Source organism: Ancylobacter pratisalsi, assembly GCF_010669125.1.
In the GTDB taxonomy this organism is placed as follows: domain Bacteria; phylum Pseudomonadota; class Alphaproteobacteria; order Rhizobiales; family Xanthobacteraceae; genus Ancylobacter; species Ancylobacter pratisalsi.
On sequence record NZ_CP048630.1, the window covers coordinates 1,123,367 to 1,578,976 of the forward strand.

The following is a 455,610-nucleotide window of genomic DNA, read 5'->3' on the forward strand; positions in this document are numbered from 1 at the left end:
GCACCTGTTGGGGAACTCGTCAGAGCAGTGGGCGAGCGAGTGCTAAAGGCTGGCGCCGATGCTGGCAAGCGGGACGCTCGCCAGCGCTCACAAAACAACGCCGCCGGCGCTCGGACGCCGGCGGCGACGCACGCGTGGGCGTGGGGGCTCAGATCGTCTTCTTCGACATCTCGCTGGCGATGAAGTCGGCCTGCCGGAGCGCCAGCGCCACGATGGTCAGCGTCGGGTTTTCCGCGCCGCCGGTGGTGAACTGGCTGCCGTCGGCGATGAACAGGTTGGGAATGTCGTGGGTCTGCCCGTGCTTGTTGACGACGCCGTCCCGCGGCTTCTCGCTCATCCGGTTGGTGCCCAGATTATGCGTCGAGGGATAGGGCGGCGTCGGCATGGTGCGCACCGCGCCGACCGATTGATACATCGCCGAACCCTGCTGATAGGCGTGGTTGCGCATGGCGATATCATTGGGATGGTCGTCGAAATGCACGTCAGCGACCGGCAGCCCGTTCTTGTCCTTGATGTCGGTATTGAGGGTGACGCGGTTGGTCTCCTGCGGCATGTCCTCGCCCACGATCCAGAGGCCGGCCATGTTCACATAGCCATCCATGGCGGAGGTGAAGGATCGTCCCCAGGCGCCGGGATCGAGGAAGGCGGCCATGAAGGGCAGGCCGAGCGAGAGCGTCTCCATCTCGTAGCCGCCGACAAAGCCGCGCTTGGTGTCGAACCCGGCCTCGTCGCGCACGATGCCGGCCATGGTGGTGCCGCGATACATGTGCACCGGCTGCTCGAAGATGCCGTAGACCGAGCCGGTCATGTGACGCATGTAGTTACGCCCCACCTGCCCCGAGGAGTTGGCCAACCCGTCCGGGAACATGCTGCTCGCCGAATTGAGAAGCAGGCGCGGGCTCTCGATCGAGTTGCCGGCCACCGCGACGATGCGGGCCTTCTGGCGCTGCTGCTTGCCGTCCTTGTCGACATAGACGACGGCGGTGGCCTTGCCGGTCTTGTCGTGCTCGATCTTGAGCACCATGGATTGCGGGCGCACCTCGAGATTTCCGGTCTCCTCGCCGCGCGGAATCTCGGCGATCAGCGTCGACCATTTCGCCCCCGACTTGCAGCCCTGGAAGCAGAACCCGATCTGCTGGCAGGCACCGCGGTCATGGCGCGGTTCGCTGTTGATCGCCATGCGGCCGGTCGAGACTTCCTTGTAGCCGATCTTCTTGGCGCCGGCCTCGAACACCTTGAAGTTGTTGTTGCCCGGCAGGCCGGGAATGCCGTTGGTGCGCGTCACGCCCATCCGGTCCTCGGCCTTGGCGTACCAGGGCTCCAGCTCCTTGAGCGTGATCGGCCAGTCCAGCAGATTGGCGCCTTCGAGGCCGCCATAGGTCGTGTGGGTCTTGAACTCGTGCTCCTGCAGGCGCAGCGAGGCGCCGGCCCAGTGCACGGACGAGCCGCCCACCGCCTTGACGATCCAGGCCGGCAGATTCGGGAAGTTCTTGTGCACCCGCCATGAGCCGGAGGTGGTGCGCATATCGGTCCAGGCGAGCTGGGCGAAGCTGTCCCACTCGTTGTTGATGAAGTCTTCCATCTCGTGGCGCTGGCCGGCCTCGAGAATCACGACCTTGACGCCCTTGAGGGCGAGCTCGGTACCCAGCGTGCCGCCACCGGCGCCGGAGCCGACGATGACGACCACGGAATCGTCGTTGAGATCGAAGGGTGCTGACATGGGTGCGTCCTCCGCTCAGAGCCAGGTGATGTCGTTGAAGCCGCGGTCGATGTAACCGCCCTTGTCGGCCGAGGAGCCCTCATAGCCAAAGATCGGCCAGATCTCCTCCTGGTTGTAGAGCCCCACAACCAGCCCACCGCGCACCTTCTGGAAGAAGGCACTGTCCTCGATCTCGCGCAGCAGCGCGGTGCGCTGCTCCTCCCAGCCGATATCGGCATAGGGCACGCCGTGCCGGGCCTTCGCCAGGGTGTCGAGGGTGATCACGCCCTCCTCCACCAGCGTCTTCATCGCCGGATCAGTGCCCGCGCCGGTCTCATAGGGCTTCATCGCGATGGCGTAGAAACGGTCTGAGACCTTGTCGTGGGGATAGACGTCGCGGGCCATGACGATGAGCGTGCGCATCGTCTCCGGCTTCAGATTGGTAACTTCCAGTCCCCAGGCCTCACGCGGATTGATGACCGCAAGCCCCGAAATCATGAGTGCGCCGGTGGCACCCACCATCCCCAGCAGGGTCCGGCGCGAGGGTCCGCGCCGGTCTATCAGTGTCGTCATAGCTTCCTCCTGCTTGTTCTTCGTCTTGTTGATCTGTTGGCGCAGATCTTCATGTTGGCGTTATTTGTACCGCCCGTGCTTCTGCAAGACTTCGATTTTGTATCCGTCCGGATCTGTGACGAAGAAGAACTTCGCGAGCAGCGTTCCCTCGCGGAAGAACTCCTTCACCGGTGTCGGATTGAGCCCGAGTTGCTCGAAGCGGGCATGCTCGGCGCCGAGATCATCCACCACGAAAGCCATGTGCCCATAGCCGTCTCCGAGCTGGTAGGGCTCGGTACGGTCGTGGTTGATGGTGAGCTCGAGCTCGAAATCAGCGTCAGGACTGCGCAGATAGACGAGCGTGAAACCGTCGAACGGAAAGCGGTCCGCGATCGCGAGCCCGAACGCCTTCACGTAGAAGTCGGTCGAGCGCGCCTCGTCGAGAACGCGGATCATCGAATGTATGGCCTTCGCCACCTGTTCCTCCGGACCAGGACCCCAGACAGGGCGGGAATCCGCCACTGGTCAGGGATGCTAGGCCGCGTGGAAGGCGGGTGGTGGTAGGCTGCTAGCACATCACCACGATGTGCTTTGCGCCGGGGCCGGCGCGGCGCGGCGGCGTTATTCGGCCGCCTCCAGCCGAAGCCGCGCGCCCTCGCACAGATAGCGCTCATGCACCGTCGCCGCGCTCATCGGCATCGGGCCCGCCGCGGCGGGGCGCACTTCGGTAAGAAAGATCAGACAGGAGCAACGCAGCAGCGAGGCGAAATTGCGCACCTCGCCGTGCAGTTCCAGCACCTCGTCATGCAGCTTGGTGACGAACTTGCCCAGGCTCATGCCCTGATGGGCGGCGACCTCTTCCAGCACGGTCCAGAACGCGGCTTCGAGGCGAATCGAGGTGGAATGACCGCCGATGCGCACGGAGCGCGTCTGGCCCTCATAGGTATCAGGCGCCTGACCGGCGAAGATGTGGCACATTGGGCGTCTCCCGGAACGTCCTTTATATTTTGAACGATTCCACTCCCGGAATGGCGCGCTGTAAAGGCCGAAATTGATCGCGCCCGCCGCGCGCCGACCGTGCCCCTAGGTGCGGCGCCTCGCCGTCACCTCGATCTCGATCTTCATTTCCGGCACGAGAAGGCCGGCGACGATAAGCGTCGCGGCCGGCCGGGCCTTGGCGAAGTACTGTCCGAAGATGGGAAACAGGACATCGGCATAGTCCGCCCGGGTCACGATGTAGTGGACCCGCACCACGTCATCGAGGCTGGCCCCCGCTTCCGCCAGCGCCGCGGCGATGTTGCGGAAACAGGCATGGGCCTGCGCGCCGACATCCTCGGGCAGGGTCATCGTCGCGTAGTCATAGCCCGTGGTGCCGGAGACGAAGATATCGGCCCCGTCGACCACCGCGCGCGAATAGCCGCCCTCCGCCTCGAACCGCGAGCCGGAGGAGATGAGGCGACGGGTCATGTCCGCTCCCTTTCTCTCACAAGAGGCGCGGCCGATTGACGACGCCACACCCCACGCCCGCACGGCTCACGCCCAGGGGCGTTCCTCGGCGAGCTGGCTCTCGAAGGACTTGATCTTGTCAGCCTTCGCCTGGGTGAGGCCGATATCGTCGAGCCCGTTCAGCAGGCAGTGCTTGCGGAAGGCGTCGACCTCAAAGCTGATCTGGCCACCGTCCGGCCCGGTGATGGTCTGGTTCTCAAGATCCACCGTGACAACGGCATTGGCGCCGCGCGAGGCGTCGTCGAACAGAGCTTCCAGCTGCTCGGGCGTTACCTTGATCGGCAGGATGCCGTTCTTGAAGCAGTTATTGTAGAAGATGTCGGCGAAGGACGTCGAGATCACGCAGCGAATGCCGTAGTCCAGCAGGGCCCAAGGCGCATGCTCGCGCGACGAGCCGCAGCCGAAATTGTCGCCGGCGATCAGGATCGAGGCGCCCTTGTAGGCGGGCTTGTTCAGCACGAACTCGGGATTGTCCGAGCCGTCTTCCTTGTAGCGCAGTTCGGAGAACAGGCCTCGTCCGAGGCCGGTGCGCTTGATCGTCTTCAGGTACTGCTTGGGAATGATCATGTCGGTGTCGACATTGACCATGTGCAGCGGCGCCGCGACGCCGCTCAGGGTGGTGAACTTATCCACGGTACGCTCCTCCGGTCCGGTGGCCGTGCGGCATGCGCCGGCATGCGGGAAATCCCGCCCTCAATAGCATGTGCCGCGCGAATGCCCAGACAACCGGAGTGTCTCACCGGCCGGGAAGCATGCGGCGCAGGACGTCGTCCTTGAGAACGACATGATGTGCCACGGCCGCGGCCGCATGAAGCAGCGCCAGGATCACCAGCGCATTCGCCAGCAGTTCGTGCAGTTCCTTCACCTGCCCCGCCAGGTCCCGATCCACCGCTATGGGCGAGGGAATCGTGAACAGGCTGAAGAACGACACCTCGTTGCCGCGCAGGAAGGCGAGATAGATGCCCACGGCGGGGGTGGCGACCAGAAGCACGTAAAGCAGCACGTGAACCAGCGTCGCGGCCAGATGAACCGGTCGCGACAGGGCCGCCGAAGGCGGCGGCACCGGCCCGCCGACGCGAAGGACAAGCCGCGCCGCCACGAAGCCGAGAAGGGCGAGCCCGACCGAGATATGGGTCCACCAGATCAAAGTTCGTCCCGCCGTACCGCGCTCGAAGAAACCTTCGAGGTAGGACACCCCATAGACCACGATGATCGCAATCACCGTCGACCAGTGAAGAACCCGCAACGGCAGGCTGTAGGTATGGGTAGGCGCGGCTCCGGGAACGGCTTGGGACATGCTTTGACACTCCTAATTTGGAGCGTTTCTAAACTTGTTCCGAGCGATCTCCAATCGGATACCTACGTATCCCCCGCCGCCTCGACCCGTTCCATATCCTCGTCCGAGAGACCGAAATGGTGGCCGATCTCGTGCACCAGTACATGGGTCACGACATCGCCCAGCGTTTCCTCATGCTCGGCCCAGTAGTCGAGAATGGGTCGGCGGTAGAGAAAGATCATGTTCGGCAAGGCGCCCGCCGCCATCTCGTAGCCCTGCGCCAGCCCGATGCCCTGAAACAGGCCGAGAAGGTCGAACGGGCTCTCCGTCTCCATCTCTTCCTGCACCTCGTCGGTCGGGAAATCCTCGACATGGATGACGAGATTTCCGCACATGGCACGGAACGCCTCCGGCAGGCGCGCATAGGCGTCTGCCGCCATGATCTCCATCTCGGCAAGGGTCGGGGCGCCGCGCGCCAGCCAGGCCAGTGCGTCGCTCATCGCCTCGTCACTTCAGATAGGTGGTGAAGAGGTAATAGGCGAGCGCCAGCCCGGCCGCGATCGCCAGCCCACGGCCGATCCGACGACCCCATACTTCCATGGGGTCGTCGTCGGGCGGTTCGGCATAGGGCGGGCGGTCCATGCGCGCGGTCCGGGCCTGTCGTCAGATCGCCGCCGGCCAGCGACGCACGTCGACGAAGTGACCCGCGATCGCCGCCGCCGCCGCCATGGCCGGGGACACCAGATGGGTGCGCCCCCTGTGGCCCTGCCGGCCCTCGAAATTGCGGTTCGAGGTGGAGGCGCAACGCTCCTCCGGGCCCAGCTTGTCCGCGTTCATGGCCAGACACATGGAGCAGCCCGGCTCGCGCCAGTCGAAGCCGGCCGCCTTGAAGATCGCGTCCAGCCCCTCGGCCTCGGCCTGCAGCTTCACCAGTCCCGAGCCCGGCACGATCATGCCGGAAACGCCCTCGCGCACCTTGTGGCCGGCAACGATCTTCGCCGCGGCGCGCAGGTCCTCGATACGGGCATTGGTGCACGAGCCGATGAACACCTTGTCGATGGCGATGTCGGTGATCTTCGTGCCGGCCGTCAGGCCCATATAGGCCAGCGCGCGGCGCTTGGCCTCGCGCTTGCCCTCGTCCTCGATCCTGTCCGGATCCGGCACCAGGCCCTCCACCGAGATCACATCCTCCGGGCTGGTGCCCCAGGACACGATCGGCGGCAGCGAGGCGCCGTCGAGCCGCACTTCCTTGTCGAAGAAAGCGCCCTCGTCGGTCCGCAGCGTGTCCCAATAGCGCAGCGCGGCGTCCCAGTCGGCGCCCTTCGGCGCGCGCGGGCGGTCCTTCACATAGGCAAAGGTGGTCTCGTCCGGCGCCACCATGCCGGCACGGGCGCCGCCCTCGATCGACATGTTGCAGACCGTCATGCGGCCTTCCATCGTGAGGTTGCGGAACACCTCGCCGGCATATTCGATGACATAGCCGGTGCCGCCGGCGGTGCCGGTGGCGCCGATGATGGCGAGCGTCACATCCTTGGCGGTCACCCCGTCCGGCAGCTTGCCGTCGACGGAGACGCGCATGTTCTTGGCCTTGCGCTGGATCAGCGTCTGGGTGGCGAGCACGTGCTCCACCTCCGAGGTGCCGATGCCATGGGCGAGCGCGCCGAAGGCGCCATGGGTCGAGGTGTGGCTGTCGCCGCACACGATGGTCGTGCCCGGCAGGGTGAAGCCCTGCTCCGGACCGATGACGTGGACGATGCCCTGGCGCTTGTCGAGCTCGTTGAAATACTCGACGCCGAACTCGCGGGCGTTCTCCGCCAGCGTCTCGACCTGCATACGGCTCTCGGGATCGACGATGCCGAAGCTGCGATCGGTGGTCTGCACGTTGTGGTCGACCACGGCCAGCGTCTTCGAGGGCGCATGCACCTTGCGGCCCGCGAGACGCAGGCCCTCGAACGCCTGCGGGCTCGTCACCTCGTGAACGAGGTGACGGTCGATGTAGAGCAGGCAGGTTCCATCGTCCTGGCGGTCGATGACATGGTCGTCAAAAATCTTGTCGTACAGGGTACGGGGAGCGGACGTACTCATCTCGGCGTCTCACGTGTCGGTAACGGGGAAATGGGGCTCAAGCAGCGCGGCCGGGAGCACATCGGCTCCGGGCGGCGCTCAGCTAAGCCCCGCCACCGCGCAGGCGGTGAAACGACCGAAGAAACGGCTGGGCATGCGCACATGGTCGGGCACCGCGGCGAAGCCGATCGTGGTCGGCAGGCGGCGGCGGACCTCAGGACGCGCGCAGTCGAGAGCGAGGGGAATACCCGCGCCCCGGCACATGTCCATTTTGCAACCAGCGTTCATCATCGTGGAACCCTTCTAGCAAGTCTCGGCGCCGCGAACAATCCGCCGCGCCCTGCCCGCCAGCGCGGGAGGCGTGCAGGAAAAGTCACGGGAGCGAGAACAATGAACGGGTCATCACTCATTGCTGGAATAATGTATTACGAATGAAATATTGTTCTCTTACAGTATTCCTGAACATCCACCTCTCAAAATCAGCCATTTTCCGCAACGTCATTCTCTATAGAACTTCCCCAATCTCTGCGGTACGCTGATCGGGCGAAGACTGGAGTTCACGATGCGCATCACGGACATCGCCCTGATCATCGCCACCGTCGGCGCCTTTGTTGCCGCGGTGGAAGCGAAGAACCGTGTCGATATCGGCCCGGAGGTTCACGAAAACGTGCGCCGGCACAGCGAGCTGATCACCTGCCCGCTGCGAAAGCCGGACTTCGCCACCGTGATGCAGGCCGCCATGATCGGCGACGGAACCATCATCCTGGAGCAGCAGACGAACACCAAGGTGCGCCACATCAAGGACTGCTGAACCCGGCAGGACGGCATCAGGGCACGGCCGCCGGACCACGCATCAAAACAAAAAAGCCGGGGCGAGCCCCGGCTTTTGTTATTTCGCGTCGAAGAACGCGGTCAGAACGACGCCCTCACTCGGCGGCGACGACCGGCGCGGTCTTCTTCTTGCCGGCGTTCTTGTCCTGGCGCTCGGCGATACGGGCCGACTTGCCGCGGCGGTCGCGCAGGTAATACAGCTTGGCGCGACGCACCTTGCCGCGACGCACCACCTTCAGGCTGTCGATGTTCGGCGAGTAGATCGGGAACACGCGCTCCACGCCCTCGCCGTACGAAATCTTGCGGACGGTGAAGTTCTCGTTGATGCCGCCGCCGGAACGGGCGATCACAACACCTTCATAGGCCTGCACGCGCGAGCGCTCGCCTTCCTTCACCTTCACGTTGACGATAACGGTATCGCCGGGCTGGAAGTCGGGAATAGCGCGCTTCTCGGCCAGCTTGGCGGCCTGCTCGTCATCGAGCTCTTTAATAATATCGACCATAACATCACCTCTGGCGATCCGGCATGCACCGTTCGCATCTTGCTGTTGTCAGTTCATAGTGACGGGCGGCGCTATACGCGAAATCGCCCCGCTTGTCATTCCCTATTCGTCGCAGAACCGTCACGCGCCCGCACATAAGCGTCCCACAGGTCCGGCCGGCGTGCGCGCGTGGCGGCTTCCGCCTGCTCGTGACGCCAGCGCGCCACCTTGGCGTGGTCGCCGCTGGTCAGCACGGCCGGGATGTCGCGCCCCTCGAAACTCTGCGGGCGGGTGAATTGCGGGTACTCCAGCAGCCCGGCGGAGAAACTCTCCTCGGTGCCGGATTGAGGGTGCCCCATCACCCCGTCGAGCAGACGCACGCAGGCGTCGAGCAGCACCAGGGCGCCGATCTCACCGCCGGACAGCACGACATCGCCGACCGAGACCTCCTCCAGCCCGCGCACGGCGACGAGGCGGTCGTCCACACCTTCGAAACGCCCGCACACGATCACCACGCCCTCCCCCGCCGCGAGGTCGCGCACCCGCGCCTGCGTCAGCGGCGCGCCGCGCGGGGTCATCAGCAGGCGCGGCCGGGTGTCGCCTTCGGGCGCGGCCGCATCCACCGCGCGCGCCAGCACGTCGACGCGCATCACCATGCCCGGCCCACCCCCGGCCGGGGTGTCATCGACCGAGCGATGCCGATCGGTGGCATGGGTGCGCGGATCGACCGTCTCCAGCGCCCAGGCGCCCGCCGCGTCCGGTGCCCCCGCGCGGGCCAGCGCCCGCCCGGCCAGCGACTGGCCAAGCGGGCCCGGAAACATGTCGGGAAAGATGGTGATGATCGAGGCACGCCACATGGCAGGGTTTCCGATCCCGAAGGGCTCATTGCGGACGGAGCAGGCGAGCCCGCCACGTTGAAACAGGTGAGAACGATGCCGCCCGCAGCCCCCCGGACGGATCGGCGCCGCTCACCGATGCTAGCCGGACGACGAAGGGCGGCTGCCTTGATGAAACACCAGTTCCCACATCCCGCCCCGCTTTCGCCAGAGCGAACTCCTGAGCGTTCCGGTTTCGGCGATCGTGTAGATCGCAAGAACCACGCCCTCCTGCACGTCTCTTGCCTCGAAGTCGAGGATGGTGCGGGTGCCCTCGAACCCCGGAGCGAGGGCAAGCTCGCGGACGACGGTCGGCTTGTCGTATCTACGTCCCGACTGCCCGATCTCCTGAAAATCGTCCGCGAGAATCCGCTCCAGGAATGCCGCGTCCGCCCGCCTCGCCGGATCAAGCAACTGCTGTTCCAGCGCCCTCAGTTCGTCGGCGAGTGCCTTCGCGGTTCTGGTCATCGTCGGTCACGCCAACAACGCTGCGGCTACCCCCGGTCCGCCTCGGGGGGCGGGGCCTCTTCGCGCGCCCACTCGCCGGGATCGACAACGAGACGCCCGGCGGCGATGTCCACGCCCGGCACCACGGCGCGGGTGAAGGGCAGCATCACGGTCTTGCCGCCGGCCTCGGGGGCGATTTCGAGAATGTCGCCGGCGCCGAAATCATGCACCGCGAGCACCCGCCCGAAGGGCTCGCCCTCGGTCGTGACGGCGGCCAGCCCGATCAGGTCGGCCTGATAGAAATCGTCCTCGTCATCGATCTCGGGCAGAAGATCGCGGGAAACGTGCAGACCTTCATTCGTCAGGGCTTCGGCCGCCTCGCGGCTGTCGATCCCCTTGAAGCGGGCGACGAAGTGGTCCTTCGCCGGCCGCAGCGCCGCCAGCTCGAAGTGCCTCTTTCCCGCCTCGTCGGTCAGCGGGCCGTAGGCGAGCAGGGACTCGGGCGACTCGGCAAACACGAACAGCCGCACCTCGCCCCTCACGCCGTGAGGAGCGCCGATGCGGGCGATCAGAATGCGGTCAGTCATCTTGCGCGGCTCCCGATACGGGTCACGACGGCGAGGCGCCCCGCGCCGTCCGTACAGACGAGGCAGGGCCGGAAAGGCGCCGCGCGAAGCTGCGTCGTCCGACCCCGCGGATCACTCTTCTGCCGTCGCCAACAGGCGGGAGAGGCGGACGCGCGGCGCCCGCCTTCCATCTCACTCGGCCGGAGCGGCTTCCTCGGCGGGGGCAGCCGCCGCAGCAGCGGCAGCAGCAGCCGCTGCCTCGGCAGCCGCGGTACGCTCCTGCGCCTTCTTGCCGGGGACGGCCTTCTTCGGGTTGCTGCGCGCGTCGCGCTTCTTCACATCGAGGCTGTCGAGGAAACGGGCGACGCGGTCGGTGGGCTGGGCGCCCTTGGCGAGCCAGGCCTTGGCCTTCTCGACGTCGAGGATGAAGCGGTCCTCGGCATCCTTGGGCTTCAGCGGATCGAAGGTGCCGATCTTCTCGATGAAGCGGCCATCGCGCGGGGAGCGCGAGTCGGCGACGACGATGCGGTAGTAGGGACGCTTCTTGGCGCCACCACGGGCGAGACGGATCTTGAGGGACATGGGTCTTTCCTTTCAGGTACGTATGTTCGAATTCGTTGTGTCCGCCATCTCCGCGCCGGCGTGTCCCGTGGGAACGTTGGCGCGGGCGACCGGGACGGCCCCGGTCATGACGGCGTGTTCATGGTCGGATGGTCATTTCTTCTTCCCGAACCCCGGCAGGCCCGGAAGCCCGCCCGGCTTGCCGAGACCGGGAAATCCGCCCGGCATGTTGCCGGGAAAGTTCGGTGGCAGGCTTGGCAGCCCACCGGGCGCGCCCTTGCCGCCACCCGGCATCTTCTCGGCCATCTGCTTGATCTGCTCCGGCGAGGGCATGCCACCGCCGAGGCCGAACATGTTGGCAAGGCCCGCCATGGGCCCGCGCTTGGCACCGGGGCCGCCCATCGCCTTCATCATATCCGCCATCTGGCGGTGCATCTTCATCAGGCGGTTGACGTCCTCGACCTTGGTACCGGAACCGCTCGCGATACGCTTGCGGCGCGAGCCGTCGAGCAGCTTGGGATTGCGCCGCTCCTTCTTCGTCATCGAATCGATGATCGCCTTCTGGCGCTTGATGGCGCGATCATCCATTCCGGAATTGGCGAGCTGGTTCTTCATCTTGCCAACGCCGGGCAGCATGCCCATCAGCCCGCCGAGACCGCCGAGCTTTTCCATCTGGTCGAGCTGCATGCGCAGGTCTTCAAGGTCGAACTGCCCCTTGCGCATGCGCTCGGCGGCGGCCATCGCCTTTTCGGCGTCGATGTTCTCGACCGCCTTCTCGACCAGCGAGACGACGTCGCCCATGCCGAGGATGCGGCCGGCGACGCGGCGGGGATCGAAATCCTCCAGCGCGTCCATCTTTTCGCCGGTACCGAGCAGCTTGATCGGCTTGCCGGTGACGGCGCGCATGGACAGCGCGGCGCCGCCACGCCCGTCGCCATCGGCGCGGGTCAGCACGATGCCGGTGAGACCGACGCGCTCGTCGAAGGCGCGGGCGGTGTTCACCGCGTCCTGGCCGGTCAGGCTGTCGGCGACCAGCAGCACTTCATGAGGGCCGGTCGCGGCCTTCACCTCGGCCACTTCCGCCATCAGCGCCTCGTCGAGCGTGACGCGGCCGGCAGTGTCGAGCATCACCACGTCGTAGCCGCCGAGGCGGGCGGCCTCCATGGCGCGACGGGCGATCTGCACCGCGCTCTGGCCGACGACGATCGGCAGCGTGGCGACGTTGACCTGGGTGCCGAGCGTTGCCAATTGCTCCATCGCCGCCGGGCGGCGGGTGTCGAGCGAGGCCATCAGAACCTTGCGGTTGCCCCGCTCGGTCAGGCGCTTGGCGATCTTGGCCGTGGAGGTCGTCTTGCCCGAGCCCTGCAGACCGACCATGAGCACGGGCACCGGCGGTGCCGCGTCGAGGTCGATCGGCTTGGCGTCCGAGCCGAGCATGGCGATGAGTTCGTCATGGACGATCTTCACCACCATCTGGCCGGGCGTGACCGACTTGATGACTTCCGCGCCGACTGCACGGGTGCGTACCCGGTCGGTGAAGGAACGCACGATGTCGAGCGCGACATCGGCCTCGATCAGGGCCCGGCGCACCTCGCGCATGGCTTCGTTGACGTCGGCCTCGGAGAGGGCGCCGCGCTTCTTAAGCCGGTCGAGTATGCCGCCAAGGCGGTCGCTCAGTGAATCGAACATACGTCCGCAGCTCCATTCCCGCCGGGATACCGCGCAAAGCCAAATGGCCCCCGAGGGCGCTACGCGCTGTCGGAGGTTGACCTCCGGGCGCAGGGCCCGGTCGGTGGTTCGGCTCGCGAGATGTGCGAGGATCGGCAGGTCAGTACTTTGGGAAGGTGGCGAAGTCAAGGAAACCGGCGCTTTGGTCCGGCACTGACGGCGCTTTGCGGCCGCGGCCGGGCCGTCACAAACGCCCCGGCGTGTTATCATCGCCTGATGAATCGTGGAAGGCGCCCATGAATCTGGAAGATCGCACCCTGAATCTGGAAGATCACATCCTGTCCATCGTCAGCCGCAGCCGTGGCGGCCTCACCGCCGAGAGCGTGGCGATGGCCTATGCGAAAGACATGGAGAACGAGATCAGGTCGATCCTGGACCGGCTTTCACGCGACGGTGCCATCAACAAGAACCGTGGCACCGGCGCGGACAACGCCACCTATCACAAGCTCGTCGCCACGCGCAGACCCTGATGCGCGCCCGCGCATCGAGGGGCAAGGCGGCCGTGCGCCGCTCACGGCGCGACGAGATAGTGCTTCGACCATTCGGAAGTGGGGATCGCCGCGCCCAGCTTGAAACTGAACGACTTCACATCCAGCCCGTCATGCTCGGTCACGCAGTCATAGGACAGGTGATACCAGGTCCGCCCGCTGCGGATCGCCGCGCCGGGCGCCTTGATGCGTGCGCCCTTGATCACCGTGTCGCCATAGGCATAGGCCACGAGTTCGTCGGGCTTCATGCCCCTGTTGTCGCGCCCGACATCGCCCATCGCGCGCGCATTGCAGCGCTGCTCGATGCGCTCGGACGGCTCGATCATCATCATTTCCTGTTCCCGCGACTTGGCCTCCACCGCAGAGAGGGTGGCCAGCAGCAGAAACCCGCCAAGGGCAAGGCGAACTGCGGTCGCAGTGGTCGAAAAGGTCATGAGCACCCGAATCCCCTGTTGTTGGCAGGGAACTTCAACCGGCCGCTTGTGTCCATCCTATGGCTTCACATCCGCGTTGTGCCGCAGGTCCAGCGTGTTGCCGCCGTTCGCGTGGCAGATTAGAACCGCGCCATGGCGCTGATGGATCTCGCGAACCCGACCCGTTTCCTTGCCCTGTCCGGGCGCGTGCTGCCGTGGCTTTCCATTGCGGCGGTGCTGGTGCTCGCCGTCGGGCTTTTCCTCGCCTTCCGTGCCCCCGCCGACTACCAGCAGGGCGAGACGGTGCGGATCATGTACATCCACGTCCCCTTCGCCTGGCTGGCCATGCTCGGCTATTCGCTGCTGGCGCTGTCTTCGCTCGGCATCCTGGTCTGGCGTCATCCGCTGGCCGATGTCGCGCACAAGGCGCTGGCGCCGATCGGGGCGTGTTTCGCGTTCCTGTGCCTTGTCACCGGCTCGCTCTGGGGGCGGCCGATGTGGGGCACCTACTGGGTCTGGGACGCGCGCCTCACCTCGATGCTGGTGCTGCTGCTGCTCTATCTCGGCCTGCTGGCGCTGCGCTCGGCGATCGAGGACCCCAACCAGGCCGGCCGCGCCGCCGCGGTGCTGTCTCTGGTCGGCTTCGTCAACGTGCCGATCGTCAAGTTTTCCGTGGATTGGTGGAACACGCTGCACCAGCCGGCCTCTGTGTTCCGCATGGGTGGCTCGACCATCGATCCCTCCATGCTGTGGCCGCTGCTGACCTGCGCCACCGGGTTCACCCTGCTGATGCTGGCGCTGCACATGGCGGCGATGCGCAACGAGATCTTCCGCCGGCGCCTGCGGGCGCTGGAAGCACGCGCCGCCGCCGAGGCCGCCTATGTGTGAGAACCGCTGATGTTTGGCCCGCATGGTGAATTCATCATCGCCTGCTACGGCGTCAGCGCCCTGGTGCTGGCGATGCTCACGGCGTGGATCGTCATAGACGGGCGCGCGGTGCGCCGGCAGCTCGACACGCTGGAATCGCGCGGCGTACGCCGCCGCTCGGCCGGACGGGAGCCCTCGTGAACACACCCCTTTCGCCCGACACCGGCTCCACCCCCACCACGAAACCCGGCCGCCGGCGTCTGCTGGTGCTGCTCCCGCTCATCGCCTTCCTGGCGCTGGCGGCGCTGTTCTATGGCCGCCTGTTCTCGGGCGACCCCTCGCGCCTGCCCTCGGCGCTGATCGGACACGAGGTCCCCACCTTCAGCCTCGCACCGCTGGAAGGGCTGACGCGCGAGGGCGCGCCCGTGCCGGGCTTCTCCTCGCAGGAACTGAAAGGCGGCGTGACGGTGCTCAACGTCTTCGCTTCGTGGTGCGCGCCGTGCCGCGACGAGCACCCGTTTCTGGTCGAGCTGTCCAAGCTGCCCGGCTTCCGCCTCGTCGGCCTGAACTACAAGGACGACAGCGAGAACGCCCGCCGCTTCCTCGGCCGGTTCGGCAATCCCTATGCCGCCGTCGGCGTCGACCCGAAGGGGCGCGCCGCCATCGACTGGGGGGTCTATGGCGTGCCCGAGACCTTCGTCATCGGCAAGGATGGCCGTATCGCCTACAAATATGTCGGCCCGATCGACGAACAGGGCCTGCGCGAACGGCTTCTGCCGGCCATCGAAAAGGCCGAAGCCGGCTCCTGAAGCCTCAGTTCCGCTCGTCCGGCAGCACGGGCAGCGGCAGCACCTCGATCTCGTCCTCGATCAGCGCCCGCACCTCGTCCGGGCTGGCCTCGCCGTGGATCAGGCGCTTCTCCTCGTCGCCCTCATGCATGCGCCGGGCAAGCTGGGCGAACTCGCCGCCGACATAGTCGGAGTGGGTGAGCACATGCTCGCGCACCGCCTTCAGCATGGCGCGCAGCTCCTGCTCTTTCTGCGACATCAGCGCGACCGGCTGGGCGCGGTTTTCCTCGGGCGCGGGCTCGCGCGCGGGTTCGGCCACCGGCTCGGCCTCGATCGGACCCGCGCTTCGCCCCAGCGCGGGCGCCATGATCGCCTTCTCGACCTCGGTCGAGCCACAGGCCGGGCAGGAGACCAGTCCTCGCGAGCGCTGCTCGTCATAGCCGCTCGAATCGCGGAACCAGCTCTCGAAATGGTGGTCGTGCGCGCAGCGCAGCCGATAGAGGATCATGCCACGTCACCGGAAGCGGCCAGGTGCAGGCGCCCCGCTTCCGCCGGGCCGACCAGCTCGAAGCGGCGGCCGTGCTGCAGCGAGGGAATGCGCGTGCGCACCGAGGCGACCTTGCCCGGGTCGATCTCGGCGCTGATCACGCCCGGCTCGGTACCGCCCTCGGCGAGGACCGTGCCCCACGGGTCGATGATCAGGCTGTGACCGAAGGTCTTGCGCCCGTTCTCATGGGTGCCGCCCTGCGCCGCCGCCAGCACATAGGCGCCGTTCTCGATCGCCCGCGCCCGGAGCAGGATATGCCAGTGCGCCTCGCCGGTGGACTGGGTGAAGGCCGCCGGCGCCGCGATCATTCCCGCACCGCCATCGGCGAGCGCGCGGAACAGCGCGGGAAAGCGCAGATCGTAGCAGATGGTCATCCCCAGACGAATCTGCGGCAGGTCCGTCACCACCGCGAGTTCGCCCGGCCGATAGGCGGCGGATTCGCGGTAGACGTCGCCATTGGGCAGGTCGACGTCGAACATGTGGATCTTGTCGTAGCGCGCCAGGATCGCCCCGTCCGGCCCGAGAAGGTAGGAGCGGTTGGCGGCGCGGTGCTCGCTCGCCTTCACGGCCAGAGAGCCGATATGCAGGTGCACCTTCAGATCGGCCGCCAGCGCGCGGAACGCGGCCAGCGCGGGGTCGCTCTCCTCGTCATGCAGCACCGCGAACAGCGCCTGCCGGTTCTCCTCCATCGTGCCGGTCATCTCCGGCGTCTGGATATAGCTGGCACCCCCGGCCGCCGCCTCGCGAATCAGCGCGGACGCGGTCTCGACATTCGCCGCCACGCTCTTGGCGGCGCGCATCTGTATCAACGCGGCACGGAACGGGGCGCCGAGATGGGAAGCGCGGGCAGCGTCGGCGTCGTCGGTCATCGGATCACTCTCGGCAAAAGGCGGAATCAGGTCGCGAGCAGGGGATCCAGCTCGCCGGCCTCTTCGAGCGCATAGATATCGTCGCACCCGCCGATGTGACGGCCGTCGATGAAGATCTGCGGCACGCTGGTGCGCCCATTGGCGCGCTGCGACATGGTCGAGCGCGCCACCGGATCACCCGCCACGTTGATCTCGGAATATTCGACACCCTTGCGCTTCAGCAGCTCCTTGGCCGCGAGGCAGTAAGGGCAGGTGTAGGTGGTGTAGATCTCGACCTGGGACATGGGGGCACCTCGTCGGGTCCGGTCTCTGCCGGTGAGCCCCTATGATATGGGCGATGGCTGCCCGTCAACAACCCGGGCAAACACCAGCACGTCGACCCGGCCCGCGCCCGCCCGGCTCAGTGCCTTGGCGCAGGCATCCAGCGTGGCGCCGGTGGTGAGCACGTCGTCGACCAGCACCACCCGCCGCCCGGCAAGCTCCCCACGCGCCATGTCCGGCACCTCGAAGGCGCCGGCGACATTGGCCGCGCGCGCCGCCCGGTCGAGCCCGACCTGCGGCGGGGTGGCCCGGGCGCGCAGCAGCCATGAGGTCTCGACGCGCACGCCGCTCGCACGCCGCACCGCCAGCGCCAGCGCGGCGGACTGGTTGAAGCGCCGCCGCCAGAGCCTGAGGTTATGCAGCGGCACCGGCACCAGGGCCTGCGCATCGCCCAGCAGATCCGCCCCGGCGCGCACCATCATCCGCGCCATGGGCGTGGCGACATCGAGCCGGTCGGCATATTTCAGCGCATGCACCAGATCGCGCGCGACCTCGCCGAACTGCGCGGCGGCGCGGGCGCGGTGATAGGCCGGCGGGGCATCCAGCGCGGCGCTGGAAAGGCGCGGGCCGCCGCTGCCGGGCTCGCAATCATAGGGCAAGGGAATGCCGAGCCGGTCGCAATAGGGCCGCTCGATCAGGTTCAGCCGCCCCCAGCACTGCGCGCACAGGCAACCCGGCTCGCTCACGGCCGCACGGCAGGCCATGCAGTTCGGGGGCAGCGCAAGGTCGATGATGCCGCGCGCGGCCCGACGCGCCGCCTGGCCGGCGGCCCTGCCCAATCGCAGGGCAAACGGCGCCGCGCGCATCGCCCCCCGCATGGCCCCCTCGGCGGGTGCCGGTTCCGCCCCATTGTCCATGGCGCCGAGCATACCATCTGCACAACGCGCGTCACCGGCATTCGCGGCCGGACCTTTGACCCGGCGGCGCCCGCGCCCTATGGCTTTGCCCGACGAAACCCGTGGGAGTCCCCATGTCCGGACCCATCGCGATCTTCGATTCCCACGCGCTCGCCGCGCGGCGCCGCCGTGCGCAGGCGCTGGGGGCCGAGACCTTTCTGCTCGAACGCGTGAGCGAAGACCTTGTCGACCGGCTCGGTGCGGTGAAGCGGCACTTCGGGACCGCGGTCGATCTCGGCACGCCGGCCCCGAACCTGTCTGCCGCGCTGGCGACCACCGGCATGATCGGCCGCACGCGCGCCTTCGGCCCGGCCGAACGGGGCGACGTCGACGTCGTGATCGATCCCGAGGCCCTGCCCTTCGCTCCGGAGTCGCTCGACCTCATCGTCTCCGCGCTGGCGCTTCAGACCGTCAACGACCTGCCCGGCGTTCTGGCGCAGATCCGCCGCGCGCTGCGCCCGGACGGCCTGCTGCTGGCCGCGCTGTTCGGCTCGGGCACGCTGAACGAACTGCGCGAGGCTTTCACCGTCGCCGAGAGCGAGACAGCGGGCGGCATTTCCCCGCGCGTGGCGCCCTTCGCGGATCTGCGCGATCTCGGCGCCCTGCTCCAGCGCGCCGGGCTCGCCCTGCCCGTCACCGATGTCGACCGCGTCGTGGTGCGCTACGCTCATCCGCTGGCGCTGATGCAGGACCTTCGGCGCATGGGGGCCGCCAATCCGCTGGCCGACCGCCGCCGCGCGCCGCTGCGCCGCGACACGCTGACGCGCCTGTTCGAGATCTATGCCGAGCGTTTCTCCGACCCGGACGGACGCGTGCGCGCGACGTTCGAAATCGTGTGGATTTCCGGCTGGGCGCCCCATGAGAGCCAGCAGAAGCCGCTCCGCCCCGGCTCGGCCAAGGTGCGGCTGGCCGATGCGCTCAAGGTGCCGGAGGAGCGGCTGCGGGGCGACAGCTGAGGCCCGAGAACATTCTGGTCACGTGAACCGGCCCCCTCCTCGCTCCGGGGCGCCCTACCGCCCCGGCCCGAGCAGATCGAGCAGCACCGGGATCAACGGCTCATCGGCGGGGGGCATGGGATAGTCGCGCAGCGCGCCAGGCTTCACCCAGGCCAGGCGCTGGCCTTCGCGGCCCTGCGGCTGGCCTTCCCAACGCCGGCAGATCCACAGCGGCATCAGCAGCTGGAAGCTCTCATAGGTGTGGCTCGCGAAACTGAGCGGCGCGAGGCACGGCTCCTTCACCGTGATGCCGAGTTCCTCGGCCAATTCGCGGATAAGGCATTCCTCCGGCCGCTCGCCGGGCTCCACCTTGCCGCCGGGAAACTCCCACAGCCCCGCGAGCTGCTTGCCCGCCGGGCGCTCGGTCAGCAGCACGCGCCCGTCGGCATCGACAAGCGCGCAGGCGGCGACGAGAACCAGCTTCATCGCGCTTCCCCTACCCGGCTCAGGACCGGTAGTCGCCATTGATGGCGATGTATTCCTTGGTCAGGTCGCAGGTCATCACCCGGTCGGACCCACGCCCCAGCCCGATGTCGACGGTGATGTCGATCACGTCGTTCTTCATGTAGGCGGAGGTCTCGGCCTCGTCATAGGCGGGATCGCGCGCGCCCTGATAGGCCACGCGGATGTCGCCGAAGGAGATCGTCAGCAGGTCGCGCTCGGCCGGTTCGCCCGCCTTGCCGACCGCCATGACGATACGGCCCCAATTGGCGTCCTCGCCGGCAACGGCGGTCTTCACCAGCGGCGAATTGGCGATCGACATCGCGATGCGGCGCGCCGAGCGCTTGGAAACCGCCCCGGTGACGAGAATGCGCACCAGCTTGCGCGCGCCCTCCCCGTCCCGCGCCACCTGCTCGGCAAGGTCCGCCAGAACGCCCTTCAGCGCGCGGCGAAAGCTCGCCAGCCGGGTGTCCTTGGCGTCGGTGATCGCCGGCGCACCGGCAGCGCCGGTCGCGAACATCATGAGCGTGTCCGAGGTCGAGGTGTCGCCGTCGATGGTCACGGCATTGAAGCTGTCGACCACTCCCTTGGAGAGCAGCGCCTGGAGCGCCGGCGCCGCGATGGCCGCGTCGGTGAAGACGAAGGAGAGCATGGTCGCCATATCGGGCGCGATCATCCCGGCGCCCTTGGCGATGCCGGCGATGCGCACCTTCACCCCGTCGATGGTCGCGGTGGCGGTGGCGAGCTTGGGGAAGGTGTCGGTGGTCATGATCGCCCGTGCCGGATCGATCCAGGGCAACGGGGCGAGGCGCGTGGCGGTTTCCGCCAGCACGCCGTTATATTTGGTGGCGTCGAGCGGCTCGCCGATCACCCCGGTCGACGCCAGGAAAATCTCCGATTCCGCGCAGCCCAGCGCCTCGGCGGCGATCTTGGCGGTGAGCGCGGTCGACTCGCGCCCCTTCTGGCCGGTGAAGGCGTTGGCATTGCCCGAATTCACCACGAGCGCGCGCGCCGTGCCGCCCGGCAGGTTGGCCCGGCACCATTCCACCGGGGCCGAAGGGCACTTCGACTTGGTGAACACGCCCGCGACGCTCGTGCCCTTGTCCATCTCGACCAGCAGGACGTCGGTGCGCCCCTTGTAGCGGATGCCCGCCTCGGCGGTGGCAAAGCGAACGCCCGCCACCGGGCCGACATCGGGCGTGGTCTTGGGAGCGAGCGGGGAGACCGGAGAAGCGTGGGCCATGGGAGTCTCGGCGAGAGAGAGAAAAGGGCCGCACGGGTGTGCCCGAGAAGCAGGACATCTGCAAGACAGGGGTTCTGCAAGACAGGGGTCAAGACCGCGCGCGAGAGGGCGTGCCAGTGCGCGGGGCCGGGAGCGGGCGCGCCGGCTCCGACGCGTGCCCCCGTTTCGCGGCGTCGCCCGTTCTGCACACGCCGTCGGGCCAGCAGACAAAAGGCCCCGCACCTTGCGGTCCGGGGCCTTCGCCGTTTTCAGAACACCCGCGCCAGATGGCGCGGGTGAGATCACTGCGCCGATAAGGTCACTGCGCGGGCTTGGGCGCGTCGGTCGCGGGAGCCGCCGGCGTGGCGGGCGCCGCCGCCTTGGGGGCGGCGTCGGTCTTCACCACCTTGGCGGACTCGCGCATCTTCTGCACCGTATCGGCCTGCGCCTTCTGGGCCAGGAACTGCTCGATCTGCGGCTTCACTTCCTCGAAGGTCGGCACCGGCTTCTCGCGGGTGCCCTCGACCTTGATGATGTGCCAGCCGAACGGCGTCTTCACCGGCTCGGAAACCTCGCCCGGCTTCAGCTTGAAGGCGACCTCGGCGAATTCCGGCACCATCTGCTCCTTGGTGAAGAAGCCGAGATCGCCGCCATCTTCCTTGCCCGAGGGGTCCTCGGTCAGTTCCTTGGCGATGGTCGCGAAATCCTCGCCCTTCTTCAGCCGGGCCTCGACCGCTTCGGCCTTCTTCTTGGCGGCTTCCGAGGACTTGGGGTCGTTGGCATCGGCGCGGAACAGGATGTGGCGCGCATGCACCTCTTCTTCCGGCTTCTGCTGGCCCACGGCCTCCTGATAGGTCTTCTGCATCGCCTCTTCGGTCATCGCCGCCTTGGCGGCCTTGTCGAGCGCGGCCTGCATCAGCATGCGCTGGCGGATGAACGCCATCTGGCGCTTGAACTCGTCGGTCTGGTCCAGCTTCTCGGCCTCGGCGGCCTGGGCCACTGCGGTCAGGTCGATGAGGAAGCCGAGCACATATTCATCGCGCGCCGGCCCCTGAATCTGCGGCGGCAGGTTCGGCGCCAGCTCCTGGGCGGCGGCATCGACGTCGCTGCGGCGGATTTCGGTGCCGTTGACGGTGGCGAGCACCGGGTCGGCATCGGTCGCGGCGGCGGCGGGGGCAGCAGGCGTGGTTGCGGGCGTCTGCGCCAACGCCGGCAGCGACGGCAGGGCGGCAACGCCGAGCAGCGCGGCCAGGGCGGCGGCGCGCAGCAGCCCGGTGGAACGGGGGCGCGACATGTGCTCGGCATGCGGGCGATGGCGGGTCATGAAATCTTTTCCTTGGGTTGCGGTTATCCGCGGTGAGGCGGCGAAAGCTGGCCCAGTCGCGCTCATGTTGCAAGCGGGACGACACGGCCGGTTAACAAACAGGTCGGCACGGTGCGGCGACAGCGTCATGACGAATGGGAAGCCGCAGCGCCCTCGGCGGCGGCACGGGAAAACTCCGCGCGCCAACGTCGGGCCCACGATTGACAACCCCCAAACCCGTTCATAAGTGTGGCACGCGACGCGGGGCCTGCCCCGTGCTCGCGCTTATGTGACGCAAGAACCCGCAAGCCCGTCGCGGCGGCCCGGCCCGACAGACCCATTTCGGCCGTAAATGGCGTCTCGATGAGCAAAGCCCCGCGCGCTCGCGCCGGCCGATTGCGTAACAGGGCCCGGCGGCCCGTCCCGCCGAGCTCCGAATCTGCCATGGCGGGAACGGATTGGAAGCCTCATGCTCGGCGCTATCGCGCGAAAGCTCTTCGGATCGGCCAATGACCGCCGCGTGCGCGGCTACCAGCCGAAAGTCGCGGCCATCAACGCGCTCGAACCGGACCTGTTGAAGCTCTCCGACGAGGAGTTGCGGGCCCGCACCGTGGAATTCCGCGAGCAGCTTGCCAATGGCGTGGCCCTTGACGACCTGCTCGTGCCCGCCTTTGCCACCGTGCGCGAGGCCGCCCGGCGCGCCCTCGGGCAGCGCCACTTCGATGTCCAGCTGATCGGCGGCATGGTGCTGCACGAGCGCGGCATCGCCGAAATGCGTACCGGTGAAGGCAAGACGCTGGTCGCCACCGCCCCGGTCTATCTCAACGCGCTCACCGGCAAGGGCGTGCACGTCGTCACCGTGAACGATTACCTCGCCAAGCGTGATGCCGAATGGATGAGCCGCGTTTACAATTTCCTCGGCCTCACCACCGGCATCATCGTCCACGGCATGGACGACAATGAACGCCGCGCGGCCTATGCCTGCGACGTCACCTACGCCACCAATAACGAGCTCGGCTTCGACTATCTGCGCGACAACATGAAGTACGAGCTGAGCCAGATGGTTCAGCGGCCGCATCATTACGCCGTGGTCGACGAGGTCGATTCGATCCTGGTCGACGAGGCGCGCACGCCGCTCATCATCTCCGGCCCGCTCGACGACCGCTCGGACTTCTACAACATCATCGACACCTTCATTCCGCGGATGTCGAAGGAAGATTACGAGCTCGACGAGAAGCAGCGCTCCGTCTCCATGACCGAAGCCGGCATGGAAAAGATGGAGCAGATGCTGCGCGAGGGCGGCCAGCTCAAGGGCGAGACGCTCTACGACATTGAGAACGTCACCGTTGTCCATCACGTGAACCAGGCGCTGCGCGCCCACACGCTGTTCCAGCGCGACAAGGACTACATCGTGCGCAATGGCGAGGTCGTCATCATCGACGAGTTCACCGGCCGCATGATGCAGGGCCGGCGCTATTCCGAAGGCCTCCACCAGGCGCTCGAGGCCAAGGAGCGGGTGCAGGTCCAGCCGGAAAACCAGACCTTCGCCTCGATCACCTTCCAGAACTATTTCCGCATGTACGAGAAGCTCGCCGGCATGACCGGCACGGCGAACACGGAAGCGGCCGAGTTCCAGGATATCTACGAGCTTGAGGTGATCGAAATCCCGACCAACCTCCCGGTCCAGCGCATCGACGACGATGACGAGGTCTACCGGAGCTCGGCCGAGAAATACAACGCGATCATCGACCTCATCGAGGAGTGCAAGAAGGGCGGCCAGCCGGTCCTCGTCGGCACCACCTCGATCGAGAAGTCCGAACTGCTCGCCGAGCTGCTCAAGAAGCGCGGCTTCCGCCAGAAGGACTTTTCCGATCCCGACGCCTTCCGCCCGCTCTATGACGGCGACCAGGGCAAGGCGGACGACAAGGTGTTCGCGGTGCTCAACGCCCGCCACCACGAGCAGGAATCCTACATCGTCGCGCAGGCCGGCGTTCCCGGCGCCATCACCATCGCCACCAACATGGCCGGTCGCGGCACCGACATCCAGCTCGGCGGCAACGCCGACATGCGGATCTCGCACGAGCTGACCCACCTGCCGGAAGGCGAGGAGCGCGCCGCCGCCGAGGCCCGCATCCGCGCGGAAATCAGCGTGCTCAAGCAGAAGGCGCTCGACGCCGGCGGCCTCTACGTGATCGGCACCGAGCGCCACGAGAGCCGGCGCATCGACAACCAGCTGCGCGGCCGCTCCGGCCGCCAGGGCGACCCCGGCCACTCGCGCTTCTTCCTCTCGCTCGACGACGACCTGATGCGCATCTTCGGGTCGGACCGGCTTGACGGCATGCTGCAGAAGCTCGGCCTGAAGGAAGGCGAGGCCATTATCCACCCTTGGATCAACAAGGCGTTGGAGAAGGCCCAGCAGAAGGTCGAGGCGCGCAACTACGACATCCGCAAGAACCTTCTCAAATACGACGACGTGATGAACGACCAGCGCAAGGTGGTGTTCGAGCAGCGCGTCGAGCTGATGCGCGACGACGACGTCGCCGAGACGGTGGCCGAGATGCGCCACGGCGTGATCGAGGATCTCGTCGTCAAGTTCGTGCCGCCCAACGCCTATCCCGAGCAGTGGGACACCGATGGCCTCGCCGAGGCGCTGCGCCACGTTCTCGGGCTTGATCTCCCGGTCAAGGAATGGGCGGCCGAGGAAGGCATCGCCGATGAGGAGATGCGCGAGCGCGTGCAGGCCCGCGCCGATGAGGCGATGGCCGCCAAGGCCGCCCAGTACGGCCCCGAGATCATGCGCTATGTCGAGAAGTCGATCCTGCTGCAAACGCTCGACCATCTCTGGCGCGAGCATCTGGTCACGCTGGACCATCTGCGTCAGGTCATCGGCCTGCGCGGCTATGCCCAGCGCGATCCGCTGAACGAGTACAAGTCGGAAGCCTTCCAGCTTTTCGAGGCCATGCTCTCGAACCTGCGCGAGGCGGTCACCGCCCAGCTCATGCGCGTCGAGATCATGACCACGCCGCAGGCGGAGCCCGAGCTGCCGATGAGCGCGCATCACATCGATGCGGATACCGGCGAAGACGAGTTCGCCCTGGCCGACGCCGAATTCGCCAGCGCCGCCACACTGGCACCGGACGCCGAGGCCGCGCGCCGCGATCCGAACGATCCGACCACCTGGGGCCGTGTCGGGCGCAACGAGGCCTGTCCCTGCGGTTCAGGCCTCAAATACAAGCACTGCCACGGCAAGTTCGTCTGAACGGCACGTTGGTCAGCTCGACACGTCCGCGTCTTCAACAAACCACCCGTCCCGCGTGAGCCCTGCGCCCGCGCGGGACGGGTGCGTTGAAGCGTCCTCAGATCCGCGTGACGTGAGACCGGCCTCCGGCGCGGCGCGTGTCTCGCCGCACGGCCCACGCCCCTTGGCCCGAGCGCCCTGGCGGCAGGCGCCCCCTCACAGTGCTCCCGCTCGCCTTCCCTGAACTCCAGCTTCCCTGAACTCCAGCTGCGCAGCCTCTTTCGACACGCGAGCACGCGTTGCCGGCGTTCGACGACAACGCTGCCGACGCCGTGACGGCGCGGGAGAGGTCTTGTCGGGTTTGGGCGTCGCCCTACTGCACGGCCGAGGAGAATGTTCCGGGCGTGAGGATCGCCGCGCCGGGCAGGCCGGACCCGCTGGAACTGCCGTAGAGCGGCTCCTGGCCATTGGCCGCGACCGAGGGCCGAAGCGCCGGGGTCGTCGAGGCCGATACCGATGTGGCAACCGCAGCGGCCGGCGCGCCCTGTGCGCCCGGCTGGGCCGGCAGAGACTGGTAATAGGCGGCCGCAGCGGCCTGTCCGGGGCTCGGCACACGCTGCATGCTCGGCGTCGCCGCAGGGCGCGGCTGGCTGGCCGCGGAAGTAGCGGAGGCGGTGGCGGAAGCGGTCGTCGCGGGTGCAACCGCCGTGGTGGACGTCGCGGCCGGGCGCGCGGCGTTCTGATGCGGCGCGCTCTGGCGCGAAGCCACGTCACGAATGGCGGCCTCGCGGGCGGCGCTCTGTGCCGGCGCGGCGGGCTTCTCGGGCGGAACCGGGGCCTGCACGGGCAGCGCGGCCGCATTCGGCTCCGCATCCGGCGAGGGCTCGGAGGCCCCGCCCCCGAACAGCCGCCCGAAGGAGAAGCCGGACGACGTCTCGGCGGCAGCGGGTTCGCTCGGCGCCGGCTCGCTGCTGCGGCTGAACAGGCTGCGAACCCCGTCGAAGAACCCACCGCCCGATTCGAGCGCGGCAACCTGCGTCGGCTCGGACGGCGGAGCCGCGGGTGTCCCGTTGGCCGCCGGAGCGTCCGGCGTCTCGGCCGGCGTGAGCGAGGGGATCAGGCGACCCAGGAACGAGGGGGCGGACTGCGCCGCGACCTGCGAGCCGCCGCCCGGGGCGTCGGTCGGACGGGGCAGTGGCAGCGGCACGTTGGCGCTGGTCGGCACCATGTCGGCGGTGGCGAGCGCGATACTCTCCGCCGGCGCGGGCTCATTGGTGGCGACGCCATACTCGCTGCCGGGCGGCTTCACCACCGGCGGGAGCGAACCGGGCGCGGAAAGCTCGGGGTTTTCCAGCTTGGCGAGGAACACCTTGTGCATGCCGCCGTCCTTGCCGGTCTTCACCGGCGCCAGCGGCGCGAGCGAACCGGCGCTGGCGATGCGGGTATTCACGTCCTGCTGCCGGGAGGCGAGCGCCTGCTGGAGCCCCTCGGGCTGGGTGTATTCCGGGCAGGGCTGGGAGGCCTGGAACTTCTGGCTCGGGTCGACCGGCGTGGCGTCGAACACGTAGCGCTTGCCGCAATAGTCGACCTTGGGCTGCGCCTTGGTGATCTCGAAGGTGTCGCTGCCCTCCTTCAGCATCTTCCAGAAGGCCAGGTTCGGATTGTTGCGGTGGCGGACCAAATTCTCCGCGGTCATGCGGAAGGGGTAGGCCTGCACCTGAAAGGCGCGCTGCCCGCCACGGAAGCTCTCGCGGCCGAGCGCGAAGATCTCCTGCACCTGTTCATCGGTCATGGCGTAGCAGCCGCGCGAGGAACAGTCGCCATGGACCATCAGATTGGAGCCGGAGCGGCCCCAGGCGCGGTCATAGGCGTTGGGAAAGCCGAGATCGAAGGAGAGGTAGTAGCTGGAGTTGGGATTCATCTGCCCGGGGGTGATGGTGTAGAAGCCTTCCGGCGCCTGCCGGTCGCCTTCCCTCACCTTGGGCCCCAGCTCACCGGACCAGCGGCAGATCGGGTAGGTCTTGAGCAGCGCGTAGTCGCCGTCGCTGTTCTGTTTCCAGACCTCCAGCTCCGACTCTTCCTTGTAGATGCGCACCACCAGCGGGCTGGTCTTGGACATGCCCTTCTGGTTGAGCAGCGCCAGCGTCTGCGGCGAGAGCGACTTCATCGCCTTGGCATTGATGGACGGCGAATCATCGCCCGTGCAGCCGGCGAGGGCCAGCGCGGCGCACCCGCCAAGAAGGGCCATGCGCCAGCGCGCGCCTGTTCCTGCACGGAAGAGCCGAGACAACACCGGAAGGCTCACCCTCAATACTCCCCGTCCGCCCGCGAAAAAGACGAACCCGAATACTAGAGCGTTACCCTTGACCGGCGATTATCGCAATCCGGCCGGGCTTCCCTCTAGAGATTGCGCCCAATGGCGAGGAATTTCTCCCGCCGCGCCTTGCGCAGGCTCTTCGGGTCCAGCCCATCGAGCTCGCGCAACGCTGATTCGATGGCGTCACCCGCCGCCGTCATCGCCGCCTGCGGATCGCGATGCGCGCCACCCGGCGGCTCGGCGATCACGGTGTCGACGATGTGGAAGCGCGCCAGGTCCTGGGCGGTGATCTTCATGTTCATCGCCGCTTCCTGGGCCTTGGCAGTGTCACGCCACAAGATCGAGGCCGCGCCCTCCGGCGAGATCACGCTGTAGATCGCATGTTCAAGCATCAGGACACGGTTCGCCGTGGCGATGGCAATCGCCCCACCGGACCCACCTTCACCGATGATCACGGCGACATTGGGGACGCCGAGTGACAGACAGGCGTCGGTGGAGCGCGCAATCGCCTCGGCCTGGCCGCGCTCTTCCGCGTCGAGACCGGGGAAGGCGCCGGCGGTGTCCACGAGCGAAATCACCGGCAGCGAGAAGCGCTCGGCCAGCTCCATCAGCCGCACCGCCTTGCGGTAGCCCTCAGGCCGCGCCATGCCGAAATTGTGCTTGATGCGGGTTTCGGTGGTGGAGCCCTTCTCCTGCCCGATCAGGCACACCGCCTGCCCGCGAAAACGCGCCAGCCCGCCCATGATCGCCGCGTCGTCGCCGAACTTGCGGTCGCCGGCCAGCGGGGTGAATTCCTCGAACAGCGCGGCGGCATAATCGGAGAAGTGCGGGCGCATCGGATGGCGCGCCACCTGCGTCTTCTGCCAGGGCGTCAGGTTCGCGTAGAGCTGGATCAGCGCTTCGTTGGCCTTGCCTTCGAGGCGGAGGATGTCGTCGCCGATAGCGACGGCGTCGCCCTGCGTCGCCATGGCGCGCAGTTCTTCCAGCTTGGCCTCGAGCTCGGCCACGGGCTTCTCAAAATCGAGGTAGCTGCGCATTAGATCGTCGATGACCCGGGAAAGATGGGGAGGGGCGCCTTATCCGGCGGCCGGCGAAAGTGCGCGGAAGCTGCCCCGAGAGGTGGGCGACGTCAAGGCAAGGAATGGTTTTCACCCCCGGCGACCGCGCTTTGGGCGGTTTCCCGCCCCGCGGGCGGCATCGGGGTGGCTCTCCTTGCCCCCTCCCCGCCACCTCGCGGGAAGCCGAGGAGCGGTGAAGGAGGGCCGCAACACGCAGGCCCCGCCGGGCCGTTCTCTTGCCGGCGAAACGCGCGTCCCGCCTATTCGCCGCCGCCCTCGGCCAGCGGATGAAGGTCGCGCACCAACCCCTTCAGCCGCTCGTCGAGAACGTGGGTGTAGATCTGGGTGGTCGAAATGTCGCTGTGCCCGAGCAGCGTCTGCACGATGCGCAGCTCCGCGCCATGGGCCAGTAAATGGCTGGCGAAGGCGTGGCGCAGCACATGCGGCGAGATCCGCGCCGGGTCGATGCCCGCCGCCAGGGCGAGGTCCTTCAGGTCCAGCGCCACCTGCTGGCGGGTAATGTGCCCGCTCGCGGCGCCGGAGGGAAACAGCCAGCGCGCGCCCTCGCCCGGCCGGGCCGCGCCCTTGCGGCCCTCGGCGGCGTGGGCCGCCGCCCGGTCCATGGCGTCGCGATAGGCGCGCATGGAGTTCTTGGCGGCGTCGCCCAGCGGCACCAGCCGCTCCTTGTCGCCCTTGCCGCGCACGATGATCGCCTCGCCCTTCAGCGTGGCGGCGGAGGCCGGCAGCGCGGCGAGTTCGGACACGCGCAGCCCGGTGGCGTAGAGCAGCTCGACAAAGCACGCCACGCGCGCGCGCCGCGCCGCCTCCGCCAGCGACGGAGCGTCCTGCTGGGCGCGGGCATGCGCGGTCTCGATCAGGCCCGTCACTTCCGCCTCGCCCAGCACCTTGGGCAGCGGACGCACCCGGCGCGGGCCTTCCAGCACCGCCGCCGGATCGCCGTCGCGATGGCCGTCGACATAAAGGAAGCGATGGAACTGGCGGATCGCCGAGAGCTTGCGCGCCACGCTGGCGCTGGCGAGCCCGCGCCGGTCGAGATCGGCGAGGAAGGCGCGGATGTCTTCCGTCGTCGCCTCCCGCGCCTGCGTGCCCCGGTCCTGCAGAAACGCCTCGTAATCGTCGAGGTCGCGGCCATAGCCGGCGAGCGTGTTGGCGCTGGCCCCGCGTTCGGCCGCGAGCATGTCGAGAAACAGCCCGGCGGTCCCGCGCGCCTTCGCCATCATCGGGCCCGTGCCTGAGCGTTCATTTCGCGAACCTGTCCTGGGGGACGTTCACACTCATCTCCCGCTGCTGCGGCTTGACCAGATTGGCGAAGGCCCAGAGCGTGCCGTAGCCAAGACCTCCAAGCAGGGCGAGAATGACGAGAAGACGGATCAGGCTCGGCATGGGCGATGAACGACCTGTTCGAATCGACGGGTGAGGAATGTCCCATGCTAGAGCGTTTCGCCCGTCACAGGTAAGCAACGTGCCTGCATTGCGTCCTCCGGTCACGGATGATAGGTCGCCTGAGAGCAACGGACATGGGCGATGACGGCCGAAATCGACGATGTTAGGGCGGCCGCGCTACGCGAACGGCTGGGCACGCGATCCATCGTGCTGATCGGCATGATGGGCGCGGGCAAGTCGTCGGTGGGCAAGCGCCTCGCCCGCCGGCTCGCCATGCGCTTCGCCGACGCCGATACCGAGATCGAGGAGGCCGCCGGGATGTCGATCCCGGAGATCTTCGCCCATCACGGCGAGCCGGCCTTTCGCGATGGCGAGAAGCGGGTGATCGCCCGCCTGCTTGAGAACGGCCCCATGGTGCTGGCCACGGGCGGGGGCGCCTTCACCAGCGCGCAGACGCGCGAGGCCATCGCCGCCTCCGGCATTTCGGTCTGGCTGAAGGCCGATCTTGACCTGCTGCTGCGCCGGGTGCGCCGGCGTGACGACCGCCCGCTGCTGCGCACCGACGACCCCGCCGCGACGCTGGCGCGCCTGATCGACGAGCGCTACCCGATCTATGCCGACGCCGCGATCACCGTCACCTCGCGCGACGTGCCGCAGGAGGTGATGGTGGACGAAGTGATCGACGCGCTGGACCGCCATCTCGGCGGCGGCGAAACAGGAGCAGACGCGTGAGCGAAGCCGCCAGCCTTTCGAACGATGTCACCACCCTTCCGGTGCACCTGGGCGAACGAAGCTATGACATCGCTATCGGCCCGCATCTGCTCCACGAGGCCGGTGCGCGCATCGCCGCGCTGCGGCCGGGCGCGCGCGTGGGCATCGTCACCGACCGCAACGTCGCCGAGCGCCATCTGGCGACCGTCGAGGCGTCGCTGAAGGCCGCCGGTCTCGCCCCGACCGCGATCATCATCGAGCCGGGCGAAAAGTCGAAGAGCTATGCCGGCTTCGCGGAGGTGGTCGACAGCCTCCTTGCCGCCCGTATCGAGCGGCGCGACCTCGTGCTGGCGCTCGGCGGCGGCGTGGTGGGCGATCTCGCCGGCTTCGCGGCGGCGGCGCTGCGGCGCGGCATCGACTTCGTGCAGGCCCCCACCAGCCTGCTGGCACAGGTCGATTCGTCCGTGGGCGGCAAGACCGGCATCAATTCGCGCCACGGCAAGAACCTTGTCGGCGCCTTCCACCAGCCCCTTCTCGTGCTGGCCGATACCGACGCTCTGAGCACCCTGCCGCTGCGCGAGTTTCGCTCGGGCTATGCCGAGGTGGCCAAATACGGCCTCATAGACAACGCTCCGTTCTTCGCCTGGCTGGAACGCAAATGGCAGGATGTGTTCGACGACGGGCCAGCGCGTATCGAGGCCATCGCCACCAGCTGCGCCGCCAAGGCCGCCGTCGTCGCCCGCGACGAGAAGGAAACCGGCGACCGCGCCCTGCTCAATCTCGGCCACACCTTCGGCCACGCGCTGGAGGCGGGGGCCGGCTTCTCCCAGCGCCTGCTCCATGGCGAGGCGGTGGCGATCGGCATGGCGCAGGCATTCCGCTTTTCCGCCGCGCAGGGCCTGTGCTCGCCGGAAGATGCCGCGCGCGTCGCCAAGCACCTCACCACGGTCGGGCTGCCGACCCGGATCAAGGACATTCCCGGCGACCTGCCCGACACGGACGGGCTGATGGATCTCATCGCGCAGGACAAGAAGGTCTCGCGCAACGCGCTCACCTTCATCCTGGCGCGCGGCATCGGCCAGAGCTTCATCGCCCGCGACGTCGACCCGGCCGCCCTGCGTACCTTCCTTGAGGGCGAGCGCGCCCGGAGCTAGGGCCTTTTCGCGTAACGAGGGAGCCGGAGGGCCTCTTCGGAGGACGGATGTTTGGGTGACAGGTGTGGGCGTGAGAGGCCCGTGTCCTCGCGCAGATTTGTCATTGTCCCCCTCCAGGGTCATTTAAGACCGTGCCCCGCATTGCACCCCGGCTCCGGGACGTGCATGCGATGGCGGGGGGTGAACGCCCCGCGTCCCGATCAAGCCACGCAATGTCCAAGGAGGGCCCATTGACCACCTATGACTGGCTCGCTCTCGGCTCCGTGGTCGTGTGCCTCATGCTGTCCTTCTTCTTCTCGGGCAGCGAGACCGCGCTCACCGCCTCCTCCAAGGCGCGCATGCATGCGCTGGAGAAGAACGGTGACAAGCGCGCCTCGCTGGTGAACCGCATGATGGAGCGGCAGGAGCGTCTGATCGGCGGCATCCTGCTCGGCAACAATCTCGTCAACATCGCCGCCTCCTCGCTCACCACCGGGCTGCTGCTGGCCTGGTTCGGCAATGCCGGCATCGCCTATGCGACGCTGGGCATGACGATTGTCGTCGTCATCTTTTCCGAGGTGCTGCCCAAGACCATTGCGCTGAACAATCCGGACACGGTCTCGCTTCTGGTCGCGCGGCCGATCCGCGCCATTGTCAGCCTGTTCGGCCCGCTCACCATGGCCATCGAGGCGCTGGTGCGCGCGATGCTGCGCATTCTTGGCGTTCCGCTCGGCAAGACCAAGAGCGTGCTCACCGCCGCCGAGGAGCTGCGCGGCGCGGTCGACCTGCTCCATCGCGAGGGCAGCGTGGTCAAGGACGAGCGCGACATGCTCGGCGGGCTGCTTGATCTGGGCGAGCTTGAGGTCTCCGACATCATGGTCCACCGCACCAAGATGGCGAGCCTGAACGCCGACGAGCCGCCGGAAAAGATCGTCAACGAGGTGCTGGCCTCGCCCTTTACCCGGCTGCCGCTGTGGCGCGAGCGGCCGGACAACATCATCGGCATGCTCCACGCCAAGGACCTGCTGCGCGAGCTGCGCGCGATCGGCAACGATACCTCGAAGCTCGACATCGAGAAGATCGCCCTGCCGGCCTGGTTCGTCCCGGACGTGACCTCGCTGGTCGACCAGCTCAAGGAATTCCGCCGCCGCAAACAGCACTTCGCGCTCGTCGTCGACGAGTATGGCGAGGTGATGGGGCTGGTGACTCTGGAGGACATTCTGGAGGAGATCGTCGGCGAGATATCCGACGAGCACGACAAGGCCTTCACCGGCGCGCGCCGCAACCCGGACGGTTCGGTGAGCGTGGAGGGCTCGACCGCGATCCGCGATCTCAACCGCGCCATGGGCTGGGAACTGCCGGACGAGGAAGCCACCACGGTCGCCGGCCTCGTCATTCACGAGGCGCGCATCATCCCCGAGCCGGGCCAGACCTTCATTTTCCACGGTTTCCGCTTCCAGGTGATGCGCAAGCAGCGCAACCGCATCACCCTGCTGCGGCTGACACCGCTCACCCGCCCCGCCTGATCCCGCGATCGGTCGTGCGCGACAATCTGGAATTGGCTTGGCGACGCCCCATATAGGGCGAGCCACTCTCCCGGCATCCGGCCGATCGTGATGCGAAACCGGGCTACTCGCCCGGCGCCTTCGCCTCGATCGCCAGCGCGTGCAGGCCACGGGCGATCTCGTCCGCCAGCAGGCCGTTCACCAGGCGGTGCCGGGCGAGACGGTTCTGCCCGCGGAACGCCTCCGCCACGATACGCACGCGAAGATGCGTGAGATACCCGGCCCGGTGCCCGCCATGGCCCTCATGACGATGACTTTCGTCCTCAAGCTCCAGCGTGAGCGGGGACAATTCCGCCAGCGCGGTCCGCACGCGGACCAGCGCTTCAGCAACGGCATCGATGCCGGAACCAGGTTCTTCGGGAGTGGCATTCATGGTGGATGCGGTATCTGTCCCACGCTCAGGCGTCAATATCGCCGGAAGAGGCGATGACGGCGTAGCGGTTTCTTGTATACCTGACCCGGCAGCAGCATAATCGATCGATCATGAAGTTCGACTCTCCCATATTCGACCGCATCCGCGTCAAACCGAACCGCGATCGCACCGTCAAGGCGGAAGGCCCGGTTTGCGAATGGCACGGGTGCACCCACCCCGCGACGCATCGGGCCCCCAAGGGGCGCGACCGCGAGGGGCAGTTCTGGCGTTACTGCTTCGATCACGTGCGGGCCTACAACCAGTCCTACAACTATTTCTCCGGCATGCCGGACGAAGATGTCATGGCCTATCAGAAGGACGCCATGACCGGCCATCGGCCGACCTGGAAGATGGGCTCGCGCGGCGCGGGAGCCGCGCGCGAGGCCCATGCCCGCCAGCATCAGCCGGAAGGCTTCGCCGATCCGTTCGGCATGTTCGGCGAGATGGGCGGCACGGCACGCCCCGAGCCCGAGCCGCCGCGCGAGAACCGGATGATCCGCAACGCCGAGCGGCGGGCGTTCGAGTCCCTCGGCGTCGAAATCTCGGCCACGCCTCAGGAAATCAAGGCGCGGTTCAAGATTCTGGTCAAAAAGTACCACCCCGACGCCAATGGCGGCGACATATCGACCGAGGACCGTCTGCGCGACGTCATCCAGGCCTATAATCACCTCAAGAACGCGGGCTATTGCTAGCCGCCCGCGTCTCGCCAGACCAAGGCCGCGGCATGAGCGCGGCAACGGAGGAAGAATGACTGCCTCGCACACGCAACCCGCGCTGCCGGACATGAAGGTTTCGGTCAGCCAGGTGTTCGGCATCGACGTGGATCTCGACGTGCCGGCCTATGCCGAGCCCGACGAGTATGTGCCGGAGGTCGACCCCGACTATCTGTTCGACCGCCCGACCACCCTCGCGATCCTGGCCGGCTTTGCCCATAACCGCCGCGTCATGGTCAGCGGCTATCACGGCACCGGCAAGTCGAGCCATATCGAGCAGGTTGCGGCGCGTCTCAACTGGCCCTGCGTGCGCGTCAACCTCGACAGCCACATCAGCCGTATCGACCTGATCGGCAAGGACGCCATCGTGGTGAAGGACGGCCTGCAGGTCACCGAGTTCCGCGACGGTATCCTGCCCTGGGCCTACCAGAACAACGTCGCGCTGGTGTTCGACGAATACGACGCCGGCCGCCCGGACGTGATGTTCGTGATCCAGCGCGTGCTGGAATCGTCGGGCCGCCTGACGCTGCTGGACCAGAACCGCGTCATCCGCCCGCACGGCGCCTTCCGCCTGTTCGCCACCGCCAACACCATCGGCCTCGGCGACACCACGGGCCTCTATCATGGCACCCAGCAGATCAACCAGGCGCAGATGGACCGCTGGTCCATCGTCACCTCGCTGAACTATCTGGCCCATGACAAGGAAGTCGACATCGTCGCCGCCAAGGCCAAGAATTTCCAGAACACCGAGGGCCGCGACACCATCGCGCGCATGGTGCGGCTGGCCGATCTCACCCGTCAGGCCTTCATCAATGGCGACCTGTCGACGGTCATGAGCCCGCGCACGGTGATCACCTGGGCCGAGAATGCCGAGATCTTCCTCGATCTCGCCTTCTCGTTCCGGCTCACCTTCCTCAACAAGTGCGACGAGCTGGAGCGTCCGCTGGTGGCCGAGTTCTACCAGCGCTGCTTCGGCAAGGAACTCTCCGAGTCCGCCGTCAACGTCGTGCTGTCCTGAGCCGCCTGCCGGCGTAAGTCGGCATAATCCCTCGTCCCGCCGCGCCCGGTTCGTGCCGTGGCCGGCGGGTCGCCCGAACCCGGCCATGGCCGGGTTCGGGCGCAGAGGTTCGGGAGGGGGCGGCACCGGCTTTCCCCTCTGTCCCGGCGGCACGCCGCCATCCTCTCCCCGCCGGGGAGGGGCAGTGCCAATGACAAGGCCATCGCCATGACCACCTCGAACCGCCCGATACGCACGCCGCCCAAGGAAGCCCCGGCCGAGCCGCTGAAGCGCGCCGTCACCGGCTGCCTGCGCGCCATTGCCGGCGACCGGGAGATCGAGGTCTCCTTCGGCTCCGAGCGTCCGGGCTTCGCGGACGGGCGCGCGCGTCTTCCCGAACCGGGCCGGCGCATGTCGAAGCAGGACGCCGCGGTCATGCGCGGCCATGCCGATTCCATGGCGCTGCGCCTGGCCTGCCACGATCCCAAGGTCCACAAGCGGCTGGTCCCGCAGGGCCAGACCGCCCGCGCCGCCTTCGAGGCGGCCGAGCAGACCCGCTGCGAGTCGCTGGGCGCGCTGCGCATGGACGGGGTCGCGCTCAACCTTTCGGCGATGCTGGAAGACCGCTACCAGAAAGCCAATTTCTCCAATCTCGCCGACCGTTCCGATGCCCCCATCGAGCACGCGCTCTCGCTCATCCTGCGCGAGCGCATGACCGGCATGGCCCCGCCGGCCGCTGCGCGCGAACTGGTGACGCTGTGGCGCGCCTTCATCGAGGAGCGCGGCAGCGAGGCGCTGGACGAACTCGCCGGTTCCGCCGGCGACCAGTCGCGCTTTGCCGAGGCGATGCGCGACCTGCTGTCCTCGCTCGGCATGGGCGAGGACATCGCCCCCTTCGACGAGAACAACGATCCCTCCACCGATGCCGACGACCGCCAGGACGAGGATTCCGGGCAGGGCAGCGACGCCGACCAGGAAGACAATTCCGAAGGCTCCACCGAGGTCGACACCGACCTGTCCTCCGACCAGACCCCGGAGGAGACCGAGGAGCAGCAGGAACAGCCCAATTCCGAGCTGGCGGACGATGCCGAGCTGGGCGATTCCGACGACTCCTCCGAGCCCTGGCGGCCACAGAATGCCGTGCCCTCCGAGCCGCGTCCGCCTGAATACCATCCCTTCACCCCGCGCTTCGACGAGACGGTGAACGCGGACGAGCTGTGCGACGGCGAGGAGCTGGCGCGCCTGAGGGCCTATCTCGACAAGCAGCTGGTGCATCTGCAGGGCATCGTCGCGCGCCTCGCCAACCGGCTGCAGCGCAAGCTGATGGCGCAGCAGAGCCGGGGCTGGGAGTTTGATCTCGAGGAAGGCATGCTCGATCCCGCGCGCCTGCACCGCGTGATCCTCGATCCGATGCAGCCGCTGTCGTTCAAGCGCGAGCGCGACACCGACTTCCGCGACACCGTGGTCACGCTTCTGCTCGACAATTCCGGCTCGATGCGCGGACGCCCGATCACGGTCGCCGCCGCCTGCGCGGACATTCTCGCGCGCACGCTGGAGCGCTGCGGCGTGAAGGTCGAGATTCTCGGCTTCACCACCAAGGCGTGGAAGGGCGGGCAGGCGCGCGAGGCGTGGCTCACCTCCGGCAAGCCCGGCGCACCGGGCCGGCTGAACGACCTGCGCCACATCATCTACAAGTCGGCCGACGCCCCCTGGCGCCGCGCCCGTCGCAATCTCGGCCTGATGATGCGCGAGGGGCTGCTCAAGGAGAACATCGACGGCGAGGCGCTGGACTGGGCGCATAACCGCCTGCTGGCGCGCAATGAATCGCGCCGGATCCTGATGATGATCTCCGACGGCGCGCCGGTCGACGATTCCACCCTGTCGGTGAACCCGGGCAATTATCTGGAGCGTCACCTGCGCTGGGTGATTCAGCAGATCGAGGACAAGTCGCCGGTGGAGTTGATCGCCATCGGCATCGGGCATGACGTGACGCGCTACTACAAGCGCGCCGTGACCATTGTCGACGCCGAGGAACTGGGCGGTGCCATGACCGACAAGCTGGCCGAACTGTTCGACGAGGGCCCCGGGCGCGATGCCGGCAGGGCGGAAGCCGGCCGCAAATATGCGGGTGGCCAGCAAGGCGCCAAAGCGGGCGGCCGGCACAGCGGCCCGACGCCCATTCCCACGCGCCGCGTGCACTGACGGGGGCGTTGCCGGGCACATGGCCCGGCGCGCCACGACGGGCACGAACTTTCCGCGAAGCGGCGCTCCCCATTGCGGGCCCCCTCACCCGCAGCGTGAGGCGGCACCGGCCAGCGGGCGGCGCGCGCAGGCGGGATTGCCATCGGCCCCTTGAAACCGGAACGAGCCGCCCCATATAGGTTCTATCCCGCCAGAATGGGACTTCCGGCATGTTGGCACGTCGTCAGTGTCTCGCCGGATGGATCGCGGCTAGGACGGATGTACTCCGGCCACGATCTTTTCCTCCGGTCGACTGACGAACGGCCGGGTTCTGGCGGTACCTCTTTCTTTTTAAGAACGAGCAGGGCGCGCTGAAAGGCGCGCCCTTTTTCGTGTGCGCGCCTTCCGACAGCAAAACCGGGCGCCATCACCCGACCCAAATTACCCGGCCCATCCCCACCGCCGGCTGAAGTCCCCTTCGCGGCGATGGGGTCGGGCGTCGCGCCGAAGCGCTCTAGACGCCGTAGGGCGGACGGGCCTCGCGCGGGTCTTCGTCCGGGAACGGGTCCGGACCGGGATCGTCCGGCACGGGAGGCATCGCCACCACCGTGCGCACCGCCGCCGCCGGCTCGGCCGGCCGAGCGCCGGCTACGGGCCGCGCCGCATCCGCGGGCTTGACGGGCGGTTCCACCGGGGCCGGCTCTGGCACCGCCACCGGTGCGGTCGCCGCCGGGGGATCGAGTTCCGGCTCCGGCGCCGTCACCGGCGCCAGCGGGGCCTCGTCATGATTGGCGCGGCTCTCCAGCGCGGCGGCGATCGCCGCCTTCACCCGGTCGGCCTCGTTCTCCAGCATCGGCGTCGAGGCAACGCCGGGCGGCAGCTTCCATTCGAAGGCATCGAGCTTGCCGGTCACCGGCGAGACCGGCCCCCAGTGCTCGGCGACCACGCCGTCCGCGACCCAGGCTGGATCGCGCCGTGCGCGCACCGCCCGCGCGGTCCATTCGCGGGCCTTGCCGACATCACTGTTCTCGGAGGCTTCCAGCTCGGCCATCAGCAGGCACACGCGCTGCGTCGGCTCGACCAGAAGCGGGCTGAGCGAGGTACGGGCGACGTCGAATTCCTGCGCGTCGAGGGCGGCGCGGGCCAGCGCCATCGCGCTTTCGGAGTGGGCGGGCATGCGCGAGGTGAGCGTGCGCATCCGCTTCAGCCGCTCGCGCGAGGAATCGCCGGGCCGAAGATGCAGATAGGCGTCGGCGAGATCGGGATGGGGCGTGCTCGCATAGGCGGTTTCCAGCACCTTGGCCGCCTTGCGGGTATCCCCAGAGGCGCCGAGCAGGCGCCCCGCCACCTCGGCGGCGGGAACCAGCGAGGGCGCGAGGCGGGTCGCCTCCACGGCCTTCTCGCGCGCCACGGCGGGGTCGCCGAGTTCCAGCGCCTGCGCCTGCGCGGCCAGCAGCACCGCCCGGCGGCGGCGATGCGCGGCCCGGTCGAGCCCGCCATGGGCCGCCTCGCGCTCCAGCACCGCGAGCGCCCCGGCGAAGTCGCCGGCATGGCAACGCGCCTCGATCACCGCGTCCGCCGCCCAGGCGAGACCCGGCTCGTAGCGCGCGGCCTCTTCCGCCGCCATCAGCGCGGCATTGGAATCACCGCGCCGGCGCGCCTCGACGTGGAGGCCGCGCAGGCCGAGCATCCGCGTGGCGGGCGTCTCAGTCATGGCGCGGAACGTCGCCTCCGCGCCGGAGGCATCGCCCGAGAGCTGCGCGGCCTGCGCGCTGAGCAGCTGCGTCAGCGGCTCCTGGCCCAGCAGGCGCTGGGCGTCGTTCGCGGCCCGGCGGGCACCGAGCGTATCGCCCGAGCCGACCGCGACCAGCCCGCGCGAAATCGCGGCCCAGCCCTTGTTGCGGCGGCGGTGGCGGTAGGAGCCGGCGATGAGATCGGGCGAGCGCACGATCAGCCGCAGCAGCGACCACAGCAGGATCGCGCCCGCGACCAGCACCAAGAGGCCGCTGGCGGCAACCAGCACGCTGGTCTCGACATGCCAGCCCTGCCATTCCATGGCGATGGTGCCCGGACGGTCAGCGAGCCAGGACACGCCGAAAGCGATCGAGGCGAGGATCAGCAGATAGACAACGAGCCGGATCACTTTGCGCCTCCCCCGAGCGTGCCGAGAATTCGGGACTTCAGCCCCGCGAGAAGGCCGAGCGCGGTCTGGCGGGTCTCGACGGTGGCGATCACCGTCTGAACGCGCGTACGGGTCGCTTCGGGCAGGGCCTGAAGCGCGACCAGCGCCGCCTCGAAGTCCCCGCGTTTCAGCGCGGCTTCCGCTTCGTCCAGCGAGGCCGGGGCCTCGCCATTGTGACTCACGGAAACCAGGCCCTGCGCACTTTTCATCAGCCGGTCGAACACCCCGTCATCGGGCGAAGCGGCGGGGGCGGTCGGCTCGCTCGGCGGCGGGCTCGCCTCCGCCTTCAGCTGGGCGGCAAGCTCGGTGCCGGAGGCGAATCCGTTCGCCGCCATCGGGGCGAGATCCTCAAGCGCGGTGCTGTCGGGGCCGAGCAGCGCCTGCGCCACCTTCAGCTCGGTGGCGAACGGGCGACCGTCGAGCACGGCCTCGCGCAGCGCGTCGAGCGCGATGATCTGCGAAGGCCCCTGCCCGCGCGCCTGCTGCGTGGCGGCGACGGTGGACAGCTTCTGCTCCAGCGCGTCGACCCGCGCCGTGGTGGCGGCGAGAGCTTCCGGCGACACCGTCTCGGCGGGCGGGGGAATCGCGTTCACACGCTGCTGCAGCGCATCGACTCGGTTGCCAAGGGCGGTCACGGCGCCCGGCGTGGCGGCGGGGGAACCGGCCTGCGCGTCGACCTTCTTGCCCAACGCGTCGAGGCCGGATTCCAGCGCCGCGAGCCGTGCGGCAAGGTCGGCGGGCGCGGCGGCGGAACTGGCGGACGCCCGCTTCTCGCGCGCCTCGATCGCCTCAACCCGCTGGCGCAGGTCCAGGGCGCGGACCTCGAGGTCGGTCAGGGAATCAAGGCTCTGCTCGGCGCCATAAAAAGTGGAGGCGACGGTGAAGGCCACGGCACCGCCAACAACGCCGGAGATCAGCGCGGCGACGGCCACGCCGAACATGCCGAGCTGGCGGCGCGGCGCGGGAGAGACGGGCGCCTCCGCTTCGGGCGCATCGCTTCTGGCCGCGTCACTGTCGGGCGCGCCCGCCTCATCGGAGCCGGCGGATGCACCTTCCGGGCGGCCGGCTTCGGAAGCGGCGGCCTCAGGGGGCGGCGTCTCGCTCGTCGAATCCGCGTCCTGCGGGGGCACACCGGCATTTTCGCCGGGCATCGCATCCATGTCGCTGGTCACAGGCGCCGAGGTGGTGGCGGACGGCCCGGCCGGCACGGTGGATTCGTCCCCGGCGGCCTTCACCTCGGTGGCAGCGAGATCGAGAGTCGGCGGCGGCCGGCGGCGCGATTTGCCCGCGCCTTTCTTTCCGGCCTCATCCTTCGGCTCGAATGTCGGATCGTCAGTCGCCACGTGCATACCTCTGGAACATAAAGCGCGGGCCCGGTCAGTTGTTCCCGGGGATAGACCGGAGGGTCCACCGCCGCAACCTCGGGGCACCCATGCTTTACCGCTTGAGCAGCGCGAACAACCCCTCTTCGGTCGGAGTTTCGGCAATAAGCGTACGCCACCCCGCATCGTGAAGCGGTGCCGCGACCCCGGCGGAAAAGCACAGATGCTGAACTTTAGTCATAAGCGGACCGGCTCCCGCCTCGCGAATGCGCGCGGCCAGCGTCGCGGCGGTACGTGGGGAAAAGTGGAACGCCGCGTCGATCTGCCCCTGTTCCAGCGCCGCGAGCGTGGCCGGCGCCAGCACCTGGGCGGCGACGGCACGGTAGATCACGAAAAGATCAACGCCGATCCCCGCCTCCGCCAGCGCAGCGCCCAGATCCACCGCCCGGTCCTCGCCCGTCACATGCAGCACCCGCGCCCCGCGCGGCAGGAGGGCTCTCAGCTGCGCCACCAGCGCGGCCCCGTCGCCCCCGGCGATGTGCGTGTGCGCAAAGCCTTCCGGCGCCGCCGCCGCGGTCCGGCGGCCCACCGTATGAAGAGGAAGGTGAAGGAGCCCCGGCAGTTCGCCCCGCGTGGCCAGCACCCGGGCGCCGTTGACGCTGGTCAGCACCACGGCGTCGAAGCGGCCCGGCGGCAATTCGGCGTCGGGCAGCGGCTCGACGCTCAGCATCGGGTCGACCAGCGCGGAAAAGCCCGCCGCCCGCAGCCGGCCGGCCGTGGCGCTGGCGTCCGGCTCCGGGCGGGTGACCAGCACGCGCATGGCGTCAGCCACCGATAAGGCCGGGCGGCACCATCGCGCGCATCTCGCGCCCGGTCGCGATCCCGAGTTCCAGCGCCCGGTTCACCGGGCCATGGCGGACGATCTCGTAATATTGTTCGCCATCCGGCGACAGAACCGCGCCGCGAAAGTGGATTTCCCCGCCATCGACCTGCGCCAGCCCGCCGATCGGGGTGCGGCAGGAGCCGTCCAACTCGTTCAGGAACGCGCGCTCGACCCGCAGTGCCAGCCCTGTCGCCGGGCACACCGCCTTCACCAGAAGCGAATCCACCGCGAGATCGCCGAAGCGCGATTCGATCGCGACCGCGCCCTGTCCGACGGCGGGCAGGAAGTCGTCCGTGCTCAGAATCGCGCTCGCCTTGTCGGCGAGGCCGAGCCGGGTAAGCCCGGCAAGCGCCAGCAGCGTGGCGTCGAATTCCCCGCTCGCGACCTTGGAAAGCCGCGTCTGCACATTGCCGCGCAGCAGCGAGACCTTCAGATCCGGTCGCAGGCGGCGCAGCTGGGCCTCGCGGCGCAGCGAGGCGGTGCCCACCTTTGCGCCCTCGGCCAGGTCTTCCAGCTTCCAGCCCTCGCGCATGATCAGGCAGTCGCGCACATCCGCCCGTGGCAGGTAGCCGACAATGTGCAGGCCGCCCGGCAGGCGGGTCGCCATGTCCTTGGCCGAATGCACGGCGAGATCGATGCGCCGGTCGAGCAGCGCTTCCTCGAGTTCTTTCGTGAACAGGCCCTTGCCGCCGGCGTCCGCCAGCGCGCGGTCGGTGATGGCGTCGCCCGTGGTACGGATGATCACGATCTCCACCGCGCCCGGCTCCCAGCCATGGGCCTTGAGCAGCGCCTCGCGCACCGCCTCGGCCTGCCAGAGAGCCAGCGGGCTGCCGCGCGTGCCAAGACGGAGTTTGGGAAGCGATTGCGTCATTGGGTCCTGCAATGATAGCGGTCTACCGGGGTCAAAACACCGTCCGGCAGCCCAAAGTCAATGCGCGATCTTCTTCTTCTCGGTATCGAGACCACTTGCGACGAAACCGCCGCCGCTATCGTGCGCCGCCGCGCCGACGGCAGCGGCACCATATTGTCCAACGTGGTTCTGTCGCAAACCGAGGACCACGCGGCCTATGGCGGCGTGGTGCCGGAAATCGCCGCGCGCGCCCATGTGGAAATTCTCGATCACGTCATCGAGAGCGCCCTGCGCTCCTCCGGGGTGAAGCTGGTCGAGCTCGACGCCATCGCCGCGTCCGGCGGGCCGGGGCTCATCGGCGGCGTCATCGTCGGCCTCACCACGGCGAAGGCGATCGCGCTCGCGGTACGCAAGCCGCTGGTCGCGGTGAACCATCTGGAAGCTCACGCCCTCACGGCCCGCCTTACCGACGCGGTGCCCTTCCCCTTCCTGCTGCTGCTGGTCTCGGGCGGGCACACCCAGCTCGTCGCGGTAACCGGGGTCGGCGAGTATCACAAGCTCGGCGGCACCATGGACGACGCCATCGGCGAGGCCTTCGACAAGACCGCCAAGATGCTCGGCCTGCCCTATCCCGGCGGCCCCCAGGTGGAGCGCGCCGCGCTCAAGGGCGATGCCTCCCGCTTTGCCCTGCCTCGTCCGCTGGTTGGCAAGCCCACCCCCGACTTCTCCCTCTCCGGCCTCAAGACCGCCGTTCGGCTGGAAGCCCTCAGGATCGCCCCGCTGAGCGATCAGGACGTCAATGATCTGTGCGCCTCGTTCCAGGCCGCCGTGATAGACGTGCTGGCCGACCGGGTGCGCTGCGCGCTGCGCAAGATGCGCGAGCACGGGCTCAAGCCGAACGCGCTGGTGCTGGCCGGCGGCGTCGGGGCGAATCAGAGCGTGCGGCGCGTGCTGCACAAGGTGGCGGCCGACGGCGGCACCCGTCTCGCCGTGCCCCCGCCGGAGCTGTGCACCGACAACGGCGCCATGATCGCCTGGGCCGGGGCCGAGCGGCTGGCCCTTGGCCTTACCGACGAGCTTTCCTTCGCCCCCCGCCCGCGCTGGCCGCTCGACGAGGTCGAAGGGGCGGAAAGCCGCGGCTGATGCCCTCCCGCTTTCAGCGCATCGGGATTGCCGGCGCCGGCGCCTGGGGCACCGCGCTCGCCAACGCCGCCGCGCGTGCCGGCCGCGACGTGGTGATCTGGGGCCGCGATGCCGGCGCGATGGAGACGATGCGCCGCGCCCGCGAGAACCGCGTCCATCTGCGCGGCGTCACACTGGCCCCATCGGTCTCACCGTCCTCCTCACTGCACTCACTGTCCGGTTGCGACGCGGTGCTGCTCGTGGTGCCCGCGCAGGCCACCCGCACCGTCGCGGCCGAGCTACGCTCGCACCTCCCGCCCGGGACGCCGCTGGTCGCCTGCGCCAAGGGCATTGAACGCGGCACCACGCTGTTCATGACGCAGGTTCTGGCCGACGCCTGCCCCTCCGCCGTTCCCGCCATCCTGTCCGGTCCGAGCTTCGCGGCCGATGTCGCCGCCGGCCTGCCGACGGCGGTAACCCTTGCATCTCAAGAACTTGACCTTGCCGAGGCGCTCGCGACCGCGCTTGGATCCGCCTCGTTTCGGCTCTATCACAGCGATGATGTGCGCGGCGTCGAGATCGGCGGCGCGACGAAGAACGTGCTCGCCATCGCCGCCGGCATCGTTGCCGGGCGGGGGTTGGGCGCCAGCGCAGGGGCGGCCCTCATCGCGCGCGGCTTCGCCGAACTCACCCGCTTCGGCCGGGCCTTCGGCGCCCGTCCCGAAACGCTTACCGGCCTGTCGGGCCTGGGCGACCTTATTCTCACCTGTTCGAGCCCGCAGTCGCGCAACTACGCGCTCGGCCTAAGCATCGGTAAAGACGGCGGTTTTCATCCATCCGGCAAGCTGGCCGAAGGCGCCCTCACCGCCAATGTGCTGGTCGCCATGGCCGAGGCAAAGGCCGTTGAAATGCCCCTCGCTCAGGCCGTGGAAGCGGTGCTTTCCGGGCGGTGCACTGTCGAAGAGGCGATCGGGTCCCTCCTGGCCCGACCGCAGAAAGCGGAACTGTGAAAATGGCGCACTGGCTCTACAAGTCCGAACCTTTCAAATGGTCGTGGAATCAACAGGTTGCCGCTGGCGCGACGGGCACGCACTGGGACGGCGTGCGCAATCACCTCGCCAAGCAGCAGCTCATCGCGATGCGGATCGGCGATCGCGGTTTCTTCTACCACTCCAATGAGGGCAAGGAGATCGTCGGCATCGTCGAGGTCATCAAGGAGGCCTATCCGGACCCCTCCGACCCGTCGGGAAAATTCGTCATGGTCGACATCAAAGCGATAGAACCATTGAAGAATCCAGTCTCTCTCGCGGCAGTCAAGAACGAGCCGCGCCTGTCCGAGATGGCACTGATGAAGTTCTCCCGCCTTTCGGTACAGCCCGTCACCGACGAGGAATGGGCCATCGTTCTGGAGATGGCGGGCGGGACACGGTGACGCGGCGCGGCGGCGCGGATCCACAGGCCTTCATTCGCGCCGAGACGCGCGCCCTCCCAGTGCCGCTGGCGCCGGAAATCACGCTCCATCTGGCCGTCGAATCGGTTCCCATCTGGCAGCGAACCGAGGAAGAACTCGGCGAAATGGGCCTTCCGCCACCGTTCTGGGCCTTTGCCTGGGCAGGTGGGCAGGCGCTCGCCCGGCACGTGCTCGACCATCCCGAAATCGTGCGCGGGCGCCGCGTTCTGGACTTCGCAGCGGGCTCCGGTCTCGTCGCCATCGCGGCATGGATCGCCGGGGCGGCGGTAGTAGAGGCGGCGGACATCGACCCTTTCGCGCAGGCCGCAATCACCCTCAATGCGTCGCTGAACGGGATCGAGGGTCTCCACGTGGTGACCGACGACATCGTCGGCACGGATGCCGGCTGGGATGTCGTGCTCGCCGGAGACATCGCCTATGAGCGCGACACCGCGACCCGTGTCTTCGCGTGGCTGGAAAGCCTTGGCGCACGCGGTGCGCAGGTCTGGATCGGCGACCCCGGCCGCTCCTATCTGCCGCGCGAACGGCTGCAATGGATCGCGGAATACGGCGTGCCGGTCACCCGTGAACTGGAAGATTCCGAGATCAAGCGCACCGCCATCTGGCGGCCCCGGGACACCGGGAACTGACCGGGTGAGGTCGGCGTCGGCACCGCTGGACAACGGGAGTGGCCCGGCTTTTGGCGGCGCCTAAGGACGAATACATACCAACCAAAGTTGCGCGCCCTCTATCCTTGTCGGGGGTAGAGTGCGTGCCCATAATCGCACGGAACCAAAAAGGGCGCCTCGCGCCTGCCGTAAGGGAAGAAACGCCATGTCGGAAAAAATCTATGACGTTCCCCCCGAGTGGGCGACGCGCGCCTACCTGGACGACCACGGCTACAAGACCAAATACGAGGCGTCCGTGCGCGACCCCGAGACCTTCTGGGGTGAGGAAGGAAAGCGGATCGACTGGTTCGAGCCCTACACCAAGGTGAAGAACACGTCGTTCGCGCCGGGCGCGGTGTCGATCAAATGGTTCGAGGACGGCGTCACCAACGTCGCCTGGAACTGCATCGACCGCCACCTCGACACCCGTGGCGACCAGGTGGCGATTATCTGGGAGGGTGACGACCCGTCGGAATCCCGGCACATCACCTACAAGGAGCTTCACGACGAGGTCTGCCGCTTCGCCAATGTGCTGCGCAACCGCAATGTGGAGAAGGGCGACCGCGTCACCATCTACATGCCGATGATTCCCGAGGCTGCCTACGCCATGCTTGCCTGCGCGCGGCTTGGCGCCATCCATTCGGTGGTGTTCGGCGGTTTCTCACCCGACAGCATTGCCGGCCGTATCGTGGATTGCGGCTCGCGGGTCATCATCACCGCCGACGAGGGGCTGCGCGGCGGGCGTAAGGTGCCCCTGAAAGCCAATGTCGACGCCGCCATCGCCAAGGTGCCCGCGGACACCGTCGACCACGTGATCGTGGTGCGGCGCACCGGCGGGGCGGTCGACATGACGCCGGGCCGCGACGTCTGGTACGACGAGGCGGCCGCTCTTGTCACCCATGAGTGCCCGGCCACGCCGATGAACGCGGAAGACCCGCTGTTCATCCTCTACACGTCCGGATCGACCGGCAGCCCCAAGGGCGTGCTGCACACCACGGGCGGCTATCTCGTCTTCGCCTCGATGACCCATCAGTATGTCTTCGACTACCACGAGGGCGACGTCTACTGGTGCACCGCCGACATCGGCTGGGTCACGGGTCACAGCTACATTGTCTACGGTCCGCTCGCCAATGGCGCGACGACGGTGATGTTCGAGGGCGTGCCCAGCTATCCCTCGAACGGTCGTTTCTGGGAAGTGATAGACAAGCACAAGGTCAATATCTTCTACACCGCGCCCACGGCCATCCGCGCCCTCATGCAGAGCGGCGACGAGCCGGTGAAGAAGACCAGCCGCGCCTCGCTGCGCCTGCTCGGATCGGTCGGCGAACCGATCAATCCCGAGGCGTGGGAATGGTACCATCGCGTGGTCGGGGAGGAGCGCTGCCCGGTGGTCGACACCTGGTGGCAGACCGAGACCGGCGGCATCCTGATCACCCCGCTCCCCGGCGCCACACGGCTCAAGCCGGGCTCGGCGACGCGACCCTTCTTCGGCGTGATCCCGCAGGTGGTGGATGCCGAGGGCAACATCCAGGAAGGCGCCTGCGAGGGTAATCTCGTGATCGCGGATTCCTGGCCGGGGCAGATGCGCACGGTCTATGGCGACCATGAACGCTTCATGCAGACCTATTTCTCGACCTATCCGAACAAGTACTTCACCGGCGACGGCTGCCGGCGCGATGCTGATGGCTATTACTGGATCACCGGCCGCGTCGACGACGTGATCAACGTGTCCGGCCATCGCATGGGAACGGCCGAGGTGGAGAGCGCCCTGGTGGCTCACCCGAAGGTTTCGGAAGCCGCTGTCGTCGGCTATCCGCACGACATCAAGGGCCAGGGCATCTACGCCTATGTGACGCTGATGTCGGGCGTGGAACCCACCGAGGAACTGCGCAAGGAACTGGTGACCTGGGTGCGTCGCGAGATCGGCCCGATCGCCTCGCCCGACCTTCTCCAGTTCGCGCCCAGCCTGCCGAAAACGCGCTCGGGCAAGATCATGCGCCGCATCCTGCGCAAGATCGCCGAGGACGAGTTCGGCAATCTCGGCGACACCTCGACACTGGCGGACCCCACCGTGGTGGACGATCTGATCTCGCATCGCCAGAACAAGAAGCACGCGGCCGCCTGAACGCGCCGCAGCCTCGTGAAGATCAGGAGGGCGGGCCCGTGGGCCCGCCCTCTTCTCGTTTCAGCCCCGCACCAGATCGCCCAGCAGGCTGGCGGCGACGGAGAGCTTCGACACCGAAAGGCCGGATCCGGCGATCTCGTGCACACCGTTGCGGGCGCGCTCCACCGCTTCGCCGCGCACCTTGGCCCATGCCGCGACGCCTTCGGCACCCGCGCCATGTTCGGCCACCACTTCCGCCGTCAGCCGGCGGACCGCCACTTCGAACGCGGCCAGCGCCCGCTCCAGCGCCAGCCGGTCGTAATAGTCGCTCACCGGCACCCCATGCGCAGCATCGAGGATGCGGTCGAGCCGGAAATGCAGCGCCAGCGCAAAGAAGGTCGCCGCCACATCCGTAATCGGTGCATGGGTGCGATCGGCGATCATCACGATGTCGGTGGCACTCGCCACCGCCGTCAGCCGCGCGACGCTGCGCGCTAGCTTTTCGGGAACCCCGGCATGAGTCCAGCGGGCGATACGGTCGTCGCGCTGGGCACGCGCCTCCTCGGTCAGAAGCTCGCGCACCACTCCGCCTAGCACCTCCTCCACCGGCGCGATGCCGGCGGCATAGTGTGCCACCAGATCATCAAGACCCTGCCGCAAGTCGACATTGCGCAGGAACCAGACGGTGCGATCAAGCAGCACGTCCTGTACCGCCGCGTACAGGTCGGTCTGCACACCTCCCGGCACCGTGCCGTCGAGGGCATCGATCGCCGCATTGAGCCCATCGAGATCGAAACTCTCGCGCGTGGCCGCGAAAGCCTTGGCAATGGATCCCGCATCCGCTCCGGTCTCGTCCGTAAGCCGGGCCAGGAAGGCGGGGCCGCCATGGTTGATCATGGCATTGGACAGCCGCGTCGCGATGATGTCGCGCCGCAGCCGGTGCCCCTCGACGCCCTCGGGAAAGCGCGCGACGAGTTCGTCCGGGAAATAGGCCGTCAGTTCGCGGGCGAGATAGGGGTCGTCCGGCACGTCGGTATCAAGCAGATCGGCATGGGCGGTCAGCTTGGCATAGGCCAGCAGCACCGCCAGCTCAGGGCGCGTGAGCCCCTCCCCGCGGCCGCGCCGCTCGTTCAGTTCGGCGTCGCTCGGCAGGCACTCGACCACGCGGTCCAGCAGGCCGCGCGCCTCCAGCCGCTGCATCAACCGCTGGTGGAAGCCGAGTTCGTCGAGCGCGCGGCGTTCCGCCAGTGAGAGCGCCAGCGTCTGCAGGTAATTGTTCCGCAGCACCAGCACCGCCACTTCCTCCGTCATGGAAGCGAGGAAGCTCTTGCGGCTGTCGGCGTCGAGTCGGTTCTCCCGCACGGCCGGCACCAGCGCGATCTTGATGTTCACCTCGACGTCAGAGGTGTTCACACCGGCCGAATTGTCGATGGCGTCGGTATTCAGCCGCACCCCGCCACGCGCCGCCTCGATGCGCCCGCGCTGGGTGACGCCCAGATTGGCGCCCTCGCCGATCACCCGCGCCCGCACCTCCGCGCCGGTGATGCGGATCGCGTCATTGGCGCGGTCGCCGGCCTGCGCGTCGGTTTCCGCCGTGGCGCGGATATAGGTGCCGATGCCGCCGAACCAGACAAGGTCCACCGGCGCACGCAGGATCGCGCTCATTACCTCGGCGGGCGAGGCCGTACTCTTCTCGAAGCCGAGCGCCTCGCGCACCGCAGGGCTAAGCGGGATACTCTTGGCGGTCCGCGAGAACACCCCGCCGCCGGAGGAGATCAACGACTTGTCGTAGTCCTGCCAGGACGAGCGCGGCAGGGCGAACAGCCGCTGGCGTTCCCTCAGCGAGGCTACCGGATCGGGGCTGGGATCGAGGAAGATGTCGCGGTGGTCGAAGGCGGCGACCAGCTTGATGGTATTCTCCAGCAGCATGCCATTGCCGAAGACATCGCCCGACATGTCGCCGACCCCGGCCACGGTGAAGGGCGTGGTCCGGATGTCGATGTCCATCTCACGGAAATGACGCCGTACAGCCTCCCAGGCGCCACGCGCGGTAATGCCCATGGCTTTGTGGTCGTAGCCCACCGAGCCGCCCGACGCGAAGGCGTCCCCGAGCCAGAAGTCTCGACCCTGCGCGATCGCGTTCGCCGTGTCGGAGAAGGTCGCGGTCCCCTTGTCGGCGGCGACGACCAGATAGGGATCGTCCTCATCATGGCGCACCGTCTTGTGCGGATGGACGATTTCCGCGCCCTCGATGTTGTCGGTGACGTCGAGCAGGCTGGAAATGAACAGCTTGTAGGCTTGGGTCCCCTCGGCCTGGATCGCCTCGCGCGGTCCGGCGGGCAGACGCTGCGGCACGAAGCCTCCCTTGGCGCCGACCGGGACGATGACCGCGTTCTTCACCTGCTGTGCCTTGACGAGGCCGAGCACTTCGGTGCGGAAATCCTGCGGCCGGTCAGACCAGCGCAGGCCGCCACGCGCGACACGGCCAAAGCGCAGATGGATGCCCTCCACGCGCGGGGAATGAACGAAGATCTCGAACAGCGGCTGGGGCAACGGCATGCCCTCGACCTTGTGCGAGAGGAACTTGATGGCAATGGCCGGCTTCGGGCCTGCGTCCTCGGCGAGTTGGTGGAAATTGGTGCGCACCGCCGCCTCGATAAGGTTGGCGAAACGGCGCAGGATGCGATCCTCGTCGAGACTCTGCACATCGGCCAGCGCGCTCTCGATCTCCTCACGAATGGCCGCCTCGCGCTGCTCCCGCGCCTCATCGGCAGCAAGATCGAAGCGGGCGTGGAACAGTGCCACCAACCGATCGACAATGGCCGGGTGCGCGTTCAGCGTCGCCCAGAGATAGTCCTGGCTGAACGGAATCCCGATCTGACGGAGATAGCGCCCCAGCGTGCGCAGCAGCGCGATGTCGCGCCAGCCAAGCCGGGCATTCAGCGCGAGCGCGTTGAAGCCGTCGCTTTCGGCCAGGCCGCGCAGTACCGCCATCAAGGTGGCGTGCAGGCGTGATTCCAGCGCCTCCAGCTCGATCTGCCCGCCACCGCGACGCGCCAGCACCATGTCATGAACGTAAACCGGGGTGCCGTCCTTCGGCGCCACGGTGAAGGTGCGCTCGTCGATCACGACGAAGCCCATGGCCTCCAGCATCGGCACACGCTCGGAAAGCAGGCGCGGTACGCCGTAGCTGAGAACCTTGAGTGCGGCACGTTCACGCCCGGCCACCATGTCCGGGCGATGGAAATCCGCAGCCACCGGATTCTGTTCGCCCAGACGCTCGATCAGGCGGAGATCAGCCACCGCATCCTCGGCGGAATAATTGCTCTGATATCCGGCCGGAAACGCCTCGCCATAGCGCAGGCTGAGGGCCGCGGCCTGTTCGGTCGGGAACACCAGCCGCAGCGCCTCATCGAACGCGTCCGACCAGGTGCGGATCACCTCGGCCACGCCTTCCTCAAGCTGGGCGCGGCTCACATCGGGTTCGAGCTCTCCCGTGCGTTCGATGATGAAATGGACGCGCGTCAATGGTCCATCCATGAACAACGGCCAGAACATCGCCACCTGACCGCCGAAATTCTCGGCGAGCAGGCTGCCGATACGTTCGCGCACCTGCGAGCCGTAGCGGTCGCGCGGCACGAAAACCAGCACCGAGACGAAGCGGTCGAAGCGGTCGCGCCACGCCAGCACGCGCACGCGCGGATGCTCGTCGAGTTGGAGGATGGCGAGCGCGAAATGGTAAAGCGGCTCGGGCTCGATCTGGAACAGGTCGTCGCGCGGGAAGTTCTCCAGCACCTTGACCAGCGCGCGTCCGGAATGGCTCTCGGTCGCGAAGCCAGCGCGGGTCAACAGCGTGTCGACCTTCCGGCGCAGCAGCGGAACGCCGCGCACCGAGCTTGTATAGGCTGTGGCCGTGAACAAACCCGCCAGGCACAGACCGCCGGTGATGTTGCCCTCCGCGTCGTAGCGTTTGATTACCACGACATCGATCCAGGTGCGCCGATGCACCAGGGAGAGCGTACGCGACTTGGTGACGATCAGCGGACTCGGCTTGGCAAGCACGTCGCTGAGATCGGCGCTCACGGCGCTGGGATCGCTGGCACGGCGGAACAGGCGGAATTCCTCATCGGAAAGCAGCCCGAGAGCGTCCTTCATGCGGCGGTCGAAGCGCGAGGGCACGCGGCCGGAAACCACGCCCCCCACCGCGTCGTAATGGCGGCAGCCGAGAAAGGTGAAATTGCCAGCGAGCAGCCATTCGAGGAACGCCGTCGCCTCGGCCACCTCTTCGCGCGGTACCACGGCCGGCGCATGGCCAAGGTCCGCCATGGCGGACCGCACCTCGGCCACCATAGGCTTCCAGGCGTCCACCGTCGCGCGGACCTGCGTCAGCACCGTGCTGAGTTCGTCGACCAGGGCGGCACGGCGCGATTCGTCCTCGATGCGCGCCACGTGGATGTGGATCAGGCTCTCGCGCCGCAACTGGCCGGTGCCGACGTCACCGATGCCGTGCAACTCGCCCGCACTGTCGCGATCAACCCCCAGGATCGGGTGAACCACCAGCGTGGCGGTGAGTCCCTGCGCGTTCAGCGCCGCCATCACCGAATCGAGCAGGAAGGGCATATCGTCATTGACGATTTCGACCACGCTCACGCGGGAGAGGCGGTCGCCGCCCGAGACCGGTGCGGGCGGCTCCACGCGGATGTCGAAACCGCCGGGACGCCGCGCCTTGAGATGGGCGTATGCGCGCCCGGCAAGGTTCGCCAGCTCATGCGCTGTGTAGAGCCTCACATCCTCCGCAACGGCGCGCCCGAAAAGCCGGCCGGCAAAATGTGGCGGCACCTCGCCATCGGTGGCCTGCAGAATCAGGTCGGCCTGCTCGACGAGCTGGCGCGCCGCGCGCTCGTCCTCGGTGGCGAGAAATCCTTCGACGCCCATGATTGTCCTCCCTTGCCGATTAACGGCGCCCTGTTGCCGCTCATGGATGCGGCTGGGCTTGATGGATGCACTCTATCCTGTCCGTGCGATGACGGCATGCGATGTGATCCGTCACCACTTTGTTGCACTGCGGTCACACATACGGCGCGTCACGCCTGGTTTTGACATTGATCAACCCCGCCCGTCCCCCCTGGTCGCAGGAATGTGTCCACGGCCGCTGTGGGGATGGGGGGCCGCTGGGAAATTTGGGGAAAGAAAATGTCGATGCGTCGTTCGACCTTCACCGCCGCTTGCGCGGCGCTTCTCGCGCTGCCGATGGCCGCTTCCGCTGGCATGGCCGCAGATGTCGCCGCGCCGGCACCGGCCTACAAGGCACCCGCGCCGGTGGTGGAGCGCAGCCCGTGGCAGATCCGCGTTCGCGCGCTGCTGGTGATGCCCGAGGATGGCGGCTCGGTGGACGGCGTATCGGGCTCGGATCTCAGCTATTCGAACGCGGTCGTGCCCGAACTCGACATCACCTACTTCTTCACCGACAACTGGGCTGCCGAACTTATCCTTGGCGTGACGCCGCACGACATCAACGGCTCCGGCTCGCTCTCGGGCCTCGGTAAGATCGGTGAAGTCTGGCTGCTGCCGCCGACCCTTACACTGCAGTACCACTTCACCGATTTCGGCGCCTTCAAGCCCTATGTCGGCGCCGGCGTGAACTACACCATCTTCTTCGATCAGAAGGCCGACAGCGCTGATTCGCTTGATGTGAAGGACAGCTGGGGCTTCGCGCTCCAGGCCGGCTTCGACTACATGATCGACGAGCACTGGGGCTTCAACGTCGACGTCAAGAAGCTCTTCCTGCAGCCCGATTTCGACGTAACCGTTGCCGGCAACGCTCTGACGGGCAAGGCCGATCTCGACCCGTGGATCGTCGGCCTCGGCGTCACCTACCGCTTCTGAGTTCGGGGGAACGCCTTGGAAGCGACAAGGGCCGGCGCAAGCCGGCCCTTTTTCTTTGGTCTTCCTGGACTGCGTGGTCCCCGGCTCAGTGCCGGAAGTGGCGCACGCCGGTAAACACCATGGCAACCCCGGCCTCGTCGGCGGCGGCGATCACGTCCCTGTCGCGGATGGAGCCGCCGGGCTGGATCACCGCTGTGGCGCCGGCTTCGATCGCAGTCAGCAGACCGTCGGCGAAGGGGAAGAACGCGTCGGAGGCGACCACGCAGCCCTTGGTCAACGGCTCGGCGAGACCGGCAGCGGCGGCCGCATCCCGTGCCTTGGAGGCCGCGATCCGGGCCGAATCCACCCGGCTCATCTGCCCCGCACCGATGCCGACAGTCGCCAGATCCTTGGCATAGACAATGGCATTCGACTTGACGTGCTTGCACACACGGAAAGCGAAGGCGAGGTCCGCGCGCTCGGCCGCAGTCGGGGCGCGTTTGGTGACCACCTGCAGCTCCATGCCGTCGACCACCGCATTGTCACGTGACTGCACCAGCAGTCCGCCGGCCAGCGACTTGACCTGAAGGCCCCCCGCACGCGGATCGGGCAATGCACCGGTCACCAGCAACCGCAGGTTCTTCTTGGCGCCGACGATCGCCACGGCCTCCGGCGTCGCATCGGGGGCCACGATCACCTCGGTGAAAATCTCGACGATCGCACGCGCCGCCTCGGCATCGAGAGTGCGGTTCAGCGCCACGATGCCGCCGAATGCGGAGGTCGGATCGCAGGCCAGCGCCTTGCGATAAGCCGCTTCCAGCGTCTCACCTTCCGCCACGCCGCAGGGATTGGCATGCTTGATGATCACCACCGCAGGCGCCCGCACCGGATCGAACTCGGCCACGGCTTCGAAGGCGGCGTCGGTGTCGTTGAGGTTGTTGTAGGACAGCGCCTTGCCCTGAAGCTGGCGCGCCGTGGCGACACCCGGCCGGAGCGCGCCACCTTTGTAGAACGCCGCGCTCTGGTGCGGATTCTCGCCATAGCGCAGCGCCTCGGCGAGGGTGCCGTCGAAAATACGGGTGTTCGGAGTGTCGTCGCCCTCGACGCTGGCGAACCAGCGGGTGATGGCCGCGTCATAGGTCGCGGTGCGGGCATAGGCGAGTTGCGCCAGCTTGCGACGCGTCGCCAGCGTGGTGCCACCCTTGCCCTCCAGTTCGCCCAGCACGGTCTCGTAGCTCGACGCATCGACCACCACGGCCACATCCGCGTGGTTCTTCGCGGCCGCACGGATCATCGCCGGACCGCCAATGTCGATGTTCTCGACACATTCGTCGTAATCGGCGCCACGCGCCACCGTTGCCTCGAACGGGTAGAGATTCACGACGACAAGGTCGATCGGGCCGATGCCATGCTCACTCATCGACGCCTGATGCCCGGCATCGTCACGCACGGCGAGAATGCCGCCATGGACGGCCGGGTGAAGCGTCTTCACACGCCCATCCATCATTTCGGGAAAGCCCGTGAGGTCGGCGACGTCCAGCACCTTGAGGCCAGCCTCCGCCAATGCCTTGCGGGTGCCGCCAGTCGAAACCAGCTCGACGCCACGGGCGACGAGACGTTCGGCGAAAGCAACGAGCCCGGTCTTGTCGGAGACGGAGATCAGGGCACGGACGATTGGGCGGACATCGGTGGACATGGGACGGCCATTTCTTAGCGGGATCAAGGCGTCGCCCTACCACGTCCGCGCCGAGACGGGAACACTCGCGCACAACGCCGCGGCTCCATGCAGCTATGCGCAAAGCCTCCCTGCCGGACCTGACGCCTCAGGCGCGCAACGTTTTCACCCGCACGAATGTCCATTCCACCCGGGGCGCCGTCCGAGCCTGGCCGCTGATGACCAGTTGCTCGGTGCGGCGGGGCCCGCTGCTCGCCGCGAGCATGATGCTCTCCTCGATCACCACGGTGCATTCCGGCGCGGTGAAGGCCCAATGATCGCCATCAGGCAACTTGAGGATGACGGAGTGCCCATCGCTTGCCCGGGTCGGCTTCACGGACGGGTGGAGGTGGAAGCGGATGGCATAGGCTGCGGGTTGGTCGGCCGAGAATTCCTCGCCATGCGCAACGCGGAAGAGGTCCTCTCCGTCGAGCCGCGAGCCGTCCGGCGACAGCCGCCACGAGCGCTGGTGGATCACACCAAGACGCCTGGCGTAGCCGTCATGGCTGGCGCGCAGCACATCCGCTCCGCCGCGCTCGCCACGGTCGACATGAAGCTCCGCCGGTCCTTCGAGAATGGGCGTTCCACACAGGCGCATCAGCGCCCCGCCGCTCACAAAGCGGCAGGAGGAGGTATCTTCGACCGTCGCGGTGGAATGGGCTGCCGTCTGCCGCGCCACGGCGCGCCACTCCTCGCGCGCGGTAGCCGGCATGCCGCAATTGACCACGATACGATTTCGTCCCGCCGACATTTCGAAGGACAGGCAGCCCGCATGGGCTTCGTGACTCAGCGGCATCGGCGGAGGCGCGCCGGTGTCCGCGATCAGCACCGTGCCAGCGGCTTCCAGACGGTGATAGCCTGAGTAGGGCGCGTTCGACAGCGGGCGCCCGCGCGCATCGTCATAGGCGAGCACGGTCGCCAGCCAGTCGGCAGGCGTCGGCCCCATGCCGTTGAAATGGGCGAAGGCACCGTCGACATGCCGGAAGAAGCGCAGCATCGGCATCATCCGGTCGATGGCGTTCAGCAGCGCCGGCGGGGGCGGCATGTGCCGGGCACCGAAACACTGGCGCAGCGGCAGCAGATCGAGCAGCACCTCCACCAGTAGGCCGGGATTGCGGCTGGCATGGCCGCCATCGGCGAGCACCTGCCGTTCAAGTTCCTCGGCAAGGCGCTTCTGCGCCAGCTTCATCAGGCGGGTCTGGTCCGCCATGCACAGGCTGGCGAAGCTCAGCGCCAGTGCGCACATCAGCCGGGGCCGGCCGTCACGAGCATCCGCCCCGATGCTCGCGAGCATGCGCACCTGGCTGGTGAGGCTGCGAATGAACCGGCGATGAAAACTCGGATCCGCGTCCTGAAGCAGGAGAGGCGACTGGGTAAGCCAGTTGATCACCCGCCGGGCCATGATCTCCGGCGAGGAGGCGACCGGGAGCCGGTGGCCGCGCATCGCGATCCAGTCGCTCACCAGCGCGCGCGCATTGGCGCGGGCGATCGCGGTGCTTGCAGCCTGCATGTGGCGCAGCCAGGAGAACGACATCAGCTCCTCGGCCCACTCGCGCGAGGGTGGCTCCATCTCGAAGGGCGAGGCGCCGTCCGTCAGCACCACCTTGCCGGCGAACGCGAAACGGCCGGCATAGAACTCGCTGGCGCGGGTCGGGTCCCCGGTACGCAGATCATGCGGGGCGAAGAGCAGGCGCGAGGGAACCGGCACCGCCGTGCTGCGCCAGGGAAACCATGGATGCACCATCAGACAGGTGCGCAGCCTGCGCCAGCCGGACTGTGTGACGAACAGCGCCAGCCTGACACGGTCCGCGTTGATATCGCGGGCCATCAGCGGCCTACCTCTTGTTGAATCTGTCCGGCAAGCAACAGCCCTCCCCGCGCCCGCAGCTTAGCGAAGCCTTCGCACGGGTCCAACTGCCTCGCCGCGAACCTTCCGTCCTTCATGCCCGACGGAGCCGCGCGGCGAAGAAGCCGTCAAGGCCGGCCTGCCGCGGATCGGCGTCGGGCAGATGGGTCGGCAGTGTGCGCAGCTCGCCTGCCGCGTTGATCCACTCCGCCGCCACTCCGCATTCGCCCGGCTGGATCGGCTCGCGTCGAAAATCGGGATGGGTGGCGAGAAAAGCCGAAATCTGATTCTCGCCCTCCTCCGGCTCCAGGGAGCAGGTCGAATAGACCAGCACCCCACCGGGCCGAAGGATCTGCGCGCTGTGGGCAAGGATCCGCGCCTGCAGGGCCGCGAGCGTGGCAACATCCTCCCGTGCCTTGGTCCAGGCGACATCGGGATGGCGGCGAATAGTGCCCGTGGCCGAGCACGGGGCATCGATCAACACGGCGTCGAACGGGCCACCCTCGAAAACGGCCGCATCGGCCTCGACGATTTCGGCCTCCAGACCCAGTCGATCGAGATTCTGCTGCAGTCGCTTGAGGCGCGTGCCCGAACGATCCACCGCTGTCACCCGCGCACCCGCTGCGGCGAGCTGGGCGGTCTTGCCGCCCGGCGCCGCGCACAGGTCCGCAATCTCCATGCCGGCCGTGGCATGAAGCAGCTGCGCCGGAAGCGCCGCGGCCGCGTCCTGCACCCACCAGCCGCCCTCGGAGAAGCCCGGCAGCGCGGTGATGTTTCCGGCGTCGACGAGACGGATCGTCCCGTTAGGAAGCAGCCGCCCGTTCAGCGTCGCCGCCCAACCGGCCGGGTCCGACTTCGCCGTCAGGTCGAGCCCCGCCTCATGCGCCAGAGCCCGCGAAATCGCGTTCCCGGTCTCGGCGCCGTAGGCTTGCATCCACCCCTCGATCATCCATTTCGGCTGATCCGGACCCTCGGGCAGCAGGGCGCGTCCCTCGCGCGTCACTCGGCGCAGAACCGCATTGATAAGGCCCTTGAAGCCCGCAGTCGCAGCGTCCTCGCCAGCCAGGGCGACACTGGTCGCAACCGCAGCATGGTCTGGCACGTCGGTGAGCAGGATCTGCGCGGCACCGATAATCAGAATGGTCTCGACCCGCTTCGCCTTAGGCGGCAGGCTGCGTTCGATCATGCCGCGCAAAAGTGTACGCAGGCTACCCAGACGGCGCAGACTTGTCGCGGCGATCATGCGGGCCAGCGAGCGGTCGCGATCGTCCAGATCGCGAGTAAGCCGCTCGAGGCTTTCCTCGAGCGGGCGCGACTTGTCGAGCACGGCATCCATCGCATCCGCCGCAGCGCGTCGCACCGCGATCCCGGGAAGGGAGGGTGGAGGCGCCCCCGGCGGGCGCGGGCGCTCCGCGGAGCCGGGCCGACTGCCGCGATTCGCGGGGCGGCGATTTGATGCGCGCGAGGTCTCGTTCATCGCCTACGCACTAGGCCGGCACAGAGGCGAACGCAACCGTACCGCGACGCGGTCATGGACGGACCGAACCGTTTCCGCAGGAAAGAGTTGTACGTCAAGCCTTGTGGAAGCTGCAAAGATTGGCTCCTATCTCATTCACGCGGTAGCCGCCGTCCGGTGTCGGCATCGACCAAGCGTCAGGAATAGTGCTCTAATTCATGCCTCATCTCATTCTGATCGCCGATATCGGTGGAACGTCATCCCGCCTCGCACTGGTCAGCGCCAACGGCGTCCCGACCCATGTGCAGATCCACCGCAATGATTCGTTCTCCGGTTTCGAAGCGTTGATCGAGGCCGACCTCGCGATGCGCGATCCCGCGACGACCGAGGCGATCGATGGTGCGGTGCTGGCGGTCGCAGGCCCGGCGAATGGACAGTTCATCGAGCTGACCAATCGCGACTGGTCCCTCACCAAGCGTAACCTGCGCAGGCATTTTGGCTGGCATAAGCTCACCGTGGTCAATGATTTCGAGGCGCTGGCCTATGGGGTTACGGCCCTTGGCCCAGATGATCTGGCGCCGATCGGTCAGGCACACGCGGATAAATCCGCGCCGATGTTGGTGTGCGGCCCCGGCACCGGCTTCGGATCGGCGGGACTTTTGCGGCTGGGCCGGGGACTGCAACGCGCCATCACCGGAGAAGGCGGCCGCTGCCGGCTTGGGGCTACCACCGCCGAAGAGGCGCGGCTGCTGGCCCATCTGGTCGGTGAACTGGGCCCGGTTGTCGTCGAACATGCCCTGTCCGGGTCGGGCCTGTCGCGGATCCATCGCCTCTTCGCAGGCGAGGACATCACGCCCGAACAGGTGATCGCCGCCGCTCATCGCGACGATGACGGTGCGCTCGCCAGCATCGGCATTTTCCTACGGCTATTCGGCCGCATCGCCGGAGACCTGGCGCTCATCTTCGATGCGCGGGGCGGCGTTTTCCTCGCGGGCGGCATTTCGGCAGCACTGGCCCCGTTTTTCGAGGCCTCCCCGTTCCGCGAAGCCTTCCAGGAACATCCGCCCTTCGAGGCCCGGCTCGCCGCGACACCGGTGAACGTCATTTTGCATCCCACGCCCGGCCTTGTCGGCTGTGGGCAGCTCGGCGGCAGGCTGGCAAAGGCGCTCAGGGCGAGACGCGCGAAACTCAACCTCGCGTAAAGAGTGCAGCGTCGGCCGCCGCCTCCAGAGCCGCCACATCCAGCCCCGCCCGCTCCAGCGTCATGCGCATATGGTCGGGCAAGGGCGCGCTGACATCGATGGGGTCGCGGATCTTGTCCCGCCCCTGGCGTTGGGGGATGACCACCCGGCGCGAATGCAAATGCAGGATCGGCCCGCCCGGCAGGCGGGAAGCGCCGCCATAGATATTGTCACCAAGAATCGGGTGGCCGATCGCGTCCAGATGCACACGAAGCTGGTGGGTGCGCCCCGTGAGCGGTGACAGCGCGAGCACGGCCAGCCCTTCGGCCGTGGCCAGAACCCGCCATTCGCTGATCGCCTCCTGGCCGCGCGGATCGACCTGCATCCACCAGCCCCGCTGCGGCGAGCGCTTGGAGAGCTTCAGTTCGATCCGCCCTTCGGACTGTGCCGGCACACCGCGCACGACCGCCATATAGGTCTTGCCGACCGAGCCTTCGGCGAAGGCCCGGCCGAGATCGGCCAGCGCCTTGCGATGGCGCCCCAGCACAAGGCAACCCGAGGTGTCCTTGTCGAGCCGATGGGCGAGTTCAGGCGCATTCGGCAGGCCGAAGCGCAGCGTGTCGAGATGGTCGGCGAGCGTTTCCCCGCCCTTTGGCCCCCTATGGACCGCCAGGCCTGCCGGCTTGTTGATCACCAGCATCATGCCGTCGCGGTGCAGCACGCGCGTGGCGATGTCGAAAGGGATGGCGGGCTCTACCAGGCTCATGACGTCGTCTCACCACAAAGGCGCGACGACGTCGAGCCCTTGAAGGGGCGGGCGCGGAAGGAAAGCCGCGTCAGTCCTTTTCCAGCTCGTCCTGAATGTCGAGCGTGGAGCGCACGCCGATATCGTCGAAGTGCTTCTCCAAAAAGGCTTCCGCCACCTCGCGGCCCACGGCCTTGAGATAGAGCAGGAACTCCCACTCCGCGTTCATCTTGGTCGACGCATCAAGCGCGACCAGCCTCTCGGCACCGTCAATGCGATGAATGCGCAGATCGCGATAGCCGTCGATGCCGTCGCCCTTCCTGTTCAGGTTACCGCTCTTCAACAGGCGTGTGACGAAATCCGCCGCGCGCAGCTGGGCCAGCAAAGAGGCGTTGAAGGTGATCTCGTTCATCCGGTTGTTGATGTCGCGGGCCGTCTTCGGCGTTTCGCGGCGGATGATCGGGTTGATCTGAACCAGGAGGATGTCGTCGGTCCTCACCACGTTGTAAAATGGGAAGATCGCGGGATTGCCCATATACCCGCCATCCCAATACGGCACGCCGTCGATTTCCACCGCCTGGAACATGAACGGCAGGCAGGCCGACGCCATGATCGCCTGCGCCGTCAGCTCATGTTTGGAGAAAACGCGCACCTTGCCGGTATGAACATTGGTGGCGCTCACAAAGACATGGACGTGATTGCACGATTGCAGCGCGTCGAAATCAACATGCTCCTCAATGAGGTCCATCAGCGGGTTGATGTTCAGCGGATTGAAATCGTAGGGCGACAGGAACCGGCTCATCACGTCGAAGGCGATGTAGCTCGGGTTCGCATTCAGCGACCAGTTGCCCATCAGGCGGTCGAGCAGGGTGCGCTGGAGCGGACTGGTGCGGCCGTCCTTGGAGACCGCCCGCCAATAGCGATGCAGCGCCTCACGCCCGCCTTCATTTCCCCCGCGCGCCAGCCCGGTGGCCAGAACCGCCGCGTTCATGGCGCCGGCGCTGGTACCGGAGATACCTTCGATCGCGATCCGGCCGTCTTCAAGAAGCCGGTCGAGAACGCCCCAGGTGAAGGCGCCATGTGCGCCGCCGCCCTGCAGCGCGAGGTTGAGTACCTTCAGCTCCTGTCCACCAGATTTGGCCGGCTTCTTCGCTGTGGCAGGCGCACGCTTGACCTCGGCCTTTCCGGTCGGGCCGGAAAGCGCGCCGGCCACGTCCTCGGCTTTGGTCATCTCATCCGACGCGACAGCGTTTGCACGCGGCTTGGATTTCGCGGCGGCCGCCTTCGGCTTCACGGTCCCAGGCTTTGCCACCGAGGACTGCGTCGCAACAGGTTTGGCCGCCTTGGACTTGGCGGGCGTGGACTTGGCGGGCGTGGACTTGGCGGGCGTGGACTTGGCGAGCCCGGGCTTGGCGGTCTTGAGCCCGGCAGCCTTGGGCGTCGCGGCTTCAGGCTTTGCCGCGCCGGCCGAGGCCCCCTCTGGCGACTTCGCCTCTGACGTCGTCACCTCAGGCGCTGGCGCCGCCGAAAGCACGGCCTCAGGCGAGGCGACGGCTTCGCTTGGGGTGGAGACGACGTTGCTCCCGGCCGCCTTCTTGGCGGACGGGGCACGCGGGCGCTTCGGTGTGATCGGCGTATCGGCCACTCGGCTTCTCCTGATTACTTATTCCGCGACCCAGCCGCCGTCGATCTGCTGCAGCGCGCCGGTGATCGACTTGGCATTGTCGCTGCAGAGGAAGACTGCGAGGGCGGCGACCTGCTCGACCGTCACGAATTCCTTGGTGGGCTGTTCGGCCAGGAGGAACTCCTTCACCTGCTCCTCGGTGATCCCGCGCGCCTTGGCGGTATCGGGGATCTGCTTTTCCACCAGCGGGGTCCAGACATAGCCCGGGCAGATCGCATTGCAGGTGATGCCGAACGTCGCCGTCTCCAGCGCAACCGTCTTGGTCAGGCCGGCAATGCCATGCTTGGCCGAGACATAGGCCGACTTGAAGGGAGAGGCGACCAGCGCATGGGCCGAGGCGGTGTTGATGATGCGCCCCCATTTGCGCGCCTTCATCCCCGGCACGGCCGCCTTGATGGCGTGGAAGGCGGCGGAAAGGTTGAGCGCGATGATCAGGTCCCACTTGTCGTCCGGGAAGTCCTCGATCGGCTGGACATGCTGCACGCCGGCATTGTTGATGAGGATGTCGACCGAGCCGAGCGTCTCCTCCGCGAATTTGATGAGCCCGGCGCATTCCGAGCCCTTGGTCAGGTCCGCGCCTGAGTAGATCGCCTTGACGCCGAACTCGCTTTCGATGCTGGCCCGCTCCTTCTCGATCGCCGCCGGATCGCCGAAGCCGTTCAACGTCACATTCACGCCCTCGGCGGCCAGCGCGCGGGCGTAGGCCAGCCCGATACCACTGGTGGAGCCGGTGATGACGGCATTCTTACCCTTAAGCATTCAACAACTCCTGATCTCGAAGGCCGCTGGACGCCTGGCCTCTAGGCTCGCGTCCGGTTGTCTGAATTCCTACATCAGCCACGCTAGCACGCTGTCGTGCGCTGCGAAGACCACTTATTGCACGGCACCCTTCCACGCAGCGGTCATCCGGTCGACATGGTTTTCGGTTTGCTAGCGGTGGAGTACGATCAGGCGATGACGATACAACTCGACGCCACACCCAAGGCGCCTCACGCCGAACACGACCACAGCATCTGCGTGGCCGAAGCGCTCGCACGCGCCGAGCTGTGCTGCGGCGAGAGCGGCGCCCGGCTCACGCCGCTGCGGCGGCGCGTGCTGGAGGTGCTCGCCGACAGCCATGTCCCGCTGGGAGCCTATGAGCTGGTGGAGCGACTCGGGGCCAGCGGCGAGAAGACGCCACCCATGTCGGTCTACCGCGCGCTCGACTTTCTGGTCGGCGAGGGGCTTGCCCACCGCGTCGAGAGCCGCAATGCCTACATTGCCTGCGGACGCGAGCACGCGGCGGACGATGTGGTGGTGTTTCTGATCTGTGACGACTGCGGATTGACGACGGAACTTGCTTCCCACGCCATGGGTCGCGACCTTGCCTGGGCGGCACGGTCGGCCGGTTTTTCCCCTCGCGCCTCGGTGGTGGAAATTCCCGGTCTGTGTGCGCCCTGCGCCGAGCACCGCCGCGGTCCTGCGGCCGGCAAGGACCGTTGACGTTGGCACTCATCGCGCCTACCCGAACGGGCAGCCCGACGGGATCCCGCTTGCTGTCGCTCTCCTGGAACATCCGTGCATGACCCACGCACCCGCCATCGCCAACCCCGAACGCCAGATGCCGGCACGTATCGTTGCCGAGGAGCTGGAAGCCGCGGGCCCGGCCGCGCGCCGCCTCACCGTGCCGGTGAAGGTCGGCGACATCACCGTCGGCGGCGGCGCTCCGGTGGTCGTGCAGTCCATGACCAATACGGACACGGCGGATCCGGAAGGCACGGCCCGCCAGATTGCGACGCTGGCCCGCGCCGGTTCGGAGATCGTCCGCATCACCGTCGACCGCGACGAAGCCGCAATGGCAGTTCCCGAGATCCGCGAGCGCCTGCTGAAGATGGGGCTGAACACCCCGATCGTCGGCGACTTCCACTACAATGGCCACCTTCTGCTGACCAAGTACCCGGACTGCGCTGCCGCGCTGGACAAATACCGCATCAACCCCGGCAATGTCGGCTTTGGCGAAAAGCGCGACCGCCACTTCGCCACCATCATCGAGCTGGCGATCAAGCACGACAAGGCGGTGCGCATCGGTGCCAACTGGGGTTCGCTGGACAACGACCTGCTCACCACGCTGATGGACGAGAATGCCAAGCTGCCGCACCCGGCGCAGGCCCGTGCCGTCACCCGCGAGGCGCTAGTCCGTTCCGCGCTGCTGTCCGCCGCGCTTGCCGAAGAGATCGGCCTGCCCAAGAACAGGATCATTCTCTCCGCCAAGGTGTCGGCGGTACAGGATCTCATCACCGTCTATGCCGAACTCGCACGCCGCGCCGACTACGCGCTCCATCTCGGCCTCACCGAGGCGGGCATGGGCTCCAAGGGTATCGTCGCCTCTTCCACGGCGATGGGCGTTTTGCTGCAGATGGGTATCGGCGACACCATCCGCGTCTCGCTCACCCCCGAGCCCGGTGGCGACCGGACGCGGGAAGTGACGGTCGCCCAGGAGATGCTGCAGACCATGGGCCTGCGCACCTTCGTGCCGCTGGTCGCCGCGTGCCCGGGCTGCGGGCGCACCACCTCCACCACCTTCCAGGAACTCGCTTTCGAGGTGCAGGACTTCATCCGTACCTCGATGCCGGAATGGAAGAAGCGCTATCCCGGAGTGGAAACCCTGAACGTCGCGGTGATGGGCTGCATCGTGAATGGGCCGGGCGAGAGCAAGCACGCCGACATCGGCATCTCGCTGCCGGGCACCGGCGAGTTCCCCACCGCGCCGGTCTATCTCGACGGCAAGAAGGCGATGACCCTGCGCGGCCCGAGCCTGCGCGAAGACTTCAAGAAGATCGTCGAGGACTATGTCGCGAAGCGTTTTGGGGTCGGCCAGCCGGCCGCCGGCGTCGACGCGGCGGAGTAGTCAGGTCCACGACCGGGCAGCGGCTTCGCTCAGAATGGATATCACGGTCGATATCTGCGCGACGAAATCCATCGGCCCTTTGTCGACGTCGTGTCCACGGCGCCCACATGCGGCGCAAGGCCCGGGGAACCGTGCCGGCTCCGCGCCGTCCCGCCTTTCCGGCATGCCAGCCGCGCATTGTCGGCCGCGTGGGGGCTCAGAGGCTTTCGCCCGTTGCCCTGCCAGCCCTTATAGCGTAAAAGCCCGCGCTCGCCCGAGCCTGTGAATGGCAGGGCTTTCAGGAGAACCATGATGGGCTACAAGGTCGCCATCGTCGGCGCCACAGGCAATGTGGGCCGCGAAATGCTGGACATCCTCTCGGAGCGCGGATTCCCCGCCGACGAGGTTGTTGCGCTCGCCTCCCGCCGTTCGGTGGGCACGGAAGTCTCGTTCGGCGACAAGACCCTGAAAGTCAAAGCCCTTGAGCATTACGACTTCTCGGACACCGACATCTGCCTGATGTCGGCCGGCGGCGACATCTCCAAGGAGTGGTCGCCCAAGATCGGCCGTCAGGGCTGCGTGGTGATCGATAACTCCTCGGCGTTCCGCTACGATTCCGACGTGCCGCTTATCGTGCCGGAAGTGAACGCGGATGCCGTGAAGGGCTTCACCAAGAAGAACATCATCGCCAACCCGAATTGCTCGACCGCGCAGCTCGTCGTGGCCCTGAAGCCGCTGCACGATCTGGGCACGATCAAGCGCGTCGTGGTATCGACCTACCAGTCGGTATCGGGCGCGGGCAAGGATGCGATGGACGAGCTGTTCGCGCAGACCCGCGCCGTGTTCGTGTCCGATCCGATCGAGCCGAAGAAGTTCACCAAGCGCATCGCCTTCAACGTCATTCCTCACATCGACGTCTTCATGGAGGACGGCTACACCAAGGAAGAATGGAAGGTGATGGCCGAGACCAAGAAGATCCTCGACCCGAAGATCAAGCTGACCTGCACCGCGGTGCGGGTGCCGGTGTTCATCTCCCACTCCGAGGCGGTGAATGTCGAGTTTGAGCGGCCGGTCACCGTCGAGGAGGCCACCGAGGCGCTGCGCAACGCACCCGGCGTTCTGGTCGTCGACAAGCACGAGCCCGGCGGCTACATCACGCCCTACGAGGCGGCCGGCGAGGATGCGACCTTCGTGTCGCGCATCCGTGAAGACGCGACCGTCGAGAACGGCCTCGCCTTCTGGTGCGTGTCCGACAACCTGCGCAAGGGCGCGGCGCTGAACGCGGTGCAGATCGCGGAAGTGCTGGTGAACCGCAAGCTTCTCGCCCCCAAGCAGAAGGCGGCGTGAGCCGACGCTCCCCGCTCGGCGCAGCGCGCCACGCGGCAGGAGCCCGGCCCCGGCTGTTCGCCAAGAGACATGCAACGGCCGCCTTCGGGCGGCCGTTGTCATTCAAGCGCTACCTTGTCACCGTTCCGCCGAACTCGATATGCACTGTGCGTCGCAGCAATCGGTAGGAATGGAAAAACGTGCTCGCCCGTCTCCTCATCTTCGCGGTTCTCGCCGCCAGCGGTCTCGCGGCTCTTTCCGTCCCCGCCTTCGCCCATCCCCATGTCTGGGTGGTGGTGAACTCCGAGCTGGATTACGCCCCCGACGGTTCGCTCACCGGGGTGCGCCACAACTGGACCTTTGATGAGAGCTTTTCGAGCTACGCCCTTCAGGGGCTCGAGAACGGTCCCGACGGCAAGCCGACCGAAAAGACGCTAAGCGATCTCGCTCAGGTGAACATCGATTCTCTCAAGGATTTCGACTACTTCACCTACGCGAAGCGCGGCAAGGAGCAGTTCCCCTTCGCCCCGCCGAAGGACTACAGCCTCACCTATGACGGCACGGCGTTGACGCTGCACTTCACATTGCCGCTGCAAAAGCCCCTGCCCTCGAAGGGCCAGACGGCCATCGACGTCTATGACCCGACCTATTTCGTCGCTTTCCAGCTGGCGGACAACGATCCGGTCAAACTGGCGGGAGGCCCCGCCGGCTGCACGGTGAATCTCCACCGGCCCGATCCGGCAGCGACGTCCTCCACGACACTGTCGGAGGGCTTCTTCAACGCCCTCACCTCGACCAGCAATTTCGGCTCCCAGTTTTCCAATCGCGCCACGGTGAGCTGCCCGTGAAACGTCTGGCTCTCGCCCTGCTCACGGTGCTCGGCGCCGCACTCGCCCTGCATCCCGCCCTTGCGCAGTCGCCCTTCGGTGTCGCGGCGCCGTCCGCGGCGGAGCCGTCCGGCATTGCCGGCTTCATTCTCGCCAAGCAGGCCGAATTCTACCGCCTTCTCACCTCGGCCGTCCGCGCCTCGAAGCAGGATGGCAGCGCGCTCGCTCTGCTGGGCGGCATCTCCTTCGCCTATGGCATGTTCCACGCCGCCGGCCCCGGCCATGGCAAGGCGGTGATCTCGTCCTATCTGCTGGCCAATGAAGCGACGCTGAAGCGCGGCGTCGGCCTCGCTTTTGCCAGCGCGCTGGCCCAGTCGATGACCGCGATCCTGGTCGCCGCGATATTCGCCGTCGTCATCGGCGCAACAGCGGCGACCATGAGCCGGGCGGTCTACCTCATCGAGGTGGTCGCCTACGGGCTGATCGTGCTGATCGGTCTGCGCCTCGCCTATGCCAAGGGTCGCGCGCTCCTTGCCGCGTGGCGCGGGCAGCCCGATCACGTTCACGGCGCGGACTGCGGCTGCGGCGACGATCACGCGCACATGCCCGGTCCCGAGGCGTTGCCCAAGCAGGACGGCTGGCGCGAATGGTGGGGAGCGGTGCTCTCGGTGGGGCTGCGCCCCTGCTCGGGCGCGATTCTGGTGCTGGTGTTCGCGCTGACGCAGGGAATCTTCTGGGTCGGGGCGGCCTCAACCCTGTTGATGGGCGTCGGTACCGCGATCACGGTCAGCGCCATCGCCGCGCTTGCGGTCTTTGCCAAACGCGCGGCGGTACGTCTGGCGGCGACCCGGCCGGGCTCGACCGGGTCGATCGTTCTGCGTGGCGTGGAATTCGCCGCGGCGCTGCTGCTGGTCGCGTTCGGCCTCGCGCTGCTGCTCGGCTTCATGGCGACCGAGCGCCTGTCACTGGCCTGAGAGGTCAGTCCTTCAGATAGTCGTAGATCACCTTGCCCATGCCGAGCGTGAGGTTGGCCTTGAGGTGCACGGCGGACACGACCTCCAGCACCGGCAGCTTGGCAACATCGCAGATCGCGTGCGGGTACAGGCCGAGCGCGGCCGGGCCGGTCCAGGCTTCCTGCAGGGTGATGTCTTCAAGGTAGTACTCGACCAGCTCGCAGATCCGCGCTGTGCCGTCGACATGGGGGATGATCTTGATCATCCAGTTCGGCGCCTTCAGCGAGGCCAGCGTCGCGTCGTGATCGAGTGCCTCGTATTTGTAGCCCATGGTGCCGCAGGCACAGAGCACGCTGCCATAGTTGAGTTTGGCGACCAGCGTGTCGCTCTCCACGTGGAAGCTCGGCTTGGCCAGCTTCTTGGGGAAGCCCCAGAGCTCGCGCCCACCGGCGATGGGAGCCTCGTCGTCGAGATACATGGAGTGGACGAAGCCGCCCTTGCGACCCTCGAATTCGACCGGGATCACCTGCCCGGTCTCGGTGTAGTCGCCGAAGCCGGTGGAATCCGGCATGCGGATGAACTCGTACTTGACGATGTCGCTGGTGACCTTGAGCGGCTCGGGAACCACCTTCTGCAGCGCCGCCGGATCGGTGCGATAGGTGATGATGAAATATTCGCGATTGAAGAAGCGATAGGGCCCCTTCGGGTAGGAGGGGCTGGTCAGCGGCATGGAATAGGCAGTGCGACGAACGTCTTCAATCTTCATGACTAGCCCTCATCGATAAGATCGGGAGAGCCTAATCGAGAGTGCGCCGCAGCAACAGTGCGAACCGCGTCGTGTTTCCTTCACAGTACGATCAGACCGCCGACGCCTTCCTGCGTACCGATGGCAAGCGCGCCACCATCGGCACGCCAGGCAAGCGCACTCACCGGGCCGCCGGCTGGCGCGCGCGCCAGGATTTCCGCGCCGTCCGATACCCGGACCAGCAGCACCAGCCCATCGTCATAGCCGCAGGCAAACACCTCGTCCTTGGGGTGGGCCGCGACACAGGAGACGCGCATGTCGCGGGGCGCCAGCATGGTCGGCTGCTTGCCCATCGGCCCCTCCTTGGTGGCGAAGGGCCAGAGAATCGCCTCGTTGGAACCGGACGTCGCCAGAAAACGCCCACCGGACGTGAACGACATGAAATTCACCCGCGCGGGGTAACCGGACATGCGCATGTTGGCACCGTCGGCCAGCCGCCAGCCGTGAAGCGCGGGCTCCTGCATGGTGGTGATGACGAAGCGCCCATCCGGGTGCCAGAGCACGCCGCGATGCGAGCCCTTCCAAGCCAGGACTTCGGGCTTGGCCTGCGCATTGGGAAACCACAGCGTCGCCCCGCCATAATGGGCGATGGCGAGCCGCGTGCCCTTCGGCGCGAAGGCAAGTCCGCCGACCGTGGACGGCAGGTCGAGCGTCCGGCGCTCACCCTTCAGGGGCTGGAAATGGGCGGTCTTGCCGACCGAGAACGCCACGCTGCCGTCCGGCCCGGCGGCGACCTGGTCGATCCAGCGTCCCTTCTGCTCGAACAGCGTCTGCGTCGAACCATCGCCGGCCGTGGCCACGACGCGGCCATCGTCGCCGCCGGTCAGTATCCGGCGCGCGTCGCTCGAAACACTGAGTATCGCCCCATTATGGGCCGCGACGCGCTCCACCGTCTCCCCCGCCAGCACGATCTCCCTGCTCCCGAGAGCGAAGACCGCACGGGTTCCGAGGAAGCCCGCGCCGACAACGCCGTCGCCGAGGTCAAGCGGCTGCAGCTTGGACGTGATCGAGGAGGGCATCGAAGAGGGGGATGAGGACAGGGCAGTCATGGCGCACTTGGTTATCGGGCGGGACGCGAGAGTTAGCCGATGACAGGCCCGCCGTCACGCCCCGTGGCCGACGAAGCCGCCAGATCGGTTCATCCGGGTGCCATCGACAGCGGCCAGGGGCGCTCGTCAGCCGCCCCTGGAACCCTTCTGTTCACGTGGCTCCCGTCACGCCGCGCAGGACAGGAAGCCTTGCTCCAGCGCTTTGCGATCAAGGTGCCGGCCGATGAAGACGATGCGGCTGGTCTTGGCCTCGTCGGCACGCCAGGGACGCTGATGATCGCCATCGAGGATCATATGCACGCCCTGGAAGACGAAACGCTCCGGATCGTTCTTGAAGGCGAGGATGCCCTTGGAGCGCAGAATGTTCGGACCCTCGCGCTGGGTCAGCTCCTGAATCCACGGGAAGAACTTGTCGGGATCCAGCGGCTGCTCGGAGGCGAATGACACCGACTGCATCTCCTCGTCGTGGAAATGCTTGTGCCCGCCTTCGAGGAAGTCCGGATCGATCGCGGTGATGCGGTCAAGGTCGAAGGCGCCCTGCCCCAGCACCTTGTCGATGGCGATCTCCGAGCGCTGGGTACGGTGGATGCGGGCGAAGGGGTTGATGGCGCGGATGCGCATCTCCACGTCCTTCAGCTCGTCCTCCGAGACCAGGTCGGTCTTATTCAGCAGGATCACGTCGGCGAAGGCGATCTGGTTCTTCGCCTCGGGCGCGTCCTTCAGCCGGTCCTTGAGCCATTTGGCGTCGGCCACCGTCACCACCGCGTCGAGCGTGGTCTTGGCGCCCACCATCTCGTCGACGAAGAAGGTCTGGGCGACGGGGGCGGGGTCGGCGAGGCCCGTGGTCTCGACGATGATGCCGTCGAAGTCGTCCTTGCGTCGCAGCAGCCCGTCGATGATGCGGATCAGATCGCCGCGCACGGTGCAGCAGATGCAGCCGTTGTTCATCTCGAACACTTCCTCGTCGGCACCGACCACGAGGTCATTGTCGATACCGATCTCGCCGAACTCGTTGACGACGACGGCGAATTTCTTGCCGTGCGGCTCGGAGAGGATGCGGTTGAGGAGGGTGGTCTTGCCGGCACCGAGATAGCCGGTGAGCACGGTGACGGGAATCTTGGCGGACGAGGTCTCGGGCATCTTGGTTCTCCTGGGCCGTTGCCGGCCTGAACGGCGTTATGGCCGGGCAAAGCCCGGCCATCCACGACTCGCGACGGCACCGACATTCATGCCCGGCGCACGGCCGGGCATGGCGTCAGCGGTTGGGTTTTCAGCTCGACAGCGCCGAGGACAGCTCGCGGATGTTGTTCTGCATCATGTCGATGTAGGTGCTCGCCGGGCCTTTGTCATCGGAGAGCGCATCGGAATACAGCTCGCCGCCGATCTTGGCACCGGTCTCGCTGGCGATGCGCTGCACCAGGCGCGGGTCGGAAATATTCTCGACGAACACGGCCGGGATCTTCTCGGCCTTGATCTGGCGAATGATGCTCGCCACATCCTTGGCCGACGCCTCGCTCTCGGTCGACACGCTCTGCGGCGCGATGAATTCCACGCCGTAGGCGGCACCGAAATAGCCGAAGGCATCGTGAGAGGTGATGATGCGGCGGCGGTCTGCCGGGATCGCGGCGATGGCGGCCTTCACCTCTGCTTCCAGAGCATCGAGACGCGCGGTGTAGGCGGCCGCGTTCGAGGCATAGACCTCCTGGCCTGCGGGATCGGCTGCGATCAGCCCGTCACGGATATTGGCCACATAGAGCTTGGCGTTGGCGATCGACTGCCACGCATGCGGATCGATGCCGCCATGGTCATGGCCGTGGCCTTCCGCCGCGTGCTCTTCGCCCTTCGCGTGGGCATCGGCGGCATGCGCATCGTGATCCTCTTCTTCCGCCATCTCGCGCGGCGTGACGCCCCTTGAAGCGACGAAGATCTTCGCCTTGGTGCCGGAAGACTTCACCAGCCGGTCGATCCAGCCTTCAAACCCGAGGCCATTGACGAAGACCACCTTGGCATTGGCGATTTTCTTGGCGTCGGCGGGGGCCGGCTGGAACACATGGGCGTCGCCATTGGGGCCGACGAGCGTCGCCACCTCCACCCGATTCCCACCGACCTCCTTCACGAGGTCGCCGAGAATGGAGAACGTGGCAACCACGGGCACCTTGGGTGCGGGGGCTTCGCCCTGCGCCAGCGCGGGGCTGATGAGCGTCGCCGTGACGAGGGCGGCAAGACAGGAGCGGCGGGAAAGAGACCAGTTGGCCAGCATGTAAATTTCCTCAAGCTTCGAGGTGATGACGCGGGACCAGTCGCGGCAGCAGCCCGCCGACCGGCCCGAAAAGGACCGACAGCGTGTAGGCGCCGCCGGCAACCAGGATGATGGCGGGCCCCGAAGGCACGCCGGAATGATAGGAAACCAGCAGCCCCAGGACCCCGGAGGCGGAAGCGATCACCACCGACAGCCCGACCAGCATGGTCAGGTCACGGGTCCAGAACCGGGCGGCCACGGCCGGCAGCATCATCATGCCAACCGCCAGCAGCGTGCCGAGCGCATGGAAGCCACCGACGAGGTTCAGCACCACCAGCGCGAGGAAGACGAGATGGGACGGCGCGCCCGCCCGGCTCACCGAGCGCAGGAAGCCCGCATCGACGCTCTCCATCACAAGCGGGCGCCACAGCACCGCAAGGACGACAAGCGTCACGCTGGCGATCGAGACGATCAGGGTAAGCGTCGCGTCATCGAGCGCCAGCACCGTGCCGAACAACACATGCAGGAGATCGACATTGGAGCCGCGCAGCGACACCAGCAGGACGCCCAGCGCGAGCGAGATGAGATAGAAGGCGGCGAGCGCGGCGTCCTCCTTCATCTGCGTCGCGCGGGCCAGCGCCCCGGCCCCGATCGCCACCGTGAAGCCCGCCACCATCCCGCCAATCGTCATGGCATAGAGATTGAGGCCGGCGGCGAGGAAGCCGATCGCCGCGCCGGGAAGAATGGCGTGTGCCACCGCGTCCCCCGCGAGACTCATGCGCCGCAGCATCATCAGCACGCCAATGGGTCCCGCGCCGAGCCCGAGCGCCAGCACACCCACCAGCGCGCGGCGCATGAAGTCAAATTCGGCGAAGGGGGCGATCAGATAATCGTAGATCATGATCACGCCGCCCTCTCGGGTGCGCAGGCCGGGGCTTCCTCGTCCCACGCCTCGCACATCCGGCGGGCGACGGCGAGGTTCGCGGTGCTCAGCACCTCCCGCGTCGCGCCCCAGGCAACAGGCGAACGCGCCAGAAGCAGGGTCTGGGGAAAATGAGCGCGCACCAGCTCCAGATCATGCAGCACCGCGACCACCGTGCGTCCCTCGCCGTTCCAGCGTTCCACCAGCCCGATCAGATCGGTAATGGTTCCGGCATCCAGCGCATTGAAAGGCTCATCCAGCAGCAGCAGGCGTGCGTCCTGCAGCAGCAGGCGCGCAAACAGCGTGCGCTGCATCTGGCCGCCGGACAGCGTGCCGATGATGCGGTTCTCGAAGCCCTCCAGCCCCACTGCGGCAATGGCCGCCTCTATCCGTGCCCGGTCGGCGCGACCAACGCCGCCGAACAGCCCCGTGCGCCGCCACAACCCCATGGCGACGAGGTCGTAGACGTCGATGGGGAAGGAGCGGTCGATCTCGGCGGCCTGCGGCAGATAGGCGGTCTCATGCGAGGACAGCGAGCCGTCAATGTTGCCGGCCAAGGGCGTCAGCGCCCCGGCGATGCCCTTCAGCAGGGTCGATTTACCGGCTCCGTTGGGACCACAAACGGCGAGCAGCGCGCCGTCCGGCACCTCGCCCGTGAGATGGTGCACCGCCGGGTGACGCTCATAGCCAAGCGTCAGATCGTGGAAGGCAAGCACATTTCCCATCACCCACCTGCTCCATGCATCACCCACAAGGCGGCCGCCCAGAGCAGGGCCGCCAGAGGCACGACGATGACCAGCCGTTGCCACGCCGAAAGCCGCAGCAGCGACAGTGGCGGCCGCGCCGGCGGATGACGCCGACCCGGCCCGTGGGAGTGGGAGTGGGAGTGGGAGTGCCCGTTGTCCTGACCGCGCGCCGGCGAGGGCCCGTTATGGGGCGGATGGGAATGCGACGAGGGGCTGGAAACGGCCATGTGAACTCTCCGGTCAGCAAACTGATACAACATATCAATCCATCGCGTCCAGCGGAAATGATATAATGTATCTGAAATGCACCGTGATACAGGTCAACGCTGGCGCTGTGACGTCCGGTTAGACAGAGTTGGCCAAATTGACCGTACCGTCCGTCTCGACGCCGCGCCCGAGCCGACTTAAGAGAGGGCGCTTTGCTCGCCGGCACTGCCGGCCCTTTCGACCTGGAGCCCGTTCATGGATATTTCCCGCATTTCGGCCGGACCGAACCCGCCTGAAGAAATTCACGTCATCATCGAGATTCCCGCCGGCGGCGCGCCGGTGAAGTACGAACTCGACAAGGACTCGGGCGCGCTCTTCGTCGATCGCTTCCTGCACACGCCGATGTTCTATCCGGGCAATTACGGTTTCATCCCGCAGTCGCTCGGCGATGACGGCGACCCGCTCGACGTGATCGTGATTTCGCCGATCGCGCTCATGGCCGGTTCGGTGATCGCGTGCCGTCCCGTTGGCGTGCTGATGATGACCGACGAGAAGGGCGGCGACGAGAAGGTTCTCGCGGTGCCGGCGGACTCGGTCTACCCCTACCACTCCAAGGTGAAGAGCTATAAGGACCTGCCCCCGCTCACGATCGAGCAGGTGCAGCACTTCTTCACCCACTACAAGGATCTGGAGAAGGGCAAGAAGGTCACCATCGCCGAGTGGCGTGACGACGCGGGCGCCCGCGAGCTCATCGTCAAGGCGATCGCAGCGGCCAAGAAGTAGGCTCCTTCCCGACGCCGGCACGAGGTTGGTTTCCACGTGACGGCGACAAGGGGACGATACCCGGAGGGCCGGCCCGCGCGCGCGGGACCGGCCCTTGGCATCTTCATTGCTCGCTCCGTCGCGCATCCAGCGCCGGAGTTCACATGCCCCTCAGTTTCCAGAACCGCGGCAGTTACCGCGATCGCATCATTCCCGCCTCGGAACTCGGGGATCCCGGCCCGCCGCCCTATGGCGACAGCTATCCGGTGAAGCTCCCGGACGGCGATTGGGCGGATCTGCCCTTCCTCGCCCTGCCGCCGGATTTTGAGACGGCGATTGCCTATCTGTGCATCACAGAAAATTCGTTCGAGCTGGAGGATCGGCTGAGCACGGCGATGGCCGATCTCGTCCGCGACCTCGCCCCCGAGGTCGTCGTCGGCATGCCGACGCTGGGCATGGTGCTCGCCGCCTCGGTCGCGAAGAAGCTCGGCCACCCGCACTATGTGCCGCTGAGCTATTCGCGCAAATTCTGGTTCGAGGACGAGCTTTCGATCCCCGTGATCTCGATCACCAGCCCGCTGAAGCCGAAAACTGTGTTCATCGACCCGCGCCTTCTGGAGCGGATGGAGGGCAAGCGCGTGCTGCTCGTGGAGGATGTCATCTCTACGGGGGGAACGGTTTCGGCGGAGCTGGAGCTGATGAAACGGATCGGCGCCGACGTGGTCGGCGTTGTCACCGCGATCCGGGAAACCAATGTCTGGCAGAACACGCTCGGCGCCGTCGATCCGGACTGGCCGGGACTGGTGCGCGCGCCGATCGACTGCCCGCTGTTCCGCAAGGGCGACGGCGGCTGGTATCCGGACTGGTCCACGCTGCCAAAATAGAATCCTCGGGCTGGGTCGGACCTCAGCCCTCGAAGCCCATCTCGCGCAGCGCGTTCTGCAGGGCGGCACCGATCACCAGCCCCTCGGCGGCCTCCCCTGCCGAGCCGGCCGCGCGGGCGCGGTTGGCCAGACGCCGTGTGCCGGGCAGGCGCGCGCCAGGCTCGCTCTCGATCGCCCATGCGAGGCGTTCGAGATGGTCGAGATAGGCGTCACCCGCGACCCGCGACGGATCGATGGCGATGATGACCTGGCCCAGGGCTGCCGGCGGGCCCTTGCCGTCGAAGAAGCCCGGCGCATCGATCGAGAAGGTCGAGGCCGTGAGCGCCGCCGCCATCACCTCGATGACGAAGGCGAGCGCCGTGCCCTTGGCCTCGCCCATGGGCATCATGGTTCCCGCCAGCCCCGCCTTGGCGTCGGTGGTCGGGTTGCCGTCGGGATCGAGCGCCCATCCTTCGGGTATCGAGTCCCCCCGCTGCGCCGCCGCCATCAGGTTGCCCCGCGCGACCTTCGCCACCGACAGGTCGACCACCGCTGGCGGGCGCCCCTTCAGCGGCGTGGCAAAGGCGATCGGATTGGTGCCGAACATCGCCTTGCTCCCGCCCCAGGGCGCGATCGCGGCCGGTGCATTGGCAAAGGCGAGCCCCACAAGGCCGCGCTCCGCCAGTTTCTCGACGGGCTGACCGGCAACGCCGAAATGGCTCGAACGGCGGATGACCATCAAGCCGATGCCCATTTCGCGGGCGACCGTCTCGACCTCCGGCAGCCCCAGCTCGATGGCCGGATAGGAAAAGCCGTTGCCGGCATCCACCGCCACCACCGCCGGACCCGCGCGGCGAAGGGTCGGCGTGGCGTGGCCGTCGATCTTGCCGGCGGCCACCATTGCCGAATAGCTCGGCAGCCGGCTCAGGCCATGGGTACCGATGCCATCCATCTCGGCCGCGACCAGCGCGCGGGCGGTCAGCCGGGCATTTTCCGGAGACGTGCCGAACCGCTCCAGCACCCGGCGGGCATAGGCGTGCGCCTCGTCGATCGTGACATGGCGGTTCACAAGGGGGGAGAGCGGCACGTTCATCAGAGCGCCGCCCCGCCCAGCGGGCCGGCCGGCAGCCGCGCGAGATCGAACCGGTGCACATCCGACAGCAACTCGACAAAGGCGCGCGCGCCATAGAGTGCGCAGGTCCTGCCCTTCTCGGGGCTTGCCTCGGTGGCGTCCCCCATGGCGCCGGAGGGCTGGATGTCCTGCGCCATCCAGCCAAAGCCGGCCGGGGAGCCGGCGCGCAGGAAGGAAAATTCCTGCTCCATCGCCAGCGTGACGGGTGGATAGTCGCGGATTTCCTCGCCGCGAACCGTGTCGGGACGAAACGCCATCATCAGCGAGGTCTCGATGCCGCCGGCATGGATGCCGTGTTGGCGCTCCTGTGCCGAGAACAGGCCCTCGGGATAGCCGAAGCGGTGCCATGAGACGGTGACCGCCAGCATGCCAAGCCGCGCCCTCAGCTCGCGCGCCACGACATCCAGCATCGGCACATTGCCGCCATGTGAGTTCACGATGACGAGCTTGCGCACGCCGGCGCGGTGCACGCTCTCGCCGATCTCGGTCCAGGCGCGGATGATTGTCTCCGCCGAGAGCGTCAGCGTACCGGGAAAGTGAATGTGCTCATTGGACTTGCCCACCACCTGCATCGGCAGGAACAGCGCGGGGATATCCGCGGGCAGCAGGTCCATCACCTCCTTCAGATATCCCTCCCCGATCATGGCGTCGACGCCGACGGGCAGATGAGGCCCATGCTGCTCGACCGCGGCGACCGGCAGCACGGCGATCCAGCTGGCGGTGTCGCCCTCGGAAAAATCGGTCCAGGCGAGTTCGGTCCAGAAACGTTTGGGCGGCATGGTGTTCATCCGGGAAATGAGAGCGCCGTTCTAGGCTTAATCCGCCTTCGCCGCCAGAACCTCGACTTCCACCTTGAACTCGGGACGGGTGAAACCCGAAACGATCATCAGCGTGGAAGCCGGAGGCGGGTCGGCGATGAAAGCGTCGCGCGCGGCCATGTAGCCGGCCATGTGCGCGCGCTCGGTGACATAGGCGTTGATCCGCACGATATCGGCCGGCGCCATGCCCGCCTCCAGGAGGCAGGCCGCGATGGCACGGAAGCACAAGACCGCCTGCGCCTCGGCGCTTTCGGGGATCGCATCGTCGGGCGAGACGCCGAGCTGGCCGGACACCACCAGCAGCCGCGCGCCCGGCGGCACTTCGACGGCATGACTGTAGCGGGCGAAGGGCCGGCGAATGGCAGCGGGAACGAGATGGCGAAGCATCCCATCAGGCTAGGAGGATGGAACGCCGCGCGCAACCGCGCCACGCGCCCGCCGGCCGCGCGGGGATGTTTCATTGTGATATGTGCATCGCGATTAAGCTCGCCTATCATGGCATCATCTGCGCCGCGCCTGCCGCCCCTCACCGCACCGGATGGAGACCTCGATGCGCCCGCGTTTCCCGCGCCTGCGTTATCCCGGCACCCTCGCCGCTCTTGCCCTCACCCTTGCAACCCTTGCCAGTGCGCTGCTCGCGCCCGCCGCCCATGCCGCCGACAAAGTGACTTTCGGCACCAACTGGGTGGCGCAGGCCGAGCATGGCGGCTTCTATCAGGCCGTGGCCGACGGAACCTACGAGAAATACGGACTGTCGGTGACGATCGCCCCCGGTGGCCCGCAGGCCAATAACCGGCTGCTGCTGCCGGTCGGCAAGATCGATTTCTACATGGGCGCCAACATGCTTCAGGCGTTCTCCTCGGTCGGGGAAGGCATCCCGACGGTGGTGGTTGCCGCCATGTTCCAGAAGGACCCGCAGGTGCTGCTCGCGCACCCGGATGTCGAGACCTTCGAGGACCTCAAGACAAGAACGCTCTTCATCTCCAAGGAAGGCCTTGCGAGCTACTACCAGTGGCTGGTCGCCGACTACGGATTCAGCGAGAGCCAGGTCAAGCCCTACACGTTCAACGCGGCGCCGTTCCTGGCCGACAAGAACAGCGCCATGCAGGGCTACGTCACGTCCGAGCCGCTGGCGGTGGAAAAGCAGGGCGGCTTCGTGCCGAAACTGTTCCTGCTCGCCGATTACGGCTTCGACACCTATTCCACCACCATCGAGACCCGCACCGAACTGGCGAAAGAGAACCCGGATCTGGTGCAGCGTTTCGTCGATGCCTCGATCATCGGCTGGTACCATTACCTGTATGGCGACAACACCGAGGCCAATGCGCTGATCAAGAAGGACAATCCCGAAATCACCGACGAGATGATCGCCTTCTCCATCGCCAAGATGAAGGAGTACGGCATCGTCGATTCCGGCGACACGAAAACACTCGGCATCGGCGCGATGAGCGATGCACGGATGAAGAGCTTCTACGACAAGATGGTCGCCGCCAAGGTGATCAAGGGCGACATCGACTACGCAAAATCCTACACGCTCCAGTTCGTGAACAAGGGCGTGGGCAAGGAGCTGGCGAAGTAGGTGTCGAGCCGGCTGACAATGCCCCCCTCCGATCTGACGGCGCCGCCGATGACCGGCCCGCTGCTGTCGCTCGCGGATGTCGGCAAGCGCTTCGCCAACGCGGTGACCGCGCTGGACGGGCTGGACATGCAGGTCCGGCAGGGGGAGTTCCTCTCGCTGCTCGGCCCCTCCGGCTGCGGCAAGTCGACGGCGCTGCGCCTCATCGCGGGCCTGACCGATCCGAGCCGCGGGCAGATCATGTGGAACCCGTCCGAGGCAGCGCGGCAGTCCATCGGCTTCGTGTTTCAGGAGCCGACGCTGATGCCGTGGGCCAATGTGTTCGCCAATGTGCACCTGCCGCTCAAGCTCGCGGGTGTCGGGCGCAAGGCGGCGGAACCTGCGATCACCGAGGCGCTGGAGATGGTCGGCCTCAGCGCGTTCCACGGCGCCTATCCGCGTGAACTTTCCGGCGGGATGAAGATGCGCGTGTCGATCGCACGGGCGCTGGTGACCAAACCACGCCTGCTGTTGATGGACGAGCCCTTCGCCGCGCTCGACGAGATCACCCGATTCAAGCTGAACAACGATCTCCTCGATGTCTGGCACCGGCTGGGCTGTACCATTGTCTTCGTCACCCATTCGGTCTTCGAATCGGTGTTCCTGTCGACCCGCATCCTGGTGTTCCGCGCCCGTCCCGGCCGCGTCTCCGCCGAACTTTCCATCGACCCGAACCAGACCCGCGACGAGGCGTTCCGCACCTCGCCCGAATATGTGGGCCTGTGCCGGGAAACATCGCTCGCGCTGGCGCGGGCGATGGACGCGCAGTAGAGCGCGGGGCGGGCGCCATGGCGAACTCCCCGCTCCGCTGGCTGCTTCCCGTGGGCGTCATGGCCGCCGTCATTCTGGGCTGGGAGCTCGTCGTCCGGCTCAACCAGCTGCCGCCCTACATCCTGCCCAGCCCCGTCCTGGTCGCGAAGACGCTGGTGGACGACCATGTGGTGCTGCTCCAGTCCATGCTGGTGACCCTGCGCACCACCGCGCTGGCGCTGTTCTTCGCCGTGGTCGGCGGCGTGGCGCTCGCGCTCATCTTTGCCAGCGCCCGCATCGTCGAGTTCTCGCTGTTCCCGATCGCCGTCATCCTGCAGGTCACGCCGGTCATCGCGGTCGCTCCGCTGATGCTGATCTACCTGAACACGGGCACCGCGGTTCTGGTCTGCGCGTGGATCGTCGCGTTCTTTCCGGTGCTCGCCAACACAACGCTGGGGCTCAACTCGGTGGATTCGAACCTGCGCGATCTGTTCCGCCTCGCCGGGGCCAGCCGTTGGCAGACGCTCATGCAGCTCAAGCTGCCGACCGCGCTGCCCTATTTCCTCGGCGGATTGCGCATCGCCGGCGGGCTGGCACTGATCGGCGCCGTGGTCGGCGAAATCGCCGCCGGCTCCGCGGGTCAGGGCTCGGGGCTTGCCTTCCGCATTGTGGAATCGGGCTATCGGCTCAACATACCCCGCATGTTCGCCGCCCTTCTTCTCATCTCGCTTGCCGGCATCCTGATCTATGCCGTTCTCAGCCTCATTTCCTGGCTGGTGCTGCGGCGCTGGCACGAAAGCGCGCTGGCGAGGGGATGACACGCATGAACCTGGACCTTGCCCGTCCTCCCGCCGCCTATGTGCTTGCCAATGCCCGCGTGCCGGCCTGCCTGCTGCCGGACAGCATCAGCGCCGCCGATCGCCGGCACATTGGCCAGAGCCGGCATGAAGACCTCATCGCGGTGGACCTCACCATCGGCGAGGGACGACTGGCCGCGATTGCACCGGCCGGCGGCTCTGCACCCGAGGTGCCGCGCCTCGACCTTGCCGGCGGTCTCGTGCTGCCGGGCCTGGTCGACATTCACACCCATCTCGACAAGGGTTTCATCTGGACGCGCGCGCCAAATCAGGATGGCAGTTTCGATGGTGCGATGGCGGCGGTCGCGGCCGACCGGGCCGCGCACTGGACCGAAGAGGACATAGCCCGCCGTTTCGATTTTGCCCTGCGCTGTGCCTATGCGCATGGCACATGCGCGATCCGGACCCATCTCGATTCCGATGGCGAGCGGGGCGCCATCGCCTGGCGCGTGTTTGCCCGCATGCGCGAGGCGTGGAAGGGACGCATCGAGCTTCAGGGCGTCGGCCTGATCGCGATCGACGCCGTGCTCGACGATGCCGTATTTACCCCGCTCGTGGAACAGATCCGCGCCCATGGCGGCCTGCTCGGCAGCTACACCTATGGCACGCCGAACCTCGCGGCCGGGCTGGAACGGCTGTTCGATGCCGCCGAGACCCATGGCCTTGCCCTCGACCTGCATGTCGACGAGCGCGACCGGGACGGGCGCGGCCTCGCCGCCATCGCCGCCCTCGCACTGCGGCGGCGCTTCGAAGGCCCGATCCTCGCCGGGCACTGCTGCGCCCTGGCGCTACAGGGTGCGGAGGAGATCGACCGTACGCTGGATGTCGTCGCCCGCGCCGGCATCGCCATCGTCTCGCTGCCGATGTGCAATCTCTATCTGCAGGACCGCGAACCCGCGCGCACCCCGCGCTGGCGCGGTGTCACCCTTGTTCACGAAATGCGGGCACGGGGCATTCCGGTCATGGTCGCGAGCGACAACGCCCGCGATCCGTTCTACGCCTATGGCGACCTCGACCTGATCGAGGTGTATCGCGAGGCGACGCGTATCGCTCATCTCGATCACCCCTTCGCCGGCTGGCCCGCCATCATCTCGCGCACACCGGCCGAACAGATGGGCCTTGCTACGGGCCGCCTGACGCCCGGCGCCGCCGCGGATCTGTGCCTGCTGCGCGCCCGAAGCCTCAACGAACTTCTTGCCCGTCCGCAGGCCGACCGCATCATCCTGCGCCGGGGCCGGGCGATCGACGCGCGCGCGCCCGACTATGCCGAGCTGGATGATCTCATGGAGAGCAGAAAGGGGCCCTGCCATGGCCTATGATATCGCCGCGCTGAAAACCCGGCTGGCAGGGCTGCGTATTGAGGAGAACCCCGCGCTGGTCCGGCAGAAAAGCCGCGACTTCTACTGGTACTCGCCGACGCTGAAGCGCCAGCTGGACGATGTTAGCGCCGACATCGTCGCCTTCCCGTCGAATGAGGACGAGGTGCTGCGCATCCTCGCAGCCTGCTTCGATCTCTCCATCCCCGTCACCCCGCGCGGCGCCGGCACCGGCAATTACGGGCAGGCCATGCCCCTGGCAGGGGGCCTGGTGCTTGACCTGTCCGCCCTCGACAAGGTGATCGAGATCGCGCCCGGCCGGGTGCGGGCGCAGGCCGGCGCGATCATGGCCGACATCGACACCGCCTGCCGCCCCTCGGGACAGGAACTGCGGCTCCACCCCTCGACCTACCGGACGGCATCCATCGGCGGCTTCATCGCCGGCGGGTCGGGCGGTGTGGGGTCGATCACCTGGGGCGGCCTGCGCGACCTTGGCAACATCATCGCACTGCGCATCGCCACCATGGAGGCGACCCCGCGCATCCTTGAACTGAGTGGCGAGGCACTCCAGCAGGTCTCCCACGCCTATGGCACCAACGGCATTATCCTCGACGTCGAGATGCCACTGGCGCCCGCCTGCGACTGGATCGAGGTGATGATCGGTTTTGACGATTTCGGCACCGCCGCCACCTATGCCAATGCACTGGGCGAGCAGGATGCCATTTTGAAAAAGCTGCTTTCGGTGATCGCGGCTCCCCTGCCGCAGGACGCCTTCCTTCGCCACCGAAAGTATCTGCCGGCGGACGCCCATATCGTGCTGGCGATGATCGCGCCGATCGCCGCCGCGGCCTTCGCGGACTTCACCGCACGCTGGGGCGGGTGGACGCTGTTCCGTTCGGATGCGCTGTCTCCCGCCGAGGCGAAGGGTCTGCCCCCGCTTTACGAGCTGTCATGGAACCACACCACGCTCAGGGCGCTGCGGGTCGATCCCTCCATCACCTATCTGCAGACGCTGTATCCCTTCCCCAACCAGCTCGACCTCGTCGCCCGCATCCATGCCGAACTCGGGGCCGAGGTGCCGGCGCATCTCGAATTCGTCCGCTTTGATGGCAAAATCACCTGCTTCGGCCTCCCTCTGGTGCGTTTCACCACCGAGGAGCGGCTGGACGACATTATCGCGCGGCACGAGGCGATGGGCATTCCGGTCTTCAATCCGCACCGCTACACGCTGGAGGAAGGCGGCATGAAGCAAACCGACGCGACCCAGCTCGCCTTCAAGCGCGAGGCCGATCCCGCCGGGCTGCTCAACCCCGGCAAGATGATCGCCTGGGAGCATCCCGATTTCGATTTCGGCGCGGGACGCACCTACCTCTTTCCCGGCCTAAGGAACGTTTCCTGATGCGGGCGCTGGTCGTCTACTGCCATCCGGTGGAGAAGAGCTTCAACGCCGCCGTGCGCGATGCGGTGCTTCGCGGGCTTGAGAAGGGCGGGCACGAGGTCGACCTTCTCGACCTGTACGCGGAGGACTTCAATCCGATCCTGAGCCGGCAAGAGCGGCTCGACTATCACCAGCCGGTCGTGAACGCCCTCCCGGTCGCCGATCACCTTGCCCGCGTGAAGGCGGCGGATGCGCTGATTTTCGTCGGCCCCACATGGTGGTACGGGCCACCGGCCATGCTGAAAGGCTGGCTCGACCGCGTGCTGGTTCCCTATGAGACCTTCGGCCTGCCCAAGCCCTTCCGGCCGCTGGAACGCCGGCTCACCAATATCGTCTTCATCGCCGCTGTGAGCACGCTCGGCTCACCGTGGTTCTGGTGGCTCTGGATCGGGCAGCCGGGACGGCGAATCCTTCTCGACGGCGTCGGCGGCATCGTTAACCCCCGCGCGCGGAAAGTGTGGCTGGCGCTCCACAGCATGGATTCGGCCAGCGCCGGCAAGCGCTCCAGCTTCCTTTCCCGCGTCGAGGCACGCTTCGCGCGGTTGTAGAAAGTAGTTCACCGAGAGAAAATTTTGACGGCGAAGAGCTTTACCGCCATGTTCCTGTTACCGTGGACGGTTCTTGTTGCAGTAGCGTCCTGCTGTCGCGGCGAATCGATTGGAGGCCTTCATGAAGGACGGCTTCGATAAGAGTATCGGTCATCGGCTTCAGCATGCCGCCCGGCTTCAGCGCGCCCTCGCGGCACGCAAGCTTCAGGAGTTCGGCCTTTTTCCTGGACAGGAGACCGTTCTGAAGCTGCTCATGGCGTCGGACGGGCGCACCATGACCGAGCTGGCCACGGCGTTGCAGGTTCGCCCGCCCACGGCCTCCAAGACGGTCGGGCGCCTCTCGGCGCAGGGGCTCCTGGTGCGCCGCGCATCGGAGGGCGACGCCCGGCTGGTGCGCGTCCATCTCACCGAGGAAGGCCGGACGCGGGCGCAGGCGATCGACGGCATCTGGTCCTCGCTTGAAGACACGATGGTGGACGGCCTCGACGGCAAGGATCGCAAACGGCTCCGCAAGCTTTTGCGGCGCATCGAGAAAAACCTGTCCGGCCAGCTCGGCACCGTCGACATGGAGCCGGACGAGGATGCCAACGATCTCGCGGAAGAGACCGTCTAAGGCGTCCCAGTGACAGTGCAGGAGTACGTCATGCCCACCATCCCTCCCCTGCCGGACCTGCTTCAGACGGGTCCCATGATGCCCATGATCGAGCGGCAGCTCGCGGAGCATTTCACCGTCCACCGGCTGGACGAGGATGGCGCGGAGAAAATGCTCGCCGAGGTCGGCCCTCGCATCCGCGCGGTGGCGACGGGTGTCGGCTCCACCGCCGGAGGCGCGAACCGCGTCACCCGGGAACTTCTCGCCCGCCTGCCCGGGGTCGAGATCGTGTCCAATTTCGGCGTCGGCTATGACGCGGTGGACACGGCCGCCGCCGCCGAACGCGGCATCGTGGTCACCAATACGCCGGGCGTGCTGGACGACGAGGTCGCGGACCTGTCGGTCGCCCTCCTGCTCGCCACGATCCGCCGCCTGCCGCAGGCCGAGCGGCATCTGCGCGCCGGTCTCTGGCCGAAAGGCGGCTTCCCGCTCTCCCCGACCCTGCGCGACCGGACCATCGGCATCGTCGGCATGGGGCGGATCGGACAGGCGATCGCCCGGCGCCTCGAGGGCTTCGGTCGACCGATCGTCTATCACAGCCGCCGCCCCGTCGCCGGCCTGCCCTACACGCACTATCCCTCGCTCATCGACATGGCCCGCGACGTCGATGCCATGATCGTCATCGTCCCCGGCGGCCCGGAGACGCAGCACATGATCAACGCCGAGGTTCTCAAGGCCCTCGGTCCCACGGGTTCGCTGATCAATGTGGCACGCGGCTCGGTAGTGGACGAGGCGGCGCTCATCCAGGCGCTCGCCGAGGGCACCATCGCCAGCGCCGGCCTCGACGTGTTCGCCGACGAACCCCACGTGCCCGCGGCGCTGATGGCGATGGACAATGTCGTCCTGCTTCCCCATGTCGCCTCCGCCACCCATGTGACGCGCGACGCCATGGGGCAGCTGGTGGTGGACAATCTCACCGCCTGGTTCGCCGGTCGCCCTCCGCTCACCCCGGTGCCCGAAACGCCTGTTTCATCGAGGGCCTGAGGGAGCGGCGATGAGCGTTTCGGTACATCGCCCCGGGCCGCGCCGGTCGCTTGGGCCGGCGCAGGCGCGCCGGGGTGTGCTTGCGCTTCTGCTCGGCACGGCGCTCGTCGCCGCGGGCGGGGCCAGCGGCTCGCGGGCGCAAGATGTCTCGCCCGCCGAGGCCGCCGCCGGCCTTGCCGCCGAGTATCAGCTCACCAATGCGGATGGCGACCGCACATGTGCCCTGCAGCTCTCGGCCAAACGCCGCAGCGCCGGTGAGAACGCCCGCGGCGGTTCGCCCATGTTCGATCTGAGCTTCGACAGACACGCCTGCGCCGCCGCCATTCTTTTCAGCGTCGACATCGCCGCCTGGGCGCCGGCTCCCGGCAATTCGATCCTTCTGCTGCGCGGCGACGGCGGGCTCGTCGCCGAATTCACCGAAGGGATCAATGGGACCTGGGAGGCGCTGCGCGAAGGCGACGGCGTCTATTTCCTCGTCAATCCACGCCTTGCCGACGCAGCCCAGACCCAGCCCGAGGATCTGTTCGGCACATGGGATCTCGCCCGCACGCCGGGCCGCCCCGCCTGCCGCATGCGCCTGTCGGACGTACCCATGCGCCCCAAGGCCTTCCGGCTTGATCCGGACGGCAATTGCGGGCTGCTGTTCGGACGCTCCAGCGTGCCGGACCGGTGGTATCTGGAACAGGGAGACCTGATCCTGGAGACGGCGACCGGGGCGCGGCTTGTCTTCGCCCGGCGCGAGGAAGGCGACTGGAGCAAGACGCCGGAAGACAACCGTCCCCTCTTCCTCAGCCCCGCTCCCTGACCCCATCCCGATCGCGCCTGATGGAGAGTGATGCGGCGGCGCGTGGCGAAAACGCTGGGTGACTAGACCCCGATCGGCATGCGCGCGGGATCGCGGGTCACCGCGCGAGGCGCCACCAGCGCCTTCCAGGTGGAAAGCGCCCGGTTCACCGGGTTGAAGGCCGGACGGGGAATGAAGCGCCCCCGCCCCGGCCGCGGCAGGTCGTTGCGCCCCTGCGACCACACCACCTCGCCGCGCGAGAGCGTGTAGCGCGGCAGGCCGCGCACCTCGAAGCCCTCGAACACGTTGTAGTCGATGATCGACGTCTGCCGGGCGGCGGAAATGGTCTTGCCCGCCTTGGGATCGAGCACCACGATATCGGCATCCGCGCCGGCCACCAGCGCGCCTTTCCTCGGATAAAGATTGAGGATGCGCGCGATATTGGTCGAGGTCACCGCGACGAATTCGCTGGGCGTCAGCCGTCCCGTCTCCACGCCCCGCGTCCACAGCATCGGCATGCGGTCCTCAAGCCCGCCCGTGCCGTTGGGAATGCGGGTGAAGTCGTCCATTCCCATGCGCTTCTGCGCGGTGGTGAAGGCGCAGTGATCGGTGGCCACGACCTGTAGCGAGCCGGCCGAAAGTCCCGCCCACAGGCTGTCCTGATGCACGCGGTCGCGGAAGGGCGGGGACATCACCCGCTGCGCCGCGTAGTCCCAGTCGGGGTGGGTGTAGACGCCTTCGTCGAGGGTCAGGTGCTGGATCAGCGGCTCGCCATAGACCCGCATGCCCTTCTGCCGGGCCCGGCGGATCGCTTCATGTGATTGCTCGCAGGACACATGGACGATGTAGATCGGAACGCCGGCCGCATCGGCGATCATGATCGCGCGGTTGGTCGCCTCGCCCTCCACCTCGGCGGGGCGGGAGAAGGCATGCGCCTCGGGTCCGCGCACGCCCTCCGCCAGCAGCTTCTGCTGAAGCGCGGCGACAATGTCGCCATTCTCGGCATGGACAAGCGGCAGCGCGCCGAGCGCCGCACAGCGCTGGAACGAGGCGAACATCTGGTCGTCATCCACCATCAGCGCGCCCTTGTAGGCCATGAAGTGCTTGAAGCTGTTGACGCCCCGCGCGACCACCTGCTCCATCGCCTCGAACACCGGCTGCGACCAGCCGGTGATACACATGTGGAACGAGTAGTCCGCGCTCGCCTGTCGGCTGGCCCGCGCCTCCCAGGCGTTGAGTGCGCCGATGAGGTTCTCATTCTCGGGAATGACAAAGTCGACCACCATGGTGGTTCCGCCAGAGAGCGCCGCGAAACTGCCGCTCTCCCAGGTCTCCGCCGCCGTGGTGCCCATGAAGGGCATTTCCAGATGGGTGTGCGGATCGATGCCGCCCGGCATGACATACGCGCCCGAGGCATCAAGCACCGTGTCGCCGGAAAGCCCCGGCCCGACCGCGGCGATGCTCTCGCCGTCGATCAACACATCCGCCTCGAACGACCGGTCGGCGGTGACCACGGTGCCGCCCTTGATGACGATGGACATCGCACGCTCCTCTCGCGAAAGCCTCGGCCTTCCACAACCCCGTCGGCGCCGGCCTCACACCACCTCGGCGGTGGCCAGTACCGCGTGCAGCAGCACGTCGGCGCCTGCCTTGGCCCATTCGGGAGTGATGGTCTCGTCCTCGTTGTGGCTCAGCCCGTCCACGCAGGGGCAGAAGATCATGGCGGCGGGCGCCACCCCGGCGACCCAGCAGGCATCATGCCCCGCCCCCGACACCATGTCGCGATGGCCATAACCGAGCCGGGCCGCCGCCACCCGGACATGGCCGACGAGAGCAGGATCAAAGGCGACGGGATCGAAGGCGTTCACCTGCGCTATCTCGACGCCAAGGCCCATCCTCGCCGCGATCGCGGCTGTGCCCTCGCGGATTGCCGCGTCCATCGCGTCGAGCACGGCAAGCTCGGGATGGCGGATGTCGATGGTGAAGACCGTCCGCCCGGCGATGATGTTGCGCGAGTTCGGGTAGACGTCGACATGGCCCACTGCGCCCACCGCCAGCGGCGCATGCTGCCACGCCACCGTGTCCACCAGCTCCATCACCCGCGCCATGCCGAGCCCCGCATTCAGGCGACGCGGCATGGGAGTCGAGCCGGTATGCGCCTCGCGGCCGGTGAGCGTTACCTGAAGCCAGCGCGTACCCTGGCCATGCGTCACCACGCCGATGTCGAGCCCTTCGGCCTCAAGGATCGGCCCCTGCTCGATGTGCAGCTCGAAATAGGCGCGGGGCGCCGGGCCGGCCGACACGCGGGCCGGGCGGCTGCCCTTGAAGCCGATCCGCTCCAGCTCCGCGCCCAGCGTGATGCCGGCGGCATCGGTGGCGGCATAGGCCTCGTCGAGGCTCATCACACCGGCATAGACGGCGGAGGCCACCATGGCGGGGGCGAAGCGGGTGCCCTCCTCATTGGTCCAGTTCACCACCTCCACCGGATGGCGGGTGCGGATGCCGAGATCGTTCAGCGTGCGCACCACCTCCAGCGCGCCGAGCACGCCAAGCACGCCGTCGAACCGGCCGCCTGTCGGCTGTGTATCGAGATGAGAGCCGATCAGCACCGGCGCGGCATCGGGGTCGGTGCCCTCGCGGCGAGCGAACATCGTGCCCATGGCATCGACCGATACGGCAAGTCCCGCGCCCTCGCACCAGCGCGCGAACAGCCGGCGTCCCTGCGCATCGGAATCGGTCAGCGCCTGCCGATTATTGCCCCCACGAACGCCCGGGCCGATGGCCGCCATCTCCATCAGGCTACCCCAGAGCCGCGTACCATCGCTGCGCATATTGTCGGTCGAGGCGGCCATGCTCGTTGCTCACTCCTATGGGTCGGGGAGCTCCATACTGGCCGGCTTCCGGCTCATGTCCACCCCTGTGCAGAGCGCTGCGCCACCAGGCTTCTCAGGACCCGGGAGAGCCTTTCAAGAAACGTCTGAGATCAGGAACGAATTTCGTCGTGCCGGTGCGGTCTCCACCTTCCCGCGCGATGATATTGCAACGTTCTGCTGCGCCGGCTCACGAGCCGCACAAACGGATGCGCGTATGTGATACTGAGCCCGTCGCACGGATGTTCTGGCGGCGCATCTCTTCGCCTAGGCTGTGCCCGAATTTTGACTCGGTATGAACGATCGCTTTATGGTCGTTCGAATCTCAAGCCTCATCACGGAGCGGACAAAACCGGTGGAAGACCGGCTGGCCACGAGCATTTGCGGAGGAGCCCATGAAGATTTCACGCGCACTCACCTGTCTCGCCACAGGCATCACGCTGGCGATGACCGCGTCCGTCGCCCCGGCCGCCGATCTGCAGATCGTCTCAGGTGCCGTGGGGCGCGACATTCAGGTGTTGCGCGAGAATCTGGACCGCTTCCAGGAGTTGACCGGGCACAAGGTCACCATCGTCGAGATGCCCTCCTCCTCGACCGACCAGTTCGCGCAGTACCGCCTGTGGCTGTCGGCCGGCAATAGCGACATCGACGTTTACCGTACCGACATCATCTGGGCGCCGCAGATCGCCGAGCACCTGCTCGACCTCTCAAAGTACGAGAAGGCCAGCGCCGCCTCCAAGGCGCACTTCCCCTCGATCATCCAGTCACAGACGGTGGCGGGCAAGCTGGTCGCGCTGCCCTATTACACCGACGCCCCGGCGCTGTTCTATCGCACCGACCTGCTCGAAAAGTACAAGCTCGATGTGCCCAAGACCTGGGACGAACTTGCCAGCACGGCCAAGACGATCCAGGACGGCGAGCGCAAGGCGGGCGCGGGCAACATCCATGGCTACGTGTTCCAGGCCGCCGCCTATGAGGGCCTCACCTGCAACGGTCTCGAATGGCTGGTCTCCCACGGCGGTGGGCACATCGTCGAAGACGACGGCACGATCTCGGTCAACAATGACAAGGCCGCCGCCGCTATCGAGCAGGCGGCCTCGTGGATCGGCACCATCTCGCCCAAGGGCGTGCTGGGCTACAAGGAAGAGGAAGCGCGCGGGGTCTGGCAGACCGGCAATGCCGTCTTCATGCGCAACTGGCCCTATGCCTATGCCCTATCCAACACGGACGACAGCGCGGTGAAGGGCAAGTTCGGCGTCGCGGCGCTGCCCTCGGGCGGCGCTGGTTCGGCGGCAACCCTTGGCGGCTGGAATCTCGCGGTCTCCAAGTACACCAAGCATCCCGACGCCGCCGTGGAGCTGGTGGTGTTCCTCACCAGCGCCGAGGCGCAGAAGATGCGGGCCATCAAGAACAACAACCTTCCCACCCGGCCCGCGCTCTATGAGGACGAGGAAATCCTCAAGGCCCAGCCCAGCATCGGGCTGTGGAAGGACATCTTCGTCAACTCGACCCCGCGCCCCTCCGCGGCGACCAAGGCCGACTACAACGAGGTCTCCAAGGAGTTCTGGGACGCGGTCCACGCCACCCTGGCCGGCAAGGGCAGCGCACAGCGCAATCTCGCGCGGCTTGAAGCCCGGCTGAAGCGGCTGAAGGGCTCGGGCTGGGACTGACGTCCGGCGAGCTTCACATGACCAGACCTTCGGCCCGGGGCCTCACCATCAGCGCGCAGCGGCGCCGCGCCGCCGCGCTCTTTCTCGCGCCCATGCTTGTGGTGTTGCTGCTGGTGGCCGGCTGGCCGCTGCTGCGCACGGTGTGGTTCGGCTTCACCGATGCCTCGCTGGGTGATCCCGGCCGTGCGCACTGGGTCGGCTTCGCCAACTATCTGGAATGGTTTTCCTATGGCGAGGACGATGGCGAGTGGGTCGGCCTGCTGGTCGATGACGAATGGTGGCGGGCGGTCTGGAATACACTGGTCTTCACCTTCGTCACCGTGTCGATCGAGACCACGCTCGGTCTCATCGTCGCCATGGTGCTCAATGTGAGGTTCCCGCTGCGCGGGCTGGTGCGCGCCGCCGTGCTCATCCCCTGGGCCATTCCCACGGTGGTTTCGGCCAAGATGTGGGCGTGGATGCTCAACGACCAGTTCGGCATCATCAACGATCTCGGGATGAAGCTCGGGCTGCTCTCCGCCCCGGTGGCGTGGGTCGCCTCGTCTGAAACGGCGATGATCGCGGTGATGCTGGTCGACATATGGAAGTCGACGCCCTTCATGGCCCTGCTGATCCTGGCCGGTCTTCAGATGATCCCCGAGGACATCTACGAGGCGGCGAAGATCGACGGGGTAAATCCGCTGCTCACCTTCTGGCGGGTGACGCTGCCCCTCGCCGCGCCCGCGATCCTCGTCGCCGTGATCTTCCGTGCGCTGGATGCGCTGCGCGTCTTCGACATCATCTACGTGCTGACCCCGAACAACGCCGAGACCCGCACCATGTCGGTCTTCGTGCAGCAGAACCTGTTCCAGTTCGACCAGTTCGCCTATGGCTCGGCGGCCTCGACGCTGCTGTTCCTGGTGATCGCCTTCATCACGCTCGGCTACATCCGGGCCGCCCGGCTTAACCTGGACTGAGGCGCGCCATGAAACTCATGCGAACGGTCGGGTTCTATGTTCTGGTGACGGCGATCCTGCTGTTCTCCGTCTTCCCGTTCTACTACGCGATCCTCACCTCCTTCGAGACCGGCACGGCAATCTTCACGCCGAACTACCTGCCGGAAAGCCTCGATCTGGCCAATTACGCGCAGGTGCTGGGGCACGGTTACTTCCCGCGCAACGTGCTCAATTCGGTCATCGTCGCGGCGGCGACGGTGGGCATTTCGCTGTTCCTCGGCCTCACCGCCGCCTTCGCGCTGGCGCGGATCAAGTTTCGCGGCCGCAAGCTGCTTCTGCTCACCGTATTGTCGGTGTCGATGTTCCCGCAGATCGCGGTGCTGGCGGGGCTGTTCGAAATCGTGCGCCTGCTCGGGCTCTACAATTCGCTCGGCAGCCTGGTCATGAGCTACCTGATCTTCACCCTGCCCTTCACGGTGTGGGTGCTGACCACCTTCATGCGCGACCTGCCGGTGGAGATCGAGGAAGCCGCCATCATCGACGGCGCCGGCCCCTGGCACATCGTCAGCCGGGTATTCCTGCCGCTGATGTGGCCGGCGCTGGTGACCACGGGCCTGCTCGCCTTCATTCAGGCGTGGAACGAGTTCCTCTTCGCGCTGACCTTCGTCTCCTCGAACAGCACGCGAACGGCGCCGGTCGCCATTGCGCTGATCTCGGGCACCTCGGCGCAGGAAACGCCCTGGGGCGCCCTCATGGCCGCGTCGGTGGTGGTGACGACACCGTTGATCATCCTCGTCCTCATCTTCCAGCGCCGCATCGTGGCCGGGCTCACCGCCGGCGGGGTCAAGGGATGAAACCCGGGAAAGGACAGAGCCTGCCATGGCGCAGCTGACGCTCAGGAATCTCACCAAGTCATTCGGCCGCAGCGAGATCATCCACGGCATCGACCTCGACGTCGCCAAGGGCGAATTCGTGGTCTTCGTCGGCCCTTCGGGCTGTGGAAAGTCGACCCTGCTGCGGCTGATCGCGGGGCTGGAGGAGATCACCTCGGGCGAGCTGATGTTCGACGGCGAGCGGGTGAACGACCTGCCGCCCAAGGAGCGCGGCATCGCCATGGTGTTCCAGTCCTACGCGCTCTATCCGCATATGAGCGTGTTCGACAACATGGCGTTCGGGCTGAAGCTGGCGAAGAACGATGGCGAGACGATCCGCGAGCGCGTGGTCGAGGCCGCCAGACTGCTGGAGCTGGAGCCGCTCCTGGAGCGCAAGCCGCGCGAACTGTCCGGCGGCCAGCGCCAGCGCGTCGCCATCGGCCGCGCCATCGTGCGCAATCCGCGCGTGTTCCTGTTCGACGAACCGCTGTCCAATCTCGACGCCGCGCTGCGCGGGCAGACGCGGGTGGAGATCGCCCGGCTGCATGAGCGCATGCCCGACACCACCATGGTCTACGTCACCCACGACCAGGTCGAAGCCATGACGCTGGCCGATCGCATCGTGGTGCTGCGCGAGGGGCGCGTGGAGCAGGTCGGCGCGCCGATGGAGCTCTACCTGCGCCCCGCAACGCGCTTCGTGGCCGAGTTCATCGGCACCCCGGCCATGAACATCATCCCCGCGCAGGTGACAGCGCAGGGACAGCTTCAGCCCAAGGGCGGCGCACCCCTCGATCTCGACCTGCCCGCGTCAGCCGGCGCCCTGAGCCTGGGTGTGCGCCCCGAGGACCTTCACATTGCCGAGGCAGGCGAGCCCGCGCTCTATGAGGGACGGGTAATGCTGGTGGAGCGGCTGGGCGAGTCCCAGCTGGTGCATCTGGAGATCGGGCACGACGTTCCCCTCGTGGTGAAACTGCCGCGAACAGTACCGACCCGTCGCGGTGAGACGCTGCGCGTCAGCGCCCGCGAAGAGGCGTTCCATCTCTTCGACGAGAGCGGGCGAAGCATCGGCAGGCCGCCGGCATAGCCGCAGTCCTACAGTTGCCGCATTGCCGCATTTCGGCCACGGACTGGACTTTTCAGGCTATTTGAGATATCCATAATAATCTTCTTGAGGGCTATGTGCCTTTCTGGGCCACCCTTCGCGCCTTTATGGTGCTTAATTCCAGGACGGGTTTCGTCGCATTTTACGCATAAGCGGGGGATCGACTTCAATTTTTGTCCTAAAGTAATGCAATCGGACGATATATTTCTTCGGTTGCTTACAAATGGGGCGAAATAGACGCAGGGATTTGGATATTCATCTCCGCGTCAGCTTTAGTCGTTCTTCTTCATGTGGCGGTCCGTCCGCATGGTCACACGACCATGCAAGAGATCGGTGTCGGTGGACCGGCTCCATCGCGCCCCCGCAACGACAGGAGAGATCGAACCGATATGAAGCAACAGCAGGAGGTCGTTCCCGCGATTGACAGGATCGCGGTCATGGGTGGCGGAGCCTGGGGCACCGCGCTTGCCGTGACCGCCATACGCGCCGGTCGACAGGTGACACTCTGGGCACGCGAACCCGAAGTGGTCGAGGCGATCCGTACATCGCAGACCAACCCCGTCTTTCTTCCCGGCATCGAGCTGCCGCCCGGCATCATGGCGACGACCGATCTGGGCGACGCCGTGCGCGAGGCGGACGCCGTGCTGCTGGTGGTGCCGTCGCAGCATGTGCGCGAGGCCTGCCAGGCGTTGAAGCCGCATCTGTCGCCACGCCTGCCCATCGTCATCTGTGCCAAGGGCATCGAGCAGGACACCGGACTTCTGCTGCAGTCGGTCCTGGCGGACGAGCTTCCCGACCATCCCGTCGCCGTGCTGTCGGGCCCGACCTTCGCGCATGAAGTCGCGGCGGGCGAGCCGACGGCGGTGACCATCGCCTCCGACGACGTTCCCACGGCCGGCGAATCCTCGCTCGCCGCGCGGATGGCCGTCGCGCTCGGCACACAGACCTTCCGCCCCTATGTGGCCGACGACGTGACCGGGGTCGAGGTCGGCGGTGCGGTGAAGAACGTGCTCGCGCTCGCCAGCGGCATGGCCAGCGGCCTGTCCTTCGGCGCCAACACCCGCGCCGCGATCATCACGCGCGGCCTTGACGAGATCAAAAGGCTGTCCGAGGCGCTCGGCGGGCGTCGCGATACCGTGACCGGGCTGTCCGGCATCGGCGACCTGACGCTGACCTGCTCCAGCGAGCAGTCGCGCAACATGCGCTACGGCATGGGCCTCGCCATGGGGCGTTCGGCGGCGGATATCTTCGACGGCCGTCCGGTCGTCGTCGAAGGCGTTGAGAACGCGGTCTCGGTTACCGATCTCGCCCGCCGTCTCGGCGTCGAAATGCCGATCTGCGAGGCCGTGCGCGCCGTGGTCATTGACGGCATGCCGATCCAGGAAGCGGTCGCCACGCTTCTGGGCCGCCCCTTCAAGGCCGAGCCGCGCAGCATCGATCTGCTGCTCCCCGGTCCGTCCGACACGACAACCCTGATCATGGAGGACCGCAGCTGATGGTACTCGCCAACACCACCAAGCGGCTCGTCCTGGCCACGGATCTCGACGGTACCTTTCTCGGCGGCGACGACGCCCAGCGCGCCTCGCTCTATGACTGGATCGAGGCCCGGCGCGAGGATGTCGCGCTGGTGTTCGTCACCGGCCGCGACCTGCCCTTCGTGCGCGCCCTCACCGAGCAGGGCGTTCCGCGTCCCGATTTCGTCATCGGCGATGTCGGCACCACCATCGCCGGCGGTCCCGGCATCGAACCGATGCCCGAACTGGAACGCCCGATCGCCGAGGCGTGGGGCGACGCCAGCGAGCGCGTGCGCGATCTGCTGAAGGACGAACCGGGGCTTCGGCTCCAGGACACGCCGTTCCGCTACCGCATGAGCTATTACTACGAGCCCGAGGCGCTGCGTCCCAGCGCGCGCGCGAAGGTCGAGGCCGCGGGTTTCGACTGCATCACCTCGGCCGACATCTATTTCGACGTGCTGCCGCGCGGCATCTCCAAGGGGCCGACCCTGATCCGCCTGATGGAGCATTTCGGCGTCGCCCGCGACAAGGTCCTCGTCGCCGGCGACACGCTCAACGATCTTTCCCTTTTCCGGACGCCCTATGCGGGGGTGGCCGTGGGCAATTCGGAACCCGCGCTGGTGGCGCAGGTCTCGAACATGCCCAACGTCTATCTCAGCCCGCGGCCGGGAGCGGCGGGGATCGCCGACGCGATCGAGCGTCACGGATTCATGACCGAGGGTGCACTGTGAAGAAGTCAAACCTAGTCATCGTCTATCACCGCCAGCCCTATGAGGAAGTCGTCGAGGACGGCAAGATCGTCTACCGGGAGAATTCGAGCCCGAACGGCATCGTCCCCACGCTGAAGAGCTTCTTCGGTGAGGTCGAGCAGGCCTCCTGGGTGGCCTGGAAGCAGGTCGACCCGAAGGAACAGAAGACGTTTGAGCGCGTCGTGCGGATCAAGGATTCATACGGCGAGTACAATGTCTCGCGCCTGCCTCTCACCGCCCAGCAGGTGAAGAGCTTCTACCATGTCACCTCGAAGGAGGCGCTCTGGCCGATCCTTCATTCCTTCCCGGAAAAGTACAATTACGATCCGGTGGACTGGGAGACCTTCCGCGAGGTGAACTGGCTGTTCGCGGAAGCGGCGGTGCAGGAAGCGGCGGAAAACGCCGTGATCTGGGTGCACGATTACAATCTGTGGCTCGTGCCGCTCTACATCAAGCAGTTCCGGCCGGACGTGAAGGTGGCCTTCTTCCACCACACGCCCTTCCCCGAGCCGAGCATGTTCAACATCCTGCCCTGGCGCGCCGAGATCATCGAGAGCCTGCTTCACTGCGACATCGTCGGGTTCCACATCCCGCGCTACGCGATGAACTTCGTCGCCACCGCCCGCAGCCTGAAGAAGGTCGACATCCTCGAAGAGATCGACGTCGAGGACGGCCTGTCGCCCTACGGCATGGCTCTTTCCGTGCCCAAGGTCGCCACGCGCATCGGCTATGAAGGACGCGAGATCTCGGTCGACGCGTTCCCCGTCGGCACCAATGTCGCCTTCATCGACGAGCTGTGCAAACGCGAGAAGACGCACGAGCGCGAACGGGAGATCAAGGCAACCCTTGGGGATCGCAAATTCATCATCTCGGTGGGCCGTTCCGACTACACCAAGGGAACCCGCGACATGCTTCTCGCCTATGAGCGGCTGCTCGCCCGGCGCCCCGAGCTGGTGGAGAAGGTCCAGCTTCTGGTCACCTCCGTCGCCGCCAATGCCGGCATGGCGGTGTACCGGAACGTGCAGCGCGAGATCGAGCAGATCGCGGGCCGCATCAACGGCAAGCATGCGACCTTCTCCTGGCAGCCGCTGGTGCTGTTCACGCAGGCGGTGCCGTTCGATGAACTGGTTGCCTATTATCGCTGCGCGGACATCTGCTGGATCACGCCGCTGCGCGACGGGCTGAACCTTGTCGCCAAGGAGTACATCGCCGCGCGCGGGGACCTGAAGTCGGGCGCGCTGGTCCTCTCCGAATTCACCGGCGCCGCGATCGAGCTGCCCACCGCGATCATGGCCAACCCCTATTCCAACCGGAACATGGACGCCGCCATCGACCAGGCGATCGACATGGGCGCGGAGGAACAGGCGCAGCGGCTGGTCGAGATGCTGGCGAAGGTGCGCCGCTACGATTCAGTGCACTGGGCCCAGCACACGATCGAGCGCTTCAAGGAACTGCCGGACAATCCTCGCCAGGGTGCGAAGCTCGCCGCGCCCCATGGAGCCGCCGCCTAGGCGCGCGGCCGCCCGGAGCCTTTTCCCGGCAAGCACTGGAGCCTGTTCAGCGAACGGGCTCCAGTGGCGCGCCAAGTGCTTGAGAACCTTCCGGCAGCGGGAGCCACGCCCTCTCCCGCCTTCAGAACAGCCGCAGCCCCTTCAGGCTGGCGTGGCCGCTCTTGCCGACGATGATGTGGTCGTGCACCTCGATGCCGAGCGGCTTGGCGATGTCGACGATGGTGCGCGTCATCTGGATGTCGGCGTTTGACGGCGTCGGGTCCCCGCTCGGATGGTTGTGAACCAGAATGATCGCGCTGGCGGAAAGCTCAAGCGCGCGCTTCACCACCTCGCGCGGATAGACCGGGGTGTGGTCCACCGTCCCGCGCTGCTGCACCTCGTCCAGAATGAGCTGGTTGCGCTTGTCGAGAAACAGGATGCGGAACTGCTCCTGCTCGGCAAAGGCCATGGCGGCGCGGCAATGGTCGAGCACCGCGCTCCAGGACGACAGCACCGGGCGCGCGCGAACCTGCCCGGCGGTGACCCGCTCCACCGCCGCGCCGATGAGCTTCAGCTCGGTGGTGATGGCATCGCCCACGCCCTTCACCTCGCGCAGCCGGCTGGCCGGCGCGCCCACGACCTCGGCGAAGGAGCCGAAGCGATCGATCAGCGCCTTGGCCAGCGGCTTCACATCCGCCCTCGTCACGGCGCGGAACAGCACGAGTTCCAGCAGTTCATAATCGGGCAGCGCGTCCCCGCCGGCCTTGCGGAACCGCTCACGCAACCGCTCGCGATGGCCGATGAAATGGGCCGCCGGCTCGGCAAGGCCCTCGGGCATGGCGGCAAAAGGCACGTCCGCCACGGCGTCCGGGCCATCCGCCTGTCCCTTCCTGCGCGACATGCGGCTTCCCGCCTGTTCAGTGGCCCGAGCCGAAGACCGGCTTGTGGTAGCCTTTCGGCGACAGCGTGAAGATCTCGCAGCCGGTCTCGGTCACGCCGATCGCATGCTCGAACTGGGCCGAGAGCGAACGGTCGCGCGTGACCGCCGTCCAGCCATCGGACAGGACCTTCACATGGGGCCGCCCGAGATTGATCATCGGCTCCACGGTGAAGATCATGCCCGGCAGCAGTTCGGGGCCCTCGCCCCGCCGGCCGACATGGACGATGTTCGGCTCATCGTGGAACAGCTGGCCCACGCCATGTCCGCAGAAGTCGCGCACCACGCTCATGTGCAGCGGCTCGACGAAATCCTGGATCGCCGCGCCGATATCGCCCACATGCCCGCCGGGCTGAATGGCGGCGATGCCCAGCATCATCGATTCATAGGTGACGTCGACCAGCCGCTCGGCGCGGCGCGGGATCTCGCCCACCGCGAACATCCGGCTCGAATCGCCGTACCAGCCATCGACGATCAGCGTCACGTCGACATTGACGATGTCGCCCTCGCGCAGCGGCTTGTCGTTGGGGATGCCGTGGCAGACCACGTGGTTGATCGAGGTGCAGGTCGACTTGCGATAGCCGCGATACATCAGCGTCGCCGGCAGCGCGCCGCGATCCATGGCGAATTCGAACACCAGCCGGTCGATGTCCTCGGTCGAAATGCCCGGCTTCACCATCTCATGCACAAGGTCCAGCGCCTCGGCCGTGAGCTGGCCCGCACGCCGCATTCCGGCGAATCCTTCCGGTCCATGCAGTTTGATATGGCCGGTCTTGCGCAGCGGCGCGCTGGCCGCTTCCACGTAGCTCATTGTCTGAATTCCAGAAACCAAGGTTGGGCTGAATGTAAGCCATCCACCGCCGGGCGCAAGAAAGCCGGCCCGGCTCTCACATCAAAGCCTTCGCCATATGCACCAGACGGCGGTCTGGCATCTGTTCCACCCGCTCGATCGAATAGCCCTTGCGGCGATACCAGTGAATGTTCGCGGCAAGCGGCTCGCCGGTATAGAGCCGAAGCGTCAGGCGCCCGAGCGAGCGGGCCCGCGCCTCGCTGGCGGCGAGCAGGAGATTTCCCACCCCGCTGCCCTGCGCCATCGGCGCGACCGACAGGCTGGCGATGAGAAGGTCGTCGGGCCGCGGCTCCAGCACCAGCACCCCGGCCAGTTGCCGGTCCGCGCCGGCGCCCCGGTCCGCCTCCAGCACCCACACCTCCTGCTCGCGCAGCACCCGGGCATAGTCCCACAGCAACGGCACCGGTTCGACGCCGAGCAGGATCCGGTTGCGGGCATAGGCCGCGTGCTGCACCTCCAGTATGGCGTCGAGATCGTCCAGGCTCGCGCGGCGCAGCGTCCCGCCCGGCACTTCCAGCAGGTCGGCGTTCAGCACCCCAAGCGTCACGATCTGGCGCCCGTCGGCATCGAAATTGTCCGCCGCCAGCCATGTCTCCAGCGCCACGGCGCGCTGCGGCCACTCCTCCGCGAGGATGGAGAACCAGGCGGTGTCACGGTTCCGGCCCTTCACGATCATGTGGTGACGGAACACGCCCTCGAAGCGGAAGCCATAGCGCTCCGCCGCGCGGCGCGAGGGCGCGTTGAGTGCGTTGCACTTCCATTCATAGCGCCGATAGCCGAGCTCCTCGATGGCATGCCGCGCCATCAGGTACATCGCCTCGGTGCCGCCGGGCGTGCGCATCAGCGCGGGGGTGTAGAGAATGTTGCCGACCTCGATCACCCGGTTGGCGGTGTCGATGCGCATATAGGTCGCGTGGCCCAGCACCTGGCCATTCGCGACATCGGTAATCGCGAACAGCAGCGGATCCTCGCGCGCGGCGGCCGCGCGGTAATAGGCGTCGAACTTGGCGAACTCGTCGAAGGGACCCGCGCCGAGATAGGCCCAGAGCCCGTCCTTCTCGGGCCCGCTCGTCGCCTCGAACAGCGCCTTGCCATGCTTGTCCGGATCGAAGGGGACCAGCGTCACATGACGACCGGTCAGCGGCTGGCGGGTCGGCGCGCGGGCGGGCGTCACGTCGACCGGCGCGCCGAGAGGAAGCGTTCTGTCATCGCTCATGCAAGCACCATCCAGGGGATTGCCCGCGGCCCGCGCCGCAGCCTACGCACTTGAACCACTTCGCTGTCCGTGTGACAGGAATGAAAAAACTACAAGCAATTTGTGCGGGCAAAGCTCGCACAGGCCCGCGAGGACACGATGTCAGCAGCCACGTACTCCCTCATCCGCCCCGTCGCGGGCTTTGAGCGCATGGGTGAGGAGAACGCCTTCGCGGTTCTCGCCCGGGCGCACGCACTCGCCGCCGAGGGGCGCGACATCGTCAATCTCGGCATCGGCCAGCCGGATTTCTCCACGCCCGCGCACATTGTCGAAGCGGCGATCAAGGCGCTGCGCGACGGCCAGCACGGCTATACGCCCTCCACCGGCATCGAGCCGCTCCGGCTCGCGGTCGCGGCCGATGTGCACCGCCGTCTCGGGGCGGAGATCGACCCCGGCCGCGTCGCCATCGTTCCCGGCGGCAAGGTGACCATGTTCAGCGCCATCCTGATGATGGGCGAGCCGGGGGTTGAGATTCTCTATCCCGACCCCGGTTTCCCGATCTACCGGTCGATGATCGAGTTCACCGGCGCCCGCCCGGTGCCGGTGCCGATTCGCGAGGAGAACGGCTTCGCCTTCTCGGCGGAGGAGACTCTGGACCTGATCACCCAGAACACACGGCTGCTCATCCTCAACTCGCCGGCGAACCCGACCGGCGGCGTCACCCCCAAGGCCGAGATCGACAAGCTGGTGGCGGGGCTGGCGGAACACCCGCGCGTCGCCATTCTCTCCGACGAGATCTATGACCAGTTCCTGTTCGACGGCGAGGAACACACCACCCTGCTCAGCTATCCCGACATCCGCGACCGCCTGATCCTGCTCAATGGCTGGTCCAAGACCTATGCCATGACCGGCTGGCGGCTGGGTTGGGCACTGTGGCCGGAGGCGCTGTTCGAATCCGCCCGCAAGCTGGCGGTCAACGCCTGGTCCTGCGTCAATGCTCCCGCCCAGTTCGGTGCGCTCGCCGCCCTCACCGGCCCGCAGGACTGCGTCGCGCAGATGGTCGCTGAGTTCGACCGCCGCCGGCATCTGGTGGTGGAAGGGCTGAACGCCCTGCCGGGCGTTTCCTGCGCCACCCCCAAGGGCGCGTTCTACGCGTTCCCGAACGTGACCGGCACGGGATGGACATCCGCCAAGAAGCTCGCCTCGGCGCTGCTTGAGCAGGCGGGTGTCGCCACCATTGGCGGGCCCGATTTTGGCGTCAATGGCGAGGGCTATATTCGCCTGTCCTATGCCAATTCGGCCGAGAACATCACCCGCGCGCTGGAACGGATGCGCCAGTTCCTCGTCGATGTGCGCCCGGACTGACGCCCGGGGATCGGCAATGGCGGCGCGCGCTCACTCCCTTTCGCGGTCCGGCGCGGTGCGGGTGCTCGGCGCCCTCACGGTCGCCGCTCTCCTGCCGGCCGCAATCCCGCCGGCCCAGGCGCGCATCGTCGCGAGCTGCGATTCGCAGGCGATGCCGGCGCGCGCCTATCTCGATTGCCTGAACCGGGAACAGGCGCAGAGCGAGCGCGACCTCGCCGGCGCGCTCGCCGGGGCGGAGGCGTCGATCAAGGCGCTCGGCGACCTCCAGCCCGCGCAGCGCCGGCGCTGGATCGACCTTCTCACCGAAGCACAGGGCCGTTTCGTGAACTGGCGCAACTTCGAGTGCCAGAGCATCGCGCCCTATGAGGGCCGCGACGGCACGCACAGCGTCGGCGGAAGGCTCGGGGGCAGCGGTGTGATCGGGCAGCGGCTGATCTGCCTGATCTCGCACAATCAGAGCCGCGCGGCCGACCTCGCCCTTCGCTACTCCCCGCCCGCCGGGTGGACACCCCCGCCCGAGGAAGCCCAGACGCCCGCCCTCCAGCCGGGCGTCGCCGACCGTTCCTCCACGCCCGGCCCATCGGTGCGCATCATCGATCTGTCGCCCTGAGGGCGAATATGGGCAGGCGGGTTGCCCGCGGCGGCGAATAAGACGAGTCTGGCGCGCCACACAATCAGCCCGCGCCCCGGCGACCCGCCGGCGTCCCGCAGCAGGAAAGGCATCTGATGTCCAAGGTCATCTCGATCGGCGAAGTCATGGTCGAGCTGTCGCGCGGAACGGACGGGCGTTACGGCCTGTCTTTCGGCGGAGACACCTTCAACACCGCCGTCTATCTGGCGCGCGCCGGCGTGAAGACCGCGTACGCGACCGCGCTCGGCGACGACCGCTACTCCGATGCCATCCGCGCCACCGCCGAGGCGGAAGGCATCGACACGGGCCACATGCTGCGCGTTCCCGGCCGCACCACGGGGCTCTACCTCATAGACGCCGAACCGAGCGGCGAGCGCAGCTTCACCTATTGGCGCGACACCTCGCCCGCCCGCGAGCTGTTCGAGCTGCCCAACTGGGAATCGGTGGCCGAGCGCATCATCGAGAGCAGCGTCATCTACCTCTCCGGCATCACCCTGGCACTGTATTCCAACACCGGGCTCGGCCGCCTGCTGGCGACGCTGGAATTCGCGCGCGAGCGCGGCGCGCGCATCGTGTTCGACGGCAATTTCCGCCCGGCCGGCTGGGGCGACATGGCGCGGGCCCGCGCGGTCTATGCCCAGGCCCTGAAGCGCACCTCGATCGCGCTGCCCACCTTCGAGGATGAAATGCGGCTGTGGGGCGATGCCTCGCCGGCCGCGACGGCCGATCGGCTCGCCACCTTTGGTGTGCCCGAGGTGGTGGTCAAGAACGGCGCCGAAGGCGCACTGGTCATGTCCAACGGCGCCTCACAGTTCGTGCCGATCCCGCGCCCGGTGGATCCGGTCGACACCACCGCCGCCGGCGACAGTTTCAACGCCGCCTATCTCGCCGCCCGGCTCGACGGGCAGGCGCCCGGTCCCGCGGCCGAGGCCGGCCACGTTCTGGCCGGTCAGGTCATCCGCCATCGCGGCGCGATCCTGCCGCGCCAGGCCAATGCATGACGCCGCGGGCGCCGGCTTAGCGCCCTCGGCCAGACGCGAACGCTTTTGAGAATGACTTGCAAGTTATTGTGACAACTTGATTTTTTGAGGCTGGGGGGATATCGGTCGCCCCCCGTGGCGCCCAGCGCCGGTGGTTACAACGGCGGCGCAGATGACACAGTCCCTTCGGATCGCGATGGGTAGCGTAGGCGTCAGCATCCTCGTGCTGGCGCTCAAGTATCTTGCCTATCTGCTTACCGGAAGCATCGCGCTCTATTCGGACGCGCTGGAAAGCCTGGTCAACGTGGCCACCGCGGTCTCCGCCGTGGTCGCGTTGCGCGTGAGCGCCAAGCCGGCGGACGCCGCCCACCCCTATGGCTATGCGAAGGCTGAGTATTTTTCCGCCGTCGTGGTCGGCGTGCTGATCGTCGTCGCCGCCCTGACGATCTTCCGCGAGGTCTATACCGGCTGGTTCGAGAAAACGACGCTCAATGCCGCGCCCGCAGGCCTTGCGGTCAACGCCGCGGCCGGCGTGATCAACCTGGTGTGGTGGGCCGTGCTGATGCGCGAGGGTCGCCGCGCCCGCTCACCGGCCCTCATCGCCGACGGGCGGCACCTTCTGACCGACGTGCTGTCCTCCGCCGGCGTGCTGGTCGGCGTCTTCCTGGCCGTCGCCACCGGCTGGGAGAAACTGGACCTCATCCTCGCCGCACTGGTCGCGGTGAACATTCTCTGGTCCGGCTGGTCGGTGCTGCGCGAGAGCGTCGGCGGGCTTATGGACCATGCCGTGCCGGAGGAGACGCTGGGATTGATCCGCCGACGTATCGCCGCCGAGGCCACGGGCGCGATCGAGGCCCATGACCTGCGGACCCGGCAGGCGGGGCGGATGATCTTTGTCGATTTCCACCTTGTCGTGCCCGGCGAGATGCCGGTGTGCGAGGCTCACGCCATCTGCGACCGCATCGAGGACGCGCTGGAGGCCGAGGTGAGCGACATCCTCGTCAACATCCATGTCGAACCGGAAGCCAAGGCCAAGCAGCAGGGCATTCCGGTTCTGTAGCCGCCAGCCACCCGGACGGCCCGTGCAACCGGGCCCTCCGGGCGTCCTCGCGCGGGGTTTGCCCGTGCCTGTCCCGACGTGACGCTCAGCGCCCGGAGCGGAGCGCGGCGAGCAGTTGCGGCGTGGGGTAGGAATCGGCCGGCAGTCCAAGACGCATCTGCTCGACCTTCACCGCCTGCCGTGTCGCCGAGCCGACGATCCCATCGACGCCGCCCACATGGTGACCGCGCCGGTTGAGCAGGGTCTGCAGTTCCTTCACCTGCGCCATCGACAGGTTGGGGATCGCCTTGCCGTCGCCGCGGTCGAAAGGCCCGGCTCCCGCCACGCGGGTCGCGAGATAGGCCGCCGACGTCGCGTAGACCAGCGAGTTGTTCCATTCGGTGAAGACGTCGAAGTTCGGATAGGCGAGAAAGGCCGGGCCGGTGCGGCCCATGGGCAGCAACAGCGAGGCGGTCAGCTGGTCCGCCGGCAGCTGCCCGCCCCCGGCCCGCACCACACCCATGCGTGCCCATTGCGCACGCGGGATCTTGATCGACAGGTCCGCCTGGTCCCATGGCAGATTGGCAGGCACCCGCACCTCTTCCAGCCAGGGCTGCCCCGCTTTCCAACCCATCGAGCGGATATAGTTCGCCGCCGAGGCCAGCGCGTCGGGATGCGAGCGCAGGAGGTCCACGCGCCCGTCGCCGTCGAAATCGACGCCGAAGTTCAGGTAATGATCGGGCAGGAACTGGAACGAGCCCAGCTCGCCCGCCCAGGGTCCGCGCATGGACTGCGGCGTCAGGTCGCCGCGATCGACGATCTTGAGCGCCGACATCAGCTGGGTACGGAACATCTCGGCCCGCCGGCAGTCCCAGGCCAGCGTCGCCACCGAGCGCAGGCTGGGCTTGTCACCCATATTGGCCCCGAAATCGGTCTCCAGCCCCCAGAACGCCACGAGCACCGCACCGGGAACACCGAACTGCTGCTCGATACGGTTGAACAGCGCCTGGTTCTGCTGAATCAGCTTCCGGCCCTGCTGGATCCGGTAATTGGCGACCATGCGGTCGGAAAACTCGAAGAAGCTCTGCGCGAACACGCCCTGCCGGCGGTCCAGCGCGATGACGTTGGGATCGTAGGAAATCCCGTTCAGCGCCGCCGCCACGGTGCGCGAGGAGATGCCCTGGCTGATCGCGTACTGCTTGAACTGCGCCATCCACGCGTCGAAGCCCGCGCCATTGCTGCCGCACTGCTGAAGCGTGGGCTGCTGGGCCGCGGCTGAAACGGGAATGGCGAGCGGCGCGCACAGCAGGGCGGCGGCAAAGGCGCTGCGAAGCCTGTCTGTCAGTCGGCCCATGAAGGTTCCCCCGGTGGTTTCGTGTTCGATTGGGCAGCGAATCATGAATCTACAGGAAATACGGCACTCTCGCGGTGACGGACGCATCACGTCCCGCCTTGCGCCGCGCGATCGGGCTTGCGACACAGGAACGAGCCTACCCGAACCGCCGCCCCGCGTGGCCCGCGACACGCCATCTCCAGGAATTTCCCATGAACCAGACCGAGCTGCGCCCCGTTCCGGCCGTTCTCGCCGTGGTGCTGCGGGAGGACCAGGTAATGCTGGTGCGCCGGGCCAACCCGCCGGACCAGGGGCTGTGGGGCTTTCCGGGCGGGCGCATGGAAGTGGGCGAGACCCATTTCGACGCCGCGCTGCGCGAGCTGATGGAGGAAACCGGCATTGTCGCCGATGCGCCCCGGCTGCTGACCGTGCTCGATTTCATCCAGCACGACGCGGCCGGCAGGCTGGCCCATCATTTCGCGATGATCGCGGTGCTGTGCCGCTGGCAGGCGGGCGAGGGCGAGGCGGCGGACGATGCGCTGGAAACCCGCTGGTTCGACCGTGTCGAAATCGCCGCGCTGGGCGCCGAGGCCAGCCTGAAGGTCGAATGGCTCAGCGACGCCGCCTTCGCCTTCCAGACCGGCGACGTCTGAGCGCGTCTGACAGGCGCCCACCGGCCAGCCGCGCCCGCCGGTCTCCACCCCGCCATCCGGCCCGAACGCCCACGAAAAAGGGGCCTTCCGAAGAAGGCCCCTCCATTCGTGTCGGGCGTGCGCCCGTATCAGTCCGTTGCCCGGATCAGGCGTGGGCCGAGGCCGCGCCCTTCTGCTCCATCGCGTCTGGCGGTGGAGCGACGGTCGACTTGGCGACATGCGCGCTCAGCACCTTCGGCAGCACGGCAAGGGCCAGGAAGGCGGCGAACAGGTCCATGCCGGCCACGGTATAAAGCACGGTCGACCAGGTGCCGGTGGCCTCCATCAGGATGTTGCCGAGCGGCACGAACAGGGCGCCGATACCCTTGGCGGTGTAGAGCACGCCGTAGATCTTGCCGATGTGCTTGGTGCCGAAGGCATCGCCCGCCAGCGCCGAGAACAGCGAGTACACCTCGCCCCAGGCCAGGAACACGACACCGGACAGGATCAGGAACGCCCACGGGTTGTGACCGAAATAGCCGAGCGCGACGATGCCGAAGCCTTCGAGCGTGAAGGCGATCACCATGGTCTTCTCACGGCCGATATGGTCCGAGACGTAGCCGAACAGCGGACGCGAGATGCCGTTCATCACGCGGTCGAGCATCAGCGCCAGGGGCAGCGCCGCCATGGTGAAGAAGTAGAGATTGACCTCGAACTCCTTCACGCCGAGATCCACCGCGATGACGCCGAGCTGGGCCACCGCCATCATGCCGCCGGTGACGACGCAGGTGAACATCAGGATCATCAGCCAGAACAGCTTGGTGTTCAGGGCTTCCTTCAGCGTGTAGTCGCGACGGCTCTGGTTGAGCTTGTTGGACGCCTTCACCTCGCCGGCCTGCGGGCCGCGCAGGAACCATGCCGCGAGAAAGGCGAGGCCGCCCTGCAGCAGGCCGAAGAAGAAGAAGGTCTCCTGGAAGCCGGCGCTGTCGATCATCGCCGCGATCGGCAGGATGGTGGCGGCAGAGCCGGCGCCATAGCCGCCCGCGGTCAGGCCGACGGCAAGGCCGCGGCGATCGGGGAACCACTTCAGGGCGTTGTTGATGCAGGTCGCGTAGATGCAGCCCACGCCGATGCCGCCGACGGCCGCACCGAGATAGAAGCCCGGCAGGGTGGTGGCGCCCGAATTGATGACCCAGGCGGAGCCGATCATGATGGCGCCGAAGGCCACCATCACGCGCGGGCCGAACTTGTCGATGAAGTAGCCTTCAATCGGCGCCAGCCAGGTCTGCACCAGCACGAAGATGGTGAACGCGATCTGGATCGACGCGCGTTCCCAGCCGAAGGTTTCCTGAATCTCGGGGACGAACAGCGTCCAGGCGTACTGGATGTTGGCCGTGGCCACCATGCAGATGACGCCGACCGCGAGTTGCAGCCAGCGGCGGCTTTCCGAGAAGTCCTTGCCCGGCCCGATGGCCGCGGCGGTGATTTTAGACGTGCTCAAAGGGGCGGTCTCCTCTCCCAATCCATATTTCGCCGCGGACCGGCTTTTTGTTGCGGAGCCTGCCAGGGGCGGCTCCGGCATTTTTGATTGGCCGAGGCGTTTTTCTACCGCCTTCGGCAGCCGCGGATGCGGCAGATAGCTCCATAAGGTTTTTGGCCTCGCCCAGGCGCATCAAGGCTGACGCAGCGTTGCGTGGCAGGTCCGCTACTTAATGATCATATTGCACAATATTATGTATGCCAATCGGCTTTTTATAGTTCAATTCCCGCTTGGTAAGGTATAAATATCTACATATATTCGATTTACGTTCTTAATTTTAATATTGTATTCGATTTTCACAGACGGCGATTACGTTACGTATCTACATAGATAATTGAAACCACCCACCAGATTTCCGTTAAGTCACTACATCGCATGATCAGCCTGATCGGAAGGTCGCGGCGGACCGACGCTGGCGGATTTCCTTGCCGCCGCGCGATTCAGATCGGGGATTACATCGGGATGTCTGACGGCGGGCCATCTGGAAGCGCAGGCGCCCGCGCAAACAAAAAGGGCGCGCCCGAAGGCGCGCCCCAAAAAGGCGAAGTCAGGTAGGTGACGAACGCCGCCGCTTACTCAGCCGCGACGATGGGCGCCCTCTGCGCCGTCTCCGCCGCACGCTTGCTGTGCGCGTGACGCAGCGGCTTCAGCACCACGATCGCCATGACGGCGGCGATGATGTTGAGCGCCGCGGCCGCGACGAACACGGCGTGCCAGCTGCCGGTCATCGTGGTGATGATGCTGGTGAACGGCACGATGATCGCCGCCGTACCCTTTGCGGTGTAGAGCAGGCCCGCATTGGTGGTGGCGAACTTCGAACCGAAGGCGTCGCCGCACATGGCCGGGAACAGCGAGTAGATCTCGCCCCAGGCGAAGAACACCAGGCCGGTGAGGATAACGAACATCACCGGGTTATGGCCGAGCACGCTCAGCGCATAGATACCGACGCCTTCAATGGCGAAGGCGATGAACATGGTGTTCTCACGGCCGATCTGGTCCGACACCCAGCCGAAGAACGGACGGGTCAGGCCGTTGAGCACGCGGTCGATCGCGGCGGCGAAGGTCAGGGCCGGCAGGGTGATACCGATCAGGCTCACCGGAACGTCGGCGATCTGGAAGTCCTTGGCGATCGGGCCGAGCTGGGCGGTCGCCATCAGGCCGCCGGCGGCCATCATGACGAACATCGCGTACATCACCCAGAACAGCGGGGTGGTGAGCATTTCCTTCGGCGCGAAATCGCGTGCCGACTGGGCGACGCGGGCCACCATGGCGGCAACATCGCCCTTCTTGGGCGCGATGAGGAAGAGCGCGATCACGGTGATCACGACGCCCTGCACCAGGCCGAAGTAGAGGAACGCCGCCTCATAGCCCTGATTCTTGATCACGGCCTGGATCGGAATAACGGTCAGCGCCGAGCCTGCGCCGAAGCCGGCGGCGGTGATGCCGGCCGCGAGGCCGCGCTTGTCGGGGAACCACTTCAGCGAGTTGCCGACGCAGGTGCCGTACACAGCGCCCGCACCGATACCGCCGAGCGCGGCGGCAACGTACAGCGTGGTCAGGCTGGTCGCGTAGGAGTTCAGCACCCAGGCGAGACCGCAGAGCAGGCCACCGACCAGGACGACAATGCGCGGGCCGTACTTGTCGACAAACCAGCCCTCGATCGGCACCAGCCAGGTCTCGGTGACGATGAAGATGGAGAAGGCCACCTGAATGGCGGCGCGATCCCAGCCGTGACGCTCCTGCATCGGGCCGACGAAGAACGTCCAGCCATACTGCATGTTGGCGATCATGCACATGCAGATCACACCGAACACCAGCTGAAGCCAACGTGTCTTATTCATTGATGACGTTACGGCAGTGCCCATTTTATCCTCGAACGTTTCCAAACGTAAGTAGCCAAATTCTTATTGTTATTCTTGTTGAATCTACGGAAGCCCGACCCCCTTCCCGGGAGTTACGGCCGACGATCGCTAGGGAATATACTCGGTTTTTTTTATTATGCAAAATTTTGCATACCAGCTATCCCAAAAATATGGGGGTTATGACTTCCCTTGGGGAATGTGACGTTAGGGAATACTTGCCATCATCTTCCCTAACGTCATCTCGATGCCGCGCCCGGGACCCTCGCCACAGCGCGCCGGGGCGCGGACATGCCGTATCCGACGCCCATGCCGAGAGCTCGTGCAATGCGAAAGGATGATGAAGGGAAACCGTCCAGACCGGCCGAAAGCCGCTGATGGACATTAATTATATGTTATATGATGTTTATACCGCCAAGGCGCTGCCGGGAATCAGGCACGCAGCCAAACAAGATCGACCCCTCCGGTCCGCTCACCGCGCGCCGGTTTGTGAGGTTGGCGACAACAAAAATACTCGAGATGGACGAGGAAACGGATCTGTGGAAAGCGCCGACCAGACCAAACTGAACATCGCGCCTCTCGCGGCCAATACCAGCCTGCGAACACTGGCGTATGACGCGATCAAGAAAGCCATCACCGAGATGGACATGTACGGCCAGGACAGCGAGATCCGCCTCGACGAGCGGCAGCTGTCCCAGGACCTCGGCGTCAGTCGCACCCCGATCCGCGAAGCCCTCACCGTGCTGGAACAGGAGGGCTTCGTGCGCTCCGTGCCGCGCCGCGGCATCTTCGTGGTGCGCAAGTCCAAGCGCGAGATCATCGAAATGATCATCGTCTGGGCCGCGCTGGAGAGCATGGCCGCGCGCCTCGCCGCCGACCGCGCCACCGATCGCGAGCTGGCCCAGCTCAGGGAGGTGTTCCATGATTTCGAGGAAAGCACGCCCTCCGAGCACATGAACGAGTACTCGGACGCCAATATCCGCTTCCACCAGACCGTCATCCGCCTCTCCGGCTGCAGCATGATTGCCGAGATGACGGAGAATCTGTTCATCCACATCCGCGGCATCCGCGCCGTATCGGTGCGACAGGAAAACCGCTCCGAGCGTTCGATGCAGGAGCACCGGGGCATCATCGCCGCGCTCGTCGAGCGCAATGCGGATCTCGCCGAGCGGCTGGTGCGCGAGCACACGCTGGGCCTTGCCGCCCATGTGGAGAAGCACGGCCGCTTCCCCTCCTGAGGCACGCCGTTTCAGCAACCGGCCGCCAGACCGGGGTGCCGCGCGCGCCCCGGCTTTCGCTCGTCCGCGCCGCTCGCCGCTCGCCGCGCCGGAACTTTTGAACATCCCGCCCCGCAATCTGTTCATGCGAACTCGCCACGCGTCCAAAGCCGTGGTATACTGAATACTGAGAATGGGCGATCCCCTCGCTAACCCAACGTTAGAAAGGGATTGGGGGCGCACATAACTTTAGGGAAGAGGAGCGCTTCGCTCCCCGGAAAGGGAGACATCCCGATTGACACCTTGGTATTTGGTATGCCAATGTTTCGGGAATTCCCCGGCGGTTTATCCGCAGAGGACGTGTCTGTGAGCAGCAAGGCGGTACTGAGCAAGCGTTGGCAAAGTGGTGAGCACGGCCTGGCCATCGAACGACTGCCGGCCAAGGAAAGCTTCAAGAGCAAGGCCTACGCCGCTCTGAAGGAAGCCATCACCAACATGAACATCTACGGCTCAAGTGAGCCGATGCTGCTCGACGAGAGAGATATTTCGGAGCGTCTTGGCGCAAGCCGGACCCCGATCCGCGAGGCGGTGGCGATGCTGGAGCAGGAAGGCCTGCTCCGTGCCGTGCCCCGGCGGGGAATTCTGGTAGTTCGCCGCAGCAAGGCCGAGATCGTCGAGATGATCGAGGCCTGGGCGGCACTGGAGAGCATGGCGGCCAGCCTTGCCGCACAGCGCGCAAGCGATGAGGCAATTGCCGAGCTGAGAGCCTTTTTCAAGGAGTTCGATCTTTCCCGTATCGAGCGTGACCGGTGTGACGAATATTCCTCCGCGAATATAGCGTTCCACCAGGCCCTGATACGGTTGAGCGGCTCCAAACTGCTCGAGGCGATGACGGAGAACCTGTTCTTTCACGTACGGGCAATTCGTCACCGCACGATCTTCGAGATGGACCGGGCGCAGCGTTCGGCGTCCGACCATCTTGAGATCATCCTCGCCATCGAAGCGCGGGACGCGGACCGCGCCGAGCGTCTGGTCCGTGACCACACGCTCAGACTGGCTAGGTATGTCGAGAACCATGTGGACTTAGATTAAGGCGGCAGAACCCGCCGGATGTGTTTGGGAGGGAATAACGGGATGTCCGCAGTCGCACAAATGATTGACGTAAACGCTGGCGCCGACGCTGAGCAGGAGCTCACCGACGGCTTCCACCTCGTCATCGATGCGCTCAAGCTCAACGGTATCGAAACCATCTACGGAGTGCCCGGCATTCCGATCACCGATCTTGGCCGCATGGCGCAGGCCGAAGGTCTTCGGGTGATTTCGTTCCGCCACGAACAGCATGCCGGCAACGCTGCCGCCATCGCCGGCTTCCTCACCAAGAAGCCCGGCATCTGCCTCACCGTGTCGGCCCCGGGCTTCCTCAACGGCCTGACGGCGCTCGCCAACGCCACGACCAACTGTTTCCCCATGATCCTCATCTCGGGCTCCTCGGAGCGTGAGATCGTCGACCTTCAGCAGGGCGACTACGAGGAGATGGACCAGCTCGCCATCGCCAAGCCGCTGTGTAAGGCCGCGTTCCGCGTGCTGCACGCAGAGGATATCGGCATCGGTGTCGCCCGCGCCATCCGCGCGGCGGTGTCGGGCCGCCCCGGCGGCGTCTATCTCGATCTGCCGGCGAAACTGTTCTCGCAGGTCGTGGACGCCGAGAAGGGCGCCAAGTCGCTGGTCAAGGTCATCGACCCGGCCCCGGCCCAGCTCCCCTCCCCGGCCTCGATCACGCGCGCCCTCGACGTGCTGAAGGGCGCCAAGCGTCCTCTGATCATCCTCGGCAAGGGCGCTGCCTATGCCCAGGCCGACGACGAGATCCGCAGCTTCATCGAGACCTCGGGCATTCCCTTCCTGCCGATGTCGATGGCCAAGGGCCTTCTGCCCGACAACCACGAGCTGTCGGCCGGCGCGGCGCGTTCCACGGTGCTGAAGGATTCGGACGTCGTCCTGCTGGTCGGCGCCCGTCTCAACTGGCTGCTCTCGCACGGCAAGGGCAAGACCTGGGGTGACGCGCCCAAGCAGTTCATCCAGATCGACATCGAGCCCAAGGAAATGGACTCCAACGTCGAGATCGTCGCCCCCGTGGTCGGCGATATCGGCTCGTGCATTTCCGCGCTGCTCGACGGCGTGAAGGCCGGCTGGACCGCTCCCCCGTCGGAGTGGATCGAGACCATCAAGGCCCGCAAGGACGTCAACATCGCCAAGATGTCCCAGCGCCTGCTCAAGAACTCCACGCCGATGGACTTCCATTCGGCTCTTGGCGCTCTCAAGCAGGTCATCAAGGAGCGCCCCGACGCGATCCTCGTCAATGAGGGCGCCAACACGCTCGATCTCGCCCGCGGCGTCATCGACATGTACCAGCCGCGCAAGCGCCTGGACGTCGGCACCTGGGGCGTGATGGGCATCGGCATGGGCTTCGCCATCGCCGCCGCGGTCGAGACTGGCAAGCCGGTGCTCGCGGTCGAGGGCGACTCGGCGTTCGGCTTCTCCGGCATGGAGGTGGAGACGATCTGCCGCTACAACCTGCCGGTCTGCGTGGTCATCTTCAACAATAACGGCATCTATCGCGGCCTCGATACCGACCCGACCGGTCGTGATCCCGGCACCACGGTGTTCGTGAAGAACTCGCGCTACGACCTGATGATGGAGGCCTTCGGCGGCGTCGGTGTCAATGTGACGACCCCGGACGAGCTGAAGCGCGCCGTCGATGAGGCGATGAACTCCGGCAAGCCGACCCTCATCAACGCGGTCATCGATCCGGCCGCGGGCAGCGAGAGCGGCAACATCGGCAGCCTCAACCCGCAGAGCGTTGTGAAGAAGAAGAGCTGATTGCAAACCGGCGGACGGGGAAAATTCCCGTCCGCCACTCCCCAAGACGACCAAAAAAGAACGGCGTAAAAAACGCCGGCTACTTCGAGAGGAAACCCTATGGGCAAGGCATTGGACGGCGTTCGCGTCCTAGACTTCACGCATGTTCAGTCCGGCCCGACCTGCACGCAGTTGCTCGCATGGTTCGGCGCCGATGTGATCAAGGTAGAGCGGCCCGGAGAGGGTGACGTTACGCGCGCTCAGCTGCGCGACGTCCCCAACGCCGACAGCCTCTACTTCACCATGCTGAACTCCAACAAGCGTTCCATCACGCTGGACACCAAGAATCCCGAGGGCAAGAAGGTCCTTGAGGCGCTGGTGAAGAGCTGTGACGTGATGGTGGAGAATTTTGCTCCCGGCGCGCTCGATCGCATGGGCTTTTCCTGGGAACGCATCCAGGAGCTCAACCCGCGCATCATCCTCGCCTCGGTGAAGGGCTTCGGCCCCGGCCCGTTCGAAGACTGCAAGGTCTATGAGAACGTCGCCCAGTGCACCGGCGGCTCGGCCTCGACCACCGGCTTCCGCGACGGCCTGCCGCTCGTCACCGCCGCGCAGATCGGCGATTCCGGCACCGGCCTGCATCTGGCGCTGGGCATCGTCACCGCCCTGTACCAGCGCACGCTGACCGGCCGCGGCCAGAAGGTGCTGTGCGCGATGCAGGACGCGGTGCTCAATTTCTGCCGCGTCAAGCTGCGCGACCAGCAGCGTCTGGAGCGTGGACCGCTGCGCGAATACAGCCAGTTCGGCGAGGGCGTGCCCTTCGGCGAGGCGGTTCCGCGGGCGGGCAACGATTCCGGCGGCGGCCAGCCGGGCCGGATCCTGCGCTGCAAGAACTGGGAGCACGATCCCAACGCCTATATCTATTTCATCACACAGGCCCCGGTCTGGTCGAAGATCTGCGACGTCATCCACGAGCCCGACTGGAAGACCGATCCGAACTACGCGACGCCCGCCGCGCGTCTGCCGCACCTGAACGAGATCTTCACCCGCATCGAGGCGTGGACCATGGCCCACACCAAGTTCGAGGCGATGGAGATCCTGAACGAGTACGACATTCCGTGCGGGCCGGTGCTGTCGATGAAGGAGATCTCCGAGGACCAGTCGCTCTACGCGACCGGGACGCTGGTCGAGATCGACCATCCCGCGCGCGGCAAGTATCTGACCGTGGGCAACCCGATCAAGCTGTCGGACAACGACGTCGAGGTCGAGCGCTCGCCGCTGCTGGGCGAGCACACCGAGGAAATCCTGGCCGAAGTGCTGGGCTTCAACGATTCGCAGATCGCCGAGGTCAAGGCCTCCGGCGCCGTGGGCCTCGCGGTCCGCGTTGCTGCGGAATGAGATCGGATGCCGGCGCCCCGCGCCGGCATCCCCTTGTGGGTCCTTCCGTGGGAGCGGAAGGCGGTTGGTGAGGCCTTATGCGTAGCGCGGTTGACTGTACCCAGCTCGTAGCGGCCATCGGCGATGCCGTCGTGGTGTCGGACGCCGAGGGGCGCATCACGCTGTGGAACGCGGCGGCGACGGCGCTGTTCGGCTTCACCGAGGACGAGGCCCTCGGGCAGTCGCTCGACCTGATCATCCCGGAGCGCCAGCGGCGGCGGCACTGGGACGGTTATGCCGAGACGATGCGCACGGGCGAGACACGATACGGCACGCAGCTTCTGCGCGTGCCGGCACTGCACAAGGAAGGGCGGACGCTGTCCATCGCGTTCACGGTCGCCCTTCTGACAGACCAAGCGGGCGCGGCCCACGAAGTGGTGGCGGTGATCCGTGACGAGACAGTCCGCTGGACCGAGGAGCGCGCGTTGCGCCAACGTCTTGCGGAGTGTGAGGCCAGGGTGAGCGACAAGAAGTCGTGAGAACATTTCCGAACTCGATTCACCACCTGGGAGTTGCCTGAGGTCCAATCCGGACCGCAGGTTGGGGAGAATGAAGTATTTCCATCCAAGAGGGATGGGAATTCACTTTCCGGCGGCAGGGTGAGCCTCCGTCGGACTGTTAACGGTTAAAAGGGAAGTCGACGAGATGTCTAAGCCCCTCGAAGGTATTAAGATTATCGATTTCACGCACGTCCAGGCCGGTCCTGCCTGCACGCAGCTTCTTGCCTGGTTCGGCGCCGACGTGATCAAGGTCGAGCGCCCCGGCGCGGGCGATGTCACACGCTCGCAGCTGCGCCACGTCAAGGACGCCGACGCGCTGTATTTCACCATGCTGAACTCCAACAAGCGCTCGCTCACGCTGGACACCAAGACCCAGCAGGGCAAGGACGTCCTGACCCGGCTGATCAAAGAGTCGGACGTCATGGTCGAGAATTTCGGCCCCGGCGCGCTCGATCGCATGGGCTTCACCTGGGAGCACATCCAGTCGCTCAACCCCGGCATGATCCTCGCCTCGGTGAAGGGCTTCTCGGAAGGCCACGCCTATGAGGACCTGAAGGTCTACGAGAACGTCGCGCAGTGCGCTGGCGGCGCCGCCTCGACCACCGGTTTCTGGGACGGCCCCCCGACCGTGTCGGCCGCCGCCCTCGGCGACTCGAACACCGGCATGCACCTCGCCATCGGCATCCTGACCGCGCTCCACCAGAAGGTGAAGACCGGCAAGGGCCAGAAGGTCGCCGTGTCGATGCAGGATTCGGTGCTGAACCTGTGCCGCGTGAAGCTGCGCGACCAGCAGCGCCTCGATGCGCTGGGCTATCTCGAAGAGTACCCCCAGTACCCCCACGGCGAGTTCTCGGACGTGGTGCCGCGCGGCGGCAACGCGGGCGGCGGCGGCCAGCCGGGCTGGGTGCTGAAGTGCAAGGGCTGGGAAACCGACCCCAACGCCTACATCTACTTCACCATTCAGGGTCATGCCTGGGCGCCGATCTGTAAGGCTCTCGGCAAGCCGGAGTGGATCGACGACGCGGCTTACAACACCGCCGAAGCCCGCCAGGACAAGATCTTCGACATCTTCGCCTTCATCGAAAGCTGGCTGGCTGACAAGACCAAGTTCGAGGCCATCGACATCCTGCGCAAGTTCGACATCCCCTGCGCGCCGGTGCTGTCGATGAAGGAGATCTCCACCGACCCGTCGCTGCGCAAGAGCGGCACCGTGGTCGAGGTCGATCACCCCAAGCTCGGCAAGTACCTGACCGTCGGCTCGCCGATCAAGTTCTCCGACGTCGAGGTCGAAATCACCGCCTCGCCGCTGCTTGGCCAGCACACCAACGAAGTGCTCGCCGACCTTGGCTACAGCCAGGAAGAAATCGCCGAGATGCACGACGCCAAGGCGGTCTGACCCTCGGTCGATCCCAGGCGCCTTGCGCACGGCATCAGGCACCGGACCGTCCTCGACGGCCCGGTGTCCACTGAAGCGAACCACACCGCACCCATCGCCCTCATCGTCCGCCACATCGGCCTGACGATCCGGGCATGGCCAATGAGGATGAGGACGCTTCTTCATTGCAGATTTGCACGCGGGCCGTCATGAGCGGGCCGCGGCACACGAGCCTCCCGGAGCAGGACGAAGGGTTTTTTTTCCCGACGTTCGGTTCCTCCTAGGCGACTGGTGCCGGCGCTTCCGACGAGCGGAACGCCGGCGTTTTTTTTGACCTGTGCAAAGCGAACCCTGGGGACGGCCCCTCCCCCGCCAGGCCATCCCACGGCCCCGCGAGCATGGCTCGTCGTGGCCGCGGTCAGGCGGCCCGAACGGGACTTGGCGAGAGTTCAGGAAAAGGGGTTCCGGGCGGAAGAGGGCCGCAGACGGGGTACCGCGAAGGCCGCCCGTCAAAGCCCCGAATAGCGTGTGGTCAGGCGCTGCGCCGCCTCGCGGACCTGGCGTCCGAGATCCGCAATACGCTCGGGCGGCATGCGCACGGTCGGGGCCGAAATCGAGATCGCGCCCACCGGCTCGCGCCATTCATCCAGCACCGCCGCCGCGACACAGCGCATGCCCGGCGTGTGCTCCTCGTCGTCGATCGAATAGCCGCGGTCCGCAATCGACACCAGGTCGATCTGCAATGCGCGCCGGCTGACATGAGTGTGCTCCGTGAAACGCTGGAGCTGGTCGCCGCCGAGCCAGGCCCGGCGCGCTTCCGGGTTCATGAAGGCAAGGATCGCCTTGCCTCCGCCCGAGGCATGGATGGGAAGATCGCCCCCGATGCGGAAGAAGGCCCGGACCGCGGCGTGGCTTTCCACCTGCGCCACGCAGATCAGGTGCGGCCCGTCGATCAGCGACAGGTTCACCGTCTCGTTCACGCCGAGCGAGAGCTCGCGCAATACGCCACGCGCGATTTCCGGCAGTTTCCGGATGCGCAGATAGGCCGAACCGATGCGGAAAAGTCCAAGGCCGACCATCCACTGCCCGGTCGCGGGATCATGACCCACGAGCCCGCGCCGCTCCAGCGTGGTGAGCAGCCGGTGCACGGTCGAAGTGGGAAGTTCGGCCGCGCGGGCAACCTCGCTCAGGGTCATGCCGTCGGACAGCGCGAGCACCTCCAGAAGCGCGATGGCACGGTCCAGCGACTGCACCTCGCCGCCGGTTTCTGTCCCGCCCGAGTTGGAAGGCCGGCCGCGGCGACGCGTGGGGGTAACGGCATCCGTCGTGCGCATATCAGCTCCCAACCCTGTCTCCTCCCTGCGATCCGCCAGTGCCCGGCGGTTATGGCATCACGCGGCCTCATGCTCGCATTAGCATAAAGGCGCATCCGCTATTTTTTCGCAAATCAGAAATACATCCCGTATTGCGGAAATGCGGAGGCCATGGCATGTTTCCTCCGATTTCGGAAATCCTTCCCGCAGTGCGGAAAGGATTTTGTTGCAGCGCATGCCGCCGGCTCGGCGCCAGGCATCGCGCGCGGCAACCGAAACCGGAGATTTTGAACAAGTGCGAAGTCCGGTGCCGGGCACCGCCGCCCCTGAATTCAAGGGGGATGCCCTCACCGGCGATGACGCCAGGAGGAAATGCCATGGCCAAGATGCGTGCCGTCGATGCAGCGATTCGGGTTCTCGAGAAGGAAGGCGTTTCTGTCGCCTTCGGCGTGCCCGGCGCCGCGATCAATCCGCTTTATTCCGCCATGCGCGCCTACGGCAAGACCCGCCATATCCTGGCGCGGCATGTCGAGGCCGCCTCGCACATGGCTGAAGGCTACACCCGCGCGAAGGCCGGCAACATCGGCGTGTGCATCGGCACCTCCGGCCCGGCCGGCACGGACATGATCACCGGCCTCTATTCGGCGGCCGCCGATTCGATCCCGATCCTGTGCATCACGGGCCAGGCGCCGCGCGCACGGCTCTATAAGGAAGACTTCCAGGCCGTCGACATCGAATCGATCGCCAAGCCGGTCGCGAAGTGGGCCGTCATGGTCCGCGAGCCGGCGCTGGTGCCGATGGTGTTCCAGCAGGCGTTCCATGTCATGCGCTCCGGCCGTCCCGGCCCGGTTCTGATCGACCTGCCGATCGACGTGCAGCTCGCCGAGATCGAGTTCGACGAGGACACCTACTCCCCGCTCCCGGCCTATAAGCCGGCCGCGACGCGCAAGCAGGCCGAGAAGGCCATTGCCATGCTGAACGAGGCGGAGAAGCCGCTCATCGTTTCCGGCGGCGGCATCATCAATGCCGACGCGTCCGACAAGCTGGTGGAATTCGCCGAGCTCACCGGCGTGCCGGTCATCCCGACCCTGATGGGCTGGGGCACCATCGCCGACGACCACGACCTGATGGCCGGCATGTGCGGCCTGCAGACCTCGCACCGCTACGGCAACGCGAACATGCTGGCCTCGGACTTCGTGTTCGGCATCGGCAATCGCTGGGCGAACCGTCACACCGGGTCGGTGGAGGTCTACACCAAGGGCCGCAAGTTCATCCATGTCGACATCGAGCCGACCCAGATCGGCCGCGTGTTCGGTCCCGATCTCGGCATCGTCTCCGATGCCGGCGCCGCGCTCGATCTCTTCATCGAGGTGGCCAAGGAATACAAGGCTGCCGGCAAGCTGAAGGACCGCTCGGCCTGGGCGGCGGAATGCCTGGCGCGCAAGAACACCATGCTGCGCAAGACCCATTTCGACAACGTGCCGCTGAAGCCGCAGCGCGTCTATGAAGAGATGAACGAGGCGTTCGGCCGTGACACCCGTTACGTCTCGACCATCGGCCTGTCGCAGATCGCCGGCGCGCAGATGCTGCACGTCTACAAGCCCCGCAACTGGATCAACTGCGGCCAGGCCGGGCCCCTCGGCTGGACCCTGCCCGCCGCCCTCGGCGTGCGCGCGGCGGATCCGGACGCGGAGATCGTGGCGCTCTCGGGCGATTACGACTTCCAGTTCATGATCGAGGAACTGGCGGTGGGCGCCCAGCACAAGCTGCCCTACCTCCATGTGGTCGTGAACAACTCCTATCTGGGCCTGATCCGTCAGGCGCAGCGCGGCTTCAACATGGACTTCGAGGTCTCTCTGGCCTTCGACAACATCAACGCCGAGGAAAATGCCGGTTACGGCGTCGACCATGTTGCCGTTGCCGAAGGCCTCGGCTGCAAGGCGGTGCGCGTCTCCTCGCCCAACGAGTTCAAGGACGCCTTCGTGAAGGCCAAGGCCCTGATGAAGGAACATCAGGTCCCGGTGGTGATGGAGTTCATCCTCGAGCGCGTCACCAACATCGCCATGGGCACCGAGATCGACAACGTCAACGAGTTCGAGGAGGTCCTCGACCTCCCGCTCGAAGGTGCCAAGGCAAGCGTGTGATCGGCGGGGCCTCAGCGCCCCGTCTCGGCGTGGGGATGCGGATTGCGGTCCGCACCCTTACGTCCGACGCGCTTTCATGCGATCGACAGGAAAGTGCGTCCATACCGTCGGAGCGCGCCCCTCACCGGAGCGCGCCATCCGCCCATAAAATCCTGTCCCTGCCTAGGAGCGGTTCATGCCCCGTTTTGCCGCCAATCTGACCATGCTGTTCAACGAGGTGCCCTTCCTCGATCGTTTCGAGAAGGCCGCCGAAGCCGGCTTTGCTGGCGTTGAGTATCTCTTCCCCTACGATTTCGCGGTGGAGGACCTCGTCGCCAAGCTCAAAGCCAACGGCCTGAAGCAGGTGCTGCACAATCTGCCCGCCGGAAACTGGGGTGCGGGCGAGCGCGGCATCGCCATCCTGCCGGATCGCGTGGACGAGTTCCGCGCCGGCATCGACAAGGCCATCAGCTATGCGACGGCACTCGAATGCCCGCAGGTGAACATTCTCGCAGGCATCGCGCCCGCGGGTGTCGAGCGCGAGGTGCTGCACAAGACCTTCGTGGAAAACCTGAAGGTCGCCGCGCCGAAGATCAAGGAAGCCGGCCTGAAGCTGCTGATCGAACCGATCAACACCCGTGACATTCCGGGCTTCTTCCTGAACTACACCAAACAGGCCAAGGCGATCATCGAAGAGGTCGGCTCGGACAATCTCTTCATCCAGTACGACATCTACCATATGCAGATCATGGAAGGTGACCTCGCCCGGACCATCGAGGCGAACCTGCCGCTGATCTCGCACATTCAGCTCGCCGACAATCCGGGCCGCAACGAGCCGGGTACGGGCGAGATCAACTACGAGTTCATGTTCCGCTACCTCGATTCGATCGGCTACGCCGGCTGGGTCGGGTGCGAGTACAAGCCGAAGGGCGACACGGTGGCCGGTCTCGGCTGGCTGAAGACGCTCACCGGCGCGGCGTGAGGCCGCGACGGTCAAGAAACGCAGTCTAGGAAAACGAGGAACAGACGATGGCGAAGGTTGGATTTGTCGGTCTCGGCATCATGGGTGCGCCCATGGCCGGCCACCTGATCGATGCGGGCCACACTCTCTATCTCTATGACATCAAGCCGGTTTCGGCCGAGCTCACCGGCAAGGGCGGCGTCGCCTGTGCCAACGCCACGGAAGTGGCCAAGAACGCCGATATCATCATCATCATGGTGCCGGACACCCCGCATGTCGGCGCGGCGCTGTTCGGCGAAGGCGGCATCGCTGCCGGCCTCACCCCCGGCAAGATCGTGGTCGACATGTCGTCGATCGCCCCGGTCGAGACCAAGGAATACGCGAAGAAGGTCAACGACCTCGGCTGCGACTACCTCGATGCGCCGGTGTCGGGCGGCGAGGTCGGCGCCAAGGCCGCCTCGCTCACCATCATGGTCGGCGGCCCGGACAAGGCCTTCGAGACGGTGAAGCCGCTGTTCGAGAAGATGGGCAAGAACATCACGCTCGTGGGCGGAAATGGCGATGGCCAGACCACCAAGGTCGCGAACCAGATCATCGTCGCGCTGACCATCCAGGCGGTGGGCGAGGCCCTGCTGTTCGCGTCCAAGGCGGGTGCGGACCCGGCAAAGGTGCGCCAGGCGCTGATGGGCGGCTTCGCCAATTCGCGCATTCTGGAAGTGCATGGCGAGCGCATGGTGAACCGGACCTTCAACCCCGGCTTCCGCATCGAGCTTCACCAGAAGGACCTGAACCTGGCGCTGAATGGCGCGCGTCAGCTTCAGATGTCGCTTCCCGCGACGGCGATCGCGCAGCAGCTGTTCTCGGCCTGCGCGGCCAATGGCGGCGCGGCATGGGATCATTCGGCGCTGGTGAAGGCGCTGGAGATGATGGCGAACCACACCGTTTCGCCGGACGCCTGACCATTTCTGAATTATGAATTCAAAATGACCTTCGGGGGCGCCTTGCGCCCCCGAACTGTTTTCGGGAACCAGTAAGCAATGCTGTCCCGATAGTGAAGCTGAACTCCCGAACAGTCTTTTGAACATTCGTGGAGACAATTGTTCTCTTCTATACACCGTGGACAAACCGCTAGTTGCCGACGTAACTTGGAGGACACGTCGCAAACACGCCCCGCGTAGCTTCGGATGCGGCATAATATGCGCGACGTATTATCACGCCCGTCACATCGGCCTTGACTAAGGGGGCAGTCTCCCCAATCATGGCATACAAAATACCAAAACAAGTTCCGGCGACCGCGGGGGTCGCACGGGCAGGAGGGAGTCCAATGAAGGTCTGCATCTATGGTGCTGGCGCAATCGGCGGTTATGTCGGTGTCCAGCTGAAGCGCGCCGGCGTCGACGTCAGTCTCATCGCACGCGGCGCCCACCTCGAAGCCATGAGGAAGAACGGCCTGAAGCTTCTCATCGATGATGAAGAGCGCGTCGAGCACATTCCCTGCTCGGACAATCCGGCCGATTTCGGTCCCCAGGACTATGTGATCGTCGCGCTCAAGGGGCACCAGGTTCCCAGCGTGGTCGACGCCATGCAGCCGCTTCTCGGCAATGACACCGCGGTTGTCACCGCCGTGAACGGTGTGCCGTACTGGTACTATTACAAGCACGGCGATCAGCTTGAGGGTAAGACCCTCGAGAGCATCGACCCGGGCGCGAAGCAGTGGAACGGCCTGCGCCCCGAGCGCGCCATCGGCTGCATCGTCTATCCGGCGACCGAGGTGATCGAGCCCGGCGTCATCAAGCATGTCTATGGCGACAAGTTCCCGCTGGGCGAGCCTTCGGGCGAGATCACCGATCGCGCCACCAAGCTGTCCGAGGCCTTTTCGGCCGGCGGCATGCGCGCGCCCGTGCTGCCCAACATCCGCGATGAACTGTGGCTGAAGCTGTGGGGCAACCTGTGCTTCAATCCGATCAGCGCCCTCACCCATGCGACGCTCGATGTCATCGCCTCTGATCCGGGCACCCGCGCGGTGGCCAAGGCAATGATGCTGGAAGCGCAGGAAATCGCGGTTCAGTCCGGTGTCAATTTCCGGGTCGGCGTGGAACGTCGCATTGACGGCGCGGGCGCAGTCGGCGCGCACAAGACCTCGATGCTGCAGGATCTTGAGCGCACGCGCGCCATGGAGATCGACCCGCTGGTGACCGTGGTTCAGGAAATGGGCCGCCTGGCCGGTATCCCGACCCCGACCATCGACATCGTGCTCTCGCTGGTCCGCCAGCGCGCGCAGATCGCCGGCTGCTACAACTGAGTTCCTGCACAATGGCAAATTGGGTTCGTTACAGCCACTCGGGCGCTGTCGGCTTCGGCACGCTTGAGGGGAACACCATCCTCGTCCATGGCGGGAACATGTTCAACGGCGCCCAGCCGACGGGAGAGCGCCTCGCGCTCTCCGACGTCGCGCTTCTGACGCCGACCGAGCCGACCAAGATCATCGCGCTGTGGAACAATTTCCACGCGCTGGCGGCCAAGTTGAACTCGCCGATTCCGGCCGACCCGCTCTATCTTTTGAAAGCCGGCTCGTGCCTCACCACGCCGGGTGCCACTGTGCACCGCCCGTCCTCCTATGACGGAAAGGTCGTGTATGAGGGCGAGCTTGGCATCGTGATCGGCAAGACCGCGACGGGCGTTTCCGAGGAGGCGGCGGAAGGCCACATCTTCGGCTACACCTGCGTGAACGACATCACCGCGGCCGACATCATCAACAAGGACGCGACCTTCGCGCAGTGGGTCCGCGCCAAGAGCTTCGACGGCTTCGGCCCCTTCGGCCCGGTCGTCGCCACCGATGTGGATCCCGCGAGCCTCACGGTTCGCACCATCCTCAACGGGCAGGAGCGCCAGAACTACCCCATCAGCGACATGGTCTTCTCGGCACGCCAGCTGGTGAGCCGGATCTCGCACGATATGACGCTCAATCCCGGCGACATCATCTGCTGCGGCACGTCGGTGGGCGTCGGGACGATGAAAGAGCCCTCAAACGCGGTCGAAATCGTGATCGAGGGCATCGGGACGCTCAGCAACACTTTCGTGCAGTAGCGTCTTGGCGCGTCAGCGCCTATAGGGAAATAGGATACGCCAATCGACGGGAGCGTCGGGCGCTGGAGGCGCCCTGTGCGCTCTCGGCCGCACGATTGTGGAGGAGCGGGACGAATGAATATCCATGAGTATCAGGCGAAGGGAGTGCTCCGTGAATTCGGCGTTCCCGTGCCGAGTGGCGTAGCGATTCTCAATGCTGCGGAGGCCGAATCGGCCGCCGCGCAGATCGCTGGCCCGGTGTGGGTGGTTAAGAGCCAGATTCATGCCGGCGGACGCGGCAAGGGCAAGTTCAAGGAAGCGGAAGCGGGCGAGAAGGGCGGCGTTCGCGTCGTCAAGTCCGCCGCCGACGCGGCCGCGAACGCCAAGCTGATTCTCGGCAAGACGCTGGTCACCATCCAGACCGGCCCGGCCGGCAAGCAGGTCAACCGCGTCTATATCGAGGAAGGCTCGGAGATCGAGAAGGAGTTCTATCTCTCCGCTCTCGTCGATCGCGCGACCTCGCGCGTCGCTTTCGTGGTCTCCACGGAAGGCGGCATGGACATCGAGGAGGTCGCGCACTCGACCCCCGAGAAGATCCACACCTTCTCCATCGACCCGGCCACCGGCGTCATGCCCCATCACGGCCGCACCGTCGCCCAGGCGCTCGGCCTGACCGGTGACCTCGCCAAGCAGGCGGGCAGCCTTGTCGACAAGCTCTACAATGCCTTCGTCGCCAAGGACATGGCGATGCTCGAGATCAACCCGCTGGTGATCACCAAGGGTGGCGAGCTGAAGTGCCTGGACGCCAAGATCTCCTTCGATTCGAACTCGCTCTACCGCCACGCCGACATCATGGCGCTGCGCGACGAGACGGAGGAAGACGCCAAGGAAATCGAGGCCTCGAAGTACGATCTCGCCTATATCGCGCTCGACGGCACGATCGGCTGCATGGTCAACGGCGCCGGCCTTGCCATGGCGACGCTGGACATCATCAAGCTCTACGGCGAAGAGCCGGCGAACTTCCTGGATGTCGGCGGCGGCGCCACCGAGGAGAAGGTGACGGCGGCGTTCAAGATCATCACCTCCGATCCGCAGGTGAAGGGCATCCTCGTCAACATCTTCGGCGGCATCATGAAGTGCGACGTCATCGCGCGCGGCGTCATCGCCGCGGTGAAGGCGGTTGGCCTCAAGGTTCCGCTGGTTGTGCGCCTGGAAGGTACCAACGTCGAGGAAGGCAAGGCGATCATCCGCGAGAGCGGGCTGAACGTCATTCCTGCCGACGATCTCGACGACGCCGCGCAGAAGATCGTCAAGGCTGTGAAGGAGGCCGTGTGATGTCGGTTCTGATCACCAAAGACACCAAGATCATCACCCAGGGCTTCACCGGCAAGAACGGCACCTTTCACTCCGAGCAGGCCTTGGCCTACGGCTCGAAGGTGGTCGGCGGCACCTCGCCCGGCAAGGGCGGCATGACCCATCTGGGCCTGCCGGTGTTCGACACCGTCGCCGAGGCACGTGACAAGACCGGCGCCGACGCCTCGGTCATCTACGTGCCGCCTCCGGGCGCGGCCGATGCCATCTGCGAGGCGATCGCAGCGGAAATCCCGCTCATCGTCTGCATCACCGAAGGCATTCCGGTGCTCGACATGGTGAAGGTGAAGCGCGCGCTGGACGGCTCCAAGTCCCGTCTCGTGGGGCCGAACTGCCCGGGCATCGTCACCGCCGGCGAGTGCAAGATCGGCATCATGCCGGTCAACATCTTCAAGAAGGGCTCGGTCGGCGTGGTCTCGCGTTCCGGTACCCTGACCTATGAAGCGGTGTTCCAGACCTCGCAGGAGGGCCTCGGCCAGACCACGGCCGTGGGTATCGGCGGCGATCCGGTCAAGGGCACCGAGTTCATCGACGTGCTGGAGATGTTCCTGGCCGACGACGCGACTGAATCGATCGTCATGATCGGTGAGATCGGCGGCTCGGCCGAGGAAGAAGCGGCGCAGTTCCTCAAGGACGAAGCCAAGCGCGGCCGCAAGAAGCCGATGGTTGGCTTCATCGCCGGCCGCACCGCCCCTCCCGGTCGCCGCATGGGCCATGCCGGCGCCATCATCTCCGGTGGCAAGGGTGGCGCGGAAGACAAGATCGCGGCGATGGAAGAGGCCGGGATCACCGTCTCCCCGTCCCCGGCCCGTCTCGGCAAGACCCTGGTCGACGTGCTGAACAAGCGCGCCGCCGCCTGAGCCTTTCGCTCACCTGTGAAATGAAGAACCCCGCGCCAGCCGGCGCGGGGTTTTTTGTTGTCAGACCGGGTAGCACTCCGGCGGCAACGCTGCGCCGTCCTCGCGATCGAGCGTCTCGACGACCATGATGGTCATCCAGGCATGGCAGATGATGAGCAGCGGCAGGACGGGAAACACCGTCTGGAACATGCGAGGACCCCGAGTGTCGGCTGAAGTTGCCGCCACCCTAATCTGTGTATCTGGTATTTGGTATACCTGATAATGAGAGACCGCACTGCACAATGCGCATAGCGGACCCCTCCCGGGCAACCGCATGCCGCGCGTGAGTCGTTCCCGCATGTATTTGTCTGAACAGGTCGAGGTGCCGATCCCGCCCGGCATTCGGGGCGCCCGATATGGGCCGCTCGCCGTGCCGGATAGCACGACGCATCGCGCGCTGGTTCAGCGCGACGATACCCGTCAGCGTCCGGCAGCGAGCCGGGCCGACACTCCAGCGGAGGTCAAATCGGTCAGTTCGCCGGCTCTGTCTGCGGCGGCAGCGGCAGGCCCCAGGCGGAGAACGCCTGGCGGAAGGCCTGATCTCCCGGCACGCCCTTCTCCAGCACCAGAATGGCGCGCCGTCCGTTCTCAAAAACGGTCGGAATGTCGAGCCAGTTGCGGGTAATGAGCATCCCGAGATTGCGCTGGCGTTCCTGGGGAAGCGAGGACAGGCCGATCAGGAAGTAACCCGGCGCGACCTTCACCGAGATACCCGTCAGCGGCGCGCCGGATGCGCTTTCCACGGCCTTCGAGCGGATGCCGGGCACATTCGCCACCGGCCCGAGATCGAAGTCCGGCGGCAGATCGAACTGGACCTCGATGATGTGCGAGGCGGGGATGCTGGCATCCTGGTTGCGCCGCACCCGCAGGACCGCCTTGATGTTGCGGTCCGGAATGGTGATCGTGCCACGAATGCCGATATCGGACGCCATGCCCTGCCCTGGCGAGAACGTCTCCGTCTCCCAGACCACGTTGCCGACATATTGCTGCAGCCCCTGGTCGCCACCGCCCGGGCTTTCCTCGAACAGAACCGCGCGCTGCGCCACGCCCACGCCCTGCCCCTGTGACGCCGCCGGCTGCGACGTTCCCGTCGAGGCCGCACGGGTGCCGTCCGACGGTGCCTGGACAATGCGGTCGGTCGACTTGGTCAGCTCCGGCGCCGGCGCGCCCGTGGGGGCGGTGGCGGGGATCGAGGTGGCCTGGGTGCTGGAGGTCCGCCCCATCAGCGCAAGGATGGCTTCCCGCTGGGTATATCCCACCGCCGCACCGGCGATGAGCAGCAGCACCACGATCACGCCCGCAATCAGTCGTCCGCGCCCCGGCTTGGCATCGGGCTGCTCATCCAAGGAAGCGGGATGGCCGTCGCCGTCGCCCCCGGCCCGGAACGGGTCCGCGTGGCCGTCATCCTGTGCAGGCCGGAGCCCGACGAAGTCGTCAGCGGGCAGGCCGCGAGGGTCCCGGCGATCGGCGGCGAGACGGGGCGAGGGCGCACCGAGCGCCGCGGCATAGAGGTCATCCTCGTCGTCAACCGACGCGGTCGAAGGATGTGCCGAGGAAGGCTCGGGAGCTGCCACGGGCGCACCAAAGGAGGGCGCGGCCTGCCGCGCGGCAGGCTGCGGCTCCGGTGCGGAAGCAGGCTCAGACTCGGGCTCGGGTGCCGCGGTCTCGACCGGAGCGGGAGGCGACACTGGAGTGGGTGCGGGCGCCTCGCCGGGTGGTTCCGTCTCGGGTGCCGGCACCGGCGCGCCGTACTCGGCTTCAAGCCGACGGATCGCGTCTTCGAGCGCATGCTGCTCGCGCACGATGTCGCTGTCCGCGAGCGGCGGCTCAGCGCCGCGCAGCTGCGTTATCAGCGCCCGTCGGGCGCGCTCGAAAACCACACGGCGGGCATCCCCCGACTTGTTGGGGAGCCCACCAATGGCACGTGCGAGGAGCGGATAATAATCGGCCATCAGATTTGGCGCATCACTTGCCGTTCACGACTCGAAGGGATTCTGCACCAGGATCGTATCATCGCGCTCGGGGCTGGTGGAAAGCAACGCCACCGGGCATCCAATAAGTTCTTCGATACGACGCACATATTTCACTGCCTCGGCCGGAAGCTCGGCCCAGGAGCGGGCACCGGCGGTCGATTCGCTCCAGCCCTCAATCGTCTCATAGATCGGCTCGACCGCAGCCTGCGCATCCTGTCCGGCAGGAAAATAGTCGATCTCCTGGTCGCCGAGGCGGTAACGGGTGCACACTTTCAGCTCATCGAAGCCGTCGAGCACGTCAAGCTTGGTCAGGGCGATGCCGTTGATGCCGGAGGTACGCACGGTCTGGCGCACCAGTACCGCGTCGAACCAGCCACAGCGGCGGGCACGGCCGGTCACGGTTCCGAATTCGTGGCCCCGCTCGCCGATCTGGCGACCGATCTCGTCGTGCAGCTCCGAGGGGAAAGGCCCCTCACCGACGCGGGTCGTATAGGCTTTGGTGATTCCGAGCACATAGTCGAGCGCTCCCGGCCCCAGGCCGGAGCCGGTCGCCGCCTGCGCCGCCACGGTGTTGGACGAGGTCACGAAGGGATAGGTGCCGTGGTCCACATCGAGCAGTGCGCCCTGCGCGCCCTCGAACAGGATCTTGGAACCGTGCCGGCGCTCATCATCGAGCAGCGCCCAGGTGCGGTCCATGAACGGCAGCACCTTCGACGCGACCTCCATGAGAACGTCGCGCAGCCCGGCGGCGTCGACCTCGTCGATGCCCAGCCCCCGGCGCAGCGGATTGTGATGGGCCAGCAGCCGCTCGATCTTCTCGTCCAGCGTCGCGGGAAAGGCCAGGTCGACCAGGCGGATGGCACGACGCCCCACCTTGTCCTCATAGGCCGGGCCGATGCCGCGCTTGGTGGTGCCGATCTTGGTGCCGGACGCGGCCGCGTTCTCGCGAATCGCATCGAGCTCGCGGTGCAGCGGCAGAATCAGCGAGACGTTCTCGGCGACGCGCAGACGCTCGGGGGTGATTTCCACGCCCTGCGCGCTGATGCGCCCGATCTCGTCGACCAGCGCCCACGGATCCAGAACCACGCCATTGCCGATGACCGACAGGCGCGCGCCGCGCACCAGCCCGGAGGGCAGCAGCGACAGCTTATAGGTCGTATTGCCGACCACCAGCGTATGACCGGCGTTATGGCCACCCTGGAAGCGGACGACCACGTCCGCCTGCTCACTGAGCCAATCGACGATCTTGCCTTTTCCCTCGTCGCCCCACTGGGAACCGACGACGACCACATTCGCCACGAGCAAAGCTCCTGATTGCGCGCAAGGAGAGACGCGGGGCGCCGCTCACGCAGACAAAACCCCGGCGAAACGATCCGACCGGGGCTGCATCGTCTTAAGGGAAGCGCAGGAACGAGGCAAGAAATTGTGCCTGATGTCCGCACCCTGCGCGGCATGCCGTCGCGCCTCGGCGTCCGCAACAGGTCGATATTGCGTCTTCGCAACGCCTCGACGCTTGCAGGCGCCAGGCGTGATGGCGACTTTAGCAATGGGCAACCTGCCCAAGAGCCGACTCAAGAGAGTGATGATGACCGCCGCCACCTCCCCGCTGCCGCCCGTGTCTCCTGATACGACTGCCACGCCGGCGAACAGCGCCGGGATGCCGGCGCAGCTGCGCATGGGCGCGGTGCGCCTGCGGGTGGCGGATGCCGCCCGTTCCGTGGACTTCTACACGCGGGTTATCGGCCTCGCTGTGCTCGGCACCGGGCCCGATGGCGTGGTGCGTCTTGGAGCGGGTACGCAGACGCTGATCGAACTTGACGCCATCGCCCACAGCCGGCCGCGGCCGCGTGGCACCACCGGGCTGTTCCATGTGGCGATTCTGGTCCCGGACCGCCCTGCCCTCGCCGTGGTGCTGCGCCGCTTCATCGCGGCCGGCGTGCCGCTTGGCGCCTCGGACCATGTGGTGAGCGAAGCGCTCTATCTTGAAGACCCCGATGGCAACGGCATTGAAGTCTATCGCGACCGCTCGGCCCATGACTGGGTCTGGAATGGCACGATGGTGGAGATGGCGACCTACCGGCTCGACCTGCGCTCCGTTCTTGCCGACCTGCCGGCCGATGCACCGCTGGACACGCCGATGCCGGCGGGCATTGTGGTCGGCCACGTGCATCTCCAGGTCGGCGACATAAACCGGGCACGTCGCTTCTATGTGGAGCGTCTCGGCTTCGATGTGACGACCGACCGCTATCCCGGGGCGCTGTTCGTCAGCGCCGGCCGCTACCATCATCATCTCGGGCTCAATATCTGGCAGAGCCGGGGCGGCGGGGCGCCGCCGGCGGGCAGCGTGGGCCTTGCCCATTTCGAAATCGTGCTGCCGGACGAAGCCTCGGTGAAGGCCGTGCATGACCGGCTCGGCGCGGCGGGCGAGACGCTTGTGGCGCTCGACAATGGTTTCAGCGTCGCCGATCCCTGGGGCACCCAGCTCCATGTCATCAGCCGGACTGCCGGCTAGGGACACAGCGAGCCACCACGGCCCATCGGGCGGTCTGCCTGCGCCGCCGCACCAGGCCGCCGCGCATGAGGCGTGACGCAGCACACCGGGCCCGTCCGGGGATGCTGCGCTCCCATCAACAAAGTGCGCCGCAACATAAGCTTTATTCATCGAACAGGCGGGTACATCGCGGCTCGAAATATTCTAGACCATTGGTCCGCCAGAGGCCTCGCGTCGACGGCCCATCTCAGACTCTGCCCGGTCCCACCATGCTCCGTCGCCTGCTCGACGCTCCCTATCTCCTGCTGACCCTGGTGTCGCTGTTCTGGGCGGGGAACCTTGTGCTCGGCCGTCACGCCGCCGGGCATGTGCCGCCGGTGACGCTGGCATGGACGCGCTGGACGCTGGCTTCCCTGATCCTGCTGCCCTTTGCCTGGCCGGCGCTGCGAAAGGACTATCCGCTCATTCTTCGGCACTGGCGGCTGCTGGCGGTGCTTGGCCTCACGGGCATCGCGCTGTTCAATACCATTGCCTATTACGCGCTCCAGTTCACGCCCGCGATCAACGCACTGCTGATCCAGTCCACCGGTCCGCTCATGATCGCCTTCTGGTCGCTGGCGCTGAACGGCGAACGCCTCTCGGGCGGCCAGGCCGTGGGCATCGGCCTGTCGCTGATGGGGGTACTCACCATCATCTGCCGTGGCGACCCGGGCGTGCTGATGCGCATCGAGTTCAACCAGGGCGACCTGTGGGTCATCGTCGCCATGGTGATCTACGGCATCTACTCCTCGCTGCTGGCGCGCCGACCCGCCATGTCGCAGCTCGGCTTTCTCACCTCGACCATGCTGCTCGGTCTGCTGTTCCTCACGCCGCTCTTCGCGATGGAACGCGCCACGGGGGCGCAGGTGATCTTCGACACCACCACGATCCTGACCATCGCCTATGTGGCGCTGTTTCCCTCGGTGCTGGCCTATCTGTTCTTCATCCGCGGGGTGCAGCTCATCGGCCCGAACCGGGCGGCCCCGTTCTTCCATCTGATGCCGATGTTCGGCTCCATCCTCGCGATCCTGTTCCTGGGCGAGGTGCCCCATCTTTATCATGCGGTCGGATACGCACTGGTGCTGGGCGGCATTGCCATCGCCACCATCTGGGCGCCAGGCCGGGCGAAGGCCTGAGCCAGGACCGGATTTGACGACGCCTTACCCCAGTTCGAAGCTGGTTACGCCGTAGAGACGACCAAGGTCCACGGCGCGGATCGGCCCGGTATACATGCGCGCGGTCTCGAACACCGGCGTGAGCCCGTGGCGGCGTGCCAGTGCCACGGCGGCGGCATTGGGTTCGGGAACGTCGAGCACCACGGTGTCGATGCTGGACGAGGCCTCACGCTGCGCCCCCGCGCAAAGCGCGCCGAACAGCCGCTCCGCTGCCCTCTCGTCCTGCGCCACCAGAGGCCCGATCTTCCAGCCCGACCGCGCCGGCCTCACCACACCCCAGCCCACCAGCCGCCCCTCGCTCACGAGCGCGCGCCCCACATGGCCGGGCGCCGAGATCCAGGCCTTGAGGAAGGCCGCGCGCGGGGCGGGAAAGATCGCCGCATCGCTCGCCGCGATCTGCTCGAAAGGAACCGCCGCGAGATCGACCGTCCCCTCCCCCGTATCAGCGCCCGCCATGGGCGGGAGCGGGCCGGAGTAGCGGATGTTGCGATAGGCGAAGGTGAAGCCGACGCGGGCATAGTTGGTCTGCTGGGCCAGCACGCCATCCAGCCCGACCGTGCGTGTGCCCGCATGCGCCATGCCCGCCTGCCACAACGCCCAGCCGATCCCCTGCCCGCGCAAATCCGGCCGCACGATGTAAAAGCCGAGAAAGGCGAACCGGTCATCGTAATTCACCACCGAGAGCGTCGCCGCCGGCACGCCATCGACCTCGGCGACCCAGAAGCCCTGCGGATCGACGGTGCCGAAGCAACCGGCATCGGCGAGGCCGGGGTTCCACCCTTCCGCTGCCGCCCAGTCGACCGCGAGCGAAATCTCATCCGGCTGGAGAGGTCGAATTTTCGCCGTCCTGCTCATGCTACACACCGCGGATTGGTGGTGGAGAAGATGCGATGCTCAACGAACTTATGACGGGCGCGTCGGTGAACGTTGCGGTCATGCTGGTGCATCTGGGGGCGACCGCCATGCTGATGGCGTTGACGCGTCCATTCGCGAAAACACTGTGGAAGCATCCGCATATGCGCCTCACCTTTGCCCTGCTGACGGCGAACATCATCCTGCTCAGCGCGCATCTCGTCGAGGTTGGCATATGGGCGGGGGTCTATACTTGGCTCGGCCTGGTGCCGAACCCCTCCGACGCCTATTACACCGCCTTCGTCAACTACACGACGCTTGGCTATGGCGACGCGCTCCAGGTCACGCGCACCCGGCTGCTCGGCCCCATGGCGGCGGGAAGCGGCATCATGATGTTCGGCTGGACGACGGCGCTGCTCATCTATGTGCTGCAGAGCCACCTGCCTCAGCTTCTGGGCGCGCGCAGCGAGGCGTAACGGCGCGGCGCGGCGGCGCAGGCCGGCCCGCACCGCCACTCAGTCCTGCGTACAGGTGGCGATCGGGGGCGCGTCCTCGCCTTTGGTAAGATCGTAGAGACTGCCGCCATTGCCCTTGGTCCACCAGATGAACCGATCACCGGCGTAGCGCGCGCCCGAGCCCGCGAGCACGTTCGCCATTACCACGAACTCGCGGTTGAAGCGGATCGTCGCCAGTGAGGTCGGCGGGGCGTTGATGTAGTTCGCCTCCAGCGTCTTGATGCGATCGCAGGTGTAGGTGACCTTGGTGGTGGAGACCGAGCTGCCCTTGGGCACCGGGATGACGATGCTGTCGGCGGCCTGCGCCGCGACCGCCGTGAAGACACCGAAAGCGGCGAGGCTCGCCAGTCGGAACATGCGCATGGTCAACCTCATGATGGCCAGCCTCAGGCCGGCTTGTGATGTTCGTGCCAGTGCCGGGCGATGTCGATGCGGCGTGGCACCCACACCCGGTCGTGGCGGGCGATGTGATCGAGGAAGCGCTGCAGCCCGATAATGCGCCCCGGCCGGCCGACCAGCCGGCAGTGCAGCCCGATGCTCAGCATCTTGGGCGCATGTTCTCCCTCGGCATAGAGCGCATCGAAGCTATCGCGCAGATAGGTGAAGAACGACTCGCTGGAGTTGAAGCCCGCCGCCACCGCAAAACGCATGTCGTTGGTGTCCAGCGTGTAGGGAATGCTCAGATGCGGACCGCGCGGCCCCTCGACCCAGAAGGGCAGGTCGTCCGAATAGATATCCGAGTCATAAAGGAACCCACCTTCTTCCATGACGATCCGGCGTGAGTGGACCGAGGTGCGCCCGGTGTACCATCCCAGCGGCCGCTCACCGGTGACATGGGTGTGCAGGGCGGTGGCCGCCTCGAAATCCGCCTTCTCGGCCTCGTAGCTGTGGTCGCGATAGTCGATCCATTTCAGCCCATGGCTGGCGATCTCCCACTCCGCTTCCTTCATCGCCGCCACGGCTTCCGGGTTGCGCGCCAGCGCCGTGGCGACGCCGTAGACCGTGACCGGCAGGCCGCGGGACGAAAACAGCCGCCACAGGCGCCAGAAGCCGGCGCGCGAGCCGTATTCGTAGATCGATTCCATGTTCATGTGGCGCTGGCCCGGCCAGGGCTGTGCGCCGACGATTTCCGACAGAAAGGCTTCGGAGGCCGCATCCCCGTGGAGAATGCAGTTTTCCCCGCCCTCCTCGTAATTGACGACGAACTGCACCGCGACGCGCGCGCCGCCCGGCCATTTTGGATCGGGCGGGGTCCGGCCATAGCCGATCAGGTCGCGGGGATAAGGTGCATCGATGTTGAACATGTGCGAGAGATTCCAGGCGGCACGCAAACAGGCTGATTTCGTCGAACAGTCAGGCTAATGCGTTATATGCGGCGGCGAAACAGCGTGTTGTGCGCGCTGCACGAATCTTCGTTCCGTGCGGCGGCACCCGCCGCACGGTTCTTGCATTGGCCATAGATGGTTCGACGAAGTCTGCCCGCCTGCCGGCCTTCCTGATATCCGCAAAGCTCCAAAGGTGTCCGATGTCGCTCCCTGATCCCAGCTACCTTCTCGCCCGCGCCCCGGTCGTTCCCGTGGTCACGGTGCCGAGCGTCGCCGCCGGCGTGAAGCTCGCCCGGGCGCTCGTCGAAGGCGGGCTCCCGCTGATCGAAGTGACGCTGCGCACGCCGGTGGCGCTGGAAGCCATCGCGGCCATCGCTGCCGAGGTGCCGGACGCCATCGTGGGCGCCGGCACGGTGACCCGCCCGGAACTGATCCAGAAATCGATCGACGCCGGCGCGCGCTTCCTTGTCAGCCCGGGCTGCCCGCCTGCGCTCGCCGAGGCGCTCGCCGAAGCGCCTGTGCCGGTCATGCCGGGCGTGGCCACCGCGACCGAGGCCATGGCCCTGCACGCGATGGGCTTTCCGGTGCTGAAGCTGTTCCCGGCGGAAGCCGTGGGAGGCGTCAACCTGATCAAGTCGCTAGCCGGGCCACTGCCGGACCTGCGCTTCTGCCCGACAGGGGGTATCGGCCCCTCCAATGTCGGCAGCTATCTCGCCCAGCCCAACATTCTGGCCGTCGGCGGCTCCTGGGTGGCGCCCAACGAGGCCGTCATCATGGGCGATTGGGAACAGATCGTGGCCTTGGCGAAAGCGGCCTCGAAGCTGCATCGCGCCGCCTTCCCGATGTGACGACACGCTGGGCGGCGCGGTCCCCGAATTTACAAGAGCGCCGCCACGAACCACAAAGAAAAGCCCGGTTACGCAGGCGCAACCGGGCAGTGGACCGTCAGGAAGAGAATGAGACCCCGGCGCGCGGGGCCTCGCTGTTTGGAAAACGCGCCGGATCGCGGCTCAGAAGGCGAGCGGCTTGGCCTGCTTCACATGCGGCAGGGCCTGCACCTTCGCGAGAAGTTCCTCGGGCGCCGCGCCGTCGATCTCCACGAGCGCGATGGCGTCGCCGCCCTGCCGGTCGCGGCCGAGGGCGAACGTCGCGATGTTGATGCCCGCCTCGCCCAGCAGTCCGGCGAAACGGCCGACGAAACCCGGGCGGTCCTCATTGGTGACGTAGATCATCGAGGGCGCGAACTCGGCGTCGACCTTGATCCCCTTGATGTCGACGATGCGCGGGCGCCCGTCGGCGAACACCGTGCCCGAAAGCGAGCGCTCCATCTGCTCGGTCACCACCGTCAGCGTCACCAGACTCTCATAATCGCCGGCAACGTCACGGGTCGTCTCTTCAATGACGATGCCGCGTTCCTTGGCGATGCTCGGTGCCGAGACCACGTTGACATCCTGCAGCGCCGGGCGCAGCAGGCCCGCCACCGCGGCCGAGGTAAGCGCCTTGATCTTGAGGCCCGCCACCGCGCCGTCATAGGTGATGCGCACGGTCTTGATGTCGGTGTCGGTCAGCTGCCCGGCAAACGAGCCCAGCTTTTCGGCCAGCTCGATGAAGGGCTTCAGCTTCGGCGCTTCCTCCGCGGTGATCGAGGGGAAGTTCACCGCATTGGAGATGGCGCCGCGCAGCAGGTAATCGCTCATCTGCTCGGCAACCTGCAGCGCCACGTTCTCCTGGGCTTCCGTGGTGGAGGCGCCCAGATGCGGGGTGCAGATCACGTTGGGATGGCCGAAGAGCGGGTTTTCATTGGCCGGCTCGGTCACGAACACGTCGAAGGCCGCGCCCCCGACCTGGCCGGAATCGAGTGCCGCCGCCAGCGCGACCTCGTCCACCAGCCCGCCGCGCGCGCAGTTGATGATACGCACGCCCTTCTTGGTCTTGGCGAGGGCCTCGGCCGAGAGCACGTTGCGGGTCTTGTCGGTCAGCGGCGTGTGGAGCGTGATGACATCGGCGCGGGCGAGCAGGTCGTCGAGCTCGACCTTCTCGACGCCGAGATCCAGCGCGCGCTCGGGCGAGAGGAACGGATCGAAGGCGATCACCTTCATCTTCAGACCCAGCGCGCGATCGGCGACGATGGAGCCGATGTTGCCGCAGCCGATGATGCCGAGCGTCTTGGCGGTCAACTCGACGCCCATGAAGCGGTTCTTCTCCCACTTGCCGGCCTGGGTGGAGGCATCGGCGGCGGGGATCTCGCGGGCCAGCGCGAACATCATCGCGATGGCGTGCTCGGCGGTGGTGATGGAGTTGCCGAACGGCGTGTTCATCACGATCACGCCCTTGGCGGTGGCGGCCGGGATATCGACATTGTCGACGCCGATGCCGGCGCGGCCGACCACCTTCAGGCGCTTGGCCTGCGCGAGGATCTTGGGCGTCACCTTGGTCGCGGAGCGAATGGCGAGGCCGTCATAGTCGCCGATGATCTCGGCGAGCTTGTCCTTGTCCTTGCCGAGAGCCGGCTGGAAATCCACCTCGATGCCGCGATCCTTGAAGATCTGCACAGCGGCGGGGGAAAGGGCATCGGAAATGAGAACGCGGGGAGCCATGATTTTCGTCCAGTCAGACGGTTGATGTCGACCCGCCGCCGGCGGGTGAGCAAAGCGTCCCGCCGCTGGCGGGAGAGGACGACGAAGCGTTCGTCGAGCAGATGCGCGGGTGTCGGCGGCGCGACGCGGCCGGGAGGAGAAAGCCCTACGCCACCGATCCGGAGCATTGCCCATTCGCCGTCCCCTCGCGTCAGCGGCGGGGCGTGCGAAGGGGGTTCTAGGCGGCCTGCTTCAGGCCGGCCTTGGCGTCGGCATAGGCCCAGTCGAGCCAGGGCAGCAGGGCCGCCAGATCAGAGGCCTCGACCGTCGAGCCGGCCCAGATCCGAAGTCCGGCCGGAGCGTCGCGATAGGCGCCGATGTCGTAGGCCACCTTCGCCTTCTCCAGCGCCCCGGCAATCGCCTTGGCGAAAGCCGCCTGCGCGTCGGCCGGCAGTGCCTTGACCTCGGGGTCGGCCACAACGAGGCAGACCGAAGTATTGGAGCGGGTGGCGGGATCCGCAGCGAGGAAGTCCACCCACGGCGTGGCGGCAACCCAGTCGGCCAGCACCTTGAAGTTGGCATCGGCGCGGCCGGTGAGGCCATTGAGGCCGCCGAGTGACTTCGCCCAGCTCAGCGCATCGATATAGTCCTCGACGCAGAGCATGGACGGAGTGTTGATGGTCTCACCCTCGAAGATGCCCTCGATCAGCTTGCCGCCCTTGGTCATGCGGAAGATCTTCGGCAGCGGCCAGGCCGGCACATAGGTTTCCAGCCGCTCCACCGCGCGCGGCGAGAGAATGAGCATGCCGTGCGCCGCCTCGCCGCCGAGCACCTTCTGCCAGGAGAAGGTCACGACATCGAGCTTGGCCCAGTCAAGCTTCTGCGCGAACGCCGCCGAGGTGGCGTCGCAGATCGTCAGGCCCTTGCGGTCGGCGGCGATCCAGTCGCCATTCGGCACGCGCACGCCGGAAGTGGTGCCGTTCCAGGTGAAGACCACGTCATGGTCGAAATTCACCTGAGTCAGGTCCGGCAGCTCGCCGTAGCCGGCCTTCAGGATGCGGGCATCCTTGAGCTTGAGCTGCTTGACGACATCCGTCACCCAGCCTTCGCCGAAGCTCTCCCACGCCATCATGTCGACCGGGCGGGCGCCGAGCATCGACCACAGGGCCATCTCCACCGCACCGGTGTCGGAGGCGGGGACAATGCCGATGCGGTAATCCGCCGGGATGTCGAGGATTTCGCGGGTGAGGTCGATGGCGAGCTTCAGCTTCGCCTTGCCGACCTTTGCACGGTGCGAACGGCCGAGCGGCGCATCGCTCAAAGCCTCAAGCGCCCAACCGGGACGCTTGGCACAGGGACCAGAAGAAAAATTGGGATTCGCCGGCTTCGCCGCCGGCAGAGCGTTCTTCGTCATGATAGCCATCCTTCCAGATGGGTGCCCCTCGGTGGGGAGGGGTGGCCCGAGCGGGGGTGTAGTCCCGGCCGCGAAAAAGCGCAAGCGCGATTTTCACGGTCGCGGATTCGACCAATGGCGCAGGGGGAGCGCCGCCGGACCGCTATTTCTCGCGGAAGGTGCGGAAGATCTGGTCGGTGAGCGGCTTGGTGAGATAACTCAGCACCGTGCGGTCCTCGGTGCGGATGAAGGCCTCCACCAGCATGCCCGGCACCAGCTTCACCTCGCCGAGTTGCTCCACCTCGCCCGGCTGAAGGGTGATTCGTACCGTGTAATAGGGCTCGCCGGTCTTGGTGTCCTCGGAGGTATCGGGCGAGATGCGCGAGATGTTTCCGTTGAGTTGGGGCGTGTTGCCCGCATTGAGGGCGGAGAGCCGCAGCACCGCGTCCTGTCCGAGGGAGAGCTGGTCGACATATTGCGGGGCCACGCGCACCTCCGCCTCCAGCCGGTCGGCCACCGGCACGATGAGCATCACCGGCTCGCCGGTCCCGATCACCCCGCCGATCGTGTGCACCGCGAGCTGGTGCACATAGCCGTCCTGGGGCGCCCGAAGATCGATGCGCTGGAGCTGGTCCACCGCCGCGACCCGGCGCTCGCGCAGTTCCGAGACCCGGCCGCGTATGTCGGCGAGGTCGCGCCCCACCTCGTTGCGCATGTCCTGGTCGATCTGGAGGATCTGCAGCTCGGTTTCGGTGATCCGCCCCTTGGCCTGCGCCAGTGCCGCGATCAATTCGCCGCGCTCGCCGTCGAGCCGGGTCGCGTCGCGCTCGAGCGCGGTCACGCGCTGGATCGACACCAGCTTCTCCCGCCACAGCGAACGTACGCTTTCGAGTTCCTGATTGACGAAGCCAATCTCCCGGGCCTTGGCATCGATCTGGAATTCGAGCCCCTGCACCTCCTCGTGAAGCTGGCCGATACGCTCGCGCAATTGCGCCCTCTGGCCCTCGCGGGTGGCACGGCGGGTGTCGAACAGGCGCTGCTCCCCGCGTATCAGCCGGGCCACGATCTCGTCGTCGGCGCGCTCGGTGAGTTCGGCCGGAAAGACGATCCGCGCCGCATCGTCCCGCTCGGCCTCGTTGCGCGCCTGGCGGGCGAGCAGTTCGTCGAGATTACCGCGGATGATGGCCAGGTTGGCGCGTGGCACGGTTTCGTCGAGCCGGACCACCACGTCGCCCGCCTTCACGAAATCGCCGTCCTTCACCCGGAGTTCGCCGATGATGCCACCCGTGGGATGCTGGACTTTCTTCACGCTGGAATAGACCACGAGCTGACCGGGCGCGATGACGGCGCCGGCGAAGCGGGTGGTCGAGGCCCAGCCGCCGACGCCCAGCATCAGCAACGCAATCAGCGCCAGTGCCCAGACAAGATGACGGCGGATGGAGCGCTGGGCCTCGCGGTCGAGGCGCCCGGAAGGGTCGCGCGCGCTCATGCCGGGCGCTCCCCGACGGCGGCAAGCGTCACGGCGGGCGGCCCGGGCGGGCGGGCCAGCGCGGCGCCGAGTACCTCGTCCTTGGGCCCGAAGGAGCGCAGCCGTCCCTCCTGCATCACCAGCACGACATCGACCCCGGCCAGCGTCGCCGCGCGGTGCGCCACGACAATGGCGATGCCGCCGCGCGCCCGCACGCCAAGGATCGCCCTGTTCAACGCCTGCTCACCCTCCCCGTCGAGATTCGAGCTTGGCTCGTCCAGCACCACCAGGAAGGGGTCGCCATAGAGTGCCCTGGCCAGCGCCACGCGCTGGCGCTGGCCGGCGGAAAGCGAGGCGCCGCCCTCGCCGATCTGGGTCTCGTAGCCCTCGGGAAAACGCAGGATCAGGTCATGGACCCCCGCCGCCTGCGCCGCCGCGATGATGTCCGCCGGGGCCGGCTTCTCGTGGAAGCGGGCGATGTTCTGGGCCACCGTGCCCTGGAACAGCTCGACGTCCTGCGGCAAGTAGCCGACATGGCCGCCGCGATCCTCATGCGGCCACTGTTCCAGCGCCGCGCCATCGAGCCGGACCAGCCCGCGCGCGGGTGCCCAGGCGCCGACGATGGCGCGCACCAGCGAGGTCTTGCCCGACCCGCTTGCCCCGACGATGCCGAGCCCCTGCCCGGCCTTGAGCGCGAAGCTCACCTCCTGCACCACCACCCGCCGTTCGCCCGGCGGCATCAGCGAAAGCGCCTCCACCACCAGCGACTGATGCGGCTTTGGCAGCGCCATGCCGGCCGAAGGCTCAGGCAGCCGCGCCAGCAATTCTCGCAGGCGCCGCCAGCCCTGCCGGGCCTGCACGAAGCCCTTCCAGTGCGCGATCGCCAGTTCCACCGGGGCCAGCGCGCGCGCGGTGAGGATGGAGCTGGCGATGATGATGCCGGCCGTCGCCTGCTGGTTGATGACGAGATAGGCGCCAACCGCCAGCACCGCCGATTGCAGGGCGACGCGAAACACCTTTGAGGCGGCGCCGAAACCGCCGATCACGTCATTGGCGCGCTGCTGGCTGCGCACATAGCGCCGGTTCGCCTCGCCCCACATCGCCTGGAGCCGCCCGCCCATGGCCATCGCCTGCAGCACCTCAGCGTTGCGCCGGCCGGCCTCGGTCAGCGCATTGCGTCCGGCAAGGCCGGCAACGGTGTCCATCACCAGCGCGCCGGTGAGCCGGTCGGTGATGAAGGCCACCGCCGCCAGCGCGAGGCCGCCGATGAGCGCGGTCGCGCCGATCAGAGGATGGAACAGGAAGCACAGGGCCAGATAGAACGGGATCCACGGCAGATCGAACAGCGCCGTCGGGCCGAGCCCGGACAGGAAGCCCCGCACGTGGTCGAGATCGCGGGCCGGCTGCAGCCCGTCGCCCGCGGCGCGGGCGCGCAGCGGGAGGCGGACGATGGCGCCATAGATGCGCCCGCTGAGCTGCTCGTCGAGCGCGACCCCGATGCGCCCCAGCACCCGCCCGCGAATGACGTCCAGCACGCCCTGGAAGGCGTAGAGCATGAGCGCCAGCACGCACAGCCCGACCAGCGTCGCCACGCTGCGGCTTGGAATCACCCGGTCGTACACTTCGAGCATGAAGAGCGAGCCGGTGAGATAGAGAATGTTGATGACGAAGGTGATCAGCCCGACACCCAGAAACGCGGTGCGGCAGGCCTTGAGAGCGGCGGCAAGTTCGGATTTCATGCGGCAAGAGGGGCCGCGCCCCGGACTGAACGCATCGCACGCTTCCTGTTCGCACCCGCAGGCCCGGATCTTCGGTCAGCCCGAACCCCGCTGCCGGCCGAGAACCATCCTCCCGCCCGCTCAGGCAAAGAGGAAATTATCCGTCGTGAGCGTATCGATCTGCGTGTTCGCGAGAACGATACCTTCCGCGCCATTGGAAATCACCACATCGTTGCCGACCTGCAACCCCACCTCGGCGACCGCATCAATGTCCGCGAAGACCGCGGTGCTGAAGATGATGTGGTCCTGGGAGGCGTTGAAATCGGCGAAGTAATCGAAGCTGTCACCGGCGGCGATATAGGCGTAGTCGGACCCGGCGCCGCCGAAATAGACGTCCAGGCCCGCGCCGCCCACCATCAGGTCGCCGCCGCTGTCGCCGTGGATCACGTCATTCCCGGCCAGCCCGTAGAGGAAGTCCGACCCCGCGAACCCGCGCAGGGTGTTGTCCTGCCCGTTGCCGACGATGGTGTTGCCAAGCTCGTTGCCGCTGCCGGTCGTCGCGCTGCCCAGGAGGAAGAGGTTCTCCACATTGGCTTCGAGCGTGTGGTCGATCAGGCTGAGGACCCGGTCGGTGCCCGCATTCAGATCCTCGTGGACGGCGTCGCCCACATTGTCGATCAGATAGCTGTCATTGCCGATGCCGCCGACCATCGAATCCGCGCCGGTGCCACCGTCCAGCACATCGTCGCCACTGCCGCCATACAGGGTGTCACTCCCGCCAAAGCCCTTGAGGACGTTGTTGCCCTCATTGCCGGAGATCATGTTCGCGCCATCATTGCCGTAGGCGACGATGGCGACGTCGCCATAGCTGTCCTCGAGCCTCAGATTCTCGACATTGCTGGCGAGCATCACATCGTAGCTGACGATGGAGATGATCGTGTCCGTGCCCCCGCCCGCATTCTCGATCACCTGATCGGCAAGGCTGTCGATCCAGTACGCGTCATCGCCCAACCCGCCGGTCAGGATATTGTCGGCCTGGTTGCCGATCAGCGCATCATTGCCCACCCCGCCGACGGCATTCTCGATCAGCGACGCCGGATTGTCCTCGAAGAGGTAGGAATTGTAGACGGTGCCGTTGGCGTAGTGGCCATCGCCGAGATAGGCCAGCTGGACGCTCGACGTCACGCTCCACTGCCCGGGTCTGAGGTCGATAAAGACATCATCGGTGTAGTTCGACATGTCGTAGGTGTCGTTTCCGCCGCCGTCCCAGATGGTCAGGAAGACGCGGTTGCCGCCCGGAATGCCCTGGCCGACATCGTTGACCGACATCTGCCCCGTCTCCGGGTTCCACATGTAGGTCGTGTCGGTGTCGTTGTAGCTGTAATTGGCGCCGTACATCGTCTGCAGCGCCAGAATATCCAGCATCATGTAGGTCTGCGGCGCGCCATATTGCTCGAACGTGTAGCCATTGGTGTCCGCACCGGGATAGGAGCGGTAGCTCATCACCGTGAACTCGATCGAATCCCGGTCCGCCGGCACCGCGACATCGGAAACGCCGCCCGTTTCCTGACTGTGCTTCAGGCCGAGGGCGTGGCCGATCTCGTGAATGTGGGTCACATAGGCATAGGTGCCCAGCACCGGGTCCCGGTAGTCGTTGACGGTGCCCGCATAGGTGGTGCCGAACCAGACGTCGCCGCCCGAGCCCGACGCGGCGGTGTTGGGCAGATAGGCATAGGCGGTCGGATTGGCACGGGTCGATTCCGCGAGGCGGATATCGCCCTCCCCCGAGCCCTCGCCGTTGCCGAGGCCACCGACCTCGGAAATGTCGATCGTGGTGAAGGAGGCCAGCGAATTGTAGGTCTGGACGTTGGTCGTCCCGAGCGCGGTCTCGCCGATCAGGATGGCCCGCGTCGCCTCCATCTGCTGCGTGCTCACCGAGCCGAAGCCGATGAGAGGCTCCAGACCGTAGCGCGCGGGATAGTCGGAAGGATCATCCGGAAAACTGAAGGTGACCGAGCCGTCCCATTTGGTTCCGTGCAGCAGGCCGTCAATATAGGGGTCGCCGGTCGCTCCCTGGTCGACGCTCGCCCCGCGGGAAGGCGCGTCGCCTGCGACCCCACCGCCGGCAAGAGCGGAAGCTGGCACGCTGAAACCCGACAGCTTCACGTCGCCAAACCAGGCTCCGTAGGAAAAACGTTCCATGACCGCCCCTTGCCGTCTGCTCAAAACGCCCGGGCGTGGTCCAAATTAAGCCACGCTACCAGAAGAGGATCGTCGTCGTTCTCGTACCCTAGGTCAGCATTTACCATGCGGCTGGTGTGTTGGGAATTGTGGTCGGCGCTTTCAGGTATTTAGGTAATGATCGGGAGCGTAGCGGCGATATGCTGTGCCGTGATCGGCGGATCGTCACCGGGGACCGAAGGGTACGACGGACGTGGAGCGAACGTTGAACGCGGCGGCAGGGCGATCATTGTGAGCGCCGACATGCCGCCGCCCGCAGCACCCGGACCGGACCCCGAGCGCGCCGTGCGGGAACAATATGACCTTGCCGTAAAGGCAGGCACGCCGGCGGCGCTGGATCTCTTCATCGCCCGCCATCCCGGCCATCCCCTCGCCCAGAAGGCGCGCGATCTGGTGCAACGTATGAAGGCCGATGGCATTCCGGATGGAACCGATTCGGCGAACTAGCGTTGTCATTTTCCTGTGCGCCCCTGCGGGGCAAGGCCTAGAATCCGGAGATTCGCCCTCACTTGCCAGGGCTGTGGGCTGCGACGAGCCCCCCCTCGAATCTGCCGCAACATTCGCGAAGGAGCGACTGTGGAATTCAACGGTGAACGCTTCATCCCCGGCGTGACGGGACCCATCGCCTCCGAACATCAGCACCGCTACGGCTTCGCCTCGCAATTCGTGGCCAATCGCGCCGTGCTCGACGTTGCTTCCGGCGAAGGGTATGGCACCGCCTTCCTGGCACGAACCGCGCGTAGCGTCATCGGCGTGGACGTCGACCCCGAAGCCGTTGCGCATGCCGAGGCGCGCTATGGCGGCGAGAATGGCCCGCGCTTCCAGCTGGGTGATATCGACGCCCTGCCTTTCCCCGATGCGAGCTTCGACGTGGTGGTGTCCTTCGAGACCATCGAGCATGTCCCCAATCCGACCACGGCCCTGCGCGAACTGCGGCGCGTGCTGAAGCCCGACGGTCTGCTGATCATCTCGACCCCCGACCGCGACGTCTACACCGACGCCCTTGGCAACCGGAACGAGTTTCACCTCGCCGAGCTGTCGACCGACGAGTTCCGGCAGGCACTGGAGCCGCTGTTTCCCACCGTCCAGCTCTTCGGCCAGAAGACCACCGTCGCCTCGCTGATGGTACCTCTTGAGCCGACGGCAGGCGCCGAATCCACGGGTACCCATGAAATGTGGTGGCTCGACGCGAACGGCCTCACCCTGACGCCTACACCAGAGGGCAAGCCCGTCTATATCGTCGCCGTCTGCTCGCCCACGCCCCAGACCACGCTGCCCCGCTCGGTGCTCGTGGATGCGTCGGAAGGCGGAGCCGGCCCGATGGAAACCTTGCAGACCTGGGCGAATGCTCTGAGCGAGCAGGCACGACAGCAGGCCGAGGAGCAGGCCGCGACCATTGCCCGCCAGAAGGCGGAACTGGCGGCGGCCTACGAACAGCTCGCCCTTCGGCAGGAGATCGCGCAGTACGCCTTTGGCGCCATCCGCGCGGCGAATGCCAGGCTGCTTATGTCAGGCGGCGCGCACGCCGATGACCTCCTGCAGCGGACAGCCGCGGAGCCCTCAGCGGACATACCGGCCGCGGCGGAAGATCCGTGGAACGGGCTGAAAAGAGAGATCGAGGATCTCGTCATGCTGGCGGACACGCTGGTTACCCATGCGACTGCCGAGCTGATGCGCGACTGACGTTACCCGGGAAGGCCGGAGGGCGCTCGGCGCCTTCGGTCGCCGCCGTCCCACGGCCGACCGGGCGGGGCAATTGACCCGTGCCGAGCGCGCCGATCAGTCGATGAGATAGCGGGCGCCGATGCGGATTTCGTGTGCGCTCTGGTCGAAGTCCGGCATCGCGCCGCCGAGGTCGACGCCATCGAGCGCGAGATAGCGATAGCCAACATCGAGCATCCAGTTCGGCCCGAGAGAGACCGCGACACCCGCCATCAGGCCCCACGCCAGGCCCCAGCCATCGGTGCTGCCAAGGCGCGAGCCGCCGAAGTCGATATCGTCGAAAGAGGCGAATCCCGCGCCGATCCCTGCGCCGACATAGGGCGTGAAGCCGTTCCAGGTCCCAAGGTCGATATAGGCGTTGGCCATGAAGGTGGCGACGCTGTAGTCGGCCGAAAGGCCCGCCGTGGTGTAGTCGGCTTCTGTCCGGTAATCGGCGGTCGCGTCGACACGGAGCCAGTCGGTCACGCGGAAGCCTGCGCCAACACCCAGAAGCCAGGCGTCGCCGAGGGCCGGATCGGTCGAGTTGAAATTCAGCGCCGACCAGTCCGGCGTCTCGTTGAACACGTAGCCGACATCGCCGCGCAGATACCAGCCGCTGCTGTCTTCCACAGTCGGCGCCTTGGCCAGCAGATCATCGGCCGCACCAAGACCGGAAGCGCCCAGATCGGCGGCGCGGGCGGGCGCGGGCATCACGAGGGAGCTGCCGCCCACGGCCAGAAGGACCGCACCGATCGGGAAACAAAGCCTCGCGCAACGCATCACAGAACCTGCCGCAGACATAAACCACACCAGGGCCGTTTCCGGCCTCTGGCATGCAGTCTGGCAGCGATTCTTTAAGGAGCGCTTAACCTTAACGGTCTGCTACCGCCTGATTTAGCCACCATGTTTGGCCGCCCGCGCGGCCGCCTCCAGATGCGGCGTCAGCTGGGGGTCGAGGCGCAGGGCCATGGCGAGGCGGGCGAGAAAGGCCCGCTCGGCGCTGGTGTCCGCATCGATCGCGAGCAGCGCGCAGATATAGACCTCGGCGGCCTCCTCGGGCTTCGATACCGCGCCCGCGATTGCCTCCACGCTGGCCGGGCTGGCGAGTTCGGCGGTGAGGAAGCGCTCCGCCTCGTCGAGCGTGGATCCGCGTTCGCCGAGCTTGGCGGAAATCGCGGCGCGCTCGACGTCGTCGATATGCCCGTCGGCCAGCGACGCCGCGATCATCGTACGCAGCAGCACGAGCGGAAGGTCGGTGGCGTCGGCCTGCGCGGGATGGAACGGGGATTCCGGCGGGGGCAGCGCGGCCCCGGCGGGGGGCAACGGCTCGGCCGCCTGTTGCGGGGCCTGATCCTGCTGATAGGTCTGGTAGGCCTTGTAGGCGAGCGTGCCGACAAGGGCGAGCCCGCCCAGCTTCACCGCGCTTGAGCCGAGCCTGCGCCCTGTCTTGCTGCCGAGCACCAGCGACATCAGCGCCCCGGCCGCCGCCCCGCCGGCGAGCGCGCCGCCATTGCCGGCGAGATAGTCCCTGGCACGCGCCATCATGTCCCCGCTGCCGGAAGGCTCGGCGCCCGCCGACCCCGAGATCGCGCCGGACAGCCCGCCGAGCAGGCTCCCGAGCGGATCGTCCTGCGTCGCGGGCGGCTGGCCGGGAGCTTCCTGCTGGGGCGCCAGAAACTGGTCGAGGAGCCGCTTGGCGTCGAAATTACCGCTGTTCAGCATGTCCGGTGCTCCTGTCTTAACCTATGGGAAATCAGCTAGGCGCCGATCGTGGCAGCCCCAAGGAAACACCGGGAGCGGCCGTTCAGCATCAGGTGATGCCCGCACACCGCGTCAAAGGCGCGACGCTTCCCTCAGCCCGAACCGCCAACGTCGCTAGCGGACAACGGATGTCGCATTTGTTCAACACCGGCGCCGAAACGGTGCTCGCTCCCGTCGGCCCGTTGCGCGAGCATGCCGCGTCATGGTCACGCGACGTTTTCGTCGGAGGCTCATCGTGCAGAAATTCTCCGGCTTCGAGCTGTTTCGCCGCGCGCTGGGCGGCCATAAGGGATGGCAGCCGCAATGGCGCACGCCCGAACCCAAGGCGGAATACGACGTAATCATCGTCGGCGCCGGTGGCCATGGGCTGGCAACCGCCTATTACCTCGCCAAGGAGCATGGCATCACCAATGTCGCGGTCATCGAGCGCGGCTGGCTGGGCGGCGGCAATACCGGACGCAACACCACCATCGTGCGCTCGAACTACCTGTTCGACGAAAGCGCCGGCCTCTACGAGCATGCGGTGAAGCTGTGGGAAGGCCTCTCCGCCGACCTCAACTACAACGTGATGTACTCGGCGCGCGGCGTCCTGATGCTCGCGCATAATCACCACGACGTTCAGAGCTTCACGCGCCACGTGCATTCGAACCGCCTGAACGGCGTCGACAACGAATGGCTGACCGCCGAGGAGTGCAAGGCGTTCTGTCCCCCGCTCAACATCTCCTCGATGCGCTACCCGATCCTGGGCGGCGCGCTGCAGCGGCGCGGTGGCACCGCGCGCCATGACGCGGTGGCCTGGGGCTTCGCCCGCGCGGCCGATGCCCGCGGCGTCGACATTATTCAGAACTGCGAAGTCACCGCGATCCGCCGCGACGCCTCGGGGGCGGTCGAGGGGGTGGACACCTCGCACGGCTTCATCCGGGCAAAGAAGATCGGCGTTTCCGCCGCCGGCCACACCAGCGTGGTGATGGCGATGGCAGGGGTTCGCATGCCGCTGGAAAGCTATCCGCTTCAGGCGCTGGTGTCGGAGCCGGTCAAGCCGGCCTTTCCGACCGTCGTCATGTCCAACACCATCCACGCCTACATTTCGCAGTCCGACAAGGGCGAGATGGTGATCGGCGCGGGCACCGACGCCTATACCAGCTACTCCCAGCGCGGCGGCCTGCACATCACCACCCACACGCTCGACGCGATCTGCGAGCTGGTGCCCCAGTTCCGGCGCCTGCGCATGCTGCGCAACTGGGGCGGCATCGTCGACGTCACCCCCGACCGCTCGCCGATTATCGCCAAAACCCCGGTGCCGGGGCTTTACGTGAACTGCGGCTGGGGTACGGGCGGCTTCAAGGCCACGCCGGGCTCGGGCAACGTGTTCGCCCACACCATCGCGAAGGACCAGCCGCACCCGATCAACGCGGCGTTCACGCTGGAACGCTTCCGCGACGGCTTCCTGATCGACGAGGCGGCGGCCGCCGCCGTCGCGCACTGAAGAGGCGCACATGCTCATCATCACATGTCCCTTCTGCGGCGCGCGGCCAGAGGCCGAATTCCGCTATGGCGGCGAGGCCCATGTCGCCCGCCCGGCCGACCCGAGCGCGCTGTCCGATCAGGAATGGGCGGATTTCCTCTACAATCGCACCAATCCCAAGGGCCTTCATGCCGAGCGCTGGCGCCACATCCATGGCTGCGGGCGCTACTTCAACGCGCTGCGCGACACGGTGAGCGACTTCTTCGTCACCACCTACAAGACCGGCGAGCCGCGCCCCGGCCACGACGCGACCACCACCGCGGGAGAGCGTTGAGATGACCCACCGTTTCCGCACGCCCTCCGGCGGGCGCGTCGACCGTGGCGCGACGGTCTCCTTCCGCTTCGATGGCAAGAGGTATGAGGGCTTTCGCGGCGATACGCTCGCCTCGGCGCTCCTCGCCAACGGCGTTCATCTGGTCGCGCGCTCGTTCAAGTATCATCGTCCGCGCGGCATTCTCTCCGCCGGTTCGGACGAGCCGAACGCGCTCGTCAATGTCGCGCGCGACGCCGCCCGCGCCGCACCGAACCTGCGCGCCACGCAGGTCGAGATCTATCAGGGCCTCAAGGCCGAGAGCCAGAACCGCTGGCCCTCGCTGTCCTTCGACGCCGGGGCGATGAACGACCTGTTCTCCCCCTTCCTGCCGGCGGGCTTCTACTACAAGACCTTCATGTGGCCAGCCGGGGCCTGGAAGCGCTTCTACGAGCCGAAGATCCGCGCCATGGCGGGTCTCGGCGTCGCCCCCACCCTTCCCGATCCCGACCGCTACACCCAGAACTACGCGCATTGCGACGTGCTGGTCGTCGGCGCCGGTCCGGCGGGCCTTGCGGCGGCGCTGGCGGCGGCGGAGAGCGGCGCCCGCGTCATCATGTGCGACGAGCAGGCCGAACTCGGCGGCTCGCTGCTGGCGGACACCGGCGCCACCATCGAAGGCCGGCCGGCGAGCGAATGGCTGGCCGAGACGCTTGGCGCGCTCGCCAGGCGGGACAACGTCACCCTGCTGCCGCGCACCACCGCCTTCGGCTATTTCCCGCACAATCTGATCGCGCTGGCCGAGCGCGTCACCGAGCATCTCGCCGCGCCCGGGCCGAACCAGCCGCGCGAGCGGCTGTGGCAGGTGCGGGCCCGCGAGGTCGTCATTGCCGCTGGCGCGCTGGAGCGCCCGCTGGTGTTCCCGGAAAATGACCGCCCCGGCGTCATGCTGGCGGATTCGGCCCGCACCTATCTCAATCGCTACGGCGTGCGGGTCGGCGAAAAGGCCGTCATCTTCACCGCCTGCGATGCCGGCTACCGCACCGCGCTCGATCTTCAGGCTGGCGGCGTTCACATCGCGGCGGTCGCCGACCTGCGCGCCGAGGTGACAGGCGAGCTTCCGGCCCGCGCGCTCGCCGCCGGCATCGATGTGCGCCCCGGCACGGTGGTGACCGGAACGTCCGGCCGCCTGCGCGTTGCCGCCGCCCGTCTTGCCAAGCTCAAGGATGGCGGGGTCGGCCCGTCGGAGACGCTGGCCTGCGACGCGGTTCTGATGTCGGGCGGCTTCACCCCAAGCGTGCACCTGTTCTCCCAGTCGCGGGGCAAGCTCGCCTGGGACGCGGCGGCCGGCGCCTACCTGCCCGGCGCCTCGGTCGAGCGCGAGCGCTCGGCGGGAGCGTGCCGAGGGGTCTACGGCCTTCAGGCCGTGCTGGAAGACGGCTATGCCGCCGGCGAGGCCGCCGCCTCGGAGGCACGCGCGAGTGCCGCACCGGGCCGCCGTCCCGGCGTTTCCACCGCGCCGAGCACACGCGCCTTCCCGGCGACCGCGGACGCCGCGTCGAGCGAGGGGTTCATCGGCGCCACGCCCCATGCCCGCAACCCGGCCTTCGTAAAGGCCTTCGTCGACTGGCAGAACGACGTCACGGCCAAGGACATCAAGCTGGCGACGCGGGAGGGCTTCCGCTCCATCGAGCATGTGAAGCGCTACACCACGACGGGCATGGCGACCGATCAGGGCAAGACCTCGAACATGAACGCGCTCGGCATCGTGTCGGAAGCGATCGGCGAGGCCGTGCCGAAGATCGGGCTCACCACCTTCCGCCCGCCCTTCACGCCGACCACCTTCGGCCTCTTTGCCGGGGCCGCGCGCGGCGACCTGTTCGATCCCGTGCGCAAGACCCCGATCCACGACTGGGCCGCCGAGCACGGCGCCGCCTTCGAGGATGTCAGCCTGTGGAAGCGCGCGCACTACTTCCCCCGGGCGGGTGAGGACATGCACGCCGCCGTGGCGCGCGAATGCCGGGCGGTGCGCTCGTCGGTCGGCCTGTTCGATGCCTCGACGCTGGGCAAGATCGAGATCGTCGGTCCCGACGCCGCCGAGTTCATGAACCGGATCTACACCAACGCCTGGACCAAGCTGGAGCCGGGCCGGCTGCGCTATGGCGTGATGCTGCGCGAGGACGGTTTCGTGATGGATGACGGCGTGGTCGGGCGCCTGGCGCCGGACCGCTTCCACGTCACCACCACCACCGGCGGCGCGCCGCGCGTGCTCGCCCACATGGAAGACTACCTCCAGACCGAATGGCCGGAGCTCGATGTGTGGCTGACCTCCACCACCGAACAGTGGGCGGTGATCGCGGTTCAGGGCCCCTATGCCCGCGCGGTGCTCGAACCGCTGGTCGAGGGCATCGACCTGTCCAAGGAGGCCTTCCAGCATATGAGCGTGCGCGAGGGGCGGATCTGCGGCGTGCCCACGCGCCTGTTCAGCGTGTCCTTCACCGGCGAGCTGGGTTTCGAGGTCAACGTGCCTTCCACCTATGGTCGCGGAGTGTGGGAAGCCATCTTTGCCGCCGGCGAGCGCTTCGGCATCACGCCCTACGGCACCGAGACCATGCACGTCCTGCGCGCCGAGAAGGGCTACATCATCGTCGGCCAGGAGACCGACGGCACGGCGACGCCGGACGACGTCAATCTCGGCTGGGCGGTGGGCAAGGCGAAGAAGGACTTCGTCGGCAAGCGCTCCCTAAGCCGCGCCGCCTTCTCCCAGCCGGACCGAAAGCAGCTCGTCGGCTTGCTCACCAAGGACCCGAGCGTGGTGCTGGAGGAAGGCGCGCAGATCGTGGCCGCGCCCGGCACACCGGTGCCAGTGCCGATGCTCGGGCACGTCACCTCGTCCTATGCCAGCGCCACGCTCGGCCGTTCCATCGCGCTCGGCCTCGTCAAGGGCGGGCGCGCGCGCATCGGTGAAACGCTCTACGTGCCGATGCCGGAACGAACGATCGAGGTGGAGATCGTCGAACCCGCCTTCTACGACCCCAAGGGAGAGCGCCTCAATGGCTGAGATCATTCCTCGCCAGTCGCTCGACACGCTGGCGGCACACACGCCCGACATCGAAGCCGCGCGTCTGTTCGCGCTGAGTTCGGGCGCCCGCCTCGTCTTCCGCGGGCGCGAGAGCGCGATCGGCCCGGCGGGCGACGCCTTCGGTGTCGCCTTCCCGCGCGAGGCCTGCCGCTGGGTCGGCGGCAATGGCCGCTTCGTGCTCTGGCTGGGCCCGGATGAGTGGTTCCTCATCGCGCCGAACACCGACCCGGCCTCGATCACGGAAGCGATCGAGGCGGCCACGGCCGGCCTGCCACATTCGCTGGTGGACGTGTCCGCGCGCAGCTGCGCGATCGAGATCGCCGGCCCGAAGGCCGCCTTCATCCTCAACCAGGGCTGCCCGCTGGACCTGTCGCTGGAGGCGTTCCCGATCGGCATGTGCACGCGCACGGTGTTCCATAAGGCGGAGATCACGCTGGGTCGGCTGGGGCCGGAGGTGTTCCGCATCGACATCTGGAATTCGTTCGCGCCCTATGTGTGGGAGCTTCTGGAGGAAGCGCGGCGCGAGTTCGCGTGACCGCGGCCGGCAGGTCCCGTATCACTGCGTCACGACGCCCGTCGTCCCATCAAGGCCACACGAACCCGGGGCACCTGTGTGATCAGCGTGTTCGAGCTGTTCAAGATCGGCATCGGCCCGTCTTCGTCCCATACGGTAGGGCCGATGGTGGCGGCGGCGCGCTTTGCCGGAGAGCTGGCGCGAAGCGGCGCGCTGGCCCAGGTCGCGCGGGTGGAAGTCGCGCTGTTCGGCTCGCTGGCCTGGACCGGCAAAGGCCATGGCACCGACAAGGCGGTGATGCTCGGCCTTGCCGGCGAGCGTCCCGACAGCGTTGATCCCGACCATGCGGACGCGTTGGCGAGGCGGGTGGCGGGCGAGCAGCGCCTCGACCTCGCCGGCCGGCACACGGTGAGCTTCGATCCCGCGCGCGACATCCTGTTCGACGGCGTCGCGGCCACCCCGCGCCACCCCAACACGCTGGCCTTGCGCGCCTTCGCGCGCAACGGCGCGCTGATCGCCGAGGAGCGCTGGTGTTCCATCGGCGGCGGCTTCGTGGTGAGTGAGGAGGAGGTCGGTCAGGCCACCGGCCGCGACGACATCGCCCTGCCCCATCCGTTCCGCAACGCCGCGCAGCTGCTCGACATGTCGCGGGCGGCCGGGCTCAGCATCGCCGGGCTGGTCGCCGCCAATGAGCGCGCGCGGCGGCCGCACGCCGAGGTCGAGGCCCATCTCGACCGCATCAGCGAGGCGATGATGGCCTGCATCGATCGCGGGCTCGCCTCCTCCGGCGAGCTTCCCGGCGGGCTGAAGGTGCGCCGCCGCGCCCGCGCGATCCGCGACCGGCTGCTCGCGCGCAACGCCCCCACCCCGCATGAGGTGATGGACTGGGTCAGCCTCTATGCCATCGCGGTGAACGAGGAGAACGCGGCCGGCGGGCGCGTGGTCACCGCCCCGACCAATGGCGCGGCGGGCGTGGTTCCCGCAACGCTGCGCTATTATCGCGACCATTGCCCGGGCGCCTCGCGCGAGGGGCAGCACCTGTTCCTGCTCACCGCCACCGCCATCGGCGCGCTGTTCAAGATGAACGCCTCGATCTCCGGCGCCGAGGTCGGGTGCCAGGGGGAGGTCGGGGTCGCCTGTTCCATGGCGGCGGGCGGGCTAGCCGCCGCCCTTGGCGCCAGCAACGCCCAGGTCGAGAATGCCGCCGAGATCGGCATGGAGCACCATCTGGGCATGACCTGCGATCCCATTGGTGGGCTGGTGCAGGTGCCCTGCATCGAGCGCAATGCCTTCGGCGCGATCAGCGCGGTCAATGCCGCCTCGCTGGCGCTGCACGGCGACGGCACCCACATCGTCTCGCTGGACAAGGTGATCGCCACCATGCGCGAGACCGGCCGCGACATGGCATCCAAATACAAGGAAACCTCGCTCGGCGGGCTCGCGGTGAACCTGCCCGAATGCTGAAGCTCTACGACCTTTGGACGAACGGCACCGTCCTTGCTACCGGAATCGGCGGATTAGGTTATGCTGAAACCAGGAAGACGACGCCATGAACCAGTTGCGCCCTGGCCTTCCAGGACAGAATCCCACCCCGGCCGCCCCCCTGCCGGCGTTGAATGTCGGCTTCATCCTGACCGACAACTTCACCCTCTCGGCCTTCTCCCTCATCGTCGACCAGCTCCGCCTCGCCGCCGATGACGGCGACCGCTCGCGCCCCATCCTGGCGCGCTGGCAGGTCATGTCGCCGCGAACGGATGCCATTCGCGCCAGTTGCGGCGTGTCGGTATCGCCTTCCGGGCCCCTGCTCGACCCCGCCGGGCTGAACTACATCGTCGTCGTTGGCGGGCTGCTTCACACCGGCCATCAGCTTGACGAGGAGAGCGTCGCCTATCTCAAGCGCGCGGCGAAGGCCGGCGTGCCGCTGGTGGGCGTGTGCACGGGCAGCTTCGTTCTCGCCCGCGCCGGGCTGATGACCGGCCGGCGCTGCTGCGTCTCCTGGTATCACTATCAGGACTTCCTGGAGGAATTCCCCCATCACACCCCGGTCGCGGACCGGCTCTATGTGATCGACGGCGACCGCATCACCTGCGCCGGCGGCGGAGGGGCTGCCGATCTCGCCACAGCGCTGGTGGAGAAGTTCCTCGGCCGCGCCATCGCGCAGAAGAGCCGTCACGTCCTGCTGCTCGACCGCCAGCGCACCGGCTCGGAATCCCAGCCCCATCCCCCGATCGCGGACCTCGTCGCCGACGACAGGGTGCGCCGGTCGCTGCTGCTGATGGAGCAGCATCTGGCCGACCCGCTGCCCATTGCCGATATCGCGCGGCGGCTCCAGCTTTCCACGCGCCAGCTGGAGCGGCTGTTCCAGACCGTGATGGGCCAGCGCCCGGCGGAATTCTACCGGCGCCTGCGCCTGCGCTATGCCCGCTTCCTGCTCGACACCACCGGCCGCTCGGTAACCGATATCGCGCTGGAATCCGGCTTCTCGGACTGCGCCCATTTCTCGCGCCAGTTCAAGGCGCAGCACGGCTTCACGCCCTCCGACGCGCGGGCCCGCGCGCCCGGCCCGCTGGCGCGCAATCTCGCCGGGCAGCGCCTGTTCGAATAGGTTCGGATGCCGCGTGGCCGAGGGCGAAGCCCGCCATGGCGATGTGAACCCACGCGCGGCGGGGTTGGAACCCCGCCGCGCGATGGCTCAGCGCAGCACGAGGCGCACATAGTCACCCTCGACGACAAGCTGCGTGTCCCCGGCCGGATCGTTCGGCCGCTCGCTGTCCACCAGCGCCGCCTTCGCCTCGACCCGGTAGCCCACCCTGGCGCCGGGACGGAAATCGAGCCGGGCGTCGAGAGAGCCAACGGCAAAGTTGACCGCGCGCGGCGGCGCGCTCTGGCTCAGGTCAAGCTGCGCCCTCAGCGCCGTGGCGCGCAGGCTCGCCTGCTCCATCCCGCCGCGCAGATTCACATTGCCGGCCCTCGTATCGATGTCGATCGCCCCGAAGCGGCCGTCGAGCTGCGCCTCGACCGCCTGCAGCGCGATGGTGACATTCACCCCCGGCCTCAGCGTCGCGGTGACATCCACCGTGCAGTCAGAGGCTTCGAGCAGCGGCGGCGTGGACACGCTGACATGCAGCACGGTGCCCTCCACCCACAGCCGGCTCTTGCTGCGGCAGTCATTGAAGAACCAGCTCGAATACCAGCGCGAGAACCAGCCGGAGCGCCGTGCGCTCACATGCGCCTGCGTCGGCCCGGCGGTGCTGGTATTCAACGTCAGCGAACCGGCGTCGCCCGTGATCTCCACCCTCTCCACCGCGTCGAGGTGGAGTTCGTCGGTGTCGGCGGCACGCGCAGGCGCGGCGGCAAGCAGCGCCCCGCCCAGCAGCACGGCGAGCGCGAGACCCACCTGGGGGGCGCACGAGGGGAGTCGTCGCGAGAACGAAAACAGGCGGTACATGGCAGGGGTCCGTGGATGGTTGCGATGCCCCACCCTTCCCGGACCCGACGGTGCACGGCGACCTTGATCGCGATCGAGGTCGACCCGGGTCGCGATTCAGGCCAGAACTGCCGCGTTCTGATCTGGTCCCGTGCATGATCTTCGTTCCACTGCCCTTCATCGTCACGCTGCTGCTCGTGCTGCTCGCCATCCGCCTTGCGCGGCGCGAGGAAGATGCCGGGCAGCACCATGCGCTGTTCCTGGCGCTCATCGGCACCTATGCGCTGCAATCGGTGCTGGTGGGCCTGCGCTGGGGCTATGATGTGCGTGCCGTCATGCCGTTGCAGGCCGTGCTGGCGAGCTTCATCGCGCCGCTGGCCTATGTCGCCTTCCGCAGCCTGGTGGCGGGAGAGGACGCGCGGCCGGCATGGAACTGGCCGCATCTGGTCGGCCCTCCGCTCCTCGTCGCGGCCCTGTACTTCATGCAGCCTTCCCCGCTGGGGCTGGTCATCGTCGTGATCTTTCTCGGCTATGGTGCCGCGCTGGGCTGGATGGCCCGCCGCGGGCCCGACGGGCTGGTCGCCGCCCGGCTCGACGGCGCGGTCCGCTCCTATCGCGCGCTGCTGGTCACCGCGAGCGCGCTCATCGGCTCGGCGCTAACCGACATCGCCATCAGCCTCGACCTCGACCAGACCGGCGGCCGGCATGCCCCGGTGATCATCGCGCTGGCCAATGTGCTGGCGCTGCTGCTGCTCGGCGGCGCCGCGGCCGCCGCCGACACCGGCGCGCAGGAGCGGCTCGCCAGCCCGGACGAAGACGACCCCGATGGCGAAGATGGCGAGGACATCGGTGAGGCGCGCGACGTGTCCCTTGGCGCGGCGCCGGGCGAACACGCGGAACAGGACGCCGCCATCCTCGCCGCCCTTGAGACGCTGATGGGCGCGGGCCGGCTCTTTGCCGATGTCGATCTCAATCTCGGCCGCCTCGCACGCCGGCTGGGCCTGCCGGCGCGGCGGGTGTCGCAAGCGATCAATCGCGCCCACGCCGTCAGCGTGTCGCATTACGTGAACGGCTTCCGCGTACGCGAGGCGCAACGCCTGCTGGAAACCGGCGACCTGCCGGTGACGCGGATCATGTTCGAGGCCGGTTTCCTCACCAAGTCGAACTTCAACCGCGAATTCCGCCGTGTGACCGGCATGAGCCCCTCGCAATGGCGCGAGGCGCGCCATTCGCCGCCCGCTCCTCAGCCACGATAGGCCACCAGCACCGCCCCGCAGGCGATCAGCGCGATGCCGAGCCAGTTCGCCCCGCTCAGACGCTCGCCGAGGAACACCACCCCGAACACCGCCACCAGCACCACGGAAAGCTTGTCGATCGGCGCGACCTTGGACGCCTCGCCCAGTTTCAGCGCGCGGAAATAGCACAGCCACGAGGCGCCCGTGGCGAGGCCGGAGAGCACCAGGAACAGCCCCGAGCGCGGCGACACAGCGCCCGGCCCCTGCCAGCCGCCGGTCAAGGTGAGGATCAGCGCCAGCACGACGAGGATCACCACCGTGCGCACGAAGGTGGCGAAGTCCGAGCCGACATTCTCGACCCCGACCTTGGCGAAGATCGCGGTCAGGGCCGCGAAGGCGGCCGACAGCACGGCCCAGAACGTCCAGCTCGACACAAGCGTCTTCATCATGATGCGCGCTGCCTGATACCCCGAAACGCCCCAAGGCCCGCGACCATGGTGTCACCACGCATGGTGTCACGGCGCACGCGCCCTCGCCATCCTGTCCGGCCTTCCGCGCACCGTCCCGCGCGGCACGCGGGCGCCAAATGTCGCTTCCGCAAAAACTACTGTCGCTTGCATGAAAGTCAGCGACCCGGTTCCGTCGAACAATTCCAGTCCAGACGGCCGGCGGGCGCTCATGTTCCGCCACGGAGAAATGTCGATGCTGGACACCACCGATACCCCGCTGAAGTCGCTGATCCGCCGCCGCAAGCCGGGCTACAGCCTGGAAGCTCCGTTCTACACCAGCCCCGAAATCTTCGAGGCGGACATGGATGTCATCTTCGGCCGGCACTGGATCTTCGTCGGTGTCGAGCCCGACATCCCCGAGCCGGGCGACGCCATGGCGCTCGACATCGGCAAGTACGCCATCACCATCGTGCGCGACGACGATAACGAGGTCCGCGCCTTCCACAATGTGTGCCGCCATCGCGGCGCGCGGCTGGTGCTGGACTACAAGACCACGGTCGGCAACCTGGTCTGCCGCTATCATTCCTGGACCTATGGGCTGGATGGCAAGCTGCTGTTCGCCGAGCATATGGGCGCGGACTTCGACCCCGGTTGCCACGGGCTGAAGCCGGTGCATTGCCGTTCGCTGGAAGGGCTGATCTTCATCTGCCTGTCGGACGAGCCGCCCGCCGATTTCGACATCATGGCGGCGCGGATGGCGCCCTATCTCGCCCCCCACGACCTGCGAAACGCCAAGGTCGCCTTCGAGAAGGACATCATCGAGCCCGGCAACTGGAAGCTCACCATGGAGAACAACCGCGAGTGCTACCACTGCGCGGGCAATCATCCCGAGCTGACCGTGCCGCTCTTCGCCTATGGCTTCGGCTTCGCCCCGGAGGAACTGGACGAGCACGGCCGCAAGGAGGCCGAGGATTACGCCAAGCTCATCACCACCTCGCACCGCGAGTGGGAGAGCTGCGGCTTCCCCTCCGAGATGGTCGAGCACCTCGACGACATGGTGACCGGCTTCCGTACCGAGCGCCTGCCGCTGGCCGGCGACGGCGAGAGCCACACCAACGACACCCGCGCCGCCTGCCGGAAGCTGCTCGGCACGATCAACGATCCCCGCCACGGCGCGCTGCATTTCTGGACCCAGCCGAATTCCTGGCACCACTTCATGTCCGACCATGCCGTGGTGTTCTCGGTGCTGCCGCTCGATGCCGAGCGCTCGCTGCTGCGCACGAAATGGCTGGTGCACAAGGACGCGGTCGAGGGCGTGGACTACGACATCGAGAACCTCACCGCGGTGTGGGACGCCACCAACGACCAGGATTCCACGCTGGTGGGCTATTGCCAGGAAGGCGCGCGCAGCCCGGCCTACGAGCCCGGCCCCTACTCGCCCCATACCGAGATGCTCGTGGACAAGTTCTGCAACTGGTACATCGGCCGCATGGCCGAGCATGTGGGGCGGTGAGGCATGAGCGCCCACACAACGGACGCCTCCACACTTCCCCAAAATTCTAGCTCCCCACGTTCGGCCTCGCCGGAGCCCGCCGCCGCGCGCCTTGCCGGCGCGCTTCCGGCGTGGAACCCGGAACTCGACGACACGCTGGTGGTGCGTGCCGTGCGTGAGGAAACGCCGGACGTGAAGACCTTCGTGCTGGCGCCGGAAAAGCCGTGCCTGTTCCAGTTCACGCCCGGCCAGTTCCTCACCCTCGATCTCGACATTGACGGCGAGAGCGTCAACCGCTGCTACACCATCGCCTCCGCCCCCACGCGCCCGCACACCCTCGCCATCACGGTGAAACGGGTGCCGGGCGGGCCGGTGTCGAACTTCCTGCACGAGCACGTCCGGGTCGGTTCCATCCTGCGCGCGGTCGGGCCGATGGGCGATTTCTCCTGCTTCACGCAGGGCACGTCCTCGCCGCTGCCGCGCTACCTGTTCCTCTCCGGCGGCTCGGGCATCACGCCGCTGATGTCGATGGCCCGGACCTTCCATGACCTTGCCGAGCCGCGCGACATCGTGTTCGTGCATGCGGCCCGCTCGCCGGTGGACATCGTGTTTCGTGGCGAGCTGGAGCTGATGGCGCGCAACCAGCCGCAATCGTTCCGCTTCGCGCCGGTCTGCGAGGCCGACAGCCCGCGCGAGCCCTGGTACGGGCTGCGGGGGCGGCTCACTCCCGGCCTGCTCAACCACATCGCCCCGGACTATCTGCAACGCGAGATCTTCGTCTGCGGCCCGGCCCCGTTCATGGCGGCGGTGCGCGAGATGCTGAAGGGCGCGGGCTACGACATGGCCCGCCACCACGAGGAAAGCTTCGATTTCGGCGAGTTGGCCCGCGCCGAGCCGGAGGTCGCGGCCGATGTCGTCTCGGCTGAGGCGCTGGCGGCGGTACAGGGCGCGGTGGCGCCGAGCGCGACGACCTACACCATCGAGTTCGCCCGGCAGAAGCGCAGCATCGAATGCCGCTCGGACATGTTCGTGCTCGATGCGGCGCGCCGCGCCGGGGTGCGCCTGCCCTCGTCCTGCTCCAGGGGCCTGTGCGGCACCTGCAAGTCGAAGCTCATTTCGGGCACGGTCGACATGAAGCACGGCGGCGGCATTCGCCAGCGCGAAATCGACGCCGGCATGGCGCTGCTGTGCTGCTCGCGGCCGACCAGCGATCTTGTCGTCGACCGCTGATGCCGGTGCGGGCGGAGATGCCTCAGCGGAAGCGCTGGACCACGCCGCCCACCGCATCCTTCAGCGTGTCGTAGGCCGCCTCGGTGCCCTCGACCGCGCGGTCGAACATCTCGCCGGGCGCGGGCAGGTCGAGCCATTGGTCGTCCTCGGCCTTCGCCGGCTGGGGCTGGGCCTGCGAAGGGCCCATTCCCGCCGGGTAGGACGAATGGACCACCAGCGGGTCGCGGGTGTCGCAGGCCGCGCCGCAATCGTCGAAGCGCTCGACCCCGGACGGCATGCTCACATCCTCACGCGCCTCCTGCCCGGCAAGCCGGGACCCGGACGCCTGACGGGCCCCCTCCGCCGTGCCGTGGGCGCGCGTCGGCCGATACACCGCGTCGGGTGCGATGGCGCGCACATAGGTGGGTGCCGACAACGGCGCTGTGGCCGCCGCCGTTGTCGCCGCGTCGCCCGTCGCGGACGAGGAGGAGATCACGCGCACCACATCCGGCGGCGCTGCCCGGTTCAGCGCGGTGTTCGCGGACGGGTCGGAAGGACTGGTGCCGACGAGATAGGTGCCCACGGCGAGCATCGCGGCGAAGCCCAGAGGGAGCAGCACGCGGCCGGGCAGCCAGCCGTGAAACCGGGCGAGCGGGGTCGCGGGAATTTTGGCAAGTGGCATGGTCGTCTCTCTCAGCGAGAATCCGTTTGGTCTGGTGACCATTTCCCGCAGCGGGCGCGACTTTTTTGCGGCGGCAATGGTACCGGGCAGCGGCCATGCGCGGGTCATTCTGCGCGCCCTTTTCTGAATGTGGTGACTTTTTCTGAACATGGATCCTTGTCACATTCGGCAACAGTCAATGACCGGGTCCGCCGCCGTGATCGATCTCGCCTCCCTGACGCGTATCGGCTTCCTCACCCTTCCCAACCATTCGATGATCGCCTGCACCAGCGCGCTGGAGGCGCTGAGAATGGCGAACTACGTCGCCGAGGCGCCGCTCTATTCCTGGCACGTGATCACGCTGGACGGCGCCCCCGCCACCGCCAGCAACGGGCTCAGCCTCGCTCCCACCGTGGCGGTGCATGAAGCGGGGCCGCTCGATCTGCTGCTGGTGTGCGGCGGTGTCGACGTGCGCCACGCCGCCACCGCGCCAATTGCGGATGCGCTGCGCCGCCTCGCCCGGCGCGGGGTGGCGCTGGGCGCGCTGTGCACCGGCAGCTTCGTGCTGGCCGATGCCGGCCTGCTCGATTTCCACCGCTGCGCGGTGCACTGGGAGAACCTGTCCTCGATCCGCGAGGAATTCCCCGAGATCGATTTCGTCGAGGAGGCCTTCGTCATCGACCGCGACCGGCTGACCTGCACCGGCGGCATCGCCCCGCTGGACATGATGCTGGCGCTGATCGCCGCACGCGGCGGACGCGCCCTGGCCGACAAGGTGTCGGAACAGTTCATCATCGACCGCAGCGCCCGCCTGCCACAGGCCCGCGCCCGCCCTCGCCCGGCGCTGCCCGACCCCACGCTCGCCCGCGCGGTGAAGCTGATGGAGGGCACGATCGAGCAGCCCCCCAGCATCGCGGCCATCGCCCGCCGGCTCGATGTCTCCCCCCGCCATCTGGAGCGCCTGTTCCAGCGCCATCTGGGCACCGGGCCGGCCGCCTACCAGCTCGGTCTGCGGCTGGAGCGGGCGCGCGAGCTGCTGCGGCTCTCGCCACTGCCGATCACCGATGTCGGCCTCGCCTGCGGTTTCCAGTCGGCGGCGCACTTCTCCACCGCCTATGCCCGCCGCTTCGGGCGCCCGCCCAGCCGGGAACGCACCGGGGCTGGCGCGCCGCGCCCGGGCGGACACACGATGTAAGTGTTGGTGATTATGCAATTACGCCGTTCATGGTATTAATTACACAAGGCATCTGCCGCCTTTCCGACGGGTGCGGATCTGACCGCGCGACATCATGAACGCCCCTTTGAAACCGACGGGCTACCGTTATCTGGCTGCCCGCTATTCCAGTCTGACCGCCGGCATGCTGGCCCCCGAGCGTACCCCGCTCGCCGATGCCTGGCTTGGCCTTCCCATGACCTTCGTGGCCGGCGCGACCAATGCGGGCGGCCTGCTCGCCGTTGGCCAGTACACCTCGCACATGTCGGGCATCGTGTCGGCGGTGGCCGATCATGCCGTGGTCGGCGCGGTGGATCTGGTGCTGGCCGGGTTCGGCGCGCTCATCGCCTTCATCGTCGGCGCGGCGACCTCCGCCGTGCTGGTGAACTGGGGCCGCCTGCATTTCGCCGGCCGCGAATACGCGCTGCCGCTGATGCTGGAAGGCTGCCTGCTGCTCGCCTTCGGCCTGCTCGGCACCTATACGCGCCATTCCAGCCTGGCGCTCGGCGTCGAGGTGGCGGTGCTCTGCTTCATCATGGGGCTGCAGAACGCCACCGTGACCAAGATGTCCGGCGCCAAGATCCGCACCACCCACATGACCGGCATCGTCACCGATATCGGCATCGAGCTGGGCAAGCTGTTCTACATGAACCGCAACCGGCGCGGCACCAGCCACCCGCTGGTGCTGGCGGACCGCGAAAAGCTGAAGCTGCTGTCCCTGTTCCTGGGCAGCTTCTTCTTCGGCGGCCTCATTGGCGCGCTCGGCTTCAGCTATGTCGGCTTCGTCTTCTCGGTGCCGCTGGCGCTGCTCGTGTTCGCGCTGGCCGGGCCTTCCGCCTTTCGCATCCTGCTGCGCTAGGGGCGGGTCGCTTCGCTACCGGTCCGATGGCGCAAAGCTTCTGTTCGCCATAGGCGAAAGCGACTTAATCTGCGACCATCCGCGCGGACAGGCCGGGCGAAGGAGCGTGCGCCACCCCCATGATCGCCAATGCCGAGGCCCTGCTCAAGCCGCTGACCATCAAGGGCGTGACCCTCCGCAACCGGGTGATGTCGACCTCGCACGCACCGGGCTATGGCAAGGACGGCAAGCCGCAGGAGCGCTACCAGCTCTACCACATGGAAAAGGCCAAGGGCGGCATCGGCCTCACCATGTTCGGCGGGTCCTCCTCCGTCGCCATCGACAGCCCCGCCGCGCCCTGGGCGCAGATCTCGGTCGCCGACGACAGCGTCATCCCCTATTTCCAGCAGTTCACCGAGCGCGTGCACGCCCACGGCGCCAAGCTGATGATCCAGCTCACCCATATGGGCCGGCGCACCAAATGGGACACCGAGAACTGGTTTCCCACCCTTTCCGCCTCGGTGCGACGGGAGCCGGCCTCGCGCACGATCCCTCGCGCCATGGACAGGAACGACATCCGCCGCGTGGTGGCCTCGTTTGCCGCCGCGGCGCGCCGCTGCAAGGAAGGCGGGCTCGACGGCTGCGAGATCTCCGCCGCCCATGGCCATCTCGTCGACCAGTTCTGGTCGCCGAGCGTGAACCAGCGCTCGGACGAGTATGGCGGCAGCCTGGAAAACCGCATGCGCTTCGGCATCGAGGTGCTGGAGGCGATGCGCGAGGCGGCGGGCGACGACTACGTCATCGGCATGCGCATGTCCGGCGACGAGATGATCGCCGACGGCCTGTCCCATGAGGACTGCGTCGCCATCGCCGCCGAATACTCCCGGCGCGGGCTGGTCGATTTCCTCAACATCCTCGGCGGGCAGGCGCGCGACCACATCGCCCACGCCATCTCGCTGCCGAACATGTCCTTTCCCGTGGCGCCGTTCCTTTTCCTGCCCAGCGCGATCAAGCGCGAGGTGGACGTGCCGATCTTCCACGCCCAGCGCGTGACCGATCTCGCCACCGCCGCGCGCGCGGTGGCGGAAGGCCATGTCGACATGGTGGCGATGACCCGCGCGCACATTGCCGACCCCCATCTGGTCAAAAAACTCACCGAGGGCCGCGAGGACGATATCCGCCAGTGCGTCGGCGCCGGCTACTGCATCGACCGCATCTATGTCGGCGGCGACGCGTTGTGCATCCAGAACGCGGCGACGGGGCGCGAGGCGACCATGCCGCACGTCATCCCGCGCGCGGAGGTCGCGCGCAAGGTGGTCGTGGTCGGCGCCGGGCCCGGCGGGCTCGAAGCCGCGCGCGTCTGCGCCGAGCGCGGGCACAAGGTGGTGCTGTTCGAGAAAGAGCCCTTCGCGGGCGGGCAGATCAACATCGCCGCCCGTGCCGGCTGGCGCGAAGCCCTGTCGGGCATTCCGCGCTGGCTGTTCGCGCAGGTCACCAAGAAGGGCGTCGACATCCGCCTCGGCACCGAGGCGACGCCCGAGGCCGTGCTGGCGGAGGCGCCGGACGTCGTCATCATGGCGACGGGCGGCCTGCCCGCCACCGGCCATGCGAAGGGCCACGAGCACGTGGTGACGACCTGGGACGTGCTCACCGGCCGTGTCGAGCCCACCGGCTCGGTGCTGGTCTATGACGAGATCGGCGGCCACAACGCGGCCTCCACCGCCGAGGTGCTGGCCCGGCGCGGCTGCCTGGTCGAGATCGCCACCCATGACCGCATGGTGGCCGAAGAGGTCGGCACCACCAACCAGCCGATCCACCTGCGCGAACTCTACAAGCTCGGCGTGGTGATGAGCCCGAACATGGAGCTGATCGAGATCTTTCCCGAGGGAAACCGCCTCATTGCCGCGCTGCGCAACACCATGACCGACGCCGAGGAGGAACGGGTGATCGACCGCGTCGTCGTCGACTACGGCACCCTGCCGGTCGAGGCCCTGTTCGAGGCGCTGCGCGCCCGCTCAGTCAATGATGGCGAGACCGATCTGGACGCGCTGGTCGCCGGCCGCCCGCAACGCTGGAGCGGCCAGCCGGGCTTCGCGCTCTACCGCGTGGGCGACGCCTGGGCGGGGCGCAACATCCACGCCGCGATCTACGACTCGCTCCGCCTGTGCAAGGATCTGTGACGCCCATGGCGCGCGCCGGGCACACCGCCACACACGGGAGCTATGCCGCTTCCACCCGGCCTGTTCTCCGGCGGCCCTCAGGTGCGGACGTCCCGCCCGCCGTCCGCTCCCGCGCCCCGGCGCCGCGCCCGCACGCTTCCTCCCTGTCGCCACGGTGCAGGCGGCCGGGCAGTCGGCAGGCAGCCCTTCGCGCGGTCCGCGCGGCCTTCCTGAGGCGGGCGCTTCGCTGGCGCGCCGCCCACCCCGCCCGCACCTCCTTCCGCCGCGTCCCCCCTCGCGGGCCGCGCGGATGAGCGCCCCCGGGCTCGGCCTCCCCCTCCTCGTGCTCGCCCTGACCGTGCTGGCCGGGGTGATGGTGAGCCGGCGCATCGCGCTCTGGCGCGTCGGCCGCCCGGCACGGGTAGACTGGACGCGCGGCCTGCTCGCCCTGCCGAAACGCTACCTCGTGGACGTGCACCATGTGGTCGGGCGCGACCCTTACGCCGCCCGCATGCACGCGCTGGCGGCCGGCGGGCTGCTCGCCGGCTCCGGCCTTGCCTTGCTGGCGCTGGTGCCCGTTCTCGGTGCCTCGCGGCTGTTCTGGCTCCTCATCGCGCTCGCCTTCGGCATGGCGCTGGCGGGCGGCTTCATGGTCGGGCGGCGGCGCCTGCCGGTGCGGCCGGCGCGGCTGTCGGGCGGGCGGTTCCAGCGTCTGCCCTTCTTGCTCGCCGCCTATGCCGCCGGCGCGTTGCTGGTCGCGCTCGATGCCGCGCTGGGTGGCCACCTCACGGCGCTTTCCTGGCCCGGACTGGTGCTGGCGGCGGCGGGCGGGCTGGGGCTGGTGCTCCAGCTCGACACCGGACCGATGCGCCACGCCTTTGCCGGCGCGCTGCATCTGGTGGCCCATCCCCGGCCGGCGCGCTTCGAAGGGGTGCGCGAAACCGCGCTCGCCCCGCTCGATCTTGACGCCGCGCGCCTTCCTGGTGTGCGCCTTCCTGGTGTGCGCCTTCCTGGCGTGCGCCTTGGCATCGCGGAGCCTGCCGATTTCGCCTGGAACCGCCTTGTCGGCTTCGATGCCTGCATCCAGTGCGGGCGCTGCGAGGTAGCGTGCCCGGCCTTCGCCGCCGGCCAGCCGCTGAACCCGAAGCGGCTGATCCAGGATCTGGCGAGCGCCCTCCAGCCGGGCGCCACCAATGCCACCTATGCCGGCAGCCCCTACCCCCATGCGCGCGAGGTCGCCGGCATCGGCGGGCCCGACCTGCCGCTTGTCGGGACCGGCGCCATGATCCACCCGGACACGCTGTGGTCCTGCACCACGTGCCGGGCCTGCGTCGAGGAATGCCCGATGATGATCGAGCATGTCGACGCCATCGTCGGGATGCGCCGGTTCCAGACGCTGGAGCTGGGCGCGGTGCCGGAAAAGGCCGCGGCCCCGCTCTCCGAGCTGCGCTATGCCGACGAGCCGCAGGGCCGCGCGCTCTCCGCCCGGACCGATTTCGCCGCCGGGCTGGAGCTGCCGCGGATTGGCCCGCGCGGCGCGGAGATCCTGCTCTGGCTGGGCGAGGGCGCTTACGACCTGCGCCATGGGCGCACGCTGCGCGCGCTGGTGGCGCTGCTCCACCGCGCGGGCGTCGACTTCGCCGTGCTCGGGGATGAGGAGCGCGACTGCGGCGATCTCGCCCGCCGGCTCGGGGACGAAGCGACCTTCCAGCGTCTGGCGCGGGCGAACATCTCGACGCTGGCGCGCCACTCCTTCCGCCGCATTCTCACCGCCGACCCGCATGCGCTGCACGTGCTGCGCAACGAGTACCGCGCCTTCGGCGGCGTGTTCGAGGTGATCCACCACACCGCCCTGCTCGACGAGCTGGTCGCCGCCGGCCGGCTCCCCCTCGCGCCACTGGCGCGCGCGGTGACCTATCACGACCCCTGCTATCTCGGGCGCTACAATGGCGAGATCGACGCCCCCCGGCGGCTTATCGACCGGCTGGGCCTGGCGCGTGTCGAGATGGAGCGCGCGGGCCGGCGCTCCATGTGCTGCGGCGGCGGGGGCGGCGCGCCGCTCAGCGACATCGAAGGCGAACGGCGCATTCCCGACATCCGCATGGCGCAGGCCGCCGCCACCGGCGCCGGCACCCTCGCCGTGGCCTGCCCGCAATGCACGGCGATGCTGGAAGGCGTCACCGGCGCCCGGCCCGAGGTGCGCGATATCGCCGAACTGGTGCTGGAAGCGGTCGAGGCGGCGCCGTCCGCCCGCCACGCGGAGCTGGCGTCATGAGCGAGACCCCGCGCCGTCCGCGCCGCGATCCACGCCGGGAGCGCCTCCAGCACCGGATCGAGGCCGGCGCCCGCCCGCGCTTCGATCTTGCCGCCGCGCCCGGTGACAGCGAACGCCCGCGCCGCGACCCGCGCGCGGAGCGCCGCCTCGCCGAGGTGCCCGGCACGCCGCGCCTGCGCCTCGATCGGACCCAGCGCGTCGCCGCCGCCGCACGCCCCTCCCCCGCGCCGGTGCCCGATGCCGGGCCGCGCCTTGTTGCCATTGCCGAGCCGGCTTTCCTTGTCGCCGTGGTGCCCGACGCCCCGCAGGGACGGCTCACCCCCCATGATCGCCAGCTGTTCGGCGCCGCGCGCCTGCTTGCCGATGCCGGGGGCGGCGCGGTGCTGGCGCTGGGGACGTGCGAAGACCTCGCCCGTGCCGGTGCCGACCGCGTGTTGCCACTTCCTGTAGCCGGCTACGATCCCGAAGCGCGCGCGATGGCGCTGCACGCCGTGCTGGCCGCGCTGGACATTCGCCACGCCCTGCTGCCGGAGAGCCCGGAGGGCGGCGATCTCGCGCGCCGGCTTGCCGCGCTCCTCGACGAACCGCTGTTTGCCGGCGCCGAAAGCCTGAACGCGCAGGCCGTGACCCGCCCCGCGCGCGGGCGCCGCATCGAGCAACGCCGGTCCCCGCCCCGGCTGATCACGCTGGCCGCCGACGCCGCGCTCCCCCATGCGGGCACGCTGCACGAGGCGCTCGATGTCGCCTTCGCGTTCCCCCCGCTCATGCCCGGCGCCATTCTGTCCGCCGAGGCGGTGCCGGCCGATCCCGCCCTCGTACCGCTCGCCGAGGCCGACTTCGTGGTCGCGGCGGGCAATGGCGTGGTCGATTTCGGCACGTTCCACGCGCTGGTCGAGGCGCTGCACGCCACGCCCGGCGCGAGCCGCATGGTGTGTGATGCCGGGTTGATGCCGCGCGCCGCACAGGTCGGCGCCTCGGGCACGGTGCTGGAGGCACGCTGCTATTTCGCGCTTGGCATCGCCGGCGCGCCCCAGCACCTGCAGGGCGTGGCGCGCTGCCAGCATGTGGTGGCGGTCAACACCGATCTGCACGCCGCCATGGTCGAGCGTGCCGGCCTCGCCATCATCGCCGACGCGCAGCAGGTAATGCCCGCATTGCTGCGCGAGCTGGCCAGGGAGGCGGGCGAATGAGCGAGGTGCCGCACATCGTCGTGCTGCTCTCGGCCGGGCGCCATCCGGTGTCGGGGCGGCACTGCCCGGTGCCGGTCGAACTGCAGGCCATCGGGCTCGGCCATATGCTGTGCGGCACGGGGGCGGCGGACGCGATCACCGGCCTTCACGCGGGGCCCGGCACCCCGGCGCTCGCCGACGCGCTGGGCCACGGGCTCGCGCGGCTGGTGCATCTGGAAACCGGGGGCGAAGATGACCCTCTCCCCAGCCTCATCGCCGCGCTGCGCGAGGAGGCTCCCGCACTCATTCTGGCCGGCCGCGCCGGACAGGGCGGCGAGGACACGGGCACACTGCCCTATGCGCTGGCCCGCGCGCTGAGCCTGCCTATCGTGGCAGACGCGGTCGCGCTCAAATCCGGTCCGCTGCCGGGCACGCTGCAGGTCGAGCAGGCCCTGCCGAGGGGCGCCCGCCGGCGCCTGGTGGTGCGGCTGCCGGCGGTCATCACCGTGCATCCGGCCGCGCCCGCGCCACGTCCCTTCGCCTTCGCCGCGCGGACGCGGGGCGAGGTGGAGCAAAGGCCCGGCGTCCCCTCACCCCGGAACGCGCCTGCCCAAGCGATCGAGGAGCGTCCCTATCGCCCCCGACCCCGGCTCATCGCCAAGAGCGCGGCCGGCGCCAGCGCGGCCGAACGGCTGAAGGCCGCGACGGAGGCCGCAAGCGGCGGCGGGCGACTATTGGTTGATCCCGCGCCGGAAGAAGCGGCGCGGGAGATCCTCGCCCATCTGCGCGGCCTTGGCGTGCTGCGGCGCTGAACGCGCCCACTCGGCGCGGCGCTATCAGCGCTGCGCCACCTGCCAGTTCGGTGCCACGTAATAGGGCGCATTGGAGGGTGCCAGCAGCGCGTTGCCGAGAATATGGTCGGCGCCCTTCTCGGCGATCATGATGGTGGGCGCGTTGAGATTGGCATTGGTGATGGAGGGCATCACCGAGGAATCCACCACGCGCAGCCCTTCCACCCCGATCACCCGCAACTGCGCGTCGACCACCGCCATCGGGTCGTCCGCCGCCCCCATCTTGCAGGTACAGGAGGGGTGGTAGGCGCTCTCGGTATGCTCGCGCACGAAGGCGTCGATATCCTCGTCCGAGGTGCAGTCCGCCCCCGGCTGGATCTCGCGGCCGCGATAGGGATCGAAGGCGGCCTGCGCGAAGATCTCGCGGGTCAGGCGCACGCTGGCGCGCATCTCCACCAGATCGTCGGGATGGGTGAGGTAGTTGAATTGGATGCGCGGGGCCTCAAGAGGGTCGGCCGAGCGCAGCCGCACCCAGCCCCGGCTCTTGGAGCGCATCGGCCCGACATGGGCCTGGAAGCCATGTTCATTGGCCATGCCCTTGCCGTCATAGGTCACCGCCAGCGGCAGGAAGTGGAACTGCAGGTCCGGCGTTTCCACGCCCGGCCGCGAGCGAATGAACCCGCAGGTCTCGAAATGGTTGGTCGCGCCCAGCCCCTTGCGCGTCGCCAGCCAGCGCGCGCCGATCAGCCCGCGCCCGATCAGGCCCATATGCGCATAGAGCGAGATCGGCTGCGTGCAGGCGACCTGAAAATAGAACTCGGGGTGGTCCTGCAAATTCTCCCCGACGCCAGCACGATGGGCGACGACAGGAATGTCGTGCGCGCGCAATTCGTCCGCCGGCCCGATGCCCGACAGCTTGAGGATCTGGGGCGAGCTTATCGGCCCGCCCGAGAGCACCACCTCGCGGGCGGCGCGGACGGTGAAGTTCTGACTGCCGCGCGACCAGGCGACGCCCACCGCGCGGCGCCCCTCGAACAGGAGGCGGCTCACCCGCGCGCCGGTCTCCACCTTCAGGTTGGGCCGTTTCAGGGCGGGCCTCAGATAGGCATTCGCCGCCGACCAGCGCACGCCGTCCTTCACGGTCATGTCCATCCGGCCGAAGCCTTCCTGGCTGTAGCCGTTCACATCCGGGCTGACGGGATAGCCGGCCTGCCGCGCGGCTTCCACGAAGGCGCCGTAGAGCGGGTTCTCCAGCGTGCCGTAGCTGGTGGTGAGTGGCCCCTCATCGCCGCGATAGGCATCGCCGCCCGCGCGGCGCCCTTCCGCCCGGCGGAAATAGGGCAGCACGTCGGCATAGGACCAGCCCCGCGCGCCCTCTTGCTGCCAGCGGTCGAAATCCGCCGGATGGCCGCGCATGTAGACCATGCCGTTGATGGAGCTGGAGCCGCCGAGCACCTTGCCGCGCGGGCAGTGCAGCCGGCGCCCGTTCAGCCCGGGCTCCGGCTCGGTCTCGTACATCCAGTTGTACTTCTTCATGTTCATCGGAATGGAGAGCGCGCTCGGCATCTGGATGAAGATGGAGCGGTCCGAACCGCCATATTCCAGCACCAGCACGCTGTTGCGGCCGTCCGCGCTCAGCCGGTCCGCCAGTACGCAGCCGGCCGAGCCGGCGCCGATGATCACATAGTCGAAGGTCTCGGGGGCCGTTTTGCGCATCAGTAGGGTGCCTCGACATGGCCGAGATTGACGTAGACGCTCTTCAGCTGGGTGTAGTGTTCGATGGCCGCCTTGCCGTTCTCGCGGCCGAGGCCCGACTGCTTCACGCCGCCGAAGGGCAGCTCGATCGGCGTGATGTTGTAGTGGTTGATCCAGCAGGTGCCGACTTCAAGCTGGTTGATCACCCGATGCCCGCGCGCGAGATCCTTGGTGAACACGCCGGCGGCGAGACCGTATTCGGTGTCGTTGGCCCGCGCGATCACCTCGTCCTCGTCCGAGAAGGACAGTACCGCCATGACCGGGCCGAAGATCTCCTCGCGCACGATGCTCATCGCCTCGGTGCAGCCGTCGAACACGGTGGGAGCGACGAAGCAGCCCCTGTCGAGGCCGTTCGCGGTCACCCGCGCGCCGCCCGCCAGCAGCTTCGCCCCCTCGGCCTTGCCGCGGGCGATGTAGGACAACACCTTCTCCATGTGCTCGGGCGAGATCAGCGCCCCGACCTGTGTCGCGGGGTCGAGCGGGTCGCCGACAACCATCCGGCTCACGCGGGCGACCAGTTTTTCGAGGAAGGCCGCGCGCACACGCTCATGCACGAAGACGCGGGTGCCGTTGGAGCACACTTCGCCGGCGGAGTAGAAATTCGCCAGCATCGCGCCGGAAACCGCGTCGTCGAGGTCGGCGTCGTCGAAAACGATCAGCGGCGACTTTCCTCCCAGCTCCAGCGTGACGTATTTCAGCGTGCCGGCGGCGTCCGCCATCACCTTCTTTCCGGTGCCGACCTCGCCGGTCAGCGAGACCTTGGCGATGGCGGGGTGGCGGGTGAGCAGCCGGCCGGTGTCGGCAAAGCCGTTCACCACGTTGAACACCCCCGCCGGCACGCCGGCCTCGGTCATGATCTCGGCGAGCTTGAGCGCGGTGAGCGGGGTCAGTTCCGCCGGCTTGAAGATCATGGCGTTGCCGCAGGCGAGTGCGGGCGCGCTCTTCCAGCAGGCGATCTGCAGCGGATAGTTCCAGGCGCCGATGCCGGCGACGACGCCGAGCGGCTCGCGGCGGGTATAGCCGAAGGCGGACGGGCCGAGATCGACATGCTCGCCCGACAGCCCGGCGGCGAGACCGGCATAGTACTCGATGCAGTCCGCCCCCGAGAGCACGTCGACGACGCTCGTCTCCTGGATCGGCTTGCCGGTGTCGAGTGTCTCCAGATGGGCGAGTTCGTCGTTGCGCGCGCGCAGCAGGTCGGCGACGCGCTTGAGAATGCGCCCACGCTCCGCACCGGTCATCGCGGCCCAGCTCTTTTGAGCCACACGCGCCACACTGACCGCCTCATCGACCTCACGCTCCATGGCGATTTCGAGCGTGGCGAGCACCTCGCCGGTCGCGGGGTTGCGGGTCTCGAAGGTCTGCCCGCCGGTCGGGCGGTAATGTCCGCCAATGTGGTTGGCGTGGGTCTGGATGGGTGCGGTCATGGAGGATCCGTTGAGTGGAATGGCCGGGGCGGCGGCGGCGATCTGGGCGTCGACGAAGGCGCTCGCGACCTGCCGGGCGCTCACCGAATCCGTCTCGCCGGCGGCGGAAAGGCTGGAGCGCAGCCACAGCCCGTCGATCACGGCGGCAATGGTGATCGCGATGCGGTGAACGTCGCTATCAACCACCAACCCTCTGAGATCATGGCGTAAATTCGCGAGCATGCGGGCCTGGTAAATGCGCTGGACCCGGCGCAGGCGGTCGGAATGCAGCACCTGCCCCCAGAAGGCGAGCCACACGCTGGAGGTGCACTGGTCGAATTCCTCGGGTGCCAGATTGGCGTCGATCAGGGCCTGTACGCGGGCCCTTGGCCCTCGCGCCGCGCGCAGCCGCGCCGCCGTCGCGCGGTACAGGCGCAGCGAGAGAAAGCGCAGCGTTGCTTCGAGCAACCCGTCCTTGTCGCCGAAATAATGCGCCACAAGGCCTGGCGACACGCCGGCCCGACGGGCGATCTGCGACAGCGTCGAGGCGTTGAAGCCGATCTCGGCAAGGGAATCGATCGTCGCCTCGATAAGCTGGCGGCGGCGCACGTCCTCAGGCTCGCGGCGCCGGGTCTCCTCGCCGCCCGGCCCCGCATGGCGCCGGCCGGAAAGATCGTGCGCATGCACGCTAGCTGGGGCCACAATCGTCTCCTTGACTGACACGTCGGCGCGAGGCATTGCGAGTTATTGAATGAACGTACAATACATCGATTGCCTTCGGACAGGAAGTCCCGCGACGGGCGATACCGTTCTGTCGCAAGGGTTCAAGGCGGACGTCGACTTTCGCCAACCTGCCTCGAATCAACGCAGAATTGTCCTCTAGCATGGACATAAAATGCGCGTGACAAATGCCTTTTAGGTGTATTGAATAGTCATTCAAGAGAAGCCTCCAGAGGCCGCATCGGCATCCGACGCACCCGCGCGTCGAAGATGTCGCGAGAGTCGATCGTGTTCGCGTGCCGCTTGGTGTCCGCCGCGACGCCGGTCGGCGGAGCGGTATTCCCGCTCTTCACCGCGACATTGCGAACCGGCTCCGACTTGTCGGAACGGATCGGAACGGGCTTGGCGTGACGCGGCCCCGGTTCCATGATCCCGCAGGATGCAAACGGGAACAGAAACGATGCGCACCTTGAAATTCAGGCCGGTAAAGCTGTTTGTCGCTGCCGCCCTCGGGCTCACTCTCGCCCTTCCCTCGCTCCACGCTGAAGCTGCCGAACCCGCCGCCTGCAAGACGGTGCGGTTTGCCGATGTCGGCTGGACCGACATCACAGCCACCACCGCCATCACCTCGTCGATCCTGGAAGCCTTGGGCTACACCACCAAGACCCAGGTGCTTTCGGTGCCGGTGACCTACAAATCAATGCAGACCAAGGACATCGACGTCTTCCTCGGCAACTGGATGCCGACCATGGAAGCCGACCTCGCCCCCTACCGCGAGGACAAGACGGTCGAGGTCATCGGCGTGAACCTTGAGGGCGCCAAATACACACTGGCCGTGCCGACCTATCTCTATAATGAGGGCCTCAAGTCCTTCGCGGACATTGGGAAATTCAAGAAGCAGCTCGACGGCAAGATTTACGGCATCGAGCCCGGCAACGATGGCAACCGCCTGATCCTCGACATGATCAAGGACGACAAGTTCGGGCTGAAGGGCTTCGACCTCGTCGAATCCAGCGAGCAGGGCATGCTGGCCCAGGTCGAGCGCGCTACCCGACGCAAGGAAGCCATCGTCTTCCTCGGCTGGGAGCCCCACCCGATGAATTCGAAGTATGAGATGAGCTATCTGTCGGGTGGCGACGACGTGTTCGGCCCCGATTTTGGCGGCGCCACGATCTACACCAACACCCGCGCCGGCTATGTCGCCGAATGCCCCAATGTCGGCACCCTGATCAAGAACCTGAAATTCTCTCTCAATGCGGAGAATGTGGTGATGGGCTACATCCTGCTCGACGCCATGGACCCCGCCAAGGCCGCGACCAAGTGGCTGAAGGCCAATCCGGCGGTTTGGGAGCCCTGGCTCGCCGGCGTGACCACGATCGACGGCAAGCCCGCGGTACCCGCGGTGAAGGCCAGCCTCGGCCTCTGATGCCCTGACACGGGCCCTTGCGCCTCAGCGGCGGCAAGGGCCCCCTCAGGCAAGATCCGGACAACGCCGCTCCGTCACACCGAAGGTCGCGCGTCGTACATGTCCGGCGGAACGTGCACAGCCGGCAGGCCACGCGCCTTCACGCCCAACCTGAAATTGAGGCCGGACCCGATGTATGACTGGCTGACCGATCACAAGATCCCGCTGGGGCTCTGGCTTAGGGACTTCGTCGACCTGCTGACGACCCACGGACAGGACTTCTTCGACCTGATCTCGCTGGTGCTCGGCACCCTCATCGACGGCATCACCGCTGCGCTGCTCTTCGTGCCGCCGCTCCTTCTGATCGCGCTGTTCGCCCTCGCCGCCTGGCTGGTGCATCGCTCGATCGGGCTCACCGTCTTCATCCTCGGCGCACTGCTGCTGGTGGCCAATCTGGGCTATTGGGAAGCGACGATGGAGACGCTCTCCCTCGTTTTCTGCGCCACACTGGTCTGCGTCGTGGTCGGAGTGCCGATCGGCATCGCCGCCGCGCATCGTCCCTGGATCTACACCGCCATCCGGCCGATCCTCGACCTCATGCAGACCATCCCGACCTTCGTTTACCTGATCCCGACGCTGGTTCTGTTCGGGCTCGGCGCGGTGCCGGGGCTGATCTCGACGGTGATCTTCTCCATTCCCGCCCCGATCCGCCTGACCCATCTCGGAATTTCTTCGGTACCACCCGCGCTTTATGAAGCGGGGAAAGCCTTCGGTGCCACCAAGACGCAGCTGCTGTTCAAGATTGAGTTGCCTCACGCACTGCCGACCATCATGGCTGGTATTACCCAGTGCATCATGCTGAGCCTTTCGATGGTGGTCATCGCGGCACTGGTCGGTGCGGATGGACTAGGCAAGCCGGTGGTGCGCGCACTCAACTCGGTCAACATCGCCATGGGCTTCGAGGCCGGCCTTGCCATCGTCGTGCTGGCGATCGTGCTGGATCGCGTGTGCAAGCGGCCCGAACGCCGCTCCCGGAAAGGGTGAGATACGCCATGCCGGCCGTGGAATTCCGCAATATCGACATCGTCTTCGGCACCGACCAGAAGCGCGCGCTAAAGCTCATCGACGAGGGCCGCACGCGCGAAGAGATCCTCTCCACGACGGGCGCCGTTCTGGGTGCGGCGGGGGTGAGCCTTGCCGTGGAGCGCGGCGAGATCTGCGTGCTGATGGGGCTTTCCGGATCGGGCAAGTCCACCATTCTGCGCGCCATAAATCGACTGAACGAGGTGGCGCGCGGCGAAGTCATCGTCGAGCACAAGGGCGCCGCGATCGATGTCGCTCACTGCGACGAGGGCACGCTGCGCGACATTCGAATGCACACGGTCTCCATGGTGTTCCAGCAGTTCGGACTGCTGCCCTGGCGCACGGTGCGTGACAATGTGGGCTTCGGTCTGGAACTGCGCGGCATGCCGGCGGCCGAGCGCACCCGTATCGTGGACGAAAAGCTCGCCATGGTCGGCCTTACCAACTGGGCCGAGAAATACACCAATGAACTCTCCGGTGGCATGCAGCAGCGCGTCGGCCTCGCTCGTGCTTTTGCGACCGATGCCGATATCCTCCTCATGGACGAACCCTTCTCGGCGCTCGACCCGCTGATCCGCGACAAGTTGCAAGACGAGTTGCTCGACCTGCAGCGGCGTATCCACAAGACCATCGTTTTCGTCAGCCACGACCTCGATGAGGCGCTCAAGCTCGGCAACAAGATCGCCATCATGGAAGGCGGGCGCATCGTCCAGGCCGGAACGGCCGAGGACATTCTGCTCCGTCCGGCCAATGAATATGTCGCCGAGTTCGTGAAGCATATGAACCCGCTCAACGTGCTGCGCGGCACCGCCGTGATGCGCCCGGCGGCGAGCCTGCCGCGCGACGGGGACACGGTGGTCCTCGACAAGGCCGGCCGCGTGAGGGTGAAGATCGATGATGAGGGTCGCCCCATCAGCATCGATCTCGACGGCCGCGCCGGCCTGCTGGCAACAGCCGATGGCGATGCCGGCACCATCGACGACAGGCTCGCGATCGCCTGCGACTGCATTGTCGCGCCCGTCGATCTTCGTCTCAAAGCCGCGATCGAGCTGAAGCGCCACACCGACCTGCCAATCCTGCTGGTCGATGACCTCGGGCGCCTCGCCGGACTGTGCGACGACGACGAAATCTATCGCGGGTTGCTGCGACGGCTCGACGGCTAGACTGCCCCCTGGGGCGCCTGTTCGGGGAGTGTTGCGTCAGGCCGCTGCGGCGGAACCGACGGCCTCGACAACATCAGCCACCACGGATTCGACAAGCGCGCGGTCATCGCCTTCGCCCATCACGCGGATCACCGGCTCCGTTCCCGAGGGACGGATCAGCAGGCGGCCATGGCTGTTCAGCTTCAGCTCGGCTGCGGCGATAGCCTTGATGACACCGTCATCCTCCAGCGGCCGCCCTTTCTTGTACCGCACATTCTTCAGTATCTGCGGCAGCGGATCGAAGCAGTGGCACACTTCCGAAACCGGCTTCTGGCGGCGCTGCACCATGGCAAGCACCTGAAGTGCGGCGACCAGCCCGTCACCCGTGGTCGAATAGTCCGACAGGATGATGTGGCCGGACTGCTCGCCACCAACATTGTAGCCATCAGCCCGCATGCGCTCCAGCACGTAGCGGTCGCCAACCGGCGTACGCACCAGCGAGAGCCCGCGACCGGCCAAATGTCGCTCAAGGCCAAGATTCGACATGACCGTAGCAACGATGCCTGCGCGCGTGAGGCGCCCCTCATCCTGGAAGCTCTCGGCAACCACAGCCATGAGCTGGTCTCCGTCGACCAGATGGCCCTTCTCATCAACGATCAGCACGCGGTCCGCGTCGCCGTCGAGCGCGATGCCAATGTCGGCGCGGACTTCGCGCACCTTCGCCATCAGCGCCTCTGGGGCGGTCGACCCGACTTCGTGGTTGATGTTGAAACCATCCGGCTTGTCACCGATGGCGATCACCTCGCAGCCGAGCTCCCACAGCGCCTCGGGGGCCACGCGGTACCCCGCGCCGTTGGCACAGTCGACCACCACGCGGATGCCCTCGAAGGACTGGTTACGCGGCAAGGTGCGCTTGGCGAACTCGATATAGCGTGCATGTACGCTCTCCAGCCGCTTGGCGCGCCCCATCTGAGCCGGTTGCGCAAGCCGGGACGACATGTCGGTATTGATGAGGTCTTCGATCTCGCTCTCAATGGCGTCCGAGAGCTTGTAGCCATCGGGCCCGAACAGCTTGATTCCATTGTCGTCAAAGGGGTTGTGCGACGCCGAAATCATTACACCGAGATCCGCCCGCATGGAATGAGTCAACATGGCGACCGCCGGCGTCGGCATCGGGCCAAGCAGCAGCACATCCATGCCGACAGAGGTGAAACCGGCGACCAACGCGTTTTCGATCATGTAGCCGGACAGGCGGGTGTCCTTGCCGATGACCACGCGATGCCGGTGCTCGCCGCGATGGAAAACGAAGCCCGCAGCCATGCCGACGCGCAGCGCCAGCTCAGGCGTGAGGATCCCGTTGGCGCGGCCGCGAATACCGTCCGTGCCAAAATATGTGCGTGCCATTCTCTGCCCCTTGAGGACCGCCCCACCTTTCGGTCCGTCGACCTTCAAACGAAAGCGTGCGCGCAGCTAACCCGCGCGCACCACTGTTTCACGTCTCTAGCACCGACGATGACGCAAAGGGTTTCACAAAGTGTAAGCACACCTTGCAACGCAACTCAGCCGTGCTCCACCGCGGCTGCCGCTGCCGCCACTTCTCGCTCGGCTTCCTCGGTGCTTCGCACGCCATTGAAGAAGGCGTTCAGTATGACCGCCGCGATAGCGGCAAGGAGAATCCCCGACTCGAGGAGGGGATGCAGCGCGTGGGGGAGGTTCTTGAAGAAGTTGGGCGCCACCTGGGGAATCATCCCGAAGCCGACCGCTACCGCGACCACGTAGAGATTGAAGCGGTTATTGCGGAAGTCGACACTGGTGAGGATACGCGCACCGGTCGCAGCCACCATCCCGAACATCACCAGACCGGCGCCGCCGAGCACGACCTGCGGCACGGCCTCGACGATCGCCGCCATCTTGGGAAGCAGCCCGAGCCCCAGCATGATCACGCCACCGGCGGCGGTCACATAGCGAGAGCGTACCCCGGTGACGCCCACAAGTCCGACATTCTGCGAGAAGGATGTGTAGGGGAAGGTGTTGAAGAGGCCGCCCAGCAGTGTGCCCACGCCATCCGCGCGCAGACCAGCCGTGAGATCAGCGCGGTCGATGCTCTTGCCCGTCATGTCGCCCAGCGCGAGAAACATGCCGAGCGATTCGATCATGACGACGATCATCACAAGGCACATCGTCAGCACAGGCACGATGTAAAACTCGGGCATGCCGAAGTGAAACGGGACGACGACGCCGAACCAATCGGCCTGCGCCACCTTCTCGAAGTGCATCACGCCGATCACGCTTGCCAGCGCGCAACCGGCAATGATGCCCAGCAGCACGGCGACATTTGCGACGAACCCCTTTCCCCACTTGGTAAGCGCGAGAATGACGACAAGCACGAACAGCGCAATCGCAAGGCCGCCGACCTGGGCGTAATTTGGGTTGGGAAAGGAGCCGCGCACGCCATCGACCACTTTGGTCACCGTCGGCAGACCGCCTCCGGCCCAGTTAATGCCGACCCTCATCAGCGAAATGCCGATCACCATGATGATCGTACCTGTCACCACAGGCGGGAACAGCGGCAGCAGCCGCGAGACGAAGGGGGCGATGACGATGCCAAAGATACCGGCGGCGATCACCGAGCCGTAGATGCCCAGAATGCCGATATCTCCCGTGGTGGCGATCGAGAGCATCGGCCCGACCGAGGCGAAGGTCACCCCCATCATGACCGGGAGACGGATACCGACACCGGGAAAGCCGAGGCTCTGGATAAGTGTGGCAAGGCCACAGACAAAAAGGTCGGCGCTGATGAGGAAGGCGACATCCTCGGGAGGAAGCTTCAGCGCCCGTCCGACGATAAGCGGCACCGCCACGGCGCCTGCATACATGACCAAAACGTGCTGCAGGCCAAGCGTGGTGAGCCGCGGCCAGGGCAGCTTCTCATCTACCGGATGCACTTTCGCTGTCATGTAACCCTCCGCTGCTGGGCCCCGGGGCGTGATTGCACCCAGTCTCGCTACGAAAGGTATTCAATGTTCATGCCATGGTGCCATGGCACCCTTCGAAAAGCTGCTTAGCGTCGAGCCCCAACACCATCGTGGCGCGGCAACCTGCCCATAAAGAAAAGCCCCGGCGCATGCGCCGGGGCTTTCGGGATTGTCACGATATTGCTGTCTCTCGTTTATGCCTGCGGCTGCGGCTCCATGCCGGCGTCGGGACGCGGAGGGCGGTTCTTGCCCGCGGTCGGCACCACCGAACCACGCGTGTGAGCCGGCTCGATGGTGGTGTCGCGCACCGGAGGCTGACCATCGAGCAGGTTGATGATCTCATCGCCCGACAGTGTCTCATACTCGAGAAGACCGCGCGCCAGAGCTTCCAGCTGCTCGAGATTCTCGGTGAGAATGCGCTTGGCCTCGACATAGCCCTCGTCGACGAGCCGGCGCACTTCGCTGTCGATCGTCTGGGCGGTCGCCTCGGAGACGTTCTGCTGGCGTTGCATCGACATGCCGAGGAACACCTCGTCCTGGTTCTCGCCATAGGCGACCTGACCCAGCTTCTCCGAGAAGCCCCAGCGGGTGACCATCATGCGGGCAAGCCTGGTCGCCTGCTCGATGTCGGACGCCGCGCCCGAGGTGACCTTGTCATGACCGAAGATCAGTTCCTCGGCGACGCGCCCGCCCATCATGATGGCAAGACGCGAGGTCATCTGCTCGTAGCTCATGGAGAGCTTGTCGCGTTCGGGCAGCTGCATAACCATGCCGAGCGCGCGGCCGCGCGGGATGATGGTGGCCTTGTGCACCGGATCCGTCGCCGGAACCTTGAGCGCAACGATGGCATGGCCGCCTTCGTGATAGGCGGTCAGCATCTTCTCGTCCTCGGTCATGACCAGCGAGCGCCGTTCCGCGCCCATCATCACCTTGTCCTTGGCATCCTCGAAGTCGCTCATCGTCACCATGCGCTTGTTGCGCCGGGCGGCCATGAGAGCTGCTTCGTTGCAGAGATTCGCAAGGTCCGCGCCGGAGAACCCGGGCGTGCCGCGGGCGATGACCTTGAGGTTCACGTCCGGTGCAATCGGCACCTTGCGGGCATGGACCTTGAGGATCTGCTCGCGACCGACGACGTCGGGGTTCGGCACGATGACCTGACGGTCGAAACGGCCAGGACGCAACAGTGCAGGATCCAGCACGTCCGGGCGGTTGGTCGCAGCGATGAGAATGATGCCCTCATTCGCCTCGAAGCCATCCATCTCGACGAGGAGCTGGTTCAGCGTCTGCTCGCGCTCGTCGTTGCCGCCGCCAAGGCCAGCACCGCGATGACGGCCGACTGCATCGATTTCATCGATGAAGATGATGCAGGGCGCATTCTTCTTCGCCTGCTCGAACATGTCGCGCACACGGGACGCGCCGACACCCACGAACATCTCGACGAAGTCCGAGCCGGAGATCGTGAAGAACGGCACATTCGCCTCGCCGGCGATGGCGCGGGCGAGCAGGGTCTTACCCGTGCCGGGCGGGCCAACGAGGAGCACGCCGCGCGGGATGCGCCCGCCGAGCCGCTGGAATTTCTGCGGATCGCGCAGGAATTCCACGATCTCCGTCAGATCGCTCTTCGCCTCGTCAATGCCCGCGACGTCCTCGAAGGTGACCCGGCCATGTGCCTCCGTCAGCAGCTTGGCCCGGCTCTTTCCGAAGCCCATGGCCTTGCCACCCGCACCCTGCATCTGGCGCGAGAGGAAGATCCACACGCCGATCAGCGCGATGAAGGGCAGCCAGGAGATCAGCAGGCTGACAAACCACGGGACATTGTCCTGCTGCGGTTTGGCCGTGATCGAAACGCCCTTGCCATACAGCCGCTGGACCAGCGAGGGGTCATTCGGCGAATAGGTCTGGAAGGCGCGGCCATCGGTGAAGGAGCCGGTGATCTCCGGGCCCTGGATAACGACGTCACGCACGCGGCCCTGATCGACCTCGTTAAGAAGCTGCGAGAAGCTAATATCGTTCGCCGCCTGGCGCTGAGCCGGATTCTGGAACAGCGAAAAAAGCGCCAGGAGCAGCAGAACGATGATCACCCACAGGGCAAAATTCCGGATATTGGCGTTCATCTCGTTCCTTTCGGCGCCGGTTATCGGCCGACGCGCGCGGGTTCCGCCGGCGCTGGCGGACCTCCCTTTTCGCACCGTAATTTAGGTCTGCCATTGATGCTTGCCAAGATGCCGTGGAAAAAGCGGTTCCCAGCACGCGCACATTCGCGTCAGAAAGCTGGATTTGTGCACCACAAAACCAGCATCGCTCAGCTTTTTACCATACGACGAGGCGGCGCGCGGCGTACCACGATATGTGCGCGGCGAGCGCGGATCAGCGCGCCGGCGAGGGTACGCGCCCCAGTTCCCGTGGCCGGCAGGGCGACAAGCCAGTCGTGAACGGCTTCCAGCTTCGCGAGTTCAACCGGCCCGTCCCCGACCTCCTGCACCACCCGACCCATGAGACGCAGGCCGATCTCGGGCGGCAGGGCGAGCAAGGCGCCACGTCCGAGGGCGATACCCTCGCCGTCCACGGACCACAGGTCCGCGGCGGCCGCGTCAACCGCGCTTTCGAGCGCCGCATCGGCGCGCGCCAGGCGTGAGGCAAGGCGGGACAGACGGTTCGCATCAAGCCCCTCCCGCGCCAACGTCGGCATCAATGCCCGCAACCTCGCGCGCGCGAATCGCGGATCGGCATTGGAAGGGTCCACCACAAAGTCGACGCCAGCGGTGGCGCAGATCGCCAGGAGGTCGTCCTTCGCCCAGCCCAATAGCGGACGCAGCAGCGCCACCCCGCCAAGCTCACGCGTCGCAGGGATTCCGGCGAGTCCTGAAAGTCCAGAGCCACGCATCAGGCGGAACAGTACGGTCTCCGCCTGGTCGTCGCGGGTATGGGCGGTGACAATGCCATCGGCGTCGATGGCGCGCGCATGAGCGAGAAGCGCCTCGTAGCGTCCATTGCGCGCCGCTTCCTGCAGGCCGGAAGACGTCAGCCGTGTCGGCAGGTCCAGCACCGCGTGGGACAGGCCAAGCTGTCGTGCCAGTCGGCCGACGGCCTCGGCCTCTTCGCGGGCCTCGGGTCTCAGGCCATGATCCACGGTGGCGACAGCCAGGGCAGGCCCGTCCGGCCGCGCCGCACACCATTTCCGGGCGAGCAGCATCAGCGCCGTCGAGTCAGGACCGCCCGACACCGCAAGAAGCACCCGGCGGCGATCGTGGAGGGACGCGAAGATGGCTGCGAGCGCGCGCTCGTCGGGAAAGACGGGAATCGACGCCGGCCTAGCAGCCGGCACGCTTCTGCTCCTGCGCCACACCCTGCTTGATGGTCGTGGAGGCGCGCGGGTACTTGTTGTTCACGGCATTGAGCGTCGCGCAGGCGGCGTCCTTCTCGCCGATCGCTGCGAGGGACTGGCCAAGCCGCAGCAGCGCATCCGGCGCCTTTACCGCGTTTGGATAGTCGGTCGAAACCTTGAGGAAATTCTGCGCAGCCTCCTTGTAGGATTTGCGCAGATACTGCGTTTCGCCGAGCCAGTAATAGGCGTCAGGGGCAGCGCGGTCATTGGGATAGAGCTGGATGAACTGCTCGAAAGCCTGGCCAGACTGCGCATAATCCTGCTGCAGCATGTAGCCATAGGCTGCATCGTACAGGTCCTTCGGGCTACCCGCAGGCGGCATTGCCGCGGTGCCAGCAACCGATCCCGACAGCGCTCCAAGGTCCATCGGCGTACCTGGAGCCATGCTCGGCGCCGGACCGGAAGGCGCGGTCGTACCGAGAGGACGTGGCGCGCCGGGAGCCGAGGGCTGGGCAGCGGGATCGAACACATCCGCGCGGCGATTGGGATCGGGCATGGCCGGGGGAACGCCGGCGCCACCCGCAGGCGCCACACCGCCGCCCTGCAACGCCCGCAGCTGGTTTTCGAGCTGCTGGTTCCGGTACTGCAATTCCTCGATCTGGCCCGTCATAAGCCGAAGCTGGCTTTCGAACCGATCCATCCGCGCCGATACGGAGCCCTGCGCGTCGGCCTCCGTGGCCGCAGAGCCGGTATTTCCCGAGCGCACCTGCCCCGGCGGTTTGAACAGATTACCGAAGAAGTCATTCGTCGCTTGCGCCTGCGCGCCACTCCAGGCGACGGGCGCTGTCGCCGCGAAACCGGCAAGCAGCAGAACAGCAGAAAGGCGGGGAGCACGGGACATAATGGTCACTACTGAAGGCTTCGATACAGGCAACGGGACATGCCTTGGCAAAGACGGATCAACCTCGCGGGCATCCGCATGATAGCGGAACATAGGTGAGTGATCGCGTCCAAAGTGTGACCCGGCGCCGGTATCCGCCCCGGCGGAACCTGACCTCACGCCCTCGGGCAACAGGCTGGGCAACTAGACCCTACACCTGAAGCCCGCGCCGTGAAGCGGCCCCTGAACTCAGGAGCCGGTCGCGTTCAGCACCGTCACCACGCGCCGGTTCTGCGACCAGCAGGAGATATCGTTGCACACTGCCACCGGGCGCTCCTTGCCGTAGGAGATGGTGCGCATACGGTTGGCATCGACGCCGCGGGAGACGAGATAATCGCGCACGCTCTGCGCACGGCGTGCGCCGAGTGCGATGTTGTATTCGCGCGTGCCGCGTTCGTCGGCATGGCCTTCGATGGTGAAGGTGTACTTCGAATAGTGGTTCAGCCACTGCGCCTGCTTGTCGAGTGTCTGCGCCGCCTGCGGCGACACGTCGGACTGGTCGCTTTCGAAGAACACGCGGTCACCGACCGAGACGATGAATTCCTGCGGGCTGCCCGGAGGCGCGGAACCAAGCGCCTGACCCGCGCCATCCATCGGATTCTTCGCGCAGGCCGCCGCGAGCATCGCAAAGCCGATGATAAAGGCGACGCGCGCTCCGCCCCACTGGCGCAACATACGGATCATGACCGCTGACTCCTAAATTCCCTGACCGGGCGCCCCGATCTAGCGTGATTGCGTTAATGGATGGCCCGTCAACCTTTACGGAACCTTGCCCAATTGCGTCGAAACCGCGACCATGGCTTAAACCATCTCTTATGGTTAATCGTTCCCAAACGCGCTCTATGAACGCAGGGGCGACCAGGCAGGATCGGACGCGTAGCTTGGAGTCGGCACTCGCTGCTCGTTGTAGCCGGTAATGTCGACCGTGTAGAGCTGGGGTCCCGCCGCCCCGCCAGGATCGCGGAAGAACATGATCACGCGCCCGTTCGGAGCGAAGGTCGGCCCTTCATTGTGATAGCCCTCGGTCAGAATACGCTCGCCCGTGCCGTCCGGACTCATAATGCCAATGGCGAAACGACCCTGGGCCTGTTTGGTGAAGGCGATGACGTCACCCCGCGGTGACCACACCGGCGTCGAATAGCGCCCGTCGCCAAACGAAATGCGGTGCGGGTTCGAGCCGTCGGGATTCATCACGTAAATCTGCGAGGTCCCACCGCGATCGCTCTCGAAGCAGATCTGCGAGCCATCGGGTGAATAGCATGGCGCGGTATCGATCGCCGCCGTGTCCGTGAGCCGCGTCGTCGCCTTGGACCTCAAATCCATGACAAAGATGTTGGAATTACTTCCCTGCTGAAGGGACAGGATGACCCTCTGACCATCGGGCGCGAAGCGTGGCGAGAAGCTCATATTCGGGAAGTTGCCGACCACTTCCCGCTGGCCGTTCTCGATGTTGAGCAGGTAGACGCGCGGTTCGCCGCCGCCATAGCTCATATAGGTGATTTCCTGGCTGGTCGGCGAGAAACGCGGCGTCAGGACAAGGTCGTCGCCGCGTGTGAGATACGTCACATTGGCGCCGTCCTGGTCCATGATGGCGAGGCGTTTGATCCGCTTTTCCTTCGGCCCGCTCTCGTCGACGAAGACGATGCGCGTGTCGAAATAGCCCTTTTCGCCGGTAAGGCGCTCATAGATCGCGTCGGCGATGATATGGGCGACGCGGCGCCAGTTCTCCGGCTGGGTGAAGTACTGCTGTCCGATGAGCTGCTGGCCGGCAAAGACGTCCCACAGGCGGAACTCGGCCTTCACGCGCCCGTCGGGCTGGCGGGTCATGCGGCCGGTGACCAGTGCCTGCGCGTTGATCACACGCCAGTCCTGGAAGCGCGGCGAGGTGTCGGGATTGGTGATCTTCTCGACAAAGGCGGCCGGATCGATCGGCGCGAACAGGCCGGAGCGGCGAAGATCGGCAGTAATGATCTGCGTCACCCCCTTGCCCGCTTCCACGTCCTGCGGGCTGCTACCGCCGACGAAATCGGTGATGGCAATAGGCAGCGGCTGCACCGATCCGCCGGTCACGTCGAGCTTGAGCACCGCTTCTGCCGGGCGTGTAAGCAGACCAAGACCGGTGAGCGCACCGGCACCGGCCAGGAGACCGCGCCGGCCAATGAGGTGACCCGAACGGCCGGAACGGACAATGTGACTCATAATATCGATCTCAATGTTAACCGCTGACGGCGAATGCCCGTCCCAAACGTCTGCTGTCGAATCACTTTCTGTGCTGCCCAGGAAACAGCACATTCTGGCAACAGCGCGGATGCCAGGCCGACCGGCGCCACATGCATCACTGAATCCATGACGGATCGAAGGTCAGCTGCATTTCACGCCAGACGTCGTATTTGTCGGCGGAAAGCATCGGAAACGGGTTGGGCTGCTGTGCGGCAGCATAAATGGCGCGCTCGACGCTTTCCCTCATCTGCGGCGCATAGGGGTTCGAGGCGTCCTCGATTCCCACCACTTCAGGACGAGCGATCAGCGTACGGTTCGGGCTCAGCTGCACCACGACGATCACCTTGACCCGGCTGACATTGGCCGCACCCGTCGGCATGTGCCAGAAGCGCGCGAGATACGCTCTCAGCGCGTCGAGTTCGGTCTGTGAGAGCGTAGGGGCATAGCCTGTGGACGCACCGAGTGAACTGGTGTTGTTGATGGTGTCGCCGATCGACGCCATGCGCCGGGCTTCCTGCTTGTTGAGCAGGGCGGCGATATCGTTGGGGTTGAATTCCTTCTGATCGCTCGGCGGCGCCTGCACGACCTTGGGCGGTATGTTCTTGGGCTTTCTCGGAGGCGCGGGCGCGGGCTTGGCCTGCGCGGTCTCCTCGGGCTTGGGCTGATCGTCTTTCTTGGGCTCCGGCGGCTTGGCCGCAAGCGCCTCGGCATCCTTGGGCGGCGCCGGCTCGGGCTTGGCCTCGGCCTGTGCGGCAGGCGGCTTCGGCTCAGCCGGTTTGGCTTCCTCGGGCGGCGGGGGCGGCGGCGCGGCGGCTTCCTTGGCAGCCTTGATTTCCGGCTTGTCCTCGACCTTGGCTTCAAGATTCTCGGCAGGCTTGGGCTTGTCCTCGACCTTCTCGACCACCGGCTTGGGCGCCTCGGCCTTCGGCGCATCCTTCTTGCCCGCCATCATCTGCGACATCTCGGCGTCGGAAATGATGTCGATCGGCATCGACTCGACCGGCGGTACCTCGAACGGATTGGCCGAAGAGAACGACACCGCCATGAAGCCGATGATGCCCGCGTGAAGAACCGCCGATGAGATGAAGCCCGCGCGCATGGATCAGTTGCCCTGCTCGACTTCAGAAACCAGCGCGACGCGCTTGAAGCCCGCACCGGACAACCGGCCCATCACGCGCATGACGGTGCCGTAGTCGAGGCTCTTGTCGGCGCGCACGAAGATGCGCTCCTCATAGCCCGCCTTGCCGATGGCTTGAAGCTTGGGGACGAGTTCGTCGATCGGGATCTCCGTGTCCTGCAGGAAGACCTTGCCTTCCTTGGTGATGTTGACCACCAGGGGTTCGCTGTCCTGAGGAACGGCCTGCGCCTGCGTCTGCGGCAGGTCGAGCGGCACGCCTACGGTCAGCATCGGCGCCGCCACCATGAAGATGATCAGCAGCACCAGCATCACGTCGACCATCGGCGTGACGTTGATCTCGGACATGACGGCGCCGCCGCGTCGCCGGCGCGAACGCCGCGACTTCCAGCCACCTCCGCCGCTTGCGGACATACCCATTCGTCAGCCCCGTTCGTCGATCTGCCGCGACAGGATGGCCGAAAATTCGTCCGCGAAGCCCTCCAGCCGAAGCGCCTGTCGATTCACCTGGGAAATGAACTTGTTATAGAAAATGGTCGCTGGAATGGCGGCGATAAGGCCGATAGCGGTCGCAAACAGGGCTTCGGCAATACCCGGCGCCACAACCGCAAGGCTGGTGTTCTTGGATGCGGCGATCGACTGGAAGCTGGTCATGATGCCCCACACCGTTCCGAAAAGGCCGATGAAGGGGCCTGCCGAACCAACCGTCGCCAGAACGAGAAGACGGTTTTCCAGACGCTCGACCTCGCGGGCGATGGTCACGTCCATCACCTTGTCGAGACGCTGCGTCAGCCCGGCAAACGAGCGCGCGCCCCCTTCATAGGAGCGCTTCCATTCGCGCATCGCCGCGACGAAGATCGCGGCCATGGCATGGTTCGGCCGGGATGACAGCGAGCGATAGAGTTCCTCAAGGCTCTGGCCGGACCAGAACGTGGATTCGAACCTGTCCATCTGCCGCTTCATGCGGCCATACAGAATCGTCTTGTCAATGATGATGGCCCACACCCACACCGAAGCCAGGATGAGCCCCGCCATCACGAACTTCACGAGAATGTGCGCCTGGAGGAACAGCCCGATGAGGGAGAGGTCCGCACTCTGCATACCTACGCCACTGGACGCCGCCGCGGCGCCGGGCGGGGCCGCGACAGCCTGCCCCTGCACCTGCACCTGCGCCGTCGGCGCGGCATCGACCGGGGGCGTGGTCGACTGGGCATAAGCGAACGACGCCGATGCCGCCAAGAAAAGCGCCACCGCGAACAAAATCTTCTTCAGCGTCATCAAGCCTATCCTGCCAGATCACAAGGGGTCGGAATACCGTTTCACACCGGCTGCCGGACAGCGGCGTGCAAGGAGCATGGCTGCCGGGAAAACCCGTCCGCCATCAAACGATCGAGTCTGTCGAAACTTGGGCGACCATCATCCGAGGCAGGCGCAGCCGAAGGATACATCACCCTATTAAGGTTAATGACCGGTTAGCGTTGCCGCATCGCAACAGCACTGCGTCATATGGGCGACAGTCGAGACGATACCGACCGGGCCATCAAACCTCGCCGGCTTCCTCCAACGCCGCCTTCATTGCCAGGCGAAGAGCATCAGGGATCCGGCGCGCCCTGCCCTGGGCCACGAAGGCAACCTTCACCTTGCCCTCGACCAGCAGTTCAGCGCCGCGCATCACCTTCTGCAACAGGGTAATGGATGCCCCGGCGACCTCGATCGGCGAGGTATGGATCTCCAGCACGTCGTCGATACGCGCGGGGCGCAGGAACTGCAGCTCCATCGAGCGCACCACGAATGCGAAGCCAGGGGCCTCGGCCAGTGCCTCGCCGAACAGTTCGCCCTGCACCACACCGACCAGGCGTAGATGGTCGGAGCGCGAGCGCTCCATGAATTTCAGATAATTGGCATGATAGACGATGCCGGAGAAATCCGTGTCCTCGTAGTAGACCCGTACCGGCAGCACATGACCGCCCGGCACCAGCCGGCCGGCGAGATGCAGAAAGGGATCGGCCTTCAGGACGTCCGGCGAGAGGGGATCATGGCGTTCGTTCATGCACGCCCTCATAAACGAGGGCGCGCACCTTGTGAATAAAGCCGCGTGGTGAATAAAGCGGCGCACCCTTCGGCCAAACGCAACAGCCCGGCACGTGGCCGGGCTGTGACGAAAGTGAACGGGTGGGGTGCGGATCAGCCCTGGGGCTGGTTCCACGATGAACCCGAAGAGGCATCGGAGGGGGGCGGTGTGTCGGGACGATTGCGCCGATCGGCCATGAACTGGTCGAACTCGGCCTTGTCCTTGGCCTGCCGCAGACGTTCGAGGAAGTCCTTGAAGTCCTTCTGCTCGTCCTCGAGACGACGCAGCGTGTCCTCCCGGTACTCATCGAAGGCACGATTGCCGCTCGGGGAAAAGCCGCTCCGCCGGCCGCAACGGCCTCCGAACGCATGGCGCATAGCCTCTGCGCCCTCTTCCTGCCAGCGGCCGAAGCCGCGCTTGCCGCCAAAAAACATCCGTCCACTCCCTATGGTGAAAGCCAGGATCGCCAGACCCAGGGGCCACCAAGCCATAAAGCCGAGGACCGTGAGCGCGATCCAGGCGGGCTTGCCGTAGTAGTCGAGCTTTTGAGCGAGCTCCATGGCATCCGTTCCTGGGTTAATGTTAATCACATTTACATAGGTAGAAGACGCGCGGTTTGTTGTCAAGGATCGGTCGCCGTGAATTTGAAACGCCTCAGTTCGTGGGGGCGCCGAGGCCCTTGAGATAGACCAGAAATGCGGCTTCAAGCAGATCTTCTGGCGGCATGGGGAGCTTGCGCCGCGCACCATCGGCACGGCCGAACAGCGACGCGACTCCATGGGCAAGTGCCCAGGTGTGGAGCGCCACCATGAGCGCCGGTGGGCGCCCCGGTGCCGGCATCGAGGCCACCAGCACGTCTGCGGCTGCCCGCAACACGGCAAAGGCATCCTGCCCCGCCTGCGAGAGCGCAGGATGCGCCTCGGCCGGCAGCCCGGATTCGAACATGGCCACATAGTCGGCGGGATGCGTTCGGGCGAATTCGAGATAGGCCCGCCCCAGATGCTCGTAGGCCTTCGCAGGGGTGGGGCGACCTTCATCCCAGGCCGCCTGCAGCGCCTTGGCGAAGCGCTCGAACCCCTCCGTCGCCACCGCGGCCAGCAACTCGTCGCGGTCGCGAAAATGCCGGTAGGGCGCAGCGGGGCTCACACCGGCGCGGCGCGCGGCCTCGGCGAAGGTGGCACCGGCCGTGCCCTTCTCCGCTATCAGCTCAAGCGCAGCCTTCATCAGGGCTTCCCGAAGGTTCCCATGATGATAGCCGCGGGATTCCCCGTTCTTCGTCCAGCTCATGTGAATGGGGCTTACATCACGCGAGCGGCCGCGTCGATTGCTCGATTGCCCGACGTGCAGCGGATGTCAGTCATCGCCTTCATCGAACAATGGCATCGGATTGGCACGGGTTGGCGCGGCAAGGCCCAGATGCTTGAAGGCATGAACGGTCAGCATACGCCCGCGCGGGGTTCGCTGGATGAAGCCCTGCTGCACCAGATAAGGTTCGATGATCTCCTCGATCGCGTCACGCGGCTCGGAGAGCGCGGCCGCGATGGTCTCCACACCCACGGGACCGCCGCCATAGTTCAACGCAACGACGGTGAGATAACGCCGGTCCATCTGATCGAGACCCGACGCATCGACCTCCAGGTGGCTCAGGGCATGGTCGGCGGCGGCGCGGTCGATCACCTCCTTGCCGGCCACGAGGGCGAAGTCGCGGACCCGGCGCAGCAGGCGACCGGCGATACGCGGCGTGCCGCGCGCGCGGCGGGCGATCTCGCGCGCGCCATCGGTCGAAATCGGGATGCCGAACACCCGCGCCCCGCGCGAGACCACAAGCTCAAGCTCGTCCACTGTGTAGAAGTTCAGCCGGATCGGGATGCCAAACCGGTCGCGCAGCGGCGTAGTCAGCAGGCCCGAGCGGGTGGTCGCGCCGACGAGGGTGAATTTCGAGAGCGAGATCTTCACCGAGCGTGCCGCCGGCCCCTCACCGATGATGAGGTCGAGCTCATAGTCCTCCATCGCCGGATAGAGGATTTCCTCCACCGCCGGATTCAGGCGATGGATCTCGTCGATAAACAGCACGTCGCGTTCTTCGAGGTTGGTCAGCAGTGCGGCGAGGTCACCGGCCTTGGCGATGACGGGACCCGAGGTGGCGCGGAAGCCCACGCCGAGTTCGCGCGCGACGATCTGCGCGAGGGTTGTCTTGCCCAGCCCCGGAGGGCCGACGAAGAGCACATGGTCCAGCGCCTCGCCACGCGTCTTCGCCGCCCGGATGAAGATATCGAGGTTCGCCCTCGCCTGCTCCTGCCCAACAAAGTCGGTCAATGTCTGTGGGCGGAGCGTCGCCTCGGCGAGATCCTCCTCGCGCTTGTCGGGTGTGATCAGGCGCTTGGTGTTCATCGCGCCAGCTCCTTGAGCCCAAGCCGGATCAGCTTGGCGGCGTCCGCGCCCTCGCCGGCTTCACGCAGGGCGGCAGCCACGGCCGCGCTGGCCTGCACCTGCGCATAGCCTAGATTGACCAGCGCGGAGACCGCATCGGACACCGGCGCCGGGGCGCTGCGTTCCATAACCTGCCCGGCAAGCTGCGCGACAGACGGGTCGATATCGGCGAAACCGGGCGCCTTGTCCTTCAGCTCGGCCACAATACGAGCGGCGACCTTCGGGCCGACGCCGTTGGCCCGCGACACCATTGCCCGGTCACCCAGCGCGACAGCATTGGCGAGTTCGGTCGGCGCCAGCGTCGAGAGCACGTTGAGCGCCACCTTCGAGCCCACTCCCTGCACGTTCTGCAGCAGTATGAACCAGGCCTTCTCCGCCATGGAGATGAAGCCGTAAAGGCGGATCATATCCTCGCGAACGAAGGTCTCGATGAACAGCGTGGCGGCTTCGCCGGGCGAAGGAAGGGCCTGAAGGGTGCGACCCGAGCAATGCACGAGATAGCCCACGCCGTGAACGTCGAGGATGACGTGATCGTCACCATAACTGTCCACCACCCCCTTCAGCTTGCCGATCATAGCGCTGCCATCCGGGCTTTCATCTGGGCCATGCCCCTATGCTGGGCGTGGGTGACGGCGACGGCAAGTGCGTCAGCCGCGTCATCGGTTTTGAAATCGGCCTGCGGTAGCAGGACCTTCATCATCATGCGGATCTGCGCCTTGTCGGCACGCCCGGCACCCACCACCGTCTTCTTGACCAACAGCGCCGCATATTCGGACACCGGCACGCCGGCGAGCGCAGGAGTAACCATGACCACGCCGCGGGCCTGCCCCAGCTTCAGCGTCGAGGCGGGATTGACGTTGACGAATGTCTCCTCCACCGCCGCTTCGTCCGGCTCAAAAGCGACGAGGACCCGGGTCAGTTCGGTGTGGAGGTAGGCGAGACGTTCGGCAAGGCCTCCCTCCTCCGGCGGCAGCACGGTGCCGCAGGCAACAAAGGTGAGCCTTGTACCAACAGCCTCGATCACCCCCCAGCCGGTACGGCGAAGGCCGGGATCGAGGCCGAGAATGCGAATCGGAGGCGAAGCCATCCCAACGGCGTAGCCGAACAAAGGACGAACGGAAAGGCCGCTGACGTCGCCGCCCCGCTTGCTGATCGACGTGGTAAATGTTTCGTCAAGGTCAGGAGGCCGCAACGCGCACCTAGCCCGTGCGGCGCCCCTGGCCGAACGCCCCACTTGCGAGCACCACGCCGATGCCCGTTCCGACAACGCCGAGTATCGCGGCGGTGTCGGGGTGCTCGCCGAGAGCGGGCACCGCAATGAGCGCGGCAAGCGCCGGCACCAGCCCGGTGAAAGCGGCCGCACGCGAGGAGCCGAGCCGCTCAATGGCGACGCCAAAGGCGACCAGCGCCACCACACCCGACAGCACACCTTGCATCACCAGCTGAAACAGCACCTCCTCGCCATAGCCCTCCTGTATGGCGGACACCACGCCCGGTAGACCGGCGGGTGTCAGAATGACCGTAGACCACAGGCCGACCAGGCCAACGATCTCCACCGTCTTCATCCCGGTCCGGCGGAAGGCCAGCGTATAGCCCGCCCACATCGCCGCCCCGCAAAGCAGCAGCAGATGCCCGACCCAGGCGCCATCTTCCGGATAGAGCAGGCTGCGCCCATTCAGCGCGACCACGCCCAGCGCGATGAAGATGAACCCGATCGCGCGCGCCGTGCCGAGCCATTCGCGGAACACCAGCACAGACACCAGCGCCACGATGAGCGGCATGGTGCCCGGCAGAAGCGGGCCGACATCCGCTGCCGGGACAAAGCGCATCGCATTGGCGACCAACAGGAAAAAGAGTCCTCCCGCGCCGAGGAAGCAAATCACGAAGGGTATGAGACCGCGCCGCGGCCACAGGCCGACCTTGATCCAGGCTGGCGCGAGAACGGTTGCTGGCACGATGAAGCGCAGCCACCCCACCGTGGCGGGGGGCAGGTGCCCATGCACCGCGTGTCGGGTCGATACAATCCACCCACCCCAGATACAGACGGCAAGGAGGGCGCATCCATAGCCGACAAGACGGTCGCTCAATGGCGACGGGTTCGCCGCGCTGTCCGCAGCGGAGCCAACAGATTTATGCATGATCGAGATCCAGCCGACAAAACGGCTCATGTAAAGGAATGATGCCGCAGCAGCGGCTGAGTTGCGCTGAATGTGGCGTCCACGACCTTTGCATGCAAACGAGTTTTGCCAATGAGCACGCTCACGAAACCTGATGGATGCCTGCGTTGACGCCGATGCGGGGCCGGACTAGGACCTTTGGCTCCCCGCCATGCTGGCGTCCCCTCGGTTCGGCTCATCCATGAATCTTGATCCGGTCCTCGTCGGGGCCATCGTCACTGCTTTGGTCGCCGGAGCGACACGGGGCTTTTCGGGCTTTGGTGGCGCGCTGATCTTCGTGCCTCTGGTCAGCGCCGCCTATGGACCAAAGATCTCGGCACCGACGCTGCTGGTGATCGACACCGCACTGACGCTGCCTTTCGTGGTTCAGGCGTTTCGCGCCTGCGTGTGGAAGCAGGTCGCGCCAATTGCCATCGGCGCATTCGCGGGCGTGCCGGCGGGCGTTTTCATTCTGAAACACACCGACCCGCTCGTGCTGCGCTGGGCGCTGGCTGGGCTCAGCCTCTCCATGCTCGCGCCGTTGATCCTGGGCTGGCGCCACAAAGGGCAGCACCGGCTGCCATCGAAGCTGGCGATCGGCACCTTTGCCGGCGTTCTGGGCGGCGCAGCGCAGATGTCGGGTCCGCCGGTCATCGCCTACTGGCTGGGCGGAGGGCAGCCCTCGGCGTTGGTTCGGGCGAACCTCTTCGCATTCTTTGCCCTGGCGACGATCGCCAGTGGCGTCGCCTACGCGGCGGGCGGAATGCTCACCCTGGACGTCGGCCGGCTGGCTCTCCTCCTGGGCCCGGCCTACGCAGCCGGCCTGTTCCTGGGCGGACGGGCCTTCCGCGGCGCCACGGACAGCCATTTCCGGCTCGCCGCGTATTGGATCATCGTCGTCGCGGTCGTGCTCAGCCTGCCGGTTCTCGACCCCCTATTCGGGCGGTGAGGGCTGCAAGCGCCGCCGATGGCAGAAGCCCTGCCGCTGGCAAGACAATGCTGAAGACGCGCGCTTACGCGCTCATCTTGTCCATCATCTCGTCCGAGATTTCGAAATTGGCGTAGACGTTCTGCACATCGTCATTGTCGTTGAGGTTATCGACGAGGCGGATGAGCTTCTCGGCCACTTCGTCATCCACGGCCACGGTGTTCTGCGGTCGCCAGACCAGGCCCGATTTGCGCGGATCGCCGAACTTGGCTTCCAGCGCACGCGCAACCTCATGCAGGCTCTCGACCGAGCACACCACTTCGTGGCCGTCCTCGCTTGAGGACACATCGTCGGCGCCGGCCTCGATGGCGGCTTCGAGCATGCCATCGGCCGAGGCCTTGTCGGCATCGAATTCCACCACGCCGACACGGTCGAACATGAAGGCGACCGCGCCGGTCTCAGCCAACGCGCCGCCCGACTTGGTGAAATAGGAACGCACTTCCGAGGCGGTACGATTGCGATTGTCGGTGAGCGCCTCGACGATGACCGCGACCCCTCCGGGGCCATAGCCCTCGTAACGAATCTCGTCATAGGTCTCCGCATCGCCACCCGCCGCCTTCTTGATGGCGCGGTCGATATTGTCTTTGGGCATGTTCTCGGCGCGGGCGGCCAGAACGGCGGCGCGCAGGCGCGGATTCATCGCCGGGTCCGGCATGCCGAGCTTCGCGGCGACGGTAATTTCGCGCGCCAGCTTGGAAAACAGCTTGGAGCGCACCGCGTCCTGCTTGCCCTTGCGGTGCATGATGTTCTTGAACTGCGAATGCCCGGCCATCGCCGCCTCCACGTCACACGGCCGGGCCATTCGCCTGCCGCATCTGAATTCTGAAGAAATCGGTGCGCGGCTTATAGGCGAGAGCACATATCCGCGTAAAGCCGGAGGTGAGCGACACCGTCACCGGACCTGAGAACCCCTGGCCCGAAAAGGCGCGCCCTATTGATGCGTCTTCGCTACCAGAAGGTCGGCAACACCGGTTCGAGCGCGCCGCCAATGCGGACGGGGCCCACCTTCACCGCATGCCCCGCACTGTCGGTCTCGACGGCCAACCCCGACAGGGTCCCCTCGCCCATCGCCGGCTCGAAGCGCGACGATCCGATCTTGCGGGTGAAGCGCCGCAGCGGCTCTTCCTTGTCCATGCCGATCACGCCGTCATAGCAACCGCACATGCCGACATCGGTCATGAACGCGGTGCCGCCTGCCAGGATCCGATGATCGGCGGTCGGCACATGGGTATGAGTGCCGATGACAAGGCTGGCACGCCCGTCGCACCAGTGACCGAAGGCCTGCTTCTCGCTGGTGGTCTCGGCGTGGAAATCAACGATCACCGCATCCGAGACGAGGCCCAGCGGGCCGGCTTCCAGCTCGCGGTCGATGGCGGCGAAGGGATCGTCCATCGGGTCCATGAAGGCACGCCCCATCATGTTGACCACCAGCACCCGCTCGCCGCCGCGCGCCTCGACGAGTGCGGCGCCGCGCCCGGGGGTGCCGGGCGGATAATTGGCGGGGCGAATGAGGCGCGGGGCGCGCTCGATGAAGACAAGAGCCTCGCGCTGGTCAAAGGAATGATTGCCGAGCGTGACGACATCCGCGCCCGCCTCGAGGAACTCGTCGTAAATCGCCTCGGTGATACCGAAACCGCCGGCGGCGTTCTCGCCATTCACCACGACGAAATCCAGCGCCCATTCATCCCGCAGGCGCGGAACATGCTCCAGCACAACCTGCCGTCCCGGGCGGCCGACAACGTCTCCGAGAAAGAGAAGACGCATGCGCTAGTCCTCCGCCGGGCAGATGATGCCGGCGTCAGTTGCGATGGCATCGAGACGTTCATCGTGGGATTCCGCCGGCACCGCAGGAAGCTGCTGTACCGAGAAGGCGTAGCCGATCGCCTCAATGCGCTTGGCTCGTCGCAGCCGGGCCAATGTGCGGTCATAAAAGCCCGCGCCGTAGCCAAGCCGATGGCCCCGCGCATCAAAGCCGGCGAGCGGCACCACCAGCACGTCCGGCTCGACCATCGGCGCATCGGCCGGCGGGGCGGGAATGACGATGAACCCGGGCCCGTCGCTCGGCACGAGTTCGGTGCCTTCCTCCCAGAGACGGAAAACCAGCGGCTTGTCCTTGGCGATGACCACAGGCAGCGCAATAATGGCGCCTGCCGCACGAAGGCCCCGTACCAGCGGATCGGTCGAGATCTCGGTGCCAATCGGGGCAAAGACGGAAACGACCTCGCCGGCCACGTCGCCGAGCCACTCAAGCGCATGCGCGGCGGCGGCCTCGGCAGCGGCCGCGCGCGAGGAGGGATCAAGCGCCGCCCGCCGCGCCAAAGCGGCGGCGCGAAGACTGGCTTTGTCGGTCGGGGCGTTATGATCGGGCATAATGATAAACTGCGGAGCCGCGATGGCCGTTGGTAGATCGATCCCGGGAACCTACAGCGTAGGTGGGCGCCGTGTGTCTGGACCCAGGGGTCCAGTCAGGGACAGCTCCCTTTGAGATCGATAAGGCCCCGGGGAATATGTTCTCCTGACGAGCCTCACAGCTCCGCCCCACATATCTAGGACGCCGCGAGATATTTTGCCAGTGGGCGCGCAGGGGATGTTCACTTTCTCGGGCGAGATGATGAATAAGTGCCCACGCGCCCTGACTGTCAGCCCACTTTGAGCATGATCTTCCCGATATGGGCACTGGTCTCCATGCGCGCATGGGCCTTGCTCGCCTCTTCCAGCGGGAACACCTGGTCCATCACCGGCTTCACCTTGCCGGCCCCGATAAGAGGCCAGACCTTCTCCTTCAAGGACGCGGCGATCGTTGCCTTCTCCGCCTTGGGGCGGGAGCGCAGGGTCGAACCCATATGCGAGAGCCGCTTCAGCATCAGGCGCATATAGTCGATCTGCACCTTGGAGCCTTCCATGAAGGCGATCTGGACGATACGCCCGAGCGGGGCGGCGGCCTCGTAGTTGCGGGCGATGTAGGAGCCGCCGACCATGTCGAGGATGACGTTCACGCCCTTGCCGCCGGTCTTTTCCTTGATGACGGCGACGAAGTCCTCGCTCTTGTAGTCGATCGCGACGTCGGCGCCGAGTTCACGACAGACCGCGCACTTCTCCGCGCTGCCGGCGGTGGCGAACACCGTGGCGCCGAACGCCTTTGCGAGCTGGATCGCCGTGGTGCCGATACCCGAGGTTCCGCCATGAACGAGGAACGTTTCGCCGGGTTTCAGGCCGGCAAGGTCGAACACATTGGTCCACACGGTGAAGAACGTTTCGGGCAGAGCCGCGGCCTCGACCATGGAAAGACCGGCGGGAACCGGCAGGGCCGCGCCGGCATCGGCGAGGCAGTACTGCGCATAGCCGCCACCGGAAACCAGCGCGCAGACCAGATCACCGATCCTCCACTGGCTCACGCCCTCGCCGAGCGCGACCACCTCGCCGGCAATCTCCAGGCCGGGAATGTCGGAAGCGCCGGGCGGCGGCGGGTACACGCCCTTGCGCTGCATCACGTCCGGACGGTTGACACCGGCCGCGGCAACCTTGACCAGGATCTCGCCGGCGCCCGGAATCGGAACCGGCCGCTGCTCGGGAACCAGGGCTTCCGGACCTCCGGGAGTGGGAAGGCCGATGGCGGTCATGGTGGCGGGCAAATCGGTCACGGTGATCATCCTCTTTGCGGCAAAGCGTTTGTCGGGCTTCGTAGGCCAGCGGGCCCATGCTGGCAACCGCGTCGGGCTGGGAATAGACTTCGCGCTGGTACGGTCAGTTAAGGAGCCCCACAATGGCAACCGACGATGACATCTTCGGTGCGGCCCCGGTGAGGAAGCCGTCGACGCACGAGATTGGCATGGACCTGTCCATCCTCTCGGAGACGGAGATTGAGGAACGCATGGCGGCGCTGCATGACGAGATCGAGCGCCTGCGTCGCACGTTGGACTCCAAACGCGCGTCCCGCCTTGCCGCGGACAGCTTCTTCAAGCGCTAGCCGGAGAACCCACGCAATCTTGATCGGCTTAACGAGACACCTCTCTCTCGTTGGAGGATCGCAATTGATGCCTATCGACTGCACGTCGGGCCAGCGGATCGGCGAACTCCCTTGTCTATCCCTCTCGACTACAGGCGATGGAGCGCCCCGCCGAAGCTTTCGCGGAGATGTGATCTTAACCCGTCATTAAGCTTTCCGAACTATTACTGGGGATGGTCGATTTTGGCCGCGAGTGGCCCCTGTCCACTCTGTTTGACGCATCCCTGTCTAGACTTTCGAGCCGCCTCCGGGCGGCTCTTTTTTCGCCCGTCGTCCTGAATCAGGCGACCAGGGGTGCTGGACAGCCGCGCTCGCTTGAGCGAGAGGCTAGAGCCGAAGCGCACCGAACGGGTGCGCACCTCTATCGGGTCGGCGCCATGGGATATGCGGACAGGGACGAAGAACGGCCGGTGAACCTTGCCGAGCGCCGTGTCGAATCGGCAGCGTTCGAAACGCTGTTCCAGGACGGCATGGCCCTTGTTGACGAAAGCGCCGCCTATCTCGACGGGGACGGCCGCGTCGAGAGCCGCGCGCTCGAGCGGCCCGCGCTAAACGCCTACGCCCAGCAGAGCCTCAAGCTCTCCACGCGCCTGATGCAGCTCGCCTCATGGCTTCTGCTTCGGCGAGCCGCTGCCGACGGCGACATGTCGATGGAAACGGCGCGGCGCGAGGCGCTGAAAATCGATCTGAAGGGCCCCCCGCGCGACGAACACCAGGAAGCCTTGCTGCCTGAACGGCTCGCTCTTCTGGTGAAGCGCAGCCACGAGCTGCAAGGGCGCATCGCACGCCTGGATGCCGGCCTCACCACGCAGGATGTTCCGCCGGTCAACGCTGTCGCCGGGCAATTGCGCCGGCTTCGCTCCAGCTTCGAGGGGCGTTGAGCGGTGCTGCCATGCCGGCCGGCGAGCTGGCGTCGTGCACGCGAACGAAAACCCTCGCCAAGGCCTTTGCCCCGACGAGGGTTGGTTCGCCATTCATCGCGGCCGAATGGCGCGGGCAGCACCCACGCCATCGCACCCCAAGGACCCGATCAGGCCTTGAGGAAGCCCGCGAACTTCTTCTGGAAGCGGGAAACGCGCCCGCCACGGTCGAGCAACTGCCCGGTGCCGCCGGTCCAGGCCGGGTGGGACTTCGCATCGATGTCGAGCTGGAGGACGTCGCCCTCCTTGCCCCAGGTCGTGCGGGTCGTGTACTCGGTGCCGTCCGTCATCACCACCTTGACGAAGTGGTAGTCGGGATGGATGTCGCTCTTCATGGGTTGCATCCTCGCCGCCGCACGGTCGGTCCCTCGCGGGAACCGTGCGGCGTTCTCAAAAACGATCCTGCCGGAAATCCGAGCGGCTCTATAACCGAGACATGCCTGTGACACAAGCCGCCAGCACAGAAGCCAACAAGTCGGTTGCCCATCAGGGTGGAGCGCCGACGGCAAATCCCTCGCCCGGTGGCGCTTCCCGTCGCCCGCGCCTCGGGCCGCTAATGGCGCTGTGGCCGCATCTCAAGCGCTATCGCGGCCGCACCTGCGCCGCCCTCACCGCGCTGCTGGCTGCCGCGCTGGCGACACTCGTGGTTCCAGTCGCCGTGCGCCGGATGATCGATCTGGGTTTCGATGCCAATCACGCTGGCTTCGTGAACAGCTATTTCGGCGTCATGATCGGCGTCGTTGGCGTCCTCGCCGTCGCCTCGGCCGCGCGCTACTTCCTCGTCATGACGCTTGGGGAACGCATCGTCGCGGACCTGCGCTCTCAGGTCTTCGCCCATCTGCTTACCCTCGACGGCGGCTTCTACGATCAGGCAAAATCGGGCGAGCTGATCTCGCGCCTCACCGCCGACACCACGCAGATCAAGTCGGCCGTCGGCGCCTCGGCCTCGATCGCGCTGCGCAATCTCGTGCTGTTCTTCGGCGCGGCGGTGATGATGGTCGTCACCAGCCCCTGGCTTTCCGCGATCCTGCTGTTCGCGATTCCTGTCATTGTCGCGGTCCTGCTCGGAGCGGGGCGCGGCGTGCGCAAGCGTTCGCGGGCGGCGCAGGACATGCTCGCCCAGGCTTCCGCCTATGCCGCCGAAGCCATCGGCGCCGTTCGGAGCCTTCAGGCCAACACGGCCGAGCCGGCGGCGGATGCCCGCTTCTCCGGCGAAGTCGAGCATGCCTTTTCCGCCGCCACGCAAGCGATTCGCGCCCGATCCCTGCTTACCGGCGTCGGCATCTTCCTGGTCTTTGCCAGCGTCGTCGGGATTCTCTGGGCGGGCGCCAATGCGGTACTCGCCGGCACCATGAGCGCGGGCACGCTCGGTCAGTTCGTGCTCTATGCGGTGCTGGCGGCGAGCGGGCTTGGCCAGCTCGGCGAGGTCTGGGGCGAAATCTCGCAGGCCGCTGGCGCCACAGAGCGCATCGCCGAGCTGCTTGACGAACAGCCGCAGGTCGCCGAGCCCGCCCACCCGATCGCCCTTTCGGAGCCGCCCCAGGGCGCGGTGCGGTTCAACGATGTCGGCTTCGCCTATCCCGGCCGGCCGGACCTGCCGGCCCTTCGGGGCGTGAGCTTCGAGGTTAGGCCCGGTGAGCGCGTAGCCATCGTTGGCCCCTCGGGGGCGGGAAAGAGCACGCTGTTCCAGCTTCTGCTCCGTTTCTACGACCCTGTTTCGGGCAGCGTGGAAATCGATGGCGTCGACATTGCCAGGGCTTCTCCGCGCGCGGTTCGCGCCCGCCTTGCGCTGGTGCCGCAGGACGTTGCGATCTTTGCCGCCTCGATCCGCGAGAACATCCGCCTCGGCCGGCCCGACGCGACTGATGAGGAGGTGGAGGAAGCCGGCCGCCTCGCCCGCGCCGATGAATTCGTCGCCCGTCTTCCGGAAGGCTGGGAGACTTCGGTCGGCGAACGCGGGATCACGCTGTCGGGCGGCCAACGCCAACGGCTCGCCATCGCACGGGCCATCCTGCGCCGTGCGCCGATATTGCTGCTCGACGAGGCCACTTCCGCGCTCGATGCCGAGAGCGAAACGCTGGTGCAGCAGGCACTTGATCGTTCCATGCAGGGACGCACCACGCTGGTGATCGCCCATCGTCTGGCGACCGTTCTCTCGGCCGACCGGATCCTGGTCATGGATGGGGGTCATGTTGTCGAGGAGGGCACCCACGCCAGCCTCGTGGCGCAGGGCGGCCTTTATGCCCGCTTGGCTGCACTGCAGTTCGGTGAGACGAACGGGGGCTGACAGCCCCTCCCTGGCGACTGAACACGGTTTGAAGCGCCCTGCATGGACACGCGCACCTCGCAGACCGGCGGGACGGCGCCTATCCGGGCGGGCGCTCCATCCTCAGCGTCGGGCGGCCCGAGGTTGCATTGAAACCGTGACCGACGACAACGAACCCGGCGCGCTCATAGAACCGTACCGCCCGCTCGTTCTCCTCATTGACGTCCAGCGACAGCCCCTTTCGGGTGTGGGCACTGGCCGCCTGGACGAGCTGTCGCGCAACGCCCTCGCCCCAATGGTCGGGATGCACCACAAGTTGGTCGACATACCCGGTGCGAGGATCGACGGAAATGAATCCGAGCAGTTCCGGTTTCTCGTGATCCGTCACCGCCAGATCGATCACCGCGCCTTCATCGATCAGCGTGCCGATCTGATGACATAGCCAGCCGCGGCGCGCTTCGAAATCGATCTCCGGCATCGCCTCCTGCCAGGATTCGACCCATAGGTCCGCCATGGCCGGCATACGGTCCCACTCGAAGGCCGAGAGGCGGGCTGCGGGACGCTCGGTCATTGCCGTTCGATCATCTCTCGGTGAGCTTCAGCTCGATCCGGCGGTTTCGGGCGCGGGCTTCTTCGGTGTCGGCGGCATCAAGCGGCTGGTATTCGCCAAAGCCGGCGGCAACCAGATGCTTGGGCGAGACGCCATGCGCGGCGAGATACTGCACCACCGCGATCGCGCGCGCCGCCGAAAGCTCCCAGTTGGAGGGGTATTGCGGCGTCTGGATCGGCCGGTCGTCGGTATGTCCGTCAACCCGCAATACCCAGGCGAGATCCTCAGGAATCTCGTTCTCAAGCTGCACCAGGCTCTGCGCGATCTCGTTCAGTGCGGGAATAGCCTGGGCGCGAAGGTCCGCCGAAGCCAGATCGAAGAAAATCTCCGACTGCATCACGAAGCGATCGCCCACCACGCGGATCCCCGGCCGATTGCCGAGAATGCGGTTGAGCCGGCCGAAGAACTCCGAGCGGTAACGCGTCAGCTCCTGCACACGCTGGGCCAGCGCGACGTTGAGCCGGCGTCCGAGATCGGTAAGGCGGGCCTGGCTTTCCTTGTCCTTCTGTTCGGAAATATCGAGCGCTTCCTCCAGCGCCGCCATCTGGCGGCGCAGGGCCGCGATCTGCTGGTTGAGCAGGGCAATCTGGGCCGCGGCCTGTGCGGCGGCGTCCTTCTCCTGGCCCAGCTGACGGGCCAGTTCGGAATTGCGGCTTTCCGCCTCCGCGATCTGGTCGGGGGTCGCGAGTGCGGTAGCGGCGTCGCGCAGCGTATCGCGCTCCTGCTCAAGACGCAGCAGGCTGGCGCGCAACGTTCCGATCTGGCTCTCGGCATCCGCGTCGTTGGAACGCTCCAGTGCCAGCAGGTCGGTCAGCTGGCGGATCTGCGCCTGCAGCCGCGCCATCGCATCGTCCTTGGTGCCGATCTCTTGCGTCAGCACGAACTGCGCCAGGACGAACACCGAGAGCAGGAAGACGAACACCAGCAGCAGCGTCGACAATGCATCGACGAAGCCTGGCCAGTAATCGATGTGGCGGTCGCCGCGGCGTGAGCGTCCCAGTGCCATCAGGCCTGCTCGCGGTTGGCCAGCGACTCGTTAAGGCGTTCCAGCAGCTTCTTGATGTCCTTCTGCTGCTCCGCCTGCGCCTCGACCCAGTCACGCACCATCTGCTGCTCGCCGCGCATATGCTGCACCAGCCCTTGCAGACTTTCGGCAAGATGCGCCATGGCGGTGGTCACGCGCTGTGATCCGGCCTCGGTCATCGTGCGGTCGAGCCGTCCAATCGCCTCGGTCAACTGGGCGAAGTCGGGTGGCGGCAGCAGGCCGGCGGGGGCATTGAACGCGGAGGAAGCCGGAGAGGGAGCGGCCGGCGGAGGCACATAGGTCGGCGGCATCGGGGCGGGTACCGGGAGCGGCTTGGCGCGAGCCGCCTCCGAGCCGAGATCCTCGACCGTGGTGGAGAGCCAGTCCTCAAGGTCGGTATAGAAGCGGTTCTGCGCCTGCCCGGCCTGGAGGTCGAGAAAGCCAAGCACCAGCGAACCGGCAAGACCGAACAGCGAGGACGAAAAGGCCAACCCCATGCCGCCGAGGGGGGCGGCAAGTCCGGTTTTCATCGTCTCCAGCACCGAGCCCGATTCCGGGCCGGCGTTGAGCGAGCCGATCACGCGGCTGATCGAACCGACGGTTTCCAGAAGTCCCCAGAATGTGCCGAGAAGGCCGAGGAAGATCAGCAGGCCCGTGAGGTAGCGCAGCAGGTCACGGGCTTCGTCCAGCCGGGTGCCGATGGATTCCAGGATGCCACGCATCGTGGCCTGCGAGATCGACATCCGCCCGGCCCGATCCCCGAGCAGTGCGGCCATGGGGGCCAGCAGGCGCGGGGCCTGGCGCACTTCTAGGCCGGGATCGGCCACGCGGAAACTGTTGACCCACTCGACCTCGGGCAACAGCCGCATCACCTGCCGGAAGGCGAAGATCGTGCCGATCAGCAGCACGCCGAAGATCACGCCATTGAGGCCAGGATTATTGAGGAACGCTGACCAGATCTGCTGATACAGCACCGACGCCAGCGCCACGCACAGCAGCACGAACACGAACATCCGCACCAGGAAGATCCTGGGCGATGACAGCTTGTGAAAAGGATCGCTTGCGTCCATGCCCCTGGCCGTCTCCTTGATGCGGCCGCGCCCCGCCGTCGACGCCAGCCTTTTGCGGGACTATGCCACAGCGCGAGGGAAATGGAATGCGGGATTTCCCTTTTGTCGTCAGGCTTTGCGCAGTACCGCAAGCACGTCCCGGCGGATCGTCTCGTTGCCGGCGATGATGTCACCCTTGGCCAGCATCTTGTCGCTGTCGTCGAGGTCGCTGACATAGCCGCCCGCTTCGCGGATCAACACGATACCAGCGGCCATGTCCCACGAGCTGAGGCTGCGCTCCCAGAAGCAGTCGAATCGACCCGCGGCAACCCAGGCAAGGTCGGTGGCCGCGGACCCGGTCCGGCGCATGCCTGCGACCTTTGGCGCCAGCGCCGCATATTCGCGGCCGAACTGGTCGAAACCGCCCCGGCCCAGATGCGGCATGCCGCAGCAGACCACGGCGTCCGCCAGCTTGCTGCGCGCGGCGACACGGATGCGCCGGTCGTTCAGGAAGGCACCGGCGCCCTTTTCGGCGACGAACAGTTCGTCGGTCACGGGGTTGTAGATCACACCCGCGATCGGCACGCCGTCGCGCGCCAGCCCGACCGAGATGCAGAACAGCGGAATACCGTGCAGGAAATTGGTGGTGCCGTCGAGCGGATCGATAATCCAGCGATGGCTGGCATCGGTGCCCTCCACCTCCCCGCTCTCTTCCATGATGAAGCCAAAGCCCGGCCGGGCCCTCGACAGTTCCTCATGCAGGATGCGCTCGGCCTTGCGGTCGGCATTGGAGACGAAATTCGCCGGGCCCTTGAGCGAGACCTGAAGATTCTCGACTTCGCCGAAATCGCGGACGAGTGAGCGGCCGGCCTTGCGGACGGCCTGCACCATGACGGTGATGAGCGGAGAGCGGATCATTGAAGGTTTCCGGCAGAAGCGCGACAGGCGAGAACGCGGCCGCGAGGAATGAACTTGGCCTACCTCCTGCCCTCCGGTCGGCATGGCGTCAAGGGCTGACACTTCCGAGCCGTGAGCCGCATCGCGCCGCCCGGCAGGCCAGCCGTCCCTGTGTGCTGCCGTTGCAGCCCCTCCGGGTACACACCGCCCGGCGACGGGTTTTCCCGCTCCATCAACGCTGAACGGCGTGCGGCCGATGAACCCCTCAGCCCATACCCACGCCACCGGAAGGGCTGGGGCCCAGCTCGCGCGCCAATTGCTCCAGACGCTCGGCTGCGGAAATGACGGTAGTGGCGAGGGAGGCCTCGACCTCTCCAAGCCGATGGGCGACTTCATCGCGCGCCTTGCGGTCCGCAAGCGCTGCGCTTTCAGCCTCGGTGAGACGACGCCGGGCCTCGGACAGTTCGTCCGCCATGGTGATCGCGGCCATCACACTCAGCCGCTGGTCGCCGATTTCGCCAAAGGCGGCGCGAAGCTCGTCGATGCGCGCGTCAACATTGGCGCCGAGCCGGGTGAGGTGCTCCTCCTGACCATCGTCGCAGGCCATCCGATAGGCTCGCCCGCCAATGGTGATCGTAACCTGTGCCATCGGCCCACCTCAGCGTTCATGCGCGGCGAGCACCGCGCGGATGGTTTCCATGGCGCTGCCCAGCCGGCGCGACACCTCGTCCGAGGCGGTCTCGATCTTCTCGGCACGGGTCTGCGCGCCGTCGAGCGCGTCGGCAAGGCGAGAGCGATCGATGCTCAGAACATGCACCTGCTGCGACAGGGCCGCCTCCTGGCGTTCGACCTCAAGCCGACGCTGAATCGCGGCCTCAAGCGCCTCGACCGCCGTGTCGAAGCGCTTCAGTGCGGTATCGAGAGCCATCGACTCGCCCGCAGGCAGCTGGTTCATGCGCTGACGCTCCGGTAAACGCCCGCCTCGTCACGCACGCTTTCACGCGGAACGGCGGCGCGGACGGGGCATGATTGGACGGTATAAGCGGGTGGTTTCGCACCCGAATCCGGCGACATTGAGCCTGCACGCTCCGCCAGCGTCAACTGCGACGGCGGCCTCTCCGCCGAAGCGATAGCCACAAACATCGGGCACCGGCGCGCACGGGCCGGCTTTGACACGCAGCGGCAGGGTGCTATCACTCGCCCGCCCGGCGCAGCCGCATTGCGGAATGCATGGTACAGCGCGGGTGTGCTGTATACCGAACGTTATCAGTCATGGGTCACGGGCGGCCCCATCAAGGAACTTCGCCCGGACGCCGCTCGTTCGAGACCATAGACGTCCAGAATTCAACTGACGCCACATCATCGCCTAAGAGCAACGAGATCCCTTCGGAGACATCGGTCCTCATGTCGAACCGCGATAAGCATGATCGCATGGCAAACGCCATTCGGGCTTTGTCCATGGACGCCGTCGAAGCCGCCAAGTCCGGCCATCCAGGAATGCCAATGGGCATGGCGGATGTCGCCACCGTGCTCTTCGGCAAAGTGTTGAAGTTCGATCCGACGGATCCGCACTGGCCGGACCGCGATCGCTTCATTCTCTCGGCCGGCCATGGCTCGATGCTGCTGTACTCGCTGCTCTACCTCGTGGGCTACGAGGGCATGACGATCGAGGACATCAAGAACTTCCGCCAGCTCGGCTCGAAGACACCGGGCCATCCGGAATATGGCCACACCGTCGGCGTCGAGACCACGACCGGCCCGCTCGGCCAGGGCCTGGCGAACTCGGTCGGCTTCGCGCTGGCCGAGCGCATGCTCGCCGCCCAGTTCGGCTCCGATCTGGTCGATCACTACACCTATGTGATCGTCGGTGACGGCTGCCTCATGGAAGGTATTTCGGAAGAGGCCATCGAGCTTGCCGGCAACAAGAAGCTGAGCAAGCTGATCGTCATGTGGGACGACAACCACATCACCATCGATGGTTCGACCGACCTTTCCGTATCGACCAACCAGCTCGCCCGCTTTGAGGCCTCGGGCTGGGACTCGGTGCGGGTGGACGGGCACGACCCCGACGCCATTCTTGCCGCCATCGAGCACGCCAAGACCACCGACAAGCCCTCGCTGATTGCCTGCCGCACCACCATCGGCTACGGCGCCCCCACCAAGTCGGGCACCAACGCCGTGCACGGCTCGCCGCTGGGCGCCGCCGAGATCGCCGGCGCGCGTGCCTTCCTTCATTGGGACAGCGAGCCCTTCGTCATCCCCAGCGACGTGCTCGACTGCTGGCGGCTGGCCGGGCTGCGCTCGCGCCAGGCCCACAAGAGCTGGACCCAGCGCCTGAAGGAGGCGGACCTCGACAAGCGCGCCGAATTCGAGCGCCGGATACGCGGCGAACTGCCCTCCAAGATGGGCGACGTGGTGGCGAATGTGATCACCAAGGCCCGCGCCGATGGCGGCGCGGTCGCCACCCGCAAGTCATCCGAGATCGTGCTGGAAGCGCTCACCGCTGCGCTGCCGGAAATGGTGGGCGGCTCGGCCGACCTCACCCATTCCAACAACACCAAGACCAAGGCCACTTCGGTCGACGTCATGCCCCCGGCCTATGACGGGCGCTACGTGAACTGGGGCATTCGCGAGCACGGCATGGCAGCGGCGATGAACGGCATCGCGCTGCATGGCGGCTTTGTTCCGTATGGCGGCACCTTCCTGGTGTTCTCCGACTATTGCCGGCCCTCCATCCGCCTTGCCGCGCTGATGGGGATTCGCGTGGTCTACGTGTTCACCCACGATTCGATCGGCGTCGGCGAAGATGGCCCCACCCATCAGCCGGTGGAACAACTTGCCGCACTGCGCGCCATTCCGAACCTGCTCGTCTTCCGTCCGTGCGACACGGTGGAAACGGCGGAGGCCTGGAAGCTGGCGATGGAGCACAAGACCGGGCCGAGCGTGCTCGCGCTCACGCGCCAGAATCTCCCGCTGCTACGGACCGATAGCAGCGAGCGCTGCCGTACGGCCAAGGGCGGGTACGAACTGGCCGCCGCCTCCGACGAGGCGAAGGTCTCGCTTTTCGCGTCCGGATCGGAAGTCTCCATGGCCATGGCGGCGCGCGAAGTGCTGGAAGGGCAAGGCGTACCGACCCGTGTGGTCAGCGTTCCGTGCTTCGAGCTGTTCCTCAATCAGCCCGAGGAAAGCCGCCGTCAGGTTGTCGGCAAGGCGCCGGTCAAGATCGCCATCGAGGCGGCTATCCGCCAGGGATGGGACTCGATCGTCGGCTCCGACGCCGCGTTTGTCGGCATGACCGGCTTCGGCGCTTCGGGCCCCGCGCCAGAAGTGTTCGCGCATTTCGGCATCACGGTGGACGGCGTGGTTCAGACCGCGTTGAGCCGCCTGGAGCACTGAATCGGGGCTCCCCAGCTATGCGTCTGGCGCATGCGAAATGCGCCAGACCTGCTCCCAGGTGGCATCAGTAGAAGGTGCGACTGGTGTCCTAACGTCCGCCGCGCTATTAGGCCACGGCGCGGATCGTGATGATAAAGTTCACCTGGGGAATTAAACGCATGACGCTCAAGGTTGCCATCAACGGCTTCGGTCGCATCGGCCGCAATGTACTGCGGGCCATCATCGAGTCGGGGCGCACCGACATCGAGGTCGTGGCCATCAACGACCTCGGACCGGTCGAAACCAACGCGCACCTCTTTCGTTTTGATAGCGTGCACGGCCGGTTTCCCGGCGAGGTAAAGGTCGACGGCGACACCATCGACGTAGGCCGTGGCCCGATCAAGGTGACGGCGGTGCGCAGTCCCGCGGAGCTGCCGCATACGGCGCTCGGCGTGGACATTGCGCTGGAATGCACCGGCATCTTCACCGCCAGAGACAAGGCCGCCGCGCACCTGACCGCCGGCGCCAAGCGTGTACTGGTCTCTGCGCCGGCCGAGGGTGCCGATCTGACCGTCGTTTTCGGCGTGAACCATGACAAGCTGACGAAGGACCACCTCGTGGTCTCCAATGCGTCCTGCACCACCAACTGCCTTGCGCCGGTGGCCAAGGTGCTGAACGACGCCGTCGGCATCGACCACGGCTTCATGACGACCATCCATTCCTATACGGGCGATCAGCCCACGCTCGACACGATGCACAAGGATCTGTACCGCGCCCGCGCCGCGGCGCTGTCGATGATCCCGACCACCACGGGCGCGGCCAAGGCGGTCGGCCTCGTGCTGCCGGAACTCGCCGGCCGGCTCGACGGCACGTCGATCCGCGTGCCGACCCCGAACGTCTCGGTCGTCGATTTCAAGTTCGTCGCCAAGAAGAAGGTGACGAAGGAGGAGATCAACGAGGCCATCAAGGCGGCGGCATCGAGCGGCCCGCTTAAGGGCATCCTCGGCCTCACCGACCAGCCCAACGTCTCCACCGACTTCAATCACGACCCGCATTCCTCGATCTTCCACCTCGACCAGACCAAGGTGCTCGAAGGCAACTTCGTGCGTGTTCTGTCCTGGTACGACAATGAATGGGGCTTCTCGAACCGCATGTCCGACACGGCGGTTGCCCTCGGTAAACTGATCTGAATGAGTTTCGGCCGGGCTCTCCACAATGAAGCCCGGCCGCTTCGTATAAAGATCAAAAAAAATCCGAGGGAGAATGCCCGTGAAGGAAGAATCCGCCTTTCGCACACTCGATGACGCCGACGTCGCCAACAAACGGGTGCTCGTGCGTGTCGATCTGAATGTCCCGGTCGACAATGGAAAGGTCACCGACGACACCCGCATACAGGCCGTTCTACCGACGATCCGCGAGATCGCGGACAAGGGCGGCAAGGTGATCCTGCTGGCGCATTTCGGTCGCCCCAAGGGTGAGGATCCGACCCTGTCGCTGGCGCCGATCGCCGGCGAGGTGGCCTCGCGCCTGGGCAAGCCGGTCGGCTTCTGCCCCGCCACCATCGGGACGGTCGCCCAGGCCGCTGTCGCCGCGCTTCAGCCCGGCGACGTGCTTCTTCTGGAAAATACCCGCTTCGACAAACGCGAAGAGGCCAACGATCCCGAGTTCGTTGCCGCGCTGGCAACGCTCGGCGACGTCTATGTCAACGACGCCTTTGCCACTGCCCATCGCGCCCATGCCTCGACCGAAGGCCTCGCGCACGCGCTTCCAGCCTATGCCGGTCGCTGCATGCAGGAGGAAATCGAAGCGCTCGCCAAGGCACTGGAGGCGCCCGAGCGTCCGGTTCTGGCCGTGGTCGGCGGCGCCAAGGTCTCATCCAAGCTCGAACTGCTTGGCAATCTGGTGGCGAGGGTGGACATCCTCGTGATCGGCGGCGGCATGGCCAATACCTTCCTTGCCGCTCAGGGCAAGGATGTCGGCAAGTCGCTGTGCGAGCACGATCTCACGTCGACCGCGCTCGATATCATCGAGAAGGCAAAGGTCGCCGGCTGCGACGTCGTGCTGCCGGTGGACGCGCTGGCCGCAACCGAGTTCAAGGCTCACGCCCCTTGTCGCGTCGCCGCGGTGGACGACATCAAGGCGGACGAAATGATGCTCGACGCGGGTCCGGCGTCGGTCGAGAGCATCATCGCCAAGTTGAAGACGGCGAAGACCGTCGTATGGAACGGCCCGTTCGGCGCGTTCGAACTGCCGCCCTTCGACACCGCGACCGTCGCGGTGGCCAAGGCGGCGGCCGATCTCACCGACGCGGGCAAGCTGCTTTCGGTCGCCGGCGGCGGCGACACGGTAGCGGCGCTCAACCATGCCGGTGTCGCGGCGCGCTTCAGCTACGTGTCGACCGCCGGCGGCGCCTTCCTCGAATGGCTCGAGGGCAAGGCCTTGCCGGGTGTCGAGGCGCTGCGGCGTTAAGACCCGGCGAGAGTCCGGACAGCTCGAAAATCGAGACATCCGGGCTTTGAATGCTGTAAATCCAACTGGCTCGGCCCCGTCGGACACCAGGCTGCGGGGCCGGACACATCTGTTTCGCGCGGGAGAGAGAGATGACGGCTAGCCTCGAAGAGGTTGCGTACAAGCTGGCGGCGGGTGGCAAGGGACTCCTGGCCGCCGACGAGAGTTCAAGCACGATCAAGAAGCGTTTCGATGCCATCGGCGTCGAGTCCACCTTCGAAAACCGGCGCGATTATCGCGAGATGCTGTTCCGGTCCGACGAAGCGATGTCGCAGTACATTTCCGGCGTCATCCTGTTCGACGAGACCATCCGCCAGAAGGCCAAGGACGGCACGCCGCTGGTCGCGCTGATCGAGAAGGCCGGCTCCATCCCCGGCATCAAGGTCGACGCGGGCGCCAAGCCGCAGCCGGGTTGTCCCGGAGAGACCATCACCGAGGGCCTCGACGGCCTCGGCGAGCGGTTCAAGGAATATTACGACCTCGGCGCCCGCTTCGCGAAGTGGCGCGCGGTGATCGATATCGGGTCGCATATTCCCAGCTACACCTCCATCCTCGCCAATGCCCAGGCACTTGCACGCTATGCGGCACTGGCACAGGCCGCGAATATCGTGCCGATCGTCGAGCCGGAAGTCCTGATGGACGGCGACCACGATATCGACCGCTGCTACGACGTCACCGAATGGGTGCTGAAGGAAGTCTTCCAGCAGCTGTTCTACGCCCGTGTGAAGCTTGAGGGCATGGTGCTGAAGCCGAACATGGTCATCGCCGGAAAGAAGTCGGCGAAGCAGGCTTCCACCGCCGAAGTGGCGGAGCAGACCGCACGCTGCCTGAAGAACTGCGTGCCCTCGGCGGTCCCGAGCGTGGCGTTCCTTTCCGGCGGCCAGTCGGACGAAGAGGCGACGGCCAATCTCGACGCGATGATCCGCAATGGCGGGCTGCCCTGGAACCTGACGTTCTCCTATGGCCGGGCCCTTCAGGCCGCGCCGCAGAAGGCGTGGGCAGGCAAGCCGGAGAACGTTGCCGCCGGACAGGCCGCTTTCACCCATCGCGCCAGGATGAACTATCTCGCCGCGCTCGGTCAGTGGACCGAAGAAGTCGAGCACAAGAAGGCGGCCTGAGCCGTATCTTCGCTTTTGCGGAAATGCCGCAAGACACTCAAAACGCCGCCGAAAGGTGGCGTTTTTTGTTTTGCCCGCGTCCGTTCGGATGACGGCTAGCGTTTCGGGGACGAACACGCGCCCTCTTCAAATGACATCCCCGGCACGCGGCCGGGGATGAGGCCTTGAAAGAAAGGCCCGGCGAACGCTAACCGCCTCAGCGGCGGAAGCCGCCACCGCCGTGGAAGCCACCACCGCCACCAAAGCCGTGGAAACCGCCGCCGCCAAAGTTGCCGCGGAAGCCGTCCCGACCCGCGAAGTCCCCGCCACCATGAAAGTCGTCGAAGCCGCCGGCGCGGGCGAAATTGTCCACCCGCTCGTCACCCAGCTGCTGGAAATTGCGCTGCTGGTTCAGGCGGTCGATCTGGCCGGGGTCGCTGTCGCCGCGCCAGCCGTCAATGGTCTGGTGCTGCCAGCCATTCGACCGGTCATACTGATGAATGCTGCCATCATGGTCGGTGTAGATATTGCCGTCGTTCCACGCCACGCCGTTGCCGGTGTGCGCGTTGCCGGCGACGCCGCGACTGTCGACGTTGAGGTGACCGTCATCGGCGGACACGCCGGTCTCCGAGGCGTGGCCAAAGCCTGTGGTCGGGTTGTAGCGCGCCGACTGGCGACCCGCGTCGAAATTGCCGCTGTCGACATTGCCGACCACGCCCGAGCGGGCGGCGCCACGCGCACCGGTCGCCGGATTGTAGTAGCTGCCCTCGCGCCCACCGGCGTAATTGCCGGTCCAGGGGTTGAAGGCCGCGCCCGAACGGCCCTGGAAGGCGGTGCCGCGCCCGGTAACGCCGCTGATGGAATTCGCGACGCCTTCATTGCCGGTCCAGGGGTTATAGCCCCAGGCGTGGTTGATGGTCGCGTTGCCGCCCCAGCGGCCATAGAGGTTGGTCTGGTCGACATTGACGCCGGCCCAGGGGCCACCCCACGGACCCGCCCCCCAATAGGGACCCCAATAAGGCCCCCACGCGCCCCAGTCATAGGCCGCGGCGAAGCCAAAGGCGAAGCCCCCGACCCAGCCAAAGGCGGCGTTGTAGCCATAGGTTGCCGGGCATCCGTACCAGTAGGAGCCGACATAGCCGGGGCAGTCATAGCCGGTGCCGTAGACCACGGTGCCACCCGGCGCCAGCACGACACCCATATAGCCGGGCGTATAGCCGACCGTGACCACTTCGGGGGTCGAGGCGTAGACCCGCACATAGGTCACGTAGTGCAGCGGTGAGGTGACCGGAATGGTGTAGACCGCCGCCGGCACCACGTCCGTGACGAACCACGGCCCGTTCGGAGAACCGGCGACGAACCAGGCCCCCTGGAACAGGGCGTAATAGCGCGTCGGGTCGAGCATGATCACCGGCGTGCGGGTGTTCTCGGCGTAGCTCAGCACCGTGCCCTTTATCGGCACGAATTTCGGCGCGCCGCCGTCATATTGGATGGTCAGCCGGGTATCGCGCGAGATGGTTGCCGTCTGAGGCACCGTCGCGGCGATGGCCGCCTCCTTGGCCTGCGGCGTGCCGGGCACGGCCACCAGCGCGTTGGCCACCGGATCGGTCGGCGATATCTTGGGGAAGTCCGGCGGCAGGCTGGTGCCGGGCACAAAGCTCCAGGGCCCGGTGAGGCCGGCGCCACGGAACCAGCGGCCGGAAACCAGCACGTAATATTGGTTGTTCGAGGGGTCCATCAGCACCGCATGGTCGGCATTGGCCATGCGCAGCAGCGAGGTACCGCCCACCGGCACCATTTGCGGGGCGCCGCCGGTGATCACCAGTTCAGCGGGAACGGTCGAGGAGGCGATGGCGGGCGGAACAGCCGGCTTCTGGCCGCTCGCTGGCAGCATCGATTCAGCGGTCGATTCATAGTTCGCCATGCTTCCCGCCGCTTCGAGCGACGGGTTGGCAGCGGTGGTCACCACCCACGGCCCTTCGATCGACTTGGCGTCGTACCAGGTGCCGGCGGCCTGCAGATGATAGGCACCCGCCGCATCCACCAGGATGAGCGGATGGGTGTTGATCACCCGCTGAAAGCCGACGACGCCTTCAATCGGCTGGGTCACCGGCTTGCCGGCGACCAGCACGAGAAGAGTCGGCTTGTCGGCGAAGATGATCTTCGGCGGCGTGTTGTCGACCGGCTGCGCCAGTTCCTTGCCGAGTTCCTTGTTCGCGGCATAGCTCGTGAGCAGGCGGTCGAGCGCGACCGTCATGCCCTCCGGGGGAATATGCGCCTGCAGAGCGCTCATCACCGCCGTGTCCTGGGTCTTGTCGGTCGGGACGTCCACCGTGGAGATGGTGATGTTGCTGAGCTGGGCCAGCTTGGAAGGCTTGTCGACCGCGACGCGGGCGGTGAAATGGGCGATTCCGTAAGTGGGCGTGCCGTCCTTGGTGCCGATGGCAACAGCCGCGCGGCCGGCGAGCTGGTCGCCGTTCCATGTCTCGATCAGCGGCTGATACAGCTGCAGCTGCTTGTCGCCGAACTCAAAGGTCTTGGGCCAGGTCAGTGCCTTGGGAACCGCGGACGGCGCGGCGGTCTGCCCTGCCGTTGCGGCGGGCGGCGCCGGCTCCTGGGCGAGAGCTGGCGCGGCGACAAGCGCCACGGTGGTCATGAGGACCGCCGCATGCGTGGCGAAGCGAAAACTGTGGCTGGGCATGTTTCCCCTCGAATGGCGTCGCTGACCGACGACAGGCCGGCCGACGGGCGCGCCAGGAAGTCTTGGCGTCGACGAACGACACTCCAACACTTACCACCTCGCGCCATCCGGGGTGAAGCATGGCGGACGTCGGGATCGCGCCGTATTGACCCCATCGAGAATGAAATCCTAACGGTGCTGGACCGCGCCGCCATCGACCGTTAGATGAAGTTCCGTTGCGAAGGCGCCGCGCTTTCGCCGCCATCCTGCGACATGGCTCCCCTTATGTCTCGATCCCGCCCCGAACCTCAACGCCCCGCGCCCCGCCTCTATCTGCTCGTGCCTGCTACAGGCGACGCAGAGGAAATCGCGCGGCTGACCGATGCCGTCGGCCGCGCCGGAGGCGAGGTGGATATCGCTGCCGTGCTGCTGCGCGCGGATCCATCCCCCGCTGCCGACGCGAACGGGGACGTGCTCTCCGAGCGCCTGCGCCCGCTCGTCGCGGCGTGCCATGCCATTGACGCGGCCTGCCTCATTGAGGGCAACACCGCGCTGGCCGGCGCGCTTGAAGCCGATGGCGCCCATCTCGACGGGCTGGCCGCGCTTCGGGCGGCGCTCCCTGTCCTCCGCCCGCACGGCATCGCCGGCATGGGCGGCATCCGCAGCAAGCACGACGCGATGAGCGCGGGCGAGGCCGGTGCGGACTATGTGATGTTCGGCGAACCGGACCTCAGCGGGCGACGCCCCGCTTTTGACACCACGCTGGAGCGCACCGACTGGTGGGCGCAGCTCTTCGAACCGCCTTGCGTGGCCTATGCCGGCACGCTGGAGGAGGTCTCCACGCTGGTCGCGGCCGGCGCGGACTTCATCGCCGTCGATACCCTCGTGCTCGACGATCCCGTTGCAGGCGCACGCGCGATAGCGGCCCGTCTCGGCGGCGAGATGGCAGCCGGCTGATGGCGATGCCGCACCGCAGACCCGGAAGGCTGCCGTTCCAAGGCACGCCGGCCGCTCTCGTGCTCCTGATCCTGATCGGCGGCTGGATGCCTGCTGCATACGCACAGGCGCCCGGCGTCGAGCCTCTTGGCCCCAGCACCGGCGCGACGCCGACCAAGGCCCCCGCCTCGATTACGCTGACGCCAAGCGGCAAGCGCGGCCCCGCGCCCACGCCCGACCCCGCCTACGCCGCCTATCAGCGCGGCCACTTCCGGACCGCCCTCGATCTCGCCGTCAAGCGCGCCAACACCACGGGCGACCCGGTGGCCATGGTGCTGGCCGGCGAGTTGCTCTCGATCGGCTATGGCGTGCCTCAGGATCCGGCCGCCGCGCGCGCCTGGTTCGAGGCCGCCGCCGCCAAGGGCAATTCCGATGCGCTGTTCACGCTCGGCGCGTGGAAGATGGAACAGCCCTCCACCCAGCGGAAGGACGAGGCGGTCGCCCTGTTTCGCCAGTCGGCGGAAAAGGGCAACTCGGCGGCGGCCTATAATCTTGGTCTGGTCTATCTTCAGGGCCTCGTGGCACCGAAGGAACCCGCCCTCGCCGCCGAGTGGTTCCGCCGTGCCGCGAATCTGGACCAGGTGGACGCGATCTACGCGCTGGCGACGCTCTATCGGGACGGCAACGGCGTTCCCCAGGACCGGCTCGAAACCTCGCGCCTGCTGTATCGCGCTTCCGAGCTTGGCAATGTGGTGGCCACCACCGAACTCGCCATCATGGTGTTCAACGGCGACGGCGTCCCCAAGGACGAGGAGCGCGCCGCCGCGCTGTTCCGCAAGGCCGCGCTCGCGGGCAACGCGATCGCCCAGAACCGCTACGCCCGCATCCTGTCCGCCGGGCGCGGCGTGCCGCAGGACAAGGTTGCGGCCGCGACCTGGCACATGATGGCCAAGGCCCAGAAGCTTGACGATCCGATGCTCGACAAGCTGGTCGCCTCGCTCACGCCCGAGGAGCGCACCGAGGCGGAAAGCCGTGCAAAGCTGTGGCTGTCGCCACCGTGACGTGAACCTTGCCCCAAATGCTTCACGATTAGGTCCGATGGTGCATTCTTCGACCTTCCGGACATGGGGCCGGCGGGCGGATTTGCTGTCGTGTCTTGCTCACGCGGCGCCGCGCCGTTACTCATCTCAACGCGTCGCCGAAGGGAGCCGGCGGTCGCGGCTCCTGCACAAGATCAGAGGACTCCGTTTGGCTACCGTCCGTCGCCTCCTGCCCTTCCTGCCGGACCTGCCGACGGGCTTCGGCGTGCACGCCCGAGCGTGGCGCATGAACACGCGTGCCGCAGATACCTATGGCCCGCGCGGCGTGCGCCGTCTGATGGCACTGTTTGCCCTCCTCCTCGCCTTCCTGCTGCCCGCAACACCGGGATTTGCGCTGGACGCGGTGGCGGTTCGGCTTGAGGCGCTGGTGGTGGATCTCGCGCCGGCGATCGAGCGCCACACCAGCGAGACCGACCGCATCCAGATATCCACCGTTCCGGGGGCCGACGGCATCGTGCGGCGGATCGAGGTGCGCTCGGTCGTGCCAGGGCCCGACGGCAGCAAATGGGCGGTGTTCGCCCTCGCCAACAACACCGACGAGCAGGTCGACCGCCTCATCGTCGCGCCGCATTACCGCATGGTGGGTTCTGGCGTGTTCTGGCCGGACCTCGGAAACCGGCGCATCGTCAACATCACCGCCAGCCAGGGCTTCCGCCCGGAACGCCAGAACGATCCGGACGCGGACGTGTTTCTCATCACGCTGGACCCCGGCACCACAGTGACGCTGGTTGCCGAGCTTGGCGATGCGGACCTGCCCCAGCTCTATCTTTGGGAACCGGAAGCCTACAAGGACAAGGTCAACTCCTTCACCCTTTACAACGGCATCGTCATCGGCATCGCCGGACTGCTGGCGCTCTTCCTCACCATCCTGTTCGTGGTGAAGGGCAGCGCCATGTTCCCGGCGGCGGCCGCCCTCGCCTGGGCGGTGCTCGGCTATATCGGCCTGGATTTCGGCTTCTGGTCGAAGGTGTTCGGCATATCGCCGCTGGCCCAGCAATTCTGGCGGGCGGCGGGCGAGGCGATTCTGGCGGCGACGCTGGTGGTGTTCCTGTTCGCCTATCTCAACCTGAACCGATGGCATGTGCGCTACGGGCACATTGCCGCCGGCTGGCTGGTGTTCCTCGCCGCCCTCGTCGGCCTCGCCCTGATCGACCCCTCGGCCGCCGCCGGCATCGCGCGCCCCTCGCTGCTGGTGATCTCGTTCATGGGCTTTGGCGTGGTGATGTGGCTCGCGCTGCATCGTTATGACCGCGCAGTGCTGATCATCCCGACCCTGTTCCTTCTGGTGGTGTGGGTCATCACGGCGGGAATGGCGGTCTCCGGCCATATCGGCAACGACCTCGTCGCCCCTGCTCTTCTCGGCGGTCTGGTCCTCATCGTCATGCTGATCGGCTTCACCGTCATGCAGCACGCCTTCGCCGGCATCGGCTCGGTGGCGGGCAGCGCGCAGGAGCTGGAGCGCCGCGCGCTCGCGGTGGCGGGCTCGGGCAACATCGTATGGGACTGGGACGTCGACACCGACCGCATCCATGTCAGCCCCGAAGCCGAGCTGCTTCTGGGCCTCAAGCATGGAACGCTGGAGACCGAGGCCGCCGGGTGGCTGGACATCATCCATCCCGGCGATCGAGACCGCTTTCGCGCCACGCTGGACGGGCTTCTGGACCAGCGCCGCGGGCGCATCGACCAGGATTTTCGCCTGCGCGCCCATGACGGGCACTATCTGTGGTTCAACCTGCGCGCCCGACCCGTGGTGGGCACGGATGGCGAGGTGGTGCGCTGCATCGGCACGCTGTCAGACGTCACGGAGAGCCGTACCGCCGAAGAGCGCATGCTCTATGACGCGGTGCACGACAACCTGACCGGCCTGCCCAACCGCGAACTCTTCCTCGACCGCCTGACCTCGGCCAACGGTTTTTCCCGCGCGGACGATACCCTGCGGCCGACGATCATGCTGATCGACCTCGATCGCTTCAAGCAGGTGAACGCCAGCCTTGGCATGCCGGCCGGCGACTCCATCCTGCTCACCGTGGCCCGGCGTCTGATGCGGCTGACCAAGCAGCAGGATACGCTGGCACGACTGGGTAGCGACCATTTCGCCCTGATCCTGCTCTCCGAGCGCGACCCGGAGCGAATCACCGCCTTCGCCGACACATTGCGCCGTACGCTGCGCGCGCCGATCACCTTCGGCGACCGGGAGATCTTCATCACTGCCTCGATCGGCCTTGTCCTCGCCGACGGGCAGAAGCGCTCGCCCAACGAAATGCTGAAGGATGCCGAGCTGGCGATGTACTTTGCCAAGCGCGTGGGCGGCGACCGCATTGAGGTGTTCCGGCCCAGCATGCGCACCCACAAGCTCGACCGGCTGACCATGGAAGAGGACCTGCGCCAGGCGCTGGAGCGCGGCGAAATCAGCGTCGTCTACCAACCGGTCGTGGATCTGGCGACCCGTGCCGTCTCCGGCTTCGAGGCCATGACGCGCTGGCAGCATCCCACATTGGGCACGCTCGGCCCCGACGACTTCCTTTCCGTCGCCGAAGATAGCGGGCTGGTTGTCGATCTCGGCCTCTTCCTGCTGGACAGCGCGGCGCGCCAGCTGGGCGGCTGGCAGCGCTCATCGCGCAGCGAGCCGATCTTCGTGTCGGTCAACATCTCCTCGCGCCAGATGCTTCGCCACGACCTGCTGCAGGACATCAAGGCCGTGCTCGCCCGCAACGTCGTCGCGCCCGGCACGCTGAAACTGGAACTCGCCGAATCGCTGGCGATGGAGAATCCGGAATACGCGGCCCAGATCCTGTCGCGGATGCGCGAGCTTGGCGCCGGCCTGTCGCTGGACGATTTCGGCACCGGCTATTCCTCGCTGGCCTATCTGCAGCGCTTTCCTTTCGACACCATCAAGGTCGACCGCACCTTCATGAAAGCGCTGGGTCGCAATGGGAACAAGGCGCAGCGCCCCATCATCCTTCGGACCATCATCAACATGGCCCATGATCTGGGCATGGACATCGTCGCCGAAGGCATCGAGACCGAGCAGGCCGCGGCCGCGCTTGGCAAACTGGGCTGCCGCTATGGCCAAGGCCGGCTGTTCGGCGAGCCGGTGAGCGCAGAGGAAGCGCGCAAGCTGATCAACGCCGACGCGGCTCCCCCCTCGCTGATCGAGCGCGGGCGCCAGCTCTCGCGTGCGGCCGCCCGCGGGGTGACGCGCGCCGCACCGCGCACCGCGCCGCAGGAGGGCGAGGCAGACAAGAACGGCGACGCGCAGACCAGCGCCGGCGCGCCGGCTGCCGGTCAGGCTGCGGCGGCCCCGCCGAAGGCCAAGCCCCCACGTCCGCCTGCCGACAAGCCAGCTGAACCCGCCGCACGGACGAACGCCGACGCCGAAGAGCCGGCCGCCAGCGGATCGGCATCGATGCCGCCGGCCAGCCCTGTCATGGCGCCGTCCAAGCCGGCGTCCTGACAGCCTTTCCGCGCGGCTATTCTGGAGATAGAGGGCACAGGACCGGCCAACGCAGGGATAGCGCGTCAGGCGTGGCCGGATTCGGAAGACAGCATTCCCGGATCAATGCCGATCTTGCGCAGCGCATGGTCGTATTTGGCGTCGGTATCGGTACCGAACACCAGCGAACTATCCGCCGGGCAGTGCAGCCAGCCATTCTGCTGGATCTCATTCTCCAGCTGGCCGGGCGCCCAGCCCGCATAGCCCAGCGCCAGCACCGCGCTGGCCGGACCGCCACCGGCGGCGATCGCCTTCAAAATATCGAGCGTCGCCGTCAGACATATGCCGTCATCAATCGGCAGCGTCGAATCCTGGATGAAAAAATCGGCGCTGTGCAGCACGAAGCCGCGTCCGGTCTCCACCGGTCCGCCGCGCAGCACCGTCACGCCGCCGGCGCCGCTCGGCAAGTGAATCCGCTCGTCCTGCGGAATGACGTCAAGCTGCACCAGAAGATCAGTGAATTTGATATGGCTCGCCGGCTGGTTGACGATGATGCCCATCGCTCCCTCGGGCGAGTGGGCACACACATAGATGACAGCCCGGGCAAAACGCTCGTCGCGCATGCCGGGCATGGCGACGAGCATCTGCCCGTCAAGAAAGGTTCCGGGCGTATCGCCAGCAGAACCTTCATCACTTCCTCGTCCCATCCACATGACCGGAAGCGTAAACCCAAGCTGTGCATTTTCAACCCCGCTCCCGCCTGGGCGCGCGACGCACGGCAAGGGCTCACACGAAAGTGCGGCCGCCGGGGTTTCGCGCACGGGCCGAAGAGGCTATCGCCATGATCATGCATCGCAGCCTGCCCATTATCGCCACCCTGCTCGCCACCGCCTCGTTCGGGCCGCTCACGGCCGGAGGGGCCCAGGCGGAAACCGCGTCCGAGTGGTCCGCACCAAGCGGCACGGCCGTGCGTCTGCTCGGCGGACCGACGGAAAATGGCGCGCGCACGGCCGGCGTCGAGATTCGCCTTACCCCCGGCTGGAAGACCTATTGGCGCTATCCCGGCGACAGCGGCGTGCCACCCCATTTCGACTGGTCCGGTTCGGAAAATCTGGGTGCGGTAACCATTCGCTGGCCGGCACCGGTCCGCTTCGACGAGGGCGGAAGCTTCTCCGTCGGCTACAAGAAGGACGTCGTGATCCCGATCGAGGTCACGCCGGTCGACGCCTCCAAGCCTGTGACGCTACAGCTCGCCCTCGATTTCGCGGTCTGCGAGAAGATCTGCCAGCCGGCGAACGCCGCCGTGACGCTTGATCTTCCCGCCGGTGATGGCACGGCCTCCCCGACCCTCGCCGATGCGCTCGCCCATGTCCCGGTCCCCACGGCGATCCGTTCTTCCGGGACACCGGCCGTCCGCAAAGTCGCGCTGGAAGACGTGAACGGCGAGCCGTCGATCCGCGTCGAAACCGCGGTCGGAGACGCCGATCACGCCGATCTTTTCGTCGAAGGACCCGACGAAAGCTGGGCCCTGCCCCTCCCCACGCGCGAGAATGGCGCCGATGGCACGACGGTTTTCGTCCTGCCGGTCGATGGCGTGCCGAAGGGCGCGGACATCGCACGCACGCCGCTGCGCTTCACCCTGATCGACGGCCGCCGCGCAATCGAAGTTGAAGCGCCGCTTTCCGCACGCTGAAGCGTCTTCCCGACACGCGGGAAATGACTATGCTACCGCGCGAGCGAGAGCGCGCAGCCCCTTGACCGTGATCGACGACATCGCGGTCGGGCGGGCTTTTGCGCGTAGCTCGACGTTCCACACGCAAAATCACCGCGCCGAAAGGAGACATCTATGACGATCAAGGTTGGCGACATGCTGCCCAGCGCGACCTTCCGCGTCGCCACTGCCGACGGCCCGGTGCCGAAGTCGACGGACGAGATCTTCAAGAACAAGAAGGTCGTGCTGTTCGCCGTACCCGGCGCCTTCACGCCCACCTGCCACAAGAATCACCTGCCGAGCTTCATCGCCCGCGCCGACGAAATCTTCGCCAAGGGCGTCAGCACCATCGCGGTCACCGCGGTCAATGACCCCTTCGTGATGGAAGCGTGGGAAAAGGCCTCCAACGCCGGCGGCAAGATTGTTTTCCTCTCCGACGGCAATGGCGATTTCGCCAAGGAAATCGGCCTCTCCTTCGACGGCTCCGCCGCCGGCCTGGGCCTTCGCTCCAAGCGCTATTCCATGCTGGTAGACGACGGCGAAGTGCTGGTCATGAATGTCGAGGATGTGCCGAGCAAGGCCGACAAGACCAACGCCGACGTGCTGCTCACGCAGTTCTGATATCCCGGTCCCGGCGCCCGGCGCCGGGATCGCCCTTCCCGCGCTCAGGCGATGATGTCAGGGCAAATCTGGTCCTCGACGAAACTGATGCGGTCCTTCAGCGCCAGTTTGCGCTTCTTGAAGCGCGCGAGCTGAAGCTGGTCGTTGCCCGGCATGTCGTGCAACGCCTCGATTGCGACATCCAGATCGCGGTGCTCTTGCCTCAGACGCTCCAGAAGCGCCCTGAGCTCGCGTTCCTCGTCCGCCATTATCTGTGCCAAAACGCCCAACCCGCCGACTGACTCGCCCCCGCTACCGACGGGGCCCTCCACACAGTATTGCCGTCCTTCCGCCGGCCCGCAATACGGCCCGGCCCACGCGAACGTGCTGCAGTGCAGCACATCGTTCCGTCGACAGGCGACGCCGCAAGTGACAGACTGATGACGTTCACTTCCAGAGACAGGGAGATATCGTCCATGTCCATGCAGGCGCATGTTACGGAGTTGGAACGTCGCCATCAGGCGCTCGAAAAGGAGCTGCGGGCCGAAGTCACCCGTCCTAGCTCCGACGAGGTACGGGTCACCGACCTGAAACGACGCAAGCTCCTTCTGAAGGACGAAATTACGCGGCTGAAGGAGTCTCCGCTTCATTGAGCCGAGACTCTTGATAGCGCTGACTTTGCCGCCGGCCTCCTGGGCCGGCGGTTTGTTTTTGAGGACGACATTTCTCCATCTCGCCCTGTCGGACGACCGCGCTGCGCTCGACAAAGGTCGTAAGCATTTCCGCTTCTTGAAATCACAGGCCGGAAACGGAATTCTGGGCACAGCCAAAAAAACAATAATGTGACCCTTGGAGACGCCACGATGACCACCCCGGACCGCCCGGTTGCCACCAGTCGCTATCCCGCCATCTACGATCGTTCGATACAGGATCCGGAGGGTTTCTGGCGCGAGGCGGCCCGCGCGATCGACTGGATCGCCGAACCGAGGGAGATTTTCGATTCCTCGCTCGGCGTCTATGGGCGCTGGTTCGTCGGTGGCCTTACCAATATGTGCCACAACGCGGTTGATCGGCATGTCGATGCGGGCCGCGGCCAGCAGCCGGCGATCTATTACGACAGCCCGGTCACCGGCACGAAGCGCACCGTCACCTATTCCGAACTGCTGACCGAAGTGCGTCTGCTTGGCGGCGTGTTGCGCGATCTCGGCGTGGAGAAAGGCGACCGTGTCGTCATCTATATGCCGATGATCCCCGAGGCGCTGTTCGCCATGCTGGCCTGCGCGCGCATCGGCGCGGTGCATTCGGTCGTTTTCGGAGGCTTCGCGGCGGCCGAACTGGCAAGCCGCATCGACGATGCCCGCCCCAAGGTTGTTCTCTCCGCCTCCTGCGGCATCGAGCCGAACCGGACCGTTGCCTACAAGCCGCTTCTCGATCTGGCGCTGACCATGACCAAGAACACGCCGACGGCGTGCGTGGTGCTGCAGCGCCCCCAGGCCGAGGCAAGCCTGAAGGAAGGTCGCGACCACGATTGGAACGCGCTGCGCGAGAAGGCTGCCACGGGCGGCCGTTGGGCGGAATGCGCCACCGTGTCGGCCACCGATCCGCTCTACGTCCTCTACACCTCCGGCACCACCGGGAAGCCCAAGGGCGTGGTGCGCGATACCGGCGGCTACATGGTCGCGCTGCGCTGGTCGATGGAAGGTCTCTACGGCGTGAAACCCGGCGAGGTGTTCTGGTCCGCCTCCGACATCGGTTGGGTTGTCGGGCATTCCTACATCGTCTACGCGCCCCTCCTCACGGGCTGCACGACGGTGCTCTATGAGGGCAAGCCGGTCGGCACACCCGACGCCGGCGTCTTCTGGCGGGTGATCGAGGAATACAAGGTCAGCGCGCTGTTCACCGCGCCGACGGCGCTGCGCGCGATCAAGAAGGAGGACCCGGAAGGCAAGTTGATGGCCGACTATGATCGGTCATCCCTGCGTACTCTTTTTCTCGCCGGCGAGCGCGCCGATCCCGATACGGTGGAGTGGGCGCAGGACAGGCTTTCCGTGCCGGTCGTCGACCATTGGTGGCAGACCGAGACCGGCTGGGCCATCGCCGGCAATCCGATCGGCCTCGGAGCCCTGGATATCAAGGTCGGCTCGACCGGTGTGCCGATGCCCGGCTACACGATCGACATTCTCGATGAGGGCGGGCACCCCGCCGGGCCGAACAAGATGGGGGCGATCGCGATCAAGCTCCCGCTGCCGCCCGGCTGCCTGCCGACACTGTGGCGGCAGGACGAGCGGTTCCGGGAAAGCTACCTCACCGAGTATCCCGGTTACTACAAGACCGCCGATGCCGGCTTCTGTGATCCCGATGGGCAGCTCTACATCATGGGTCGCACCGACGACATCATCAACGTCGCCGGTCATCGCCTCTCCACCGGGGGCATGGAAGAGGTTCTCGCCTCCCATCAGGACGTCGCTGAATGCGCGGTGATCGGCATCCACGACGCGTTGAAGGGTGAAGTGCCGTGCGGCTTCGTGGTCCTTAAGGCTGGAGTGACCCGCGCGCCGAACGAGATCGAGAACGAGATCATTGCGCTGGTGCGCGAGCGCATCGGCCCTGTCGCGGCCTTCCGCATCGCCATCGCCGTGCACCGCCTGCCCAAGACGCGCTCGGGCAAGATCCTGCGTGGCACCATGAAGAAGATCGCCGATTCCGAGCCGTGGAACATGCCCGCCACCATCGACGATCCCTCCTCGCTCGATGAGATCGCCGCGGTCCTTAGTGCGCGTGGCCTGTCCAAGGCCTCGGCCGCGTAAGCCACGGATCCACGCGTTCCGGCAAGGGCGCGGCAGGCGCCGTGCCGGGACGCACCGAATCCGATCAAACCGGTGGGCGGACATGCGCCCGCCAACCCCATCTTTACCAAACGTTCACCCTTTTCGCGCTCGACTGGAGCGTGAATGAAGCGCCCCTTTTGCGGGGCTGCCGAACCTGGTTCCGGGTGGAGTTTTCGACGATGCAGACCGGAACACGGCCAAAGCGCCGGATCGCCGTCCTTTTCGGTGGCCGCTCGCCTGAGCATGACGTTTCCATCCTGTCAGCGACCAACGTCATGCGCGCCCTCGACCCGGCGGCCTATGACGCCGTGCCGGTGTTCGTCACGCGCGAGGGCGCATGGCGGCTCGCTCGCTTCGACGGCTCGGCCTTGGAAACACCCGTCGCCGGGACGCAGATCGCGCTCATTCCCGGAGGGGGCGGGCGGTTGGTGGCGATCGACGAGGCGGCTTCTGGAGACAGAACCTACCGCGACCTGCCCGCCATCGATCTCCTGTTTCCCGTGCTTCACGGCCTGCATGGCGAAGATGGCTCGATCCAGGGACTGGCCGAGGTCGCTCGGGTGCCGCTGGTCGGCTGCGGGATGACCGGCTCGGTCACCGTGATCGACAAGGATCTCGCCAAACGGCTGCTGAGGGATGCGGGGCTTCCCGTCGCGCGCGCGCTGGTCATTCGATCTGGCGACACGCCGTCCTTTCCGGACGTGCAACGCACGCTCGGGCTGCCGCTGTTCGTGAAGCCGGCGCGGCAGGGATCTTCCTTCGGCGTCAGCAAGGTCACATGCGAGAGTGAGTATGAGGCGGCGCTCGCCGAAGGCTTCCGGCACGACATAAAGCTGCTCGCGGAGGAATTCGTCGAGGGGCGGGAGATCGAATGCGCGGTGCTGCAGCGGCCGGATGGCGAGCTTTTCGTCTCCCGTCCCGGCGAAATCGCCCCAGCGGCCAGCCATGGCTTCTACAGCTTCGAGGCCAAGTATATCGACGCCGACGGCGCGGCGGTGATCGTCCCCGCCCAACTGCCGGCGGAGGTGGAAGACGCGTTGCGGGCGATGTCCGCCGCCGCTTTCGAGGCCACCGGCTGCGACGCGATGGCCCGCGTCGACTTCTTTCTCAAGCCGGATATGAGCGTCGTCATCAACGAACTCAACACCATTCCCGGCTTCACCGATATCAGCATGTACGCCAAGGCGATGGCCGCGAGCGGCGTCAGCTACCCGCAGGTCCTCGACGCCCTCGTGGATCACGCGCTGGCGCGCGGCGGGCGCTAGCGACGTTCCATAAAGAAGGGGCGCCCGAAGCGCCCCTTTCCATCCCTGCGGCACAGGCCGAAAGGCTCATTCGTCCTCGGCTTCGCTCTTGCGCGAACCACCAAGCTTGGCAAACACGGTGTCGAGGTCGATGGCCTCTTCGCGCGGCTTCGGCGTGGGGACGAAGGGCTCGTCCATGGCACCGTGCCCGGTGGTGACGTCGGCCGGCAGCAGCGTCGCGCCGCCCTCGCCGGCGACAGCCGCCGGGCGGTCCTTGGAGGAGCGCTGCACCTCGATGTCGAGGTCGATCTGCGAGCACAGGCCAAGCGTCACCGGATCCATCGGCGTCAGGTTGGCCGCATTCCAGTGGGTGCGCTCCTTGATCGACTCGATCGTCGTCTTGGTGGTGCCCACCAGACGCATGATCTGGCTGTCCTTCAATTCGGGATGACTGCGCAGCAGCCACAGAATGGCGTTCGGCCGGTCCTGGCGCTTGGAGACCGGGGTGTAGCGCGGACCACGCCGGCGCTTGGCCTCGGGCAGCTTCACCTTCGGCTCAAGCAGCTTCAGGCTACGGCTCGCATCCTTCTCGGCACGCTCGATCTCGTCGCGGCCGAGCTGGCCGGTCGTGACGGGATCCAGCCCCTTGATGCCCTGCGCGACCTCGCCATCGGCGATGCCCTTCACTTCGAGCACATGGAGCTTACAAAAATCGGCGATCTGGTCGAAGGTCAGAGCCGTATTCTCGACCAGCCACACGGCGGTGGCCTTCGGCATCAGGGGGGCGTTCGCCATGGGACGCGTCTCCATCCAATTGGGTCGTTCGGCCGCGCAAGCGCTCTCACGCGCTCCGCCGCCCTTTGTGGGAGCGGAGCCTCGGACCGTCTCGCGATGACCGGGATCGCGCAAATATAGGCCGCCCGGCGCCATCCTGCAAACCCAAAGAAGACATAAGCGATGAAGACGGCGCAGGCGTCGACGTGCCCCCACCATTCGGGAACATTTCTACACTTAGGAAGAATTTAGGAACAATTCGTCCGCCATTCGAAATACATGGCACCGCAAGGGCGTTCGCGTGAATAATGCCGCCAAACCTTCGCGGAACTCACAAACGGGCGCGACAGGGAAAACAGGAGAGGATTATCGATGTTACTGCGCTCTCTACTCGCCGCCGTTCTGCTGCTCGGCATCATAACACCATCGCTTGCCCAGCAACTGCCCGGCACAGCGGACACCTCGCGCATATCGGGTGGCACCTACGCGGTGGACGCCAACCACACGCAAGTGACCTGGACGGTCGACCATCTCGGCATCACGCCGCTTTCGGGCATGTTCGCGGCGACGAGCGGCACCCTGGTACTCGATCCCGCACATCCCGAAACGGCGCAGCTGAACGTCACCGTCCCCATTTCGTCGCTGGCGGTGACCTCGCAGAGCTTCGGAACGGATCTCGCTGGCCCCGAATTTTTCGACACGGCAACGTTTCCCACCGCGACCTTCGCCTCCACGCGGGTGAAGCCGGATGGCATGACGGCGACGGTCGAGGGCGATCTGACCCTTCACGGCATCACACGGCCGGTCACGCTGGAGGTGACGTTCTTCGGTGCCGGCGTCAATCCGCGCAGCAAGCGGGAAAATGTCGGCTTCACCGCGACCGGCAGGCTCAAGCGCAGCGATTTCGGGCTGGGCCTCGCCGTCCCCGTGGTCTCCGACGCGGTGAGCCTGTCCATCGTCGGCGCGTTCGAGAAGCGCCCTTGAGACGGCCGCGCGCTTGACAGCGCGGGCGGCGCCACCCATGACGGGGCGACCCCTGATCGATGGATCAAGCGATGAGCGCCGCCCAGAAGCCCGAACTGCGGATCCTGCTTTGCGCGCCGCGCGGCTTCTGCGCCGGCGTGGTGCGCGCGATCGACGCTGTGGAGCGCGCTCTCGAGATCTATGGCCCGCCGGTCTATGTGCGCCATGAGATCGTGCACAACAAATATGTGGTGGAAGGCCTGAAGGCGAAGGGCGCGATCTTCGTTGAAGAGCTTCACGAGGTGCCGGCTGGCGCCACGGCCCCGGTCATCTTCTCCGCCCATGGCGTCGCCCGCTCGGTGCCCGAGGATGCCGCGCGGCGAAATTTCTTCGCCATCGATGCCACCTGCCCGCTGGTGACCAAGGTGCACCGCGAAGCGGTCGTGCACCACAAGAAGGGCCGCGACGTGGTGCTGATCGGCCATGCCGGTCATCCCGAAGTGATCGGCACGATGGGCCAGCTTCCCGCGGGCGCGGTGGCGCTGGTGGAAACGGCGGAGCAGGCCCGCGCCTTCACTCCGCGCGACCCGTCCAATCTCGCCTTCACGACCCAGACCACCCTTTCTGTCGATGACACCGCAGAGATCGTCGCCATCCTGCGCGCGCGCTTCCCCTCCATGGTCGCCCCGCACAAGGAGGATATCTGCTACGCCACCACCAACCGCCAGGAGGCGGTCAAACGGGTGGCGCCGCAGGTCGAGGCCATGATCGTGGTCGGCGCGCCGAACTCGTCGAATTCCCAGCGCCTGCGCGAGGTCGCCGAGCGCGAAGGATGCCGCGTCGCCGTCCTGGTGCAGCGCGCCGAAGACATCGACTGGAACGTGTTCGGCGCCATTTCCTCGCTGGGCATCACTGCAGGCGCCTCCGCTCCGGAGGTGCTGGTCGAAGAGATCATCGACGCCTTTGCGGAGCGTTTCACCGTGGCGGTCGAATCCGTCTACACCGCCCATGAGGACGTCTTCTTCCCGCTGCCCCGCCAGCTCCGCCCCGATGCGGCCGAATAGATTCCCGCGAACAGGCACGACACAATTTCATGGCCGTCTATACCGACGTCGCACCGGAAGAGCTCGAATCCTTCCTCGCCACCTATGACATCGGCCGCCTGCGCGCCTTCAAGGGCATCGCGGAGGGCGTCGAGAATTCGAACTACCTGCTTCAGACCGAAGCGGGCAGCTTCATCCTCACCCTCTATGAGAAGCGGGTGAACCCGGACGACCTGCCGTTCTTCATCGATCTGATGGAGCATCTGGCCAGCCGTGGCATCGACTGCCCGCAGCCGGTCAAGAATCGCACGGGAACGGCCCTCGGAACGCTCGCCGGCCGGCCGGCGCTGATCGCCACTTTTCTGGTCGGCACCTCGGTGCGGCGCCCGACCGCCGCTCATTGCGCCGCGCTCGGCACGGCTCTGGCGGGGCTGCACAAGGCGGGCGCCGACTTCACGGCCCGGCGCCGCGTCAACGCGCTTTCCGTTCCCGGCTGGCGGCCGCTGTTCGATCAGGCCAAGGCGCGCGCGGACACGGTGGCGCCGGGACTGGCGGACCTCATTGCCGACGAGCTGGGCGTTCTCGAGCCGAACTGGCCCGCCGGCCTTCCCGCCGGCATCATCCATGCGGACCTGTTCCCGGACAATGTGTTCTTCATTGACGGCAGGCTGTCGGGGCTGATCGACTTCTATTTCGCCTGCAACGACCTGCTCGCCTACGACATCGCCATCTGCCTCAATGCCTGGTGCTTCGAGGCTGATGGCGCCTACAACCTCACTAAGGGCCGCGCCCTGCTCGCCGCCTATGGCGCGGAGCGCGCGCTCACGCCGGCGGAGATCGACGCGCTGCCGCTCTTGTGCCGTGGCGCGGCGCTGCGCTTCCTCCTGACCCGCCTGGTGGACTGGCTGAATGTGCCCCTCGGCGCCCTGGTGCGCCCCCACGACCCCAGGGACTATCTGCGCCGGCTGCGTTTCCACCGGAGCGTGGAAAGCGTCCGCGATTATGGGATCGGCGCGTGAAAACGGCTCCCGGCACCGCCCGCATCTTCTCCGATGACGCCGCCGCGAAGGAGGCGCCGAAGGGGATTGTCGCGATCTGGACCGACGGTGCCTGCTCGGGTAATCCCGGTCCCGGCGGCTGGGGGGCGATCCTGCGCTATGCGGGCGCGCAGAAGGAACTCTCAGGGGGCGAATCCCCGACCACCAACAACCGCATGGAACTGACCGCGGCCATCGAGGCGCTGGACGCGCTCAAGCGCGCCTGCACGGTCGATCTGCACACGGACAGCGAGTATCTTCGCAACGGCGTCACCAAATGGATGGCCGGCTGGAAGCGCAACGGCTGGCGCACGGCCGACAAGAAGCCGGTGAAGAATGTCGACCTGTGGGAACGGCTGGAAGTCGCCATCGCCCGCCACGAGATTCACTGGCATTGGGTCAAGGGGCACGCCGGCGACCCGATGAACGAACGCGCCGACGAGCTCGCCCGCGCCGGAATGGCGCCCTACAAGCATGGGCATCGCGGCGGATGACCCCGCCCGCCGGGCCATCTCCGGGCACTGTCGCCGGCACCCCGGCCATCCTGCTCAGACTGGAAGGTCTGGCGGTCTTCGCGGGCGCGCTTGTGGTCTATGCGGCACTGGCGCCGAACTGGTGGCTTTTCGCCGCGCTCATTCTGGCCCCGGACCTCGCCATGCTTGGCTATCTCGCGGGTCCCGTCCTCGGTGCCCGGCTCTATAATGGCGTGCACAGCTATATCGGCCCGGCCCTTCTCGCCGCCCTCGCCTATAGCCTTGCCGATCCACATCTGGGGGCGGTAGCCGCGATCTGGGTTGCCCATATCGGCATCGATCGCGCCTTGGGCTACGGGCTCAAATATCCGGACAGTTTCGGTCACACCCATCTGGGAAAGCTCGGAACCGCCGGCAAACCCGGGAAAGTCAGGGTTGATCCGCCTGCCGCGGATTGACAACAGCCCCCCTGCTCCGCTATCAGCCGGGCCTCGAATTTGGAAGCTGGCGGATCGGGGCGCGGCCATAGAGGTGCCGTCTCATGCGCAGGCGCTGTCGATCCGAAGGTTAAGTGTCATGAAGATTCGTAACTCTCTCAAGTCGCTGCTCGGCCGTCACCGCGACAATCGTCTGGTGCGCCGCAAGGGCCGCGTCTACATCATCAACAAGACCCAGAAGCGCTTCAAGGCCCGCCAGGGCTGAGAAGACGAGGCGCGCCCGGCGGGTCCGGGCGTCCTCTTGGCACCACCGCGCGACGTTCACGTTTTCGCGGCTCTTGCCTCTCAATATTGACGAGGGCGCCATCGCTCCTAAAGTGGAGCTATGCGCGCCCTTTTTGCTGTTCTGATCCTCGCTGCGGCGCCGGTAGCCATCCCGGCCCCGTTCGCTTTGGCCCAGTCTGCCCCCTCCCAGACGCACAGCCCCCCTGCGGCGTCCTCGGGTGGAGCCGACGGCATTCTTCAGGTCGAGATTCCCAAGCCCGAGGCGAAGGCCCGCGCGCCCGAGGAACAGGGCAAGGGCCTGGAATCCGCGGCCACGGCCGAACCTGACCGCGTGAAGCGGCTGGACGCACTGTTCGCCGCGCTCAAGGTCGCCCCGGACAAGGACTCGGCCAAGTCCATCGCCGACCGTATCGACGTCGCGCTGGCGCCGACCGGCAGCGCGACCGCCGATATCCTTATGGCCCGCGCGACCCTTGCCACCGAGATGAAGGACTTCGACCTCGCGATCCAGCTGCTCGACGCGGTGGTCGACATCGAGCCCGACCATCTGGAAGCCTGGAACAAACGCGCGGCGGTGTTCTATCTCCGGCAGGATTTCTCCGATTCGCTGGCGGACCTGCGGCAGGTCGTCGCTCGCGAACCGCGCCATTATGGCGCCTGGGCCGGTATCGCCATCATCTGCAAGGAGATCGGCGACGAGAAGCATGCGCTGGAGGCCGCGCGCAAGGCACTGGCCATCTATCCTCACCTCGATTCGGTCGAGGACATGGAGGAGAAGCTCACGCTCAAGATAGAGGGTCGCCCGATCTGAGTGGCCGGCGGCCGCCGTGGCCGCCCGCTGGTTCCGCCGCTAGATCCGTTCGTAGTCCACGAAGCTGACCGCGAACTCGTCCTTCTCGCCCTGCTGAGGCCCTTCCCGGGCGATCTCGCGCCACGCGGCACGGTCGAACTCGGGAAAGAAGATGTCGCCCTGCGGCGCGCCATGCACCTCGGTCAGCCGCAGCCGGCCGGCCTGCGGCAGGGCCTGGGCATAGATCTGCGCCCCGCCCACCACGACGACCTCGTCCACTCCCAGCCGCTCCGCCTCGCCCATGCCCTTGTCCAGCGCCGCGCCCAGCGAAGGCGCAACGAGCACGCCTTCCGGGCGCGTGAAGGCGGTGTCGCGCGTGATGACGATAGTGGTGCGCCCCGGCAGTTGCCGACCGATGGAATCGAACGTCCGCCGCCCCATCAGGATCGGCTTGCCCCATGTAATGGCGCGAAAGCGCTTCAGATCGCCGGAAATACGCCAGGGCAGTTCGTCCCCGCGACCGATCACCCGGTTTTCGGCCACCGCCGCGACGATGGTGACAACAGGCGTGTTCGCCGGTTCGCTCATGCCGCTTTCCCCGCGAGTTGGGCCAGCGCCGCCTCGGCGGCGGAAAGGCCGGTCTGGTGCGCGCCGTGGGCCGTCGAATAGGCGTGGGGTGACACCGCCTCGCCGGCGAACAGCACCCGCTCGCCCAATGTCTGGCCAAGCCGCGCGCGCAGCGGCGCACGCCCAGGCAGCGCACAGCTATAGGCCCCGCCGATCAACGGGTCCGCCACCCAGGACGTGGTCGCCACCCCCGCGACCTCGCGTCGGATGCCGGCCCCGAACGCGTCGGTCAGCGCGGCCATGGCAAAGTCTTCCATCGCCTGAGGACCGGCCGCGACCAGACCTGCCGCGTTGTCGCCGCCGATCTGTCCGATCGCCATCGGCACCCCGAACGGGTTGAGCACGAAGTTGATCGGTCGGCGCGCGGCATTGGCAAGGTCGATGGTGTCGATATAGCTCGTGGCTTCCACGCCGAACACGTCGCGTTCGAACCGGATCGCCACCTTCTCCGCCGCTCCAAGTGGGAGGGCTTCGAACGCTTCAGCTAGGTCGGCGGGTAGCAGCGGGGCAAAACGGATGCCGCCACGCGCGATCACCGTGGTCGGCACGGCGATGATGGCCATCCGGGCTGAAAGCCGCCCGCGCGGCGTTTCCACCGCGACCCCGCCGCCCGACCAGTCGACCAGGCTCACCGGGCATCCGGTGATGACCTTCAGCTCCGGCGCAGCCTGCGCGGCCACGGCCTGCACCAGGGCGCCATAGCCCTTCTCGACGGGATAGTTCTCGGCCGTGTCGCTATAGGCGGCATAGTCGAGCGTGGAGAGCCGCTCCGGCTCGGCGGCCGACATCAGCGTCATCCAGTGGCGCGTCAGCCGATACCAGCGGTTGGCCGGATCCAGCACCTCGCTGGCGGCGATGTCCCGCCCCTGCTCGCCAGCCGCATGGGTCGCGGTGAAGGCGGCGTCGACCGCGTTCCAGGCTTCCTCACGCTCGGCCTGATCGGCCCAGCGTGAGCCCAGATGCGTGTCGCGGGCCTGCCTTGTGCCGCGCTGAAGATAAGACAGCCCAAGCTCGTCGGCCGCCGCACGCAGCGGATTTACCGAGGCCGAATGCAACCAGTGGCAACCACGATCCCAGGCAACGCCGAGGCTCTGCGTATCGGTGAAGGCCCGCCCGCCAGTACGCCCGGCGGCCTCAAGCACGACAACATTCGCGCCCCGCTGATGCAACCTGGCGCCTGCGGCGAGCCCAGCCGCGCCGGCGCCGACAACAATCACGTCATGCATATCGTTCACAGAATCACTTCTTGCGGAACGCGTCGAGCCGGACGACCTGGGCACCGGACTGCGTGCTGGGCGCGTTCTCGGTCGGGGCCTCGTCAGCCGGCGTGCCCTCGCCCGCCTTGCTCGCACCCTTGGCCTCTTCGCCGTCGCGAATGCGTGCACGCGCCGCGTCGGTCTTGTCATTCCCCGCCTTCGCGGCGTTTACGCCCTCGTCGGCCTCGCGTTTGGCGCTGGACGCGGTCGAAACCGGCTCCGGCCGCCCGGACGCGCCTGGCTTGGCAGCGCCGCCCACCTTGGCGTTGCCGCTGGTCTCGCTGGCGGTCTTGCCCGACGATTTGGGAACGCTCTCCAGCCGTGCCGGCTTGGCATCCGCGCGCGCGGCCTGTGACGGCCCCCGCGTCGTGGGAACCGAGGTCGGGCGCGTCACGACCGGCGCGGGCTCGGGAAGCTCCGCCTCCGTCTCCTCGGTCGGCGTCGGCTCGAACTGCAACCCGAACTTCACCGAGGGGTCGAAGAACCCCTTGAGGCTGGAAAACGGCACGTGAAGCTTCTCGGGAATGCCATTGAAGGACAGGCCAACCTCGAAGAAGCTCTCGGTGACGATGAGGTCCCAGAACTGATGCTGGAGCACGATCGTCATTTCTTCGGGGTATTTCTCTTTCAGCCGCGCCGAAAGCCGCACACCGGGCGCGCAGGTGTCGAAAGACACATAAAGATGGTGGTCACCAGGCAAGCCATCCTGGGCGACGTCCGTCAGCACACGGCGAACGACGGCGCGCAAGGCGTCCTGCACGAGAAGGTCATAGCGGATCAGATCAACACTCATGCCGGCAATGAACCCGATTCCGGTCTCGACCGCCAGCCGGACCTAAGAGTGAGTGGAGGCTTCTGTTGCCAGGTGCCTCCGAACCCCGCCTTACAGTGCTACCCGCAAGGACTTATTTCCCAGAGATCAAACCGCTCACGCGGCCTGAGCAACCGGAGCATAGTTGTCGTTGGCAACTATATGTTTGGTCCGATGACGGCGGTACCATGCCGAGCGAAAGAAGACCCTTTACGCCCTCGTCGATCCTGTTTCGCCCCCGCCGGAACCTACCCCGCCGAACTGAAGAGAGCGGGATGGGCTTTGGTGGAGGCGCCGGGTACTGCCCCCGGGTCCGAAAGGTTTATTACGGTAACCATTTATCGCCATATCCGGCTTGCGCCGGCAAAACGGAATATAGGCGCTCCGCTCGCGACTTGGAAGGGGGCGCGGGCTGCGCCCACAGATCCCGGCCCCGCTCCCGGCTCACGCTTCGGTCTGGTCGCCATATTGCAGCTTCTCGATCGGCTTGTTTCCACCCTCGGTGCCCACAAGCTTTTCATCGAGTTCGCTCAGGCGCGCGCGCAGCGCCTCCATCATCACCTGGCGCATCAATTCGTAGCCCAGGCTCACATCGGAATGCGCGCTGCGCAGCCCCTGGCCCGCACGCAGCACCATGGAGGGAGAGGTGTTGGAAGCCTCGACCTTGAAGTCCAGCGGATGGGTGGCGTCCTTCTCCAGAAGGTTCAGATGCATGGCAATCCGGTGATATTCGATCCCCAGTGCCTTGGTGCTGTCGGTCATCGGGCTCCCTCCCTCGATAGTGGCGGGCGCTACGCGGCCGCGTCGCCCCGAACAGACAACCGCCACGGTGCCCCGCAGGTTCCCCCGATACCGTCGCGCATGTGTCGCCGTGCGCTCGCATCCCGCTCTAGCGCAGAAAAACTGTCGATGGCGCCGCCCAACTCGCCCCGCCGGCGCTGCGCCTGAGATCTTGCTGCGCTATATATAGTGGGTCTACATCCGCCGGCGGGGCGATAGCCCACGACACGACGGCAGCAGGGGCAGGACCATGAGGCAGTATCACGAGCTTCTGGAGCGCATCCTCAGCGAGGGCACGCGCAAGGATGACCGCACCGGGACCGGCACCTATTCCGTGTTCGGCCACCAGATGCGGTTCGATCTGGCGAAGGGCTTTCCGGTCGTCACCACCAAGAAGCTGCACCTGCGCTCCATCATCCACGAGCTGCTGTGGTTTCTCGCCGGCGACACCAACATCGCTTATCTCAAGGCCAACGGCGTCTCGATCTGGGACGATTGGGCCGATGCCAATGGCGATCTCGGCCCGGTTTATGGCCACCAGTGGCGCTCATGGCCCGATGGCAATGGCGGGGTGATCGACCAGATCGCGCAACTCGTCACCGATATTCGCCGCACACCCGATTCGCGCCGGCTGATCGTGTCGGCATGGAATCCGGCGGATGTACCGAAAATGGCGCTGCCTCCCTGCCACTGCCTGTTCCAGTTCTATGTCGCGGACGGGCGCCTTTCCTGCCAGCTCTACCAGCGCTCCGCCGACGTTTTCCTGGGCGTGCCGTTCAACATCGCGAGCTACGCCCTGCTCACCCACATGGTGGCGCAGGTCACCGGGCTGGAACCGGGTGACTTCGTGCACTCCTTCGGCGACGTGCATCTCTACCTCAACCATGTCGACCAGGCCCGCGAGCAGCTTTCCCGTGCCCCGCGCGCGCTGCCGAAGCTGACGCTCAATCCGGCGGTGGACGACCTTTTCGCCTTCCGCTTCGAGGATATCGCGGTGGAAGGCTACGATCCCCACCCGGCCATCAAGGCACCTGTCGCGGTGTAAGAGCCGGGATCACGGGCGCCATTGGCGCATTGTCCCCGGGACGCCGCGATCAGAGCCGCAATCAAGCCTGAGGGCCCACCATGTCGCTGACCATCCGCCCCGCCGCGCCCGGCGATGCCGGCCTGGTCCTCGCGCTCGTCCGTGAGCTTGCCGATTACGAGAAGCTGCTGCACGAGGTCGAGGCGAGCGAGGCCGATCTTGCGCGCGACCTGTTCGGCGACCAGCCGCGCGTCTTCTGCGACATTGCGGAATGGCAGGGGGAGCCGGCCGGTCTGGCGTTGTGGTTCTACAATTACTCCACCTTCCGAGGCCGCCACGGCCTCTATCTCGAGGACCTGTTCGTGCGCCCCGCCTTTCGCGGGCGAGGCATCGCCAAGGGTGTGATGCGCCATCTGGCGAAGCGCTGCATCGATGAGGGTCTCGGCCGCTTCGAGTGGTGGGTGCTGAACTGGAACGAACCGGCCATCCGCTTCTATCGCTCGATCGGCGCGGCACCGATGACGGAGTGGACCGTGCAGCGCGTCACCGGCGAGGCGCTGGCGGCGCTCGCCGGAAAGTAGAACGCCGCCGGCCACGGCCGACGGCGTTCCTGTATCAGGCTTTCAACAGCGGCAGGCCACCTGCCGCAGTCGCGTGCCGCCTCAGAGCGTGTCGCCATCAGTGTCGGAAGGATCGGCCGCGGGATCGGCGGACGGGTTCATGCCCGGCCCCATTCCGCGCTCCATGTTCGGGCCGCACCAGCCCTGGCCCGGCCCACGGCCGCCCATCATGTGCATGCGCTTGCCCTGCCATCCATCATGGCCACGGCCAGCCATGCGGCCGCCGAAGCCACCTTCCTGCGCCTCGCGGAACAGCAGATTGAAGCGGTGCTTCTGGGCGGGATCGAGCGTGCCGTAGAGCGGCTGGGCGGCATCGGCGAGCTTCTTCAGGGCGGTGCCGCGCTCCACCATGTGCTCGCCGCGCATCTCCATCATCGCGACGACGTCACGGCCGGGGCCTTGCGCTCCATCGGGTCCGGCACCTGGGCCCGGACCGTTACCCGGCCCCTTGCCGGGGCCCTTGCCGGGACCGCGCTGGCCATCCGGCCCGCCCGGACCGCGCATCGCCTGATGCTGCTCACGCATCGCCTGGCGCTGCTCAAACCGCTGGGCCCGCCAGTCAGACTGTTCCTTGGAGTAGTCGCGCAGGGCGGTCTCCAGCGCCGGCCACAGCTTCTGCTGATCCGGCGTCAGGCGCAGACCGGCCTGCAGCGCGGCAATGCGGGCATCGGCCATGGCGTCGGCATTGGCGGCCATCTGCTCGGCATTGGGAGGCTGCGGGCCGCCGGCTTTGTTCGACTGGGCAACGGCAAAGCTGGCGCTCGCCAGAAGGGCGACTGAAGCCGCGGCAATGATCGTACGTTTCATTGATCTCAACTCCTGTTTGGGTGAGACAAGGGTGACGCGGAAACCGCGTCACCTCAAATGAAACTTCTGTAATATTGTGCGCGATACATAAAAATACTTAGATGAATAGCCGTTCATCAAGATGAATATCTATTAACCGGGCGAAATCATCTTCTCCGGACGAACGACAGCGTCGAACTCCTCGTTAGTCACATAGCCACCGCCAACCGCTTCCTCGCGCAGCGTGGTGCCGTTCTTGTGCGCGGTCTTGGCGATCTTTGCAGCGTTGTCATAGCCGATCTTCGGCGCCAGCGCCGTGACAAGCATCAAAGAGCGCTCGAGCGCCGCCTTGATATTGTCCTCGCGCGCCTCGATGCCGACCACGCAGTTGTCGGTGAAGCTCACGGCCGCGTCGGCCAGCAGACGCACCGACTGCAGGAAATTATAGGCCATCACCGGATTGTAGACGTTCAGCTCGAAATGGCCCTGGCTTCCGGCGAAGCTCAGCGCGGCATTGTTGCCGAACACCTGCACGCACACCTGCGTCAGCGCCTCGCACTGGGTCGGATTGACCTTGCCCGGCATGATGGACGAGCCCGGCTCGTTCTCGGGCAGCGCCAGCTCGCCCAGCCCCGAGCGCGGGCCGGAGCCGAGAAGGCGGATGTCGTTGGCGATCTTGAACAGCGACACCGCCACCGTGTTGATCGCGCCATGCGAGAACACCATCGCGTCATGAGCGGCGAGCGCCTCGAACTTGTTCGGTGCCGTGGTGAAAGGCAGCCCGGTGATCGCCGCGATCCGTTCGGCCACCTTCTCGGCGAAGCCGATCGGGGCGTTGAGCCCGGTTCCGACCGCCGTGCCCCCCTGCGCCAGCTCCATCAGCGCGGGCAGCGTCTGCTCGATGCGCGCGATCCCGTTCGTCACCTGCTGGGTGTAGCCGGAGAACTCCTGGCCAAGCGTCAGCGGCGTCGCGTCCTGGGTGTGGGTGCGCCCGATCTTGATGACGGACTTCCATTCCTCCGACTTCGCCGCCAGCGCGTCGCGCAGCTTGGCGAGTGCGGGAAGCAGCCGATGGGCGATTTCCACCGCCGCGGCCACGTGCATCGCGGTCGGGTAGGTGTCGTTGGAAGACTGGCTCATATTGACGTGGTCGTTGGGGTGAACCGGCTTCTTCGAGCCCATCTCGCCGCCCAGCATCTCGATGGCGCGGTTCGAGATCACCTCATTGGCGTTCATGTTGGACTGCGTGCCCGAGCCGGTCTGCCACACGGCGAGCGGGAAATGCGGGTCGAGCTTGCCCTCGATCACTTCCTGAGCCGCGCGGATGATCGCCGCGCCGATCGTGGGGTCAAGGCGCCCCAGCTCCATGTTGGTCTCCGCCGCGGCGCGCTTGACCACGCCAAGCGCATGAACCACCGGCAGCGGCTGCTTCTCCCAGCCGATCTTGAAATTGCCGAGCGAACGTTGAGCCTGCGCACCCCAGTACTTGTCGGCCTCCACGTCGATGGGGCCGAACGTATCGGTTTCGATGCGGGTTCTGCTCATGATCAAAGCCTCTTGGGTCAGCGCGTATGAGAAGCCGGCCCCAACTCCCGGAGGGCCGTCCGGCGCGGGCGGGTTTAGCATGCGGGGCGTGCCCGGCAAATGCGACCTCCGGCAGGGATCGCTCCTCGTCAGACACCCGGAAGAGCGAAGCAATGATCACAAGCCTGTGAATGGGCTCAAGACGACTGGTCCGGCCTCCGCGCCGGCGCGGACTGACGAACAGAAACTGGAGATCTCATCGCAACAATCGCCAACCGGCGAGTAAGTTTGGCGAACGATCGAACCTCTTTCCAACCAATTTTCTTTGCCCTTGAAGTTTCCATACCCAGAAATGTTGCGGTAGTTGCCACTTCTCCAGCACAAATAATTTGCGTACCATCATCCGCGTCGAATAGTGCTAAGATCACACGTACACGACAACCCGACGGTATCAATTTACGTCATGGCAGACGTTTTCAATCTTCACCGCCACCGCAAGCAGCTTCTTCGACAAAATGCGGAACAAACCGCCGCGGCCCGGCGTTTGGAATTCGGCCGATCAAAGGTTCAGAAGCAGGTGGACGCTGTCCAGGAACAGCGCCGCCAGGATCTTTTGGATGGCCATAGACGCAGTCGAGAGGATGAAAAATGAAGAGCCCTGTGGTGAAGCGGTCCATCGTTATTGCCGGGCATAAGACCAGCGTAAGTCTCGAGGACCAGTTCTGGGACGCGCTGAAGGAGATTGCCGCCAACAGGCGCAGCACACTGTCGGAAATCGTGGCATCCATCGATTCCGGACGGAACCAGGGCAACCTCTCTTCAGCGATACGGCTCTACGTGCTCTCCCATTTCCGCGGCACCTCGCACACGCGTGATGGCCACGACCATGGCGATCACACAGCTCCGGCACGGTCTACCGTTGCGTAACATTTCGGCCATCGCCATATGACGACATGCGACGGCGCGTTGTAACCCGGTGAGTGCTCACCTATAACCGCCGTCGCCCGTGTCACTCGCAAGGAGTGGCGCGGAATCGATTTGCCGGTGGCGTCTGACGGTTCTGCGTATGCGGGCCTGGGCGATCGGGCACGCAAACGGAGTAGCCGCGGAATGTCGTGGAAGAACCAGAGCGGTGGGCCGTGGGGTAACGGTCCGCGCGGTCCCTGGGGTGCAGGCCCGCAATCGCCGGGACCTAACTCTCCCGATTTCGAAGACCTGATCCGCCGCGGCCAGGAAAAATTGCGCACCGCCATGCCCGGAGGCATGGGCAGTGGCAAGGGCATCATCCTTGTGGTGGCGCTTGCCATCGTGGCCTGGTTGGTCTCGGGCTTCTACCGCGTGGAGCCCGACGAGCAGGGCGTGGTGCTGCGCTTCGGAAAGTTCGTCGCGACCTCCAATCCCGGCCTGAACTACCATCTGCCCTATCCGATCGAGACGGTGCTCACCCCGCAGGTCACCCGCGTCAATCGTGTGGATATCGGCATCCGCACCGGCGAGGATCCCCGCCGTGGGAGCACCGCACGCGACGTCTCCGAAGAGAGCCTGATGCTCACCGGCGACGAGAACATCGTCGATGTCGACTTCGCCGTGTTCTGGATGGTGAAGCCCGCCGCTCCCGGCTCGACCGAGGATATCGGCGCCGCCAACTTCCTGTTCAACGTCCAGAACCCCGAGGGCACCATCAAGGCGGTGGCCGAGAGCGCCATGCGCGAGGTGGTCGGACGCACCGACATTCAGCCCATTCTGACAGGCGCCCGCCAGAACATCGAGACGGCGGTTCACGACCTGATGCAGAAGACCCTCGACAGCTACAAGTCCGGCGTCCTCATCACGCAGGTCCAGCTGCAGAAAGTCGACCCGCCGCAGCAGGTCATCGATTCCTTCCGCGATGTGCAGGCCGCCCGCGCCGATGCCGAGCGCCTGCAGAACGAAGCCCAGGCGTATGCCAACCGCGTCGTTCCCGAAGCGCGCGGTGAATCGTCCCGCATCACGCAGGGCGCCGAGGGTTACAAGGAGCGCGCCATCATCGAGGCACGCGGCCAGGCCGCGCGCTTCCTGAGCGTGCTTGCCGAATATCAGAAGGCCCCCGAAGTGACCCGCCAGCGCCTCTATCTTGAAACCATGGAACGCGTCTTCGGCGGAATGGACAAGGTGATCATAGACCAGCAGGCGAACGGCAACGGCGTGGTGCCCTTCCTGCCGCTCGGCGCGCTGAGCCCCGCCGCCGCGACGCCGGCCCCGGCCGCGAAGGGAGCCGCGAAATGAAGAACAGCATCGGCCTGATCCTCGCCATTGTCGGCGCCGCCGCCCTGATCATTCTCTATTCCGCGCTGTTCTCGGTTTACCAGACGCAGCAGGCCCTCGTTCTGCGCTTCGGCGAGCCCGTGCGCGTCATCGAGACTCCCGGCCTCAACGCCAAGATCCCGCTGGTGGACAGCGTGATCCTGATCGACAAGCGCATCCTCGACCTCGAAAACCCCTCGCAGGAAGTGATCGCAGCCGACCAGAAGCGCCTCGTGGTCGACGCCTTCGCGCGGTATCGCATCGTCAATCCGCTGCGCTTCTACCAGTCGGTCGGCACCGTGGAGGCCGCCAATTCGCGGCTCGCCACCATCCTGAACTCGGCGCTGCGCCGCGTCCTGGGTGAATCCACCTTCATTGAGGTGGTGCGCGACAAGCGCGAGGAGCTGATGGGCCGCATCCGCGAACAGGTGAACCGCGAAGCCGCCAATTTCGGCATCGACATTCTGGATGTGCGCATCCGCCGCGCCGACCTGCCGGAGGCAAACAGCCAGGCGGTTTTCCAGCGCATGCAGACCGAACGCCAGCGCGAAGCCTCCGAGATCCGCGCCCAGGGCGCGGAGGCGGCGCAGACCATTCGCGCCCGCTCCGATCGCGACTCGACCATCATCGTCGCGGAAGCCAACGCCACGGCCGACAAGCTGCGCGGTGAAGGCGAGGCGCTGCGGAATGACATCTTCGCGCAGGCCTACGGCCAGGATAAGGGCTTCTTCGACTTCTACCGCTCGATGCAGGCTTATGAGGCGTCGATGAAGGCGGGTGACACGCGGATGCTGCTGAGCCCGGATTCGAACTTCTTCCGGTTCTTCAACAACCCGACCCCGCCCGGATCGCCGCCCCCGTCTGCCCCGACTGCGGCTGCCGTGCCCTCGTCCGGCACCATGCCGGCACTGGCTCCGTCCGCGGGCGAGCCCGCCCCGGATACGGCACCGGTCGCGGTGCCGGCCGCGCCCGCAAACTGACGCCTGCATCATGGCCGATCTCTTCGTTGCGCTCGGCCTCGTGCTGGTGATTGAAGGACTGATACTGGCGGCGGCCCCCAGGGCCGTGCGCCGGGCGATGGAGGCGATCGATCAGCTTCCCGACATGCCTTTGCGCATTGCCGGGCTGGTCGGCGCCGTCATCGGCGTCCTTCTGGTGTGGCTGATCCGCGGCTGAGCGGGCGGGCCGGGCGCCCGCCTCTGCCTGCCGGATGCCCTCCTCAACTTCGCGTCATTTTGGCTTGCATCGGATCGCGTCCCGGTTAAGCGTCGTGCACGATGGCGGCGGCCTTTGCGCCGGCATGGCGATCGGCCTTGCCGCATGAAGGACCTCCACACGGTGTTGCGCATCGGCGCGAAGGAGGCAGCATGACGAAGCGGGTTCACGGTCTCACGCGCGACGGCCGAGGAGCCGACAACTCGCCCTTCTCCCCGCTCCGGACCCTGGCAGCGGCGTTCCCGCGCCGCGCCGGCGCCCTCGCGCTGTCCCTCGTCCTCGCGGCTGGCACGCTTGCCGGTACACTTGGCGGGGCACCCGCCACCGGCTACGCCGCTTCCGCCAAGGGTCCCGACACCGTCGCCGATACGGCGGAACGGGTGATGGATGCGGTGGTGAACATCTCGACCTCGCAGACCGTGGCCCCCTCGCGCGGGGTGCCGGCACCGGAGCTGCCGCCGGGCTCCCCCTTCGAGGAGTTCTTCGAGGAATTCTTCAAGCGTCGCCAGCAGGAGGGAGGCGACCAGAGCCCGCGCCGCGTCTCCTCGCTTGGCTCCGGCTTCGTCATCGATCCGGCCGGCTTCATCGTCACCAATAACCACGTCATCGCCGACGCTGACGAGATCTATGCGAACTTCGCCGACGGCTCGAAGCTGAAGGCTGAACTGGTGGGACGCGACACCAAGATCGATCTCGCCCTGCTGAAGGTCACACCCGAGCAGGGCAAGACGCTGACGGCGGTGAAGTTCGGCAATTCCGACGGCCTGCGCGTCGGCGACTGGGTGATGGCGATCGGCAACCCGTTCGGTCTCGGCGGCACGCTCACCGTGGGCGTCATCTCGGCCCGCAACCGCGACATCAACTCCGGCCCCTACGACAACTTCCTGCAGACCGACGCCGCCATCAACCGCGGCAATTCCGGTGGCCCGCTGTTCAACATGGACGGCGACGTGATCGGCATCAATACCGCCATCATCTCGCCCTCGGGCGGCTCCATCGGCATCGGTTTTGCCGTGCCGTCCAACACCGCGACCCCCATCGTCGCCCAGCTCAAGGAGTTCGGCGAGACGCGGCGCGGCTGGATCGGCGTGCGCATCCAGCAGGTCACACCCGAAATCGCGGAGAGCCTCTCGCTCGGCAACCCGCGCGGCGCGCTGGTGGGCTCGGTCACGGATGAGGGTCCCGCGGCAAAGGGCGGCATCATTGCCGGCGACGTCATCATCTCCTTCGACGGCAAGGAGGTGAAGGACATGCGCTCGCTGCCGATCATCGTCGCCGATACCGCGGTCGACAAGGAAGTCGATGTCGTCGTTATACGTCGCGGCAAGGAAGAGACCGTGAAGCTGGTCGTCGGCCGTCTCGACGAAAGCGACGATACGGCCTCTGCCGAGGAGACCCCTCAGGAAGAGCCCGACGCCACGCCCGCCGAGACCACGAAGCTCCTTGGCGTGGAAGTGAGCGCGCTCACGCCGGAGCTGCGCGCCAAGTTCAAGATCAAGGACGAGCTCAAGGGCGTCGTCATCGTCTCGGTCGAGCCCGGTACGCCCGCGGCCGACCGCGGCCTTGTCGCCGGCAACCTGATCGTCGAAGTCAATCAGGTTGCCGCCGTGACGCCGGACGACATCACACGGCGCCTTGCTGAACTGAAGAAGGACGGCCGCCGCTCCGCGCTGCTGATGATCAGCGATTCCGAAGGCCAGGTCCGCTTCACCGCCCTGCCGATCGACTGAGCCAACCGGCAGCCCGCCAGGCCAGGTCCCGGCGCGCGGCCGGCCTGTCGGGCAGGGGTATAGACGCTCGCGGTCATGGCCCAGGGCCACGAGCATCAGCGTCCCGACCTGAACAACACGACCTGAACAAAACGTCGGGATCGACACCACTCGGGCGATTGAGACCTCTGGAAACACACGCCGCCGGTTCGGCGGTGCGCCTCCAGACGCGCGCAGCCCTCGGGCTTTGGGCATATCAGAGCGTGGCCTTAAGAACCCCGGCTGTCTGTTTCGACACGTTTTCCTCACGCGAAGCCGGAACCCGTTTCGCGGGAAAATGCTCTAGGGTTTGGGCGGCGGCAGCGGCGGGTTTTCGATTGCGGCGCCAGCTGTCGGCCCCGGTGCCGGAGTGTCCGGTTCGGCCAACTGCACCGTCCAGCTCTTCTGCTCGTGGGTATCGATCTCGAAGAAGCCGGTGCGGTCATAGCCGCGCGCCAGGCAGTCCTGAATGCCGCGGATGGTGAATTCCTTTTCCCGCGTGCACATGAAGGCCTTGCCGGCCCACTCGCCGCCAAGATCATAGTCGATCGCGTAGACATAGTAGAACCGCGCCACCAGGTCGCCGCGCAGCAGCGTCTCGCAGCTATTGGCGCCGATGTTCCACCAGCCTTCCGTCGCCCAGACGTCGCCGTCCTTATAGCCGAGCGCGATTCCCACCCGGCTGCTGGAACGGTTGCACAGGCGGAAATCCGCCGCCGCCGGCGTCGGCGCCAGAATGGCGAGAAACGGCGCGAGCAGAAGTGCCGCCAGTGTCATCCGCGCAAGGCGCGCGACAGAACCACCCGCCCGCACAGCTTTTCCCCATCTCCGAACCGTGCGCATCAGGCGCGGCTCGGCACAGGCCCCGGCAATGCGGGACGGGTCACGTTCACTCGTCGACAAATACGGCGCGGAAGTCATTGACGTTGGTGCAGGTCGGCCCCGGCGTCAGCAGGTCTTCCAAGGCCTCGAAAAAGCTCGTGGAATCGTTATTGGCGAGAAACGCGGCAGGATCGAGACCGGCCGCCTTTGCGCGGGCCAAAGTGTCCGGCATCACATAGGCGCCGGCCGGGTCGGAGGCGTCGCCGCCGCCGCCATCGGTGCCGTCGGTGTCGCCGGCCACGGCGTAAATCCCGGCCGCCCCCTCCAGCGCCACAGCGAGCGCGAGCGCGAATTCCTGGTTCGGGCCACCGCGTCCCTGACCGCGCATGGTCACGGTCAGCTCGCCGCCCGACAGCAGCACCGCCTTCTTGCCGGCCGCCTTCATCTCCCGCGCCTTTGCCGCCTGATTAGCCGCGACCTCGCGGGCCTCGCCCTCGAGATTGTCGCCGAGCAGGATCGGCTCCAGCCCCTCCTCGCGCACGATCTTCTCGGCGGCGACGAAGGAATCGGCCGGGCGCGCGACCAGAACGTACTCGGTGTTGGCGAAGGCCGCGTCGCCGGGCTTGGGCGATTCGTTGGCCGCGTCGCGCAGCGCCACCGCGATCGAGGCCGGGGGATCGATGCGATAGCGCGCCAGCACGTCGCGGGCCTCGGCCAGCGTGGTCGGGTCCGGAACCGTCGGGCCGGAGCCGATCACCGCCGGGTCATCGCCGGGCACGTCGGAAATGGAAAGCGTCACCACGCGGGCCGGCTGCGACAGCGCCGCGAGGCGCCCGCCCTTGATCCGGGAGAGGTGCTTTCGCACCGTGTTGATCTCGGTGATGTTGGCACCCGAGCGCAGCAGCGCGCGGGTCAGGGCGCGCTTGTCGTCCAGTTCCACGCCGAGGGCCGGGGCGATCCAGTTCGCCGAGGCACCGCCCGAGAGCAGCACCAGCACCAGATCGTCGGCCGTTGCGGAGGTCGCGAGATCAATCGCGGTCTGCGCGCCGGCAAGACCCGCCGCGTCCGGCATCGGGTGGCCGGCCTCGACCATTTCAAGCTGCCGGGTGGGGCGGCCATAGCCATGGCGCGCGACTCCGATGCCGACAAGGCGCGCCGGGTCGAATCCGAGCTGGTCGAGATAATGCGATTCCGCGACTTCCAGCATCGAACCGGCAGCCTTGCCGGCGGCCAGAAGGATCAGCCTTCCGTTGGCCGGAGGCGGCGGCAGCGCCGGCGGCAGGCAGGTCGAAGGATGGGCAGCCGCCACAGCGGCGGAAAACAGCCGATCCAGAAAAGCACGCGCGGAAACGTCAGTCATCAATCCCACCCCACCCATCAGGGTCTCTGCCCAAACGGTTTGTCCGCTGGTTATGCCCTTTTTGCGTGGAGACCGGCACCGAATCCAGCCTCCACGACGAGAAACGGGCGTATTCCTATGGCACCGGGATCGCCGCGTCACTATCCTGCATCATGTTATCGTTCGCGACTGGGACAATATGAGCCGCCTCCAGAGTGCAGATCGTTCCGACGTGGCTCAGATCCCTGAATCCGCAATCTCTTTCCCTGCCTTCGAGGTTATCCCCGGCACACTCGATGCAGGGCTGCTGATCATCTGCGATCACGCCTCGAATGCCGTGCCGCCCGCCTACGATGCGCTGGGCCTGCCGCCCGCCGAGCTTGAACGCCATATCGCCTACGACATCGGCGTCGCCGGCGTCACCCGGCGCCTGGCCGCCACGCTGGGCTGCCCGGCGGTGCTGTCCTGCTTCTCCCGGCTGCTGATCGATCCCAACCGGGGCGAGGATGACCCGACGCTGGTTATGCGGCTGTCCGACGGCGCCGTGGTGCCCGGTAATCGCCATGCCGACGCGGCCGAGGTGGAGCGCCGTCTGGCGCGGTTCCATCGCCCCTACCACACCGCCATCGAGGCCGAGATCGACCGCGCCCTCGCGGCCGGCGTCACCCCCGCCATCCTGTCGGTTCACAGCTTCACGCCGGTGTGGCGCGGCCTCGCCCGTCCCTGGCACGCCGCGCTGCTGTGGGATGCCGACCCCCGGCTCACCCACCCGCTTCTGGAGGCGCTGCGTGCGCCCGGCGACCTCATCGTCGGCGACAATGAGCCCTATGACGGCGCGCTGCGTAATGACTGCCTGTATCGCCACGGCACCGCGCGCGGGCTTGCCCACACGCTGATCGAGATCCGCCAGGATCTCATCGGCGACGAGGCTGGCCAGCATCTCTGGGCCGACCGCCTCGCGGGCGTGCTGCCGGCCATCCTCGCCGATCCGCTGCTGCACGAGCGGCGCTCCTTCGGCTCGCGTACCGGCCCGGTACCCCCTATCTATCCCTGAGCGGCGCGTCCCCGACTCCCGTCCGGCGCGCCCGATCCGTGGAGACCGACATGACCGAGATCGACGAGAAGACCCGCACCGAGCTGGAAGCCGCCGCTTTCCGCCGCCTGGTTTCGCATCTGCGCGCGCGCACCGACGTGCAGAACATCGACCTGATGAACCTGGCCGGCTTCTGCCGGAACTGCCTGTCGAACTGGTATCTTGACGCCGCCAAGGAGCGCGACCTTCCCCTTACCCGGGAAGAGAGCCGCGAAATCGTCTACGGCATGCCCTATGAGGCCTGGAAGGCGGCGCATCAGAGCGAGGCCAGCCCGGAGCAGAAGGCCGCCTTCCCCGGCCCCGGCGGCCATTGACCGGCTTTTTCGCCTTGCCGGCGCCATGTGGGCACAGGCAAGGCGGAAGCCGCACGCGGCGCAGATAGCGGTGGATTGCGGGTGCAGCGCGCGCCGTGAGCGCGCCATGCCTTGACGCCGCGCCCGCCTTGGGCTCCTCATCGCCGCCAATTTTCGACCCTGCGCAACCTCGCGCAGAACCGGGAGACATCATGTCCGACATACCCTACGACCAGCCGGTCTCCGACACCCCCGCGAGCTTTGCCAAGGACCAGCTCAAGGCCTTCATCGAGCGCATCGAGCGCCTCGAAGAAGAGAAGAAGGCGATTGCCGACGACATCAAGGACGTCTTCGCCGAGGCCAAGGGCAACGGCTTCGATGCCAAGGCTCTCCGTGAGATCCTGAAGATCCGCAAGCAGGACGCCGACCAGCGCGCCGAGCATGAGGCGATCGTCGACCTCTACATGCAGGCGCTGGGCATGCTGAGCTGAGCGAGGAAGGCTCCCGGCGACCACGTCGCCGGGAAAACCGCGTCCGTGAACCTCAGAGCGGGTTCCGGATCGGTGCCGGCCCAGACATCATCGCCACCACGGGAATGGCCACCACGGCCGCGCCCTGGAAGTGCGAGGTCGACAGACCGTTCGAGCCATCGGCGCTGAAACCGCCCGCCACCACCTGACGCGGCGGGGCGACGAAGGCCGCGAAGCGGCGAAGCTCGGGCGTGCGCATCCTCACATTGTGAGCCACCGTGGGCCCGTTGAACAGGCGGCGGATCTCGGCCTGCATCTCGGCCGAATGGGCCGAGGGCGAACGCTCGGCATCGACGGCGACGCGGGCCGCAGCTGAGGGTGGCGCAGGCGCGCGTCCGGGCTGGGTACGCGCCGGCGCGAAGACGCCCGACGCTGCCGAAGCATAAGCCAGCACCGGCCCGCTCCCGCCGTCCGTGCCCCGCATGATGACCTCCGGCAGACCACCCGCCTGCGTCGGCCGTGCACGCGGCAGCGGCACCGGCGCGCCGGCCATGGCGAGGGTAACCGGGCGAGCGGCGCCGGCGGATTCAGCCGGCAGCGGCACCGCCGCGGCGAGCGCCGCCAGGGCAGGATCGACAGACGCGGCCGCCGCGCGACCGGAACCGGAACTCGCCACAACGGCGTTCGGCAGGTCAGGCTTGGCCGGCGGCGCGGCCAGCGCCAGCCGTGGCAGCGGGTTGGGCTCGGGCCTTGGAACGGATACCGGCTCGGCGGCGGCCAGCTCGACCGGAGCGGCCGCGGAAGCCACGGGGGCAGGCGTGGGCGCAGGCAGTGGCACGGCAGCGGCGGAGGCGACCCTCGTGGGGGCCGGGGCGGCCGGGGTCGCGCTCTCCTCGTCGTCGTCCTCGTCCTTGCCGAACAGCGAGGCGAAGATGTTCTTCGGCTTGGGGTTGTTGGTCGCGGCCAGCCCGGCGAAGGCCGCTCCCGCGCCGCCCGGCTCCGAGCCGCGCGCTTCGACGCTGGCCAGTGCGACGGAGTAGCCGGACATCGGCTTGCCGTCAGCGGGAATATGCACGGTCTTGCCATCGGGGAAGACGCGCGCCAGCTCGGTGCGGGTCATTCGCGGCCAGTGCCGTATGCCCCCGGTGTCGAGGTGCACGAAGGGCGAGCCGGAGGTCGGGTAGAAGCCGACGCCGCCGCGCTGCAGCCGCAGGCCGGCCTCGCGGATCTTCGCCAGGGACACGCCGGGAATGAAGAAGTCCATCGCCTTGCCCTGCATGTGCAGGCTGGTCTTGGCGACGCCGCGCGAGCGCTGGCGCAGCATGGCGTTGGTGGAAGGCGAACGGTAGCCGCCGATGACCTGGATCGGCTGCGTCGCGCCGACGTCGCGATAGACCTCCCACACGATGTCGAACAGCCGGGGGTCCATGTTGGTCGGCTCTTTGCGCCGCCAGTCCTGCATCAGCACGTTGAGCTGCTTCAGGGCGGCGGGGTCGTAGCGGCCGTTCTTCTTGAAGGTCACCGTCTCGCTCACGCCGGAATGGACGTGATGAAAGCTCAGCGTGCGGGTGTCGCCATTGGCGACCGCGTCCTGCAGGAAATCGGCACTGCACAACGTGACAAGCGCCGCCAGCGCGGCGGCTTTCACGACAGGACGAAAACGAAGAGCAGGGTGGATGTGCACAACCTAAACCCGAGCAGGAGTGTTTCCTTGAGACGACTCGGTCGGCATGACCGGGCCGTACATGGTGAACATAGTCTTGTCGGGTCTGGTTAAGAGGCCGTTTACGGCCCAACCCCCACGCCTATTGACCCCTTCGCTAGAAAGTGACTGTGGCGAAAGAGTGCCATCACGTCAAATTCACACCCATCTACCACAGAACTACATATTTTTCTATTTCACGTGGCTGTTTTGCAACAGGCGGCAGGGGCAATGAAACACCCCGCCGCCCGCGCAAAAGCGTGCGCTGCGGCACATTTTGGTGCCGGCACTGATTCGCGCCGTCAGCGTGCGGAAATCACACCGCCGCGGTTGGCGAGGCGGCGCGTGTCGTCGAGCCCGAGAATGGTCTTGGTCGCGGCATTGATGCCGTAGATGTCCTCAAGCGTCACCAGCCGCCCGTCACCGTGCACGAATGTGGTGAAGTAGGCGAGGTGCACCGGCAGATGCTGCTTCAGGTTGAGATATTTCTCGTTCCCGCCGATCAGCTGCGAAATGCGCTTCTGGCTCCAGCCCTCGCTCGGCAGACCAAGGCTGAACAGCACCTCGGCGAACTTCAGCGGCTCATAGACCCGCACGCAACCATGGCTGAAGGCACGCCGGTCGCGGGCGAAGAGCGATCGGCTCGGCGTGTCGTGCAGATAGACCGAGTGCTTGTTCGGGAACATGAACTTCATCCGGCCAAGCGCGTTGCGCTCGCCCGGCGGCTGGCGGAACGAATAGCCCTGCGTGCCCCGGCTCCAGTCCACCGTGCCGGGATCGACCACGCGCCCATTGCGGACCACATCGATCCCCTGGCTCTCCAGCGCATAGGGATTGGCCCGCAGCTTGGGCAGCATCTCGTTGCGGATGATGCCCGGCGGCACGTGCCAGGAGGGGTTGAACACCGCATATTCCATATCCTGCGACAGGATCGGGGTCTGGTTCTGCGGCTTGCCGACCACGACGCGGGTCTCGTGCACCGTCTGCTCGTTGACGATGACGCGCACCATGTATTCGGGAATGTTCACCATCACATAGGCGGGCGCCACGTCGTGCGGCACCCAGCGCCAGCGCTCCATGTTGGCGATCACATCGGCGCGGTCGTCGCCCGAGGCGCCCGCATTGAGCGCCCCCAGCGTGCCGCGCCCCACCAGGCCGTCCTGGGCCTGGCCGGACATGCGCTGAAAGTCACGCACCGCCTCGACCAGCAAGGCGTCGTAGATGAAATCGTCCGGCGCACCGCCAATGCCGAGGCGCGCGCGCAGCAGCGGCACACGCGGGTCGCTGTCGCCCGGGCGCAGCAGAGGACCCGAGGGAATCGCCACCTGCACCGGACCGTTGCCCTCCAGCATCAGCCGGGCGAGCTGGATCTTCAACAGACGGTATTCGTCATATTGCGGGGCGAAGGCGGCAAACGTCGCCCGGGGATTGGCCGAACCCGCCACCTGCGCGAGGATCGCGGCAGGCTCGGGAACGGTTGGCGTGGGATCGACACCTTCCGAGATGCGCTTGGGGTCGAAGCGTCCGCTCTGGACATGGCGGGCATAAAGCAGCGTCGTCGCGGCAAGGCGCAGTTCGGTGTCGGCGATCGCCATGTCGGTCGCCTGGGGCGGCAGGGGCGGCACCGCGTAGTCGATCGGGTTGAGCCCCTCCGTCTCGGCGGCGGCGAAGGTCTCGGCGGCGACGTAGCCGAGCGGTGAGAGACCCGCACCCGCCGTGAAGGCCGGGCGGTAGTCGCGCGCGACGTAGAAGTCGACCAGCGCCTGCCACTCATTGGCGCGGGCAACGTAGCGCCCCGCCTTGTTGGCGAGGAGATCGGCGAGATAGGTCGGCACCATCTGGCCGGGCGCCGGCTTCTGCTCGACGACGGCCGGCGTCTGCACGGCCGGGGCGCGGGCACCGGTGGCGGCGGTGCCGGATGAGGGTACGGATGGCGTGACGGTGGCGGGCATCGCCGCGCCGGGGGTCAGCGCGCCGGTTCCGGGCACGCCGTTGCCCACCGAAGGCGTCGCGCTGGCCGGCCCATCGACGGGCGGGGCGGCGGGCGCGTTCGATACGGCTTCGGCCGGCGAGAACGGCGCGGGAAGAACGGGCGGCGTGAGCGCAGCGCTGCGCGAGGCATTGGCACGCGGCACGGTGGGGAGCGGACGGCTTCGGCTCATCTCGAAGGGGGCTGGCTCGTCGCCGAGCGAAGCCAGCAGCGACGCTCCCTGCCCGGCATCACGAACGCCGGCAGCCACGGGATCGAACGCGGCGACCGCGTCGCCCGTGCCGTTCCCGGCCGGATCGATGGCGATCGGCGCGCCGGAAAATTCCTGTGCCTGCGCGGCGAAGGAGCTGACCAGCACAGGGAGGGCGAACGCAACCGCGACCGACATCACCAGTACGCAGGCCGTTCCCGCCAGATGACGCCCCTTGCGCCGTGTCATTGCCTTACTCCCGATACGCCCGACCATTGACCTCTCCGCGCCCTCTCGCCATTCCGTGAATGCGCAGGCCGTTGGGCCAGCCACTCTCTGCCCCAGCTCCACACCTGTTCAACTCACGAAAGTGATAATGTTCCCGCTTGTGCCGCTACCGTCGCTCCCGAGCCACAGTCGAAATGGTCTCCGGAAAGCGGGCAAGTCACTGTGCCGGCTGCAGGTAAAGGTCGTATTAAGCATGATCGCGGCTTCCCTCGCCGACACGCAAAAAACGTCGTGCGGCAAGATCCGCCTTGCCGCGAGGGGTGCGATTCCTATAATCCGCGCCTTCTTTTCGGGGGAACGGACCAGACCATGACCGAGCCGACGGCCGCCACGGCCACAGATCCACGGCCGATCGCCATCATCATGGGCAGCCAGTCGGACTGGGAGACCATGCGTCACGCCGCCGAAACGCTGGAAGCGCTCGGGGTTGGCCATGACTGTCTCATCGTCTCGGCCCACCGCACCCCGGACCGCATGTACGCCTTCGCCAAGGGCGCGCGCGATGCCGGCTACAAGGCCATCATCGCCGGCGCCGGCGGCGCCGCGCACCTGCCGGGCATGGTCGCGGCGCTGACGCCGCTGCCGGTCTTCGGCGTGCCGGTGGAATCCAAGGCGATGTCCGGCGTGGACAGCCTCTATTCCATCGTGCAGATGCCCGCCGGCATCCCGGTCGGCACGCTTGCCATCGGCCGGGCCGGCGCCACCAACGCCGCGCTCATCGCCGCCGCTGTGCTGGCGCTGAACGACGACGCCCTCGCCGCCCGGCTCGACGACTGGCGCGCCGCGCGCACCGCCGCCGTCGCCGATCGGCCCGTGTGAGGACTCCCATGCTCAAGCCCGGCGACACCATCGGCATTCTCGGCGGCGGACAGCTCGCGCGCATGATCGCGCTCGCCGCCGCCCCGCTCGGCCTTCGCGCGCACATCTATGCGCCCGAGGGCGACAACCCCGCCTTCCAGGTCGCCGACGCCGTCACCAGCGCCGCCTATGACGACCTCGGCGCGCTGGAAGCCTTCGCCCGCGCGGTGAACGTGGTGACCTACGAATTCGAGAATGTGCCGGTGGCCACCGCCGGTCACCTCGCCTCATTCGTGCCGGTCCATCCCGGCCCCCGCGCGCTCGGCATCACCCAGGACCGTCTGGACGAGAAGACGTTCATCTCGGGTCTGGGGATCGACGTTGCCCCCTTCGCGGCCATCGACGACGTCGCCGGGCTTGAAGCCGCGCTGGAGCGGATCGGCCGGCCGGCGGTGCTCAAGACCCGCCGCTTCGGCTATGACGGCAAGGGCCAGGTGATGCTGCGCGCGGGAGACGATGCCGCCGCCGCCTTCGCGGCCATTGGCCGTCACCCGGCGGTCCTGGAGGGCTTCGTGCCCTTCGAGCGCGAGGTCTCGGTCGTCGCCGCGCGCACCGAGGACGGGCGTTTCGCAGCCTATGAGGTGACGGAGAACGAGCACCGTCATCATATCCTTCATCGCTCCACCGTGCCCGCCGCGGTGACGCCTTCGGTCGAGACGCTGGCACGCGACATCGCCCGGCGCATCGGCGAGGCGCTGGGCTATGTCGGGGTATTCGCGGTGGAGATGTTTCTCGTGGTGGTGGACGGCACGCAGAGTGTGGTCGCCAACGAGATCGCCCCGCGCGTGCACAATTCCGGCCACTGGACGCTGGACGGCGCCCGCACCAGCCAGTTCGAGCAGCATGTGCGCGCCATCGCCGGCTGGCCGCTCGGCGCCGTCGAGCGGCTGGGCCGGGTGGAGATGACCAACCTGATCGGCGACGAGGCCGAGAGCTGGCACGCCGTGCTATCGGAGCCCGGCGCGCATCTGCATCTGTATGGCAAGGCCGAGGCCCGTCCCGGCCGCAAGATGGGCCACGTCACCCGTATCTTCCCCGAAGCGTGAGGGCACGGGCCATTGTCCGTGCGCTCGTGAAGGCGGAGAGCGGCTCACGGGAACGTGCGGTGCGTCCTTGAAATAATGCGCGGGGCGGATGCGTATGGTCGGGGACAGCTAAACGTCGCGTCCCGCCCCTTCCGCCACGCCGAGCCCCGCACGCGCCCATGCCTCCACGTAAAACGCTGCCCGCCGCCTCGCCCAATTCCTTCCTGCGCGAACGCAATGGCCGCCTCAGCCCGGAGAAGATCGGCGCGCTGCTGATCGTGCTCATTCCCCTCGTCCTTCTCGTCAGCCGCGCCCTCAGCGGCGGCTTCGCCGCGCCGAACCCGTTCGGTACGGGCGCTCCGGGACTGGGGGGGTCGGGAATCGGCGCCCCCGGCCTCGGCGGTCCGGGGCCGGCGCTGGGCGCGCGCCCGCTGGTGGAGGTGATCCGTTTCATCGGTGACTGGGCGATCCGCCTGCTGCTTGTCAGCCTGGCGGTGACCCCGGCCCGGCGCCTGTTCAACTGGCCAAAGCTGCTGGCGGCCCGCCGCACGCTGGGCCTTGGCGCGGCGTTCTATGTCGGCGTGCACTTCGCCTTCTACCTCGTCGATATTGGCAGCCTGTCCATGGCGGCGCGCGAGATCGCGCTGCGCATCTATCTCACCATCGGATTTGTCGCCCTCGTCGGCCTTGCCGTGCTCTCCGCGACCTCGTGGGAGGGGGCGATCCGGCGGCTGGGCGCGGAGCGCTGGGGGCATCTGCACGCCCTCGTCTACCCCATCGTCGCGCTGGGCATCCTGCACTTCTTCATGCAGCAGAAGCTCGACGTGACCGAACCCACCCTCATCGCCGGCTTCTTCGTCTGGCTGATGGGGTGGCGGGTGATGCAGCGCTTCGGGCGCGGCACCGGATTCCTCAATCTCGCGGCGCTGGCGGTCCTCGCGGGGCTGGCGACGGCGCTGCTGGAAGCGGGCTGGTATCTCGCCGCGACAGGGGTCGATCCGGTCCGCGTGCTCCAGGCCAATCTCGACTTCACCTATTCGATCCGCCCGGCGTGGTGGGTGGCCGGTCTCGGTCTCGCCCTGGCGCTGGCGAGCAGCCTCGCACTCCGGCTGCGCCCGCTTCCCCAGCGCCGCGCGGCACGCGCCTAGGGCACGTTCGGTGAGTTGCTGTGCGCCAGAACTGCGCCGGCTATCTGCGTCGACGCGTACTTTCGCGCCAACCGGAACCCGCCTCGGCTGAGAACCCGCTAGACCGTCCGCGCCTCCAGCCATGCCTCCGCCTCGGCGGGGGGCATCGCGGTCCATCCGGTGAGCTGGTGACGGAACCAGGTGTCCTGACGCTTGGCATAGCGGCGCGTATCGAGGACACCGCCCTCGATCGCGGCATCAAGGCCGATCTCGCCGCCGAGATGGCGCCGCAGCCAGGGCACGCCATGGGCCTTCAGGATGGTGCGGTCGGCGGGGAGATGGCGCGCGTCGAGGGCACGCACCTCGTCCAGGGCCCCGGCCTCGATCATGGCGTGAAACCGCGCGGCGATGCGCGCGCGCAGCTGCGTGCGATCGGCGGCCAGAAACAGCCGCACGATATCGTCCTCTCCCGCTGACGGCCCGCCCGCCAGCGGCCCCGGCGTGCCGCGGGTCCGCTGCCATTCGGCCAGCGGCCGGCCGGTCGCCTCGAACACTTCGAGCGCGCGCATCAGCCTTTGCGTGTCGGAAGGGCGCAGCCGCGCCGCCGTCAGCGGGTCGAGCCCCGCCAGCCGCGCATGCAGCGCCGGCGCGTCCTCACTGAGCGCGCGCACCCGCTCGCGCACCTCCGGGGGAATCGCGGGCATCGGCGACAACCCTTCGGTCAGCGCCTTGAAGTAAAGCCCGGTGCCGCCGACGAGGATCGGCAGCCGCCCGGCCTCCCAGGCGAGCGAAAGCTCCGCGCGTGCCTCTTCCAGCCAGTGGGCGACGGAATAGTCCTGCGCCCCGTCGACATGGCCATAGAGGCGATGGGGCGCGCGTGCCTCCTCCTCCCGGCTGGGGCGGGCGGAGAGAATGCGCAGGTCGCGATAGACCTGCATCGAATCGGCATTGATCACCACGCCGCCGGTGCGCTCGGCCAGCGCCAGCGCCAGCGCCGACTTGCCGCTCGCGGTCGGCCCTGCGATAAGCACCGCGCGCGGGCGAATGGCGGCCTCACTCATGTGGCGGCTCGGTCATGACGTCTTCCGCTTCCTTCCGGCGCTCTGCGGCGCCTCGTTGTTTCTTGCCCGCCGCCGGCCCGTCGGCAAGCCTTGCGCGATCGCATTCCAGTACGCCATGACCGTTTCCGACCTCACCAACGCCCCCACCCATGTCGCCGTGCTGATCTCCAGCCCGGCCGCGCCCGCCGTCGACGACGCGCTGCTCGCAAAGACCCGCCAGCACCTGCCCGGCGCCGGCGAGGCACGTATCCTCGCGCCCGGCATCGCCGCGGAGATCGCGCTGCCCGGCCCGGCCGACTCCCGTGCCCTGCGCGACGCCCTCGCCACGGCGCCGGTCGATGTCGCCGTGCTGCCGGCTCAGGGGCGGCGCAAGAGGCTGTTCCTCGCCGACATGGACTCCACCATGATCGGGCAGGAGTGCATCGACGAGCTTGCCGACTATGCCGGCATGAAGGCCCATGTCGCCGCCATCACCGAGCGGGCGATGCGCGGGGAGATCGCGTTCGAGCCGGCGCTGCGCGAGCGGGTCGCGCTGCTCAAGGGGCTGCCGCTCGCCGTCGTCGACACCGTCATCGCCGAGCGCATCCGCCTCACGCCGGGCGGCACCGAACTGGTGCGCACCATGCGCGCCAGCGGGGCGCATACGCTGCTGGTTTCGGGCGGCTTCACCCTGTTCACCTCCCGCGTCGCCGAGCTGATCGGCTTCGACGCCCATCGCGCCAATATTCTGCTGGCGGATGGCGACAGCTTCGCCGGTCTTGTCGAGGAGCCGATCCTCGGCCGCGAGGCCAAGCTCGCCGCACTCCTGGAAATGCGCGAGGCCCTGCGCCTCGCGCCCGAGGACACGCTGGCGGTGGGCGACGGCGCCAATGATCTTGCCATGATCGGGGAAGCGGGGCTGGGCGTCGCCTACCACGCCAAGCCGGCGGTGGCCGAGAGCGCGCAGGTGCGGATCGACCATGGCGACCTCACCGCGCTGCTCTATCTCCAGGGCTATACGTCCGCCGAATTCGTCCACTGACCCCTCGCCCGCTCAGGGCGCCAGCGGGGGCATCATGATGGTGCTGCGCAGCGGATCGGGCGGAATGTCCACCGGCGGCGGCAGCGGCGGTGCGGCACTTCCGGGCTGGGGATATTGCGGCATGGCGAACGGAGGCGTCTGCGGCGCCGAGGTCTGCGGCGCCGGCGCCGGGCGGGCGGGCGCGCTCCTCGGGGCGGGCTGAGCCGGCCGGGTCGCGGGCGCCGGCCGGGCCGGCGTCTGTTGCGGGGCGGACGCGGCAGGCGTGGGCGCCTCGGGTATGGGCGCATCAGATCGGGGCGCGTCGGATGTGGCGGCGTCCGTCGAGCGGCCGGCATCGGTCAACGGGGTGCGGCCATACTCGGCTTCCAGCCGCTTGCGCTCGCGCTCCAGCACGCGAAGGTTGATCGCCGCGCTCAGGCCGGTGATGTCGAAGCGTCGCTCCGGCGCGGTGATCGGCCCGCGCCACTGCACGCCGGCGGCGGGCGCGGCGGCGGCGCTGTCGGACGCGGCTTCCTCGATCTCCAGCGTGGTTTCGAAGCTGAAAGCCGCGATGTCGAAGCTCGCGGTCAGCGCAAAGCGCTGGTCGCCGAGCGCCAGCCGGGCCGTGGCGCTCCGCGCGGCCCCGTTCACCAGGCTCAGCGCGCTCTCGACCCGGTTGAAACGCAGCGGCCCGCGCGACAGTCCCTCATTGAGCAGCTGCACCATGCGCGCCTGGTCCGGGGGCATGCCGGTCTCGGTGGCGAGCATCACATATTGCAGCGCCCGCGGGTCGGTGTAGGCGATCTCAAGCCCATCCACCACCACGCTGCCCTGCCCCTGAAGGGAGGCGGCAAGCGCGCGCGGCGAGCGCCCGCTTCCCGTCGCGTCGAGCGACACCGTCAGCCGGCCGCGCACATCCGGCTGGGCAACGCCCGCGGCCTGAAGCAGGCGCACGCCGTCCGCATCGGTCAGCGACACCCGCCCGTCGAGCTGCGCCACCTCGCCGCGACGTCGCAGCGTGAAGCGGCCGGCAAGCTGGCCGCCGGCCAGCCGGCCGCTGATGTCCTCGACCGCCACGCCGCCCTCGCCCAGCCGCGCCTTCACACGCGCGGAATCGAGGCTGAGCCCGCCGGGCAGATCGAAGGTACCGACATCGAGCGCGAGCGTAGCGGGAAGGTCGGCCAGCAGCGCCGGCCCGAAGCGCCCGTCCGGCCACGGCCCGGCACCGCGCGCCTCGTCCGCCGGGCGGCCGGTCACCAGTGCCAGTGCCGCAGGAAGGCTGAAGCGTTCCATGGACAGCGCGGCATCATAGGGCTGCGGCAGGCCGGGCGTGTAGGACACGCGACCCTCAAGCCTCTGCCCGCCCACCGTGCCGGCGAGCCGGTCCACGCGCCAGCTCGCGTCCTGGCGCGCCAGCGTGCCGGTCATCGCCATCGGCAGCGCGCCGCCGGCATGGCCGTCAAACGCCGCGAACAGGCCCGCGAGATCGGCCCCGTTCAGCTTGAGCGCGAGATCGGGCACCAGCCGCCCGTCGGCGCCCCATTCCAGCGTGCCCGTACCCGCAAGGCTGGCGCCGGCGAAGGCGAGCCGTCCCTCGAAAGAAGCGCCCAGCGTGGCGTCGAGCCGCGCCGCGCCGAGGTTCGCCCGCAGGCTCGGCACCCCCAGACGCCCGAGCACGGCGCTGCCATCGGCGACATCCAACGCCAGCCGCGCATCGAGCGGCCGGTCGGCGCCGAAGGCGGCACTGGCATCGCCCTCCAGCCCGCCAAGACGGCCCGAGGCCGCCAGCGTCGTGCGCCCGGCGCGGGAATCGACGGTGAAGTCCACATCGAGTGGCGCCAGCAGCGGGCCCATCGTGGTTGCGAAGGAAGACACCGGAGCCACGCCGAGCGCCTGCGCCAAAGCGGGCAAGCCGTCGGCGCGGGTGCCCGACAGATGCGCCTTGAAACGTCCGTCAGTGTCGGCCGTGGCCGCGCCGGGCGCGGCGAGCCGTCCCGAGCCCGTGAGGTTCAGCCCGGCGAGATCGGCGACCGACAGCCGTTCGATGCTGATCCCGTCGGCGTCGCTGCGCAGCGCGATGTCCGCTCCGGCCGCCGTGACGCCGGCCAGTCGGACCGCCTTGCCGCTGAAGCTGAGCGCAAGGTCGAAACGCTCGCCGCCAAATCCCAATAGCCGCCGCAACGGGGGAAGCAGCGGATCGAGGTCGAGTTGCTCCGTCGCCAGCGCGGCGTCGAGGCGCCCACGCCCCTGCGCACCGGGAAAGGCATAGGCGCCGGTGCCCGACAGCCGCACGGTTCCCATGCTGGCATTGATGCGGTCGAGCGCGATGCGGTCGCCGCCAAGCGCTATGTCGGCCTCCAGCCGCGCGGCGCCCGGCGGGAGCCCGGCGAGCAGAGCGGTCGCGTCGGGCGCCGCCCAGCCGGCAAAGGCGGGCAGGTCCTCGGCGATCAGCACGACGGAGCCGGCGAACACCGCCGGGTCGACATCGCCCGCCGGGGTGCCCACTGCCGGGGCGCCCGCTTTGCCCGCCTGTGGCAGGCGGCCAGAGAGCTTCACGCTCGCCCGGCCCGGCAGCCGCGCCTCCATGGTGCGCGCACGCCAGCCGGCCGGCGTCCAGTCGAGCCCCGCGCGCACCTCGCGCATCGCCGCGTTGCCGATCAGCACCGTGTCGCTGGAAAGATCGAGCGAGCCGGCATCGGCGAGACGGGCGAGCGGCGCCACGGTGCGGGCGAAGCCGTCCAGCGCGGCGAGCGGCGGGGCGTTGCCGGTCGCGGCATTCAGGTCGATCTGCCGCGCGGCCAGGGCGAGCTGGAGCCGCGAACCGGTGGCCCCCGCAGATGAATCCGTTTGCCCGGACGCCACATAGTGCGCGTTACCGGAAAGCTCGACCGCATGGTTCGACAGCCCGAGCGAGAGGCTGAGATCGTCGGCATCGACCGACTGGGCGGTCACCTTCACGCGGCCAGCGAGGCTCCAGCCGCCGAGCAGACTGCGCGCGCCGCTGTCCGCTGTCTTGTCGTCAGCGCCGCGCAGCGCCGGCGCCTGCGACCCGCCGCCATGCGTCAGCGACGCCCGGCCCTCGAAGACAGGCTTGCCCCCGGCAAGGCTGAACACGCCGTCGGCGTCGACAACCAGAGGATTGCCGATCTCTTCCACCGACAGGCGTAGCCGCGCTGCGCCAGTGCCCGTGCCGGGCTGCTCGGCGAGCGACAGCCGGACCTTGCGCGCCACCCCGCCGCTCGCCATCTGGCCTTCGAGCCGCAGCGGCCCGGCGAGCCCGGCCAGATCGCCGGCGAGGTCGATGTGATCGAGCGTGATCGCCCGCCCGCTGGCGCGGTCCCGCAGTTCCAGCGTCCCGTCCGCAATGCCGAGCGCGGCGATACTGATGTTCTTCGGCTGGCCCGCGCCTGTCGGCATGATCACCCGACCCGCGTCGTCGAGCATCAGGGTGAGCTTCGGGCGGATCAGATCGACCTGCTCGGCGACCAGGTCGCCCCGCATCAGGGCGCCCAGCGAGAACCGTCCGCTCAACGCGCCGGCACGTAGGCCGGTGCCGACGCCGTCGACGCCGATGGTCACGTCATGCAGCGTAATCCGGGGGGCGGGAAGGATGTGCGCCTCGATCGCCCCGCCAATGACCACGGGCGCCCCGACAATCCGCGTTGCCTGAGCCTCGAAGGTCGAGCGCCACTGCGTCCAGTCGATGACAAGCGGCGCCGCGAAGGCCGCTGCCACCGCCAGAATGATGGCGCCTGCAATGGTGAGGAGCAGATTCTGCACGCATCTCCTCCGGACTGGGCCGGTCTCAGCGCGCCATTCCGGTGGCAGGCGCGATCCGCCGCCAGTCATAGCGCTGGATTATTGATATTTTTCGCATTCTCCACGCCTTCGCGCAAAGCGTGAAATCCGCGCGCCCGCCGGGTGCGGGCACGCCTGCGAAAGCCCGGCTCAGGGCAGGATCTTTCCCGGGTTCATGATGTTGCGCGGATCGAGCGCCGCCTTCACCGCGCGCATGGCGTCGATCGTGGCCGCGCCGTGCTCGGCTTCCATGTATTTGCGCTTGCCCTGCCCCACGCCATGCTCACCGGTGGCGGTGCCACCCATGGCAAGAGCACGCTTCACCATGCGGCCGATGAAGTCCTTGGCCTTGGCGACATCGTGCGGGTCGTCCATGTCGACGAGCGTGACGGTGTGGAAATTGCCGTCGCCGACATGGCCGACGATCGGCGCGATCATGCCCATTTCCTCGATGTCGCGCTTGGTCTCGTCGACACAGTCGGCAAGGCGCGAGAGCGGCACGCACACATCGGTGGCCAGCGCCTTGGCGCCCGGCTTCAGCGGCAGGCAGGCCCAGTAGGCGTCATGGCGTGCCTGCCACAGCCGGGTGCGGTCCTCGGGCCGCGTTTCCCAGGTGAACGCGCCGGCGCCGAATTCAGCGGCGATCTCGCCGAAGCGCTCGGCCTGCTCGTGCACGCTGGCCTCTGTACCGTGGAATTCCACGAACAGCGTCGGCTGCTCGGCAAGGTCGAGCTTGGAATAGGCGTTGCACGCCCTCACCTGCACTTCGTCCAGCAGCTCGATGCGCGCGATCGGCAGGCCGGACTGGATGGTCAGGATCACCGCGTCGCAGGCGTCCCGGATGGTCGGGAAGGCGCACACGCCGGCGGACACCGCCTCGGGCAGGCCGGAAAGCTTCAGCGTCAGGTTGGTGATGATGCCGAGCGTGCCCTCCGCGCCGACGAACAGGCGGGTGAGGTCATAGCCCGCCGCCGATTTGCGCGCCCGGCGCGAGGTGGTGATCACCTCGCCATTGGCCAGCACGACGGTGAGCGCGATGACATTGTCCTTCATCGTGCCGTAGCGCACCGCATTGGTGCCGGAGGCGCGGGTCGAGGCCATGCCGCCGAGCGAGGCATCCGCGCCCGGATCGATGGGAAAGAACAGGCCGGCATCGCGCAGATGCTCGTTCAGCTGCTTGCGGGTGACGCCGGGCTCCACCACGCAGTCGAGATCCTCGGGATGGACCGACAGCACCCGGTTCATGCGCGACAGATCAATGGAGATGCCGCCTCGGGGCGCGTTGATCTGGCCTTCAAGCGAGGAGCCGCTGCCGAAGGCGATGACCGGCACGTCGTGCTGTGCGCAGGCACGCACGATAAATTGAACTTCCTCGGTGCTTTCAACGAACACCACCGCATCCGGCGCCTCGTTGGCGAGCCAGGTGATGGTGTTGGCGTGCTGTTCGCGGACCGCCTGCCCCACCGACAGCCGATTGCCGAAGTGGCTGGAAAGCTTGGCGATAACCGCCTGCACAGCCTCCTGCGCCACGCCGTCCCGCACGCGCTCGTCAACCAGGTCCACCATGCCCTTCTCCCGCCTCTGTCCGCGCCGCCCTCCGCAGGCGCGGGGCTGGCATATACCTTATCGTTCCGGTCCGCGAGCCGTTCGCCACGCGGAGCCGGGCCGGTGCCGCCGCAAAACCCCGCTGTCGCTGTATTTCCGTCAATCAATCACCACGAAAACAGGTGACGGTTGCACGGAAAGTCGGCACAATGCTTCTCAATAAGGCAGCGCAGTAAACGCGTATAGCCGTCGGGATGATGTCATGTTGGACGGGATCGACTTCGAACCCGTGTTTTTTGCCCCGTTCGTCTCGTCTGTCATGAGGGTCGAGCCGAGCTGGGTAGATTACAACGGGCGGCTCCAGCCTGCTTATTATAGCATGCTCTTCGATCGCGCGGTCGACGAGGCGGTGTTCCTTGTCGGCCTCGGCCCGCATCCTATCGACCCCAGTGGCGCCGCGTTCTTTACCGCGGAGTCCCACCTGCGGTTCCTGCGCGATCTTCGCGCCGGCCAGGAGGTACGGGTCACGCTCCGCCTCATCAACTACGACGAGAAACGCATGCACCTGTTTCAGGAGCTGCACCACGCCCGCGAGGGATGGACCGCCGCCACCTGCGAACAGGTCGCCCAGCACATGGAACCGAGCAGCCGGCGTGTTTCCGCCTTCCCGGACGAAATGCTGGAGCGGCTCGCCATGATGAAGGCGGCCCATGGCGCCCTGCCGATGCCCGAAGGTCTCGGCCGCCCGATCGATATGCCAATCCGGCTGTCCTGAAACAGGTTGTGGCATGGCGGGATTGGTCCGTGAGCGGGGAAGCCCGTCACGGGCGCGGCTTCGCATCGCGGATGCGGCCCCAGGCCTCGGGCGCGGGGCCATGTCGCGGACGCAGGCCTGCAACGCTTATGGTGCAGTGCACATTTTGCAGGCCAGCCATGAGAACGTGCATCTTCTTGTGCGGCGCAAAACGTCTATCTTCCGGAGCATAAACTTCCGCTCCACGAAGGAGACACCTCATGGCGCACGCTTCTTTCGCCATCGCCGCCCCGTCCCGGACGACGCTGGCTTCCGCTTCTTCCGCCGCCGCACGCAAGCCCGGCGTCTTCGCCCGCTTCATGCAGCGCGTCATCGATGCCCAGACCCGGCATGTCGAGGCCGAAATGGCCCGCTACGCCACGCCCATGGCGGCCGCGTTGCGCGGTATCGAGCGGAACGGCTGATCCCGGCTGCGGCCGATCCGCCGCAGCTCATCCGCCGCCCCTTACCGGCCCGTTGGCCACCGTCCGTCCGCGCTCAACGGCGCGGGCGGTCTGCGTTCCTGCTGAGCTCCAGCGTCGTCCACCCTTCGATGGTGCGGCGCCGGACCAGACGAAGACCCTGTGCGCGATAGGCGGCGAGTGCCGCGTTCGCGTGCGAGGGCAGCAGCCCTGAAAGAACCACCGTTCCCCCCGGCGCCAGCAGGCGCGCGAGCGGCTTGGCGATGCGCTTGAGCGGCGCCAGCAGGATGTTGGCGACGATCAGGTCGTAGGGCCCCATGTCGCCGAACGCGCCCGCGTCCAGCCCCGGCGCGTGCAGGAAACGAATTTCCGGCGCCGCCTTGTTGGCCCGCGCATTGGCCCGCGCGGTGGTTACCGCGACCTCATCGATATCGCTCGCCACCGTGGGGGTGTGAAACAGCCGCCCCGCCGCGATCGCCAGCACGCCGGTTCCGGTGCCGACATCGAGCGTTCGCGCCGGGCGGCGCTTCTTGCCATACGCCGCGATGGCCGCGAGGCAGCCCTTGGTGGTGCCGTGATGGCCGGTGCCGAAGGCCAGCGCGGCCTCGATCTCGATGCCGATCTGGTGCGGCCCGACAATCCCGCGATCATGGAACCCGTGGACGACGAAACGTCCCACGGCGACCGGGGCCAGCCCTTCCAGCGATGCGCTCACCCAGTCCTTCTTGTCGAGGGTGGAAAACACCGCCGCCGCCGCGTGGTCGGGCGAGACCAGCGCCACCAGTTCACGGATCGCGTCCTCGTCCGGTTCCTCGCCGAAATAGGCCTCCACGGCCCAGGGCGAATCCTCCGCCGTCACGGCGATCTCGAAGGCCGAGGTCGCGACTTCCGCCGGATCGAAGCTCTCGGCGATGATGTCGGCGATGGAGCGGGCCTCGCGCTCGGGGGCATCGACCCGCATCACATGGGTCGCGCCATTGGGCGGCAGTCCTTCGAGCATGACGGTCCTCGCTACGCGTGGGAAACGCGCGCTGCTTAAGCGAGGTGGCGACGGAACGCCAGCGCTCGCTGCGGCGCGCGCCTCACACCGCCGCGACGAAGCTGTCCACCAGCTTCTTTTCGCCGGCCTTGTCGAACTGGACGGTGAGCTTGTTGCCCTCCACCCCGGTCACGTCGCCATAGCCGAACTTCTGGTGGAACACCCGGTCGCCGCGCTTGAAGCTGGAGGCCGATCCGCTGGAGCGGGCGACCAGTTCGCCCTCGATCACGCGGCCGCGCGCCGCGGCCGTTGCCGCATAACGCGAGGGCCGGCTGTCGGAAAAGCCGGAGCCCGCGCCACCGGCACGCCCCCCTCCCGAATAGCCGCCCCCGGAAGGACCCGACCCGCGCTCGTCCGCGCGCGCGGCGTTCTGCGCGCGCTGCCAGCCGGGCGTGGAATAGGAGGAGCCGAAGGTCTGCGCCTCGTCGAAGCGGCTCGGGCCATAGCCATAGCGCCCGCTCTGGCCCCCGCCCCAGCCGGAACCGCCGCGCGATTCCGTTACCTCGACGTCGCTCTCCGACAATTCGTCGAGGAAGCGGCTTGGCACGCTGGACTGCCACAGCCCGTGGATGCGCCGGTTGGAGGCGAAAAACACCTTGGCCCGGCGCCGCGCGCGGGTGATGCCGACATAGGCGAGACGGCGCTCCTCCTCCAGCCCGGCGCGTCCCTGCTCGTCGAGCGCGCGCTGGTTGGGGAACACGCCCTCCTCCCATCCGGGCAGGAACACGGTTTCGAACTCCAGCCCCTTGGCCGAATGCAGCGTCATGATGTTGACGGCATCCTGGCCGGCGGCGCCCTCGGTGTCCATCACCAGCGAGATGTGTTCGAGGAACCCGATCAGGTTCTCGAACGGCTCCATGGCGCGCACCAGCTCCTTCAGGTTGTCCAGCCGGCCGGTGGCCTCCGCCGAACGGTCCTTCTGCCACATCTCGGTGTAGCCGCTCTCGTCCAGCACGATCTCGGCCAGCTCGTGCTGGGGCATGGACGTCATCTGCCCGCGCCAGCGGTCGAACGAGCCCACGAGATCGCGGAGCGTAAGCCGCACCTTGGGCTTCAGCGCTTCAGAGCCGACAAGCTGGCGCGCGGCCTCCACCAGCGGCACGCCGGCCGCGCGGGCATGGTCGTGGATCTGGCGCAGCGCCGCGTCGCCGAGCCCGCGCTTGGGCACGTTGACGATCCGCTCGAAGGCGAGGTCATCGGTGGGGGACGCGATCACCCGCAGATAGGCCAACGCATCGCGGATTTCCGCCCGCTCATAGAAGCGCGGCCCGCCCACGACCCGGTAATTGAGGCCGAGCGTGACGAAGCGTTCCTCGAACTCGCGCATCTGGAACGAGGCCCGCACCAGAATCGCCATTTGCGACAGCGTGCTGCCCTGGCGCTGGATCTGCTCGATTTCCTCGCCGATGGCCCGGGCTTCCTCCTGGCTGTCCCAGGCGCCCGTCACCGTGACCTTTTCGCCGGTCTCGCCCTCGGAGAACAGCGTCTTGCCGAGCCGGCCCTCATTATGGGCGATCAGGTGCGCGGCGGCGCCGAGGATATGGCCGGTGGAGCGGTAGTTGCGCTCCAGCCGCACCACCGTGGCGCCGGGAAAATCGCTCTCGAAGCGCAGGATGTTGTCCACCTCCGCGCCGCGCCAGCCATAGATCGACTGGTCGTCATCACCCACGCAGCACACATTGTGCGAGCCCTGCGCCAGCAGGCGCAGCCACAGATACTGGGCGACGTTGGTGTCCTGATACTCGTCGACGAGGATGTAACGGAAGCGCCGGTGATAGTCGGCCAGTACGTCCGCGTTCTCCCGCAGCAGCCGGATGCTCTCCAGCAGCAGATCGCCGAAATCGACCGCGTTGAGCGCCTTCAGCCGCGCCTGATAGTCGGTGTAGAGCTTCTGGCCGCGTCCATTGGCGAAGGATGCGCCCTCGCCCGCCGGCACCTGCGAGGGCGAAAGCCCGCGGTTTTTCCAGCCGTCGATGGTGTTGGCCAGCAGGCGCGCGGGCCAGCGCTTCTCGTCGATTCCCTCGGCCTGCAGCAGCTGCTTCAGCAGCCGGATCTGGTCGTCGGTGTCGAGAATGGTGAAGCCGCTTCTCAGCCCCACCAGCTCGGCATGCTTGCGCAGCATGCGCACGCCGATGGAATGGAAGGTGCCGAGCCACGGCATCCCCTCCACCTGCTCGCCCACCATCGCGCCGATGCGCTCCTTCATCTCGCGCGCGGCCTTGTTGGTAAAGGTCACGGCGAGGATCTGCGAGGGCCAGGCCCGTCCCAGCGAGAGGATATGGGCGATGCGCGTGGTCAGCACGCGGGTCTTGCCGGTGCCCGCGCCGGCAAGCACCAGCACCGGGCCTTCGGTCGCTTCCACCGCCGCGCGCTGCTCGGGGTTCAGCCCGTCGAGATAAACCCCACCGGCGGCAGCCGGGCCACCGGGATTGGCCAGCGCGGCGGCGCGCGCGGCAATGCCGCCCGCACGCGGCCGAGGCGCGGAGGTCTCGGACGGCAGGTCGAAAGGAATGTCGAAGTCGTCGCCGCCCGAAGGGTCACGCGGCTCGTTGCGTGGATTGGCCAAGGGCCCGCTCGCTGTCATGCACGTGATTCTTAAGCGAACAAAATGGCACCGGCATGCCCGTTTGGCGAGGGCGGAGGGTTAATTGCCCCGCCCCGCCCGCTCGCGCACCGTGTTTACCGCCGATCCGGGCGCCGGCATGGCGCCGAACCAGCGCTTGTGAATGGCGGAAAGCGTGCCGTCCTGCTTGATCTGCGACAGCGCGGCATCGAGCGGTTCGGTGAGCGGCGAGCCTCGCGGGAGCGTCAGGGTATAGCGCTCATAGGTGGACTGGCGCTGCACCACCGCGAGCTCGGGCGCATCGAGCAGCCGGTACATCAGCGCCGGCATGTCGCCGAAATAGGCGTCGATCTTGCCCTCATGGAGCCACTGCACCGCCTGATCGAGCCCTCGGGCGGGCACGATCTGGCTGAAGCCGTAGCGCGCGCTATGGGTGACCAGCCATTTCTCATTCGTCGATCCGGCCTCCGCGCTCACCGTCCTGCCGATGAGATCCGCCAGCGTGCGGATATGGGAGGACGTGAGCACGACCATGCCCTGGGACGTGTCGTAATAGGTCTGGGTGGTATCGAACCGCTTTTCCCTCTCCGGCGTCAGCGAGATCGAGCACATCGCGACATCGATCTGGCCGTCCTCGAGAGCGGGAAACAGGTCGCGGAACGCCATCGGCACGAATTCGACCGACCGCCCCATCCGGTCGGCGGCAGCCTTGATCATGTCCACCTCGAAGCCGACGAGCGTGCCGGCCTGGTCATGGAATTCCCACGGCTTGTTGTCGGGAAAGGTGCCGACCCGCAGCTTGCCAGCCGTCGCCGGCGCGGACCCGGCCGGCTGCGCGAGCGCCGGCAGCAGCGGCACGCCGGCCCCGATCAGAATCCACACTCCCACCAACAGGAGCAGGCGTAGTGTCGCGATCACGGTGTCTCCCACGCGTCAGGGTGATTGACGGCATGTCCGTTGAACCCGATGCTGATCTCATCGCACAGTCAGCCCGGCCGGTCACCCTCCAATGTCCCATGGTCTCTATCTTATGACCGCCCTCGCGGGCGCTCTTTACGTGCTGGCCCCCGGGCCGGCCTTCCTCGCGCTGTTCTCGCTCGCGGCCACGCGCGGGCGCGGTGCCGGTGCCCGATTCGTTGGCGGGCATCTGGTGGGCGACGTGTTCTGGACCGCCCTGGCCTTCGCCGCCATCATCGGCGTCAATCAGCTGGGTCCGCTTTTGTTCGACCTGCTGGGCATCGCCTGCGGGCTTTATCTGTGCTGGCTGGGAGTCAAGGCGGTGATGTCGCGCGGCGACGCACTGCCGCCGGTCGGTGCCAGCCGGCCGCTGATGACCGGCATCATGTTCGGGCTGACCAACCCGAAGGCCTACCCGGTCTCCGTCGCCATGTTCACCGCGCTGACCGCGCATTACGCCAGCGGCCTGTCATGGCAGGCGGCGCCGCAGCTTCTGGCGTCGGCGCTGGCCGGCTTCATCCTGGCGGACATCCTGCTCGTCTGGGCGGCGGGGCTGTCCCCGGTACGGCGCTTCTTCCTGCGCCACGGCACCGCCATTACCCGAGTGGTGGGGTTGATGTTCATCGCATTCGGCGCCAAATCGCTCATCGATGCCGGTCGTGGCATCGCCGCGCGTTCCTGACGCCGAAACGGACCTACATGCATGTTTGAAGCCCGGTTCCAGACCTTCGCCGATTCGGCCGCCCCCTCGCTCGGCACCGCCCGGCTCAAGCTGCTGCGCGCGGAACTGGAGCGGCGCGGGCTGGACGGCCTCATCGTTCCGCGCGCCGACGCGCACCAGAACGAATATGTCCCGCCCTGCGACGAGCGCCTGGCCTGGCTCACCGGTTTCACCGGCTCGGCCGGCGTGGCGCTGGTGCTGCGCGAGGAGGCGGCCATCGTCGTCGACGGGCGCTATACGCTGCAGGCCGCGAACCAGGTCGACACCCAGTCCTTCGACGTGGTTCCCCTCGCCGAAACCAGCCCGGAGCGCTGGCTGGAGACGCACCTGCCGGCCGGCGCGCGCTTCGGCTACGATCCCTGGCTGGTGACGGCGAGCGGGCTTTCGAAGCTGCAGAAGGCGGCCACGGCGGTTGACGCCGTGCTGGTGGCGGTCGACAGCAACCCGATCGACGCCGTGTGGGAGGATCGCCCGCCCGTTCCCACCGGCCCGGTCGAGCTGCGCGATCCCGCCCTCGCCGGCGAGAGCACCGAGGACAAGCTCGCCCGCATCCGTGCCGCGCTGGCCGAGCAGAGGCTCGACGCGCTCGTGCTCTCCGACCCCCACGCGGTGGCCTGGACCTTCAACATCCGCGGCAGCGACGTCGCCTTCACGCCATTGCCGCTGTCCTGGGCCATCATTCCGCGCGAGGGGCAGGCGAGCCTGTTCATCGACGGGTGCAAGCTGTCCAATGCCACGCGCCACGCCCTCGCCCATCATGCCGAGATCCTCGAACCGGTGCTTCTCGACCGCGCCATCGATCTGGCGGCGTCCGGCGGGGCCGTGGTGCGGCTCGATCAGGCGACCGCCCCGGCGCTGTTCGCCGCGCGCATCGAGGCCGCCGGCGGCAAGGTTTCGAACGGCCCCAGCCCGATCGCGCTGATGCAGGCGGCGAAGAACGAGGCCGAACTGTCGGGCATGCGCGCGGCGCATCTGCGCGACGGCGCCGCGCTCGCCCGCTTTCTCGCCTGGTTCGATGCCGAGGCTTACAAGGGCGGCCTCACCGAGATCGACGCGGTGGCGGCGCTGGAAACCTTCCGCCGCGACACCGGGGCGCTCAAGGACGTGTCCTTCCCCACCATCGCCGGGGCCGGCCCCAATGGCGCGATCGTGCACTACCGCGTCAGCGAGGCCACCAACCGCCCGATCCGTGCCGGCGAACTGTTCCTCATCGATTCCGGCGCCCAGTATGAGGACGGCACCACCGACGTCACCCGCACCCTCATCGTTGGCGAGCCCAGCGCGGAAATGCGCGACCGCTTCACCCGCGTGCTGAAGGGCCACATCGCCATTGCCCGCGCCGTGTTTCCCGCCGGCACGTCCGGGGCGCAACTCGACCCCCTCGCCCGGCAGTTTCTGTGGGCGGCCGGCCTCGACTTCGACCACGGCACCGGCCATGGCGTGGGCGCCTATCTCTCGGTCCATGAGGGTCCGGCGCGGATTTCCAAGCTCGGCACGGTGCCGCTGGCGCGCGGCATGGTGCTCTCCAACGAGCCCGGCTACTACAAGACCGGCGCGTTCGGCATCCGGCTGGAGAACCTCCTGATCGTCGCCGAGCCCCCGGCGATCGAGGGCGCGGAGAAGCCCCTGCTGGGATTCGAGACACTGACGCTGGCCCCGTTCGACCGCCGCGTCATCGACCTCGCCCTGCTCACCCCCGACGAGATCTCCTGGCTCGACGCCTATCACGCGCGGGTGCGGGCCGAGATCGGCCCGCTGGTCGACGGCCCGACCCGCGCCTGGCTGGAGGCGGCAACCGCCCCGCTCGCCGGCTGAGCCGACGGCCCCATCGGTGTTAATATACGCACCGACGGAACGATTATTCCGGCGTCGCGTTACCATCCCGACCAATGTATCGGGGCAGACGGAGACGCCGGATGACCACTATTCTTCTTGTGATTCTTATTCTTATCCTCATCGGCGCCTTGCCGAACTGGGGTTACAGTCGCAGCTGGGGCTACGGCCCGAGCGGCATCGTGACGATTTTGCTTGTCGTGCTCGTCATCATGATGCTGACCGGCCGGCTCTGACCAAGCCGCCGACAGTATTCGCCGACCGGGTCTGACCAGCCCGGATTAAAAAAAGGGCCGTCGCATCTCCCCCGCGGCGGCCCTTTTCATGTCTGCGCGGGCCTGGCGTGCCCGAACTGGCCCTGGGCCCCGCGTCGGGCGCGCAGTCTTACAAAACCGCCCGGCGGCAAGGCCCTTCCCCAGCCGGTCCGCCTCAGCCCTGTGCCAGCGCCAGCCATTCGTCCTCGGTGAGCACCGCGACGCCCAGATCGCGGGCTTTGGTGAGCTTGGAGCCGGCATCCGCCCCGGCCACGACATAGTCGGTCTTCTTCGACACCGAGCCAGCCACCTTGGCGCCTAGCCGCTCGGCCATGGCCTTGGCCTCGTCGCGGGTCATCTTCTCCAGCGATCCGGTAAACACCACCGTCTTGCCCGCCACGGCGCCGGCTGCCACCGGCGGCTCCATCGGCTCGGGGGTCACCTCCCTCAGCAGCGCGTCGAGCGCGGCCTCGTTGTTGGGCTCGGTGAAGAAATCGACCACCGCCTCGGCGACGACCGCGCCGATGCCCTCGGTGGCGACCAGTTCCTGCCAGATCTCATTGCCCTTTGGGTAATCGCCGGGCCTGTCCTTGGGGTCCGGCATGATCGCGGCCTTTGCGGCCTCCCGCAGCGCCTCGATGGTGCCGTAGTGCCGCATCAGCCGCTTGGCGTTGGTCTCCCCGACATGGCGGATGCCCAGCGCGTACAGAAAGCGGTTCACCGGCACCGTCCGCCGCGCGGCGATGGCGGCGAACAGGTTCTTCGCCGAGGTCTCGCCCCAGCCCTCGCGATTCTTCAGCCGCGTCAGCTCGCCGGGCGCGGAATCGCGTGCCTCCAGCGTGAAGATGTCCGCCGGCTGCTTCACCAGCCCGGCATCATAGAACGCCTGCACCTGCTTTTCGCCGAGCCCCTCGATGTCGAAGGCGTTGCGGGAGACGAAATGGCGAATGCGCTCCACCGCCTGCGCCGAGCAGATCAGTCCGCCGGTGCAGCGGCGCACCGATTCCCCCTCCTCGCGTACCGCGTGGGAGCCGCAGACCGGGCAGGTCTGCGGGAAGGTGAATTTCTGCGTGCCCTCGGGCCGGCGGTCCAGCACCACGTCGACGACCTGCGGGATCACATCGCCCGCGCGCTGGATCGTCACCCAGTCGCCAACCCGGATATCCGCCTCGCGGAAGCGCTCGCCCCGGCTGTTGAGGCCGGCGATGTAGTCTTCATTGTGCAGCGAGGCGTTGGAGACCACCACGCCGCCCACGGTGATCGGCGTCAATTTGGCCACCGGCGTCAGCGCGCCGGTGCGCCCGACCTGGATGTCGATCGCCTCAAGCTGCGTCACCGCGCGTTCGGCGGGAAATTTATGCGCCAGCGCCCAGCGCGGCGAGCGCGAGACGAAGCCGAGCCGCTGCTGCAGCGCCAGGCTGTCCACCTTGTAGACCACCCCGTCAATGTCGTAGCCCAGCGCGGCGCGCTGGTCCTCGATGGCGTGGTAATGCGCCAGCAGCTCGGCGGCGGAATGGCATTGTACGGTCAGAGGATTGGTCGGCAGGCCCCAGCGCTTGAAGGCCTCGATCACGCCATGCTGGGTGTCGGCCGGCAGGCCGCCCGCCGAGACCTCGCCCCAGGCATAAGCGAAGAATTTCAGCGGCCGGCTGGCCGTGATCTTCGGATCGAGCTGGCGCAGGCTTCCCGCCGCCGCGTTGCGCGGATTGGCGAAGAGCGGGCGGCCGGCCTCCTGCTGGCGCTCGTTCAGCGCCGCGAAATCGGCATGGCCCATATAGACCTCGCCGCGCACCTCGAACACGTCGGGAATCTCGAACATGTCGCGGCCGGAAAGCTGCGCGGGTATCTCGCTTATGGTGCGCACATTGGCGGTGACGTCCTCGCCCTCAAAACCATCGCCACGCGTGGCGGCACTGACCAGCAGGCCCTTCTGGTAGCGCAGCGAGCAGGACAGGCCGTCAATCTTCGGCTCGGCGGTCAGCACGATATCGGCCTCCGCTCCGAGATTGAGGAAGCGGCGGATGCGGGCGACGAATTCCTCGACATCCTCGTCGGCAAAGGCATTGCCGAGCGAGAGCATCGGCACGTTGTGCCGGATCTTGGCAAATTTGGCCGAGGGCGCCGCGCCGACTTTCTCCGACAGGCTTTCGACGTCGCGCAGTTCCGGGAACGCAGCCTCGATCGCCTCATAGCGTCGGCGCAGTGCGTCATAATCGGCGTCGGAGACGCTCGGGGCGTCGTCCTGATAGTAGCGCCTGTCGTGGCCGGCGATCTCCTCGCCGAGCCGGGCATGTTCACGGGCCGCCTCGTCGGCGGTCAGGCGGGCGACGTCGATGTCGGGCGTGCTGGCGTTCATGGGCGCTATCTAGCGGATTCGGCGCTTCTGAGCAGCCGCTCCGCCGCCGCCCGCGCTTCCGAGGTGATCTCGGCGCCGGACAGCATGCGGGCGATCTCCTCGCGGCGGTGGTCCGGGGCGAGCGGGGCGACGCTGGTCGCGACGCGGTCCTGTTCGGCCACCATCTCCTTGGCGATGCGGAAATGATTGCCCGCCCGCGCCGCCACCTGGGGGGCGTGGGTCACCGCCACCACCTGCGCGCGGGTGGCAAGGCGAGCAAGCCGGGCGCCGATGGCATCCGCCACCGCCCCCCCGACGCCGGTGTCGATTTCGTCGAAGACAAGGGTCGGCGCCGACCCCTTGTCGGCCAGCACCACCTTCAGCGCGAGCAGGAAACGGGCAAGCTCGCCGCCGGAGGCGACCTTCATCATCGGGCCGGGGCGCGTGCCGGGGTTGGTCTGCACCCAGAACTCGATCCGATCGTACCCATCGGCCTGACCGTCCGCCTCATCGCACTGACACTCCGTGATGAAGCGCGCCCGTTCCAGCTTCAGCGGGCCAAGCTCCGCATTCACCGCCGCATCGAGCGCGGCGGCGGCAAGCTGGCGGCGGGCGGAGAGATCGCGCGAGGCGCTTCGGTACGCCGCCTCGCTCTCCGCCGCGCGCGCATCCAGCGTTCTCAGCAGCTCCGCGCCATGATCGAGCGCGTCGAGATTGTCGGCGAAGCGGGCGGCGACCGCCGGTAAGTCCTCGACCATGCAGGCATATTTGCGTGCGGCGGCGCGCAGCGCGAACAGCCGTTCCTCGATGCGCTCCAGTTCATGGGAATCGAAATCGGCCTCGCGCAAGGCGTCGTCGAGATGGCCACGGGCAAGTTCCAGCGCGTTGAGCGCGGCGTCGATCGCCTCCACCGCCGGGCGCACCAGCTTCTCCGCCTCCCCCGCGCGCCGTTCCAGCCGGCGCACGGCGGCGGCCAGGCCGGGAATCGGCGAGGCCGCGCCCCCGACAGCCTCCTGGGCGTCGCTCAGATCAGAGGCGATCTTCTCGAAACGCATCATCTCCGCGCGGCGCCCGGCCAGCCTTTCCTCTTCGCCGGGCTCCGGGGCAAGGGCGTTAAGCTCTTCCACCGCATGGCGAATATAGTCCGCCTCCTTGGCCGCCTCGTCGAGCCGCGCCTTCTCCTCGGCCGCCGCCTTGCGCGCCTGCCGCCAGTGCCGCCATAGCTGCCCGACCTCCTCGCAAAGGCCGCCGAGCCCGCCATAGGCATCCAGAAGCGCGCGATGGGAGGTGGCGTCGACCAGCGCCCGGTCGTCATGCTGGCCGTGGATCTCCACCAGCCGCCGCCCGACGCTGCGCAACATCTGCGCACTTACCGACTGGTCGTTGACGAAAGCCCGCGTCCGCCCATCGCCATGCTGCACCCGCCGCAGCACAAGCGAGCCGTCATCATCGATTCCAGCATCGGCCAGAAGGGCGCGCACCGGATGATCGGCCGGGATGTCGAACTCCGCCGTCACCTGCCCCTGCGCCGCCCCCTGGCGCACCAGCGAGCCGTCGCCACGTCCGCCCAGAGCCAGGGTGAAGGCGTCAAGCAGGATCGACTTGCCGGCGCCGGTCTCGCCGGTCAGCACGGTCAAGCCGGGCAAGAAGGAAAGGTCGAGCCGCTCTATAAGGACGATGTCCCTGATCGACAGGGCGGCCAGCATGCGTGACGCTCCACAACGAATCCGCAGGGTACGGCGAGCGCGCCCTTTCTAGCAGGTTGGAGGCGCGCGCGCACCGGTGTTCTTCTTCTGTTCGAAAAAAGCGCGCTGAGGCGCGCCTGCACCGCTCAGCCGAGGCCAATGCCCTTGAACGCCTTGGCAATCCACGACTTCTCGTTGAGCTTCGGGTCGACGCCACGGGACTGGACCAGCTTGTAGGCGTCCTTGTACCAGGAACTCTCCGGGAAATTGTAGCCCAGGACGGCCGCCGAGGTCTGCGCCTCGCTGATCACACCAAGCGCCATATAGGCCTCGGTCAGCCGGTACAGCGCCTCCTCGACATGGCGCGTGGTCTGATAGCGCGTCACCACGACCTTGAAGCGGTTGATGGCGCCGGCGTAATTGCGCTGCTCAAGATAGTAGCGCCCGACCATCATCTCCTTGCCGGCGATCTGGTCGCGGGCAATCTCAAGTTTCTTCTTCGCGCTGACGGCATATTCGGAATCGGGGTACTTGCGCACCACGTCCTCCAGCGCGTCGATGGCCCGCTGCGTACGGGTCTGGTCGCGGGAGATATCCGGGATCTGGTCGTAATAGGACGACGCCATCAGGAACTGCGCATAGGCGGCATCGGCCGAGCCGGGATGCAGAGCCAGATAGCGCCGCGAAGCCGCGATGCACTCGTCGTAATTTCCCAGAGAGTAGTTGATGTAGGCGATCATGAGGATCGATTTGCGCGCCAGCTCCGAATAGGGGTGCTGCCGGTCGACATCCTCGAAGCGACGCATCGCCTCGGCGTAGTCTTGCTTCTCCATGAGGGTCAGGCCCTCATTGTAGCGCTGCTCGGCCGGGACGTCCGGGTAGATCTTTTCTTCCTTGTCGGTGTCGAACATGCCCGCGCAACCGCTGAGGCTGGCGCCGACGACAACCAGCCCGACAAGACGCAGTGCGAGGATGCCGGCGACACGCGCGCGCCGAGCCCGGTCCCGAGCGGCGGTGTTCGCGGGACGGGAGGAGGAGAGAAGACGCATCACAGATGTCGATCCCGATCTTGTCGATGTCGCCCGGCCGGCGCACCACTAGGCGCTACTGCCGCTTTCCGACCGCATTATGGCGGCGCATAGGCTGAGCGCTACGTCAGAGCACGTTCAAACACATCACCGGCGCGGAGCCCGGCTTTGCCTGCCCTATATGGGGCAATGCCACGCTGCCGCGCAACCCGCGCCAAGGAGGCCTGAATAATCTGGAAAAGGCTCAAAGTTCCGGAGCGTAGGCCGGGACGGCAACCGCGGCGATGCCCGAGGTGCCACGCACCGTGCGCTGGGCCGGAAGGCGCGCCTCGACGATCTCGTAAGCCGAACGATCCGAAAGCAACGCATCGACCACAGCGAAATTCAACTTGTGACCACCGCGATAGGAGCGGTAGCGCGCCATCATCGGCAGGCCACCGAGCGCCAGATCGCCAACAGCATCCAGCGCCTTATGACGCACGAACTCGTCGGCATAGCGCAGGCCCGTCGTGTTCATGATGCCGTCGTCGCCGACGCAAATGGTGTTGTCGAGCGAGGCGCCGAGGGCATAACCGGCCTGCCACAGGCGTTCGACATCCGAGACGAAGCCGAACGTGCGGGCGCGGGCCAGATCCTTGCGGAACACATCCGGCGACAGAGTGGCGGCATAACGCTGGCGCCCGATCGCAGCATGCTGAAAATCAATCTCGACTTCCAGCCGGAAGCCGACGTCATAAGGAGAAAGCTCGCCGAAGCCGCTCTCGGTCTCGATGCGCACCGGCTTCAGCACCCGCAGATAACGCCGCGCCGCGCCGGTCTCGACGATGCCCGCCTCGTCCACTGCGGCAACGAATTCCTCCGCGCTGCCATCAAGGATCGGCACTTCCGGCCCGTCGATCTCGACGCGCGCATTATCGATGCCAAGGCCGGCGAAACAGGCCAGCAGATGCTCGACGGTGGAGACGGCCGGGCCGCTCGAATCACGCAACACGGTGGCGAGATCGCTGCCGCGTACGGCACTGCGGCAGGCGCGAACAGACTGGGACGAATCGGAACGATGGAAGACGATGCCGCTATCGGCTTCGGCGGGAGCGAGGCTCAACCGCGCCAACTTGCCGGAATGAACGCCGACCCCCGAGAGGGCGACGCAATCAGCAAGAGTGGTCTGCCTTACAGCATTCATTCCGGACCCCAAGAACGGACACGATACGCCGCCCGCTCCCCCATTCCCAAAAACAACAAAGTTGATTGCCATTAACCTTCAGGGAGCCGAATCCCTTAGCCACGGCTTATCGTTGCCCGGACATTATCGACGCTCCTGCGCGGCGCCAACTCACTCTTGATTACCGTCTGTTACTGTTGCCTCGCTGCCGCAGTAGGCACAAAATTCCTTTATATTCAATGAACTACACCCGGGTCTCGCGACCCGGGTGCTGCAGTGCGCCATCGATTTGTTACACGCTGGCATTCCAGCCCGCCGAGGCGTCAGCCCTGGCGGCGCAGGAAGGCCGGAATGTCGAGGTGATCATCCTCGGCCGGACGTGCGGCGACGGGCCGGCCGTGGGCATCCATCGGACGCTGCGGAGCCGGACGCTTGGCAAATTCGGAGTTCTCCGGACGGCGTTCGGTAAGGGCGCGCGGCTCGGCCTGAGGTGCGCGACGCACCACCGGGCGCATGTCGGACGGGGGATCAACCTCGTCTTCCTCGTCGCTGTGGCGGCCAAGGCCGACATTGGCAAGCCGCTGGAGGAGCGTCATGCGCTTCTTCTCGGCATGATGATGCTCGGTCGGCTCACCGCGAGCGGCGCGGATCTGGTTCTGCGCCGGGACGGGAAGCTCGTCGACACGCGGCATGCGCGGCGCAGGACGTTCGGCCTGGGGAGGAATGAAGGGCTCGAGCGTCTCGTCCTCATAGGCAGCCTCGCTGACGGCCGGGGCCTCCTGCTCGGCATAGAGCGCGGGCTTGGGTGCCAGCGGACGGATGGTGACCTCGTCGATCGCCGCGGCGTGAGTCGCATGGTCCGGCTCGCCATAGACATGGTCGTCCATGCCGGGCGCGGCGAAAGCGGTCTCATAACCTTCCGCCGCCTCGGCACCGTAGGCGTCGTCTTCCTCGCTGAGCGCGGTCGCAACCGAACGCAGCGCGGCGTCACGGCGCGCCTCGACGGCGGCGCGACCGGCATTGGACATGCGGCGTCCACCGAGATCGGCAAGGTTGGAGAAGCTGTGCGGAATCTGCTCGGGAATCACCGCCGGGTCGATCCCGGTCGCGACCACCGAGACGCGAATCAGGCCTTCCAGCGTCTCGTCGAAGGTAGCACCGAGGATGATGTTGGCGTCCGGATCCACTTCCTCGCGGATGCGGGTCGCCGCCTCGTCCACCTCAAACAGGGTGAGGTCCTTGCCGCCCGTGATGGAAATCAGCAGGCCACGGGCGCCGCGCATCGACACCTCGTCGAGCAGCGGGTTGGCGATCGCCGCCTCCGCGGCATGCAGGGCGCGCTTCTCGCCGGAAGCCTCGCCGGTGCCCATCATCGCCTTGCCCATCTCGCGCATGACGGCGCGAACATCGGCGAAGTCGAGGTTGATAAGGCCTTCCTTGACCATCAGGTCGGTGATGCAGGCGACGCCCGAATACAGCACCTGATCCGCCATCGCGAAGGCGTCGGCGAAGGTGGTCTTCTCGTTCGCAACCCGGAACAGGTTCTGGTTCGGGATGACGATGAGGGTGTCGACGCCCTTCTGCAGTTCGGCGATGCCCATTTCGCCGATGCGCATGCGGCGCTGCCCTTCAAAATGGAAGGGTTTCGTCACCACGCCGACCGTGAGAATGCCGAGCTCACGGGCGGCGCGGGCGATAACCGGCGCGGCGCCGCTTCCCGTGCCACCGCCCATGCCGGCGGTGATGAACACCATGTGTGCGCCGGCGAGATGATCGCGGATCTCGTCGAGAGCTTCTTCAGCGGCGGCGCGGCCCACTTCGGGCTGCGAGCCGGCACCCAGTCCTTCGGTCACCGCAACGCCCATCTGGACGATACGCTCGGCCTTCGAGAGGGTGAGCGCCTGCGCGTCCGTATTGGCGACGACGAAGTCGACGCCGCACAGGCCGGCCGTGATCATGTTGTTCACCGCGTTGCCACCGGCGCCACCGACGCCGAAGACGGTGATCCGGGGGCGCAGTTCGCGGATGTCAGGTGCCTGGAGATTGATGGTCATTGCTGTTGTCCCCTAACGCCGGCGGGCCCTCGTCCCGTCTCGATCACTGTGGTGCCGGTTCCGCCGGCGCGGATTGAATGGAACACGTCAGAAGGCCTCCCGCAGCCAGTGGCCGACGCGCGAGAAGTACCCGTTGCCCTCCGCTTGGGAGAGACGGCGGCGACGGGCCTCGAAGTGTTCGAGCCCCGCAACCTGCGGATAGACGAGCAGCCCGGTGGCCACGGCGAAGCTCGCGCCGCGTGCCGCTTCAGGCAGCTTGGAAATGCCGAGCGGGCGCCCGATGCGCACCTGCCCGCCCATGATCTTGCCAACCAGCTCGGCATGACCCGTGAGCTGGGCGGCACCGCCCGTGAGAACGATGCGGCGCCCGGCGCCGGCGGCATGGCCGGAGGCGACCAGACGGTCGCGCACCAGCTCGATGACCTCTTCGACGCGCGGACGAATGATCCGCAGAAGCTGCGACTTCGGGATCACCCGCGGCAGATCGTGATGATCGTCCGCGATCGGCGGCACGGTAAGCATCTCGCGCTCATCGGCGCTGATGGAAAGAACCCCACCATGCAGGCTCTTCAGCCGCTCCGCATCGGCAAGACGGGTGGAAAGCCCCCGGGCGACGTCGTTCGTGACGTGCTGGCCGCCGACGGCAATGCCGTCCACATGCACGCAATGCCCGTTCTCGACCACCGAGACCGTCGTGGTTCCCGCACCGAAATCGATCAGGGTCACACCGAGCTCGGCTTCGTCGTCGGCCAAGGTCGACAGCGCGGCTGCATAAGGCGCGGCAACGGTTGCTTCGACGCCAAGATGGCAGCGCTCGATGCAGAGCAGAAGATTGCGCACCGCCGCCCCGTCGGCGGTAATGACGTGAAGGTCGACGCCGAGGCGGCGCCCAAGCATGCCGCGCGGCTCACCAATGCCGGAGGCGCCGTCCAGAGCATAGCCCACCGGAAGCGCGTGCAGGATGGTGCGCCCCTGGCCCACCGCGAAGGTCGAGGCGGCGTCGAGCACTCGGCGGATGTCACCCTCGGCGACGGCCGGCTCGGGCAGATCCACCTCGGCCGCGAAATGTTCGGAGGAGAGCCGCCCGCCAGCCATCGACACCACGACGGAAGCGATCTGGGCGCCGGCCATCCGTTCAGCGGCGTCCACCGCGCGGCGAATGGCGTATTCGGCGCGCTCCATGTCGATCACCGCGCCGCCCTTGATGCCGTGGGCGCTCGTGTGACCGATGCCGAGCACTTCGACCGAGTGGGTGCGGCGCCGCAGGCTCGTGGCCGCGTCACGCGGCTTGAGCCGGGCGATGACACACACGATCTTCGATGTACCGATATCGAGCACGCCGACCACGCCGCTTCGGCGCGGCGCCAGAGGGCGCATCTTGGGAGCAATCTCGAAATGCGGCCGCATCATGTGCTGCCTCCCTTCTTCGCCTTGGCCTGGGCCTTGATGTCGGCCTGACGGGCTTCGTATGCGGCGTCGGAGAGGCGGACGGTCACGCGGTCGGGCAAGCGCAGGTCAATGATCGTCACGTCGCGGCTCAGAAGCTGCTTGTCGCGATCGAGGACGGCAAGCTCCTCAAGCGCGTCGCCGAGCCCCTGCTCTGGCAGCCGAACATCGACGCCGTTGCGCATCTTGAGGGTCCAGCGCCGGTCGGCGACGCGAATGGCGGCACGCACCTGGTCACGCACGCCCGGCACGAGGCTGAGCGCATCGACGATGTCGACGACATGGGTCTGTGCGCCGTCACCGACCACGATCGGCAGGCGGATGTAGCGCGGGTCGTCGGAATAGGGGGCGATGATCGTGCCGTCGCGGGCGATGACGTTGATCTTGCCGTCCTTCTGCCAGAGCGCGAAACCCTCGCGCTCGACGATCTGAATGTCGAGCCGGTCCGGATACAGCTTCTGCACCGTGGCGCGCTTGATCCAGGCAAGTTCTTCAAGTCGCGTGCGGGCGGCCTCGGCATCCAGGAAGGGCAGCGAGGAGGTCGGCTTCACGCCCGCCGTTGCGAGAATCTCACCCGGCGAGACGTGATTCTGGCCGACGAGGTTCACATTGGTGATGCGGAAACCCATGAAGTTCGCGCCCGCGTCGGCGACGTCGCGGGCGGTCTCAATGGCGGCGGGCATGTGCCCGCCCTGCTGGAGGCCGTAAGCACCGGTGGCGGCGAAAAGCAGTGCCACCAGCCAGGTGCCGGAGCCGCAGGTCACGACGCGGGAGGCGGAGAGACCGACGAAGAACCGGCGGGAATTGATGATTGCCCGGTCGACGATTCGCGTGCGGCCGGGAGCTCCCGTGCCGGCGGTCGTCGTGGCAGCGGAAGGCGCCGCCTGGGAGCCACGCCCCCGCGCACCGTTTCGCCCCGAATCCGTAGATGCCAAGCCAGCGCGCCGACCCTCAGGCATCTTCTGCCTGGGGTTTAGCGGTCGAGCGAGGCGTCCTCCACCATCCATCTTATCAGCTCACCGAACGAATAGCCTGCGTAGGCAGCCAGTTCGGGCACAAGCGACGTCTCAGTCATTCCGGGCTGGGTGTTCACCTCCAGACAGACCAAACCGGATTCGTCCCCGGTTCGGTCGTCATAGCGGAAATCCGACCTACTAATGCCCCGACAGCCGAGCGCACGATGCGCCTTCACCGCTAACATCCGTACCTTTTGGTAAATATTCGGTAAAATTTGTGCCGGGAGAATGTGACGCGAGCCGCCGGGAGCGTATTTTGCTTCGTAATCATAGAACCTTAGATCGGACTGAATTTCGATGACGTCCAGCGCCTGATCGCCCATTACGGCGCAGGTGAGCTCCAGTCCGGGGATGTAGGTCTCGGCCAGCAAATCATCGCCGAGGTTCCAATCCGTTCGATGCAGCTCCTGCGGAGGATGCTCCTGATCCTCGCGGATGATGAACACACCGACGGAAGATCCTTCCCGAACCGGCTTGAGCACGTAGGGGCGCGGCAGAACATGCGCGCGCGCCGCCTCGGCCCGCGTCACGACGCGCCCCTCGGGGACCTGTATGCCATTGCTCGCGAGGATGATCTTGGCCTGGGCCTTGTCCATCGCCAGCGCCGAGGCGAGCACGCCCGAATGGGTGTAGGGAATTTGCAGCACCTCGAGGATGCCCTGGATCGTGCCATCCTCACCCGGCCGGCCATGCAGCGTGTTGAGCGCCACATCGGGCTTGAGCGCCCTCAGCACCTCGGCGATGTCACGGCCCACATCAACGCGCGTGACGCGGTAGCCGACGCTCTCGGCCGCCTTCGCGCAGGCCTCTCCTGAGCGCAGCGACACCTCGCGCTCCGCCGACCAGCCGCCCATAAGGACGGCGACATGCTTAGCCATGGATCTTCTCCTCGTGCGCAAGCGGCCGGGGGCCGGAGCGCCTAGCCCGCCGGGATGCCGATCCGCTTGATCTCCCATTCCAGTTCGATGCCGGAATGAGCTTTCACGCGGCGGCGCACTTCCTCGCCCAGCGCCTCGATATCGGCGGCCGTTGCGCCGCCCGTGTTGATCATGAAATTGCAATGCATCGGCGACATCTGCGCGGCGCCGACCATCATTCCACGGCAGCCTGCCGCGTCGATCAGCTGCCAGGCCTTGTGGCCGGCGGGGTTCTTGAAGGTCGAGCCCCCGGTTTTCTCACGAATCGGTTGCGAGGCTTCCCGCGCCTGCGTGATCCGGTCCATCTCGCCGAGAATCGCCGCGGTATCGCCTGCCCGGCCCTGGAACAGTGCTTCGGTGAAGATGAAATCCGCCGGGGGCTGCGAATGACGGTAGCTGAAACCGAAATCGGCGTTCGTGAGCCGGTGGACACAGCCCGCGCGATCGACCGCGCGCGCTTCGACGAGGGTGTCCCGGGTCTCGGCGCTATGAGCGCCGGCATTCATGCGCAGCGCGCCGCCGATGCCCCCGGGGATGCCGCGAAAGAAGGCGAGACCGTCGATACCGGCATCCGCCGCCGCGCGGGCGAGCTTTACATCGGGAACCGCTGTACCAACACGCAGCCGATACCCCTCCTCGACGTTGATGGTATTGAACCCGCGTCCGAGCCGGATGACGACACCGGGCACCCCGCCATCGCGCACGATCAGATTCGAGCCAAGTCCGATCACCGTCACCGGGATGTCTGGACCCAGATTCGCCAGGAAATAGGCAAGATCCGCCTCATCGGCTGGCGAGAACATCACCTGGGCCGGCCCACCAACACGGAACCAGGTGAGGTCCGCGAGCGGCTGATTCGCGAGCAGGCGCCCGCGCAGCTCGGGTACGGCCTCGGCGAGTTCGGCGGTGATGTCAGGAAGACTCACGCGCCGCTCTCCCGAAGCCGGGCAAGCTGCTCGGGCAGGGCGTACGCCCATTGGGAGATATTGCCCGCGCCGAGGCAGATCACATAGTCACCCGGCTTCATGAGACCGTTGACGAGGCCTGCCAGCGCGTCAGGATCGGAAAGGGCCATCACCGAGCGATGCCCGCGCGCGCGGACCGCCTCGACCAGGTGATCCCGATCGACACCCTCGATCGGCGGCTCGCCGGCCGCGTAGACATCGGCAACGATGACGTGGTCGGCATCGTTGAAGCAGGTGGCGAACTGATCGAACAGGGATTGCAGTCGGGTGAAGCGATGCGGCTGCACCACGGCAATCACCTGCCCTTCCGTCGAGGCCCGCGCGGCACGCAGCACGGCGGCGATCTCGACGGGATGGTGGCCGTAATCGTCAAAGATCGTCACACCGGCCACCTCGCCGGTGCGGGTGAACCGCCGCTTTACGCCGCCAAAGCCGGCAAGCGCGGTGCGGATCTGTTCGTCCGTGGCGCCCAGCTCATGCGCCACGCCGATGGCGGCGGTGGCGTTGAGGGCATTGTGCTTACCGGGCATCGGAAGGACGAGGTCCCGCAACTCGTGCACGACCCTGCCCAGTCGATCGCGGAACAGGATATGGAAACGCGAGCGCCCTCCCCGCAGATCGATATCGACGATACGCACATCGGCCTGCGGATTCTCACCATAGGTGATGACCCGGCGGTCTTCGACATGTCCGACGAGGTCCTGCACCACGGGATGGTCGGTACACATCACCGCGAAACCATAGAATGGCAGATTGTCGATGAAGCTGCGGAAGGCCGCCTGCACCGCCTCGAATGTCTTGAAGTGATCGAGATGCTCGGGGTCGATATTGGTGACGATGGCCACCTCGACCGGCAGCTTGAGGAAGGTGCCGTCGCTCTCGTCCGCCTCCACCACCATCCAGTCGCCGTCGCCCAGGCGCGCATTGGTGCCATAGGCGTTGATGATTCCACCATTGATCACCGTCGGATCGAAGCCACCCGCGTCGAGCAGCGTCGCCACCATCGAGGTGGTGGTGGTCTTGCCATGGGTGCCGGCGATGGCAACGCAGCTCTTGAGCCGCATCAGTTCCGCCAGCATCTCGGCGCGGCGTACCACCGGCAGGCGCTTGGCGCGCGCGGCCACCAGCTCGGGATTGTCACGCCGGATCGCGGAAGAGACGACCAGCACCTCGGCGGCTTCGATGTTCTCGGCCCGGTGGCCGATATGCACCGCGATGCCCTTTTCCGCGAGGCGCTTCACATTCGCGCTCTCGGCGACATCCGATCCCTGCACCGTGTAGCCAAGATTGTGCAGCACCTCGGCGATGCCGCTCATGCCGATGCCGCCGATGCCGACGAAATGAATGGGGCCGAGCGAGAGCGGTAGTTTCATACGATCTTCCTTCGGCCGGCGCGCATGGACAGCGCAGGCACCTTTTCCGGGCGCGCAGCAATAAACGAGGCCGGCTGGCGCGTCATCCCGCCTATGGTCGCGATCCTAGCCATCGATTCCCGCCGTACGGACAACAAGCTCCGCGAGCTGTTCGGCCGCGTCCGCCCGGCCCATGCGATGGGCAGCATCCGCCATCGCGGTGAGCTCGGCGGGATTCGCCACGATCGAGGTGATTCGATCGGCAAGGCTCTGCGGCGTGAATTCGCTCTGGGGCATCAGCACCGCCCCTCCGGCGCTGGCAAGCGCGAGGGCATTGGCGAGCTGGTCCTGATCGATGGCACCCGGCAGCGGCACCAGAACAGATGGGCGACCGATGACGCACAGCTCCGCCACCGTCGAGGCGCCGGAACGGGCGACCACGAGATGGGCACTTGCCATTCGCGCCGGAAGGTCGTCGAAGAAAGGCGCGACTTCGGCGGCAACGCCCAGCCGGTCATAGGTGGCACGGACGGCGTCGAGATCTTCCGTACGCGCCTGCTGAACGACCGAGAGCCGTGCACGCAGTTCCGGAGAAAGGCGCTCGATGGCAGACGGGACGACCTCGCTCATGATGCGGGCGCCCTGGCTGCCGCCGAAGACCAGCAGCGCCAGACGCTCCCCAGGCTTGAGCGATACATAGGGAGCGACCGCCGCGATGACGGCGGGGCGAACCGGGTTTCCGGTATGATGTGCCTTGGCGGCAAGGGCGGGCCGGTCCTTCAATATGTCGGGATAGCCGGTGGCGATGGCGGTGACCCGCGACGCGAGCAGGGTATTGGCCCGGCCCATCACCGCATTGGCTTCGTGGAGAAGCGTCGGTCGTCCGGCGAAGGTCGCCGCGAGCAGCGGCGGCACCGTAGGATAGCCACCGAAGCCGACCACCGCCGCCGGCTTCAGCGTCTTCATCAGGCGATAGCCCTTGAGAATGCCGGACCCGAGCGCAAGCCCGGTCCTTGCGAGCGCGAGTGGCGATCGACCACGCATCGTGTCGGCCGGCAGCACGTGAAGTTCACGCGCAGGAAAATGGCTGGCGTAGCGCGCGGCGCGCGCGTCGGTCGCAAGGTCCACCTCTATGCCGCGCCGCTTCAGCGCTGTCGCAAGCGCTTCGGCGGGAAACAGATGCCCCCCCGTTCCCCCGGCGGCGATAAGCACGAGCGGCTTTTGGGATGCGGCCATGGTCGCCTCAGCCCGCCCGCGCCAGCGGCATCGCCGGGCTCGCGGCCTTGCGGGTGCCGAGGCGTGTGCCCAGACGCTCGAGCTCCGCCAGCGTCGCCATGCGGGGACGTCGGCGGGTCAGGGCTAACAGCATCCCCATGCCGTAAGCGAGGGAAAGCAGAGAGGAGCCACCATAGGACACGAAAGGCAGTGTCATGCCCTTGGCTGGCATCATGTGAAGATTGACCATCATGTTGATGCAGGACTGGAGCCCGAACAGGATCGCGAGCCCCGCCACGGCGAAGCGCACGAAGGGATCCTCGTCATTCATGGCGCGCAGCAGCGCACGCAGCACGATGAAGGCGAAGAGGCTCGCAATGATCATGCACAAGATGGCACCGAACTCTTCGCCGGCCACCGCGAAGATGAAGTCGGTGTGCCCGTCCGGCAGCACATTCTTGAAGGTGCCCTCGCCCGGCCCCTGCCCCAGCCAGCCGCCGTTCATGAAGCTGTCGATGGCCAGATCGATCTGGTAGGTGTCGCCCGAATCCGGGTCGAGAAAGCGGTCGATGCGCTGGGTGACATGTGGCACCAGGGCGTAGGCGATGAGCAGCCCCGTCGCACCGATACCGCCGAGCCCGATCACCCAGATCATCCTAAGACCGGCCAGAAAAAACAGGCTGCCCCACACCAGCGAGACCAGCATGGTCTGGCCGAAATCGGGCTGCATCACCAGCGGCGTCAGCACCATCGCCAGCAGCGCGATGGCAAAGAACTGACCCGGCATTTCCGGGCGCCGCACGCTCTCGGAGAACAACCACGCGGCGATGATGACGAAGCTGGGCTTCAGGAATTCCGATGGCTGAACGGTAACACCCGCCAGAGTGAGCCAGCGCCGCGCGCCCTTGACCTCCGGGCCGATGACAAGCGTGGCGCAGACGAGCCCGAGGAAAATGAGGAACAGCACCAGCGACAACCGGCGGATATTGCGTGGCGACAGGAACGAGGTCGCGATCAGCACAATCAAGGCTGGCACGAGATACGTCACCTGCCGGTGCACGAAATGAAACGGGTCGGCAATGCCGAGACGCGCTGCGACCGGCGGGCTGGCCGCGAGCGCGAGCACGATACCTATGATCATGAGCGCGGCCAGAGCACCGAGCAACAGCCGGTCAATCGTCCACCACCACTCGCCGACAACGGTCCGTTCGGCACGCGAAATCATCTACGCCACTCCGGAAAAACGCTTTCGGGAGTATCGATCGGTTAAGGTTGACGCCGGCTTAATGACGGGAAAAGGAACGGAAGCGCTGCCCGGGAACCAGCGTCGCGCCGCTGTCGAGTACCACCCGGTCGCGACCAGCCTGCTTGGCGGCATAAAGCGCCTGATCGGCCCGCACCAGCATTGCATCGATGTCGAACGGCGCGTGTGTCGTGGCAACGCCAATACTGGCGGTGAGTTCGATGTGCTGGGTGAGCACATCGAAAGGCTGTGACTCGATGGAACGGCGCAGTTCCTCGGCGTGCCGCGCTGCCTCGGGTCGGTCAACCCCGGGCAGCAGAGCGGCAAACTCCTCACCGCCGAGCCTCGCGAGCACGCTCTCGCCCAGGATCGTCCGGCATTTGTCCGCGAAGGCGCGCAGCACCGCATCGCCGACCGCGTGGCCGTGGATGTCGTTGACGACCTTGAAGTGGTCGATGTCGATCATAAGCACCGAGACAGGCTCACCGCGCGTCTCGGCTTGCCGCAGAATGGCCGGCGCATCAGAAAAGAAACGGCGCCGATTCGGCAGCCCCGTCAGTTCGTCCGTCTCCGCGCGATACCGCAGTTCAGCCTGGACCTGCCGTTCGTCGGAGACGTCCCAGTAGACCAGCACCGGACGGTCGCCGATGCAGCGCAGGCGGAAATGGATGAATTTCTCCGTCCCGTCCTTGCTGGTGACCTTCCAGTCGTTCATCGGCACAGCCACGCCTTCCCTACGTGACCTCTCAAGCGCCTCGTCCCAGGCATTTTGTGCCAGCCGGCGATAGTCGGGATCGGGATAGGCATGGATCCACCAATCGTCCAGCTCGACCAGTTCGTCCTTGCCCCAACCGAAAAGTCGTTGCCCGTGGGTGTTGGTGAAGGTGCAATTGCCGGCTTTGTCATAGATCTCGATACCGACCGGCATCCATTCCAGCACCGCTTGAAGATCGTCGTAGAGCGCGGGAATCGCGCTCCCGTCCTCATTCCCGGCAACATCGCCGCGGATGGTGACAAGCCAGTGCCCAGACGGCTCATCAATGGCGGAAAGATCGAACCCCACGCTGTGGGATTGCCCGCCCAGAGGCGCCAGCACGGTGGCCGACAGTTCCCGCGCCTCCAGCGCGCGCAGCAAAAGCCCAGCTGCATGGGGTCCGATGAGACGCTCCAGAGCCGTCGGAGGCTCCTGCGTGACACTTTCCGCAAGCAGGCGCCGGGCGGCCATGTTCAGCGCCAGCACCGTGCCGCCATCCGGCGTCAACAGCAGCAATGGCGCCGCGACCCACTCCATCCAGGCCAGCTGCGTTGCATCATGCATCGGCGATCCGCGGCTCCTTTCAACTCAGGCTATTCGCGCCGGCTACTCCGAAAATGCGGGCAGATGGACAACGAGATCGCGAAAGGCGTCCCCGCGCACCTCGAAGTTGCGATACTGATCGAAGCTGGCGCACGCTGGCGACAGTAGCACAACCGGGTGGACGGCATCCGAATGGGCCGCGTCCCGCGCCGCCATCGCTACCGCGACATCGAGAGTGCCACAGATTTCATGGGGCACGTCGTCCCCCAGTGTCGCGGCAAAGTCCTGTGCCGCGACGCCGATAAGGTAGGCTTTTCGCACGCGCGGAAAGAAAGGCCGGAGGGGCGCGATTCCTCCCTCCTTGGGCTTGCCGCCCGCGATCCAGAAAATGTCGTCGAATGACACCAGTGCGCGCTCGGCGGCATCCGCATTGGTTGCCTTGGAATCGTTGACGAACAGAACATTGCCAATGGTGCGCACCTGCTCCATGCGGTGGGCAAGCCCCGGAAAGCTCTTCATGCCGGACGCGATCGTCTCCGGGGCAAGCCCCAGCGCATGGGCGGCGGCAAAGGCGGCGGCGGCGTTCTGGGCATTGTGGGTCCCGCGCAGCGACCCGATGCCCGCGAGAGAAAAGGTGAAGCGGCGTTCACCAGCCTCGGCGACAACAAGGTCGGTGCCGTCCAGATAAATGCCCTGATCGAGCGTATCGCTTACGGACAAGCGCACCACATGCCGGCCGGAGGCCTCGACCCGGTCCGCGATGGCACGGCACCAGTCATCGTCGACACCGATCACCGCCGTACCACCGGGCTCGACGCCGGCGACAAGGCGCTCCTTTATCGCCGCGTAATGCTCCATCGTGCCGTGACGGTCGAGATGATCGGGCGACAGATTGAGCAGGATACCCACGGTTGGATCGAGGCTCGGCGCCAGATCGATCTGGTAGGATGAGCATTCGACAATATACACCCGGCCCGGCCCCGGCGGCTCCAGCCCCAGTATGGCGGGGCCGAAATTGCCGCCGATCTGCGCGTCGCGTCCCCCCTCGCGCATCAGGTGAGCGAGCAGGGCGGTCGTGGTCGACTTGCCGTTCGTGCCGGTAATGGCCGCCATTGGAGCGGGGGGTGAGATGCGGCGGCGCATGCGGGCAAACAGTTCGACGTCGCCAATCACCTCGATACCGGCGGCGCGCGCTAGTTTCACACTCCAGTGCGGCTCGGGATGGGTCAGCGGCACGCCGGGTGCCAGAACGAGGGCGGCGAAGGCGCTCCAGTCCACATGGCTCAGGTCGCCGGTCGGCACCCCCTCCTGCCCGGCCTTCGCGACCGATGCGGGAGAATCGTCCCAGGCCAGCACCCGCGCGCCGCCCGCCATGAGCGCATGCGCAGTCACCAGGCCGGAGCCACCGAGGCCAAAAAGAGCGATGGTCTTCTCAGGCGGAAAGTGTACGGGGATCATGACGTCAGCAGGGACCTTGGATGGCGCGCTGTGCGGCCCGAAGCGGTTGATTCAATTGGCTAGCGCATTTCCACATCCAATGAAATGATCGCGATCCCTCCCCAAGAGTTCGCGCATGCCACAATCCACCCTCCTTCCGCTCGGCTCCACCATGCGCGTGCTGCGCCCTCACCCCAACATCTATGCCTTCTACGATGGCAGGATAGAGGGCGCGCGGGCGTGGTCCAGCGCCCCTAACTGGCTCGATGATGGCGCCTACGCACTGGGTGTGTGTGTCTATGCGATCGTCGATGGCGATGACGCGCTGGTCTACGACACCCATATTTCGCTCACGCATGCGCGCCTGATGCGGCACACACTCGATCAAGCGGGCGTGCGCAACATTCGGGTGGTGCTGAGCCACTGGCACGACGATCACGTCGCGGGAAACGAGGCCTTTGCGGACTGCGAGATCATCGCTCTGGACCGCACCGAAAAGGCGCTCGCCGCCCATCGTGAAGCGCTGGAGAACGGCGATCCACCGATCCGGCCGCTTGTAATGCCCAGTCGTGTGATCAGCGGCCCGACGCCGCTGCAGGTCGGCACGCTGAGGGTCGAATTGCAGCCCGCCGAGATCCACAGCCATGACGGCCTGATCCTGCTGCTTCCGGATCTCGGCATCATGCTGGCCGGCGACACACTCGAAGAGCCGATCACCTACGTCGCCGAACCGGCGCGGCTCTCCGTGCATGTGGAGGAGCTGAAGCGCATCCGGGAGTGGGGTTACCAGCGCATCCTGCCCAATCACGGCGCGCCCGATGTGATCGCCACCGGCGGTTACGGGCCGACGCTGATCGATGCCACGATCCGCTATGTCAAGAAACTGCTGCGCACAAGGGACGACATGTCCCTCGCCGACCAGGACCTCAGCACCTTTGTCGCCGAGGACCTCGGCACCGGGGCCCTCAGCTATTTCGGTCCCTATGAGGAGGTGCACGCCAACAATGTGAAGAAGGTGCTGGCCTTGCCTTAAGCGGGCATCATCAACGCAGCTTGAGCGTGGAAAGACCGATCAGCGCCAGCACCACGGCAATGATCCAGAACCGGATCACGATCTGCGGCTCGGTCCAGCCGAGTTGCTCGAAGTGATGGTGGATGGGCGCCATCTTGAACACGCGCTTGCCGGTGAGCTTGAATGAGATCACCTGCACGATCACCGATACCGCCTCCAGCACGAAAAGCCCGCCAATGACGGCGAGCACGATCTCGTGCTTCGTCGCCACAGCAATGGTGCCGAGCAGGCCGCCCAGTGCCAGCGACCCGGTGTCGCCCATGAAGATCTGCGCCGGCGGCGCATTGAACCAGAGGAAGCCGATCCCCGCGCCGATGATGGCGCCGCAAATGACCGCCAGTTCGCCGACACCGGCGACGTAGTGGATCTGCAGATAGTCCGCGAACAGCACGTTGCCGGACAGGTAGGAGATCAGCCCGAAGCTGCCCGCCGCCACCATGACCGGCACGATGGCCAGACCATCGAGCCCGTCCGTCAGGTTCACCGCGTTGCCGGCCGCGACGATGACGAAAGCGGCGAAGATGACGAAGAACCACCCGAGGTCGATCAGCAGGTCCTTGAAGAAGGGGAAGGCCACCGAGGTGGACAGCGGCTCGCGCCCGACATGCATGATGACGACCGCCGCCGAGCCGGCGATCACCGCCTCGATGGCAAGGCGTGACCGGCCCGAAAGGCCCGCATGAGTCTGCTTGGTGACCTTGAGATAGTCGTCATAGAAACCGATCAAACCGAAGCCGATGGTGACGAACAGCACCACCCACACATATGGGTTGGAAAGGTTTCCCCATAGCAGCGTCGCCACCATCAGCCCGGAGAAGATCATCAGCCCGCCCATGGTGGGCGTGCCCTTCTTGGTGAGCAGGTGCGACTGCGGGCCATCGGTGCGGATCGGCTGGCCCTTGCCCTGCTTCAGCCGCAGCATGGCGATGATCGCCGGGCCGCACATGAAAACGAAAAGCAGCGCGGTGATGATCGCGCCGCCGGTCCGGAAGGTAATGTAGCGGAAGACATTGAGGGCCGGGAGGCTCTCCTGGAACTGGGTCAGCCATTGCAGCATCGAATCAACCTTCCGGGGGCATCAGGCGCGAACGCGTGCCACGGCGGCTCACCACCTGCCGGGCCACGATCGGAAATACGGAAACGGGACACGTCATCATCATTCGGACAGATCCACCGCTACGGTTTTGCCGGCGGGAAAGCGCTCGATGAGCCCCCGCGCGAGCGAGCCCATGCGGCTGCCGTTCGATCCCTTCACCATCAGCACATCGTCCGCGCGCACACGATCGGCGACGAGAGGAAGCAGAGCCTGCGCATCGGGCGCCCACGCGCCGCGACGACCGGCAGGCAGCGCCTCCCAGAGCGCGCGCATCAGCGAACCGGCACAGAAGACAAGGTCGGCTCCCGCCGCCGCTGGCGCCAGGTCGCGATGCATCGCTTCCCCGGCGGCGCCCAGCTCCAGCATGTCGCCCAGCACCGCGATCCGCCGCCCGCGCCCTTCAACGGGAACGCCCGCGAGAACCGCCAGCGCCGCGCGCATCGACGCGGAGTTGGCGTTGTAGCTCTCGTCGATCAGCGTCGCGGCACCGCCCTTGACTCCAAGTCTGGTGCGCACCCCGCGACCGGGTGGAGGTCCGAGCGAGGACAGCGCGAGCGCAGCAAGGCAAAGATCCGCCCCCGCCAGCTTGGCGGCGGCGAGTACAGCCAGCATATTCTGCACGATGTGCCGGCCGGGCAGCCCGACCTTGAAGCTCACCGTCTCGCCCATGATGTCCGCGATCGCGGTCGAGCTCTGCGACTGAAGTGCAATACTGAGCAGGCGCGCCTGTGCACTCGACGTCTCGCCGAAGCCCACAATGGTCTTGATGTCGACCGCGCGCGCCGCATCGGCAAGGCGGGTATATTGAGGGTTGTCGCGGTTCAGCACGACCGCCCCGCCCGGCTCGACGCCGCTGAAGATCTCCGCCTTGGCATCGGCGATCGCCTCCACGTTGGGAAACTGGGCGATATGCACCGGCTCGATGGTGGTGATGACCGCGACGTGCGGACGGACCATGGCGGCCAGCGGACCGATCTCGCCCGCATGGTTCATGCCGAGCTCAAACACGCCATAGGCGCTGCGCTCGGGCATGCGCGCCAGGGAGAGCGGCACACCCCAGTGGTTGTTGTAGGAAGCGGCTGATGCGTGGGTCGGTCCATCCGCCCCCAGGCTCAGCAGCAAGGCCTCCTTGGTCGTCGTCTTTCCCACGGAACCGGTGACACCAACAATCCGCGCCTCGGTTCGCGCACGCGCGGCGCGACCGACCGCCTCCAGCGCGCCGAGGACGTCGTCGACGGCCAGCAGCGCCGCACCGGGCGGCATGTCCTCGACCCTGCCGCGCTCGACCACGCTCAGCGCGGCGCCGCGCCCAATTGCCGCCTCGACATAGGCGTGGCCGTCGCTGTTCTCGCCGCGAATGGCGAAGAACATGTCGGCCGGCTGCAGCGTGCGTGTATCGATCGAAACGCCGTTGATCGCGCCGTCGCCGACACCAAGGAGCGTGCCGCCCGTCGCTTGCACGAGCGTTTCGGGCGTCCAGAGCGGCACGGCATCAGCCATCGGGTTCACTCTCCGAGATATCCCGCCGCGACGTCGCGGTCGGAGAAGGGGAACGTCCGGTCGCCGATGATTTGGCCGGTTTCGTGGCCCTTGCCGGCGATCAGCACGACATCCCCTGATTGCGCCATCGAAATGGCCGTGCGGATCGCCTGCGCCCGATCACCGATTTCCGTGGCGCCAGGTGCGCTGGCAAGGATTTCGGCGCGAATGACCGCAGGGTCCTCGCTGCGCGGATTGTCATCCGTCACGATCGCCACGTCCGCCCGATCAGCCGCAATGGCGCCCATGAGCGGACGTTTGCCCTTGTCGCGATCGCCGCCGCAGCCAAACACTACGATCAACCGCCCGGTTACATAAGGCCTCAGCGCATCAAGCGCATTGGCGAGCGCGTCGGGCTTGTGTGCATAGTCGACGAAAACGCTGGCATGGTTCTTCACGCCGACGAGTTCCAGCCGGCCCGGGACACCCTGCAGCGTCTCCAGCGCACCGAGCGCCTCGGCGGCCGACGCACCCGTCAGCATGGCAAGACCCGCGGCGACGAGCGCATTTGCTGCCTGGAAGGCGCCGACCAGCGGCAGCTTCAGCGAAAAGCGCTGTCCGTCCGCCTCCACCTCGAGACGCTGGCCAAGGCCCTCGTCGTGGCGCTCAAGCAGGGCGATACCGGCCCCCGCAACGCCGATGCCAAGCAGGTTCAGCTCGTGATCCGCCGCAACCTGCGCGACATGGCTGCCCTCGACGGTATCGACCCACACCGCCGCGCCACCGCCGCGTGGCACGAGATCGCGGAACAGCCGCATCTTGGCGTCGAGATAAGCCTCCATGGTCGGATGATAGTCGAGGTGGTCGCGCGACAGATTGGTAAAGCCGCCGGCGGACAGGCGTACACCGTCGAGACGGTACTGATCCAACCCGTGCGACGAGGCTTCAAGGCACAGATGGGTCACGCCTTCACCCGCCAACGCATGCAGCGTGCGGTGCAGGGCGATGGGGTCCGGAGTGGTGAGCGAGCCATAGACGGCGCCGGACGGCGCCACCACGCCGAGCGTGCCCAGGCTCGCACTGGCATGGCCAAGCGTCTGCCAAATCTGCCGCGCGAAGGCCGCAACCGAGGTCTTGCCAGAGGTCCCTGTCACAGCGGCAATGGTTTCGGGCTGCCGTGGAAAGGCGCGGGCGGCGGCAAGGGCCACCGCGCGGCGCGCATTTCCCACGCGCACATAGGCGATGCCGGGCTCGATGCCGTCCGTCAGTTCCGCCTCGCCGACCACCGCCACCGCGCCGCGGGCAATGGCGTCGCGGGCGAAGGCCATGCCGTCGGTCTTGGTCCCGGCAAGCGCAAAAAACACATCGCCTGCACGAGCCTTGCGGCTGTCGAGCACCGGATCGGCGACCTCGATGGTGGCATCAGCGAACTGGTAGTCGGCATCCGCGCCTACCATGTGCCCCAATGTGAGGTTTCGCGAACGTTTGGTCGACTGCTGGGTCGGATCAGACATGCTAGCGGTCCTGCTCCCACGGAGCATAGCGGGAAGCTGTACGCGCCCGACATTGGGAATAGCCGATTCCGGGGGACTGACGCATCGGAAATCGACCTCCCGGTCTATTGCGCCTGCGCGAGCGTGGTGTTGGTCAGAATGCTCTCCGCCGTCGGAAGATCCTTGCGCGGCATGATGCCGAGCATGGGGGCGATACGCTGGATGATGTGAGCCGTGGTCGGGGCCGCGTTCCAGCCCGCGGTTGCATAACCATACGTGCCCTCCACCGCCTGCGGCTCGTCCAGCATGACCAGAACAAGATACTGCGGATCGTCCATGGGGAAGGCGGAGATGAACGAGGTGAGCAGCTTCGTCTTCGAATAACGCCCGTTAATCACCTTCTCGGCGGTTCCGGTCTTACCGCCGACGAAATAGCCCGGCGTATTGGCCTTCTTGCCGGATCCCTTTTCCGCATTCAGGCGCATCAGATAGCGCATCTTCACGCTGGTCTCCGGCTTGAGCACGCGCACAGCAACCTTGGCGACGTCCTCCGGCGTCCGCTTGAGGAAGGTCGGAGGCATCAGCCACCCGCCATTCACAAGGGCGTTCTCCGCCATCAGCACCTGGATTGGCGCGACGGCGAGACCATGGCCGAAGGCGATCGTGGCGGTGTTGAGCTCGCCCCAGCGCTTGGGCACCAGAGGCGCCGCGCTTTCGGGCAGTTCAGTCCGCAGCCGGTCGAGCTGGCCCATTTTCTGCAGGAACGCCTTGTGCCCCTCAACACCAATCGCCAGCGCCATCTTCGCCGTGCCGATGTTCGACGAGTAGATGAACACCTCCGGGAGGGTCAGGACCTTGTTCTCGGCGTGATAGTCGTGGATCTTGAAGCGCCCGAACTGCAGCGCGCTGCGCGCGTCGAGGGTCGAGTTCAGATTGAACTTTCCGCTGTCCAGCGCCATGGCGAAGGTCAGGGCCTTGAAGGTCGAGCCCATCTCGAACACGCCCGTCGTCAGGCGGTTGAGGTTCTTCGGGTCCAGCGAGCGAGCGGGATCATTGGCGTCGAAGTCGGGAAGCGACGCCATGGCGATGATCTCGCCGGAGCGCACGTCAACCACAACACCGGCCGCGGCGATGGCTTTGAACTTCTGTTTGGCGGTGAAGAGTTCGTCGCGCAGCACGTGCTGCACACGCAGATCCAGCGAGAGCTCAACAGGCTCCTGCTGCCGGTCCGAGGCGAAGCCGGCCAGATGGAGGTCCGCAAGGCCGCGATTGTCGATCCACTTTTCGAGACCCGCAATGCCCTGGTTGTCGATATTGGTCGAACCGAGCACCTGCGCCCCGAGCGTGCCCCCCGGATAGATCCGACGGTTCTCGGTCATGAACCCTATGCCGGGCAATCCCAGCGCATGGATTTCCCGCTGCTGCTGGGGGCTGATGTCGCGCTTGAGCCAGACAAAGCCGCGCTTGCTGGAAAGCCGCTGGCGCAGCTCGTCCACATTCAGGTCCGGCAGGATGGCGGTCAGCGCCTCCACCGCCTCGTCGACATCGATCAGGCGCCGCGGCTCGCCATAAAGCGACGCCGATTTGACGTCGGTCGCGAGTACGAGCCCGTTGCGGTCGAGGATATCGGGCCGGGCCGAGGCCACCGCATCGGAGGCGATGCCACGCCGCGCCACGGTGCCTTCCGGCACCGAAGCCAGCATGGCAAGGCGACCGGCGATGGCGAGATACACGCCGGAGAACACCAGCATGCACAGCAGCAGGCGCGCACGGGCCACCGCGTGCGGCTCCGGCCGCCCGCGTCCCAGTGCGGCACGCACAATACCGATCAACAAACGAACGATCCGCAGCGGGAGGCGCAGCAGCGCTCCCGGCAGGGCGAACACGCCCGCTTTCACACGCGCGGCGAGGGAGGAAAACAACGCTGCCATGGTGGCGACCTCCGTGGGCTACTGACCGACCGTGCCGGGCGGCAGGAGCGGTGTGGACGCGGCGGGATTGAGCGGCGCGCCAAGCGCACCCTGCGGGCCGGTGAATTGCGGGCGTCGCGGCGCCATGTTGCCGGCCGAAGGCACGGCCGACAGCGGCAGCGGCACGCCCGAAAGCTCGACCCCCGTCGCCGAGGATTCGGCAAGCGGCGCATCAGGCGGCAGGCGGCCGGGCTTGGGCGCCGGCATCTTGGAAACCGGTTTGCTCGACTGCCGCGTTGCCTCCGCGCCCGATCCGGCGGGCGAGGGGCCGTCGACCAGCGCCTCGATCATGCCGCCGAGCACGTCCCCCTGCGGCTCGGGCTTCGCCGGCAGGCTCGCCAGGACGTCCATATGAGCGACGTCGAGCGGCTGCATGTCGAGATGGTTCTCGGCCAATGCCTGGATGCGGTCAGGCGCCGTGCGGCGCGCCCATTCGGCATTGAGAATGGCGATGCGATCGCGTTCGGCGCGGATCTCGCTGCGCACCTTGGCGATTTTCTGGGCCTCGAAGGCCGCGGAATACTTGACCTGGTAGACCGCGCCGGCAGCGGCGAGCAGGGCGATGACCGAGACGGCATTGAGTACGCGGAACATGTCTCGACCTCAGCGGCGGCTACGGGCATCGGCGACGGGAAGCGGGGGCAGCAGTCTGTCCAGATCACCGGTTGGATGAGCCGGAGCGCCGCTTCGCTCGGCCGCACGCAGCTTGGCCGAGCGCGCGCGGGGATTCCGCCGCAGCTCCTCCTCGCCGGCATCGACCACGCCGCGCGCGACGAGTTTGAAGCTTGGCGCCGGCCCGGCAAGCGCGGGCATGTGACGTGAGCCTGCGGAAGCCTTGGCACGGTTGGAAAGAAAGTTCTTCACGATGCGGTCTTCCAAGGAATGGAAGGTGACGACAACCAGTCGCCCACCCGGCTTGAGCACGCGTTCGGCCGCCTCAAGCGCGCGGGCGAGCTCGCCCAGTTCGTCGTTCACGGCAATTCGCAGCGCCTGGAAAGTCCGCGTGGCCGGGTGCGGCTCGTGCGGCTTGGCCCACACCACCTTGGCGATGATATCGGCGAGCTGGAGCGTGCGGGTGATCGGTATCTCGGCCCTCGCCGCAACGATGGCGCGGGCGATATTGCGCGACTGCCGCTCCTCGCCGAAACGATAGATCAGATTGGCCAGCTCGGTATCGGACAGCTTTCCCACGAGGTCGGCGGCGGAAGGGCCCTCACTGGACATGCGCATGTCCAGCGGTCCGTCGCGGCGGAACGAGAAACCGCGTTCCCCCTCGTCGATCTGCATGGAGGAAACGCCGATATCCAGCACCACGCCGTCTGCCATGCCGAGGCCTTCCGCCTCGACCACCTCGTCGAGCCGGCTGAAGCGTTCATGCACCAGGCGAAGCCGGCCGGCGCTCGACGCCACCAGTTCCTGGCCGTCACGAATGGCGTTGGGGTCGCGGTCGATGGCGATGACGCGGGTATCCGCGGCGTCCAGAATGGCGCGCGTATACCCGCCAGCGCCGAAAGTGCCGTCGACATAGAGACCGCCGTCGACCAGCGCGAGGTGGTCGACAACCTCTTCGAGAAGGACGGGCAGATGACGGGCCGGTCCGCCGGCAGCGTCCGAATCCGAACCGCCGCGACCCGCCATCACGCCTCCTCGGCGCGGATGTCCCGCGCCCCCCGGGAGCCGAGCTGTTGCTTCAATGCCCGCACCTTCGCAGTGGCCTCCGCGAGATGGGACCGGAAGCGCTCGGGCTCCCAGATTCGAAATCGGTCGCCAAGGCCGACAAGAACGGCCTCGTTCTGAATATGCGCATGCGCCTTCAAATTCTCGCTCAGCATCACCCGCCCCTCGGAATCGAGCTTCAAGGTCTCGATCGCCCCGTAGAGCGCGCCCGCCAGCTGTTCGCGCGCTTCCGAATAGGGAGGAAAGCGCTCGATCAGGCTGTCGATTCCACTCATCAGCCGCGTCCCTCCCGCCTCCAGAGCTGGTAGATCCAGCGCCGGGTGACAGATGAGATGCTCCAACCCATCGCGTGCGATCAGCGCGCGGAAGGCCGCGGGAACCGACATCCGGCCCTTGGAATCGAGCCGCATCGCATAGGTCGATACGAAACGGTCCATTGGCCCGGTACACCCCGTTATAAATACGCCCCCCGGCAAGAACACGTCGCAAAGCTCCCGGCGCCACGAGGGCGCCGCTGGACTTGCCGACTTGATACTGCAACGGGATGATCTGGGTTACCATGGGATACAATGGGCGTCAATGGAACGGCAGGAGGGATCCGGGTCGCCGCGGATCGCGACGCACCGAACCACCCGGCCGGTGAATGCCGATTAACGCTCCATGAACCTTAAGAATCGGTTGAATCCGGCTCCATCGCCGCTTAGCTGGCGCGATGAATGAGATGTCCGCCGCGTTTTCACCCGACTCCCCTCTCGTCGCGGAGGTACTGGCTTCCCCCAACCACGGCGAGCGGATCGGCGTGAGCGCGCCGGATATGCTGGTTCTGCACTACACCGGCATGGAGTCGACCGTTCAGGCGCTCGAATGGCTGCGCTCACCGGAACGTCAGGTCTCCGCACACTATGTCGTGTTCGAGAATGGCCGCATCGCCCAGCTGGTGCCCGAACGGCAGCGCGCCTGGCACGCGGGTGTGGCGCGCTGGGATGGCGAGAGCGACATCAACTCGCGCTCCATCGGCATCGAGATTGCCAATCCTGGCCATGAACACGGCTACCCACCCTTCCCTGCGATCCAGATCGAGGCGGTGACGGCGCTGGCCAAGGACATCCTTTCGCGCCGTCCGATCCCGCCCGAGCGCGTGCTCGCGCATTCCGACGTCGCGCCGCTGCGCAAGGAGGATCCTGGCGAGAAGTTCCCGTGGCAGGTGCTGCACCGCGCCGGCGTCGGCCATCTGGTCGAGGAAGTGCCGCCGAGCGACGGCCGCTACTTCATGCGCGGCGAGCACGGCCAGCCGGTGGAAGCGTTGCAGGCGATGCTCGCCCTCTACGGCTACGACGTGCCGGTTACCGGAAGCTACTGCGCGCATACCGAAGCGGTGGTGCGCGCCTTCCAGCGCCATTTCCGACGTGCCCGTGTGGACGGTATCGCGGACGTCTCGACGCTCCAGACCCTCTATCAGCTCTCCACGTCCCGTCCGGGAGGCGGCCGCGCGTAGCCCACCGCCCGCATCTGACTCATTTGTACCCATCCCATTTTATCGGACCCCGACCGGATGCTGCGCGCGGCCGGATACACGCGCAAGTTTCGTTCGCAAACGTTGCGGTTGCGCCACACTGTCACTTATCGGCGACGCGACATTCGCGCGCGTCGAGGCTATTGCCATGTCACCGCGGGATTGAAGCCTCATTCGAGACAGATTTACCGGGCTTCTCGCCGGCCTTCGCAATCAATCCGCAAAGGCAAAATAACGGTAATGAATTTCATTCGCCTCGCCAGTGCTTCAGTGGCCGCCATGATCATCACGATCTCAGGTGCGAACATCGTGAACGCCAAGCAGGAAATCGAGAGATCAGCTCGCTCTTCCGCCTCTTCCACAGAGACTAAACAGAGCTCCGCAAACTCACTCATCGCTATTGTCGACAAGGAAGCCCGCGCCAATGGCGTGCCGGTCGCCCTGGCGCGCGCCGTGGTTCGCATCGAGAGCAACTGGAACACCCACCTGACCGGCCGCGCCGGCGAGATCGGCCTCATGCAGATCAAGCATCAGACGGCCCGGGGCATTGGCTATCGCGGCTCGCGCTCCGCGCTTTACGAGCCGGCCACGAACATCAAATTCGGCATGCGCTATCTCGCGGGCGCCTATCGCCTCGCCGGAGGCGATACCTGCGGAACGGTGATGCGCTACCAGGGCGGGCATGGCGCCAAGCGCATGTCCTCGGCCGCGCGCACCTATTGCTCCAAGGCCCGCACCATCATGGCGGCCAACTGAGCGTGTGGCGCGTCGTGGACGCGCCGCCCTCGTTCGCGCGTTGGGGGCCGGGCCGGCTCAGGTCTTGCGTTGCTCTCCCGGCTCCCATGCGTGGACCCGATATCCCGCCACCCAGGCCGGCTCGACTTGACGCGGGGGCTCCGCTCGCCCATTGCTCCCCCGCCAGCCGGCCGGACGGCCGCGTCGCCGCAAGGCGCCGAGGAAAGTCCGGGCTCCACGGAGACACGGTGCCGGATAACGTCCGGCGGGGGTGACCCTAGGGAAAGTGCCACAGAAATCAAACCGCCTCGGGTTCGCCCGCGGCAAGGGTGAAACGGTGCGGTAAGAGCGCACCGCGCGGCCGGCAACGGAAGCGGCATGGCAAACCCCACCGGGAGCAAAGTCGTATAGGGGTGGCACGAGGCTCTGCCTCAGGTCCTGTCTCCGGACAGCCGCCCGGGTTGACTGCTTGAGGCGCCGGGCAACCGGCGTCCCAGAGGAATGGCCGTCACGTGGGAGAAATCCCGCCATACAGAACCCGGCTTACAGGCCGGCTGGCAACTACCCCCCAAGGGAACCGGCGCAGGCGGCCGGCACGCGGATCTCCGCGTCAGAACGCGGCGGCTGGCACGCGGTTGCCCACCTTGCTATGGCTTGGCGCATCGCGCGCGCGCCATCGCCGCGCGGCGGCCTCATGGGAATCCGGTCATGTCTCTTCGCATCATCCTCGCCGGCGCCACCGGGTGGGTCGGGCGCGCCCTTGTCCCCGCCCTTGCCGCGGCTCCCGATCTTGATCTCGTTGCCGCGATCTCGCGCAGCCATGCGGGAACCGATCTTGGCGGCGCGCTCGGCGGCGGGCCTTCCGGCGTCCCGGTCTTCGCCGGCATCGCCGACGCGCTCGCCATTCCTGCCGATGTGCTGATCGACTACACCAAGCCGGATGTCGTGAAGGCAAACAGCCTTGCCGCGCTCAAGGCGGGCCTTGCCGTCGTCATCGGCACGTCGGGCCTTGGCTCCGCCGACTTCGCGGAGCTCGACATCGTCGCCCGCGAGCAGGGATTGGGCGTCCTGGCCGCGGGAAATTTCTCGATCACCGCCACTCTTATGAAGCGCTTCACGCTTGAGGCGGCGAAGTATGTCGCCGATGTCGAGCTCATCGATTATGCCTCCGCCAAGAAGCCCGATGCCCCCTCGGGCACCGCGCGTGAGCTTGCCGAAACGCTGAGCGCCCTGCGCCAGCCCGCCACCAGCCGCCCCGTGGCCGATGTCATGGGCGTGCCGGCGACGCGGGGAGGCGCCTTTGGTGAAGGCGATCGGGAAGTGCGCGTGCACGCCTTGCGCATGCCTTCCTTCACCCTCGCCGTCGAGAGCATTTTCGGCGCGCCGGACGAGCGGCTCACCATCCGCCACGACGCCGGCTCCTCAGCCGCTCCCTATGTCGCGGGCACGCTGCTCGCGGCACGCAGGGTCGGGGGATGGACCGGTGTGCGTCGGGGGCTGGATACGCTGCTGGACTGAGCGAACCTCAGTCCGCGCCGGCCTCGGCTTCGGGAACGGGGATCGGGCTGGCGAACTGCCGCTCGGCGGTGAAGGAGCGCACATTGCCCGTGGGCGCCGTGCCCTCTCCAGCCTTGGCGGTTTCAATCGAGCCGGTCGCGGTCGTGTCGAGGCCGAGCCATTTGGCGAGCGGGATCCCTGCCGGCGGCAGCGGTATGCCGGGGGGTCGCGACGTTGCGGGCGGTGCGGCCGGGCGCGCTGACGGATAGGCATTCGGAGCCGGATAATTGGAAGCCGGAGCCGGATAGCCCTGCGTGGGGTAAGGGCTCGCCGGATAGCCCGCCGGCTGGGCAGGCGCCGGCTGGATGGGGGCCGGCTGAGGCGGCGCGCCGTAGTTCGGCGTCGGCGAACGATAGTTGGGATCCACGCCGTGGCCATAGGCCGGCGGCGGCGCGGAGCGTCCCGGAGTCAGCGCCATGGGCGCTCCCGGCGCGGCGAGAGGCACCGGCGCAGCCGCGGCGGCGACGGGCCTCGGTCCGGAAGCTGGTGCCCTGGGCAGCGGCGTCGTCGCGATAGGGGCGGACGAGAAGATCGCCGCGTTGTCCGGTGCATAGCCCTCATCGGCAGACGTCTCATCCGCGACCGGCGTAACGGCGGCCGGCGCCGCGACCATCGGTCGGGCATTCCACGGCGCCGGTGAGAGTGGAGCCTTGTAGCTCGGGCTCGCCATCGGCGGCGCCTTGTAGACCGGCAGATTGGGCGGAGCCGGGGGCGTGACCTTCGGGTTGCAGGCCATATGGCCAGACGCCCGACGCATCAGATCCACATGGATATGGTCGTAATGATAGACGTTCGAGCCTGGGCCCAGCACGGTGGAGAAGCGCTTGCAGGCGGTGAATTGCACGGTGCGCAGGAAACCGCGCTCATCCGCGCTGCCCTTCCATCCGGTCTTCACCAGAATGATCCGGCCATCCGCAAGCACGAATCCGCCGATGTCGAAGGCATTGCCGAAGGCATGCTCGGAAATCTTGCCGGACGGACCGCCGTTCATGTTTCGGCAGGAGTAGGACGACATCTGCTTGACCGTCGCCACGGGCTGGCCGAACCAGGCCATGGCGGCAGGCTGGATATCCTCCAGCAACCAGCGGTCGACCGAGGCGGTGATCGGGCAGGCAAGCGTCGCCTTCGGGGAAACCTCGACGGCCCCCTCATTGAAAGCGAGCACACGGAACGGGTGTTCCATGCCGCAAGAACCAGCGCCCTCGATCTCCTTGACCGGAACAGTGTAGGCGGAGGGCTTTACAAGGCCCCCCGCCAGGCACCGTTCCTCTGCTTCCGTGCGCCAGGGTTCGCGCTGCTCGAGCCCGAACTTGCAACCGGAAAGCCCCAGGAGGACGAGCGGGGCTACGAGAAACCAGGATACGCCGCGCGTCATGAGGGCACGCTAGGCGAAGTTGGTTGACAGCCGGTTAAGCAAGCGGCGCCGATTGCCCAGAAGAAACGAAACGGCCGGAGGTTTCCCCCCGGCCGTTATTATGATTTTCGAACTAATTCAGATATTTTTGACGATATCCTCGACCATTTTCTTTGCGTCGGCGAAGAGCATCATGGTGTTGTCGCGGAAGAAGAGCTCGTTCTCGACGCCGGCATAGCCGGCGGCCATGCCGCGCTTGATGAACAGCACGGTCTTGGCCTTCTCCACGTCCAGGATCGGCATGCCGTAGATCGCCGAGGTCGGGTCGGTCTTCGCCGCCGGGTTGGTCACGTCGTTCGCCCCGATCACGAAGGCCACATCCGCCTGCGCGAACTCCGAGTTGATGTCCTCAAGCTCGAACACCTCGTCATAGGGCACGTTCGCTTCCGCCAGCAGCACGTTCATGTGCCCGGGCATGCGCCCCGCCACCGGATGGATGGCGTACTTCACCTCGACGCCTTCCTCCTTCAGACGGTCCGCCATCTCGCGAAGCGCGTGCTGGGCCTGCGCCACCGCCATGCCGTAGCCCGGCACGATGATCACCTTCGACGCGTTCTTCATGATGAACGCCGCGTCCTCCGCCGAGCCCTGCTTCACCGGGCGACTCTCCGCCGCCCCCGCCGGACCCGCCGCCGCATCGCCGCCGAACCCGCCAAGGATCACCGACACAAACGAACGGTTCATCCCCTTGCACATGATGTAGCTCAGGATGGCGCCCGACGAGCCCACCAGCGCGCCGGTGATGATCAGCGCCGTGTTGCCAAGCGTGAACCCGATGCCCGCCGCCGCCCAGCCCGAATAGCTGTTCAGCATCGACACCACCACCGGCATGTCCGCCCCGCCGATCGGCACGATCAGCAGGCCGCCGAACACAAGGCTCGTCAGCACGATCAGCCAGAACACGGTGTGGCTCTCGGTCGCCACCAGCACGCCGATCAGCACCACGATCAGCACCGCAAGGCCGGCATTGATCACATGGCGGCCGGGAAGCATGATCGGCTTGCCGCTCATATTGCCGTTGAGCTTGGCGAAGGCGATCACCGAACCGGTGAAGGTGATGGCGCCGATCGCCACGCCGAGGCTCATCTCAATCAGCGCCTGGCCATGGATCATGCCCGGCTCGCCGATGCCGAACGCTTCCGGCGCATACAGCGCCGCCGCCGCCACCATCACCGCCGCAAGGCCCACCAGCGAATGGAACGCCGCCACCAGCTGGGGCATCGCCGTCATCGCGATCTTCCTCGCGATCACCGCGCCCGCCCCGCCGCCGATGGCAAGGCCGCCGATCACCAGCACCCAGCCCCCGAAGCCCGCCGGCGGGCTCGCCGCCAGCGTGGTCAGAATGGCGATGGTCATGCCGACCATGCCGTACATGTTCCCCTGGCGCGAGGTCACCGGGCTGGAAAGCCCGCGCAGCGCCATGATGAACAGAACCCCCGAGACGAGGTAGAGAACCGCTACCAGATTGGCGTTCATCCCCGTCCCCTCACTTCTTCTTCGCGTACATGGCGAGCATCCGGCTGGTCACAAGGAACCCGCCGAAGATGTTCACCGAAGCCAGCACAAGCCCGATGAAGCCGAAGCCCCGCGCCCAGCCCGTGCCCTCGGCCACCGTGTCCACGCCCACCGCCAGCAGCGCCCCCACCACGATCACCGACGAGATCGCGTTGGTCACGCTCATCAGCGGCGTGTGCAGCGCCGGCGTCACCGACCACACCACGTAGTAGCCCACGCACACCGCCAGCACGAAGATCGCCAGGCGGAACACGAACGGGTCGATCGCCCCTCCGCTCAGACCGTGCGCCACCGCGCCCGCCATCTCCGCGTAGTTCTGCGCCGCCGCGTCCGCGTAGGCCTGCGCCGCCTCCGCCGCCTGGCGCGCGACTTCCGCGGCCGTGCGGGCGCCTTCAACCGCGTTCTGCGCGGTCAGGTCCCCCACCGCGTTCTGGGCGAGTATCACGCCCCCTGCCGGATTGGCCATTTCTCTTCCCCTGAAGGTTCCAAGGTCCGGTGGCGCGCTCTCCCCGCGCCCACCGCCCTCATTCAATCGTCCCGAGGCGCATCCGTGCCGCCCGCCTGGCTCCCCGGCCCGAAGGCCGCCCGGGAAACCCGCGGGCCGGCAACCGGGCGCCGCTACGCCGCGCTCGCCGCCCCGGCCTCGGGTGCCGGAGCCCCGCCAAAGCCGGGATGCACCACCGCGCCGTCCTTGGTCAGCAGCGTCGCCTTCACCAGCTCATCGTCCCACTTCACCGCGAGCGCCTTGCTTTCCTTGTTCACCAGCGTCTCGACGAAGGCGTACAGGTTCTTGGCGTAAAGCTGCGACGCCGTCGCCGCCAGACGGCCCGGCACGTTCAGGTGCCCGACGATCTTCACCCCGTTCGCCGTGGTCGCCACCTCGCCCGGCACCGCGCCGACGACATTGCCCCCCCGCTCGACCGCCAGGTCGATGACCACCGAACCCGGCTTCATCGACGCCACCATCTCCTCCGACACCAGCTTCGGCGCCGGACGGCCGGGGATCAGCGCCGTGGTGATCACCACGTCCTGCTTGGCGATGTGCGCCGCCACCAGCGCCGCCTGCTTGGCCTGGTAGTCCGCCGACATCTGCTTGGCGTAGCCGCCCGCCGTCTCGGCCTGCTTGAACTCGTCATCCTCGACCGCGATGAACTTGGCGCCGAGGCTCTCCACCTGCTCCTTCGCCGCCGGGCGCACGTCGGTCGCCGACACCACCGCGCCGAGCCGGCGCGCCGTCGCGATCGCCTGAAGGCCGGCAACGCCCGCCCCCATCACGAAAACACGCGCCGCGGGAACCGTGCCCGCCGCCGTCATCATCATCGGAAACGCCCGGCCGAACTCGCTGCTGGCGTCAATCACCGCCCGGTAGCCCGCAAGGTTCGCCTGCGACGACAGAACGTCCATCACCTGCGCACGGGTAATGCGCGGCATCAGCTCCATCGCGAACGCCGACACGCCGGCCTTCGCCAGCTCCTCAAGCGCGGCCTCGTGCCCGTAGGGGTCCATGATCGAGATCACCAGCGCGCCGGGCTTGGCCCCCGACACCTCCGACGCCTCGGGACGGCGAACACCGAGAACGATATCCGCCCCCGAAACCGCCGCCGCGTTGTCCCCCACAACCGACGCCCCGGCCCCTTCATAGTCCCCGTCGCCAACCCCGGACAAATCACCCGCGCCAGACGAAACAAAAACCTCAAACCCAAGCCCAACATAACGCTTGACCGTGTCCGGGGAGCCCGCCACGCGGGGTTCACTCGACAGATCTTCCTTAAGTATTGATAGCCGCATTCCCTTCCTCCCTTAGAAGGTTCGTTAGTCGATTATTGTTCAGTCTTCCAAGACCACCAGAAGATCCTTGGCATCAATGGCGTTGCCGGGCGCCACCAATATCTCCTGTACCACTCCCCCACGCGGCGCGTGGATGGCGGTTTCCATCTTCATCGCCTCGATGGTGAGAAGAACATCACCCGCGCTGACCACCTGCCCGGTATGCACGGCGAGCGAGGAGATCGTGCCCGGCATCGGGGCCGCGACGTGAAGCTCATTGCCCTCTTCCGCCTTGCGCCGCCCGGCGACCTTTGGCACCGCGTCGCGATCGGCCACCACCACCATGCGCGGCTGGCCGTTCAGCTCGAAGAACACCTCGACAAGGCCGTCATCGCGGGTTTCGCCCAGAGCGGTGAGACGCACCATCAGCGCCTTGCCGCGCTCGATCTCGATCGTGGCTTCGTCGCCCGGCTTCATGCCGTAGAAAAACACGGGGGTGGGAAGCGCCGAGACCGGCCCGAACTTGGCGACGACCGGTGCGAAGTCGGCAAACACCTTCGGGTACATCAGATAGGAGGCCAGCTCCTGATCGCCGGCCTCGTGACCGATGAGCTTGGAAGCCTCGGCGCGCTCGGCTTCCAGATCGGCGTCGTCCAACAGCGAGCCATAGCGCACGGTGATCGGCGGCTCGCCCTTCAGCGCCTTGTTCTGCAAGGCCTCCGGCCACCCGCCAAGCGGCTGTCCGTATTCGCCGTGAAGCATCGCCACCGCCGAAGCGGGGAAGGCGACGTCGCGCTTGGGGTCCAGCACGTCGGCAGCGGAAAGTCCCTGACTCACCATCATCAGCGCCAGATCCCCCACAACCTTGGAGGACGGCGTCACCTTGATGATGTCGCCGAACAGGTCATTGGCGTCGCGATAGGCCTTCGCCACCTCGTGCCAGCGGCTCTCCAGACCCATGGAGCGCGCCTGCTCCTTCAGGTTGGTGAACTGCCCGCCGGGCATCTCGTGCAGATAGACTTCGGAGGCCGGCCCCTTGAGATCGCTCTCGAACGCGGCGTATTGGGCGCGCACGCCTTCCCAGTAGAAACTGATGCGCCGGATCGCATCGGGATCGAGCCCGGTGTCCCGCGGCGAGCCGCGCAGCGCCTCGACGATCGAGCCGAGGCACGGCTGCGAGGTCATGCCGGACATCGCGTCCATGGCAAGGTCCACCGCATCGACCCCGGCCTCGACAGCCGCCAGCACCGAGGCGCCGGCGATGCCCGAGGTATCATGGGTGTGGAAATGGATCGGCAGGCCGATCTCTTCCTTCAGCGCCTTGAACAGCACCCGGGCGGCCGCCGGCTTTACAAGCCCGCCCATGTCCTTCAGGCCGAGAATGTGGATGCCGGTCTTCTCCAGCTCCTTGGCCATGGAGATGTAGTACTTCAGGTCATACTTCGAGCGCGCCGGATCCAGCATGTCACCGGCGTAGCAGATCGCGCCCTCGACGAGCTTGCCGGTCTTCAGCGCCTCATCGATCGAGACGCGCATGTTCTCGATCCAGTTGAGGCAGTCGAACACGCGGAAGATGTCCATACCCGCATCCGCCGCCTGGCGGATGAAGAAGCGCACCACATTATCGGGGTAGTTGGCGTAGCCGACACCGTTGGCCCCGCGCACCAGCGTCTGGGTCAGGACGTTGGGCACGTTCTCGCGGATCTTTGCCAGCGTCTCCCACGGGTCCTCGGAGAGAAACCGCATCGCCACATCGAACGCCGCGCCGCCCCAGCATTCCAGCGACAGCAGCTCCGGCAGGCCGCGCGCATAGGAATTGGCGACCTGCGCCAGGTCGTAGGAGCGCATGCGGGTGGCCAGCAGCGACTGGTGCGCGTCGCGCATGGTGGTGTCCGTCACCAGCACGCGTTCCTGTGCCAGCATCCAGTCGGCGAAGCCCTTCGGACCCAGCCGCTCAAGCAGCTGGCGCGAGCCTTCGGGCGGTTCGTTCAGGAAGGCGGGCGGTTCAGGCACACGCGCCGTGGCCGCCGGCAACGCCCGGCCCTTCACTTCGGGATGGCCGTTCACCGTCACGTCGGCGATCCAGGCCAACAGCTTGGTCGCGCGGTCGCGGCGGCCGCCGAAGTCGAAAAGCTCCGGCGTGGTGTCGATGAAGCGCGTCGTGTAACGACAGGCAATGAAGTCGGGATGGGTCAGCACGTTCTCAAGAAACGGCAGGTTGGTGGCCACGCCGCGGATGCGATATTCGCGTAGCGCCCGGTACATGCGGGCGATGACCTCCTCGCTGGTCGGCGCCCATGCGGTCACCTTCTCCAGCATCGGATCATAGAAGCGCGTCACCACCGCGCCCGAATAGGCCGTGCCGCCGTCAACGCGTATGCCGAAGCCCATGGCGCCGCGATAGGCGGTAATGCGGCCATAGTCAGGAACGAAGTTGTTCTCCGGGTTTTCCGTGGTGATACGGCACTGCATGGCGTGGCCATTTAGCCGGATCTCGTCCTGGCTCGGAATGCCCGTCTGCGTGACGTCGCCGATGCGCCCGCCCTCGAGGATCTTGATCTGCGCCTTGATGAGGTCCAGCCCGGTGACGACCTCGGTCACCGTGTGCTCGACCTGGATGCGCGGATTGACCTCGATGAAGTAATAGGCCCCGGTCTCGGCATCCATGAGGAATTCGACCGTGCCGGCGCCGATGTAGTCGGTGGCCCGGCCGATGGCCAGAGCCGCGTCGGTCAGGCCCTTGCGGGTCGCTTCGTCGACATAGGGCGCCGGGGCCCGCTCGATGACCTTCTGGTTGCGCCGCTGGATTGAACAGTCGCGCTCATAGACATGGACCAGATTGCCATGGGTATCGCCGAGGATCTGGACCTCGACATGACGCGCGCGACGGACCAGCTTTTCGAGATAGACCTCGTCCTTGCCGAAAGCGGCCTTGGCCTCGCGCTTGGCCGTCATCACCGCATCGAGAAGCTTGTCCTCGCTTTCGATGGGACGCATGCCGCGCCCGCCGCCGCCCCAGCTCGCCTTGAGCATGACCGGATAACCGACCTTGCGCGCGGCCTCCAGCACGACCTGCCCGTCATCGGGAAGCGGCTCGGTCGCCGGCATGACGGGCACGTCGACGGAGATGGCGAGGTTACGTGCCGCCACCTTGTTGCCGAGCGTGCGCATGGTCTGCGGCGTCGGCCCGATGAAGATGATGCCGGCCTGCGCGCAGGCCTCGGCGAATTCAGGACTCTCGGAAAGGAATCCATAGCCGGGGTGGATCGCGTCGACCTTTGCTTCCTTGGCGACGCGGATCACCTCTTCGATCGACAGATAGGCGTCGATCGGCCCGAGCGGCTTTTCGAGCCAAGCGCCACGCCCGACCAGATAGGCCTCGTCCGCCTTGAACCTGTGAAGGGAGAGCTTGTCCTCTTCCGCGTAAATGGCGACCGTCGAGATGCCCAGTTCGGTCGCGGCCCGAAAGACGCGGATCGCGATCTCGGATCGGTTGGCAACGAGAAGCTTCTTGATCTTGCGGGTCATGGCGAGCGCGGGCCTATGGTTGCGGTCGGGGAAAGGACGATCTCGGGACCTACATCCTGGCTTTGGACAATAAAGAGCCTCGTTCCGCCGCCTGACCAGCCCGATGAGCCGGCGATGCATCAGTCATGCCGGATCAAACTCACATCGGGCCACTTGCGCGTGCCATCTATTGGTATACAGAATTACGGATGCCAGCAAGTTGATTTCGCGCATCGGCCCCTGCCCGCTGTGCATCGTCGACGAAATGGCACCAGCAGCGGCGGCGATGGTGCCAGCGATGGCGTCAGTCGCACAAACGTTGCTGCAATGCGGAAGAAATTGGGCGGCGCAGCATCAAGCTCCGTTGTCTTTTTGCAGCGAAATTCTAAGTTTTGAACGTCTTCGTCGCCAAATCGACACGCTGCGATGCAAGATAACAACTAAGCGACAACTGTCCCGTTTTGGTTCATAGCTGGCATGTCGACGCTTGCGTCGGCACGCTTCACGACGGAGGAATAGTATGGTTATGCGGCGGGAACGCGCGACGAAGATCGTGGCGACCCTGGGCCCGGCTTCATCCAGCCCGGAGATGATCAAGGCTCTCTTTGAGGCAGGGGTCGACGTATTCCGGCTTAATTTCAGTCACGGCACGCAGGAAAATCATGGCCGTGTGCTCGGCGCCGTGCGCGCGCTGGAGAAGGATGTGGGCCGCCCCATCGGCATTCTGGCCGATCTTCAGGGCCCGAAGCTGCGCCTCGGCAAGTTCGTCGACGGCTTCATCAACCTGACCGCCGGCACCACCATCCGTTTCGACACCGACCCGACACCGGGCGACGAGAAGCGTGTGCCGATTCCTCACCCGGAAATTCTCGAGGCCCTGCACGAGGGCTCGACCGTGCTGCTGGACGACGGCAAGGTGCGTGTGCGGGTGGTTCGCAAGGGCGCCGGCTTCATCGACGCCGAGGTCATCGCCGGCAATCGCCTGTCCAACAACAAGGGCTTCAACGTCCCCGACGTGCTGCTGCCGGTCTCGGCGCTCACCGACAAGGACCGCTCCGACCTGTTCTTCGCGCTCGATCTCGGCGTGGAATGGATCGCGCTCTCCTTCGTGCAGAGCCCGCAGGACGTCATCGAGGCCCAGGAACTCATCCAGGGCCGGGCGCAGATCAACCTGAAGCTGGAGAAGCCGCTCGCCGTCGAGCACCTCACCCGCCTCACCGAGCTGTCCGACAGCATCATGGTGGCGCGTGGCGATCTGGGCGTGGAACTGTCGCTGCCTGAAATTCCCGCGCTCCAGAAGCGCGTGATCCGCGAATCCCGCCGCCTGGGCAAGCCGGTGATCGTGGCCACCCAGATGCTGGAATCGATGATCACCTCGCCGGTACCGACCCGCGCCGAGGTCTCGGACGTCGCCACCGCCGTCTATGACGGCGCGGACGCGGTCATGCTCTCGGCCGAGAGCGCGGCCGGCCAGTACCCGATCGAGGCCGTCGCCATGATGGACCAGATCATCAAGCAGGTGGAGCGTGACCCGGGCTACCGCGCGATCATCGAGTCGCAGCGCCCCGATGCCGGCCATTCCGTCGCCGATGCGGTGACACAGGCCGCCTATCAGGCAGCCACCTCGGTCGATGCCGGCGCCATCGTGACCTACACGCTGTCGGGCACCACGACGCTGAACGCCGCGCGCGAGCGTCCGCATATCCCGATCGTCGGCATTGCCAGCCAGCTCTCCACCGCGCGTCGCCTCGTCATGTCTTATGGCGTCCACGTGGTGCATGCGCCGGAGGAGATCCACACCTTCGGCGAAATGGCGACCAAGGCCATGCAGATCACGCTGGAGCACGGCTTCGCCAAGGAAGGCGACTGCATCGCGATCACGGCCGGCGTGCCCTTCGCGACACCGGGCACCACGAATGTTCTGCGTCTCGTCACCCTCGACAAGACGATGCTGGCGCGCCTTCCCAAGGCGTCCCAGCCGGCGGAGGCCCCCCGCCGCGCCGCGGCGAAGGCCGGCGACACCTCGGTTGCGCGCTCCCAGCCGATCGATACCGCGGCGGACGAGAACGACGCCGGCTGAGCGGCAACGCCTGCCGAACCCACACGCGATAAAGGCCCTCTCTTCACGGGAGGGCTTTTTTCATTCCGGCGGTCCCGGCAAACTCAGGTCGGAGGCTCGGCCTCACCTGCTCCCAGTGCGCGCTGCATCAGTACCGAGTCGACCCATCGACCGTGCTTGAATCCCACCGCGCGCAACGTGCCGACATGGGTGAAGCCGTGGCGGCGATGCAGCGCGATGGAGCCCGCGTTCGCGCTATTGCCGATGACGGCGATCATCTGCCGCCACGGTCCCGCCTCGCAATCGGCGATCAATGCCGCCAGCAGCGCGCTGCCGATGCCGCGCCCACCCTGTCCCTGCGCGACATAGACCGAATTTTCCACCGTATAACGATAGGCCGGCCGGGGCCGGTAGCTGGTGGCATAGCTGTAGCCGACGACCTCGCCCTGGAACACCGCGACCAGATAGGGCAGGCCAGCCTCGAGCACAGCCGCGCGACGGCGCGCCATCTCCTCCCGCGTGGGCGGCGTTTCCTCGAAACTTGCCAGCCCATGCAGCACATGGTGCGCATAGATGGACTGGATCGAGGCGATGTCGCCCTCTTCGCAGGCGCGCACCAGGGGACAAGACTCGTGGGGCATCGGCTTCAACATTTTCTCGCCGCGCGCCGGCCGCACAAGCGAAGCTCGCGGATGGCCAAGGCACGCGGATCACCTCGTCTGTCCCGCCTATAGCCGAGCGCACCCGCTCTGTCCTCGCCTTTGCCTGGCCTTAAGCGGGCGGGCGGGCAACAAGGCGGCGCAGCTTGCCCAGCTGAACCTCCGCCGTCTCGTGCAGATCAAGCGTTCCGGCGAAGCGTCCATCCGGGCCCATCAGGTACACCACAGCGGTGTGGTCCATGGTGTAGCCGCTCTCAGTCGGCACCTTGCGGGCATAGGCCTTGTAGTTGGCCACCATGGTATCGATCTCTTCCCGTGATCCGGTAAGCGCGAGGATGCGCGGATCGAAGGACGACATGTAGGTCTTCAGCTGCTCCACGCTGTCGCGTTCCGGGTCGACGGAGACGAACTGCACCTTGAGCCGGTCGGCATCGGTGCCGAGCTGCGGCAGGAGCTGGGAGAGCGCGAACAGCGTGGTGGGGCACACATCCGGGCAGCTGGTGAAGCCGAAGAACACGGCATGGGGACGCCCCTCGACATCCTTCTCGCTGACGCGGCGCCCTTCCTGATCAGTCAACGCGAAGGAACCACCAAGCTCGGAAATGTCGATCGCCACTTCCCGCGGAACCGGGCGCCCGGCGGCGTCCTCGCGGGTCCCCTGCCCGGTTCGGGTGAGGAGCAGCCAGCCAAAACCGGCCAATGCCAGCACCACCAGCACCCACAGAACCCGTCGCACGGTCCTCATTCTTTCGCCCCCCTCGGTTATTCGAACCGGGGGGTGACGCCTTCGCGACACTGGGTCAATTCACGAAACCGGGGGGCGTTCACTGCGTCGTCGTCGCTGGCCCGCCATAGGGATCGGCAAGCGCGGCGGTGGGCTGGCTGACCGGTATCTTGCCCGAGGTGAGCGCGGCGAGTTTTTCCGGACCCGAGCGGCGGAGCACCTCGCGGAAGGTCGGATGCATGCCGCCATCCACATAGGGGGCCGCGACAGCCGGATTGGCGGCGGCGACGGCGACCATCTGCGCGGTCTCGGCGATCTGGCGCTGCTGGATACGCTGGGCCATCTCGACACTGTCCGGATCGGCCGGACACGCGCCGAGCGGGGCGAGCGCGGCATCCGCCGGGCTGGCCTGTGGTGAAAAGCGATAACGCCCCGCGCAGGCGGTCACGACGGGCGGCTTGCGCGTCAGGTCGAAATACTCGGTGCCTTCCTGCAAATTGCGCCAGAACGCCATGTTGGGATCGTTGCGGTGGGCGGCAAAATTGGCCGGCGTCATGCGGAATGGCAGCGCCTGCACCTGGAAACTCTCCTGCCCTCCCCTCAGCGCCTCGCGGGCGAGTGCGTAGATTTCCTGCACGCCATCATTGGTCATGGCGTAGCAGCCCGCGGAGGTGCAGGCCCCATGCACCATCAGCGCGCTGCCGGTGTAGCCAAGCGCGCTTTCCAGCTCGTTCGGGTAGCCGAGATTAAACGACAGATAGTATTGCGAGCGCGGGTTCAGCTGCGCCCTGGATACGGAGTAGAAACCCTCCGGGGCCTGCCGGTCGCCCTCGCGCGTCTTCGGCCCGAGCTTCCCGGACCAGCGGCACATCGGATAGGTCTTGAGCAGGGCGTAGGTGCCGCGCGTCGTGCGCTTCCACACCTCCATCTCGCTCTCCTGCTTGTAGATACGGATCATGATCGGGTCTTCGGGCGTCATGCCCTTTTCCGACATTTCCGAGAGGATCTTGCCGTTCAGCGGCACCTCGCCGCGATCGTCGCGGTCCATCGACGCGCAGCCCGCCAGTGCGGCCGCAGCGATCGCGACGGCGAAAAGACCTAGTCTGGCCAGCAGCTTACTCAACAACACGGGACTCCCGGCGTGCATCATTCTCATCCCGCGGCGCCTCGCTCCTGGGCGTGACTCGATGGGCCGACGGGACGCCCGGACGTCATGAAGCTCCAATATGGTTTTTCCTTTATGAACACGGCGGCCGCGCACGCGGATGTGAGGTTCCACCCGCACAGCGACAGAGATTGATGCCCGCACGCCGGAGGTATTACATCCGCGCACGCCGTCGGCCGCGCAGCGCGATTGCCGGGGTGGCACATCTGTCGGGAGCGCGCACCATGTCAGCCTCACGGCCCGCCCCGAGAGCGGCCGCCCTCACCCTCCCATCGGACATTGTCCCGGCAAAAGTGCGGCCGCGCGTGACCTGCCTCGACGGAGTGCGAGGGGCGGCGGCATGCGCCGTGGTGGCCTTCCATTTCTTCTATGCCTTCACCCCCGGTCCTTTCGCCGATAAGGCGCGCACCGGCTTCACCATCTTCGACACACCGCTGGCGGTGCTGTGGAATGGGCATTTCGCGGTCTCGATCTTCTTCGTGCTGTCGGGGTTCGTGCTGGCGGCTTCGGCGCCGAAAAGCGCGCACGAGGCGCCGCTGATGATCAGCCTGCGCTATCTGCGCCTCGGGGTCCCCGCTCTCGTCTCCTCGATCCTCGCCTGGGCCTGGCTCAACGGCTTTCCCGATGCCGCCCGGGAGGCACAGGCGATCAGCACCAGCACGTGGTTTCGCTGGACCTATCAACCGCCCATCCCGCCCCTGTCGCAGGCGATCTGGGAAGGCGGCGTCGGGGTGTTTCTCAATGGCACGACCGGCTTCAACAACCCGCTATGGACCATGCGGGCGGAGCTTCTCGGGTCTGTTCTGATCTACGGGTCCTACGGCGTCCTCAAAGGCGACCTGCGCCGCTGGGCGATGGTGGTGGGCATTGTCGGATTCGCCGCGACGGGCCTGTTCTATCTCGCCGCCTTCTGCGGCGGGGCGCTAGTGTTCGAGTTCCGCGGGCATCTGCGCGACCGGCCTAGGGCGGGTCTTCTCATCGGGTTTGCCGGGCTCGTCATCGGCGCGACCTATCCCTACCACGCCTCAGGTCCCGGCCTGCTCGACGCCATCCAGTCACGCCTCGGCGGCGAAGGCTGGCGGCAGGCCGGCGCGGTGCTGGCGCTGGTCTCGGTGCTGACCACTCCGGTCCTTCGCCGCTTCTTCGACAGCGCACCGCTTCAACGCCTCGGGGCACTGTCCTTCCCGATCTACCTTGTCCATGTCCCCCTTATCGTGGCACCGGCCGCATGGTTCTTCGTCGCCTTTGCCCCGCTGGGGGCAGCGGGCGTCGGCGGCCTCTTCGTGCTGGTGTGCCTGGCCACGCTCGCACTGGCCTCGGTCTTCCTGGTCACGGTGGAACGCCCCCTGCTCGCGGGGCTGAAAGCCGTTCGCGCACGGGCTCGGACGGCCGCGCCGCGCGCCGCGCCCTAACGCGTTCTCGACCGAAGAGGGCTCCGGCTATCCCTCCATGGCCCGCAGATGGCGGATCGGGCGACCGGGGCTGATCGACTGCGCGGCGGCGACGATGGCGTTGGCGTCGATGCCATAGTGCCGGTAAAGATCGGCAATGGTCCCGGTCTGGCCGAAATGCTCCACGCCGAGCGCACGGGTACGGTGGCCCACCACCGAACCGAGCCACCCCAATGTTGCCGGATGGCCATCGAGCACGGTCACCAGCCCGCACTGGCGCGGAACGGCGTCGAGCAGGCGCTCGACATGGCTGCGCGCGCCCACCAGACCGCTTTCGCGCGCGCGCGCGCTAGCGTTCCAGCCGGCATTGAGCCGGTCGGCGGAGGTCACCGCGAGAAGGCCGACATCCTTGCGGTCCTCGGACATCAGCCCCACCGCCTCGATGGCTTCGGGCGCCACGACGCCGGTGTAGACCACCACGATCTCGGCGTTCGGTCCCGGCGGACGCACCCAGTAGCCGCCTTCAATGATGTCCCGCTCCAGCGCATTGTCGATCACCCGGCCGGGCTGGTCGAGCGTGCGGGTGGACAGCCGCAGATATACCGAGCCCCCGGTCTCGTCGCGCAGCCAGTTCTCTTCGCCCGCGGCGCTCTCCGACGCAGGCAGTCCTTCACGCTGGAGATGCTCGAACGCCCAGCGCAGCACCACTGCCAGTTCATCGACATAAGCCGGCTCAAAAGCCGCAAGTCCGTCCTGCGCCATGCCGATCAGCGGCGTCGCGATCGACTGATGCGCGCCGCCTTCTGGCGCCAGCGTGAGCCCGGACGGCGTGGCGACAAGGATGAAGCGCGCATCCTGGTAGCAGGCATAGTTCAGCGCATCGAGGCCGCGCTTGATGAACGGGTCGTAGAGCGTGCCGACCGGGATCAGCCGCGCGCCGAACAGCGAGTGGGACAGGCCGAGCGCGCCGAGCAGGATGAACAGGTTCATCTCCGCAATGCCGAGCTCCATGTGCTGGCCCTTCGGCGAGAACGTCCAGTCGAAGGTCGAGGGAATGCGCTCCTGCCGGAACAGGTCCGCCATCGCCTCGCGCGCGAAGAGCCCGCGCCGGTTCACCCAGCCGCCGAGATTGGTCGAGACCGTGACGTCGGGCGAGGTAGTGACGATGCGGTCGGCCAGCGGCCCGCCCGCCCGTGCGATCTCGGCCATGATGAGGCCGAAGCCCTGCTGGGTCGAAAGCGCGCTCTGCTTGGGCACGGCCAGCGTCGCGGGAACCTCGACCCGCGCATCCTCGAAACGTCGCGTGCCGAGGGCGTTGAACGGCACGCGGGAGAGAAAGTCCTCGATCTCGTCGGCAGGCGTCTCAAGCCCCTCGAACCGATCCCATTCGTGGCCCGGCCGCACGCCCATGGCGGTGCGCAGGATCTCCATCTGCGCGGGCGTCATCAGCCCGGCGTGGTTGTCCTTGTGGCCCGCGAGGGGCAGCCCGTACCCCTTGATGGTGTAGGTGATGAACAGCACAGGACGGTCGTGGTCGATGCGCTCGAACGTGTCGACGAGCGAAGCGAGGTCGTGCCCGCCGAGATTGGTCATCAGCAGCGACAGTTCTTCGTCGGAGCGCCGCTCGATCAGCGCCGTCACCGGGCCCTGGTCGCCCAAATCATCCAGCAGCCGCTTGCGCCAGGCCGCACCGCCCTGGAAGGTCAGGGCCGAATAGAGCTGGTTCGGCGCGCGGTCGATCCAGTCGCGCAGGCGCTCGCCACCGGGCTCGGCGAAGGCCTCCTTCAGCCGCTTGCCGTATTTCAGCGTCACCACCTCCCAGCCGAAGGCGCGGAACAGCGCCTCAAGCCGGGCCGGCAGCCCCTCCCGGATCACCGCGTCGAGGCTCTGGCGGTTGTAGTCGAGGATCCACCAGCAATTGCGCAGGCCCTGCTTCCACCCCTCCAGCAGCGCCTCGTAGATATTGCCTTCGTCCATCTCGGCGTCGCCCACCAGGGCGATCATGCGGCCGGCGGGGATGTCGGCGCCAAACCGGTGGGCGCGGACGTAATCCTGCACCAGGCTGGCAAACAGCGTCTGCGCGACGCCCAGTCCCACCGAGCCGGTGGAAAAGTCGACGTCGTCGATGTCCTTGGTCCGCGAGGGATAGGACTGCGCGCCCTTGTAGCCGCGATAGGCTTCGAGCTTTTCACGGGTCTGGTGACCGAGCAGATACTGGATGGCGTGAAAGATCGGGCTGGCATGCGGCTTCACCGCCACCCGGTCCTGCGGACGCAGCACGGAGAAATACAGCGCGGTCATGATGGTGGACAGCGACGCCGAGGAGGCCTGATGCCCGCCCACTTTCAGCCCGTCAGCATTCGTCCGCACATGGTTGGCGTGATGAATGGTCCAGGCCGAAAGCCACGACACCTTCCGCTCCAGGGCGGACAATACCGCGAGATCCGTGTCGGAGGGCCCATGCGCCCCCGGATCGGCGAGGGAAGCGCGCGGCGCGGCACGTTCCCGGCTGGCGGCAGTGTCAGGCGTCTTGGCGTGGTCTTGGAGATTGCTTTTCTTGGCCATTGTCTCCTCCCGTCGGAGCACAATGGATCCAGCCCCGCCGATGACGCAAGACCAAGTTTCGGGTCTTATGCTGTAGCCGTCAGTTTGCCGGCGCGGGATAGCTCGACGCGCCCGGAACCAACCGAACCGGCGCGCCGGTTCCGGTGCCGGACGGCGCCGGCGCCGGCGCGTAATAGCCCGAGCCCGACGACGATATCGGTCTCGTCTGCACCGGTGCCACGCCTGGAAGCACGGGTGGCGTGCTGAAGGGCGAGCTCTGGGTGTTCGACTGCACCGGCCGCGAGGGCGCGGGGTCGATCACCGCGCCGGGCTGCGGTGAGCCGGGCGTGATGCGAGGCTGCGAGCTCGGCGCGAGCTGCTGGGACGTGCCCGGATCGGGAACGGAAGGGTAGCCTTCCACCGGATCGACGAGGTTGCCCTCGTAATAGCCCGGCTGAACCACCGGCTCAGGTGCCGGCACGGCGCTGCCATAGCGAGCCCGACGCGGCGCGGCGGTGCTGCGCACCCGCGTGGTGGGCTCTGGGCCAAGCCATCCGTCGAGCACGGTGCCGTCGCCCTGAATGCCGGAAGGATAGGCCAACGGCCCTCCGATCCGGCCGATCCCCTCCGGCTCCCCCATCGGGCGCCCATAAGGCTGCCAGCCCTGCGGCAGGAAGTAGCCATTGATCGAGAAGCGGTACATTACGCGCAGCAGGTCCTGCTCGCTGGCACCGACCTGGCACAGCCGCAGGCGAATGGCGAGAATGCCGCGGTCACGCCAGATCAGGAAGACCGGGACCTGCGACTGAATACGCTGCCAGCCATAGATGCACAGTTCGCCATTGCCGGCGTTGCCGATCGCGTAGTTGAACGGGCCATAACGGTTCTGCACGTAGTAATTCGAGACGTGCATGGCCACACCGGGCATGCGCTCGTACATTTCGTCGTCGAGCACTTCGTCGTTCAGCCAGTCATCCTTGCGCAGGTTCTCACGACCTGTGGAATTCTTCACCGGGCCGAAGAACACGGCGTAAATCGCGTTCTGGCCACGCGAGTGCGAATTGGTTTCGAGGATGATTTCCTGCTCGACCGCGTTGAGATAATCGGTCTGAAGCACCGCAAGTATACGGGGAGAAGCGCCCGGCTCGGGCAGGACTAGCGCGTCGGAAAGCGGCTTCTCTACGGTGGTGGTCGCCACTTGGGGGCCGCCCGCGTAGTTGGTTCCGAACAGGTTATACGGTGCGCATCCCGCCGCCAAAAGAGCGACGGATATTGCTACACACCTGAGCAATGGCACGTGCGTGCGCCGTCTTCCCATGGACCCTTCGAGCTTTCAAATCGTATTGGCGACAACGCTGCACTTCGGCCATAACGTGGAGAAACAGCCGCGCGAAACCACGCCGAATCACTTACTTAGCCAGACTCTAGCCTGACCAACCGCATGGTGGAATCGAGCAAATGACGAGAGACTCGTGGTTTGGATAGATTTCTTCAACTTCTGAGCACTAAGACACAGTTGGATGAAGGCCCGCGTGCGAGGCGGAAACCAAGCAGGAGGAACGATGCGCAGGGCATGGGCTGCCGGCTTGTGGGCAATAGCGTCACTCGTCGTGGTGTTTTTGATTACGCTGCCGATCAGCCTGCAGGCACATCTCATTGCCGGCTGCATCGTCGTCCTCGTCATGATATTGCTAAAGACCTTCGCCCCACCCGTGGGTATTTTCCGCATGATCGCGCTCGCGCTCGGCACCGCGATCGTGCTGCGTTACGTCTACTGGCGCACCACCAGCACTCTCCCGCCGATCAGCGAAATCGAGAACTTCATCCCGGGCTTCATGCTGTACATCGCCGAGATGTACAGCGTCTTCATGCTGTTCCTCAGCCTGTTCGTCGTCTCCTCGCCGATGCCCCGGCGTCCCACTCCGCCGATCCCGGCCGACCAGACGCCCACCGTCGACGTCTTCGTTCCCACCTACAATGAAAGCGAGGATCTGCTGGCCTCCACGGTCTCGGCCGCGCTGGGCATGGACTATCCGGCGGACAAGTTCACCGTCTGGCTGCTCGACGACGGCGGCACCGACCAGAAATGCCAGCAGGACGATCCCACGGCTGCGGAAGAAGCGCGCCAGCGCCGCGCCGACCTGGAGAAGCTCTGCGAAGGCCTCGGCGCGCGTTATCTCACCCGCGCCCGTAACGAGCACGCCAAGGCCGGCAACCTGAATAACGGCCTTGAACACTCGACCGGCGATCTCGTGGTCGTGTTCGACGCGGACCACGCCCCGACGCGCGACTTCCTGAAGGAGACCGTCGGCTTTTTTGTGCAGGAAGAAGATCTGTTCCTGGTGCAGACGCCCCACTTCTTCATCAGCCCGGACCCGCTGGAGCGCAACCTCGACACCTTCGAGAACATGCCGTCGGAGAACGAGATGTTCTACGGCATCATCCAGCGCGGCCTCGACAAGTGGGATTCGGCGTTCTTCTGCGGCTCCGCCGCGGTGCTTAGCCGGCGTGCGCTGAAGGAAACCAACGGCTTCAGCGGCGTCACCATCACCGAGGATGCGGAAACCGCGCTGGAGCTGCACTCGCGCGGCTGGCATTCGATCTATGTCGACAAGCCGATGATCGCGGGCCTGCAGCCCGACAGCTTCGCCAGCTTCATCGGCCAGCGCTCGCGCTGGGCGCAGGGTATGATGCAGATCCTGCGCTTCCACATGCCGCCGCTGAAGCGCGGCCTCTCGATGCCGCAGCGCCTGAGCTACTGTTCGAGCACGCTGTTCTGGCTGTTTTCCTATCCGCGGCTGATGTTCCTGATCTCGCCGCTGTTCTACCTGTTCTTCTCGCTGCAGATTTTCACCGCGTCGGGTGCCGAGTTTCTCGCCTACACCACGACCTACATGCTGGTGAACCTGCTGATGCAGAACTACCTCTATGGCCGCTATCGCTGGCCGTGGATTTCCGAGCTTTATGAGTACATTCAGGCGGTCTACCTGCTGCCCGCGCTGATCTCCGTCATCCTCAATCCGAGCAGCCCCACCTTCAAGGTGACAGCCAAGGGTGAAACGCTGGACGAAGGCCATGTCTCCCAGATCGGCCGGCCGTTCTTCATCATCTTCGCCGTGCTGATTGTCGCCTTCCTTGTCACGATTTACCGGCTGCTCACCGAGCCGTTCAATGCGGACGTGCTGATCGTCGTCGGCGCCTGGAACGTCCTCAACATCGTCATCGCCGGGTGCGCGCTTGGCGTGGTGTCGGAGCGGCGCAACCGCCGTCGCACGCACCGCGTGGAACTGATGCGGCGCGGCGAACTGCTGATCGACGGCGAGAGCTATGCCGTTTCCATCGACGACGGCTCGCTCGGTGGCGCGCGCATCCGTCCCAATTCGAATGTCAAGCTTCCGGAGATCGAGCGCGGCGCCACCGCCCTGCTGCGCTTCACGCCGCTGGCCAACAACATCGCCATCAACACCGTTCCGATGGTCATCCGCAACGTGGAATATGACGATGAGGGCATCCTGCTCGGCTGCCAGTTCGCGCCGGATCAGCCGCTGCACCATCGCCTGATCTCCGACCTGATCTTCGCCAATTCCGACGAGTGGGAGAAATTCCAGCAGTCCCGGCGCAAGAACCCGGGTGTTCTCATCGGCACCATCCGGTTCATCCGGATGTCGATTTTCCACACCGGCCGGGGGCTGTCCTACCTCGTCCACCTGCACAAGCTCTGGCGCGAGCGACGGCGCCGGCCGGCTCCTGCGGCAGCCAAACGCGGATGATGCACATGCGCGCGCTCACCACCCTCACAGCTGCCGGCCTGTTCGCGCTCGTCGCGGCCAGCGCGGGTGCCCAGCAGGCGGGCTCGGCCGGCCAGGGCACCGGCGGATTCTCGATGACGCCGCCGATACCCGGCTACAACGCGCCGGCGTCACCGGCGGCGACACCGTCCGCGGCACCGGCGCCCGCCGCGACGAACACCCCGCCGCCTGCGCAGGCCAATACGTCGCCCGCGACCAGCCCCTCTTCGGGTGGAACCGGGCGCGTGCCCGCCTTCAGCGTCCCGAGTTTTCCGTCGGCCTCGACAGGTACGCCGCAGGCACCGACGGTGAACGCTCCGAACTCGAACACGTCAGCGCCGGTCGCCCAGGCGGATCCCGCTCCTCAGCCTGCGGCCCCGCAGCCCAGCACCCTGGATACCGGCATCGACCTGCCGGGCCAGCCCGGAGGCCCCGCGCCGACCGCCGCGCCGTTCCAGATGGTCCCCGGCCAGCCGGCACCCGTCGTTACGCCGGTCCCGAGCCGCAATGCCGGCCCCGTCGCGCCGCCGCGACCGGACCGCTACATCATTCCCCAGCCGCGCATGATTTTCGCGGGCGAGGTTTCCTCGCGCGCCTGGGTCATCTTCCTCACCCCGGAGGAAGCCGCGCGGGAAGCGACCTTCCTTCTCAGCTACATCAACTCGGTCGTGGTGATGCCGGAGACCTCGCGCATCCGCGTGTCGATCAACGGCCAGTCGATCATCGAAACACCCATCGCCTCGTCGCAGGAGCCTTCCGCCTTCTCGGTGCCGATCCAGCGCGGCAACCTGCGCGCCGGCCCGAACCTGATCCGCGTCGACGTTGTCCAGCGCCACCGCACCGACTGCGCCGTGACCGCGACTTACGAACTGTGGACCGAGATCAACAATGAGGGCACCGGCATTTCCTTCGCCGGCGGCCGGCCCGCGCTCACGGGCGGGCTCGACGACATGCCCTCCGTCGGCTTCGACGAGACCGGGCAGACCACGATCCGCGTCGTCACGCCCGGCCCGATCGAAGGCGGTGGTAGCGCGCGCGTGCTGCGCGCGGTGCAGGGCCTGGCCGTGCGCGGCATGTTCCCCAACCCGTCGGTGAGCATCGCTGAGGGCCTCCAGGGACCGACACCTCCGGGCGCACTGACCATCGTCATCGGCACCGCTTCCGAACTTCCCCGGCTCATGGCGACCACCCTGCCCGAGGCCCGGCAACGCCCGATCACCAGTTTCGTGCAGGATGACCGGCTGGGCGGGCCGACCCTGGTCATTTCCGGTCCGACGCCGGCCGACGTCGACCGGGCCATCGATCGCCTGAACAGTATTTCCATCGACCAAAGCGACGCCATCAACACCCAGACCCGCTGGTCACCGAACGCGCCGCTGTTCGATGAGGCCCGCCACGTGCGCCTGGCCGAACTTGGCGTCACGACCCAGGAGTTTTCGGGCCGTCGCCTCAGAGCGGAGTTCCAGATCGCGCTGCCACCCGACTTCTTCGCCGAAGCCTATGGCAACGCCACCTTGTCCGTCGATGCTGCCTTCACCGCGGCCGTGCGTCCCGGCAGTCACATCGATCTCTACGTGAACCAGCAGATCGCCTCGACCCTGCCGATCACCACGCGGGGCGGTGGTCTGCTTCAGCACACACCGATGTTTGTTCCGCTGCGCAATTTCCGCGCCGGCATCAACAAGCTCTGGCTTGAGGTCGTGCTCGACACCGAAGCGGATGCGCGCTGCCTGCCGGGCGCCACCCTTCCGGCGGACAACCGTTTCGTTCTGTTCGATTCGTCGGAATTCTCGATCGAGAACTTTGCCCGGATAGGCCGTTTCCCCGACCTCGCGGCCTTCTCGGCCAACGGCTTCCCCTATTATCTCGACGGCAGCCCGATGGCCGTGGTGCTGGCGCGTCAGGATGCCTCCACCCTTTCGGCGGCCAGCACCCTGATTTCCCGCCTCGCCCTCGCCCGGGGCGCGCCGCTGCCGATCGACACTTCCCCCGCGTCGGTCACCCTGGGTGAACGAAACGCGATCTTCGTCGGCGGGATCGACCACATCGCGGCCAGCGTCCTTAGCCAGGTCGGCATCGCTGAATCGACCCGCGCCAACTGGGTGGTCTCCTCTGCGGATGAGCTGTCCGGCGATTCAGCCAGCGAGAGCTACGACAACGTGCTGGAGCGGTTCCGCAACCGCCGCACGGGCGAGGCGCCCCCAATTCCGAGCGAGCAGCCCAACGCACACAACACGCCGGAGATCTATGAGCGCTGGCGTGAAAACGTGGCCAGCCGCGGCGGCGTCTACGCCGTCATGGACCGCTTCGAGAGCTGGCTGCGGAGCACGTTCTCGATCGGCTTCGATTCGCTGCGGATCAAGGAAGGCCCGCGCACCATGTACGAGCCGCCGCCGCGCACCTCGATCCTGATGGCGCAAGGCAGCAGCACGAACGGCAATTCGGCCTGGACTCTGGTGACGGCGCGCACGTCGGACACGCTGGCCAATTCCATGTCGCGCTTCACCTCGGATGCGGTGTGGAACCGCATCGGTGGTCAGGCGGTCGCGTTCCAGAACTCGACCGGCGACGTGGAACGCCGCGACGTCGGCTCCTTCCGCTTCATCGTCACCCAGCCGCTCTCCTTCAGCAATCTCCGCATGATCGCGGCGAATTGGCTTTCCACCAACATTATGCCCTATGCTTTGATGCTGGTGCTCGCTGGTACGCTGCTGGGTATATTCACCGCATTCCTGCTGAAACGACTAGGGCGCCCGACATGATTCGACACCTGCTTGCCGGCATTTTCTTGCTCGCCTGCGGGAGTATTCAATCAATGGCCCAGGTCGCGACGCCGATTCCTGCCGACATGTGGTCGACCTATATGAACCGCTTCGTCGAAGACAGCGGGCGCGTGGTCGACGAGGCCAATGGCAACATCAGTCATAGCGAAGGCCAAGGTTATGGCCTGCTTCTGGCGTATTTGGCTGGTGACAGAAGCAACTTCGAGCGCATATGGAGTTTCACGCGTACTGAGTTGCTGATTCGCGACGACGGACTCGTTGCATGGCGCTGGGATCCCAATTCCTCACCGCATGTGACGGACGTTAACGCGGCCAGCGATGGCGATTTGTTAATTGCATATGCTTTGGCGCGAGCGGGTCGCACATGGGGCGTTCAGGGATATACGCAGAGCGCGCAGCGGATTGCGAAAGCGGTCGGGCGCAAGCTGGTCGTGCACAACGGCCAGCGGCTCGTATTGCTTCCGGGTGCCACGGGCTTCTCTTCGGCCGACCGCAAGGACGGCCCGATTCTCAATCTATCCTATTGGATCTTCGAGACTTTTCCGATCATGGCGCAGCTTGCGCCGGAGACCGATTGGGCCGAGGTCGGAAAGAGCGGACTGGAGCTGCTGCGCATCGCGCGGCTCGGTCCGGCGCAGCTTCCGCCCGACTGGATCTCGGCGCCGGACAACGCGCCCGTAACCTTGGCCGAGGGCTTCGCGCCGGTCTTTGGTTACAATTCATTAAGGATATCTCTTTACCTGTTGCGTGCAGGGATTACGGACGCAGATTTACAGGAGTCATTCCGCCGGAACTGGTTGATGGACAATGGGGGCAGCCCGGCCATCGTCGAGATTCCGACCGGACGCGTACTTACGCGGCTAACCGACCCGGGCTATCGCATGCTCGGAGCGGTTTTGGCATGTTCCCTGAGTGCGACCCCCATCCCTGAAGACCTTCGACGGTTCGAGCCGACGCTCTACTATCCGTCGACACTTTATTTGTTGGGTTGGGCCCTGCTCGCGGAGAAATATCCGAGATGTCTCTAAAGAGAGCTGCCTTGCTGATCGTCCTCGCGGGAGCCATTGTCCCCGCGATCGCTCAGCAGGTTCAGCTCCCAGGTGGCTCCGGCACCTCTGCCAGCAATGGTTCACGTCCCAAGGTCGACGAGACCGCGCTGCGCTACTTCGCATCTCAAGGGGATACCCGCCGCCTCGAAGCGGAAATCGCGCGCCTCCGCGCGCTCTATCCCGAATGGTCGCCGCCCGCCGACCTGTTCGGCCCGCAGACAGACGTCGAGCTGGAGCGGATGTGGAAGCTCTACGCCGAGGGCAAGTATACTGACGTGCGCGGCGCCATCGCCGCCCGACAGGCGGCTGACCCGCAGTGGGATCCGCCGGCCGACCTGCTCGCCCGCCTCACAGAGGCCGAGAACCGCCAGCGCCTGATCAATGCGTCGGACGCCCAGCAGTGGAACACCGTGCTGCGCCTTGCGACCGAGGCGCCGGGCATGCTCACCTGCACCAATGTCGACATTCTGTGGCGCGTCGCCGAGGCCTTCGCCAAGACCGACCAGACCCCGCGCGCCCTGGCCGCCTACACCTATGTCCTGACCAACTGCAACGACACCAACGAACGTGTGGCGACGATGCAGAAGGCGATCCCGCTTCTCAGCGACGAGCAGCTCGAAAACCTGCTGAAGCTGGAGCGCAAGGACACCGAGGGCAAGCCGGAGTTCACCGTCCTTCGCGATGATCTGATCCGCCGTCGCATGGGCAAGGCGGCGGAGAACCCGGAATTCAAGGTTCCCGATGCCGACATCACGCGCATGGAGGAACTCTCCAAGAAGGAGACCGGCCCGGGCGACCCGCTCCTGCTCGGTTGGTACCTCTTCCGCCATGACGAGGCGGGCCGCGCGCTGGAATGGTTCAAGCTGGCGCTCGACCGCAAGGGCGGCCCGAAGGCGGCGGAGGGCTACGTCCTCTCCCTCAACTTCCTCGGCCGCGCGCTTGAGGCCGAGCCGATCGCCTATGAGTGGCGCGACAGCTCGCCCGAGAACAACAAGGCCTATCTCGACGTCGTCATCAGCCTGCTGACCGCCGATCCTCCGCCCGTGCTCGACGAGATCGTGCTCTCCCGGTTCAGCCCCGTGGTGATGCGCGACAAGTATGTGCCCGGCGCGCAGGCCCTCGGCTGGTACGCCTATAACACCGGGCAGATCGTTACCGCCCGTTCCTGGTTCGAGACCGCACTGAACTGGGATCCCAATGACGAGCCGTCCGCCTATGGTCTCGCTCTTTCCTACTGGCGCCTGAAGGACATCGCGCGTCTCAACGCGATCGTGCGCGGCTGGGCCACCCGCTCCGAGCGTATCGTCGCGCTGGTCGATCCTGCGGTTCGTGCGCGGCTTGAAGCCCGCAACGCCCAGACCCAGTTCACGGCCTATACCGACCCGCTGGTTGCCGCCGCCGCGCGTCTGACCCCGACGCCGACCCTGCAGCCGCCGCCGCTCGGCGTGCCGACCCGGATGCCGGGCCCGTCGGCGCAGTTCCAGCCGGTGCCCGGTGCGACGGCGAACGCCTACGCGCCCACTGGCCAGTTCCAGCCCCTGCCGGGCGCAACCACGAACGCCTATGCGCCGACCAGCCAGTTCCAGCCCGTGCCGGGCGCGCAGGTCAGCTCCTACGCACCCACCAACGACTTCCAGCCGGTGCCGCAGTTCCAGGGCGCGGCCGCCCAGGCGGTGAATTATACCCCGCCGCCGACCCCGCAGCGCCGTCGCAGCATGTCGCGCTCGGTGGCGCGCACCGGCAGCAGCGTGTCCGATTCCGGCGGCTCGGCCGGAGCGGCACTGGCCCGCGGCTGGAAGCTCATGGAACTCAACCGGCCGATCGAGGCCGTGCCGGAGTTCGATTACGCCATCAAGTACGGCAAGGGCCGCACCGCGGAAGATGCCGCCTACGGCAAGTCGCTGGCCTATATGCGCAAGGGCATGACCAATGCGGCCCAGGTCGCCGCGCTCGAAACCCCGCAGAATCCGCGCCGCTCCCTGCAGCTCACCGCCGACATCACGGCCCAGCGTGCCTATGAATTCTACCGCGATGGCCGCTATGTCGAAGCCATCATCTCGCTGGACGAGCATGCACGGCTGGCACCGGAACAGCAGGACATGATGCTGCTGCGCGCCTGGTGCTACTACCAGCTCCGCGATTTCCAGTCGTCGCGCCGGATTTTCCGCGCCCTCTCGGCGCAGGGCAACGTCAAGGCGTCCGAAGGCATCAACGCCATCGATGCCGCCACCCGCAAGGTGCGCGACGCTTACTGACGCCGCATCCTAAGGGTCTGCACCCGCGCGCGGGTGCACAGGCCTTGGCCGCAGCAATGCGCGGCCAGCTCCGCTCCCGTGGCATCAGCGCGGGGTGGAAAGTGGCGGAAGAGAGTGGGAGTCGAACCCACCAGAGACCGGCTCGCGGCCCCTCCCGGATTTGAAGTCCGGACGCCCCACCAGGGACGCCTCTCTTCCCAAAGGATCGCGCGCATTCTCCGCGATCAGGCCGAACAGGTCCAGCCGGTGCGGGTTGATGCGCCTCACATCGCCCCGGCGCAAGGTGACGCCGTGGCGGTCGAGAAACTCGAGTATCTGGATCGCGACCTTGCGCCCGACCGCGTGCTCGCCCTGCTCGATCCGGTCGCGGAAGGCGGCCGCGGCGAACTGACCGTTCGGCGCGCCGTCGCCCAACTGCTTCGCCGTCGCCACCAGCGTGGCGACCGTGGAACGCAGGAAAAAATGGTCATGCGCCACCTCGTCCACCCGCCCCATGCGACCGAGCAGCTTCAGCAGCCGGCGGATATCGGCCTCGCCATGGCCGGTCGTCGCGGCAAGGTCGCGCACGCGCGGAGGCCGGAACCGCTCGACCCCGCCAAGGCGCGGCTCGATCTCTTCCCAAAGCACATCGTCGTCGCGGGTCAGGCGCACCTCGTGGCCGGCGAGCCGCACCCACGCCCCTTCCAGCGCGAGGCTTCCCTCCCCGGCAAGGCGCCTCAGGGCAGAGGCGAACACCGGCTTGTCGAGCCGGGGCGTCAGCGCCAGCCGCAGCTTTTCAGCGCCGATGCCGGGCAGGTCCGGATTGGCATCGTGAAAGCGCGTCAGCTCCGCCACCAAGCCGTCGCGGAAGTCGTTCCAGCGACCCTCGGTCAGCGCCACGCGGGCCTCGCCCGCCGCCAGCAGGACGACGCCGAGCCGCGTGGCCACGGCTTCGATGGTCTGCGCACCCAGCGCCCTGTCGCGGGCGAAGGCGTCGAGGTCGACATGGCCGGGCTCGATCGCGAGCAGCCGCGCCAATTCCGCCGCTGGGTCGGACCCGCCCAGCGCCTCCAGCAGCGCCAGCCGGGCCGGCACACGTCGCCGCCGTGCGGGCGCGCGCAGATCGAGAAACACGCCCCCGCCGACAGTGCGCTGGGCCGAGGTGTCGCGGATCACGAAGCGATCGCCCACGGCGGCCGCGATGGGCCGGTCGAGCACAAGCTGCACCATCGCCGAACCGCCGGCGGCCACCACGTCCTGCGACAGCGGCACCAGCCGGGCGCCAACCTCGGCGGAGGCATGGTGCAGCCTCACCGGAAACCACTGGCCCAGAGGCTTCGGCTCACCCGGCAGCACATCTAGCCGGGCATCGATGCGCAAGGTCGGCGCGTGCAGGACGGGGTCGAGCACCATGTCACCGCGGGTGATCGCCTCATGGCCCACGCCCTCGCCCGCGAGGTTCAGCGCGCAGCGCTCGCCCGCGCTGCCCTTCTCCGCCTTGCGGTTCTGCGCATGGATCGAGCGCACGCGCGCGCCCAGCCCCGAGGGGCTGATACTCACCCGGTCGCCGACCGCGACCGCACCGGAAAGCACCGTCCCCGTCACCACCGTGCCCGTGCCGGCCAGCGTGAAGCAGCGATCCACCGCCAGCCGGAATCGCCCGTCACTGCTGCGCGCGGCGAACCCCCGCGCGGCGTCCGCAAGCCTCTGGCGCAGTACCGCGATGCCCTCACCCGACATCACCGAAACCGGCACGATCTCGGCCCTCTCCAGCGCGGTGCCCGCGACAAGCGCCTCGATCTGCGCCTCCACCACGGCGCGGCGGGAGGCATCGGCAAGGTCGGCCTTGGTCAGCGCCACGACACCACGGGTAATGCCCAAAAGGTTCAGCAGCGCCAGATGTTCGCGCGTCTGCGGCATCACCCCGTCATCGGCGGCCACCACCAACAGCGCGAAGTCGATCCCGCTGGCGCCCGCCAGCATGGTGCGGATGAAGCGCTCATGGCCGGGCACGTCGATGAAGCCGAGAGTGCCTTCCTCCGTCGGCAGGTAGGCGAAGCCGAGGTCGATGGAAATGCCCCGCGCCTTCTCCTCCTTCAGCCGGTCGGTATCGACCCCGGTCAGCGCGCCGATGAGCGCCGTCTTGCCGTGATCGACATGCCCGGCCGTGCCCACAATCATGGAAGCGTCCCCAGGGCACCGAGGCTGGCGAGGAAACCGGCCGGATCCTCAAGACAACGCAGGTCGAGCAGCAGCGCTCCCTCCGTTATCCGTCCGATCACCGGCAAGGGAAGCGCGCGCAGCGCCGCCGCCAGCGCGTTCAACGCGCCGCCCGAGGCCGCACCGACGGGCCGAATGGCGAGCCCGGCACTTGGCAGCGTTTCCAGCGGCAGCGCGCCCGAGCCGATCTGGCTGGCGCACTCGACCACCTCGACCGCGAAGGTCGGCCCCAGACGTTCGGCCACGTCGAGGGCCAGCGCCTCGCCCAGCGCGGCAAGTTCCCCCCGCGAGCGGGCGAGCAGCCTGAGCGTGGGCAGCTTCACCGCCAGCCGCTCGGGATCGCGATAGAGTTTGAGCGTCGCCTCCAGCGCGGCGAGGCGGATCTTGTCGACCCTCAAGGCCCGCTTCATCGGATTGGCATTGATCTTCGCGATCAGCTCCGCCCGTCCGACGATGAAGCCGGTCTGCGGTCCGCCCAGCAGCTTGTCGCCGGAGAAGGTGACGATGTCGGCCCCCTCCATCACCGCCTCGCGCACGGTCGGCTCGTGCGCCAGCCCGAGGCGCGCCAGGTCGAACAGCGTGCCCGATCCCAGGTCGTTCACCAGGGGTACGCCGCGCGCCCGCGCGATCTCGCCAAGCTCGCGGGCGCTCACCTCGCGGGTGAACCCCTCGATGCGGTAATTCGAGGTGTGCACCTTCAGCACCAGCCCCGTCTCGGCGCCGAGCGCGCCGGCATAGTCGCGGGGATGCGTGCGGTTGGTGGTGCCCACCTCGACCAGCTTCACCCCGGCCCGCGCCATGATGTCGGGCATGCGGAAGGCCCCGCCGATCTCGATCAGCTCGCCGCGCGACACCACGGCCTCGCGTCCCAGCCCGAGGGTGTTGAGCACCAGCAGCACGGCGGCCGCGTTGTTGTTGACGACGGTGGCGTCCTCGGCCCCGGTCAGTTCGATCAGCAGGTCGCGCACATGGTCGTCGCGCTCGCCGCGCGTGCCGGTGTCGATGTCGTATTCCAGCGCCACGGCGGAGCGCATGGCGGCGGTTGCGGCCTCCACGGCCTCCTCCGCCAGCAGGGCGCGGCCGAGATTGGTGTGCAGCACCGTGCCGGTCAGGTTGAACACCGGACGAAGGCTGGCCCGGGCGGTCCGTTCCAGCGCATCGCCCGCAGCCAGCGCCACATGGTCGGCCGAGGGCAGGCTGGCGAGCTGGCCGGCGAGCAGGAAGGCGCGGGCCTCGTCGAGCGCGGCGCGAATCGCGCCGGTGGTCGCGGCGCGGCCAAAGCGCTCGCTGGCGAGCTGTGCCGCCGGCGTCTTCAGAACGAGGTCGACCGAGGGCAGGTCGCGCGGTGAGGGACGGGACAGCGAGCCGTCGAGGGGAGCGTCCATTCGCGCCTCCTCAGTAGCCGAGCAGGAACGGATTGAACGCGGCCCGCCGGTACGGCCCTTCGCGCATCATCAGGTCGAGGCCAAGCGTGCCGACATCGTCCGCCACCGCCTCGATGGTGGTGTCCTTGTTCTGGTACATCACCTTCACATAGGTGCGGCATTCCTCGCAGGTCTCGGCCTTGACGGTGCCGGGGCTGTGATCGATCTCCTGGTAGCCGATGCCCTTGGTGCTGCCGCAGGAACAGCAGCGGATGCGCACATAGTGCCATTGCGTGGCGCACAGCGAGCAGACGCAGAAGCGGCTGCCGTGAGCGTTCGGGCGATCAACCACCAGCGAGGCCACCGGCGGCCCGCCGCAGGCCGGGCAGATGCCATCGCCCACCGGCACCAGCTTGGCGACGTCGAGCCCGGCGGCGAGGCGGACGAAGTGCACCTGAAGCGCGGCCGCGACATAGATGTGCTCGGCGAGACTTTCCACCGGCATGGCATGGGCGAGCACGTCGCGCACCATCTGGGCGCGCTGCGCGCCATCCGCCGCGCTCACCCGCGCCAGCGCCTCACCGGCCTCGGCTGGCATGGCGACGCGCGCGCTGGCATCGAACAGCGCGTCGAGCGTCTGCTCCAGCGTGTCGTCAAGCGTCAGGCTGGAACGGTCGAGCGCCGGCATCTGGTGAGCCGCCGCGCGCTCCAACGTCTCCTCGTCCGGCGGCTCGACGGGAGGAAGACCCGCAAGGATCGCCTGCTGGGCATCGACCAGGCCGGCCACGAAACTGAGATAGGGCTCCAGCGGGCTGACCTCGGCATAGACCCGCAGCCGCGCCGCCCGGGCCACGAACACGGTCGCCAGATCGGGAAGAACCGCCAGAGGCGGGGTCGAGACATCGCCGATCACCGACGGGTCGGGCTGTAGACTGGCAGACATTCTTTCCTCACGAACCGCACCGGCCACGTGGCTACGCGACTTGAAACACCCCGACCCGGAACCGGCCCCAGGATCGGAATTCCGCAGAACTCACCTCGGGCCCCGCCTCGCTCGACAGGCTGACGACCCGGGCGCCGGAATCAGGACAAGCCAGATATAGGTCGCCCCCGCCCCGCCGGCGACCCCCGGCACGTCAAGCCGGCGCTCGCGCACGAGAGACAACTCCCCGCCGCACCGTCCGTGCGACGGGCCTGCGCAGACCCGCGCCTATTCGGCTGGCGCGCGCGGACCGCGCGGGGACTTCCCGACCAGCTCGCGCAGCCATTTGCGATGGTGACGCCAGGCCCAGCCACCGGTGACCTTGCCCCGCGTCATCGCCCCCATCGTTCCCTTCACCCAGATCGCCGCATAGACGTGGACGATCCACACGCAGATGATCACCACCGCGGTAATCGAGTGAGCGAGGATGGCGACGCGCTTCTGCGGGATGGTGGTGTAATCGAAGAAGTACTGGTCCCACATCACCACGCCGGAAACGATCAGCACCAGGATCAGCCCGGACATGGCCCAGAACACGCCCTTCTGGCCGGCATTGTACTTGCCGACCTCGGGCATCTTCTCCTCGTGACCCGCCAGCAGATCGGCCGAATGGGCGACCCAGGCCACGTCCTCGCGCGCCGGCAGGTTCGCCCGCCAGAAGCGGATGAACAGGCCGGAGAAGGAGAAGAACAGCACCACGCCGATCCACGGATGCAGGATCCGCGTCAACTGCCCGCCGCCGAACAGGCCGGTCAGGAAGAACAGCCACGGCGTGAACAGCGCGAGACCCGAGAGCGCCAGCAGCACCAGGCAGACGGCGGTGATCCAGTGGTTGATGCGCGCGGGTCCCGTATAGCGGTCCACGATCACCGGGGGGCCGGGATGCACGGCGTCCCCGGCCTCGACATCGTCGGGAACGTGCGGCGCCTTCTGGTGGTCCGCCGTCATGGCGCACTCCCCTGGCTATGAGAAGGCCCTGAGGGCGTGTCGGGAGGGGGCGGGGATGCCTTGCCTTCCGTGAGCCTCTCGGCGTTCTCCTCGTCCTCCTCCGTCACCTTGTTGGGGCCGGTGACGACGTAGTGCAGCAGGCCCGCGGCGGCGGCGAAGCCCATCACCGCGAGGCCGACATATTTGGTCGCGCCCTTCCAGGCCTGCACGATGGGTGAGATGTGCGGGTCGTCGGGAAGGCCGGCATAGATCGACGGCTGGTCCGCGTGCGGCAGAACATACATGACATGGGTGCCGCCCACACCCGCCGGGTCGTAGAGGCCGGCATTGTCAAAGCCGCGCGTCTTCAGGTCCTTGATGCGGAAATCCGCCCAGTCCTTCATCTCCTGCTTGGTGCCGAAGACGATGGCCTGTGTCGGGCAGGCCTTCTGGCAGGCCGGCCCCTGGCCGACCGCGACGCGGTCCGAGCACAGCGTGCACTTGTAGACCGTGTGATCGACCTTCGACATGCGCGGGATGTCGAACGGGCAGCCCTTGATGCAGTAGCCGCAGCCGATGCAGTTCTCGTGGATGAAATCCACGATACCGTTGGAATACTGCACGATCGCGCCCGGCGAGGGACAGGCCTTGAGGCAGCCCGGATCCTCGCAGTGCATGCAGCCATCCTTGCGGATGAGCCATTCGAGATTGTCGGTCTCGGGGTTCTCCCACTCGGTGAAGCGCATCAGCGTGAAGGTGTTCGCCGTCAGGTCCATGGGGTTGGTGTAGACCCCGTGGTTGAAGCCGATCTCCTCGGTGAGCTGGTTCCATTCCAGGCAGGCGGACTGGCAAGCCTTGCAGCCGATGCATTTGGATACATCGATCAGCTTGGCCACCTCGGTCAGCCGCTCGGCGGGAGGGGTCACCTGCGACGCCGAGCGCCGCAGGATGTCCTTCTCGCCGAAGCGCGGCCTGTCCGCGGCCGGGTCGACGGACGGATTCGGAATAGGTGGAAACATCGCGCCGCCTCCCTATGCCACCGGCCCGGTCGAGGGCTCGATATTGACCATGAACGCCTTGAATTCCGGCGTCTCGATATTCGCATCGCCCACGAAGGGGGTCAGCACGTTCGCCGGGAAGCCCTTGCGGGCGGCGCCGACGAAGCCCCAGTGGATGGGCACGCCCACCACATGGACCGTCTTGCCGTCGATGGTCATCGGCTTGATGCGCTTGGTGACGACCGCCTTGGCAAACAGCGAGCCACGCTTCGACCACACCCGCACCCAGCCGCCGAGCGCGATTCCCTTTTCCTTCGCCAGCTCCTCCGAGATCTCGACGAACTGCTCCGGCTGCAGGACCGCGTTCACGTGGTTGTTCTTGGTCCAGTAGTGGAAATGCTCGGTGAGACGGTAGGTGGTGCCGGCATAGGGGAAGGCGGGATCGCCGATATCGGCGAACTGCTTCCAGTCGTCCGGGAACACCCGCGCCACCGGATTGCCGCGCACCTTGGGCGCGATCACGTTGAGGACCGGACTCTCGAACGGCTCGTAATGCGCCGGGAACGGCCCGTCGCGCATCATCCGGCGCGCGAACAGCCGCCCGGTGCCTTCCGGGTTCATGATGAACGGGCCGACCTCGCGCGGCTTGGCGGTCGGCGCGATGTCCGGCACGTCATAGCCGGTCCACTTCTCGCCGTTCCACTCGATCAGCACGCGGGAAGGATCCCACGGCTTGCCGTCCAGGTCGCAGGAGGCACGGTTGTACAGGATGCGCCGGTTGGCCGGCCAGGCGAACGCCCATTTGAGATAGGCGCCGGTGTCGCCGGGGTCGGAATTGTCCCGGCGCGCCATCATGTTGCCGGCCTCGGTGAAGCTGCCGGTGAACAGCCAGCAGCCCGCTGCCGTGGTGCCGTCGTCGCGCAGCTGGCCGAAGCCGGACAGCTGCTTGCCGCCTTCCAGAACCTTCTTGGTCGGGTCGTTGGGGTCGAGCACGTCGACCAGCGCCGAACCGTTCATCTCCTTCGCCAGCTCTTCCGGCGTCGGCTCGCCCGGGTCCGCGTAGGCCCAGTTGAGATTGACGATCGGGTCGGGGAAGGCGCCGCCTTCCTTGCGGTAAAGCTCCCGCAGGCGCAGGAAGATCTGCGCCATGATCCAGCTGTCATGCTTGGCCTCGCCCGGCGGCGTGCCGCCGGCCCAGTGCCATTGCAGCCAGCGGCCGGAATTCACCAGCGCGCCCTCGTCCTCCGCGAAGCAGGTCGTGGGCAGCTGGATCACCTCGGTCTGGATGCCGGAGGGATCGGTCTTGTTGTAGACGCCGTGGTCCTCCCAGAAACGGGCGGTCTCGGTCTGGAGCGGGTCCATGATCACGAGCAGCTTCAGCTTGCCGAGCGCCTCGGCGAGCTTGGCCTTGTTGGGGAAGGCCTGAAGCGGGTTGAACCCCTGGCAGAAATAGAGGTTCATCTTGCCCTGCTTCATCAGCTCGAAGGCGCGCAATATGTCGTATTGCGGCACGTCGAGCTTGGGCAGGTAGTCATAGGCCCAGTTGTTCTGCGCGGTCGCTGCGGCGCCGAACATCGACTTCATGAAGCTGACGAAGAACTTCCTGTAGTTCTGCCAGTAGCTCATCTGGTTCGGACGCAGCGGCTTGAAGCCGCGGGTCGACATGTAGGTGTCGAAGTCCGGCTCGCTGTCCTTGGGGATGTTCAGATAGCCCGGGATGAGATTGCTCAGCAGCCCGAGATCGGTCAGCCCCTGGATGTTGGAGTGGCCGCGAAGCGCGTTCACCCCGCCACCGCGCACCCCGACATTGCCGAGGATGAGCTGCAGCATCGCCATGCCGCGAATGTTCTGCGCCCCCTTGGAATGCTGGGTCCAGCCAAGCGCATACATGGAGGTCATGGTCTTGGTCGGCGTCGAGCACTCGGCGATCATTTCGGCGACCTTCAGGAACTTGTCCTTCGGGGTGCCGCAGATCCGCTCCACCAGTTCCGGCGTGTAGATGGACACATGCTTCTTGAGCAGGTTCCACACGCAGCGCGGATCGGTCAGCGTCTCATCGACCAGCGCGTAGCCGTCGGGCCCGATCTCGTATTCCCAGGTCGAGCGGTCGTAGTCGCGCTTTTCCTCGTCATAGCCGGTGAACAGGCCGTCCTTGTAGTCGAATCCCTCCTTCACGATGAAGGAGGCGTTGGTGAAGGGCTTCACATAGTCCCACTGCACCTTGTCGTTGCCGATGCAGTAATTGATGACGCCCATCAGGAAGGCGATGTCCGATCCCTGACGAATGGGCGCGTAGAAGTCCGCCACCGCCGCCGAACGATTGTAGCGTGGATCAACGACGATCAGCTTGGCGCCACGGTTGGCTTTCGCCTCGGTGACCCATTTGAATCCGCACGGATGCGCTTCGGCGGCATTGCCGCCCATGATGATGACGAGGTCGGCATTCTTGATATCCGTCCAGGAATTCGTCATTGCGCCGCGGCCGAATGTTGGGGCGAGACTCGCCACCGTCGGGCCGTGTCAGACGCGTGCCTGGTTATCGAATGCCAGAATCCCGGTCGAGCGCACCACCTTGTAGGTGGCGAACGCCGTCTCGTTGGTTGTGGCGGAAGCCGCCAGGAAGCCGGCGGTCAGCCAGCGGTTCACGGTGACGCCATCGCCATTGGTGGCGATGAAGTTGGCGTCGCGATCGTCCTTCATGGCGCGGGCGATCTTGTCGAGCGCCACGTCCCAGGACACCGCCTCGAACGCATCGGCGCCCGCCTTGCGCAGCATCGGCTGGGTGAGCCGGGTCTCCGACTTCACGATGTCGAGCAGCGCGGCGCCCTTGGGGCACAGCGTGCCGCGATTGGTGGGGTGGTCGGCGTCGCCCTCGATATGGACGATGTCGGCCTTCTCGCCCTTCCGAAGGTCGCCCTTCGAGTAGAGGATGATGCCGCAGGCGACCGAGCAGTAGGTGCAGGTGTTTCGCGTTTCCGTGGTGTTGACCAGATGGAACGGCTTCACGGCCGCGGCAACCGCGGCCTCCGCCTCGCTGAAGCCGAAGGCTCCAAGCGTTGTCCCCGCGATCCCCGCACCCGACGTTTTCAGGAACGTCCGGCGCGAGAGCTCCATATTCATGCGAGCCCCTCCCGAGTTACCGTTGCAAAAGCCATCACACGATAGGCTTTCTCCATCGTGAGGCTATATTTTTCACTGTTCTAATGTCAAACCGACGAAAGACGGACGGCTCACAAAAAGCCGTGTTTTTCCAACGCTCTCCCGACATCGCCGTGCCATTTGGCAATGGTGCGATGCAAGAGCGGCCCGCTTCACCAAACCGGCAATTGACGATTCAACAGCGCCGTCGCAGCATCGCGCCGTGCTTACCCACAGGGCTCCCGCGTGCCGGGGCAGTGTCGCATTACCGAGCGTCTTGGCGTCTTTGCTGCTGCATCTGTCCCTGGCGACGGATGCAGGCGCCCAGACTTTGCCGGATTCGCCGCTGCCGCGCGGCGAGCCCACGCCGCCCGTCGCCCTGGAAAGCCTCGATCACGGACCGCAAACCCTTGCTGCATTGCAAGGCAGGGTGGTGCTCGTTCACTTTTTCGCGACGTGGTGCGAGCCGTGCCGCGAAGAGATGGCGGCGCTCACGCGTCTGGCCGGACGCATGACCGATCGCCCCTTCGACATCCTCGCCGTCGACGTCGGCGAGCCGTTCACGCGTATCCGCCGTTTCTTCGCCGCCGACCCCGTGCCGTTCCCGATCCTGATCGACGAGGACCGCGCCACCAAGAAGGCGTGGAAGGTCGAATTCTTCCCCACCAGCTATCTTCTCGCCGCCGATCACCGGCTGGCGCTGTATGCCGTCGGCCCCGTCGACTGGGACTCGCCGGCGGCGCTTGAGGCGATCGAGCCCCTCCTTTCCGGCATCGAGGCGCCCGAGCGCGCGCCGGTGCTGCCGCCCCTGCCTGAAACACCCGGGAGCAAGCCATGACCAACCGTCGCGATTTCCTGAAAGCCGGCGCGGCCCTCGCTGCCGTTGCCGCGGTTCCCCACCACGCCCTGGCGCAGGCGGCCAGCCCCGCCATGGCGGCCTTCGCCCCCAAGCCCGGCGCCTGGCGCCAGTTCGAGGTCGTCACCACGCTCGATGTCGCCCCGGTCGAAGGCAAGGCGGGCCCGGCCCAGGCATGGATCCCGCTCCCCTCCTACACGGCGGCGGACTGGTTCAAGCCGGCTGGCAACAGCTGGAAGACCAACGCCAAGACCGCCGAACTGGTGAAGGATCCCCATTACGGCGCCGAGATGCTGCATCTCACCTGGGCCGAAGGCGAGGCCAACCCGACCGCCGAGATCATCTCGAAGGTCGCCACCCGCGCTCGCGGCACCGATTTCTCCAAGCCCGGCAACGCCGCCCCGCTTGCCCCCGAGCAGCGCGCGCTGTTCCTCGCCCCCACCGATCTCATCCCCACCGACGGCATCGTGAAGGCAGCCGCCGACAAGATCGTCGCCGGCAAGACCACCGATATCGAAAAGTCCCGTGCCATCTATGAATGGGTGGTGGAGAACACCTATCGCAACGCCGCCACGCGCGGCTGCGGCAGCGGCGATGTCGGCGCCCTGCTGGCGAGCGGCAATCTGGGGGGCAAATGCGCGGACCTGAACGCGCTGTTCGTCGGCCTCAACCGCGCCGTCGGCATCCCCGCCCGCGACCTGTACGGCATCCGCGTCGCCCCCTCCGCCTTCGGCTACAAGAGCCTGGGTGCCAATTCGCCCACCATCTCCAAGGCCCAGCACTGCCGCTCCGAGGTCTGGCTCGATGGTTTCGGCTGGGTGGCGACGGACCCGGCGGATGTGCGCAAGGTCGTGCTTGAGGAACCCCCGGGGAAGAACGCCATGGATGACGCCAAGGTGCTGGCGGCCCGCAAGGCGCTGTTCGGCGCGTGGGAGGGCAACTGGCTGGCCTATAATGACGGCCACGACATCGCCCTGCCCGGCTCGAACGGCGCCAAGCTCGGCTTCCTCATGTACCCGCAGGCGGAAGTGGCGAGCCTGCGCCACGACTGCCTCGACCCGGACGCCTTCGCCTACAAGATCACCGCCACCGAAATCGAGGCCTGATCGCGCCCATATCCCGCGCCTCTCACCAAAGGGGGAGGCGAACAACTGGAAGTCGCCATGCTCGACAAGCCCCGCGAAGGGGCGTCTCCGGACGCCCCGTTCCGCCTCACCAGCCTCGCCCATGGCGGAGGCTGCGGCTGCAAGCTCGCGCCCTCGGTGCTGCGCGAGCTGCTCGGCGAGCAGCCGCCGGGCGGACCTTTCGAGCGCCTTCTGGTGGGCACCGAAACCGGCGACGACGCGGCGGTCTACCAGCTCGACGACGGCACCTGCCTCATCGCCACCACCGACTTCTTCATGCCGATGGTGGACGATCCCTACGAGTTCGGCCGCATCGCCGCCACTAACGCGATTTCGGATGTCTATGCCATGGGCGGCAAGCCGCTGATGGCGCTGGCGATCCTCGGCATGCCGCTGGGCAGGCTTCCAACCCACATGGTGCGGGAGATCCTGAGAGGCGGACAGGCGATCGCGGCGCAGGCGGGCATTCCGGTCGCGGGCGGGCATTCCATCGACGCGCCCGAGCCGATCTACGGCCTGGCGGTCATCGGCACCGCCCCGCCGCAGTCCATCCGCCGCAACAGCACCGCGCGGGCCGGCGATGCGCTCATTCTCACCAAGGCGCTCGGCGTCGGGCTCTACTCGGCGGCGTTCAAGAAGGAGGCCCTGGACCCGGCCGCCTATGGGGAAATGATCGCCTCGATGACCACGCTCAATCGCATCGGCACCGAGCTGGGCAAGCGCGCGGAGGTGCATGCGGTCACCGACGTCACCGGTTTCGGCATTCTCGGCCACGGGCTGGAAATGGCACGCGGCTCAGATCTCGCCCTGCACCTTAACGCCAACGCCCTTCCCCTCTTGCACGAGGCGGAAAGGCTGGCGCAGGCCGGCTACGTCACCGGCGCCTCGCACCGCAACTGGGCGAGCTACGGCGAGGCGGTCGCGCTTGCCGAAGGCGTCCCGGACTGGCGCCGGCACATACTGACCGATCCGCAAACCTCCGGCGGCCTTCTGGTGGCCGTCGCGCCGGAAGCGGCGCAGCCGCTGCTCGCCGAAATCCGGGCGGCCGGCTACCCTTGCGCGGCGCTCATCGGACGGATGGCCGAGGGCGCGCCCGGCGTCGTCGTGTCCGGCTGACGACGCGCCGCGCGCACGCGCTCGCGGTTCTCGTCCGCCCAGACAATAAGCCCGCCCAGCGGCACCATGAGAGAGTGGCCGAGCTCGGTCAGCTCATAGTCGACGCGCGGCGGCACGGTGGCGAACACGGTGCGCGAGATCAGCCCGTCCGCCTCCAGCTGGCGCAGCGTCTGGGTCAGCATGCGCTGGGAGATGTCGGGTATCGCCCGGCGCAGCTCCGAGAACCGCCGGATGCGCGGCTGAAGCTCCATCAGCACCAGCACGCTCCAGCGATCGCCAATGCGGTCCAGCAGCGCCCGCGTCGGGCATACGGCGCCAAGAGCGAGCCGGTCCTTCATCAGACCCGCTTTGACTGAACTGTCCTGCGCCATTTTCGCCTCCTCGCCCGCGCCGATGGTTACTCCGCGCATACCGACGCACGGAAAAAACCCTTCTTGCGCCTAACTCTCAATTACGCATGTTACTCTCAATTCGTAACCAAGGACAGCACCCCTGTCCGTTGAAGGACATGCGACCATGATCGTCATCACCGCCGCCAGCGGCAAACTCGGCACCACGCTTGCGCATTCGCTGAAGGCCAAGGGCCTCGCCCGCCAGGTGCGCCTCGCCGTCCGCTCGCCGGAAAAGCTCGCGGACCGCGCCGCCGAGGGCTTCGACGTCGTCGCCGCCGATTATGACAATCCGGCAAGCCTCAAGGCGGCCCTCGCCGGCGCGCAGACCCTGGCGCTGATCTCCGGCGTGGGGCCGAACGAGGCCCGTATCGCCCAGCACCACAACGCCATCGAGGCGGCGAAGGCCGCGGGCGTCGCGCGGATCATCTACACCAGCGCCACCAACCCGGTCGGCACCAGCCTGTTTGACTGGGCCAAGGCGCATGAGGCCACCGAAGCCGAGCTGAAGGCTTCCGGGCTCACCTACACCATCCTGCGCGACAACGCGTATTTCTCGAACAACGATGCGCTGTTCGCCAGCGCGCGGGAAAGCGGCGTGCTGGCCTTCACCGGCATCGAGGCCAAGGTCGCCTATGTCGCGCATCAGGACGTGGCGGATTCGATCGTCGGCGCCCTGCTCGGCACCGGCCATGACAACAAGACCTACGAAATCGCGGGCGGCCAGGCCTGGAGCGCGGTGGAACTCGCCGCCATCCTCACCGAACTGACGGGCAAGGAGATCAAGGCGCTGGACGTGCCGGTCTCCGCCTTCGAGGATCATTTCCGCGGCATGGGCATGCCGGAATGGCTCGCCACCGGCATCGGCGGCTTCTACGCGGCACTGGGCGCGGGCGAATACGCCGCGACCTCGGGCGATGTCGCGCATCTCGCCGGCCGCCCCTCGACCAGCGCCCGCGACTATCTCGCCTCGATTCTCTGAGCGCACACCGCCTGTCGCCCGCAGGGCGTCCGCGCCCGCGGGCGGCCTGCCCCGGGCCGGGGTTTTTCCGGCCTCCGGCCCGGGGGCTTGGCCTGATCCCACCTCACGCGTCGATCCGTTCGACGAGGAAGTCGATAAAGGCGCGGATGCGCGCGTCCAGATGGGCATGGCCGACATAGACCGCGCTGATCTGCTCCACCTCCCGCGGGTTGAACGCTTCCAGCACCGGCACCAGCCGCCCGGCCTCGATGTCCTTCTGGACATGGAAGCGGCCGATACGCGCCAGCCCGAGGCCCGCCAGCGCCAGCCGGCGCACCACTGCGCCGCTATTGCCCTCGAAATTGCCGTGCACGGTGCGGGTGTAGACCGCCCCCGTCGCGGGATCGCGGAACGGCCAGTCGTCCAGTGTCCGGCGAAAATTGAACAGCAGGCCGTTATGCCGGTCGAGATCCTCCGGCGTTTCCGGCACCCCGTGCCGCGCCAGATAGTCGGGCGAGGCCACGATCACCCGAAAGCTGTCGAAGATGCGCCGGGCCTTCAGCGAGGAATCGCGCAGGTTTCCGGTGCGAAGTGCCAGGTCGGTACGCTCGCCCAAAAGGTCGATCACGCTGTCGGTCAGCGACAGGTCCAGCTGCACCTGCGGATAGCGGGCGAGAAACTCGGGTATCAGCGGCACGAGATAAAGCTCGCCGAAGGCCACCAGCGAGGAAATCCGCAACCGACCGCTCGGCAGCGCCGCCGCGCCCGCCGCAACCTGCCGCTCGGCCGCCTCGATCTCGGTGAGGATGGCGCGGGCGCGGGCGACATAGGCTTCACCCTCCGTCGTCAGCATCAGGGCGCGCGTCGAGCGCAGCAGCAGCCGTACACCCAGCCGCGCCTCGATGCGCGAGACAATCTTGCTCACCCCCGAGGGCGAAAGCCGGAGCGCGCGGCCGGCGGCGGAGAAGCTGCCGCGATCGACAACCTCTACCAGCACCTGCATTTCTCCCGCCCGATTGTCCATTCAGGTACCCACTTGTGACTTCAGGTCATATATCTTGATACGGCTCTTGGAATAAACAGACGAGATCGAACACCCCATAGTGAAGGCAACCTGATTCATTCCAACGTGGCGCCCGCTGGGGCGCTCGGGAGCTTTCACCATGCCCATCGCGCTGTTTGCGCTCACCGTGGCGGCCTATGCCATCGGCACGACGGAGTTCGTCATCGTCGGCCTGCTGCCCACGGTCGCGAGCGATCTTCACATCGACCTGCCGCTCGCCGGCCTCATCGTCAGCGTCTATGCGCTCGGCGTCACCTTTGGCGCGCCGGTGCTCACCGCGCTGACCGGGCGCCTGCCGCGCAAGACGCTGCTGCTCGGGCTGATGGCGCTGTTCATCGTCGGCAATGCCGGCGCGGCACTCAGCCCGGACTATGCGAGCCTGCTGATCGCGCGGGTGGTCTCGGCTTTCGCCCATGGTGTGTTCTTCTCGGTCGGCGCCACCATCGCCGCCGATCTCGTGGCGCCGAACCGGCGGGCCTCGGCCATCGCCCTGATGTTCATGGGGCTGACGGTCGCCATCGTCACCGGCGTGCCGCTCGGCACCTTTATCGGCCAGAGCTTCGGCTGGCGCGCCACCTTCGTCGGCGTTGCCGGGCTCGGCGCTGTCGCCTTCCTCGCCATCGCCATGCTCCTGCCGTCCAATCTCAGCCGCCCGGAGCCGGCGAGCCTGCTCGACCAGGTGCGGGTGCTCTCCAGCGGCCGCCTTCTGCTGGTCTATGCCATGACCGCGCTCGGCTATGGCGGCACCTTCGTCGCCTTCACCTATCTCGCCGCGATCCTTGAGCAGTTCACCGGTTTCCAGGCCCACGCGGTCAGCCTGATCCTCGTCCTCTACGGGCTGGCGATCGCGGCCGGCAATCTGCTGGGCGGGCGCTTCGCCGACCACAACCCGGTCAAGGCACTGACGGTGCTGTTTCTGGCGCAGGCGGTGGTGCTGGCGCTGTTCGGCTTCACCATGTTCTCCCCCGTGCCGGCGCTGATCACGCTGGTGGCGCTCGGCTTCCTGTCCTTCGCCAACGTGCCCGGCCTTCAGATCTACGTGGTGGAACTCGCCCGCATCCACCGTCCCGGCGCGGTGGACGTCGCCTCGGCGCTGAACATCGCCGCGTTCAATCTCGGCATCGCCATCGGCGCCTGGGTCGGCGGGCTGGTGGTCGCCTCCAGGTTCGGCCTTTCCGCCACGCCCTTCGTTGGTGCGGTCCTCGTTGCGCTGGCGCTGATCGCCACCATGTTGAGCGGAGCGCTCGACCGCCGCGCACTCACCACGCAGACCGCCTGAAAATCAGGAGTTTCCCGTGAACACATTCGTCAGCGCCAATGGCGCCAGGATTCCCGCGCTCGGCTTCGGTACCTTCCGCATGCCCGGCCCCGACACGCTGCGCATGGTGCCCCATGCCCTCAAGGTCGGTTTCCGCCACATCGACACCGCGCAGATCTACGGCAACGAAGCCGAGGTCGGCGAAGGCATTGCGACCTCCGGCGTGCCGCGCGGCGAAATTTTCCTCACCACCAAGGTGTGGGTCGACAAATACGCCCGCGCCGACCTCATCGCCTCGGTCGACGAGAGCCTGAAAAAGCTGCGTACCGATTATGTCGACCTGCTGCTGCTGCACTGGCCCGCCGGCGCCGCGCTGCCCGAGCCGGTTGGCGCGCTCAACGAGGTGGTACGCGCGGGCAAGGTGCGCCACATCGGCGTGAGCAATTTCAACACCGCGCAGATGGCCGAGGCGCGCAGGCTCAGCGACGCCCCGCTCGTCACCAACCAGATCGAGTACCACCCCTATGTCGACCAGAGCGTGGTCGTGAATGCGGCCCGCGCGGCGGGCATGTGCATCACCGCCTATTACGCCATGGCCGACGGCAAGGTGTTCGCCGACCCGGTGCTGAAGGAGATCGCGGCGGCGAAGGGGCGCAGCGTCGCTCAGGTGGTGCTGCGCTGGGTGATCCAGCAGGAGGGTCTCGTCGCCCTGTCGAAGACGGCGACGGAGGCGCGGGTCGCGGAGAACTTCGCCATCTTCGACTTCGAGCTGACCGCCGAGGAGATGGCCGCCATCCACGCCCTCGCCCGCCCGGACGGGCGCATTCTCAACCCTAAGGGGCTCGCCCCCACATGGGATCCCCCTGCCTGAGGCGCTCCCGGCCTTTTTCCACCCCAAGACCCATGGTCCGCGCCATTCCTGATTGGAATGGCGCGGACTTCGTGCTGATAGGGGGGGGACGGCCGTCAAGGACGCGACAGCGGAGGAACAGTGTGCGGGTTTCAAAGGAAAAAGTCGTCGAGCACCGGCATGCCATACTGGAGACGGCATCGCGGCTGTTCCGCGAACGCGGCATCGAGAATGTCAGCGTTGCCGAGATCATGAAGGCCAGCGGGCTGACGCATGGCGCCTTCTACGGTCATTTCCGCTCCAAGGCCGACCTTGCGGAGCAGGCCTTCCTCACCGCCGGCGCCCAGACCCACGCCACCATGCTGGCCGAAGAAAGCCTGGACGCGATCATCGCGGACTATCTCTCGCCGCGTCACCGCGACACGCCCGCGCGCGGCTGCCCCATTCCGGCGCTGTGCGGGGAAATCGCCCGCCAGTCGCCCGCCTTTCAGGACGCCTTCGCGCGCACGACCAACGACGTCATCGCCGAGATCGAGCGCCGGATCACGGAGCCCGACCCCGTGGCCCGGCGCCGCGAGGCGGTCGCCGCGTTCGCCACCCTGGTCGGGGCGGTCACTCTGGCGCGCGGCGTCGCGCAGGGCGATGCGGAGCTGTCGGACGAGATCCTCGACGCGGCCCGCACGCGGCTCGCCGAGACCCTCGCGGCGGACAGACCGGAAGACGACCCCCGCTGAACGACGTATTGCCCCCGCCCGAGGCCTCGGGGGAGAACGGAGCACGGCGTTCCAGCGCAGGGTGTTCCGCAGGCATGACGATCCAGATCCTTCAGGACTTTCGCGGCCAGCGGGTGGAGGTGATCCACCCGCCCGGCGAGGAGCGCGCGGACCTTGTCGAGCATCTGCGGCGCATCGGCTGCGCGGTCGAGGTCAGCTGGCCGGTTCCGCGCGACTGGCCGATGGCGGACATCGTGCTCCTGGCCATGGACCCGGAGGAACGCGCGGCGATCCTCGCCCTGTTCGAGCCGCGCTCGTCCTCGCGCCCCATGCTGGTCGCGCTGGTCGGCGCCGATGACCCCTTCGCCCTGCAGCTGGTGCTGGAATCAGGGGCGATGGCGGTGATCGAGAAGCCGGTCCGGCCGTTCAGCCTGCTGACCAATCTCGCGATCGCGCGCACCGTGTGGCTGGAGCGCGAGGCGGCCAGGAAGACCATCGCCAAGCTGGAGCGCAAGCTTGGCGGCATGCAGAAAATCCAGCGCGCCAAGAGCATTCTGATGGCGTTCCAGGGCATTTCGGAGGAGGACGCCTACCAGAGCATCCGCCGCCAGGCCATGGCCAAGCGGGTGCCGATCGAGGACATGGCGCTCGTCATCATCAACGCCAGCGAACACTTGAACTACCGACCCAAGGATGCTTAATTTCCCAGCAGGATGAGGTGTGAGCAGAAAGCGCGCACCTCGTTCTTTTGCCCGGCCACCAATGACGCTGGCCAGGCGTGGCAATGCAGCCCGAAAGGTTCGCGAGAACCTGTCGGGCTTTTTTTGTGCCTGAAACCGGGCGGGACACTGCCGTCGCCACCGGATCAGGTCCCTGCCCATTGCCGGTGCGCACAGCCGCCGGCGCCTTTCTTGTGTCCCAGAACGCAGGGCCTGCCGCCTGCGAAGGCGGCTTCGTGCCTTCACGCGAGGAGAAGACCATGTTGCACGGCGACGTATCCAGCAGCAAAGACACCGTCGGTGTCGCGGTGGTGAACTACAAGATGCCGCGGCTGCACACCAAAGCCGAGGTCCTCGCCAACGCGAAGAAGATCGCGGACATGCTCGTGGGCATGAAGGTCGGCCTGCCGGGCATGGACCTTGTCATCTTCCCGGAATACTCGACCCACGGGATCATGTACGACAGCAAGGAGATGTACGACACCGCCTCCACCGTGCCGGGCGAGGAGACCGAGATCTTCGCCGAGGCCTGCCGCAAGGCCAAGGTGTGGGGCGTGTTCTCGCTCACCGGCGAGCAGCATGAGGAGCACCCCAACAAGGCGCCCTACAACACGCTGATCCTGATGAACGACAAGGGCGAGATCGTCCAGAAGTACCGCAAGATCATGCCATGGGTGCCGATCGAGGGCTGGTATCCGGGCAATTGCACCTATGTCTCGGAAGGCCCCAAGGGCCTGAAGGTCTCGCTCATCATCTGCGACGACGGCAACTATCCCGAAATCTGGCGCGACTGCGCAATGAAGGGCGCCGAGCTTATCGTGCGCTGCCAGGGCTATATGTATCCGGCTAAGGAACAGCAGATCCTGATGTCGAAGGCCATGGCCTTCGCCAACAACACCTATGTCGCGGTCGCCAACGCCTCGGGCTTCGACGGCGTGTACTCGTACTTCGGCCACTCGGCGATCATCGGCTTCGACGGCCGCACGCTCGGCGAATGCGGCGAGGAGGATTACGGCATCCAGTACGCCGCGCTGTCCACCTCGCTGATCCGCGACGCACGCAAGAACATGCAGTCCGAGAACCACCTCTTCAAGCTGGTCCATCGCGGCTACACCGGCATGATCAACTCCGGCGAGGGCGACAAGGGCGTGGCGGCCTGCCCCTACGACTTCTACAAGAAGTGGGTCGCCGACCCCGAGGGCACGCGCGAAATGGTGGAATCCTTCACCCGGCCGATGGTCGGCACCGAGGAATGCCCGATCGAGGGCATCCCCAACCCCGACACCGCCCATCGCTGACGCGCAACGGGGCGGCGGGTCTCTCCCGCCGTCCCTCAGCGTCGCGCCAGCCGGAAATACAGTTCGGAAAGCCGCATCGGCAGGTCTTCCACCCGGCGCACCGGCATGGCGTTCGCCTTGCCGAAGATACGCGGCCCGGAGCCGACCCCGGCGGGGTCGAGCATGACGCCGAACGTGTCGATGCCCCTGGCCCGCAGCGCCTTCACCGCGCGGCTGGCGTCGGTCACGAGATCCTGCGCCGCGACGTCGATGTCGGACGGCTCGCCATCGCTCACCACCAGCACCAGCTTGCGGAAGCTGCGCACGCGCGCGATCTCCGCCCCCGCGTGACGCAGCGCGGCGCCGAGCCGGGTCGACAGCCCCGAGCCGAGCCCGGCAAGCCGGCTCGCCGCGTCCCCGTCATAGCCCTCCTCGAAGCCCTTCACCGTCGTGACCTGAACATCGCCCCGCCCCGCCGAGGCGAAAGCGAGCAGCGCGAAGGCATCCCCGAGCTGTTGCAGCGCCCCCGCCAGCATCGCGACCGCCAGCTTTTCGGTATCCAGCACGCTGGTCCCGTCCGGCAGGCGTTCGCGCGTCGACTGGGAAGTGTCGACCAGCACCAGCACGGCAAGGTCGCGCTGGTTCAGCACCGTGGAGCGGAACACCCGCATGTCCGGCACGTCGCCAGCCCGCCGGGCGATGGCAGCATCGATGGCGGCGTCGATATCGAGATCGGCGCCCTCCACCTGCCGCCGCAGCCGCGAGGCCCGCCCCACCTTGGCGCCCCGCACCAGTCGCGCGATGCGCGCCCGCACCGGGCCCGCCCGGTCGAGAGCCCGTTGCAAGGCCCGCGCATCGCCGGGCTTCGGCATCATGGCACGGACACTGGTCCAGTCGGGACGCTCGATTCCCGCCGTGCCATCCCATTCGGGATAGCTCGCCACCACCACGCCCTCGCTGGGCGAGACGGCAGGCCGCGCCCGCCCTGTCGGCTCGGGCGCGGGGGCCTCGTCAACCGTGCCGCCCTCCTCCTCGCGGCGCTCGACCCGCGCGGCATCGACGGCAACCTCCACCTCGTCGCTGACCTCGGGGTCGATGTCGCTGAAATCCCAGATGCCCAGCCCATCGTCGCGATAGACCGGCTCGATCACATGGCCGCGGTCATCGAAGCGGATGCGGCGCTGGCCGACATCATTGGCGAGCCGGGTGCCGATCTCGAGGCTGATGGCGGGATCGGCGATCCGCTCCCGTGCCTCGTCGAACAGCCGCTGCGCCTTTCCCACCAGTTCGTCGGGATCCTCATAACCCTCATCGAACAGACCGCGCGCCACACGCGCCAGAAGCGCCGCCACCGTCGGCCCGTCTTCCGGGCTCGCGTTATGATAGGGCGCCCAGAGCCGGCGCAGGCCCGGATAGCGGCTCATCGCCAGCGCCTCGACCCGCGCATCCTCCACCAGCGTCGCCAGCGCGATCTGCACCGGCTTGAATGTGCCAATCGGGAAACGGGGATTGCCGAAAGCCAGATGCGCGCCGGCATGCACCGCCGCCGCGAGATAGAGCCGGCGCGCCGCCTCCCCGTCAAAGCCCTGGAATACCGCCGGCATGCGGATCACCGGGCCGGCAAGGTTCACCCGCCGCGGGCCGTCGCGGGCGATCGGGGGAAGCGGCTGGAGCTGGACAGCGAGCGCGGGGCCCCAGAGCGCGGCCAGCACCTTCTTCAGCTCGCCCTCAAGATCGGCGAAGCCCGGCTCCGCACCGATACGCTCGGCAAGGCTCCGCGCCAGCCCGTCCTCCAGCGCGAAGAAGGACTTGCGGCGTTCACGGTCGCGCCCGGACGCCCGGATGCCGGCGTCGATGAAGCCCTCGAACGCCGCCACATGGCCCGGCAGCAGCACCGTCTGAACGCGCGCCGCCAGCGGTTCCACACTTTCCGGGGCCGCGCCGGCGAGCTTCACCAGCGCCCGCCACCACACCGCCCGCTCCCCCGCATCCACAAGGCGCGGTTCGATCCGGACAAAGGCGTCCAGCCCAGCGATCGCCGCCTTAGCGCCAGCCTCTCGGCAGATCGCGGCGGCCTGTCCGCCCATCGCGCCGAGGCTCTCAACGTCGAGCCGGCCGGCGGTCTCCATGCTGGCCCGCCAGAACGCCAGCAGGCAGCTCGCGCCGGCATTGGCGTCGATGAGCGCCAACGCCCCCCGCGCCCAGGGCTCAAGCCCATCGGGGTCGTAGCGGGCCGCCAGCCGGCCACGCACCTCTTCGAAAGGCGCGCGCAGCGTCTCCCGGCCGCGCATCAGGCCGGCGAGCCGCGCCATCGCCTCGTGCCCGACGGGCGCACTCATGGAAGGCAGGCGGCGATCGCCGAACCGAGCGCCTGGCGCACGTCCGCGTCGTCGGTGATCGGCAGGACGATGCCCGCATGCACCGCCGCCTCCAGCGGTATGCCGGCGGCGGCAAGGCGACCGGCATGGATCAGCATCCGGGTCGAGGCGCCCTCGTCCAGCCCCTGCCCGCGCAGGTTCCGCGAACAGGCGGCGATGGCGACCAGCGTGTGCGCCAGCGCGGTGTCCGCGCCCGCCTCGCGCATCACGATCTCGGCTTCCAGCGCGGGCGTGGGATAATCGAAATCGATGGCGATGAAGCGCTGCTTGGTGGACTCCTTCAGGTCCTTCACCGCGCTCTGGTAGCCGGGATTGTAGGAGATCACGAGCTGGAAGTCGGAGTGCGCCGGGATCAGCTCGCCGCGCTTTTCCAGCGGCAGAATGCGCCGCGCATCGGTCAGCGGATGGATCACCACCGTGGTGTCCTGCCGCGCCTCGACGATCTCGTCGAGATAGCAGATGCCGCCATGGCGCACCGCCTGTGTCAGCGGCCCGTCGTGCCACACCGTGCCTTCCGGCGTCAGCAGGAAGCGGCCGGCGAGGTCGGCGGCGGTCATGTCCTCATGGGCGGCCACGGTGATCAGCGGCTGGTGCAGGCGCCACGCCATGTATTCGACGAAACGCGTCTTGCCGCAGCCGGTCGGCCCCTTGAGCATCACCGGCAGGCGATGACGCCAGGCGGCTTCGAACACCGCCACCTCCTCGCCCACGGGCCGGTAATAGGGCTCGGCGGCAATGCGGTAAGCGGAAAGATCGGCGTCGACGAGCATTCGTAGGGGTCTCCGCGAATGGATCCACGGGCATGCCCCGGCGTGCAGGGACCGCCCCGGAAAGGGCTGTCGGCACTCCCTGCCGCGAATGGATCCCGACGCCGCTGTCGCGATCCGCGCTGATTAGAAATCAGATATGCCGCGCCGCACAAGAGGGAAGTGCGCACATGCGCACCGCCCGCTCTTGCCTCTCGCGCCGCGGTCCCGGATCAGCTGAAATCCAGCACCATCCGCCCCTCGACCTTGCCCGCCTTGAGATCGGCGAAGATGTCGTTGATCGATTCCAGCGGCGCCTTGTGGATCTCCGCCTTCACCTTGCCCTCGGTCGCGAAGGCGACGGACTCGGCCAGGTCGCGACGCGTGCCGACAATCGAGCCGCGCACCGTGATACGCTTGAGCACCACGTCGAAGATCGGCGTCGCGAATTCGCCCGGCGGCAGGCCGACAAGGGCGACAGTGCCCTTGCGGCGCACATAGGAAAGCGCCTGCGAGAAAGCCGGCGGCGACACCGCCGTCACCAGCACGCCATGCGCGCCGCCACCGGTCGCCTTCAGGATCTCGGCCACCGCATCAGGCGAGCGCGCGTCGACGGCGAGGTCCGCCCCGGCATGGCGCGCCAGCTCCAGCTTGTCGGGCGCGACGTCGAGCGCGGCGACATGCAGCCCCATGGCCTTGGCATACTGGATGGCGATGTGGCCAAGCCCGCCGACGCCGGAGATCGCGACCCACTCACCCGGCCGGGCCTCGGTTTCCTTCAGGCCCTTATAGGTGGTCACCCCGGCACACAGGATCGGCGCGATCTGGGCGAAGTCGACCGTGTCGGGCAGGCGCGCCACGAAGGGCGCGGCGGCGATGACATATTCAGCGAAGCCGCCATCGCAGCTATAGCCGGTATTGTGCTGGTGCTCGCACAGCGTCTCCCAGCCGGTCTCGCAATACTCGCAGCACAGGCACGCATCGTGCAGCCAGGCGACCCCGACCGCATCCCCTTCCTTGAGGCCCGTCACGCCGGGGCCGAGTGCCGCGACATGGCCGGCGGCCTCGTGGCCGGGAATGAAAGGCGGCGAGGGCTTCACCGGCCAGTCGCCATCGGCCGCGTGCAGGTCCGTATGGCAGACCCCGCAGGCGACGACCTTGACCAGAACCTCGCCCGGACCGGGCACCGGCACCGGCACGTCTTCGATTGACAGCGGCGCGCCAAATGCCCGCACCACGGCTGCCTTCATCATGTTCGCCATCGGCAGATCCTCCACATTGGGACAACCGTAGCGAACGCCGATACCGGGTCATTGACAGCCATCAATCACCGGCCGTGCAATGCGGGTTATCTTTCACGCCTCTGAGGTGCAAGGGTGCGCCGTTATCGGATCGCTGGCACATGTCGGCCAGGCATACGGGTGCTACACAGGTGCGGCGCCCGCACCGGCGGTTTCCGCTTTTTTTTGAGGTCGTCTCCGTGAAGGCAATGGTTCTCAGCGCCTATGGCGCACCGCTGCAGTTAGAAGAACGCCCGCTCCCGGTTCCCGGCTCGGGCGAAATTCGTGTGCGCGTCGAAGCCTGCGCGGTCTGCCGCACCGATCTGCATGTCGTGGACGGCGAGTTGCCGCCCGGCAAACTTCCGGTGGTGCCCGGCCACGAGATCGTCGGCATTGTCGAGGCGCTCGGCCCCGATGTCGCGGGGCCCGCGATCGGGGAACGGGTCGGCATTCCCTGGCTGGGCCACACCTGCGGCACCTGCTTCTATTGCACCTCGCATCACGAGAACCTGTGCGACGATCCCCTTTTTACCGGCTATACGCGCGATGGCGGGTTCGCCAGCCACGTGGTGGCCGACGCGGCATTCGCCTTCGCGCTGGAGGGTTTCGACGACCCGGTCGCCGCGGCCCCGCTGATGTGCGCCGGGCTGATCGGCTGGCGCTCGCTGAAGATGGCGGGCGAGGCGCAGCGCATCGGGCTGTATGGCTTCGGCGCCGCCGCCCACCTCATCGCCCAGGTCTGCCGCTGGCAGGGCCGGGAAGTTTATGCCTTCACCAGCCCCGGCGACACGGCCACGCAGGCCTACGCCCTTTCACTGGGTGCGGCATGGGCCGGAGGTTCCGACGAGGCGTGCCCGGTGGAACTCGACGCAGCGATCATCTTCGCGCCCGTCGGCGCGCTGGTGCCGGCAGCGCTTCGTGCGGTCAGAAAGGGTGGGCGCGTCGTGTGCGCCGGCATCCACATGAGCGACATACCCCAGTTCCCCTACGACATTCTGTGGGAAGAGCGGCAGGTTCTGTCCGTCGCCAATCTCACGCGGGAGGATGCCCGCGAATTTCTCGCGCTTGCCCCACAGGCTGTCGCACAAGTGACAACAACCACCTATCCGCTGGAGCGCGCCAACGACGCGCTGGCGGACCTGCGCGCCGGCAGGTTCCAGGGCGCCGCCGTCCTGGTGCCGTGACAGCGACACCTGTCGCGCTATGTCGAACACTATTGAATTTGAGGAGAAGATGGATGGCAGTTGAGCAGAGCGCGACGACAGGCCCGCTGACCCCCGAGCTGAAATCCCGGATGAACGCCTGGTGGCGTGCGGCGAACTTTCTCTCGGTCGGACAGATCTACCTGCTCGACAATCCGCTGCTGCGGGAAAAGCTCGCGATCGAGCATGTGAAGCCCCGCCTGCTCGGCCACTGGGGCACCACGCCCGGCCTCAACTTCATTTACGTCCACCTGAACCGCGTGATCGTGAACACCGGCGCCAACGTGCTGTTCATCGCCGGCCCCGGCCACGGCGCGCCGGGCGTGGTCGCCTCCACCTATCTCGATGGTACCTATAGCGAGGTCTATCCCGACGTCTCGCGCGACGAGGAAGGCGTGCGCCGCCTGTTCCGCCAGTTCTCCTTTCCCGGCGGCATTCCCAGCCATGCCGCGCCGGAAACGCCCGGCTCGATCCATGAGGGAGGCGAACTTGGCTATTCGCTGTCCCACGCCTATGGGGCCGTGCTGGACAATCCCGATCTCGTGGTCGCCTGCGTGGTCGGCGATGGCGAGGCGGAGACCGGGCCGCTGGCGACCTCGTGGCACGGCAACAAGTTCCTGAATCCGGCCACGGATGGCGCGGTGCTGCCGATCCTGCACCTCAACGGCTACAAGATCGCCAACCCCACCGTCCTCGCCCGCATCTCGCCCGAGGAACTGCGCTCCCTGATGGAGGGCATGGGCTACACCCCGATCTTCGTCGAGGGTGACGATCCCGACGTCATGCACGACCTCATGGCCGAGGCGTGCGACAACGCCTTCGCCCAGATCGCGGCGATCCAGCGGGCCGCGCGTGAGAATGGCGCCAGCGAGCGCCCGCGCTGGCCGATGATCGTGTTGCGCAGCCCCAAGGGCTGGACGGGCCCGAAGACCGTCGACGGCAAGAAGACCGAAGGCTTCTGGCGTTCGCACCAGGTGCCGTTCTCCGACATGACCAAGGCCAGCCACCTCGCTCTGCTCGAAGAGTGGATGAAGAGCTACAAGCCCGAGGAACTGTTCGACGAGGCCGGCCGCCTGCTCCCCGAGATCGCTTCGCTGGCGCCGGAGGGCACCAAGCGGATGAGCGCCAATCCGAGCGCCAATGGCGGCGCATTGCGCCGTCCGCTGCGCATGCCGGACTTCACCGACTATGCCGTGAAGGTCGCCCATCCCGGCGGCACGGACGGTGAATCGACCTATGTCATGGGCACCTTCCTGCGCGACGTGATGAAGGCGAACGAGGACAGCCGGAACTTCCGTGTCTTCGGCCCGGACGAGACCGCCTCAAACCGGCTTCAGGCCCTTTTCGAGGTCACGGACCGCGCCTGGGAGGCGAGGACCATCCCCGAAGACGAGCATCTGGCGCCGTACGGGCGGGTGATCGAAATGCTCAGCGAGCACATGTGCCAGGGCTGGCTGGAGGGCTACCTCCTCACCGGCCGCCACGGCCTGTTCTCCTGCTACGAGGCGTTCATCCACATCGTGGATTCGATGTTCAACCAGCACGCCAAATGGCTGAAGTCGTCCAAGGAAGTCGAATGGCGGCGCCCCATCGCCTCGCTCAACTACCTTCTCACCTCCCATGTCTGGCGGCAGGACCATAACGGCTTCAGCCACCAGGACCCCGGCTTCATCGACCATGTGGTGAACAAGAAGGCGGAGATCGTGCGGGTCTACCTGCCGCCGGACGCCAACACCCTGCTCTACGTCACCGACCACTGCCTGAAGAGCTGGAACCGGGTGAACGTCATCGTCGCCGGCAAGCAGCCCGAGCCGCAGTGGCTCGACATGGATGCCGCCATCGACCACTGCGCCAAGGGCATCGGCATCTGGGAGTGGGCCAGCAGCGACGCCGATGGCGAACCCGACGTGGTCATGGCCTGCGCCGGCGACGTGCCGACGCTGGAGACCATGGCTGCGGTCGACCTGCTGCGCGGCTATTTCCCCGCGCTCAAGATCCGGGTCATCAACGTCGTCGACCTGATGACGCTGCAATCCAGCACCGAGCATCCGCACGGCCTGACCGACAGCAACTTCGACGCCCTTTTCACCACCGACAAGCCGATCATCTTCGCCTATCACGGCTATCCCTGGCTCATCCACCGCCTGACCTACAAGCGCACGAACCACGACAATCTTCACGTGCGCGGCTATGTGGAAGAGGGTTCCACCACCACGCCGTTCGACATGGTGGTGCGCAATCGGCTGGACCGCTACCACCTCGCCATGGACGCCATCGAGCGCATCAAGAGCCTCGGCGAGACGGGCGTTCATGCCCGCGAGGCGCTGCGCGACAAGCTGACCGAGCATGCTCGCTACATCCGCGCCCACGGCCTCGACATGCCCGAGGTGCGCAACTGGCGCTGGCCGAGCAACGGCTGAACCGCGGGCGCTTGAGCAAACGGTGGATGAGGTGGCCATGGCGCCATCTCATCCGGCCGACAGCTTTCTGACAGGCAGGCCATCCTAGCTTGACGTTGCTCGCTGACGCGAGACCAACGCTTGAAAGGAACGCTATGCGCAAGATCGCCGCCAGCCTCGTGGCCCTCGCCGTCCTCGCCCCCGCCGCTGCCTTCGCCGGCCCGTCCTGCACCACTGAAACCAAAGACAAGTGGATGAGCCAGGACGCCATGAAGGCGAAGGTTGCCGAAATGGGCTACCAGAAGATCAAGACCTTCAAGGTTTCCGGCAGCTGCTATGAAATCTACGGCTACACCAAGGACAACAAGAAGGCCGAGGTCTACTTCAACCCGGTCACCGGCGCAGTCGTGAAGTCCGAGATCGACTGATGCGGGAGCGTATGGCTCGGGCCGAAGGCGACCCGCCTTCGGCCACCGGTGCCTCCGTCCGGGTGTGGGACCCTGTTGTGCGTATCTTCCACTGGACGGTGGTCACCGGTTGTATCCTGAACCTGTTCATCCTCGAGGACGGCGATCTGCCCCACGAGATCGTCGGCTATGTCGTCGCCGGTGCCCTCGTCATCCGCCTTGTCTGGGGATTCATCGGAACGCGCTATGCGCGCTTCGCCGACTTCATGCCCACGCCCTCGCGCCTGCGCCGTTATGTGGCTGCGCTGGCGAAGGGGCGGGAGCCGCGCATGCTCGGGCACAACCCGGCCGGCGCGGTAATGATGCTGGTCCTCATGGCTCTGCTGGCGGGCGTCTGCCTGACCGGATGGATGATGGGACTGGACGCCTTCTGGGGCGAGGACTGGCTGGAGGAGCTTCACGAGACCCTCGCCAATGCCATTCTCGTTCTGGCGCTGCTGCATGCCGCGGCGGCCCTGTTCGAAAGCTGGCGCCACCATGAAAACCTCGTATGGTCGATGGTGACGGGTCGCAAGCGGGCATGAGGCGTGCGGGCACATGGCGCGCGTGAGGGTGCGGTGAGGCTGCTTCTGGTCGAGGACAGTGCCCGCCTGCGCGAGCTGATCGGTGAGACGATCCGCGGCGCAGGCTGGCGCCTTGATACCGCCGGCGGCCTGACCGAGGCCGAGGACGCGCTCGCCGTGGCGCGCTACGATCTCGTGCTGCTCGACCTCGGCCTTCCCGATGGCGACGGGCTCGATCTGCTGCGCGGCCTGCGCCGCCGCAAGGACACCACGCCAACGCTGGTTCTGACCGCGCGCGGCGCCGTTGACGAGCGCATCGCCGGCCTCGACGCCGGGGCCGACGACTACCTCACCAAGCCGTTCAACAATGGCGAGCTGCTGGCCCGGGCGCGGGCGCTGCTGCGCCGGGCGCCGTTCGCCGCCTCACCGGTGATGGAAGCCGGCGCGCTGCGCTACGACCCCGCGACACAGACGGTGAGCTGCGCCGATACCCCTGTCGCCCTGGCCCCGCGCGAGCGCGCCGCGCTGGAAATCCTGATGCGCCACGCCGGCCGCGTCACGCCCAAGCGGGGGCTGGAAGCCATGCTCTCGCAGTTCGATGGCGAAACCAGCGCCAACGCGATCGAGCTTCTGCTCTCGCGCCTGCGCCGCAAATTGGCGGGACACCCCACCGGGATCGCGATCGAAACGGTGCGCGGCGTCGGCTATCTGCTGCGCGAGACCGCGCCTTGAGCACGTCCGCGCACGACAACGCCCCCGGCGCGCCGGCGCGCGACCAGCCCCGAAGCGGGCCGCCGCGCCGCGCGGTGCCGCTCGGGCGCCTCGTCGCCGGCCGCATCGTGCTGTTCGCCGGCCTGGCCATGCTGGCGCAGCTCATCGTGGTGCTCGTCCAATATGGGCGCGACCCGCAGAATCTCGCGCGGCTGCTGCTTGAGCGTGAAACCGGCGCGATCGCGGAAGGCCTGTCGCGCCACGGCGAGCGGCTGGCCTTCCAGCTGCCCCCTGAGCTTGCCGAGCGCTACGGCACCTCGGCCTCCGGCTATGTCGCGCGGGTGCGCACCGCCAGCGGCGTTGTGCTGTACTCCCAGTGCGACGAGGAATGCACCGAGCATTTCCTCCCCCTCGATCTGCACCCCCCCTCGTTCTGGATGCGGATCATCACGCCCGGCTACCCGCTCACCTTCGCGGGCGGGCGCACGGTCGAGATCGGCAACCGCAGCGTCTTCATCGAGATCGCGGTGGCGAGCGATCCTCAGCGGGCGGTCTGGAACGTGCTCGGCGAAGAGGCGCTGGACCACATGCTGGTGCCGATGAGCCTCACGCTCATCTTCGTGCTCGGCGCCACGCTGTTCTCCATCCGCTCCGCGCTGCGCCCGGTGCGCCAGCAGGCCGAGCAGGCCGAGCGGCTGGATCCCCTGAAGTCCGACGCCCGGCTGGAAGAAGCCGGCATGCCGCTGGAAATCGCCCGCCTCGCCGGCGCGGTCAACCGCTCCTATGCCCGCACCCGCGACCTGATGGCGGCGCAGAAGCTCTTCACCTCCGCCATCGCCCACGAAATCCGCACCCCGCTCGCCGTCATAAGGCTGGAACTGGAGCGGATCGACCACCCGGCCGCGCGGCGGGCGCTGGGAGAACTCGACGAACTCGGCCATTTCGTCCAGCAGCTGCTCACGCTCGCCCGGCTGGAGGCGGTCGATCGCACCGGCTTCGAGGCGGTCGGGCTCGACGATCTCGGCCGCGAGACCGTCGAGGCGCTGGCGCCCTTCGTCTACGAGCAAGGCGCCAGCATCGCCTTCGAAGCGTCCAGCAACCCGGTGGTGATGGCCCGCCCCTCGCTGATCCGGGACGCGGCGCGCAATCTGATTGAAAACGCGGTGCGCCATGGCGGGCCGGGCGTGAGCATCAAGGTGGGCACGGATGGCGGCCCCGGCCTCTTCGTACAGGATGACGGGATCGGCTTCGATCCCGCGCCGCCGGCGGGCGATGCGCCAGGCCATTACCGGCGCGCGGGCGGCCTCGGCATCGGGCTTGAGATCGTGCGCCGTATCATGGCGCTGCATGGCGGGCAGCTGGAAACCGAACGCGATGCGCCGCGCGGCACCCGCGCGCGGCTGGTTTTTCCCACCGAGGATGTCCCCCTCACACCCGCTCGATAAGCGCCATGGCGGCGGCGGGATTTCGGACCTTGAATCCTGAGATGACAAAGAAGAACACCTCGCGCGGCACCACGCTGGCCGCGGGCGCGAGCAGCCTGTCCGCCAACGGCGCCGGCGTGACACCCTGCGCCCATGCCTTCGCGCATCCGGCCCAGGCATCGAGAGCCTCGGGCGGGTATCCCAGAGCCTCCTCCTCGCGCGTGCCCATCACCCGCGCATAGACAAAGGGCGCGGTCACATCGGCGATGCACGGAAAGTCGGAATCGCCGGCGAAGACCACCGCCACGCCATGCGCGCGCGCCATGTCGATGAAGTCTGGGGTCCGGAAGCTGTCGTGGCGCACCTCCACCGCGTGGCGGATCGGCAGGCCGTCGACCGACGCCGGCAGGAGCTTCAGGAAGCCCTCGAAGTCGGCGGGATCGAACTTCTTGGTCGCCATGAATTGCCAGTTGATCGGCCCCAGCTTCTCCTTCAGCTCGGTCACGCCGCTGGCGAAAAAGCGCTCGATCGAGGTCCCCGCTTCGGCCAGCACGCGCCGGTTGGTGGCGAAACGCGGGCCCTTCAGCGTGAACACGAAACTGTCCGGTGTCTCGGCACGCCACTTGGCGAAGCTCTCGGGCTTCTGTGAGCCGTAGTAAGTGCCGTTGATCTCGATGGCGGTGAGCTTGCGGCTGGCGAATTCCAGCTCGCGCTTCTGCGCCAACCCGTCCGGATAGAACGGCCCGCGCCAGGGCTCAAAAGTCCAGCCGCCAACGCCGATGCGAATGGGTGCCGCGTTGTTCGCCATCATGAAACTCCGGTGCCGCGCAGGGGTGGGCACGATAGGCGCGCGCCCGTCCGCCGCCAAGGTGTCCGCGGGCCAACAGGCGCTATCGGCCGACACGCCCGCCGCCCTAATCAGTCCGCACCTTGACCGCGATCAATGCTAGAGCATTGGTGGAGCCTCTAATCCTGCGAGCCGGCTTCGGCGCGTCCACGCGCGACACGAGAAAAGACCGCACGCGTTCGCCGCAAGGTCCCTCACGCGCCGATCGTCTCGCCCCGGCAACGCCGTGCAGTGCCGGGATGCAGAAACCATCCGGCGAACCGACGTTTCGTCGTAGCCAACAGACGTGCCGAACCGGTAATGGCTTCCCGCCAGCCATCGCCCGAGACGTAACGAGCAGGAACCGGGGTCACACATGACGAAGCCGTTCAGGAAGCTGGCCCTCGGCCTCATCGCGGTCGCGGTCATCGGCGCCGCCTATTATGGCTGGCGATATTACGAGGGCGGCGGGCTGCCGGAAGGAATCGCCGGCGGCAATGGCCGCATCGAGGCGACGGAAATCGACGTTTCCACCAAGACTGCCGGCCGCATCAAGGAAATCCTCGTTGACGAGGGCGATTTCGTCACCGCCGGGCAGGTGCTGGCGCGGATGGACACGGTCCAGCTCGCCGCCCAGCTGCGGCAGGCCCAGGCGCAGCAGCAGCGCGCCGTCATCGGCATCGACACCGCCCGGAGTCTGGTGGCGCAACGCGAGGCCGAGCGCAACGCGGCCACGGCGGTCATCGCGCAGCGCGAGGCCGAACTCGACGCCGCGGAGAAGCGCCTCGCCCGCTCCGCGCAGTTGGTCCAGAGCAACTCGGTCTCGCAGCAGACGATGGACGACGACAAGGCGAGCGAGCAAAGCGCCAAGGCGGCGGTGGAGGCCGCCAAGGCTCAGCTCGCGGCCGCCGAGGCGGCGATCAGCTCCGCCCGTGCCTCGATCGTGGACGCGGAGGCGGCGGTCGATGCCGCCAAGGCGGCGATCGAGTCCATCCAGGCCGACATCGACGACAGCACGCTTACCTCCCCCCGCGACGGGCGGGTGCAGTACCGCGTGGCGCAGCCCGGCGAGGTGCTCTCGGCCGGCGGACGGGTGCTCAACCTGGTCGATCTCGAAGATGTCTACATGACCTTCTTCCTGCCCACGGTCGACGCCGGGCGGGTGGCGATCGGCACGCAGGCCCGTCTCGTGCTCGACGCTGTCCCGCAATATGTCATCCCCGCCAGCGTCAGCTTTGTCGCCGATGTCGCCCAGTTCACGCCGAAGACGGTGGAAACCGAGACCGAGCGCCTGAAGCTGATGTTCCGCATCAAGGCGCGGATCCCGCCGGAACTGCTGCGCAGGCACATAAAGCAGGTCAAGACCGGCCTTCCCGGCATGGCCTATGTCCGGCTCGATCCCGCCGTCGACTGGCCCGCCAACTTGACCGAGAACCTGGTGAAATGAGCCCCGCGCCGGCATGGCCGGGCGAGGCGCCGCCGGTCGTCCGCCTCGAAGCGGTGCGCCACTCCTATGGCAGCGGGCGGGCCGGCAAGACGCGCGCGCTGGAGGCCATCACGCTCGACATTCCCGCCGGTGTGATGGTCGGTCTCATCGGACCGGATGGCGTGGGCAAGTCCACCCTGCTCTCGCTGGTCTCCGGCGCTCGCCGGGTGCAGGAAGGGCGGATCGACGTGCTGGGCGGCGACATCGCCGATCCGGCCCACCGCCAGCGCAGCTGTCCGCGCATCGCCTATATGCCGCAGGGGCTTGGCAAGAACCTCTATCCGACGCTCTCGGTGTTCGAGAATGTCGACTTCTTCGCCCGTCTGTTCGGCCAGGACCGGCACGAGCGCGCCCGGCGCATCGGCGAGTTGCTGAAGGCGACAGGGCTCGACCCCTTCGCGCAGAGGCCCGCCGGCAAGCTCTCGGGCGGCATGAAGCAGAAGCTCGGGCTGTGCTGCGCGCTCATCCACGATCCCGACCTGCTCATTCTCGACGAGCCCACCACGGGCGTCGACCCACTGTCGCGGCGTCAGTTCTGGGAGCTGATCGACACCATTCGCGCCGAGCGGCCGGGCATGAGCGTCATCGTCGCCACCGCTTACATGGAGGAGGCGCAGGGCTTCGACTGGCTGGTCGCCATGGATGACGGCGCGATCCTTGCCACCGGCACGCCGGCCGAGCTGCTCGCCACCACCGGCGCCGACAATCTCGACGCCGCCTTCATCGCGCTGCTGCCGGAGGAAAAGCGGCGCGGCCACCACGAGGTGGTCATTCCCCCGCGCCAGGACACGCACGACGGCGAGCTTGCCATCGAGGCGGCGCATCTCACCATGCGGTTCGGTGATTTCACCGCGGTCGACGATGTCAGCTTCCGCATTCCGCGCGGGGAGATCTTCGGCTTTCTGGGGTCGAATGGCTGCGGCAAGACCACGACAATGAAGATGCTGACCGGCCTTCTGCCGGCCTCGGAGGGGATCGCGCGCCTGTTCGGCCACGAGGTCGACCCCAACGACATCGAGGTGCGCCGCCGTGTCGGCTATATGAGCCAGGCGTTCTCGCTCTATACCGAACTCACCGTCCGGCAGAATCTCGACCTGCACGCCCGGCTGTTTCGCATGGAGCCGGGCGCCATTCCGGCACGCATCGACGAGATGGCGCAACGCTTCGATCTTGAAGGCGTGATGGAGGCGCTACCCGATTCCCTGCCGCTGGGAATCCGCCAGCGGCTGTCGCTTGCCGTGGCGATGATCCACGCGCCGGACATCCTCATCCTCGACGAGCCGACATCGGGCGTCGACCCGGTGGCGCGGGACGGCTTCTGGCAGATCCTCTCCGAGCTGTCGCGCCAGGACAATGTGACCATCTTCGTCTCCACCCACTTCATGAACGAGGCCGAGCTGTGCGACCGGATCTCGCTGATGCATGCCGGGCGGGTGCTGGTCAGCGACACCCCGAAGGCGATCGTCGCGGCGCGTGGGGCGGCGACGCTTGAAGAGGCCTTCATCGCCTATCTCCAGGACGCCATCGGCACGCGCCCTTCCCCCGGCACCGCTCCGGCCGACACCGTCCCACACGCCGCCCTGCACGCGCCGGGCGAGATGGAGCCGACATCCGCCACCGGGCGGTGGTTCGATGTCCGCCGCATGTTCGCCTATACGCGCCGGGAGTCGCTGGAATTGCAGCGCGACCCGATCCGGGCCACCCTTGCGCTGCTGGGCACCGTGATCCTGATGTTCGTGGTCGGCTACGGCATCAATCTCGATGTCGAGAACCTGTCCTTCGCCGTGCTCGACCGCGACGACAGCGCGCTCAGCCAGGACTACGTCCAGCAGATCGCCGGCTCGCGCTACTTCATCGAGAAGCCGGCCCTGCGCGACTACGAGGATCTCGACCGACGCATGCGGGCGGGCGAGATCAGCCTCGCCATCGAGATCCCGCCCGGCTTCGCCCGCGATGTCGCGCGCGGGCGAACGGTCGAGATCGGCGCGTGGATCGACGGCGCGATGCCGACCCGCGCCGAGACCGTGCGCGGCTATGTCCAGGGCATGCACACGGCGTGGCTCACCCGCAAGGCGCGCGAGATCTATGGCGAGGCGGCCACGATCGGCGATTTCAACATCGCCATCCGCTACCGCTACAATCCCGGCATCGAGAGCCTGATCGCCATGGTGCCGGCGGTCATCCCGCTGCTGTTGATGATGATCCCCGCCATGCTCGCGGTGCTGAGCGTGGTGCGCGAGAAGGAGCTCGGCTCCATCGTCAATTTCTACGCCACCCCGGTGACGCGGATGGAATTTCTCATCGGCAAGCAGCTGCCCTATGTGGCGCTGGCGAGCCTGAACTACCTCATGCTGGTGGCCTTCGCGGTCTATGCCTTCCAGGTGCCGCTGACGGGCAGCTTTGCCGCGCTCAGCGCCGCCGCGCTGCTCTACGTGTTCGCGACCACGGCGCTGGGGCTGCTGCTCTCCACCTTCATGAGCAGCCAGATCGCGGCGATCTTCGGCACCGCGCTGGTCACGCTCGTTCCCGCGGTGCAGTTCTCCGGCATGATCGATCCGGTCTCCTCGCTCCAGGGCGTGGGCGCGCTGATCGGGCAGATTTACCCCACTACCTATTTCGTCACCATCGCGCGCGGCACCTTCTCGAAAGGGCTCGGCTTCGCCGATCTCGACACGGCCTTCATCCCGCTCCTGCTCGCCGGTCCGCTCCTGCTCGGCCTGAGTGCCGCTTTCCTCAAGAAACAGGCGGGCTAGCCATGCGCGTGGCAAATGTGATGCAGCTCGGCTTCAAGGAACTGCGCGGGCTCAGACGCGACCCGATGCTGCTGGTGCTGATCGTCTATGCCTTCTCGGTTTCGATCTACACCGCCTCGACCGCGATGCCGGAGACGCTCAACCACGCCGCGATCAGCATCGTCGACGAGGACCGCTCGCCCGCCTCCTCGCGGATCATCACCGCGTTCTATCCGCCCTATTTCTCGGTGCCGGGGCTCATCACCCCGTCGGAGATGGACCGGCGCATGGACGCCGGTTTCGACACCTTCGCGCTCGACATTCCCCCGAACTTCCAGCGCGACCTGCTGGCGGGCCGCTCGCCCACCATCCAGCTCAATATCGATGCCACCCGCATGTCGCAGGCGTTCTCGGGCGGGGGCTACGTGGAGTCCATCGTCTCGGGCGAGGTGAGCGAGTTCCTGAACCGCTACCGGGGCGATACCGAGGTTCCGGTCCAGCTTGCCCTGCGCGCGCGCTTCAACCAGCAGCTCAGCAAGAGCTGGTTCGGCGCGGTCACCAATGTGATCACCTCCATCACCATGCTCTCCATCGTGCTCACAGGGGCCGCGCTCATCCGCGAGCGTGAACACGGCACCATCGAGCATCTTCTGGTGATGCCGGTCACCCCGGTCGAGATCATGCTCAGCAAGATCTGGTCGATGGGCTTGGTCGTGCTCGTCGCCACGGGGGCCTCGCTCGTGTTCATCGTCCAGGGCCTGCTGGGCGTTCCCATCAACGGCTCGATGACGCTGTTCATGCTCGGCACGGTCCTTCAGCTCTTCGCGACAACCTCGATGGGCATCTTCCTCGCCACCGTGGCGGGCTCGATGCCGCAATTCGGGCTGCTGCTGATGCTGGTTCTGCTGCCGCTCCAGGTCCTGTCCGGCGCGACGACACCGCGCGAGAGCATGCCGCAGATCATTCAGGACATCATGGCCTTCACGCCGAACACGCATTTCGTCATGCTGGCGCAGTCGATCCTGTTCCGGGGCGCGGGGCTGGATGTGGTCTGGCCGCAGTTCCTGGCGCTGGCGGCCATTGGCGGCGCGCTGTTCTTCCTGTCGCTGCGCCGCTTCAGGCGCTTCATGCGCTAGCAGGACCGTCGCCGCGCCAGTCCCGGCTCTTTCCGACGGCGGCGGCAAAACGGCGATGGTCGCCGGCCGAGACCGAACCGTCCGGATCATAGTGACGGGAGTTCGCGCGCAGCGGCTCGACATCCACCCCGCACAGTTCCGCCAGCCCGAGCGAGGTGATCTCGTGCATCGCCGGCACCCGCACCGCGCGCCCGCTCGCCGCCGCGAGGAACCGGCCGAAATAGGCGCTCTGCGACAGGCCGCCGTCGATCGACAGCGTGGTGATCGGTCCAACCGTCGCGGCCGCCGCCTCGATCAGCCCGACGGTGAGCATGGCGATGCCCTCCAGCGCCGCCCGCACCATGTCGGCGCGCCCGGTCGCGGCATCCATGCCGATGAACAAAGGCGCCGCCCTGCGGTCCCAGTAAGGCGCCGCCAGCCCCGACAGCGCCGGCACGAAGACGAGGCCACGGCTCAGCGCGGATGGACCCGTGAAGCCGTCGAGTTCCTCCGGCCCGGCATAAAGGCCGATCCGGCGCACCCAGTCGAGCGCGGCGCCCGCGTCGTAGACGCCGCCCTCCAGCGCGAACACCGCGCCCTCGCCCGCCCGCCGCCACGCAACCGTGGGCAGCAGATCGGAGGCAGCGGGCCGTTCGCTCCCTGTCACGGCGAGCAGGAAAGCGCCGGTGCCGAAGGTGATCTTGGCATCGCCTGGTTGCCGGCAGCCATGCCCGTAAAGCGCCGCCTGCTGGTCCACGATCGACACCTTCACCGGCACCCCGGCGAGCGTGCCGAACCCGGCATCGACGGCGGCGATCCGCGGCAGGCACTCCATCGGCACGCCATGCAGCGCGCACAGCTCCGCGCTCCAGGTCCCGGTCGCGAGGTCGAGCAGGCCGGTGCGCGAGGCGGTCGCGCTGTCGGTGACGAAGGCACCGCACAGCCGGTCCAGAAAAAAGGCGTCCGTGGTGCCAAGCCGCAGCCGGCCCGCATCATGGGCGGCGGAAACCGCCGGCACATGGGCCAGAAGCCAGGCCAGCTTGCTGGCCGAGAAATAGGGATCGAGCGGCAGGCCGCAGATCGCTTTCGAGCGTGCCTCGGCTTCCGCGCCCCGCGCCGCCAGCGCGTCGGCCGTGCGCGCATCCTGCCACACGACCACCGGCGAGAGCGGGCGCCCGCTCCGCGCGTCCCAGGCAAGGCAGCTTTCGCCCTGATTGGCGATGGCGATGGCGTCCACCCGGCCCGCCGCGTCGAGCACGGCGCGGATATTGGCCAGAAGTTCCTCGCCGTCCTGCTCCACCCAACCCGGCCGGGGATGGCTCTGGGCATGGCGCAGCGCCGCCGCGACCCGGACCTCGCGGCCATCTTCCACCACAAGACAGCGCGTCGAGGTCGTGCCCTGGTCAACCGCCGCGACCCGCATCAGCCCGGCTCCCGAAACCGGAAGCGGACGCTTCCCGCCGCGCTGGCGCCCTCCGGGATCGGCACCAGCACCCGCCGCTCGGGGAAGAAGGTGCGCGTCTGCGCCCACACCTCGCGCCCGTCGATCTCCAGCGACAGCCGCCCGTGCACGCGATGGGTGAAGCGGAGCTGGAAGTCGCGGAAGGCCGGTTCGCCGCTCCCCTGCCGGCGCAGCAGGCTCGGCACGACAAGTTTCACCGGCGCCTCGAAAGTGACGGCGGTCGGCGCTGATGGCACCGGCTCATGCGCCAGATCCAGCGCCAGCGCGCGCGCCACGGCCCGGCCTTCGCGATAGGCCCATCCCCCGGTCTCGACCGCGCGCAGAAGGTTGCCGCTGGCAAAACACAGCGGGTCCAGGGTGCGCCCGTCCTGATCGATGGCGGGACCCGCGCTGGCGCTGTCGACTCCGATCTCCGACTGCCGGAACAGCGCGGCCTCCGGCGTGAAGCGCCCGGTCAGCAGCACGCCGTCGCACGGGATCGTCTCCTCGACGCCGTCCTGGCGGCGAAAGCGGATCGCCTCCACCCGCCCGGTGCCGCGAATGTCGAGGATCCGCGTGCCCAGATGAACCGGCACGCCCGCCATGCGCGGAAACCAGGCGAAGGGCGCCGGCGCCAGCATGTGGGGCTCGCTCTCCAGCAGGGCCAGCGGGCGGGCGCCATGGGTGAGGCAGGTCAGGATGGCGGAGAGGCTGACCAGCTCCGATCCCACGATCACCGGCCGCCTGAACGGCATCAGCCCGTGAAAGGCGACATAGGATTGCAGCGTGCCCGTGGTGACGATGCCGATCGGCCGATCCCCGGAGATCAGGCGGTCGGAACGCGGCCGCTCGCGCGCGCCGGTGGCGATCATCACCCGGCGCGCGGTCAGGGTCTCGACGCCGTGCGCGGACGCCACTTCCAGCCGGCCGCCACCATGAAACCGCGCCACCGAATGGCCGGTGCGTATGTCGACCCCGGCGTCCGCGGCCTCGCGGGCCAGCCGGCGCCCATAGGCGGCGCCGAAATAGACCCGGCCGAATTCGCGCATGCCGAAGGGCGAATGGCTGCAATGGCGCGTCGCCCCGCCCAGTTCCGGCTCGCGCTCCAGCAGCACCACCTTGCCGGCGCCGCGCCGGCGCAGTTCCATCGCCGCCGCCACACCCGCCGGGCCACCGCCGACGATGATGACATCCGCTGTCGCGCTCATGAGCCCTCGCCGTCCCCGACCGCCAGCGCGGTGGCAAGGCGGCCCTTCGTCATCTGCGCGAGGCGCGCATTGCAATAAAAACCCTGGCAGCGCCCCATGCCGGCGCGCGTGCGGCGCTTCAGCCCGCCAAAGTCCCCCGGCGGCACGTCGCTGGCCAGCGCGGCCTCGATCTCGCGCCGCGTCACCATCTCGCAATGGCAGACGATCTCGCCGTGGTCGGGCGTCTGCCAGTCGCGCTCGCGTGTCTCCGCAAGGTTGGGCAGCGCAACGGGCGGCGGCTCGACCGGCACCAGCGGGGGCGCGTCAAAGGCCCTGTGCAGCGACAGGGCATGCTGCGCCAGCCCCAGCGCCGCGCTCAGTCCGGTGGAGCGGATGCCGCCCAGCGTGATCGCGCGCTGTTCGGGGCGTGTGAAGATGCGGTAGGCCTTGCTCTCGCTCGCCGGCCGCAGCCCGGCATAGACCGCCGTCACCGGCATGGCGCGGAGCGCGGGCACGATCTGCGCGCCCCGCTCCAGCAGCGCTTCCAGCGTTTCGGTTTCCACCGTGGCACGGACGCGGTCGTCCTGTTCCTCGGCGGTCGGGCCCACCAGCACATTGCCGAAGGCGGTCGGGCAGACCACCACGCCCTTGGTGATCTCGGTCGGAACCGGCAGCACGATGCGCGGCACATGGGCGAAGGCGGCCTTGTCCAGCACCACGAACTGGCCCTTGCGCGGCCGGATCTCGAATTCCGGTGCGAAGCCGAGGCGGCGGTCGACCACGTCGCCAAACAGCCCTGCCGCGTTGACGACGCTGAGCGCGCGCACATCGCCCGTGCTGGTCGAGAGCGTCCACTCGCCGGCAAAACGTCCCTCGACAAGTTCGGCCTGGCGCAGGAAACGGGCGCCGAGGGCCACCGCCTGCGTCAGATAGGCCAGCGGCGCGGTCCAGGGGTCGATGACATGCTCGTCCTCGACCTCGATCGCCGCCACCAGCCGCTCGGAAAGGCCAGGCATGGTGGTGCGGGCCTGCGCGCCAGTCATCAGCTTCAGCGCGGTGATGCCATTCGCGCGGCCCTGCGCGGCGATCGCCTCCAGCTTGCCGGCTTCCATCTCGTTCCAGGCGCAGACCAGAGCCCCCGTCGTCACCAGCGGCAGGTTCAGCCCGGCGCGGATGTCGAGATATTCGGCGCGCCCGGCCTTGATCAGGTCGAGCTCGAGGCTGCCGGGCGGGGCGTCGAAACCGGTGTGCAGGATGGCGCTGTTGGCCTTGGAGGCGCCGGAGAGGATGTCGCTCCCCTTCTCGATCAGCACCACCCTGGCCCCGGCCAGCGCGAAACGCCGGGCAACGGCGCAGCCGACCACGCCCGCGCCGATGATGGCGACGTCGAAAAGGTCCTGCGATGGTGGGGCGTGTGTGCGGAGCATGCGTGCTCCCTTCCATAGTCTCATTACGCGACCGGGACAGCGACCGCTCGCGTCACATCGTGCGGCACGGCCGGCACCGGGCGGCAGCGGCCCCGCCCGGAAGGGCGGGACCGTGCGTTGCGGAGATGGAGAACGGCGCCCGATCAGCGATAGGGGTAGCCGGCCTTCTGCATGGTCTCGGCGTACTTCTTGAACGCGGCGACAACCCGGCCCGCGCGCGGGCTGGAGCCGGCGACTTCGTCCCAGAAGCCCTTGGAATCCTCGACCACCTGGGCCCATTCGGCCGGCGGCAGCGAGGTGAGTTCCATCTTCTCGCCCTCGACGCGCAGCTTGGCCTCGCCGCCCCAGTACCAGACGTCGCGGTAGTAGTGCGACTGGTCGATGCTCATCAGGAACAGCTCCTTCAGGTGCGGCGGCACCTTCTCCCAGCTGCCCGAATTGGCGAAGTAGCTGCCGAACCAGGCGCCGGTGACGGAGTTGGAGAGCGCGTAGTTGCACACATCCGCCCAGCCCACTTCATAGGCTTCGGTGAAGCCGCACCAGGCCACGCCGTCCAGCTCGCCGGTCTGCAGCGCGACTTCGACGTTGTCCCACGGGATGGTCACCGGCACGAGGCCGTACTTGGAGAGGAACTTGCCGGCGGTCGGCACGCCGAATACGCGCAGGCCCTTCATGTCCGCAAGGCTGCGGATCGGCTTGTCGACGGTGAAGACGTGCAGCGGATCCCACGCGCCGGTGGACAGCCAGGTGACGTTGTCGACCTCGGAATAGGCTTCTTCCCAGATCTCCTTCAGGCCGTAATAGCGGAACAGCGCCGGCACATCGAGGCTGTAGCGGGTGGCGAAGGGGAAGTAGCCGCCGAACACGGCGATATCGACCGGCGCGGACATCGAGGCTTCGTCCGACTGCACCGCGTCGATGGTGCCGCTCTGCAGCGCGCGGAACAGGTCGGAGGTGGGCACCAGCTGGTCGGCGTAGAACAGCTCGATCTCCATCTCGCCATTCGCCGCCGCGTTGAAGGCGTCGATCTGCGGCTTGATGACGTGGGCGCCGAGCGGGGCGCCGGAATAGGTCTGCAGGCGCCACTTGATCGGACCGACCTGCGCGTTCACGTAGGGCGCCGCGATCGTGGAGCCGGCCAGCGCCGCGCCGGCGCCGAGGCCGGCCTTGCCGAGGAAATTACGGCGTGTGGACAGTATCTTCTCAGCCGCGCCGGGCTTCTTCGTGGTGTCGCTCATCTGCTGCTCCTCTCGGGTTGGAAGGTCTTGTCTCTGGAAGATCTTGTCTCAGGTCGGCGGGTCTTGATCGCCGGCCGTTTTCCTCAGCCCCTGACGTTCATGTGTTCAGGTAGCCAGAGTGCGAGCTGGGGGAACGCCATGATCAGCGCGATGGTGATCGCCATGATCAGCGCGAAGGGCCAGATCGACCGGTAGATGTCGACCAGCGAGATCTCCTTCGGCGCCAGCGAACGCATCAGGAAGAGATTGTAGCCGAAAGGCGGGGTGATATAGGCGATCTGGCAGGTAATCGTGTACAGCACACCGAACCAGATCAGCTGGTTGTTGAAGCCGAGATCCAGCATCTTCACCAGCGGTATGTAGAGCGGCGCCACGATCACCAGCATCGCCGTGTCGTCGAGAAACATGCCCATGATGAGGAAGCTGACCTGCATCATGATGATGATGGTCCAGGGCGACAGGTTCCACTGGCCGATGAACAGGTACTCGATCGCCTTCACCGCGCCGAGGCCGTCGAACACCGCGCCGAAGGCGAGCGCGGCGAGGATCAGCCACAGGAACATGCAGGACACGCCGAGCGTCTTCATCGACGTCTCGCGCACCAGCCGCCAGTTGAACCGTCCCTTCAGCACCGCCGCCAGCGTCGCCGAGGTGGCGCCGACCGCCGAGCTCTCGACCAGGCTGGTGTAGCCGAAGACGAAAAGCCCGGTCATGAAGAAGAAGATCGCGAAGGGGATGATCCCCGCCCGCGCCAGCGCGAGCTTTTCGCGCAGCGGCATGTTCAGCTCTTCCTCCGCCACGATGGGCGCGAGGTTCGGGTTCATGCGGGCGCGGATGATGATGTAGACCACGAACAGAGCCGCCATGATCAGGCCCGGCACCAGCCCGGCGAACCACAGCTTCGAAACCGGCTGGCGCGCGATCATGCCGTAAAGCACCATCACCACCGAGGGCGGGATCAGGATGCCGAGCGAGGATCCGCCCTGGACCACGCCGGAAATCAGCACCTTGTCATAGCCACGCCGCAGCATTTCCGGCAGCGCGATGGTGGCGCCGATCGCCATGCCCGCGACCGAGAGGCCGTTCATCGCGGAGATGATGACCATCAGGAAGATGGTGCCGATGGCCAGTCCGCCGCGCACGCGCCCGAACCAGACGTGCAGCATGCGGTAGAGATCTTCCGCGATGCCGGATTCCGACAGCACGTAGCCCATGTAGATGAACATGGGCAGGGTGAGCATGGCGTACCAGTTGAACAGCTTGAACACCTGGTTGAACGGCAGCTCGACCGCGCCCTGCCCGTAGAGCAGCAGCGCCGCGGCGGCGGCGACGAAGCCGATGGCGGCGAAGACGCGCTGCCCGCTCACCAGCAGCAGCACCATCGACGCGAACATCAGGAGAGCGATCATCTCATAGCTCATCACAGCTTCTCCCCACGCAGGGTGGCGATGTGCTTGAAGACGAGCGCTATGGCTTGCAGCAGCATCAGCATGACGCACACGACCATCAGCGACTTGATCGGGATCACCGACGGGTTCCAGATCGAGAACCGCCTCTCACCGGTGGCGATGGCATATTGCAGGCTGGAGATGGAGCCCGCGAGCAGCACGCCGAGATAGAAGATCAGACACCACACGGTGACCAGGTCGACCTTGGCCTTGCCGCGCTCGGTGAGCGTCGCGTACCACAGGTCCATGCGGACATGATCGTTGTTCTTCAGCGTGATCGGGCCGCCCATGAAGTAATAGGCCGCGAGCGTGAACTGGGTCAGTTCCACCGCCCAGTGCACCGGCATCTTGATCAGGTTGCGGGTGATCGCGTCGAAGATCAGCGTCCCGCCCATGAAGAAGATGAGCGATGCGGCGAGGTAGCCGACATAGTCGGAGATCCGATCCGTCAGGCGCACATAGCGGGCAATCAGTCCCCACGCGCCTCCTTCCGTCCGTTTTGCCTCTTCCGAAGTCACACTGTCGCTCCGTCGTTTCCAAACAGGTGCCCGCTCCGCCACGCGGGTGCGCCGCAGGGCCTCGCGGGAGACACGCCCCTCCGCCGGGCACGGGTGGCACGGGTCTCGTGAGGCGCGGGGCGTGCCGGACGCGGCTGCCAACAGCCGTGCCGCGGCACCATGCACAGCTAATGTGCGTGCCCCTATTGTTTGCACTAGCAAGCACCATACCGCTTTCAAGACCGAAGGGAAGCCCGATTTGCGCACGATACGGCCAATATGGGCATATAATTTGGTTGTATATGACCGAACGGTCATGACATGCTTGCATTTCCTGCCGTTTCGGTCATTCTGTCGTCATATCCACAGGCATCGCCCCCGCGAGGGCCCGAAACGGCGTCGCCTGCGTTCAACCAACCGGTCGCATTGACCACATGCCGGGGCTCACTTACCGATTCCAGCGTCGCCCGGCTGCGGAATGCCGCCCTCCCGTCCGGCCGGCGGCACGAGCGTCGGGCATGAACATCGGGCCTGCGTCGAGACAAGCCAGGAACGTGCCGTGCAACATTCCACTCGCCATCAGGAAATCCTCACGCTGCTTGCCCGCTCGGGCGAGATGAGCGTCGAGGCGCTGGCCGACCAGCTTCAGGTCTCGCGCGAGACCGTGCGGCGCGATCTGGCCCGGCTGGACGCGGCGGGGCGGCTGCGCCGCTTCCACGGCGGGGCGAAGGCGATCGCCGTGCCGCCGCCGGTGATGGAGAAGGAATGGCCGTTTGCGCAGCGCATGGCGCAAAATGCGGCAGGCAAGAAGAGCATCGCCGACGCCGCCGCGCCGCTGTTCCAGCCCGACGATTCCCTGTTCATCGACACCGGAAGCACCACGGTCGCCTTTGCCGAGGCCCTGGCCGGTGCCCGCGCGCTTGTCACCATCACCAATTCACCGCGTATCGCGGCGATGCTCGCCGCCAACCACAGCCACAAGGTCTTCCTCATCGGCGGGGCCTATGGAGCGGATGCCGGGGAGAGCCTCGGCCCGCTGGCTCTGGAGCAGATCGCCAAGTTCCGCGTGCGCCACGCGGTCCTGACCATCGGCGCCATCGACCCGACCTGCGTGATGGATTTCGACCTGCAGGAGGCGGAGGTCGCCAAGGCGATGATCGAGCGCGCCGATCGCGTCACCGTGCTGGCGGACCACAGCAAGTTCGAGCGCCGCGCGGTGTTCGAGGTCGCGCCCCTTTCGCGCGTCCATACGCTGGTCACGGATATCGCCCCCACCGAGCCGATGGCGAAGGCGATCGAGGCCGCCGGCATCCGGCAGATCGTCGCCGGCGGGAACTGAAGACGGCAGGCGGCGCACCGCGCGCCGGCGCCGTCATCTGGATGAGCAAGCTCCAGTTTTGAATCGTTAAAACAAGTAAGCGGCCCGCCCCGATCCCCGCAACGCTGGGGCAGCGGCACCGGCCGGCGCGAAAATCCTTCTCCCGTCGGGGGAAAATCCAAAGCTCAGCGAAGCTCAATCCGGGCCTGATCGCCCGACAACACATATCGCTGGGTGGGTCGGCGCGGCTATTGGGAGCGCCTATACTAAATAGCGAATAAAACTATTTTATTGATGCGCCCCACCGCCTCAAGCTGCCGATCTGCGCAATTGAGATCGAGGCATGATGGAAACGGGCACCCCGCTTCGCGCGGGCCTCCATGGCGAATGCCGCCCGGCGGCAACCCGCCCCGCGCGGGGCGTGCGCCACGGGCGTGCGAGCGCGTCTTCCCTGCCCGGCCATCTCCTCTTCCCCACCTTCCCGCGCCCGACCCGCGCGCGCTGTCGATGCACTAGGGGATGACCATGTCCGCCACCCGCCCCTCGCTCAAGCTGACCCATGAAGGCGCGCTGACCATGCTTGCGGGCGCCCTCGCCAAGGCGAAGGAACTCGGCGTACCGCAGAACATCAACATCGTGGACGAGGGCGGCAATCTTCTCGCCTTTGTGCGCATGGACGGCGCCAAGCTGCTGTCGCGCGAGACCTCGCTGTCCAAGGCGATCACCGCCGCCTCGCACCGCCAGCCCAGCGGCCGGCTCAATCCGGCGGATGCGGTGAACCTGCAGCTCGCCGCCGGCCAGCGCCTGACCAATCTCGTGGGCGGCCTGCCCATCATCATCGAGGGTCAGTGCCTCGGCGGCATCGGCGTCGGCTCGGGTACCGGGGCGCAGGACATCGAGGTCGCGCGGGCCGGGCTGGCCGCCATCGGCGCCGACGACCAGACGCCCTGAACAAAATAAATCTTACGTATAATCAAGTCCTATGCCCTCCATAGGACGAATTCCTTGCGCCATTAATGTACCTTTTCTCGACTTAATCAGATTACGTTGATAGTTTTTCACTATGTATAATCACTTACACTTGCACGTCATTTGAGCAATTTATGATCTAAAAAGCGCCATTCGCACAAATTGACGCTTATTGCATCATTTTGACGCCTACACTTCTTGACGCCCTGACCTTCCGTTCCGACAATCGCGGCTCATTCGCGAGGTGCGGGACATGCTTGAGCTATCCGCCCGGGAGACCAGGGCGTTCACCGGCGGCACGAGATTGGCGCCGGTGGAACTGCATGACGCCTGCCCGTACCGCATCGAATCCATCGCCCCCCATCTCAACGCGCCCGTCGCGCATGGCGTCGCCCGCTCCCGCGGGAAGGCCGTGCGTGCGGGAGACGCTGTCAGGCGCGGCGGGGCGCTGGGAGCTCTTCCACCCGCTTCGGCCCACTCGCTCAAGCCGACTGTTGAAGAGCCCACACACAGCCCCGGTGTCCCGGGGCGCCACGCAGTTGCCCAGTGACGGGCGGAGGACGTGCTTTGCTGATCAAGGATGTGCGCGTCAGTGTTCACCGCTTCAAGAATGCGGTGCCGCTGATCAACAAACCCATTGAGGACGATTTCCGCATCATCTGCGAGATCGAGACCGATGAAGGTCATGTCGGCATCGGCATGGCGTCGCGCTTTCTGTGGCACGGGGTGGCGGCGGTGGTGGCCAACCATCTCGGCCCGGCGGTGATCGGCATGGACCCGCGCGATCTGGAAAAGATCCACGCCCGCCTCCAGCCGCTGATCTCCGAGCGCGGCGCGATGACCGGCATCAACCTCGCCGGGCTTTCCTGCATCGACCTCGCGCTGTGGGACATCATCGGCAAGGCCAGCGGGCGCACCGTCGCCCAGCTGCTCGGCGGCGCCAAGGACTATGCCGACGCCTATGTCACCTACGGCTTCGCCGCCTTCGAGACCGAGCACCTCATCGAGATGGCGCGCATCCTCATCGGCCGTGGCCACACCCGCCTGAAGATGCTGGTCGGGACCGCGCGCGGTCTGGTGGAGGACGCAAGGCGCGTGGCGGCGGTGCGCGAGGCGATCGGCGAGGACATCCTGCTCGCGGTCGACGCCAATGAGGGCCTGCGTCCCGAGGAGGCGCTGCGCATCGCCAAGATGATCGAGCCCTACAACATCGCCTGGTTCGAGGACCCTCTGAACCGCGTCGATGCCCGCGACCTTGGAAACCTGCGCAAGCGCACCAGCATTCCGCTTTCCGCCGGCCAGATGGACGGGCATTCGCTGCGCTTTCGCGAATGGGTGGAGCATGACGCCATCGACATCTTCATGCCGAACAGCATGTACAACGGCGGCATGACCGAGACCCGCCGGGTCGCTCATCTCTCGCAGATCTACAACAAACCCCTGTCGGATGCCGGCGGCGGCGGCGTGTGGTGCCTCCACCACGTCGCGGGATTCCGCAACGGCACGCTGGCCGAGATCCATCTCGGCACCGAGCAGGTCGAGGAACAGATGTTCGTCGACCCGCCAAGGGCCGTGAACGGCCGTGTCGCGATACCCGACGCCCCCGGATTCGGGGTCACGCTGAACAAGGACATGCTGAAAGAAACGCTCGTCACCGCCTGACGGGCCAACAAGGAGAGTGGGAACATGGGTTATCGTCTCAACATTCGTCATACCCTCGGCGCACTCGCGCTCGGGGCCACCTTCCTCTCGGGAGCCGCCTTCGCCGATCCGCTGCACCTGAAGATGGCAAGCCCCTCCCCGACGGGCGGCTTCGACACCATCATGGCGCAGAAGGTCGCCGACAAGATGAAGGCGAAGCTCGGCGACGACTTCACCTATGAGCTGTTCGACAATGCCACGATCGGCGACGAGATCGTGCACATGCAGCAGGTACGCACCGGCCAGATCGACATCACCCCGATCGGCTCGGACGCGATCGAGCTCGACAATGCCTGGGCGGTGTTCGACATGCCGTTCATGTTCGCCGACCGCGCGGCGGTGGCCAAGGCGCTGGATGGCGAATTCGGCAAGAAGCTGGCGGCCTCGATGCGCGAGAAGGCCGGGCTTGAAGTGCTCTCCTTCGGTGAGATCGGCTTCCGCCAGATCACCAATTCGGTCCGCCCGATCAAGACCCCGGCCGACTTCCAGGGCATGAAGATCCGCGTGCCGGGCAGCGAGACCCGCATCCTGACCTTCAAGACACTGGGCGCCACGCCGGTGAACATGAACTTCGGCGAGGTCTTCCTCGCGCTGCAGAATAAGACCATCGACGGCCAGGAGAACCCGCTGAACGACATCGTCGAGCGCTCGCTCAACGAGGTCCAGCCCTACATCTCCATCTCCAACCACGTCTACACGCCGATCACCTTCGCGATGAACGCCAAGAAGTTCGACGCGCTCCCCGACGACCAGAAGGCGATGCTGAAGGAAGCCGCGCTCGAAGCCGCCCACGAGATCCGCGCGTTGGGCGCCAAGAAGGACGAGGAGCTTCTCGCCAAGCTGAAGGAAGCCGGCAAGAACGAGATCATCGAGATCGACCGGGCTTCCTTCGTCGAAGCCTCGCAGCCGCTCTACGAGAAGATCGGCGCCATCGCCGGCGGCACCTATGCAGCCGACCTTCAGGCCGCGGTGAAGTGAGCGCCGGCCAGACGGAAACAACGGGCTCGTTCAAACGAACGGCCTAAGCCGTAAGACAGGTAAGCGTCCGGCGGGCTGGTGCCCACCGGACGTCTTGTTTCAGGATCGCAAGTTGTTTCAGGATCGCAAGCGATGAGCCTATCCGCGCAGCCTCAGCCGACGGAGGAAGACCTCAGCCGGCAGATGGAAGAAGCCGGCTTCGAGGTCGAGCTCGGCCAGAACGAGCACGGCATTGATGCCTGGATCAACGGCATAGCCGGGGCGCTGGGTGCCGCGGCGCTGGTCACGGTGACGCTGCTGGTGTTCGCCAACGCCTCGCTGCGCTACCTCTTCAATTCCGGGTTGATCTGGGCCGACGAAATCGTCATCGCGCTCATCCCCTGGCTCACCATGCTCGGCATGTTCCTGTCGGTGCGTCGGCGCGAGATCATCCGTATCGAGCATTTCGCCAATCGCCTGCCGCCGGGGATCCGCCGGGTCGTGGCCGCCTTCGCCGATCTGCTCTCGGCAGCGTCCTTCGCCTATCTGGCCTTCGTGTCGTTCGACTATGTGTCGCTGTTCGGCACCGACAAGACCACCTACCTCAAGCTGCCCAAGGGCTGGTTCACCTCCGCGCTTCTGGTCGGCTCCATCCTGCTCGCCCTCGCCTTCCTGGTCGATCTCGCCCGCACCGTCCGCGCCCGAAAGGCCGGGGCCGCGGCGCCCGAAGGGGCGGCACGATGACCGGGGCGATCATCGGAATCTGCGTCCTCCTCGTCCTGCTGATGCTTGGCGTGCCCATGGTGGCGGCGCTGCTCAGCGCGGTCGCTCTGCTGCTGTATTTCAGCGGCCAGTGGGGCCTGTCGCTGCCCCAGACAATGGTCGGCGGGCTGTCCAGCTACACGCTGCTGTCGCTGCCGCTGTTCGTCTATGCCGGCGCCCTGATGAATTCCGGCGGCATCGCCGCGCGGCTGTTCACCTTCGCCCGCGCCTTGGTGGGCTGGACCAAGGGCGGCCTTGCCCAGGTCAACGTACTCACCAGCGTGTTCTTCGGCGGCATGATCGGCTCCTCCGCGGCGGATCTGGCGGGCTCCGGCTCGGTGCTGATTCCGGCGATGAAGCGCGACGGCTATTCCGGCGCGTTCTCGGCCGGCGTCAGCGCCTCGTCCTCGGGCATCGGCCCGCTGATCCCGCCCTCCTCGCCGGCGATCCTGTATTCGGCGGTCACGGGCACCTCGCTCAGCGCGCTGTTTCTCGCCGGCCTCATTCCCGGATTGCTGCTGGGCGTCGTCTTCATGGTCACCATCACCTGGCTGGCCCATCGCCACGGCTACCCCGCCTTCGGCAACTTCTCGCTGCGCGAGATCTGGCGCACCGGTGTTGCCGCGCTGCTCGCCTTCGGCATGCCCGGCCTCATCGTTGGCGGGCTGGTGGCGGGCGCCTTCACGCCCTCGGAAGCGGGGGCCTTCGGCGTGGTCTATGCCGCCTTCCTGTCCTTCGCCATCTACCGCACGCTCAGCCTGAAGGGGCTCTATCAGGCCACGGTCGCGGCGGTGCAGATGACCGGCGAGTTGCTCGGCATCGTCGCGCTGTCGGTCGCGCTGGGCAGCGCACTGTCCGCCGCCCATGTCCCCCAGGCCTTCGCCGGGCTGATCGACACCCTGACCATCGGCGACAGCCAGTTCATGCGGCTGCTGGCGCTGATGTTCCTCGCCATCATCGCCGGCATGTTCATCGACCCGCTGATCCCGGTGCTGGTCCCCATCCTCATGCCCTCGCTGCAACTGTTCGGAATTGACCTGATCCATTTCGGCGTGCTGATGGTCATGGCGGTGGTGATCGGGCAGATCACGCCCCCTGTGGCGATGTCGCTGATCATCACGGCGCGGATCGCCAAGGTCGATCAATGGCAGGTGTTCCGCGCCAACATGCCGTTCTTCATCATCACGCTGGCGTTCACGCTGCTTTTGATGGCGGTGCCCGCGCTGTCGACGTGGCTGCCGGCGCATATGAAGAACTGACCATGCGCGGCCAACAGCGAAGGAGCCTTCGAGGTGAGTGAGGAATGGGCGATCATGAACTGGGTCAAGCGCGGCAATGTCCGCTCGAAGATCTGGGCGATCCTGCCGGTGGAAAGCCAGGCCGTGCTGCCGCGCATCAATGAGGACGGCTACTGGGAGGACTTCCGCCGCCTTCCCGCCCGCCGCTTCGCCGACCACGATGCCGCCCTTGAGGCCATCGAGGAAGACGGCTTCTGCTTCATCACCGAGCGCATGGCGATCGGCCCGCTGGCGAACTGAACGCACGGCAAAGGGACGGGAATTGCTTTAATAGACGCATCGGTCTATTAAATAGCGATGCACCGTCCCGCCGCCATAGCCGCGTCCGCCGTCGCCGACTCGCCTGTCGCCGAACCGCCGGCGCCACGGCGCGGTCGCCCGCCCCGTGCGCCGGCCGACGCCCATGCCCGCCAGCAATTGATGCGCGCCGGTCTGGCCTTCCTCACCGAGCGCGGCTACTCGGCGGTTGGCGTCGACGAGATCCTGCGCCAGGCCGGGGTGCCGAAGGGCTCGTTTTACCATTACTTCAACGGCAAGGCCGCGTTCGGCCTCGCCCTCATCGAGGCGTACCGCGCCTATTTCGCCGCCCGGCTCGACCGCTGCTTCGACGACGAGACGCGCGATCCAGTTAGCCGGCTACGCGCCTTCATTGACGACGCGGAACGCGGCATGGCGCGGCATGGCTTCCGGCGCGGCTGCCTCATCGGCAATCTCGGACAGGAGATGGGCGCGCTGCCGGAGGAATTCCGCGCGGCGCTCACCCTGGCGCTTGAGGACTGGCAGGCACGCACCGCGCGATGCCTCCGTCTGGCGCGCGACCAAGGCCAGATCGACCCGCAGCACGACCCCGACGCGCTCGCCGCCTTCTTCTGGATCGGCTGGGAGGGCGCGGTGCTGCGCGCCAAGCTGGAGCAGCGCGCCGCCCCGCTTCACACCTTCGCCGCCAGCTTCTTTCGCCTGATTGGACACTGATCGGAGCCGACCATGTTCGACGCCCTTCTCATCGAGAAATCCGAGGCCGGCCAGTCCGCCCGGCTGACCCGCCTCGACACCGCCCAGCTGCCCGAGGGCGAGGTGCTGGTCGACATCGCCTGGTCCACGCTCAACTACAAGGACGCGCTGGCGATTACCGGAACCTCGCCGGTGGTCCGCGCCTTTCCCATGGTGCCGGGCATCGACTTCGCCGGCGTGGTGGCGGAAAGCAGCTCGCCCGCCTTCAAGCCCGGCGACCGCGTGGTGCTGAATGGCTGGGGCGTGGGCGAGACGCACTGGGGCGGCCTTTCCGGCCGGGCGCGGGTAAAGGCCGACTGGCTGGTTGCCCTGCCCGCGGGCATCAGCACCCGGCAGGCCATGGCCATCGGCACGGCGGGGTACACCGCGATGCTCTGCGTCATGGCGCTGGAGCGTCATGGCCTGACGCCGGGCGACGGCGAGATCGTCGTCACCGGCGCGGCGGGCGGGGTGGGCAGCGTCGCGGTCAGCCTGCTGGCCGGGCTCGGCTTCCGTGTCGCCGCCGTCACCGGGCGCGCGGCCGAGCATGGCTACCTCACCGAGCTGGGCGCCGCGACGATCATCGACCGCGCGGAACTTTCCGCCCCCAGCCGCCCGCTGGCGCGCGAGCGCTGGAGCGGGGGCATCGACGTCGCCGGCGGTCCTGTGCTGGCGAATGTGCTCGCCGCCACCCGCTATCGCGGCATCGTTGCCGCCTGCGGGCTGGCCGCCGGCATGGACCTGCCGACGACGGTGGCGCCCTTCATCCTGCGCGGGGTGACGCTGGCGGGGATCGACAGCGTGATGTGCCCCAAGGCCGAGCGCGCGCAGGCGTGGCAGCGCCTGGCGCGCGATCTCGACAGGACGAAGCTGGAGCGCATGGTCACCGAACTCCCGCTCACCGAGGTCCTCGCGGTCGCGCCCGCCCTGCTGGAGGGCAAGGTGCGCGGGCGCCTGGTGGTGCCCATCGCTCCCGACATCGGCTGAGGGCGCCGCGCTCCCCTTCCCTCCGCGCCCGGAAGGAGTATCACTAGGACCGATCCGGCGGCCTCGAATCCGCCGGCCGGTTTTCAGTGGCGACGGAAAAGACGTGGTGACGCAGAGCAGCGAGGCCAGGCGCGCGAAATCTCCCCCGAGGCGGCCCCGCCTGTCACGACGCGTGCCCTTCGCCCAGCAGGTCGCCGACACGCTGCGCGACCGGATCATTCGCGGCGACCTTCCCCCCGGCGGGCGTATCGTCGAGCGCAGCCTGTGCGAACTGCTCGACGTCTCCCGCACCCCGCTGCGCGAGGCGCTGAAGCTGCTGGAGGTCGAGGGCCTCGTCGAGATCTCGCAGAACAAGGGCGCGCGCATCATGTCGTTCACGCCGGAGGAGGCCTCGAACCTGTTCGAGGTCATCGCCGGTCTGGAAAGCCTTGCCGCCGAGATCGCCGCCACGCGCATCAGCGCCCGGGAACTCGACGCACTGGACGCGCTGCACGAATCCATGCGCGTTCATTACGAGCGGCAGGAAAAAGACCCCTATTTCGAGATCAACAGCGCCATCCATGACCGGATCGTGCGCGCCTCGGGCAACCCAGTGCTGATCGCCACCCATGCCGGCCTTATGCTGCGGGCCCGGCGCGGGCGCTACATGGCGATCATCGATCCGTTCCGCTGGGAGGAATCGGTCGGCGAGCATGAGGCGCTGATGCAGGCGCTGCACGCGCGCGACGCCGAGGCCGCCCGCCGGGTGTGGCAGCGTCATCTGCTGCGCACCGGCGAAACCGTCTGCGCGGTGCTCACCCGTTCAGCCGCCCTGTCCGATCCTCCCGCCGCCACCCTCTCGGCCTGACATCCGCGCGCCCGATTCAGGCTGCGCAAATTGTCGGCAGCCCCGCCGCCCGCCGCGCCCGGCCCGCCGGGGCCATCGCGAAGGCGTGCCGGCCCTAACGCCCCGAAGATCCCGCCAAATTCGCGCCCTTGCGCCTCATCCCCGCTCCGCTCGTGCCACAGGGCCGGGCAGGGTGGCGCCTGCGCAGGCAGCGGGCGCGCAATCATTGGGCATTCGGCGCCTAGGTATAACATTTAAGTAGCTGTATATATTCAATTAAATCAGATGGAATGCAATCTGATCTTCCCTTGACGGTCGACCTGAAGCGTTTGAAAAGCGAGATTGCCATGTCATCCAACCGATCCCTGCCCCCGGTTTCCCGCCGCCGCTTTCTGCAGTTTTCCGGCTCGCTGCTCGCCCTTGCGGTGGCCGCTCCCACCCTCCTCGCCACCGGGTCCTCCCCCGCCATGGCCGCGCCGCTGACGATGGAGGACATCAAGAAGGCCGGCGTCGTGCGCATCGGCGTCGAGGCGTCCTATCGGCCGTTCGCCTTCCGCGAGGGCAGTGAAATCGTCGGCTACGACATCGATCTGGCCGACGCGATCTTCAAGCCGCTGGGCGTGAAGGTGGAGTTCATCGACACCGCCTGGGCCGGTGTCATTCCCGCGCTCTATGCCGGCAATTTCGATCTCATCATGACCTCGCTCACCTACACCAAGGAGCGGGTCGCCAAGGTCGGCTATTCCATTCCCTACACCGAGGCGACACAGGAGATGCTGATCCGCGCCTCCGACGTCGACACCATCAAGAACCTCGACGGCATGGCCGGCAAGATCCTCGGCGTGAAGCTGGGTTCGGCCGGCGACACCATGAAGACCAAGCTGGAGGAGAAGCTGAAGGCCGACACCGGCAAGGGCTTCTCCGAGGTGAAGACCTATGACGATCACCCCTCGGCCTATCTCGCCCTTGCGCAGGGCTCGGTCGACGGCGTGATCAACTCGCTCGCCACCCTCACCCAGGTGGTCAAGGACGCGCCGGGCAAATACGCCATCGTGCGCGACATCGGCCCGCGCAACTGGGCCGGCATCGGCACCCGCAAGGAAGATGTCGACCTGATCGCCTTCCTCGACGCGCGCATCAACGCGCTGAAGGCCGATGGCGAGATCTACACGCTGCAGGAGAAGTGGTTCGGCACGAAGATGAAGCTCGCCGACAAGCCGCCGACCTTCTGAGCCGCCCTCGGACCCGACGACAAGGCGTGGGGCGGGCCGGGTGCCCGCCCCTCACACCCCGGCCGGCTTTGCCGGCCCGAAAATCGCGGATGCGCAGCCTATGAGTATTGATTGGGGCATCGTGGAGATGGCCATCCCGTTGCTGGCCGTCGGCACGGTGATGACGCTCAAGATCGCCGCGCTGGCGACGGTGCTCGGCCTGTCGAGCGGCATCGCGCTCGGGCTGGTGTCGCTCGGCGGATGGCGCTGGGCGAGATGGCTGGTGCGCGGCTATGTCGACTTCATCCGCGGCACGCCGCTGCTGATCCAGATCTTCATCGTGTTCTTCGGCCTGCCCCTCATGGGGTTTCGGCTCGGCGAGTTCTGGGCCGGCGTGATCGCGCTCTCGATCAACTGCGCCGCCTATGTCGCAGAAATCGTGCGCGGCACCGTCGGCTCGGTGGAAAAAGGGCAGACCGAGGCGGCCAAGTCCATCGGCATGACGCAGGGCCGGATCCTCATCTACATCCTGCTGCCGCAGTCGATCCGGCCGATGGTGCCCGCCCTCACCAACGACGTCATCACGCTGCTGAAGAACACCTCGCTGCTGTCCGTGATCTCGGTCTACGAGCTGACGCGCTCCGGGCAGGCGATCATCGCCTCGCACTTCGTGCCGCTCGAGATCTTTGCCCTTCTCGCCATCTACTACTACGCCATCATCTCGGTGCTTTCGTGGATCTCGCGGATCATCGAGCGGCGGCTTCCGGCCTGGTGATCGCCATGACCTCCCACAACAAGCCGCTGCTCTCCGTGAAGGGGCTGCGCAAGAGCTTCGGGGAGCGCGAGATCCTCAAGGGCATCTCCTTCGACGTCATGGCCGGTCAGACGCTGGTGCTCATCGGGCCCTCGGGTTCGGGCAAGACCACGGTGCTGCGCTGCCTGAACTATCTGGAAGTGCCGAGCGCCGGCACCATCGAGCTGAACGGCGAACCGATCGGCGGCGCCTATGTCGGCGAGCCGCCGCAATGGTCGGCGCTGCCGGAATCGCAGCTCGCCCTGCAGCGCCGCCGCTTCGGCTTCGTGTTCCAGCGCTTCAACCTATTCCCCCATCTCACGGCGCTGCAGAACGTGGCGATCGGCCCGCGCAAGGTGCTCGGCGTGTCGCGGCAGGTGGCCGAGGCCCGCGCCGCCGAGCAGCTCGCCCGCGTCAGCCTGGCCGATCACATGGACAAGCGCCCGTCCCAGCTTTCCGGCGGCCAGCAGCAGCGCGTGGCCATCGCTCGCGCCCTGGCGATGGACCCGCGCCTGATCCTGTTCGACGAGCCCACCTCCGCGCTCGACCCCGAACTGGTGCATGAGGTGCTCGACGTGATGGGCACGCTCGCCCGCGAGGGCATGACCATGGTCGTGGTGACCCATGAAATGGGTTTCGCCCGCCGCGTCGCCGACCGCCTCATCTTCATGGCCGACGGCGATGTCGTCGAGGAAGGCCCGCCCGAGGACGTTTTCTCCACGCCCCGCGAAGAGAAAACCCGCCGTTTCCTCGCCCACATCCTCAATCGCTAAAGCCCCCATCGATCGGCAGGCCCATGTCGGAACCCCGTCCCATGCCCGAACCGCTCTACGACCTCGTCGTCACCGGTCCCATCGTCCTCACTGGCGATCCCACCACCCCCATCATCCACGACGCCGTGATCGCGATTTCGAACGGGCGCTTCGCGCGGATCGCCGCCGCGACGAAGGAGACCGGCCCGCCCCTTCAAGCCCGCCGCACCGTCCATCTGCCCGGCCGGGTCATCACCCCCGGCCTGGTGAACGTCCACACCCACGCCAACCTCTCCATGGTGCGCGGCGTGGCGGAGGATCTGGGCTTCGCTCCCGCCTACACACCGGGAATCCCGCAAGGCCACATGGTCAGCGAGGACGAGGCCTACGCCATCTCCCGGCTCGGCGCGCTGGAAGCGCTGCTGTTCGGCTCGACCCTGATCAACGACACTTTCGTGCATGCCGACATCGTCACCCCGGCCATGGCGGAGATCGGGCTAAGGGTCTGGTCATGCGGGAGAATTCACGACGTTGATTTCTCCGGAGTCTCGCTCGGGCGCTGGGAGCATGTCGATGCGATCGGCGACAGAACGCTTCAGGACGCGCTGGATCTCGCCGCGCGTTATGAGGGCAGGAGCGACGCCCGCATCGGCGTCCAGCTCGCCGCCCATGCCCCCGACACATGTTCGACCCCGTTCCTGCGCCGCATCGCCGAAGCCGCTGACAATGCTGGACTTCGCGTCACCACCCACCTCTCGCAGAGCAAGGTGGAACTCGCCCGCATCCGCGAACGCGACGACATCAGCCCGCCCGAGTTGCTCGACGAGGTCGGCCTGTTGAACGACCGCCTGACCGCCGCCCACTGCATCCATGTCAGCGACGACGACATCGCCCGCATCGGGCGCGCCGGCATCCATGTCGCCCACATCGCCAAGGGCAACGCGACCGGCGCGACCATCGCGCCGACCCATAAGTTACGGAAAGCAGGCGCGAAATTGGCATTGGGCACGGACAACATGCACGCCGACATGGTGGAAGTGATGCGCTGGGCCCTCGCGGTCGGCCGCATCCAGCTCGGTGCCGTCACCCCGGACTGGCAGCCCGAAACGGTGTTCGAGATGGCGACCATGGCGGGCGCACGCGCGATGGGTCTGGAGAACGAGATCGGCAGCATCGAGGTCGGCAAGCGCGCGGATTTCGTCGCCTTCGATTTCCGCCAGCCCCATCTCACCCCCGCCACCAACCCTTTGGGAAACCTCGTTCATGTCGCGCAGGGCCGTGATGTGGAGCTGGTGGCCGTCGAGGGCGAACTGGTGGTCGAGGATGGCCGGCCAACCCGCGTCGACGCCGACCTTATCCGCCGCGAGGCGACAGACGCCATCGCCTCCCTCTGGGCGCGGGCACGTGGACACTGAGCCGATGCGTATCCTTTTGATAAACCCCAATACTTCCCTTGCCATGACGGAACGCATGGTCGAGAGCGCAACCCGATCGCTGGCGCCGGACATCGAACTCGTCGCCATGACCGCAGACCGCGGCATGCCCTACATCGCCAGCCGTGCCGAGGCGCTGCTGGCGGGGGCAACCACACTGGAAATGATCGCGCAGCATCATGCCGGCATGGATGCGGTGGTCATCGGCGCCTTTGGTGATCCCGGCCTGATCGCCGCGCGCGAACTGTTCGACCTGCCGATCACCGCCATGGCGGAAGCGGCGATGCTGACGGCCTGCATGCTCGGTCCGCGCTTTGGCATCGTGACCTTCTCGCCTGTGATGACAGCCTGGTATGAGGACGCGGTGTCGCTTTCTGGCCTGAACGGGCGCTGCGCCGGTATCCGCGTGCCCGATAGCGGGTTTGGCTCGATCGACCGTGTGCAACACGAGCTGGAGACCGAGCTCACCGAGCTTTGCTGCCGGGCCGCCGTGGACGACAAGGCCGACGCCGTCATCCTTGCCGGCGCCCCGCTCACCGGACTTGCCGCCCGCATCGCCGAACGGGTTCCCGTGCCCCTGGTCGACCCGCTCGACGCCGCCATCGGTCAGGCCGCCCTGCTCGCCCGGCTGCACACCCGCCCCGCCCGCGCGGGCCGGTTCGCCCGTCCCGGTTCCAAGCCCGCCACCGGCATCACCCCGGCCCTCGCCGCGTGGATCGAGCATCGGGTTGATTTGATCGAAGTACCGCCGGCCGAGATGTGAACCTTCCGGCCGGCATTCCGTCACCCCCATGAGCGCGGAGATCGATCGGCCAGGCGGTGCCAGGAGACCGGGTTCATTGCGGGCAAGGTACAATCGGCGCACCTAGTGCCCGCACCGACCAAAGTGCTGTTTGCATTCCCCGGCCCGGCCTGTAGCCTCGCCTGGAAGTGCCGCGCGATGCAGGGAACGGCACGAAGAAGCGGAGGAATGCTCATGAAGATTTTCAAGCGTACGTCCGGCCTGGCAGCGGCCGCGTCGCTGGTGCTGGCCCTGTCGCCCATGTCGGCGAAAGCCACCGAGTTCATCAACATTCTCACCGGGGGCACATCGGGCGTTTATTACCCGCTCGGCGTCGCGATTTCGAAGGTCTACGCCGACAACATCCCTGACTCGAAGGTGCAGGTGCAGTCGACCAAGGCATCCGTGGAGAACCTCAACCTGCTCCAGCAGGGACGCGGCGAACTGGCGTTCTCTCTTGGCGATTCCGTCAAGCTGGCCTGGGAAGGCGACGCCGAAGTCGGCTTCAAGTCGAAACTCGACAAGCTGCGCGGCATCGCGGCGATCTACCCGAATTACATCCAGATCGTCGCCACCAAGGAGAGCGGCATCAAGACTCTCGCCGACCTGAAGGGCAAGCGCGTCTCGGTCGGCGCGCCGAAGTCGGGCACCGAGCTCAATGCACGGGCGATCCTCGGCGCGGCGGGCATGAGCTACGACGACCTCGGCAAGGTTGAGTATCTGCCGTTCGGCGAATCGGTCGAACTGATCAAGAACCGCCAGCTCGACGCCACGCTTCAGTCGGCCGGGCTCGGCGTTGCCTCGATCCGCGATCTGGCCTCCTCGCTTCCGATCACGGTGGTGTCGGTGCCGGCCTCGGTCGTTGAGAAGCTGGGGCCCCCCTATGTGAGCGCGGAAATCCCCGCCAAGACCTATGACGGTCAGGAAGGCGGCGTCCCGACCGTTGCCGTGGTGAACTTCCTGGTCACCCGCGAGGGGGTCTCCGACGAGGTCGCCTACGAGATGACGAAGCTCATCTTCGACAATCTCACGGGCATTGAGGCCGCCCACAAGGCGGCGGCCCAGATCAAGCTCGAAAACGCCACCAAGGGCATGCCGATCCCGCTCCATCCCGGCGCCGAACGCTACTACAAGGAAAAGGGCCTCCTGAAGTAGCACTGCCGCGCCAATGAAAGCCGCCGCCCCGGGGTGGCGGCTTTGTGCGGAGAGGGGCGCAACAGTTCCGGGCGGCCTGCCCGGTTACGGGTCAAAGCCAGAGTTTCAACGGCTTGAGACCGTCGCGAATGCCCGGTGGATCGCCAACCGGGCAGCGACGCTCTCTCGCGGCGAGGGTCGCCGATGCAGCACGACAGCAACCATCACAAGATGCCGGCGGACGCTGCCGATCTTGGCTTGCATGATCCCCTGAGCGAGAGCTTTCCCGCCGGCGGCGAGGGGCGGCTGCTTTATTGGATCGCGATCGCCTTCTCGTTGTTTCAAATCGGGACGGCGGCGCATCTGATCGAGCTTCCCAGCCAGGTGACACGGGCCTTCCATGTCGGCTTCCTCGGGCTTCTCGGCTTCCCGCTCCTCGCGCTGGTGCATCGCAAAGGACCGGCGACGAAGGCGCTGTTCTGGCTGCTGGCGGCGGGAAGCGTCGCGGTGGCTTGCTATCAGTGGCTCGAATACGCCCCGCTGATCCTGCGCGCGGGCGATCCGAACACGGCGGACATCGTCATGGGCGTTGTCGCGCTCGTCGTTGTCTTCTGCGCCGCCTGGGCGCTGATGGGCCCGGCGCTGCCGATCATAGCCGGGCTGTTTCTCGCCTATTGTTTCTGGGGCCAGTTGCTCCCCTCCCCGTTCGAGACCCGTGGCTATGCCTTCACCCAGGTGATCGAGCATATGAGCTACGGTACCGAGGGCATTTACGGCATTCCGGTCTATGTTTCCTCGACCTACATCTTCCTGTTCATCCTGTTCGGCGCCTTCCTTGAGAAGGCGGGGATGATCCGCCTCTTCACCGATGTCTCGCTCGGGCTGGTGGGCAACCGGCAGGGCGGCGCCGCGAAGGTGGCGGTATTCTCCTCCGGTCTGATGGGCACGATCTCGGGTTCGGGTGTCGCCAATGTCGTGACCACCGGCCAGTTCACCATCCCGCTGATGAAGAGCTTCGGTTACCGCGCCGCCTTTGCCGGCGGCGTCGAGGCCACCGCCTCGATGGGCGGCCAGATCATGCCTCCGGTGATGGGCGCAGTCGCCTTCATCATGGCGGAGACCCTTGGCGTCTCCTACCACGAAGTCGTCAAGGCGGCACTGATCCCTGCCATCCTCTATTTCGCCTCCGCGTTCTGGATGGTGCATCTGGAGGCCGGCAAATGGGGCCTGCGCGGCATGGACAAGGCCGATCTGCCCTCGCCGCGCAAGGCGCTCAAGGAGCGCTGGTATCTGATCCTGCCGCTCGCCGTGCTGGTCTACCTGCTGTTCTCCGGCTACACCCCGCTTTACGCGGGCACCATCGGCCTTGCCCTCACCGTCATGCTGATCCTGGGTGGCTCGATCGCACTGGGGCTGCCGGCGGGGTTGATCCGCTACGGCTTCTGGATTGGGCTTGGCGTCGTCGCCGCCGGATTCTTCGAATATGGCATCAACGTCATCGTCGCGGCGATGGCAGGGCTGATCCTCTGGACGTTCCTCACCAAGGGCGGGAGGGAAGCGCTCATCGTCTGCCGGGACAGCCTCGCCGAGGGCGCCAAGACCGCGCTTCCCGTCGGCATCGCCTGCGCCGTCGTGGGCGTCATCATCGGCACCATGACGCTGACCGGTATCGCCACGACCTTCGGCCAGTTCATCGTCAGTGTGGGCGAAAAGAACCTGTTCCTGTCGCTGATCCTGACCATGGTCACCTGCATCGTCCTGGGCATGGGCATCCCGACAATCCCGAACTACATCATCACCTCGTCGATCGCGGGGCCGGCGCTGCAGGCCCTCGGCGTGCCGCTGATCGTCAGCCACATGTTCGTGTTCTATTTCGGCATTCTCGCCGACCTGACGCCCCCGGTCGCGCTTGCCTGCTTCGCGGCGGCGCCGATCGCGCGGGAATCCGGGCTCAAGATTTCCATGGAAGCCATCAAGGTCGCGGCCGCGGGCTTCGTGGTGCCCTTCATGGCCGTCTACACACCCGCGCTGATGCTGCAGGATGGCGGCGTGCTGGCGAGCGAGATCGGCTATATCCCGGCCGTCGCCTACGTCGCCTTCAAGGCGCTGCTGGCGATTGGGCTGTGGGGGGCCACGGTGATCGGATGGCTCGGAATACGCCTCAGCATCGCCGAGCGGCTGGTTGCGATGGCGGCGGCCTTCACCCTCGTGGCCGCGCTGCCGCTCACCGACGAGATCGGATTCGCGCTCGCTGCGGGCTTCGCCCTGTTCGTCTGGCGGCGGAATCGCGCCGCCAACGTCGCGCAGGCGTAGGCTTCCTTGGGCGCGTGCCTTCTCGTCGGCGCGAAGGCGGTCATGCTGGCCGCGGCGACATTCACGCTCTCCTGGACCCACTCAGTCGAGCGCACGGGCTGGTCGGAAACGTACCGCGTGGAGCCGGCCGGGCTGCACCTGGTCGAGGCGCGGGTCATGGGCTCGGGTGCCGGTATGGATCCGGGTGAGGGCGCCACGCTCAAAGGGGACTGGTGGGTGTGGTCACCTACGCTCGGTCCCGTTCCCGAACTCATGCTCGCCGCCTCGGGGGCGACGGTTGGTGGCTGGAACCTATGCCAGGGACCGTGGCCGGGCCAGGACTGCCGCACACTCGGGGCCCAGAGGGGCGAACCGATCCAGATTCGGCCCTGCGACAGGTAGGCGAAGGCATCGGCGACGCTCCAATCGCATCCGCCAACGCGTTCTGCATCGCCAACGACGGCATCCGCGATTGCGTGCCAAGCCGTCAGCGCTGCGCTTGCGCGTCGACCATTCAACAACTAAAAATTGTATAACCAGAACAAACTCTACTCGGGGAAATAGCTCATGCTCGCGCGATCACTGGCGCTGACGGCCGCTCTTGTCCTGCTCACCTGCGTTGCATCCGCCCATGGTGGCGGGTGCCGCAAGAATTCTCCCCCTGGCCAATGCTGCCACATGGACCGGAAGGCAGGCACCAGCCACTGCCATTGAGGCCCTGCGGCACTTTTTAATCGCACGTCCACTCGCCCCGTCACCTTCGCCGAAGCGCCCAGCGGTCGATGTCTGATGAAAGAATGGACATGGGATGGCGATGATTTCGGCTTGCAACTGGTATACCGGTCGTCCAGCATACCGGCATGACGACGTCCTTCGAGTTCGAGCGCGACCGCGCCTATAACCGTCTCGTCTCCCTCATCTTCGGCGGCACGCTGGAGGCGGGCGCACCCTTGTCCGAGCGCAAGCTCGCCGAGCAACTGGACATCGGCCGCATGCCGGTGCGCGAGGCGCTGCGCCAGCTTGAGCAGGAAGGCGTGGTCGAGGTGAAGCCCGCGCGCGGCACGTTCGTGCGCCGCGTCTCGGCCGAGGACCTGTCGGAGATCTACCGGGTGCGCGAGGTGCTGGAATGCCTCGCCGCGGACCTCGCCGCGACCAATGGCGCGTCACCGTCCCTGCTGATGTGCGGCACCCGGATGCGCACCATGGCGCAGGACCCTTCAGCCTTCACGGCCGTGGAGATCGACGATACCGGCACCGAGTTCCACGAATTGCTGATGCAGGCGGCCGGCAATATGGCGCTGAGCGAGACCGTGCGGCTGCTGCGCCTGCGGTTCCGGCTGGCCTTCCACCTGCCCCGCTATTTCTCGCACGAGAACGTCTATTCGACGCTCACCGACCACATCGCCATCCTCGACGCCATCGTCGCCCGCGAGCCCCGCCTCGCGGCGAAGCTGATGCGCGCGCATCTGCGCCGCGGGCTGGAGATGCGCCAGCGCCTCGAGATCACCACCAAGCCCCTTCCAGGCAGAAAAACAACGCCACAGGCGAAACCACCAGAGGTTAAGGAGACCACGTAATGAGACACTATCTGGCGACGGGACTTGTCGCGTTCAGCGCTCTCGCGGCGGTGTGTGCCCCCGCGGCCGCATCCACGCTCGACACGGTCAAGAAGAACGGCGTCGTGACCTGCGCGGTCAATGGCAGCCGCCCCGGCTTCTCCGCCGTCGATAGCAAGGGCGAGTGGAACGGCATCGACGTGGACACCTGCCGGGCGATTGCCGCCGCGGTGTTCGGTGACGCGACCAAGGTCAAATACCTGAAGACCAACAACCAGACGCGCCTCACCGCGCTCCAGACCGGCGAAGTCGACGTGACCCTCGCCAACACCACCTGGACGCGCGCACGCGACACCGATCTCGGCCTCGACTTCGTCTCACCGACTTTCTACGACGGCCAGGGCCTGATGGTGCCGAAGGCTCTCGGCGTGAAAAGCGCCAAGGATCTTGACGGCGCCAGCGTCTGCGTGCGCCCCGGCTCCACCTCCGAGCGCGTGGTGGCCGATCTCCAGACCAAGTTCAACATCAAGCTCAAGCTGGTCGTCATCGATGACCAGAAGGAAATCAACACCGCCTTCTTCGGCGGGCGCTGCGATGTCGCCGTGCAGTCTTCCTCGGGCCTGTCCTCCACCCGCGCGGCCGTCGCGCCCAATCCGGACGATTACGTGATCCTGCCCGAGCGTTTCGGCAAGGATCCGATGGGCCCGGTGGTCCGGCAGGACAATGCGCAGTGGCGCGACATCGTGCAGTGGACGGTGTTCGCTCTGTTCCAGGCCGAGGAGAGCGGCATCACCTCCCAGAACATTGACGAGATGAAGGAAAAGAGCACCGATCCGATGGTGCGCCGCCTGCTCGGCGTGGACAACTCCGGCGGCAAGGGGCTCGGGCTCGACCCGGCCTGGGCCTACAACGTGATCAAGCAGGTCGGCAATTACGGCGAGGTCTATGAGCGCAATGTCGGCATGGGTTCGCCCCTCAAGCTCGAGCGCGGTATCAACGCCCAGTACACCGATGGCGGCCTGATCTACGCACCCCCGCTCTGATGAGCTGACAACGGGTTCTGGCATCCTTCGATGAGCTCCACGTCTTCCCCGGTCCGGGCGGCGCCCTCCGCGCCGCCCCGTGCTTCGTCCACCGTTCCTCCCTGGCGCAATCCGCGAGTCCGGAGTGCGGTCTGGCAGGGTCTGCTCGTGCTGGTGCTGGCCGCCATTGCCTTCTGGCTGGTGAGCAACGCCGCCCGCGCGCTGGACGAACGGGGCATGACGTCGGGCCTCGGATTCCTGCTCGATCCCGCCCAGTTTGCTCTCGGCGAAGCCTTCTTCGTCTTCACGCCGGGCCATAGCTACCTGGCCGCGTTCGCGGTCGGTCTGGGCAATACGGTGATGTTGTCCATCGTCAGCATCGTTACCGCGACGGTGATCGGCGTCGGCCTCGGCTTCGCGCGGCTGTCGCGGAACACGCTGATCTCCGGCCTTGCCCATGCCTATATCGAGGCGTTCCGAAACACCCCGCAGCTGGTCCAGATCGTGTTCTGGTACAGCTTCTTCACATTGTTGCCGGGCCCACGGCAGTCCTGGTCGATCTTCGGGCTCGCCTTCGCCTCCAATCGCGGCCTGACCGTGCCGGCACCTGAAAACAGCACCATAGCCCTGCTGGTGCTCTGCATGCTCCTGGTCGGCGCCGTGCTCGCCTTCACGATCGGTCATGTCGCCGACCGCAGCCGCCGCCGTACCGGCCGGCGCTGGAAGGGGCTGCGCAGCCTCGAACTCGCGGCGCTGCTGGTGCCCGCGCTGGCGGCCTGGCTGGCGAGCGGCGCCCCGCTCGGCTGGTCGGTTCCGGAATTGCGAGGCTTCAACTATACCGGCGGCGCGACGCTGGCGCCTGAATTCCTCGCCATCTATTTCGGCCTGTCGTTCTACATCGCCGCCTTCATCGCCGAGATTGTGCGCGGCGGGCTGGTCAGCGTCGACGCCGGCCAGATCGAGGCGGCCAATGCCATCGGGCTGAGCCGCGCCGATCTCTACCGCAAGGTGATGGTGCCGCAGGCGCTGCGCGTCATCATCCCGCCGCTGGCGGCGCAGTACATCAGCCTGCTCAAGAACTCCTCGCTCGGGGTCGCGGTGGGCTATCCCGACCTATTCAGCGTCTCGAACACCGCGCTTACCTATAGCGGCCGCACCATCGAGGTGCTGTCGATCATGGCCGTGATCTATCTCGTCCTGTGCCTGGCCATCGGCGCCGGCGCGAACCTCATCAACCGCTTCGTGCAGATTCCGGAGCGCTGAGATGACGACGCTCGCTCCCCGCTCCTTTGCCCGTTCCGGCCCTGCCGCTTCCCGGCCGGCGCCCACGCCGCCGCACGGTGTGCGGCTGTTCCTCACGACCCATCTGTTTCCCTCGCCACTGGCGGGGCTGACGAGCCTTGTGCTCGGCGCCGTGCTTGTTCTGGCGCTGTGGCACATCGCCCGATGGGCGGTCATCGATGCCGTCTGGGTGTCGCCGGCAGACGGTTCGGCCTGCCGCGCGGCAGCGGGTGCCTGCTGGGCGGTCATCGGCGAGAAATACCGGGTCATGCTGTTCGGCGCCTATGCCTATGACGAGCAATGGCGCGGGGCGGTCATCATCGTGCTGTGGATCGTATGGGGTGCGATCTCCGCCGGCTCCTGGCTCTCAGTCCGCGTGCGGCTCGCCGGCTGGGCTCTCGTGTTCGCGGCGTCCATCGTGCTGCTCAAGGGTGGCATTCTCGGGCTGACGCCGGTCGGCACCGACCAGTGGGGCGGCCTGCCCCTCACCTTCATCATCTTCGGCGGCACGATTACCGGAGGGCTGCCGCTGGCGGTGCTGCTTGCGCTTGGCCGGCGCTCGGAACTGCCGGTTGTTCGCCTGCTGTGCGTGGCGACAATCGAAGGCGTGCGCGGAATTCCGCTCCTGGCCCTGCTGTTCTTCGCCGCGCTGGTGCTGCCCCTGTTCCTGCCGGCCCAGCTCACGGTCGACAAGCTGATCCGCGCGGAGATCGGCATGATCATCTTCTTCGCCGCCTATGCGGCCGAAGTGGTGCGCGGCGGGCTGCAGGCGATTCCGGAAGGACAGGAGGAGGCGGCGCAGGCGCTGGGCCTCGGCTATTGGCTGCGCATGCGCAAGGTCGTCCTGCCGCAGGCGCTCGCCATTTCCGTGCCGGCGCTGTTCAACGACATTATCCGGGCCTTCAAGAACACCACGTTCTTCAGCATCCTCGGCCTGTTCGACGTACTCGGTGCCACAAAAGCCGCGCTTCAAGACCCGAACTGGGTTCGTTACGGGACCGAAGGCTACATCTTCGTCTTCGTGCTCTATTTCATCATCTGCTCGGCCATGTCCGCCTATGGCTCGTCCATCGAGCGGAGCCATCAGCGGCGCGGACGGAGGGCGGCGCGATGAGCGGGCCGAAGGGCCGTGATCTCGTCGTCGAGATGGCCGGCATCAACAAATGGTATGGCGAACACCACGCGCTGCGCGACATCGCGCTCGGTCTTGCCTCCGGGGAAAAGATCGTGCTTTGCGGTCCGTCGGGCTCGGGCAAGTCGACCTTGATACGCTGCATCAACGGGCTCGAACCGTTCCAGGAGGGCGACCTCAGGGTCTGCGGCATACAGCTCGACGGTTCCGATGAGGCGCTGGCTCACATTCGCCAGCGGGCCGGCATGGTCTTCCAGAATTTCAATCTGTTCCCGCATTTGTCCGTGCTGGAAAACCTCACGCTCGGCGCCATCTACGCCCGCGGCGAGCCCGAGCATACGGCCGTCGAGCGTGCGCACGCCCTCCTGGCGCGCGTGCAGCTGACCTCCCAGACCCACAAATTCCCCGGTCAGCTTTCCGGCGGGCAGCGCCAGCGCGTGGCGATCGCCAGAGCGTTGATGCTGGAGCCCGAGGTGATGCTGTTCGACGAACCCACCTCCGCGCTCGATCCGGAAATGGTCCACGAAGTGCTGGACGTCATGGAAGAGCTGGCGCGCGCCGGCCAGTCGATGATCGTCGTCACGCACGAGATGGGTTTCGCCCGCCGTGTCGCCGACCTCGTGGTCTTCATGGACCGGGGCGAGATCGTCGAAGCCGCACCACCCGAGCTCTTTTTTGAGGCCCCGACGTCCGACCGCGCCAAGGCTTTCATCGGGCAGATTTCTCACGCCACGTAGGACGTCATGAACAAGAACACGATACTCCCCCAGGAGGCCGCCTTCGTCATTCCCCGCCAGCCGGATGGCGCCCCGGACTGGGCCGCCCTGCGGGAGGAATTCCCCGCCACCGGCGTGACCGTCTATCTCGACATTGCCCGCAAGGCGCTCCTGCCCCGCGTCGCGGCGCAGGCCGCTGCCGACTGGTTCGCCGACATCGGCTCGCGCGCGACGGGCCGCCGTGCCTTCTCGATGGACGCGGTGGAAGACACCCGCCGCATCGTCGGCAAGACCTTCGGCGCGGCCCCGGAAACGCTGGCACTGGTGAAGAACACCTCGGAGGCCGTGAACATCGTCGCCCAGGGCTTCGACTGGCGCGAAGGCGACAATGTCGTCATTTCCGTTTCCGAACACGAGAACAACACCTTCCCCTGGCGCCCGCTGACGCGGCGTGGCGTCGAGATCCGTGTGGTCGAGGCCGGACCCGATGGGCGGGTGACCACCGATGCCCTGCGCGCGGCGATCGATTCCCGCACCCGCATCCTGTCGATCGCCTGGGTCACCTATGGCCTGGGCGAGCGGACCGATGTCGACGCCCTGGCCCAGATCTGCCGTGAGCGTGGTGTGCTGTTCCTGGTCGATGCGATCCAGGCGATCGGCGTGCTGAACCGGCGCATCGACGATCTCGGCGCCCATGTCGTCGCCTCCGGTGGCCACAAGGCGCAGATGAGCGTCGCTGGCGCGGGCCTGATGTATGTCGCCCCCGAGGCCCTGGATCGCTTCCGTCCGCCCTTCGCCGCCAAGTACTCCTTCGCCACCTTCGACCGTACCGACGCCGACCCCGCCCTCGCGGCAGATGCCCACCGCTTCGAGTACGGCAACCCCAACTTCATCGGTCTCGCCGTGCAGCGCGCCTCCGCGCGGATGATTGGCGACATCGGCCTCGGCGACATCGAGGCGCGCGTGCGCGCGCTGACCGAGCTGATGATCGAGGAAGGCGACCGTCTCGGGCTGAAGCTGCGCACGCCGCGCCGGTGGGAACAGCGGGCCGGCATTGTCAGCTTCGACCTCGGCGGCGCCAGCGCGGACCGGATCGAAGCCGTGCTGGAGGCGGAAGACATCCGCGTCGCCTCCAAGGATGGCCATCTGCGCGCCGCCGCGCATTTCTACAATAACGAGCAGGACGTTCGTCGCTTCCTCGACCGTCTCCACCACCATCTGGAGGCGACCAAGTGAGTACGCACTTCGATATCGACCTTGTTTCCGACACCTCGACCAAGCCCTCGCACGAGATGCTGGCGGCCATGTGCTGCGCGCCCGTCGGTGATGAGCAGCGCGGCGAGGACCCCACCGTTCTGGCCCTCAACGAACGAGTCGCCGAGCTGCTGGGCCAGGAAGAGGCCCTGTTCCTGCCGTCCGGCACCATGTGCAACCAGATCGCCTTCCTGGTGCATTGCCGGCCGGGCGACGAGATCATCGTCGCCGCCAATGCCCATGTGTTCGGTTCCGAAGGTGCGGGCGCCTCCGCGCTGGCAGGCGCCCAGTTCCGGCCCATTGCAACGGCTGACGGGCTCTTCACCGGCGCGGATGCCGCCGCCGCCATCCGCGCGCCGCGCAACCGCTCGCCCCGCAGCCGGGTGATCAGCGTGGAGCAGACTGCCAATCGCGGCGGCGGCAGCGTGTGGCCGGCAGCGCAGCTCGCGGAGGTGGCCGAGGTCGCCCGCGCGCATGGCCTGGCCGCCCATATGGACGGCGCGCGCCTGCCCAACGCGGCCGTCGCCTCGGGAACATCCATGGCCGACCACGCGCGCCACTATGACAGTGCCTGGATCGACCTTTCCAAGGGGCTGGGGTGCCCGGTCGGCGGCGTGCTCGCTGGCTCAAAGGCATTTATCGAGGAGGCCTGGTACTGGAAGCACCGGCTTGGGGGCGCGATGCGTCAGGCAGGCTTCCTCGCCGCGGCCGGCCTCTATGCGCTCGATCACAATTACGAACGCCTCGCTGAAGACCATGACAATGCCCGGCTTTTCGCCAGATTGGTCGTGGGCGCCGGCGGCGTGGGGATCTTTCCGGCCGAGGTCTCGACCAATATCCTGTTCCTCGACCTCACCAACTGCGTGCTGGACGCGAACGCCGTCGCCGCGCGATTGCGCGAGCACGGCATCCGGCTGGGGGTGGAGAGCCCCACACGCATGCGCGTCGTCACCCATCTCGATGCCAGCGCAGCGCAGATCGAGACCGCCGCCCGCCAGCTCGTCCGCATTCTCGAACACCCGTGAGGAAGGGTGTTTTGAGGCGGCTTTGATCTCTCAGCGTGGAAACGGCGAGCGCTCGACATGGGCGGCGCCGACATCCTCGATACGGCTGACGCCCAGCAACGCCATGTTGCGTTCAATCTCCGCCACCAGCAACGCTATCGCGTGGCTGACGCCCGCTTCACCGCGCGCGGCGGCGGCGAACAGGAACGGGCGTCCGACGAAGACGAAGTCCGCCCCGAGCGCCAGTGCCTTCAGCACATCCGATCCACGCCGGATGCCGCCGTCGAGCATCACCGCCATGGAGCCGGAGACCTCGGCGATTTCCGGCAGCGCCAGCAGCGGCGGCCGCGCGCCATCGAGCTGCCGGCCGCCATGGTTGGAGACGATGATGCCGTCCGCGCCATTCTCCCGCGCCAGCACCGCGTCCGCGGGGGAAAGGATGCCCTTTACCACCAGCCGGCCGGGCCAGAGCCGGCGGATGAGGGCGAGATGGCGCCAGGCCAGCTGGTCGCGCGCCCCGATCGCCCGTACCACATTGCGCGCCAGGATAGGCGGCCCGCGAAAGGCATCCATGTTCTCGAAATGGGGAACGCCCCGGCTGAGCAGGGTGGCAAACCAGGTGCGGCATAGCCAGCGGGGATGGGAGAGACCGTCCCATGCCAGCCTGAGAGATGGCTGGAGCGGAATGCTGAAACCGGTGCGCACATTGTTTTCGCGGTTCGCGGCCACGGGCACGTCGGCGGTGAGCACGAAGGTGTCGTAGCCGGCCGCCTGAACCCGCGCGACCATCGCCTCGATGCGGGCGTCCTCGCCCGGCAGATAGGCCTGGAACCAGCGCGCCCTTCCCTCCTGCGCGATGCGCTCCAGCGGCGTGAGGGATGTCGCGCTGACGATCGAAGGGATGTTGGCGGCGCTGGCGGCACGGGCGAGGGCGATCTCGCCGTCAAAGGTCGCGAGGCCGGAAAGCCCCATCGGCGCGATGCCGAAGGGAGCCCAATAGTCCATCCCGAACAGCTTGGCGCGGGTCGAGCGGGAGGACACATCCGTCAGGACGCGTGGGACGAGATCATACTGGCGGAAGGCAGCAAAATTGCCCTGAAAGGACTGGCTCGTCTCCGCCGCGCCGGCATAGTAGCCGTAGATCTGTCGCGGCAGGGCTCGGCGGGCCGCCGTCTCGAAATCCGCAAGACTGAGAAAGCGAGAGAGAGATCGCGGTGTCGCGTCCTCGGCACGGGGCGCGACAATCGTGGCCGGCGCGGCGGCGGGCGGCGCCGCAACGGGTGTCACGGCCCCCGTAGAGCCATTGGCCGTGCGCCCGTCGCCTTTGTCCGACATTCCGCCTAATCCCAGCTCGCCATCGTGCACGCAGGACATCCGGCCGTCCCCCGTCATGCCGTGCCGGACGTGTGATCGCGCCCTGGCCAACACCCGGTTCGGTGGTGTCCTGTCGTTCAGATTGCGGATATCCCGATTGGCGTGGCTCGGCTAGTGGGCGGTGCGAGGCGGCATCTGGGGCACCTGTCGCAGGACCAGCATGATTGAGCCAAAGCGCGAAGCCGGCGAAGGCGCTTCGCACCCTGCCGTTCGCCATTGTTGAGGGGAATGGGCGTCCGCTCGGGTTCTTGCGGGCTCTTCGTCCAGCGCAGCACGTGTTCGAGGGCGGCCGGGCGCGCGGGTCGGCGCACGAGGCGCCGGCCTCGCACCAACCGCTCTTCCTCGTCCACTTTTCTCTTCGTCAGCTCTTCTTCTTGGGCAGCCCGATCGAGACCGGCGAGCCCTTGGCGAGCGCGACGGGGGCCGGCGCTTCCTTGATCTTCTTCGGCTTCTTCGCCTCGCGATTGCCGCGCAACTGACCCTTGGCCATGGGATTTCATCCTCTCGCAGTGATTGACGATGCCGGCAAACAAAAAGCCCCGCGACTCCAAGAGGCGCGAGGCTCACGGGCGCCAGGCGCCACAGACAGGTTTTGAATCTATCAGGTCTTTAATCATCTTTCCGTGCCGCCAGTACATCCGTGGTCGGCGCAGGTAAGACGATAGCGATGTCGGCGCGCCCGGAATCCAAGCTCGCCTGACAGCGCTGAATCAGTCGACGGGCTGGAGCCTGTCGGCGGACATCTTGCCGCTTCTCTGGTCAGTGACGAGCTCGAAGCTCACCTTCTGACCTTCGCGCAAGTCGCTCATGCCGGCACGCTCTACAGCGCTGATATGAACAAACGCATCGCTACCGCCATTGTCCGGTGCGATAAATCCAAAGCCCTTCTGGGCGTTGAACCATTTTACGGTTCCCGTGGCCATGGGAAACCCTTTCGTAATTTCAGTTGTAGCTCACCCGCAACAAAGCGGGCCGTCGAAATTGCATTTTTCAGGAATAAAGAAGCTGAACGGCGCGCTTAATAACTACACGCGGAACCAGCCCATCTAACCGTCTATCGACCTATTCAACATATTCTATTTCAATCAATATTCAAGGCCGATGTGGAATTAATTCGTTCAATTCGAGGAGACCGGATCGAATTCACAAAAAAAACGCCTGCGACATCAGTAAAATCCGGCGATCCCGCACGGCGTCGGAAACCCGTGATTACCGCAGGTCCGTGACCTCATAGGTCCACACGCGGAACGACTTCAGCAGATGAGGCCCGAAGGAGTTGATGAGCGGAATGTCCGTCGCGTCGCGCCCGCGCGCGACCACGATCCGCCCGATCCGCGGGACGTTGTTGCGCGGATCGAAGGTGTGCCACGCGCCATCGAGGAACACTTCAATCCAGGCGCTGAAGTCCATCGGGTCGACCACCGGGACGCCGATGTCACCGAGATGTCCGTTCACATACCGCGCCGGAATGTTGAGGCAGCGGCAGAACGCCACCGCGAGGTGCGCGAAGTCACGGCAGACCCCCACGCGCTCATGGAACGCATCATAGGCCGAGCGCGTCGAGCGGGCCTGCATGTAGTCGAACCGGATATGGTTGTGGACGAAGTCGCACACCGCCTGCACCCGTCCCCAGCCGGGGGCGATGGCACCGAAAAGGTCCCACGCCGTCTGGCTCAGCCGGTCGGTCTCGCAGTAGCGGCTCCCCATCAGATAGACGAGGCACTCGTCGGGAAGGTCCGGCACCGCCATCTCGCGCGCGTTGGGGAAAAAACCATCCCTCAGCCCGTTATCCTCGATGGTCGCGTCGCCCCAGATCGTCAGGTCGCCTGCCGGCGCGACAAGGCGGCGACAGCGGTTGCCGAACAGGTCGCGATAGGTGGACATTGCCACATCGGGCGTGGTGAACACCGTTTCCGGAACCCGGATATCAGCCGCGCGATCCTCGTGGACCGATAGCAGACAGACCAGAGCCGTCGGTTGGGGACAGCTCAGCGTGATCTCATAGCCGTAACGGATCAGCATGCAGGGTTCCAGATTCGCTAGTGGTCGAGTCTAACGGAGGTCCGCTACCGTCAGGGTGTAGGAGGTGCGCCGGCCTTCGGCGTAGATCTTGCGGGCGGCATCGTGGACAGCGCCGCGTGCCGCGTCGAAGGCGGTCAGATAGTCAGCCTCCGATCGTTCGGCCGTTCCCACCGTGGCAAGCGATCGCGCCAGCGCGTCGGTCGCCACGAAGAACGGAACCTCGAACATGCCGTCATAGCCGGTGAACCGGACAGCGTTGCGTGTCCTGTCGAAACTGCGGGACGGATTGGGAAAAGCCAACGTCATGATAGCCACCTCCTCGCAACCGCGACGAGGTCGCAGCTGAAGCCGCTCAGGGTCGGAGCCGCGCTCGGCATCGCCTCGCGCACCACCCGCCATTGCGTCGTCATGTGGCGCCGGGCGCCGGGAATATCGCGGATCGGTATGTGCGGCCGATAGGCGGGCATGGAGGAGCTGCGAGCGCGAGGCCAGCCAGGGTGGCGACATGTCGACACCGCATGATTGCCTGCCGACACCCGCGCGCCATGTTCACGCGTTGCGGAAAGTGCGCTCGCGCAGCGTCCCGGTTTCGCCCGGCGCCGCGGCAGCGACCAGTTCCAGGCAGTCTTCGGTGGTCACGCGCTCATACTGCTCGCTCTCATTGCGAATGCGGTACTGAAGCGAGTTTTCGCGCGGCGGCAGCGTGCCGGTAATGCGGTAGATGTCGCCGAACCGGGAGGCGGAAACGCCGTACCCGCCCTTCAGGCGAACGGTCTGCCCGACCACGAAGATATGTGTCTGCGCGTCGCGGCTGATCGCGCGGGGCTTGCTGGCGGGCAGCGTGGGTGTGGCTGTCATGATGGAATAGAGTCCTTGTAGAACAAGATCAGAAGAACCGTCCGGTCTGATCGGCGTCATCCGTCACATCGGACGCCGCAGGTCGATCACCGGCAGGTAGCGGAAGGCACTGGCGCGATGCGCATCAGGTCGGGTCACACCCGCCAGAACCGAAACCTGCGTCGCCAGCACACAGTGGCCAGCGGGAAGTGCTTCGGAGCCGGGCGGGGCAACGTCAGCGCCGGATGGGCGCCCTGCATCCGCTTTCGAGTTCGAGCCGAATAGAACATTTCGCTCGCCTCAGAGGCGGCAAGCAATCATATCGGCCCAGCAGAATTTATTCTTACGCCTTGACTGCGTTCCCGGCAAGGAAAAACCGATATGCCTACGTATTTCCGCCGTTCATGGCGCCCGCTGTCGAAATAAATTATGGCATAGCCGATACGAAAGACCTGCGTTCTTTTATGCAGCCCGCACATCACAGCCAGACGGCTGGTCTGGTTCCGCCGCCCACACATGGCAGCGGCATGGCCGCCGTGCAGATGCCAAAGCGGCTGTCAGGCCGGCCCGTGATCCTCAACATCCCACTTTCGACCGATCGGCGCTCTGACATAGGCTGGGAGCCAACGCCATCTTTGGCCCGTGCGCGCCAAATGCCTGGAGGCGGTAAGGAGAGCGACATGAACCTGCGCAAGAAGCTGATCGCAAAGCCGGGCAAGCGGATCAAGCTGAGCAAGATCGATGCCGCCTTCCACGGCAACTACGCCGACGACGAGCAGGCCAAGGACGCTCTTGCCCGAAACGTGGCGCGCCTCGCTGAACTCCAGCAGAAACTCTACGCCGAGAAGAAGCACGCGCTCCTTATCGTGCTGCAGGGCATCGACGCCGCCGGCAAGGACGGCACCTGCTGGCATGTGATGGCCGCCATGAACCCGCTCGGCACCTATGTGAAGAGCTTCAAGCAGCCGACCGAAGAGGAACAACGGCACGATTTCCTGTGGCGCGTGCACCCCTTCGCGCCCGGCCTTGGCCAGATGGCGGTTTTCAACCGGTCCCATTACGAGGAGGTGCTGGTGCCGCGGGTGCACGATCTGGTGCCGAAATCAGTCTGGTCGTCCCGCTACGACCTCATCAACAGCTTCGAGGAGGGCCTCACGCAGGCCGGCGTCACCCTCCTGAAGTTCTTCCTCTACATCACACCGGAGGAGCAGCTGGAGCGCTTTCGCCAGCGGCTGGATGACCCGGCGCGGCAGTGGAAAATCAGCGAGGCGGACTATACCGAGCGCGCACACTGGGACGCCTACATCGACGCGTATGAGGACATGCTGGAGAAGTGCTCCACCCCGCACGCGCCCTGGTACGTTATTCCCTCGAACCACAAATGGTTTCGCAATCTCGCCGTCTCCACCATCATCGAGGCGACGCTCGACGACATGAAGCTGACATTGCCGGAGCCGACCGTGAACCTCGACGAGATCCGCCGGAAATATCACCAGGCGAAGAAAACCGGCGTAGGCAAGGCCGGCTCACCTGCGGACCGGTAGAGCGTTCGCCGCCGAAGTGGGTTCCGCCTCGCGGGAAGAAAGCACGTCGAACCAGACAGCCGGAGCCGTCTCAGCGAACCGGAGTTCACCGAGGACGCTCTAGTTCGCCCCTCTCCCGCCCCTCGCGCGCGGCTCAACGGCGCTTGAAGGCGTCCATCAGCGCCGCGCCCAGCGCCCCCTGCGGTTCACGCGGCGCGGGCTTCGGCGCACCGGCGCGGGAAGGGCCGGCCTTGCCCTTGGCATCCCGCTGCCCGGCATCCCGCGGCCCTGCATCAGGCTGGGTCCGCTCGCGCGGGGCGCTGCCGGCGTCGCGGCGCATGGAGAGCGAGATGCGCTTGCGCTTCAGATCGACCTCCAGCACCCGCACCTTCACCACGTCGCCGACCTTCACCACCTCGTGCGCGTCCTTCACGAAACGGTCGGCGAGCTGCGAGACATGGACCAGCCCGTCCTGATGCACGCCGATATCCACGAAAGCGCCGAAGGCGGCGACGTTGGTCACCGTGCCCTCCAGCTGCATGCCCGGCTGCAGATGCTTGATGTCGTCGACATCCTCCGCAAAGGTCGCGGTCTTGAAGGCCGGGCGCGGGTCGCGGCCGGGCTTTTCCAGCTCGGCGATGATGTCGCGCACCGTCGGCAGGCCGAAACGTTCATCGACGAATGCGCGCGCATCGACGCTTCCCAGCGCCGCGCTGTCGCCCATCAGCGTACGCAGGTCGCGCCCGCACGCCGCCACGATCTTGCGGGCGACACCATAGGCCTCCGGGTGCACGGCGGAGGCGTCAAGCGGCTCGCTGCCGTCGCGAATGCGCAGGAAGCCGGCGCACTGCTCGAAGGTGCGCGGGCCGAGGCGAGCGACGTCGAGCAGCTGGCGCCGGTTGGCGAAGGCACCATGGGCATCGCGATGAGCGACCACCGCCTCCGCGAGCGAGGCGCCAAGGCCGGACACCCTGGCCAGCAGCGACGCCGAGGCCGTGTTGAGGTCGACCCCGACCGCGTTCACCGCATCCTCCACCACCGCGTCCAGCGCCCGCGCCAGGTGATACTGGTCGACATCGTGCTGGTACTGGCCGACGCCGATCGACTTCGGCTCGATCTTCACCAGTTCCGCCAGCGGGTCCTGCAGGCGCCGGGCAATGGAGACCGCGCCGCGCAGCGACACGTCGATATTCGGGAATTCCAGCGCCGCCGCCTCGGACGCCGAATAAACGGAGGCCCCCGCTTCCGAGACGATCACCTTGATGGGCTTCGGCGCGGGCATGTCGCCCAGCATCTCCGCCACCAGCCGCTCGGTCTCTCGACTGCCGGTGCCATTGCCGATCGCGACCAGTTCGACGCCATGGGCGCGGATCAGCCGGGCCAGCTCGCCCTGCGTGCCGCGCACGTCGTTCTTGGGCGGGAAGGGATAGACCGTGGTGGTCGTCACCAGCTTTCCGGTGCCGTCGACGATGGCCACCTTCACCCCGGTGCGGATGCCCGGATCCAGCCCCATGGTGGCACGCGAGCCGGCGGGCGCGGCAAGCAGCAGGTCCTTGAGATTGCGGGCGAAGACGTTGATCGCCTCGGTCTCCGCCTTCATCCTGAGTTCGGTCATCAGGTCGATCGAGAGATGAAGCGACAGCTTGACCCGCCAGGTCCAGCCGGCCACCTCCTTCAGCCAGGCATCGCCCGGCAGACGGTCGCCAATGCCATAGGCCTGCGCAATCATGCGGACGGTGGGCTTCACCGGCGCGGGATCCTCCGCATCCGCCTCGATCTCAAGCGCCAGGATGTCCTCGTTCCGGCCGCGCAGCATGGCCAGCGCACGGTGGCTGGGCACATTGGCCCAGCGCTCCACATGGTCGAAATAGTCGGAGAACTTGGCCCCCGCCTCTTCCTTGCCCTCGACCACGCGTGCGCGAAGATTGGCCCGCTCGCGAAGATGGCTGCGCAGCCGGCCGATCAGTTCCGCGTTCTGCGCGAATTGTTCGGAAAGAATGTCGCGGGCGCCTTCAAGCGCGCTCTTCACATCGACGACCTCGTCGGTAAGATAGCCCGTCGCCAGCTCGGCCGGCACCGCGGCCCGCTCGTTCAGGATCGCTTCGGCGAGCGGCCCAAGGCCACGTTCGCGCGCGATGTCCGCCCGGTTCCGGCGCTTGGGCTTGTAGGGCAGGTAGATGTCTTCGAGCTCGGCCTTGGTCGCGACGACGGCGATGGTCGCCTCCAGCTCGTCCGTCAGCTTGCCCTGCTGGCGGATGGACTCGAGGATCGTGCCACGCCGCGATTCCAGTTCGCGCAGATAGATCAGCCTCTCGCCAAGCAGGCGCAGCTGGGTGTCATCGAGCCCGCCGGTCGCTTCCTTGCGATAGCGCGCGATGAACGGAACGGTCGCGCCCTCGTCGAGCAGTGAGATGGCGGCCGCCGCCTGCTGGGGACGGGCCCCGATCTCGGTGGCGATGCGGGCGGCGAGGGATGAGATGTCAGCGGTCATACACAACACGGAATCGCTTCGGGAGAGCGAGACCATATTCAGCCCGGCCGGCAAACGCCACGCCCAAGGCCGGCGGGCGGCCAGAGGAAGCCGCTTTCCCCGCGCAGACCGAAGGCGCGGGGAAGGGGCGATCCGTTGCCAGACCTAGAGCAGCGACTTCGGCATCATCATGTGGATGCCCTTGTTGCCGTCGACGAGCTGGGTCACCCGCAGATTCCCCGCCAGCGAACACAGCATGTAGGCCTGGTTGCGCGAAAGATTGGTGCGCTCGCAGATGTGCTTCACCATTTCGCGCGTCGCCTGCTTGGCGGCGTCGTCGAGGTCCTCGTCAAGGCCGATGGAGATGAGATGCGTCGCGCTTTCCGCGAACGGCCACTCCAGCTCCATGTCCTTGCGCAGGGTCAGCCGGAAGGTGCCGGTGACGCCGGTCTCCAGCGCGGTGATACACACCTCGCCATCGCCCTGCACGCCATGGCCGTCGCCGGCGAAAAACAGCGCGCCCTCGTTGAACACCGGAAGATAGAGCGTGGTGCCGGCGCGCAGCTCCTTGTTGTCCATATTGCCGCCAAAGGCGCGCGGCACCGGCGAACCGCAGCGTCCCCAGGCCGGCGGCGGAGCGGTGGCGATGATGCCGAAGAACGGGTCGAGCGGAATTTCCGTACCCCAGGGCATGACGCAGACATTACGCGCGTGATCGACCACGGGGTGGATGGTCTCGTAATCGGTGAAGTCGTCGGGCAACGTGCCCAGAAGCGGCAGGATGGAGACGAAGCCCCAGTCCTGGCGCACCTTCACGTCGAGAATGTCGACCTGAAGCACGTCTCCGGGCTTGGCGTCCTTCACGAAGACCGGACCGGTCATGAAATGCGGGCCGGGCCCCTGCGGCAGCGTGTCGAGCGCAAGGGCGTAATCCTCCGGCACCGGCATGTTCTCCGGCAGCGTTTCCTTGCCGCCGGCGGGAAAGGAATGCAGCGTCACCACGTCACCGGAGCTGACCTCCAGGATCGGAGGGGTCGAGCTGTCGAGATAGCCCCAGACCATGTTTTCCGGTGTGGAGGGGATTTCAAAGCGGCGCGACATGCGAAACTCCTGATGCGGTGCGCGAAAGCTGGGTCAGACAGCGATGAAGCGGGTGAGGTTTTCCCGGCTCATCGCCGCCGCGCGGCCGGTCTCGACGATCGAGCCGCGCGAGAGAACAACGAAGGCGTCGGCGGTCTCGATGGCGAAGTCGAGATACTGCTCCACCAGAAGGATCGACATGCGTCCCTTCAAGGAGCGCAGCACCTCGCCAATGGCCGCCACAATGTTGGGCTGGATACCCTCGGTCGGTTCGTCGAGGATGAGAAGACGCGGCTGCGTGACCAGGGCGCGGGCGATGGCGAGCTGCTGCTGCTGGCCGCCGGAAAGCGCGGCACCCTGGCGCTTCCACATCTCGCGCAGCACCGGAAACAGGCTGATCGCCTCCTCCATCACCGGCGTGCCGAAGCTGCCATGGGCGCGGGCGGCGGCCTCGATGTTCTCGCCCACCGTCAGCTCGGAGAAGATCTCGCGGCCCTGCGGCACATAGGCGAGCCCGGCGCGCGAGCGCCGATTGGGCGACCATGTCGTGGCATCCACCTCGTCAAGCATCACCCGACCCGCGCTCGGCGCGATGAGGCCCATGATGCATTTGAGCAGCGTCGACTTGCCGGCGCCGTTGCGCCCCAGCACCGCCAGGCACTCCCCCGGCGCGATCTCGAAGCCGACCTGGCGCAGCACCTGCGCCGAGCCGTAATGCTGATCGAGTGCCTCAATACCAAACCGCATGTTCAGCGCCCCAGATAGACTTCGACCACGGCGGCGTCGGCCCGGACCCTGTCCATGGAGCCTTCGAACAGCGTGCGGCCCTCGTGAAGCACAGTGACACGGTCGGCAATGCGCTCGACGAAGTCCATGTCGTGCTCCACCACCACGATGGCGCGATCGGGACGCACCAGCGAGCGCACCAGAGCCGCGGTGCGCTCGGTCTCCTCATCGGTGAGGCCGGCCACCGGCTCGTCGAGCATCAGCACCTTCGGATCGCTGGCCAGCACCATGCCGATCTCCAGCCACTGCTTCTGGCCGTGGCTGAGTTCGCCGGCGAGCCGCTCGCCCTCGCGCTCCAGCCCCACCGTTTCGAGAACCTGCCCGATACGGTCCTCCAGCGCCGCCTCATCGAGACGCGAGCGGAAGCCGACATCGATGCCGATGGCGATGTGCTGGCGCACGCTCAGCCCCTCGAACACACTGGGCTTCTGGAACTTGCGGCGGATGCCCGCGCGCGCAATGGCCGACTCGCTCCTGTGGGTGATGTCGAGCACGCCGTCGAAGATCACCCGCCCCTGCTTCGGCCGGGTGATGCCGGAGATGACGTCGAGCAGCGTGGTCTTACCCGCCCCATTGGGGCCGATCACGGCACGCACCTCGCCATAGTCGATGGCGAGCGAGAGATCGTCGATGGCCTGGAAGCTGCCGAAACGCACGTTCAGTCCGTCCACCAGAAGCGCGGTCGTCGCCATCACCGCGCCTCCCCGATCTCGGCCGAGAGGCGCTTGGGCCCCATTGGGCGGGCGACACGCAACCGGGCGAGGTCGACCAGCCCGTTTGGAAACACCAGCACCACGAGCACGATCAGTCCGGACAGGATAAACGGCCACACATCCGGCGCGGCGGAGGACAGCCAGAACTTCACCGCATTCACCAGCAGCGCGCCAATGACCGCGCCGACGAGATGCCCGCGCCCGCCGATCGCCACCCACACGGCGATCTCCAGCGAAAGCTCCGGCGCGAGCAGGCGCGGGTTGATGATGCCGACCTGGGGCACGTAGAGCATGCCCGCGATCATCGCGATGACGGCGGAAAGGCACCAGACCGCGAGCTTGAGCCGCAGCGTCTCGTATCCCAGCGTGCGCAGGCGGGTCTCGTCGTCACGCGTCGCCAGCATCAGCGCGCCGAAGCGACTGCCGACCAGCCAGCGACACCCCACCAGCACGCCCGCCAGAACCAGGAGCGAGACGACGGCGAGCGCGGTAATGGTGGCGCTGGTGCCCATCGGCCAGCCGAAGATCACGGCGAAGCCGGTCATGCCGTTATTGCCGCCAAACCCGGTGTCGTTCCGGAACATCAGCAGCATCGCCACATAGACCAGCGCCTGGGTGATGATGGCAAAATAGACCCCGCTCACCCGAGAGCGGAAGGAGACGTAGCCGAACACGCCCGCGATCAGCAGGGTCACCAGCACCGCCACCGCGACGGCGTAGGGGAAGAAGTCGAAGCCGGCCCAGTAGAAGGGAAACTCCTTCCAGCCCATGAACTGGAGGAAGTCCGGCACGGTGCCCGTCACCGCGAAGGAGTGCTTGAGCAGGTACATCCCCATCGCATAGCCGCCAATGGCGAAGAACAGTCCGTGGCCGAGCGAGAGAATGCCGAGATAGCCCCAGATCAGATCCAGCGAGAGCGCCAGCACCGCGAAGGCGGCGAGCTGGCCGATCGCGTTGGTCAGGTAGCGCGACAGTTCGAACGGCGTGCCGCCGAGCATTCCCATCGTCAGCGCGGCGGCGACCAGCAGCGCGATAAGGGCGAGGAAGGGGCGGTCGCGGGAGATGCGCGTCATTTGCGGCGGCCTTTCACGGCGAACAACCCCTCGGGCCGCCATTGCAGAAAAGCGATGATCATGAGGAGGACGATGACCTTGGCCGCCACCGCGCCCCACAGCGGCTCGATCAGCACGTTGATCTGCCCGATGCCAAGCGCGGCCACCACCGTGCCGGCGATGGTGCCGACGCCGCCGAGGACCACCACCATGAAACTGTCGATGATGAAGTTCTGGCCCATCTGAGGATTCACCGAGTAGATCGGGGACAGCGCCAGCCCGGCAAGCCCCGCGAGGCCCGAGCCGAGGCCGAACGCCATCATGTCCACCCGCCGCGTCGGAATGCCGATACAGGCGGCCATGTCGCGGTTCTGCGTCACCGCGCGAATGTTCAGCCCGAGCGGCGTCTTGCGCACGATGGCCCAGGTCAGCGCCAATGTGACGACAGCGAAGCCGATCGCGAACATCCGGTTCCAGGTAAAGATGAAATCGCCGATCACCGGCACGCCGCCCGACACGTAGAACGGCGTCTCGAACTGCATGTTCTGGGTGCCGAAGATGACCCGCACCAGATTGATCAGGAACAGGCTCACCGCCCAGGTGGCGAGCAGGCTCATCAGCGGGCGCTTGTAGAGATGGCGCAGCAGCGCGGCCTCGATCGCGATGCCGATGGCGGCGGTGACGAGGAAGGCCACGGGAATGGCGATGATCAGATACCAGTCGAGCAGCGAGGGCGCGGCATAGCGCAGCCCCTGCTGCACCAGCCAGGTGACATAGGCCCCGATCATGATCAGTTCGCCCTGGGCGAGGTTGATCACCCCCATCAGGCCGAAAATGATGGCGAGGCCGATGGCGGCCATGAACAGGATCGAGGCGAAGCTGAGCCCGTTATAGAGCGTCGCCAGCACGTCGCCGATGGCGATGCCGCGCTCGATCCGGGCGGTCGCCGCGTCCACCGCCTGCCGGAACTCGGCATTCGCGGTGTAGGCCGGGTCCTTGGTCAAGGCCGACACCTTGGTCAGCGCCCGCCGGCTGGGCGTATCCGCCACACGCGACAGCGCGCGAATGCGGGCGGCCGGGTCCGATGAATTGAGCGCGGCGGTCTGCGCCAGCGTGTCGATCTGTTCGCGCAGGCCCGCGTCGGGCTCGCTCGCAGCCGCCACCTCCAGCAGTCCCTCGGGGACGTTCGCCGGGCGGCGTTCCAGCGTCTTGAGTGCCGCCGCACGCGCGGCGATGTCGGGCGCGCTGCGGAGGGCGAGCGCGGCGTCGGCCAGTTCGAAGGTCGCCCGGTTCTTGAGGCTGGCGAGCGGCTTGCGGGCCTTCTCTCCGGCCTCGCGCGGGGTCCGGCTCACCGCGTCGACCCCGCTTTGCACCAGCACCGCGCCGCTGGTGTCGCAGGCGAGATCGCGATCGAGCACCGCGCGCGCCAGGGGGGCCGCCCAGGCCCGCTCCTCAGCGCTGCCGCTCACCGCCGTGGCGATGAGCGTGGAGGCGCCCTCCCCCATCTGCCCGGCGCCGCCGCACAGAGCGGCGATCAGGCTGGTGCGGTCGAGCGGTTCCGCCACCGCTGGGGTCGCCAGCAGCAGGACGGAGACGAGGAGCAAGGGCAGACGCCAGGACTTCATCGGCAGATCAAGACGGCCGCCCCGGCGGGACGGCCGCCCCTTCATGTTGGGGGAACGCGACAGGTTCAGCCGTACGGGCTGAATGGGACCGGCTTCGGCGTTCCATCGGACTGCCAGAGGACATCGAAGCCCTGGCTGTCATTGACCGAGCCGATGAACACGCCACGGGCGACGTAGTTGTTCTCGTCGGTCATGGAGATCTTGTAGCCCGACGGGCAGTCGAAGGTCAGACCGCCAAAGGCCTTGGAGACTTCCGGCACATCGAAGGATCCCGCCTTCGCGGCCGCCATCGCCCACAGATGCACCGCATCATAGGCCGAGACCATCGGATCGATCGACACGGTCCCGCTGAAGGGCACGTTGTTGGTCTTCACATAGTCGGCCCAGTTCTTCAGGAACTTCTCGTTGGCCGGGCCCTTGGCGTTCTGCAGATAGGCCCAGCAATTGAGGTGCCCCACGAGCTTGGCGGTGTCGAGGCCTTCAAGGTCGGCCTCCACCATGTCGAGGCCCAGCACCGGAATGTCGGTGGCAAGGATGCCCTGGTTGGCGAACTCGCGCAGGAAGTCCGGGATCGAGGAACCGACCACGGTGAGCACGACGATCGGCTGACCGCCGCCCTCGTCGGCGAAGGCGCGGATCTGGTTCACCAGCGTCTGGAAGTTGGAGAAGCCGAAGGGGACGTACTCCTCCTTCCAGGCGCTCTCGGGGATACCCTTGCTCTTCCAGTAGCCCTTGAGCTGCTTGTTGATGGTGCGCGGCCACACATAGTCCGAGCCCAGCATGAAGAAGCGCTTGGCCGACACGCCCTCGTCGCTCATCAGGTAGTCGACGGCCGGCAGCACCGAGCTCGCCGGGGGCGAGTTCACATAGACGACGTTCTTGGAGTTCTCGTCGCCCTCGAAATGCAGCGGGTAATAGAGCAGGCCGTTCTCCTGCTCGACCACCGGCAGCACGGTCTTGCGCGACACCGAGGTCCAGCAGCCGAACAGCGCCGACACCTTTTCCTGCTGCAGCATCTGCTTCGCGGTCTGGGCGTAGAGCGGCCAGTCGGAGGCGGGGTCGGAAACCATCACGTCGATGGTGCGACCGTTGACGCCACCCTTGGCGTTGATCTCCTCGGCGGCCATCTTCACCACATAGTTCAGCCGACCTTCAAGATTGGCCATGGTGCCGGAGGACGAGAACAGGCAGCCGAGTTTCACCGGGCCGGACTGGGCCATCGCGCTACGCAGGATGGCGGGAGAGGCGAGACCTGCGGCGGCGAGACCGCTCGCCTGCAGGAGTGAACGCCGCGAGATCTGGACCATGGACGACACCTCAATGTTCGAATGTGTCGTGGATTGTGTTGAGCCTGCGCGGGCGCGCAACTTCATATAATGTTCAGCTCTGCCCAAAGCGGCGCCAACCCGGCACGGTGCCGGGATATTCTGGCACTATTGTCAGCTGCGGGGCTCCCGCGCCGAGGGCGGAACCGCCGGCAACCGGCACGGGCGCACGCGTGCCCGATCGCGCGCCAGACGGCGGCGCGTTTCGTCAGCGCAGCAAGAATGTGCGTTCACTTCAAGGGGTGATCGGCTATAGTGTTGCCCACATTAGACACATGCCCACACAATGTGCGACTGACGGCCGTCGCGCATGCCGGTCCGTGTGGCAGGTACAGAGGAAAGTGGAAACCTCGCCGAGAGGGCCGACCGTCATCCGATCCGTCAACACATTCTGAAGGCGATCCGATGCGACGTTCACAATTCACCGACAGCGAAATCATCCACCTTCTGCGCGAAGCCGATTCCGGGGTGCCGGTCGGCGAGATCTGCAGCACGGCACAGGTTTCGCTACGCACCTTTTACCGCTGGCGGCGGCGCTTCGGCGGCCTCACCGCGCCGGCCGTCATGCAGATGAAGGAGCTGGAGGCGGAGAACAACCGGCTTCGGGCTCTGGTGAGCAATCTTTCCAGGCGGCTTCATGTTCCCCCGGCAGGAGAGTTGCCGCACCGGGCCGACCCGACCGGCGCGCGGGGTGGGACCATCGGGGGACGGGGCATGCCCGCCGGCCGCGCATCGACCCTTGCCGCTGAACGGTGCGGTGGTTCCGTGGTCGGCCGTTTCGCCTCGGTGCGCGTGACCCGCTGAACGCGCTGCCCTTATGTTGGGCGACGAAAATGGCGATCGCGCCGCCATGCCCTTCGGGAAGCCCCCCGAATAATCGCGTCGCCGGCTAAGCACGGGGCAGGCTGGGCGCAATTTGCGCAGCCATAATGGCAATCGTGCCATTATGACCGCGGCCTGCGTAACTGCCGGCCAGGGCGGCGTTTTTCTGCGATCTATTTCGACTTGTCGAACCGACAGCGTGGTCTTTTCCTAACCGGATAAGGCACCCCTCTGTGCGGGCAGGCAAGTGTCCCTGATGGCATCTGCCCCTGACAGCACGTGCCCGCATCAGTACGTGCCCCTCACGGCATGCCCATCCGGGAAAATGGAGAACGACCCCATGTCCAGCTTCTTGCGTAGCGGTCTCGATCGTCGTGGTTTCCTGAGAACATCCGCCCTTGCCGCCGGCGGCCTGATCGCGGCCCCCTATCTCGGCGGTCCGGCGCGCGCGGCGACGCTGAAGACGGTCAACTTCAGCGAGGCCGTGCACAATCTGGGCTACATCAACCTCTATGTCGGCATGCATGCCGGCATCTTCGAGAAGAACGGCCTCGACATGAAGGTCTCCGCCGCGGGCGGCGACACGCAGACCTTCGCCGCGGTGCTCGGCGGCTCGGCGGACTTCGCCATTGGCGACGCCACCATGGCGGTGATCTCGCGCGAGAATGGCGGCCCGGGCGAGGTCGTCGGCACCGTCGTTCAGCGTGCGCATTATTTCGGCGTGTCGAAGACGATGGAGCCGTTCAGCGACCCGAAGGATCTCAAGGGCAAGAGGATCGTCACCTCGCCCGAGCCGAACACCAACTACTCGGTCACCAAGCGCATGTTGGAACAGGCGGGCCTCACCATCGGCACCGACGCCTTCATCGTCACCGTGAACCCGGGCACCGAGATCGCCGCCATGCTGGCGGGCCAGGCCGACATGGCGGTGGCCTACCAGCCCAGCGTCGCCGCCGCGCAGGCGCAGGGCGCCAAGGTTGTGTTCGACTTCTCGAACTACATCGGCCCGTTCTGCAACACCGGCATCATGGTGCTGCCCACCACCATCGAGAAGGATCCGGAGATGGTGCAGGCGCTGGTCACCTCCTTCGAGGAAGCCTCGCGCAAAACTTATGCCGATCCCGATTTCTCCAAGAAGGTGGCCCGCGCCGAGTTCCCGGACCTGCCGGGTGACGTCGTCGACAAGGCGATCGACGCCGAGCTGAAGTACCTGATCCCCGCCCAGTCCGTCATCACCAAGAAGGACCAGTGGCAGAACCTCATGGACATGCAGCTCTACCTGAAGAACATCAAGGGCACGGTCAGCTTCGACGAGATCATCGACAACTCCTTCGCGGAGAAGGCGATCAAGCAGCTGGGGTAGGCACCGTGCACCCCCTCGCGACAGCCACCGGAGCGGGCGCGCCTTCTGGCGCCCCGCCCCTCGTGGTGGAGCATGTCTCCAAGAGCTATGACGCGGACGGCCACATCGTCCCGGTCATCGGCGACCTCTCGCTGACGCTGAGCGAGGGCGAGATCGTCGCCATTGTCGGCCCGTCCGGTTGCGGCAAGACCACCCTGCTCAACACGCTGTGCGGCCTCCTCGCCGCCGATACGGGCCGCATTCGCTGGCATGGCCGCGACATTGCCGGCCAGCCCGCCGGGGTGGGCTACATGCTGCAGAAGGACCTTCTGCTGCCGTGGCGCACGGCGCTGAAGAACGTCATGCTGGGGCTGGAGATCCGCGGCGTCCCCCTCTCGGACGCCGAGGAGCGCAGCCATGTCATGCTCGACCAGCTCGGGCTTCACGGCTTCGCCGACCATTACCCGACCACGCTTTCGGGCGGCATGCGCCAGCGCGTGGCGCTCGCCCGCACATTGGTGAACGAGCCCGACGTGCTGCTGCTGGACGAGCCCTTCGCCGCACTCGACTTCCAGACCAAGCTGCTGATCGAAAGCGACACCGCCCGGCTGGTGCGCGAGAGCCGGCGTTCCGTGCTGCTGATTACTCACGACATCGAGGAGGCGGTCTCGCTCGCTGACCGGGTCATCGTGCTCACCAAGCGGCCGACGCGGATCAAGGCGGTCTATGAGATCGACCTCGGCACCGCGCGCACCGACATGATCGCCGCGCGCGAGAGCACAGGCTTTTCCGACTATGTCCGCCGCATCTGGGCCGATCTCGATGTCGGCCGGTAGCAGGGAGCGCACGGCCATGGACAGTTCCACCCGCCACACCGCATCCCCGGCCCTTGCCGCGCGGCGATCATCGCGGTTCCGCGCCACCGCGCTCGTCGTGCTGACCCAGATCCTCGTGCTGGCGGCGTTTCTGGCGTTCTGGGAGTACATGACGTTCTTCGACAAGCAGGCGGCCTTCATGTTCGGCTCGCCCTCGGCCATCGCCGGCTTTCTGCTGAAGATGGCGCAGGATGGCAGCCTGTGGCGCGACAGTTATGTCACCGGGCTGGAGACGCTGCTCGGCTTTGTCATCGGCAATGTCATCGGCACATTGATCGGCCTGTCGCTGTGGTATTCGCGCTTCGTCTCGCGGGTCATAGAGCCCTTCGTCATCGCGCTGGGCTCGATCCCGATCATCGCACTGGCGCCCATCATCATCATTTGGTTCGGCACCGGGCTGATATCGAAGATCGCGATGTCGACGCTCTCCGTGGTGATCGTGGCGCTCGTGACCTCCTACAAGGGCGCGGTCGGGGTCGACCCGGACCAGATCAACCTGATGCGCACGCTCGGCGCGTCGAAATTCCAGATCTTCCGCAAGCTCGTGGTGCCCGCCTCGCTCACCGACATCTTCGCCGGGCTCAAGCTCACCGTCGGCTTCGCGCTCATCGGCGCCATCGTCGGCGAGTTCATGTCGTCATCGGAGGGGCTGGGCCACGCCATCTTCAAGGCCGGCTCGCTCTACATCATCCCCAAGGTGTTCGCCGCGCTCGTGGCGACCATCGCGCTCGCCCTGCTGCTAACCTTTATCGTCGGCAAGGTGGAACGCCTGCTCATGCCCTGGCGCCGCCTCGCCTGAGGAGACGCCGAAGACCCGTGCCTTTGCGCCTTCCTTCGCCCCTTCAAGCCTTTTGCGCCCATCCCAGTGCCCATGGAGTGACCATGACCCAGCGTGTCAGCAAGGCCGGCAACATCAAATATGCTTTGTCGGCAAATGACGGCTTCATCGCCCACGTCGAACCGGGCGAGACCTTCGTCGTCGAATGCGCCATCAACGCCAATGACGGCACCATTCGCCATCTCGGCCAGCAACTGACCGAGGCCGACGTCACCTTCCCCTTTGTCAATGGCGCCACGGGCCCGATCGAGGTGAAGGGCGCCAAGCCCGGCGACATGCTGGTGCTGGACATCGTCGGCATGGAACTCGACACGCTGGGCTTCACCGCGCTGTGGCCGGGCGTGGGCATGTTTCCGGACTGGGTGCGCCAGAAGGAGTTCGGCCACCTCACCCGCGTCGTCGAAGTCGCTGACGGCATCGTCCACTGGAGCGACAAGGTGAAGCTTCCGGTCCGGCCGATGATCGGCGTTGCCGGCGTGGCCCCGGTCGCCGGCGCCGTGCTCACGGTGGACAACGGCCCGCATGGCGGCAATCTCGACGTTCAGGAGATCACCCCCGGCAACACGGTGATGTTCCGCGTCAACCACGAGGGCGCCCATCTCTTCCTCGGCGACTGCCACGCGCTGCAGGGCGACGGCGAGGCCAACGGCATGGGCGCCATCGAGATCGGCGCCACGCTGACGGTCAAGGTTTCGCTCGCCCCCGCCCCGGCGCGGCTGGCTCATCCGCGGATCGAAACGCCGACGCACATCTGCACGCTCGGCTGCGCCCGCCCGCTGGAGGACGCGATGCGGATCGCCTTCCAGGAAATGATCTACTGGCTGGAAGACGACTACGCCATTCCCGCCGCGGAAGCCTACATGCTGCTCGGGCAGATTGCGGAGGCGCGGTGCACCCAGGTGGTGAACCCGAAATACACCTACATCTGCAAGGTCGACAAAAAGCTGCTCGCCCAGTTCGCCGGCTGAGCCTTCCGGGCGGGGAGGCGCTTCCCGCCCGGCCCTCAATGGCCTGCCGCCTCGCCGGGCCGCCGCGCCTGCCAGGCCCGTGATCCGATCCGCTGTCGCCTTCGTACCTGCCATATCCTCAACCCGGACGATGAAGGCGGCGATGATGCGGTATCTGGTGAGCTATCTGGCGACGGGGCTCGTTATGCTCGCCATCGATGCGGTCTGGCTCGGCCTCATGACCAGCCGGCTGTACCGCCCACGCCTCGGCGACATGCTGGCCGAAACGCCCAATCTCGCCCCCGCGGTCCTGTTCTATCTGATCTATGTCGGCGGCATCGTGGTGTTCGCGGTACAGCCCGCGCTCGCCTCCGGCCGCTGGACCACGGCGCTATTGTTCGGCGCGCTGCTGGGCCTTGTCGCCTATTCCACCTACGACCTGACCAACCAGGCCACGCTGCGCCAGTGGTCGACGCTGGTCACGGCCGCCGACATGATCTGGGGCACGGTGCTCACCGGCGTTTCCGCCACCGCCGGGATGCTGATTACCCAGGCCCTGATGGGCCGTCAGGCTCCCTGACCCGCCTCACCCGCTGGCGCGCAGCCGGTAGTGAGTGACGCCCCACTCCTCGCCGTCGCGATGGCCGAACAGTCCCGCCGTGGCGAGGTAGAACAGCCGCCAGCGTCGCCGCCACAGCGCGGCATCCGTGCCGTAGACCTGCTTCAGCACCTCGTCGATCCGGGCGCGGTTGGCATCGAAATTGGCCAGCCAGTCCTGCGCTGTGCGCGCGTAGTTGCTGCCGCTCCAGCGCCAGCTTTCCTCGACGACGAACGTGTCGGCAAAGCAGCGCACCAGCCCCTCGCTGGGCATAATGCCCCCGGTGAAGAAGTGCTGCGCGATCCAGTCGGCCTCGTCACCGTGGTCGAAGCGGTAGGGCGTGCGGCGGTGGGTGAACACGTGCAGGAACAGGCGGCCATCGGGCCGCAGCCAGCCCCGCGCCCGCGCCAGCAGCGCGCGCCAGTTCGCCATGTGCTCGAACATTTCCACCGAGACGATACGGTCGAACACCGCCTCGGTCTGGAACGCGTTCATGTCGGCCGTCACCACGGTGACATTGCCGAACCCGCGCGCGCGCGCCTCGCTCTCGATAAAGGCGCGTTGCGGCGCCGAATTCGACACCGCCACGATATGTGCTGCGGGGAAGCGCTCGGCCATGAACAGGGTGAGCGAGCCCCAGCCGCAGCCTAGTTCCAGAATGCTCTGGCCATCGGCCAGCGCCGCGTGGTCGACACTCACCTCCAGTGCGCGCCGTTCGGCGGCCTCCAGCGTCTGCGCACCCTGCCCATACAGGCAGCAGGAATATTTCCGGCGCGGCCCCAGGGTGAGCGCGAAGAACTCCGGCGGCAGTTCGTAGTGCTGGTCGTTGGCGCGCTCGGGATGCTCCGCGATCGGGCGCTGCGCCATGGCCTCGGCAAAACGGCGCTCCTCGTCCTCCGGCAGGGCGGACAGTGCGCGGCGGGTGCGATCGACCAGCCTCTCGATGCCCATGCGGGTGAGGGCATCGGGAAGCGGCAGGCGTTCGGCGAGACGGCCCGCACATGCGATGAGGCTCATGTTCCTGCATCTCCACCTGGTGTGTTGGTCAAGGGGTGGCGCGGCGGTCCCGGCCAGAAGGCATTCACCCGCCGCTGGTAGGCACGGAAGGCCTCGCCCCGCGAGCGCAGCATGTGCGCCTCCGTCGGCGGGATGCCCGAGGCGTGGACCAGCAGCGCGTACATCAGCAGCGGCGCGAGGAGGGCGACGAAGCCCCAGGGGTGGGCACCCGTGAGGTCGATCGCGATCGCCGGATAGGCCAGCCAGCCGAGCCATTCGAAGAAATAATTGGGATGGCGCGTCATCGACCACAGCCCCTCGTCGCACACCCGTCCCCGGTTGGAGGGGGCGGCGCGAAACCGGGCGAGCTGGCGATCTGCGATACCGGCACCGAGCACCGCGACGACGACGAGCAGCCCCCCGATCACATCGCCCGGCCCTATGCCGGGCAAAGGATGGCGGGCCGCCGCCATCACCGCGAGCACCAGCACAAACCCGGCGAGGGCCTGTATTTGCAGGAACCTGAACATGCGCGCCGAAGCCGTCCGGCCCCATTCCCGGCGCAGCTCCACATAGCGCGGGTCGTCATGGCCCCCGAGCGTGCGGGCCAGAATGTGCGTGCCCAGCCGCAGCGACCACAGCGCGATCAGTGCGGCGACCAGACCCTGCCGGAAGGACCAGGCCTCGCCGGAAACCGGTGCCACCGCGCCCGCCACGCCCGCCGCGCCGACCGCGAAGGTCCAGATCGTGTCGACCCAGCCATGATTGGCGCGGCGCTCGGCCACGGCCCACGCCAGCGCCATGGCCAGCGAGAGCGCGGCGGCGAGGGCGAGGATCAGCAGGGCAAGGCTCATGAGCGCGCCGCCTCCCCCGTCGTCTTGCGAATGAAGGCCGCCGTGTCGTCCAGCACCGGCGCGATCAGCCGTAGCGGCCGGGCGAAGGCGCCGATCAGCGTGCGATGGTCGGCCCGGTCATAGGTCCGCGTCGTCACCTCGCCCCCGTGCTGGCGAATACGCGCGGCCAGGCGCGCGGTGTTGCCGGGATCGACGGTGCGATCGTTCGGGCCGGTGGCGAGGAAGGCGGGCGGGCCGCGCCCGTCGACGAAAGTGATCGGCTGGGTGCGGGCGCGCTGCGCCTCAGGGCCGAAGATCGTCGCCAGCGTGGCGCTGTGCAAGGGCAGGAAATCATAGGGGCCGGCCAGTCCGACCATCCCGGCGATGTCGGTCCCGGCATCGAGGCCGACAGCTTTGAGCCACTGGTGGTCGAAGCTCAGCATCGCCGCGATGTGGGCCCCGGCGGAATGCCCGGCGAGCACAAGCCTGCGGCCATCGCCGCCGAACCCGGCGGCGTGATCGCGCGCCCAGCGCACCGCCCGTGCGCCATCCTCGATGAAATCGGGGAAGCGCGCCTGAGGGTAGACGCGATAATCCGCAATGACGGTAACGAACCCCCGGCTCGCCAGCGCCGCGCCGACGAAACGGTAGGAAGAACGCTCGCCCTCCTCCCAGCCGCCGCCATAGAAGAAGACGACAACCGGGCGCCCCTCGCCGGCACCGGTGGGGGTGTAGACGTCCAGACGCTGGCGCGGCCCCTCGCCATAGGCGATGTCGGTTTCGCGCCGATGGTCCTCAAGGCCCGCCAGCGCGTTGAGCACCTGCACCGGGGCGAAAAAGGCGCTCGCCGTTCCGCCCGCCAGCGCGGCAAGCGCGAGGAGAAGGGCTTCGCGCATGGTCGGCTACAGACGGACGAAGGGCTGGATCAGGCGACCGAAGAACCCGGTCAGCCGCATGCCCCCCTCCAGCGCGGCGAGACAGATGCACTCCCCATCCGGATCGACGATCGGCTGGTGCTCGACATCCTGGTCCATCTCCGACAGGTCGCCGGGCATGTAGCGCCCGAATTCGTCGGAGAAGGAGCCGACCAGAACCTGGGTGAACTCGGTGCCGAAATGGCCATGCTCGGGCAGTTTCCGGTTCGGCCCCACGCGCAGCAGGGTCACGCGGGCCGAGGGGTCGTGCGGCAGCGTCACTGCGCTCGCGCGCACGCCGATGCCGATCCACCGCCAGGGGCCGATTTCGCACTCCTTGAGCGGCGCCGGCAGGACGATGCCGCCGGGAAGGGTGGAGGGCGCGCGGCCTCGTCCGGCAGACGGGCGCGAACGCGCCGGGAGGGAGGGCGCGGCCGGCGCCCGCTCTTCCTCGTCGATCGCGTGCATCGCGGCGGCGAAAGCCCCGGGCGGCATCGCCTCGGGCTCGATCTCCTCCAGCAGCGCGCCACCCACCGCCTCGAACGCGGCGAGACGGGCACGGCAGACCGGACATGTGGCAAGGTGCGTGGCGACGACAAGCGCCGGCCCGGCGGGCAACTGGCCCGCGGCAAGGCGCATCAGGGTTTCATCGGTCGCGTGATGACGGCTGGTCATGTTTCGCCTTCCAGCAACGCACGCAGCCGGCCAAGTGCCAGCCGCACGCGCGATTTTACCGTGCCGAGCGGAATGCCGAGCTCGCTGGCGATCTCCGAATGAGCCTTCTCGCTGAAGAATGAGAGGCGCAGAACCGTCGCCTGTTCGTCGGAAAGTGCCGTCATGGCGGTGCGCACGCGGGCCTCGCGCTCGGAAGTCAGCAGCATCGATTCGCCGGAAGGCGCGGGGTCGCTCTCCTCCGGCATTTCGCTCTCAGTCACCTCCACCACGCGCGAGCGGCGGAAATGGTCGATGCGCAGGTTGCGGGCGATCGTGAAGATCCACGTCGACGCCCCCGCCCGCGCGGGATCGAAATAGGACGCCTTGCGCCAGATGGAGAGCATCGTCTCCTGGGTGAGTTCCTCCGCGACATTCGGCGCCAGGCCGGATTTGCGCAGGAACGCCGTCACTCGCGGCGCAAAGTGCCGGTACAGCCGCCCATAGGCCTGCCGGTCGCGGTCGCGGGCGATCCGGAGGATGAGCCCGTTCAGCTCATCCGCGCTCGGCATGGCGCCGTCATCCAATGGATGCGTCAAGACCCGCCCCCATCCTTGATCCGGAGATGGAGCGTTTCGGCCAGATCGGACATGTTCCAGCTGGGCATTCATGCTCCCCTATACGCGGCACCTGCGTGGGCGGATCATCGCCCAAATGGTGATCCAGTCAAAAGCCGGCTGCGTAACGTGATGACAACGTCCTCAACGTTCCCCCTGTCCGGTGAAGCGTCCCATGAACATGCATCAGAATTTCGCGACCGGATCGTCGCTCAGGATCGCGGTCATTGGCAGCGGCATTTCCGGGCTGTCGGCGGCGTGGCTGCTCTCCTCCCGTCACGACGTGACCCTGTTCGAGGCCGAATCGCGCCTTGGTGGACATTCCAATACCGTGGAAGTGGCCGGCACGCCGGTCGATACCGGTTTCATCGTCTATAATGAGAAGACGTACCCCAATCTCACCGCCCTGTTCGCGCATCTGAAGGTGCGCACCCGTGAGTCGGACATGTCCTTCGCGGTGTCGCTGGATGATGGGCGGCTGGAATATTCCGGTTCGGGCCTGCGCGGCCTGTTCGGACAGCCGGCCAATCTTGTCTCGTCCCGCTTCGCCTCGATGCTGCGCGACCTGCTGCGCTTCTATCGCACGGCCCCTGGCGAGCTGCCCTTCATGGGCCGGCTCAGCCTCGACGCCTATCTCGACGCAAATGGCTACGGCATTCCCTTCCGCGACGATCATCTCTACCCGATGGCCGCGGCGATCTGGTCAACCGCCGCCAGCGAGGTCGGGCGCTACCCGGCCTCGGCCTTCGTGCGCTTCTGCGACAATCACGGCCTGCTCCAGCTGACCGGTCGCCCGCCCTGGCGCACCGTGGTCGGCGGCAGCCGCACCTATGTCGCGCGGCTGCGCGACGCGATGCACGGGCGGATCATTTCCGGCACGCCGATCCGGCAGGTGCGGCGTCAGCCCGGCGGTGTGGTGCTCGTCGATGACACAGGCACCGAAAGCGGCTTCGACCATGTCGTCATCGCCACCCACGCCAACCAGGCGCTGGCGCTGCTCGACAGCCCCACGCAGGCGGAGGCCGAGCTGCTCGGCGCCTTCGGCTACAGCCGCAACGAGGCGGTATTGCATTCCGATCCCCGGCTGATGCCGCGCCGCCGCGCGGTCTGGTCGGCCTGGAACTACCTCGCGGACCGGCGGACGGAAGAGCGCCTGTGCGTGACCTACTGGATGAACAAGCTGCAGGGGCTACCCTCCACCTCGCCGCTCTTCGTCACGCTCAATCCCATCGAAGCGCCCGATCCGGCGAGCGTCGCCCACCGCGTGGTCTACGAGCATCCGCTGTTCGACATCGAGGCCATGGGCGCACAGGAACGGCTGTGGGAACTGCAGGGCGAACGCGGCGTTTGGTATTGCGGCGCCTATTTCGGCGCGGGTTTTCACGAGGACGGTCTTCAGTCCGGGCTCGCGGTCGCCGAAGCGCTGGGAGGCGTTCGCCGGCCTTGGACCGTGGCCGATGAATCCGGGCGCATCCCGCTTTCGCGCCGCCCCAAGGTCAGCGCCGAACTGGAGCTTGTCCCGTAGTGGAACCAACATCCGCCCTCTATGCGGGATCGGTGATGCATGTGCGGCTCAAGCCGCGCCGCCACCGCCTTGCCTACCGGCTCTGCTCCTTCCTGCTCGATCTCGACGAGATCGACGCGCTGGACGCCCGGCTGCGCCTGTTCTCGCGCAACCGTTTCAACGCCTTCAGCTTCCATGATCGCGACTATGGCCCGGTCGCGGACGCAGGTGCGGAGGGCGCCGGGCGCGAGGGCGAGCCGCTCAAGGCGCAGGTGGAACGCCAGCTGATGGCGGCGGGGCTGGCGCCCGATGGCGGGCCGATCCGGCTCCTCACCATGCCGCGCCTGTTCGGCTACGCCTTCAATCCGCTGAGCGTGTATTTCTGCTACCGCCGCAGCGGCCGGCTGTTCGCCGTGCTCTACGAGGTCAGCAACACGTTCGGCCAGCGCCACAGCTACCTCATCCCCGTCGCCGAGGGCGAAGGCGACAGCGCGGTGCTGCGCCAGCAGGCGGCGAAGCGGTTCTACGTGTCGCCCTTCATGGACATGGACCTGACCTATTCCTTCCGCGTGCGCCCGCCCGGCGAGGAGCTGCGGATCGCGATCCTCGCCAGCGATGCCGAAGGGCCGGTGCTGAGCGCGGTGCATGCGGCCAGGCGGCGCCCGCTTACCGACCGGCACTTGCTGCGCGCCCTGCTCGCCTACCCGCTGATGACCGCCAAGGTGACTGCTGGTATTCATTGGGAAGCGTTGAAGATCTTTGCCAGGGGCGTCGGCCTGCGCCAGCGCCCGCCCGCTCCCGAGAGGCCGGTGAGCGTTTCGCCCGCCGGCCTTTCACCGGCACCCCGGCCTTGAGGACAGCGCCCATGAAGACAGCGCCGTTGCATACCGACGCCGATACGTTTGACGGGCAGCCCCGGACGGTGACGCACCCCCCCGGCCGCGCCAACCTGCGCGAGATGATGCTGGCGCGGCTGCTCGATCGTCTCGCCATTGGCGGCCTCACCGTGGTGACGCCGGAAGGGCGGCGCCTGACCGCCCACGGCCCCGTGCTGGGACCGGAGGCCGTGGTGGTTCTGCATCGCTGGCGCGCCCTGCGCCGCCTTCTCACCGGCGGCGATGTCGCCTTGTCCGACGCCTATGTCGCGGGCGACTGGTCCAGCCCAGACCTCGCCGCCTTCATCGAACTGGCCGCCCACCACGTCCCGCGCATCGCCGCGCGCATCGACGCCCTGCCCCCGGTGCGGCTGTGGAACCGGCTGCGTCACGCGCTGCGTTCCAACTCCCGGTCGGGGAGCCGGCGCAACATCTCGTTCCACTACGATCTCGGCAATTCATTCTATGAAGCCTGGCTCGATCCGGGGATGAGCTACTCGTCGGCGCTCTACGCCCGTGAGGACCAGTCGCTCGAGGAAGCGCAGCAGGCGAAACTGGCGCGGATCATCGAACTGCTCGATGTCGCGCCCGGCCAGCGCGTGCTGGAAATCGGCTGCGGCTGGGGCGGGCTGGCGATGGCGCTCGCCCGGCGCGGCGCGGACGTGACCGGCATCACCCTGTCACGCGAGCAGCTGGCCTATGGCCAGACGATGATCGAGACCAGCGAGGGCCTTCCTGGCCGCGCGCAGCTGCGGCTCCAGGACTATCGCGAGCTAGACGAACGCTATGACCGTGTCGTCTCCATCGAGATGTTCGAGGCCGTGGGAGAAAACTACTGGTCGACCTATTTCGCCCGGTTGCGCGCCTGCCTCGTCCAGGGCGGCACGGCGGTGCTCCAGGTCATCACCATCGCCGAGGACCGGTTCGAGGGCTACCGGCGCAATACCGACTTCATCCAGCGCCGCATTTTTCCCGGCGGCATGCTGCCGACCAAGACCCATATCGCCGAGCACGCGCGGGACGCCGGGCTGGAACTCGTCGACACCGAGTGTTTCGGCCAGAGCTATGCGCGCACGCTCAAGGAATGGCGAACCCGTTTCCTGAATGCGCGCCAGCAGCTGGAGCCGCTCGGCTTCGACGCCGAGTTCCGGCGGCTGTGGGAATACTATCTGAGCTATTGCGAAGGCGGCTTCCGCTCCGGCGCCATCGATGTCGGGCTGTACCGGTTGCGGGGTTAGGCGAAGGAAACAGGCGCCGCGGCGCCTATTTCACCCGTGACCAGGACACGGTCTTGCACAGCAGCTCGGCAAGAACGCAGCCGCGCGTCTGCAGGCTGTTGGGCTGGACGCTCATGAACATCGAATAGGTGAGGTCGCGCTGCGGGTCGTAGGCGGTCCCCTCGAACCCGCCACCCGCGCCGGGCTCCAGCGTCAGCACCAGCCGGTCGCCGACCGACTCGCCGCCCGACGTGTCCTTGATCCAGACATTTGTCGCGCAGATCTTGTCTCCGCAGGGCGCGATCCGCACCCGCGCATTGCCGTCCCCGCGCATCCACACGCCATGGGCCTGGGAGCTGGACGGGTTTGCCAGCGCAGGGGTGGAGACGAGAAGCGGCAGAAGAAGGAACAGGCTTCTTTTCATGGCGACCTCGCGTACCGGGCAAAAGGCAGGCGCCCCTGTTACGCAAGACAATGCCCGCCGGATCTCCCGGCCGATTCAGCGCCGCGATGACGCGTTCAGCCCAGCTCGTCCCGCCAGGGCGGGTTGGCTCCCGCCCGCGTCACCGAGATCGCCGCGGCCCGCGCCGCGAAGGCCAGCGCCTCGCCAACCGCCTCGGCCGGCAGTTGGGCCAGGAGGTCGGGCGCCAGCGCGCCGCGCTCCGCCAGCGCGGTAAGGAAGCCCGCATTGAAGGTGTCGCCGGCCCCGACCGTGTCGGCGACGGTGACGGCGGGTGCCGGCGCCTGCACTTCGCACGCGCGGCCGAAGGCGCGGGCGCCGTGCGCGCCCAGCGTCACCAGCACCAGTTCGGGGCCCATCGCCAGCACCTTGCGCGCCTGGGTGAAGAGATCGCCCGGCCCAGTCACCCAGAGCAGGTCCTCGTCGGAGAGCTTGACCACATGGCTGAGCCCGATCAGCCGCTCGATGCGGGCGCGATAGGCCGCCTCGTCGCGGATGAAGCCGGGGCGAATGTTGGGGTCGAGCATGATCAGCCGGTTCAGGCCATCGCCGGCGACCTTGGTGGCCAGCGCCTCCATGGCGCCGCCGACCGGCTCGCCGACGAGGCTGATGCCGCCGATGAACAGCGCCGCCACCTCGGTGGGCACCTCGGGCACGTCCGCGGGTGTCAGCAGGCGGCCGGCGGTGTTCTCGTCGAGGAACAGATAGCGCGCCTGCCCCTCGACCAGTGTCACGAAGGCCAGTGTGCTCGGCCGCTCGGCCGGCACGCACAACCGGGTATCGACCCGTGCGTCCCTGAGCGCCGCGCGCAGCTGATCGCCGAACATGTCGGTCGAAAGCCCGTACCAGAACAGCGTACGGGTCCCCAGACGACCCGCAGCGATCGCGGTGTTGAACACCGATCCACCGGGCAGGGGCAGGAAGGCCTGCCCCTCCGGCGTCGTGCGCGGGACCATGTCGATCAACGCCTCGCCGGCACACAAAATCGCCGGCGGCGTCGGATTGGGGTCAGGCATCTGTCTGGTCCTTGCCGCGAAACGGCGGGCTCAGCCGCCGAGATAGTCCGTCAGCACCGCCCGGGCGCCCCGGCTCCACAGCGCGTCGAGCGCGGCGGCGAAGGCGGCCACAACCTCCGCGTCCTGGCCAAGCTCGCCATAGACCTCGCTCATGGCGAGCCAGTGCGCGGGCTCGTCCCTGGCGCGGAGCGCCCGCGCCGTCAGCGCGTCCCAGTTAGGATCGTTGGGCTCGATGACGGTGCCGGAATCGGTGCTGCCGGCACAGTAGCGGCACCACAGCGCCGTTCCCAGAATCAAACCCTTCGGCACGCGCCCGGCCGCACGGTTGTCGCGGATCGAGGGCAGGATGAATTTCGGCTGCCGGTTGGAACCATCGAGACAGAGCCGGCGCACCGTGTCCGCCACCTCCGGGTTCGAGAAGCGCTCGCGGATCACGCTGTAATACCCGGACAGATCGGTGTCGGGCACCGGGGGCACGATGGGAATGATCTCCTCGCGCTCGACCTTGTCGAGAAAGGCGGAGACCAGCGGCTCCTCCATCGCCTCGTGAACCAGATGGACGTCCATCAGCCCCGCCGGGTATGCGATGAGCGCATGACCGCCATTGAGGATGCGGATCTTCATCGTCTCATAGGCGTGGACCTGGTCGGTGAAGATGACGCCGACCTTTTCCAGCGCCGGGCGGCCGGCGGGAAAATCGTCCTCCAGCACCCATTGCCGGAACGGCTCGCAGGTGACGGGCACCGGGTCATCGAGCCCGAACGCCGCCGCCATCGCACGTTCGCGCTCGCCCGTCGCGGGGGTGATGCGGTCGACCATGCCATTGGGAAACGCCACATGAGCGTCGACCCAGTCGGCCAATTCGGCGTCGAACAGGCGGGCAAGGCCGACCACCACCTGCCGGGTGACATGCCCGTTGCCGGGAAGGTTGTCGCAGGACATCACGGTGAACGGCGAGGTACCCGCCGCCCGGCGCGCCTTCAGGGCGGCGAGAATGGCGCCGAAGGCGGTGACGGGCGCGGCCGGACTGGCGGCGTCCGCCCGGATATCGGCGGCGCCGGCGTCGAGCTGGCCCGCCGGGTCCATGAAATAGCCGCCCTCCGTCACCGTCAGGCTGACGATGCGGATCTCGGGCTTCGTCATGGCGGCGATGAGCGCGCCATTGCCGGGCTCGACCGGGAGGAAGTCGATCATCGCCCCGATGCGGCGCGCGCGGCGCCCGCTGGGGTCCAGCTCGATCACGGTCGAGAGGCAGTCCTGCGCCTTGAGCGCCTCGCGCATGCGGGCATCGGGCGGGCGCACGCCGGCACCGATGATCGCCCAGTCATGGCCCTCGCCGAGCGCGAACAGGTCGTCGAGATAGACCGCCTGATGGGCGCGGTGAAAATTGCCCAGCCCGATATGAACGATGCCGGGCGTGAGCCGGGCGCGGTCATAGGCGGGAAGCTGGACGTCGGGCAGCGTCGTACTCATCTAGATGGCCTTCCCGGCACTGTCGAAGCGGTGGAGCTTGTCCTGCTGCGGCGCCAGCCCGATCCGATCGCCGAAGCGAAGCGAGACCTCGCCGCTGGCGCGCACGTTGATCTCGCCGACGCCCTCGACCTCGGTCTTGAGGAAGGTGTCGGAACCCAGGTGCTCGCAAAGCCCGACCCTGCCCTTCCAGGGGCCATCCTCAAGGATGTCGATGTGCTCGGGCCGGATACCCAGCGTGTGCGCGCCGTGCTTCTCGGCTTCGGGACCCTCGAACAGGTTCATCTTCGGGCTGCCGATGAAGCCGGCGACGAAGAGATTGACCGGCGAGCGGTACAGCTCCAGCGGACTGCCCACCTGCTCGATCCGCCCGGCATTGAGCACCACGATGCGGTCGGCCATGGTCATGGCCTCGACCTGGTCATGGGTGACGTAGATCATGGTGGTCTTCAGCGTCTGGTGCAGCTCGGAGATTTCCTGCCGCATCGAGACACGCAGCGACGCGTCGAGATTGGACAGCGGCTCGTCGAACAGGAAGGCCGCCGGCTCGCGCACGATGGCACGGCCGATGGCCACGCGCTGGCGCTGGCCGCCGGAGAGCTGGCTGGGGCGCCGGTCGAGATAGGGGCCAAGGTTCAGCACCTTCGCCGCCTCCTCCACCTTGCGCTCCTGCTCCTGCGCGGAAACACCGGCCATGCGCAGCGGGAAGGCGATGTTCTTGCGCACGCTCATATGCGGGTAGAGCGCATAGCTCTGGAACACCATCGCCAGGCCGCGCCGGGCGGGCGGCAGGTTGGTCGCATCCTTGCCGTCGATCGAGATGATGCCGGAGGTGGTATCCTCCAGCCCCGCGATCAGCCGCAGCAGGGTGGATTTTCCGCTGCCGGACGGGCCGACGAAGACCACGAACTCGCCATCGGGAATGGTGAGGTCGACGCCCTGGATGATCGACACGCCGCCGAAAGATTTCTTGACCTGAGACAGGACAATCTCGCCCATGGGTCTCTCCCTATTTCACGGCGCCAAAGGTCAGCCCGCGCACGAGCTGCTTCTGGCTGAACCAGCCCAGAATCATGATCGGTGCGATGGCCATGGTGCTGGCGGCCGACAGCTTGGCGTAAAAGAGCCCCTCGGGACTCGAATAGCTGGCAATGAAGGCCGTGAGCGGGGCCGCGCCTGCGGCCGTGAGGTTCAGCGTCCAGAAACTCTCGTTCCAGGCGAGGATCACATTGAGCAGCAGCGTGGATGCGATCCCCGGTACCGCCATCGGCGTGAGCACGTAAAGGATCTCCGAGGAGAGCGTGGCGCCGTCCATGCGGGCGGCCTCCAGGATCTCTCCGGGAATTTCCTTGAAGTAGGTGTAGAGCATCCAGACGATGATCGGCAGGTTGACCATGGTCAGCACGATAACGAGGCCGGTCTTGGTATCGAGCAGCCCGGCATCGCGCCCCAGCATGTAGATCGGCACCAGGACGCCGACCGCGGGCAGCATCTTGGTGGAGAGCATCCACATCAGCAGGTCCTTGGTCCGCCGGCCCGGCACGAAGGCCATGGACCAGGCGGCGGGAACCGCGATGACGAGCCCGACCAGCGTGGAGCCGACCGAGATCACCACCGAATTCCAGAAATGCGCGAGATAGTCCGATCGCGAATTGACGGTCTCGTAGTTCTCGAACGTCCAGTCGAAGAACAGGAAGGAGGGATGCGAGGAAACCGCCTCCACTTCCGTCTTGAACGAGGTGATCACGGTCCAGAGGATCGGGAAGAAGATCAGCAGCCCGATCGCCCAGGCGAACACGGTGGTGACGGTCTTGCGGCCTTTTGAAACCTCGCGTGCCATCTCATCCCTCCAGATTCTTGCCGATCATCCGCATCAGGAAGATCGCGACGATGTTGGCGAGAATGACAGCAACGATGCCGCCGGCGGAGCCCAGCCCGACATCGAACTGGAGCATGGACTGCATGTAGACGAGGAAGGTGAGCGTGGTGGACGCGGTGCCCGGCCCGCCATTCGTCGTCACCAGGATTTCGGCGAAGACCGACAGCAGGAAGATGGTCTGGATCAGCACCACCACCGTCATCGCCCGCATCAGGTGCGGCACGGTCAGGTGCACGAAGCGCCAGATCGGGCCGGCGCCATCCATCTCGGCCGCTTCCATCTGCTCGCGGTCGAGGCTCTGGATCGCGGTGAACAGGATCAGCGTGGCGAAGGGCAGCCATTGCCAGGCCACGATGGCGACGATGGAGGCCATCGGGGCGTCGGCGAAGAAGTCGAATGCCGGCAGCCCCAGCGCGTGCGCAGCGGCCGCGAACAGCCCGTTCACCGGGTTCATCAGCATGTTCTTCCACACCAGCGCGGACACGCTGGGCATGACGAAGAACGGCGCGATGACCAGGATGCGCACGATGCCCTGGCCCCACATCGGCTGGTCGAGCAGCACCGCGAGCCCGGTGCCGCCGATCACGGTGATCGCCAGCACGGCGAAGACCAGGACCAGCGTGTTGGTCAGCGCGGGCCAGAAAGCCGGGTCGGTGAAGAAGTAGTAGTAGTTTTCGAGCCCGGTGAAGGTCTCCGTTCCCGGCATCAGGAGATTGAAGCGCAGGAAGGAGAAGTAGATGGTCATGCCCAGCGGCACGATCATCCAGAGGAACAGCAGGAGCACCGCCGGGGAGAGCATAAGCCGGCCTGCCGTGCGTGAAGCTTGCGTCGCCATCGGAACAGGGACCTTGGCTGGAGCCGCCCGCGGGCGCGAGGCCGCGGGCGTGCTGGCAACGGGACAGGGCGCTGGCGTTCGGGACGGGGGAGATGACCCCACGCGCGCGATCCGGGAGACACATTCCCGAACCGCCTCGCATCAGCCCGCCGGCGCGGGACGGCCGGACCGGCCGCCCCCATGATGACAGGACGAGGCGTTCCCTACTTGGGATAGCCGGCGCGCGTCATCTCGCGGCTGGTGAGGGCCTGGGCCGCGGTGAGCGCCTGGGCCGCCGAGGACCGGCCGGCGAGCGCGGCCGAGAACTGCTGGCCCACCGTGGTGCCGATCGCCTGGAACTCGGGGATCGCCACGAACTGCCCGCCGGTATAGGGCACATCCTGGTCGGAGGGGTGCTGGGTGTTGGCCGACTGGATCGCGGTCAGCGTCATCTTGGCGAAGGGCGCGACCTTGAGATATTCGGGGTTCTCATAGAGCGAGGTGCGCGTGCCGGGGGGCACATTGGCGATGCCGTCCTTCTCCGCGACCAGCGCGGTATAGGCCGGCGAGGTTGCCCACGCCACGAAGGTCTTCGCCGCATCGGCCTTGGACGAGGTCGCCGGAATGGCGAGGTTCCACGACCACAGCCAGTTGCCGTGGTTCTTGCCGCCCTCGCGGACCGGCGCCGGCGCGAAGCCGACCTTGTCGGCGACCTTGGATTCCTTCGGGTTGGAAATGAAGGAAGCGGCGACGGTGGCGTCGATCCACATTCCGCACTTGCCGGTCTGGAACAGGGCGAGATTTTCGTTGAAGCCGTTCGAGGAGGCGCCGGGGGGGCCGTACTCGGTCATCAGCTTCAGATAGGTGTCCAGCGTCTTCTTCCATTCGGCGCTGTCGAACTGGGGCTTCCACTCCATGTCGAACCAGCGGCCGCCCATGGAATTGTTCATGGAGGTGAGGAACGCCATGTTCTCGCCCCAGCCGGCCTTGCCGCGCAGGCACATGCCGTACACGCCGGCGCCCTTGTCGGTCATCTTGGCCGCGGCCTCGGTGATGAAGGCCCAGTCGGGGTTCTCGGGCATCTTCAGCCCGGCCTTTTCGAGCAGGTCGGTGCGGTACATCAGCATCGAGCTCTCGGCGTAGAACGGTACCGCATAGAGCTTGCCGTCCACGGTCAGGCCCTGCGCCACCTGCGGCAGCAGATCGGCCTGGTCATAATCGGCGCCGAGGTTTTCGAGCGGAAGGAGCCAGTTCTGCTTGGCCCAAATCGGCACTTCGTAATTGCCGATGGTCAGCACGTCGTACTGGCCGCCCTTGGAGGCGATGTCGGTGGTCACGCGCTGGCGCAGCACGTTCTCTTCCAGCGTCACCCACTCGACCTTGATGTCGGGATGCTTGGCGTAGAAGTCCGGCATGAGGCGCTGCATGCGGATCATGTCGCCATTGTTCACCGTCGCGACGGTGATCGTGGTTTCGGCGGAAGCGGTGCCCGCGAATGCAAGCAGCAGCGGCACGCCCATAAGCGCGCGGAACGAAACGGTCATGTCTCTCCTCCCTAGTGGCGATTTGAGCAATTCATCGCCTTGTGGGCAAATATTCATGGCAATCCGCGCAACGTCAAGTTTCTTCCATGCTGCAGCGCGGGGTACGCCGGGCCTGGACCTTGCCGTCGCGGTGGTGACGCGCGGTTTGGAGAAAGGGGTCGAAAGAGTGCCGCGCCGCGCCGCGAGGTGCCGGCCCGGCGCGCGCCACGCGGGGCTCGGCGGCCGCGAGCGCCGGCGTCCAACCTACAGAGAAAGCTTCAGAATACCGACAGCCGTCGGCTCGTCGGTGACCAGTCCGTTGATAATCCCGGACCGCAGCGCGGCGGTGGCGGCGCGTACCTTGGACGCCCCCGCCGTGATGCCGATGACCGGGCGTTCCGGGCTTGTCGCCGGCACCCGGACACCGGTCAGACGCTTGTTGATCGCGAGATCGAGATAGCGGCCGGAATCATCGAAGATCCACCCGGCTACCTCCCCCGCCGCCCCCAGCGTCTGGATTTCGTGCAGCTCGTCGGCGGTGAGGAAGCCATCGGTCAGCAGCGGGGCGTCGTCGCTCATCTGCCCGATGCCGACAAAGGTGACGTCGGCGGTGCGGGCGAGGTCGCGCACCTTATGCAGCACGCCGAGCGACTGCAGCGCGGCGTTCTCTTCCGCGCTGTCGGCCATCACCGGAACCGGCATCGGATAGTGCGGCGCCCGCACCTTCTCCGCCAGCCGCATGATGACCTCGAAATAGGACGCCGACCCGTCGGGGGCGATGTTGCCGAGCAGCGAGACCAGCCGGTGCTGCGGCGCTTCCGCAGGCCCCAGCGCCTCGGCCATGGCGCGCAGCGCCCGCCCGGTGCCGAGCGCGATCACCAGGGAGCGCGGCTCGCGCAGCACGCGCTCCATCTCGGCCGCCGCGGCGGGAGCGATGGAGCGCACCGGGTCGCGGTCCGGGCCGAGCCCGGGCATCACCCGGCAGCGCACCAGGCTGAAACGCTCGCGCAGCGCCGATTCCAGCGCCTGGCAGGTCGCCAGATGGTGATTGAGCCGCACATGAATGAGACCGGCCGCCACCGCGCGGCTCACCAGACGCTGCGCGCGCTGGCGCGACAGCCCCATCTCGCTCGCGATCTGGTCCTGGGTCAGGCCGCCGACATAATACAGCCAGGCCGCGCGGGCGGCCTGGTCGTCGGTGCTATCGGGAACGGGCAGGTTCATGCCGGGTTTGCGACCCCTACGGGCGGGAGAAAAAGATCGGGCATCGCCGCCCTCAGTTCGGCGAAGCTCGCATAGCTATGATGGGGCCGAAGGCCCTCGGGCAACCCCATCGCCGCTTCGGCGAAATGGCTGCCGCCGGTGAAATGCCACACTTGCATCCCGGCGGCGAGCCCCGCGAGGAGCCCGGCGGCACTATCTTCGATCACCACGCAGGCGGCGGGATCGGCCCCCATCCGCGCGGCGGCATGAAGAAACAGGTCGGGCGCCGGCTTGCCACGGGCGACTTCGCTGGCGGTGAAGGCCCGTCCCGCGAACAGCCGGTCCAGCCCCGTGATCCGCAGCGAAGCGGCCAGCCGCGCCGGGCTGGAGGAGGTCGCCAGGCAGTAGGCGACCTCAAGGGCCTCGACCGTATCCAGCGCGCCGGCCATCACGCTCAGCCGCTCCTCGAAGCTGGCGAGCAGGCGGGTGCGGTAGTCCTGCTCGAAATGGCCGGGCAGTTCGACCCCGAACCGCCCGCGCACCTCGGTCACGATCACCGGATAGGACCGGCCGATGAAGTGGCGCGCCACGAAGCCGAGATCCACCACGACGCCGTGAACGGCAAGCTCGTCGATCAGCGCACGGGCGCTGAGGACCTCGCTGTCGATCAGCACGCCGTCGCAGTCGAAGATGATGAGGTCCGGACGCATGGCTAGCGATCTAATCCCCATCCTGTCCGCCGTCCAGAGACGCGCAGGGCCGCCGCCACGGCCCTCCGCCCGACCGACCCCGGGACGGCGCTGCAACGCATTCCACTTGCACGCGAATTTCTCGCCGATAAGCTGTCCCGGTCCTCGAACCCTTGAAGCAGATGCCCGGCCGCGACAAGACACAGGCACGCCACGCCCTCGCCAATCTCATTCTGGAGCTGGCCGCCACGCTGCATCTGCCGGCGGGGCACCATCTGACCGAGCAGTGGCTGGCCGCCGAGCTTTCGGTCTCGCGCACGCCGGTCCGCGCCGCGCTCACCCTGCTGGCGGAGTGTGGCGTGGTGGCCGCGCGCCCGCGCCACGGCTTCTTCCTCGCCGTGTCATGGGACGCGATCACCCACCAGCACGCGCTGGAAATTCCCTCCATGCCGGAGGAAGCGTTCTATGCCGCGCTGCTGCGCGACCGGCTCGCGGATGATCTTGCTGCCTCCTTCACCCAGACCGAGCTGGCGCGCCGCTACCGCGTCAACCGCACCGTCATGCTGCGCGCCCTCACCCGCATGGCCGACGAGGGACTGGTGGTGCGCAACAAGGGGCAGGGCTGGCACTTCCTGCCGACGCTGGATTCCGAGCGGGCGCTCATCAACAGCTACGATTTCCGCCGCACCGTGGAGCCCGCCGCGCTGCTGCTACCCAGCTTCCGGCTCGATCACGCCGCGCTGGCACGCCTGCGCACCGAGCACGAATACGCCCTCACCAGCGCCGCCTCGGACATGAAGGCCAGCGCGCTGTTCGCGCTCGATTCCAGCTTTCACGAGGCGCTGTCGGGGTTCGGCGGCAATCCCTATTTCGTCCAGTGCGTGCAGCAGCAGAACCGGCTGCGGCGTCTGCTCGAATATCAGGGTTACGCCAATCGGCGCCGCGTCAGGGACTGGGTCGAGGAGCATCTCGCCATCATCGAGGCGCTGGAGGCCGGCGAGCCGGCCCACGCCGCGACCCTGCTGCGCACGCATCTCGACAATGCGGTGTCGGCCACCCCGCCGCCCTCCGAGCGCCCGCGCAATCGCCTGTAGCGACACGGTTTCGCGTCCATCGTGCGGCCGCGCGCGATTGCCTCGATCCGCGTTCGCCGCTAGACAGAAACCTCCCTCCCCGCACGCGGACGCCGCCGCCTGTCACCCCGAGCAGGACACGATGAACGAGCCGGCCCTTGACGAAGCCGCCCCGCGCCGCCTTGCCCGCGAGGTGCATCGACGCCTGGAGGACATGATCTTCTCGGGCCGGCTGCGCGGGGGCGAGGTGCTCACCGAACGGCGGCTGGCGGACGCGCTGGACGTCTCGCGCACCCCGCTGCGCGATGCCCTGCTGATGCTGGAGAGTGAGGGCCTGCTCAAGCGGCGCGGCACGCGCTACCTCGAAGTGCGGCAGATGACCGTGCCCGAATACATGCAGGTGCTGAACATCCGCCGTCTGCTGGAACCAGAGGCGGCCCGGCTCTGTATCGGGCGGATCGACCTGTCCCGCCTCGAAGGCCTGCGCCGCCAGCTGGAGGCCCTCACGGCCGGTGGCGAAAACGGCCACACCGCCGAGGATGCGGCCTCAAGCGCGGCCATTGACGACGCCATGCATGGCGAGATCGCCATGGCGGCCGGCAACCCGCTGATGGCGAACATGATCCGCGACCTGCGCCGGCGCACCCGCATCTTCGATCTCGGGCGCATGCCGAACCGGGCCGGCGCGGTCTATCGCGAGCATATCGACATCATCGCCGCCATCGAGCGCGGCGATGCAGGTGAGGCCGGTGCGGCGATGGTCCGCCACATCGACAACGTCAAGGCGTCGATCATCCGTCACCTTTCAACGATCTGACCGGCGCGAAACCGGGCGGCGCGCCGCCCGGCCTCGGCTTACAGCCCGCGGATCAGCCCGCCATCGACGCGCACCTGCGTGCCCGTGACATAGCTTGCCCGCGCGCTGGCCAGAAACGTCACCACATCGGCGAATTCCTGCGGGTCGCCGTAGCGGCCCATGGGAATGGTAGCGCGCGAGGCCTCCGCCACCGCGTCCGGCGTGGAGCCGGTGCGCTTGGCGGCCGCCGCGTCGAGTTCGTCGACGCGCGAGGTGTGAATGCGGCCGGGCAGCACGCAGTTCACCGTCACCCCGTCCTTGGCCACCTCGCCCGCCAGCGTCTTGGCCCAGCCGACGATGGAGGCGCGCAGCGCATTGGACAGGCCGAGATTGGGAATGGGCTGGGCCACGCCGGACGACACCAGATTGACGATCCGCCCATAGCCGCGCGCGCGCATGCCCGGCAGCAGCTTCGTGGTGATGGCGAAGATCGCGCCCACCATGGCCTCGAAGCTGGCGCTCCACTGCTCGGCGGAAGCCTGTGCCACCGGGCCGGGAGGCGGGCCGCCGCTGTTGTTGATGAGGATGTCGACCGGGGTGGTCAGCGCGTCGAGCGCGGCGGTCAGCCCGTCGCGATCGGCGAGGTCCAGCACCAGCTCGTCGGCCGCCCCGCCCGCCGCGCGGATCTCGGCCGCCACGGTGGCGACGCGCGCGGCGTTGCGCCCGCTGATGATGACGCGCGCGCCTTCCTTGGCCAGCGTGCGGGCAATCGCCTCGCCGAGCCCCCGGCTGGAGCCGAGAACGAGGGCGGTGCGTCCGTTGAGTTCAAGATCCATCGTTCACTTCCCCAGCTTGGCGTCGAGGCGCGCCATCAGCTCGTCGAGTTCCTGGTGGTCGCGCGCCGTCAGACGCGGGCCGGGATGGCGCGTGATCGAGCAGGCGATCGCCCCGCGCCGGCGCAGGATCTCCTTGCGCACCGCGAGCCCGAAGCCGAGCTGCTGTTCGTGGCGCAGGATCGGCAGGTAGATGTCGAACAGGTTCTCGGCTTCCTCCACCGCGCCGGCGTGGAACTTCGCACACACCTCGACCAGCATCTCGGGATAGGCGAAGCCGGTCATGGCGCCATCGACGCCGCGGCGCAGCTCCTGCGGCAGATAGAGCCCGCCATTGCCCACCAGAATCGAGACGCGGCGCCCCTTGCCGGAATCCGAGCGCTCGCGCAGCTTGGTGATCTTCGACAGGCCCGAGCCTTCCTCATGCTTGAGCATGACGAAGTTGGGGAAGTCGTCGATCAGCCGGTTCAGCACGCTGACCGAGGTCACCACCTGCGTGGTCTGCGGATAGTCCTGGTAGCACACCGGGATATCCGGTCCGAGGCGGGACAGCACCGTCTCCCAATAGGCGTAGATCTGGTCGTCCGTCTTCAGCCCCGGCAGCGGCGCGATCATGAGCCCGGCGGCGCCCTTCTCCATCGCGCGGTTGGCGAAGCGCACGAGGTTGTCGGTGCCCGGATTGCTGGCGCCGACCACGATCGGCAGCGTGCCGTCCACGCGCTTCATCACATGGTCGAGGAACTGGGTCGCCTCGTCCGGCGTCAGCTTCCCGGCCTCGCCGAGCACGCCGAGAATGGTGATGCCGGTCACGCCCTTGGCGTCATAGAAGTCGAGCAGCGTATCGGTGCTCGCAAGATCCAGCCTTCCATCCTCGGTGAAAGGCGTCGGCGATATGATGTACACGCCGCATGTGGTCTCGCTGATTTTCTGACTAGACATTTGCGTCCTCAAATACTGCTGAGCTTCAGAATGATGCTTTGCTTCACGTTCTCGATGTGCTGCTGGATCGCCGCGCGCGCCGCGTCGCGGTCGCGCTGCCGGAGCGCGGCGATCATCACCAGATGTTCGCGGTGTCCGGTGTCGAAACGCTCGGGCACGCGGTCGAGGTTGAAGGTGTAGGTCTTGACCCGCAGGCTCTCGATCATACCCGCCAGCACGGCGTTGCCGCTATGGGTGGCGATCATCCGGTGCAGCCGGCTGTCGACCTGCCAGTCGGCCTCGGCGCTCGGGTTGGGGGTCGCGAGCAGGGCGTGGATGTCGGCCTCGACCGCGTCGAGCTCCTCCATCGGCACGCGCGCCGCCGCCAGCGAGATGGCCTCGCTCTCCATGATCTGGCGGACATGCAGCGTCTCGATCAGCTCGCGGGTGGAGAACTCCTTCACCACCAGCACGCGGCCGGGCTTGCGGGTGACGAAGCCCTCGCTTTCGAGCCGGTTCAGCGCCTCGCGCACCGGTGTGCGCGAGATGTCGAGGGAATCGGCCAGCCGGCGCTCCTGCAGCACCGAGCCGACAGGAATCTCGCGCTTGATGAGCCGGTCGAGCAGCCGGTCATAGGCCATCTGGCTCAGCGCCTTCGGCGCCGGCTCCAGCATGTCCGGCCTGTCCTCGTCCCTGTCCGTCATCTCAACTCTCGCCACGGGTGGCCTTGCCTGTTCGTCATGCGTGACGGCACGCCGGGCTACACGCCGGCGTGCCTGTCAGCAAGGGTCGACGCGCGCTCAGAACTGCGTGCGGATGGGATCCTTCGGCGCGGGCGAATAGCCGATGATCGGGGTGGTGAGCTTGGCATAGGTGCCGTCCGCAACCATGTCGGCCAGCGCCTTGTTCACCGCCTTGACGAGGTTCGGCTTGCCCTTCTTGAAGGGGAAGCCCTTCTGGACGTGGCTGACATAATCCTCGGTCATGGTCAGCGGGAGCTTGGATTCCTGGATCGCGTAGGCGGCGGCGATGGAATCGGTGATGACGCCGTCGATATTGCCGTTGACGAGATCCTGCAGCGCGTCGGATTCGGCCTTGTAGGTCTTCACCGTCGCGCCGCGCTCCTCGGCGAGCTTCTGCCAGGTGGAGGCGACCAGCACGCCGACGGTGCGGCCCTTGATATCGGCGGCCTTCTTGATGTCCGAGCCCTTCTTGGTGACCACGCGCCCGCCCGATTCCAGCCAGCCATCGGCGAACATCACCTGCTTCTGGCGCTCGGCGGTGATGTCCATGGCGTCGGAGGCGAAGTCGTACTGGCCGGCTTCGAGGCCGACGAGCAGCGACTCCCACTTGATGATGACGGGCGTGTATTCGAGGTTCAGCCGCCGGGCGATCTCCTTGCCGACGCGGATCTCGAGGCCGTCGAGCGTGCCGTCCGGCGCGCGCATGCTGAAGGGCGGATAGGTGCCCTCGGTGGCGATGAGGATCTTGCCCGGCTGGATCAATTCCAGTTCCTGGGCGGCGACCGGCTGGGACATGACGGCGCCGATCGCGGCGGCGGCAAGTACGGTCAGAAACGGAAGACGCATGATGTTCCCCTTTGTCAGGCCTGGCGGTTGATGGAAGGTGGCGGCACGTCTTTTTGGTTTTCTGGGCAGGTCTTCATTCAAGGCGTTGGTGGTGGGACGGCGTTCAGCCCTCCGCACGCAGGGCGAGCAGTTCGGCCATCACCGTCGCCGCGAGCAGCGCGGTGATCTGCGCGGGCTGGTCGTAGCTCGGGCTCAGCTCGACAACGTCGGCACCGACAAGGCGGATGTCCTTGAGCCGGCGCAGCAGGTCCAGCGTCTCGCGCGCGTTCGGCCCGCCCGCTTCCGGGGTCTGCACCCCGGGGGCGGCGGCGGGATCGACGAAGTCGAGGTCGAAGGTCAGGAAGGCCGGGCGCCCGGCGGTCCGCGCGGCGATGCGCGCGGCAAGCGCGGGCATGCCCATCGCGAACATCTCGTCGGTGGTCACTACGTCGTAGCCCAGATCCAGCGACTGGCTCACATCGTCGGGCGAGAACAGCGAACCGCGCATGCCGATCTGGATCGAGTGCGAGGGGTCGATGATCCCCTCTTCGATACCGCGGCGGAAGGGCGTGCCGGCGCTATATTTTTTGCCGGCAAAATAATTATCCCAGGTGTCGGTGTGGGAGTCGAACTGGATCAGCGCCAGCGGGCCGTGGGTCGCCGCCACCGCGCGCAGCTCGGCCAGCGTCACCGAATGGTCGCCCCCGATGCCGAACGGGGTGAGGCCGGCCTCCACCAGCGCCCGCACCGACATCTCGATGCGCGCCAGCGTCTCCTCCAGATAGCCCGGCACCACCGCCGCATCGCCGGCATCGGCCACCCGCAGGCGCTCGAACACGTTGATGCCACCGCGATAGGGATTGATCGGCCGCAGCATGATCGACATCGCCCGCACCGCATGCGGCGCGAAGCGCGCGCCGGTGCGGAACGGGGCGCCGGAATCGGAGGGCAGGCCGATAATAGCGGCGTCCAGCCCCTCCAGCGTGGTCGCCTGCGGCAGGCGCATGAAGGTCGGCACGCCGCAGAAGCGCGGACTGGCGAGCGAATCGGTCGGCAGGACGCTCATGGCAGGACACCCGTGGCGGGGACGCGGTCAGACATAGCGGGCATTGTGGCGCTCCAGCACGGCCGCGAGCTGGGACAGCATCGTGGTCATGATCAGGTAGATGACCGCGGTCGCGGCGTAGAACTCGAAGGGGCGGAAGGTGGTGGCGATGATGGTCTGGGCGTAGAGCGTCAGCTCGACCACCGTGATGGTGGACAGAAGCGAGGTGTTCTTCAGCGTCGAGATCGCCTCGTTGGTGATCGCCGGCAGGATGATGCGCACCACCTGCGGCAGCACGATGCGCCGCAGCGTCTCGCCCCGGCTCATGCCCAGCGCCAGCGAGGATTCGACCTGCCCCTTGGGAATGGCCGAGAGGCCCGAGCGGATGATCTCGGCGACATAGGCCCCGCTATTGATGCCCAGCGCCAGCACGCCGGCGACGAAGGGCGACAGCCCGAGTCCGAGCTGGGGCAGGCCGAAATAGACGATGAAGATCTGGATCAGCGCCGGGGTGCCGCGCACGAACCAGATGTAGAATACGCTGGCCTGCCGGATGATGCCGATCTGCGAGGCCTTGCCCAGCGCCACCAGCAGCCCGCAGATCCAGCTGACGATGATGACCAGCACCGTGATCACCAGCACCAGCCAGGAGGCGTGCAGGAAGCCCGGCACATAGGGCATGAAGAAATCGAGCCATTCCGAGAAGCTCATGACCGGCCTCCGATGGCGCTGTCGCCGTTCCCCGTCAGTCCCGCGCCGGCCACGTGCTCGTGCAGCACGCGCTTGAGAAACTGCTGCAGCCGCTCGCTCCTGGGCTGGTACAGCACCTCGCGCGGGGGGCCGTCCTCGGCGATGAGGCCCTGGTCGAAGAACACCGTGCGGGTCGACACCTCGCGGGCGAAGCCGATCTCGTGGGTCACGAGCAGCATGGTCATGCCCTCCTCCGCCAGCGCCGCCATGAGCGCGAGCACCTCGCCCACCAGCTCGGGGTCAAGTGCGGAGGTCACCTCGTCGAACAGCATCAGCCGGGGCTTCATCGCCAGCGCGCGGACAATGGCGACGCGCTGCTGCTGTCCGCCGGAGAGCCGGCTGGGATAGGCGCCGCTCTTGTCGGCGAGGCCGATACGCTCCAGCAGTTCCTCGGCTATGGCGACGGCCGCGCTGCGCGGCACGCCGTTCACCCGCATCGGCGCCTCGATCACGTTCTCCAGCACCGTCATGTGCGGCCAGAGATTGTAGCTCTGGAACACCATGCCGATGCGCGCGCGAAGCGCCCTCAGCTGCGCCGACGAGGGCCGGCCGCGCGCGCCGGGCGCAAAATCGAAGCGGAAGTCCTCGAAGTCGAGCACCCCGCCATCGGGCATTTCCATCATGTTGATGCAGCGCAGGAACGTGCTCTTGCCCGAGCCGCTGGCCCCGATGACCGACACCACCTCGCCGGCATGCACGTCCAGCGAGATGCCCTTGAGCACCTCATGGGCGCCGAAGCTCTTGCGCAGGTCGCTTATGCGCAGCAGCGGTGCGGCCGTGGTCCCGGTCCCCGCCATCACGCCGCGTCCGCCGGCGGCAGGATTTCCAGCACGCAGTCGCGCGGCGTCTTATCGGGGCCGTTGATGGTGGTCACGTCCTGCGGGCAGTTGGAGAACACCAGCACGGCGTCGAACTCGGCGCGGAACGTCACGGCGGCACCCGGCTTGGAGCGCGGCAGGATGCGGTCCAGCGAGCCGTCCGGGCGCACGTCGACGCTCATGAACAGGTTCAGCGGCGCCGGGGTGAACGCCATCTTCATCCCGATCTCGCCCAGCGCCTCGTGCATGTTGGTGGCGCAGCTGCGGTGAAACCCCTTCACGCCCAGCTCGCGATAGATCGCCGGGTTGCAGGCGCACAGCAGCGTATCGTGCTGGCCGGCCGAGGTGTCCTCGGTCATGCACACGATCGGGCGCCGCTCGGTGGTCACCAGCGCGGTGTCCTTCTCGACATAGGCGACCGAGTTGAACGAGCGCACATTGTCCATGGACAGGTATTCGGACGGGTCGGCCGCGTTGTAGGCCCAGAAGTCCAGCGCCTGGGTGCCATGGGGATTGACCACGCGCACGCTCCAGCCCGCCCGCAGGCAGAGAGCCTTGCCGTGGCCGGCGGGCAGCACCATGGTGCCGGCTTCCTCGAATTTCATAAGCAATCGCCATTGCAGGGGCGGGCCCGGCAACAGCCGGACGCGCGGTGGATCAAGGGTCGCTAATTGGAACCTCTTTGGTATACCGACGGAATTCAAGTGGAATTTTTATGCAGACCTTGCCTGCGATTTGATCTTTGCGGATCGTCCCGCGTGAACGATCATGCAAGGCCCGCGCGCACCCAGAACCAACTAAATCATTGATATAATATGATATTTCCAGACACGACGCATGACACAACACCCGGCGCGGGCCATCCCCGCGCCGGGCGGCGAGCGGGCGCGGCCTTGATGAACCCCTCCAGCCCCGCCTTTCCCCGCCTGCTCGATGCCGGAGAAAGCGGCCTCGTCGTCGAGTTCGGCAGCGACATCGACGCGGCGGTGAATGAGCGCGTGATCGCGCTCGACCGCGCCCTCGCCCGGCACCCCGTCGCGGGCATATGCGAGACCGTGCCGACCTATCGCTCGCTGCTGGTGCTGTTCGATCCGCTGGTGATCGCGCGCGCCGCCCTCGCCGCCCATGTCCTCGCCTGTGAGAGCGCGCTGGAACAGGCGCCGACGGGCGCGGAGGCCGGCACGCTCTGGCGGGTGCCGGTGCTGTATGGCGGCGCCCACGGGGTGGACCTCGAAGCGGTGGCACAGCAGCACGGGCTGAGCCCGGAGGCCCTGATCGCCCTGCACAGCGGTGCGCTGTACCGCGTCTACATGATCGGCTTCGCGCCCGGCTTCGCCTATCTCGGCGGCCTGCCGGAGGCCATCCACACCAGCCGGCGCACCGACCCGCGCCCGAAGACGCCCGAGCGCAGCATCTCCATCGGCGGGCGCCAGGCCGCCATCTCGCCGCCCATCGAGGTGCCGAGCGGCTGGCACCTGCTCGGCCAGACCCCGGTGCGCTCCTATGATCCCGCGCGAGCCCAGCCCTTCCTGTTCGCGGCCGGCGACCGGATCCGCTTCGCCCCGATCGACGCCCCCACCTATCGCGACATGCTGGCCGCCGCCGAGGCGGGCGAGATCGTCGCCAGCCGCGAGAGCGCGCCGGGAGGCGGCCCCGATGTCTGACAGCCTCGACGCCCCCCATCTCGCGCTTCTCGACGGCGGCCTGTTCTCCACGCTGCAGGACGCCGGGCGCTTCGGCTATCAGCGCGTCGGCATTTCCAATTCGGGCGCGATGGATCTCGCCGCGATGCGCATCGCCAATGCGCTGGTGGGCAACGCTCCCGACACTGCCGTGGTGGAAATGACCATGGCGGGCATGCGCTTCACGCTTCACGCCGACCAGTGCCGCATCGCGCTCGCCGGCGCCGACATGGCGCTCACGATCAACGACCGGCCGGCCGAGCCTTTGCAGGCACATGAGCTGGCGCGCGGCGACCGGGTCGCGATCGGGCGGGCCCGCGCGGGCATGCGTGGCTATCTCGCCATCGCCGGCGGTCTCGACCTGCCCCCGGTTCTGGGCAGCCTGTCGACCCATACGCGCTCGCGCCTCGGCGGGCTCGACGGCGGCCCGCTCCAGGCAGGCGCGCGCCTGCCGCTGCGCGCGGCCCCGCCCGGCCCGCTGCTGCGGCTGGACCGGGCGCGCCTGCCCTCGGTTTCCGGCCCGCTGCGCGTGGTGCTGGGCCCGCAGGCGGAGGCCTTCACCGACGCAGGAATCAGCACCTTCCTGTCGGCCCGCTACGTTCTGTCGAACCGGGCCGACCGCATGGGCTGCCAGCTCGAAGGCGCGGCGGTCGAGCACGCCGCCGGCTTCAATATCGTCTCCGACGGCATCGCCAATGGCAGCATCCAGATCCCCGGCCACGGCCGGCCGATCATCCTGCTGGCCGACCGGCAGACCACGGGCGGCTACCCCAAGATCGCCACGGTGATCGGGCCGGATCTCGGCCGGCTGGCCCAGCTGCGCCCCGGTGATACGCTGAGCTTCACGGCGGTCTCGCCCGAGGAGGCCGCCGCCGCGGCGCAGCAGGCCGCCACCGCGCTGCGTGCCGCGGTTCAGGCGATGGAGCCGGTTGTCCTGGGCGCCGCCGCGCTCTCCAGCGAGCGCCTTCTCGGCCTCAACCTCGTCGGCGGCGTCACTTCCGCCCGCGATTTTCTTGACGACGACACCTTCAGCGAAGCGAGGCCGGCATGAGCACGATCGATCTCAACAGCGACATGGGCGAGGGCTTCGGCGTCTATTCGCTCGGCGATGACGACGCGATGCTGGAGATCGTCACCTCCGCCAACATCGCCTGCGGCTTCCATGCCGGCGACCCGCTGGTGATGGCGAGCACGCTGGCCGCGGCCGCCGCCAATGGCGTCGGTGTGGGCGCTCATCCCAGCTTTCTGGACCTGTGGGGTTTCGGCCGGCGCCCGATCATGGGCGAGCGGCCGGAGGATGTGGAGAAGCACCTGATCTACCAGATCGGCGCCTTGCAGGCGCTGGCCCACAGCGCCGGGCAGAAGCTGCAGCACGTCAAGACCCATGGCTCGCTCGGCAATCTCGCCAATGAGGATGCCGACCTCGCCCGCGCCGTGGCCCGCGCCATCCGGGCGGTCGATCGCGATCTCGTCTTCGTGGTGATGCCGGGGCTGGAAACCGAGCGGGCCGGCGAGGCGGCGGGCCTCACGGTCGCGCGCGAGGTCTATGCCGACCGCGCCTATGCCGACAACGGCAACCTCGTCTCCCGCAAATTGCCCGGCGCGGTGATCCATGACGGCGATGCCGCCGCCACCCGCGTGCTGCGCATGGTGGAGGATGGCGAGATCGTCACCGCCAGCGGGGGCCGGCTCAAGGTGAAGTCCGACACGGTCTGCGTTCATGGCGACACCCACGGTGCCGTGGACATGGCCCGCCGCATCCGGGCGCGGCTCGAAGGCGCGGGAATTGTCATCCGGCCCTTCGGCGAGTGGCTGGCCTGAGGCGCCACCGCCGGCGGGCACATGCCTTGACGCCCCCGGCTCGGTGGCGGGATGATGCCGCACCCTGGCCTTCCAGCCCTAGAACAAGAAGCCGGGGCAAGGGAGATAAACATGCCTCATGCGCGTACCGGCGCCGCCATTGCCGCAGCCCTGCTTCTTCTGACCTCTCCGCTCGCCGCCGACGGCTCGGGCGACCCTGCCGCCGTCAGCTCCTCGCAGGGTGAGTACAGCGACAAGCAGGGCAACCCGACCTTCAAGATCGAAAAGGACGGCACCGTCGACTGGTACACCTCGGTCGGCTACCTGCGCTACACCGCGAACTGCATGCAGTGCCATGGCCCGGGCGGGCTGGGCTCCAGCTTCGCTCCCTCTCTCGTCGAAGCCCTGAAAACGCTGAGCTACAGCCAGTTCCTCGACACCGTGACCAACGGCAAGAAGAACGTCAGCGCCAGCCAGGATCTGGTGATGCCGGCCTTCGGGGTGAACCCGAACGTCATGTGCTACATCGACGCCATCTTCATCTATCTGCGGGCGCGCTCGGATGGCGCTCTGGGCCGCGAGCGGCCGGAAAACGTGGCGCCCAAGCCCGACGGCTACTCCGCCGCCGAGAATGCCTGCATGGGCTAGCCGGCCCGCGGGCAAAGCGCGGCACGGCGCGGGACGGCATGGCGCGGGAAGGCCCCGCGCGCCGTTCCACGCGCGACATTCAACACGCGCCATGCCACGCGGGCCATGCCCGTCACGGGCCGCCCGGCGTCAGTCGTTGTCGTCGCGGGCCAGCAGGCGGGCGAGGATATCGGCGCCGACGGCGAAATCCGCCATCTCCATCGCCTCGTCCGGGTTGTGGCTGCCGTTCTGGTTGCGCAGAAACACCAGCGCCGCCGGCACACCGGCATTGGCGAACACGGCCGTGTCGTGCCCTGCCCCGCTCGCCAGCTCGGTAAAGCCCGCCCCGCATCCCTCGGCGACGGCCGCGAGCCGGGCGCGCAGCGCCTCATCCAGCCGCGCCGGGGCCGATCCGCTGCGCGCGCCCAGATTGAAGCGCACACCCCGCGCCGCCTCGATGCCGGCCACGATGTGCAGCAACCCGGCATGGATCCTCTCAAGACAGGCAGGCGAGGGGCTGCGCACATCGAGGCAGAAGCCGGCCTCGCCGGGCACCTTGCTGAAGCCGTGCAATGCCGGGTCCGTCCCGATCTCGCCGAAGGTGATGGTCGCGCTTTCGCCCCCTTCCAGCACCTCGCCCCACAGCCGGTCGAGTGCGGTAATGAGATCGGCCAGCGCGAAGACCGCATCGTGGCGGTGGCCGCGCGGCACCGCGCCGGAATGGCCCCATTCGCCCAGAATGCGAGCCGCGCGGTAGCGAAAGCTCCCGGCAATGCCGGTCACGAAGCCGACCGGCACCTGTGCCGCCTCCAGAACCGGGCCCTGCTCGATATGGAGTTCGATGAAGCCGTGCAGCTCCGCCGGGTCGAGATGCACCTGCCCCACGCCCACCCGCGCCGGATCGAGGCCAAGCCGGCTCATATGCGCGCGCAGGCTGAGCCCGGTGTCCGAGCGCGGGGTGGAAAGGCTCTCGGCCGGCAGCAGGCCGAGCGCGGCGCGGCTGCCCAGATAGGACAGCGGAAACCAGTTGCTCTCCTCCGCCCGGATCGCCATCACGGTGATGGAGCGGCGCGGGCGGAGGCCGGCCTCGATCAGCGCACGCACCGCGCACAGCCCGGCGATGACGCCGGCGGCACCGTCGAAATTGCCGCCATGGGGCACCGAATCCAGATGCGAGCCGACGACCCAGGGCTTCAGCGCCGGATCGCGGCCCTCATAGGTGAGGTAGAGATTGCCGGCGGGGTCGATCCGGTGGGTCAGCCCTAGCGCCTGCGCCTCGCGTATCATCATGTCATGGGCGATCTGCTCGCCCTCGCCATAGGCCGCGCGGGTAATGCCGGGCGCGTCGCCGGTGCGGGCGGCGAGTTCGTCGAACAGCCGCGCGGCAAAGGCGGCATCGATGGCAAGCTCCGCCGTCCCGCTCACAGGCGCGCCCCGACGGCCGCGTCCGGGTGCCAGACCTCGGGGTTGACGAGATGGGCAGGCCGGCGGCCGGCGAGCACATCGACGACCTGCCCGGCGACGAGGCGCGCGGTCCGCTCCAGCGCCTCGACCGCGGATCCGGCGATGTGCGGGCTCAGCACGACATTGTCCAGCCTCGCCAGCCGCGACGCCGGCGACAGCGGCTCGGCCGCGAACACGTCCAGCCCCGCCCCGCCGATGCGCCGCTCCGCCAGCGCCACCTCCAGCGCCGGCTCGTCGATCAGCGCGCCGCGCGAGGTGTTGATGAGGAAGGCGCCCGGTTTCATCAGCCCGAGTTCGCGGGCGCCGATCACCCCGCGCGTGGCCGGCGTGCTCGGCAGGTGCAGCGAGACCACGTCGGCCATGCCCAGCAGCGTGTCCAGATCGGCCACACGCTCCACACCGGCCTGAGTGAACACCTCATCGGCCTGACTGCGCGACACGCCGACCACCCGCATGCCGAAGGCGCGCGCAAGCCCCGCCGTCGCCTGCCCGATATGGCCGAAGCCGACGATTCCGAAGGTGGCGCCAGCCAGTTCGCGCAGCGGCGCGCGGTATTTGAAACCGAAATCCCCCGCCCGCGCCGCCGCGTCCGCCGCCGGTATCGCCTTGGCCAGCGCCAGCGCCAGCGCCAGGGCCTGTTCGGCCACCGCCCGCACATTCGCACCCGGCGTATTGACCACGCAGATCCCCCGGCGGGTGGCCTCCGCGACGTCCACCGGGTCGGTGCCGATGCCATGCACGCCGATGACCTTGAGCACCGCCGAGGCCGCGATGGCCGGCGTGCGCAGGCCGGCGTCACGGGTGATCACGGCATCCATTCCCGCCATCGAGGCGACAATCGTCGCGGGATCGTAGGCGGGCGCGAGCACGGGCGTTATGCCTGCGTTTTCAAGCAGTTCGAGGCCGGCGGCGTGAATGGGCTGGACGATCAGGCAGCGGGTCAAAGTGAGCTTCCGTGGTGAGATGGGGGGCGCCGTCAGGAGGCCATCGCGGCGAGGAAACCGACCAGCAGCGGATGCGGCCGGCCGCGCCCGCTGGCGAGTTCGGGATGCCCCTGCATGCCGATGAAGAAGCGCAGTCCCGGCAGTTCGACAGCGTCCGCGAAGTCGCGCTCAAAAGGCCGCCCGGAGATCGCGAGACCCGCGCCTTCGAGCCGCCCCTCCAACGCCGGATCCAGCATGAAGCGATGATTGTAGTGCACATCGAGCGTCTCGATGCCGCCCGTCAGCACGGCAAGTCGGCTGCCGGGCAGAAGCCGGCACGACTGAAGCCCCAGCCGGTGCTCGGGCCGCCCGAACGGGTCGTCGAAGCGCACGAAGGTCTTGGTCTGCGCCTGCGGGTCGGCCTCGGCGAGATTGGCGTCGTTCATGCCGCAGATTTCCTGCGCCACCGCCGTCGCCATGGTCTGCATCCCCAGGCAAAGCCCCACCGTCGGAACATCCCGGCGGATCGCCGCGCGCGCGGCCTCGACCTGCCCGCGCAC

The 455,610-nt window shown here is 66.9% G+C and carries 411 protein-coding genes, 1 tRNA gene, 3 other RNA genes and 1 pseudogene (1 of these 416 running past the window's edge); 199 read left to right on the forward strand and 217 right to left on the reverse strand.

The features are described from left to right. Nucleotides 1-148: 148 nt before the first annotated feature. The 11 genes from G3A50_RS05505 to G3A50_RS05550 form a co-directional block, all read right to left on the reverse strand. Entirely contained in the window at nucleotides 149-1,720 is a 1,572-nt protein-coding gene (locus tag G3A50_RS05505; protein ID WP_163074320.1) for a GMC family oxidoreductase, read from the reverse strand. A 15-nt stretch (nucleotides 1,721-1,735) separates the two neighbouring features. Next, a complete protein-coding gene (locus G3A50_RS05510) occupies nucleotides 1,736-2,272 on the reverse strand; it encodes a gluconate 2-dehydrogenase subunit 3 family protein (protein WP_163074321.1) in 537 nt (178 codons plus the stop codon). Nucleotides 2,273-2,332: 60 nt separating this feature from the next. After that, a complete protein-coding gene (locus tag G3A50_RS05515; RefSeq protein WP_163074322.1) occupies nucleotides 2,333-2,728 on the reverse strand; it encodes a VOC family protein in 396 nt (131 codons plus the stop codon). Between the two features lie 144 nt (nucleotides 2,729-2,872). After that, nucleotides 2,873-3,229 carry a ribbon-helix-helix domain-containing protein gene (locus tag G3A50_RS05520; RefSeq protein WP_163074323.1) on the reverse strand — a complete coding sequence of 119 codons (357 nt, stop codon included), beginning with the start codon at nucleotides 3,227-3,229 and terminating at the stop codon, nucleotides 2,873-2,875. Between the two features lie 105 nt (nucleotides 3,230-3,334). Continuing rightward, nucleotides 3,335-3,718 (reverse strand): RidA family protein, encoded by a 384-nt coding sequence (locus G3A50_RS05525; protein WP_163074324.1) that lies wholly within the window; start codon nucleotides 3,716-3,718, stop codon nucleotides 3,335-3,337. A gap of 66 nt (nucleotides 3,719-3,784) precedes the next feature. Then, nucleotides 3,785-4,390 carry a 3-isopropylmalate dehydratase small subunit gene (gene leuD, locus G3A50_RS05530; protein WP_163074325.1) on the reverse strand — a complete coding sequence of 202 codons (606 nt, stop codon included), beginning with the start codon at nucleotides 4,388-4,390 and terminating at the stop codon, nucleotides 3,785-3,787. 103 nt (nucleotides 4,391-4,493) lie between these two features. Then, the gene (locus tag G3A50_RS05535) at nucleotides 4,494-5,054 is read right to left on the reverse strand and encodes a cytochrome b (RefSeq protein ID WP_163074326.1); all 561 of its coding nucleotides are present in this window, start codon (nucleotides 5,052-5,054) and stop codon (nucleotides 4,494-4,496) included. 62 nt (nucleotides 5,055-5,116) lie between these two features. Beyond that, nucleotides 5,117-5,533 (reverse strand): metallopeptidase family protein, encoded by a 417-nt coding sequence (locus G3A50_RS05540; RefSeq protein WP_163074327.1) that lies wholly within the window; start codon nucleotides 5,531-5,533, stop codon nucleotides 5,117-5,119. 7 nt (nucleotides 5,534-5,540) lie between these two features. Beyond that, nucleotides 5,541-5,675 carry a hypothetical protein gene (locus tag G3A50_RS22795; protein ID WP_281355839.1) on the reverse strand — a complete coding sequence of 45 codons (135 nt, stop codon included), beginning with the start codon at nucleotides 5,673-5,675 and terminating at the stop codon, nucleotides 5,541-5,543. Nucleotides 5,676-5,696: 21 nt separating this feature from the next. Continuing rightward, a complete protein-coding gene (gene leuC / locus G3A50_RS05545; protein ID WP_163074328.1) occupies nucleotides 5,697-7,118 on the reverse strand; it encodes a 3-isopropylmalate dehydratase large subunit in 1,422 nt (473 codons plus the stop codon). 78 nt (nucleotides 7,119-7,196) lie between these two features. After that, nucleotides 7,197-7,388, reverse strand: coding sequence for a hypothetical protein (locus G3A50_RS05550; RefSeq protein ID WP_163074329.1), 192 nt, complete (start codon nucleotides 7,386-7,388; stop codon nucleotides 7,197-7,199). A gap of 271 nt (nucleotides 7,389-7,659) precedes the next feature. Between G3A50_RS05550 and G3A50_RS05555 the strand changes: the two genes are divergently transcribed. Beyond that, on the forward strand, nucleotides 7,660-7,908 hold the full coding sequence (locus tag G3A50_RS05555) for a hypothetical protein (RefSeq protein WP_163074330.1): 249 nt from the start codon (nucleotides 7,660-7,662) through the stop codon (nucleotides 7,906-7,908). Between the two features lie 115 nt (nucleotides 7,909-8,023). Here G3A50_RS05555 and rplS read toward each other — a convergent pair whose 3' ends face one another. From rplS to ffh, 6 genes are all read right to left on the reverse strand, one after another. Then, nucleotides 8,024-8,431: a 50S ribosomal protein L19 gene (rplS, locus tag G3A50_RS05560; protein WP_163074331.1), complete on the reverse strand. Its 408-nt coding sequence runs from the start codon at nucleotides 8,429-8,431 to the stop codon at nucleotides 8,024-8,026. 95 nt (nucleotides 8,432-8,526) lie between these two features. Further along, the gene (gene trmD / locus G3A50_RS05565; RefSeq protein ID WP_163074332.1) at nucleotides 8,527-9,267 is read right to left on the reverse strand and encodes a tRNA (guanosine(37)-N1)-methyltransferase TrmD; all 741 of its coding nucleotides are present in this window, start codon (nucleotides 9,265-9,267) and stop codon (nucleotides 8,527-8,529) included. A 120-nt stretch (nucleotides 9,268-9,387) separates the two neighbouring features. After that, on the reverse strand, nucleotides 9,388-9,753 hold the full coding sequence (locus G3A50_RS05570; RefSeq protein ID WP_163074333.1) for a nuclear transport factor 2 family protein: 366 nt from the start codon (nucleotides 9,751-9,753) through the stop codon (nucleotides 9,388-9,390). 26 nt (nucleotides 9,754-9,779) lie between these two features. After that, nucleotides 9,780-10,319 carry a ribosome maturation factor RimM gene (rimM, locus tag G3A50_RS05575; RefSeq protein ID WP_163074334.1) on the reverse strand — a complete coding sequence of 180 codons (540 nt, stop codon included), beginning with the start codon at nucleotides 10,317-10,319 and terminating at the stop codon, nucleotides 9,780-9,782. A gap of 171 nt (nucleotides 10,320-10,490) precedes the next feature. Beyond that, complete coding sequence (gene rpsP, locus G3A50_RS05580; RefSeq protein ID WP_163074335.1) at nucleotides 10,491-10,880, reverse strand: 30S ribosomal protein S16; 390 nt, start codon at nucleotides 10,878-10,880, stop codon at nucleotides 10,491-10,493. A gap of 132 nt (nucleotides 10,881-11,012) precedes the next feature. Further along, complete coding sequence (ffh, locus tag G3A50_RS05585; RefSeq protein WP_163074336.1) at nucleotides 11,013-12,548, reverse strand: signal recognition particle protein; 1,536 nt, start codon at nucleotides 12,546-12,548, stop codon at nucleotides 11,013-11,015. Nucleotides 12,549-12,823: 275 nt separating this feature from the next. Between ffh and G3A50_RS05590 the strand changes: the two genes are divergently transcribed. Next, nucleotides 12,824-13,057 (forward strand): hypothetical protein, encoded by a 234-nt coding sequence (locus G3A50_RS05590; protein WP_163074337.1) that lies wholly within the window; start codon nucleotides 12,824-12,826, stop codon nucleotides 13,055-13,057. Between the two features lie 41 nt (nucleotides 13,058-13,098). Here G3A50_RS05590 and G3A50_RS05595 read toward each other — a convergent pair whose 3' ends face one another. Beyond that, nucleotides 13,099-13,509 carry a DUF930 domain-containing protein gene (locus G3A50_RS05595; protein WP_246252156.1) on the reverse strand — a complete coding sequence of 137 codons (411 nt, stop codon included), beginning with the start codon at nucleotides 13,507-13,509 and terminating at the stop codon, nucleotides 13,099-13,101. A gap of 132 nt (nucleotides 13,510-13,641) precedes the next feature. Between G3A50_RS05595 and G3A50_RS05600 the strand changes: the two genes are divergently transcribed. From G3A50_RS05600 to G3A50_RS05610, 3 genes are read left to right on the forward strand one after another with little or no spacing between them, the layout of a single operon-like run. Further along, nucleotides 13,642-14,376, forward strand: a complete 735-nt coding sequence (locus G3A50_RS05600) for a heme ABC transporter permease (protein ID WP_163074338.1) — start codon at nucleotides 13,642-13,644, stop codon at nucleotides 14,374-14,376. Nucleotides 14,377-14,385: 9 nt separating this feature from the next. Further along, nucleotides 14,386-14,556, forward strand: a complete 171-nt coding sequence (gene ccmD / locus G3A50_RS05605) for a heme exporter protein CcmD (RefSeq protein WP_163074339.1) — start codon at nucleotides 14,386-14,388, stop codon at nucleotides 14,554-14,556. Then, the gene (locus G3A50_RS05610) at nucleotides 14,553-15,164 is read left to right on the forward strand and encodes a DsbE family thiol:disulfide interchange protein (protein WP_163074340.1); all 612 of its coding nucleotides are present in this window, start codon (nucleotides 14,553-14,555) and stop codon (nucleotides 15,162-15,164) included. The genes ccmD and G3A50_RS05610 overlap by 4 nt, the downstream gene beginning before the upstream one ends. 4 nt (nucleotides 15,165-15,168) lie before the next feature. On the opposite strand, the gene G3A50_RS05615 is transcribed toward G3A50_RS05610, so the two are convergent. The 4 genes from G3A50_RS05615 to G3A50_RS05630 are packed head-to-tail and all read right to left on the reverse strand — an operon-like array spanning nucleotide 15,169 to nucleotide 17,698. Beyond that, a complete protein-coding gene (locus G3A50_RS05615; RefSeq protein WP_163074341.1) occupies nucleotides 15,169-15,651 on the reverse strand; it encodes a DUF1178 family protein in 483 nt (160 codons plus the stop codon). Next, entirely contained in the window at nucleotides 15,648-16,559 is a 912-nt protein-coding gene (locus tag G3A50_RS05620; RefSeq protein ID WP_163074342.1) for a carbon-nitrogen hydrolase family protein, read from the reverse strand. The genes G3A50_RS05615 and G3A50_RS05620 overlap by 4 nt, the downstream gene beginning before the upstream one ends. A 26-nt stretch (nucleotides 16,560-16,585) precedes the next feature. Then, nucleotides 16,586-16,843, reverse strand: coding sequence for a glutaredoxin 3 (gene grxC / locus G3A50_RS05625; RefSeq protein ID WP_163074343.1), 258 nt, complete (start codon nucleotides 16,841-16,843; stop codon nucleotides 16,586-16,588). 39 nt (nucleotides 16,844-16,882) lie between these two features. Next, a complete protein-coding gene (locus G3A50_RS05630; protein ID WP_425483468.1) occupies nucleotides 16,883-17,698 on the reverse strand; it encodes a ComF family protein in 816 nt (271 codons plus the stop codon). Between the two features lie 152 nt (nucleotides 17,699-17,850). On the opposite strand from G3A50_RS05630, the gene G3A50_RS05635 reads away from it, so the two are divergent. Then, a complete protein-coding gene (locus tag G3A50_RS05635) occupies nucleotides 17,851-18,732 on the forward strand; it encodes a methyltransferase domain-containing protein (protein WP_163074344.1) in 882 nt (293 codons plus the stop codon). Between the two features lie 54 nt (nucleotides 18,733-18,786). On the opposite strand, the gene mutT is transcribed toward G3A50_RS05635, so the two are convergent. The 3 genes from mutT to G3A50_RS05650 form a co-directional block, all read right to left on the reverse strand. Next, nucleotides 18,787-19,197 carry an 8-oxo-dGTP diphosphatase MutT gene (gene mutT, locus G3A50_RS05640; protein ID WP_163074345.1) on the reverse strand — a complete coding sequence of 137 codons (411 nt, stop codon included), beginning with the start codon at nucleotides 19,195-19,197 and terminating at the stop codon, nucleotides 18,787-18,789. A 19-nt stretch (nucleotides 19,198-19,216) separates the two neighbouring features. Continuing rightward, nucleotides 19,217-20,455 carry a bifunctional glutamate N-acetyltransferase/amino-acid acetyltransferase ArgJ gene (argJ, locus tag G3A50_RS05645; protein WP_163074346.1) on the reverse strand — a complete coding sequence of 413 codons (1,239 nt, stop codon included), beginning with the start codon at nucleotides 20,453-20,455 and terminating at the stop codon, nucleotides 19,217-19,219. 298 nt (nucleotides 20,456-20,753) lie between these two features. Continuing rightward, nucleotides 20,754-21,758, reverse strand: a complete 1,005-nt coding sequence (locus G3A50_RS05650) for a peptidylprolyl isomerase (RefSeq protein ID WP_163074347.1) — start codon at nucleotides 21,756-21,758, stop codon at nucleotides 20,754-20,756. Nucleotides 21,759-22,206: 448 nt separating this feature from the next. Between G3A50_RS05650 and secA the strand changes: the two genes are divergently transcribed. Further along, complete coding sequence (gene secA / locus G3A50_RS05655) at nucleotides 22,207-24,996, forward strand: preprotein translocase subunit SecA (RefSeq protein WP_163074348.1); 2,790 nt, start codon at nucleotides 22,207-22,209, stop codon at nucleotides 24,994-24,996. 352 nt (nucleotides 24,997-25,348) lie between these two features. Here secA and G3A50_RS05660 read toward each other — a convergent pair whose 3' ends face one another. From G3A50_RS05660 to G3A50_RS22380, 4 genes are all read right to left on the reverse strand, one after another. Continuing rightward, the gene (locus tag G3A50_RS05660) at nucleotides 25,349-27,223 is read right to left on the reverse strand and encodes a L,D-transpeptidase family protein (RefSeq protein ID WP_246252159.1); all 1,875 of its coding nucleotides are present in this window, start codon (nucleotides 27,221-27,223) and stop codon (nucleotides 25,349-25,351) included. Nucleotides 27,224-27,375: 152 nt separating this feature from the next. After that, nucleotides 27,376-28,341, reverse strand: coding sequence for an acetyl-CoA carboxylase carboxyltransferase subunit alpha (locus G3A50_RS05665; protein WP_170308659.1), 966 nt, complete (start codon nucleotides 28,339-28,341; stop codon nucleotides 27,376-27,378). A 269-nt stretch (nucleotides 28,342-28,610) separates the two neighbouring features. Next, on the reverse strand, nucleotides 28,611-29,591 hold the full coding sequence (locus G3A50_RS05670) for a site-specific tyrosine recombinase XerD (protein ID WP_163074351.1): 981 nt from the start codon (nucleotides 29,589-29,591) through the stop codon (nucleotides 28,611-28,613). A 19-nt stretch (nucleotides 29,592-29,610) separates the two neighbouring features. Continuing rightward, the gene (locus G3A50_RS22380) at nucleotides 29,611-29,754 is read right to left on the reverse strand and encodes a hypothetical protein (RefSeq protein WP_170308625.1); all 144 of its coding nucleotides are present in this window, start codon (nucleotides 29,752-29,754) and stop codon (nucleotides 29,611-29,613) included. Between the two features lie 141 nt (nucleotides 29,755-29,895). Here G3A50_RS22380 and G3A50_RS05675 point away from each other — a divergent pair, with 141 nt between their 5' ends. The 3 genes from G3A50_RS05675 to G3A50_RS05685 all read left to right on the forward strand — a co-directional run bounded on the left by G3A50_RS05675 (nucleotide 29,896) and on the right by G3A50_RS05685 (nucleotide 33,124). Then, on the forward strand, nucleotides 29,896-30,486 hold the full coding sequence (locus G3A50_RS05675; protein ID WP_163074352.1) for a shikimate kinase: 591 nt from the start codon (nucleotides 29,896-29,898) through the stop codon (nucleotides 30,484-30,486). Further along, nucleotides 30,483-31,619 carry a 3-dehydroquinate synthase gene (aroB, locus tag G3A50_RS05680; RefSeq protein ID WP_163074353.1) on the forward strand — a complete coding sequence of 379 codons (1,137 nt, stop codon included), beginning with the start codon at nucleotides 30,483-30,485 and terminating at the stop codon, nucleotides 31,617-31,619. Before G3A50_RS05675 ends, aroB begins: the two co-directional genes overlap by 4 nt. A gap of 230 nt (nucleotides 31,620-31,849) precedes the next feature. Further along, complete coding sequence (locus tag G3A50_RS05685) at nucleotides 31,850-33,124, forward strand: HlyC/CorC family transporter (RefSeq protein ID WP_163074354.1); 1,275 nt, start codon at nucleotides 31,850-31,852, stop codon at nucleotides 33,122-33,124. A 103-nt stretch (nucleotides 33,125-33,227) separates the two neighbouring features. Here G3A50_RS05685 and G3A50_RS05690 read toward each other — a convergent pair whose 3' ends face one another. Further along, a complete protein-coding gene (locus G3A50_RS05690) occupies nucleotides 33,228-33,536 on the reverse strand; it encodes a BolA family protein (RefSeq protein ID WP_163074355.1) in 309 nt (102 codons plus the stop codon). A 110-nt stretch (nucleotides 33,537-33,646) separates the two neighbouring features. On the opposite strand from G3A50_RS05690, the gene G3A50_RS05695 reads away from it, so the two are divergent. The 3 genes from G3A50_RS05695 (at nucleotide 33,647) to cobT (ending at nucleotide 37,487) form a co-directional block, all read left to right on the forward strand. Next, nucleotides 33,647-34,267, forward strand: coding sequence for a J domain-containing protein (locus G3A50_RS05695; protein ID WP_163074356.1), 621 nt, complete (start codon nucleotides 33,647-33,649; stop codon nucleotides 34,265-34,267). Nucleotides 34,268-34,322: 55 nt separating this feature from the next. After that, the gene (cobS, locus tag G3A50_RS05700) at nucleotides 34,323-35,306 is read left to right on the forward strand and encodes a cobaltochelatase subunit CobS (protein WP_163074357.1); all 984 of its coding nucleotides are present in this window, start codon (nucleotides 34,323-34,325) and stop codon (nucleotides 35,304-35,306) included. 207 nt (nucleotides 35,307-35,513) lie between these two features. Further along, nucleotides 35,514-37,487, forward strand: a complete 1,974-nt coding sequence (cobT, locus tag G3A50_RS05705; RefSeq protein ID WP_170308626.1) for a cobaltochelatase subunit CobT — start codon at nucleotides 35,514-35,516, stop codon at nucleotides 37,485-37,487. Nucleotides 37,488-37,980: 493 nt separating this feature from the next. Here the strand turns inward: cobT and G3A50_RS05710 are convergent, their stop codons facing one another. The 4 genes from G3A50_RS05710 to hemC all read right to left on the reverse strand — a co-directional run bounded on the left by G3A50_RS05710 (nucleotide 37,981) and on the right by hemC (nucleotide 42,724). Further along, nucleotides 37,981-39,609: a heme biosynthesis protein HemY gene (locus tag G3A50_RS05710; RefSeq protein ID WP_163074358.1), complete on the reverse strand. Its 1,629-nt coding sequence runs from the start codon at nucleotides 39,607-39,609 to the stop codon at nucleotides 37,981-37,983. Continuing rightward, entirely contained in the window at nucleotides 39,606-40,991 is a 1,386-nt protein-coding gene (locus G3A50_RS05715; protein ID WP_163074359.1) for a COG4223 family protein, read from the reverse strand. Before G3A50_RS05715 ends, G3A50_RS05710 begins: the two co-directional genes overlap by 4 nt. Before the next feature lie 94 nt (nucleotides 40,992-41,085). Continuing rightward, nucleotides 41,086-41,790 carry a uroporphyrinogen-III synthase gene (locus G3A50_RS05720; RefSeq protein ID WP_163077328.1) on the reverse strand — a complete coding sequence of 235 codons (705 nt, stop codon included), beginning with the start codon at nucleotides 41,788-41,790 and terminating at the stop codon, nucleotides 41,086-41,088. 4 nt (nucleotides 41,791-41,794) lie between these two features. Continuing rightward, nucleotides 41,795-42,724, reverse strand: coding sequence for a hydroxymethylbilane synthase (gene hemC / locus G3A50_RS05725; protein WP_163074360.1), 930 nt, complete (start codon nucleotides 42,722-42,724; stop codon nucleotides 41,795-41,797). 60 nt (nucleotides 42,725-42,784) lie between these two features. On the opposite strand from hemC, the gene tsaD reads away from it, so the two are divergent. The 5 genes from tsaD to acs all read left to right on the forward strand — a co-directional run bounded on the left by tsaD (nucleotide 42,785) and on the right by acs (nucleotide 48,068). Beyond that, complete coding sequence (tsaD, locus tag G3A50_RS05730) at nucleotides 42,785-43,846, forward strand: tRNA (adenosine(37)-N6)-threonylcarbamoyltransferase complex transferase subunit TsaD (protein ID WP_163074361.1); 1,062 nt, start codon at nucleotides 42,785-42,787, stop codon at nucleotides 43,844-43,846. Further along, nucleotides 43,846-44,835, forward strand: a complete 990-nt coding sequence (locus tag G3A50_RS05735) for an NAD(P)H-dependent glycerol-3-phosphate dehydrogenase (protein ID WP_163074362.1) — start codon at nucleotides 43,846-43,848, stop codon at nucleotides 44,833-44,835. Before tsaD ends, G3A50_RS05735 begins: the two co-directional genes overlap by 1 nt. Nucleotides 44,836-44,837: 2 nt before the next feature. Continuing rightward, nucleotides 44,838-45,257 (forward strand): EVE domain-containing protein, encoded by a 420-nt coding sequence (locus G3A50_RS05740; RefSeq protein WP_163074363.1) that lies wholly within the window; start codon nucleotides 44,838-44,840, stop codon nucleotides 45,255-45,257. Continuing rightward, nucleotides 45,218-45,925, forward strand: a complete 708-nt coding sequence (locus G3A50_RS05745) for a class I SAM-dependent methyltransferase (protein ID WP_210255230.1) — start codon at nucleotides 45,218-45,220, stop codon at nucleotides 45,923-45,925. The genes G3A50_RS05740 and G3A50_RS05745 overlap by 40 nt, the downstream gene beginning before the upstream one ends. Nucleotides 45,926-46,109: 184 nt before the next feature. Next, entirely contained in the window at nucleotides 46,110-48,068 is a 1,959-nt protein-coding gene (acs, locus tag G3A50_RS05750) for an acetate--CoA ligase (RefSeq protein WP_163074364.1), read from the forward strand. Nucleotides 48,069-48,128: 60 nt separating this feature from the next. Here the strand turns inward: acs and G3A50_RS05755 are convergent, their stop codons facing one another. Then, entirely contained in the window at nucleotides 48,129-52,982 is a 4,854-nt protein-coding gene (locus G3A50_RS05755; RefSeq protein ID WP_163074365.1) for an NAD-glutamate dehydrogenase, read from the reverse strand. Nucleotides 52,983-53,297: 315 nt separating this feature from the next. Here G3A50_RS05755 and G3A50_RS05760 point away from each other — a divergent pair, with 315 nt between their 5' ends. Next, entirely contained in the window at nucleotides 53,298-53,933 is a 636-nt protein-coding gene (locus G3A50_RS05760; protein ID WP_163077332.1) for an OmpW/AlkL family protein, read from the forward strand. Between the two features lie 85 nt (nucleotides 53,934-54,018). Here G3A50_RS05760 and purH read toward each other — a convergent pair whose 3' ends face one another. From purH to G3A50_RS05775, 3 genes are all read right to left on the reverse strand, one after another. Further along, nucleotides 54,019-55,608 (reverse strand): bifunctional phosphoribosylaminoimidazolecarboxamide formyltransferase/IMP cyclohydrolase, encoded by a 1,590-nt coding sequence (purH, locus tag G3A50_RS05765; RefSeq protein ID WP_163074366.1) that lies wholly within the window; start codon nucleotides 55,606-55,608, stop codon nucleotides 54,019-54,021. A gap of 127 nt (nucleotides 55,609-55,735) precedes the next feature. Next, nucleotides 55,736-57,454, reverse strand: a complete 1,719-nt coding sequence (locus G3A50_RS05770) for a heparinase II/III family protein (RefSeq protein WP_163074367.1) — start codon at nucleotides 57,452-57,454, stop codon at nucleotides 55,736-55,738. Between the two features lie 112 nt (nucleotides 57,455-57,566). Continuing rightward, nucleotides 57,567-58,832: an RsmB/NOP family class I SAM-dependent RNA methyltransferase gene (locus G3A50_RS05775; protein WP_281355840.1), complete on the reverse strand. Its 1,266-nt coding sequence runs from the start codon at nucleotides 58,830-58,832 to the stop codon at nucleotides 57,567-57,569. Between the two features lie 314 nt (nucleotides 58,833-59,146). Here G3A50_RS05775 and G3A50_RS05780 point away from each other — a divergent pair, with 314 nt between their 5' ends. Beyond that, complete coding sequence (locus G3A50_RS05780) at nucleotides 59,147-60,130, forward strand: glucokinase (RefSeq protein WP_163074369.1); 984 nt, start codon at nucleotides 59,147-59,149, stop codon at nucleotides 60,128-60,130. Here G3A50_RS05780 and G3A50_RS05785 read toward each other — a convergent pair. The 3 genes from G3A50_RS05785 to G3A50_RS05795 form a co-directional block, all read right to left on the reverse strand. Further along, entirely contained in the window at nucleotides 60,117-60,875 is a 759-nt protein-coding gene (locus tag G3A50_RS05785) for an RluA family pseudouridine synthase (protein WP_163074370.1), read from the reverse strand. The genes G3A50_RS05780 and G3A50_RS05785 overlap by 14 nt on opposite strands. Before the next feature lie 70 nt (nucleotides 60,876-60,945). Further along, the gene (locus tag G3A50_RS05790) at nucleotides 60,946-62,499 is read right to left on the reverse strand and encodes a patatin-like phospholipase family protein (protein ID WP_246252162.1); all 1,554 of its coding nucleotides are present in this window, start codon (nucleotides 62,497-62,499) and stop codon (nucleotides 60,946-60,948) included. Between the two features lie 18 nt (nucleotides 62,500-62,517). After that, a complete protein-coding gene (locus G3A50_RS05795; protein ID WP_163074371.1) occupies nucleotides 62,518-63,297 on the reverse strand; it encodes a 3-hydroxybutyrate dehydrogenase in 780 nt (259 codons plus the stop codon). A gap of 195 nt (nucleotides 63,298-63,492) precedes the next feature. Between G3A50_RS05795 and G3A50_RS05800 the strand changes: the two genes are divergently transcribed. The 5 genes from G3A50_RS05800 (at nucleotide 63,493) to G3A50_RS05820 (ending at nucleotide 68,531) form a co-directional block, all read left to right on the forward strand. Further along, a complete protein-coding gene (locus tag G3A50_RS05800) occupies nucleotides 63,493-64,020 on the forward strand; it encodes a Fur family transcriptional regulator (protein ID WP_163074372.1) in 528 nt (175 codons plus the stop codon). A gap of 118 nt (nucleotides 64,021-64,138) precedes the next feature. Next, on the forward strand, nucleotides 64,139-65,425 hold the full coding sequence (gene ispG / locus G3A50_RS05805; RefSeq protein ID WP_210255278.1) for a flavodoxin-dependent (E)-4-hydroxy-3-methylbut-2-enyl-diphosphate synthase: 1,287 nt from the start codon (nucleotides 64,139-64,141) through the stop codon (nucleotides 65,423-65,425). A gap of 291 nt (nucleotides 65,426-65,716) precedes the next feature. Beyond that, nucleotides 65,717-66,751, forward strand: a complete 1,035-nt coding sequence (locus G3A50_RS05810) for an aspartate-semialdehyde dehydrogenase (protein WP_163077341.1) — start codon at nucleotides 65,717-65,719, stop codon at nucleotides 66,749-66,751. Nucleotides 66,752-66,930: 179 nt separating this feature from the next. Then, nucleotides 66,931-67,578: a DUF1007 family protein gene (locus G3A50_RS05815; protein WP_163074374.1), complete on the forward strand. Its 648-nt coding sequence runs from the start codon at nucleotides 66,931-66,933 to the stop codon at nucleotides 67,576-67,578. Continuing rightward, nucleotides 67,575-68,531 carry a nickel/cobalt transporter gene (locus G3A50_RS05820; protein WP_163074375.1) on the forward strand — a complete coding sequence of 319 codons (957 nt, stop codon included), beginning with the start codon at nucleotides 67,575-67,577 and terminating at the stop codon, nucleotides 68,529-68,531. The genes G3A50_RS05815 and G3A50_RS05820 overlap by 4 nt, the downstream gene beginning before the upstream one ends. 4 nt (nucleotides 68,532-68,535) lie before the next feature. Here G3A50_RS05820 and G3A50_RS05825 read toward each other — a convergent pair whose 3' ends face one another. From G3A50_RS05825 to G3A50_RS05855, 7 genes are all read right to left on the reverse strand, one after another. Next, nucleotides 68,536-69,276, reverse strand: coding sequence for an acetoacetate decarboxylase (locus tag G3A50_RS05825; protein WP_163074376.1), 741 nt, complete (start codon nucleotides 69,274-69,276; stop codon nucleotides 68,536-68,538). A gap of 80 nt (nucleotides 69,277-69,356) precedes the next feature. Then, complete coding sequence (locus G3A50_RS05830; protein ID WP_163074377.1) at nucleotides 69,357-70,364, reverse strand: WD40 repeat domain-containing protein; 1,008 nt, start codon at nucleotides 70,362-70,364, stop codon at nucleotides 69,357-69,359. Between the two features lie 165 nt (nucleotides 70,365-70,529). Next, the gene (locus G3A50_RS05835; RefSeq protein WP_163074378.1) at nucleotides 70,530-71,504 is read right to left on the reverse strand and encodes a CobW family GTP-binding protein; all 975 of its coding nucleotides are present in this window, start codon (nucleotides 71,502-71,504) and stop codon (nucleotides 70,530-70,532) included. A 130-nt stretch (nucleotides 71,505-71,634) separates the two neighbouring features. Continuing rightward, nucleotides 71,635-72,624, reverse strand: a complete 990-nt coding sequence (locus G3A50_RS05840) for a metal ABC transporter substrate-binding protein (protein ID WP_163074379.1) — start codon at nucleotides 72,622-72,624, stop codon at nucleotides 71,635-71,637. A 10-nt stretch (nucleotides 72,625-72,634) separates the two neighbouring features. Continuing rightward, nucleotides 72,635-73,504, reverse strand: a complete 870-nt coding sequence (locus G3A50_RS05845; protein WP_170308662.1) for a metal ABC transporter permease — start codon at nucleotides 73,502-73,504, stop codon at nucleotides 72,635-72,637. Nucleotides 73,505-73,506: 2 nt separating this feature from the next. Then, complete coding sequence (gene aztA, locus G3A50_RS05850; RefSeq protein WP_163074380.1) at nucleotides 73,507-74,250, reverse strand: zinc ABC transporter ATP-binding protein AztA; 744 nt, start codon at nucleotides 74,248-74,250, stop codon at nucleotides 73,507-73,509. After that, complete coding sequence (locus G3A50_RS05855) at nucleotides 74,250-74,498, reverse strand: hypothetical protein (protein ID WP_163073199.1); 249 nt, start codon at nucleotides 74,496-74,498, stop codon at nucleotides 74,250-74,252. The genes aztA and G3A50_RS05855 overlap by 1 nt, the downstream gene beginning before the upstream one ends. Before the next feature lie 235 nt (nucleotides 74,499-74,733). Between G3A50_RS05855 and ppa the strand changes: the two genes are divergently transcribed. Beyond that, nucleotides 74,734-75,261, forward strand: a complete 528-nt coding sequence (gene ppa, locus G3A50_RS05860) for an inorganic diphosphatase (protein WP_163074381.1) — start codon at nucleotides 74,734-74,736, stop codon at nucleotides 75,259-75,261. Between the two features lie 143 nt (nucleotides 75,262-75,404). Continuing rightward, nucleotides 75,405-76,124: a phosphoribosyltransferase gene (locus G3A50_RS05865; protein WP_163074382.1), complete on the forward strand. Its 720-nt coding sequence runs from the start codon at nucleotides 75,405-75,407 to the stop codon at nucleotides 76,122-76,124. A 22-nt stretch (nucleotides 76,125-76,146) separates the two neighbouring features. On the opposite strand, the gene G3A50_RS05870 is transcribed toward G3A50_RS05865, so the two are convergent. The 3 genes from G3A50_RS05870 to G3A50_RS05880 are packed head-to-tail and all read right to left on the reverse strand — an operon-like array spanning nucleotide 76,147 to nucleotide 78,440. After that, nucleotides 76,147-77,196 (reverse strand): Ldh family oxidoreductase, encoded by a 1,050-nt coding sequence (locus G3A50_RS05870; RefSeq protein ID WP_163074383.1) that lies wholly within the window; start codon nucleotides 77,194-77,196, stop codon nucleotides 76,147-76,149. After that, the gene (locus tag G3A50_RS05875) at nucleotides 77,196-78,014 is read right to left on the reverse strand and encodes a creatininase family protein (protein ID WP_163074384.1); all 819 of its coding nucleotides are present in this window, start codon (nucleotides 78,012-78,014) and stop codon (nucleotides 77,196-77,198) included. The genes G3A50_RS05870 and G3A50_RS05875 overlap by 1 nt, the downstream gene beginning before the upstream one ends. A 36-nt stretch (nucleotides 78,015-78,050) precedes the next feature. Further along, on the reverse strand, nucleotides 78,051-78,440 hold the full coding sequence (locus G3A50_RS05880; RefSeq protein WP_163074385.1) for a RidA family protein: 390 nt from the start codon (nucleotides 78,438-78,440) through the stop codon (nucleotides 78,051-78,053). A gap of 163 nt (nucleotides 78,441-78,603) precedes the next feature. On the opposite strand from G3A50_RS05880, the gene G3A50_RS05885 reads away from it, so the two are divergent. The 9 genes from G3A50_RS05885 to G3A50_RS05925 all read left to right on the forward strand — a co-directional run bounded on the left by G3A50_RS05885 (nucleotide 78,604) and on the right by G3A50_RS05925 (nucleotide 87,018). Beyond that, entirely contained in the window at nucleotides 78,604-79,632 is a 1,029-nt protein-coding gene (locus G3A50_RS05885; RefSeq protein ID WP_163074386.1) for an ABC transporter substrate-binding protein, read from the forward strand. An 18-nt stretch (nucleotides 79,633-79,650) separates the two neighbouring features. Then, nucleotides 79,651-80,439 (forward strand): ABC transporter ATP-binding protein, encoded by a 789-nt coding sequence (locus tag G3A50_RS05890; RefSeq protein ID WP_163074387.1) that lies wholly within the window; start codon nucleotides 79,651-79,653, stop codon nucleotides 80,437-80,439. A gap of 17 nt (nucleotides 80,440-80,456) precedes the next feature. Further along, nucleotides 80,457-81,236 carry an ABC transporter permease gene (locus tag G3A50_RS05895; protein WP_163074388.1) on the forward strand — a complete coding sequence of 260 codons (780 nt, stop codon included), beginning with the start codon at nucleotides 80,457-80,459 and terminating at the stop codon, nucleotides 81,234-81,236. A gap of 5 nt (nucleotides 81,237-81,241) precedes the next feature. Next, entirely contained in the window at nucleotides 81,242-82,594 is a 1,353-nt protein-coding gene (locus G3A50_RS05900; protein ID WP_246252165.1) for a cytosine deaminase, read from the forward strand. Further along, entirely contained in the window at nucleotides 82,584-83,990 is a 1,407-nt protein-coding gene (locus tag G3A50_RS05905; protein ID WP_163074390.1) for an FAD-binding oxidoreductase, read from the forward strand. The genes G3A50_RS05900 and G3A50_RS05905 overlap by 11 nt, the downstream gene beginning before the upstream one ends. Then, nucleotides 83,990-84,577, forward strand: coding sequence for an NAD(P)H-dependent oxidoreductase (locus tag G3A50_RS05910; RefSeq protein WP_163074391.1), 588 nt, complete (start codon nucleotides 83,990-83,992; stop codon nucleotides 84,575-84,577). Before G3A50_RS05905 ends, G3A50_RS05910 begins: the two co-directional genes overlap by 1 nt. 121 nt (nucleotides 84,578-84,698) lie before the next feature. After that, complete coding sequence (locus G3A50_RS05915) at nucleotides 84,699-85,190, forward strand: MarR family winged helix-turn-helix transcriptional regulator (RefSeq protein ID WP_163074392.1); 492 nt, start codon at nucleotides 84,699-84,701, stop codon at nucleotides 85,188-85,190. A gap of 30 nt (nucleotides 85,191-85,220) precedes the next feature. After that, nucleotides 85,221-86,213 carry a 2-hydroxyacid dehydrogenase gene (locus G3A50_RS05920; RefSeq protein WP_210255232.1) on the forward strand — a complete coding sequence of 331 codons (993 nt, stop codon included), beginning with the start codon at nucleotides 85,221-85,223 and terminating at the stop codon, nucleotides 86,211-86,213. Between the two features lie 10 nt (nucleotides 86,214-86,223). Next, a complete protein-coding gene (locus tag G3A50_RS05925; protein ID WP_163074393.1) occupies nucleotides 86,224-87,018 on the forward strand; it encodes an AprI/Inh family metalloprotease inhibitor in 795 nt (264 codons plus the stop codon). 62 nt (nucleotides 87,019-87,080) lie between these two features. Here G3A50_RS05925 and hydA read toward each other — a convergent pair whose 3' ends face one another. Together hydA and G3A50_RS05935 are read right to left on the reverse strand one after the other, a co-directional pair. Beyond that, nucleotides 87,081-88,538 (reverse strand): dihydropyrimidinase, encoded by a 1,458-nt coding sequence (hydA, locus tag G3A50_RS05930; protein WP_163074394.1) that lies wholly within the window; start codon nucleotides 88,536-88,538, stop codon nucleotides 87,081-87,083. A gap of 54 nt (nucleotides 88,539-88,592) precedes the next feature. Next, the gene (locus G3A50_RS05935; RefSeq protein WP_163074395.1) at nucleotides 88,593-89,849 is read right to left on the reverse strand and encodes a Zn-dependent hydrolase; all 1,257 of its coding nucleotides are present in this window, start codon (nucleotides 89,847-89,849) and stop codon (nucleotides 88,593-88,595) included. Between the two features lie 413 nt (nucleotides 89,850-90,262). Between G3A50_RS05935 and G3A50_RS05940 the strand changes: the two genes are divergently transcribed. The 7 genes from G3A50_RS05940 (at nucleotide 90,263) to ggpS (ending at nucleotide 98,220) form a co-directional block, all read left to right on the forward strand. Further along, on the forward strand, nucleotides 90,263-91,537 hold the full coding sequence (locus G3A50_RS05940) for an ABC transporter substrate-binding protein (RefSeq protein ID WP_163074396.1): 1,275 nt from the start codon (nucleotides 90,263-90,265) through the stop codon (nucleotides 91,535-91,537). Between the two features lie 17 nt (nucleotides 91,538-91,554). Beyond that, on the forward strand, nucleotides 91,555-92,493 hold the full coding sequence (locus G3A50_RS05945) for a carbohydrate ABC transporter permease (protein WP_163074397.1): 939 nt from the start codon (nucleotides 91,555-91,557) through the stop codon (nucleotides 92,491-92,493). A gap of 8 nt (nucleotides 92,494-92,501) precedes the next feature. Then, nucleotides 92,502-93,326, forward strand: coding sequence for a carbohydrate ABC transporter permease (locus G3A50_RS05950; RefSeq protein WP_163074398.1), 825 nt, complete (start codon nucleotides 92,502-92,504; stop codon nucleotides 93,324-93,326). 25 nt (nucleotides 93,327-93,351) lie between these two features. Beyond that, the gene (locus tag G3A50_RS05955; protein WP_163074399.1) at nucleotides 93,352-94,428 is read left to right on the forward strand and encodes an ABC transporter ATP-binding protein; all 1,077 of its coding nucleotides are present in this window, start codon (nucleotides 93,352-93,354) and stop codon (nucleotides 94,426-94,428) included. 407 nt (nucleotides 94,429-94,835) lie between these two features. Then, a complete protein-coding gene (locus G3A50_RS05960) occupies nucleotides 94,836-95,942 on the forward strand; it encodes an NAD(P)H-dependent glycerol-3-phosphate dehydrogenase (RefSeq protein ID WP_163074400.1) in 1,107 nt (368 codons plus the stop codon). Next, nucleotides 95,942-96,691: an HAD family hydrolase gene (locus G3A50_RS05965; protein WP_163074401.1), complete on the forward strand. Its 750-nt coding sequence runs from the start codon at nucleotides 95,942-95,944 to the stop codon at nucleotides 96,689-96,691. Before G3A50_RS05960 ends, G3A50_RS05965 begins: the two co-directional genes overlap by 1 nt. Continuing rightward, complete coding sequence (gene ggpS, locus G3A50_RS05970) at nucleotides 96,688-98,220, forward strand: glucosylglycerol-phosphate synthase (protein ID WP_163074402.1); 1,533 nt, start codon at nucleotides 96,688-96,690, stop codon at nucleotides 98,218-98,220. Before G3A50_RS05965 ends, ggpS begins: the two co-directional genes overlap by 4 nt. A 121-nt stretch (nucleotides 98,221-98,341) precedes the next feature. Here the strand turns inward: ggpS and radC are convergent, their stop codons facing one another. The 3 genes from radC to G3A50_RS05985 form a co-directional block, all read right to left on the reverse strand. Continuing rightward, nucleotides 98,342-99,037 carry a RadC family protein gene (gene radC / locus G3A50_RS05975; protein WP_163077347.1) on the reverse strand — a complete coding sequence of 232 codons (696 nt, stop codon included), beginning with the start codon at nucleotides 99,035-99,037 and terminating at the stop codon, nucleotides 98,342-98,344. A 79-nt stretch (nucleotides 99,038-99,116) separates the two neighbouring features. Next, a complete protein-coding gene (gene map, locus G3A50_RS05980; protein WP_163074403.1) occupies nucleotides 99,117-99,947 on the reverse strand; it encodes a type I methionyl aminopeptidase in 831 nt (276 codons plus the stop codon). 76 nt (nucleotides 99,948-100,023) lie between these two features. After that, complete coding sequence (locus G3A50_RS05985) at nucleotides 100,024-101,202, reverse strand: GNAT family N-acetyltransferase (RefSeq protein WP_163074404.1); 1,179 nt, start codon at nucleotides 101,200-101,202, stop codon at nucleotides 100,024-100,026. A gap of 138 nt (nucleotides 101,203-101,340) precedes the next feature. Here G3A50_RS05985 and G3A50_RS05990 point away from each other — a divergent pair, with 138 nt between their 5' ends. From G3A50_RS05990 to G3A50_RS06005, 4 genes are all read left to right on the forward strand, one after another. Then, nucleotides 101,341-102,546, forward strand: coding sequence for a pyridoxal phosphate-dependent aminotransferase (locus G3A50_RS05990; RefSeq protein WP_163074405.1), 1,206 nt, complete (start codon nucleotides 101,341-101,343; stop codon nucleotides 102,544-102,546). A gap of 16 nt (nucleotides 102,547-102,562) precedes the next feature. Further along, nucleotides 102,563-103,156: a lysozyme inhibitor LprI family protein gene (locus tag G3A50_RS05995; RefSeq protein ID WP_163074406.1), complete on the forward strand. Its 594-nt coding sequence runs from the start codon at nucleotides 102,563-102,565 to the stop codon at nucleotides 103,154-103,156. Between the two features lie 116 nt (nucleotides 103,157-103,272). Further along, the gene (locus G3A50_RS06000; RefSeq protein ID WP_163074407.1) at nucleotides 103,273-104,178 is read left to right on the forward strand and encodes a sugar kinase; all 906 of its coding nucleotides are present in this window, start codon (nucleotides 103,273-103,275) and stop codon (nucleotides 104,176-104,178) included. Nucleotides 104,179-104,329: 151 nt separating this feature from the next. After that, entirely contained in the window at nucleotides 104,330-105,217 is an 888-nt protein-coding gene (locus tag G3A50_RS06005) for a cation diffusion facilitator family transporter (protein ID WP_163074408.1), read from the forward strand. Nucleotides 105,218-105,302: 85 nt separating this feature from the next. On the opposite strand, the gene G3A50_RS06010 is transcribed toward G3A50_RS06005, so the two are convergent. After that, complete coding sequence (locus G3A50_RS06010; RefSeq protein WP_163074409.1) at nucleotides 105,303-106,550, reverse strand: lytic murein transglycosylase; 1,248 nt, start codon at nucleotides 106,548-106,550, stop codon at nucleotides 105,303-105,305. Nucleotides 106,551-106,741: 191 nt separating this feature from the next. Here G3A50_RS06010 and G3A50_RS06015 point away from each other — a divergent pair, with 191 nt between their 5' ends. Continuing rightward, nucleotides 106,742-107,182 (forward strand): NUDIX hydrolase, encoded by a 441-nt coding sequence (locus G3A50_RS06015; protein WP_163074410.1) that lies wholly within the window; start codon nucleotides 106,742-106,744, stop codon nucleotides 107,180-107,182. Between the two features lie 145 nt (nucleotides 107,183-107,327). Here the strand turns inward: G3A50_RS06015 and oxlT (G3A50_RS06020) are convergent, their stop codons facing one another. Beyond that, on the reverse strand, nucleotides 107,328-108,662 hold the full coding sequence (oxlT, locus tag G3A50_RS06020; RefSeq protein ID WP_163074411.1) for an oxalate/formate MFS antiporter: 1,335 nt from the start codon (nucleotides 108,660-108,662) through the stop codon (nucleotides 107,328-107,330). A gap of 611 nt (nucleotides 108,663-109,273) precedes the next feature. Next, the gene (oxlT, locus tag G3A50_RS06025; RefSeq protein ID WP_425483450.1) at nucleotides 109,274-110,542 is read right to left on the reverse strand and encodes an oxalate/formate MFS antiporter; all 1,269 of its coding nucleotides are present in this window, start codon (nucleotides 110,540-110,542) and stop codon (nucleotides 109,274-109,276) included. A gap of 557 nt (nucleotides 110,543-111,099) precedes the next feature. On the opposite strand from oxlT (G3A50_RS06025), the gene G3A50_RS06030 reads away from it, so the two are divergent. The 6 genes from G3A50_RS06030 (at nucleotide 111,100) to frc (G3A50_RS06055) (ending at nucleotide 117,966) form a co-directional block, all read left to right on the forward strand. Continuing rightward, nucleotides 111,100-111,798, forward strand: coding sequence for a GntR family transcriptional regulator (locus tag G3A50_RS06030; RefSeq protein WP_163074413.1), 699 nt, complete (start codon nucleotides 111,100-111,102; stop codon nucleotides 111,796-111,798). A 345-nt stretch (nucleotides 111,799-112,143) separates the two neighbouring features. Next, nucleotides 112,144-112,869, forward strand: a complete 726-nt coding sequence (locus G3A50_RS06035) for a GntR family transcriptional regulator (protein ID WP_163074414.1) — start codon at nucleotides 112,144-112,146, stop codon at nucleotides 112,867-112,869. A 42-nt stretch (nucleotides 112,870-112,911) separates the two neighbouring features. Beyond that, nucleotides 112,912-114,654 carry an oxalyl-CoA decarboxylase gene (gene oxc / locus G3A50_RS06040; protein WP_163074415.1) on the forward strand — a complete coding sequence of 581 codons (1,743 nt, stop codon included), beginning with the start codon at nucleotides 112,912-112,914 and terminating at the stop codon, nucleotides 114,652-114,654. Nucleotides 114,655-114,753: 99 nt separating this feature from the next. Then, complete coding sequence (gene frc, locus G3A50_RS06045; RefSeq protein WP_163074416.1) at nucleotides 114,754-116,031, forward strand: formyl-CoA transferase; 1,278 nt, start codon at nucleotides 114,754-114,756, stop codon at nucleotides 116,029-116,031. Between the two features lie 77 nt (nucleotides 116,032-116,108). Further along, nucleotides 116,109-116,549, forward strand: coding sequence for a PAS domain S-box protein (locus tag G3A50_RS06050; RefSeq protein WP_163074417.1), 441 nt, complete (start codon nucleotides 116,109-116,111; stop codon nucleotides 116,547-116,549). A gap of 166 nt (nucleotides 116,550-116,715) precedes the next feature. Further along, nucleotides 116,716-117,966: a formyl-CoA transferase gene (gene frc / locus G3A50_RS06055; protein WP_163074418.1), complete on the forward strand. Its 1,251-nt coding sequence runs from the start codon at nucleotides 116,716-116,718 to the stop codon at nucleotides 117,964-117,966. Between the two features lie 488 nt (nucleotides 117,967-118,454). On the opposite strand, the gene G3A50_RS06060 is transcribed toward frc (G3A50_RS06055), so the two are convergent. Then, the gene (locus G3A50_RS06060) at nucleotides 118,455-119,279 is read right to left on the reverse strand and encodes an IclR family transcriptional regulator (RefSeq protein WP_163074419.1); all 825 of its coding nucleotides are present in this window, start codon (nucleotides 119,277-119,279) and stop codon (nucleotides 118,455-118,457) included. A gap of 356 nt (nucleotides 119,280-119,635) precedes the next feature. On the opposite strand from G3A50_RS06060, the gene gcl reads away from it, so the two are divergent. The 7 genes from gcl (at nucleotide 119,636) to sucD (ending at nucleotide 127,639) form a co-directional block, all read left to right on the forward strand. Then, a complete protein-coding gene (gene gcl, locus G3A50_RS06065; protein ID WP_163074420.1) occupies nucleotides 119,636-121,402 on the forward strand; it encodes a glyoxylate carboligase in 1,767 nt (588 codons plus the stop codon). Nucleotides 121,403-121,577: 175 nt separating this feature from the next. Further along, nucleotides 121,578-122,363 (forward strand): hydroxypyruvate isomerase, encoded by a 786-nt coding sequence (hyi, locus tag G3A50_RS06070; RefSeq protein ID WP_163074421.1) that lies wholly within the window; start codon nucleotides 121,578-121,580, stop codon nucleotides 122,361-122,363. 47 nt (nucleotides 122,364-122,410) lie between these two features. After that, a complete protein-coding gene (glxR, locus tag G3A50_RS06075; RefSeq protein WP_163074422.1) occupies nucleotides 122,411-123,301 on the forward strand; it encodes a 2-hydroxy-3-oxopropionate reductase in 891 nt (296 codons plus the stop codon). Nucleotides 123,302-123,666: 365 nt separating this feature from the next. Continuing rightward, complete coding sequence (locus G3A50_RS06080) at nucleotides 123,667-124,644, forward strand: 2-dehydropantoate 2-reductase (protein WP_163074423.1); 978 nt, start codon at nucleotides 123,667-123,669, stop codon at nucleotides 124,642-124,644. A gap of 11 nt (nucleotides 124,645-124,655) precedes the next feature. Continuing rightward, a complete protein-coding gene (locus G3A50_RS06085) occupies nucleotides 124,656-125,429 on the forward strand; it encodes a fumarylacetoacetate hydrolase family protein (protein WP_163074424.1) in 774 nt (257 codons plus the stop codon). A gap of 114 nt (nucleotides 125,430-125,543) precedes the next feature. Further along, nucleotides 125,544-126,743: an ADP-forming succinate--CoA ligase subunit beta gene (gene sucC / locus G3A50_RS06090; RefSeq protein ID WP_163074425.1), complete on the forward strand. Its 1,200-nt coding sequence runs from the start codon at nucleotides 125,544-125,546 to the stop codon at nucleotides 126,741-126,743. Continuing rightward, on the forward strand, nucleotides 126,743-127,639 hold the full coding sequence (gene sucD / locus G3A50_RS06095; protein WP_163074426.1) for a succinate--CoA ligase subunit alpha: 897 nt from the start codon (nucleotides 126,743-126,745) through the stop codon (nucleotides 127,637-127,639). The genes sucC and sucD overlap by 1 nt, the downstream gene beginning before the upstream one ends. A 60-nt stretch (nucleotides 127,640-127,699) precedes the next feature. Here the strand turns inward: sucD and G3A50_RS22800 are convergent, their stop codons facing one another. The 3 genes from G3A50_RS22800 to G3A50_RS06105 form a co-directional block, all read right to left on the reverse strand. Next, entirely contained in the window at nucleotides 127,700-127,828 is a 129-nt protein-coding gene (locus G3A50_RS22800; protein ID WP_281355842.1) for a hypothetical protein, read from the reverse strand. A 320-nt stretch (nucleotides 127,829-128,148) separates the two neighbouring features. Then, nucleotides 128,149-129,630 (reverse strand): hypothetical protein, encoded by a 1,482-nt coding sequence (locus G3A50_RS06100; protein ID WP_163074427.1) that lies wholly within the window; start codon nucleotides 129,628-129,630, stop codon nucleotides 128,149-128,151. A 24-nt stretch (nucleotides 129,631-129,654) separates the two neighbouring features. Then, nucleotides 129,655-130,950 carry an adenylosuccinate synthase gene (locus G3A50_RS06105; protein WP_163074428.1) on the reverse strand — a complete coding sequence of 432 codons (1,296 nt, stop codon included), beginning with the start codon at nucleotides 130,948-130,950 and terminating at the stop codon, nucleotides 129,655-129,657. 232 nt (nucleotides 130,951-131,182) lie between these two features. On the opposite strand from G3A50_RS06105, the gene G3A50_RS06110 reads away from it, so the two are divergent. Together G3A50_RS06110 and G3A50_RS06115 are read left to right on the forward strand one after the other, a co-directional pair. Continuing rightward, a complete protein-coding gene (locus tag G3A50_RS06110; RefSeq protein ID WP_246252169.1) occupies nucleotides 131,183-132,163 on the forward strand; it encodes a VOC family protein in 981 nt (326 codons plus the stop codon). Nucleotides 132,164-132,411: 248 nt separating this feature from the next. Next, on the forward strand, nucleotides 132,412-133,317 hold the full coding sequence (locus G3A50_RS06115; protein WP_163074429.1) for a DMT family transporter: 906 nt from the start codon (nucleotides 132,412-132,414) through the stop codon (nucleotides 133,315-133,317). 24 nt (nucleotides 133,318-133,341) lie between these two features. Here the strand turns inward: G3A50_RS06115 and G3A50_RS06120 are convergent, their stop codons facing one another. Then, a complete protein-coding gene (locus tag G3A50_RS06120; RefSeq protein WP_163074430.1) occupies nucleotides 133,342-134,211 on the reverse strand; it encodes a GNAT family N-acetyltransferase in 870 nt (289 codons plus the stop codon). Nucleotides 134,212-134,246: 35 nt separating this feature from the next. On the opposite strand from G3A50_RS06120, the gene G3A50_RS06125 reads away from it, so the two are divergent. Further along, nucleotides 134,247-134,684 (forward strand): ion channel, encoded by a 438-nt coding sequence (locus G3A50_RS06125; RefSeq protein ID WP_163074431.1) that lies wholly within the window; start codon nucleotides 134,247-134,249, stop codon nucleotides 134,682-134,684. Between the two features lie 39 nt (nucleotides 134,685-134,723). Here G3A50_RS06125 and G3A50_RS06130 read toward each other — a convergent pair whose 3' ends face one another. Then, nucleotides 134,724-135,086, reverse strand: coding sequence for an MliC family protein (locus G3A50_RS06130; protein WP_246252172.1), 363 nt, complete (start codon nucleotides 135,084-135,086; stop codon nucleotides 134,724-134,726). Nucleotides 135,087-135,109: 23 nt separating this feature from the next. Next, nucleotides 135,110-136,027 (reverse strand): allantoinase PuuE, encoded by a 918-nt coding sequence (gene puuE / locus G3A50_RS06135; RefSeq protein WP_163074432.1) that lies wholly within the window; start codon nucleotides 136,025-136,027, stop codon nucleotides 135,110-135,112. A gap of 221 nt (nucleotides 136,028-136,248) precedes the next feature. On the opposite strand from puuE, the gene eda reads away from it, so the two are divergent. Beyond that, on the forward strand, nucleotides 136,249-136,896 hold the full coding sequence (gene eda / locus G3A50_RS06140) for a bifunctional 4-hydroxy-2-oxoglutarate aldolase/2-dehydro-3-deoxy-phosphogluconate aldolase (protein ID WP_163074433.1): 648 nt from the start codon (nucleotides 136,249-136,251) through the stop codon (nucleotides 136,894-136,896). A gap of 162 nt (nucleotides 136,897-137,058) precedes the next feature. Here eda and serA read toward each other — a convergent pair whose 3' ends face one another. The 5 genes from serA to G3A50_RS06165 form a co-directional block, all read right to left on the reverse strand. Then, a complete protein-coding gene (gene serA, locus G3A50_RS06145) occupies nucleotides 137,059-138,645 on the reverse strand; it encodes a phosphoglycerate dehydrogenase (RefSeq protein WP_163074434.1) in 1,587 nt (528 codons plus the stop codon). Between the two features lie 217 nt (nucleotides 138,646-138,862). Next, nucleotides 138,863-140,038: a phosphoserine transaminase gene (locus G3A50_RS06150; RefSeq protein WP_163074435.1), complete on the reverse strand. Its 1,176-nt coding sequence runs from the start codon at nucleotides 140,036-140,038 to the stop codon at nucleotides 138,863-138,865. Nucleotides 140,039-140,180: 142 nt separating this feature from the next. Next, nucleotides 140,181-141,506: an HlyD family type I secretion periplasmic adaptor subunit gene (locus G3A50_RS06155; protein WP_163074436.1), complete on the reverse strand. Its 1,326-nt coding sequence runs from the start codon at nucleotides 141,504-141,506 to the stop codon at nucleotides 140,181-140,183. Next, nucleotides 141,503-143,224, reverse strand: a complete 1,722-nt coding sequence (locus G3A50_RS06160) for a type I secretion system permease/ATPase (protein ID WP_163074437.1) — start codon at nucleotides 143,222-143,224, stop codon at nucleotides 141,503-141,505. The genes G3A50_RS06155 and G3A50_RS06160 overlap by 4 nt, the downstream gene beginning before the upstream one ends. 120 nt (nucleotides 143,225-143,344) lie before the next feature. Beyond that, nucleotides 143,345-145,405: a M10 family metallopeptidase gene (locus G3A50_RS06165; RefSeq protein WP_163074438.1), complete on the reverse strand. Its 2,061-nt coding sequence runs from the start codon at nucleotides 145,403-145,405 to the stop codon at nucleotides 143,345-143,347. A gap of 282 nt (nucleotides 145,406-145,687) precedes the next feature. Here G3A50_RS06165 and G3A50_RS06170 point away from each other — a divergent pair, with 282 nt between their 5' ends. Both G3A50_RS06170 and G3A50_RS06175 read left to right on the forward strand, forming a co-directional pair. Then, on the forward strand, nucleotides 145,688-145,891 hold the full coding sequence (locus G3A50_RS06170; RefSeq protein ID WP_163074439.1) for a hypothetical protein: 204 nt from the start codon (nucleotides 145,688-145,690) through the stop codon (nucleotides 145,889-145,891). 129 nt (nucleotides 145,892-146,020) lie between these two features. Further along, nucleotides 146,021-147,127, forward strand: a complete 1,107-nt coding sequence (locus tag G3A50_RS06175; RefSeq protein WP_163074440.1) for a class I SAM-dependent methyltransferase — start codon at nucleotides 146,021-146,023, stop codon at nucleotides 147,125-147,127. A gap of 96 nt (nucleotides 147,128-147,223) precedes the next feature. On the opposite strand, the gene G3A50_RS06180 is transcribed toward G3A50_RS06175, so the two are convergent. Together G3A50_RS06180 and G3A50_RS06185 are read right to left on the reverse strand one after the other, a co-directional pair. After that, the gene (locus G3A50_RS06180; RefSeq protein ID WP_163074441.1) at nucleotides 147,224-147,856 is read right to left on the reverse strand and encodes an outer membrane protein; all 633 of its coding nucleotides are present in this window, start codon (nucleotides 147,854-147,856) and stop codon (nucleotides 147,224-147,226) included. 183 nt (nucleotides 147,857-148,039) lie between these two features. Further along, entirely contained in the window at nucleotides 148,040-148,867 is an 828-nt protein-coding gene (locus tag G3A50_RS06185) for a tellurite resistance TerB family protein (RefSeq protein ID WP_163074442.1), read from the reverse strand. A gap of 274 nt (nucleotides 148,868-149,141) precedes the next feature. Between G3A50_RS06185 and G3A50_RS06190 the strand changes: the two genes are divergently transcribed. The 6 genes from G3A50_RS06190 (at nucleotide 149,142) to G3A50_RS06215 (ending at nucleotide 156,882) form a co-directional block, all read left to right on the forward strand. Beyond that, nucleotides 149,142-150,392 (forward strand): sarcosine oxidase subunit beta family protein, encoded by a 1,251-nt coding sequence (locus G3A50_RS06190; RefSeq protein ID WP_163074443.1) that lies wholly within the window; start codon nucleotides 149,142-149,144, stop codon nucleotides 150,390-150,392. A 10-nt stretch (nucleotides 150,393-150,402) separates the two neighbouring features. Further along, nucleotides 150,403-150,705 carry a sarcosine oxidase subunit delta gene (locus G3A50_RS06195; protein ID WP_163074444.1) on the forward strand — a complete coding sequence of 101 codons (303 nt, stop codon included), beginning with the start codon at nucleotides 150,403-150,405 and terminating at the stop codon, nucleotides 150,703-150,705. Nucleotide 150,706: 1 nt separating this feature from the next. Continuing rightward, nucleotides 150,707-153,742 (forward strand): sarcosine oxidase subunit alpha, encoded by a 3,036-nt coding sequence (locus G3A50_RS06200; protein WP_163074445.1) that lies wholly within the window; start codon nucleotides 150,707-150,709, stop codon nucleotides 153,740-153,742. Further along, nucleotides 153,735-154,298, forward strand: coding sequence for a sarcosine oxidase subunit gamma (locus G3A50_RS06205; protein WP_163074446.1), 564 nt, complete (start codon nucleotides 153,735-153,737; stop codon nucleotides 154,296-154,298). The genes G3A50_RS06200 and G3A50_RS06205 overlap by 8 nt, the downstream gene beginning before the upstream one ends. 78 nt (nucleotides 154,299-154,376) lie before the next feature. Continuing rightward, nucleotides 154,377-155,741: an L-serine ammonia-lyase gene (locus tag G3A50_RS06210; RefSeq protein ID WP_163074447.1), complete on the forward strand. Its 1,365-nt coding sequence runs from the start codon at nucleotides 154,377-154,379 to the stop codon at nucleotides 155,739-155,741. 85 nt (nucleotides 155,742-155,826) lie between these two features. Further along, entirely contained in the window at nucleotides 155,827-156,882 is a 1,056-nt protein-coding gene (locus tag G3A50_RS06215; protein ID WP_163074448.1) for a GlxA family transcriptional regulator, read from the forward strand. An 87-nt stretch (nucleotides 156,883-156,969) separates the two neighbouring features. Here G3A50_RS06215 and G3A50_RS06220 read toward each other — a convergent pair whose 3' ends face one another. Further along, a complete protein-coding gene (locus tag G3A50_RS06220) occupies nucleotides 156,970-157,725 on the reverse strand; it encodes a hypothetical protein (protein ID WP_163074449.1) in 756 nt (251 codons plus the stop codon). Nucleotides 157,726-157,859: 134 nt separating this feature from the next. On the opposite strand from G3A50_RS06220, the gene G3A50_RS06225 reads away from it, so the two are divergent. Continuing rightward, nucleotides 157,860-158,960, forward strand: a complete 1,101-nt coding sequence (locus tag G3A50_RS06225) for a helix-turn-helix domain-containing protein (RefSeq protein ID WP_163074450.1) — start codon at nucleotides 157,860-157,862, stop codon at nucleotides 158,958-158,960. On the opposite strand, the gene G3A50_RS06230 is transcribed toward G3A50_RS06225, so the two are convergent. Further along, entirely contained in the window at nucleotides 158,948-159,385 is a 438-nt protein-coding gene (locus G3A50_RS06230) for an EamA family transporter (RefSeq protein WP_163077352.1), read from the reverse strand. The two genes, G3A50_RS06225 and G3A50_RS06230, sit on opposite strands and share 13 nt — an antisense overlap. A 256-nt stretch (nucleotides 159,386-159,641) precedes the next feature. Between G3A50_RS06230 and G3A50_RS06235 the strand changes: the two genes are divergently transcribed. Next, entirely contained in the window at nucleotides 159,642-160,901 is a 1,260-nt protein-coding gene (locus tag G3A50_RS06235) for an aromatic ring-hydroxylating oxygenase subunit alpha (protein ID WP_163074451.1), read from the forward strand. A 3-nt stretch (nucleotides 160,902-160,904) separates the two neighbouring features. Further along, complete coding sequence (locus tag G3A50_RS06240) at nucleotides 160,905-162,110, forward strand: FAD-binding oxidoreductase (protein ID WP_163074452.1); 1,206 nt, start codon at nucleotides 160,905-160,907, stop codon at nucleotides 162,108-162,110. Between the two features lie 22 nt (nucleotides 162,111-162,132). Here G3A50_RS06240 and G3A50_RS06245 read toward each other — a convergent pair whose 3' ends face one another. Next, the gene (locus tag G3A50_RS06245) at nucleotides 162,133-162,771 is read right to left on the reverse strand and encodes a hypothetical protein (protein ID WP_163074453.1); all 639 of its coding nucleotides are present in this window, start codon (nucleotides 162,769-162,771) and stop codon (nucleotides 162,133-162,135) included. Between G3A50_RS06245 and G3A50_RS22805 the strand changes: the two genes are divergently transcribed. The 7 genes from G3A50_RS22805 to G3A50_RS06275 all read left to right on the forward strand — a co-directional run bounded on the left by G3A50_RS22805 (nucleotide 162,770) and on the right by G3A50_RS06275 (nucleotide 171,216). Next, nucleotides 162,770-162,898, forward strand: coding sequence for a hypothetical protein (locus tag G3A50_RS22805; protein WP_281355843.1), 129 nt, complete (start codon nucleotides 162,770-162,772; stop codon nucleotides 162,896-162,898). The genes G3A50_RS06245 and G3A50_RS22805 overlap by 2 nt on opposite strands. Before the next feature lie 51 nt (nucleotides 162,899-162,949). After that, the gene (locus G3A50_RS06250; RefSeq protein WP_246252176.1) at nucleotides 162,950-163,945 is read left to right on the forward strand and encodes a GlxA family transcriptional regulator; all 996 of its coding nucleotides are present in this window, start codon (nucleotides 162,950-162,952) and stop codon (nucleotides 163,943-163,945) included. Between the two features lie 94 nt (nucleotides 163,946-164,039). Beyond that, nucleotides 164,040-164,822 carry a YoaK family protein gene (locus G3A50_RS06255; RefSeq protein WP_163074454.1) on the forward strand — a complete coding sequence of 261 codons (783 nt, stop codon included), beginning with the start codon at nucleotides 164,040-164,042 and terminating at the stop codon, nucleotides 164,820-164,822. A gap of 119 nt (nucleotides 164,823-164,941) precedes the next feature. Next, nucleotides 164,942-166,981, forward strand: a complete 2,040-nt coding sequence (locus tag G3A50_RS06260) for an NADH:flavin oxidoreductase (protein WP_163074455.1) — start codon at nucleotides 164,942-164,944, stop codon at nucleotides 166,979-166,981. Between the two features lie 289 nt (nucleotides 166,982-167,270). Beyond that, complete coding sequence (locus G3A50_RS06265; RefSeq protein ID WP_163074456.1) at nucleotides 167,271-169,235, forward strand: DUF3483 domain-containing protein; 1,965 nt, start codon at nucleotides 167,271-167,273, stop codon at nucleotides 169,233-169,235. Beyond that, on the forward strand, nucleotides 169,232-170,425 hold the full coding sequence (locus tag G3A50_RS06270; RefSeq protein WP_163074457.1) for an electron transfer flavoprotein subunit alpha/FixB family protein: 1,194 nt from the start codon (nucleotides 169,232-169,234) through the stop codon (nucleotides 170,423-170,425). The genes G3A50_RS06265 and G3A50_RS06270 overlap by 4 nt, the downstream gene beginning before the upstream one ends. Beyond that, nucleotides 170,422-171,216, forward strand: coding sequence for an adenine nucleotide alpha hydrolase family protein (locus G3A50_RS06275; RefSeq protein ID WP_163074458.1), 795 nt, complete (start codon nucleotides 170,422-170,424; stop codon nucleotides 171,214-171,216). Before G3A50_RS06270 ends, G3A50_RS06275 begins: the two co-directional genes overlap by 4 nt. Before the next feature lie 24 nt (nucleotides 171,217-171,240). On the opposite strand, the gene betA is transcribed toward G3A50_RS06275, so the two are convergent. Beyond that, complete coding sequence (gene betA, locus G3A50_RS06280) at nucleotides 171,241-172,911, reverse strand: choline dehydrogenase (RefSeq protein WP_163074459.1); 1,671 nt, start codon at nucleotides 172,909-172,911, stop codon at nucleotides 171,241-171,243. Next, on the reverse strand, nucleotides 172,911-175,094 hold the full coding sequence (gene betB / locus G3A50_RS06285) for a betaine-aldehyde dehydrogenase (RefSeq protein ID WP_163074460.1): 2,184 nt from the start codon (nucleotides 175,092-175,094) through the stop codon (nucleotides 172,911-172,913). Before betB ends, betA begins: the two co-directional genes overlap by 1 nt. 442 nt (nucleotides 175,095-175,536) lie before the next feature. Between betB and G3A50_RS06290 the strand changes: the two genes are divergently transcribed. From G3A50_RS06290 to choV, 3 genes are all read left to right on the forward strand, one after another. Further along, entirely contained in the window at nucleotides 175,537-176,502 is a 966-nt protein-coding gene (locus tag G3A50_RS06290; protein WP_163074461.1) for a choline ABC transporter substrate-binding protein, read from the forward strand. 171 nt (nucleotides 176,503-176,673) lie between these two features. After that, entirely contained in the window at nucleotides 176,674-177,525 is an 852-nt protein-coding gene (choW, locus tag G3A50_RS06295; RefSeq protein ID WP_163074462.1) for a choline ABC transporter permease subunit, read from the forward strand. Nucleotides 177,526-177,533: 8 nt separating this feature from the next. Beyond that, entirely contained in the window at nucleotides 177,534-178,727 is a 1,194-nt protein-coding gene (choV, locus tag G3A50_RS06300) for a choline ABC transporter ATP-binding protein (protein ID WP_163074463.1), read from the forward strand. A 36-nt stretch (nucleotides 178,728-178,763) separates the two neighbouring features. Here choV and glmM read toward each other — a convergent pair whose 3' ends face one another. The 17 genes from glmM to G3A50_RS06385 all read right to left on the reverse strand — a co-directional run bounded on the left by glmM (nucleotide 178,764) and on the right by G3A50_RS06385 (nucleotide 195,940). Further along, nucleotides 178,764-180,110: a phosphoglucosamine mutase gene (gene glmM / locus G3A50_RS06305; protein ID WP_163074464.1), complete on the reverse strand. Its 1,347-nt coding sequence runs from the start codon at nucleotides 180,108-180,110 to the stop codon at nucleotides 178,764-178,766. Nucleotides 180,111-180,265: 155 nt separating this feature from the next. Beyond that, nucleotides 180,266-181,663, reverse strand: coding sequence for a nucleobase:cation symporter-2 family protein (locus G3A50_RS06310; protein ID WP_163074465.1), 1,398 nt, complete (start codon nucleotides 181,661-181,663; stop codon nucleotides 180,266-180,268). A 212-nt stretch (nucleotides 181,664-181,875) separates the two neighbouring features. Next, nucleotides 181,876-183,795: an ATP-dependent zinc metalloprotease FtsH gene (ftsH, locus tag G3A50_RS06315; protein WP_163074466.1), complete on the reverse strand. Its 1,920-nt coding sequence runs from the start codon at nucleotides 183,793-183,795 to the stop codon at nucleotides 181,876-181,878. Between the two features lie 188 nt (nucleotides 183,796-183,983). Further along, nucleotides 183,984-185,006: a tRNA lysidine(34) synthetase TilS gene (gene tilS, locus G3A50_RS06320; protein WP_246252178.1), complete on the reverse strand. Its 1,023-nt coding sequence runs from the start codon at nucleotides 185,004-185,006 to the stop codon at nucleotides 183,984-183,986. Then, nucleotides 184,993-185,907, reverse strand: coding sequence for a tol-pal system protein YbgF (ybgF, locus tag G3A50_RS06325; RefSeq protein WP_246252181.1), 915 nt, complete (start codon nucleotides 185,905-185,907; stop codon nucleotides 184,993-184,995). The genes tilS and ybgF overlap by 14 nt, the downstream gene beginning before the upstream one ends. A 228-nt stretch (nucleotides 185,908-186,135) precedes the next feature. Further along, nucleotides 186,136-186,621: a peptidoglycan-associated lipoprotein Pal gene (pal, locus tag G3A50_RS06330; RefSeq protein ID WP_425483469.1), complete on the reverse strand. Its 486-nt coding sequence runs from the start codon at nucleotides 186,619-186,621 to the stop codon at nucleotides 186,136-186,138. Between the two features lie 165 nt (nucleotides 186,622-186,786). Then, nucleotides 186,787-188,145 carry a Tol-Pal system beta propeller repeat protein TolB gene (tolB, locus tag G3A50_RS06335; protein ID WP_163074469.1) on the reverse strand — a complete coding sequence of 453 codons (1,359 nt, stop codon included), beginning with the start codon at nucleotides 188,143-188,145 and terminating at the stop codon, nucleotides 186,787-186,789. Nucleotides 188,146-188,281: 136 nt separating this feature from the next. Further along, the gene (locus G3A50_RS06340) at nucleotides 188,282-189,265 is read right to left on the reverse strand and encodes a cell envelope biogenesis protein TolA (RefSeq protein ID WP_163074470.1); all 984 of its coding nucleotides are present in this window, start codon (nucleotides 189,263-189,265) and stop codon (nucleotides 188,282-188,284) included. 3 nt (nucleotides 189,266-189,268) lie between these two features. Next, entirely contained in the window at nucleotides 189,269-189,721 is a 453-nt protein-coding gene (gene tolR, locus G3A50_RS06345; RefSeq protein WP_170308627.1) for a protein TolR, read from the reverse strand. A 3-nt stretch (nucleotides 189,722-189,724) separates the two neighbouring features. Further along, on the reverse strand, nucleotides 189,725-190,402 hold the full coding sequence (gene tolQ / locus G3A50_RS06350) for a protein TolQ (RefSeq protein WP_170308663.1): 678 nt from the start codon (nucleotides 190,400-190,402) through the stop codon (nucleotides 189,725-189,727). A 439-nt stretch (nucleotides 190,403-190,841) separates the two neighbouring features. Further along, a complete protein-coding gene (gene ybgC / locus G3A50_RS06355; RefSeq protein WP_163074473.1) occupies nucleotides 190,842-191,351 on the reverse strand; it encodes a tol-pal system-associated acyl-CoA thioesterase in 510 nt (169 codons plus the stop codon). A 134-nt stretch (nucleotides 191,352-191,485) separates the two neighbouring features. Further along, nucleotides 191,486-191,932, reverse strand: a complete 447-nt coding sequence (locus G3A50_RS06360) for a DUF2852 domain-containing protein (RefSeq protein WP_163074474.1) — start codon at nucleotides 191,930-191,932, stop codon at nucleotides 191,486-191,488. A 94-nt stretch (nucleotides 191,933-192,026) separates the two neighbouring features. After that, entirely contained in the window at nucleotides 192,027-192,659 is a 633-nt protein-coding gene (locus G3A50_RS06365) for a TetR/AcrR family transcriptional regulator (RefSeq protein WP_163074475.1), read from the reverse strand. A gap of 66 nt (nucleotides 192,660-192,725) precedes the next feature. Continuing rightward, nucleotides 192,726-193,763, reverse strand: coding sequence for a Holliday junction branch migration DNA helicase RuvB (ruvB, locus tag G3A50_RS06370; RefSeq protein WP_163074476.1), 1,038 nt, complete (start codon nucleotides 193,761-193,763; stop codon nucleotides 192,726-192,728). Beyond that, on the reverse strand, nucleotides 193,760-194,377 hold the full coding sequence (ruvA, locus tag G3A50_RS06375) for a Holliday junction branch migration protein RuvA (protein WP_163074477.1): 618 nt from the start codon (nucleotides 194,375-194,377) through the stop codon (nucleotides 193,760-193,762). Before ruvA ends, ruvB begins: the two co-directional genes overlap by 4 nt. After that, nucleotides 194,374-194,889, reverse strand: coding sequence for a crossover junction endodeoxyribonuclease RuvC (ruvC, locus tag G3A50_RS06380; RefSeq protein WP_163074478.1), 516 nt, complete (start codon nucleotides 194,887-194,889; stop codon nucleotides 194,374-194,376). The genes ruvA and ruvC overlap by 4 nt, the downstream gene beginning before the upstream one ends. A 112-nt stretch (nucleotides 194,890-195,001) precedes the next feature. Next, the gene (locus G3A50_RS06385; RefSeq protein WP_163074479.1) at nucleotides 195,002-195,940 is read right to left on the reverse strand and encodes a DMT family transporter; all 939 of its coding nucleotides are present in this window, start codon (nucleotides 195,938-195,940) and stop codon (nucleotides 195,002-195,004) included. Nucleotides 195,941-196,160: 220 nt separating this feature from the next. On the opposite strand from G3A50_RS06385, the gene G3A50_RS06390 reads away from it, so the two are divergent. After that, a complete protein-coding gene (locus G3A50_RS06390) occupies nucleotides 196,161-196,907 on the forward strand; it encodes a sulfite exporter TauE/SafE family protein (RefSeq protein WP_163074480.1) in 747 nt (248 codons plus the stop codon). 64 nt (nucleotides 196,908-196,971) lie between these two features. On the opposite strand, the gene G3A50_RS06395 is transcribed toward G3A50_RS06390, so the two are convergent. The 5 genes from G3A50_RS06395 to G3A50_RS06415 all read right to left on the reverse strand — a co-directional run bounded on the left by G3A50_RS06395 (nucleotide 196,972) and on the right by G3A50_RS06415 (nucleotide 200,587). Beyond that, nucleotides 196,972-197,718, reverse strand: a complete 747-nt coding sequence (locus G3A50_RS06395; protein WP_163074481.1) for a YebC/PmpR family DNA-binding transcriptional regulator — start codon at nucleotides 197,716-197,718, stop codon at nucleotides 196,972-196,974. Nucleotides 197,719-197,894: 176 nt separating this feature from the next. Next, on the reverse strand, nucleotides 197,895-198,710 hold the full coding sequence (locus tag G3A50_RS06400; protein WP_163074482.1) for a TIGR00282 family metallophosphoesterase: 816 nt from the start codon (nucleotides 198,708-198,710) through the stop codon (nucleotides 197,895-197,897). Nucleotides 198,711-198,713: 3 nt separating this feature from the next. Continuing rightward, the gene (locus G3A50_RS06405) at nucleotides 198,714-199,316 is read right to left on the reverse strand and encodes a 5-formyltetrahydrofolate cyclo-ligase (RefSeq protein ID WP_163074483.1); all 603 of its coding nucleotides are present in this window, start codon (nucleotides 199,314-199,316) and stop codon (nucleotides 198,714-198,716) included. Nucleotides 199,317-199,326: 10 nt separating this feature from the next. Continuing rightward, a non-coding RNA gene (gene ssrS / locus G3A50_RS06410) (6S RNA) lies at nucleotides 199,327-199,483 on the reverse strand. A 102-nt stretch (nucleotides 199,484-199,585) separates the two neighbouring features. Then, complete coding sequence (locus G3A50_RS06415) at nucleotides 199,586-200,587, reverse strand: NAD(P)H-quinone oxidoreductase (protein WP_163074484.1); 1,002 nt, start codon at nucleotides 200,585-200,587, stop codon at nucleotides 199,586-199,588. Nucleotides 200,588-200,709: 122 nt separating this feature from the next. On the opposite strand from G3A50_RS06415, the gene G3A50_RS06420 reads away from it, so the two are divergent. Beyond that, the gene (locus G3A50_RS06420) at nucleotides 200,710-200,913 is read left to right on the forward strand and encodes a DUF1192 domain-containing protein (protein WP_163074485.1); all 204 of its coding nucleotides are present in this window, start codon (nucleotides 200,710-200,712) and stop codon (nucleotides 200,911-200,913) included. 212 nt (nucleotides 200,914-201,125) lie between these two features. Continuing rightward, on the forward strand, nucleotides 201,126-201,833 hold the full coding sequence (locus tag G3A50_RS06425) for a DUF1465 family protein (RefSeq protein ID WP_246252183.1): 708 nt from the start codon (nucleotides 201,126-201,128) through the stop codon (nucleotides 201,831-201,833). Between the two features lie 149 nt (nucleotides 201,834-201,982). Here G3A50_RS06425 and rpmE read toward each other — a convergent pair whose 3' ends face one another. Next, nucleotides 201,983-202,207, reverse strand: coding sequence for a 50S ribosomal protein L31 (gene rpmE / locus G3A50_RS06430; protein WP_163074486.1), 225 nt, complete (start codon nucleotides 202,205-202,207; stop codon nucleotides 201,983-201,985). 101 nt (nucleotides 202,208-202,308) lie between these two features. Between rpmE and G3A50_RS06435 the strand changes: the two genes are divergently transcribed. Continuing rightward, the gene (locus tag G3A50_RS06435) at nucleotides 202,309-204,159 is read left to right on the forward strand and encodes an ABC transporter transmembrane domain-containing protein (protein WP_163074487.1); all 1,851 of its coding nucleotides are present in this window, start codon (nucleotides 202,309-202,311) and stop codon (nucleotides 204,157-204,159) included. A 79-nt stretch (nucleotides 204,160-204,238) separates the two neighbouring features. On the opposite strand, the gene G3A50_RS06440 is transcribed toward G3A50_RS06435, so the two are convergent. From G3A50_RS06440 to G3A50_RS06465, 6 genes are all read right to left on the reverse strand, one after another. Continuing rightward, nucleotides 204,239-204,709 carry a GNAT family N-acetyltransferase gene (locus tag G3A50_RS06440; RefSeq protein WP_163074488.1) on the reverse strand — a complete coding sequence of 157 codons (471 nt, stop codon included), beginning with the start codon at nucleotides 204,707-204,709 and terminating at the stop codon, nucleotides 204,239-204,241. A 10-nt stretch (nucleotides 204,710-204,719) separates the two neighbouring features. Beyond that, nucleotides 204,720-205,754, reverse strand: coding sequence for a peptidoglycan -binding protein (locus G3A50_RS06445; RefSeq protein WP_163074489.1), 1,035 nt, complete (start codon nucleotides 205,752-205,754; stop codon nucleotides 204,720-204,722). Beyond that, nucleotides 205,754-206,842, reverse strand: coding sequence for a flagellar motor protein MotA (locus G3A50_RS06450; protein ID WP_210255234.1), 1,089 nt, complete (start codon nucleotides 206,840-206,842; stop codon nucleotides 205,754-205,756). Before G3A50_RS06450 ends, G3A50_RS06445 begins: the two co-directional genes overlap by 1 nt. 108 nt (nucleotides 206,843-206,950) lie before the next feature. Further along, entirely contained in the window at nucleotides 206,951-207,739 is a 789-nt protein-coding gene (locus tag G3A50_RS06455; protein ID WP_170308628.1) for an inositol monophosphatase family protein, read from the reverse strand. A gap of 244 nt (nucleotides 207,740-207,983) precedes the next feature. Beyond that, nucleotides 207,984-208,367, reverse strand: a complete 384-nt coding sequence (locus G3A50_RS06460; protein WP_163074490.1) for a cell division protein ZapA — start codon at nucleotides 208,365-208,367, stop codon at nucleotides 207,984-207,986. Nucleotides 208,368-208,376: 9 nt separating this feature from the next. After that, nucleotides 208,377-208,673, reverse strand: a complete 297-nt coding sequence (locus tag G3A50_RS06465) for a DUF4164 domain-containing protein (RefSeq protein WP_163074491.1) — start codon at nucleotides 208,671-208,673, stop codon at nucleotides 208,377-208,379. A gap of 449 nt (nucleotides 208,674-209,122) precedes the next feature. On the opposite strand from G3A50_RS06465, the gene tkt reads away from it, so the two are divergent. The 4 genes from tkt (at nucleotide 209,123) to G3A50_RS06485 (ending at nucleotide 214,719) form a co-directional block, all read left to right on the forward strand. After that, entirely contained in the window at nucleotides 209,123-211,114 is a 1,992-nt protein-coding gene (gene tkt / locus G3A50_RS06470; protein WP_163074492.1) for a transketolase, read from the forward strand. 158 nt (nucleotides 211,115-211,272) lie between these two features. After that, nucleotides 211,273-212,283, forward strand: coding sequence for a type I glyceraldehyde-3-phosphate dehydrogenase (gap, locus tag G3A50_RS06475; protein ID WP_163074493.1), 1,011 nt, complete (start codon nucleotides 211,273-211,275; stop codon nucleotides 212,281-212,283). 73 nt (nucleotides 212,284-212,356) lie between these two features. Continuing rightward, nucleotides 212,357-213,562, forward strand: a complete 1,206-nt coding sequence (locus tag G3A50_RS06480; RefSeq protein ID WP_210255235.1) for a phosphoglycerate kinase — start codon at nucleotides 212,357-212,359, stop codon at nucleotides 213,560-213,562. A 131-nt stretch (nucleotides 213,563-213,693) separates the two neighbouring features. Further along, a complete protein-coding gene (locus G3A50_RS06485) occupies nucleotides 213,694-214,719 on the forward strand; it encodes a class I fructose-bisphosphate aldolase (RefSeq protein WP_163074495.1) in 1,026 nt (341 codons plus the stop codon). 196 nt (nucleotides 214,720-214,915) lie between these two features. Here the strand turns inward: G3A50_RS06485 and G3A50_RS06490 are convergent, their stop codons facing one another. Next, nucleotides 214,916-217,399, reverse strand: a complete 2,484-nt coding sequence (locus G3A50_RS06490; RefSeq protein WP_246252185.1) for a carbohydrate-binding family V/XII — start codon at nucleotides 217,397-217,399, stop codon at nucleotides 214,916-214,918. 264 nt (nucleotides 217,400-217,663) lie between these two features. Here G3A50_RS06490 and G3A50_RS06495 point away from each other — a divergent pair, with 264 nt between their 5' ends. From G3A50_RS06495 to G3A50_RS06505, 3 genes are all read left to right on the forward strand, one after another. Continuing rightward, the gene (locus G3A50_RS06495; protein ID WP_246252187.1) at nucleotides 217,664-218,335 is read left to right on the forward strand and encodes a thiamine phosphate synthase; all 672 of its coding nucleotides are present in this window, start codon (nucleotides 217,664-217,666) and stop codon (nucleotides 218,333-218,335) included. Further along, entirely contained in the window at nucleotides 218,335-219,375 is a 1,041-nt protein-coding gene (locus G3A50_RS06500; protein WP_246252189.1) for a tetratricopeptide repeat protein, read from the forward strand. Before G3A50_RS06495 ends, G3A50_RS06500 begins: the two co-directional genes overlap by 1 nt. Before the next feature lie 316 nt (nucleotides 219,376-219,691). After that, the gene (locus G3A50_RS06505; protein WP_246252384.1) at nucleotides 219,692-222,868 is read left to right on the forward strand and encodes an EAL domain-containing protein; all 3,177 of its coding nucleotides are present in this window, start codon (nucleotides 219,692-219,694) and stop codon (nucleotides 222,866-222,868) included. Between the two features lie 65 nt (nucleotides 222,869-222,933). Here the strand turns inward: G3A50_RS06505 and G3A50_RS06510 are convergent, their stop codons facing one another. Beyond that, nucleotides 222,934-223,560: a YqgE/AlgH family protein gene (locus G3A50_RS06510; RefSeq protein ID WP_163077369.1), complete on the reverse strand. Its 627-nt coding sequence runs from the start codon at nucleotides 223,558-223,560 to the stop codon at nucleotides 222,934-222,936. A 128-nt stretch (nucleotides 223,561-223,688) separates the two neighbouring features. On the opposite strand from G3A50_RS06510, the gene G3A50_RS06515 reads away from it, so the two are divergent. Next, nucleotides 223,689-224,540: a protein-disulfide reductase DsbD domain-containing protein gene (locus tag G3A50_RS06515; RefSeq protein ID WP_246252191.1), complete on the forward strand. Its 852-nt coding sequence runs from the start codon at nucleotides 223,689-223,691 to the stop codon at nucleotides 224,538-224,540. A gap of 153 nt (nucleotides 224,541-224,693) precedes the next feature. Next, nucleotides 224,694-225,179, forward strand: a complete 486-nt coding sequence (locus tag G3A50_RS06520) for a peroxiredoxin (protein ID WP_163074497.1) — start codon at nucleotides 224,694-224,696, stop codon at nucleotides 225,177-225,179. A gap of 44 nt (nucleotides 225,180-225,223) precedes the next feature. Here the strand turns inward: G3A50_RS06520 and G3A50_RS06525 are convergent, their stop codons facing one another. Beyond that, entirely contained in the window at nucleotides 225,224-225,427 is a 204-nt protein-coding gene (locus tag G3A50_RS06525) for a YdcH family protein (protein WP_210255236.1), read from the reverse strand. 207 nt (nucleotides 225,428-225,634) lie between these two features. Between G3A50_RS06525 and G3A50_RS06530 the strand changes: the two genes are divergently transcribed. The 3 genes from G3A50_RS06530 to G3A50_RS06540 all read left to right on the forward strand — a co-directional run bounded on the left by G3A50_RS06530 (nucleotide 225,635) and on the right by G3A50_RS06540 (nucleotide 229,251). Then, nucleotides 225,635-225,811 carry a YdcH family protein gene (locus G3A50_RS06530; protein ID WP_163074498.1) on the forward strand — a complete coding sequence of 59 codons (177 nt, stop codon included), beginning with the start codon at nucleotides 225,635-225,637 and terminating at the stop codon, nucleotides 225,809-225,811. Between the two features lie 210 nt (nucleotides 225,812-226,021). Next, entirely contained in the window at nucleotides 226,022-227,965 is a 1,944-nt protein-coding gene (locus tag G3A50_RS06535; RefSeq protein WP_163074499.1) for a propionyl-CoA synthetase, read from the forward strand. A 200-nt stretch (nucleotides 227,966-228,165) separates the two neighbouring features. Beyond that, nucleotides 228,166-229,251: a D-alanine--D-alanine ligase family protein gene (locus G3A50_RS06540; RefSeq protein WP_163074500.1), complete on the forward strand. Its 1,086-nt coding sequence runs from the start codon at nucleotides 228,166-228,168 to the stop codon at nucleotides 229,249-229,251. Nucleotides 229,252-229,317: 66 nt separating this feature from the next. Here G3A50_RS06540 and G3A50_RS06545 read toward each other — a convergent pair whose 3' ends face one another. Beyond that, nucleotides 229,318-230,025, reverse strand: coding sequence for a DUF1013 domain-containing protein (locus tag G3A50_RS06545; protein ID WP_163074501.1), 708 nt, complete (start codon nucleotides 230,023-230,025; stop codon nucleotides 229,318-229,320). Between the two features lie 351 nt (nucleotides 230,026-230,376). Between G3A50_RS06545 and G3A50_RS06550 the strand changes: the two genes are divergently transcribed. From G3A50_RS06550 to G3A50_RS06580, 7 genes are all read left to right on the forward strand, one after another. Then, a complete protein-coding gene (locus tag G3A50_RS06550) occupies nucleotides 230,377-230,988 on the forward strand; it encodes a YceI family protein (protein ID WP_163074502.1) in 612 nt (203 codons plus the stop codon). Nucleotides 230,989-231,059: 71 nt separating this feature from the next. Next, the gene (gene ispH, locus G3A50_RS06555; protein ID WP_163074503.1) at nucleotides 231,060-232,031 is read left to right on the forward strand and encodes a 4-hydroxy-3-methylbut-2-enyl diphosphate reductase; all 972 of its coding nucleotides are present in this window, start codon (nucleotides 231,060-231,062) and stop codon (nucleotides 232,029-232,031) included. Nucleotides 232,032-232,060: 29 nt separating this feature from the next. Further along, the gene (locus G3A50_RS06560; protein WP_163074504.1) at nucleotides 232,061-233,029 is read left to right on the forward strand and encodes a homoserine kinase; all 969 of its coding nucleotides are present in this window, start codon (nucleotides 232,061-232,063) and stop codon (nucleotides 233,027-233,029) included. Then, the gene (rnhA, locus tag G3A50_RS06565; RefSeq protein WP_163074505.1) at nucleotides 233,026-233,541 is read left to right on the forward strand and encodes a ribonuclease HI; all 516 of its coding nucleotides are present in this window, start codon (nucleotides 233,026-233,028) and stop codon (nucleotides 233,539-233,541) included. Before G3A50_RS06560 ends, rnhA begins: the two co-directional genes overlap by 4 nt. Then, a complete protein-coding gene (locus G3A50_RS06570; protein WP_163074506.1) occupies nucleotides 233,538-233,978 on the forward strand; it encodes a DUF4260 domain-containing protein in 441 nt (146 codons plus the stop codon). The genes rnhA and G3A50_RS06570 overlap by 4 nt, the downstream gene beginning before the upstream one ends. Nucleotides 233,979-234,096: 118 nt before the next feature. Next, nucleotides 234,097-234,222, forward strand: a complete 126-nt coding sequence (ykgO, locus tag G3A50_RS06575; RefSeq protein ID WP_013167868.1) for a type B 50S ribosomal protein L36 — start codon at nucleotides 234,097-234,099, stop codon at nucleotides 234,220-234,222. A 120-nt stretch (nucleotides 234,223-234,342) separates the two neighbouring features. Continuing rightward, the gene (locus G3A50_RS06580; protein ID WP_163074507.1) at nucleotides 234,343-235,053 is read left to right on the forward strand and encodes a tetratricopeptide repeat protein; all 711 of its coding nucleotides are present in this window, start codon (nucleotides 234,343-234,345) and stop codon (nucleotides 235,051-235,053) included. Between the two features lie 39 nt (nucleotides 235,054-235,092). Here the strand turns inward: G3A50_RS06580 and G3A50_RS06585 are convergent, their stop codons facing one another. The 5 genes from G3A50_RS06585 to G3A50_RS06605 form a co-directional block, all read right to left on the reverse strand. After that, nucleotides 235,093-235,620: a dihydrofolate reductase gene (locus tag G3A50_RS06585; RefSeq protein WP_163074508.1), complete on the reverse strand. Its 528-nt coding sequence runs from the start codon at nucleotides 235,618-235,620 to the stop codon at nucleotides 235,093-235,095. Beyond that, nucleotides 235,617-236,885 carry a flavin monoamine oxidase family protein gene (locus G3A50_RS06590; RefSeq protein ID WP_163077374.1) on the reverse strand — a complete coding sequence of 423 codons (1,269 nt, stop codon included), beginning with the start codon at nucleotides 236,883-236,885 and terminating at the stop codon, nucleotides 235,617-235,619. Before G3A50_RS06590 ends, G3A50_RS06585 begins: the two co-directional genes overlap by 4 nt. Nucleotides 236,886-236,898: 13 nt before the next feature. After that, complete coding sequence (locus G3A50_RS22975; RefSeq protein WP_163074509.1) at nucleotides 236,899-237,708, reverse strand: ClpXP protease specificity-enhancing factor SspB; 810 nt, start codon at nucleotides 237,706-237,708, stop codon at nucleotides 236,899-236,901. Between the two features lie 51 nt (nucleotides 237,709-237,759). After that, nucleotides 237,760-238,131, reverse strand: a transfer-messenger RNA (tmRNA) gene (ssrA, locus tag G3A50_RS06600). A 39-nt stretch (nucleotides 238,132-238,170) separates the two neighbouring features. After that, entirely contained in the window at nucleotides 238,171-238,488 is a 318-nt protein-coding gene (locus G3A50_RS06605; protein ID WP_163074510.1) for a hypothetical protein, read from the reverse strand. Between the two features lie 268 nt (nucleotides 238,489-238,756). Here G3A50_RS06605 and G3A50_RS06610 point away from each other — a divergent pair, with 268 nt between their 5' ends. After that, nucleotides 238,757-239,551 carry a thymidylate synthase gene (locus tag G3A50_RS06610; RefSeq protein ID WP_163074511.1) on the forward strand — a complete coding sequence of 265 codons (795 nt, stop codon included), beginning with the start codon at nucleotides 238,757-238,759 and terminating at the stop codon, nucleotides 239,549-239,551. 80 nt (nucleotides 239,552-239,631) lie between these two features. Next, nucleotides 239,632-240,111, forward strand: coding sequence for a GNAT family N-acetyltransferase (locus G3A50_RS06615; protein WP_163074512.1), 480 nt, complete (start codon nucleotides 239,632-239,634; stop codon nucleotides 240,109-240,111). A gap of 81 nt (nucleotides 240,112-240,192) precedes the next feature. Here the strand turns inward: G3A50_RS06615 and G3A50_RS06620 are convergent, their stop codons facing one another. After that, nucleotides 240,193-240,957, reverse strand: coding sequence for a Spy/CpxP family protein refolding chaperone (locus G3A50_RS06620; protein WP_163074513.1), 765 nt, complete (start codon nucleotides 240,955-240,957; stop codon nucleotides 240,193-240,195). Between the two features lie 132 nt (nucleotides 240,958-241,089). Next, on the reverse strand, nucleotides 241,090-242,481 hold the full coding sequence (gene fumC / locus G3A50_RS06625; protein WP_163074514.1) for a class II fumarate hydratase: 1,392 nt from the start codon (nucleotides 242,479-242,481) through the stop codon (nucleotides 241,090-241,092). Nucleotides 242,482-242,923: 442 nt separating this feature from the next. On the opposite strand from fumC, the gene G3A50_RS06630 reads away from it, so the two are divergent. From G3A50_RS06630 to G3A50_RS06655, 6 genes are all read left to right on the forward strand, one after another. After that, nucleotides 242,924-243,112: a DUF4169 family protein gene (locus G3A50_RS06630; protein ID WP_163074515.1), complete on the forward strand. Its 189-nt coding sequence runs from the start codon at nucleotides 242,924-242,926 to the stop codon at nucleotides 243,110-243,112. Next, nucleotides 243,109-243,387, forward strand: a complete 279-nt coding sequence (locus G3A50_RS06635; RefSeq protein ID WP_246252193.1) for a ribbon-helix-helix domain-containing protein — start codon at nucleotides 243,109-243,111, stop codon at nucleotides 243,385-243,387. Before G3A50_RS06630 ends, G3A50_RS06635 begins: the two co-directional genes overlap by 4 nt. 183 nt (nucleotides 243,388-243,570) lie before the next feature. Further along, complete coding sequence (gene hflK / locus G3A50_RS06640) at nucleotides 243,571-244,725, forward strand: FtsH protease activity modulator HflK (protein WP_163074516.1); 1,155 nt, start codon at nucleotides 243,571-243,573, stop codon at nucleotides 244,723-244,725. Further along, a complete protein-coding gene (hflC, locus tag G3A50_RS06645; RefSeq protein ID WP_163074517.1) occupies nucleotides 244,722-245,723 on the forward strand; it encodes a protease modulator HflC in 1,002 nt (333 codons plus the stop codon). Before hflK ends, hflC begins: the two co-directional genes overlap by 4 nt. A 10-nt stretch (nucleotides 245,724-245,733) precedes the next feature. After that, complete coding sequence (locus tag G3A50_RS06650; RefSeq protein ID WP_163074518.1) at nucleotides 245,734-245,919, forward strand: DUF2065 domain-containing protein; 186 nt, start codon at nucleotides 245,734-245,736, stop codon at nucleotides 245,917-245,919. Nucleotides 245,920-246,110: 191 nt separating this feature from the next. After that, nucleotides 246,111-247,688 carry a Do family serine endopeptidase gene (locus tag G3A50_RS06655; RefSeq protein WP_163074519.1) on the forward strand — a complete coding sequence of 526 codons (1,578 nt, stop codon included), beginning with the start codon at nucleotides 246,111-246,113 and terminating at the stop codon, nucleotides 247,686-247,688. A 321-nt stretch (nucleotides 247,689-248,009) separates the two neighbouring features. On the opposite strand, the gene G3A50_RS06660 is transcribed toward G3A50_RS06655, so the two are convergent. After that, nucleotides 248,010-248,483 carry a DUF1036 domain-containing protein gene (locus G3A50_RS06660; RefSeq protein ID WP_163077376.1) on the reverse strand — a complete coding sequence of 158 codons (474 nt, stop codon included), beginning with the start codon at nucleotides 248,481-248,483 and terminating at the stop codon, nucleotides 248,010-248,012. Nucleotides 248,484-248,595: 112 nt separating this feature from the next. Continuing rightward, nucleotides 248,596-249,888: a glycerate kinase type-2 family protein gene (locus G3A50_RS06665; RefSeq protein WP_163074520.1), complete on the reverse strand. Its 1,293-nt coding sequence runs from the start codon at nucleotides 249,886-249,888 to the stop codon at nucleotides 248,596-248,598. Nucleotides 249,889-250,066: 178 nt separating this feature from the next. Between G3A50_RS06665 and G3A50_RS06670 the strand changes: the two genes are divergently transcribed. From G3A50_RS06670 to G3A50_RS06680, 3 genes are all read left to right on the forward strand, one after another. Then, complete coding sequence (locus tag G3A50_RS06670; protein WP_163074521.1) at nucleotides 250,067-250,921, forward strand: N-formylglutamate amidohydrolase; 855 nt, start codon at nucleotides 250,067-250,069, stop codon at nucleotides 250,919-250,921. Nucleotides 250,922-250,971: 50 nt separating this feature from the next. Then, nucleotides 250,972-251,274 (forward strand): DUF1244 domain-containing protein, encoded by a 303-nt coding sequence (locus tag G3A50_RS06675; RefSeq protein WP_163074522.1) that lies wholly within the window; start codon nucleotides 250,972-250,974, stop codon nucleotides 251,272-251,274. 191 nt (nucleotides 251,275-251,465) lie between these two features. Continuing rightward, nucleotides 251,466-251,744, forward strand: a complete 279-nt coding sequence (locus G3A50_RS06680) for a DUF2312 domain-containing protein (protein WP_163074523.1) — start codon at nucleotides 251,466-251,468, stop codon at nucleotides 251,742-251,744. 52 nt (nucleotides 251,745-251,796) lie between these two features. On the opposite strand, the gene G3A50_RS06685 is transcribed toward G3A50_RS06680, so the two are convergent. Together G3A50_RS06685 and G3A50_RS06690 are read right to left on the reverse strand one after the other, a co-directional pair. Continuing rightward, complete coding sequence (locus tag G3A50_RS06685) at nucleotides 251,797-253,407, reverse strand: peptidoglycan L,D-endopeptidase MepK (RefSeq protein WP_163074524.1); 1,611 nt, start codon at nucleotides 253,405-253,407, stop codon at nucleotides 251,797-251,799. Between the two features lie 320 nt (nucleotides 253,408-253,727). Further along, entirely contained in the window at nucleotides 253,728-255,854 is a 2,127-nt protein-coding gene (locus G3A50_RS06690) for a L,D-transpeptidase family protein (RefSeq protein ID WP_246252198.1), read from the reverse strand. Between the two features lie 348 nt (nucleotides 255,855-256,202). On the opposite strand from G3A50_RS06690, the gene purE reads away from it, so the two are divergent. The 3 genes from purE to G3A50_RS06705 all read left to right on the forward strand — a co-directional run bounded on the left by purE (nucleotide 256,203) and on the right by G3A50_RS06705 (nucleotide 258,924). Continuing rightward, nucleotides 256,203-256,712 (forward strand): 5-(carboxyamino)imidazole ribonucleotide mutase, encoded by a 510-nt coding sequence (gene purE / locus G3A50_RS06695; RefSeq protein WP_163074525.1) that lies wholly within the window; start codon nucleotides 256,203-256,205, stop codon nucleotides 256,710-256,712. Nucleotides 256,713-256,720: 8 nt separating this feature from the next. Then, a complete protein-coding gene (locus G3A50_RS06700) occupies nucleotides 256,721-257,797 on the forward strand; it encodes a 5-(carboxyamino)imidazole ribonucleotide synthase (RefSeq protein WP_163074526.1) in 1,077 nt (358 codons plus the stop codon). Nucleotides 257,798-257,955: 158 nt separating this feature from the next. After that, nucleotides 257,956-258,924, forward strand: a complete 969-nt coding sequence (locus tag G3A50_RS06705) for a protein-methionine-sulfoxide reductase heme-binding subunit MsrQ (RefSeq protein WP_163074527.1) — start codon at nucleotides 257,956-257,958, stop codon at nucleotides 258,922-258,924. Nucleotides 258,925-259,022: 98 nt separating this feature from the next. On the opposite strand, the gene miaA is transcribed toward G3A50_RS06705, so the two are convergent. Further along, on the reverse strand, nucleotides 259,023-259,964 hold the full coding sequence (miaA, locus tag G3A50_RS06710; protein ID WP_163074528.1) for a tRNA (adenosine(37)-N6)-dimethylallyltransferase MiaA: 942 nt from the start codon (nucleotides 259,962-259,964) through the stop codon (nucleotides 259,023-259,025). 115 nt (nucleotides 259,965-260,079) lie between these two features. Between miaA and serB the strand changes: the two genes are divergently transcribed. Further along, entirely contained in the window at nucleotides 260,080-260,985 is a 906-nt protein-coding gene (gene serB / locus G3A50_RS06715) for a phosphoserine phosphatase SerB (RefSeq protein WP_163077380.1), read from the forward strand. Between the two features lie 12 nt (nucleotides 260,986-260,997). Here serB and G3A50_RS06720 read toward each other — a convergent pair whose 3' ends face one another. After that, nucleotides 260,998-264,744 (reverse strand): AsmA-like C-terminal region-containing protein, encoded by a 3,747-nt coding sequence (locus G3A50_RS06720; protein ID WP_163074529.1) that lies wholly within the window; start codon nucleotides 264,742-264,744, stop codon nucleotides 260,998-261,000. A gap of 168 nt (nucleotides 264,745-264,912) precedes the next feature. Then, nucleotides 264,913-266,328, reverse strand: coding sequence for an FAD-binding oxidoreductase (locus tag G3A50_RS06725; RefSeq protein WP_210255237.1), 1,416 nt, complete (start codon nucleotides 266,326-266,328; stop codon nucleotides 264,913-264,915). Nucleotides 266,329-266,569: 241 nt separating this feature from the next. On the opposite strand from G3A50_RS06725, the gene G3A50_RS06730 reads away from it, so the two are divergent. After that, nucleotides 266,570-267,082 carry a thioesterase family protein gene (locus G3A50_RS06730; protein ID WP_163074530.1) on the forward strand — a complete coding sequence of 171 codons (513 nt, stop codon included), beginning with the start codon at nucleotides 266,570-266,572 and terminating at the stop codon, nucleotides 267,080-267,082. Nucleotides 267,083-267,321: 239 nt separating this feature from the next. After that, on the forward strand, nucleotides 267,322-267,525 hold the full coding sequence (locus G3A50_RS06735; protein ID WP_163074531.1) for a hypothetical protein: 204 nt from the start codon (nucleotides 267,322-267,324) through the stop codon (nucleotides 267,523-267,525). Nucleotides 267,526-267,598: 73 nt separating this feature from the next. Here the strand turns inward: G3A50_RS06735 and G3A50_RS06740 are convergent, their stop codons facing one another. The 3 genes from G3A50_RS06740 to G3A50_RS06750 all read right to left on the reverse strand — a co-directional run bounded on the left by G3A50_RS06740 (nucleotide 267,599) and on the right by G3A50_RS06750 (nucleotide 272,042). Then, nucleotides 267,599-268,522 carry a 50S ribosomal protein L11 methyltransferase gene (locus G3A50_RS06740; RefSeq protein ID WP_163074532.1) on the reverse strand — a complete coding sequence of 308 codons (924 nt, stop codon included), beginning with the start codon at nucleotides 268,520-268,522 and terminating at the stop codon, nucleotides 267,599-267,601. A gap of 82 nt (nucleotides 268,523-268,604) precedes the next feature. After that, nucleotides 268,605-271,145 (reverse strand): ATP-dependent helicase, encoded by a 2,541-nt coding sequence (locus G3A50_RS06745; protein WP_170308629.1) that lies wholly within the window; start codon nucleotides 271,143-271,145, stop codon nucleotides 268,605-268,607. 60 nt (nucleotides 271,146-271,205) lie between these two features. Next, nucleotides 271,206-272,042, reverse strand: a complete 837-nt coding sequence (locus G3A50_RS06750) for a substrate-binding periplasmic protein (RefSeq protein WP_163074533.1) — start codon at nucleotides 272,040-272,042, stop codon at nucleotides 271,206-271,208. Nucleotides 272,043-272,154: 112 nt separating this feature from the next. Here G3A50_RS06750 and G3A50_RS06755 point away from each other — a divergent pair, with 112 nt between their 5' ends. The 3 genes from G3A50_RS06755 to G3A50_RS06765 all read left to right on the forward strand — a co-directional run bounded on the left by G3A50_RS06755 (nucleotide 272,155) and on the right by G3A50_RS06765 (nucleotide 274,871). Next, nucleotides 272,155-272,763 carry a LysE family translocator gene (locus G3A50_RS06755; RefSeq protein ID WP_246252200.1) on the forward strand — a complete coding sequence of 203 codons (609 nt, stop codon included), beginning with the start codon at nucleotides 272,155-272,157 and terminating at the stop codon, nucleotides 272,761-272,763. A gap of 21 nt (nucleotides 272,764-272,784) precedes the next feature. Further along, nucleotides 272,785-274,617: an aminopeptidase P family protein gene (locus G3A50_RS06760; protein WP_163074535.1), complete on the forward strand. Its 1,833-nt coding sequence runs from the start codon at nucleotides 272,785-272,787 to the stop codon at nucleotides 274,615-274,617. Between the two features lie 101 nt (nucleotides 274,618-274,718). Beyond that, nucleotides 274,719-274,871 carry a DUF3309 domain-containing protein gene (locus tag G3A50_RS06765; RefSeq protein ID WP_163074536.1) on the forward strand — a complete coding sequence of 51 codons (153 nt, stop codon included), beginning with the start codon at nucleotides 274,719-274,721 and terminating at the stop codon, nucleotides 274,869-274,871. Nucleotides 274,872-275,064: 193 nt separating this feature from the next. Here G3A50_RS06765 and ligA read toward each other — a convergent pair whose 3' ends face one another. The 14 genes from ligA to murD all read right to left on the reverse strand — a co-directional run bounded on the left by ligA (nucleotide 275,065) and on the right by murD (nucleotide 294,062). Further along, a complete protein-coding gene (gene ligA, locus G3A50_RS06770; protein ID WP_163074537.1) occupies nucleotides 275,065-277,245 on the reverse strand; it encodes an NAD-dependent DNA ligase LigA in 2,181 nt (726 codons plus the stop codon). Nucleotides 277,246-277,250: 5 nt separating this feature from the next. Then, entirely contained in the window at nucleotides 277,251-278,930 is a 1,680-nt protein-coding gene (gene recN / locus G3A50_RS06775; RefSeq protein ID WP_163074538.1) for a DNA repair protein RecN, read from the reverse strand. Nucleotides 278,931-279,055: 125 nt separating this feature from the next. Further along, the gene (locus G3A50_RS06780) at nucleotides 279,056-279,958 is read right to left on the reverse strand and encodes an outer membrane protein assembly factor BamD (protein WP_163077385.1); all 903 of its coding nucleotides are present in this window, start codon (nucleotides 279,956-279,958) and stop codon (nucleotides 279,056-279,058) included. Nucleotides 279,959-280,181: 223 nt separating this feature from the next. Next, nucleotides 280,182-281,120, reverse strand: coding sequence for a UDP-3-O-acyl-N-acetylglucosamine deacetylase (gene lpxC / locus G3A50_RS06785; protein ID WP_163074539.1), 939 nt, complete (start codon nucleotides 281,118-281,120; stop codon nucleotides 280,182-280,184). 302 nt (nucleotides 281,121-281,422) lie between these two features. Continuing rightward, the gene (gene ftsZ, locus G3A50_RS06790; RefSeq protein ID WP_163074540.1) at nucleotides 281,423-283,153 is read right to left on the reverse strand and encodes a cell division protein FtsZ; all 1,731 of its coding nucleotides are present in this window, start codon (nucleotides 283,151-283,153) and stop codon (nucleotides 281,423-281,425) included. An 87-nt stretch (nucleotides 283,154-283,240) separates the two neighbouring features. Further along, on the reverse strand, nucleotides 283,241-284,560 hold the full coding sequence (ftsA, locus tag G3A50_RS06795; protein WP_210255280.1) for a cell division protein FtsA: 1,320 nt from the start codon (nucleotides 284,558-284,560) through the stop codon (nucleotides 283,241-283,243). Then, on the reverse strand, nucleotides 284,560-285,534 hold the full coding sequence (locus G3A50_RS06800) for a cell division protein FtsQ/DivIB (RefSeq protein WP_246252201.1): 975 nt from the start codon (nucleotides 285,532-285,534) through the stop codon (nucleotides 284,560-284,562). The genes ftsA and G3A50_RS06800 overlap by 1 nt, the downstream gene beginning before the upstream one ends. A gap of 38 nt (nucleotides 285,535-285,572) precedes the next feature. Continuing rightward, nucleotides 285,573-286,493, reverse strand: a complete 921-nt coding sequence (locus G3A50_RS06805; protein ID WP_163074542.1) for a D-alanine--D-alanine ligase — start codon at nucleotides 286,491-286,493, stop codon at nucleotides 285,573-285,575. Between the two features lie 41 nt (nucleotides 286,494-286,534). Further along, nucleotides 286,535-287,458 carry a UDP-N-acetylmuramate dehydrogenase gene (gene murB / locus G3A50_RS06810; protein ID WP_163074543.1) on the reverse strand — a complete coding sequence of 308 codons (924 nt, stop codon included), beginning with the start codon at nucleotides 287,456-287,458 and terminating at the stop codon, nucleotides 286,535-286,537. Beyond that, the gene (gene murC, locus G3A50_RS06815; protein WP_163074544.1) at nucleotides 287,455-288,870 is read right to left on the reverse strand and encodes a UDP-N-acetylmuramate--L-alanine ligase; all 1,416 of its coding nucleotides are present in this window, start codon (nucleotides 288,868-288,870) and stop codon (nucleotides 287,455-287,457) included. Before murC ends, murB begins: the two co-directional genes overlap by 4 nt. A gap of 105 nt (nucleotides 288,871-288,975) precedes the next feature. Beyond that, entirely contained in the window at nucleotides 288,976-290,085 is a 1,110-nt protein-coding gene (gene murG, locus G3A50_RS06820; protein ID WP_163074545.1) for an undecaprenyldiphospho-muramoylpentapeptide beta-N-acetylglucosaminyltransferase, read from the reverse strand. Nucleotides 290,086-290,092: 7 nt separating this feature from the next. Continuing rightward, nucleotides 290,093-291,289: a putative lipid II flippase FtsW gene (gene ftsW, locus G3A50_RS06825; protein WP_163074546.1), complete on the reverse strand. Its 1,197-nt coding sequence runs from the start codon at nucleotides 291,287-291,289 to the stop codon at nucleotides 290,093-290,095. A 58-nt stretch (nucleotides 291,290-291,347) separates the two neighbouring features. Next, nucleotides 291,348-292,625 carry a sensor domain-containing diguanylate cyclase gene (locus G3A50_RS06830; protein WP_163074547.1) on the reverse strand — a complete coding sequence of 426 codons (1,278 nt, stop codon included), beginning with the start codon at nucleotides 292,623-292,625 and terminating at the stop codon, nucleotides 291,348-291,350. A gap of 42 nt (nucleotides 292,626-292,667) precedes the next feature. Next, nucleotides 292,668-294,062, reverse strand: coding sequence for a UDP-N-acetylmuramoyl-L-alanine--D-glutamate ligase (gene murD, locus G3A50_RS06835; RefSeq protein ID WP_163074548.1), 1,395 nt, complete (start codon nucleotides 294,060-294,062; stop codon nucleotides 292,668-292,670). A gap of 115 nt (nucleotides 294,063-294,177) precedes the next feature. Between murD and G3A50_RS06840 the strand changes: the two genes are divergently transcribed. Beyond that, nucleotides 294,178-295,074 carry an MBL fold metallo-hydrolase gene (locus tag G3A50_RS06840; protein WP_163074549.1) on the forward strand — a complete coding sequence of 299 codons (897 nt, stop codon included), beginning with the start codon at nucleotides 294,178-294,180 and terminating at the stop codon, nucleotides 295,072-295,074. 10 nt (nucleotides 295,075-295,084) lie between these two features. On the opposite strand, the gene mraY is transcribed toward G3A50_RS06840, so the two are convergent. The 7 genes from mraY to G3A50_RS06875 form a co-directional block, all read right to left on the reverse strand. After that, the gene (gene mraY, locus G3A50_RS06845; protein ID WP_163074550.1) at nucleotides 295,085-296,170 is read right to left on the reverse strand and encodes a phospho-N-acetylmuramoyl-pentapeptide-transferase; all 1,086 of its coding nucleotides are present in this window, start codon (nucleotides 296,168-296,170) and stop codon (nucleotides 295,085-295,087) included. Between the two features lie 99 nt (nucleotides 296,171-296,269). Then, nucleotides 296,270-297,709: a UDP-N-acetylmuramoylalanyl-D-glutamyl-2,6-diaminopimelate--D-alanyl-D-alanine ligase gene (locus G3A50_RS06850; protein WP_163074551.1), complete on the reverse strand. Its 1,440-nt coding sequence runs from the start codon at nucleotides 297,707-297,709 to the stop codon at nucleotides 296,270-296,272. Nucleotides 297,710-297,714: 5 nt separating this feature from the next. Continuing rightward, nucleotides 297,715-299,145, reverse strand: coding sequence for a UDP-N-acetylmuramoyl-L-alanyl-D-glutamate--2,6-diaminopimelate ligase (locus tag G3A50_RS06855; RefSeq protein ID WP_163077389.1), 1,431 nt, complete (start codon nucleotides 299,143-299,145; stop codon nucleotides 297,715-297,717). Nucleotides 299,146-299,306: 161 nt separating this feature from the next. Next, a complete protein-coding gene (locus tag G3A50_RS06860; protein ID WP_163074552.1) occupies nucleotides 299,307-301,112 on the reverse strand; it encodes a peptidoglycan D,D-transpeptidase FtsI family protein in 1,806 nt (601 codons plus the stop codon). A gap of 18 nt (nucleotides 301,113-301,130) precedes the next feature. Further along, nucleotides 301,131-301,745, reverse strand: coding sequence for a cell division protein FtsL (gene ftsL, locus G3A50_RS06865; RefSeq protein WP_163074553.1), 615 nt, complete (start codon nucleotides 301,743-301,745; stop codon nucleotides 301,131-301,133). A gap of 9 nt (nucleotides 301,746-301,754) precedes the next feature. Then, complete coding sequence (rsmH, locus tag G3A50_RS06870) at nucleotides 301,755-302,789, reverse strand: 16S rRNA (cytosine(1402)-N(4))-methyltransferase RsmH (protein ID WP_163074554.1); 1,035 nt, start codon at nucleotides 302,787-302,789, stop codon at nucleotides 301,755-301,757. Continuing rightward, a complete protein-coding gene (locus G3A50_RS06875; protein WP_163074555.1) occupies nucleotides 302,789-303,265 on the reverse strand; it encodes a division/cell wall cluster transcriptional repressor MraZ in 477 nt (158 codons plus the stop codon). Before G3A50_RS06875 ends, rsmH begins: the two co-directional genes overlap by 1 nt. Nucleotides 303,266-303,540: 275 nt before the next feature. Here G3A50_RS06875 and G3A50_RS06880 point away from each other — a divergent pair, with 275 nt between their 5' ends. From G3A50_RS06880 to dapB, 4 genes are all read left to right on the forward strand, one after another. Beyond that, nucleotides 303,541-304,323 carry an N-acetylmuramoyl-L-alanine amidase gene (locus tag G3A50_RS06880; RefSeq protein ID WP_163074556.1) on the forward strand — a complete coding sequence of 261 codons (783 nt, stop codon included), beginning with the start codon at nucleotides 303,541-303,543 and terminating at the stop codon, nucleotides 304,321-304,323. 57 nt (nucleotides 304,324-304,380) lie between these two features. Continuing rightward, a complete protein-coding gene (locus G3A50_RS06885) occupies nucleotides 304,381-305,097 on the forward strand; it encodes a lytic transglycosylase domain-containing protein (RefSeq protein WP_246252205.1) in 717 nt (238 codons plus the stop codon). A gap of 162 nt (nucleotides 305,098-305,259) precedes the next feature. Then, nucleotides 305,260-305,638: RNase P RNA component class A (gene rnpB, locus G3A50_RS06890), an RNA gene on the forward strand. Nucleotides 305,639-305,784: 146 nt separating this feature from the next. Then, nucleotides 305,785-306,594: a 4-hydroxy-tetrahydrodipicolinate reductase gene (gene dapB / locus G3A50_RS06895; protein ID WP_163074557.1), complete on the forward strand. Its 810-nt coding sequence runs from the start codon at nucleotides 305,785-305,787 to the stop codon at nucleotides 306,592-306,594. Between the two features lie 7 nt (nucleotides 306,595-306,601). Here dapB and G3A50_RS06900 read toward each other — a convergent pair whose 3' ends face one another. The 5 genes from G3A50_RS06900 to pyc form a co-directional block, all read right to left on the reverse strand. Then, entirely contained in the window at nucleotides 306,602-308,008 is a 1,407-nt protein-coding gene (locus G3A50_RS06900) for an extensin-like domain-containing protein (protein WP_163074558.1), read from the reverse strand. A gap of 117 nt (nucleotides 308,009-308,125) precedes the next feature. Next, the gene (locus tag G3A50_RS06905) at nucleotides 308,126-309,523 is read right to left on the reverse strand and encodes an NAD(P)(+) transhydrogenase (Re/Si-specific) subunit beta (RefSeq protein WP_163074559.1); all 1,398 of its coding nucleotides are present in this window, start codon (nucleotides 309,521-309,523) and stop codon (nucleotides 308,126-308,128) included. Nucleotides 309,524-309,533: 10 nt separating this feature from the next. Further along, nucleotides 309,534-310,028 (reverse strand): proton-translocating transhydrogenase family protein, encoded by a 495-nt coding sequence (locus G3A50_RS06910; RefSeq protein ID WP_163074276.1) that lies wholly within the window; start codon nucleotides 310,026-310,028, stop codon nucleotides 309,534-309,536. 152 nt (nucleotides 310,029-310,180) lie between these two features. Then, on the reverse strand, nucleotides 310,181-311,350 hold the full coding sequence (locus G3A50_RS06915; protein ID WP_163074560.1) for a Re/Si-specific NAD(P)(+) transhydrogenase subunit alpha: 1,170 nt from the start codon (nucleotides 311,348-311,350) through the stop codon (nucleotides 310,181-310,183). A 39-nt stretch (nucleotides 311,351-311,389) separates the two neighbouring features. Further along, nucleotides 311,390-314,857, reverse strand: a complete 3,468-nt coding sequence (gene pyc, locus G3A50_RS06920; RefSeq protein ID WP_163074561.1) for a pyruvate carboxylase — start codon at nucleotides 314,855-314,857, stop codon at nucleotides 311,390-311,392. Between the two features lie 505 nt (nucleotides 314,858-315,362). On the opposite strand from pyc, the gene pyk reads away from it, so the two are divergent. Continuing rightward, complete coding sequence (gene pyk / locus G3A50_RS06925) at nucleotides 315,363-316,916, forward strand: pyruvate kinase (RefSeq protein ID WP_210255238.1); 1,554 nt, start codon at nucleotides 315,363-315,365, stop codon at nucleotides 316,914-316,916. Between the two features lie 83 nt (nucleotides 316,917-316,999). On the opposite strand, the gene G3A50_RS06930 is transcribed toward pyk, so the two are convergent. The 3 genes from G3A50_RS06930 to G3A50_RS06940 all read right to left on the reverse strand — a co-directional run bounded on the left by G3A50_RS06930 (nucleotide 317,000) and on the right by G3A50_RS06940 (nucleotide 319,428). After that, nucleotides 317,000-317,536, reverse strand: coding sequence for a GNAT family N-acetyltransferase (locus G3A50_RS06930; RefSeq protein WP_210255239.1), 537 nt, complete (start codon nucleotides 317,534-317,536; stop codon nucleotides 317,000-317,002). A gap of 130 nt (nucleotides 317,537-317,666) precedes the next feature. Beyond that, complete coding sequence (locus G3A50_RS06935) at nucleotides 317,667-318,299, reverse strand: SCO family protein (RefSeq protein ID WP_163074564.1); 633 nt, start codon at nucleotides 318,297-318,299, stop codon at nucleotides 317,667-317,669. Nucleotides 318,300-318,378: 79 nt separating this feature from the next. After that, entirely contained in the window at nucleotides 318,379-319,428 is a 1,050-nt protein-coding gene (locus G3A50_RS06940; RefSeq protein WP_425483470.1) for a L,D-transpeptidase family protein, read from the reverse strand. A gap of 239 nt (nucleotides 319,429-319,667) precedes the next feature. Here G3A50_RS06940 and G3A50_RS06945 point away from each other — a divergent pair, with 239 nt between their 5' ends. Further along, nucleotides 319,668-320,855: an acyltransferase family protein gene (locus G3A50_RS06945; protein WP_281355844.1), complete on the forward strand. Its 1,188-nt coding sequence runs from the start codon at nucleotides 319,668-319,670 to the stop codon at nucleotides 320,853-320,855. 27 nt (nucleotides 320,856-320,882) lie between these two features. Here the strand turns inward: G3A50_RS06945 and G3A50_RS06950 are convergent, their stop codons facing one another. Further along, nucleotides 320,883-323,399, reverse strand: coding sequence for a transketolase (locus G3A50_RS06950; RefSeq protein ID WP_163074566.1), 2,517 nt, complete (start codon nucleotides 323,397-323,399; stop codon nucleotides 320,883-320,885). A gap of 79 nt (nucleotides 323,400-323,478) precedes the next feature. Then, entirely contained in the window at nucleotides 323,479-324,576 is a 1,098-nt protein-coding gene (gene bcsN / locus G3A50_RS06955; RefSeq protein WP_163074567.1) for a cellulose biosynthesis protein BcsN, read from the reverse strand. 364 nt (nucleotides 324,577-324,940) lie between these two features. Here bcsN and bcsA point away from each other — a divergent pair, with 364 nt between their 5' ends. Genes bcsA through G3A50_RS06975 form a run of 4 tightly spaced genes read left to right on the forward strand, consistent with a single transcriptional unit; the run spans nucleotide 324,941 to nucleotide 333,253 of the window. After that, on the forward strand, nucleotides 324,941-327,148 hold the full coding sequence (gene bcsA, locus G3A50_RS06960) for a UDP-forming cellulose synthase catalytic subunit (protein ID WP_163074568.1): 2,208 nt from the start codon (nucleotides 324,941-324,943) through the stop codon (nucleotides 327,146-327,148). Between the two features lie 5 nt (nucleotides 327,149-327,153). Beyond that, nucleotides 327,154-329,928 (forward strand): cellulose biosynthesis cyclic di-GMP-binding regulatory protein BcsB, encoded by a 2,775-nt coding sequence (locus G3A50_RS06965; RefSeq protein ID WP_163074569.1) that lies wholly within the window; start codon nucleotides 327,154-327,156, stop codon nucleotides 329,926-329,928. Continuing rightward, nucleotides 329,925-330,977, forward strand: coding sequence for a family 8 glycosyl hydrolase (locus G3A50_RS06970; RefSeq protein WP_163074570.1), 1,053 nt, complete (start codon nucleotides 329,925-329,927; stop codon nucleotides 330,975-330,977). The genes G3A50_RS06965 and G3A50_RS06970 overlap by 4 nt, the downstream gene beginning before the upstream one ends. 11 nt (nucleotides 330,978-330,988) lie before the next feature. After that, nucleotides 330,989-333,253, forward strand: coding sequence for a polyadenylate binding domain-containing protein (locus tag G3A50_RS06975; protein WP_246252207.1), 2,265 nt, complete (start codon nucleotides 330,989-330,991; stop codon nucleotides 333,251-333,253). 102 nt (nucleotides 333,254-333,355) lie between these two features. On the opposite strand, the gene G3A50_RS06980 is transcribed toward G3A50_RS06975, so the two are convergent. The 7 genes and pseudogenes from G3A50_RS06980 to fdnG all read right to left on the reverse strand — a co-directional run bounded on the left by G3A50_RS06980 (nucleotide 333,356) and on the right by fdnG (nucleotide 342,843). Beyond that, nucleotides 333,356-333,451, reverse strand: a tRNA-Sec gene (locus tag G3A50_RS06980). 117 nt (nucleotides 333,452-333,568) lie between these two features. After that, nucleotides 333,569-335,413, reverse strand: a pseudogene (selB, locus tag G3A50_RS06985) (selenocysteine-specific translation elongation factor); the annotation flags it as partial. Beyond that, nucleotides 335,410-336,837: an L-seryl-tRNA(Sec) selenium transferase gene (gene selA / locus G3A50_RS06990; protein ID WP_163074572.1), complete on the reverse strand. Its 1,428-nt coding sequence runs from the start codon at nucleotides 336,835-336,837 to the stop codon at nucleotides 335,410-335,412. The gene selA and the pseudogene selB, both read right to left, overlap by 4 nt. Before the next feature lie 10 nt (nucleotides 336,838-336,847). Continuing rightward, a complete protein-coding gene (gene fdhE / locus G3A50_RS06995; RefSeq protein ID WP_163074573.1) occupies nucleotides 336,848-337,759 on the reverse strand; it encodes a formate dehydrogenase accessory protein FdhE in 912 nt (303 codons plus the stop codon). Nucleotides 337,760-338,026: 267 nt separating this feature from the next. After that, nucleotides 338,027-338,746 (reverse strand): formate dehydrogenase subunit gamma, encoded by a 720-nt coding sequence (locus G3A50_RS07000; RefSeq protein WP_163074574.1) that lies wholly within the window; start codon nucleotides 338,744-338,746, stop codon nucleotides 338,027-338,029. Next, nucleotides 338,743-339,744, reverse strand: coding sequence for a formate dehydrogenase subunit beta (gene fdxH, locus G3A50_RS07005; RefSeq protein WP_163074575.1), 1,002 nt, complete (start codon nucleotides 339,742-339,744; stop codon nucleotides 338,743-338,745). The genes G3A50_RS07000 and fdxH overlap by 4 nt, the downstream gene beginning before the upstream one ends. A 12-nt stretch (nucleotides 339,745-339,756) precedes the next feature. Then, on the reverse strand, nucleotides 339,757-342,843 hold the full coding sequence (gene fdnG, locus G3A50_RS07010; protein ID WP_163074576.1) for a formate dehydrogenase-N subunit alpha: 3,087 nt from the start codon (nucleotides 342,841-342,843) through the stop codon (nucleotides 339,757-339,759). A gap of 304 nt (nucleotides 342,844-343,147) precedes the next feature. Between fdnG and G3A50_RS07015 the strand changes: the two genes are divergently transcribed. From G3A50_RS07015 to selD, 3 genes are read left to right on the forward strand one after another with little or no spacing between them, the layout of a single operon-like run. Continuing rightward, entirely contained in the window at nucleotides 343,148-343,699 is a 552-nt protein-coding gene (locus tag G3A50_RS07015) for a TlpA family protein disulfide reductase (protein ID WP_246252210.1), read from the forward strand. Continuing rightward, complete coding sequence (locus tag G3A50_RS07020; protein WP_163074578.1) at nucleotides 343,696-344,823, forward strand: transglutaminase-like domain-containing protein; 1,128 nt, start codon at nucleotides 343,696-343,698, stop codon at nucleotides 344,821-344,823. Before G3A50_RS07015 ends, G3A50_RS07020 begins: the two co-directional genes overlap by 4 nt. A 57-nt stretch (nucleotides 344,824-344,880) precedes the next feature. Next, the gene (gene selD, locus G3A50_RS07025; protein ID WP_163074579.1) at nucleotides 344,881-345,957 is read left to right on the forward strand and encodes a selenide, water dikinase SelD; all 1,077 of its coding nucleotides are present in this window, start codon (nucleotides 344,881-344,883) and stop codon (nucleotides 345,955-345,957) included. On the opposite strand, the gene G3A50_RS07030 is transcribed toward selD, so the two are convergent. Continuing rightward, nucleotides 345,891-346,328: a winged helix-turn-helix transcriptional regulator gene (locus G3A50_RS07030; RefSeq protein ID WP_163074580.1), complete on the reverse strand. Its 438-nt coding sequence runs from the start codon at nucleotides 346,326-346,328 to the stop codon at nucleotides 345,891-345,893. The genes selD and G3A50_RS07030 overlap by 67 nt on opposite strands. A 145-nt stretch (nucleotides 346,329-346,473) precedes the next feature. Between G3A50_RS07030 and G3A50_RS07035 the strand changes: the two genes are divergently transcribed. Then, nucleotides 346,474-347,328, forward strand: a complete 855-nt coding sequence (locus G3A50_RS07035) for an SDR family oxidoreductase (protein ID WP_163074581.1) — start codon at nucleotides 346,474-346,476, stop codon at nucleotides 347,326-347,328. Nucleotides 347,329-347,431: 103 nt separating this feature from the next. On the opposite strand, the gene G3A50_RS07040 is transcribed toward G3A50_RS07035, so the two are convergent. Further along, nucleotides 347,432-348,331, reverse strand: coding sequence for a LysR family transcriptional regulator (locus G3A50_RS07040; protein ID WP_163074582.1), 900 nt, complete (start codon nucleotides 348,329-348,331; stop codon nucleotides 347,432-347,434). Between the two features lie 139 nt (nucleotides 348,332-348,470). On the opposite strand from G3A50_RS07040, the gene G3A50_RS07045 reads away from it, so the two are divergent. The 5 genes from G3A50_RS07045 to G3A50_RS07065 all read left to right on the forward strand — a co-directional run bounded on the left by G3A50_RS07045 (nucleotide 348,471) and on the right by G3A50_RS07065 (nucleotide 353,208). Continuing rightward, nucleotides 348,471-349,649 carry an MFS transporter gene (locus G3A50_RS07045; RefSeq protein WP_163074583.1) on the forward strand — a complete coding sequence of 393 codons (1,179 nt, stop codon included), beginning with the start codon at nucleotides 348,471-348,473 and terminating at the stop codon, nucleotides 349,647-349,649. Nucleotides 349,650-349,665: 16 nt separating this feature from the next. Next, nucleotides 349,666-350,499: an aldo/keto reductase gene (locus G3A50_RS07050; RefSeq protein ID WP_163074584.1), complete on the forward strand. Its 834-nt coding sequence runs from the start codon at nucleotides 349,666-349,668 to the stop codon at nucleotides 350,497-350,499. Nucleotides 350,500-350,621: 122 nt separating this feature from the next. After that, nucleotides 350,622-351,212 carry a TetR family transcriptional regulator gene (locus G3A50_RS07055; protein WP_163074585.1) on the forward strand — a complete coding sequence of 197 codons (591 nt, stop codon included), beginning with the start codon at nucleotides 350,622-350,624 and terminating at the stop codon, nucleotides 351,210-351,212. A gap of 74 nt (nucleotides 351,213-351,286) precedes the next feature. Next, complete coding sequence (locus G3A50_RS07060; protein ID WP_163074586.1) at nucleotides 351,287-351,892, forward strand: ANTAR domain-containing response regulator; 606 nt, start codon at nucleotides 351,287-351,289, stop codon at nucleotides 351,890-351,892. A gap of 278 nt (nucleotides 351,893-352,170) precedes the next feature. Further along, nucleotides 352,171-353,208 (forward strand): aliphatic amidase, encoded by a 1,038-nt coding sequence (locus G3A50_RS07065; protein ID WP_163074587.1) that lies wholly within the window; start codon nucleotides 352,171-352,173, stop codon nucleotides 353,206-353,208. Nucleotides 353,209-353,243: 35 nt separating this feature from the next. On the opposite strand, the gene G3A50_RS07070 is transcribed toward G3A50_RS07065, so the two are convergent. The 3 genes from G3A50_RS07070 to adhP form a co-directional block, all read right to left on the reverse strand. Continuing rightward, the gene (locus tag G3A50_RS07070) at nucleotides 353,244-355,526 is read right to left on the reverse strand and encodes a nitric oxide reductase activation protein NorD (RefSeq protein ID WP_163074588.1); all 2,283 of its coding nucleotides are present in this window, start codon (nucleotides 355,524-355,526) and stop codon (nucleotides 353,244-353,246) included. After that, nucleotides 355,523-356,335: a CbbQ/NirQ/NorQ/GpvN family protein gene (locus G3A50_RS07075; protein ID WP_163074589.1), complete on the reverse strand. Its 813-nt coding sequence runs from the start codon at nucleotides 356,333-356,335 to the stop codon at nucleotides 355,523-355,525. Before G3A50_RS07075 ends, G3A50_RS07070 begins: the two co-directional genes overlap by 4 nt. A gap of 209 nt (nucleotides 356,336-356,544) precedes the next feature. Further along, complete coding sequence (gene adhP, locus G3A50_RS07080) at nucleotides 356,545-357,573, reverse strand: alcohol dehydrogenase AdhP (protein ID WP_163074590.1); 1,029 nt, start codon at nucleotides 357,571-357,573, stop codon at nucleotides 356,545-356,547. 218 nt (nucleotides 357,574-357,791) lie between these two features. Here adhP and G3A50_RS07085 point away from each other — a divergent pair, with 218 nt between their 5' ends. The 6 genes from G3A50_RS07085 (at nucleotide 357,792) to G3A50_RS07110 (ending at nucleotide 364,318) form a co-directional block, all read left to right on the forward strand. Beyond that, on the forward strand, nucleotides 357,792-358,775 hold the full coding sequence (locus G3A50_RS07085; RefSeq protein WP_210255241.1) for a zinc-dependent alcohol dehydrogenase family protein: 984 nt from the start codon (nucleotides 357,792-357,794) through the stop codon (nucleotides 358,773-358,775). Between the two features lie 53 nt (nucleotides 358,776-358,828). Further along, nucleotides 358,829-361,213, forward strand: coding sequence for a phosphoketolase family protein (locus G3A50_RS07090; RefSeq protein ID WP_163074592.1), 2,385 nt, complete (start codon nucleotides 358,829-358,831; stop codon nucleotides 361,211-361,213). Between the two features lie 134 nt (nucleotides 361,214-361,347). Then, nucleotides 361,348-361,620: a PepSY domain-containing protein gene (locus G3A50_RS07095; RefSeq protein ID WP_163074593.1), complete on the forward strand. Its 273-nt coding sequence runs from the start codon at nucleotides 361,348-361,350 to the stop codon at nucleotides 361,618-361,620. After that, complete coding sequence (locus G3A50_RS07100; RefSeq protein WP_163074594.1) at nucleotides 361,620-362,183, forward strand: cytochrome b/b6 domain-containing protein; 564 nt, start codon at nucleotides 361,620-361,622, stop codon at nucleotides 362,181-362,183. Before G3A50_RS07095 ends, G3A50_RS07100 begins: the two co-directional genes overlap by 1 nt. Before the next feature lie 33 nt (nucleotides 362,184-362,216). Beyond that, nucleotides 362,217-362,894, forward strand: coding sequence for a response regulator (locus G3A50_RS07105; RefSeq protein ID WP_163074595.1), 678 nt, complete (start codon nucleotides 362,217-362,219; stop codon nucleotides 362,892-362,894). Continuing rightward, nucleotides 362,891-364,318 (forward strand): sensor histidine kinase, encoded by a 1,428-nt coding sequence (locus tag G3A50_RS07110; RefSeq protein WP_246252213.1) that lies wholly within the window; start codon nucleotides 362,891-362,893, stop codon nucleotides 364,316-364,318. Before G3A50_RS07105 ends, G3A50_RS07110 begins: the two co-directional genes overlap by 4 nt. Here G3A50_RS07110 and G3A50_RS07115 read toward each other — a convergent pair. Beyond that, nucleotides 364,302-365,108: a DUF72 domain-containing protein gene (locus G3A50_RS07115; RefSeq protein ID WP_425483452.1), complete on the reverse strand. Its 807-nt coding sequence runs from the start codon at nucleotides 365,106-365,108 to the stop codon at nucleotides 364,302-364,304. The genes G3A50_RS07110 and G3A50_RS07115 overlap by 17 nt on opposite strands. Before the next feature lie 391 nt (nucleotides 365,109-365,499). Between G3A50_RS07115 and G3A50_RS07120 the strand changes: the two genes are divergently transcribed. Genes G3A50_RS07120 through G3A50_RS07130 form a run of 3 tightly spaced genes read left to right on the forward strand, consistent with a single transcriptional unit; the run spans nucleotide 365,500 to nucleotide 370,477 of the window. Then, on the forward strand, nucleotides 365,500-366,570 hold the full coding sequence (locus G3A50_RS07120) for an HlyD family secretion protein (RefSeq protein ID WP_163074596.1): 1,071 nt from the start codon (nucleotides 365,500-365,502) through the stop codon (nucleotides 366,568-366,570). Next, on the forward strand, nucleotides 366,567-369,362 hold the full coding sequence (gene rbbA, locus G3A50_RS07125) for a ribosome-associated ATPase/putative transporter RbbA (protein WP_163074597.1): 2,796 nt from the start codon (nucleotides 366,567-366,569) through the stop codon (nucleotides 369,360-369,362). The genes G3A50_RS07120 and rbbA overlap by 4 nt, the downstream gene beginning before the upstream one ends. 2 nt (nucleotides 369,363-369,364) lie before the next feature. Further along, nucleotides 369,365-370,477, forward strand: a complete 1,113-nt coding sequence (locus G3A50_RS07130) for an ABC transporter permease (RefSeq protein ID WP_163074598.1) — start codon at nucleotides 369,365-369,367, stop codon at nucleotides 370,475-370,477. Here G3A50_RS07130 and G3A50_RS07135 read toward each other — a convergent pair. The 6 genes from G3A50_RS07135 to G3A50_RS07160 all read right to left on the reverse strand — a co-directional run bounded on the left by G3A50_RS07135 (nucleotide 370,467) and on the right by G3A50_RS07160 (nucleotide 377,715). Then, nucleotides 370,467-371,879, reverse strand: coding sequence for an FGGY family carbohydrate kinase (locus tag G3A50_RS07135; RefSeq protein ID WP_163074599.1), 1,413 nt, complete (start codon nucleotides 371,877-371,879; stop codon nucleotides 370,467-370,469). The genes G3A50_RS07130 and G3A50_RS07135 overlap by 11 nt on opposite strands. Then, nucleotides 371,879-373,105: an NAD(P)/FAD-dependent oxidoreductase gene (locus tag G3A50_RS07140; protein WP_163074600.1), complete on the reverse strand. Its 1,227-nt coding sequence runs from the start codon at nucleotides 373,103-373,105 to the stop codon at nucleotides 371,879-371,881. The genes G3A50_RS07135 and G3A50_RS07140 overlap by 1 nt, the downstream gene beginning before the upstream one ends. Continuing rightward, nucleotides 373,102-374,511 (reverse strand): NAD(P)/FAD-dependent oxidoreductase, encoded by a 1,410-nt coding sequence (locus tag G3A50_RS07145; protein ID WP_163074601.1) that lies wholly within the window; start codon nucleotides 374,509-374,511, stop codon nucleotides 373,102-373,104. The genes G3A50_RS07140 and G3A50_RS07145 overlap by 4 nt, the downstream gene beginning before the upstream one ends. A gap of 143 nt (nucleotides 374,512-374,654) precedes the next feature. Next, on the reverse strand, nucleotides 374,655-375,749 hold the full coding sequence (locus G3A50_RS07150) for a twin-arginine translocation signal domain-containing protein (protein ID WP_163074602.1): 1,095 nt from the start codon (nucleotides 375,747-375,749) through the stop codon (nucleotides 374,655-374,657). 83 nt (nucleotides 375,750-375,832) lie between these two features. Continuing rightward, nucleotides 375,833-377,170 carry a TRAP transporter large permease gene (locus G3A50_RS07155; protein WP_163074603.1) on the reverse strand — a complete coding sequence of 446 codons (1,338 nt, stop codon included), beginning with the start codon at nucleotides 377,168-377,170 and terminating at the stop codon, nucleotides 375,833-375,835. Further along, entirely contained in the window at nucleotides 377,170-377,715 is a 546-nt protein-coding gene (locus G3A50_RS07160) for a TRAP transporter small permease subunit (RefSeq protein ID WP_163074604.1), read from the reverse strand. The genes G3A50_RS07155 and G3A50_RS07160 overlap by 1 nt, the downstream gene beginning before the upstream one ends. A gap of 538 nt (nucleotides 377,716-378,253) precedes the next feature. On the opposite strand from G3A50_RS07160, the gene G3A50_RS07165 reads away from it, so the two are divergent. From G3A50_RS07165 to G3A50_RS07285, 25 genes are all read left to right on the forward strand, one after another. Then, nucleotides 378,254-379,033, forward strand: a complete 780-nt coding sequence (locus G3A50_RS07165; protein WP_163074605.1) for a DeoR/GlpR family DNA-binding transcription regulator — start codon at nucleotides 378,254-378,256, stop codon at nucleotides 379,031-379,033. A 504-nt stretch (nucleotides 379,034-379,537) separates the two neighbouring features. Continuing rightward, on the forward strand, nucleotides 379,538-379,963 hold the full coding sequence (locus G3A50_RS07170) for a GlcG/HbpS family heme-binding protein (protein WP_163074606.1): 426 nt from the start codon (nucleotides 379,538-379,540) through the stop codon (nucleotides 379,961-379,963). Nucleotides 379,964-380,548: 585 nt separating this feature from the next. Continuing rightward, the gene (locus G3A50_RS07175; protein WP_163074607.1) at nucleotides 380,549-381,643 is read left to right on the forward strand and encodes a mandelate racemase/muconate lactonizing enzyme family protein; all 1,095 of its coding nucleotides are present in this window, start codon (nucleotides 380,549-380,551) and stop codon (nucleotides 381,641-381,643) included. A gap of 24 nt (nucleotides 381,644-381,667) precedes the next feature. Next, nucleotides 381,668-382,660 carry a TRAP transporter substrate-binding protein gene (locus tag G3A50_RS07180; protein WP_163074608.1) on the forward strand — a complete coding sequence of 331 codons (993 nt, stop codon included), beginning with the start codon at nucleotides 381,668-381,670 and terminating at the stop codon, nucleotides 382,658-382,660. A 132-nt stretch (nucleotides 382,661-382,792) separates the two neighbouring features. Further along, a complete protein-coding gene (locus tag G3A50_RS07185; RefSeq protein ID WP_246252215.1) occupies nucleotides 382,793-383,383 on the forward strand; it encodes a TRAP transporter small permease in 591 nt (196 codons plus the stop codon). Continuing rightward, complete coding sequence (locus G3A50_RS07190; RefSeq protein ID WP_163074609.1) at nucleotides 383,380-384,660, forward strand: TRAP transporter large permease; 1,281 nt, start codon at nucleotides 383,380-383,382, stop codon at nucleotides 384,658-384,660. The genes G3A50_RS07185 and G3A50_RS07190 overlap by 4 nt, the downstream gene beginning before the upstream one ends. Before the next feature lie 33 nt (nucleotides 384,661-384,693). Beyond that, a complete protein-coding gene (locus G3A50_RS07195; protein WP_163074610.1) occupies nucleotides 384,694-384,939 on the forward strand; it encodes a hypothetical protein in 246 nt (81 codons plus the stop codon). Between the two features lie 57 nt (nucleotides 384,940-384,996). Continuing rightward, nucleotides 384,997-385,671 (forward strand): acrylate utilization transcriptional regulator AcuR, encoded by a 675-nt coding sequence (gene acuR / locus G3A50_RS07200; protein WP_163074611.1) that lies wholly within the window; start codon nucleotides 384,997-384,999, stop codon nucleotides 385,669-385,671. Between the two features lie 12 nt (nucleotides 385,672-385,683). Further along, the gene (gene acuI, locus G3A50_RS07205; RefSeq protein WP_163074612.1) at nucleotides 385,684-386,676 is read left to right on the forward strand and encodes an acrylyl-CoA reductase (NADPH); all 993 of its coding nucleotides are present in this window, start codon (nucleotides 385,684-385,686) and stop codon (nucleotides 386,674-386,676) included. A 106-nt stretch (nucleotides 386,677-386,782) separates the two neighbouring features. After that, a complete protein-coding gene (locus G3A50_RS07210) occupies nucleotides 386,783-387,523 on the forward strand; it encodes a GntR family transcriptional regulator (RefSeq protein WP_210255242.1) in 741 nt (246 codons plus the stop codon). 326 nt (nucleotides 387,524-387,849) lie between these two features. Next, nucleotides 387,850-388,734 (forward strand): transporter substrate-binding domain-containing protein, encoded by an 885-nt coding sequence (locus G3A50_RS07215; RefSeq protein ID WP_163074613.1) that lies wholly within the window; start codon nucleotides 387,850-387,852, stop codon nucleotides 388,732-388,734. A 100-nt stretch (nucleotides 388,735-388,834) separates the two neighbouring features. Next, nucleotides 388,835-389,488: an amino acid ABC transporter permease gene (locus G3A50_RS07220; RefSeq protein WP_163074614.1), complete on the forward strand. Its 654-nt coding sequence runs from the start codon at nucleotides 388,835-388,837 to the stop codon at nucleotides 389,486-389,488. A gap of 5 nt (nucleotides 389,489-389,493) precedes the next feature. Then, nucleotides 389,494-390,279 (forward strand): amino acid ABC transporter ATP-binding protein, encoded by a 786-nt coding sequence (locus G3A50_RS07225; protein WP_163074615.1) that lies wholly within the window; start codon nucleotides 389,494-389,496, stop codon nucleotides 390,277-390,279. A gap of 41 nt (nucleotides 390,280-390,320) precedes the next feature. After that, nucleotides 390,321-391,673 carry an amidohydrolase family protein gene (locus G3A50_RS07230; RefSeq protein ID WP_163074616.1) on the forward strand — a complete coding sequence of 451 codons (1,353 nt, stop codon included), beginning with the start codon at nucleotides 390,321-390,323 and terminating at the stop codon, nucleotides 391,671-391,673. A gap of 4 nt (nucleotides 391,674-391,677) precedes the next feature. Next, nucleotides 391,678-392,454, forward strand: coding sequence for an aspartate/glutamate racemase family protein (locus G3A50_RS07235; protein ID WP_163074617.1), 777 nt, complete (start codon nucleotides 391,678-391,680; stop codon nucleotides 392,452-392,454). 213 nt (nucleotides 392,455-392,667) lie between these two features. After that, nucleotides 392,668-393,627, forward strand: coding sequence for a TAXI family TRAP transporter solute-binding subunit (locus G3A50_RS07240; RefSeq protein WP_163074618.1), 960 nt, complete (start codon nucleotides 392,668-392,670; stop codon nucleotides 393,625-393,627). Nucleotides 393,628-393,810: 183 nt separating this feature from the next. Continuing rightward, nucleotides 393,811-395,919: a TRAP transporter permease gene (locus G3A50_RS07245; protein ID WP_170308630.1), complete on the forward strand. Its 2,109-nt coding sequence runs from the start codon at nucleotides 393,811-393,813 to the stop codon at nucleotides 395,917-395,919. A gap of 6 nt (nucleotides 395,920-395,925) precedes the next feature. Further along, on the forward strand, nucleotides 395,926-396,300 hold the full coding sequence (locus G3A50_RS07250; RefSeq protein ID WP_163074619.1) for a DUF1850 domain-containing protein: 375 nt from the start codon (nucleotides 395,926-395,928) through the stop codon (nucleotides 396,298-396,300). A gap of 458 nt (nucleotides 396,301-396,758) precedes the next feature. After that, a complete protein-coding gene (locus G3A50_RS07255; protein WP_163074620.1) occupies nucleotides 396,759-397,475 on the forward strand; it encodes a GntR family transcriptional regulator in 717 nt (238 codons plus the stop codon). After that, nucleotides 397,475-398,497: an amino acid ABC transporter substrate-binding protein gene (locus tag G3A50_RS07260; RefSeq protein ID WP_210255243.1), complete on the forward strand. Its 1,023-nt coding sequence runs from the start codon at nucleotides 397,475-397,477 to the stop codon at nucleotides 398,495-398,497. Before G3A50_RS07255 ends, G3A50_RS07260 begins: the two co-directional genes overlap by 1 nt. 30 nt (nucleotides 398,498-398,527) lie before the next feature. Beyond that, nucleotides 398,528-399,739 carry an amino acid ABC transporter permease gene (locus tag G3A50_RS07265; RefSeq protein WP_163074621.1) on the forward strand — a complete coding sequence of 404 codons (1,212 nt, stop codon included), beginning with the start codon at nucleotides 398,528-398,530 and terminating at the stop codon, nucleotides 399,737-399,739. 1 nt (nucleotide 399,740) lies between these two features. Then, complete coding sequence (locus G3A50_RS07270) at nucleotides 399,741-400,871, forward strand: amino acid ABC transporter permease (RefSeq protein ID WP_163074622.1); 1,131 nt, start codon at nucleotides 399,741-399,743, stop codon at nucleotides 400,869-400,871. Next, nucleotides 400,868-401,626, forward strand: coding sequence for an amino acid ABC transporter ATP-binding protein (locus G3A50_RS07275; protein WP_163074623.1), 759 nt, complete (start codon nucleotides 400,868-400,870; stop codon nucleotides 401,624-401,626). Before G3A50_RS07270 ends, G3A50_RS07275 begins: the two co-directional genes overlap by 4 nt. Before the next feature lie 6 nt (nucleotides 401,627-401,632). Beyond that, the gene (locus G3A50_RS07280; protein WP_163074624.1) at nucleotides 401,633-402,841 is read left to right on the forward strand and encodes an aminotransferase class V-fold PLP-dependent enzyme; all 1,209 of its coding nucleotides are present in this window, start codon (nucleotides 401,633-401,635) and stop codon (nucleotides 402,839-402,841) included. Then, nucleotides 402,838-403,884: a threonine aldolase family protein gene (locus G3A50_RS07285; RefSeq protein ID WP_210255244.1), complete on the forward strand. Its 1,047-nt coding sequence runs from the start codon at nucleotides 402,838-402,840 to the stop codon at nucleotides 403,882-403,884. Before G3A50_RS07280 ends, G3A50_RS07285 begins: the two co-directional genes overlap by 4 nt. Nucleotides 403,885-403,914: 30 nt before the next feature. Here G3A50_RS07285 and G3A50_RS07290 read toward each other — a convergent pair whose 3' ends face one another. The 7 genes from G3A50_RS07290 to G3A50_RS07315 form a co-directional block, all read right to left on the reverse strand. Then, nucleotides 403,915-405,198 (reverse strand): alpha-hydroxy acid oxidase, encoded by a 1,284-nt coding sequence (locus tag G3A50_RS07290; protein WP_163074625.1) that lies wholly within the window; start codon nucleotides 405,196-405,198, stop codon nucleotides 403,915-403,917. Nucleotides 405,199-405,598: 400 nt separating this feature from the next. Continuing rightward, nucleotides 405,599-405,727, reverse strand: coding sequence for a hypothetical protein (locus G3A50_RS22810; protein WP_281355845.1), 129 nt, complete (start codon nucleotides 405,725-405,727; stop codon nucleotides 405,599-405,601). A gap of 220 nt (nucleotides 405,728-405,947) precedes the next feature. Then, on the reverse strand, nucleotides 405,948-406,160 hold the full coding sequence (locus tag G3A50_RS07295) for a cold-shock protein (RefSeq protein ID WP_163074626.1): 213 nt from the start codon (nucleotides 406,158-406,160) through the stop codon (nucleotides 405,948-405,950). A gap of 286 nt (nucleotides 406,161-406,446) precedes the next feature. Beyond that, a complete protein-coding gene (locus tag G3A50_RS07300; RefSeq protein ID WP_163074627.1) occupies nucleotides 406,447-407,259 on the reverse strand; it encodes a transglutaminase-like domain-containing protein in 813 nt (270 codons plus the stop codon). Nucleotides 407,260-407,289: 30 nt separating this feature from the next. Further along, on the reverse strand, nucleotides 407,290-407,565 hold the full coding sequence (locus G3A50_RS07305) for a DUF1488 family protein (RefSeq protein ID WP_163074628.1): 276 nt from the start codon (nucleotides 407,563-407,565) through the stop codon (nucleotides 407,290-407,292). Next, nucleotides 407,562-407,726 (reverse strand): hypothetical protein, encoded by a 165-nt coding sequence (locus G3A50_RS07310; RefSeq protein ID WP_163074629.1) that lies wholly within the window; start codon nucleotides 407,724-407,726, stop codon nucleotides 407,562-407,564. The genes G3A50_RS07305 and G3A50_RS07310 overlap by 4 nt, the downstream gene beginning before the upstream one ends. Before the next feature lie 82 nt (nucleotides 407,727-407,808). Next, a complete protein-coding gene (locus tag G3A50_RS07315) occupies nucleotides 407,809-408,117 on the reverse strand; it encodes a hypothetical protein (protein ID WP_163074630.1) in 309 nt (102 codons plus the stop codon). Between the two features lie 659 nt (nucleotides 408,118-408,776). On the opposite strand from G3A50_RS07315, the gene G3A50_RS07320 reads away from it, so the two are divergent. Beyond that, nucleotides 408,777-409,640, forward strand: coding sequence for a polyphosphate kinase 2 family protein (locus tag G3A50_RS07320; protein ID WP_163074631.1), 864 nt, complete (start codon nucleotides 408,777-408,779; stop codon nucleotides 409,638-409,640). A gap of 133 nt (nucleotides 409,641-409,773) precedes the next feature. Here the strand turns inward: G3A50_RS07320 and G3A50_RS07325 are convergent, their stop codons facing one another. From G3A50_RS07325 to G3A50_RS07355, 7 genes are all read right to left on the reverse strand, one after another. After that, on the reverse strand, nucleotides 409,774-412,110 hold the full coding sequence (locus tag G3A50_RS07325) for a Tex family protein (RefSeq protein WP_163074632.1): 2,337 nt from the start codon (nucleotides 412,108-412,110) through the stop codon (nucleotides 409,774-409,776). Nucleotides 412,111-412,254: 144 nt separating this feature from the next. Further along, nucleotides 412,255-413,190, reverse strand: coding sequence for an acetamidase/formamidase family protein (locus tag G3A50_RS07330; protein ID WP_163074633.1), 936 nt, complete (start codon nucleotides 413,188-413,190; stop codon nucleotides 412,255-412,257). Between the two features lie 33 nt (nucleotides 413,191-413,223). Further along, entirely contained in the window at nucleotides 413,224-413,916 is a 693-nt protein-coding gene (urtE, locus tag G3A50_RS07335) for an urea ABC transporter ATP-binding subunit UrtE (protein ID WP_170308631.1), read from the reverse strand. A gap of 2 nt (nucleotides 413,917-413,918) precedes the next feature. Then, the gene (urtD, locus tag G3A50_RS07340) at nucleotides 413,919-414,647 is read right to left on the reverse strand and encodes an urea ABC transporter ATP-binding protein UrtD (protein WP_163074634.1); all 729 of its coding nucleotides are present in this window, start codon (nucleotides 414,645-414,647) and stop codon (nucleotides 413,919-413,921) included. After that, nucleotides 414,647-415,741: an urea ABC transporter permease subunit UrtC gene (gene urtC / locus G3A50_RS07345; protein ID WP_163074635.1), complete on the reverse strand. Its 1,095-nt coding sequence runs from the start codon at nucleotides 415,739-415,741 to the stop codon at nucleotides 414,647-414,649. Before urtC ends, urtD begins: the two co-directional genes overlap by 1 nt. Further along, nucleotides 415,738-417,345: an urea ABC transporter permease subunit UrtB gene (gene urtB / locus G3A50_RS07350; protein ID WP_163074636.1), complete on the reverse strand. Its 1,608-nt coding sequence runs from the start codon at nucleotides 417,343-417,345 to the stop codon at nucleotides 415,738-415,740. The genes urtC and urtB overlap by 4 nt, the downstream gene beginning before the upstream one ends. 65 nt (nucleotides 417,346-417,410) lie before the next feature. Continuing rightward, the gene (locus G3A50_RS07355) at nucleotides 417,411-418,652 is read right to left on the reverse strand and encodes an urea ABC transporter substrate-binding protein (protein WP_163074637.1); all 1,242 of its coding nucleotides are present in this window, start codon (nucleotides 418,650-418,652) and stop codon (nucleotides 417,411-417,413) included. A 423-nt stretch (nucleotides 418,653-419,075) separates the two neighbouring features. On the opposite strand from G3A50_RS07355, the gene G3A50_RS07360 reads away from it, so the two are divergent. The 6 genes from G3A50_RS07360 to G3A50_RS07385 all read left to right on the forward strand — a co-directional run bounded on the left by G3A50_RS07360 (nucleotide 419,076) and on the right by G3A50_RS07385 (nucleotide 424,074). Continuing rightward, the gene (locus G3A50_RS07360) at nucleotides 419,076-419,474 is read left to right on the forward strand and encodes a transposase (protein WP_163074638.1); all 399 of its coding nucleotides are present in this window, start codon (nucleotides 419,076-419,078) and stop codon (nucleotides 419,472-419,474) included. 358 nt (nucleotides 419,475-419,832) lie between these two features. Beyond that, on the forward strand, nucleotides 419,833-420,855 hold the full coding sequence (locus G3A50_RS07365) for an ABC transporter substrate-binding protein (RefSeq protein ID WP_163074639.1): 1,023 nt from the start codon (nucleotides 419,833-419,835) through the stop codon (nucleotides 420,853-420,855). A gap of 5 nt (nucleotides 420,856-420,860) precedes the next feature. Next, nucleotides 420,861-421,670, forward strand: a complete 810-nt coding sequence (locus tag G3A50_RS07370; RefSeq protein ID WP_163074640.1) for an ABC transporter ATP-binding protein — start codon at nucleotides 420,861-420,863, stop codon at nucleotides 421,668-421,670. A gap of 16 nt (nucleotides 421,671-421,686) precedes the next feature. Then, nucleotides 421,687-422,508 (forward strand): ABC transporter permease, encoded by an 822-nt coding sequence (locus G3A50_RS07375; protein WP_246252217.1) that lies wholly within the window; start codon nucleotides 421,687-421,689, stop codon nucleotides 422,506-422,508. 83 nt (nucleotides 422,509-422,591) lie between these two features. Beyond that, a complete protein-coding gene (locus G3A50_RS07380; RefSeq protein ID WP_163074641.1) occupies nucleotides 422,592-423,515 on the forward strand; it encodes an acetamidase/formamidase family protein in 924 nt (307 codons plus the stop codon). Nucleotides 423,516-423,657: 142 nt separating this feature from the next. Then, entirely contained in the window at nucleotides 423,658-424,074 is a 417-nt protein-coding gene (locus tag G3A50_RS07385; protein WP_210255245.1) for a DUF2177 family protein, read from the forward strand. Between the two features lie 6 nt (nucleotides 424,075-424,080). Here G3A50_RS07385 and G3A50_RS07390 read toward each other — a convergent pair whose 3' ends face one another. Genes G3A50_RS07390 through G3A50_RS07410 form a run of 5 tightly spaced genes read right to left on the reverse strand, consistent with a single transcriptional unit; the run spans nucleotide 424,081 to nucleotide 428,058 of the window. Beyond that, nucleotides 424,081-425,109, reverse strand: coding sequence for an SAM-dependent methyltransferase (locus tag G3A50_RS07390; RefSeq protein WP_163074642.1), 1,029 nt, complete (start codon nucleotides 425,107-425,109; stop codon nucleotides 424,081-424,083). Beyond that, on the reverse strand, nucleotides 425,106-425,942 hold the full coding sequence (locus G3A50_RS07395; RefSeq protein WP_163074643.1) for a DUF1295 domain-containing protein: 837 nt from the start codon (nucleotides 425,940-425,942) through the stop codon (nucleotides 425,106-425,108). Before G3A50_RS07395 ends, G3A50_RS07390 begins: the two co-directional genes overlap by 4 nt. Then, complete coding sequence (locus G3A50_RS07400; protein WP_163074644.1) at nucleotides 425,939-426,817, reverse strand: alpha/beta hydrolase; 879 nt, start codon at nucleotides 426,815-426,817, stop codon at nucleotides 425,939-425,941. The genes G3A50_RS07395 and G3A50_RS07400 overlap by 4 nt, the downstream gene beginning before the upstream one ends. A 6-nt stretch (nucleotides 426,818-426,823) precedes the next feature. Continuing rightward, nucleotides 426,824-427,510 (reverse strand): ChrR family anti-sigma-E factor, encoded by a 687-nt coding sequence (locus G3A50_RS07405; protein WP_163074645.1) that lies wholly within the window; start codon nucleotides 427,508-427,510, stop codon nucleotides 426,824-426,826. Beyond that, the gene (locus G3A50_RS07410) at nucleotides 427,507-428,058 is read right to left on the reverse strand and encodes a sigma-70 family RNA polymerase sigma factor (RefSeq protein WP_163074646.1); all 552 of its coding nucleotides are present in this window, start codon (nucleotides 428,056-428,058) and stop codon (nucleotides 427,507-427,509) included. Before G3A50_RS07410 ends, G3A50_RS07405 begins: the two co-directional genes overlap by 4 nt. A gap of 220 nt (nucleotides 428,059-428,278) precedes the next feature. Between G3A50_RS07410 and G3A50_RS07415 the strand changes: the two genes are divergently transcribed. The 3 genes from G3A50_RS07415 to G3A50_RS07425 are packed head-to-tail and all read left to right on the forward strand — an operon-like array spanning nucleotide 428,279 to nucleotide 431,720. Then, entirely contained in the window at nucleotides 428,279-429,628 is a 1,350-nt protein-coding gene (locus G3A50_RS07415; RefSeq protein ID WP_163074647.1) for an NAD(P)/FAD-dependent oxidoreductase, read from the forward strand. Next, a complete protein-coding gene (locus G3A50_RS07420; protein ID WP_163074648.1) occupies nucleotides 429,628-430,461 on the forward strand; it encodes a DUF1365 domain-containing protein in 834 nt (277 codons plus the stop codon). Before G3A50_RS07415 ends, G3A50_RS07420 begins: the two co-directional genes overlap by 1 nt. Before the next feature lie 11 nt (nucleotides 430,462-430,472). Further along, complete coding sequence (locus G3A50_RS07425) at nucleotides 430,473-431,720, forward strand: SAM-dependent methyltransferase (RefSeq protein WP_163074649.1); 1,248 nt, start codon at nucleotides 430,473-430,475, stop codon at nucleotides 431,718-431,720. Nucleotides 431,721-431,745: 25 nt separating this feature from the next. Here the strand turns inward: G3A50_RS07425 and G3A50_RS07430 are convergent, their stop codons facing one another. From G3A50_RS07430 to G3A50_RS07470, 9 genes are all read right to left on the reverse strand, one after another. Next, the gene (locus tag G3A50_RS07430; RefSeq protein WP_163074650.1) at nucleotides 431,746-432,123 is read right to left on the reverse strand and encodes a DUF2147 domain-containing protein; all 378 of its coding nucleotides are present in this window, start codon (nucleotides 432,121-432,123) and stop codon (nucleotides 431,746-431,748) included. A gap of 95 nt (nucleotides 432,124-432,218) precedes the next feature. Then, on the reverse strand, nucleotides 432,219-433,175 hold the full coding sequence (locus G3A50_RS07435) for a carbohydrate kinase family protein (RefSeq protein WP_163074651.1): 957 nt from the start codon (nucleotides 433,173-433,175) through the stop codon (nucleotides 432,219-432,221). Nucleotides 433,176-433,205: 30 nt separating this feature from the next. Beyond that, entirely contained in the window at nucleotides 433,206-434,648 is a 1,443-nt protein-coding gene (locus G3A50_RS07440; protein WP_163074652.1) for a mannitol dehydrogenase family protein, read from the reverse strand. Further along, nucleotides 434,649-435,644: an ABC transporter ATP-binding protein gene (locus G3A50_RS07445; protein ID WP_163074653.1), complete on the reverse strand. Its 996-nt coding sequence runs from the start codon at nucleotides 435,642-435,644 to the stop codon at nucleotides 434,649-434,651. It abuts the gene before it with no gap. 10 nt (nucleotides 435,645-435,654) lie between these two features. Next, nucleotides 435,655-436,485 (reverse strand): carbohydrate ABC transporter permease, encoded by an 831-nt coding sequence (locus G3A50_RS07450; RefSeq protein ID WP_163074654.1) that lies wholly within the window; start codon nucleotides 436,483-436,485, stop codon nucleotides 435,655-435,657. A gap of 1 nt (nucleotide 436,486) precedes the next feature. After that, nucleotides 436,487-437,359 carry a carbohydrate ABC transporter permease gene (locus tag G3A50_RS07455; protein ID WP_163074655.1) on the reverse strand — a complete coding sequence of 291 codons (873 nt, stop codon included), beginning with the start codon at nucleotides 437,357-437,359 and terminating at the stop codon, nucleotides 436,487-436,489. Between the two features lie 203 nt (nucleotides 437,360-437,562). Beyond that, nucleotides 437,563-438,882 (reverse strand): ABC transporter substrate-binding protein, encoded by a 1,320-nt coding sequence (locus G3A50_RS07460; RefSeq protein ID WP_163074656.1) that lies wholly within the window; start codon nucleotides 438,880-438,882, stop codon nucleotides 437,563-437,565. A 243-nt stretch (nucleotides 438,883-439,125) separates the two neighbouring features. Then, nucleotides 439,126-440,085 (reverse strand): sugar-binding transcriptional regulator, encoded by a 960-nt coding sequence (locus G3A50_RS07465; RefSeq protein WP_163074657.1) that lies wholly within the window; start codon nucleotides 440,083-440,085, stop codon nucleotides 439,126-439,128. After that, nucleotides 440,082-440,774, reverse strand: coding sequence for an HAD-IA family hydrolase (locus G3A50_RS07470; RefSeq protein WP_163074658.1), 693 nt, complete (start codon nucleotides 440,772-440,774; stop codon nucleotides 440,082-440,084). The genes G3A50_RS07465 and G3A50_RS07470 overlap by 4 nt, the downstream gene beginning before the upstream one ends. Before the next feature lie 161 nt (nucleotides 440,775-440,935). Between G3A50_RS07470 and G3A50_RS07475 the strand changes: the two genes are divergently transcribed. After that, nucleotides 440,936-441,847, forward strand: coding sequence for a GntR family transcriptional regulator (locus G3A50_RS07475; protein WP_246252401.1), 912 nt, complete (start codon nucleotides 440,936-440,938; stop codon nucleotides 441,845-441,847). Nucleotides 441,848-441,968: 121 nt separating this feature from the next. Beyond that, nucleotides 441,969-442,643, forward strand: a complete 675-nt coding sequence (locus tag G3A50_RS07480) for a GntR family transcriptional regulator (protein WP_163074660.1) — start codon at nucleotides 441,969-441,971, stop codon at nucleotides 442,641-442,643. Nucleotides 442,644-442,681: 38 nt separating this feature from the next. Here the strand turns inward: G3A50_RS07480 and G3A50_RS07485 are convergent, their stop codons facing one another. The 8 genes from G3A50_RS07485 to G3A50_RS07520 all read right to left on the reverse strand — a co-directional run bounded on the left by G3A50_RS07485 (nucleotide 442,682) and on the right by G3A50_RS07520 (nucleotide 449,159). After that, entirely contained in the window at nucleotides 442,682-443,458 is a 777-nt protein-coding gene (locus G3A50_RS07485; RefSeq protein ID WP_163074661.1) for an SDR family oxidoreductase, read from the reverse strand. 3 nt (nucleotides 443,459-443,461) lie between these two features. Beyond that, nucleotides 443,462-444,394 (reverse strand): dihydrodipicolinate synthase family protein, encoded by a 933-nt coding sequence (locus G3A50_RS07490; protein ID WP_163074662.1) that lies wholly within the window; start codon nucleotides 444,392-444,394, stop codon nucleotides 443,462-443,464. A gap of 8 nt (nucleotides 444,395-444,402) precedes the next feature. Further along, the gene (locus G3A50_RS07495) at nucleotides 444,403-445,077 is read right to left on the reverse strand and encodes a GntR family transcriptional regulator (protein ID WP_210255246.1); all 675 of its coding nucleotides are present in this window, start codon (nucleotides 445,075-445,077) and stop codon (nucleotides 444,403-444,405) included. Nucleotides 445,078-445,173: 96 nt separating this feature from the next. Further along, entirely contained in the window at nucleotides 445,174-445,962 is a 789-nt protein-coding gene (locus G3A50_RS07500) for a transporter substrate-binding domain-containing protein (RefSeq protein ID WP_163074663.1), read from the reverse strand. Between the two features lie 103 nt (nucleotides 445,963-446,065). Next, nucleotides 446,066-447,007 carry an agmatinase gene (gene speB, locus G3A50_RS07505; protein ID WP_163074664.1) on the reverse strand — a complete coding sequence of 314 codons (942 nt, stop codon included), beginning with the start codon at nucleotides 447,005-447,007 and terminating at the stop codon, nucleotides 446,066-446,068. 27 nt (nucleotides 447,008-447,034) lie between these two features. After that, complete coding sequence (locus G3A50_RS07510) at nucleotides 447,035-447,697, reverse strand: amino acid ABC transporter permease (RefSeq protein WP_163074665.1); 663 nt, start codon at nucleotides 447,695-447,697, stop codon at nucleotides 447,035-447,037. Continuing rightward, nucleotides 447,694-448,533, reverse strand: a complete 840-nt coding sequence (locus tag G3A50_RS07515) for an amino acid ABC transporter ATP-binding protein (RefSeq protein WP_163074666.1) — start codon at nucleotides 448,531-448,533, stop codon at nucleotides 447,694-447,696. Before G3A50_RS07515 ends, G3A50_RS07510 begins: the two co-directional genes overlap by 4 nt. After that, entirely contained in the window at nucleotides 448,533-449,159 is a 627-nt protein-coding gene (locus G3A50_RS07520; protein ID WP_163074667.1) for a DUF1989 domain-containing protein, read from the reverse strand. The genes G3A50_RS07515 and G3A50_RS07520 overlap by 1 nt, the downstream gene beginning before the upstream one ends. A 291-nt stretch (nucleotides 449,160-449,450) precedes the next feature. On the opposite strand from G3A50_RS07520, the gene pxpB reads away from it, so the two are divergent. The 4 genes from pxpB to G3A50_RS07540 all read left to right on the forward strand — a co-directional run bounded on the left by pxpB (nucleotide 449,451) and on the right by G3A50_RS07540 (nucleotide 452,684). Next, on the forward strand, nucleotides 449,451-450,218 hold the full coding sequence (gene pxpB, locus G3A50_RS07525; protein WP_163074668.1) for a 5-oxoprolinase subunit PxpB: 768 nt from the start codon (nucleotides 449,451-449,453) through the stop codon (nucleotides 450,216-450,218). Continuing rightward, the gene (locus tag G3A50_RS07530; protein ID WP_163074669.1) at nucleotides 450,211-451,287 is read left to right on the forward strand and encodes a 5-oxoprolinase subunit C family protein; all 1,077 of its coding nucleotides are present in this window, start codon (nucleotides 450,211-450,213) and stop codon (nucleotides 451,285-451,287) included. The genes pxpB and G3A50_RS07530 overlap by 8 nt, the downstream gene beginning before the upstream one ends. Further along, nucleotides 451,284-452,057 (forward strand): LamB/YcsF family protein, encoded by a 774-nt coding sequence (locus G3A50_RS07535; protein WP_163074670.1) that lies wholly within the window; start codon nucleotides 451,284-451,286, stop codon nucleotides 452,055-452,057. The genes G3A50_RS07530 and G3A50_RS07535 overlap by 4 nt, the downstream gene beginning before the upstream one ends. Before the next feature lie 111 nt (nucleotides 452,058-452,168). Continuing rightward, a complete protein-coding gene (locus G3A50_RS07540) occupies nucleotides 452,169-452,684 on the forward strand; it encodes a c-type cytochrome, methanol metabolism-related (protein ID WP_163074671.1) in 516 nt (171 codons plus the stop codon). A gap of 129 nt (nucleotides 452,685-452,813) precedes the next feature. Here G3A50_RS07540 and G3A50_RS07545 read toward each other — a convergent pair whose 3' ends face one another. The 3 genes in view from G3A50_RS07545 to G3A50_RS07555 are tightly spaced (at most 32 nt apart) and all read right to left on the reverse strand, a layout consistent with a single transcriptional unit that may run on beyond the window. After that, a complete protein-coding gene (locus tag G3A50_RS07545; protein ID WP_163074672.1) occupies nucleotides 452,814-454,088 on the reverse strand; it encodes a Zn-dependent hydrolase in 1,275 nt (424 codons plus the stop codon). Beyond that, entirely contained in the window at nucleotides 454,085-455,071 is a 987-nt protein-coding gene (locus tag G3A50_RS07550; RefSeq protein ID WP_163074673.1) for an NAD(P)-dependent oxidoreductase, read from the reverse strand. The genes G3A50_RS07545 and G3A50_RS07550 overlap by 4 nt, the downstream gene beginning before the upstream one ends. A gap of 32 nt (nucleotides 455,072-455,103) precedes the next feature. Beyond that, nucleotides 455,104-455,610 carry the end of a glutamine amidotransferase-related protein gene (locus tag G3A50_RS07555; RefSeq protein ID WP_163074674.1) on the reverse strand. It continues 702 nt past the right edge of the window, so 507 of the gene's 1,209 nt are visible here — the last part of the coding sequence; the start codon falls outside the window, past its right edge; it ends in the stop codon at nucleotides 455,104-455,106.

Coding starts and splice junctions, on each gene's coding strand:
- ftsL (WP_163074553.1), bottom strand. CDS start 301,745: ATGTTCCGCGTACTCAATGCCGTCTCGGTCATCGCCCTGCTCGCCGCT.
- G3A50_RS06310 (WP_163074465.1), bottom strand. CDS start 181,663: ATGACAGCGAAAGTGCATCCGGTAGATGAGAAGCTGCCCTGGCCGCGG.
- G3A50_RS05780 (WP_163074369.1), top strand. CDS start 59,147: ATGCCTCATCTCATTCTGATCGCCGATATCGGTGGAACGTCATCCCGC.
- G3A50_RS05870 (WP_163074383.1), bottom strand. CDS start 77,196: ATGAACGTGCCGCTCTCCCCCCTTGTGAACCGCCATGTCACGATCGAC.
- G3A50_RS06230 (WP_163077352.1), bottom strand. CDS start 159,385: ATGAAGACGCTTGTGTCGAGCTGGACGTTCTGGGCCGTGCTGTCGGCC.
- G3A50_RS07405 (WP_163074645.1), bottom strand. CDS start 427,510: ATGACCAGCCGTCATCACGCGACCGATGAAACCCTGATGCGCCTTGCC.
- puuE (WP_163074432.1), bottom strand. CDS start 136,027: ATGTTCAACATCGATGCACCTTATCCCCGCGACCTGATCGGCTATGGC.
- G3A50_RS07065 (WP_163074587.1), top strand. CDS start 352,171: ATGTTGCACGGCGACGTATCCAGCAGCAAAGACACCGTCGGTGTCGCG.
- G3A50_RS05965 (WP_163074401.1), top strand. CDS start 95,942: ATGGTACTCGCCAACACCACCAAGCGGCTCGTCCTGGCCACGGATCTC.
- mutT (WP_163074345.1), bottom strand. CDS start 19,197: ATGAAGCTGGTTCTCGTCGCCGCCTGCGCGCTTGTCGATGCCGACGGG.
- G3A50_RS07375 (WP_246252217.1), top strand. CDS start 421,687: ATGGACAGTTCCACCCGCCACACCGCATCCCCGGCCCTTGCCGCGCGG.
- G3A50_RS06550 (WP_163074502.1), top strand. CDS start 230,377: ATGTTACTGCGCTCTCTACTCGCCGCCGTTCTGCTGCTCGGCATCATA.
- speB (WP_163074664.1), bottom strand. CDS start 447,007: ATGAGCGTCCTGCCGACCGATTCGCTCGCCAGTCCGCGCTTCTGCGGC.
- G3A50_RS07135 (WP_163074599.1), bottom strand. CDS start 371,879: ATGCGGGTCGCGGCGGTTGACCAGGGCACGACCTCGACGCGCTGTCTT.
- G3A50_RS05635 (WP_163074344.1), top strand. CDS start 17,851: ATGTCCGGACCCATCGCGATCTTCGATTCCCACGCGCTCGCCGCGCGG.
- G3A50_RS06665 (WP_163074520.1), bottom strand. CDS start 249,888: ATGACTGACGTTTCCGCGCGTGCTTTTCTGGATCGGCTGTTTTCCGCC.
- G3A50_RS06530 (WP_163074498.1), top strand. CDS start 225,635: ATGTCCATGCAGGCGCATGTTACGGAGTTGGAACGTCGCCATCAGGCG.
- betA (WP_163074459.1), bottom strand. CDS start 172,911: ATGCGCAAAACGGCCCCCGAGACCTTCGACTATGTGATCATCGGCGCC.
- dapB (WP_163074557.1), top strand. CDS start 305,785: ATGTCTCTTCGCATCATCCTCGCCGGCGCCACCGGGTGGGTCGGGCGC.
- G3A50_RS05590 (WP_163074337.1), top strand. CDS start 12,824: ATGAATCTGGAAGATCGCACCCTGAATCTGGAAGATCACATCCTGTCC.
- G3A50_RS06465 (WP_163074491.1), bottom strand. CDS start 208,673: ATGAACCAGCTGCCTGCGGGCGAGTCGATGGCTCTCGATACCGCACTG.
- G3A50_RS22380 (WP_170308625.1), bottom strand. CDS start 29,754: ATGCCGAGCCTGATCCGTCTTCTCGTCATTCTCGCCCTGCTTGGAGGT.
- G3A50_RS07310 (WP_163074629.1), bottom strand. CDS start 407,726: ATGCCCGCCTATCGGCCGCACATACCGATCCGCGATATTCCCGGCGCC.
- G3A50_RS07040 (WP_163074582.1), bottom strand. CDS start 348,331: ATGGACAATCGGGCGGGAGAAATGCAGGTGCTGGTAGAGGTTGTCGAT.
- G3A50_RS05905 (WP_163074390.1), top strand. CDS start 82,584: ATGGCCTATGATATCGCCGCGCTGAAAACCCGGCTGGCAGGGCTGCGT.
- G3A50_RS06435 (WP_163074487.1), top strand. CDS start 202,309: ATGCCTGTGACACAAGCCGCCAGCACAGAAGCCAACAAGTCGGTTGCC.
- G3A50_RS07240 (WP_163074618.1), top strand. CDS start 392,668: ATGAAGATTTTCAAGCGTACGTCCGGCCTGGCAGCGGCCGCGTCGCTG.
- G3A50_RS05920 (WP_210255232.1), top strand. CDS start 85,221: ATGCCCACCATCCCTCCCCTGCCGGACCTGCTTCAGACGGGTCCCATG.
- ffh (WP_163074336.1), bottom strand. CDS start 12,548: ATGTTCGATTCACTGAGCGACCGCCTTGGCGGCATACTCGACCGGCTT.
- G3A50_RS05620 (WP_163074342.1), bottom strand. CDS start 16,559: ATGACCGACGACGCCGACGCTGCCCGCGCTTCCCATCTCGGCGCCCCG.
- G3A50_RS06510 (WP_163077369.1), bottom strand. CDS start 223,560: ATGTGGATGGGACGAGGAAGTGATGAAGGTTCTGCTGGCGATACGCCC.
- G3A50_RS05845 (WP_170308662.1), bottom strand. CDS start 73,504: ATGATCTACGATTATCTGATCGCCCCCTTCGCCGAATTTGACTTCATG.
- G3A50_RS07265 (WP_163074621.1), top strand. CDS start 398,528: ATGAGCTCCACGTCTTCCCCGGTCCGGGCGGCGCCCTCCGCGCCGCCC.
- G3A50_RS22805 (WP_281355843.1), top strand. CDS start 162,770: ATGGTCGTCTCTCTCAGCGAGAATCCGTTTGGTCTGGTGACCATTTCC.
- G3A50_RS05550 (WP_163074329.1), bottom strand. CDS start 7,388: ATGATGAACGCTGGTTGCAAAATGGACATGTGCCGGGGCGCGGGTATT.
- G3A50_RS06400 (WP_163074482.1), bottom strand. CDS start 198,710: ATGCGTCTTCTCTTTCTCGGAGACGTTGTCGGCCGCCCGGGACGGCAG.
- G3A50_RS05855 (WP_163073199.1), bottom strand. CDS start 74,498: ATGGCCGTTTCCAGCCCCTCGTCGCATTCCCATCCGCCCCATAACGGG.
- tsaD (WP_163074361.1), top strand. CDS start 42,785: ATGCGCGATCTTCTTCTTCTCGGTATCGAGACCACTTGCGACGAAACC.
- G3A50_RS06650 (WP_163074518.1), top strand. CDS start 245,734: ATGGCCGATCTCTTCGTTGCGCTCGGCCTCGTGCTGGTGATTGAAGGA.
- G3A50_RS06935 (WP_163074564.1), bottom strand. CDS start 318,299: ATGAGGACCGTGCGACGGGTTCTGTGGGTGCTGGTGGTGCTGGCATTG.
- G3A50_RS05695 (WP_163074356.1), top strand. CDS start 33,647: ATGAAGTTCGACTCTCCCATATTCGACCGCATCCGCGTCAAACCGAAC.
- mraY (WP_163074550.1), bottom strand. CDS start 296,170: ATGCTGCAATGGCTGACCCAGTTCCAGGAGAGCCTCCCGGCCCTCAAT.
- G3A50_RS06405 (WP_163074483.1), bottom strand. CDS start 199,316: ATGCCCGATCATAACGCCCCGACCGACAAAGCCAGTCTTCGCGCCGCC.
- G3A50_RS06580 (WP_163074507.1), top strand. CDS start 234,343: ATGCGCGCCCTTTTTGCTGTTCTGATCCTCGCTGCGGCGCCGGTAGCC.
- G3A50_RS05955 (WP_163074399.1), top strand. CDS start 93,352: ATGGCGCAGCTGACGCTCAGGAATCTCACCAAGTCATTCGGCCGCAGC.
- G3A50_RS06535 (WP_163074499.1), top strand. CDS start 226,022: ATGACCACCCCGGACCGCCCGGTTGCCACCAGTCGCTATCCCGCCATC.
- miaA (WP_163074528.1), bottom strand. CDS start 259,964: ATGAGTGAGGCCGCCATTCGCCCGCGCGCGGTGCTTATCGCAGGGCCG.
- G3A50_RS06480 (WP_210255235.1), top strand. CDS start 212,357: ATGCCCGTGAAGGAAGAATCCGCCTTTCGCACACTCGATGACGCCGAC.
- G3A50_RS06765 (WP_163074536.1), top strand. CDS start 274,719: ATGACCACTATTCTTCTTGTGATTCTTATTCTTATCCTCATCGGCGCC.
- G3A50_RS07330 (WP_163074633.1), bottom strand. CDS start 413,190: ATGTCGCGCCGCTTTGAAATCCCCTCCACACCGGAAAACATGGTCTGG.
- G3A50_RS06365 (WP_163074475.1), bottom strand. CDS start 192,659: ATGAGCTGGACGAAGAACGGGGAATCCCGCGGCTATCATCATGGGAAC.
- G3A50_RS07180 (WP_163074608.1), top strand. CDS start 381,668: ATGGGTTATCGTCTCAACATTCGTCATACCCTCGGCGCACTCGCGCTC.
- G3A50_RS07395 (WP_163074643.1), bottom strand. CDS start 425,942: ATGAGCCTTGCCCTGCTGATCCTCGCCCTCGCCGCCGCGCTCTCGCTG.
- G3A50_RS05800 (WP_163074372.1), top strand. CDS start 63,493: ATGACGATACAACTCGACGCCACACCCAAGGCGCCTCACGCCGAACAC.
- G3A50_RS05525 (WP_163074324.1), bottom strand. CDS start 3,718: ATGACCCGTCGCCTCATCTCCTCCGGCTCGCGGTTCGAGGCGGAGGGC.
- G3A50_RS05520 (WP_163074323.1), bottom strand. CDS start 3,229: ATGTGCCACATCTTCGCCGGTCAGGCGCCTGATACCTATGAGGGCCAG.
- G3A50_RS06110 (WP_246252169.1), top strand. CDS start 131,183: ATGGCGACTTTAGCAATGGGCAACCTGCCCAAGAGCCGACTCAAGAGA.
- G3A50_RS05615 (WP_163074341.1), bottom strand. CDS start 15,651: ATGATCCTCTATCGGCTGCGCTGCGCGCACGACCACCATTTCGAGAGC.
- ligA (WP_163074537.1), bottom strand. CDS start 277,245: ATGAACGCCAGCACGCCCGACATCGACGTCGCCCGCCTGACCGCCGAC.
- rpmE (WP_163074486.1), bottom strand. CDS start 202,207: ATGAAGAGCGACATCCATCCCGACTACCACTTCGTCAAGGTGGTGATG.
- G3A50_RS07045 (WP_163074583.1), top strand. CDS start 348,471: ATGCCCATCGCGCTGTTTGCGCTCACCGTGGCGGCCTATGCCATCGGC.
- G3A50_RS06165 (WP_163074438.1), bottom strand. CDS start 145,405: ATGGAACGTTTTTCCTACGGAGCCTGGTTTGGCGACGTGAAGCTGTCG.
- G3A50_RS06390 (WP_163074480.1), top strand. CDS start 196,161: ATGAATCTTGATCCGGTCCTCGTCGGGGCCATCGTCACTGCTTTGGTC.
- G3A50_RS06675 (WP_163074522.1), top strand. CDS start 250,972: ATGACCGAGATCGACGAGAAGACCCGCACCGAGCTGGAAGCCGCCGCT.
- ftsH (WP_163074466.1), bottom strand. CDS start 183,795: ATGAACGCCAATATCCGGAATTTTGCCCTGTGGGTGATCATCGTTCTG.
- G3A50_RS06425 (WP_246252183.1), top strand. CDS start 201,126: ATGGTCGATTTTGGCCGCGAGTGGCCCCTGTCCACTCTGTTTGACGCA.
- G3A50_RS07295 (WP_163074626.1), bottom strand. CDS start 406,160: ATGGCCACGGGAACCGTAAAATGGTTCAACGCCCAGAAGGGCTTTGGA.
- G3A50_RS07415 (WP_163074647.1), top strand. CDS start 428,279: ATGAACATGCATCAGAATTTCGCGACCGGATCGTCGCTCAGGATCGCG.
- G3A50_RS06520 (WP_163074497.1), top strand. CDS start 224,694: ATGACGATCAAGGTTGGCGACATGCTGCCCAGCGCGACCTTCCGCGTC.
- G3A50_RS05660 (WP_246252159.1), bottom strand. CDS start 27,223: ATGGCCCTTCTTGGCGGGTGCGCCGCGCTGGCCCTCGCCGGCTGCACG.
- G3A50_RS07410 (WP_163074646.1), bottom strand. CDS start 428,058: ATGCCGAGCGCGGATGAGCTGAACGGGCTCATCCTCCGGATCGCCCGC.
- G3A50_RS06215 (WP_163074448.1), top strand. CDS start 155,827: ATGAACCAGTTGCGCCCTGGCCTTCCAGGACAGAATCCCACCCCGGCC.
- pxpB (WP_163074668.1), top strand. CDS start 449,451: ATGAACCCCTCCAGCCCCGCCTTTCCCCGCCTGCTCGATGCCGGAGAA.
- betB (WP_163074460.1), bottom strand. CDS start 175,094: ATGCCTCGCGCCGACGTGTCAGTCAAGGAGACGATTGTGGCCCCAGCT.
- G3A50_RS06420 (WP_163074485.1), top strand. CDS start 200,710: ATGGCAACCGACGATGACATCTTCGGTGCGGCCCCGGTGAGGAAGCCG.
- G3A50_RS06930 (WP_210255239.1), bottom strand. CDS start 317,536: ATGCCCCACGAGTCTTGTCCCCTGGTGCGCGCCTGCGAAGAGGGCGAC.
- hydA (WP_163074394.1), bottom strand. CDS start 88,538: ATGTCCATCGTCATCAAGGGCGGCACCGTGGTCACCGCCGACCGGTCG.
- G3A50_RS06240 (WP_163074452.1), top strand. CDS start 160,905: ATGAGCGCCCACACAACGGACGCCTCCACACTTCCCCAAAATTCTAGC.
- G3A50_RS06590 (WP_163077374.1), bottom strand. CDS start 236,885: ATGCATGACGTGATTGTTGTCGGCGCCGGCGCGGCTGGGCTCGCCGCA.
- G3A50_RS05670 (WP_163074351.1), bottom strand. CDS start 29,591: ATGATGGCGAAGGCGCGCGGGACCGCCGGGCTGTTTCTCGACATGCTC.
- G3A50_RS06690 (WP_246252198.1), bottom strand. CDS start 255,854: ATGACACGGCGCAAGGGGCGTCATCTGGCGGGAACGGCCTGCGTACTG.
- G3A50_RS07035 (WP_163074581.1), top strand. CDS start 346,474: ATGATCGTCATCACCGCCGCCAGCGGCAAACTCGGCACCACGCTTGCG.
- G3A50_RS06260 (WP_163074455.1), top strand. CDS start 164,942: ATGATCGCCAATGCCGAGGCCCTGCTCAAGCCGCTGACCATCAAGGGC.
- G3A50_RS07075 (WP_163074589.1), bottom strand. CDS start 356,335: ATGCTCGTCGACGCCGATCTTTCCGCTTACCGCATTGCCGCCGAGCCC.
- G3A50_RS07390 (WP_163074642.1), bottom strand. CDS start 425,109: ATGAGCCTCATCGCATGTGCGGGCCGTCTCGCCGAACGCCTGCCGCTT.
- G3A50_RS07140 (WP_163074600.1), bottom strand. CDS start 373,105: ATGAGCGCGACAGCGGATGTCATCATCGTCGGCGGTGGCCCGGCGGGT.
- G3A50_RS05835 (WP_163074378.1), bottom strand. CDS start 71,504: ATGCCCGAGACCTCGTCCGCCAAGATTCCCGTCACCGTGCTCACCGGC.
- G3A50_RS06745 (WP_170308629.1), bottom strand. CDS start 271,145: ATGACAGCGAGCGGGCCCTTGGCCAATCCACGCAACGAGCCGCGTGAC.
- G3A50_RS06730 (WP_163074530.1), top strand. CDS start 266,570: ATGTTGGACGGGATCGACTTCGAACCCGTGTTTTTTGCCCCGTTCGTC.
- G3A50_RS06945 (WP_281355844.1), top strand. CDS start 319,668: ATGTCAGCCTCACGGCCCGCCCCGAGAGCGGCCGCCCTCACCCTCCCA.
- oxlT (WP_425483450.1), bottom strand. CDS start 110,542: ATGAATAAGACACGTTGGCTTCAGCTGGTGTTCGGTGTGATCTGCATG.
- G3A50_RS06860 (WP_163074552.1), bottom strand. CDS start 301,112: ATGGCAGCGTTGTTTTCCTCCCTCGCCGCGCGTGTGAAAGCGGGCGTG.
- G3A50_RS06850 (WP_163074551.1), bottom strand. CDS start 297,709: ATGGCTGATGCCGTGCCGCTCTGGACGCCCGAAACGCTCGTGCAAGCG.
- G3A50_RS05510 (WP_163074321.1), bottom strand. CDS start 2,272: ATGACGACACTGATAGACCGGCGCGGACCCTCGCGCCGGACCCTGCTG.
- map (WP_163074403.1), bottom strand. CDS start 99,947: ATGAGCTACGTGGAAGCGGCCAGCGCGCCGCTGCGCAAGACCGGCCAT.
- G3A50_RS07305 (WP_163074628.1), bottom strand. CDS start 407,565: ATGACGTTGGCTTTTCCCAATCCGTCCCGCAGTTTCGACAGGACACGC.
- G3A50_RS06245 (WP_163074453.1), bottom strand. CDS start 162,771: ATGCCACTTGCCAAAATTCCCGCGACCCCGCTCGCCCGGTTTCACGGC.
- G3A50_RS06725 (WP_210255237.1), bottom strand. CDS start 266,328: ATGGTGGACCTGGTTGACGAGCGCGTGCGGGACGGCGTGGCGCAGGAG.
- G3A50_RS06270 (WP_163074457.1), top strand. CDS start 169,232: ATGAGCGAGACCCCGCGCCGTCCGCGCCGCGATCCACGCCGGGAGCGC.
- G3A50_RS07070 (WP_163074588.1), bottom strand. CDS start 355,526: ATGAGTGCGCCCGTCGGGCACGAGGCGATGGCGCGGCTCGCCGGCCTG.
- G3A50_RS05865 (WP_163074382.1), top strand. CDS start 75,405: ATGCCCCTCAGTTTCCAGAACCGCGGCAGTTACCGCGATCGCATCATT.
- G3A50_RS07170 (WP_163074606.1), top strand. CDS start 379,538: ATGTCCGCCACCCGCCCCTCGCTCAAGCTGACCCATGAAGGCGCGCTG.
- G3A50_RS07235 (WP_163074617.1), top strand. CDS start 391,678: ATGCGTATCCTTTTGATAAACCCCAATACTTCCCTTGCCATGACGGAA.
- G3A50_RS07155 (WP_163074603.1), bottom strand. CDS start 377,170: ATGAGCTATGAGATGATCGCTCTCCTGATGTTCGCGTCGATGGTGCTG.
- G3A50_RS06500 (WP_246252189.1), top strand. CDS start 218,335: ATGGCGATGCCGCACCGCAGACCCGGAAGGCTGCCGTTCCAAGGCACG.
- G3A50_RS05915 (WP_163074392.1), top strand. CDS start 84,699: ATGAAGGACGGCTTCGATAAGAGTATCGGTCATCGGCTTCAGCATGCC.
- G3A50_RS06965 (WP_163074569.1), top strand. CDS start 327,154: ATGCGCGCGCTCACCACCCTCACAGCTGCCGGCCTGTTCGCGCTCGTC.
- G3A50_RS07300 (WP_163074627.1), bottom strand. CDS start 407,259: ATGCTGATCCGTTACGGCTATGAGATCACGCTGAGCTGTCCCCAACCG.
- G3A50_RS06655 (WP_163074519.1), top strand. CDS start 246,111: ATGACGAAGCGGGTTCACGGTCTCACGCGCGACGGCCGAGGAGCCGAC.
- G3A50_RS06855 (WP_163077389.1), bottom strand. CDS start 299,145: ATGGTAGGCGCGGATGCCGACTACCAGTTCGCTGATGCCACCATCGAG.
- rpsP (WP_163074335.1), bottom strand. CDS start 10,880: ATGTCCCTCAAGATCCGTCTCGCCCGTGGTGGCGCCAAGAAGCGTCCC.
- acs (WP_163074364.1), top strand. CDS start 46,110: ATGTCGGAAAAAATCTATGACGTTCCCCCCGAGTGGGCGACGCGCGCC.
- G3A50_RS06440 (WP_163074488.1), bottom strand. CDS start 204,709: ATGACCGAGCGTCCCGCAGCCCGCCTCTCGGCCTTCGAGTGGGACCGT.
- G3A50_RS06805 (WP_163074542.1), bottom strand. CDS start 286,493: ATGGCTAAGCATGTCGCCGTCCTTATGGGCGGCTGGTCGGCGGAGCGC.
- G3A50_RS05985 (WP_163074404.1), bottom strand. CDS start 101,202: ATGAGCGATGACAGAACGCTTCCTCTCGGCGCGCCGGTCGACGTGACG.
- G3A50_RS05770 (WP_163074367.1), bottom strand. CDS start 57,454: ATGGCCCGCGATATCAACGCGGACCGTGTCAGGCTGGCGCTGTTCGTC.
- G3A50_RS06235 (WP_163074451.1), top strand. CDS start 159,642: ATGCTGGACACCACCGATACCCCGCTGAAGTCGCTGATCCGCCGCCGC.
- G3A50_RS07030 (WP_163074580.1), bottom strand. CDS start 346,328: ATGGCGCAGGACAGTTCAGTCAAAGCGGGTCTGATGAAGGACCGGCTC.
- G3A50_RS07280 (WP_163074624.1), top strand. CDS start 401,633: ATGAACAAGAACACGATACTCCCCCAGGAGGCCGCCTTCGTCATTCCC.
- G3A50_RS06130 (WP_246252172.1), bottom strand. CDS start 135,086: ATGCGCATGTTCCGACTGGCGAGCCTCGCCGCTTTCGGTGTCTTCACG.
- G3A50_RS07145 (WP_163074601.1), bottom strand. CDS start 374,511: ATGCTCCGCACACACGCCCCACCATCGCAGGACCTTTTCGACGTCGCC.
- G3A50_RS06630 (WP_163074515.1), top strand. CDS start 242,924: ATGGCAGACGTTTTCAATCTTCACCGCCACCGCAAGCAGCTTCTTCGA.
- G3A50_RS06915 (WP_163074560.1), bottom strand. CDS start 311,350: ATGCGGCTATCAATACTTAAGGAAGATCTGTCGAGTGAACCCCGCGTG.
- glxR (WP_163074422.1), top strand. CDS start 122,411: ATGGCGAAGGTTGGATTTGTCGGTCTCGGCATCATGGGTGCGCCCATG.
- G3A50_RS06100 (WP_163074427.1), bottom strand. CDS start 129,630: ATGGCCGATTATTATCCGCTCCTCGCACGTGCCATTGGTGGGCTCCCC.
- G3A50_RS07450 (WP_163074654.1), bottom strand. CDS start 436,485: ATGGCACGCGAGGTTTCAAAAGGCCGCAAGACCGTCACCACCGTGTTC.
- G3A50_RS07465 (WP_163074657.1), bottom strand. CDS start 440,085: ATGAACCTGCCCGTTCCCGATAGCACCGACGACCAGGCCGCCCGCGCG.
- G3A50_RS05785 (WP_163074370.1), bottom strand. CDS start 60,875: ATGAGCCTGGTAGAGCCCGCCATCCCTTTCGACATCGCCACGCGCGTG.
- fdhE (WP_163074573.1), bottom strand. CDS start 337,759: ATGTCTGCCAGTCTACAGCCCGACCCGTCGGTGATCGGCGATGTCTCG.
- G3A50_RS06455 (WP_170308628.1), bottom strand. CDS start 207,739: ATGATCCGCTCTCCGCTCATCACCGTCATGGTGCAGGCCGTCCGCAAG.
- secA (WP_163074348.1), top strand. CDS start 22,207: ATGCTCGGCGCTATCGCGCGAAAGCTCTTCGGATCGGCCAATGACCGC.
- G3A50_RS06605 (WP_163074510.1), bottom strand. CDS start 238,488: ATGACCGACAGCACCAAGGCACTGGGGATCGAATATCACCGGATTGCC.
- sucC (WP_163074425.1), top strand. CDS start 125,544: ATGAATATCCATGAGTATCAGGCGAAGGGAGTGCTCCGTGAATTCGGC.
- fumC (WP_163074514.1), bottom strand. CDS start 242,481: ATGAGCAGAACCCGCATCGAAACCGATACGTTCGGCCCCATCGACGTG.
- G3A50_RS07255 (WP_163074620.1), top strand. CDS start 396,759: ATGACGACGTCCTTCGAGTTCGAGCGCGACCGCGCCTATAACCGTCTC.
- G3A50_RS06290 (WP_163074461.1), top strand. CDS start 175,537: ATGCGCACCTTGAAATTCAGGCCGGTAAAGCTGTTTGTCGCTGCCGCC.
- G3A50_RS22800 (WP_281355842.1), bottom strand. CDS start 127,828: ATGTTCCAGACGGTGTTTCCCGTCCTGCCGCTGCTCATCATCTGCCAT.
- G3A50_RS06125 (WP_163074431.1), top strand. CDS start 134,247: ATGCTCAACGAACTTATGACGGGCGCGTCGGTGAACGTTGCGGTCATG.
- G3A50_RS06670 (WP_163074521.1), top strand. CDS start 250,067: ATGAGCCGCCTCCAGAGTGCAGATCGTTCCGACGTGGCTCAGATCCCT.
- hyi (WP_163074421.1), top strand. CDS start 121,578: ATGCCCCGTTTTGCCGCCAATCTGACCATGCTGTTCAACGAGGTGCCC.
- ispG (WP_210255278.1), top strand. CDS start 64,139: ATGCCGGCACGTATCGTTGCCGAGGAGCTGGAAGCCGCGGGCCCGGCC.
- G3A50_RS07315 (WP_163074630.1), bottom strand. CDS start 408,117: ATGACAGCCACACCCACGCTGCCCGCCAGCAAGCCCCGCGCGATCAGC.
- argJ (WP_163074346.1), bottom strand. CDS start 20,455: ATGGCCCACGCTTCTCCGGTCTCCCCGCTCGCTCCCAAGACCACGCCC.
- selA (WP_163074572.1), bottom strand. CDS start 336,837: ATGGACGCTCCCCTCGACGGCTCGCTGTCCCGTCCCTCACCGCGCGAC.
- G3A50_RS07510 (WP_163074665.1), bottom strand. CDS start 447,697: ATGAGCTTCTCGGAATGGCTCGATTTCTTCATGCCCTATGTGCCGGGC.
- tolB (WP_163074469.1), bottom strand. CDS start 188,145: ATGAGTCACATTGTCCGTTCCGGCCGTTCGGGTCACCTCATTGGCCGG.
- hemC (WP_163074360.1), bottom strand. CDS start 42,724: ATGACGCAATCGCTTCCCAAACTCCGTCTTGGCACGCGCGGCAGCCCG.
- ruvB (WP_163074476.1), bottom strand. CDS start 193,763: ATGAACACCAAGCGCCTGATCACACCCGACAAGCGCGAGGAGGATCTC.
- G3A50_RS07320 (WP_163074631.1), top strand. CDS start 408,777: ATGAACCTGCGCAAGAAGCTGATCGCAAAGCCGGGCAAGCGGATCAAG.
- G3A50_RS06250 (WP_246252176.1), top strand. CDS start 162,950: ATGACCGGGTCCGCCGCCGTGATCGATCTCGCCTCCCTGACGCGTATC.
- lpxC (WP_163074539.1), bottom strand. CDS start 281,120: ATGAATGCTGTAAGGCAGACCACTCTTGCTGATTGCGTCGCCCTCTCG.
- choW (WP_163074462.1), top strand. CDS start 176,674: ATGTATGACTGGCTGACCGATCACAAGATCCCGCTGGGGCTCTGGCTT.
- G3A50_RS22810 (WP_281355845.1), bottom strand. CDS start 405,727: ATGGCCAAGGGTCAGTTGCGCGGCAATCGCGAGGCGAAGAAGCCGAAG.
- rsmH (WP_163074554.1), bottom strand. CDS start 302,789: ATGGCGGGTCGCGGCGGTTCGGATTCGGACGCTGCCGGCGGACCGGCC.
- G3A50_RS07440 (WP_163074652.1), bottom strand. CDS start 434,648: ATGAGTACGACGCTGCCCGACGTCCAGCTTCCCGCCTATGACCGCGCC.
- G3A50_RS06360 (WP_163074474.1), bottom strand. CDS start 191,932: ATGGAGCTCGCTCAAAAGCTCGACTACTACGGCAAGCCCGCCTGGATC.
- gap (WP_163074493.1), top strand. CDS start 211,273: ATGACGCTCAAGGTTGCCATCAACGGCTTCGGTCGCATCGGCCGCAAT.
- G3A50_RS05740 (WP_163074363.1), top strand. CDS start 44,838: ATGGCGCACTGGCTCTACAAGTCCGAACCTTTCAAATGGTCGTGGAAT.
- pyk (WP_210255238.1), top strand. CDS start 315,363: ATGCGGCGGGAACGCGCGACGAAGATCGTGGCGACCCTGGGCCCGGCT.
- rbbA (WP_163074597.1), top strand. CDS start 366,567: ATGAGCCCCGCGCCGGCATGGCCGGGCGAGGCGCCGCCGGTCGTCCGC.
- G3A50_RS07270 (WP_163074622.1), top strand. CDS start 399,741: ATGACGACGCTCGCTCCCCGCTCCTTTGCCCGTTCCGGCCCTGCCGCT.
- glmM (WP_163074464.1), bottom strand. CDS start 180,110: ATGGCACGCACATATTTTGGCACGGACGGTATTCGCGGCCGCGCCAAC.
- ftsZ (WP_163074540.1), bottom strand. CDS start 283,153: ATGACCATCAATCTCCAGGCACCTGACATCCGCGAACTGCGCCCCCGG.
- G3A50_RS05950 (WP_163074398.1), top strand. CDS start 92,502: ATGAAACTCATGCGAACGGTCGGGTTCTATGTTCTGGTGACGGCGATC.
- G3A50_RS07530 (WP_163074669.1), top strand. CDS start 450,211: ATGTCTGACAGCCTCGACGCCCCCCATCTCGCGCTTCTCGACGGCGGC.
- G3A50_RS07185 (WP_246252215.1), top strand. CDS start 382,793: ATGAGCCTATCCGCGCAGCCTCAGCCGACGGAGGAAGACCTCAGCCGG.
- G3A50_RS05940 (WP_163074396.1), top strand. CDS start 90,263: ATGAAGATTTCACGCGCACTCACCTGTCTCGCCACAGGCATCACGCTG.
- G3A50_RS05890 (WP_163074387.1), top strand. CDS start 79,651: ATGCCCCCCTCCGATCTGACGGCGCCGCCGATGACCGGCCCGCTGCTG.
- hflC (WP_163074517.1), top strand. CDS start 244,722: ATGAAGAACAGCATCGGCCTGATCCTCGCCATTGTCGGCGCCGCCGCC.
- pyc (WP_163074561.1), bottom strand. CDS start 314,857: ATGACCCGCAAGATCAAGAAGCTTCTCGTTGCCAACCGATCCGAGATC.
- pal (WP_425483469.1), bottom strand. CDS start 186,621: ATGTTGCGCCAGTGGGGCGGAGCGCGCGTCGCCTTTATCATCGGCTTT.
- G3A50_RS05600 (WP_163074338.1), top strand. CDS start 13,642: ATGGCGCTGATGGATCTCGCGAACCCGACCCGTTTCCTTGCCCTGTCC.
- G3A50_RS06705 (WP_163074527.1), top strand. CDS start 257,956: ATGCCTCCACGTAAAACGCTGCCCGCCGCCTCGCCCAATTCCTTCCTG.
- G3A50_RS07380 (WP_163074641.1), top strand. CDS start 422,592: ATGACCCAGCGTGTCAGCAAGGCCGGCAACATCAAATATGCTTTGTCG.
- grxC (WP_163074343.1), bottom strand. CDS start 16,843: ATGTCCCAGGTCGAGATCTACACCACCTACACCTGCCCTTACTGCCTC.
- G3A50_RS07455 (WP_163074655.1), bottom strand. CDS start 437,359: ATGGCGACGCAAGCTTCACGCACGGCAGGCCGGCTTATGCTCTCCCCG.
- G3A50_RS07230 (WP_163074616.1), top strand. CDS start 390,321: ATGCCCGAACCGCTCTACGACCTCGTCGTCACCGGTCCCATCGTCCTC.
- G3A50_RS05885 (WP_163074386.1), top strand. CDS start 78,604: ATGCGCCCGCGTTTCCCGCGCCTGCGTTATCCCGGCACCCTCGCCGCT.
- G3A50_RS06970 (WP_163074570.1), top strand. CDS start 329,925: ATGATTCGACACCTGCTTGCCGGCATTTTCTTGCTCGCCTGCGGGAGT.
- G3A50_RS05630 (WP_425483468.1), bottom strand. CDS start 17,698: ATGCGGGGGGCGATGCGCGCGGCGCCGTTTGCCCTGCGATTGGGCAGG.
- G3A50_RS07290 (WP_163074625.1), bottom strand. CDS start 405,198: ATGTCGGACAAAGGCGACGGGCGCACGGCCAATGGCTCTACGGGGGCC.
- G3A50_RS06180 (WP_163074441.1), bottom strand. CDS start 147,856: ATGCCCGCGCCCGCCCGCGCCGCCGATCTGGGCGCTTCCGGTCTTGGT.
- G3A50_RS06445 (WP_163074489.1), bottom strand. CDS start 205,754: ATGGCACTGGGACGCTCACGCCGCGGCGACCGCCACATCGATTACTGG.
- G3A50_RS06120 (WP_163074430.1), bottom strand. CDS start 134,211: ATGAGCAGGACGGCGAAAATTCGACCTCTCCAGCCGGATGAGATTTCG.
- murG (WP_163074545.1), bottom strand. CDS start 290,085: ATGGCCGCATCCCAAAAGCCGCTCGTGCTTATCGCCGCCGGGGGAACG.
- ppa (WP_163074381.1), top strand. CDS start 74,734: ATGGATATTTCCCGCATTTCGGCCGGACCGAACCCGCCTGAAGAAATT.
- G3A50_RS06525 (WP_210255236.1), bottom strand. CDS start 225,427: ATGGCGGACGAGGAACGCGAGCTCAGGGCGCTTCTGGAGCGTCTGAGG.
- G3A50_RS07260 (WP_210255243.1), top strand. CDS start 397,475: ATGAGACACTATCTGGCGACGGGACTTGTCGCGTTCAGCGCTCTCGCG.
- ftsW (WP_163074546.1), bottom strand. CDS start 291,289: ATGATTTCGCGTGCCGAACGGACCGTTGTCGGCGAGTGGTGGTGGACG.
- G3A50_RS06880 (WP_163074556.1), top strand. CDS start 303,541: ATGAATGAGATGTCCGCCGCGTTTTCACCCGACTCCCCTCTCGTCGCG.
- G3A50_RS06540 (WP_163074500.1), top strand. CDS start 228,166: ATGCAGACCGGAACACGGCCAAAGCGCCGGATCGCCGTCCTTTTCGGT.
- G3A50_RS05830 (WP_163074377.1), bottom strand. CDS start 70,364: ATGACTGCCCTGTCCTCATCCCCCTCTTCGATGCCCTCCTCGATCACG.
- ccmD (WP_163074339.1), top strand. CDS start 14,386: ATGTTTGGCCCGCATGGTGAATTCATCATCGCCTGCTACGGCGTCAGC.
- G3A50_RS07115 (WP_425483452.1), bottom strand. CDS start 365,108: ATGATGGCGAACAACGCGGCACCCATTCGCATCGGCGTTGGCGGCTGG.
- G3A50_RS06545 (WP_163074501.1), bottom strand. CDS start 230,025: ATGGCGAACGCCCCCCTGATGCCGAAGGCCACCGCCGTGTGGCTGGTC.
- rplS (WP_163074331.1), bottom strand. CDS start 8,431: ATGGTCGATATTATTAAAGAGCTCGATGACGAGCAGGCCGCCAAGCTG.
- G3A50_RS05900 (WP_246252165.1), top strand. CDS start 81,242: ATGAACCTGGACCTTGCCCGTCCTCCCGCCGCCTATGTGCTTGCCAAT.
- adhP (WP_163074590.1), bottom strand. CDS start 357,573: ATGGCGAACATGATGAAGGCAGCCGTGGTGCGGGCATTTGGCGCGCCG.
- G3A50_RS05825 (WP_163074376.1), bottom strand. CDS start 69,276: ATGAAGATTGAAGACGTTCGTCGCACTGCCTATTCCATGCCGCTGACC.
- G3A50_RS06680 (WP_163074523.1), top strand. CDS start 251,466: ATGTCCGACATACCCTACGACCAGCCGGTCTCCGACACCCCCGCGAGC.
- G3A50_RS07020 (WP_163074578.1), top strand. CDS start 343,696: ATGACCAACCGTCGCGATTTCCTGAAAGCCGGCGCGGCCCTCGCTGCC.
- G3A50_RS07500 (WP_163074663.1), bottom strand. CDS start 445,962: ATGCGTCTTCCGTTTCTGACCGTACTTGCCGCCGCCGCGATCGGCGCC.
- G3A50_RS05760 (WP_163077332.1), top strand. CDS start 53,298: ATGGCCGCTTCCGCTGGCATGGCCGCAGATGTCGCCGCGCCGGCACCG.
- G3A50_RS07485 (WP_163074661.1), bottom strand. CDS start 443,458: ATGGATCTTGAACTCAACGGACGCACCGCCCTCGTTCTCGGCTCCAGC.
- G3A50_RS06585 (WP_163074508.1), bottom strand. CDS start 235,620: ATGAGCGAACCGGCGAACACGCCTGTTGTCACCATCGTCGCGGCGGTG.
- G3A50_RS06275 (WP_163074458.1), top strand. CDS start 170,422: ATGAGCGAGGTGCCGCACATCGTCGTGCTGCTCTCGGCCGGGCGCCAT.
- G3A50_RS07355 (WP_163074637.1), bottom strand. CDS start 418,652: ATGGTCCAGATCTCGCGGCGTTCACTCCTGCAGGCGAGCGGTCTCGCC.
- G3A50_RS05810 (WP_163077341.1), top strand. CDS start 65,717: ATGGGCTACAAGGTCGCCATCGTCGGCGCCACAGGCAATGTGGGCCGC.
- murC (WP_163074544.1), bottom strand. CDS start 288,870: ATGAAACTACCGCTCTCGCTCGGCCCCATTCATTTCGTCGGCATCGGC.
- G3A50_RS07475 (WP_246252401.1), top strand. CDS start 440,936: ATGCCCGGCCGCGACAAGACACAGGCACGCCACGCCCTCGCCAATCTC.
- G3A50_RS07460 (WP_163074656.1), bottom strand. CDS start 438,882: ATGACCGTTTCGTTCCGCGCGCTTATGGGCGTGCCGCTGCTGCTTGCA.
- acuI (WP_163074612.1), top strand. CDS start 385,684: ATGTTCGACGCCCTTCTCATCGAGAAATCCGAGGCCGGCCAGTCCGCC.
- urtE (WP_170308631.1), bottom strand. CDS start 413,916: ATGCGGTTTGGTATTGAGGCACTCGATCAGCATTACGGCTCGGCGCAG.
- G3A50_RS06515 (WP_246252191.1), top strand. CDS start 223,689: ATGATCATGCATCGCAGCCTGCCCATTATCGCCACCCTGCTCGCCACC.
- choV (WP_163074463.1), top strand. CDS start 177,534: ATGCCGGCCGTGGAATTCCGCAATATCGACATCGTCTTCGGCACCGAC.
- G3A50_RS06195 (WP_163074444.1), top strand. CDS start 150,403: ATGCTCATCATCACATGTCCCTTCTGCGGCGCGCGGCCAGAGGCCGAA.
- G3A50_RS06185 (WP_163074442.1), bottom strand. CDS start 148,867: ATGCTGAACAGCGGTAATTTCGACGCCAAGCGGCTCCTCGACCAGTTT.
- recN (WP_163074538.1), bottom strand. CDS start 278,930: ATGCTGGCCGCCCTGTCGATCAGGGACATCGTCCTTATAGAGCGGCTC.
- G3A50_RS06010 (WP_163074409.1), bottom strand. CDS start 106,550: ATGGGCCGACTGACAGACAGGCTTCGCAGCGCCTTTGCCGCCGCCCTG.
- tolQ (WP_170308663.1), bottom strand. CDS start 190,402: ATGCAGAGTGCGGACCTCTCCCTCATCGGGCTGTTCCTCCAGGCGCAC.
- G3A50_RS05875 (WP_163074384.1), bottom strand. CDS start 78,014: ATGCCGCCCAAACGTTTCTGGACCGAACTCGCCTGGACCGATTTTTCC.
- G3A50_RS05555 (WP_163074330.1), top strand. CDS start 7,660: ATGCGCATCACGGACATCGCCCTGATCATCGCCACCGTCGGCGCCTTT.
- G3A50_RS05505 (WP_163074320.1), bottom strand. CDS start 1,720: ATGTCAGCACCCTTCGATCTCAACGACGATTCCGTGGTCGTCATCGTC.
- G3A50_RS06005 (WP_163074408.1), top strand. CDS start 104,330: ATGACACAGTCCCTTCGGATCGCGATGGGTAGCGTAGGCGTCAGCATC.
- G3A50_RS06560 (WP_163074504.1), top strand. CDS start 232,061: ATGGCCGTCTATACCGACGTCGCACCGGAAGAGCTCGAATCCTTCCTC.
- G3A50_RS22975 (WP_163074509.1), bottom strand. CDS start 237,708: ATGAGTGTTGATCTGATCCGCTATGACCTTCTCGTGCAGGACGCCTTG.
- G3A50_RS06875 (WP_163074555.1), bottom strand. CDS start 303,265: ATGGACCGTTTCGTATCGACCTATGCGATGCGGCTCGATTCCAAGGGC.
- G3A50_RS06170 (WP_163074439.1), top strand. CDS start 145,688: ATGCCGCCGCCCGCAGCACCCGGACCGGACCCCGAGCGCGCCGTGCGG.
- G3A50_RS06080 (WP_163074423.1), top strand. CDS start 123,667: ATGAAGGTCTGCATCTATGGTGCTGGCGCAATCGGCGGTTATGTCGGT.
- tkt (WP_163074492.1), top strand. CDS start 209,123: ATGTCGAACCGCGATAAGCATGATCGCATGGCAAACGCCATTCGGGCT.
- G3A50_RS06255 (WP_163074454.1), top strand. CDS start 164,040: ATGAACGCCCCTTTGAAACCGACGGGCTACCGTTATCTGGCTGCCCGC.
- G3A50_RS06385 (WP_163074479.1), bottom strand. CDS start 195,940: ATGCATAAATCTGTTGGCTCCGCTGCGGACAGCGCGGCGAACCCGTCG.
- G3A50_RS07520 (WP_163074667.1), bottom strand. CDS start 449,159: ATGAAATTCGAGGAAGCCGGCACCATGGTGCTGCCCGCCGGCCACGGC.
- G3A50_RS07470 (WP_163074658.1), bottom strand. CDS start 440,774: ATGCGTCCGGACCTCATCATCTTCGACTGCGACGGCGTGCTGATCGAC.
- G3A50_RS05720 (WP_163077328.1), bottom strand. CDS start 41,790: ATGCGCGTGCTGGTCACCCGCCCGGAGCCGGACGCCAGCGCCACGGCC.
- purE (WP_163074525.1), top strand. CDS start 256,203: ATGACCGAGCCGACGGCCGCCACGGCCACAGATCCACGGCCGATCGCC.
- trmD (WP_163074332.1), bottom strand. CDS start 9,267: ATGTGGCGTGCCTCGATCATCACCATCTTTCCCGACATGTTTCCGGGC.
- G3A50_RS05755 (WP_163074365.1), bottom strand. CDS start 52,982: ATGGGCGTCGAAGGATTTCTCGCCACCGAGGACGAGCGCGCGGCGCGC.
- G3A50_RS07400 (WP_163074644.1), bottom strand. CDS start 426,817: ATGCGCGAAGCCCTTCTCCTCGCGCTTGCCGCGCTGGCGGGCGGAACG.
- G3A50_RS06760 (WP_163074535.1), top strand. CDS start 272,785: ATGTTTGAAGCCCGGTTCCAGACCTTCGCCGATTCGGCCGCCCCCTCG.
- G3A50_RS06490 (WP_246252185.1), bottom strand. CDS start 217,399: ATGCCCAGCCACAGTTTTCGCTTCGCCACGCATGCGGCGGTCCTCATG.
- rimM (WP_163074334.1), bottom strand. CDS start 10,319: ATGACTGACCGCATTCTGATCGCCCGCATCGGCGCTCCTCACGGCGTG.
- G3A50_RS06225 (WP_163074450.1), top strand. CDS start 157,860: ATGATCTTCGTTCCACTGCCCTTCATCGTCACGCTGCTGCTCGTGCTG.
- G3A50_RS06570 (WP_163074506.1), top strand. CDS start 233,538: ATGACCCCGCCCGCCGGGCCATCTCCGGGCACTGTCGCCGGCACCCCG.
- ftsA (WP_210255280.1), bottom strand. CDS start 284,560: ATGCGGCCGCATTTCGAGATTGCTCCCAAGATGCGCCCTCTGGCGCCG.
- G3A50_RS06660 (WP_163077376.1), bottom strand. CDS start 248,483: ATGACACTGGCGGCACTTCTGCTCGCGCCGTTTCTCGCCATTCTGGCG.
- serB (WP_163077380.1), top strand. CDS start 260,080: ATGACCGTTTCCGACCTCACCAACGCCCCCACCCATGTCGCCGTGCTG.
- ruvA (WP_163074477.1), bottom strand. CDS start 194,377: ATGATCGGCAAGCTGAAGGGGGTGGTGGACAGTTATGGTGACGATCAC.
- G3A50_RS06755 (WP_246252200.1), top strand. CDS start 272,155: ATGACCGCCCTCGCGGGCGCTCTTTACGTGCTGGCCCCCGGGCCGGCC.
- G3A50_RS06050 (WP_163074417.1), top strand. CDS start 116,109: ATGCGTAGCGCGGTTGACTGTACCCAGCTCGTAGCGGCCATCGGCGAT.
- G3A50_RS07515 (WP_163074666.1), bottom strand. CDS start 448,533: ATGGCGGGGACCGGGACCACGGCCGCACCGCTGCTGCGCATAAGCGAC.
- urtC (WP_163074635.1), bottom strand. CDS start 415,741: ATGACGCGCATCTCCCGCGACCGCCCCTTCCTCGCCCTTATCGCGCTG.
- G3A50_RS07225 (WP_163074615.1), top strand. CDS start 389,494: ATGACCTCCCACAACAAGCCGCTGCTCTCCGTGAAGGGGCTGCGCAAG.
- G3A50_RS07430 (WP_163074650.1), bottom strand. CDS start 432,123: ATGAAAAGAAGCCTGTTCCTTCTTCTGCCGCTTCTCGTCTCCACCCCT.
- G3A50_RS06780 (WP_163077385.1), bottom strand. CDS start 279,958: ATGCGTCTTCTCTCCTCCTCCCGTCCCGCGAACACCGCCGCTCGGGAC.
- G3A50_RS07490 (WP_163074662.1), bottom strand. CDS start 444,394: ATGTCTAGTCAGAAAATCAGCGAGACCACATGCGGCGTGTACATCATA.
- G3A50_RS06610 (WP_163074511.1), top strand. CDS start 238,757: ATGAGGCAGTATCACGAGCTTCTGGAGCGCATCCTCAGCGAGGGCACG.
- G3A50_RS07130 (WP_163074598.1), top strand. CDS start 369,365: ATGCGCGTGGCAAATGTGATGCAGCTCGGCTTCAAGGAACTGCGCGGG.
- G3A50_RS06740 (WP_163074532.1), bottom strand. CDS start 268,522: ATGCTCGAAGGACTGCCGCCCAATGGCGCGACCCATGTGATGCGGGTC.
- ybgC (WP_163074473.1), bottom strand. CDS start 191,351: ATGAACGAACGCCATGATCCCCTCTCGCCGGACGTCCTGAAGGCCGAT.
- G3A50_RS07100 (WP_163074594.1), top strand. CDS start 361,620: ATGCGGGAGCGTATGGCTCGGGCCGAAGGCGACCCGCCTTCGGCCACC.
- purH (WP_163074366.1), bottom strand. CDS start 55,608: ATGTCCACCGATGTCCGCCCAATCGTCCGTGCCCTGATCTCCGTCTCC.
- G3A50_RS06450 (WP_210255234.1), bottom strand. CDS start 206,842: ATGGACGCAAGCGATCCTTTTCACAAGCTGTCATCGCCCAGGATCTTC.
- selD (WP_163074579.1), top strand. CDS start 344,881: ATGCTCGACAAGCCCCGCGAAGGGGCGTCTCCGGACGCCCCGTTCCGC.
- G3A50_RS07360 (WP_163074638.1), top strand. CDS start 419,076: ATGCGACGTTCACAATTCACCGACAGCGAAATCATCCACCTTCTGCGC.
- G3A50_RS06460 (WP_163074490.1), bottom strand. CDS start 208,367: ATGGCACAGGTTACGATCACCATTGGCGGGCGAGCCTATCGGATGGCC.
- G3A50_RS07215 (WP_163074613.1), top strand. CDS start 387,850: ATGTCATCCAACCGATCCCTGCCCCCGGTTTCCCGCCGCCGCTTTCTG.
- G3A50_RS06060 (WP_163074419.1), bottom strand. CDS start 119,279: ATGCGCACGACGGATGCCGTTACCCCCACGCGTCGCCGCGGCCGGCCT.
- G3A50_RS06905 (WP_163074559.1), bottom strand. CDS start 309,523: ATGAACGCCAATCTGGTAGCGGTTCTCTACCTCGTCTCGGGGGTTCTG.
- radC (WP_163077347.1), bottom strand. CDS start 99,037: ATGCCCGAGGGCCTTGCCGAGCCGGCGGCCCATTTCATCGGCCATCGC.
- G3A50_RS06635 (WP_246252193.1), top strand. CDS start 243,109: ATGAAGAGCCCTGTGGTGAAGCGGTCCATCGTTATTGCCGGGCATAAG.
- aztA (WP_163074380.1), bottom strand. CDS start 74,250: ATGGGAAATGTGCTTGCCTTCCACGATCTGACGCTTGGCTATGAGCGT.
- leuC (WP_163074328.1), bottom strand. CDS start 7,118: ATGAGTACGTCCGCTCCCCGTACCCTGTACGACAAGATTTTTGACGAC.
- G3A50_RS22795 (WP_281355839.1), bottom strand. CDS start 5,675: ATGGACCGCCCGCCCTATGCCGAACCGCCCGACGACGACCCCATGGAA.
- G3A50_RS05535 (WP_163074326.1), bottom strand. CDS start 5,054: ATGTCCCAAGCCGTTCCCGGAGCCGCGCCTACCCATACCTACAGCCTG.
- G3A50_RS06700 (WP_163074526.1), top strand. CDS start 256,721: ATGCTCAAGCCCGGCGACACCATCGGCATTCTCGGCGGCGGACAGCTC.
- G3A50_RS05945 (WP_163074397.1), top strand. CDS start 91,555: ATGACCAGACCTTCGGCCCGGGGCCTCACCATCAGCGCGCAGCGGCGC.
- G3A50_RS05595 (WP_246252156.1), bottom strand. CDS start 13,509: ATGACCTTTTCGACCACTGCGACCGCAGTTCGCCTTGCCCTTGGCGGG.
- G3A50_RS06000 (WP_163074407.1), top strand. CDS start 103,273: ATGTCCAAGGTCATCTCGATCGGCGAAGTCATGGTCGAGCTGTCGCGC.
- G3A50_RS07535 (WP_163074670.1), top strand. CDS start 451,284: ATGAGCACGATCGATCTCAACAGCGACATGGGCGAGGGCTTCGGCGTC.
- G3A50_RS06505 (WP_246252384.1), top strand. CDS start 219,692: ATGGCACTGTTTGCCCTCCTCCTCGCCTTCCTGCTGCCCGCAACACCG.
- G3A50_RS07060 (WP_163074586.1), top strand. CDS start 351,287: ATGACGATCCAGATCCTTCAGGACTTTCGCGGCCAGCGGGTGGAGGTG.
- G3A50_RS07090 (WP_163074592.1), top strand. CDS start 358,829: ATGGCAGTTGAGCAGAGCGCGACGACAGGCCCGCTGACCCCCGAGCTG.
- G3A50_RS05570 (WP_163074333.1), bottom strand. CDS start 9,753: ATGACCAGAACCGCGAAGGCACTCGCCGACGAACTGAGGGCGCTGGAA.
- cobS (WP_163074357.1), top strand. CDS start 34,323: ATGACTGCCTCGCACACGCAACCCGCGCTGCCGGACATGAAGGTTTCG.
- G3A50_RS06340 (WP_163074470.1), bottom strand. CDS start 189,265: ATGCGCGCGGGCTTCATCTCATCGGCGGTTCTTCACGCGGGCATCATC.
- G3A50_RS07220 (WP_163074614.1), top strand. CDS start 388,835: ATGAGTATTGATTGGGGCATCGTGGAGATGGCCATCCCGTTGCTGGCC.
- G3A50_RS06735 (WP_163074531.1), top strand. CDS start 267,322: ATGGCGCACGCTTCTTTCGCCATCGCCGCCCCGTCCCGGACGACGCTG.
- G3A50_RS06085 (WP_163074424.1), top strand. CDS start 124,656: ATGGCAAATTGGGTTCGTTACAGCCACTCGGGCGCTGTCGGCTTCGGC.
- G3A50_RS07120 (WP_163074596.1), top strand. CDS start 365,500: ATGACGAAGCCGTTCAGGAAGCTGGCCCTCGGCCTCATCGCGGTCGCG.
- G3A50_RS05840 (WP_163074379.1), bottom strand. CDS start 72,624: ATGCTGGCCAACTGGTCTCTTTCCCGCCGCTCCTGTCTTGCCGCCCTC.
- G3A50_RS05690 (WP_163074355.1), bottom strand. CDS start 33,536: ATGAATGCCACTCCCGAAGAACCTGGTTCCGGCATCGATGCCGTTGCT.
- urtB (WP_163074636.1), bottom strand. CDS start 417,345: ATGAAGTCCTGGCGTCTGCCCTTGCTCCTCGTCTCCGTCCTGCTGCTG.
- G3A50_RS07190 (WP_163074609.1), top strand. CDS start 383,380: ATGACCGGGGCGATCATCGGAATCTGCGTCCTCCTCGTCCTGCTGATG.
- G3A50_RS05935 (WP_163074395.1), bottom strand. CDS start 89,849: ATGGCCGCCTCGACCGACAATATGCGCAGCGATGGTACGCGGCTCTGG.
- G3A50_RS05795 (WP_163074371.1), bottom strand. CDS start 63,297: ATGCTTAAGGGTAAGAATGCCGTCATCACCGGCTCCACCAGTGGTATC.
- gcl (WP_163074420.1), top strand. CDS start 119,636: ATGGCCAAGATGCGTGCCGTCGATGCAGCGATTCGGGTTCTCGAGAAG.
- fdxH (WP_163074575.1), bottom strand. CDS start 339,744: ATGTTTCCACCTATTCCGAATCCGTCCGTCGACCCGGCCGCGGACAGG.
- G3A50_RS06900 (WP_163074558.1), bottom strand. CDS start 308,008: ATGACGCGCGGCGTATCCTGGTTTCTCGTAGCCCCGCTCGTCCTCCTG.
- ispH (WP_163074503.1), top strand. CDS start 231,060: ATGAGCGCCGCCCAGAAGCCCGAACTGCGGATCCTGCTTTGCGCGCCG.
- G3A50_RS07540 (WP_163074671.1), top strand. CDS start 452,169: ATGCCTCATGCGCGTACCGGCGCCGCCATTGCCGCAGCCCTGCTTCTT.
- G3A50_RS07325 (WP_163074632.1), bottom strand. CDS start 412,110: ATGACCGCTGACATCTCATCCCTCGCCGCCCGCATCGCCACCGAGATC.
- G3A50_RS06395 (WP_163074481.1), bottom strand. CDS start 197,718: ATGGCCGGGCATTCGCAGTTCAAGAACATCATGCACCGCAAGGGCAAG.
- G3A50_RS07275 (WP_163074623.1), top strand. CDS start 400,868: ATGAGCGGGCCGAAGGGCCGTGATCTCGTCGTCGAGATGGCCGGCATC.
- G3A50_RS06950 (WP_163074566.1), bottom strand. CDS start 323,399: ATGGCCAAGAAAAGCAATCTCCAAGACCACGCCAAGACGCCTGACACT.
- G3A50_RS07445 (WP_163074653.1), bottom strand. CDS start 435,644: ATGGGCGAGATTGTCCTGTCTCAGGTCAAGAAATCTTTCGGCGGCGTG.
- G3A50_RS06885 (WP_246252205.1), top strand. CDS start 304,381: ATGCTGCGCGCGGCCGGATACACGCGCAAGTTTCGTTCGCAAACGTTG.
- frc (WP_163074418.1), top strand. CDS start 116,716: ATGTCTAAGCCCCTCGAAGGTATTAAGATTATCGATTTCACGCACGTC.
- G3A50_RS05745 (WP_210255230.1), top strand. CDS start 45,218: ATGGGCCATCGTTCTGGAGATGGCGGGCGGGACACGGTGACGCGGCGC.
- G3A50_RS06830 (WP_163074547.1), bottom strand. CDS start 292,625: ATGCATGATGCAACGCAGCTGGCCTGGATGGAGTGGGTCGCGGCGCCA.
- G3A50_RS05650 (WP_163074347.1), bottom strand. CDS start 21,758: ATGACCCGCCATCGCCCGCATGCCGAGCACATGTCGCGCCCCCGTTCC.
- G3A50_RS07095 (WP_163074593.1), top strand. CDS start 361,348: ATGCGCAAGATCGCCGCCAGCCTCGTGGCCCTCGCCGTCCTCGCCCCC.
- ruvC (WP_163074478.1), bottom strand. CDS start 194,889: ATGGCTTCGCCTCCGATTCGCATTCTCGGCCTCGATCCCGGCCTTCGC.
- G3A50_RS06840 (WP_163074549.1), top strand. CDS start 294,178: ATGCCACAATCCACCCTCCTTCCGCTCGGCTCCACCATGCGCGTGCTG.
- frc (WP_163074416.1), top strand. CDS start 114,754: ATGGGCAAGGCATTGGACGGCGTTCGCGTCCTAGACTTCACGCATGTT.
- oxc (WP_163074415.1), top strand. CDS start 112,912: ATGTCCGCAGTCGCACAAATGATTGACGTAAACGCTGGCGCCGACGCT.
- G3A50_RS05925 (WP_163074393.1), top strand. CDS start 86,224: ATGAGCGTTTCGGTACATCGCCCCGGGCCGCGCCGGTCGCTTGGGCCG.
- cobT (WP_170308626.1), top strand. CDS start 35,514: ATGACCACCTCGAACCGCCCGATACGCACGCCGCCCAAGGAAGCCCCG.
- serA (WP_163074434.1), bottom strand. CDS start 138,645: ATGGCTCCCCGCGTTCTCATTTCCGATGCCCTTTCCCCCGCCGCTGTG.
- G3A50_RS07150 (WP_163074602.1), bottom strand. CDS start 375,749: ATGAGCGACACCACGAAGAAGCCCGGCGCGGCTGAGAAGATACTGTCC.
- hflK (WP_163074516.1), top strand. CDS start 243,571: ATGTCGTGGAAGAACCAGAGCGGTGGGCCGTGGGGTAACGGTCCGCGC.
- G3A50_RS06940 (WP_425483470.1), bottom strand. CDS start 319,428: ATGATGCACGCCGGGAGTCCCGTGTTGTTGAGTAAGCTGCTGGCCAGA.
- G3A50_RS07365 (WP_163074639.1), top strand. CDS start 419,833: ATGTCCAGCTTCTTGCGTAGCGGTCTCGATCGTCGTGGTTTCCTGAGA.
- G3A50_RS06160 (WP_163074437.1), bottom strand. CDS start 143,224: ATGAAATCCGAACTTGCCGCCGCTCTCAAGGCCTGCCGCACCGCGTTT.
- G3A50_RS05540 (WP_163074327.1), bottom strand. CDS start 5,533: ATGAGCGACGCACTGGCCTGGCTGGCGCGCGGCGCCCCGACCCTTGCC.
- G3A50_RS05735 (WP_163074362.1), top strand. CDS start 43,846: ATGCCCTCCCGCTTTCAGCGCATCGGGATTGCCGGCGCCGGCGCCTGG.
- bcsA (WP_163074568.1), top strand. CDS start 324,941: ATGCGCAGGGCATGGGCTGCCGGCTTGTGGGCAATAGCGTCACTCGTC.
- G3A50_RS07480 (WP_163074660.1), top strand. CDS start 441,969: ATGAACGAGCCGGCCCTTGACGAAGCCGCCCCGCGCCGCCTTGCCCGC.
- G3A50_RS07425 (WP_163074649.1), top strand. CDS start 430,473: ATGAAGACAGCGCCGTTGCATACCGACGCCGATACGTTTGACGGGCAG.
- G3A50_RS05895 (WP_163074388.1), top strand. CDS start 80,457: ATGGCGAACTCCCCGCTCCGCTGGCTGCTTCCCGTGGGCGTCATGGCC.
- G3A50_RS05990 (WP_163074405.1), top strand. CDS start 101,341: ATGTCAGCAGCCACGTACTCCCTCATCCGCCCCGTCGCGGGCTTTGAG.
- acuR (WP_163074611.1), top strand. CDS start 384,997: ATGCACCGTCCCGCCGCCATAGCCGCGTCCGCCGTCGCCGACTCGCCT.
- G3A50_RS06620 (WP_163074513.1), bottom strand. CDS start 240,957: ATGAAACGTACGATCATTGCCGCGGCTTCAGTCGCCCTTCTGGCGAGC.
- G3A50_RS05675 (WP_163074352.1), top strand. CDS start 29,896: ATGACGGCCGAAATCGACGATGTTAGGGCGGCCGCGCTACGCGAACGG.
- tolR (WP_170308627.1), bottom strand. CDS start 189,721: ATGGGTATGTCCGCAAGCGGCGGAGGTGGCTGGAAGTCGCGGCGTTCG.
- sucD (WP_163074426.1), top strand. CDS start 126,743: ATGTCGGTTCTGATCACCAAAGACACCAAGATCATCACCCAGGGCTTC.
- G3A50_RS05960 (WP_163074400.1), top strand. CDS start 94,836: ATGAAGCAACAGCAGGAGGTCGTTCCCGCGATTGACAGGATCGCGGTC.
- G3A50_RS06200 (WP_163074445.1), top strand. CDS start 150,707: ATGACCCACCGTTTCCGCACGCCCTCCGGCGGGCGCGTCGACCGTGGC.
- G3A50_RS06155 (WP_163074436.1), bottom strand. CDS start 141,506: ATGAGCGCGCGCGACCCTTCCGGGCGCCTCGACCGCGAGGCCCAGCGC.
- G3A50_RS05880 (WP_163074385.1), bottom strand. CDS start 78,440: ATGCTTCGCCATCTCGTTCCCGCTGCCATTCGCCGGCCCTTCGCCCGC.
- G3A50_RS06205 (WP_163074446.1), top strand. CDS start 153,735: ATGGCTGAGATCATTCCTCGCCAGTCGCTCGACACGCTGGCGGCACAC.
- G3A50_RS06115 (WP_163074429.1), top strand. CDS start 132,412: ATGCTCCGTCGCCTGCTCGACGCTCCCTATCTCCTGCTGACCCTGGTG.
- G3A50_RS06265 (WP_163074456.1), top strand. CDS start 167,271: ATGAGCGCCCCCGGGCTCGGCCTCCCCCTCCTCGTGCTCGCCCTGACC.
- ykgO (WP_013167868.1), top strand. CDS start 234,097: ATGAAGATTCGTAACTCTCTCAAGTCGCTGCTCGGCCGTCACCGCGAC.
- eda (WP_163074433.1), top strand. CDS start 136,249: ATGTCGCTCCCTGATCCCAGCTACCTTCTCGCCCGCGCCCCGGTCGTT.
- murD (WP_163074548.1), bottom strand. CDS start 294,062: ATGATCCCCGTACACTTTCCGCCTGAGAAGACCATCGCTCTTTTTGGC.
- G3A50_RS05910 (WP_163074391.1), top strand. CDS start 83,990: ATGCGGGCGCTGGTCGTCTACTGCCATCCGGTGGAGAAGAGCTTCAAC.
- G3A50_RS06220 (WP_163074449.1), bottom strand. CDS start 157,725: ATGTACCGCCTGTTTTCGTTCTCGCGACGACTCCCCTCGTGCGCCCCC.
- G3A50_RS07495 (WP_210255246.1), bottom strand. CDS start 445,077: ATGACGGACAGGGACGAGGACAGGCCGGACATGCTGGAGCCGGCGCCG.
- G3A50_RS05995 (WP_163074406.1), top strand. CDS start 102,563: ATGGCGGCGCGCGCTCACTCCCTTTCGCGGTCCGGCGCGGTGCGGGTG.
- ybgF (WP_246252181.1), bottom strand. CDS start 185,907: ATGTCCCGTGCTCCCCGCCTTTCTGCTGTTCTGCTGCTTGCCGGTTTC.
- G3A50_RS06615 (WP_163074512.1), top strand. CDS start 239,632: ATGTCGCTGACCATCCGCCCCGCCGCGCCCGGCGATGCCGGCCTGGTC.
- G3A50_RS07000 (WP_163074574.1), bottom strand. CDS start 338,746: ATGACGGCGGACCACCAGAAGGCGCCGCACGTTCCCGACGATGTCGAG.
- G3A50_RS06485 (WP_163074495.1), top strand. CDS start 213,694: ATGACGGCTAGCCTCGAAGAGGTTGCGTACAAGCTGGCGGCGGGTGGC.
- G3A50_RS06910 (WP_163074276.1), bottom strand. CDS start 310,028: ATGGCCAATCCGGCAGGGGGCGTGATACTCGCCCAGAACGCGGTGGGG.
- G3A50_RS07385 (WP_210255245.1), top strand. CDS start 423,658: ATGATGCGGTATCTGGTGAGCTATCTGGCGACGGGGCTCGTTATGCTC.
- G3A50_RS07435 (WP_163074651.1), bottom strand. CDS start 433,175: ATGCCTGACCCCAATCCGACGCCGCCGGCGATTTTGTGTGCCGGCGAG.
- urtD (WP_163074634.1), bottom strand. CDS start 414,647: ATGGCGACGACCGCGCTTCTGGTGGACGGACTGAACGTGCGTTTCGGC.
- G3A50_RS06495 (WP_246252187.1), top strand. CDS start 217,664: ATGTCTCGATCCCGCCCCGAACCTCAACGCCCCGCGCCCCGCCTCTAT.
- G3A50_RS06150 (WP_163074435.1), bottom strand. CDS start 140,038: ATGACGAAGAACGCTCTGCCGGCGGCGAAGCCGGCGAATCCCAATTTT.
- G3A50_RS07245 (WP_170308630.1), top strand. CDS start 393,811: ATGCAGCACGACAGCAACCATCACAAGATGCCGGCGGACGCTGCCGAT.
- G3A50_RS06015 (WP_163074410.1), top strand. CDS start 106,742: ATGAACCAGACCGAGCTGCGCCCCGTTCCGGCCGTTCTCGCCGTGGTG.